This is a genomic window from Pseudomonas sp. R1-6 (assembly GCF_051132115.1).
Lineage (GTDB): Bacteria > Pseudomonadota > Gammaproteobacteria > Pseudomonadales > Pseudomonadaceae > Aquipseudomonas.
This window is the reverse complement of record NZ_CP071662.1, coordinates 2,118,916-2,580,288: the sequence shown is the minus strand read 5'-3', so window position 1 is coordinate 2,580,288 and position 461,373 is coordinate 2,118,916. Positions and strand designations below refer to the sequence as shown.

Annotated in this window: 398 protein-coding genes, 3 tRNA genes, 4 pseudogenes and 2 riboswitches (2 of these 407 cut by a window edge); of the genes and pseudogenes, 216 read left to right on the top strand and 189 right to left on the bottom strand. The window is 61.2% G+C overall.

Going from position 1 to position 461,373, the window contains the following annotated elements:
• Both J3P81_RS11825 and ligD read left to right on the top strand, forming a co-directional pair.
• On the top strand, nt 1-745 hold the 3' portion of the coding sequence (locus tag J3P81_RS11825) for a Ku protein (RefSeq protein WP_434563918.1). It extends 146 nt beyond the left edge of the window; 745 of the gene's 891 nt are visible here — the last part of the coding sequence; its start codon lies beyond the left edge, outside the window; its stop codon occupies nt 743-745.
• A gap of 33 nt (nt 746-778) precedes the next feature.
• Nucleotides 779-2,767 (top strand): DNA ligase D, encoded by a 1,989-nt coding sequence (ligD, locus tag J3P81_RS11820; protein WP_434563916.1) that lies wholly within the window; start codon nt 779-781, stop codon nt 2,765-2,767.
• 4 nt (nt 2,768-2,771) lie between these two features.
• On the opposite strand, the gene lpxO is transcribed toward ligD, so the two are convergent.
• Nucleotides 2,772-3,671 carry a lipid A hydroxylase LpxO gene (gene lpxO, locus J3P81_RS11815; protein WP_420766853.1) on the bottom strand — a complete coding sequence of 300 codons (900 nt, stop codon included), beginning with the start codon at nt 3,669-3,671 and terminating at the stop codon, nt 2,772-2,774.
• A gap of 404 nt (nt 3,672-4,075) precedes the next feature.
• On the opposite strand from lpxO, the gene J3P81_RS11810 reads away from it, so the two are divergent.
• On the top strand, nt 4,076-5,662 hold the full coding sequence (locus tag J3P81_RS11810; RefSeq protein ID WP_420766852.1) for an ABC-F family ATPase: 1,587 nt from the start codon (nt 4,076-4,078) through the stop codon (nt 5,660-5,662).
• Nucleotides 5,663-6,011: 349 nt separating this feature from the next.
• Nucleotides 6,012-7,205 carry an MFS transporter gene (locus J3P81_RS11805; RefSeq protein ID WP_420766851.1) on the top strand — a complete coding sequence of 398 codons (1,194 nt, stop codon included), beginning with the start codon at nt 6,012-6,014 and terminating at the stop codon, nt 7,203-7,205.
• Here J3P81_RS11805 and J3P81_RS11800 read toward each other — a convergent pair.
• Entirely contained in the window at nt 7,199-8,236 is a 1,038-nt protein-coding gene (locus tag J3P81_RS11800; protein WP_434563914.1) for an alpha/beta hydrolase family protein, read from the bottom strand. The genes J3P81_RS11805 and J3P81_RS11800 overlap by 7 nt on opposite strands.
• 183 nt (nt 8,237-8,419) lie before the next feature.
• Nucleotides 8,420-9,028, bottom strand: coding sequence for an FMN-dependent NADH-azoreductase (locus tag J3P81_RS11795; RefSeq protein ID WP_420766849.1), 609 nt, complete (start codon nt 9,026-9,028; stop codon nt 8,420-8,422).
• A 129-nt stretch (nt 9,029-9,157) separates the two neighbouring features.
• Between J3P81_RS11795 and J3P81_RS11790 the strand changes: the two genes are divergently transcribed.
• Together J3P81_RS11790 and J3P81_RS11785 are read left to right on the top strand one after the other, a co-directional pair.
• On the top strand, nt 9,158-10,066 hold the full coding sequence (locus J3P81_RS11790) for a LysR substrate-binding domain-containing protein (protein ID WP_420766848.1): 909 nt from the start codon (nt 9,158-9,160) through the stop codon (nt 10,064-10,066).
• Nucleotides 10,063-10,413 carry an MmcQ/YjbR family DNA-binding protein gene (locus J3P81_RS11785; protein WP_420766847.1) on the top strand — a complete coding sequence of 117 codons (351 nt, stop codon included), beginning with the start codon at nt 10,063-10,065 and terminating at the stop codon, nt 10,411-10,413. The genes J3P81_RS11790 and J3P81_RS11785 overlap by 4 nt, the downstream gene beginning before the upstream one ends.
• A gap of 4 nt (nt 10,414-10,417) precedes the next feature.
• Here J3P81_RS11785 and J3P81_RS11780 read toward each other — a convergent pair whose 3' ends face one another.
• Complete coding sequence (locus J3P81_RS11780; protein ID WP_434563912.1) at nt 10,418-10,840, bottom strand: DUF1294 domain-containing protein; 423 nt, start codon at nt 10,838-10,840, stop codon at nt 10,418-10,420.
• Entirely contained in the window at nt 10,837-11,667 is an 831-nt protein-coding gene (locus tag J3P81_RS11775; RefSeq protein ID WP_434563910.1) for an undecaprenyl-diphosphate phosphatase, read from the bottom strand. Before J3P81_RS11775 ends, J3P81_RS11780 begins: the two co-directional genes overlap by 4 nt.
• 276 nt (nt 11,668-11,943) lie before the next feature.
• On the opposite strand from J3P81_RS11775, the gene J3P81_RS11770 reads away from it, so the two are divergent.
• The 9 genes from J3P81_RS11770 (at nt 11,944) to J3P81_RS11730 (ending at nt 20,157) form a co-directional block, all read left to right on the top strand.
• Nucleotides 11,944-13,578 (top strand): methyl-accepting chemotaxis protein, encoded by a 1,635-nt coding sequence (locus J3P81_RS11770; RefSeq protein ID WP_434563908.1) that lies wholly within the window; start codon nt 11,944-11,946, stop codon nt 13,576-13,578.
• Between the two features lie 235 nt (nt 13,579-13,813).
• Entirely contained in the window at nt 13,814-14,377 is a 564-nt protein-coding gene (gene pnuC, locus J3P81_RS11765) for a nicotinamide riboside transporter PnuC (RefSeq protein WP_434563906.1), read from the top strand.
• Nucleotides 14,374-14,898 (top strand): AAA family ATPase, encoded by a 525-nt coding sequence (locus tag J3P81_RS11760; RefSeq protein WP_420766842.1) that lies wholly within the window; start codon nt 14,374-14,376, stop codon nt 14,896-14,898. Before pnuC ends, J3P81_RS11760 begins: the two co-directional genes overlap by 4 nt.
• Before the next feature lie 306 nt (nt 14,899-15,204).
• Nucleotides 15,205-15,651 carry a hypothetical protein gene (locus J3P81_RS11755; RefSeq protein WP_420766841.1) on the top strand — a complete coding sequence of 149 codons (447 nt, stop codon included), beginning with the start codon at nt 15,205-15,207 and terminating at the stop codon, nt 15,649-15,651.
• A gap of 1 nt (nt 15,652) precedes the next feature.
• Nucleotides 15,653-16,228, top strand: coding sequence for an adhesin (locus J3P81_RS11750; RefSeq protein ID WP_434563904.1), 576 nt, complete (start codon nt 15,653-15,655; stop codon nt 16,226-16,228).
• A 60-nt stretch (nt 16,229-16,288) separates the two neighbouring features.
• On the top strand, nt 16,289-17,266 hold the full coding sequence (locus J3P81_RS11745; RefSeq protein WP_420766839.1) for a heme utilization protein: 978 nt from the start codon (nt 16,289-16,291) through the stop codon (nt 17,264-17,266).
• Between the two features lie 76 nt (nt 17,267-17,342).
• On the top strand, nt 17,343-18,023 hold the full coding sequence (locus tag J3P81_RS11740) for a C39 family peptidase (protein ID WP_420766838.1): 681 nt from the start codon (nt 17,343-17,345) through the stop codon (nt 18,021-18,023).
• Between the two features lie 57 nt (nt 18,024-18,080).
• Entirely contained in the window at nt 18,081-18,827 is a 747-nt protein-coding gene (locus J3P81_RS11735; protein WP_420766837.1) for a hypothetical protein, read from the top strand.
• Nucleotides 18,828-18,873: 46 nt separating this feature from the next.
• A complete protein-coding gene (locus J3P81_RS11730) occupies nt 18,874-20,157 on the top strand; it encodes a hypothetical protein (protein ID WP_434563902.1) in 1,284 nt (427 codons plus the stop codon).
• 284 nt (nt 20,158-20,441) lie between these two features.
• On the opposite strand, the gene J3P81_RS11725 is transcribed toward J3P81_RS11730, so the two are convergent.
• On the bottom strand, nt 20,442-21,767 hold the full coding sequence (locus J3P81_RS11725) for a sigma-54 dependent transcriptional regulator (RefSeq protein WP_420766835.1): 1,326 nt from the start codon (nt 21,765-21,767) through the stop codon (nt 20,442-20,444).
• Nucleotides 21,768-22,110: 343 nt separating this feature from the next.
• Here J3P81_RS11725 and J3P81_RS11720 point away from each other — a divergent pair, with 343 nt between their 5' ends.
• Entirely contained in the window at nt 22,111-22,377 is a 267-nt protein-coding gene (locus J3P81_RS11720; RefSeq protein WP_030142711.1) for a hypothetical protein, read from the top strand.
• Nucleotides 22,378-22,489: 112 nt separating this feature from the next.
• Here the strand turns inward: J3P81_RS11720 and nhaA are convergent, their stop codons facing one another.
• The 4 genes from nhaA to gnd all read right to left on the bottom strand — a co-directional run bounded on the left by nhaA (nt 22,490) and on the right by gnd (nt 27,158).
• Nucleotides 22,490-23,635, bottom strand: a complete 1,146-nt coding sequence (nhaA, locus tag J3P81_RS11715; protein WP_420766834.1) for a Na+/H+ antiporter NhaA — start codon at nt 23,633-23,635, stop codon at nt 22,490-22,492.
• Between the two features lie 207 nt (nt 23,636-23,842).
• Nucleotides 23,843-24,664 carry an HAD family hydrolase gene (locus J3P81_RS11710; protein WP_420766833.1) on the bottom strand — a complete coding sequence of 274 codons (822 nt, stop codon included), beginning with the start codon at nt 24,662-24,664 and terminating at the stop codon, nt 23,843-23,845.
• On the bottom strand, nt 24,661-26,181 hold the full coding sequence (zwf, locus tag J3P81_RS11705) for a glucose-6-phosphate dehydrogenase (RefSeq protein ID WP_434563900.1): 1,521 nt from the start codon (nt 26,179-26,181) through the stop codon (nt 24,661-24,663). Before zwf ends, J3P81_RS11710 begins: the two co-directional genes overlap by 4 nt.
• Nucleotides 26,178-27,158: a phosphogluconate dehydrogenase (NAD(+)-dependent, decarboxylating) gene (gene gnd / locus J3P81_RS11700; protein ID WP_434563898.1), complete on the bottom strand. Its 981-nt coding sequence runs from the start codon at nt 27,156-27,158 to the stop codon at nt 26,178-26,180. Before gnd ends, zwf begins: the two co-directional genes overlap by 4 nt.
• A 273-nt stretch (nt 27,159-27,431) precedes the next feature.
• On the opposite strand from gnd, the gene J3P81_RS11695 reads away from it, so the two are divergent.
• Complete coding sequence (locus J3P81_RS11695) at nt 27,432-27,605, top strand: DUF6026 family protein (RefSeq protein WP_196304772.1); 174 nt, start codon at nt 27,432-27,434, stop codon at nt 27,603-27,605.
• 269 nt (nt 27,606-27,874) lie between these two features.
• Entirely contained in the window at nt 27,875-29,614 is a 1,740-nt protein-coding gene (locus J3P81_RS11690; protein ID WP_434563896.1) for a phosphoethanolamine transferase CptA, read from the top strand.
• Nucleotides 29,615-29,631: 17 nt separating this feature from the next.
• Here the strand turns inward: J3P81_RS11690 and J3P81_RS11685 are convergent, their stop codons facing one another.
• From J3P81_RS11685 to J3P81_RS11670, 4 genes are all read right to left on the bottom strand, one after another.
• Complete coding sequence (locus J3P81_RS11685; protein WP_420766829.1) at nt 29,632-30,126, bottom strand: GNAT family N-acetyltransferase; 495 nt, start codon at nt 30,124-30,126, stop codon at nt 29,632-29,634.
• A 54-nt stretch (nt 30,127-30,180) separates the two neighbouring features.
• Nucleotides 30,181-31,302, bottom strand: a complete 1,122-nt coding sequence (zapE, locus tag J3P81_RS11680; protein WP_434563894.1) for a cell division protein ZapE — start codon at nt 31,300-31,302, stop codon at nt 30,181-30,183.
• Between the two features lie 93 nt (nt 31,303-31,395).
• Nucleotides 31,396-31,737, bottom strand: a complete 342-nt coding sequence (locus J3P81_RS11675; RefSeq protein ID WP_420766827.1) for a nuclear transport factor 2 family protein — start codon at nt 31,735-31,737, stop codon at nt 31,396-31,398.
• A gap of 51 nt (nt 31,738-31,788) precedes the next feature.
• Nucleotides 31,789-32,505: a helix-turn-helix transcriptional regulator gene (locus J3P81_RS11670; RefSeq protein WP_434563892.1), complete on the bottom strand. Its 717-nt coding sequence runs from the start codon at nt 32,503-32,505 to the stop codon at nt 31,789-31,791.
• 147 nt (nt 32,506-32,652) lie between these two features.
• Here J3P81_RS11670 and J3P81_RS11665 point away from each other — a divergent pair, with 147 nt between their 5' ends.
• On the top strand, nt 32,653-33,123 hold the full coding sequence (locus J3P81_RS11665; RefSeq protein ID WP_434563890.1) for an LEA type 2 family protein: 471 nt from the start codon (nt 32,653-32,655) through the stop codon (nt 33,121-33,123).
• Between the two features lies 1 nt (nt 33,124).
• Here J3P81_RS11665 and J3P81_RS11660 read toward each other — a convergent pair whose 3' ends face one another.
• Nucleotides 33,125-34,048, bottom strand: coding sequence for a carbon-nitrogen hydrolase family protein (locus J3P81_RS11660; protein WP_434563888.1), 924 nt, complete (start codon nt 34,046-34,048; stop codon nt 33,125-33,127).
• 84 nt (nt 34,049-34,132) lie between these two features.
• Between J3P81_RS11660 and J3P81_RS11655 the strand changes: the two genes are divergently transcribed.
• On the top strand, nt 34,133-35,041 hold the full coding sequence (locus J3P81_RS11655; RefSeq protein ID WP_434563886.1) for a LysR family transcriptional regulator: 909 nt from the start codon (nt 34,133-34,135) through the stop codon (nt 35,039-35,041).
• Between the two features lie 4 nt (nt 35,042-35,045).
• Here the strand turns inward: J3P81_RS11655 and J3P81_RS11650 are convergent, their stop codons facing one another.
• The gene (locus J3P81_RS11650; protein WP_039591001.1) at nt 35,046-35,300 is read right to left on the bottom strand and encodes a hypothetical protein; all 255 of its coding nucleotides are present in this window, start codon (nt 35,298-35,300) and stop codon (nt 35,046-35,048) included.
• A gap of 164 nt (nt 35,301-35,464) precedes the next feature.
• Between J3P81_RS11650 and J3P81_RS11645 the strand changes: the two genes are divergently transcribed.
• Entirely contained in the window at nt 35,465-35,782 is a 318-nt protein-coding gene (locus J3P81_RS11645; RefSeq protein WP_420766822.1) for a DUF883 family protein, read from the top strand.
• A 60-nt stretch (nt 35,783-35,842) separates the two neighbouring features.
• Here J3P81_RS11645 and J3P81_RS11640 read toward each other — a convergent pair whose 3' ends face one another.
• Nucleotides 35,843-36,874, bottom strand: a complete 1,032-nt coding sequence (locus J3P81_RS11640) for an Ldh family oxidoreductase (protein ID WP_434563884.1) — start codon at nt 36,872-36,874, stop codon at nt 35,843-35,845.
• 777 nt (nt 36,875-37,651) lie between these two features.
• On the opposite strand from J3P81_RS11640, the gene J3P81_RS11635 reads away from it, so the two are divergent.
• Nucleotides 37,652-41,944 carry a dermonecrotic toxin domain-containing protein gene (locus J3P81_RS11635; protein ID WP_434564102.1) on the top strand — a complete coding sequence of 1,431 codons (4,293 nt, stop codon included), beginning with the start codon at nt 37,652-37,654 and terminating at the stop codon, nt 41,942-41,944.
• Between the two features lie 189 nt (nt 41,945-42,133).
• Nucleotides 42,134-43,132 carry a FecR family protein gene (locus J3P81_RS11630; protein ID WP_434563882.1) on the top strand — a complete coding sequence of 333 codons (999 nt, stop codon included), beginning with the start codon at nt 42,134-42,136 and terminating at the stop codon, nt 43,130-43,132.
• 44 nt (nt 43,133-43,176) lie between these two features.
• Here the strand turns inward: J3P81_RS11630 and pvdQ are convergent, their stop codons facing one another.
• Nucleotides 43,177-45,525: a bifunctional acylase PvdQ gene (gene pvdQ / locus J3P81_RS11625; RefSeq protein ID WP_434563880.1), complete on the bottom strand. Its 2,349-nt coding sequence runs from the start codon at nt 45,523-45,525 to the stop codon at nt 43,177-43,179.
• Between the two features lie 294 nt (nt 45,526-45,819).
• On the opposite strand from pvdQ, the gene J3P81_RS11620 reads away from it, so the two are divergent.
• Entirely contained in the window at nt 45,820-46,200 is a 381-nt protein-coding gene (locus tag J3P81_RS11620) for a fe2+ zn2+ uptake regulation protein (RefSeq protein ID WP_434563878.1), read from the top strand.
• A 7-nt stretch (nt 46,201-46,207) separates the two neighbouring features.
• Here J3P81_RS11620 and J3P81_RS11615 read toward each other — a convergent pair whose 3' ends face one another.
• Nucleotides 46,208-46,396 carry a hypothetical protein gene (locus J3P81_RS11615; RefSeq protein WP_186631798.1) on the bottom strand — a complete coding sequence of 63 codons (189 nt, stop codon included), beginning with the start codon at nt 46,394-46,396 and terminating at the stop codon, nt 46,208-46,210.
• 255 nt (nt 46,397-46,651) lie between these two features.
• Here J3P81_RS11615 and J3P81_RS11610 point away from each other — a divergent pair, with 255 nt between their 5' ends.
• The 7 genes and pseudogenes from J3P81_RS11610 to J3P81_RS11580 form a co-directional block, all read left to right on the top strand.
• Complete coding sequence (locus J3P81_RS11610; protein ID WP_434563876.1) at nt 46,652-47,887, top strand: MFS transporter; 1,236 nt, start codon at nt 46,652-46,654, stop codon at nt 47,885-47,887.
• Nucleotides 47,888-47,911: 24 nt separating this feature from the next.
• Complete coding sequence (locus tag J3P81_RS11605) at nt 47,912-49,039, top strand: acyl-protein synthase (protein WP_434563874.1); 1,128 nt, start codon at nt 47,912-47,914, stop codon at nt 49,037-49,039.
• A gap of 1 nt (nt 49,040) precedes the next feature.
• Complete coding sequence (locus J3P81_RS11600) at nt 49,041-51,455, top strand: acyl-CoA reductase (protein WP_434563872.1); 2,415 nt, start codon at nt 49,041-49,043, stop codon at nt 51,453-51,455.
• A 48-nt stretch (nt 51,456-51,503) separates the two neighbouring features.
• Nucleotides 51,504-52,778, top strand: a complete 1,275-nt coding sequence (locus tag J3P81_RS11595; protein ID WP_434563870.1) for a phenylacetate--CoA ligase family protein — start codon at nt 51,504-51,506, stop codon at nt 52,776-52,778.
• Entirely contained in the window at nt 52,775-53,719 is a 945-nt protein-coding gene (locus tag J3P81_RS11590; protein ID WP_434563868.1) for a GNAT family N-acetyltransferase, read from the top strand. The genes J3P81_RS11595 and J3P81_RS11590 overlap by 4 nt, the downstream gene beginning before the upstream one ends.
• 105 nt (nt 53,720-53,824) lie before the next feature.
• A pseudogene (locus J3P81_RS11585) lies at nt 53,825-54,910 on the top strand (cache domain-containing protein); the annotation flags it as partial.
• Nucleotides 54,911-55,288: 378 nt separating this feature from the next.
• Nucleotides 55,289-55,816, top strand: a pseudogene (locus J3P81_RS11580) (methyl-accepting chemotaxis protein); the annotation flags it as partial.
• Nucleotides 55,817-55,988: 172 nt separating this feature from the next.
• On the opposite strand, the gene J3P81_RS11575 reads toward J3P81_RS11580, so the two are convergent.
• The gene (locus J3P81_RS11575) at nt 55,989-58,265 is read right to left on the bottom strand and encodes a hypothetical protein (protein WP_434563866.1); all 2,277 of its coding nucleotides are present in this window, start codon (nt 58,263-58,265) and stop codon (nt 55,989-55,991) included.
• Between the two features lie 352 nt (nt 58,266-58,617).
• Entirely contained in the window at nt 58,618-61,032 is a 2,415-nt protein-coding gene (locus J3P81_RS11570; RefSeq protein ID WP_434563864.1) for a hypothetical protein, read from the bottom strand.
• A gap of 265 nt (nt 61,033-61,297) precedes the next feature.
• Here J3P81_RS11570 and J3P81_RS11565 point away from each other — a divergent pair, with 265 nt between their 5' ends.
• From J3P81_RS11565 to J3P81_RS11495, 15 genes are all read left to right on the top strand, one after another.
• Nucleotides 61,298-61,744 carry a DUF411 domain-containing protein gene (locus tag J3P81_RS11565; protein ID WP_420766811.1) on the top strand — a complete coding sequence of 149 codons (447 nt, stop codon included), beginning with the start codon at nt 61,298-61,300 and terminating at the stop codon, nt 61,742-61,744.
• The gene (locus tag J3P81_RS11560; RefSeq protein ID WP_434563862.1) at nt 61,744-62,178 is read left to right on the top strand and encodes a YqaA family protein; all 435 of its coding nucleotides are present in this window, start codon (nt 61,744-61,746) and stop codon (nt 62,176-62,178) included. The genes J3P81_RS11565 and J3P81_RS11560 overlap by 1 nt, the downstream gene beginning before the upstream one ends.
• A gap of 86 nt (nt 62,179-62,264) precedes the next feature.
• On the top strand, nt 62,265-63,296 hold the full coding sequence (locus J3P81_RS11555) for an alpha/beta fold hydrolase (protein ID WP_434563860.1): 1,032 nt from the start codon (nt 62,265-62,267) through the stop codon (nt 63,294-63,296).
• Nucleotides 63,297-63,307: 11 nt separating this feature from the next.
• Nucleotides 63,308-64,270: a D-2-hydroxyacid dehydrogenase family protein gene (locus J3P81_RS11550; RefSeq protein ID WP_434563858.1), complete on the top strand. Its 963-nt coding sequence runs from the start codon at nt 63,308-63,310 to the stop codon at nt 64,268-64,270.
• 640 nt (nt 64,271-64,910) lie between these two features.
• Nucleotides 64,911-66,482: a glycogen synthase GlgA gene (glgA, locus tag J3P81_RS11545; RefSeq protein WP_434563856.1), complete on the top strand. Its 1,572-nt coding sequence runs from the start codon at nt 64,911-64,913 to the stop codon at nt 66,480-66,482.
• A gap of 8 nt (nt 66,483-66,490) precedes the next feature.
• Nucleotides 66,491-68,293 carry a malto-oligosyltrehalose trehalohydrolase gene (treZ, locus tag J3P81_RS11540; protein ID WP_434563854.1) on the top strand — a complete coding sequence of 601 codons (1,803 nt, stop codon included), beginning with the start codon at nt 66,491-66,493 and terminating at the stop codon, nt 68,291-68,293.
• Nucleotides 68,290-70,368, top strand: a complete 2,079-nt coding sequence (malQ, locus tag J3P81_RS11535; protein WP_434563852.1) for a 4-alpha-glucanotransferase — start codon at nt 68,290-68,292, stop codon at nt 70,366-70,368. Before treZ ends, malQ begins: the two co-directional genes overlap by 4 nt.
• Nucleotides 70,365-73,151, top strand: coding sequence for a malto-oligosyltrehalose synthase (locus J3P81_RS11530; RefSeq protein ID WP_434563850.1), 2,787 nt, complete (start codon nt 70,365-70,367; stop codon nt 73,149-73,151). The genes malQ and J3P81_RS11530 overlap by 4 nt, the downstream gene beginning before the upstream one ends.
• 20 nt (nt 73,152-73,171) lie before the next feature.
• Nucleotides 73,172-73,528: a DUF2934 domain-containing protein gene (locus J3P81_RS11525; protein ID WP_420766803.1), complete on the top strand. Its 357-nt coding sequence runs from the start codon at nt 73,172-73,174 to the stop codon at nt 73,526-73,528.
• Nucleotides 73,529-73,674: 146 nt separating this feature from the next.
• Entirely contained in the window at nt 73,675-75,834 is a 2,160-nt protein-coding gene (gene glgX / locus J3P81_RS11520) for a glycogen debranching protein GlgX (RefSeq protein ID WP_420766802.1), read from the top strand.
• 247 nt (nt 75,835-76,081) lie between these two features.
• Nucleotides 76,082-76,846 carry a PIG-L deacetylase family protein gene (locus tag J3P81_RS11515; RefSeq protein WP_434563848.1) on the top strand — a complete coding sequence of 255 codons (765 nt, stop codon included), beginning with the start codon at nt 76,082-76,084 and terminating at the stop codon, nt 76,844-76,846.
• A 190-nt stretch (nt 76,847-77,036) separates the two neighbouring features.
• Nucleotides 77,037-77,837: an endonuclease/exonuclease/phosphatase family protein gene (locus J3P81_RS11510; protein WP_420766800.1), complete on the top strand. Its 801-nt coding sequence runs from the start codon at nt 77,037-77,039 to the stop codon at nt 77,835-77,837.
• Between the two features lie 168 nt (nt 77,838-78,005).
• A complete protein-coding gene (locus J3P81_RS11505; RefSeq protein ID WP_434563846.1) occupies nt 78,006-80,426 on the top strand; it encodes an autotransporter outer membrane beta-barrel domain-containing protein in 2,421 nt (806 codons plus the stop codon).
• Between the two features lie 292 nt (nt 80,427-80,718).
• The gene (locus J3P81_RS11500; protein ID WP_420766798.1) at nt 80,719-81,621 is read left to right on the top strand and encodes an autotransporter domain-containing protein; all 903 of its coding nucleotides are present in this window, start codon (nt 80,719-80,721) and stop codon (nt 81,619-81,621) included.
• A 155-nt stretch (nt 81,622-81,776) separates the two neighbouring features.
• The gene (locus J3P81_RS11495; protein WP_420766797.1) at nt 81,777-83,402 is read left to right on the top strand and encodes an NADP-dependent glyceraldehyde-3-phosphate dehydrogenase; all 1,626 of its coding nucleotides are present in this window, start codon (nt 81,777-81,779) and stop codon (nt 83,400-83,402) included.
• Between the two features lie 13 nt (nt 83,403-83,415).
• Here the strand turns inward: J3P81_RS11495 and J3P81_RS11490 are convergent, their stop codons facing one another.
• Nucleotides 83,416-84,309, bottom strand: coding sequence for a DMT family transporter (locus J3P81_RS11490; RefSeq protein WP_420766796.1), 894 nt, complete (start codon nt 84,307-84,309; stop codon nt 83,416-83,418).
• A gap of 133 nt (nt 84,310-84,442) precedes the next feature.
• Here J3P81_RS11490 and J3P81_RS11485 point away from each other — a divergent pair, with 133 nt between their 5' ends.
• Complete coding sequence (locus J3P81_RS11485) at nt 84,443-84,880, top strand: Lrp/AsnC family transcriptional regulator (RefSeq protein WP_434563844.1); 438 nt, start codon at nt 84,443-84,445, stop codon at nt 84,878-84,880.
• 114 nt (nt 84,881-84,994) lie between these two features.
• Here J3P81_RS11485 and J3P81_RS11480 read toward each other — a convergent pair whose 3' ends face one another.
• A complete protein-coding gene (locus J3P81_RS11480; RefSeq protein WP_039588756.1) occupies nt 84,995-85,666 on the bottom strand; it encodes a Bax inhibitor-1/YccA family protein in 672 nt (223 codons plus the stop codon).
• Between the two features lie 124 nt (nt 85,667-85,790).
• Between J3P81_RS11480 and J3P81_RS11475 the strand changes: the two genes are divergently transcribed.
• The 3 genes from J3P81_RS11475 (at nt 85,791) to J3P81_RS11465 (ending at nt 88,904) form a co-directional block, all read left to right on the top strand.
• Nucleotides 85,791-85,878: transfer RNA gene (locus tag J3P81_RS11475), tRNA-Ser, on the top strand.
• A 122-nt stretch (nt 85,879-86,000) separates the two neighbouring features.
• The gene (locus tag J3P81_RS11470; RefSeq protein WP_420766794.1) at nt 86,001-86,855 is read left to right on the top strand and encodes a prohibitin family protein; all 855 of its coding nucleotides are present in this window, start codon (nt 86,001-86,003) and stop codon (nt 86,853-86,855) included.
• A gap of 255 nt (nt 86,856-87,110) precedes the next feature.
• Nucleotides 87,111-88,904: a DAHL domain-containing protein gene (locus tag J3P81_RS11465; protein ID WP_434563842.1), complete on the top strand. Its 1,794-nt coding sequence runs from the start codon at nt 87,111-87,113 to the stop codon at nt 88,902-88,904.
• Nucleotides 88,905-88,961: 57 nt separating this feature from the next.
• Here the strand turns inward: J3P81_RS11465 and J3P81_RS11460 are convergent, their stop codons facing one another.
• Both J3P81_RS11460 and J3P81_RS11455 read right to left on the bottom strand, forming a co-directional pair.
• Entirely contained in the window at nt 88,962-89,153 is a 192-nt protein-coding gene (locus J3P81_RS11460) for a DUF2188 domain-containing protein (protein WP_420766792.1), read from the bottom strand.
• A gap of 102 nt (nt 89,154-89,255) precedes the next feature.
• Entirely contained in the window at nt 89,256-90,155 is a 900-nt protein-coding gene (locus J3P81_RS11455) for a polysaccharide deacetylase family protein (RefSeq protein WP_434563840.1), read from the bottom strand.
• 227 nt (nt 90,156-90,382) lie between these two features.
• Between J3P81_RS11455 and J3P81_RS11450 the strand changes: the two genes are divergently transcribed.
• The 3 genes from J3P81_RS11450 (at nt 90,383) to J3P81_RS11440 (ending at nt 91,610) form a co-directional block, all read left to right on the top strand.
• Nucleotides 90,383-90,637, top strand: coding sequence for a DUF6555 family protein (locus tag J3P81_RS11450; protein WP_039588765.1), 255 nt, complete (start codon nt 90,383-90,385; stop codon nt 90,635-90,637).
• A 152-nt stretch (nt 90,638-90,789) separates the two neighbouring features.
• Nucleotides 90,790-91,020, top strand: coding sequence for a hypothetical protein (locus J3P81_RS11445; protein ID WP_434563838.1), 231 nt, complete (start codon nt 90,790-90,792; stop codon nt 91,018-91,020).
• A 164-nt stretch (nt 91,021-91,184) separates the two neighbouring features.
• Entirely contained in the window at nt 91,185-91,610 is a 426-nt protein-coding gene (locus tag J3P81_RS11440; protein WP_434563836.1) for a hypothetical protein, read from the top strand.
• 24 nt (nt 91,611-91,634) lie between these two features.
• Here J3P81_RS11440 and J3P81_RS11435 read toward each other — a convergent pair whose 3' ends face one another.
• The gene (locus J3P81_RS11435; protein ID WP_420766788.1) at nt 91,635-91,862 is read right to left on the bottom strand and encodes a PLD nuclease N-terminal domain-containing protein; all 228 of its coding nucleotides are present in this window, start codon (nt 91,860-91,862) and stop codon (nt 91,635-91,637) included.
• A gap of 94 nt (nt 91,863-91,956) precedes the next feature.
• Nucleotides 91,957-92,145 (bottom strand): hypothetical protein, encoded by a 189-nt coding sequence (locus tag J3P81_RS11430; RefSeq protein ID WP_420766787.1) that lies wholly within the window; start codon nt 92,143-92,145, stop codon nt 91,957-91,959.
• Nucleotides 92,146-92,412: 267 nt separating this feature from the next.
• Here J3P81_RS11430 and J3P81_RS11425 point away from each other — a divergent pair, with 267 nt between their 5' ends.
• A complete protein-coding gene (locus J3P81_RS11425; RefSeq protein ID WP_434563834.1) occupies nt 92,413-92,775 on the top strand; it encodes an NUDIX hydrolase in 363 nt (120 codons plus the stop codon).
• Nucleotides 92,776-92,862: 87 nt separating this feature from the next.
• On the opposite strand, the gene J3P81_RS11420 is transcribed toward J3P81_RS11425, so the two are convergent.
• Nucleotides 92,863-92,949, bottom strand: a tRNA-Leu gene (locus J3P81_RS11420).
• Nucleotides 92,950-93,143: 194 nt separating this feature from the next.
• Nucleotides 93,144-93,217 (bottom strand) — tRNA-Cys (locus tag J3P81_RS11415).
• Between the two features lie 338 nt (nt 93,218-93,555).
• On the opposite strand from J3P81_RS11415, the gene J3P81_RS11410 reads away from it, so the two are divergent.
• From J3P81_RS11410 to J3P81_RS11400, 3 genes are all read left to right on the top strand, one after another.
• A complete protein-coding gene (locus J3P81_RS11410; protein WP_434563832.1) occupies nt 93,556-94,395 on the top strand; it encodes an SRPBCC family protein in 840 nt (279 codons plus the stop codon).
• Entirely contained in the window at nt 94,395-95,567 is a 1,173-nt protein-coding gene (locus J3P81_RS11405) for a zinc-dependent alcohol dehydrogenase (protein ID WP_420766784.1), read from the top strand. The genes J3P81_RS11410 and J3P81_RS11405 overlap by 1 nt, the downstream gene beginning before the upstream one ends.
• A gap of 141 nt (nt 95,568-95,708) precedes the next feature.
• Nucleotides 95,709-96,488 (top strand): TSUP family transporter, encoded by a 780-nt coding sequence (locus tag J3P81_RS11400; protein ID WP_434563830.1) that lies wholly within the window; start codon nt 95,709-95,711, stop codon nt 96,486-96,488.
• Here J3P81_RS11400 and nudC read toward each other — a convergent pair.
• From nudC to J3P81_RS11330, 14 genes are all read right to left on the bottom strand, one after another.
• A complete protein-coding gene (nudC, locus tag J3P81_RS11395) occupies nt 96,456-97,286 on the bottom strand; it encodes an NAD(+) diphosphatase (RefSeq protein WP_434563828.1) in 831 nt (276 codons plus the stop codon). The genes J3P81_RS11400 and nudC overlap by 33 nt on opposite strands.
• 6 nt (nt 97,287-97,292) lie before the next feature.
• On the bottom strand, nt 97,293-98,105 hold the full coding sequence (locus J3P81_RS11390; protein WP_434563826.1) for a crotonase/enoyl-CoA hydratase family protein: 813 nt from the start codon (nt 98,103-98,105) through the stop codon (nt 97,293-97,295).
• Between the two features lie 217 nt (nt 98,106-98,322).
• Complete coding sequence (locus J3P81_RS11385; protein WP_420766780.1) at nt 98,323-99,813, bottom strand: efflux transporter outer membrane subunit; 1,491 nt, start codon at nt 99,811-99,813, stop codon at nt 98,323-98,325.
• Nucleotides 99,810-102,914, bottom strand: coding sequence for an efflux RND transporter permease subunit (locus tag J3P81_RS11380; protein ID WP_434563824.1), 3,105 nt, complete (start codon nt 102,912-102,914; stop codon nt 99,810-99,812). Before J3P81_RS11380 ends, J3P81_RS11385 begins: the two co-directional genes overlap by 4 nt.
• Nucleotides 102,915-103,065: 151 nt before the next feature.
• Nucleotides 103,066-106,161: an MdtB/MuxB family multidrug efflux RND transporter permease subunit gene (locus tag J3P81_RS11375; RefSeq protein WP_434563822.1), complete on the bottom strand. Its 3,096-nt coding sequence runs from the start codon at nt 106,159-106,161 to the stop codon at nt 103,066-103,068.
• On the bottom strand, nt 106,158-107,474 hold the full coding sequence (locus J3P81_RS11370; protein ID WP_434563820.1) for an MdtA/MuxA family multidrug efflux RND transporter periplasmic adaptor subunit: 1,317 nt from the start codon (nt 107,472-107,474) through the stop codon (nt 106,158-106,160). Before J3P81_RS11370 ends, J3P81_RS11375 begins: the two co-directional genes overlap by 4 nt.
• Nucleotides 107,475-107,664: 190 nt before the next feature.
• On the bottom strand, nt 107,665-108,165 hold the full coding sequence (gene tpx, locus J3P81_RS11365) for a thiol peroxidase (protein WP_420766776.1): 501 nt from the start codon (nt 108,163-108,165) through the stop codon (nt 107,665-107,667).
• A 106-nt stretch (nt 108,166-108,271) separates the two neighbouring features.
• Nucleotides 108,272-108,943, bottom strand: a complete 672-nt coding sequence (locus J3P81_RS11360) for a DUF3313 domain-containing protein (protein ID WP_434563818.1) — start codon at nt 108,941-108,943, stop codon at nt 108,272-108,274.
• A 199-nt stretch (nt 108,944-109,142) separates the two neighbouring features.
• Nucleotides 109,143-109,940 carry a transglutaminase family protein gene (locus tag J3P81_RS11355; RefSeq protein ID WP_420766774.1) on the bottom strand — a complete coding sequence of 266 codons (798 nt, stop codon included), beginning with the start codon at nt 109,938-109,940 and terminating at the stop codon, nt 109,143-109,145.
• The gene (locus tag J3P81_RS11350; RefSeq protein ID WP_420766773.1) at nt 109,937-110,887 is read right to left on the bottom strand and encodes an alpha-E domain-containing protein; all 951 of its coding nucleotides are present in this window, start codon (nt 110,885-110,887) and stop codon (nt 109,937-109,939) included. The genes J3P81_RS11355 and J3P81_RS11350 overlap by 4 nt, the downstream gene beginning before the upstream one ends.
• Before the next feature lie 3 nt (nt 110,888-110,890).
• The gene (locus J3P81_RS11345) at nt 110,891-112,300 is read right to left on the bottom strand and encodes a circularly permuted type 2 ATP-grasp protein (protein ID WP_420766772.1); all 1,410 of its coding nucleotides are present in this window, start codon (nt 112,298-112,300) and stop codon (nt 110,891-110,893) included.
• A gap of 583 nt (nt 112,301-112,883) precedes the next feature.
• Nucleotides 112,884-114,929, bottom strand: coding sequence for a TonB-dependent siderophore receptor (locus J3P81_RS11340; protein ID WP_434563816.1), 2,046 nt, complete (start codon nt 114,927-114,929; stop codon nt 112,884-112,886).
• A gap of 243 nt (nt 114,930-115,172) precedes the next feature.
• Complete coding sequence (locus J3P81_RS11335) at nt 115,173-116,942, bottom strand: sodium:solute symporter family protein (protein ID WP_420766770.1); 1,770 nt, start codon at nt 116,940-116,942, stop codon at nt 115,173-115,175.
• 11 nt (nt 116,943-116,953) lie between these two features.
• The gene (locus J3P81_RS11330) at nt 116,954-117,220 is read right to left on the bottom strand and encodes a DUF4212 domain-containing protein (protein WP_420766769.1); all 267 of its coding nucleotides are present in this window, start codon (nt 117,218-117,220) and stop codon (nt 116,954-116,956) included.
• A gap of 244 nt (nt 117,221-117,464) precedes the next feature.
• On the opposite strand from J3P81_RS11330, the gene J3P81_RS11325 reads away from it, so the two are divergent.
• The gene (locus J3P81_RS11325; protein WP_434563814.1) at nt 117,465-119,261 is read left to right on the top strand and encodes a methyl-accepting chemotaxis protein; all 1,797 of its coding nucleotides are present in this window, start codon (nt 117,465-117,467) and stop codon (nt 119,259-119,261) included.
• A 1,653-nt stretch (nt 119,262-120,914) separates the two neighbouring features.
• Here the strand turns inward: J3P81_RS11325 and J3P81_RS11320 are convergent.
• The gene (locus tag J3P81_RS11320) at nt 120,915-121,112 is read right to left on the bottom strand and encodes a YbdD/YjiX family protein (protein WP_072390895.1); all 198 of its coding nucleotides are present in this window, start codon (nt 121,110-121,112) and stop codon (nt 120,915-120,917) included.
• 15 nt (nt 121,113-121,127) lie between these two features.
• The gene (locus J3P81_RS11315; protein WP_434563812.1) at nt 121,128-123,188 is read right to left on the bottom strand and encodes a carbon starvation CstA family protein; all 2,061 of its coding nucleotides are present in this window, start codon (nt 123,186-123,188) and stop codon (nt 121,128-121,130) included.
• Between the two features lie 301 nt (nt 123,189-123,489).
• Between J3P81_RS11315 and J3P81_RS11310 the strand changes: the two genes are divergently transcribed.
• Together J3P81_RS11310 and J3P81_RS11305 are read left to right on the top strand one after the other, a co-directional pair.
• A complete protein-coding gene (locus tag J3P81_RS11310) occupies nt 123,490-124,851 on the top strand; it encodes a cache domain-containing protein (RefSeq protein WP_420766510.1) in 1,362 nt (453 codons plus the stop codon).
• Between the two features lie 31 nt (nt 124,852-124,882).
• Nucleotides 124,883-125,515: a response regulator gene (locus J3P81_RS11305; protein ID WP_434563810.1), complete on the top strand. Its 633-nt coding sequence runs from the start codon at nt 124,883-124,885 to the stop codon at nt 125,513-125,515.
• Here J3P81_RS11305 and J3P81_RS11300 read toward each other — a convergent pair.
• Nucleotides 125,502-126,374: an SDR family oxidoreductase gene (locus tag J3P81_RS11300; protein WP_434563808.1), complete on the bottom strand. Its 873-nt coding sequence runs from the start codon at nt 126,372-126,374 to the stop codon at nt 125,502-125,504. The two genes, J3P81_RS11305 and J3P81_RS11300, sit on opposite strands and share 14 nt — an antisense overlap.
• A gap of 58 nt (nt 126,375-126,432) precedes the next feature.
• Nucleotides 126,433-127,662, bottom strand: coding sequence for an arabinose transporter (locus J3P81_RS11295; protein ID WP_434563806.1), 1,230 nt, complete (start codon nt 127,660-127,662; stop codon nt 126,433-126,435).
• A gap of 143 nt (nt 127,663-127,805) precedes the next feature.
• Here J3P81_RS11295 and J3P81_RS11290 point away from each other — a divergent pair, with 143 nt between their 5' ends.
• From J3P81_RS11290 to J3P81_RS11275, 4 genes are all read left to right on the top strand, one after another.
• Nucleotides 127,806-128,453: a TetR family transcriptional regulator gene (locus J3P81_RS11290; protein WP_434564101.1), complete on the top strand. Its 648-nt coding sequence runs from the start codon at nt 127,806-127,808 to the stop codon at nt 128,451-128,453.
• A 90-nt stretch (nt 128,454-128,543) separates the two neighbouring features.
• Entirely contained in the window at nt 128,544-129,335 is a 792-nt protein-coding gene (locus J3P81_RS11285; protein ID WP_420766514.1) for a transporter substrate-binding domain-containing protein, read from the top strand.
• 89 nt (nt 129,336-129,424) lie between these two features.
• Nucleotides 129,425-131,302, top strand: a complete 1,878-nt coding sequence (locus J3P81_RS11280; protein ID WP_434563804.1) for a DUF294 nucleotidyltransferase-like domain-containing protein — start codon at nt 129,425-129,427, stop codon at nt 131,300-131,302.
• Entirely contained in the window at nt 131,299-132,018 is a 720-nt protein-coding gene (locus J3P81_RS11275; protein ID WP_434563802.1) for a 3'-5' exonuclease, read from the top strand. The genes J3P81_RS11280 and J3P81_RS11275 overlap by 4 nt, the downstream gene beginning before the upstream one ends.
• A gap of 39 nt (nt 132,019-132,057) precedes the next feature.
• Here J3P81_RS11275 and J3P81_RS11270 read toward each other — a convergent pair whose 3' ends face one another.
• From J3P81_RS11270 to J3P81_RS11255, 4 genes are all read right to left on the bottom strand, one after another.
• On the bottom strand, nt 132,058-133,728 hold the full coding sequence (locus tag J3P81_RS11270) for a BCCT family transporter (RefSeq protein ID WP_434563800.1): 1,671 nt from the start codon (nt 133,726-133,728) through the stop codon (nt 132,058-132,060).
• A gap of 284 nt (nt 133,729-134,012) precedes the next feature.
• Nucleotides 134,013-135,032 (bottom strand): TRAP transporter substrate-binding protein, encoded by a 1,020-nt coding sequence (locus tag J3P81_RS11265; RefSeq protein ID WP_434563798.1) that lies wholly within the window; start codon nt 135,030-135,032, stop codon nt 134,013-134,015.
• A gap of 52 nt (nt 135,033-135,084) precedes the next feature.
• Nucleotides 135,085-136,365 carry a TRAP transporter large permease subunit gene (locus J3P81_RS11260; protein WP_420766519.1) on the bottom strand — a complete coding sequence of 427 codons (1,281 nt, stop codon included), beginning with the start codon at nt 136,363-136,365 and terminating at the stop codon, nt 135,085-135,087.
• Nucleotides 136,362-136,907 carry a TRAP transporter small permease gene (locus tag J3P81_RS11255; RefSeq protein WP_434563796.1) on the bottom strand — a complete coding sequence of 182 codons (546 nt, stop codon included), beginning with the start codon at nt 136,905-136,907 and terminating at the stop codon, nt 136,362-136,364. The genes J3P81_RS11260 and J3P81_RS11255 overlap by 4 nt, the downstream gene beginning before the upstream one ends.
• A 505-nt stretch (nt 136,908-137,412) precedes the next feature.
• On the opposite strand from J3P81_RS11255, the gene J3P81_RS11250 reads away from it, so the two are divergent.
• Nucleotides 137,413-137,706 (top strand): phage infection protein, encoded by a 294-nt coding sequence (locus tag J3P81_RS11250; RefSeq protein ID WP_434563794.1) that lies wholly within the window; start codon nt 137,413-137,415, stop codon nt 137,704-137,706.
• A gap of 228 nt (nt 137,707-137,934) precedes the next feature.
• On the opposite strand, the gene J3P81_RS11245 is transcribed toward J3P81_RS11250, so the two are convergent.
• On the bottom strand, nt 137,935-142,803 hold the full coding sequence (locus J3P81_RS11245; RefSeq protein ID WP_434563792.1) for an NAD-glutamate dehydrogenase: 4,869 nt from the start codon (nt 142,801-142,803) through the stop codon (nt 137,935-137,937).
• Nucleotides 142,804-143,278: 475 nt separating this feature from the next.
• Here J3P81_RS11245 and J3P81_RS11240 point away from each other — a divergent pair, with 475 nt between their 5' ends.
• The 7 genes from J3P81_RS11240 (at nt 143,279) to J3P81_RS11210 (ending at nt 151,563) form a co-directional block, all read left to right on the top strand.
• The gene (locus J3P81_RS11240; protein WP_434563790.1) at nt 143,279-143,632 is read left to right on the top strand and encodes a hypothetical protein; all 354 of its coding nucleotides are present in this window, start codon (nt 143,279-143,281) and stop codon (nt 143,630-143,632) included.
• Between the two features lie 222 nt (nt 143,633-143,854).
• On the top strand, nt 143,855-144,880 hold the full coding sequence (locus J3P81_RS11235; RefSeq protein ID WP_434563788.1) for a LacI family DNA-binding transcriptional regulator: 1,026 nt from the start codon (nt 143,855-143,857) through the stop codon (nt 144,878-144,880).
• A 157-nt stretch (nt 144,881-145,037) separates the two neighbouring features.
• The gene (locus J3P81_RS11230; protein WP_434563786.1) at nt 145,038-145,820 is read left to right on the top strand and encodes a sugar phosphate isomerase/epimerase family protein; all 783 of its coding nucleotides are present in this window, start codon (nt 145,038-145,040) and stop codon (nt 145,818-145,820) included.
• Nucleotides 145,813-146,823, top strand: coding sequence for a sugar kinase (locus tag J3P81_RS11225; RefSeq protein ID WP_434563784.1), 1,011 nt, complete (start codon nt 145,813-145,815; stop codon nt 146,821-146,823). The genes J3P81_RS11230 and J3P81_RS11225 overlap by 8 nt, the downstream gene beginning before the upstream one ends.
• Nucleotides 146,824-146,878: 55 nt before the next feature.
• Complete coding sequence (locus J3P81_RS11220; protein ID WP_434563782.1) at nt 146,879-148,174, top strand: MFS transporter; 1,296 nt, start codon at nt 146,879-146,881, stop codon at nt 148,172-148,174.
• Between the two features lie 16 nt (nt 148,175-148,190).
• A complete protein-coding gene (locus J3P81_RS11215; protein ID WP_434563777.1) occupies nt 148,191-149,168 on the top strand; it encodes a 2-hydroxyacid dehydrogenase in 978 nt (325 codons plus the stop codon).
• Between the two features lie 679 nt (nt 149,169-149,847).
• A complete protein-coding gene (locus tag J3P81_RS11210) occupies nt 149,848-151,563 on the top strand; it encodes an ATP-binding cassette domain-containing protein (protein WP_434563775.1) in 1,716 nt (571 codons plus the stop codon).
• A gap of 244 nt (nt 151,564-151,807) precedes the next feature.
• Here the strand turns inward: J3P81_RS11210 and J3P81_RS11205 are convergent, their stop codons facing one another.
• Nucleotides 151,808-152,176: a DUF6124 family protein gene (locus tag J3P81_RS11205; protein WP_434563773.1), complete on the bottom strand. Its 369-nt coding sequence runs from the start codon at nt 152,174-152,176 to the stop codon at nt 151,808-151,810.
• Nucleotides 152,177-152,759: 583 nt separating this feature from the next.
• On the opposite strand from J3P81_RS11205, the gene J3P81_RS11200 reads away from it, so the two are divergent.
• From J3P81_RS11200 to J3P81_RS11160, 9 genes are all read left to right on the top strand, one after another.
• Nucleotides 152,760-153,719, top strand: coding sequence for an AAA family ATPase (locus J3P81_RS11200; RefSeq protein ID WP_420766531.1), 960 nt, complete (start codon nt 152,760-152,762; stop codon nt 153,717-153,719).
• Between the two features lie 9 nt (nt 153,720-153,728).
• The gene (locus J3P81_RS11195) at nt 153,729-154,673 is read left to right on the top strand and encodes a DUF58 domain-containing protein (protein ID WP_420766532.1); all 945 of its coding nucleotides are present in this window, start codon (nt 153,729-153,731) and stop codon (nt 154,671-154,673) included.
• Nucleotides 154,670-155,164 carry a DUF4381 domain-containing protein gene (locus J3P81_RS11190; RefSeq protein WP_420766533.1) on the top strand — a complete coding sequence of 165 codons (495 nt, stop codon included), beginning with the start codon at nt 154,670-154,672 and terminating at the stop codon, nt 155,162-155,164. Before J3P81_RS11195 ends, J3P81_RS11190 begins: the two co-directional genes overlap by 4 nt.
• Nucleotides 155,157-156,236 carry a vWA domain-containing protein gene (locus tag J3P81_RS11185; protein WP_420766534.1) on the top strand — a complete coding sequence of 360 codons (1,080 nt, stop codon included), beginning with the start codon at nt 155,157-155,159 and terminating at the stop codon, nt 156,234-156,236. Before J3P81_RS11190 ends, J3P81_RS11185 begins: the two co-directional genes overlap by 8 nt.
• Nucleotides 156,233-157,966, top strand: a complete 1,734-nt coding sequence (locus J3P81_RS11180) for a tetratricopeptide repeat protein (RefSeq protein WP_434563771.1) — start codon at nt 156,233-156,235, stop codon at nt 157,964-157,966. Before J3P81_RS11185 ends, J3P81_RS11180 begins: the two co-directional genes overlap by 4 nt.
• On the top strand, nt 157,963-159,600 hold the full coding sequence (locus tag J3P81_RS11175; RefSeq protein WP_420766536.1) for a BatD family protein: 1,638 nt from the start codon (nt 157,963-157,965) through the stop codon (nt 159,598-159,600). Before J3P81_RS11180 ends, J3P81_RS11175 begins: the two co-directional genes overlap by 4 nt.
• A gap of 169 nt (nt 159,601-159,769) precedes the next feature.
• Entirely contained in the window at nt 159,770-161,014 is a 1,245-nt protein-coding gene (locus tag J3P81_RS11170; protein ID WP_420766537.1) for an exonuclease SbcCD subunit D C-terminal domain-containing protein, read from the top strand.
• Nucleotides 161,011-164,652 carry an AAA family ATPase gene (locus J3P81_RS11165; protein ID WP_434563769.1) on the top strand — a complete coding sequence of 1,214 codons (3,642 nt, stop codon included), beginning with the start codon at nt 161,011-161,013 and terminating at the stop codon, nt 164,650-164,652. Before J3P81_RS11170 ends, J3P81_RS11165 begins: the two co-directional genes overlap by 4 nt.
• Entirely contained in the window at nt 164,649-165,251 is a 603-nt protein-coding gene (locus J3P81_RS11160) for a glutathione S-transferase (protein WP_434563767.1), read from the top strand. Before J3P81_RS11165 ends, J3P81_RS11160 begins: the two co-directional genes overlap by 4 nt.
• 4 nt (nt 165,252-165,255) lie before the next feature.
• Here the strand turns inward: J3P81_RS11160 and J3P81_RS11155 are convergent, their stop codons facing one another.
• The 9 genes from J3P81_RS11155 to J3P81_RS11115 all read right to left on the bottom strand — a co-directional run bounded on the left by J3P81_RS11155 (nt 165,256) and on the right by J3P81_RS11115 (nt 172,193).
• Complete coding sequence (locus tag J3P81_RS11155; RefSeq protein WP_434563765.1) at nt 165,256-165,510, bottom strand: hypothetical protein; 255 nt, start codon at nt 165,508-165,510, stop codon at nt 165,256-165,258.
• The gene (locus J3P81_RS11150; RefSeq protein ID WP_434563763.1) at nt 165,507-165,686 is read right to left on the bottom strand and encodes a hypothetical protein; all 180 of its coding nucleotides are present in this window, start codon (nt 165,684-165,686) and stop codon (nt 165,507-165,509) included. The genes J3P81_RS11155 and J3P81_RS11150 overlap by 4 nt, the downstream gene beginning before the upstream one ends.
• Before the next feature lie 115 nt (nt 165,687-165,801).
• Entirely contained in the window at nt 165,802-165,927 is a 126-nt protein-coding gene (locus J3P81_RS11145; RefSeq protein WP_434563761.1) for a hypothetical protein, read from the bottom strand.
• A 167-nt stretch (nt 165,928-166,094) separates the two neighbouring features.
• A complete protein-coding gene (locus J3P81_RS11140) occupies nt 166,095-166,274 on the bottom strand; it encodes a hypothetical protein (protein ID WP_420766540.1) in 180 nt (59 codons plus the stop codon).
• A 155-nt stretch (nt 166,275-166,429) separates the two neighbouring features.
• On the bottom strand, nt 166,430-167,605 hold the full coding sequence (locus J3P81_RS11135; protein WP_434563759.1) for a lactonase family protein: 1,176 nt from the start codon (nt 167,603-167,605) through the stop codon (nt 166,430-166,432).
• On the bottom strand, nt 167,592-167,888 hold the full coding sequence (locus J3P81_RS11130) for a DUF5629 family protein (RefSeq protein WP_434563757.1): 297 nt from the start codon (nt 167,886-167,888) through the stop codon (nt 167,592-167,594). Before J3P81_RS11130 ends, J3P81_RS11135 begins: the two co-directional genes overlap by 14 nt.
• Before the next feature lie 238 nt (nt 167,889-168,126).
• Nucleotides 168,127-169,707, bottom strand: coding sequence for an aldehyde dehydrogenase (NADP(+)) (locus J3P81_RS11125; RefSeq protein WP_434563755.1), 1,581 nt, complete (start codon nt 169,705-169,707; stop codon nt 168,127-168,129).
• 13 nt (nt 169,708-169,720) lie between these two features.
• Entirely contained in the window at nt 169,721-170,713 is a 993-nt protein-coding gene (gene araD1, locus J3P81_RS11120; RefSeq protein ID WP_434563753.1) for an AraD1 family protein, read from the bottom strand.
• 157 nt (nt 170,714-170,870) lie between these two features.
• Nucleotides 170,871-172,193 carry an MFS transporter gene (locus J3P81_RS11115; RefSeq protein ID WP_420766545.1) on the bottom strand — a complete coding sequence of 441 codons (1,323 nt, stop codon included), beginning with the start codon at nt 172,191-172,193 and terminating at the stop codon, nt 170,871-170,873.
• A 193-nt stretch (nt 172,194-172,386) separates the two neighbouring features.
• Here J3P81_RS11115 and J3P81_RS11110 point away from each other — a divergent pair, with 193 nt between their 5' ends.
• The 4 genes from J3P81_RS11110 to J3P81_RS11095 all read left to right on the top strand — a co-directional run bounded on the left by J3P81_RS11110 (nt 172,387) and on the right by J3P81_RS11095 (nt 179,959).
• Nucleotides 172,387-174,123, top strand: a complete 1,737-nt coding sequence (locus J3P81_RS11110) for an IlvD/Edd family dehydratase (RefSeq protein WP_420766546.1) — start codon at nt 172,387-172,389, stop codon at nt 174,121-174,123.
• A gap of 313 nt (nt 174,124-174,436) precedes the next feature.
• Nucleotides 174,437-175,162: a FadR/GntR family transcriptional regulator gene (locus J3P81_RS11105; RefSeq protein ID WP_434563751.1), complete on the top strand. Its 726-nt coding sequence runs from the start codon at nt 174,437-174,439 to the stop codon at nt 175,160-175,162.
• A 112-nt stretch (nt 175,163-175,274) separates the two neighbouring features.
• Nucleotides 175,275-178,166, top strand: a complete 2,892-nt coding sequence (locus J3P81_RS11100) for a dermonecrotic toxin domain-containing protein (RefSeq protein WP_434563749.1) — start codon at nt 175,275-175,277, stop codon at nt 178,164-178,166.
• Between the two features lie 155 nt (nt 178,167-178,321).
• A complete protein-coding gene (locus J3P81_RS11095) occupies nt 178,322-179,959 on the top strand; it encodes a hypothetical protein (RefSeq protein WP_434563747.1) in 1,638 nt (545 codons plus the stop codon).
• Between the two features lie 146 nt (nt 179,960-180,105).
• On the opposite strand, the gene J3P81_RS11090 is transcribed toward J3P81_RS11095, so the two are convergent.
• The 8 genes from J3P81_RS11090 to J3P81_RS11055 all read right to left on the bottom strand — a co-directional run bounded on the left by J3P81_RS11090 (nt 180,106) and on the right by J3P81_RS11055 (nt 190,469).
• Complete coding sequence (locus tag J3P81_RS11090; RefSeq protein ID WP_434563745.1) at nt 180,106-182,481, bottom strand: efflux RND transporter permease subunit; 2,376 nt, start codon at nt 182,479-182,481, stop codon at nt 180,106-180,108.
• A 43-nt stretch (nt 182,482-182,524) separates the two neighbouring features.
• Nucleotides 182,525-183,577 carry a WD40/YVTN/BNR-like repeat-containing protein gene (locus J3P81_RS11085; protein ID WP_434563743.1) on the bottom strand — a complete coding sequence of 351 codons (1,053 nt, stop codon included), beginning with the start codon at nt 183,575-183,577 and terminating at the stop codon, nt 182,525-182,527.
• Nucleotides 183,578-183,934: 357 nt separating this feature from the next.
• Nucleotides 183,935-186,592, bottom strand: coding sequence for an aminopeptidase N (gene pepN / locus J3P81_RS11080; RefSeq protein ID WP_434563741.1), 2,658 nt, complete (start codon nt 186,590-186,592; stop codon nt 183,935-183,937).
• Nucleotides 186,593-186,605: 13 nt separating this feature from the next.
• On the bottom strand, nt 186,606-187,436 hold the full coding sequence (locus J3P81_RS11075) for a DUF2797 domain-containing protein (protein ID WP_434563739.1): 831 nt from the start codon (nt 187,434-187,436) through the stop codon (nt 186,606-186,608).
• On the bottom strand, nt 187,433-187,693 hold the full coding sequence (locus J3P81_RS11070; RefSeq protein ID WP_420766553.1) for a YeaC family protein: 261 nt from the start codon (nt 187,691-187,693) through the stop codon (nt 187,433-187,435). Before J3P81_RS11070 ends, J3P81_RS11075 begins: the two co-directional genes overlap by 4 nt.
• A gap of 45 nt (nt 187,694-187,738) precedes the next feature.
• Nucleotides 187,739-188,611 carry a rhomboid family intramembrane serine protease gene (locus J3P81_RS11065; RefSeq protein ID WP_434563737.1) on the bottom strand — a complete coding sequence of 291 codons (873 nt, stop codon included), beginning with the start codon at nt 188,609-188,611 and terminating at the stop codon, nt 187,739-187,741.
• A complete protein-coding gene (locus J3P81_RS11060) occupies nt 188,608-189,582 on the bottom strand; it encodes a metallophosphoesterase (RefSeq protein WP_434564100.1) in 975 nt (324 codons plus the stop codon). Before J3P81_RS11060 ends, J3P81_RS11065 begins: the two co-directional genes overlap by 4 nt.
• On the bottom strand, nt 189,579-190,469 hold the full coding sequence (locus tag J3P81_RS11055) for an NAD(+) kinase (RefSeq protein WP_003180647.1): 891 nt from the start codon (nt 190,467-190,469) through the stop codon (nt 189,579-189,581). The genes J3P81_RS11060 and J3P81_RS11055 overlap by 4 nt, the downstream gene beginning before the upstream one ends.
• Before the next feature lie 104 nt (nt 190,470-190,573).
• Between J3P81_RS11055 and J3P81_RS11050 the strand changes: the two genes are divergently transcribed.
• Nucleotides 190,574-191,524 (top strand): DUF1853 family protein, encoded by a 951-nt coding sequence (locus J3P81_RS11050; protein ID WP_434563735.1) that lies wholly within the window; start codon nt 190,574-190,576, stop codon nt 191,522-191,524.
• Nucleotides 191,525-191,673: 149 nt separating this feature from the next.
• On the opposite strand, the gene J3P81_RS11045 is transcribed toward J3P81_RS11050, so the two are convergent.
• Nucleotides 191,674-192,231: an NADPH-dependent FMN reductase gene (locus tag J3P81_RS11045; protein ID WP_420766556.1), complete on the bottom strand. Its 558-nt coding sequence runs from the start codon at nt 192,229-192,231 to the stop codon at nt 191,674-191,676.
• A gap of 185 nt (nt 192,232-192,416) precedes the next feature.
• Between J3P81_RS11045 and J3P81_RS11040 the strand changes: the two genes are divergently transcribed.
• On the top strand, nt 192,417-192,647 hold the full coding sequence (locus tag J3P81_RS11040) for a hypothetical protein (RefSeq protein ID WP_420766557.1): 231 nt from the start codon (nt 192,417-192,419) through the stop codon (nt 192,645-192,647).
• A gap of 86 nt (nt 192,648-192,733) precedes the next feature.
• The gene (locus J3P81_RS11035) at nt 192,734-193,627 is read left to right on the top strand and encodes a LysR substrate-binding domain-containing protein (RefSeq protein ID WP_434563733.1); all 894 of its coding nucleotides are present in this window, start codon (nt 192,734-192,736) and stop codon (nt 193,625-193,627) included.
• Here the strand turns inward: J3P81_RS11035 and J3P81_RS11030 are convergent.
• From J3P81_RS11030 to J3P81_RS11015, 4 genes are all read right to left on the bottom strand, one after another.
• The gene (locus J3P81_RS11030) at nt 193,593-194,207 is read right to left on the bottom strand and encodes a GNAT family N-acetyltransferase (protein ID WP_420766559.1); all 615 of its coding nucleotides are present in this window, start codon (nt 194,205-194,207) and stop codon (nt 193,593-193,595) included. The genes J3P81_RS11035 and J3P81_RS11030 overlap by 35 nt on opposite strands.
• Before the next feature lie 169 nt (nt 194,208-194,376).
• Nucleotides 194,377-195,138 (bottom strand): DNA polymerase III subunit epsilon, encoded by a 762-nt coding sequence (dnaQ, locus tag J3P81_RS11025; RefSeq protein WP_420766560.1) that lies wholly within the window; start codon nt 195,136-195,138, stop codon nt 194,377-194,379.
• A gap of 225 nt (nt 195,139-195,363) precedes the next feature.
• Nucleotides 195,364-195,816 (bottom strand): ribonuclease HI, encoded by a 453-nt coding sequence (gene rnhA, locus J3P81_RS11020; RefSeq protein WP_420766561.1) that lies wholly within the window; start codon nt 195,814-195,816, stop codon nt 195,364-195,366.
• A gap of 86 nt (nt 195,817-195,902) precedes the next feature.
• Nucleotides 195,903-196,661 carry a class I SAM-dependent methyltransferase gene (locus J3P81_RS11015; RefSeq protein ID WP_420766562.1) on the bottom strand — a complete coding sequence of 253 codons (759 nt, stop codon included), beginning with the start codon at nt 196,659-196,661 and terminating at the stop codon, nt 195,903-195,905.
• A gap of 65 nt (nt 196,662-196,726) precedes the next feature.
• Between J3P81_RS11015 and gloB the strand changes: the two genes are divergently transcribed.
• The 9 genes from gloB to J3P81_RS10970 all read left to right on the top strand — a co-directional run bounded on the left by gloB (nt 196,727) and on the right by J3P81_RS10970 (nt 208,450).
• Complete coding sequence (gene gloB / locus J3P81_RS11010) at nt 196,727-197,494, top strand: hydroxyacylglutathione hydrolase (protein WP_434564099.1); 768 nt, start codon at nt 196,727-196,729, stop codon at nt 197,492-197,494.
• A gap of 99 nt (nt 197,495-197,593) precedes the next feature.
• On the top strand, nt 197,594-199,042 hold the full coding sequence (locus J3P81_RS11005) for a transglycosylase SLT domain-containing protein (RefSeq protein ID WP_420766564.1): 1,449 nt from the start codon (nt 197,594-197,596) through the stop codon (nt 199,040-199,042).
• Nucleotides 199,043-199,236: 194 nt separating this feature from the next.
• Complete coding sequence (locus J3P81_RS11000; protein ID WP_434564098.1) at nt 199,237-201,066, top strand: extracellular solute-binding protein; 1,830 nt, start codon at nt 199,237-199,239, stop codon at nt 201,064-201,066.
• Entirely contained in the window at nt 201,063-202,916 is a 1,854-nt protein-coding gene (locus J3P81_RS10995) for an extracellular solute-binding protein (RefSeq protein WP_434563731.1), read from the top strand. The genes J3P81_RS11000 and J3P81_RS10995 overlap by 4 nt, the downstream gene beginning before the upstream one ends.
• 4 nt (nt 202,917-202,920) lie before the next feature.
• Nucleotides 202,921-203,997 carry a microcin C ABC transporter permease YejB gene (locus J3P81_RS10990; protein ID WP_420766566.1) on the top strand — a complete coding sequence of 359 codons (1,077 nt, stop codon included), beginning with the start codon at nt 202,921-202,923 and terminating at the stop codon, nt 203,995-203,997.
• Nucleotide 203,998: 1 nt separating this feature from the next.
• Nucleotides 203,999-205,018, top strand: a complete 1,020-nt coding sequence (locus J3P81_RS10985; RefSeq protein WP_434563729.1) for an ABC transporter permease — start codon at nt 203,999-204,001, stop codon at nt 205,016-205,018.
• 1 nt (nt 205,019) lies between these two features.
• Entirely contained in the window at nt 205,020-206,630 is a 1,611-nt protein-coding gene (locus tag J3P81_RS10980; RefSeq protein WP_420766568.1) for an ABC transporter ATP-binding protein, read from the top strand.
• A 19-nt stretch (nt 206,631-206,649) separates the two neighbouring features.
• Entirely contained in the window at nt 206,650-207,444 is a 795-nt protein-coding gene (gene fabI, locus J3P81_RS10975; protein WP_003202751.1) for an enoyl-ACP reductase FabI, read from the top strand.
• A 181-nt stretch (nt 207,445-207,625) separates the two neighbouring features.
• A complete protein-coding gene (locus J3P81_RS10970) occupies nt 207,626-208,450 on the top strand; it encodes an AraC family transcriptional regulator (RefSeq protein ID WP_434563727.1) in 825 nt (274 codons plus the stop codon).
• A 137-nt stretch (nt 208,451-208,587) separates the two neighbouring features.
• Here the strand turns inward: J3P81_RS10970 and J3P81_RS10965 are convergent, their stop codons facing one another.
• Nucleotides 208,588-209,175, bottom strand: coding sequence for a LysE family translocator (locus J3P81_RS10965; RefSeq protein WP_420766570.1), 588 nt, complete (start codon nt 209,173-209,175; stop codon nt 208,588-208,590).
• Between the two features lie 174 nt (nt 209,176-209,349).
• Here J3P81_RS10965 and J3P81_RS10960 point away from each other — a divergent pair, with 174 nt between their 5' ends.
• From J3P81_RS10960 to J3P81_RS10945, 4 genes are all read left to right on the top strand, one after another.
• Complete coding sequence (locus J3P81_RS10960) at nt 209,350-210,804, top strand: TrkH family potassium uptake protein (RefSeq protein WP_434563725.1); 1,455 nt, start codon at nt 209,350-209,352, stop codon at nt 210,802-210,804.
• Between the two features lie 64 nt (nt 210,805-210,868).
• On the top strand, nt 210,869-211,951 hold the full coding sequence (locus tag J3P81_RS10955) for a bifunctional transcriptional activator/DNA repair enzyme AdaA (RefSeq protein WP_434563723.1): 1,083 nt from the start codon (nt 210,869-210,871) through the stop codon (nt 211,949-211,951).
• 22 nt (nt 211,952-211,973) lie between these two features.
• Complete coding sequence (locus J3P81_RS10950) at nt 211,974-212,600, top strand: DNA-3-methyladenine glycosylase family protein (protein ID WP_434563721.1); 627 nt, start codon at nt 211,974-211,976, stop codon at nt 212,598-212,600.
• A gap of 113 nt (nt 212,601-212,713) precedes the next feature.
• Nucleotides 212,714-213,202: a GFA family protein gene (locus J3P81_RS10945; RefSeq protein WP_434563719.1), complete on the top strand. Its 489-nt coding sequence runs from the start codon at nt 212,714-212,716 to the stop codon at nt 213,200-213,202.
• Here the strand turns inward: J3P81_RS10945 and J3P81_RS10940 are convergent.
• Nucleotides 213,199-213,801, bottom strand: coding sequence for a tRNA-(ms[2]io[6]A)-hydroxylase (locus J3P81_RS10940; protein WP_420766575.1), 603 nt, complete (start codon nt 213,799-213,801; stop codon nt 213,199-213,201). The genes J3P81_RS10945 and J3P81_RS10940 overlap by 4 nt on opposite strands.
• A gap of 158 nt (nt 213,802-213,959) precedes the next feature.
• Between J3P81_RS10940 and J3P81_RS10935 the strand changes: the two genes are divergently transcribed.
• Nucleotides 213,960-214,823, top strand: a complete 864-nt coding sequence (locus tag J3P81_RS10935; protein WP_420766576.1) for a universal stress protein — start codon at nt 213,960-213,962, stop codon at nt 214,821-214,823.
• An 83-nt stretch (nt 214,824-214,906) separates the two neighbouring features.
• Here the strand turns inward: J3P81_RS10935 and J3P81_RS10930 are convergent, their stop codons facing one another.
• Nucleotides 214,907-215,377 carry a DUF1289 domain-containing protein gene (locus tag J3P81_RS10930; protein ID WP_420766577.1) on the bottom strand — a complete coding sequence of 157 codons (471 nt, stop codon included), beginning with the start codon at nt 215,375-215,377 and terminating at the stop codon, nt 214,907-214,909.
• Nucleotides 215,378-215,784: 407 nt separating this feature from the next.
• On the opposite strand from J3P81_RS10930, the gene acnB reads away from it, so the two are divergent.
• The gene (gene acnB / locus J3P81_RS10925) at nt 215,785-218,394 is read left to right on the top strand and encodes a bifunctional aconitate hydratase 2/2-methylisocitrate dehydratase (RefSeq protein ID WP_249877324.1); all 2,610 of its coding nucleotides are present in this window, start codon (nt 215,785-215,787) and stop codon (nt 218,392-218,394) included.
• 136 nt (nt 218,395-218,530) lie between these two features.
• Here acnB and J3P81_RS10920 read toward each other — a convergent pair whose 3' ends face one another.
• Nucleotides 218,531-219,811 carry a serine/threonine transporter gene (locus tag J3P81_RS10920; protein ID WP_434563717.1) on the bottom strand — a complete coding sequence of 427 codons (1,281 nt, stop codon included), beginning with the start codon at nt 219,809-219,811 and terminating at the stop codon, nt 218,531-218,533.
• A gap of 286 nt (nt 219,812-220,097) precedes the next feature.
• Between J3P81_RS10920 and J3P81_RS10915 the strand changes: the two genes are divergently transcribed.
• From J3P81_RS10915 to J3P81_RS10900, 4 genes are all read left to right on the top strand, one after another.
• The gene (locus J3P81_RS10915) at nt 220,098-221,063 is read left to right on the top strand and encodes a 2-hydroxyacid dehydrogenase (RefSeq protein WP_434563715.1); all 966 of its coding nucleotides are present in this window, start codon (nt 220,098-220,100) and stop codon (nt 221,061-221,063) included.
• Between the two features lie 145 nt (nt 221,064-221,208).
• Nucleotides 221,209-222,276, top strand: coding sequence for a phosphotransferase family protein (locus J3P81_RS10910; RefSeq protein ID WP_434563713.1), 1,068 nt, complete (start codon nt 221,209-221,211; stop codon nt 222,274-222,276).
• A gap of 24 nt (nt 222,277-222,300) precedes the next feature.
• Nucleotides 222,301-223,068 carry an SDR family oxidoreductase gene (locus tag J3P81_RS10905; protein WP_003180553.1) on the top strand — a complete coding sequence of 256 codons (768 nt, stop codon included), beginning with the start codon at nt 222,301-222,303 and terminating at the stop codon, nt 223,066-223,068.
• Between the two features lie 230 nt (nt 223,069-223,298).
• On the top strand, nt 223,299-224,408 hold the full coding sequence (locus tag J3P81_RS10900; protein WP_434563711.1) for a Gfo/Idh/MocA family protein: 1,110 nt from the start codon (nt 223,299-223,301) through the stop codon (nt 224,406-224,408).
• A 153-nt stretch (nt 224,409-224,561) separates the two neighbouring features.
• On the opposite strand, the gene J3P81_RS10895 is transcribed toward J3P81_RS10900, so the two are convergent.
• Together J3P81_RS10895 and J3P81_RS10890 are read right to left on the bottom strand one after the other, a co-directional pair.
• Nucleotides 224,562-226,004 (bottom strand): FAD/NAD(P)-binding protein, encoded by a 1,443-nt coding sequence (locus J3P81_RS10895; RefSeq protein ID WP_434563709.1) that lies wholly within the window; start codon nt 226,002-226,004, stop codon nt 224,562-224,564.
• A 15-nt stretch (nt 226,005-226,019) separates the two neighbouring features.
• Entirely contained in the window at nt 226,020-226,583 is a 564-nt protein-coding gene (locus J3P81_RS10890; protein ID WP_420766583.1) for a helix-turn-helix domain-containing protein, read from the bottom strand.
• Between J3P81_RS10890 and J3P81_RS10885 the strand changes: the two genes are divergently transcribed.
• Nucleotides 226,578-227,600 carry a DMT family transporter gene (locus J3P81_RS10885; protein WP_434563707.1) on the top strand — a complete coding sequence of 341 codons (1,023 nt, stop codon included), beginning with the start codon at nt 226,578-226,580 and terminating at the stop codon, nt 227,598-227,600. The genes J3P81_RS10890 and J3P81_RS10885 overlap by 6 nt on opposite strands.
• Nucleotides 227,601-227,624: 24 nt before the next feature.
• Here the strand turns inward: J3P81_RS10885 and J3P81_RS10880 are convergent, their stop codons facing one another.
• From J3P81_RS10880 to J3P81_RS10870, 3 genes are all read right to left on the bottom strand, one after another.
• The gene (locus J3P81_RS10880; RefSeq protein ID WP_434563705.1) at nt 227,625-229,469 is read right to left on the bottom strand and encodes a bacteriocin immunity protein; all 1,845 of its coding nucleotides are present in this window, start codon (nt 229,467-229,469) and stop codon (nt 227,625-227,627) included.
• 84 nt (nt 229,470-229,553) lie between these two features.
• Nucleotides 229,554-229,829 carry a bacteriocin immunity protein gene (locus tag J3P81_RS10875; protein WP_434563703.1) on the bottom strand — a complete coding sequence of 92 codons (276 nt, stop codon included), beginning with the start codon at nt 229,827-229,829 and terminating at the stop codon, nt 229,554-229,556.
• Nucleotides 229,830-229,834: 5 nt separating this feature from the next.
• Nucleotides 229,835-230,752 carry a hypothetical protein gene (locus J3P81_RS10870; RefSeq protein WP_434563701.1) on the bottom strand — a complete coding sequence of 306 codons (918 nt, stop codon included), beginning with the start codon at nt 230,750-230,752 and terminating at the stop codon, nt 229,835-229,837.
• 251 nt (nt 230,753-231,003) lie between these two features.
• Here J3P81_RS10870 and J3P81_RS10865 point away from each other — a divergent pair, with 251 nt between their 5' ends.
• From J3P81_RS10865 to J3P81_RS10840, 6 genes are read left to right on the top strand one after another with little or no spacing between them, the layout of a single operon-like run.
• Nucleotides 231,004-233,928, top strand: coding sequence for a monovalent cation/H+ antiporter subunit A (locus tag J3P81_RS10865; protein ID WP_434563699.1), 2,925 nt, complete (start codon nt 231,004-231,006; stop codon nt 233,926-233,928).
• The gene (locus tag J3P81_RS10860; RefSeq protein ID WP_005789164.1) at nt 233,928-234,272 is read left to right on the top strand and encodes a Na+/H+ antiporter subunit C; all 345 of its coding nucleotides are present in this window, start codon (nt 233,928-233,930) and stop codon (nt 234,270-234,272) included. The genes J3P81_RS10865 and J3P81_RS10860 overlap by 1 nt, the downstream gene beginning before the upstream one ends.
• Complete coding sequence (locus J3P81_RS10855) at nt 234,269-235,954, top strand: monovalent cation/H+ antiporter subunit D (protein ID WP_434563697.1); 1,686 nt, start codon at nt 234,269-234,271, stop codon at nt 235,952-235,954. Before J3P81_RS10860 ends, J3P81_RS10855 begins: the two co-directional genes overlap by 4 nt.
• On the top strand, nt 235,954-236,442 hold the full coding sequence (locus J3P81_RS10850) for a Na+/H+ antiporter subunit E (RefSeq protein ID WP_420766635.1): 489 nt from the start codon (nt 235,954-235,956) through the stop codon (nt 236,440-236,442). The genes J3P81_RS10855 and J3P81_RS10850 overlap by 1 nt, the downstream gene beginning before the upstream one ends.
• Nucleotides 236,439-236,717, top strand: a complete 279-nt coding sequence (locus J3P81_RS10845) for a K+/H+ antiporter subunit F (RefSeq protein ID WP_420766590.1) — start codon at nt 236,439-236,441, stop codon at nt 236,715-236,717. The genes J3P81_RS10850 and J3P81_RS10845 overlap by 4 nt, the downstream gene beginning before the upstream one ends.
• Complete coding sequence (locus tag J3P81_RS10840) at nt 236,714-237,076, top strand: Na+/H+ antiporter subunit G (protein ID WP_420766591.1); 363 nt, start codon at nt 236,714-236,716, stop codon at nt 237,074-237,076. The genes J3P81_RS10845 and J3P81_RS10840 overlap by 4 nt, the downstream gene beginning before the upstream one ends.
• A gap of 74 nt (nt 237,077-237,150) precedes the next feature.
• Here J3P81_RS10840 and J3P81_RS10835 read toward each other — a convergent pair whose 3' ends face one another.
• The 3 genes from J3P81_RS10835 to J3P81_RS10825 all read right to left on the bottom strand — a co-directional run bounded on the left by J3P81_RS10835 (nt 237,151) and on the right by J3P81_RS10825 (nt 239,368).
• Nucleotides 237,151-237,588, bottom strand: coding sequence for a DUF3995 domain-containing protein (locus J3P81_RS10835; protein ID WP_420766592.1), 438 nt, complete (start codon nt 237,586-237,588; stop codon nt 237,151-237,153).
• Nucleotides 237,589-237,724: 136 nt separating this feature from the next.
• The gene (locus J3P81_RS10830; protein WP_434563695.1) at nt 237,725-238,735 is read right to left on the bottom strand and encodes an ABC transporter substrate-binding protein; all 1,011 of its coding nucleotides are present in this window, start codon (nt 238,733-238,735) and stop codon (nt 237,725-237,727) included.
• A 183-nt stretch (nt 238,736-238,918) separates the two neighbouring features.
• Nucleotides 238,919-239,368 carry a hypothetical protein gene (locus J3P81_RS10825; RefSeq protein ID WP_420766594.1) on the bottom strand — a complete coding sequence of 150 codons (450 nt, stop codon included), beginning with the start codon at nt 239,366-239,368 and terminating at the stop codon, nt 238,919-238,921.
• A 411-nt stretch (nt 239,369-239,779) separates the two neighbouring features.
• On the opposite strand from J3P81_RS10825, the gene J3P81_RS10820 reads away from it, so the two are divergent.
• The 3 genes from J3P81_RS10820 (at nt 239,780) to J3P81_RS10810 (ending at nt 240,694) form a co-directional block, all read left to right on the top strand.
• Nucleotides 239,780-240,037: a hypothetical protein gene (locus J3P81_RS10820; protein WP_420766595.1), complete on the top strand. Its 258-nt coding sequence runs from the start codon at nt 239,780-239,782 to the stop codon at nt 240,035-240,037.
• 99 nt (nt 240,038-240,136) lie between these two features.
• Nucleotides 240,137-240,367, top strand: a complete 231-nt coding sequence (locus J3P81_RS10815; protein WP_420766596.1) for a hypothetical protein — start codon at nt 240,137-240,139, stop codon at nt 240,365-240,367.
• A 90-nt stretch (nt 240,368-240,457) separates the two neighbouring features.
• On the top strand, nt 240,458-240,694 hold the full coding sequence (locus tag J3P81_RS10810; RefSeq protein WP_434563693.1) for a DUF2789 family protein: 237 nt from the start codon (nt 240,458-240,460) through the stop codon (nt 240,692-240,694).
• Nucleotides 240,695-240,759: 65 nt separating this feature from the next.
• Here J3P81_RS10810 and J3P81_RS10805 read toward each other — a convergent pair whose 3' ends face one another.
• The 14 genes from J3P81_RS10805 to J3P81_RS10740 all read right to left on the bottom strand — a co-directional run bounded on the left by J3P81_RS10805 (nt 240,760) and on the right by J3P81_RS10740 (nt 257,855).
• Entirely contained in the window at nt 240,760-242,367 is a 1,608-nt protein-coding gene (locus J3P81_RS10805) for a methyl-accepting chemotaxis protein (RefSeq protein ID WP_434563691.1), read from the bottom strand.
• Between the two features lie 169 nt (nt 242,368-242,536).
• Nucleotides 242,537-242,941 (bottom strand): TraR/DksA family transcriptional regulator, encoded by a 405-nt coding sequence (locus J3P81_RS10800; protein WP_030141286.1) that lies wholly within the window; start codon nt 242,939-242,941, stop codon nt 242,537-242,539.
• A gap of 326 nt (nt 242,942-243,267) precedes the next feature.
• Nucleotides 243,268-244,290, bottom strand: coding sequence for an ABC transporter permease (locus tag J3P81_RS10795; RefSeq protein ID WP_420766599.1), 1,023 nt, complete (start codon nt 244,288-244,290; stop codon nt 243,268-243,270).
• Between the two features lie 88 nt (nt 244,291-244,378).
• Complete coding sequence (locus J3P81_RS10790) at nt 244,379-245,932, bottom strand: sugar ABC transporter ATP-binding protein (RefSeq protein WP_434563689.1); 1,554 nt, start codon at nt 245,930-245,932, stop codon at nt 244,379-244,381.
• A 72-nt stretch (nt 245,933-246,004) separates the two neighbouring features.
• Complete coding sequence (locus J3P81_RS10785) at nt 246,005-246,931, bottom strand: sugar ABC transporter substrate-binding protein (protein ID WP_434563687.1); 927 nt, start codon at nt 246,929-246,931, stop codon at nt 246,005-246,007.
• 53 nt (nt 246,932-246,984) lie between these two features.
• The gene (locus J3P81_RS10780) at nt 246,985-247,137 is read right to left on the bottom strand and encodes a hypothetical protein (protein WP_434563685.1); all 153 of its coding nucleotides are present in this window, start codon (nt 247,135-247,137) and stop codon (nt 246,985-246,987) included.
• Nucleotides 247,138-247,279: 142 nt separating this feature from the next.
• Nucleotides 247,280-248,332 (bottom strand): Gfo/Idh/MocA family protein, encoded by a 1,053-nt coding sequence (locus tag J3P81_RS10775; protein WP_434563683.1) that lies wholly within the window; start codon nt 248,330-248,332, stop codon nt 247,280-247,282.
• 153 nt (nt 248,333-248,485) lie between these two features.
• The gene (locus J3P81_RS10770) at nt 248,486-249,496 is read right to left on the bottom strand and encodes a Gfo/Idh/MocA family protein (RefSeq protein ID WP_420766604.1); all 1,011 of its coding nucleotides are present in this window, start codon (nt 249,494-249,496) and stop codon (nt 248,486-248,488) included.
• 30 nt (nt 249,497-249,526) lie between these two features.
• A complete protein-coding gene (iolD, locus tag J3P81_RS10765; protein ID WP_434563681.1) occupies nt 249,527-251,458 on the bottom strand; it encodes a 3D-(3,5/4)-trihydroxycyclohexane-1,2-dione acylhydrolase (decyclizing) in 1,932 nt (643 codons plus the stop codon).
• A gap of 164 nt (nt 251,459-251,622) precedes the next feature.
• A complete protein-coding gene (locus tag J3P81_RS10760) occupies nt 251,623-252,444 on the bottom strand; it encodes a TIM barrel protein (RefSeq protein ID WP_434563679.1) in 822 nt (273 codons plus the stop codon).
• Nucleotides 252,445-252,476: 32 nt separating this feature from the next.
• Entirely contained in the window at nt 252,477-253,979 is a 1,503-nt protein-coding gene (locus tag J3P81_RS10755; RefSeq protein WP_434563677.1) for a CoA-acylating methylmalonate-semialdehyde dehydrogenase, read from the bottom strand.
• A gap of 30 nt (nt 253,980-254,009) precedes the next feature.
• Nucleotides 254,010-254,819 (bottom strand): 5-deoxy-glucuronate isomerase, encoded by an 810-nt coding sequence (gene iolB, locus J3P81_RS10750; RefSeq protein ID WP_434563675.1) that lies wholly within the window; start codon nt 254,817-254,819, stop codon nt 254,010-254,012.
• On the bottom strand, nt 254,816-255,709 hold the full coding sequence (gene iolE / locus J3P81_RS10745; RefSeq protein WP_434563673.1) for a myo-inosose-2 dehydratase: 894 nt from the start codon (nt 255,707-255,709) through the stop codon (nt 254,816-254,818). Before iolE ends, iolB begins: the two co-directional genes overlap by 4 nt.
• Before the next feature lie 208 nt (nt 255,710-255,917).
• Nucleotides 255,918-257,855, bottom strand: a complete 1,938-nt coding sequence (locus J3P81_RS10740) for a bifunctional 5-dehydro-2-deoxygluconokinase/5-dehydro-2-deoxyphosphogluconate aldolase (protein WP_420766610.1) — start codon at nt 257,853-257,855, stop codon at nt 255,918-255,920.
• Nucleotides 257,856-258,168: 313 nt separating this feature from the next.
• Here J3P81_RS10740 and J3P81_RS10735 point away from each other — a divergent pair, with 313 nt between their 5' ends.
• On the top strand, nt 258,169-259,089 hold the full coding sequence (locus tag J3P81_RS10735) for a MurR/RpiR family transcriptional regulator (protein WP_434563671.1): 921 nt from the start codon (nt 258,169-258,171) through the stop codon (nt 259,087-259,089).
• A 33-nt stretch (nt 259,090-259,122) separates the two neighbouring features.
• A complete protein-coding gene (locus J3P81_RS10730) occupies nt 259,123-259,734 on the top strand; it encodes a glutathione S-transferase N-terminal domain-containing protein (RefSeq protein ID WP_420766612.1) in 612 nt (203 codons plus the stop codon).
• 50 nt (nt 259,735-259,784) lie between these two features.
• Here J3P81_RS10730 and hcnC read toward each other — a convergent pair whose 3' ends face one another.
• Genes hcnC through hcnA form a run of 3 tightly spaced genes read right to left on the bottom strand, consistent with a single transcriptional unit; the run spans nt 259,785 to nt 262,763 of the window.
• On the bottom strand, nt 259,785-261,044 hold the full coding sequence (hcnC, locus tag J3P81_RS10725) for a cyanide-forming glycine dehydrogenase subunit HcnC (protein WP_434563669.1): 1,260 nt from the start codon (nt 261,042-261,044) through the stop codon (nt 259,785-259,787).
• Nucleotides 261,037-262,446 carry a cyanide-forming glycine dehydrogenase subunit HcnB gene (gene hcnB / locus J3P81_RS10720; RefSeq protein ID WP_434563667.1) on the bottom strand — a complete coding sequence of 470 codons (1,410 nt, stop codon included), beginning with the start codon at nt 262,444-262,446 and terminating at the stop codon, nt 261,037-261,039. The genes hcnC and hcnB overlap by 8 nt, the downstream gene beginning before the upstream one ends.
• Nucleotides 262,443-262,763, bottom strand: a complete 321-nt coding sequence (gene hcnA, locus J3P81_RS10715; protein WP_420766636.1) for a cyanide-forming glycine dehydrogenase subunit HcnA — start codon at nt 262,761-262,763, stop codon at nt 262,443-262,445. The genes hcnB and hcnA overlap by 4 nt, the downstream gene beginning before the upstream one ends.
• 1 nt (nt 262,764) lies before the next feature.
• Between hcnA and J3P81_RS10710 the strand changes: the two genes are divergently transcribed.
• The 3 genes from J3P81_RS10710 (at nt 262,765) to J3P81_RS10700 (ending at nt 265,090) form a co-directional block, all read left to right on the top strand.
• Nucleotides 262,765-262,965 carry a hypothetical protein gene (locus J3P81_RS10710; protein ID WP_434563665.1) on the top strand — a complete coding sequence of 67 codons (201 nt, stop codon included), beginning with the start codon at nt 262,765-262,767 and terminating at the stop codon, nt 262,963-262,965.
• A gap of 78 nt (nt 262,966-263,043) precedes the next feature.
• On the top strand, nt 263,044-263,727 hold the full coding sequence (locus tag J3P81_RS10705; protein WP_047230191.1) for a response regulator transcription factor: 684 nt from the start codon (nt 263,044-263,046) through the stop codon (nt 263,725-263,727).
• Nucleotides 263,705-265,090: a sensor histidine kinase gene (locus J3P81_RS10700; RefSeq protein WP_420766616.1), complete on the top strand. Its 1,386-nt coding sequence runs from the start codon at nt 263,705-263,707 to the stop codon at nt 265,088-265,090. Before J3P81_RS10705 ends, J3P81_RS10700 begins: the two co-directional genes overlap by 23 nt.
• A gap of 45 nt (nt 265,091-265,135) precedes the next feature.
• Here J3P81_RS10700 and J3P81_RS10695 read toward each other — a convergent pair whose 3' ends face one another.
• From J3P81_RS10695 to J3P81_RS10595, 21 genes are all read right to left on the bottom strand, one after another.
• Nucleotides 265,136-265,384 carry a DUF1652 domain-containing protein gene (locus J3P81_RS10695; RefSeq protein ID WP_434563663.1) on the bottom strand — a complete coding sequence of 83 codons (249 nt, stop codon included), beginning with the start codon at nt 265,382-265,384 and terminating at the stop codon, nt 265,136-265,138.
• A 240-nt stretch (nt 265,385-265,624) separates the two neighbouring features.
• Entirely contained in the window at nt 265,625-267,109 is a 1,485-nt protein-coding gene (locus tag J3P81_RS10690; RefSeq protein WP_434563661.1) for a PAS domain S-box protein, read from the bottom strand.
• An 82-nt stretch (nt 267,110-267,191) separates the two neighbouring features.
• On the bottom strand, nt 267,192-268,271 hold the full coding sequence (locus J3P81_RS10685) for a tartrate dehydrogenase (protein WP_420766619.1): 1,080 nt from the start codon (nt 268,269-268,271) through the stop codon (nt 267,192-267,194).
• 40 nt (nt 268,272-268,311) lie between these two features.
• Nucleotides 268,312-269,769 (bottom strand): NAD-dependent succinate-semialdehyde dehydrogenase, encoded by a 1,458-nt coding sequence (locus tag J3P81_RS10680; protein ID WP_434563659.1) that lies wholly within the window; start codon nt 269,767-269,769, stop codon nt 268,312-268,314.
• 290 nt (nt 269,770-270,059) lie between these two features.
• Complete coding sequence (gene argE / locus J3P81_RS10675) at nt 270,060-271,217, bottom strand: acetylornithine deacetylase (protein ID WP_434563657.1); 1,158 nt, start codon at nt 271,215-271,217, stop codon at nt 270,060-270,062.
• A complete protein-coding gene (locus tag J3P81_RS10670; protein ID WP_434563655.1) occupies nt 271,214-272,365 on the bottom strand; it encodes an NAD(P)/FAD-dependent oxidoreductase in 1,152 nt (383 codons plus the stop codon). The genes argE and J3P81_RS10670 overlap by 4 nt, the downstream gene beginning before the upstream one ends.
• On the bottom strand, nt 272,362-273,738 hold the full coding sequence (locus J3P81_RS10665) for an FAD-dependent oxidoreductase (RefSeq protein WP_434563653.1): 1,377 nt from the start codon (nt 273,736-273,738) through the stop codon (nt 272,362-272,364). The genes J3P81_RS10670 and J3P81_RS10665 overlap by 4 nt, the downstream gene beginning before the upstream one ends.
• Entirely contained in the window at nt 273,720-274,028 is a 309-nt protein-coding gene (locus tag J3P81_RS10660) for a (2Fe-2S)-binding protein (protein WP_420766624.1), read from the bottom strand. Before J3P81_RS10660 ends, J3P81_RS10665 begins: the two co-directional genes overlap by 19 nt.
• Nucleotides 274,025-275,869: an ABC transporter ATP-binding protein gene (locus J3P81_RS10655; protein ID WP_420766625.1), complete on the bottom strand. Its 1,845-nt coding sequence runs from the start codon at nt 275,867-275,869 to the stop codon at nt 274,025-274,027. Before J3P81_RS10655 ends, J3P81_RS10660 begins: the two co-directional genes overlap by 4 nt.
• Nucleotide 275,870: 1 nt before the next feature.
• Nucleotides 275,871-276,746, bottom strand: a complete 876-nt coding sequence (locus J3P81_RS10650; protein ID WP_420766626.1) for an ABC transporter permease — start codon at nt 276,744-276,746, stop codon at nt 275,871-275,873.
• The gene (locus J3P81_RS10645; RefSeq protein WP_420766627.1) at nt 276,743-277,699 is read right to left on the bottom strand and encodes an ABC transporter permease; all 957 of its coding nucleotides are present in this window, start codon (nt 277,697-277,699) and stop codon (nt 276,743-276,745) included. The genes J3P81_RS10650 and J3P81_RS10645 overlap by 4 nt, the downstream gene beginning before the upstream one ends.
• A gap of 42 nt (nt 277,700-277,741) precedes the next feature.
• On the bottom strand, nt 277,742-279,385 hold the full coding sequence (locus tag J3P81_RS10640) for an ABC transporter substrate-binding protein (protein WP_434563651.1): 1,644 nt from the start codon (nt 279,383-279,385) through the stop codon (nt 277,742-277,744).
• An 84-nt stretch (nt 279,386-279,469) separates the two neighbouring features.
• Nucleotides 279,470-280,744: an NAD(P)/FAD-dependent oxidoreductase gene (locus tag J3P81_RS10635; RefSeq protein WP_434563649.1), complete on the bottom strand. Its 1,275-nt coding sequence runs from the start codon at nt 280,742-280,744 to the stop codon at nt 279,470-279,472.
• Nucleotides 280,745-280,781: 37 nt separating this feature from the next.
• Nucleotides 280,782-281,450 carry a haloacid dehalogenase type II gene (locus tag J3P81_RS10630; protein ID WP_420766630.1) on the bottom strand — a complete coding sequence of 223 codons (669 nt, stop codon included), beginning with the start codon at nt 281,448-281,450 and terminating at the stop codon, nt 280,782-280,784.
• 338 nt (nt 281,451-281,788) lie between these two features.
• On the bottom strand, nt 281,789-283,435 hold the full coding sequence (locus tag J3P81_RS10625; RefSeq protein WP_434563647.1) for a phospholipase D-like domain-containing protein: 1,647 nt from the start codon (nt 283,433-283,435) through the stop codon (nt 281,789-281,791).
• A gap of 199 nt (nt 283,436-283,634) precedes the next feature.
• On the bottom strand, nt 283,635-284,312 hold the full coding sequence (locus J3P81_RS10620) for a vWA domain-containing protein (protein ID WP_434564097.1): 678 nt from the start codon (nt 284,310-284,312) through the stop codon (nt 283,635-283,637).
• Nucleotides 284,294-285,301 carry an ATP-binding protein gene (locus J3P81_RS10615; RefSeq protein ID WP_434563645.1) on the bottom strand — a complete coding sequence of 336 codons (1,008 nt, stop codon included), beginning with the start codon at nt 285,299-285,301 and terminating at the stop codon, nt 284,294-284,296. The genes J3P81_RS10620 and J3P81_RS10615 overlap by 19 nt, the downstream gene beginning before the upstream one ends.
• Before the next feature lie 173 nt (nt 285,302-285,474).
• Nucleotides 285,475-289,248, bottom strand: coding sequence for a cobaltochelatase subunit CobN (gene cobN, locus J3P81_RS10610; protein WP_434563643.1), 3,774 nt, complete (start codon nt 289,246-289,248; stop codon nt 285,475-285,477).
• Nucleotides 289,249-289,251: 3 nt separating this feature from the next.
• The gene (gene cobW / locus J3P81_RS10605) at nt 289,252-290,316 is read right to left on the bottom strand and encodes a cobalamin biosynthesis protein CobW (protein WP_420767731.1); all 1,065 of its coding nucleotides are present in this window, start codon (nt 290,314-290,316) and stop codon (nt 289,252-289,254) included.
• Nucleotides 290,317-290,415: 99 nt separating this feature from the next.
• Nucleotides 290,416-290,652: riboswitch (cobalamin riboswitch) on the bottom strand.
• A gap of 104 nt (nt 290,653-290,756) precedes the next feature.
• The gene (locus J3P81_RS10600; RefSeq protein ID WP_434563641.1) at nt 290,757-291,893 is read right to left on the bottom strand and encodes a glycerate kinase; all 1,137 of its coding nucleotides are present in this window, start codon (nt 291,891-291,893) and stop codon (nt 290,757-290,759) included.
• A gap of 225 nt (nt 291,894-292,118) precedes the next feature.
• Nucleotides 292,119-293,243 (bottom strand): sugar diacid recognition domain-containing protein, encoded by a 1,125-nt coding sequence (locus J3P81_RS10595; RefSeq protein ID WP_434563639.1) that lies wholly within the window; start codon nt 293,241-293,243, stop codon nt 292,119-292,121.
• Between the two features lie 193 nt (nt 293,244-293,436).
• Between J3P81_RS10595 and J3P81_RS10590 the strand changes: the two genes are divergently transcribed.
• From J3P81_RS10590 to J3P81_RS10565, 6 genes are all read left to right on the top strand, one after another.
• Nucleotides 293,437-294,747 carry an MFS transporter gene (locus tag J3P81_RS10590; protein WP_434563637.1) on the top strand — a complete coding sequence of 437 codons (1,311 nt, stop codon included), beginning with the start codon at nt 293,437-293,439 and terminating at the stop codon, nt 294,745-294,747.
• Nucleotides 294,748-294,881: 134 nt separating this feature from the next.
• A complete protein-coding gene (locus J3P81_RS10585) occupies nt 294,882-295,895 on the top strand; it encodes an aldo/keto reductase (RefSeq protein ID WP_434563635.1) in 1,014 nt (337 codons plus the stop codon).
• 157 nt (nt 295,896-296,052) lie between these two features.
• Nucleotides 296,053-296,937, top strand: a complete 885-nt coding sequence (gene rarD, locus J3P81_RS10580) for an EamA family transporter RarD (protein WP_420767726.1) — start codon at nt 296,053-296,055, stop codon at nt 296,935-296,937.
• A 117-nt stretch (nt 296,938-297,054) separates the two neighbouring features.
• Nucleotides 297,055-299,718 carry a calcium-binding protein gene (locus J3P81_RS10575; protein WP_434563633.1) on the top strand — a complete coding sequence of 888 codons (2,664 nt, stop codon included), beginning with the start codon at nt 297,055-297,057 and terminating at the stop codon, nt 299,716-299,718.
• A complete protein-coding gene (locus tag J3P81_RS10570) occupies nt 299,718-300,506 on the top strand; it encodes a hypothetical protein (RefSeq protein WP_434563631.1) in 789 nt (262 codons plus the stop codon). The genes J3P81_RS10575 and J3P81_RS10570 overlap by 1 nt, the downstream gene beginning before the upstream one ends.
• A 126-nt stretch (nt 300,507-300,632) precedes the next feature.
• Nucleotides 300,633-303,542 carry a hypothetical protein gene (locus tag J3P81_RS10565; protein ID WP_434563629.1) on the top strand — a complete coding sequence of 970 codons (2,910 nt, stop codon included), beginning with the start codon at nt 300,633-300,635 and terminating at the stop codon, nt 303,540-303,542.
• Between the two features lie 173 nt (nt 303,543-303,715).
• Here J3P81_RS10565 and hppD read toward each other — a convergent pair whose 3' ends face one another.
• Together hppD and J3P81_RS10555 are read right to left on the bottom strand one after the other, a co-directional pair.
• The gene (gene hppD, locus J3P81_RS10560; RefSeq protein ID WP_434563627.1) at nt 303,716-304,792 is read right to left on the bottom strand and encodes a 4-hydroxyphenylpyruvate dioxygenase; all 1,077 of its coding nucleotides are present in this window, start codon (nt 304,790-304,792) and stop codon (nt 303,716-303,718) included.
• A 250-nt stretch (nt 304,793-305,042) separates the two neighbouring features.
• A complete protein-coding gene (locus J3P81_RS10555) occupies nt 305,043-305,987 on the bottom strand; it encodes a DMT family transporter (RefSeq protein WP_434563625.1) in 945 nt (314 codons plus the stop codon).
• A gap of 128 nt (nt 305,988-306,115) precedes the next feature.
• Here J3P81_RS10555 and J3P81_RS10550 point away from each other — a divergent pair, with 128 nt between their 5' ends.
• Entirely contained in the window at nt 306,116-306,988 is an 873-nt protein-coding gene (locus J3P81_RS10550; protein ID WP_420767721.1) for a LysR family transcriptional regulator, read from the top strand.
• Between the two features lie 318 nt (nt 306,989-307,306).
• Entirely contained in the window at nt 307,307-307,672 is a 366-nt protein-coding gene (locus J3P81_RS10545; protein WP_420767720.1) for a histone-like nucleoid-structuring protein, MvaT/MvaU family, read from the top strand.
• 92 nt (nt 307,673-307,764) lie between these two features.
• Here the strand turns inward: J3P81_RS10545 and J3P81_RS10540 are convergent, their stop codons facing one another.
• Nucleotides 307,765-308,295 (bottom strand): DUF4946 domain-containing protein, encoded by a 531-nt coding sequence (locus tag J3P81_RS10540; protein WP_434563623.1) that lies wholly within the window; start codon nt 308,293-308,295, stop codon nt 307,765-307,767.
• A 147-nt stretch (nt 308,296-308,442) separates the two neighbouring features.
• On the opposite strand from J3P81_RS10540, the gene gloA reads away from it, so the two are divergent.
• Complete coding sequence (gloA, locus tag J3P81_RS10535; protein WP_420767718.1) at nt 308,443-308,964, top strand: lactoylglutathione lyase; 522 nt, start codon at nt 308,443-308,445, stop codon at nt 308,962-308,964.
• A gap of 68 nt (nt 308,965-309,032) precedes the next feature.
• Here the strand turns inward: gloA and ahpF are convergent, their stop codons facing one another.
• The 4 genes from ahpF to galU form a co-directional block, all read right to left on the bottom strand.
• On the bottom strand, nt 309,033-310,595 hold the full coding sequence (gene ahpF / locus J3P81_RS10530; protein ID WP_434563621.1) for an alkyl hydroperoxide reductase subunit F: 1,563 nt from the start codon (nt 310,593-310,595) through the stop codon (nt 309,033-309,035).
• Nucleotides 310,596-310,718: 123 nt separating this feature from the next.
• On the bottom strand, nt 310,719-311,282 hold the full coding sequence (ahpC, locus tag J3P81_RS10525; RefSeq protein ID WP_011061677.1) for an alkyl hydroperoxide reductase subunit C: 564 nt from the start codon (nt 311,280-311,282) through the stop codon (nt 310,719-310,721).
• A gap of 234 nt (nt 311,283-311,516) precedes the next feature.
• Entirely contained in the window at nt 311,517-312,872 is a 1,356-nt protein-coding gene (gene gorA, locus J3P81_RS10520) for a glutathione-disulfide reductase (RefSeq protein WP_434564096.1), read from the bottom strand.
• A 174-nt stretch (nt 312,873-313,046) separates the two neighbouring features.
• Nucleotides 313,047-313,886, bottom strand: coding sequence for a UTP--glucose-1-phosphate uridylyltransferase GalU (gene galU / locus J3P81_RS10515; protein ID WP_039592970.1), 840 nt, complete (start codon nt 313,884-313,886; stop codon nt 313,047-313,049).
• A 234-nt stretch (nt 313,887-314,120) separates the two neighbouring features.
• Between galU and J3P81_RS10510 the strand changes: the two genes are divergently transcribed.
• Both J3P81_RS10510 and J3P81_RS10505 read left to right on the top strand, forming a co-directional pair.
• A complete protein-coding gene (locus J3P81_RS10510) occupies nt 314,121-314,336 on the top strand; it encodes a hypothetical protein (RefSeq protein WP_420767715.1) in 216 nt (71 codons plus the stop codon).
• Nucleotides 314,337-314,451: 115 nt separating this feature from the next.
• Entirely contained in the window at nt 314,452-314,733 is a 282-nt protein-coding gene (locus J3P81_RS10505) for a hypothetical protein (protein ID WP_434563619.1), read from the top strand.
• 14 nt (nt 314,734-314,747) lie between these two features.
• Here the strand turns inward: J3P81_RS10505 and J3P81_RS10500 are convergent, their stop codons facing one another.
• Nucleotides 314,748-315,098: a hypothetical protein gene (locus J3P81_RS10500; RefSeq protein ID WP_420767713.1), complete on the bottom strand. Its 351-nt coding sequence runs from the start codon at nt 315,096-315,098 to the stop codon at nt 314,748-314,750.
• Nucleotides 315,099-315,304: 206 nt separating this feature from the next.
• Between J3P81_RS10500 and J3P81_RS10495 the strand changes: the two genes are divergently transcribed.
• The 5 genes from J3P81_RS10495 to ada all read left to right on the top strand — a co-directional run bounded on the left by J3P81_RS10495 (nt 315,305) and on the right by ada (nt 318,487).
• Nucleotides 315,305-315,607 (top strand): DUF1883 domain-containing protein, encoded by a 303-nt coding sequence (locus J3P81_RS10495; protein WP_003182962.1) that lies wholly within the window; start codon nt 315,305-315,307, stop codon nt 315,605-315,607.
• Nucleotides 315,608-315,633: 26 nt separating this feature from the next.
• Nucleotides 315,634-315,804, top strand: coding sequence for a hypothetical protein (locus tag J3P81_RS10490; RefSeq protein ID WP_420767712.1), 171 nt, complete (start codon nt 315,634-315,636; stop codon nt 315,802-315,804).
• A gap of 135 nt (nt 315,805-315,939) precedes the next feature.
• Nucleotides 315,940-316,659 (top strand): 2OG-Fe(II) oxygenase, encoded by a 720-nt coding sequence (locus J3P81_RS10485; RefSeq protein ID WP_434563617.1) that lies wholly within the window; start codon nt 315,940-315,942, stop codon nt 316,657-316,659.
• Nucleotides 316,646-317,326 (top strand): DNA oxidative demethylase AlkB, encoded by a 681-nt coding sequence (gene alkB / locus J3P81_RS10480; protein ID WP_420767710.1) that lies wholly within the window; start codon nt 316,646-316,648, stop codon nt 317,324-317,326. The genes J3P81_RS10485 and alkB overlap by 14 nt, the downstream gene beginning before the upstream one ends.
• 87 nt (nt 317,327-317,413) lie before the next feature.
• Nucleotides 317,414-318,487 carry a bifunctional DNA-binding transcriptional regulator/O6-methylguanine-DNA methyltransferase Ada gene (ada, locus tag J3P81_RS10475; RefSeq protein ID WP_420767709.1) on the top strand — a complete coding sequence of 358 codons (1,074 nt, stop codon included), beginning with the start codon at nt 317,414-317,416 and terminating at the stop codon, nt 318,485-318,487.
• Here ada and J3P81_RS10470 read toward each other — a convergent pair.
• Nucleotides 318,451-318,939: a GyrI-like domain-containing protein gene (locus J3P81_RS10470; protein ID WP_434563615.1), complete on the bottom strand. Its 489-nt coding sequence runs from the start codon at nt 318,937-318,939 to the stop codon at nt 318,451-318,453. The two genes, ada and J3P81_RS10470, sit on opposite strands and share 37 nt — an antisense overlap.
• A 148-nt stretch (nt 318,940-319,087) precedes the next feature.
• On the opposite strand from J3P81_RS10470, the gene J3P81_RS10465 reads away from it, so the two are divergent.
• The 8 genes from J3P81_RS10465 to J3P81_RS10430 all read left to right on the top strand — a co-directional run bounded on the left by J3P81_RS10465 (nt 319,088) and on the right by J3P81_RS10430 (nt 325,443).
• Complete coding sequence (locus J3P81_RS10465; protein ID WP_434563613.1) at nt 319,088-320,149, top strand: NAD(P)H-dependent flavin oxidoreductase; 1,062 nt, start codon at nt 319,088-319,090, stop codon at nt 320,147-320,149.
• A gap of 238 nt (nt 320,150-320,387) precedes the next feature.
• Nucleotides 320,388-321,137 carry a molybdate ABC transporter substrate-binding protein gene (modA, locus tag J3P81_RS10460; protein WP_420767706.1) on the top strand — a complete coding sequence of 250 codons (750 nt, stop codon included), beginning with the start codon at nt 320,388-320,390 and terminating at the stop codon, nt 321,135-321,137.
• Nucleotides 321,137-321,817, top strand: coding sequence for a molybdate ABC transporter permease subunit (modB, locus tag J3P81_RS10455; RefSeq protein WP_420767705.1), 681 nt, complete (start codon nt 321,137-321,139; stop codon nt 321,815-321,817). Before modA ends, modB begins: the two co-directional genes overlap by 1 nt.
• A gap of 3 nt (nt 321,818-321,820) precedes the next feature.
• Nucleotides 321,821-322,900, top strand: a complete 1,080-nt coding sequence (gene modC / locus J3P81_RS10450; RefSeq protein WP_434563611.1) for a molybdenum ABC transporter ATP-binding protein — start codon at nt 321,821-321,823, stop codon at nt 322,898-322,900.
• 121 nt (nt 322,901-323,021) lie between these two features.
• Nucleotides 323,022-324,059, top strand: coding sequence for a DNA topoisomerase IB (locus J3P81_RS10445; protein WP_434563609.1), 1,038 nt, complete (start codon nt 323,022-323,024; stop codon nt 324,057-324,059).
• A 133-nt stretch (nt 324,060-324,192) separates the two neighbouring features.
• On the top strand, nt 324,193-324,756 hold the full coding sequence (locus J3P81_RS10440) for an ATP-dependent Clp protease proteolytic subunit (RefSeq protein WP_030142235.1): 564 nt from the start codon (nt 324,193-324,195) through the stop codon (nt 324,754-324,756).
• A 221-nt stretch (nt 324,757-324,977) separates the two neighbouring features.
• Nucleotides 324,978-325,157: a general stress protein gene (locus tag J3P81_RS10435; protein ID WP_003182983.1), complete on the top strand. Its 180-nt coding sequence runs from the start codon at nt 324,978-324,980 to the stop codon at nt 325,155-325,157.
• A 61-nt stretch (nt 325,158-325,218) separates the two neighbouring features.
• A complete protein-coding gene (locus J3P81_RS10430; RefSeq protein ID WP_420767702.1) occupies nt 325,219-325,443 on the top strand; it encodes a hypothetical protein in 225 nt (74 codons plus the stop codon).
• Nucleotides 325,444-325,622: 179 nt separating this feature from the next.
• On the opposite strand, the gene J3P81_RS10425 is transcribed toward J3P81_RS10430, so the two are convergent.
• Entirely contained in the window at nt 325,623-326,375 is a 753-nt protein-coding gene (locus J3P81_RS10425; RefSeq protein ID WP_434563607.1) for an OBAP family protein, read from the bottom strand.
• An 87-nt stretch (nt 326,376-326,462) separates the two neighbouring features.
• On the bottom strand, nt 326,463-326,999 hold the full coding sequence (locus tag J3P81_RS10420) for a DUF3087 family protein (protein ID WP_434563605.1): 537 nt from the start codon (nt 326,997-326,999) through the stop codon (nt 326,463-326,465).
• Between the two features lie 217 nt (nt 327,000-327,216).
• Between J3P81_RS10420 and ppnN the strand changes: the two genes are divergently transcribed.
• Entirely contained in the window at nt 327,217-328,590 is a 1,374-nt protein-coding gene (gene ppnN / locus J3P81_RS10415) for a nucleotide 5'-monophosphate nucleosidase PpnN (protein WP_420767699.1), read from the top strand.
• 52 nt (nt 328,591-328,642) lie between these two features.
• Here ppnN and J3P81_RS10410 read toward each other — a convergent pair whose 3' ends face one another.
• Together J3P81_RS10410 and J3P81_RS10405 are read right to left on the bottom strand one after the other, a co-directional pair.
• Nucleotides 328,643-329,305, bottom strand: coding sequence for an HAD family hydrolase (locus J3P81_RS10410; protein WP_434563603.1), 663 nt, complete (start codon nt 329,303-329,305; stop codon nt 328,643-328,645).
• A gap of 78 nt (nt 329,306-329,383) precedes the next feature.
• Entirely contained in the window at nt 329,384-330,730 is a 1,347-nt protein-coding gene (locus tag J3P81_RS10405) for an MATE family efflux transporter (RefSeq protein WP_434563601.1), read from the bottom strand.
• Nucleotides 330,731-331,007: 277 nt separating this feature from the next.
• Here J3P81_RS10405 and J3P81_RS10400 point away from each other — a divergent pair, with 277 nt between their 5' ends.
• From J3P81_RS10400 to J3P81_RS10345, 12 genes are all read left to right on the top strand, one after another.
• Nucleotides 331,008-332,225, top strand: a complete 1,218-nt coding sequence (locus J3P81_RS10400; protein WP_434563599.1) for a methyl-accepting chemotaxis protein — start codon at nt 331,008-331,010, stop codon at nt 332,223-332,225.
• A gap of 9 nt (nt 332,226-332,234) precedes the next feature.
• Nucleotides 332,235-332,603, top strand: coding sequence for a response regulator (locus J3P81_RS10395; RefSeq protein WP_003180343.1), 369 nt, complete (start codon nt 332,235-332,237; stop codon nt 332,601-332,603).
• Between the two features lie 15 nt (nt 332,604-332,618).
• On the top strand, nt 332,619-332,903 hold the full coding sequence (locus tag J3P81_RS10390) for an STAS domain-containing protein (protein WP_434563597.1): 285 nt from the start codon (nt 332,619-332,621) through the stop codon (nt 332,901-332,903).
• 39 nt (nt 332,904-332,942) lie between these two features.
• Nucleotides 332,943-335,039, top strand: coding sequence for a chemotaxis protein CheA (locus J3P81_RS10385; protein WP_420767694.1), 2,097 nt, complete (start codon nt 332,943-332,945; stop codon nt 335,037-335,039).
• Nucleotides 335,040-335,071: 32 nt separating this feature from the next.
• Entirely contained in the window at nt 335,072-336,730 is a 1,659-nt protein-coding gene (locus tag J3P81_RS10380) for a methyl-accepting chemotaxis protein (RefSeq protein WP_434563595.1), read from the top strand.
• Between the two features lie 39 nt (nt 336,731-336,769).
• Nucleotides 336,770-337,306, top strand: a complete 537-nt coding sequence (locus J3P81_RS10375) for a chemotaxis protein CheW (protein WP_420767692.1) — start codon at nt 336,770-336,772, stop codon at nt 337,304-337,306.
• Complete coding sequence (locus J3P81_RS10370; RefSeq protein WP_420767691.1) at nt 337,303-338,139, top strand: CheR family methyltransferase; 837 nt, start codon at nt 337,303-337,305, stop codon at nt 338,137-338,139. Before J3P81_RS10375 ends, J3P81_RS10370 begins: the two co-directional genes overlap by 4 nt.
• Nucleotides 338,136-338,633, top strand: a complete 498-nt coding sequence (gene cheD, locus J3P81_RS10365) for a chemoreceptor glutamine deamidase CheD (RefSeq protein ID WP_434563593.1) — start codon at nt 338,136-338,138, stop codon at nt 338,631-338,633. The genes J3P81_RS10370 and cheD overlap by 4 nt, the downstream gene beginning before the upstream one ends.
• Nucleotides 338,634-338,635: 2 nt before the next feature.
• On the top strand, nt 338,636-339,715 hold the full coding sequence (locus tag J3P81_RS10360; protein ID WP_434563591.1) for a protein-glutamate methylesterase/protein-glutamine glutaminase: 1,080 nt from the start codon (nt 338,636-338,638) through the stop codon (nt 339,713-339,715).
• A 483-nt stretch (nt 339,716-340,198) separates the two neighbouring features.
• Nucleotides 340,199-340,726, top strand: a complete 528-nt coding sequence (locus J3P81_RS10355) for an HvfA family oxazolone/thioamide-modified RiPP metallophore (RefSeq protein WP_434563589.1) — start codon at nt 340,199-340,201, stop codon at nt 340,724-340,726.
• Nucleotides 340,727-340,794: 68 nt separating this feature from the next.
• Nucleotides 340,795-341,646, top strand: coding sequence for an HvfB family MNIO-type RiPP peptide maturase (locus J3P81_RS10350; RefSeq protein ID WP_434563587.1), 852 nt, complete (start codon nt 340,795-340,797; stop codon nt 341,644-341,646).
• Entirely contained in the window at nt 341,639-342,379 is a 741-nt protein-coding gene (locus tag J3P81_RS10345) for an HvfC family RiPP maturation protein (RefSeq protein ID WP_434563585.1), read from the top strand. The genes J3P81_RS10350 and J3P81_RS10345 overlap by 8 nt, the downstream gene beginning before the upstream one ends.
• 27 nt (nt 342,380-342,406) lie before the next feature.
• Here J3P81_RS10345 and J3P81_RS10340 read toward each other — a convergent pair whose 3' ends face one another.
• Nucleotides 342,407-343,378, bottom strand: a complete 972-nt coding sequence (locus J3P81_RS10340; RefSeq protein ID WP_434563583.1) for a GlxA family transcriptional regulator — start codon at nt 343,376-343,378, stop codon at nt 342,407-342,409.
• A gap of 152 nt (nt 343,379-343,530) precedes the next feature.
• On the opposite strand from J3P81_RS10340, the gene J3P81_RS10335 reads away from it, so the two are divergent.
• From J3P81_RS10335 to J3P81_RS10315, 5 genes are all read left to right on the top strand, one after another.
• Nucleotides 343,531-344,421 carry an MBL fold metallo-hydrolase gene (locus J3P81_RS10335; protein ID WP_434563581.1) on the top strand — a complete coding sequence of 297 codons (891 nt, stop codon included), beginning with the start codon at nt 343,531-343,533 and terminating at the stop codon, nt 344,419-344,421.
• Between the two features lie 190 nt (nt 344,422-344,611).
• A complete protein-coding gene (locus tag J3P81_RS10330; RefSeq protein WP_434563579.1) occupies nt 344,612-344,914 on the top strand; it encodes an ArsR/SmtB family transcription factor in 303 nt (100 codons plus the stop codon).
• A 61-nt stretch (nt 344,915-344,975) separates the two neighbouring features.
• The gene (locus J3P81_RS10325) at nt 344,976-345,950 is read left to right on the top strand and encodes a zinc-dependent alcohol dehydrogenase family protein (RefSeq protein ID WP_434563577.1); all 975 of its coding nucleotides are present in this window, start codon (nt 344,976-344,978) and stop codon (nt 345,948-345,950) included.
• Between the two features lie 41 nt (nt 345,951-345,991).
• Entirely contained in the window at nt 345,992-346,285 is a 294-nt protein-coding gene (locus tag J3P81_RS10320) for an antibiotic biosynthesis monooxygenase family protein (protein ID WP_420767681.1), read from the top strand.
• A gap of 272 nt (nt 346,286-346,557) precedes the next feature.
• Complete coding sequence (locus J3P81_RS10315) at nt 346,558-347,490, top strand: hypothetical protein (protein WP_434563575.1); 933 nt, start codon at nt 346,558-346,560, stop codon at nt 347,488-347,490.
• Here the strand turns inward: J3P81_RS10315 and J3P81_RS10310 are convergent.
• Entirely contained in the window at nt 347,435-347,683 is a 249-nt protein-coding gene (locus tag J3P81_RS10310; RefSeq protein ID WP_434563573.1) for a colicin E3/pyocin S6 family cytotoxin, read from the bottom strand. The two genes, J3P81_RS10315 and J3P81_RS10310, sit on opposite strands and share 56 nt — an antisense overlap.
• 223 nt (nt 347,684-347,906) lie before the next feature.
• Nucleotides 347,907-348,647 carry a gamma-glutamyl-gamma-aminobutyrate hydrolase family protein gene (locus J3P81_RS10305; RefSeq protein ID WP_420767678.1) on the bottom strand — a complete coding sequence of 247 codons (741 nt, stop codon included), beginning with the start codon at nt 348,645-348,647 and terminating at the stop codon, nt 347,907-347,909.
• Nucleotides 348,648-348,793: 146 nt separating this feature from the next.
• Between J3P81_RS10305 and J3P81_RS10300 the strand changes: the two genes are divergently transcribed.
• The 4 genes from J3P81_RS10300 to J3P81_RS10285 all read left to right on the top strand — a co-directional run bounded on the left by J3P81_RS10300 (nt 348,794) and on the right by J3P81_RS10285 (nt 352,776).
• Nucleotides 348,794-350,560 (top strand): S8/S53 family peptidase, encoded by a 1,767-nt coding sequence (locus J3P81_RS10300; protein ID WP_434563571.1) that lies wholly within the window; start codon nt 348,794-348,796, stop codon nt 350,558-350,560.
• Between the two features lie 96 nt (nt 350,561-350,656).
• A complete protein-coding gene (locus J3P81_RS10295; RefSeq protein WP_420767676.1) occupies nt 350,657-350,818 on the top strand; it encodes a DUF2986 domain-containing protein in 162 nt (53 codons plus the stop codon).
• A gap of 4 nt (nt 350,819-350,822) precedes the next feature.
• Nucleotides 350,823-351,623: a DUF6630 family protein gene (locus J3P81_RS10290; protein ID WP_434563569.1), complete on the top strand. Its 801-nt coding sequence runs from the start codon at nt 350,823-350,825 to the stop codon at nt 351,621-351,623.
• Nucleotides 351,624-351,822: 199 nt separating this feature from the next.
• A complete protein-coding gene (locus J3P81_RS10285; protein ID WP_434563567.1) occupies nt 351,823-352,776 on the top strand; it encodes an alpha/beta fold hydrolase in 954 nt (317 codons plus the stop codon).
• Between the two features lie 64 nt (nt 352,777-352,840).
• Here the strand turns inward: J3P81_RS10285 and J3P81_RS10280 are convergent, their stop codons facing one another.
• The 4 genes from J3P81_RS10280 to gabT form a co-directional block, all read right to left on the bottom strand.
• Nucleotides 352,841-353,248: an ester cyclase gene (locus J3P81_RS10280; protein ID WP_434564095.1), complete on the bottom strand. Its 408-nt coding sequence runs from the start codon at nt 353,246-353,248 to the stop codon at nt 352,841-352,843.
• 74 nt (nt 353,249-353,322) lie between these two features.
• A complete protein-coding gene (locus J3P81_RS10275) occupies nt 353,323-353,811 on the bottom strand; it encodes an Lrp/AsnC family transcriptional regulator (protein WP_420767674.1) in 489 nt (162 codons plus the stop codon).
• A 45-nt stretch (nt 353,812-353,856) separates the two neighbouring features.
• Nucleotides 353,857-354,513 (bottom strand): HAD family hydrolase, encoded by a 657-nt coding sequence (locus J3P81_RS10270; RefSeq protein ID WP_434563565.1) that lies wholly within the window; start codon nt 354,511-354,513, stop codon nt 353,857-353,859.
• Between the two features lie 38 nt (nt 354,514-354,551).
• Nucleotides 354,552-355,847: a 4-aminobutyrate--2-oxoglutarate transaminase gene (gene gabT / locus J3P81_RS10265; RefSeq protein WP_434563563.1), complete on the bottom strand. Its 1,296-nt coding sequence runs from the start codon at nt 355,845-355,847 to the stop codon at nt 354,552-354,554.
• Between the two features lie 287 nt (nt 355,848-356,134).
• Between gabT and J3P81_RS10260 the strand changes: the two genes are divergently transcribed.
• The 3 genes from J3P81_RS10260 to J3P81_RS10250 all read left to right on the top strand — a co-directional run bounded on the left by J3P81_RS10260 (nt 356,135) and on the right by J3P81_RS10250 (nt 358,870).
• Nucleotides 356,135-357,061 (top strand): 2-hydroxyacid dehydrogenase, encoded by a 927-nt coding sequence (locus tag J3P81_RS10260; protein ID WP_420767671.1) that lies wholly within the window; start codon nt 356,135-356,137, stop codon nt 357,059-357,061.
• A gap of 201 nt (nt 357,062-357,262) precedes the next feature.
• Nucleotides 357,263-358,120: a GNAT family N-acetyltransferase gene (locus J3P81_RS10255; RefSeq protein ID WP_434563561.1), complete on the top strand. Its 858-nt coding sequence runs from the start codon at nt 357,263-357,265 to the stop codon at nt 358,118-358,120.
• Nucleotides 358,121-358,162: 42 nt separating this feature from the next.
• Nucleotides 358,163-358,870 (top strand): cupin domain-containing protein, encoded by a 708-nt coding sequence (locus J3P81_RS10250; protein ID WP_434563559.1) that lies wholly within the window; start codon nt 358,163-358,165, stop codon nt 358,868-358,870.
• A 339-nt stretch (nt 358,871-359,209) separates the two neighbouring features.
• Here the strand turns inward: J3P81_RS10250 and J3P81_RS10245 are convergent, their stop codons facing one another.
• Both J3P81_RS10245 and J3P81_RS10240 read right to left on the bottom strand, forming a co-directional pair.
• Nucleotides 359,210-360,352, bottom strand: coding sequence for an HlyD family secretion protein (locus J3P81_RS10245; protein WP_434563557.1), 1,143 nt, complete (start codon nt 360,350-360,352; stop codon nt 359,210-359,212).
• Complete coding sequence (locus tag J3P81_RS10240) at nt 360,349-362,010, bottom strand: MFS transporter (protein WP_434563555.1); 1,662 nt, start codon at nt 362,008-362,010, stop codon at nt 360,349-360,351. Before J3P81_RS10240 ends, J3P81_RS10245 begins: the two co-directional genes overlap by 4 nt.
• A gap of 496 nt (nt 362,011-362,506) precedes the next feature.
• On the opposite strand from J3P81_RS10240, the gene J3P81_RS10235 reads away from it, so the two are divergent.
• The 7 genes from J3P81_RS10235 (at nt 362,507) to J3P81_RS10205 (ending at nt 369,735) form a co-directional block, all read left to right on the top strand.
• A complete protein-coding gene (locus J3P81_RS10235; RefSeq protein ID WP_434563553.1) occupies nt 362,507-363,808 on the top strand; it encodes an OprD family porin in 1,302 nt (433 codons plus the stop codon).
• Nucleotides 363,809-363,989: 181 nt separating this feature from the next.
• Nucleotides 363,990-364,808: an NAD-dependent epimerase/dehydratase family protein gene (locus J3P81_RS10230; RefSeq protein WP_420764460.1), complete on the top strand. Its 819-nt coding sequence runs from the start codon at nt 363,990-363,992 to the stop codon at nt 364,806-364,808.
• Nucleotides 364,809-364,851: 43 nt separating this feature from the next.
• Nucleotides 364,852-365,757 (top strand): SMP-30/gluconolactonase/LRE family protein, encoded by a 906-nt coding sequence (locus J3P81_RS10225; RefSeq protein ID WP_420764461.1) that lies wholly within the window; start codon nt 364,852-364,854, stop codon nt 365,755-365,757.
• Nucleotides 365,758-365,813: 56 nt separating this feature from the next.
• The gene (locus tag J3P81_RS10220) at nt 365,814-366,782 is read left to right on the top strand and encodes a TRAP transporter substrate-binding protein (RefSeq protein WP_420764462.1); all 969 of its coding nucleotides are present in this window, start codon (nt 365,814-365,816) and stop codon (nt 366,780-366,782) included.
• 76 nt (nt 366,783-366,858) lie between these two features.
• A complete protein-coding gene (locus J3P81_RS10215) occupies nt 366,859-367,386 on the top strand; it encodes a TRAP transporter small permease (RefSeq protein WP_420764463.1) in 528 nt (175 codons plus the stop codon).
• Nucleotides 367,386-368,666, top strand: a complete 1,281-nt coding sequence (locus J3P81_RS10210) for a TRAP transporter large permease (protein ID WP_420764464.1) — start codon at nt 367,386-367,388, stop codon at nt 368,664-368,666. Before J3P81_RS10215 ends, J3P81_RS10210 begins: the two co-directional genes overlap by 1 nt.
• 199 nt (nt 368,667-368,865) lie before the next feature.
• Nucleotides 368,866-369,735 carry an aldose 1-epimerase gene (locus J3P81_RS10205; RefSeq protein ID WP_434563551.1) on the top strand — a complete coding sequence of 290 codons (870 nt, stop codon included), beginning with the start codon at nt 368,866-368,868 and terminating at the stop codon, nt 369,733-369,735.
• Nucleotides 369,736-369,873: 138 nt separating this feature from the next.
• On the opposite strand, the gene J3P81_RS10200 is transcribed toward J3P81_RS10205, so the two are convergent.
• The gene (locus tag J3P81_RS10200; RefSeq protein ID WP_434563549.1) at nt 369,874-370,674 is read right to left on the bottom strand and encodes a sulfite exporter TauE/SafE family protein; all 801 of its coding nucleotides are present in this window, start codon (nt 370,672-370,674) and stop codon (nt 369,874-369,876) included.
• Between the two features lie 138 nt (nt 370,675-370,812).
• On the opposite strand from J3P81_RS10200, the gene J3P81_RS10195 reads away from it, so the two are divergent.
• Both J3P81_RS10195 and J3P81_RS10190 read left to right on the top strand, forming a co-directional pair.
• Nucleotides 370,813-371,676 (top strand): MBL fold metallo-hydrolase, encoded by an 864-nt coding sequence (locus J3P81_RS10195; protein WP_434563547.1) that lies wholly within the window; start codon nt 370,813-370,815, stop codon nt 371,674-371,676.
• A gap of 133 nt (nt 371,677-371,809) precedes the next feature.
• Nucleotides 371,810-372,979 carry a DUF3472 domain-containing protein gene (locus J3P81_RS10190; protein ID WP_434563545.1) on the top strand — a complete coding sequence of 390 codons (1,170 nt, stop codon included), beginning with the start codon at nt 371,810-371,812 and terminating at the stop codon, nt 372,977-372,979.
• A 238-nt stretch (nt 372,980-373,217) separates the two neighbouring features.
• Here the strand turns inward: J3P81_RS10190 and bkdR are convergent, their stop codons facing one another.
• Nucleotides 373,218-373,706, bottom strand: coding sequence for a Bkd operon transcriptional regulator BkdR (gene bkdR / locus J3P81_RS10185; RefSeq protein ID WP_434563543.1), 489 nt, complete (start codon nt 373,704-373,706; stop codon nt 373,218-373,220).
• Between the two features lie 194 nt (nt 373,707-373,900).
• Here bkdR and J3P81_RS10180 point away from each other — a divergent pair, with 194 nt between their 5' ends.
• From J3P81_RS10180 to J3P81_RS10160, 5 genes are all read left to right on the top strand, one after another.
• Nucleotides 373,901-375,136: a 3-methyl-2-oxobutanoate dehydrogenase (2-methylpropanoyl-transferring) subunit alpha gene (locus J3P81_RS10180; RefSeq protein WP_434563541.1), complete on the top strand. Its 1,236-nt coding sequence runs from the start codon at nt 373,901-373,903 to the stop codon at nt 375,134-375,136.
• Nucleotide 375,137: 1 nt separating this feature from the next.
• Entirely contained in the window at nt 375,138-376,196 is a 1,059-nt protein-coding gene (locus J3P81_RS10175; protein WP_305500321.1) for an alpha-ketoacid dehydrogenase subunit beta, read from the top strand.
• Complete coding sequence (locus tag J3P81_RS10170) at nt 376,197-377,468, top strand: dihydrolipoamide acetyltransferase family protein (protein ID WP_434563539.1); 1,272 nt, start codon at nt 376,197-376,199, stop codon at nt 377,466-377,468.
• Between the two features lie 3 nt (nt 377,469-377,471).
• Nucleotides 377,472-378,854 carry a dihydrolipoyl dehydrogenase gene (gene lpdA / locus J3P81_RS10165; RefSeq protein WP_434563537.1) on the top strand — a complete coding sequence of 461 codons (1,383 nt, stop codon included), beginning with the start codon at nt 377,472-377,474 and terminating at the stop codon, nt 378,852-378,854.
• A gap of 280 nt (nt 378,855-379,134) precedes the next feature.
• Nucleotides 379,135-380,154, top strand: coding sequence for a branched-chain amino acid aminotransferase (locus J3P81_RS10160; protein ID WP_420764472.1), 1,020 nt, complete (start codon nt 379,135-379,137; stop codon nt 380,152-380,154).
• Nucleotides 380,155-380,242: 88 nt separating this feature from the next.
• Here J3P81_RS10160 and J3P81_RS10155 read toward each other — a convergent pair whose 3' ends face one another.
• Nucleotides 380,243-381,172, bottom strand: coding sequence for a DMT family transporter (locus tag J3P81_RS10155; protein WP_434563535.1), 930 nt, complete (start codon nt 381,170-381,172; stop codon nt 380,243-380,245).
• Nucleotides 381,173-381,281: 109 nt separating this feature from the next.
• Between J3P81_RS10155 and J3P81_RS10150 the strand changes: the two genes are divergently transcribed.
• Nucleotides 381,282-382,076: an AraC family transcriptional regulator gene (locus tag J3P81_RS10150; protein ID WP_420764474.1), complete on the top strand. Its 795-nt coding sequence runs from the start codon at nt 381,282-381,284 to the stop codon at nt 382,074-382,076.
• 338 nt (nt 382,077-382,414) lie between these two features.
• On the opposite strand, the gene J3P81_RS10145 is transcribed toward J3P81_RS10150, so the two are convergent.
• On the bottom strand, nt 382,415-383,170 hold the full coding sequence (locus J3P81_RS10145; protein ID WP_434563533.1) for an ArsR/SmtB family transcription factor: 756 nt from the start codon (nt 383,168-383,170) through the stop codon (nt 382,415-382,417).
• 80 nt (nt 383,171-383,250) lie between these two features.
• On the opposite strand from J3P81_RS10145, the gene J3P81_RS10140 reads away from it, so the two are divergent.
• A complete protein-coding gene (locus tag J3P81_RS10140) occupies nt 383,251-384,372 on the top strand; it encodes a cytochrome P450 (protein WP_434563531.1) in 1,122 nt (373 codons plus the stop codon).
• Between the two features lie 11 nt (nt 384,373-384,383).
• On the opposite strand, the gene J3P81_RS10135 is transcribed toward J3P81_RS10140, so the two are convergent.
• On the bottom strand, nt 384,384-384,725 hold the full coding sequence (locus tag J3P81_RS10135; RefSeq protein ID WP_434563529.1) for an FKBP-type peptidyl-prolyl cis-trans isomerase: 342 nt from the start codon (nt 384,723-384,725) through the stop codon (nt 384,384-384,386).
• A 139-nt stretch (nt 384,726-384,864) separates the two neighbouring features.
• Between J3P81_RS10135 and J3P81_RS10130 the strand changes: the two genes are divergently transcribed.
• A complete protein-coding gene (locus J3P81_RS10130; RefSeq protein ID WP_420764478.1) occupies nt 384,865-385,929 on the top strand; it encodes a M4 family metallopeptidase in 1,065 nt (354 codons plus the stop codon).
• The gene (locus J3P81_RS10125; RefSeq protein WP_434563527.1) at nt 385,926-386,249 is read left to right on the top strand and encodes a protealysin inhibitor emfourin; all 324 of its coding nucleotides are present in this window, start codon (nt 385,926-385,928) and stop codon (nt 386,247-386,249) included. The genes J3P81_RS10130 and J3P81_RS10125 overlap by 4 nt, the downstream gene beginning before the upstream one ends.
• A gap of 12 nt (nt 386,250-386,261) precedes the next feature.
• Here the strand turns inward: J3P81_RS10125 and J3P81_RS10120 are convergent, their stop codons facing one another.
• Nucleotides 386,262-386,570, bottom strand: coding sequence for an RcnB family protein (locus J3P81_RS10120; RefSeq protein WP_434563525.1), 309 nt, complete (start codon nt 386,568-386,570; stop codon nt 386,262-386,264).
• Between the two features lie 151 nt (nt 386,571-386,721).
• Here J3P81_RS10120 and J3P81_RS10115 point away from each other — a divergent pair, with 151 nt between their 5' ends.
• Nucleotides 386,722-387,822, top strand: coding sequence for a DNA alkylation repair protein (locus tag J3P81_RS10115; protein WP_434563523.1), 1,101 nt, complete (start codon nt 386,722-386,724; stop codon nt 387,820-387,822).
• A 9-nt stretch (nt 387,823-387,831) separates the two neighbouring features.
• On the opposite strand, the gene J3P81_RS10110 is transcribed toward J3P81_RS10115, so the two are convergent.
• Entirely contained in the window at nt 387,832-389,910 is a 2,079-nt protein-coding gene (locus J3P81_RS10110; protein ID WP_434563521.1) for a putative bifunctional diguanylate cyclase/phosphodiesterase, read from the bottom strand.
• Nucleotides 389,911-390,188: 278 nt separating this feature from the next.
• Here J3P81_RS10110 and pncA point away from each other — a divergent pair, with 278 nt between their 5' ends.
• Nucleotides 390,189-390,845 carry a bifunctional nicotinamidase/pyrazinamidase gene (gene pncA / locus J3P81_RS10105; protein WP_434563519.1) on the top strand — a complete coding sequence of 219 codons (657 nt, stop codon included), beginning with the start codon at nt 390,189-390,191 and terminating at the stop codon, nt 390,843-390,845.
• A 38-nt stretch (nt 390,846-390,883) separates the two neighbouring features.
• Nucleotides 390,884-391,525, top strand: coding sequence for a DUF1345 domain-containing protein (locus J3P81_RS10100; protein ID WP_434563517.1), 642 nt, complete (start codon nt 390,884-390,886; stop codon nt 391,523-391,525).
• Between the two features lie 58 nt (nt 391,526-391,583).
• Here the strand turns inward: J3P81_RS10100 and J3P81_RS10095 are convergent, their stop codons facing one another.
• Nucleotides 391,584-392,888: an ATP-binding protein gene (locus J3P81_RS10095; RefSeq protein WP_434563515.1), complete on the bottom strand. Its 1,305-nt coding sequence runs from the start codon at nt 392,886-392,888 to the stop codon at nt 391,584-391,586.
• Between the two features lie 3 nt (nt 392,889-392,891).
• Entirely contained in the window at nt 392,892-393,593 is a 702-nt protein-coding gene (locus J3P81_RS10090) for a response regulator (protein WP_420764487.1), read from the bottom strand.
• Nucleotides 393,594-394,004: 411 nt separating this feature from the next.
• Between J3P81_RS10090 and J3P81_RS10085 the strand changes: the two genes are divergently transcribed.
• Nucleotides 394,005-394,484: a hypothetical protein gene (locus J3P81_RS10085; RefSeq protein ID WP_434563513.1), complete on the top strand. Its 480-nt coding sequence runs from the start codon at nt 394,005-394,007 to the stop codon at nt 394,482-394,484.
• 48 nt (nt 394,485-394,532) lie between these two features.
• Here J3P81_RS10085 and J3P81_RS10080 read toward each other — a convergent pair whose 3' ends face one another.
• The 3 genes from J3P81_RS10080 to J3P81_RS10070 form a co-directional block, all read right to left on the bottom strand.
• Nucleotides 394,533-396,995 carry an autotransporter outer membrane beta-barrel domain-containing protein gene (locus J3P81_RS10080; protein WP_434563511.1) on the bottom strand — a complete coding sequence of 821 codons (2,463 nt, stop codon included), beginning with the start codon at nt 396,993-396,995 and terminating at the stop codon, nt 394,533-394,535.
• Nucleotides 396,996-397,242: 247 nt separating this feature from the next.
• On the bottom strand, nt 397,243-400,260 hold the full coding sequence (locus tag J3P81_RS10075; RefSeq protein WP_434563509.1) for a hypothetical protein: 3,018 nt from the start codon (nt 400,258-400,260) through the stop codon (nt 397,243-397,245).
• Nucleotides 400,261-400,402: 142 nt separating this feature from the next.
• A complete protein-coding gene (locus J3P81_RS10070; RefSeq protein WP_434563507.1) occupies nt 400,403-401,581 on the bottom strand; it encodes a pyridoxal phosphate-dependent aminotransferase in 1,179 nt (392 codons plus the stop codon).
• Between the two features lie 108 nt (nt 401,582-401,689).
• Nucleotides 401,690-401,910: riboswitch (cobalamin riboswitch) on the top strand.
• Nucleotides 401,911-402,006: 96 nt separating this feature from the next.
• On the opposite strand from J3P81_RS10070, the gene J3P81_RS10065 reads away from it, so the two are divergent.
• The 4 genes from J3P81_RS10065 (at nt 402,007) to cobM (ending at nt 404,120) form a co-directional block, all read left to right on the top strand.
• Nucleotides 402,007-402,195, top strand: a complete 189-nt coding sequence (locus J3P81_RS10065; protein WP_420764493.1) for a CbtB domain-containing protein — start codon at nt 402,007-402,009, stop codon at nt 402,193-402,195.
• Nucleotides 402,196-402,206: 11 nt separating this feature from the next.
• Nucleotides 402,207-402,902 (top strand): CbtA family protein, encoded by a 696-nt coding sequence (locus tag J3P81_RS10060; RefSeq protein ID WP_434563505.1) that lies wholly within the window; start codon nt 402,207-402,209, stop codon nt 402,900-402,902.
• Nucleotides 402,899-403,303, top strand: a complete 405-nt coding sequence (locus J3P81_RS10055; RefSeq protein ID WP_434563503.1) for a cobalamin biosynthesis protein — start codon at nt 402,899-402,901, stop codon at nt 403,301-403,303. Before J3P81_RS10060 ends, J3P81_RS10055 begins: the two co-directional genes overlap by 4 nt.
• Nucleotides 403,304-403,373: 70 nt before the next feature.
• Nucleotides 403,374-404,120: a precorrin-4 C(11)-methyltransferase gene (cobM, locus tag J3P81_RS10050; protein ID WP_434563500.1), complete on the top strand. Its 747-nt coding sequence runs from the start codon at nt 403,374-403,376 to the stop codon at nt 404,118-404,120.
• 306 nt (nt 404,121-404,426) lie between these two features.
• Here the strand turns inward: cobM and nfuA are convergent, their stop codons facing one another.
• Both nfuA and J3P81_RS10040 read right to left on the bottom strand, forming a co-directional pair.
• A complete protein-coding gene (nfuA, locus tag J3P81_RS10045; protein ID WP_003182850.1) occupies nt 404,427-405,011 on the bottom strand; it encodes a Fe-S biogenesis protein NfuA in 585 nt (194 codons plus the stop codon).
• Between the two features lie 245 nt (nt 405,012-405,256).
• Nucleotides 405,257-405,439 (bottom strand): annotated as a pseudogene (locus tag J3P81_RS10040) (hypothetical protein); the annotation flags it as partial.
• Between the two features lie 154 nt (nt 405,440-405,593).
• Between J3P81_RS10040 and metH the strand changes: the two are divergent.
• Nucleotides 405,594-409,304: a methionine synthase gene (gene metH, locus J3P81_RS10035; RefSeq protein WP_420764497.1), complete on the top strand. Its 3,711-nt coding sequence runs from the start codon at nt 405,594-405,596 to the stop codon at nt 409,302-409,304.
• A gap of 71 nt (nt 409,305-409,375) precedes the next feature.
• Here the strand turns inward: metH and J3P81_RS10030 are convergent, their stop codons facing one another.
• Nucleotides 409,376-416,317 carry an NEL-type E3 ubiquitin ligase domain-containing protein gene (locus J3P81_RS10030; protein ID WP_434563498.1) on the bottom strand — a complete coding sequence of 2,314 codons (6,942 nt, stop codon included), beginning with the start codon at nt 416,315-416,317 and terminating at the stop codon, nt 409,376-409,378.
• A gap of 156 nt (nt 416,318-416,473) precedes the next feature.
• On the opposite strand from J3P81_RS10030, the gene J3P81_RS10025 reads away from it, so the two are divergent.
• From J3P81_RS10025 to J3P81_RS10015, 3 genes are all read left to right on the top strand, one after another.
• Nucleotides 416,474-416,692, top strand: a complete 219-nt coding sequence (locus J3P81_RS10025; RefSeq protein WP_024781254.1) for a DUF2970 domain-containing protein — start codon at nt 416,474-416,476, stop codon at nt 416,690-416,692.
• A 543-nt stretch (nt 416,693-417,235) separates the two neighbouring features.
• Nucleotides 417,236-418,894, top strand: a complete 1,659-nt coding sequence (locus J3P81_RS10020; RefSeq protein WP_420764499.1) for a nitrite/sulfite reductase — start codon at nt 417,236-417,238, stop codon at nt 418,892-418,894.
• Nucleotides 418,878-419,372, top strand: a complete 495-nt coding sequence (locus J3P81_RS10015) for a DUF934 domain-containing protein (RefSeq protein ID WP_420764500.1) — start codon at nt 418,878-418,880, stop codon at nt 419,370-419,372. The genes J3P81_RS10020 and J3P81_RS10015 overlap by 17 nt, the downstream gene beginning before the upstream one ends.
• A gap of 213 nt (nt 419,373-419,585) precedes the next feature.
• Here J3P81_RS10015 and sohB read toward each other — a convergent pair whose 3' ends face one another.
• On the bottom strand, nt 419,586-420,617 hold the full coding sequence (sohB, locus tag J3P81_RS10010) for a protease SohB (protein WP_420764501.1): 1,032 nt from the start codon (nt 420,615-420,617) through the stop codon (nt 419,586-419,588).
• A 227-nt stretch (nt 420,618-420,844) separates the two neighbouring features.
• Here sohB and J3P81_RS10005 point away from each other — a divergent pair, with 227 nt between their 5' ends.
• From J3P81_RS10005 to J3P81_RS09995, 3 genes are all read left to right on the top strand, one after another.
• Nucleotides 420,845-421,555, top strand: coding sequence for a histidine phosphatase family protein (locus J3P81_RS10005; RefSeq protein ID WP_434563496.1), 711 nt, complete (start codon nt 420,845-420,847; stop codon nt 421,553-421,555).
• 52 nt (nt 421,556-421,607) lie between these two features.
• A complete protein-coding gene (locus tag J3P81_RS10000; protein WP_016774477.1) occupies nt 421,608-421,925 on the top strand; it encodes an SCP2 sterol-binding domain-containing protein in 318 nt (105 codons plus the stop codon).
• A 103-nt stretch (nt 421,926-422,028) separates the two neighbouring features.
• Complete coding sequence (locus J3P81_RS09995) at nt 422,029-422,892, top strand: LysR family transcriptional regulator (RefSeq protein WP_420764503.1); 864 nt, start codon at nt 422,029-422,031, stop codon at nt 422,890-422,892.
• Nucleotides 422,893-422,972: 80 nt separating this feature from the next.
• Here the strand turns inward: J3P81_RS09995 and J3P81_RS09990 are convergent, their stop codons facing one another.
• Nucleotides 422,973-423,206 (bottom strand): YdcH family protein, encoded by a 234-nt coding sequence (locus J3P81_RS09990; protein ID WP_420764504.1) that lies wholly within the window; start codon nt 423,204-423,206, stop codon nt 422,973-422,975.
• 216 nt (nt 423,207-423,422) lie between these two features.
• Here J3P81_RS09990 and J3P81_RS09985 point away from each other — a divergent pair, with 216 nt between their 5' ends.
• Nucleotides 423,423-423,944: a DUF4142 domain-containing protein gene (locus J3P81_RS09985; RefSeq protein WP_420764505.1), complete on the top strand. Its 522-nt coding sequence runs from the start codon at nt 423,423-423,425 to the stop codon at nt 423,942-423,944.
• A 50-nt stretch (nt 423,945-423,994) separates the two neighbouring features.
• Here the strand turns inward: J3P81_RS09985 and J3P81_RS09980 are convergent, their stop codons facing one another.
• The 9 genes and pseudogenes from J3P81_RS09980 to J3P81_RS09940 form a co-directional block, all read right to left on the bottom strand.
• On the bottom strand, nt 423,995-424,261 hold the full coding sequence (locus J3P81_RS09980) for a hypothetical protein (RefSeq protein WP_434563494.1): 267 nt from the start codon (nt 424,259-424,261) through the stop codon (nt 423,995-423,997).
• A gap of 96 nt (nt 424,262-424,357) precedes the next feature.
• Nucleotides 424,358-426,469, bottom strand: coding sequence for an ATP-binding protein (locus tag J3P81_RS09975; RefSeq protein ID WP_434563492.1), 2,112 nt, complete (start codon nt 426,467-426,469; stop codon nt 424,358-424,360).
• 164 nt (nt 426,470-426,633) lie between these two features.
• Entirely contained in the window at nt 426,634-429,732 is a 3,099-nt protein-coding gene (locus tag J3P81_RS09970) for an error-prone DNA polymerase (protein WP_434563490.1), read from the bottom strand.
• Nucleotides 429,708-431,129, bottom strand: a complete 1,422-nt coding sequence (locus tag J3P81_RS09965; RefSeq protein ID WP_434563488.1) for a Y-family DNA polymerase — start codon at nt 431,127-431,129, stop codon at nt 429,708-429,710. Before J3P81_RS09965 ends, J3P81_RS09970 begins: the two co-directional genes overlap by 25 nt.
• A gap of 7 nt (nt 431,130-431,136) precedes the next feature.
• Nucleotides 431,137-431,760: a translesion DNA synthesis-associated protein ImuA gene (gene imuA / locus J3P81_RS09960; RefSeq protein WP_434563486.1), complete on the bottom strand. Its 624-nt coding sequence runs from the start codon at nt 431,758-431,760 to the stop codon at nt 431,137-431,139.
• A complete protein-coding gene (gene lexA, locus J3P81_RS09955) occupies nt 431,760-432,377 on the bottom strand; it encodes a transcriptional repressor LexA (RefSeq protein WP_420764511.1) in 618 nt (205 codons plus the stop codon). The genes imuA and lexA overlap by 1 nt, the downstream gene beginning before the upstream one ends.
• Before the next feature lie 91 nt (nt 432,378-432,468).
• A pseudogene (locus J3P81_RS09950) lies at nt 432,469-432,585 on the bottom strand (FAD-binding protein); the annotation flags it as partial.
• Nucleotides 432,582-433,334, bottom strand: coding sequence for a GntR family transcriptional regulator (locus J3P81_RS09945; RefSeq protein ID WP_434563484.1), 753 nt, complete (start codon nt 433,332-433,334; stop codon nt 432,582-432,584). The gene J3P81_RS09945 and the pseudogene J3P81_RS09950, both read right to left, overlap by 4 nt.
• A 95-nt stretch (nt 433,335-433,429) precedes the next feature.
• On the bottom strand, nt 433,430-434,314 hold the full coding sequence (locus J3P81_RS09940) for a LysR family transcriptional regulator (RefSeq protein WP_434563482.1): 885 nt from the start codon (nt 434,312-434,314) through the stop codon (nt 433,430-433,432).
• A 129-nt stretch (nt 434,315-434,443) separates the two neighbouring features.
• Between J3P81_RS09940 and J3P81_RS09935 the strand changes: the two genes are divergently transcribed.
• Both J3P81_RS09935 and J3P81_RS09930 read left to right on the top strand, forming a co-directional pair.
• Nucleotides 434,444-436,087 carry a GMC family oxidoreductase gene (locus J3P81_RS09935; RefSeq protein ID WP_434563480.1) on the top strand — a complete coding sequence of 548 codons (1,644 nt, stop codon included), beginning with the start codon at nt 434,444-434,446 and terminating at the stop codon, nt 436,085-436,087.
• A gap of 206 nt (nt 436,088-436,293) precedes the next feature.
• Nucleotides 436,294-437,916 (top strand): MFS transporter, encoded by a 1,623-nt coding sequence (locus J3P81_RS09930; RefSeq protein WP_434563478.1) that lies wholly within the window; start codon nt 436,294-436,296, stop codon nt 437,914-437,916.
• Nucleotides 437,917-437,978: 62 nt separating this feature from the next.
• Here J3P81_RS09930 and J3P81_RS09925 read toward each other — a convergent pair whose 3' ends face one another.
• On the bottom strand, nt 437,979-438,386 hold the full coding sequence (locus tag J3P81_RS09925; RefSeq protein ID WP_420764522.1) for a response regulator: 408 nt from the start codon (nt 438,384-438,386) through the stop codon (nt 437,979-437,981).
• 241 nt (nt 438,387-438,627) lie between these two features.
• Here J3P81_RS09925 and J3P81_RS09920 point away from each other — a divergent pair, with 241 nt between their 5' ends.
• Nucleotides 438,628-440,571: a DNA topoisomerase III gene (locus tag J3P81_RS09920; RefSeq protein WP_434563476.1), complete on the top strand. Its 1,944-nt coding sequence runs from the start codon at nt 438,628-438,630 to the stop codon at nt 440,569-440,571.
• Between the two features lie 543 nt (nt 440,572-441,114).
• Nucleotides 441,115-441,444 (top strand): hypothetical protein, encoded by a 330-nt coding sequence (locus J3P81_RS09915; protein ID WP_434563474.1) that lies wholly within the window; start codon nt 441,115-441,117, stop codon nt 441,442-441,444.
• 200 nt (nt 441,445-441,644) lie between these two features.
• Here the strand turns inward: J3P81_RS09915 and glsB are convergent, their stop codons facing one another.
• A complete protein-coding gene (glsB, locus tag J3P81_RS09910; RefSeq protein ID WP_420764525.1) occupies nt 441,645-442,553 on the bottom strand; it encodes a glutaminase B in 909 nt (302 codons plus the stop codon).
• 320 nt (nt 442,554-442,873) lie between these two features.
• Here glsB and J3P81_RS09905 point away from each other — a divergent pair, with 320 nt between their 5' ends.
• Nucleotides 442,874-443,068, top strand: coding sequence for a hypothetical protein (locus J3P81_RS09905; RefSeq protein WP_420764526.1), 195 nt, complete (start codon nt 442,874-442,876; stop codon nt 443,066-443,068).
• 14 nt (nt 443,069-443,082) lie between these two features.
• Here the strand turns inward: J3P81_RS09905 and J3P81_RS09900 are convergent, their stop codons facing one another.
• The 11 genes from J3P81_RS09900 to J3P81_RS09850 form a co-directional block, all read right to left on the bottom strand.
• On the bottom strand, nt 443,083-444,102 hold the full coding sequence (locus J3P81_RS09900; RefSeq protein WP_434564094.1) for a hypothetical protein: 1,020 nt from the start codon (nt 444,100-444,102) through the stop codon (nt 443,083-443,085).
• Between the two features lie 87 nt (nt 444,103-444,189).
• The gene (locus J3P81_RS09895) at nt 444,190-445,596 is read right to left on the bottom strand and encodes a saccharopine dehydrogenase C-terminal domain-containing protein (protein WP_434563472.1); all 1,407 of its coding nucleotides are present in this window, start codon (nt 445,594-445,596) and stop codon (nt 444,190-444,192) included.
• Nucleotides 445,597-445,710: 114 nt separating this feature from the next.
• Nucleotides 445,711-446,520: a DUF3618 domain-containing protein gene (locus J3P81_RS09890; protein WP_420764528.1), complete on the bottom strand. Its 810-nt coding sequence runs from the start codon at nt 446,518-446,520 to the stop codon at nt 445,711-445,713.
• Nucleotides 446,517-446,948, bottom strand: a complete 432-nt coding sequence (locus J3P81_RS09885) for a phage holin family protein (protein ID WP_420764529.1) — start codon at nt 446,946-446,948, stop codon at nt 446,517-446,519. Before J3P81_RS09885 ends, J3P81_RS09890 begins: the two co-directional genes overlap by 4 nt.
• A complete protein-coding gene (locus J3P81_RS09880; protein ID WP_434563470.1) occupies nt 446,948-447,601 on the bottom strand; it encodes a hypothetical protein in 654 nt (217 codons plus the stop codon). The genes J3P81_RS09885 and J3P81_RS09880 overlap by 1 nt, the downstream gene beginning before the upstream one ends.
• A 247-nt stretch (nt 447,602-447,848) precedes the next feature.
• Nucleotides 447,849-448,778, bottom strand: a complete 930-nt coding sequence (locus J3P81_RS09875) for a ZIP family metal transporter (protein WP_434563468.1) — start codon at nt 448,776-448,778, stop codon at nt 447,849-447,851.
• Between the two features lie 107 nt (nt 448,779-448,885).
• Nucleotides 448,886-449,767 carry a manganese catalase family protein gene (locus tag J3P81_RS09870; protein WP_420764532.1) on the bottom strand — a complete coding sequence of 294 codons (882 nt, stop codon included), beginning with the start codon at nt 449,765-449,767 and terminating at the stop codon, nt 448,886-448,888.
• A gap of 266 nt (nt 449,768-450,033) precedes the next feature.
• The gene (locus tag J3P81_RS09865) at nt 450,034-450,411 is read right to left on the bottom strand and encodes a general stress protein (RefSeq protein WP_434564093.1); all 378 of its coding nucleotides are present in this window, start codon (nt 450,409-450,411) and stop codon (nt 450,034-450,036) included.
• Between the two features lie 511 nt (nt 450,412-450,922).
• Entirely contained in the window at nt 450,923-451,171 is a 249-nt protein-coding gene (locus J3P81_RS09860; RefSeq protein WP_420764533.1) for a metallothionein, read from the bottom strand.
• Between the two features lie 24 nt (nt 451,172-451,195).
• Complete coding sequence (locus tag J3P81_RS09855) at nt 451,196-451,465, bottom strand: hypothetical protein (protein ID WP_420764534.1); 270 nt, start codon at nt 451,463-451,465, stop codon at nt 451,196-451,198.
• Nucleotides 451,466-451,543: 78 nt separating this feature from the next.
• Complete coding sequence (locus J3P81_RS09850; RefSeq protein WP_434563466.1) at nt 451,544-452,053, bottom strand: ferritin-like domain-containing protein; 510 nt, start codon at nt 452,051-452,053, stop codon at nt 451,544-451,546.
• Between the two features lie 178 nt (nt 452,054-452,231).
• Between J3P81_RS09850 and J3P81_RS09845 the strand changes: the two genes are divergently transcribed.
• On the top strand, nt 452,232-453,059 hold the full coding sequence (locus J3P81_RS09845; RefSeq protein WP_434563464.1) for an NAD-dependent protein deacetylase: 828 nt from the start codon (nt 452,232-452,234) through the stop codon (nt 453,057-453,059).
• Here the strand turns inward: J3P81_RS09845 and J3P81_RS09840 are convergent.
• Nucleotides 453,039-453,950, bottom strand: coding sequence for a LysR family transcriptional regulator (locus J3P81_RS09840; RefSeq protein WP_420764537.1), 912 nt, complete (start codon nt 453,948-453,950; stop codon nt 453,039-453,041). The two genes, J3P81_RS09845 and J3P81_RS09840, sit on opposite strands and share 21 nt — an antisense overlap.
• 168 nt (nt 453,951-454,118) lie before the next feature.
• Between J3P81_RS09840 and J3P81_RS09835 the strand changes: the two genes are divergently transcribed.
• The 3 genes from J3P81_RS09835 to J3P81_RS09825 are packed head-to-tail and all read left to right on the top strand — an operon-like array spanning nt 454,119 to nt 456,711.
• A complete protein-coding gene (locus J3P81_RS09835; protein ID WP_420764538.1) occupies nt 454,119-454,817 on the top strand; it encodes a CoA transferase subunit A in 699 nt (232 codons plus the stop codon).
• Nucleotides 454,818-454,852: 35 nt separating this feature from the next.
• On the top strand, nt 454,853-455,518 hold the full coding sequence (locus J3P81_RS09830) for a CoA transferase subunit B (RefSeq protein WP_003180355.1): 666 nt from the start codon (nt 454,853-454,855) through the stop codon (nt 455,516-455,518).
• Between the two features lie 11 nt (nt 455,519-455,529).
• The gene (locus J3P81_RS09825) at nt 455,530-456,711 is read left to right on the top strand and encodes an acetyl-CoA C-acetyltransferase (RefSeq protein ID WP_434563462.1); all 1,182 of its coding nucleotides are present in this window, start codon (nt 455,530-455,532) and stop codon (nt 456,709-456,711) included.
• A 248-nt stretch (nt 456,712-456,959) separates the two neighbouring features.
• Here J3P81_RS09825 and J3P81_RS09820 read toward each other — a convergent pair whose 3' ends face one another.
• The gene (locus J3P81_RS09820) at nt 456,960-457,673 is read right to left on the bottom strand and encodes a FadR/GntR family transcriptional regulator (RefSeq protein WP_420764540.1); all 714 of its coding nucleotides are present in this window, start codon (nt 457,671-457,673) and stop codon (nt 456,960-456,962) included.
• A gap of 338 nt (nt 457,674-458,011) precedes the next feature.
• Between J3P81_RS09820 and J3P81_RS09815 the strand changes: the two genes are divergently transcribed.
• Entirely contained in the window at nt 458,012-459,358 is a 1,347-nt protein-coding gene (locus J3P81_RS09815) for an MFS transporter (RefSeq protein WP_434563460.1), read from the top strand.
• Nucleotides 459,359-459,388: 30 nt separating this feature from the next.
• Nucleotides 459,389-460,732 (top strand): glucarate dehydratase, encoded by a 1,344-nt coding sequence (gudD, locus tag J3P81_RS09810; protein ID WP_434563458.1) that lies wholly within the window; start codon nt 459,389-459,391, stop codon nt 460,730-460,732.
• A 77-nt stretch (nt 460,733-460,809) separates the two neighbouring features.
• Here the strand turns inward: gudD and glgB are convergent, their stop codons facing one another.
• Nucleotides 460,810-461,373 carry the end of a 1,4-alpha-glucan branching protein GlgB gene (glgB, locus tag J3P81_RS09805; RefSeq protein WP_434563456.1) on the bottom strand. 1,671 nt of this gene lie beyond the right edge of the window, so only the last 564 of its 2,235 coding nucleotides appear in the window; its start codon lies beyond the right edge, outside the window; the stop codon is at nt 460,810-460,812.

The following is a 461,373-nucleotide window of genomic DNA, read 5'->3' as shown; positions in this document are numbered from 1 at the left end:
CAAGGTCACCGGCAAGGAAGTGACCAAGGATGACATCGTCAAAGGCGTGCAGTACCAGAAGGGTCAATACGTGCTGATCAGCGAGGAGGAAATTCGCGCAGCCCACCCCAAGTCCACCCAGACCATCGACATTTTCTCTTTTGTCGACAGCGAGAAGATCCCGCTACAGAACATCGACAAGCCTTATTTTCTGGCGCCGGACAAGCGCGGCGGCAAGGTCTATGCGCTGCTGCGCGAGACCCTGCTCAAGACCAACAAAGTCGCCCTGGCGAATGTGGTGCTCCATACCCGCCAGCACCTGGCGGCGCTCATGCCGCTGGAATCGGCCCTGGTGCTGGTGATGCTGCGCTGGCCTGCCGAAGTCCGCGAACTCGATGTGCTGGAACTGGGCGACGAAGTGACCAACCCCACGTTGGCGAAAGGCGAACTGGAGATGGCCAAACGCCTGGTGCAAGACATGAGTGGTGACTGGGAGCCCCAGGAGTACCGCGACAGTTTCCAGGAAAAAATCATGGAGCTGGTGGAGAAAAAGGCCACCGAAGGCCGGCTCGAAGCGGTGGAAACCGACCCTGGCGAAGAACAGCGCAAGACCGCCGACGTCATCGACCTTACCGAACTGCTCAAGCGCAGCCTTGGCGGCAAGGGCAAGGCCCCGGAAAAACCAGCCGAAAAGACTGTGGCAAAATCGACCAAGACGCGTAAATCCGCTCCAGCTAAAAAAGCCACCAAGGCCTCCCAGGGCTAAACCCCGGGCGCCTGCAATACAAGGGAATCTGTCATGGCCAAGGCCGAGAGTGAATCTGCCCGTCTGTCCGATGTGGAAGCGGACCCCATAACGACTCGTACCCGTGCCCGACGGGGCGAACAGGTGGACAACGGCCGGCTCCCGGAACGTCTGTCACCACCGTTGGCCACGCCGGTGGAGCACCCACCGGCGGGGGAATGGCGCTATGAAGTCCAGTTCCACGGGTATCGACTCCTGGCGCGAATCGAGAACGGCGAAGTACGCCTGTTGAATCGCAGCCACACGGACTGGACCGAACGGCTCAGGCTGCACGCCGACGCCCTGGCGAAGCTGGACCTGGGTGACTGTTGGCTCGATGGGGAACTGGTGCTGCTCGACGACACCGGCCATTCCGACTTCCCTGCCCTGCGCCAGGCCTTCGAGATCGGTCGTAGCGTCGACATGGTCTACTTTCTTTTCGACGCGCCGTTTCTCAATGGCATCGACCTGCGCCAACAGCCGTTGGAAGAACGCCGCGCCGCACTCAAGAACGCCCTGAAGAACAACACCAGCAAGCGCCTGCGGTTTTCAGAGGCATTCTCCGCCAGCCAACACGACATCTTCGAAAGTGCCACCGCCCTTTCCTTGGACAGTGTGGTCGGCAAGCGCCTGGGCAGCCCCTATATCTCCGGCCGCAACCCCGATTGGGTCAAGCTCAAATGTCGGCTGCGCCAGTGCTTCGTTATCGTGGGGTTCACCCGCCCCCAAGGCAAACGCAGCGGTTTTGGCGCACTGTTGCTGGCGGTCAACGGGCCGTCGGGGCTGGTGTACGCCGGTCGGGTCGGCACGGGCTTCAGCCAGTCCCAACTCAAGCAACTGCATGAACAACTCTGCGCCCAGGAGCGCGAAACCTCACCGCTGGACAAACCGCTCAGCGGCGCACAGGCACGCGGCGTGCATTGGGTCGAGCCGACGCAAGTCTGCGAAGTCGAATTCGCTGAATGGACCGGCGACGGCCTGGTCCGCCAGGCGGTATTCCTTGAGCTACCGGGCGACGGGCAAGCCAGTCGCGTTGTGCGCGAACAACCCATGCCGATAAAAGCGGCGGCCCCCAAGCCCAAGCGTCGGACCAAGGCCAACGCCGCCAAGGTCGACGGCGTGGTGATCACCCACCCCGACCGCGTCGTCGACAGCGTCAGCGGCGTGCAAAAAGCAGAGCTGGCGCAATACTACCTGGACATCGCCCCGTGGATCCTGCCCCACCTCAAGTTGCGCCCGGTCGCGCTTGTGCGGGCACCGGAGGGGATCGGCGAAGAACTGTTCTTCCAGAAACATGCCGACCGCCTGGAGATCCCACATATCAAACAGCTGGACCCGGACCTGGACCCAGGCCATGCGGCGCTGATGGAGATCGACAGCGTCCATGCGCTGGTCGGCGCCGCGCAGATGGGCGCGGTGGAGTTGCACACCTGGACGGCGACCCATGATCGGATCGAGACGCCCGACCTGTTCGTCCTGGACCTGGACCCCGACCCGTCGCTGCCCTGGAGCGCCATGCTGGAAGCGACACGCATGACCTTGTCGGTGCTTGACGAACTGGGCTTGCAAGGATTTCTCAAGACCAGCGGTGGCAAAGGCATGCACGTCATCGTGCCGATGGCGCGTAGCGAGGGGTGGGATGTCACCAAAGCCTTCGCCAAGGCCATCTCACAATTCCTGACCCGGCAGATGCCGCAACGAATCACCGCGACCATGGGGCCGAAGAACCGAGTGGGCAAGGTGTTTGTCGACTATCTGCGCAACGCCCGTGGCGCCAGCACCGTGGCCGCCTACTCGGTGCGCGCAAGACCAGGCCTGCCGGTTTCGGTCCCGATAGCACGGGACGAACTGGACGGCCTGCGCAACGCCCAGCAATGGGACATCCAGACGGCGCTGGAACGGGCCAAGGGCCTGGGCGCCGATCCGTGGGAAGGTTATAGCCATCGCCAGCGGATCACCACCAGGATGTGGACACAGCTGGAGGCTGAAAAGCCCGGTTCCTGACCTTTCAGATCCAGACGAAAATAGCCAGCAGAGCGCCGAAGAACGCCCATTTCTGCAAGTAGTACAACTTGCGGTTGCGTTTCTTCAGCGCTTTGCCTTGCAGACGAATCTTGTACAACCGTGAAAACGCCCGGTTCAGGCCGCCAGTCTTGTCACCGGCATCGTTCGGCGCTCCAGCGGAGGACATCACGGTACGGCTGAACCAACGGTTGAATGCCGTGGCCCAACGGTACTTCATGGGCCGTTCCACGTCGCAGAACAAGATGATGCGGTTATCTGGCGTCGTGTTTTCGGCGTAATGGATGAACGTCTCGTCGAATATGACCGCCTCGCCGTCCCGCCAGTGATACGACTGGCCGTCGACATCGATGTAGCAACCGGCATCATTGGGCGTCTGCAGGCCCAGGTGGTAGCGATAGGAGCCGGCGTACGGATCACGATGTCGGACCAGTTTCGAGCCGGGCGGAAGTTCAGCGAACATGGCCGCCTTGATCGAGCCGATGCCCTGCACCAGCTCGGTGGTGCGTGGGCACAGCTTCATGGCCGACGGATGGCTGTCGCCATACCACTTGAGATAGAAACGCTTCCAACCGGTCTTGAAAAAGGAGTTGAAGCCCACGTCGTCATATTGGTTCGAGCGCTTGATCTCGCCTGCTTGCAACAGGTTTTGACCCTCGGCGCGAATTTCTTCCCAATGGGCCTGCAACGGGCTCAGGTCCGGGAACTCGCCTGGGCTGAGGAACGGCTTGTTGGGGAATTTCGAGCACAGGTAGAGCAGGCAATTGACCGGCGCGAGGAAGGACGAGTGGTCGCTCAGCTGGCGTCCGAGCTTATGCCGCACGCGCCCACGCAGATGCACATAGCCGATGGAGAGGATATAGATCGCAACGATGATGAGCTTCACGGAGTCCGTCACAATGCAAGAGTTGACAGGCGGCGTCTCCTGGCCAGCCAAGCGGCGAGGTAGAGGGCGTCGAGTGAGATGGCATTTTAGCCAGACTTTGTAACTGAAAGTTATCCTCAGTTGTGAAAAACTGTCTCGCCCGGGCAATACCCTATCGTTAACGCGTCCAGATCAGTACAATCGCCGCCCAATATCACGCGCCCCCTTTTGGCCGATGCCGGAAAACCGACCTCGGCGCCTATCCATTCGGGCGAGGCGCTCCGTATGCAGCTGTCCTCTTATGCCGGATGGACCCTTGCGCTTGCGACCGCGAAGCTTCCAGCGCGGTGCGGATCGGCGCAAACAGGTACTGAACAGGTACTGCCGCACCCTTAGCTACTCTGAATGTTCCGCAGGATAAACCTTTGATTTCTACAGCTAACATCACGATGCAGTTCGGCGCCAAGCCGCTGTTCGAAAACGTCTCTGTCAAATTTGGCGCGGGTAACCGCTACGGCCTGATCGGTGCCAACGGTTGCGGCAAGTCGACCTTCATGAAAATCCTCGGCGGCGACCTCGAGCCATCCGGCGGCCAGGTGATGCTGGAGCCGAACGTGCGCCTGGGTAAACTGCGCCAGGACCAGTTCGCCTACGAGCAATTCACCGTGATCGATACCGTGATCATGGGCCACGAAGAGCTGTGGAAGGTCAAGGCCGAGCGCGACCGCATTTATTCGCTGCCGGAGATGACCGAAGAAGACGGCATGGCCGTGGCCGAGCTCGAAACCGAGTTCGCCGAGATGGACGGCTACACCGCCGAATCCCGCGCCGGTGAACTGCTGCTGGGCCTGGGCATTCCCCTGGAACAGCATTTCGGCCCGATGACCGAAGTCGCCCCAGGCTGGAAGCTGCGTGTGTTGCTCGCCCAGGCATTGTTCTCCGATCCGGAAGTGCTGTTGCTCGACGAACCGACCAACCACCTGGACATCAACACCATCCGTTGGCTGGAAAACATCCTCACGGCGCGTAACAGCACCATGATCATCATTTCCCACGACCGGCACTTCCTCAATAGCGTCTGCACCCACATGGCCGACCTGGACTACGGTGAGCTGCGCCTGTTCCCGGGCAACTACGACGAATACATGATCGCGGCCACCCAGTCCCGCGAGCAGTTGCTGTCGGACAACGCCAAGAAGAAAGCCCAGATCGCCGAATTGCAGACGTTCGTCAGCCGGTTCTCGGCCAACGCCTCGAAAGCCAAGCAGGCCACTTCCCGCGCCAAGCAGATCGACAAGATCCAGCTGGCCGAGGTCAAGCCATCGAGTCGCGTCAGCCCGTTCATTCGCTTCGAACAGACCAAGAAGCTGCACCGCCAGGCCGTGACCATCGAGCGCATGTCCAAGGGCTTCGACGGCAAGACGCTGTTCAAGAACTTCAGCTTCACCGTCGAAGCCGGCGAGCGCGTGGCGATCATCGGCCCCAACGGCATCGGCAAGACCACCCTGCTCCGTACCTTGATGGGCGAGCTGACACCGGACGCCGGCTCGGTCAAATGGACCGAAAGCGCGGAACTGGGCTACTACGCCCAGGACCACGCCCACGACTTCGAGGACGACGTCAGTTTGTTCGACTGGATGGGCCAGTGGACTCAGGGCGAACAGATGATCCGTGGCACCCTGGGTCGCATGCTGTTTTCCAACGATGAGATCCTCAAGTCGGTCAAAGTCATCTCCGGTGGTGAACAGGGCCGCATGCTGTTTGGCAAGCTGATCCTGCAAAAGCCGAACGTACTGGTGATGGACGAACCGACCAACCACTTGGACATGGAATCCATCGAAGCGCTGAACCTGGCGCTGGAGAACTACCCGGGCACGTTGATCTTCGTCAGCCACGACCGCGAATTCGTATCGTCCCTGGCGACCCGCATCATCGAGCTGAGCGCCGATGGCGTGGTCGACTTCAGCGGCACCTACGATGACTACCTGCGCAGCCAGGGCGTGATGTTCTAAGAACAGCCACAAGCCGTAAGCCTCAAGCTGCAAGCGAAAGCCCTGTCCATGTGACGGGGCTTTTTCGTTCCAAATCCAAAAACCGGTGGGAGCGAGCCTGCTCGCGAAATGGCCACTCCTGCCAGCATCCCACTGCCTGACCCACCGCCATCGCGAGCAAGCTAGAATCTCCCACGGGGCACTTATGGCCTGCCCCCAAGGCTCAAGTACACCCAAACACTGTGGGAGCGAGCCTGCTCGCGATGGCGTTGGCACAGTCATCCCGCTCAACAACCGTTAGCCAGCTTCCTTTTCTCCCCGCCACGCGCCATGATGAAGCACTCCTGCCGCTGCCCGCGAACGAGCCACCATGCCAACAGCCCAGCCCGCTCCCAGCTCCTTGTCGATCACCTTGCAGATCGTCTCCATCGTTTTCTACACCTTTATCGCCTTTCTTTGCATCGGACTGCCCATCGCCGTGTTGCCAGGCTATGTCCACGATCAATTGGGCTTCAGCGCCGTCATCGCGGGGCTGACCATCGGCTCGCAATACCTGGCGACCCTGCTCAGCCGCCCCATGGCCGGAAGGCTGTCGGACAGCGTCGGGACCAAGCGGGCCATCGTGTATGGTTTGCTAGGGATTCTGCTCAGCGGCGTGCTGACGCTGATCTCGACATTGCTGCAGGATTTCCCGCTACCAAGCCTGGTGATCCTGATCGCGGGACGTTTGCTCTTGGGGGTCGCCCAAGGGCTGATCGGTGTCGGGACGATCAGTTGGTGCATGGGCCAGGTCGGCGTGGAGCACACCGCCCGCTCGATTTCATGGAATGGGATTGCTTCCTACGGCGCCATCGCCATCGGTGCGCCGCTGGGGGTGGTGATGGTCGGCAGCCTCGGCTTCGACAGCCTGGGCATCGCCTTGTCCTTGTTGGCCGGCATGGCGCTGCTGCTGATTCGCAACAAGCCGTCGGTACCGGTCGTGCGTGGCGAGCGCCTACCCTTCTGGGCCGTGTTCGGGCGCATTTCGCCCTTTGGCGCGAGCCTGTGCCTGGCCTCGATCGGCTACGGCACGCTCACCACCTTCATTACGCTGTTCTATGTCAGCCGCGGGTGGACCGGCGCGGCGTGGTGCCTGACGGTCTTCGGCATCTGCTTCATCCTGTCGCGGCTATTGTTCATTTCCAGCATCGCCCGTTTCGGTGGCTTCAGCTCGGCCATTGTCTGCATGAGCATCGAGACCGTGGGGCTGGTGATGCTCTGGCTCGCCCCCTCCACCGCGTTTGCCCTGGTGGGCGCGGGCCTGGCCGGTTTCGGCTTGTCGCTGGTCTATCCGGCGTTGGGCGTGGAAGCCATCAAGCAGGTGCCCAACAGCAGCCGAGGTGCCGGGTTGAGCGCCTATGCGGTGTTCTTCGACCTGGCATTGGCGATTGCCGGCCCACTGATGGGCGCGGTGGCGTTGAACCTCGGCTACTCGTCGATCTTTTTCTTCGCGGCCTTGTTGTCGCTTATCGGCCTGGGCCTGGCGCTACTGCTGCGCCGGCGGGCCGAGCGTAGCGATCACTGATCGGCCGTCCTCATGCCCGCGCGGGTCGGCTTGCCCAGTGCCTGGCTGAAGAAGCGACTGGCCTCGGAAATCATGGTGCGGTGGATGTCCTTGCGATCGACCCCATCGGCATCGGTACACAGCGCCGGCATTGCCGCGATCTGCTCGTCGGTGCATGGGGCCATGAAGACGAAGTGGCCGGCCCCGGCCAATGTCTTGAAGTCCGGCGCGGTGGGCAGCTTGCGCGCCAGGGCCGCGGCGTTCTTGTCGAACGCCACCAGTTTGTCGCCGTCGCCACTGTAGAGCAGCACCGGCACATGGACGTCCGCCAACGTGTGACGGCCGAATTTCAGGCTCAATGGCGCCATCAGCAACAATGCGCGAACCCTGGGATCAGCCACCGGTGACAGGTCATCGCGATCGGCAATCAGCTCACCCTGGGTATTGCAGGCGTCACGGTCATCGGGCCGTTCCTGGCAATAGCGCCGCAGGCGATTGAGGTCCGGCGTGGCGCCGGAAAGAATCAAGGCGGTTTCACCGCCCGCCGAATAACCGATCACGCCCACCTGTCCGGCATTGACGAATGGCGAGAGCATGGGGTCGTTCAACGTTGCGGTGATGGCTTCGGAGATCTGGATCGGCCGCCCGTACAAATTGCTTAAAGTACCGAGTCGGCTGTGATCCTGGGCGTTGTCCCCCGGATGTATCACCGCCACCACCACGAACCCCTTGCGCGCCAGCGAGGTGGCCAGGTCATGCAGGGCCAAGGGCGTGCCGGTGTTGCCATGGGAGAGCATGAGCAATGGAAACCGGCCGATGGCGATCTGGGCATCCGGCGCCGCGTCGATCTGATAGCCGCCCAGGGAGCTGGACTGATCCTTGGCGGTGGACGGATAGAACGCGATGGCATGCATCGGCTGCTGGTCCAGCGGATCGAGAAAATCCAACTCATGGAAACCGGCGCTCCAATGCGGATGCGGCGCCGGCGCGGCCTGCACCGGACTGAGGCTGGCAAACAGACAAAGCAGTAATGCTGCACCAACACGTGTCATCGAATCTTCCACCTTCGCACGCACGGGGAAGGCCCCGTCGTTACCGTTCGGGCCGTGCATAACCTGCGCCACCAAGCCCAGCGCCGACATACGAAAAAACCCCGTATTCCAGCCGCTTCATGACGACGAGAATACAGGGTTTTGCAAAGGTTGCCCGAAGCGCCTGGCGCCTTTACGCAAGCCTTACGCGGCAGCGAATTGCTGGCCGATCTGCAGCTTGGCTTCGCTTATCGCTTTGCTTCGCATGTCATCACCGTAGGCCAAGCCTTCGGCGCGGACGAATTCGATGTCGGTGATGCCCAGGAACCCGAACATTTGCTTCAGGTAGTCCTCATGGCCTACGCCACTTGGTTGCCCGGCATGCAGGCCGCCGGAGGTCGAGACGATCACCAGCTTCTTGCCGCCGCACAGGCCTTCGGGGCCGGCTTCGGTGTAGCGGAACGTCTGACCAGCCACGGCGATGCGGTCGATCCAGGCCTTGAGCTGGGTCGGAATGCTGAAGTTGTACATCGGGGCTGCAATCACGACGGCGTCTGCCGCAAGAAATTCGGCCATGGTCGATGCGCTGAGGTCGGCTTCGTGCTTGAGGGCAGCATCGCGCAGCTCAGCGCTGGTGCCGGCGGCGACCAGCGTCTGGGCGGAAAAGTGGCTGATGGCATCGGTCGCCAGGTCGCGGTAAGTGACGGTGATGCCCGGCTCGGCGGCTGTCCAAGCCTGGACCAGTTCACGGCTCAATTGGCGCGAAGCGGAGTTGTCGCCGAGGATGCTCGAATCGATGTGCAACAGTTTCATGTGAGTGCTCTCCAAGTGAGGATCGCGACCAGGCGATCAATTGAGAACAATCCTATCGATGAAACCAATAGCCGATAAGATACCAACAATGCGATAGTTTGTTCCACTGACAGGACAATCGAGCTGGCCATGCAGGACCTCAATGATCTTTATTACTTCGCCAAGGTGGTTGAGGCCGGCGGCTTCGCGGCGGCCGGACGATTGCTCGGCATACCGAAGTCGCGGCTGTCACGGCGTATAGCCGAGCTGGAAGAGCGTCTCAATGCTCGCCTGTTGCAACGTACGACTCGCCAACTGAAGCTGACCGCCGTGGGTGAACGCTACCTTCGCCACTGCCAGGCGATGTTGTTGGAAGCGGAGATGGCCGACGAGGCCGTGGCGAGCATGTCCAGCGAGCCCCGTGGACGGCTGCGGGTGTCGAGCCCGGTGGGATTGGCGCACCAGTTTTTGCCGTCGATCATCGAAACCTTCCTGGCGAAATATCCGCAGGTCCAACTGGAGATGATTCTGCTCAATCGGCGAGTGGACCTGGTCAGCGAAGGCATCGACGTGGCGCTGCGGGTGAGAGACTTGGGTGACGAGGACCCGCTGTTGATGACCCGCCGCTTGCGCCAGGCCCGGTTGATCATGGTCGCCAGCCCCGCCTTTACCGAGGGGCGCCGAATCGAAACCCCGGAGGATCTACGGCAACTGCCGGTGCTGGGGGCGTTGGAAGCAGATCGACAGGTTCACCTGCGCCTGCTTGACCGCCGTGGCCAAAGCACCGAACTGGCCTTGGAAGCGCGCCTGGGCATCGATGATTTCATCGTGCGCCGCGCCTGCGCCCTCGCCGGCCTGGGCTTTACCCTGCTGCCGAGCATGTATTGCGAAGAGGAATTGCGCGACGGGAGGTTGGTGGAGTTGTTGCCTGGCTGGTCATCCCCCGATGGCTGGCTCTTGGCGGTTTATCCTCACCGGCGCGGTATGCTGCCGGCGGTGCGCGCCTGGATCGATCATTTGGTGGCGGCGTTTGAACAATGTGGAGAGAAAACGCTATGAGCTTGAGCGAAGAGGATGTCGCACGGTTTTGCCTGGGCCTGCCTGGGGTCAGGGAAGACTACAAGTGGGGCGGCGTGCGGGTATTTTCCATCGCTGGAAACAAGATGTTCGCCTTGCAGGGCCTGCGCAGTGATTCGTTGGCGTTCAAGGTCGACAAGGACCTGTTTCTAGGCCACTGCGACCGGCCCGGCATTCACCCCGCGCCTTATCTGGCCCGGGCGCAGTGGATCATCATGAACGTGCCCTACCCGCTGGGCGATGACGAATTGCGGGGGTTGCTGCAACGCTCCCATCAACTGGTGGTCAGCAAATTGCCGAAGCGGACGCAGGTTGGGTTGTTGCTGTAGCGTCCTAGAACAACGCCAGCAGATGCCCACCCAGGAACAACTGATCCACCCAGAACCCCTGGTGCAATAACACGACGAACCAGAACACCACCTGAAACGAAACCTTGCGGGTCTTGTGGCGAAACACCTGTTGAGCCAGCAACGCACCGGGCCAGCCACCGGCCAGCTCGACGGCGTGCAACACATTTTCCGGCGTGCGCCAGGCGTCCGAACGCGCCTTGCGCTTATCGCTCCAGTAGAGCAAAAACGCCACGACACTGACGAGGCCGTAAGCTGTCATCGGCACCCAGGACTCGCCTTGCAGCCCCAGCAGTAGCGAACCCGCGAGCGGCAAGGCGCACAGCAGCGCGAACACGCCCAGCTTGAGCCGCAGGTTCTGCACGGCCCCGCTGGTGTGACGCGCGCCGCGCCGGCCTGAATCGTTCATGGCTTGGCCGCTGTCCAGTCCACCCAGCCAAACTGCCAGGTCGCCAGGATCAACAGGCCGAACGCAATCCGATACCAGGCGAAGACTGCATAGCTGTGGCTGGCGATGAAGCGCAGCAGGCCCTTGACCGCGATCATGGCGAAGATGAACGCGGTGATGAAGCCGATGGCAAACACGGGGAAATCCGCTGGAACGAACAATTCGCGGTATTTATAGCCGGAGTAAACCGCCGCGCCGACCATGGTCGGCATTGCCAGGAAAAAAGAGAATTCCGTGGCGGTCCTGCGCGACAGGCCGAACAGCAGCCCGCCGATGATGGTTGCCCCGGAGCGGGAGGTGCCGGGAATCATCGCGATGCACTGGGCCAGGCCGACTTTCAGGGCGTCCTTCCATGTCATGTCATCGACGGTTTCGGCGTGCACCGTGTGCTGGCGCTTCTCGGCCCACAGCATCACCAACCCACCTACTACCAGCGCCGTCGCAACGGTAATGGCGTTGAACAGGTAATGATGGATCCAGTCGGCAAGCAGCACGCCCAATATCACCGCGGGAAAGAAGGCAATCAGTAGGTTGGCGGTGAATCGACGGGCGCCGGGCTGGGTCGGCAGGCCCAACACCACATCAAAAATCTTGCGCCGAAACTCCCAGACCACCGCCAGGATCGCGCCGAGCTGGATGATGATGTTGAACGCCATCGAACGTTCGCCACCAAACCCGAGCAAATCCGCAACAACTATCTGGTGCCCCGTGCTGGAAATCGGCAGAAACTCCGTCAGGCCCTCTACCACGCCAAGAATCAATGCCGAAAAGGCAGTCCACAAATCCATTCATCCCCCAAAAAAAAGCCTGTCTATCCAGGCCTTATCTATATTCAAACATTACGCGGCGAGCGCAGCGGGCTGCACGATAACCGCGACCTTGCAAAAAAAACCAATGAAAAAAGCAGAACAGGCTCAGGTTTTGCGCTGCGGGGCCGAAATCCTATCAGACAAGCCCTGATAACGCTGCCGCGTCATGACCCAGGTCCATCACGCGTACCTGCCGAGCGTTAAAGTGCCGGCCGTCGTTAAAAATGACAAGAATAAGAACCGGAGTGACAGCGTATGAATAGCTTGCGCAGTGTATCGATCAGCCGACGCTTGTGGCTCATCCTGGTCGTGGCCATCGTGATGTTGTTCACGCTGGGCGCGTTTATGCTCAAACAGATCCACACGGACCTGTATCAGGCCAAGGTGCAGAAGACCCAACACGTGGTCCAGACCGCCAGCGGTGTGTTGAGCTACTACCATGGCCTGGAAACCGCCGGCACGCTGACGCGCGATGCGGCGCAGAAGCAGGCCCTCAGCGCGGTCCGCGGGCTGCGCTATGACCAGAACGACTACTTCTGGATCAACGACCTGACGCCGGTCATGGTCATGCACCCCACCAATCCCAAACTCGAAGGTCAGAACCTCTCGGCGATCCGCGACCCCAACGGGTTTGCGCTGTTCAACGAGATGGTCACCATCGCCAAGGCCAAGGGCGCCGGCATGGTCGACTACCTCTGGCCCAAGCCGGGCGCCGACGCGCCGGTCGGCAAGACGTCCTACGTCAAACTGTTCGAACCGTGGGGCTGGATCATTGGCTCCGGTGTGTATGTGGATGACGTCCAGGCAGAATTTCAGTCCCAGGTGATCAAGGCCGCGTTGATCGGTTTGGCGATTACCTTGGTCATGGGCCTGCTGCTGACGCTGATCGTGCGCAGCATCGTCCGTCCGCTTCAGGACACCGTCAACGCCATGGCCAACATCGCCAGCGGTGAAAGCGACCTGACCCGCACCCTCGACACCCACGGTCAGGACGAAGTCACCCAGTTGGCGCGACACTTCAACGCCTTTACCGCAAAACTGCGGCAAGTCGTGGGCCAGTTGCAGAGCTCTGCCAGCGCGCTTGGGCAATCATCCAGCGAACTGGGCAACGACGCCGCGCAGGCGCAGCAGCGCAGCCAGCAGCAATCCCAACAGATGGAACTGGTGGCGACCGCCATCAACGAAGTGACCTATGGCGTGCAGGACGTCGCCAAGAACGCTGAACATGCCGCCAGTGAAATGCGCGACGCCGAATCCCAGGCCCAGCAAGGCCAGGTCAACATCGACGGCAGCCTGCAACAGATCGACCGGCTTTCGCAGACCATCGACCAGGCCGTGGAAGTGATTCGCACCCTGGCGAGTGAAAGCACCCAGATCGGCAGCGTGCTGGAGGTGATTCGCTCCATCGCCGAACAAACCAACCTGCTGGCGCTCAACGCCGCGATCGAAGCCGCCCGCGCCGGCGAACAGGGCCGCGGCTTTGCCGTGGTGGCCGACGAAGTGCGTCTGCTGGCCCAGCGCACGCAGAAATCCACGGCGGAAATCCAGGCCATGATCGAACGCCTGCAAAACCACTCCGAAGCCGCGGTGAAAGTCATCAGCGACAGCAGCCGGGCCTCGCAGTTGACTATCGAACAAGCGGGCCTGGCCGGTGCCAGCCTCAACGCCATCGGCCAAGCCTTGCGCAACCTCAACAGCCTGAACGCTTCCATCGCCAGCGCCACTCTTCAACAGGCCCATGTGGTGGAAGACATCAACCAGAACGTCACCCAGGCCGCCGGCCTCTCCCACAGCACCGCCGTGGCCGCCGAGCAGTCGAGCCTGGCGAGCGCGCGCCTGAAAGACTTGAGCGAACAGCTGAACGGGTTGCTCAAGCAGTTCCGGGTCTGAGATGCATCCTGCTCGCGATGCGCTAGCACATCCAACATGGATGCCAGCTGACCCGGCGCCATCGCGAGCAAGCTCGCTCCCACAGGGTTGCGAGATGATCTGGAGTGCGGATTTACACCGTAATCCCTTGTGAGCTTGCTCGCGATAGCGCCAAGGCTTTCAGCGCTGAAGTTGGAGCTCTGCGCCCCATAGCGTTTACAATCCCCGCCCTCTCCGACTTCCCCAAGGAATCGCCATGTCCGGGCTTGAACTGTTTGCCGCAGCCCTCGGCGTGATCGCTGTCTGGTTGACCGTCAAGCAGAACCCCTGGTGCTGGCCGATCGGCCTGGTCATGGTGCTGCTGTACAGCTGGATTTTCTTCGAAGTTAAGCTTTATTCCGACATGTTGTTGCAGGTGGTCTACGCGGTTCTGCAGCTGTATGGCTGGTGGCAGTGGACCCGTGCCGGGCGCGATCACGAGGGGCGCCAGGTCACTCGCCTGGGCGCGCCGTCGGTGTGGCTCGGCCTTGCCATCGGTGCGGCGGGTAGCTTGGTGTTGGGCGGTGCGATGGCCCATTGGACCGACGCCGCGCAACCCTGGCTCGACGCGGCGCTCACCGGGTTCAGCTTGGTTGCCCAGTGGTGGATGGCACAGAAACGCGTGCAGTGCTGGCCGTTGTGGATTGTCCTCGACGTGACTTTTGTGGGTTTGTTCATCTACAAGGATCTGTACCTGACCGCCGCCCTTTACGCCCTGTTTACCCTGCTGGCGGTGCAAGGCTGGCGGGAATGGCGTGCCGACCCGGCGCTGCGCACATGAAGGTGGTGGTGCTGACCGGTCCGGAATCCAGCGGCAAGAGCTGGTTGGCGGCCCAGTTGCAGACTTATTTCGGCGGCGTGCGGGTGGATGAATACGTGCGCCACTTCATGGAACAGACCCAACGCGAGACGTCCCTGGACGACATTACCGCTATCGCCACGGGGCAACTGGCCTGGGAAGATGCGGCCCGGGCGCGACAACCGGCCTTGTTGATCCTCGACACGCACCTGTTGAGCAATATCCTCTGGAGCCAGACGCTGTTCGGCGACTGCCCGGCCTGGCTCGAACCGGCACTGCTGGCACGCCATTACGACTTACACCTGCTCCTCAGCCCCGAACAGGTCGAATGGATCGGCGACGGTTTGCGCTGTCAGCCTGCCCTCGCCGAACGGGTGATTTTTTTTGATGCCATTGAAGACTGGCTGGTTCGCCACCGGCAACCCTTCCTGAAAATCGAAGGTGACTGGGCGCAGCGCCGCGAGCAAGTTCTGGCTGCCGTCTCCCGGTTGCTCCAAGCGTGATGTTTCATCCCTGATACATCCCGCTCTCGCCAAACGCGGATCCACCGCCGCCTCAAGGGTTTGGCAGCCTGACTGTCAAGTCACTGATACACCTTCTTCCAACCCCGGTTCTGGGGCCAAACAGTGGCCTGTGGCCGGTAGCCCGTCGGCAGGCATGTTTCATTGATGAAACAGATTGCCTGACGCTCGCCTGGTCATTCCCGCAACTTACTGAAAACCCGCGCTTTTCCAAATCCGGCACAACACCTGCTCCGCTCCTTCGCAACGCTGACTAGGGCCAGCGCCAAGTGCAGAAGGAACGAAGTCATGGGGACTATCAACACAAGCTTGACCTGCCTGTTGCTGTTCGGCTGCGCCACCGCGGCAACGCTCAGCCTGCCGGCACAAGCCGAGGGCAACGGCGTCATCGTACTCGACCGTGACGTGCAGCCTGTCCATATCGGTCGCAACGGCGGCAAAGACCCCTACCCGACCACCGTCAACGCCAACCCTTCCGATCGGATCAACCAGGCAACCGCGAGCACTGAGCTCAGCGACGGCGAATTCGCCGGCATTGCCAGCGGCTCGACGATCCGCAACACGGTCAATCCGAATACCGGCGTGCAAGGCCTCAACGTCGTGACCAATCCCAACGGCATGCCGGGCATGAGCGCTGGACACGGTGGCGGTAGCGGCGGCGCCATTTCCGGCACCATCAACCGCTCGCTGAGTTCCGGCCTGGCCCCATTGGGCCGCTTGGCGGGGGGCCAGTGAGATGAAATCGACTTGGCTCCTGATCGCGCTGCTCGGCTCATCCGCCGTGCTCGCCGATCCTGGCGTGGCGGTGAGCCATGCCGATCTGCAGAACTCCGGCAGTCGCTATACCGGCAACCTCAATGTCAACCAGGCGGCCGGGGACCGGACCCAACAGACCAACACCCGGGCCATTGCCATTGGCACCGACGCCCAGGCGACCACCGTCGTGCGGCAACGCCTCGACACGCCGGCCAGTGCATCGATGAACGCAAGCGCGCGCATTGGTGGCAGCTCATTTACCAACGGCAACGGCGTGCTGGGCGTCAACCAGTCCGCCGGCGCCAACAATCAGATGGCCAATGTCATGCGGGTGAGCATCAGTGCCCGCCCGCAAAGCATGGACGACAGCGCCCTGTCTCAACAGAACGTGGCGCTGGTACCGAACTCCGGAGCAACTGACACCCCAACCGGCAGCCGCCAGGTCGCAACGAGCGACCAGGCCTTCACCGGCAGCCGAGGGGTTATCCAGGTGCATCAGAGTGCCGGGGTGGGGAACCGCATGGCTAACACCCTGAGCATCCGGGTCGCTGACTGACCCGGCGCAGCGCATAAGAAAGTACCGACACTTAACCAACGACACGCAAGGAGAAACACCATGAAACCCACAATGGCGCTCAAACCATTGGTTTTCGCTCTCGCCGCTGTCATGGCAATGGCTGCACAGGCTGACGGAAACGGTCACGGCAATGGTCATGGCAACGGCCATGGCAACCACGGCCCTAAAGGGCCAACGCTGGAACAACTGCTCTCCATCAGCGCCGGCGCTGGGGCCACGGTGCTGGATGTGCAGAACAGTGACGGCAACGAAGTGACCAACCAGGCGACCCGAAACACCGCCGAGGCCACTGATTCCCTCAATGGCAGCAACGGCAACATGGGCGCCAACATCGCCGCCGGCGATGGCAACCAGCAGGACAATGCCGCCGCACTGGCCACCGCCGATGAAAGCTTCATCTTCGGCTCGGCTGTCGCCATGTCCAGCGCCACGCAAGTCAATAACAACAACTACGTCAAGAACAACTCCACGCTGAACAACGCGTCGCTCACCAACGCGGGCAACAACGGCTCCGGCAACATCGGCATCAACGTGACCGCCGGCAACTTCAACCAGCAGAAAAACAACCTGGCCATCGCTGTGTCGGGCGGCCGGGTGGCTCAAGCCGCTGCGTCGGCTGACCAGTCTTCCACCGGCCTGGTGGTCGACAACAAAGGCGTGAAGAAAAACGAGGTTGTCACCCTTACCAACAGCTACGAGGCTTCTGGCACCTTCAAGGCCAAAGGCAACGGTACCGTCGAAGATGACGGCGGCTGGGGCAACAGAGGCGGTTACGGTGGCGGTCACGACGACGACAAGTTCAAGTTCTCCGCCGTCGGCACCTTCGAACTGGCCGGCAGCAACACCCAACAAGTGTTGACCCGCGACGGCTGGAAAAACCCTGTAATCAACAACGCAACCATGACCAACTCCATGAACGGCTTCTCCGGCAACGGCGGCGCCAACGTGTCGGCGGGCGTGGGCAATCAGCAGAGCAACTCGCTGTCGATTGCTGCGGGTTGCAAGGCCTGCATGTAAAAAAAGCTTCCCTGTGGCAGCGGGCCCTGCTCGCTCCCACAGGGGCTTTTCCCGATATCCACTAGGCGTATCGATCATGCGTGCGAGAGCGCTTTGCCTGTGTCTATGCTTTGCCTGCGCGAGCGAAGCCGCGCAGATGCCCGTTGCCGCCCTGCCTGGCGGCATGCTCGTCTACAAACCGGTGCAGAGCGTGCGCGAACGCAAGTTCAGCGACATCGTCGAGCAGAAAACCGACTTCAGCTGCGGTGCCGCCGCACTGGCCACCGTGTTGCGCCAGGCCTATTGGCTCGACGTGGATGAAGAACAGGTTATCAAGGGCATGCTGGTCAATGCCGACCACGACCTGGTTCGTACCCAGGGCTTCTCCATGCTGGACATGAAACGCTACGTCGAAACCATCGGCATGCGCGCCCGGGGCTATCGGATACCGCCGGAGAAACTTTCCGCGGTGACGATTCCAGTCGTGGTCCTGATGGATATACGCGGCTACAAGCACTTCGTGGTACTGCAGCGATCCGACAAGCAATGGGTCTACATCGCTGACCCGGTGCTGGGGCACAAACGCTACGCCCATGACGAATTCGTCAAAGGCTGGAACGGCATCGTCTTCGCCATCGTCGGCCCCGGCTACGACAAGACCAACGCGTTGCGCAGCCCACCGCAACCCCTGACGGCACGCAACAAACTGGACGGCTTCAACCCGGTCAAGGACGCGGAACTAATGGATTTCGGCTTCATTCAGAGCGATTTTTTCTAATCGCCGGACAACTGCCAATAAAAATACAAAAGGAGCAGGAAGCTCCGGGAGCAACACATGAAAACCTCATACTGGCTCACGCTGGCCTGCCTGGCCGCAACGACGTCGGGTCTTGCCCACGCCGGTTTCAAACCCATTGAAGTCAAGGATCAGGAACTCGCCGAGCTTCGGGGTCGTTATGTCATGCCTGGGCGAGTCATCAGCTTTGGCATCGTCATGAGCAGCACCTGGCGGAACGCCAGTGGCGACGTGATCGGCGCGTCAAGCTCCATGCAGATCCAGGCCTCGACGGTCAAACCGCAGTTCTATGTGTCCACCATCAAGCAGACCGGCAACGGCAGCGTCCCGGAACAGGGCAACGGCACGGTCACCGGCGGCGCCGGCCTGGGCTCGGGCCAGGGCGTGACCCAAAGCGTGCGAGCCGCGGGTGACGGCAACACGGCCTATAACAACGTCAGCATCAACGTGAAGGAAAGCAGCCACGCCCCTGCCCTGGCCCCCTCGCAAGGCCAACTGTTGACCAAGGGCCAGACCATCAGCGGCAGCAACGCCGCCGGCAGCGTCGCTGTCACCGCGACCGGCAGCGGCGTGCAGATGGCGATCCAGGCCAACCATAACCAGGGCAATACCCTGCAGCAGGTGGCCCAAGGTGGCTTGTTGCAGAACACCCGCCTGCTGGGTAACAGCAACCTGGTCAACAACATGACCCAGCTCAATGTCGTACTGAACAACAATGGCCCCAGCACCGGAGCCCTGGACTGCAACCTTACGCAGCTGCGCGGCCTTCGAAACCTCGGATATTGATCTACGCTGATCTCCAATCATTGGGCAAATAGGGACGGCATATTTCATGTATCGATCCGTATCGTTGCGCGCTGTGATGTGTTTAAGCACGATGTTCCCGGCAACCCTGGTGCAAGCTGCACCGGACTCGGACATCGAGGCCCTGAAACAAGAACTTCTAGAGCTCAAGCAACGGTACGAGGTCCAGCAAAAAGCCCTGGCGGTCCTCGAACAACGCGTCCGCCAGGTGGAAGACCAACCCACCGCCCCGCCGCCCAAGCGCCTGGCTAAATCCCCGGCCGACATGAAAGGCAACCAGGGCGTGGCGGGCAGCGGCGCGGCCAGTTCAGGAGGCAGCGGTTACGGACAGTCCCTGGCCGACGATTCGCAGCCGGCCCAGAGCGTCTCCAACCTCTACGATGAAGCCAGCGGCTTCTTCGGCGGCGGAAAATTCAGCTTCGAAACCGGCGTGACTTATTCGCGCTACGACACGCGACAGCTGATCCTCAACGGTTTCCTGGCCCTGGATTCGATTTTCCTGGGCAATATCAACCTCGATCGGATCAAGGCCGACACCTGGACGCTGGACCTCACCGGTCGCTACAACTTCGACAACCGCTGGCAGTTCGACCTCAATGTGCCGGTGATCTATCGCGAATCAACCTACCAGTCCGGTGGCGCCAATCAAGGGGCCGCCGGGGTGACCAGCGAAGAAACCGTCACCCGCGACCCGACCATCGGCGACGTGAATTTCGGCATTGCCTACAAATTCATGGATGAATCGGTCAGCAGCCCGGATGCCGTGGTGACTCTTCGCGTCAAGGCACCCACCGGCAAGGATCCGTTTGGCATCAAGCTGCGCCAGTCCCAGGCCAACACCAACCTGTTCGTTCCCGAAGACTTGCCCACGGGCAACGGCGTCTGGTCGATCACCCCGGGCATCTCCCTGGTCAAGACGTTCGATCCGGCCGTGCTGTTCGGCAGCCTTTCCTACACCCACAATTTCGAAGAATCCTTCGACGACATCAGCTCGACCGTCAACCAGGAGGTGCCTGGCAAGGTGCGGATCGGCGACAGCTTCCAGATCGGCGCGGGTATCGCCTTTGCCCTGAACGAGAAGATGAGCATGTCGTTTTCGGTCTCCGACTTGATCCAGAAGAAAAGCAAGCTCAAGCAGGACGGCGGGGATTGGGAATCGGTGGTGTCCAGCGACGCCAACGCGGGCTACTTCAACATCGGCATGACCCTGGCCGCCAGCGACAACCTGACCATCGTGCCCAATCTGTCCATCGGGCTGACCGACGACGCACCGGATTTCACCTTCAGCCTGAAATTCCCGTATTACTTCTGATGCAAAGGCTGATCATGCAATCGACAACTGTGGGAGATCACAGCCTTGCGCATTAGCCAGGTCGGCGAATCCTGGTGATGGAGATTGCTGGCTTCGATGGCGACATTTACTGGCGCGGGCAATCCCAGTACAAATCTCGAATGTCATCGCGAGCAAGCTCGCTCCCACAAGTATCGTGGGGGCGTCCTACCGGTCGGTTGTGGGGCTGGAAGCGACGGACGTATTCGGCCTGATCGAACGACGCGGTCTGGAAACCTGACTCCCCACTGTGGGAGCGAGGCCGTTCAGCGAATCTGGTGCTTGTGCAGCAGCCGATAGAACGTCGGACGCGACACGCCCAGCACACGGGCCGCCACGCTCAGGTTGTCGCTGTGGCGATTGAGCACGTCGCTCAAGGCCTGGCGTTCGGCGCGGGTCTTGTAGTCTTCCAGAGTACCCATCGGGGCGACGACGCCCTGATGGCTGGCCAGGCCCAGGTCCCGGGCTTCGATCTGTCGCCCTTCCGCCAGTACCAGGCCGCGACGGACGCGGTTGGCCAGCTCGCGCACGTTGCCGGGCCAATCGTGCATCCCCATCGCCACTAATGCGTCCTCGCTGAAACTGCGAGGTCGGCGACCGGTTTCGTGACTGTAGAAATGGGAAAAATGGCTCGCCAGCATCGCCAAGTCGCCATGACGCTCCCGCAACGGCGCCATCACGACTTGCAGAACGTTCAAGCGATAGTACAGATCCTCTCGGAAACGCCGGAGCTCGATGGCCGCTTCCAAGTCCACATGTGTCGCCGCCAACACCCTGACATCAACGGCAATCGGCTGGCTGCCACCGACCCGCTCGATGTGTTTTTCCTGGAGGAATCGCAGCAGATTGGCCTGCAATTCCAGCGGCAAGTCACCAATTTCATCCAGGAACAACGTGCCACCGTGGGCGGCTTCGATCCGTCCGATCTTGCGTTGATGGGCGCCGGTGAAGGCGCCCTTCTCGTGGCCAAAGAGCTCGGACTGGATCAGATGCTCCGGGATCGCGCCACAATTGATCGCAATGAACGGTTTGTTACGCCGATGGGACTGGCAATGCAGGGTTCTCGCCACCAACTCCTTGCCGGTGCCGCTCTCGCCGCGAATCAGTACGGGCGATTCAGCCGGCGCCAGTTTGCTCAGTAACTTGCGCAGCTCGCGAATTGGCTTGCTGTCGCCCAGCAGCTCGTGTTCAGGCTGATCGATATGGACAGAGCCCTGCCCCCGCAACCGCGCCATGCCGAACGCCCGCCCCAGCGTCACCTGGACCCGGGACACATCGAACGGCAGGGTGTGGAAGTCAAAGAACCATTCGCAAACAAAATCCCCGACGTTCTGCAGGCGCAGCACTTCCTGGCTGAGTACGGCGATCCATTCAGTCCCGCTGCGGCTGATCAGTTCCTTGACCGCTTCCGGCCGCTCCAGATGGAAGGGCTGCAAGCGCAAGAGGCCGACGTCACAGCTCCGGTCGCTGGCATGCTCAAGGGAACAGCTGTCGACATCCCAGCCGATGGCGCGCAAGCCTGGCATCAGGCGATGGCAATCATCACAAGGGTCAACCACGAGAAGGCGACGCAACGCACTGGCTTCGATCATGACTGATCCTTGGCGCCAAAATTAAGGAAATATGATTAGAAACAGGCGTTTGGCGAACCTGCATGTAACAGTAGCAAGAAGTTGACACTTGCTTGTATCGATTAGTTATCAAGTCGGCCCAAAACCGGTTATAAGAAATGCGCTTCGTTAGTTTCCGCGCGTCGAATCTTTCACGGCGCTTTCAAACAAAAGCCGAAAAGCCTGGTCTGAAAGAAAATCGAAATTTATTCAAAGATTGTGTGACCTGGTCCCGGGTTCGGGACATCAGTACAAGTAACCCGCCGCACGGTATGCCCAACCGACGGCACATCATTTGATTGGGCACCCTTGAGAGATAAACGCCATGAACGCCCCGCTCCGTATCAACGAAGCTCTTTTGATTGCCGACCGCGCATTCCGTCCTTTCCAATGCGTGGCCTGGGCCCCACAAGACGGTAACGGCGAACTGAGCCTGACCGTCATTGACCGCACCAATACCCATATCGGTCGTACCCAGATTCCAAGCAGCGCCTACACCGACCCGGCGCAACTTGCCGACCTGTTGAAACAGGCCCGTGCCGAACTGAGCCAGGAAGGCTACAAACTTCAATCCTGGTCGATGCCGGAATAACTTCCCCAAGAAATACCGGTTCTTTTTCAGAACCAAAAAAACGGCGCTTTCCATTTCTGGATAAGCGCCGTTTTTTATAGGTGAGATCAAGCCGTTCGGCGGTCTTCTTCTTTCAAGCCTTGGAAGTGGCGCAAAACCGCAACACCAGAATGCCCGCAAGTGCAGCCAATGTAGAACCAGCCAATACGCCAACCTTCACTTCATCGATCAACAACTGCGCACCGGGGAACGCCAGGTTGCCGATAAACAAGCTCATCGTGAACCCGATCCCGCACAACAACGCCACGCCATATACTTGCCGCCACGAACTGTGGGTCGGCATTTGCGCCAGCCCGGTCTTGATCGCCACCAACGCGAAGGTGAAGACGCCGAGCTGTTTGCCCAGCAACAGTCCCGCGGCGACCCCCAACGGCACGGGATCCAGCAGGTTGCTCAATGACACACCCGCCAGGGAGACGCCGGCATTGGCAAAACCGAAGATCGGCATGATGAGAAAAGCGACCCACGGCGATAACCGTCGTTCAAGCTTGAGGGATGGGGAATCCTCTGCAGGGGCGTCTTTGTTCAGCGGGATGCAAAAGGCAAGTGCGACCCCCGCCAGCGTTGCGTGTACACCGGATTTTAGAACCAGCACCCACAACACCAAACCCAGCGCCAGATAGGGCAACAGTCTGGTTACTCCGGCCTTGTTCATGACCAGCAACACTGCAATCACTCCAGCGGAAGCCGCAAGCATGGTCACGTCCAGGCCGCTGGTATAGAACATGGCAATGATAGCGACCGCGCCCAGGTCATCCAGAATGGCAAGGGCTGAGAGGAAGACCTTGAGAGACATCGGCACTCGGTTGCCCAGCAACGAGAGCACACCCAGCGCAAATGCAATGTCGGTTGCTGCGGGGATGGCCCAACCCGCCAACGTTTCAGAAGAATGCCTATTGACCCAGGCGTAGATAAGCGCGGGGACAATCATGCCCCCCAGGGCGGCAAAACCCGGCAGTGCCCTCTGGCTCCATTTGGCGAGTTCGCCAATCTGCATCTCACGCTTGATCTCGAGGCCTACCAATAGAAAAAATATCGCCATCAGCGCATCGTTGACCCAGTGTTCAACAGACATACCCAGAAAAGAGGCATGCAGTACGCTGGTATAAGTGGTGAACAGTGGGCTGTTAGCCACGATCAGCGCGGCGAGCGCCGAAAACATGAGCACGATGCCGCCCGACGACTCCGATTGCATGAAGCGTTCCAGTGGCGTGGCCATGCGCGTATCACCGCCCTGAGTTGAGCTATTCCCCATTGTTTCCTCCCATAATCCGATCAGCGTCGGATTCTACCCAATACTCAAGCCAGCGGGGCAGTTGTCTTACAACTTGATGGAAACAAATTTCAGGCTCGGGAAAAAACGGCGGCTGGCAAGCATGACCACCATAAGAAAGAGCCCGCCCAATCATCCGGGATGGAAGGGAAGTCACCGCGGCAGGATGTACCGCTCGATCGCCAACGCCGCACCGTCCTCGGTGTTGGCTGCGGTGACAACGTCAGCCTGGCGCTTGATCGCCTCTTCGGCCTGCCCCATCGCAATCGAAAGCCCCGCGCGATGGAACATCGCCGGGTCGTTGCCACCATCCCCCATTGCGGCGGTCTGCTCCAGCGGCACGCCGAGGAACTCGGCCAGGGTCGACAGCGCCTCCCCCTTGTTCGCCTTCATCGCGGTCACGTCCAGATAGATCGGTTGCGAACGCGATACCTGGGCCTGGCCTTTGAGCAGTGGGTGCAAGCGCGCCTCCAGCTCCACCAGCAAGTCTGTGTTGGCGCTTGTCGCAACGATCTTGTCGATGCGCTCCAGATAGGGTTCGAAACTGTCCACTTCGACAGGCGGATAACCCAGGCCACGGGTTTCCACCGGCACCATGGGCCCATTGGCGTCGCGCACCAGCCAATCGCCGTCGGCAAACACCCAGACCTCGATGCCGGGCTGATCGGCGTACAAGGCCAGGGTGGCCAGCGCCGCCTCGGGCGGCAGGTAATGCACGGCCAGGAAGGTGCCGTCCGGATGCACCAGCGTACCGCCGTTGAACGCTGCTGTCGGCAGGTCGACGCCCAGCGCCTCGATCTGCTGCAACATTGCCCGTGGCGGCCGTCCGGTGGCGAGGCTGAACAACACGCCGGCCTCGCGCAACGAGCGGACGGCGGCGATGGTGCGCTGGCTGAGGCTGTGATCAGGCAGCAGTAAGGTGCCGTCCATATCACTAAGCAGGAAGCGGATGGGGCGTTTCAGCTGATTACTCATCCGAGGCCATGCCAGACGCGACCGTCGCGAGTCAGCAGATCATCAGCGGCCGCCGGGCCATCCTCCCCGGCCTTGTACGGCTGCACCGTTGCGTCTTCTCGCCACGCGTCGAGGAACGGCTGCACCGCGCGCCAGCCGTTTTCGATGTTGTCGGCGCGCTGGAACAACGTCTGGTCGCCTGTCAGGCAATCGTAGATCAGGGTTTCGTAACCCGTGGACGGCTGCATTTCGAAGAAATCCTTGTAGGCAAAACCCAGCTCGATATTCGCCATGTCGAGGGCCGGCCCAGGCCGCTTGGCCAACAGGTCGAACCACATGCCTTCGTTAGGCTGGATCTGGATTCTCAAGTAGGTAGGTTGCAATTCGTCGACTTCAGTGTCACGGAACTGAGCGTAAGGCGCCGGTTTGAAGCAGATAACGATTTCCGTGTCGCGCACGCTCATGCGCTTGCCGGTGCGCAGGTAGAACGGCACGCCGACCCACCGCCAGTTATCGATCATGACTTTCAGGGCGACGTAGGTTTCGGTGCTGCTGTCGGGCGCGACGTTGGTTTCCTCGCGGTAACCCTTCACTGCGTTGCCGCCTACTTCCCCGGCCGTGTATTGGCCACGTACCGAATTGGCGCGCGCCTGTTCCACCGACCAGGGGCGGATCGCCCCCACCACCTTGGCCTTCTCGCCGCGCACCGCGTCGGCACCGAAAGCGGCCGGCGGTTCCATGGCGACCATCGCCAGCAATTGGAACAAGTGGTTGGGCACCATGTCCCGCAGGGCGCCGGTGTGCTCATAAAAACTGCCACGGGTTTCGACGCCAACGGTTTCGGCGGCGGTGATCTGCACGTGGTCGATGTAGTGGTTGTTCCAGAACGCCTCGAACAAGCTGTTGGAGAAACGGCTGACCAGAATGTTCTGCACCGTCTCCTTGCCCAGGTAATGGTCGATCCGATAGATCTGCTTTTCGCCCATGACCTTTAGCAGGCAGGCATTTAGCGCCTCGGCGGTGTGCAGGTCGGAGCCGAACGGCTTCTCGATCACCACGCGCCGGAAGGCGTCATCCTGCTCTTGAAGCAACCCGGCCGCGCCAAGGCGGCGGACCACTTCACTGAAAAAACGTGGCGCGGTCGCCAGATAGAAAACCGCATTGCCAGTGCCGCTGGCGGCGATTTTCGCCGCCAGCGCTTCGTAGGTGCTGTCATCGAGGAAGTCACCCTGGACGTAACTGATGCCTTGGGCCAGCCTGGCCCACAGCGTCGGATCGAGCGCGCGGTCGGGATCGCCGCCCTTGCTCGCCGCTTCGCTACGAATGAAATCCTCGAGTTTTTTTGCAAAATCCACATCGCTGATGGCGTTGTGGTCAACACCCACGATCTGCAGGCCATCCCCCAACAGCCCGTCACGGCTGAGGTGGTAAAGCGCCGGCATGAGCAAGCGCTTGACCAGGTCTCCATGGGCACCGAACAGGAACAGCGTGGTCGGTGGCGCAGGTTGAGCCTTGGATTTCCTGCCGATCGAGGTCATTTTTTCGTAGTCTCCACATGGCCGCCGAAGCCAAAGCGCATGGCCGAGAGCATCTTGTCGCCATAGGTGGCCTGCTGACGGGAGCGGAAACGGGCAAACAGCGAACTGGACAATACCGGCACCGGCACCGCTTGCTCGATGGCGGCCTCGATGGTCCAGCGCCCTTCCCCACTGTCGGCCACTTCGCCGGAAAAGCCATCCAGCTTCGGATCGCTGGCCAATGCATCGGCGGTCAGGTCCAACAGCCAGGACGACACCACGCTGCCACGACGCCAGACTTCGGCAATGTCGGCCAGGTTCAGGTCGAAGCGCTGTTCAGGCGGCAGGCTTTCGCTGGATTTTGTCTTGAGGATGTCGAAGCCCTCGGCGAACGCTTGCATCATTCCGTATTCGATGCCGTTGTGGATCATCTTGACGAAGTGCCCAGAGCCGGCCGGGCCCGCATGGATATAGCCTCGTTCGGCGCGATCGTCGTCGGACTTGCGGTCACGGGTGCGTAGAATATCGCCCATGCCTGGCGCGAGGCTTTCAAACAGCGGGTCCAGGCGACGAACGACGTCGGCGTCGCCACCGATCATCATGCAGTAACCGCGCTCGAGCCCCCAGACACCACCGGAGGTGCCGACATCAATGTAGTTCAAGCCTTTTTCCGACAGCGTCTGGGCGCGGCGGATGTCGTCCTTGTAATACGTGTTACCGCCATCGATGACCACGTCGCCCGGCTCCAGCAGTTCGCTGAGCACGTTGATGGTGTCCTCGGTGGGTGCGCCCGCCGGCAGCATGACCCAGACCGCCCGAGGCTTTTGCAGCCCGGCGACCAGAGCCGGCAGGTCCGCGACCCCCGTCGCGCCTTCCTGGCTCAGGTTTTCGACGAAAGCGGCATTGCGGTCATAAACAACGGTGGTGTGCCCATTGAGCATCAGGCGCCGTGCAATATTGCCGCCCATGCGGCCCAGTCCGATGATCCCGAGTTGCATGTGCTGATGCTCCCTACTACAAATTAAGGTGTGTCAAAGGTTTAGCTCAAGGTGACTTGTGGAGGTTAGTCCAGAGCATTGCCGCATAGTTTCCGGGTAAATCGCCCGATCACAAAGGATAACGTTCAATAACCCGCCGAAGACACGTCGACCATGAAAAATAAAAAAGTTCCATCAACGGGCAAAAGTATTCAGAATTGGTGCCGATAAAGAATTGTCGCCAAGAAACTGACGACATCTCTCTAGTTGATGTAGCCATTTGCGAGGTGAGCAATGGGCCCTGTCGTTACCGCACGTCCTCCTCAGACCCTTTACGTGACCATTCGTCGCGACGAACTACGCCTGCTGAAAGAAGAGCGTGATTTGCTGCTTGATGAAGTGACGCAGTTGCGCTTGCAGTTGCAACACGCACAGCTTCCTTACCAGAGCCAGGCTTTGGCTCGCTGATTCTGGCCCAGGCGGCACGTGGCACCGGGCGAGCCGGTGTCACACTGACAAACACTCCCAATTACCCTTGTGGCGATCGAGCTTGCTCCATCGCCACAAAGCCGTTCCCGCCAAACCAGCGGAACCGGACGCCATGATTCGCCTGCAAAAAACTCACGAAGTTTTCACACCACCCTCGCAATACTCCTGCGCTGACAAATAGTTACGACGCATACTGCCGGCGCCAGATCGGTGCCAGTGGACCCCGTCGGCAAAAGCTGGAGCGCTTGATGAGTGTGTTCAAACGCAGCAAAACGACTGCGAAAAGTTTCGATTGGGCCGGGTTCGGCTGGCTTTTTCTGTTCTTCTGGTATTTTTCCGGCATTACCCAATTGCTTATCCTGGCAAGCGATACCTCAGGTTTCACCGGGTTTCGCCAAGCCTTCGTCATGAGTGCGTTCTGGCTGGCGCCGCTGCTGCTGTTTCCGGCTCGCACGCGCCTGCTCGCCGCGGCGATCGGCGTGGTGCTGTGGGCATGCTCGATGGCCAGCCTGGGCTATTTCTTTATTTACCAGCAGGAATTTTCCCAAAGCGTCATCTTCATCATGTTCGAGTCGAACGTGAACGAAGCCGGCGAATACATGACCCAGTATTTCGCTTGGTGGATGGTGCCGGCGTTCCTTGCACACACCCTGGTTGGCTATTTCCTCTGGACACGCCTGCGCCCGGTCTATTTGCCCCGGGGCCAGGCGATGATCGCCGCCGGCCTGATCGTCGTTGCCGTCGTCGGTTACCCATTGGTCAAGCAGACCCTGCGTACTGGCACGCTTGCCGGCGGTCTGGAGAAATTCGAGGATCGCATCGAGCCGGCCGTGCCCTGGCAGATGCTGGTGGCTTATCGTCGCTACGGTGAACAGCTGGAAAACATGCAAGGCATGCTTCACAGCACCAGCAAGATCGCGCCCCTGCGCAACCTCAAAGACAGCGCGGCCAACCAGCCCGCGACCCTGGTGCTGGTGATCGGCGAATCCACCAATCGCCAGCGCATGAGCCTGTATGGCTATCCGAGGGAAACGACGCCGGAGCTGGACAAGCTCAAGGATCAACTCGCGGTATTTGACAATGTCATCACCCCGCGGCCCTACACCATCGAAGCCTTGCAGCAGGTGCTGACCTTCGCCGACGAGGAAAGTCCCGACCTCTACCTCAGCACACCGTCACTGGTGAGCATGATGAAACAGGCCGGCTACAAGACGTTCTGGATCACCAACCAGCAGACGATGACCAAGCGCAACACCATGCTCACAACCTTCTCCCAACAGGCCGATGAGCAGGTCTACCTGAACAACAACCGCAACCAGAATGCCGCGCAATACGATGGCGACGTGATCGAACCGTTCAACAAAGCCCTGGCGGACACCGCGCCACGCAAGCTGATCGTGGTTCACCTGCTCGGCACACACATGAGTTATCAATACCGCTATCCGCCGACCTTCAATAAATTCACCGATCGCCAGGGCGTGCCCGCCGGCGTACGTGACGACCAGGTGCCGACCTACAACAGCTACGACAACGCGGTGCTGTACAACGACTTCGTCGTCTCCAGCCTGATCAAGGACTACGCCCGCACCGACCCCAACGGTTTCCTGTTGTACCTGTCGGACCATGGCGAGGACGTCTTCGATTCGCCAGGGCATGACACCCTGGGCCGCAACGAAGGCAAGCCGACCGCGCCGATGTACACCATTCCGTTCATGGCCTGGGCCTCGCCCAAATGGCGCGAAACCCATGACTGGAACTTCACCGGCGACCTGTCACGTCCTTACAGCAGCTCACACCTGATCCACACCTGGGCGGACTTGGCGGGCTTGAACTTCGATGAGCTGGACCGGAGCAAAAGCCTGGTCAGCGATTCGTTCACGGCGCGCCCATTGCTGATCGGCAACCCCTATCAAAGCCAGCATAAGGCGCTGATCGATTTCAGCCTCATGAAACCCAAGGGTCCGGCGGGCCAGGTCGTTTTGAAGTAGCCGAAAAGTCCCCGTTGCTACAGGGGTTTGATCCAGAACAACATACGGCCATGGGCCGGGTCGAACATGCCGGCGGCAAAACCGAACTTGGCATAACTGGCCTGGGCCACGGCGTTGCCTTCCAGCACTTCCAGGGTGATCTTGCAGCACCCACGCTGGCGGGCAATATCTTCGACTTTCTGCAACATCTTCTGGCTCAAGCCCAGCCCGCGAAACGCTGGCATCACCGCAACATCGTGGACGTTCACCAACGGTCGGCAGGCAAACGTCGAGAAACCCTCGAAGCAATTGATCAACCCTGCCGGTTCACCATTGACGAACGCCAGCACACTGAAGGCATGTGCGCGCTTGGCCAGTTCCTGGGGCAAATGCGCAAGCACTTCGGCCGGTAGCGAATGGCCGCCACCCATCGGATCCTCGGCATAGCCGTTGAGCACGTGGCAAATCGCTTCGGCATGGATCGGATTGCTGTAGCTGGCTTGCAATACAAGGATTTCCTTGGCTTCTTCCATGATCTTCCATCTCGTTTTCGGTATGGCCGACGGCTTGGCCGCGGCGGGATCCGGTCAGGCGAGCTGACCGAAACGTTGCAATTGCATTTCCTGGAGGCGACTGAGAGTACGGCGAAACGGGAATTGCAGATAGCCCTCCGTGTACAACTGGTCCATCGGAACCTGGGCCGACAGATACAACGGCACCTTTCGGTCATAACACTCATCGACCAGGGCGATGAACCGACGGACGCCATCGTCGTGTATCGACAGCTGCGGCAACTCGCGGTCGCCGGCCTCGACCCGCTCCACCCCGTCCTCGGTGCCACGGGCGATACGCCCTTCACGCTGTTCGGCGCTCAGGCACGGGACATCGCTGAGAAGGATGGCGCTGAAACGGTCGCACAGCGCCATGAAGTCGACGGCCGAGAACGGTTGTTCGCAGAGATCCGGATAGCGGCTCCAGAGCACCTTGTCACAGGCCTTGAGCGCCACGACCTGGCGATGGCCGACTTCGATCGGCTGACTGACAGGTGCCCGCCCCTTGCTCAACCGGTCGAAGACCTCCGCCAAAGGGTCCGCCTGGGCCGGGTCACGCACCCAGTAGCGCTGCTGCAGCGCCCCCGGGTGCTGGCGGTGGTCTTGCCAGCCATTGACCGGAACTACTTGCATGTAGCGTTTGATGGACGCGATGGTCGGCAGGAATCGCTCCCGGTTATGGCCGCTGGCATAAAGCTCATCCGGCGGCAGGTTAGAGGTGCTGACCACAACCATGCCCAATTCGAACATGACCTGGAACAGGCGGCCAAGAATGATCGCATCGCCGATGTCCGTGACGAACAGCTCGTCGAAGCACAGCACGCGCACTTCTCCGCTCAACTCCCGCGCAAGCGCCTGCAACGGGTCCGGTGTGCCGGTGAGCTGGAACGAGCGCTGATGCACCCAGGCCATGAAATGGTGGAAGTGTTGCCGACGGGCCGGAACCTTGAGGCTTTCATAGAAGCGGTCCATGAGCCACGTCTTGCCGCGCCCGACCGGCCCCCACAGATAGACGCCCTTGATCGACTTGCGGCCCTCGTGCAATGCCTTGTGGCATTGCTCAAGGGCCATGATGGCCAACTCCTGGGCTTCATCCTGGACAAAACCATGGTGTTCGATAGCGTGTTGCCAAGCGCTCAAGGGTGAGTCGAAAGTCATACGGCCCGGGTCCGGAAGGCAAAGGTGGGGAGTATGCCATGCGGGGCGACCCCGTGCGTTTCTCCTCAATCAGGCTTACCCAAACCCCACCCCCTAGACAGAAATATCCAACCGGCTGATCTTCCCCTGCTCATCGAGTCGGAAGGTATAGCGCAACTCGAGCGGGCTGCCAGGGAAGGTCCCGGAGATCAGGTTGTGGACCAGCACCTTTCCGGTACGCTGCTGCACGTTGAGCACTTCCACCCGTGGCTGGTAGCGCCGCGCGGTGTCTTCCATCCATTGAGCGATGGCCCGGGCGCCGACCCGATGGTTGCCTTCATCGAACACATTGGCGTCTTCGGCAAAGAAACGCGTTACCGCCGAGCTGTCGCGGGCGTTGGCGGCGGCAATGTAGCCGGCGATGGCCGGCGCCAGGGAAGAGACGGGATTGGACATGTCAGGGCTCCTTGTTTTTTCGTTTCAAGGCCATGCTAAAACAGCGCTGTGTCAGTTTTTGTCAGGAGTGAAACGCCCCGTCTCGTCGAGATTCATCAGCGCAAACCAGGCGCGCAGCCAGTCACTGCGCCTGCCTGGATAACGCTCGCCCTGGACGACGGCCGAGGCAATCCGGTCCGTGCGAAAAGTACGATAAGCGCCACGCAATTCGCACCAGGCCACCACCACCCGAGCCTCATTGAAAAAACCCAGGGCCAGCGGCCAGATCAAGCGCTGGCTCGGGGCCTTGTTCACATCGGCGTAGTCGATATGCAGCTTGGCCTGCGTGCGAATGGCCTGGCGATAGACATTCAGCTCGACAGTGTTTTGCGGATAGCCGTAGCCCGCCGGGCCCGGTAATACGGTGGGGTTGTGCAGCGCATCGCGCAAACCGGGCGCCAGCACCGCCTCGACCTTGGCCAGGGCATCGGCGGCTGCCTTGCCCAGCACCTCGTCGCCGCGCTGGTCGACATAACGCAAACCCAGCACGATGGCCTCGATTTCATCGGCGGTGAACATCAAGGGCGGCAAGAACAGGCCGCTGCGCAGCACATAGCCGATGCCTGCCTCGCCCTGGATCGGTGCGCCGAGGGCCGTGAGTTCGGCGATATCGCGATAAAGCGTGCGCTCGGAGACCTTCAACTCGCCCGCCAATGTCGCAGCCGTGACTGGGCATCGCTTGCCCCGCAAGACTTGCAACAAAGTAAGCAGCCGAGTGGTTCGCGACACGATGATAGGCCCACGAGGAAAGTTGCAGCAGATTAGCAGAGGCTGGTGTCAGAAACTGTCAGTAGGCGACACCGCTTTGACTTGAGCCTCATGGCGAGTGGAATGTTATTGTCCTGTCCCACCCGCCCCAACGCGAGAGCCCCTTTCATGCGCACAATCCGCGGCTTGTCCTTCATTTTGATAGTGCTCAGCCTGAGCGCCTGCGCCCTCTTCCAGCAACGGGATCCGCTGAACATCAACGTGGTCGGTATCGAGCCGTTACCCAGCCAGGGCATGGAACTGCGCTTTGCGGTGAAACTGCGCTTACAGAACCCCAACGAAACCACTATCGAGTACAACGGCGTCGCGCTGGACCTGGAAGTCAACGGCCACACCCTGGCGACGGGGGTCAGTGACCAGAGCGGCTCGATCCCGCGTTTCTCCGAAGGCGTATTGAGCGTGCCGGTGAGCATCTCGGCCTTTTCGGTGCTGCGCCAGACGCTGGGCCTGAGCCAGACCCAGCGCCTGGACAACCTGCCCTATGTACTCAAGGGCAAGCTCGCCGGCGGTGTATTCGGCACGATGCGCTTCGTCGACCGCGGGACCCTTGACTTGCCAGGCGCCTCGGCCACCTGGTGACTCATGCAGTGAAGCGCACGCCCGGCTTGGCCCGCTCGTCCACCACCAGTTCGAACACGTCGGGCCGGGCGTAGTGGCCGACCACATCATAGTCATAGCGCGCACGCACCAATTCGTCGGTGTCGATTTCAGCGGTCAGCAACCCGGCGGTACCCTTCAACGGGCCAGCCAGCACGTCCCCCATGGGGCCAACGATCACGCTGCCGCCGGCGATCAATGGCCGTTGTGCCGGCCAGTTAGCCACTTCGACTCCCAGCGCCTCGGGGGATGCCTGGACCTGGCAGGCACTGACCACGAAGCAACGACCTTCGTGAGCGATATGCCGCATGCTCACTTGCCACATCTCCCGCTCATCCACCGTTGGGGCACACCAGACGTCGACGCCTTTGGCATACATCGCCGTGCGCAGCAGCGGCATCATGTTTTCCCAGCACACCGCCGCGCCCACGCGACCCACCTGGCTGTCGATCACCGGCAGAGTCGACCCGTCGCCCTTGCCCCAGATCAACCGTTCTGTGCCGGTGGGCATCAGCTTACGGTGCTTGGCAACCAAGCCGGCGTCGGGCTCGAAGTACAGGGCCGTGCAATACAAGGTATTGCCGGCCCGCTCGATAACACCCAGCACCAGGCTTGCCCCGGTGCGCGCCGACAGGCCTGCCAATGCCTCCGTCTCGACGCCAGGTACGTCGATGGCGTTGGCGAAGTAGCGAGCGAACGCCTCGCGTCCTTCCGGTAGCCGATAGCCCAATTGCGTTCCAAAAGCCTCGCCCTTGGGATAACCACCCAGCAGCGCCTCCGGCATTACGACCAAACGAGCGCCCGCGTCGCGAATTGCCTCTTCATAGGAGAGGATCTGCGTCAGTGTTTCGGCTTTGCCACCCGGTAGCGAGCCGATTTGCAGGGCAGCGACGATGGATTTGGGCATGGTCTTGAACTCCGTGGTTTCAGGTGTTGCTGATTTTCACGCCACGGCCGATCATCGATAAAGCCCGAAACGCTGCTAAAAGATATGAGCCAAATGAATATCGTCGACGTCGATCTTAACCTGCTGAAAACCTTCGAAGCCTTGCACGACGAATCCAGCGCAAGCCGCGCCGCGTTGCGCCTGGGGGTCACCCAGTCCGCCATCAGTGCGGCGCTGCGCAGGCTTCGCGGCATTTATGACGACCAGCTGTTCGTGCGCACGGGTCGGGGCCTGGCCCCTACCTTGCGCGCCAACCAGTTGAAACCCGTCATCAGTGAAGCCTTGGACAAGTGCCGCCAGAGCCTGGCAATGGTCGATCCTGGCGCCAGCCACTACGAAGGTCGATCCGTCATCCTCGGCTTATCCGATGATTTCGAGATCGCCTATGGACGCCGCCTGATAGAGGAAGTGGCACGACGGGCGCCGGGCCTGCGCTTGATCTTTCGCCAGACCCATAGCCAGATCGTCGGCAGGGCCTTGATGGAGCGCAGCCTGGACCTGGCGATTACGGCGGGGGGATTTACCGAACGGCTGCTGAGTCGCAGGGTCCTCGGCGAAGGTGGCTACGCTTGCCTCATGGATCCGGCCAGTCTGGCAGCGGGCCAGCAGGACCTTACCCTCGAAGCCTTCGTCGCGCGGGAGCATCTGTTGGTGTCGTCCGGCGGCTTCATCGGCATCACCGATGAGGGGCTGGCCGCGCTGGGCCTGCGACGAAGAGTATGTTCCTCGACCACGCATTTTGCGGCGCTGCCGTTCCTGCTCAAGGACAGCCAGGCCGTGGCGACCATCCCAGACCATGCCGCCCGCGCCATCGCCCAGCTCAGCGGCCTGGCATTGGTGCCCTGCCCGCTGGCCTTGCCGCGCTATCCCATCGAGCTGGGGTCGCGGACCCACGGGCAGAAGGACCTGGCGGTGGACAAGGTGCGCGAGGCGATCATCGCGACCTTTGCGTAAGTTTTTATTTATTGGCGGCCATCAGTCGATTGACCTCGCTGCGCACCATGTTGGCGTATTCCGGAGGCGACATGCCGTCCAGTTCTGCGCGTACCCATTCGGCCCACTTGCCCTTGCGCTTGGAACGCTCGCCGAACAACCGGGCGGCGTCGCCCTTGGCCTTGCCCAGGTTGTTCTGCCAAAGCTCGAAGAGCCGGGATTTTTCGTCTTCCAGCGCGGCGCGCTCGGCCAGGGGCCTGTCAGCCAGATTGAAACTCATGGGGAATTTCCTGTTGCGTAAATAGGCGGCATCTTACACCTTGCGGGGAAACGGCTTAACACCGAATTGGCCCTGCGCTGTACGGACGCACCCCTGGCGCTGCAACTTTTACCGAAGCGTGGCACTCCACTGTTCACTGCCATCCATCCTCAAGGAGCACCTCAATGGCCCGTAAAAGCGCCGCGCAACCGAACGGAGAGCAAATCAAGGATCAAGCCTTCAGCGAACTGAAGGCATTGATCGAAGAGTCGGAAAAATTACTCAAGAGCAGTGCGTCGTTGGTCGGCGAGGATGCTGAAAACCTGCGCGGCCAGATCGCCCTGAAACTGCAACAGGCTTTGGATGCGGTTGCCAGCGCCCGGGAGCGCACGCGGCCGATGGTCGATGCAACGCAAGTCTATATTGGCGGGCACCCTTGGCAGACTGTTGCTATTTCCGCGGGGTTTGGCCTCGTGGTGGGGTTATTGCTCGGGCGACGTTGAGCACCGACCCAAGGCAAGGGAGACCGCTCCCTTGCCATGAAAAAACCACTGGCCTTCGGTCTACGCTCCCGCCAGTTCCCGCAACTGAGCGTACGCCTGCCCATCCAGCGTGATGCCCTGTTCTGTGGACTTGCCGCGCTCCCGGTGCCGACGATCACCGGGCAAACGGCGCAGCCCCACTCCGTGCATCTGCCTGACAAGTTCCTGGCTGCGCTCGGCAAATCCTTGCCCAGCGGCCTTGCTGGGGTCGATGACGATCAACAATTGCCCAGTCCAAGGCGTTTTGGCGCCGGGGTGATTGCGCCAGTCGAACTCGAAGGAAAAATTGCCCCCGGTTAACGCCGCCGCCAGCAATTCGACCATCATCGACAACGCCGACCCCTTGTGCCCACCAAATGGCAAGAGCGCCCCGCCTTCGAGAATTGCCTTCGGGTCGCGGGTCGGCTGGCCCAGGCTATCCACCCCCATTCCCGGCGGCAGCAGCTCGCCTTTGCGCGCGGCAATCTGCACATCGCCGTGGGCGATGGCGCTGGTGGCAAGGTCGAAGACGATCGGCTCGCCACCGGCGCGTGGCGCGGCGAAAGCGATGGGGTTGGTGCCGAACAAGGGGCGGTCCGCGCCATGAGGCACTACGCAGGTCATGCTGTTGACAACGCTCAGTGCCACCAACCCTTCATAGGCAAACGGCTCGACGTCCGGCCAAAGCGCCGCGAAATGATGAGAGTTGCGGATCGCCAGCACCGCGATACCGGCGCTGCGGGCCTTTTCCACCAGCAAGGGCCGCGCGGCCGCCAGAGCGGGCTGGGCAAAGCCATTGCCGGCGTCCACCCGTACGAAACCTGAGGCGACATCCTCGACCACCGGCACGGCTCGGCCGTCGACCCAACCGCTTTTGAGCGTGGAGACATAACCCGGCATGCGGAAAACTCCATGGCTATGGGCCCCGTCGCGCTCGGCTGCGGCGCAGTTTTCGGCGAGGGTGCGGGCGACCTCTGCCGATGTGCCGTGGCGCAGGAAGATCTGCTCCAACAGCCCAACCAAGGCGTCAAGGGATAACGTGCAAGGACCGGTGTGATCGGGAAGCGCGGACATCTGAAGCTCCTGAGTGATTGTAGGAGGTAGCAACAGCGTTGAAACGACAAGACTTGGGCTGATTAACACTGCCCCATGAGCGCGCTGTCAACCTTTGCGCAAGCAACCCTTTGGGCCGGGGCGTTCGCCAGCGAGCCTGGCAGACACGCCCATCGTCCATGCGGTAACTATGTACCACCTGTGCCCTTTCAGCGTGGCCTAGTCTGGCCGCTTCATCCACCGGGACGCCGCATTGGCCTGCCCTGACGAGAAGCGACGATGAGCACAGCAGCACTGCCGTTATTATTTCCCCAGCTGTTGGCCGCCAAGGGCTTGGATGAGCTGGAGGCACACCATGGCCTGACGCAGGCCGACCTCGACTGGCTGCAAAACGTTTCGCTGCCCACCCATGCGCAACGCGCCGCACAGACGCCTCCGATGATCGCCGAGACCATCCAGCTTAGCGCCGAAGGCAAGCCGGCCATTGCGTTGGCTGGCTGCTTCTGCCTGCGAACCACGCCCAGACGCGGCGATACCGCCGTCGATCCAGCATTCCTGTACACGCCATGGGACGGGGTTCGCAAGTTCGACAGTCCCGCAGCGCTCCGGGCCTGGATTGACCAGACACTGCTGGACAACCGCGATCGCAACAATCTGTTTCGGCTCCTGTCGATTGCCCAGCGCAGCGAACTGAAGGGCACGACGGATATCGAACAATCCTGGCAGGCCATCGACGGGGACGTTTTCGAGACTCAACTCAACACCATCGAACATGCCCAACACCACAACGTGCTGTCCATGGTGGAGGAATTGGTCAAGTTGCCCCCGCTCGCGACGCTGCTGGACCAGATACTGGGCGACGCGCTACCCGGCCTCGATCCCAGGCAGGTACGCATTGCGCTGTCCAGGATCGACTACACCCAGGCGCCCGAGGCGATTCATGTCACCCAAAGCATTCCCCTGAGCGAGGCGGTGCTGGTCTATTTCCACCATCAAGGCTGGCCAGCCGGGCATCTTGCCGACCTGACCCACCCTGACACGCCTGCGTCGTCCTATTCCGGACAGGAGTGGGAAGCGATCATCAAGGGTGCGGCGATAAGGCTGATCCCGAAGCTGATCGATCGTGTCAACGCGTTCTGGGACACCAGCGGCCCCTTCCACACATCTCGGCGCCAATTCCTGGCCCAATTCATTCAGGACGCCCTGTGGGCGGCCATTCTGATCAAACGAGAAAAAAACCAGCTGACGGAGGCCCAGGGCCGCGAGTTGCTTCGGCTGTTCAGGCCGTCGCGCCGGGACGAGGCAGTGCTGTTCATCGAGACTGTGCGCCTCTGGGAATATGCACCTAACTTCGTGGAGCTCGCTGGATCGCTGATGGTCAGCGGGCAAGGTCATTACCTCTACACGCCCACCGACGGCCTTCAAGTCGTTGGCAATTACCTTGGATTCAAAGAAGCGCTGGTCAGCACGCCCGAGCAGAAGGAGGCGATCTACAGCCTGCTGGACCTGGACGAGCGCAACCGGCTCCTGGGTTTCGAGCATCCGAAAATTTGCGGCGAACCGATAGACATGCCTATCGCTGATTCATTGGCTGGCGCGATCATCGACAAACAGACGCACAACCTGCGGTATGCGCTGCAAATGTCCCGCCAGGGCCGGGTGAATGTCCATGCACTGGTCGACAAGGCCCTCGACATACGAGCCTTCATCAGCAACAAGCTACTCAATCAAAAGACCGCCGGACATTGGGGGACCCAGCCCGCTTTCCATGGAAAATTGCGACTTTCCAACTTCCTGGCCGATCAGATGGAAAGAAAGGCCAAGAGCTGCATCGACGTGGAAGGCGCCTTCGCTAGCGAATTTTCCAGGCTGCCATCGTTTCTCCGGTCTTCGCTTCAAAACGGACTCAGGCAATTGCTTCCACAATTGACCAATGTGTTTTCAGTGGGGATTCGCGCAGAGGCTGATCTACGCTCGATCGACGCCACGCTGCCGACAATCGCCCATGAACTGATCACGACGGTGTTCGCCTTCGACCCCGACTACCCGGATCGCCGGCGGCGCATCGGCGTCAGGGGATTCCGGCCAGACGTTTATTCATTGAAACTGACGTGCGCATCGTCCGGCGTCGCCATCTCGCTGCCACTGGCGAACTGTTTTCTATTGACCGAGCGTGGTGGCCTCGATACGCCGTACTCGGGCATGGCGATCGTCTGGACACCTGCCGACGGGCTACAGGCATTCGCCTCGGTCGACCTGGCCACTCGACAATTGAATCGGCAGCTGCTTGATTCCCGCAGGCGATTTGGCTTGCTGTCCAACCTTCCCCCCGCCCAGCGCCAGCCCCACCGACGCTATCAACTGGACACCTACGAACTGATCGAAGACAACGTGCTGATGAATCGAATGACCTCGTTCATCCACCTTTTCGAGACTGAGTACGCCTACCTGAGTGCCCTGAAAAGCGGGGATTGGCAACTGACCCGCTCGGCACTGGCCAACGGTCTTGAAGCCCTGCTGGAAAAAGGAGCGCCCACCAACCTGAAACGCGCCACGGCCATCGCCCAGGCCAGCAAATACCGGCAGAAACTGCCCGCCTGGCTCGGCGCTGCCCCCCTCGAGGATCAACGTTTGCACGTCGAGATCCTGGAGCAATACAAAAGCAGCGTAGCCGATGGCAAGGATTACCTGGACGGCATCGAACCCCTGCGTACCTACGTGCAAAATCGTCTGCAAGCACTGCTGGACGCACGTTTCCCCGAGGACAGACTCAACCCCGAAACCATCCAGATCACGCCAAACCTGGCGGTGGTCGGCCCTGCCAGTTCATTGACCGACTTTGCCTTGCACCCCATCGATGTCACCAGCAAGGGCTTCAAGGTTTCCTCGACCTCCACGCAATCATTGCCAGACAGCCTGAACGAACTGGCGGTGCGGCAGATGTTGTCGTCGCTCGATATCCAGAGCACCTACAAACATCAGGTGAAACAAGCGCTTTGCGGCGCAATTTCCGATGTCCAGCCCAGGAAGCGACGCTTTCGCCAGCAGCTGCCATGGCAATTGTTGCAATACGCCCACTCACGTCTTCTGCAACAGCACATTTCCCCGAAGGCGTTCGACTTGATCCTCCAGGTCCTGGACATGCCGGACGCCATCGCCCGTCGAGCGGTCAGGGGTGCCGGTGCGATCATACGTCCACTGGAACTGATCAAGACCGGCGGCGCCGCCGCGGTAAGGGCGCTCGGGCTCTATGTGATCAGCTCGAGCGCCGATCCGGCGGACCCTCATGTTTTATATGCTCCCTACCACGAGGGGCATTCGCTGGCCGAGTTCAAGGATGAACCAAGCATCGTCGCCGCCCTCAATGTCCCCGGCGCGCTTCAGGACCTGCTGGTCCGCCGGCTGCCCGAAGACCAGCGAGCCACCTTCCGGAATCTGTTTACCGCCACCCTCGGGCAACTGTCGGAGATTACCCTCGCTTCGAATCCGATCGACACCGATGTATTCGAAACCCTGTACAACGACAACGCGACGTTGCTACTGGATATGCTGGGGACGAAGAACCAGGACCATCGCCCATTCGACTGGGCAACGGTGCTGCACCTGTTCAGTTCTGGGATCGGATTGGTGGGTAGGCAGCTACCGGCCAGGTTGACGTTCCTGGAAACGCTTTGGGAGAGCTATCAGGACTTCAAGGGTTCGGCCGAAGCCCTGCAGCAGCACGACTGGAAAACCGGCCTGCATGACTTCATCGCCGGCGCCGCGGAAATGGTGTCGCTGGGTTTGCTCAATCGCGACGATACATTCGGCCTCCTCGATCCCGCCGAACCGGCCTCGCCAAGCGGCTCCTCGACGCCCGGGTGGCAGGAAATCGCCTGCACCGCGCCACTGCGCACCGACTTACAGGCCTTCGAAGCCATAGGCATCAGCCTCTGGGCGCTCCAGCAGAACCGGGCCGACGGCACCTATGAATCAAAGGACGGCGGCAAGTTCTACGTGCCCCTGGCCGGCAAGGTCTATCAAGTGGCAAGGGCCGGCCGGGGCTGGCGCATTATCCACGGTGATGACGAAGGCCCGTTGCTGAGGTATAGCGCCAACGAAACGACATGGGCAATCGACCCACAGCGACAGACCATTCGTTTCGGCAAGGCGGGGTCGAAAATGGCGGTGACCTATAGCGACTTCAAGGCAAAGGGATCCTTGAACATCGAAGCGCGCGGCATGGCTGAGATACGCAAGAAGTCTCCTTATCGCGCCAACGTCATCGTACAGGCACTGGAAACCGCCAGATTCTATTCGCTGAACGCCTTGCTCAATCTAGAGCAGTTCAAAAAACAGCCTTTGCCAGGTTCTCGGCTGGATAGCTTCCTGATGTCGTTCTTTGGGGTCCGACAGGTCGACAGCGCCCTGATCGGCAAAGTGGAGACCGCCATTTTCCCGATATGCAGGGCGTTGGCCGACCCCACCTGGGAACAGCAGAACGCCAGCCGTATCGTCATTGGCAATTTGAAATACCTGGAAGACCGGGCAACCGCATTTGTGCTCGAACCTGCGGCCCGCGGGCGAATCTACCTGACGCAGTTTTTCTTCGAACCGGGGCTGGACTGGTACAAGACCGTGGTGCCGGCGTTCTTCAACGTCGACGCGCATGCCCAAGGCGCGACGCTTATCCACGAGATATCCCATCAGCTCATCGACACGATCGACATCATCTACCTGGACGCTGCGCTGCCGTTTCCCGACTTGATTTCAACCTCGACCCACCTGGGGCAAACACGTCATGACACGCAGAAGGAACTGCAACTCAATGGGCTTTCCCTGGGCACGGCAAAATCCAAGCTGTTCAGACAGTGGGACAGTACCGACAACAGTTACAAGAGGTTGGAGTTGTTGCCAATGTATAAAGACATTGCCAAGGCCATTTTGAAAGTCACCGACACACGGAGCATGGACGAAGCACGAAACGCGTTCTTGAACCCGGTTTTGCCGGACAAGCGCATCGACGTCATACTCCGTAACGCCGATTCGGTCACGCTGCTGATTTGTGAATTGGGGCGCCAGCTCGATCCGAGTCCATCGCGTTCCACTTGAGTGCGTTGAGCCCTGGGCATGCCAAGGCCGTTGATCTTTTTTTCACGGCATGTGTGCGACAGTACGACCCGGACCTGGACGCTCCTACGTCTGACCAACGGAAAACCGATGCATGCCGTGCAAATGCCATCATCCCTGTTCTCGGCAATGGGCCCCGAGGGTTAGAATGCGGCAAACCAGGAAGAGCCCATGACCGAACGTACACTCCCGGAAGCCGAATACGATGCCATCACCGATGCGGCCGCGCATTGGTGCATGCGTCTGCATGCGGACGACTGCACGGATGCCGAACGGCTGGCGTTCAAGCAATGGCACGACGCCGATCCGCTGCACGCCTTTGAATACGCAGCCATGCTGGAAATCTGGGGCGTTGCCGAGCATCTGCCGCGCGTCGAGCCAATGGCCATCCCTGCGACCCAGCGCCCGCGGTCTCGCTTCGGCTCCATGGCGATCGCGGCGACGGTGCTTGCCCTGGGCCTGCCCCTGGCTGCTTTTACCGGTTGGAACATGGGGTGGTTGCCCAACGCCTACCAGCGATTCGAGGCAGGTTCGAGCGTGCGTCACATCACTCTGGAGGACGGCAGTCAGGTAGAGCTCAACCTCGCAAGCGAGCTGGTGTTTGCCAACTACAAGGACGAACGCCGGGTCACGATGAAAAAAGGCGAAGCGTTTTTCGATGTCCGCCACGATAGCCGCCACCCCTTCGTCGTTCGAGCAGGCCAGGGCCAGGTGCGCGTGACCGGGACCCGTTTCAACGTGTGGATGTACCAGGATCAAGTGCGGGTTACGCTGGTGGAAGGTTCCGTGTGGGTAACCAGCCATCGGGCATCCAAAGCGGGCGGCCAGCAACTATCACCTGGGATGCAGGCGAGCTACAGGGCTGGCGATTTCCAGCCGAAGGTTCGTGACGTCGCCCTCGATGACAGCTCGCTGGCATGGCGAAGTGGCAAGCTGGTGCTGGATAACCTGGCCCTGTCCGACGCGCTGCCGCTGATCAACCGCTACCTCGACCGTCCCGTGATGCTGGCGGACAACGCAACGGGCACTCTGCGCATCGGTGGAAACTACAACCTGAACGAAGTGAAGAACCTGGTGCCTTCGCTGCCCAAGGTCTTGCCGGTGTACCTGACACAGAACAGCGACGGCAACCTGGTATTGAACGCCATCGCTCGTCCTACCCGAAACTGACATAGGCCGCCTCCCTTGGGGACGCGGCCTGATTGCTCCCGCGGCTATTGCGTCGCCACCCTGCCCGCCTGCTCGCCCTCATGGATGGTCTGGGCCTGGTAATGCGGGTCGGCCTTGATCTGCTGTTCAGAGAAAGGCAGCACACTTAATTGCCCCTTCGAGAATGCCTGGGTCTGGTCCGCCGAATAGGGCGATGAAGGATCGCTGGACAGTGAGAACGCCAAGAGTCCCTGTGCGTTGGGTCCGTTGCCGTCAAACGTCACCACTTGCAGGTAACTGGTGCCGCTGACCACTTCCCGCTGGCCGTTCGCGCCCGGCATGCTCTGGATGGCGTTATAGATGCCCAGCTCGCCCGGTCCACCGTGAATGGGTATCCGGCGGTCGCCGCTGCGGGTCACCTGCACGTCCCGCCATTGGCTATCCGCTTGCAGTCCCGCAGCGTCCACCGCTTGGACCGATGCGACCATGGCCTGGCTCAGCGCATCAGCCACTGGCGATGCTTCGATCGCCAGGCCGCGCGGGGTATGTTGCGGATCGTTCGGGTCGAACGCGACCCGCCAGATGCCCGGCGCCGCCTGCAATGCCTGCATGATGTGCTGGAAATGGACGAACCCCACGCCGCTGTCCAGGCTGGCGGTACGGTCCCAGGCCTTGAGCTGGCTGCATGCCTGCGTCAGGGCCGGTGCATCGGGCCCCAGCTTCTCGGCACAGAAAGCCAGCAGGTCCGGCATGACCTGATCGGCCAGGTACACCCGGTCGTCCATGACCATGCCCTGCAAATCGCTCACCGTTACCGGCCCCGCCTTTTCCAGTTGTCCCAGTCGGTCCAGGGCAAAACGCGCCCGCAGGCCCAGTGGCAGGTCCTGCTGGCTGATCACCGGGGAATAACCGGCCAACGGCTGCGACGGATTGACCATCCACGCCGAATCGTTGGAGTTCTGCAAATAATCGCGGCGCAACAGTTGCGGGAGCTTGTCCGCCGCATAGGTACCCTTCTGCACCGCCTTGGGGTCCACATCCCAGGCGCATTCGCCGCGTGAACCGTCCAGCACGATCAGCCGCAGCCCGGCCTTGGGGTCGCTGCATCGGGCAAGCTTGCCGGCATCGACGTTGGGCACCACCGAGACGTTCATATAGAGGCTTTGTCCCTGGTCATCAACGGCCAGGGTATTGACCCAGGGAATCCCCTGAATGCCATGAACGGCCTCTTGCAGATCCTTGAGCGTGTCGGCTCGATTCATCGCGTACCACTGCGCCAGCACCCGGTCGTTTTCCAGGTTGGCGTCCCGAAGGCTATAGGCGAACCGGTTATCCCAATCCAGTTTCCCGGGCCATTGCACGATCGGTCCGAACTGCGAACCGTAGACCACACGGGAGACCGGCTTGACCTGCCCATCGGCCTGCTTGATGTCCACCGTGACCGTTTGCTGGCTCATGGCAACGGACTTGCCATCCACCAGGTAGCGAGTCGGGTCCTTGGGGTCCAGTTGTAGCCGATACAGGGTGAAATGCTTGGACGTATCGACGGTATGGGTCCAGGCCAAGTGCCGGCTGAAGCCGATATTGATCATCGGTAGGCCCGGCAACGCCGCGCCCATCACGTCCAGCTTTCCGGGGATGGTCAAATGCATCTGGTAAAAACGCATGCCTCCCACCCACGGGAAATGCGGATTAGCCAGCAGCATGCCGCGCCCATTGAACGAGCGTTCGCTGCCGATAGCCAGGGCGTTACTGCCGCGCTCCAGGGCGAAGCGCTGTTGCCGTTGCGCCGCGATGGCGAAACCGGACGCCGAGCCCCGCGCGTCTGCCGTAGCCTTGGGCGGCTGCGCCCCGGCCAACGCCTCGGTGAACTGGCCGACGCCACCCTCCACCAACAGGCGCCGGGTGAGCTTGACAATATCCAGCGCGGTGATTGGCCGCACCCACTCGCTTGCGCATTGTTCCGGCAGGCCTTTGGCCTTGCGCTCAGCCAGCGCGCGGTTGTAGCCGGCGGCATAACCTTCCACCAACTGCTGGACCTGGGGCGTCTGCGCCTGCCAGAAACCGGAAACCGCCCAGGGCGTGTTGAGCCACGCAAAAAACACGTCGCTTGCACGATTCTCGCGTTGCTCGACGGTGACCTGTTCCGGACCAAAATAGCGCGAGCGTTGGCCGTTGACGGTCACGATCTCATTGGCCAACAGGCATAGGTTGTCCTGGGCGTACGCATAGCCGATGCCGTATCCCAATCCCCGCTCATCCTGGGCGCGAATATGCGGCACGCCAAAACTGGTGCGACGAATTTCGGCCGTGGCCTGCCCGGCCTCGCCTCGTGCGCTGACAACGGTACTCAAGCCCAGGGACATCCCCAGCAAGAGACCGGCAAGGCAAAACCTCGATAACTGCCCGGACATTCCCACACTCACTCCTGATCGATAGCGTACAAAAACCAGGACGGCCGCCGATACGCCCTTGTACGTCCGCCCCGGCCTGGAAGTTCACATGCGCCGCGCTTCAACGCGGATGTGCCTACCTTGAGAACGAACCGGATGAAAAAAAATTAATCGGCTGGCAAGCCGCTTCTACCGGGGTTTGACGGTATCCAGGCATTTTTTTCACACCCACGTCCTCATGATTGGCCGCCCTCGTTCGTCCTATACAGGAGAGCGTTGATGATCTTTTCTGTCAGGCTGGTAAGGAGTCTTTACATGCATAACGCGCAAATGCCCATGGAGGGCAAGCCAGGATCGGCCCGTGTCACGATGACAGCCACAAACCGTACGTTCCCTGGGCCAGCGGAACGAGGCGGCAACGAGCAGATCAAGCGTCTGCTCAAGAGCTATGGGCTCAGGACGAGCCTGATTCGCTTGAAGGTCATCGACGCCTTGCTCAAGGCCGCCGATGAAAACCGCCGGCTGGGTGTACGCGGCGTCCATAGCCAATTGTTGGGGCTGGACATTCCCTTGTCCTTCCTGAGCGTGCGTGAGGTGCTGAAGCGCCTGTGCGGCGAAGGCGTGGTCACGCTCAATTCGGATAAAAGCTACAGCTTGCACCACCAGGCCGTGGCCCTGCTCAACACCGAAGAATGAGCGGCGCTCAAGGCTTGACCTTGCGTCGCATCACGCCGTTGATCACCACGACGATGACCGCCACGGCAATGGCGATGTATTGAAACAGCTGCTCGCTGATCATGCCCTTGCCTTGCATCCAGGACAGTCCGAGCATGATCGCCAGTACGACGAGAACCACCAGAATCGAGTATTTCAAACGTTGCGAATGAGTCATTTGCCAGTTTCCTGAAGTTTTTCGTTCTGCACCTCTGATGCGTGTTTATTCCACCACAAACAAGGTGGGATGCAGTCAGGATCGTATGGTACAACCGCTGGGCGTTTTCGTGCGACCGAAGGATCTTTCCTACATATACCGGTCCGCTTTCCACTGCCTGTTACGCGAAAAGGCGTCTTTCGACCCTGGATCTCGCCAACGTACTCTCGAAAAAGAAGAAATTTCCTTCTTTCCGAGAACCGACGTTGGGAATCCATGCCAAATCAGCCCACCCTTCTTTCACCCTTTCGCCTGACAGGTTTCTGCCTGGCCATCGCTCTTTTCGAGTTCCTCACTTACATGGCAAGCGACTTGATCATGCCCGCCATGCTCACCGTGACCCAGGACCTCGATGCATCCCCCGATCAGATTCCCCATGCGTTCAATCTGTACCTGCTGGGCGGCGTCCTGCTGCCGTGGCTGATCGGCCCGTTGTCGGATCGTCATGGGCGGCGCCCCTTCATGCTCGTGGGGTGTGCCGGGTTCGTGCTGGCTTGCGTGGCGATCACCGAGGTCACCGGCATGCAGGGTTTCAATGGGCTTCGCCTGGTCCAGGGGATGGGGCTGGGCTTCGTGATTGCAGTCAGCTACCCCGCCATACAGGAAATATTCTGCGAATCCGCCGCCGTGAAGGTCATGGCCATGCTGGGCAATCTCGCCCTTCTTTCACCGCTTTTAGGCCCTTTGGCGGGCGGACTGCTGCTGCAGTGGCTGTCGTGGCGCGAGCTGTTCATGTTGCTGGCCGGTCTCGGGGTGGTCAGCTGGTTGGCTTTGTGGGGGTTCATGCCGCGAACGCCCCCTGGCACACATGCCGGCGCTGAAACACCGGTCGTCGAAGCATTCGACCTGCGTTCGCTCGTAAGGCGATACGCAGCGCTGCTGGGCCACGGTGGCTTCATGTCGGCCAGCGTCGCGCTGGGGTTGATGAGCCTGCCGCTGATTGCCTGGATCGGCCTGTCGCCCCTGCTGTTGATCCAAGGACAAGGCCTGTCCCCATTGGCGTATGGGGTTTGGCAGATTCCGGTTTTCGCGGCGGTCATCCTCGGCAATCTCGTCCTCAACGCCCTGGTGGAACGGGTTGGGGTGCATCGGGTGGTCCGCTACAGCTTGTGGCCGTTGTGTACAGGCCTGACCGCGCTGGTGGCCGGCAGTCAGTTCGCCCTGTCCGTTCCCGTCCTGGTCAGTGGGCTGTCGCTGTATGCCATCGGGCTCGGCATGGGCAATGCCGCGCTGTATCGACTGGCCCTGTTCGCCACCGACGATAGCAAGGGCTTGGTTTCGGCCATGGTCGGGATGATCTCCATCGCCGTGATGAGCGCGACAGGGTCGCTGTTGGCGCTGCTGGGTGCCGGGGCGAACCTTGAGTCCTTCGCGCTGATGGTCGGCATCGCCGGGCTCAGCTGTCCTGTCGTGCTGCGCCTGTTCACCTCGCGCCCCGCTGCTCTCCCTTGATTTGCCTTCCCATAGGATGACCCGATGATTCACTTTCCCCATGCCGATGCGCTGTGCGCATGGCCCCAGCCGTATGACGGCGATTCGCTGCCACCGGGGCTGTTCGACAGAGCCATGGCTGAAATCAGCCTGTTCCATAGCCACCACACGCCAGGCTACGAACATTGGCTCAACGCCAACGGGCTTTGGGCCGACGACCTGGACCGTTTGACTGACTGGTCGCGCCTGCCGCCCATCTACGCCAGCTACTTCAAGCAGCGATTGCTGCTCAGCCCCACCGCCGAAGGTGCATTGGAACTCACGTCCTCGGGCACCAGCGGGCAGAAAAGCCGCATGCGCTACGACGAGCGCAGCATGGCGGCGGCCCAAGGCATGGTGGTAAACATCTTCGAGCATTACGGCTGGTCGACACCCGACTCGCCGTGCAACTACTTGCTCTTCAGCCATGAGCCCGAAGCGGCCAATCGCCTGGGCACGGCCTACACCGACCAGTTCCTGTGCCGCTTCGCACCGGCCAATCGGCTCGCCTACGCCTTGCGATGCACTGGAAAAGGCCATGAATTCGACGTCTTCGGCGCCATCGGCACTCTGCAATCTTTCGCCGAAGAGGGCCTGCCGGTGCGCATCTTCGGCTTTCCGGCGCTGCTCTGGCATGTGCTTGAGCGCATGCGTGAAACCGGCATACAAGACCTGAAGCTCGCCGCCGGCTCGTTGGTCTTCCTGGGGGGTGGCTGGAAGAAACAGGCGGCCGAGGAAATCCCCCGACGTCACGTTTACGAGCGCATCACACAGCAACTCGGCATCGAGGTCCAACGCTGCCGCGACGGCTACGGTGCGGTCGAGCACGCGGTGCCTTACATCGAATGCGCCCATCATCGGTTCCACGTGCCGGTCTATTCCAAAGTCTTCATACGCCACCCCTCGGACTTCAGTGTCCAGCCGTTCGGCGAACCAGGGTTGTTGTCGTTCGTTTCGCCCTACATCTCGTCAAGCCCCGCGCACGCCGTGGTGATGAGTGATCTGGCGACCCTGCACCCGGCCAACTGCAAGTGCGGCCTTCAAACCCAGTGGTTCGAGCTGCATGGCCGGGCCGGCACCAGTGCCAGCCGAAGCTGCGCCATGGCCGCTGCCGAATTGATCAAGGAAAACTGATATGTACCTCATCAACGGCCAACTGAACGCCGGGCTGCCGCTCGATGCAGCGCTTGAACGCCTCCAAGCGCAACTGCCCGTCTTGCTGGAAACGCCACCTCGCAGCGAGGAGGTGATCGACTGTGCCGAGGCGTTCGCGCAATGGCTGCGTGCGGCAGACCGAAGCCCGCTGCTGGACGAGGACCAGCGTCAGGCCCTGATTGCTTTCTGCGCCCGCAAGTCGTTGAGCTTCAAGCTGGAACGGGAGCTGGGCGTCGATGCACGTTCGCTACGGCGAATCGATTATTGCGACGGGCCCTTCGAGAGTTGGCAGCCCTTGGGCCTGGTGGTTCATGTCACGCCGGGCAACTCGCCGTTGCTGGGGTTTTGCGCGGTGCTGGAAGGCCTACTTGCGGGCAACGTCAATTGGCTGCGCCCCAGCACCCGCGAGGGCGACCTGACGGCGCAACTCCTAGCGGCGTTCCTGGCGTGCGATCCAGGCGGCCGGTTACGTGGTTATCTGGCGGTATTGCCGGTGCCCTCTGAACAAACCGGGCGTCTTTTTGCCGTTGCCAATGGCGTCAGTGCCTGGGGCGGCGAAGCTGCCTTGAAGGCATTGCGCGAGCGCATTCCAACGGGTTGTCGCTGGATCGATTGGGGCCACCGGATCAGCTTCGCCTATATCACGCCTCTGGCCGCCAGCGAGCAGGCCTTGGATGCGCTGGTGGACGAAGTCTGCCGCCTCGACCAGCAGGCCTGCTCCAGCCCGCAATGGCTGCTGGTGGACAGCGATGATCCTGGGCAATTGCAAGCAGTGGGAAGCGCCCTGGCCGCCGCGTTCGAACGCCGGACCGGGCGCTGGCCCACCCTGGAGACCACCGCCGCCGAAGCCTGTGAGATCACCACCCGTACGGCACTGGCCCGCCTGGACTTCAGCTTTGCCAACGAAACCGGCCAGGTCTGGACGGGCAATGGCTGGCGCATTCTCTGGGAGCACCACCGCGCACTGCAACCTTCGCCATTGTTTCGCACGCTCCTGCTACGGCCGATGCCGCAAGTGCTGCTCGCCGAAACCTTGCTGCCATGGCGCAATGTGCTGCAGAGCTGCGCCCTCATCTGCGAGCCGGAACGCGCTCCTGGGCTGGTTCGGCGCCTGATGACCGCTGGGGTTGGCCGGGTGACCTCCACGGGAGAAATCCAGCAAGGTTACGACGGCGAGCCCCACGATGGGGTCTACGGGCTGCAACGATTGAGTCGCCGGGTATCGGTCAGCCTTGATGCAGGCATTGCCAGCCATCGCGTCACGCTGGATGCCGCCGCGAGCCCATTGGCGCTGACCCCTTCGACGCCCATCATGGACAAAGCAGCGTTCGTGGCGCTGCCCCCGGCCCCTCAGGCACAGCTGTTCTTCCGTTCCGGCGGCAGCAGCGGCGCGCCGGTTTTGTCCCCCTATAGCCATCGTGATTTCGACCGCCACATGCGGGCCGCCGCCGATGGGCTGCGCGCCGCGGGGCTCGACCCGACGTACGATCGAGTGATGAACCTGTTCTATGGCGGCAGCCTGTACGGCGGGTTCCTCAGTTTCACCAAGATCCTCGAACAGATGGATGTCGTGCATTACCCGATGAGTGCGCCGCCAGATGACAACTTTGCAGAGATTGCGCAGTTGATCGTCGAGCATCGAATCAACACGCTCATGGGCATGCCCAGCACGTTGCATCGTCTGTTCTCAAGCCAGCAATCAGTCCTTCAAGGCTACGGCGGTGTGCGCAAGATCATGCTTGGTGGCGAACACCTGGGGCAGGACTGTCGTCTCCTGTTCGAGCAATGCGGCGTCACCTGCGTTCGCTCGGCAATCTACGGCAGCGTCGATGCGGGCCCCCTCGGGCATGCCTGCATAGCCAGTGGCGACGGTGTGTTTCATCTGATGGAAGATATCCAATCCTTGGAAATCGTTGACCTGGAACGGGATATGCCGGTCGGGCCTGATGGTATCGGGCGCTTGCTGTTCACCTCCCGCGTACGCCAGGCGCGCCCGCTCCAGCGATACGAAGTCGGCGACCTAGGGCGCTGGCTACCCGGCCCATGCGCGTGTGGCCTGGAGTCGCCCAGATTCCAGCTGCGCGAGCGCCACGGCCAACTGGTGCGCATCGCCACCGAGTCCATCAATACCCGGGACCTGTCCGAGCACGCGCAGACGGCCATCCAGATCGTTCTGAGCCATGCGGGCTGTGGCGGTGAGCGTTTGCTGATTCGTACCGATGGCGACGCCGAAACGGTTCGGCGCCAGGTGCTGGGCCTCGCAGCGCTGCGCACGTCGGTCAACGCCGGGTTGCTGGCCCTGGACGTCGAGCACTGCCCGGTTGAGCGGTTCGAACATAACAAGCACAGCGGCAAAGTCCCGCTGGTGATCGATTGCAGGTTAGCCGGCCGTTGATTTCGCCCGGTACCCGATAAGCCGACCCATAGCCTTGAGAATATTCCGATGAGCGCCCCATTAACCTACGACCAATGGCTCAACCATATCCGCACGCATTCGATGTTCTATCGCACGCAGCTGAGCCATCTACCCATCCATGGCTGCGAGTTCCACCAGTTGCCGATCGTCAATCTCAGCGAGTATTGGAAAGACAGCCACGACCTGGACCATTGGCCGGTGTTGACCAGCCGCGTTAAGGACGCACTGGTCTTCAAGACCGGCGGTACGACCAGCGAAGGCAAGTTATCGGTGTATACCCACGCAGAATGGCAACTGATGCTCGATTGCTTCGGTCGCAGCTTGACAGCCCAATTGGCTGCGGGGGATCGCATTGCCAATCTGTTTTTCTCGGGGGATCTCTACGCCAGTTTCCTGTTCATCCACGGCGCCCTGTGCAGCGTCGATGTTGCGATTACCGAGTTTCCCTTCTCCGGCTCGGTGGAACTCGATGTGTTGGCCGACGCCATTGCTGGACACCGCATCAACGTACTCGTCGGCGTGCCTGCGCACTTGCTGGCCTTCGCCAGCCATGTCATTGGCAAAGGGCGCAGGCTGCCACAGATCACCACCGTGCTCTTTGGCGGGGAGAACCTGTTCGAAAGCCAGATGCCGACATTGAAGCGCGCCTTCCCGGGCGCGCGTTTCGCGTCCATCGGATACGCCAGCGTGGATGCCGGACTGGTAGGTGCGAGCACGCCTGATTGCGGCTTGGGCGAGCACCGGGTATTCGATCAGCACACGCGGGTGGAAATCGTCGACGACCTGAGCGGGGAAGCTATCGAGGCCATTGGCCAAGCCGGAAACCTGGTGGTGACGAATTTCAACCGGACCCTCATGCCCATTGTCCGATACCCGGTGGGAGACCGCGCCAGTTGGTGCGAGCCGGCAGGCACGCCGGGGCGCAAATTCGCCCTTCGAGGACGCAGCGCAGAGAGCCGGCGCGTACGCGTTGGCGTGTTGTCGCTGTTTCCCGAAGAAATAAGCGACATCGCGCGGCGCGTGGCCGGCGGTGTGCAGTGGCAACTGATCATCGAGCACAGCCAGGGCAATGACTGCGTGTTGCTCAAGTGGCTGCCGGAAAAAGCCGAGGATGCAGGCCCAACGCGATCCCATGCGCTTAAAGCGGCCTTGATCGAGCAATATCCAGGCCTCGATCGACTTCACGTGGATACCCAGGCCTGTACCGCACAGGACCTGGAGCGCCACCCTCGTTCCGGCAAGCACCTGTCGATCATCGATCGTCGGGTATACGGTTCGCGGGCAGCGGAGGATGCTGGATGAGCCTTCTGGTATTCAGGCCGTTCCAAGCCACCGACAGCGCCGGTACGTGCGAGCTGTTTCGTCGGGTGTACGGCGATCACTACGTCTCCCCTGACGTCTACATGCCGCAAATGATCTGCCAGCACAATCTCAAGGGGCGCTGGCATTCGCAGGTGGCGGTGGTCGACGGGCGCGTGGTCGGTCATGCCGCGTTGTGCCGCCAGGGACACGCCACTCAAGATGCCGAGCTGGCGCTGGTTGCGGTGGACCCCGAGTTGCAGGGCAGGCAGATCGCCTCGCGGCTGGGGCAACAATTACTGGACGGTTGCCGGCAGCTCGGGCTCGCCAGGCTATCGATCAAGCAGGTCACCAGCCATCCCTACAGCCAACGGCTGTCCCAACGACTGGGTTTTCATGACGTCGGCCTGCTACCCGACTTCGTGCCCTCTCCGTTCGCCACGGACCAGGCCGAAACCATCGTGATCGGCTGCCAAGTGATCGGCGACCACCCTCGACCGCTGCCACGTCTTCAATGGCCCGCGCCCCACCAATGGCTGATGGGCGCTTTGGAAACGCGTTTCGGGACCACCCTTGTGGATAGGCCGCAGGGCATTCATCCGTTGCGGCTTAGCCATTTACCCGGCCGGATCGAGATCGTGGCGGATCGGGTGGATACATGCCTCGTCGGGCAGCTTCGGCGCTTGCCGGCCCATTGGCCGCTTTCGGTCCGAATCGGCCTCGGTCGACACTTTTGCGCCGACCACCAGCTGCTGCTGGCTGCGGGTTTTTTCTTCACTGGGATGATGCCCACGGACGCCGGGCAAGGTTGGCAGGCGCTGTTCCACCGAGTTGCACATCCGCGCAGGCTCAGCCTGCACTCGGCCCCCATGCAACGCCTTCACGATGAATTGCAGGCTCACGCTCAAACCTGGAAAAACGCCCAGGCCCATTCCGCCGCCTGACGGCTGGTCAGGCCCCACACTCAAGCTCCTGGCAGAGAAGCCGACATATATTGGAACGTTCATCCCATTTGCTTCCGAAAGTCGCCCCGTGCAAGGAACACCCACATGCCCTCATTGCGCACCATTCAGGCCCGCTACACGTTGTTTTTGGTTCTGTTCATTCTGGTGTTATCCATCCTGACGGTCGTCGGCATCAGTTACCTCGTCGCACCCAAGCTGCGCCACACCGAGGAACAAGTGGCGCTGAACCGCATTGCCGAGGTCGCCGAGCAGATCCAGGGCGAACTGAACAAGGTCCAGGCCCAGCAACGCAGCATTACCCAGACCATCCCCTTGCTCGACAGCGATGCCATCGACAAGGTACTGCCAGGCCTGGTGGACCAGTACGGTGAGCTGAAAGTGTTCGGCGGCGGGATCTGGCCTTTGCCCAACCAGCGCGCCGAAGGTCGCAGCAAATTCAGCACGTTCTGGCACCGCGACGCTTCCGGCAAGCTGATCGTCAACACCTTCTGGAACAGCGATGCTGCGCCGAACTACTACGAGCAACCCTGGCACAAGGGCGGCATGGCCACTCCCCCTGGCAAATGCGCCTGGGCGGCAGCCTACAAGGACGACGCGAGCGCCGAACCCCGGACCAACTGCGCCATGGCCATCCAGAAGAATGGCGCGCCGTATGGCGTCTCCACCATCGACGTGACCCTCGGCTTTTTCAACGAGCTGATCGCACGCAAGGAAGCAGAACTGAACGCCGAGATGCTGATCGTGGAAAGCGACGGCAAGATCATCAGCAACAGCTCGCGGATCAGCGGCCCGATCGTGCTCAAGAACATCAGCGAACTGGCGGCTGGCTCGCCATTCGCCGCCCAGGTCAAGGCTGGCCTGGCGAACCGTGACCAACCGCAGCGCGTCGAATTCGACAACAACGGTGAAGCCAGCACCTTCTTCATGCGGCCTATCGAAGGCTCGCCCTGGTTCCTCGCCACTGCCCTGCCGACCCGCCTGATCAAAGCCCAACGTGATGACGTATTGAACACGCTGAGCCTGTTGCAGATACCCATGGTGATCCTGTTGGTGCTGATGCAGCTGTATGCGATCCGCCAATTGACCAACCGCATGAAAGTGCTCAAGGGCAACATCGATGCGCTGTCCACGGGCGACGCCGACCTGACCCGCCGCATCACCATCCGCGCAGAAGACGAACTGGGCGCCATCGGTCATTCGGTCAACCGCTTTATCGCGTACCTGCAAGACATGATCGGCGAAGTCACCCAGGCCACCGGCGCCATGGCATCTAGCCTGGACAAGCTGCAGCAGACTTCGGCCCACACCAGTGAAATCCTGATGCGCCATGCCTCGGAGACCGACCAGACGGTAACGGCCATCACCGAAATGAGTTCCACGGCCGAAAGCGTGGCACAGAACGCCGCTGAGACGGCCGCCTTCACCCAGCGGGCCAATGAACATGCCGATCGCTCCCGCGTCGTTGTCGGCGAGGCATCGAACAGTGTCGTCGCGTTGATCGAGGAAGTGGCCAGCGCCACCCACAAGGTCGAGAGCATGCAGCAGGATGCGCAGCGCATCACCGAGATCCTCGGTGTGATCGGGGCCATCGCCGGGCAGACCAACCTGCTGGCGCTCAACGCCGCCATCGAAGCCGCCCGGGCTGGCGAGCAAGGCCGTGGCTTCGCGGTGGTCGCCGACGAAGTCCGCGCCCTCGCCGCCCGCACCCAGGCCAGCACTTCGGAGATCAACGAAATGCTGACGCGCCTGACCCAAGGCGTGAGCTCGTCGGTCGCGGCCATGGAAAACACCCAGACCAGTTGCCAATCGGCTGCCGACGCCACCTCCCGAGTGAACTCGGGCCTGGACGAAATGGCCGGCTCCGTCAGCCAGATCAACAGCCTCAGCACCCAGATCGCCACCGCCGCAGAGCAGCAAAGTGCAGTGACCGAAGAGATCAACCGGAGCATGGTGCAGATCCGGCACATGGTCGAAGAGCTGGTGGAAAGCGGCCTGGCCAGCGAGAACAACACCCGTCAGTTGCTGGAAGCCAACAGCCGGGTGAATGCGATCATGGGGCGGTTCAAGGTTCGCTGAAACATCGCCTGAGTAAAAGGGGGCCTCCTGTCAGGGTTGATAGCAGGCCCCCTTTCAGTTCAACGTTAAAGGGCATTGCGCCTGCCGCTGTGGCGATTGAAAGCGGCCTCTCCAAGCCCATCGACGAAGGCGAAGGTGGCGCTTGGACACAGCCCAGCGAGCCCCGACCGGGTTAACTTCCAGATGGCTCAGGTGGCTCGGGGGGCTCACCCAACTCAGTTCGCTCTGAAAGCAACAATGTGCCTTGGTTATAAGGCACCCGACAATAAGCGCCTAAATAACTTTCAATGGTCGATGTAGATTTGGTGCCTTGATAGATGTTTGCAAAACACGGCCATAATGGATTACCGCTATCATAGCGGCCGGTCCAGTTGTTGTAGTTCCAGCCTAGGTCCCGCTCATAATAAGTGCGGATTGCCTGCATAGTGCCGCCATCGGGATATGGATTTTGGTTAAAAGAACTTTGCGCGCCCTGACCGTTTGCCCAGCCCTGCGCCTGGCCGCCTCGAATGGAGCGTGTCGATCTTAGTGTCCAAGCATTTGAGCGGCTCACTGTATATGACGCAGTTTGCCCGTAGGCGTCGGTTATCGTAATGATCGCCTCGCCGTTTCCTCCACCGACCACGACCCCCTGATCATTCACAGTGGCAACACCGGTATTTGACGTGCTGTATGCATACGGAGGATTTCCACGCGAGGGGGTGCGAGTAACGGTTGTGCCCGCCGGCATCGGTGTGCTGTTTCGTGCTCCGTTGTAGTACAGGAAGAAGCCATCAAGATTGGCGATGCGGTTATCTATCACTAAGGGTTCTATCACCCTAAGACGACGAACAGCCGACGTCGGACGATCACCGTAAAGGCCTGTGGCCTTGAAGTTATGTTCACCGACCGCCACCGTAATTGCCGTGCTGGTCCAGTTACCAGCGACAGCCATAAATTCTCCTATGGACGTGTTTCCGTCGAACAGTTCAATCTTTTGCCCTACCGAGGCGGCACCGCTCAATATCACGCTGCTCTCCACCGTGTTGCTGTTGTCCGGAATCTCAGCGTTGCTCGGCTGGCCCCTCACAGAGGTGATCGTCGGCGTCACCATCACAATTGATTTGACGGTGTAAGTACGCTGCGGAAACGTTATTGCATTGGCCTCGTCGATGGTCTTGCTGAAATCCGCCTTGAACTCCACGGTCAGCGTGCTGCCGTCTTTCAGGTCCTTCAGGAAGTTGTAAGAGTTGCCCAAGGGTCCTGGCTGATAGAAAACGTTGTTGACCCAACCTTGATTGACCCTAGGCCCTTTAGTTGGCGGCTTTGGCACCCAGATATCGAGGTTGTAAGGCGTGGTGTTATCGGCCTTCGTGCCCTTGAAACGCAGCCACACGTCCTGGTCAACGGCAATCAGGGGCCAGGTACCGAACCAGCAGGTGACATTCGCACTGATGGAAGCCAGGTTCAGTTCGCTGCCCTCGCCATTATTGGCGGCTTCCAGGATCCTTGGCTTGCCGAGTTCAAGATCACCTGGAGCCAGGGGCTGTATCGCCAAGGCAAAGGGCGGTGACGCCACAGGGGCTTCGCTGCCTCGAATCACCGCATAGGACACCGTCACCGACCTGCCCAGGTTAAACGCGACCACACTGTTGGGAATCGGGATTTCCAACCCCGCACTGACCAACGATTCGCCTGAGGTGTGTGAGCCGCCGGCTGGGGTTCCCGGTGCGCCCGTCCAGGTCACCGTCAGTTTGTCCGTGGGCAGCAACTCGGCGTTGACCGGCACGACGATGGTCAGGGTGTCCTTGGCGTTGACCGGGTTCAAGGACGCGCCGCTGGCCTCTTTCACTGAAGGCGGTGCCAAGGTCAACTGCCGGTCCAGGTGGACATCAATATATTTGTCAGACGACAGGTTGGAGTTACCCAGTTGATCGGTCACCTTGAACTGGACCGCAGTAAAGGCGCCGTCTCCCACGTCTCTGAAGGTGTCGGTGAGCAGCGTATATTCCGCCGGAGCCGGAGCACTCGGCACATCGTAAGGTTTAGCCACCGCGCCTATCCGAAACTCGATGCGATCGAAATCTCGCCGGTTGCCATAAGTAAAACCAAACTTCACCCCTTGCGCCGCCCTGTCAGCACTGACCCCATCGCTGATCACGTCGGGCGGGATCACCAGATCCATGTTCTGGGGGGCGGGTTCACCGGGCGCCCTAAGGTGATAGAGCACGTCCAAAGAGATCGAGTCGTCGGGATTCCCGCTCAGGCGCGTCACTCTGTAGTGCAGGGTGTTGACCCCGTCTCTTAACTCCCCATGGGGAAGGTACAGGACGATGAACTTAGCTTCATCTCCCGGCTGAACGGTATGCCCTGCCCCGGTGCTCCGTATTCCATTGACGTACAAATCGACGTGATCAAACGCCGCCATTATCCAAGGGCCGCTTTTGAGATCGGTCAATGGATTGATCACGCATTGCAGTCCCTGAAGCCGGTCGTCATAGATGCTTTTAGGAATGCCGCCGTGCGCAATATTTGGCGGCTATAAAAATGTCACCCACCCAGGAATATGCACTGGATACAGTTCGAAGGGATGGCTCAAGGCTGAGGCTGGAATATCCATGATTTTTACCTGGCAGATGATTGGCCTTTCGGCATGAGCCATCACACATCAGGCAAGCAACATCGGCTACTGTCAGAACCTACAGGTATGGATGAGATTTGGACGAGTGGCAGGCTTTCTTGCTTACCAGCGCCCCCCGTTTTTCCTGTACATCAACTGAAACCAACGCTAAACCCAAAAACGATGCGCTATTTCTGTATGTTCATGCATAGACAATCCCCCAATACGTGCGGGGCCACGCGCCGTTGGGAGCTGCGCGGATTTCATATGTCCCCGGCTGCCGAGCGAGTGCCGAAAGTGGCCGGCGATGAGTACCAACCGTTAACGATCTCATTCCGGACAGATAATAAAGGTCCCCACCTCCAGTTATCCCGAATGTCGCGTCATTTGGAGTCGATGCGTCTGGGGCCCGATGTACTTGTATGTCTACGTTTACCGGAAAGGTACCGATTCCTATCGGAAGCTTATTATTCGTTGTATTAGGCTGGTACACCCGGGTGGTGCCTCCATACATAATCGTAAATGTACAGAAAGGGCCTGCAGCTCTGACGGTAAAGGTACGCGCATCTGAAACCGGTTCTACGCCATATTTGGCCTTGGCGGTAAAACTGCGACCGCCAAGCGCCACGGCGATGGCCGTGGTTGTCCAAGTACCGCCAGTCGCAACGAAGGTGCCCCTGGAGTCCTGGCCCTCGAAGATCTCGACGTCCATGCCAGCCGTGGCCGTGCCGCTGAGGATCACCGAGGTTTCCACGGTGGTGGTCTCGTTGGGGATTTCGGCATTGCTGGGTTGGCCTTTCACCGAGCTGATTACCGGCTTCTGAGCCGCGACCACGGTAAAGGTACGCGCATCTGACACCGGTTCAGCGCCATATTTGGTCTTGGCGGTAAAACTGCGACTCCCAAGCGCCACGGTGATGGCCGTGGTTGTCCAAGTGCCGCCAGTCGCAACGAAGGTGCCCCTGGAGTCCGGGCCCTCGAAAATCTCGACGTCCATGCCAGCCGTGGCCGTGCCGCTAAGGATCACCGAGGTTTCCACGGTGTTGGTCCCGTCCGGGATTTCGCCATTGCTGGGTTGGCCTTTCACGGATGTGATCGTCGGCGTCACCACCACAATTGATTTGACGGTGTAAGTACGCTGCGGAAACGTTATTGCATTGGCCTCGTCGATGGTCTTGCTGAAATCCGCCTTGAACTCCACGGTCAGCGTGCTGCCGTCTTTCAGGTCCTTCAGGTAGTTGTAAGAGTTGCCCAAGGGTCCTGGCTGATAGAAACCGTTGTTGACCCAACCTTGATTGACCCTAGGCCCTTTAGTCGGCGGCTTTGGCACCCAGATATCGAGGTTGTAAGGCGTGGTGTTATCGGCCTTCGTGCCCTTGAAACGCAGCCACACGTCCTGGTCAACGGCAATCAGGGGCCAGGTACCGAACCAGCAGGTGACATTCGCAATGATGGAAGCCAGGTTCAGTTCGCTGCCCTCGCCATTATTGGCGGCTTCCAGGATCCTTGGCTTGCCGAGTTCAAGATCACCTGGAGCCAGGGGCTGTATCGCCAAGGCAAAGGGCGGTGACGCCACAGGGGCTTCGCTGCCTCGAATCACCGCATAGGACACCGTCACCGACCTGCCCAGGTTAAACGCGACCACACTGTTGGGAATCGGGATTTCCAACCCGGCGCTGACCAACGATTCACCCGAGGTGTGTGAGCCGCCGGCTGGGGTTCCCGGTGCGCCCGTCCAGGTCACCGTCAGTTTGTCCGTGGGAAGCAACTCGGCGTTGACCGGCACGACGATGGTCAGGGTGTCCTTGGCGTTGACCGGGTTCAAGGACGCGCCGCTGGCCTCTTTCACCGAAGGCGGTGCCAAGGTCAACTGCCGGTCCAGGTGGACATCAATATATTTGTCAGACGACAGGTTGGAGTTACCCAGTTGATCGGTCACCTTGAACTGGACCGCAGTAAAGGCGCCGTCTCCCACGTCTCTGAAGGTGTCGGTGAACAGCGTATATTCCGCCGGAGCCGGAGCACTCGGCACATCGTAAGGTTTAGCCACCGCGCCTATCCGAAACTCGATGCGATCGAAATCTCGCCGGTTGCCATAAGTAAAACCAAACTTCACCCCTTGCGCCGCCCTGTCAGCGCTGACCCCATCGCTGATCACGTCGGGCGGGATCACCAGATCCATGTTCTGGGGGGCGGGTTCACCGGGCGCCCTAAGGTGATAGAGCACGTCCAAAGAGATCGAGTCGTCGAAATTCCCGCTCAGGCGCGTCACTCTGTAGTGCAGGGCGTTGACCCCGTCTCTTAACTCCCCATGGGGAAGGTACAGGACGATGAACTTAGCTTCATCTCCCGGCTGAACGGTGTGCCCTGCCCCGGTGCTCCGTATTCCATTGACGTACAAGTCGACGTGATCAAACGCCGCCATTATCCAAGGGCCGCTTTTGAGATCGGTCAATGGATTGATCACGCATTGCAGTCCCTGAAGCCGGTCGTCATAGATGCTTTTAGGAATGCCGCCGTGCGCGATATTTGGCGGCTGTAAAAATGTCACCCACCCAGGAATATGCACTGGATACAGTTCGAAGGGATGGCTCAAGGCTGAAGCTGGGATATCCATGATTTTTACCTGGCAGATGGTTGGCCTTTCGGCATGAGCCATCACACATCAGGCAAGCAACATCGGCTACTGTCAGAACCTACAGGTATGCGCCAAATCTGGACGAGCGGCAGGGCTTACAGAATCGCGAACGAATGTGATCGCTATGTTCACCGGGGCCGCTGCCAACTGATAGTTCCGTCATCCGCCCTTCAGCCTGCTGTCAGGCCACCGCCGCTACTCTGTTATCCTTCCATCCAAAGCCGTTCGCCAAGAGACCTGACCCATGGCCAATCCCCTGCACCTGCTCGCACTGAGCGCCGTTTTCACCTCTGCCCTGGCCCAGGCTGCCGAGCCGGTCACCATCGATGTACACCGCGACGCCAATTGCGGCTGTTGCAAGAAATGGATCTCCCATCTGCAAGCCAACGGTCTTAAGGTCAATGACCATGTCGAAGCCGACATGAGTGCGGTCAAGCAGCGCCTGGGCGTCGCGCCCAACCTGCGTTCCTGTCACACCGCCGAGATCAACGGCAAATTCGTCGAGGGTCACGTTCCCGCCGAGCAGGTGCTGGCGTTAAGCAAACGCGACGATCTGCTCGGCATTGCCGCGCCAGGCATGCCGATGGGCTCGCCGGGCATGGAAATGGACGGCATGAGTGATGCCTATCAGGTGATCGGGCAGAAAAAGGACGGCTCCCAAACCGTCGTGGCGGACTATCCAGCCCACTGATGCCCGAGGCATATGTCGGGCTGTTCCTGGCGGCATTTGGCGCGGCGACCCTGTTGCCGCTGCAATCGGAAGCGCTGCTGATCGGCCTGGTACTCAGCGAGCGCCACGCGGTCTGGCTGTGGCTGGGGGTCGCCACCTTGGGCAATGTGTTGGGCTCACTGGTGAACTGGTGGCTAGGGACCCGCGTTGAGCAGTTCAAGGACCGCCGTTGGTTCCCTGTCAGCCCGTCTCACCTGGACAAGGCCCGCCAGCATTACCAGCGCTATGGCTATTGGTCGCTGCTGCTGAGCTGGGTGCCCATCATTGGCGATCCCCTGACGCTGGTGGCGGGCGTGATGGGTGAACCGTGGCGACGCTTTCTGTTGATGGTCACCCTCGCCAAAGGCCTGCGTTATGGCGTACTCGTGCTCGCAACCCTGGGCTGGATGGGTTGAACGTTCCCACGGTTCGGTTGCCTGTGATTAATGTCGCCATAATCCAGCCGTTCCAGGATCGGTCGGTTGCCTAAAGGAGTTTGACAATGCCGCGTTTGACTACCCGCTGGAAGTCCAGCCTGTTCTTGCTCGCTGCCCTGCCGCTGTTCGCCCAGGCCGAGAACCCGCCCGAAGGTCCGGCCTATGGCCCTCAGCTCGAAGGCTTCAAATACCCCTACACCCTCAAGCACTTTTCCTTGCAGTCTCAGGGCAAAACATTGCAGATGGGCTACATGGACGTGCCCGCCCAAGGCAAGGCCAACGGTCGCAGTGTCGTGCTGATGCACGGCAAGAATTTCTGCGCCGCGACCTGGGGCGACTCGATCAAGACCCTCAGCGAGGCTGGCTACCGGGTCATCGCGCCGGACCAGATCGGCTTCTGCACCTCGAGCAAGCCAGACCACTACCAGTACAGCTTTCACCAACTGGCGAACAACACCAACGCGCTGCTCAAGACCCTGGGTGTGCAGAAAGCCATCGTGCTGGGCCACTCCACCGGTGGCATGCTTGCCACCCGCTATGCGCTGCAATTTCCCGATCAGGTCGAACGCCTGGCGATGGTCAATCCCATCGGGCTCGAAGACTGGAAGGCCCTCGGCGTTCCCTACCGCAGCGTGGACCAATGGTATGAACGCGAGCTGAAACTCAGCGCCGACGGCATCCGTACCTACGAGCGCAATACATACTATGGCGGTCGCTGGAAGCCGGAGTACGAGCGTTGGGTGGACATGCTGGCCGGATTGAACAAAGGCCCGGGACATAAGCAGGTGGCATGGAATTCAGCGCTGATCTACGACATGATCTTCACCCAGCCGGTCTACTACGAGTTCAAGGACCTGAAGGCGCCGACTCTGCTGCTGATCGGCACGTCCGACACCACCGCCATTGGCAGCGACATCGCTGCGCCGGCAGTGAAGGCCAGGTTGGGCAAATATGACGTGCTGGGCAAGCAGGTCGCCCAGCTGATTCCTCGATCGACACTGGTGGAATTCCCCAATCTGGGTCACGCGCCGCAGATGGAGGAACCAGACCGGTTCCACAAAGCCCTGCTGGGCTGGCTGGACAAACCCATTCTCTGACGAGGTATTTCATGGCGGTGCAGATTGCAGTCATCGATGATTGGCAGGACGTGGCAAGGGATGTGGTGGATTGGTCCGCACTGGAGAGCGTCGGCCAGGTGACGTTCCTGCATGACTATCCCGCCGACCACGACACCCTGGCCGCGCGCCTGCAAGGCTTCGATGTCATCTGCGTGATGCGCGAACGGACGCGTTTCGATGAAGCGCTGCTGCGCCGCTTGTCCAAGCTCAAGCTATTGCTGACCGGCGGCATGCGCAATGCCGCCCTAGACCTCAAGGCTGCCGCCGCGCTGGGTATCCAGGTGTGTGGCACCGACAGCTACAAGCACGCCGCGCCCGAACTGACCTGGGCACTGATCATGGCGCTGACGCGCAACCTCGTCCCAGAAGCCAATGCGTTGCGTGCCGGGCTTTGGCAACAGGGCCTGGGCGGCGACTTGCACGGCAAGACCCTGGCAATCCTCGGCCTGGGCAGCATCGGCACGCGCGTGGCGCAGTTCGGCCAAGTGTTCGGCATGCGAGTGATCGCCTGGAGCGAGAACTTGACGGCCGAACGGGCAACCGATGCCGGCGTCACCTATGTAAGCAAGCAAGCGCTGTTCGAGCAGGCCGATATTCTCTCGATCCACCTGGTACTCGGTGACCGCACCCGGGGCCTGGTCGATGCCCAGGCGCTGGGCTGGATGAAGCCTGGGGCGTTGCTGATCAATACTGCCCGCGGGCCGATCGTGGACGAGGCTGCCTTGATCGATGCGCTGCAGCACAAACGCCTGGCTGGGGCGGGCCTGGATGTATTCGCCCAGGAACCGTTGCCGCCCGACCACCCGTTCCGGACGCTGGACAACGTACTGGCAACACCTCACGTGGGTTACGTGAGCCGCCAGAATTACCAGCAATTCTACGGCCAGATGATCGAAGACTTGCAGGCCTGGGCGGCAGGCAAGCCGATTCGGGTGTTGAAGCCGATAGCCTGAGTTTGCCCGTCCCTGTGGGAGCGAGCCGTTTCCGGGCGGCGTGCCGACGAAGACGGTGTGTCAGTTAGAAGAGATGTCGTCTGACCTGGCGCTTTCGCGAGCAGCCTCCCTCCCACCCAGCTCCCACCATGAAGCATCTGCACCCTGCTTGAAAGCCATCAAAACGCCTCCATCCTGCCCGCCCCTTTATGGTGCGATGCGCTGTTGAACCGCGCACGCGATTGAACCAGCGCCTTTCCCTACAACACGAATGTTTCAAAGAGGCTGCATTTCGTCGGCTCGTATTCCCCTTCGTCGTGTAAGACATTGCCGACAATAAATGTGATTGTCCGACAATTCGACGAAGCGAACCGCACCGCTCTAGCTTCTGACCTAGACTGCCGGTCCGGGCGCAAAACCGACCGGTCATCAGGACGAAAAAAAGTCGAAACTTTTCACAACGGCGAAAGGTCAGGTTAGAGGAAGGGCAACAACGGCTGGAGCATTCCTTGCAACGGTCCCCTCACCTGATTCGCTTCGCCGCATTGGGCAGCGCTTTGCTCTCCTTGCGTAGCGCTCGTGCGCCTGGCCGCAGGATTCGGCCAATGTAACAACAGCTCTGGCGCTTGCCGGAAACAGATCGAGAACATAGGAGTTATTTATGATCAGTGCTGCCTTGGAACCACAGCAAGTCCGCTCTCAACTACCGCCGGCGGCAGAATCGCCGACGGCACCGGTGCTGGCCACCGGAGGCAAGGCACTGCTCCCTGTCGTTCGACAGAATCCAAATCGCAAGAAAATTCTGTTCGTGACGTCCGAAATCGCCGACCTGGTGAAGACCGGCGGGCTGGGTGACGTTTCTTCCGCCCTGCCCCGGGCGATGGCCGGTCTGCACGATGTGCGGATCCTGATCCCTGGGTACCCGCAAGTCATGAACAGCGGCAATCCTATCCATATCATCGGCGAACTGGGCGGCCATGCCGCACTTCCGCCCTGCAAGATCGGCCGCATGGACATGGCCGACGGTCTGGTAATCTACGTACTGATCTGTCCCGAACTCTATGCCCGCGAAGGTTCTCCCTACGGCGCCAACAATGGCCGCGACTGGCCCGACAACCACATTCGCTTTGCCCGCCTGGGCCTCGCCGCGGCAGACATCGCCGCCAACCTGGCGCAAATCCACTGGTGCCCCGACCTGGTCCACGCACACGACTGGCCAGCCGGGCTGGCGCCTGCCTATATGCACTGGCGCGGTCAACGCACCCCCACCCTGTTCACCATCCACAACCTGGCGTACCAGGGCGTGGTCAGCCTCGCGTCCTGCCCTGAGTTGGGTATTCCCGAGCATGCGCTGCAACAGGAAGGCATGGAGTTCTACGGCAAGCTGTCGTTCCTGAAGGCCGGCATGGCCTATTCCAGCCACATCACCACCGTGAGCGCCACCTACGCCCAGGAGATCACCACACCGGCGTTCGGCTGTGGACTCGATGGGTTCCTCGCCTCCAAGACTCAACAAGGCTTGCTCAGTGGCATCCCCAACGGCATCGATGAAAGCTGGGACTCGGCCACCGATTCCCACCTGCAGCGCCAGTTTTCCATAGGCGACTGGGATGGCAAGGCAGCCAACGCCGCGCATGTACGCGACCTGTTCGGCCTGGATGATTCCACCGGCCCACTGTTCGCCGTGGTATCGCGCTTGGTGTATCAGAAAGGCCTGGACCTGACCGAAGCCGTTTCCGAATTCATCGTCGAGTCCGGCGGGCAGATCGCGATCATCGGCCGCGGCGAGCCGGAAGAAGAACAAGCCATGCGTGAACTGGCCCTGCGCTTCCCAGGCCGGATCGGCGTGCGCATCGGCTTCAACGAAACCGACGCTCGGCGGATGTTCGCCGGCAGCGACTTCCTGTTGATGCCGTCCCGCTACGAGCCCTGCGGCTTGAGCCAGATGTATGCGCAACGCTTTGGGTCGCTGCCCGTTGCCCGGAATACCGGCGGGCTTGCCGACACGATCGAAGACGGAGTCACCGGGTTCTTGTTCAACGAATCCACCGTCGACAGTTACAAAGAGGCGCTGACCCGTGCGTTCAAGGTGTACGAGTTCCCCGAACTGCTTAATGCGATGCGCTGCCGGGCGATGTCCGCGCCGTTCAATTGGAGCAAGGCTGTGGAACCCTACGCCGAACTTTACGAACAACTGGTCGCTAAATCATTAGGAAAATCTGCCAGACAATGAGGTAACCGATGCCGTCAAGGACGCCTGAAACCTGGACCCACGGCGCGGTCCTGCTTGATCCAGAGCACACCCGTTTCGCCCTGTGGGCCCCTGATGCCCTTTATGTCAGTGTCGAACTCGACACTGGAGAATCCATACCGATGCTGCCCCAGGCCAACGGCTGGCACATGATCCAGGCCCGTTGCCCCGCTGGCACTCGCTACCGCTACAACATCGATGGTGAACTGCAAGTGCCTGACCCGGCTTCCAGGTCCCAGGATGGCGATATTGACCGCCACAGCGTGGTGGTCGACCCGCACGCTTATCAATGGCGGCACACCGGTTGGCGCGGACGCCCCTGGTACGATGCCGTCATCTATGAGCTACACGTCGGCGCCCTGGGCGGTTTCGAAGGTGTCGAGCAACAGCTGGCGCGCCTGGCCGGGCTTGGCGTCACGGCCATTGAACTGATGCCGCTCTCGCAGTTCCCCGGAGACCGCAACTGGGGCTACGACGGCGTGCTGCCGTACGCGCCCCAGGCTTCTTACGGTACGCCGGACCAGCTCAAGCACTTGATCGACAGCGCCCATGGCCATGGAATTGCAGTCATCTTGGACGTGGTCTACAACCACTTCGGCCCCGACGGCAACTACCTGCACCGCTACGCCAAGGGCTTCTTTCGCGAAGACGAGCACACACCATGGGGCGCGGCGATTGATTTCCGGCGCCGCGAGGTCCGTGACTTCTTCATCGACAACGCGCTGATGTGGCTGTCGGAGTACCGTTTCGACGGCCTGCGCCTGGACGCGGTTCACGCCATCGAAGACCCCGACTTCCTTCAGGAACTGGCCGCCAGGGTGCGTCAGCAGGTGGACCCGACACGGTATGTCTGGCTGACCGTCGAGAACGAACACAACCAGGCCAGCCTTCTGGAACAAGGCTACGACGCCCAGTGGAACGATGACGGACACAACGCGCTGCACGTGCTGCTGACGGGCGAGACCGACGCTTACTACGCCGACTATGCCGAGCAACCGACGGAAAAACTCGCCCGCTGCCTGAGCCAGGGCTTCGTGTTCCAGGGCCATACCAACCGCCATGGCGAATCCCGCGGGGAGCCCAGCGGTCACTTGCCGCCCAGCGCGTTCGTACTGTTCCTGCAGAATCACGACCAGATCGGCAACCGCGCCCTCGGTGAACGTCTGCATCAACTGGCGCCGCCGCAAGCCCTGCAAGCCGCGACTGCCCTATTGCTTTTGTCGCCGATGATTCCGCTGATGTTCATGGGCGATGAGGTCGTCGCTGAACAACCGTTCCTGTTTTTCACCAGCCACCACGGCGAACTGGCCGAGCTGGTGCGTGAAGGCCGCCGCAACGAGTTCAAGGCCTTCAGCGCCTTTGCCGATCCGCAGAAGCGTGAACGGATCCCCGATCCGAACGCGGCCAGTACGTTCGACGCCTCAAGGCCCAACCTGGAGGCGCACCAGCCGGAGCAACTGGCCAGTGAAGCTCTTTATCGCCTACTGCTGAAAATCCGTCGGGAGGAAATCGTTCCGCGCCTGCCCGCCGCCCATGCCTTGGGCGCCGACGTATTGGGTCACGGCGCCGTCAGCGCACGCTGGCAAATGGGCGATGGCAGCGTGTTGCGCATCGACCTGAACCTCAGCGACAAGCCTGTCAACCACAGCGCCCCGCAAGATGCGCAGATTCTTTTCGAACATCCACCGCAGGCCATGGGTCTGTTGCAACAGGGGGTACTCACGCCCTACAGCGCGCTGGTCAGTCTGACGCAAGCGGCAACCTTGCCCACCCTTACTGGAGAGCGCCTATGAGTGATGCGCAATTGGAAATCCTCGCTGGCCGGGCAGGCCTGGCGGTGGACTGGATCGACGCCAACGGCCGGGCCCAGAAAGTATCGCCGGCGGTCCTGCGTTCGGTCCTCACCGGCCTGGGCCATCCCGCCGGTAGCGCGCAGGAAATCGACGCCAGCCTGTTGCAATTGCAAGAGGACCAACAGAACCACCGCCTGCCACCGCTGATCACGGCGGACGTCGGCGTCAATGTCGACCTGAGCCGTTATTTCGAGCCCGGCACGCCTTGCGAAATCCAACTCGAGGACGGCGCGACGATGAGCTCAAAGCTCGATGCCGATGCCGCTCTCCCCGGGATCGTCCCGGTGGGGTATCAGCACGTGAGCATCCAGGGCCAACATTTCACCCTGGCGGTGGCGCCGGCCCGTTGCTACAGCGTGGCCGATGCCGTGGATGATCCAACGCCTCGGGCCTGGGGTTTGAGCGCACAGCTTTATTCGCTACGACGCCCGGGTGATGGCGGCTTCGGCGACACCCAGGCCCTCGAAGAGCTGGCGCGGGTCGCGGGCGAACGCGGCGCCGATGCCCTGGCTATCAGCCCGATGCATGCGATGTTCAGCAGCGATACCGGCCGCTACAGCCCTTACTCGCCTTCCAGCCGGTTGTTTCTCAACAGCCTGTATGCCGCGCCGGGCACCATCCTGGGCGAGCGTGCGCTGCGCACGGCGATCGACGCCAGCGGCCTGACCAACCAATTGCGCAGCCTTGAAGAGCAGCCGCTTATCGACTGGCCGGTTGCTGCCCAAGCCAAGCAACGGGTGCTTCGCGCCCTGTATGACGGCTTCAGCCAGGGCGAGCACCCTTTGCACGAAGACTTCAGCAGCTTCCGCCATAGCAGTGGAGAAGCCTTGGAGAATCACTGCCGCTTCGAAGCCCTCCAGGCCGAACGCGCGGCTCGCGGCGAAAGCCTCGACTGGCGACAGTGGCCCGAAGAATGGCGGGACCCGCGCAGCCCGGCAATCGCCCGTTTCGCCGAAGAAAACGCTGACGAAATCGGCTTCTACGCTTTTTGCCAATGGTTGATCGCCCGCTGCCTGGAGCGTGCCCAGAGCGCCGCCAAATCCAGCGGCATGAGCATCGGCCTGATCGCCGACCTCGCGGTGGGTGCCGACGGCGCCGGCAGCCAGGCCTGGAGCCGGCAGGACGAATTGCTCGCGTCCCTTACCGTGGGCGCGCCCCCCGACATCCTCAATCGCTCGGGCCAGGGTTGGGGCATCTCCGCGTTCTCCCCCGAGGGCCTGGTTCGCAATGGTTTTCGCGCCTTCATCGAGATGCTGCGGGCCAATTTCGCCCACGCCGGAGGCTTGCGCATCGACCACATCATGGGATTGCAACGGCTATGGGTGATCCCCAACGATGCCCCGCCCACCGACGGTGCCTATCTCTACTACCCCATCGACGACCTGTTGCGGCTATTGGCCCTGGAGTCCCATCGTCACCAGGCCATCGTCCTGGGCGAGGACCTGGGTACGGTGCCCGACGGCCTGCGTGAAAAACTGGCGGCGCGCTCGATCCTCGGCATGCGCGTGTTGTTGTTCGAACAGGACAACACGCACTTCAAGCCCATTCTCGATTGGCCCGACGACGCCCTGGCGACCACCAGCACCCATGACCTGCCCACTCTCAACGGCTGGTGGCACGGCCACGACATCGACTGGAATGCCCGGCTGGAGCTGATCGATTCCCACACCGAAATGGATTGGCGCAAACATCGCCAGCGTGAACGCAAAGGGTTGCGCAACGCGCTGAACCAGGACCCGCAGAACTTCCGCGAGGAACACCGCGAAACCGACCAGGTGCTGGACGCCAGCGTGCGCTTTCTCGGGCATACCCGAGCGCCGTTGGTACTGCTGCCGTTGGAAGATGCCCTGGGCATCGACGAGCAGGCCAACCTCCCCGGCACCACCGACACCCACCCTAACTGGCGGCGGCGCCTGGCTCTGGAGAGCGGAGCGCTGCTGGACGACCCGGACGCCGCACGGCGTCTGGAAATACTCGCCTGCGCGAGGCTTCAGGCGAACGAGCGTGACCGATGAACGATAAAATGACTCCATCCCTGCGGGCCACCTTACGCCTGCAATTTCACAAGGGCTTCACCCTCGACGACGCCATACCGCAAGTGCCTTACTTCGCGTCGCTGGGTATAAGCCATATCTATGCCTCACCGCTGCTCAAGGCGCGGGCCGGATCCATGCATGGCTACGATGTGGTCGACCCGACCCAGGTCAACCCCGAGCTGGGGGGTGAAGCCGCGCTCAAGCGCCTTGTCGCCACCCTGCGCGAACATCGGATGGGGCTGATCCTCGACATCGTGTCCAACCACATGGCCGTCGGCGGCAATGACAATCCGTGGTGGCTGGACCTGCTGGAATGGGGACGGCTGAGCCCCTATGGCGAATTTTTCGACATCCAATGGCATTCCCCCGACCCGTTGATGGAAGGCCAACTGCTCCTGCCCTTCCTGGGCAGCGACTACGGCGTGGCCCTGCAAGAAGGCACGCTGAAACTGCGCTTCGATGCCACGCAGGGCAGCTTTTATGTCGAGCATTATGAGCATCGCTTCCCTGTCTGCCCCATGCAGTACGGTGAGTTGCTAAAGCCTTCGGACGACCTGGCAGCCGAGCGGATCGAGTCGCTCAAGGGACTGGCCGAGCGCTTTACCACGCTGAACTACCAGACCGATGCCCACTCCCTCGCCCGTCCCTTGCAACAGGAACTGCGAGACCTGGCAGCGGAGCCCGCGATACTCGACGCCATCGAGGTCACCCTGCGCGGCTACGACTCCACGCAGCCGGAAGGTTTCGAACGCCTGCATCGGCTGCTGGAACGTCAGAGCTACCGTCTCGCCAGTTGGCGTACGGCGGCGGACGATATCAATTGGCGGCGTTTTTTCGATGTCAACGAACTGGGCGGCCTACGGGTCGAGCGGCCGGCGGTATTCGAAGCGACCCACGCGAAAATCTTCGAGCTGATTGCCGAAGGATTGGTGGACGGGCTGCGGATCGATCACATTGACGGCCTGGCCGATCCTCGGGGCTACTGCCGCAAGCTGCGCCGGCGCGTCGACTCGCTGTCCCCGTCACGGCATCTGCCGATTTTCGTGGAGAAAATCCTTGGCGATGGCGAAACCCTGCGCCGGGATTGGAACGTTGACGGCAGCACCGGTTACGAATTCATGAACCAGATTTCGTTGCTGCAACACAACCCGGCCGGCGCCGAGCCCCTCGCTGAATTCTGGAGCCGCCACAGTGAACGGCCAGCGCATTTTATCGAAGAGGCGCGCCTGGCCCGCCAGCAGATTCTCAATGGATCCCTGGCCGGGGACTTCGAAAGCGTGGCCCAAGCCCTGTTGCAGGTGGCGCGGGATGACGTGATGACCCGCGACCTTACCCTGGGTGCCATTCGACGGGCATTGCAGGAACTGATCGTGCATTTCCCGGTGTACCGCACCTATATCACCCCGCTGGGTCGCTCCGCCGAAGATGAGGTGTTTTTCCAGAAGGCCCTGGAAGGCGCCCGGCAAACCCTCAGCGAAGCCGACTGGCCGGTGCTTGACTGCCTGGCCGACTGGCTCGGTGGCATGCCTTGGCGCGGGCGACCTCGGGGCAGCGAGCGCAAACGGCTGCGCCACGCTTGCGTGCGCTTCCAGCAACTGACTTCGCCGGCCGCCGCCAAGGCTGTCGAAGACACTGCGCTGTATCGTTCGGCGGTGCTGCTGTCGCGCAATGACGTGGGCTACAACACCGAACGGTTCAGCGCGCCGGCTCAGGAGTTCCACGGGGCCTGCTTCGAGCGGTTGGAGCATTTCCCAGACAACCTGGTGACCACCGCCACCCACGACCACAAACGCGGGGAAGACACTCGAGCACGGCTGGCGGTGATCAGCGAACGCCCGGATTGGTACACCGCGTGCGTGGAGCAATGGCGCATCCTCGCCCCGTCGCTGCACAGTGACCCGGCCGCCCCTTCGGCCGGTGACGAGTTGATTCTTTACCAGGCCCTGCTCGGAAGTTGGCCGCTGGACCTTGACTTGCAGGGCCCCAAGGCCTTGGCCAGCTATGCCGAACGCTTGTGGCAATGGCAGCGCAAGGCGTTGCGCGAAGCCAAGTTGCAAAGCAGTTGGGCCGCCGTCAACGACTCTTATGAGCAGGCAACGCAGATGTTCCTGGAGCGGTTGCTGCTGTGCGATGAGGGCTTGCCTCTGCGCTGCGCCATCGCCGAAGCCGTGCAGGCCATCGCTCCAGCGGGCGCCCTCAACAGCCTGGCGCAAACCTTGCTGCGCATGACCGTCCCCGGCGTACCGGATCTGTATCAGGGCAACGAGTTCTGGGACTTCAGCCTGGTGGATCCGGACAACCGTCGCCCAGTGGATTTCGAGGCCCGCCGTGAGGCGATGCAGGCCGACAGCGCCCCCGTGGCGCTTGTGCGTGATTGGCGCGACGGGCGTGTCAAGCAGGCACTGATCGCGCGGACGCTGGCCTTGCGGTCCGAGTATCCGCAACTGTTCCGCCAGGGCAGCTACGAGCCGTTGCCGGTTCAGGGTGAGCATGCCGAGCACGTATTGGCATACATGCGCCAACACCAGCAACAACGGGCGATCGTCGTGGTGCCGATTCACACGGCGCGCCTGCTGGAAAACAGTGCCCTGCCCCAGGTCGCTGCATCGGACTGGGGCGACACGCGCATCTCGCTACCGTTTGCCACCGAGGGAGCAAAACTGAGGGGACTTTTTGCAAGCGCAGCAGTCACACCCCAAAGGGAGCTGATGGTCAGCGCCGCACTGGGGGATTTCCCGGTCAATATCTTTATTGAATCTTGAGTCAAGTCAGGAGCACTGCGATGAGTACCGACGATAAACGCATTCGTGAATTCGCCTATCAGATCTGGGAGTCGGAAGGTAAGCCTGCCGGGCAAGAAGAGCGCCATTGGGAAATGGCACGCAAGCTGGCGGAGGCCGAAGCCCTGGCGCCAAGCAAACCACCGAAAGCACCGAGCAAATCCGCGGCCAGCAAGACTGACGGCACCAAGCCGGCTGCTGCCGCCAAGGCCACCGTCGCCAAGGCCGCCGCCAAGAGCACCGCGCCCAAGGCCAAGCCCGCGACCAAGCCTTCGGCAGCCACCGCGGCAATGGTCCCGCCCGCCGACAAGGCTAGCGCTAAAAAGCCACGCGCCACGCGCAAGCCCCCGGCGGTCTGAATCCGCGAACTCATCGTTCCCAAGCCAGTGCTTCTTTCAACGAAGAGGCCTGCTTGTGGCGTGCAGACTTGTCTTCTCGCCACAAGCGCAAAGCACGCAGCCCTGCGTGCAGCGCACCACCGTATCTGTCTTTTGCAGGAGCAACTATGACCCGTCCGAAAAATACCACGCCGCCGCCCGTTATCGAGGCTTCGCGGATACGTGAAGGGCTGCCGTTTCCACTCGGCGCGACCTGGGATGGCCTGGGGGTCAATTTCGCGTTGTTCTCGGCCAACGCCACCAAGGTCGAACTGTGCATCTTCGACGACACAGGCGAGGTGGAACTCGAGCGTATCGAACTGCCGGAATACACCGATGAGATCTACCACGGCTATCTACCGGACGCACATCCGGGGCTGATTTATGGCTACCGCGTCTACGGTCCGTACGACCCCGAGAACGGCCACCGCTTCAACCCCAACAAGCTGCTCATCGACCCCTACGCCAAGCAACTGGTGGGCGAGCTGAAATGGTCGGAAGCCCTGTTCGGCTACACCATTGGCCATCCCGATGGCGATCTCAGTTTCGATGAGCGTGACAGCGCCCCATTCGTGCCCAAGTCCAAGGTCATCGACCCGGCCCATACCTGGGGCCGCGATCATCGGGTCAGCGTGCCGTGGGACAAGACCATCTTGTATGAAACTCACGTGCGCGGCATCTCCATGCGCCATCCCTCGGTGCCGGAGAACCTGCGTGGTACGTTCGCTGGCCTGATGGTCGACGATGTCCTGGAACACATTCGCAAGCTGGGCGTGTCGTCTGTGGAATTGCTGCCCATCCACGCGTTCGTCAACGACCAGCACCTGCTGCAAAAGGGCATGACCAACTACTGGGGCTACAACAGCATCGCCTTCTTTGCCCCGGATCCGCGCTACCTGGCCAGCGGCAAGATTGCCGAGTTCAAGGAAATGGTCGCGCACATGCACGAGGCCAATCTGGAGGTCATCCTCGATGTGGTCTACAACCACACCGCCGAGGGCAATGAACAGGGCCCGACGTTGTCCATGCGAGGCATCGACAACGCGTCGTACTACCGGCTGATGCCCGACGACAAGCGCTACTACATCAACGATTCGGGCACCGGCAATACACTGGACCTGAGTCATCCCTGCGTGCTGCAAATGGTCACCGACTCGTTGCGCTACTGGGCCACGGAAATGCACGTGGACGGCTTCCGCTTCGACCTGGCGACCATTCTGGGCCGGTATCACGACGGCTTCGACGAACGCCACAGTTTCCTCGTCGCCTGTCGCCAGGACCCGGTGCTGCGCCAGGTAAAAATGATCGCCGAGCCCTGGGACTGCGGCCCCGGCGGCTATCAGGTCGGACGCTTCCCGCCAGGTTGGGTCGAATGGAATGACAAATTCCGCGACACCGTGCGCGCCTTCTGGAAAGGCGACGATGGCCAACTGGCCGACTTCGCCAGCCGCATGACCGCCTCGGGCGAGATGTTCAACCAGCGTGGCCGACGGCCATACGCCTCGGTCAACTTCGTCACGGCCCACGACGGCTTCACGTTGCACGACCTGGTCTCCTACAACGACAAGCACAACGAAGCCAACGACGAGAACAACCAGGACGGCAGCAACAACAACCTGTCCTGGAACCATGGCGTCGAAGGCCCGACGGATGATCCCGAGATCAATGAGCTGCGTCATCGGCAGATGCGCAACTTCTTCGCCACCCTGCTCCTGGCCCAAGGCACACCAATGATTGTCGCTGGCGACGAGTTCGCCCGAACCCAGCACGGCAACAACAATGCCTACTGCCAGGACAGCGAAATCGGCTGGGTCAACTGGGACCTGAGCGCTGATGGCCAGGCGTTGCTGAAGTTCGTCAAGCGCTTGATCAAACTGCGCATGTCCTACCCGATCCTGCGACGCGGCCGATTCCTGGTCGGCAATTACAACGAGGACATCGGCGTAAAGGATGTGACCTGGCTGGCCCCCGACGCAAGCGAGATGACCGTCGAACAATGGCAGGATGGCCAGGGCCGTTGCCTCGGCATGTTGATGGACGGCCGCGCACAGGAGACCGGCATCCGCCGCAAGGGCGGCGACGCGACATTGTTGCTGGTGGTCAACGCGCACCACGACATCGTCAACTTCCGCCTGCCAGAGGTGCCCGAAGGGAGTTTCTGGACCTGCATGGTGGACACCAACCAACCCGCGGTGCGTGGCCAGGAACGTTTCGATTTTGATTTCGAATATTCCGTGACCGGGCGCTCACTGCTGCTGTTCGAGCTTCAACGCGAGGAAGAGGAATAAGGGACCTTCCCCCGAGTCGGCTGGCGCAAGGACGCGCCCTGCTGCACGCGCAACACAGTTCGAACAAAAAAAACCGGTTCAGATACACATTCTGACGCGACGAATCCGCTGGCATGGTCAATACTTCGCCTGCGGTCGATTCCAGGACTCGGAACATCGCGAATCACAGTCATCGCTCCCAAGGGGCGACATTGGGCGGCTGGCCCGATGCGTGACTGAACGATTGGACACGACAAGGACGTATCTCATGAAACCTGCCTCTCGGTTGCAAGGCCGGCATCACCCGCAAATCTGGAACAGCGCGCCGCAACTGGCCGATATTCCGATCATCAGCACCCAGACACTCATACCCGCGGGCGCCCGCGCGGTCATCCTTGCCCCGCACCCTGGCGACGAAGTCGGCGCCTGCGGTGGGTTGCTCCAGTTGTTGAGCAACCTGGGCCAACCGATGTTGCTGATCTCGGTCACCGACGGCAGCCTGAGCCATCCGGGCTCGCCACTGTGGTCCGATGAGCGGCTGCGCACGTTTCGCCCGCATCCCCAGGAGAGCGTGGACGCCCTGCATCGCCTGGGCGTGCCTTCCAATGGCCTGCAGTGGGTCCGCGGAGGGTTCCCGGAAAAGGGCCTCGCCGAACATGAAGCCCAACTGACCGCGTTCATCGGCCATTACCTCAAACCTGGCGACGTGGTGTTCAGCACTTGGCGCCTGGACGGCGACAGCGACCACGACACGGTCGGCCGCGCTGGAGCCTTGGCCGCTGAGACCGTCGGAGCGGTGTTCAACGAACTGCCCGTATGGGCCTGGCACTGGCCGGTTCGTGAGCAGAACAGGATCCCCTGGCATCGGGCGCGCAAATTACGGCTGGACGTGTGGACCACCGCCCGCAAGCGTCACGCCATGCACGCCTATGCCAGCCAGCTCGGCAGCGAGCCCACCAACGGCATCGCACCGCTGGTGCCGAGGGTCATTCTCGATCGCATGGGCATGCCGTACGAAATTGTATTTATCTGACCTCCAGCCCTGTGGGAGCGAGCTTCCTCGCGATAGCGGCCCAGCCAACATCTCGTCAAGCTGACCTACTGCTATCGCGAGCAGGCTCGCCCCCACATTTTTTGCCTTGGAGTTTTGTCCGGCAAGAATTCCGGAACTGCCGCAGTCGCCATGAGTCGCATGAACAGAGACGTCTGACTCAGGAGTGAACGTGACTCGCGATCCCCACTGGCGGGTCGAAGAATCAGTGCCGCTGGACGCACCCGCGGCGATTCATCGACTGCGTGTTCTCACGGTGAATACCCATAAAGGCTTTACAGCCCTCAATCGTCGTTTCATTTTGCCGGAGCTGCGCGAAGCGGTGCGCGCCACAGGTGCCGACCTGGTTTTCCTTCAGGAGGTGCTTGGTGAACATGATCGACATGCCCTGCGCTACGACAACTGGCCCCAGACCTCGCAATACGAATTTCTCGCCGACAGCATGTGGAGCGACTTCGCCTACGGCCGGAACGCGGTGTACCCCGACGGACATCACGGCAACGCGCTGCTTTCCAAATACCCGATCCGCCAGTTCCGCAACCTCGACGTGTCAATCACCGGTCCCGAACGGCGCGGGTTACTGCATTGTGTGCTGGACGTGCCGGGCCATGCCGAAGTCCACGGGATCTGCGTGCATCTGAGCCTGCTGGAAAGCCATCGCCAATTGCAGCTCAAGCTGCTCTGCAAATTGCTTGACTCTCTCCCCGAGGACGCTCCGGTGATCATCGCCGGGGATTTCAACGATTGGCAATTGCGCGGCAACACCACGCTTGCCCGTCGCCAGTACCTGCACGAGGCCTTTGAACACCATCACGGGCGTCCTGCCCGGACCTACCCCGCCCGCTTCCCCCTGCTACGCCTGGACCGCATTTACCTGCGCAACGCCACCAGCCACGCCCCGCAGATCCTCGGGAACAAGCCCTGGACGCACTTGAGCGATCACCTGCCGTTGGCGGTGGAAGTGCATCTGTAGCCCCTGATCCGGGTAAACCGACCTGTAAGATCTGACAGTAGCGACGCCTTTGATTCGTTGCTAGCGTGCCTTTCCATACAGCGAGCGTTGCCGGGTCCTGTGTGCCATCTGTCGTGCAACCCATGCTGAAACAGGCATGCCATGGATGCCCATGCAGAGGGATAGCACATGATTCGGCGCGATCGGCATCTCAATCGTCTGTTCAACGCCTTGTGGGTAGCGGCTCCGTTCCTGCTTCCTGCCTCATCAGCGATGGCGGCTTGCACATTGTCACCCACGGCAGGCGACGACACTTACGTGTGCGACAGTGGCACGAGTGCAACCGGGCTTACGGATCTGTCGGGCAACAACAACCTGACGGTCTCAGGCAGTGGCCTCGTTCAGGGTGACGTCGTGTTCGATGCCGGAACCGACCGCATCGAAATCAACGCCAACGGTGTGATCGATGGCGACGTCGAGCAAGGCTCGCAAGCCGACGCGTTTGAAATGAATGGCGGCCGGATTCTATCGATCTCCCAAGGCGATGGCCTCGATACGTTCCTGATGACTGGCGGCACCATCGTCGACGCGTTCGAAGATGGCGACATCGCCCAGATGACCGGCGGCACCATCGGCAGGGTCGACATGAAGCTCGATGACAACGTCTTCGACATGTCAGGTGGGGAAATCATCGGCAACCTCGTCACCGGCTTCGGCAGGGACACCATCATCCTGTCCGAAGGACGCATCGGCGGTAATGTCAGCGTCAGCGGTGGCAACGACAGCGTGACCGTCAGTGGCGGGGAAATCGGCGGCGAGGTCCGGACCAGTGCCGGCGACGATCGATTCCAATGGAGCGGCGGCACCATCCGCTCAGCCATTCTGATGGGCGACGGCACCGACACCGCTCTGTTGCAGAATCTCACCGAGGCGGGACTCGCCCCCACGCCCAGCCTGGACGGAGGCTTGGGCCAGGACAACCTGACCTTCGAGGGCAGCACGTCCAGTACCGGAGCCCGTTATGACAACTGGGAAACCGTCAGCCTGACCCAAGGCTCGCGCCTGGACTTGGGCGACACGCTGCTGCTGGGCGACAACGTCACCGGCACGGGTGTGTTCAACATCGACAGCAGCAGCGTATTGACCTCGACCCAAGGCGTCATCGCGCCGTTTACTTCAGGCCAGATGACCACGCTCAACAATGCCGGAGCAATTGATCTTGCCGACGGCAACACCCGCACCAACGACACCCTCACCGTGCAAGGCAATTACGCCGGCAATGGCGGCCAGCTACGCCTGCAAACGGTGCTTGGGGCCGATGATTCGCCCAGTGACAAACTGGTGGTCAACGGTGGCACCCTGACAGGCGGCACCGCCATCACCGTCACGAATCTGGGTGGCGCCGGCGGCCTGACTACCCAGGACGGCATCGAACTGGTCCAGGCCCAGAGCGGAGCCGTCAGTGATAGCAGCGCCTTTTCACTGGCGCAATCCGTCTCGGCCGGTGCATTCGACTATCGCCTGTTCAAGGGCGGCGTGGCCGGCAACGCCAACAACTGGTACCTGCGCTCCACGGTAGTGGCGGGCCCGGTCGCAGCGCCCAGCCCGACGCTGCCGCCGCTGCCGGCCGCCGTGCCGGGCGCTGCGCCGATTCCCTTGTACCGCCCCGAAGTCCCTACCTGGTCAGTACTGCCCCCAGCCGCCGCGCAATTGACGCTGATGGCCCTGGGTACGTTTCACGATCGGCAAGGCGACCAGCGCCTGCTGTCGGAAACCGGCGCGTTCGGCGCGGGTTGGGGCCGGGCCTACGGCAAGGACCTCGATCAAACCTGGGCCGGCACGGTAACGCCCCGGTTCGACGGTTCCATCAAGGGTTTCCAGGTCGGCCACGACTTGTACGCCGCCCCGACGTCCGACGATCGGACCCAGCGTATCGGTTTTTTTGTCGGCCACACCGAACTGAACGGCAACGTTGACGGCTTCAACCTCGGGTTCCAAGGTCGGCGCGCTGGCAAGATCGAGCTCGATGGCGACAGCTATGGCCTTTACTGGACCCTCATCGACCGCTCGGGTGGCTACATCGATGCGGTGGTCATGGGCACCCGCCTGAATGGCGATAACCGCTCCGAACGTGGCGTCAAAATCGACAATCGCGGGCACGCCTTGACCCTATCGGCGGAGGCCGGCTATCCGTTTGCGGTAGCTCGCGACTGGGTCTTCGAACCCCAGGCCCAGATCATTCATCAGAAGATCAGCCTGGACAGCCAGGACGATGGGATTTCAAAGGTCGAATTCGACTCCGACAGCGCCTGGACTGGCCGCCTAGGCGCCCGGCTCAAGGGCAGCTATCAAGTCAGCGGCTTGCCGGTGGAGCCCTATCTACGAGCCAATATCTGGCACACCTTTTCCGGCACCGACACGGTGACATTCGACGACACCCAACGGATCGAGACCGAACAACGCGCCTCCACGGCGGACCTGGGCGTTGGCTTGGTCGTGAGCCTGGCGTCTAGCGTCAGCGCCTATGCCGGCGTGGACTACAGCAATAACCTGGACAGCAACCAGCAACGCGGCGTGGCGGGCAATGTGGGCGTGAGAATCAGTTGGTGAGGCGCAGACGACGATGAATTGACGCCCAAATAGGATCGTTTTTATCCGCGTGAAATCATTGGGTTAGCGCTCCCTGATTTCACTATGCCATTTGTCGGCCAATTTCTTGACGCAACCGCTTTGGTCTTCTTGAATACAACGTACTACCCCCGGAAACACAGTCAGGGGCAGGCCTCTGGAACCCCGCCATCGCGGGTCGCCAGAGGTTTGCCTCATCCATTCGGTCGCCCCTCATTCGGGGTAGGAGAGACGCCCTAAGCGAGAAATGCATGCGATTGCAAGGCAGACCCCCATGAAAACTTCCCCCCGCCCGCAGGAACTCAAAACCACCCTCTGCACCGTCTCGACCTCCCTGTTGCTGTGTTCGTCGATGCAAGTGCTGGCCGAACTGGAAGACCCTCTCACTGCCCCCTGGTACGACCGAACACCCGCCGACCACCCAACGGGCAACGACCCCGCGTCGGGCAAAAGTCCCGCGCTCTTCACGCTTCGCAACAACAATGGCCATACCCAGCGCGTCGGTTTGATCAGCGGCCAGAGCCGGATCACAGCCAATGGCAGCGCAATGCTGGTCGCGCCGGCTCTCGCCAAGCCGGGCCAGGAAACCCTGAGCCTGGAGGGGCAGAATCTTGGAGCCTACTGGAGCCTGACCGGCCCCGCGGGCTGGCACGTGGACCTGAGTGCCAGCGGGGGGCGGGTCAACGGGTTCAGCCTGAACGAACAGGGTCAACGTCAAGCCACCGAGGGCAGCGCCGTCACGCTGTCGGTCGAAGGCGGCTTCCCCATCGGCATCAGCGAAAACTGGGTGGTCGAACCCCAGGCGCAGTTGATCAACCAGCGCATCAGCCTCGATACGCCGAACGGCGAAAATGGCGACAGCAGCGAACTGAGCACTTGGAGCGGTCGCGTCGGCGCCCGGCTCAAAGGTGCCTACCAAGTCAACGGCCTGGGCGTCGAGCCGTACGTGCGCACCAACCTGTGGCACACGGTCCAGAGCGCCGACACCGTTACCCTGGACAAAGTCGACAAGATCAGCAGCAGCCGCAAATCTTCGACCGTTGAAGTCGGCCTGGGCCTGGTTGCCCGGGTCACCCCAGTGGTGAGCCTGTATGTCAGCGCCGACTACAGCAGTGACGTCGACGACAACGACCTCAACGGCGTCATCGCCAGCCTGGGCGTGCGGATGCGTTGGTAAACACCGGCTTCATGCATTCAACGCAATGGTGGCAGGGGCGTAGGCAGGACAGCCGCACGCCCTTGCCACTTCGAAATCACCTTCATTAAGGCGTATAACGCTAGAAGCGCCGCAGACTGTCAGCCCATGGCTCATTTCATTGATGGAGTAACGATATGACCACCGCCACCCTGCTCTCCCATTTATTTCCCAGCGCCGCGGATATCCCAGAGGCCTACCGTCTCGGTGATCCCGTCGAACAACGGGAATACCTGGTCGATGGCGTCTTGAGAACCTGGCAAGGACCACTGGCCACCGTGCGCAGCCCGGTTTACCTGGCCGGCCCGAACGGCGATGAACAAGTGATCCTCGGCAGCACGCCGCTGCTGGACGCCGAGACGGCGCTCACCGCGCTTGACGCCGCCGTCCGGGCCTATGATCGCGGCCAAGGCACATGGCCGACGATGCGCGTCGCCGAACGCATCCGCCATGTCGAGAGCTTCCTGGCGCGCATGCGTGAACGACGTGAAGCAGTGGTCAAGCTGCTGATGTGGGAAATCGGCAAAAATCTCAAGGACTCCCAAAAGGAATTCGACCGGACCTGCGACTATATCGTCGACACTATCAACGCCCTCAAGGAGCTGGACCGTCGTTCCAGCCGCTTCGAGCTGGAACAGGACACGCTGGGGCAGATCCGCCGCGTGCCCCTCGGCGTCGCCCTCTGCATGGGCCCGTACAACTATCCGCTGAACGAAACCTTCACCACGCTGATTCCCGCGCTGATCATGGGCAACACCGTGGTCTTCAAGCCGGCCAAGCTCGGCGTGCTGCTGATACGTCCGCTGCTGGAAGCCTTTCGCGACAGCTTTCCTGCGGGCGTCATCAATGTGATCTACGGCAGCGGCCGAGAGACCGTCAGCGCACTGATGGCCAGCGGCAAGATCGACATATTTGCCTTCATCGGCACCAACAAGGCTGCCAGCGACCTCAAGAAACTCCACCCGCGCCCGCATCGCCTGCGCGCCGCCCTGGGGCTGGATGCAAAAAACCCCGGCCTGGTGTTACGCGATGTCGACCTGGACAATGCCGTCAGCGAAGCGCTCACCGGTTCGCTTTCTTTCAATGGGCAGCGGTGCACGGCCCTGAAGATCCTGTTCGTTCATGAAGACGTCGCCCCGGCGTTCATCGAGAAATTCAATGCCAAACTCGCCGCGCTGAAACCCGGCATGCCTTGGGAAGATGGCGTGGCGCTGACGCCACTGCCCGAAGCCGGCAAGGTCGATTATTTGCACGCCCTGGTGGCCGATGCCATCGCCAAGGGTGCGGGGGTGATGAACCAGCACGGTGGCGAATCCCGGGCTTCGTTCTTCTATCCGGCGGTTCTATACCCGGTGAACACAGCGATGCGTGTGTATCACGAAGAACAGTTCGGCCCCGTCGTGCCCATCGTGCCGTACCGTGACCTGAACACCGTGGTCGATTACGTGCTCGAATCCGACTTCGGCCAGCAACTGAGTATCTTCGGCACCCACCCAGCCGAAGTCGGCAAGCTGGTGGACACCTTCGCCAACCAGGTCGGGCGCATCAACATCAACGCCCAGTGCCAACGCGGCCCAGACACCTTCCCTTTCAACGGCCGGAAAAATTCCGCCGAAGGCACATTGTCGGTCCATGATGCGCTACGCACTTTTTCGATCCGTACGCTGGTGGCAACCAAATTCCAGGAGAGCAACAAGGCGCTTATCAGCGACATCATCCGCGAGCGGGATTCGAATTTCCTGACCACCGACTACATTTTCTGAGACCGCTCGCTGGTTACGACAGGGCCGGGCGCCGCCATTTGACGCCCCAGCCCTGTTGCATGCCGGCAGCAGCCAGCAGGATCGCCGCCACCCCCAGCCACTGAAGCGGTTCGAGGCGATGACCGAAGGCGAACCAGTCGACGAAGATCGCCGCGATCGGATAGATAAAGGACAGCGCGCCGGTCACGGCTGTCGGCAACCGCTGGATCGCGCTGTATAGCAGCACGTACATGATACCGGTGTGAATCATGCCGAGGGTCAGCAGGCTGGCCCAGGCCTCGGGTTGCTGCGGCAACGTCGAGAGATTCGCCCATGGAGCCAACAGCAGTATCCCGGTGCTGACCTGGATCAGCGCGATCAAATGGGGTGGCGTGCCGCTGAGCCGCTTGATGATCAACGCCGCAATGGCGTACAGCAAAGCCGCACCCAACGCCAGGGCGATGCCCGCCAGATAGTCCTCGCCACCCTGCCCTTGTTCGCCATGGGCGCTGACGATCGCCAGCATCCCAAGGAACGAAACCGCGAGCCAGAAGAGCTTTTGCGCGGTGATCTTTTCGCCCAGGAACAACGCCGCCAGCCCAACCAGCATGAACGGTTGGACGTTGTACACCGCCGTACCGATCGCAATCGAAGCGCGGGAATAGGAAGCGAACAGCAGTACCCAATTGCCAACGATTGCCACGCCGCTGAGTACCGCCAGCAGGAATGTTGTGCGCGTCAGCACATCCCGACGCAGGAAACCAAATCCCGCGCAAATCAGCAGCAGCGTGACGGCGCCAAATACGCAACGCCAGAACACCACATCCAGTACGGGCAGGCCGGCCACCAGTACAAACCAACCTATGGTTCCGGAAATCAGCATGGCGGCGGTCATTTCGAGCGAACCGCGGCGTAGGGTCTTGTCCATCTTCAGGCTCCTTCGGTAAGTGGCTACAGTATGCCGAGCCGCCGGGCCGCTTCTCCATGGCCTGAAAAAGGCTAAACTGGTTTTTGACCTTTTTTATAAAGGCCATTTTGACCATTTACCTAACGGAGCCGTTATGACTGACGCCATCGACCAAATCCTCATCAAGGCGCTGATGGAAGATTCCCGACGCTCGCTCAAGGCTTTGGCGAACCTGAGCGGCCTGTCGTCCCCCAGCGTTGCCGAACGCCTGCGTAGACTCGAAGAGCGTGGCGTGCTCAGGGGCTATACCGTTGAAGTCGATCCGAAGTGTTTTGGTTATCAACTCCAGGCCATCGTGCGCATTCGCCCATTGCCAGGGCAGTTGCAAGAGGTGGAGCGGCAGATCCAGGCCATTGGCGAGTTCACTGAATGCGACAAGGTGACTGGCGAGGATTGTTTCATCGCGCGGCTGCATGTGCGGTCGATGGAACAGTTGGATGTTTTGTTGGATAAGTTGAATGTTCTTGCGGAAACCAATACGGCTATTGTCAAGAAGACGCCGGTGAAGCGGCGGTTGCCTCCGATGGGGTGAGAGCCGTTGATGGACGCCGACCTGGTGCAAGCCCCAGACAAAAAAAAGGCGCCTTTCCTTCAGGAAAAGCGCCGTTTCTCAAATCAACAGCTCAAGCCGGACACTCCGGCAATATCAGTCATCACGTCCCATCAACCCAAACAGCTGCAGCAAGCTGACAAACAGGTTGTAGATCGACACATACAGGCTGATGGTCGCCATGATGTAGTTACGCTCGCCGCCATGGATGATGGCGCTGGTCTGGTACAGGATGCAGACCGACGAGAACAGCACGAAGCCGGCGCTGATCGCCAGTTGCAGGCCGCTGATCTGGAAGAAGAAGCTAGCCACCACCGCACCCAGCAACACGAAGAAACCGGCGGTGATGAAACCACTCAGGAAGCTCATGTCCTTGCGGGAGATCAGTACGTACGCCGACAGACCACCGAACACCAGCGCGGTCATTGCGAAGGCCGAGCTGACCACTTCTGCGCCGCCCTGCATGCCCAGGTAACGGTTGAGGATCGGGCCGAGCAGGAACCCCATGAACCCGGTCAGGGCGAAGGCCGAAACCAGGCCCCAGGCCGAATCGCGGAGCTTGTTGGTAAGGAAAAACAGGCCGTAGAAACCGATCAGCACGACAAAGATGTTCGGGTAACCGACGCGCATCTGTTGTGCGACGAAGGCCATCACACCGCTGAAAGCGAGCGTGAGTGCCAGCAGGCCATAAGTGTTGCGCAGGACGCGGCTAACTTCTAGCTGCTCAGCCTGCACGCTGTTGTTCACTGCGTAATCCTGTTCGCGCATGGCGACACTCCTCCGGTTTTGAAACATTCAGTGGCAAGGATCATAACAGACGCTCTGTAACAAGCTACGTGGAGAGTTTGACAGTGTGTTTCATTCGGGTATTATGGCGCCCGCAACGCAATACGGAGGTGTGGCCGAGTGGTTTAAGGCAACGGTCTTGAAAACCGTCGACTGTAACAGGTCCATGAGTTCGAATCCCATCGCCTCCGCCATCTTCTAACGTTAAAGCCCTGACTTGTCAGGGCTTTTTCGTGTCTGGCGTTTGAAAAAACAGTGACGGTCTTCACAAAGGAAACAGTGCATGCCATCCCCTAGCCTACTCAAGGAAAGTAAAGTGCCCCGTAAAACAATCGGTTCGATCGCTGCTGCAATTGTCGGCGTGGTCCTGTTATGCGTGTTCTTCGGAAGTTGGTACACGGTTGATGAAACCGAGCGCGGCGTGCTTCTGCGCAATGGCGCGCTGGTCGGGGTGGTTGAGCCGGGGCTGTCGTTCAAGACGCCATTTATCGAATCGGTACGCCTGATCAGCACGCAGAGCCAGGTAACCTCCTACGACGACTTGCAGGCCTACAGCAAAGACCAGCAATCGGCCGAGCTCAAAGTGTCGGTGTCGTGGCACATCGCGCCTTCCGACGTGGCGAAGGTCTATACCCAGTTCAAGGATCTGGAAGGCATCCGCGACCGGATGATCAGCCGGCAGGTGCCGACGCAGGTGGAGAATGTGTTCGGCAAGTTCAACGCCGTGGCCGCCGTGCAGAACCGCGTCCAACTGGTCAACGATATCTCCGCTGCGATCAAATCGACCATTACCGGGCCGGTGATCATCGACAGCGTCCAGGTTGAAAACATCGATTTCAGCGATGCCTACGAAAAGGCCATCGAAGCGCGCATGGCCGCCGAGGTCCAGGTCAAGACCCGTGAGCAGCAGCTCGCCACCGAACAGGTCCAGGCGCAGATTCGGGTGACCCAGGCCCAGGCGGAAGCCGATTCGCAAGTGGCCCAGGCCAAAGCCGATGCCCTGGCAACGGAACTGCGTGGCAAGGCTGAAGCCGAGGCGATAAAAGCCCGCGCCCAGGCGCTGGCCAGCAACCAGAACCTGGTGGAGCTGACCAAGGCCGAGCGTTGGAACGGTGAGTTGCCCACCACCATGCTGCCGAACAGCGCGCTGCCTTTTATCGATTTGAAGTAACCTCCCTCGGCGCGGTCGATTCCGGCCGCGCCATTTTCCCGTGCAGCGTCTGGACAGATACGTCGACGCCGGTGGTTGACGCTACACTTGCTTCACTGATGACCAGACGTTCACCGTTAGCAGGGAGCTCACCGTGTACCCAGGCAAACAAACAACGCAACTCCCCTCCTGTATCCCATTCTCCGCCCGTCATCCCGATAATTGCTCACACTCGCCAGGTCCGGTTTCGGCATCCGTTCCGCGCAGGAGAAACCTGTGACCATTCTGATCAATAAATACAAGTGGCCCGTCCTGTTGGCCGCGGCGCTTGTTGTCTTTTCCGCATTGATCTTCTTTTTAATAAAATCCTATACATACGACTCAGCGACCTATTTCGAATCACGGGACTTCATTCGCCAACTCAAGCAAGCCGACGCCAACTGGAACGTAAAAATCCTCAGGAAGAAAATCGGCGTCAACAATAACCTGTCACTCACCCCACCGCCCGAAGCGCAGACTCGCTGGGAGCAATTGGAGCGTTTGAACAGTTCCGGCCCGCTGGCGGCGCTCTGGGCGTCAAGGCGCCAGGGATACGTGGATGCGGTCAAGAACAAGAATCTGCTGGTCGAGCAGTTCGAGCAGCACAACGCCACCCTGCGGGCGTCACTGGATGAGTTGCCAACGGTTGAAGACGAAATACAAAACCTGTTGCAGGAGATGAAGGCGAACGGGGAGATCGCGCGCCTGACCGCAGCCTCGAATGTCCTGGACCTGGCGTTGACCACCCTGGAGTTCGCCCTTTACGTCACGGCGGATAAAGAACGGGAAGTGCGGGACCAGTTAAGCGAACTCGAACATCAGATTGACCAACTGCCTGCCCTCTATCGGCCCGCGTTTGTGTCACTGATACACCACGTCAAAACCATCATCCACGAACAGCCCCAGGTCAACGACCTGCTGGACCGCATCAGCGTCATCCCAGTGGCCCAGGAGCTGGACAGCATCAACGAGCTGTTGAACGAAACGCAGCGCAGGACCGCCGCCACGGACCGTAAGTACCATATATACCTGGCGGTGTGCGCCGGCCTGATGGCGCTTTTGATGATCTATCTGGCCGTACGGCTGGTGCGCAGTTATTCAGTCATCAACCAGATCAACCATGAGCTGCAAACTTCCAATGACAAACTGGAAGAACGCGTCCAGGAACGCACTCGCGAGTTGAAGGAGGCCGAACGGGAGTTGGTGGATGCCGCTCGCATGGCAGGCATGGCCGAGATTGCAACGAACGTGTTACACAACGTCGGCAATGTCCTCAACAGCGTGAATATTTCCGCGGACCTGGTCACTCGCAAGTTGAAAAACAGCAAGACGCAAGGGTTGGGCAAAGCCGTGAAAATGATGAACGAACATGCCGACGACCTGGGTCATTTCATCACCGAGGACGAAAAAGGCAAGTTGTTGCCCCGCTACTTCAATGAACTGGTGGACTCTGTTGCAGGCGAACAAGCACTGCTCATCGAAGAACTGGCGCAGTTGACCAAAAGCATCGATCACATCAAGGACATCGTCACTACCCAACAAACCTACGCCGGGGCTGCGAGGCTGATCGAGCCGCTGAACGTCGCCGATCTGTTCGAGGATGCCCTGCGCATGAATTCAGGGGCGCTGAGCCGGCATCATGTCACCGTGATCAAGGATTACCAGGACGCTCCCGTGATTCTCGGCGACAAGCACCGGCTGCTGCTGATCCTGATCAACCTGATCAGCAATGCCAAGTTCGCCATGTCCAGCGTTGAGCACCCACGGGAGATGACCCTGGGAATCCGCATCGTCGACCAGACGACGTTATGCGTCAGCGTCAAGGACCGTGGCGAAGGGATTTCCAAGGAAAACCAGGCGAGGATCTTCAATCATGGCTTCACGACCCGCAAGGACGGCCATGGCTTTGGCCTGCACAGTTGCGCCCTGGCGGCAGTCGAAATGAACGGCCGTCTCTTGGCCCACAGTGACGGACCGGGGCACGGCGCCCTGTTTACGCTGGAACTGCCCCTGGAGCTGGCAGCCTCATGACCCGCTTTGACTGCGCGGCTGGCATCCGTGCCTGCGCGCAGTCAACAGAACGCGGCCCTACTTGACGTTCCCGGACGGGGCGTTACGGCGTCTCCTGGCGGGTAATGCGGCGGCGTAGGCCAGCGCTTCCTCCCGTGAGGCGAAGGAACCCAGCCGATCAGCCTGGGTACAGACTCGCCAAGGGCCGCTGTTGACGCTCAGTACGTCATAGCCATTGATGTGCATTTTCGTCAGCATCGCAGTACTCATGGTGATCACCTCCTGCAAAGTACCGAGTTACGCTGCCTACCATACTCCCGGTTCACCCGTCGGTGCCTACCGGGCGTCGCGACAGTTCATCGTCCATGCAATTCAATGGGAGTCCGAATCCCACAGCCAATCCCATAAACCGGGCAGATGCACGGGCTGGGACGTGTCGCGAACCGTGCGAGCCAGCGCCGCTCGTTCCAGGGCGCGGCTGTCGTCGTAGAACGGCTTCGCATCGGTCCTGAGCCCGGTCTCCCTGGCACTGTCCAAAAGGATCTGTAGGTATTCACGGGCGTGGCGGGCGGTATATCGGTTGAGGTCGTGGAAGGTCACGACGACCGGTATCACACCGTCCACAGTGGGCAATTGACCATCCGCGATGCGCTCGCGGACCTCGGAGAGCTGGCGCGTGAGGTTCATCCGCCGTCGTGGGCTCACGGTAATGCCCCAAACCTTGCCATCATTGGCGCTCAAGTCAGTCAGCAATACGTGCATACCGTGTCGTTGATAAGCGGCAAACGTGCGCTTGTCGAAACTCCAGAATGGCGGCCGTACCAGGTTTGGCGATGCGCCTGTGATCACAGCGATATCGTTGGCGCCATTGAACAGGGACTGCTCCAACTCATCCGGATCCAGGAATCGATGATTGGTATGCCAATAGGTAGCCGTGTGGAATCCCAATAGGTGTCCGTTCGCATGCTCACGACGCATGAGCGAGCGGCCGATTTCGCTGCCACCGGCCCGTGGCGCTCGGGTCTGGACGAAAAAAACCGCCTTGATCCCAGGCTGCACCGGATTACGGTCCAATGCGTCCAGCACGTCGGCGCTCGGATTCCAGAAAGACGATGCGCTAGGCCCATCATCGAATGTCAGCAGGAAACGGATCGGGGCCTGGACGCGCAGGCGTTCCTCGGTTTGCGGGGTCAATTCGATGGGCGGGCCGATGCAGCCCGACAAGTGCAGGGCAAACAGCGCCACGACCAGCGCCCTGGCGAAATTGTTCATGTCTTGCCTTTATTCAGTGCCACGTTACGTCGCCTTTGATCCTTGGCACCGGTGCTTTCAAGCTCACCTTGGAGAAGGTTACCCGGGTTTGGTTCCGCACCGTAAGCACGGTGTTCAGCAACCCTCGACACTCTCCCTGTAGACCCCATTCTTGACCGTCCGGAAATCCAATGGAATTTTCCGAACGCCTCCGTATCCATCCGTATAGGATCAATTAGGGAGGATTTATGGGCGGTCCATCGCTTTACATCATCGACTACATGCTCCATGGCGAGCCCAAGTCTTTCATCATTCGCGCCGAAGTGATGAATAACTCCGAAGCTTGGCATTGGGCCAGTTGCGACGCGGGTGTTGGGCGCATCCCCAAATTCGGCAGGGAGAAGGTCAAGCGGGTTTCAAAACCCATGGCAGAAAAATATGGCATTACCGATGTGCGCTGGCGAGCCTCCGTCGCGCCATCCTGGGTCAAGGAGTCTGGCTGAACAAGACATGAAAGGGTCCGGCGCACCGACTGTCCAGTCGTGCGCCGGATATCCAACGCCGCAGAAATATCTCAACTACCCTTATTGCAGCCTTACCCGTCCATAGCGATGGGTTTCGTGCTGCCTCATCCAACGTTGAATGGAGGTGTGACATGTCCGAAAAAGAGTCCATCACCACCCTGCTCACTTTATTGGAATCGCGCCAGGCGGGGCTGACCGCGGCCTGCAAGGAAATTGCCGACTGGGTCGACCATCAGGGCGGCCATCCCGCTGCAGTGCGCATCCGCGATCGGCTCAACGACATCGAAAAGGATGCCCCGTCGATCCAGAGCGCCCTCTCTTCACTCAAACGTGTGGAACGTCCGTTGCCAAGATTTCGCTAATAGGTTTCGCTATATGTTTCGTTGATGGAAAGCTTCGTCAACGACGCTTGCCACACCGGTTTCCCTGAGCTCCACCGGTTGTAAACCCGATGGAACGACGGCGTACGTTTGCACCTCGATATTGATAGGTATCGATGCAAGAGCCGTCATAAGGGAGAACCAACATGAATGCCAGAGTCCTGCTGCTGATTGCCTGTGCCTGCCCCGCCACCGTCATGGCGCAGGGTTGCGAGGTCCTTACCCGATCCCAAAGCCAGGCGGTACAGGAAATCGAAACCCGCAGTTGCTATGAGTACAAGGGCGTCCCCTCGGAGGCCATCGGCTGGTCCTGCAGCAACGAAAGCAAAGGGACCCTGAGCACTCAAAAGAAACCCGTCGAGCGTTGCGCCGAGGGCTACGTGGCAACGTGTCAGGCAAGACTGACTCAGGAAGCCCTGGCCAATCCCCATTCCACCAGCAAGGATCGCAGCGGCGGCTCGGCGAATATCCCGGACAACGCCCAAGTCACCTGGTACTACTACGACGCGCAACAAGTGCAGCAAGCACAAAAGGATTGCGAAACCACCGGCGGCCAATGGAAGAACCGCTGACCGGGTGGTTCGCATCACATGGCGTCAGCCCTTGCTGTGTTCTGGGGAAGAAGGCGGGTTCTTGACGCCTCGTGGCCCGGCCACGCCCCAGATGATCAAGCCCAAGACAGGCAAGATAATCAGCAACAGCGCCCAGCCCGCCTTGGTACCGGCCGACTTGTCGCTGCGAAAGACGCTGACGATCGCCCACAAGTCCACGAGCAACAGCAACACCGCTACGGCGATCCAGAAATAACTGGCTAGTTCAGACATGGCCTCAATCCTCTTGTCGGTCTATGGATTAGGCATGGCCGCGCCAGCTCCGTTCAAAGAATCTGACTTGCTGTTACGGTTGACGATCGTGCAGCTACAAGCGCTCGTTGAGGTAGGCGACCCATTGCTCATAGGCCTCGTGCTGACGCCGGACCGCCTCGTCCCAGGCGGTTCCCGACATTTGATGGACACAGATAAGCGCCATCATCTCCGACGTTGCTGCGTCGAGCTCAACCAGAAGCTCGTGGGATCTGACTTTGAAGTCTTCAACGGTGGTCATCATTCCTCGCTCCCCCCATCGGGGCCGGCTCGTCCACCCAACATTGATGCGTTTTTTCGGCGCTGATTCATTTTTGGCGATGATCGGTCGTCGACAACGGCCCTGCCTCGACGTTTTCCAACCGTCCGCGAAATAAACGAAGCCTTTTCCATGGGGGCGCGATCCCATGGACAGAAACGAAACATTCCGTTTTTTGAACGCCGAAATGGCGCGAGGCTCAAATATTGCAGTTATATTGCAATTTAATGACAGTCGGGATTGGACCAGGTTATGAAGATTCGAGCGACCGTCATCTGCGAAGAAGACCGCCGCATCCTGCTGGTACGTAAGCCCAAGAGCCGCTGGGCGTTGCCTGGCGGAACTGTCGAGCGCGGCGAAACCCACGCCGACGCCGCCCTAAGGGAACTGGCGGAAGAAACGGGGCTGAGCGCCGAAAGCCTGCTTTACCTGATGCGGATCAATGACGGCGGTACCGAGCATCACGTGTTCGAGGCGGCGGTCAACGATTCGACGGCCGCCAGGCCACAAAATGAGATCAGCGACTGTGTATGGCACCCGTTGGACGCCATTGCGCAGTTGCAGATGAAAAAAGGGATGCGGGAAATATTGGAAGCGTTTCGGCGCAGGCTGTAGAACGCTTAAAACCTGACGAACAACTTTTACGGACCAGAAACAAACAAGGGTTTGCATTAGCTTTCGCTCGCAAACCCTTGATATAGATGGTGCCCGAAGCCGGAATCGAACCGGCACGCCCTTACGAGCGGGGGATTTTAAGTCCCATGCGTCTACCAGTTTCGCCATTCGGGCGGTAGCGCGGTCAAGCCATGTGACACTGTCGGATAGGCATCCCACAGGATCGAGGCTGGTGCAACAGAGGGGGAAATATATACATCCCTCCTGGGTGAAGCAAGGCGGCCATTGCCCTTTTCAAGACAAAACCTTTCACCGCCCCCTAAATAAAAAAGCTCCGTAGATCATGAATCTACAGAGCTTTTTAGAAGTGGAGGCCGAAGTCGGAATCGAACCGGCGTAGGTGGATTTGCAATCCACTGCATAACCATTTTGCTATTCGGCCTCAATACGCCTGATGCAATGAAACCGCATCAAACGGATAAAAACTTATCCGGACAAAGCCGCTAATAGCGAGCTATCTCCTTGAAAACATTGAAGTTTTTTACGCCTCGATGCATTCGATGGGCGCAATTATGTACTCATTTGCCTAAGCTGACAACCCCTTGATTTCAAAAAAAATTTGCCTGGCGGTGAGACCTTCGGATGTATTTCCTGGGCAACACGACGGGCCGAAACCTCTGCCAACCGGCTCATCGGGAAACCACTCACACCAACGGAACAACCGCCGTTGCCCTCGGTTCATTCGTTATGTCGTCCCCTGGATCAGCAAGGAGAACCATCATGACTGAACGCCCAAAACTGGTGGCGAGCCGGGCTCCGGTGCCCACCTCATCACGCCCCAATCTTGGCACGCCGGAGCGCCTGGTGTCGCTGGTGGCCGGCTCGTTATTGCTTGCCAATGGTTTGCGCCAGGGCGGTCTCAAGGGCTGGCCGCAGGTGCTGCTCGGCGCGTGCGCTGCCTGGCGAGCCTATTCAGGCACATGCCGGATCAAGCAAGCCCTGACCCACAGCCCATTCGAACAAACATTCGAACAGGATCGCGATTGGGACGGCAGCAAGGTCATTTCCCGCAGCATCACGGTGGGCAAGCCGAGGGACGAGGTCTACGCGTTCTGCAGCGAACCGGCCAATCTGGGAGCGCTCATGCCATGGGTGGACGCCATCGAACAGACGGGCGAACGAACTTATCGCTGGGTCGCCCATGGCCCGATGGACAAGACGTTGCAGTGTGACCTCGAACACTGCGAACCCAAGGAAGGCCGCAAGCTGCACTGGATTGCCGGTCCGGACCGACGCTTCAAGCATGACATCCAGATGCATTTCAGCGATGCGCCCGCCGGTCGCGGTACGCAGATCAAAGTCATCGTGGCTTGCGAGACGCCTCTCGGCGCGGCCGGCTATGCGCTCGCCGCCGCTATTTCCCGGTTCTCCGACAAGGCCCTGCTCAATGTGCTGCGCAGCATCAAGCAGCAACTGGAAACGGGCGAAGTCAGCACCAACAAGATGCGCGATCCGCATACCAAGGACTTTCTGTTTGTCCACCCGGCTACCCACGCGACGCAAGCTCCAGCCAATGACTCATCCTCTGACAAACCCGAACTCAATGGAGGTACCGTCTGATGCGCGCATTGACTTGGCAAGGCCCCAACAAACTGCAGGTCGAGACGGTGGACGATCCCTCCATCCTGAATCCCCGCGACGCCATCGTGCGGGTGATCCTGTCCTCGGTGTGCGGCTCGGACCTGCATCTGCTGGGCGGCTACGTGCCGACCATGCAGGCCGGCGATATCATCGGGCATGAGTTCATGGGCGAAGTGGTGGAAACCGGCTCGGCTGTCACGCAGATCAAGAAAGGCGACCGGGTCGTCACAGTGTCGATTGTCGGCTGCGGAGAATGCGAGCATTGCCAGCGTTCGGACTTTTCCTGCTGCGACAACTCCAATCCGAACCCCACCGCCACCGACATCGCCTACGGTCAACCCGCCTGCGGCATCATTGGCTACAGCCATGCGTTCGGTGGTTATGCCGGCAGCCACGCCACCTACATCCGCGTGCCGTTTGCCGACGTCAACCTGTTCACGATCCCCGATGGCGTCAGGGACGAGCAGGCCGTGTTCGTCTCCGATGCGGTGCCCACCGGTTATTTCGCCGCCGACAACGCCGATATCCAACCCGGCGATACGGTGGCGGTCTGGGGTTGCGGCGGGGTTGGGCTGATGGCGATGTCCAGCGCCTACTTGCTAGGCGCAGAACGGGTGATTGCCATCGACCGCTTTGCCGATCGTTTGCGCCTGGCCGAGGAAAAGGCCGGCGCCATCGCCCTCAACTACGAGACCACCGACGTGCATGCCGCCCTGCTGGAACTGACGGGCGGCCGTGGACCGGATCGCTGCATCGATTGCGTCGGCATGGAGGCCCATGGCACGGAAGTCGATTATTTCTACGACAAGACCAAACAGATGCTGCGCCTGCACACCGAGCGCGGGACCGTGCTGCGCCAGTCGATTCGCGCGTGTCGTAAAGGCGGGACGGTGTCGGTGGTCGGCGTGTACGGCGGCTTGCTGGACAAATTCCCGATGGGCGCGATCGTGAACAAGTCACTGACTCTGCGTTCCGGCCAGCAACCGGGACAGCGTTATGTGAAGCGTCTGTTCGAACACATCCAGAACGGTGACCTGGACCCCTCCTATCTGCTGACGCATCCCATGGGCCTGGAGCAATCGGTTGAGGGCTACGCAATGTTCAAGGACAAACGTCAGGATTGCCTACGGGCGGTGTTCCGCCCGGAATAGATCAAACTCCATGGCGAGGGAGCAACTCCCTCGCCACCGGGATTGCAGGGCCTCACCGGACAGTCGCGGCGCGCCGTCATAATCGGTAACATACCGGCCTTTCCCGCAGCCCTCCTGCGCCCTGCCGACTAAGTCCATTCCATGCCTTTCGAACTCAGCGTTGAACTTTCCACCCTCGCGATCCTGGCCGTTGTGGCGTTCATCGCCGGCTTCATCGATGCCATTGCCGGCGGTGGCGGGCTGCTCACCACCCCGGCCCTGTTGACCGCCGGCCTGCCGCCACACTTGGTGCTGGGCACCAACAAGCTCAGCTCGACCTTTGGCTCGGCCACGGCCAGCTTTACCTTTTACAAGCGCAAGCTGTTTCACCCACGGCAGTGGACCCACGCCCTCGTCGGCACGCTGATCGGTGCCCTGGCCGGTGCCGTCGTTGCCCATTACCTGCCCGCCGAGTGGCTGAACAAGATGCTGCCGGTCATTGTCTTTGCCTGCGGCCTCTACTTGCTGTTCGGCGGCACGCCCAAGGCACCGCTGGACAGCAATGCGCCGATCAGGAAGACCTGGCAGTCGCCGCAAGGCTTCGCCCTCGGTTTCTATGACGGCGTGGCCGGCCCGGGCACGGGTGCGTTCTGGACCGTCAGCAGCCTGCTGCTCTACCCCATCGACCTGGTCAAGGCCAGCGGCGTGGCCCGCAGCATGAACTTCGTCAGTAACATCGCGGCGCTGACGGTGTTCATCGTCTCGGGCCAGGTGGACTGGATCATCGGCCTGAGCATGGGCCTGTCGGTGATGGTCGGTGCTTTCTTTGGCGCGCGCACCGCCATCAGCGGCGGCGCGAAGTTCATCCGGCCAGTGTTCATCACCGTGGTGCTGGCCCTGACCGTGCGCCTAGCCTGGCAACACTGGTTCAGCATGGCCTAAGCGCCGCGCCACGTAGAGGTCGATCAGATACCGGGCAATCGAGCGCGAGGCGGGAAGCGGTGGCAGATCGTGGATGCTGAACCACTGCGCGTCTTCGATCTCGTCCTCTTGGGGCACGATGTCGCCGCTGGCGTATTCGGCGTGGAAGCCCAGCATCATCGAATGGGGAAACGGCCAGCACTGGCTGCCCACGTACTGGATGTTCTTCACTTCGATACTGACTTCTTCGCGGACTTCCCGGACGAGGCAGTCCTCGGCCGACTCGCCCGGCTCGGCAAATCCTGCCAAGGTGCTGTAGACACCCGAGACAAAACGGGGCGAACGTGCGAGCAGGACTTCATCGCCACGGGTGATCAGCACGATCATGCTCGGTGAGATCCGCGGGTAATGCCGCAGATCGCACGCCTGGCAATGCATCGCCCGCTCGCGCGGTACCTGGCTCATGGGCTGGCCGCAACTGCCGCAAAAGCGGTGTTCCCGGGCCCAGGTCCCGACCTGAGCGGCATAACCCAACACCTTGAACAGCGTGTGATCTTCCTCGAGCATGAACGCGCGCAAGCCTTTCCAGCTGCAACCGGGAATATCCAGGGGGCTGTGCAGTTCCAGCAGGTAGACCGGCTCGCCATCGAAATGGCCGATGCCGTGCTCGGCGAGGATCGACAGGTCTTGGCGCTTGAGCCAGTCGCGAGGAAACAGCGCGCCGTTATCGTCGTACAAAAAACCTTCCGGGCTGCGGGCCACGGCCCAGCCGCCGGGAAGGTCGGTGTCGAGTACTGCGGTGGTCCAGCGTGAAATCATGATTGATCAATCCAGAAATTCGGGTTTCTGTTTGCTCATATGGGCGGCCATGGCCACGCGCAGGTCATTGGATTGCAGCATGGCGGCATTCCACGTGGCGACATATTCCAGGCCGTCGTCGATGCGGTGGTCGCGCATGTAGCTGATCATTTCCTTGGTGCCGGTGATGGCAATCGGCGACTTGGCGGCGATTTCCCGGGCAATGCCCATCACGCCGTCGAGCAGGCTGGCGGTGTCATTGTAGACACGATTGACCAGGCCAATGCTGCGCGCTTCGTCGGCACCGAAGGTGCGCCCCGTATAAGCGAGTTCACGCAGCATGCCGTCCCCGATGATCCGGGGCAAGCGTTGCAATGTCCCAACATCGGCCGCCATGCCGATGTCGATTTCCTTGATGGAGAACTGCGCGTCTTCGGCGGCGTAGCGCATGTCGCAAGCGGAAATCAGGTCGATGGCACCACCAAGACAATAGCCTTGGACCGCCGCGAGTACCGGTTTGCGGCAGTTGTCCACGGCATTGAACGAGGCTTGCAGCTGCAGGATCTTGCGTCGCAGCACGCGGGCGTTACGGCCCACATCCTTGCCCAGTTCGTTCGCCACGCCAGCCAGCATCATCAGGTCGATGCCTGAGGAAAAGTGCTTGCCGGCACCGCTCAGGACCACCACCCGCGCTTCGTCGGTGTCGTCGATCCATTGGAAAATCTCGACGATTTCGCTCCAGAACGCCGCGTTCATGGCGTTGATCTTGTCCGGTCGGTTGATCTGCACATGGGCGATGTTGTCTGCAAGTCCGACGTTGAACGCTTGGTATTGCGACATGGCAGTATCCTTTGACCGGCTGGAAGAGGCCTGAACTATAACAAGCGATCACGACCGGACGTAGGCAGCGCATCGGCCAAAAGCGGGACTGCATCACGCTGCGCAATCTAATGTGGGAGCGAGCCTGCTCGCGAAGGCGGCAGGTCAGTCAACATTTTCATAAGCTGAACCACTGCTTTCGCGAGCAGGCTCGCTCCCACAAGGTCTGGGGCGGGTATCAGTCCGTTGCCGGCTGCTCGGACGCCTCCAACCGCCCATCCCAACCACCGCCCAACGCGGCAATCAACTGCACACTCGCAATCAACCGGCTCTGTTGCAGGCTCAACACGCTGCGCTCGTTGCTCAGAGCTGTAGCCTGGACAGACACCACGTCGAGATAGCCGATCAGCCCTGCCCTGTACTGATTCTGCGTCAGGCGCAGGGACTCGCGGGCGGCGTCGAGGGCTTCCTGGCGCACGCGGGCTTCGTCTTCGAGCACCTTGAGCTGGATCATGTAGTTCTCGACTTCGCGGAAACCGTCGAGCACGGTCTGGCGATAGGTGGCGACCGTCTGATCATACGCCGCCACGCTGCGGTCGACCTCCGCTGAGCGCTGGCCGCCATCGAACAGGGTCATCGCCAGTTGCGGGCCGACCGACCAGAAGCGGTTCGGCACGCTCACCCAGTTATCGTAGGTACTGCTGCTGTAGCCACCGCTCAGGCTCAGGGTCAGGTCCGGGTAATAGGCGGCCTTCGCCACGCCGATGTTGGCGTTCGCCGCCATGACCGAGCGCTCCGCCGATGCGATGTCTGGACGGCGTTCGAGCAATTGCGACGGCACGGCCACCGGGACTTGCGGCAGCGCTGGGACATCCTGGGTTTCGGCCAGGCTGAATTCGGCCGGCGGCAGACCGATCAGCACGGCAATGGCGTTTTCGAACTGCGCACGCTGCCAGATCAGGTCGATCAGGTCGCCCTGGGTGGTCTTGAGCTGGTTCTGCGCCTGGGCCACCGCATCCTTGCCGGACACCCCGGCGCGGTACTGGTTTTCGGTCATTTTCAGGGAGCGCTGGTAGTTGTCGACGGTGGTCTGCAACAAGCGCTTCTGCTGGTCGATCACCCGCAACTGCAGGTAGTTCTGCACCAGCTCCGATTGCTGGCTCAGACGCATCGCCGCCAGGTCGGCAAAGCTGGCCTCGGCGCTGGCTTCATCAGCCTCCAAGGTACGGCGCAACCTGCCCCACACGTCCGCTTCCCAGCTCACGCCGGCCTGGGCGCTGTAAGTGTCGCGGATGCCGCTGGAGGAACTGCTCAGGCTCGAACTGCTGCTGCCCGTGCCTTGGCTGGAGCGGGTCTTGCCGACCGAAAGGTCGACCGTCGGAAAGAACGCCCCGCGAGCACTGCGTGCCAAAGCCTGGGCCTGACGGTACTGGGCTTCGGCCTGGGCCACGGTCTGGTTGGAGGCGTTGAGCTGTTCCACCAGGTCGTTGAGCCGGGTGTCAGCGTACAGTTCCCACCAGGCGCCACGGGCCAGGGCGTCGCTGGGGTTGGCCTGGCGCCAGCCCTGGGCCTCCTTGTACTGCGACGGCGCGGCGGCTGACGGGCGCTGGTAATCGGGACCGATTGCGCAGGCACTCAGCAGTGCCACGCAGAGCGCCAGGCTCAAGACACGCGAACCACGGGCAGTCGCCAGCGCAGCGACAAGGTTGAACAACGAACGATCGGTCATAGCGGAGTTTCCAGGGCAGCATCAGTGCGCACCCCACGCCAGCGGTTGAAACGATGGCGCAGGTTATCAAGATAGAGGTAGACCACCGGGGTGGTGTAGAGCGTCAGGACCTGGCTGAATACCAACCCGCCGATAATGGTCAGGCCCAGCGGTTGGCGCATTTCCGAGCCTTCGGCGCCACCGAGCAACAGCGGCAGGGCTCCGAGGATCGCGGCCAGCGTGGTCATGAGGATCGGCCGCAGTCGCAACAGGCAAGCGCTGCGGATCGACTCCAACGGCGTTTGGCCGGCGCGCTCCAATTGCAATGCGAGGTCGATCATGAGGATGGCGTTTTTCTTCACGACGCCAATCAGCAGGAACAACCCCAGCAGCGAGATCAGGCTGAACTCGCTGCCCAGGACATAGATCGACAACAACGCGCCCACCCCGGCCGAGGGCAAGGTGGATAGGATGGTCAGCGGGTGGATATAGCTTTCGTACAGCACGCCGAGCACCAGGTACACCGCCAGCAACGCGCCGAGGATCATGAACGGCTGGCTTTTCTGGGTCGCGGCGAACGCGTCGGCGGTGCCGGCCATTTTCGCGATAACATCTTCGGGCATCCCGAGCTTGGCTATCGCCCGCTCGATCGCCGCGGTGCCCTGCTCCACCGTGACGCCTTCGGCCATGTCGAACGAAATGCCTTCTGAAGCGAACTGGCCTTCATGGCTGACCCGGTCGTCCTCCAGGCTGTTTTCATAATGGGCAATCGCCGACAGCGGGACCCGCGCGCCATCGGCGGTAATCACCTGGACCTGCTCGAGCGTATTCGGGTCCTGGGCATATTTGGGATTGACCTCCATGACCACCTGATACTGGTTCAGGCTGTCGTAGATGGTCGAGATCTGCCGCTGGCTGTAGGCGTTGTTCAGTACCGAGGTGACCATGTCCATGTCGATGCCCAGGCGCTTGGCCTGGTCGCGGTCCACGATCAGCGTCACCTGCTGCGCCCCGCCACCGTCGCGGGCGTCGATGGCGGTCAGTTCCGGCAAGGCGCGGAAGGCGGCGACGACCTTGGGATACCAGATGCGCAGCGACGCCAGGTCGGCGCTCTGGAGGATGTAGGAATACTGCGACGTGGTCTGCTCGCGACCGCCACCGAATTGCAGGTCCTGGTCGGCCATCAGCATCAATTGGGCACCGGGTACCTTGGGCATTTCCTTGCGCAGGCGCTCGATGACCTTTTGCGCGGAAACCCCGCGTTCCTTGATCGGCTTGAGGCGCACCAGCATGAAAGCATTGTTGGTGCCGTTGTTGCCGCCGATGAAACCCGCCACGCTCTGCACCGCTTCGTCCTTGAGCACCGCGCGACGGAAGATTTCCATTTTCGGCTGCATCACGTTGAACGACAGCCCATCGTCACCGCGCACGAAGCCGATCAATTGGCCGGTGTCCTGCTGGGGCATGAACGTCTTTGGCACCACCACGTACAGTGCGATATTCACGCCGATGGTCACCAGCAGGCTGAGCAAGGTCAGGCGCCGATGGCGCAGCACCCAATCCAGGCTGCGGGCGTACCCTCGGACCATGCGCTCGTTGAGGCCGTGGCTCCAACGCTGCAAGCGGTTTTCCTGCCCCGGCACGTGGGGCTTTAGCCACCGGGCGCAGAGCATCGGGGTAAGCGTCAGGGACACCACCAGCGAGACCACGATGGCGGCCGCCAGGGTGATGGAAAATTCGCGAAACAGACTCTCGACGATCCCGCCCATGAACAGGATCGACAGGAAAACCGCCACGAGCGAGGCGTTCATCGACAGCAAGGTGAAGCCCACTTCCTCGGCGCCCAGGTAGGCCGCTTTCATCGGCGGCACGCCCTCGTCGATGTGCCGGGAAATGTTCTCCAACACCACGATGGCATCGTCCACCACCAGCCCGGTGGCGAGGATCAGCGCCATCAGCGACAGGTTGTTCAAGGAAAAACCGTAGAGGTACATCACCGCGAACGTGCCCACCAACGACACCGGCACCGCCAGGGTCGGGATCAGCGACGCACGGAAATTACCGAGGAACAGGAACACCACCAGCACCACCAGCGCCACGGCGATCAACAGGGTCATTTCCGCTTCGTGCAGGGTGGCCTTGATCACCGGCGAGCGGTCCATGGCCAGGTTGAGCTTGACGCTGGCCGGGAGCACCGCTTGCAGGGCCGGCAGCTGGTTCTTGATCTCGTTGACGGTTTCGATGATGTTGGCGCCGGCCTGGCGGTTGATGACCAGCAGCACGGCGGCATCGTCGTTGAAGAACCCACTGTTGTAGCGGTCCTCCACGCTGTCGCTGACCTTCGCCACGTCCTTGAGCCGCAACACCGAGCCGTCCTGGTAGCGGATGACCAGCGTTTCGTAGTCCTTGGCCTTTTCCAACTGGTCATTGGCCTGGACTTGCCACATGCGCTTGTCGTCTTCGACCGACCCTTTTGGCCGGCGGACATTGCTGTCGGCGATCGCCGTGCGGACGTCGTCGAGCGCCACGCCGTACTGGTTGAGTAATTGTGGCTCCAGCTCGATACGCACCGCCGGCAGCGAACTGCCGCCGATCTGCACTTCCCCTACCCCCGCCACCTGGGACAGGCTCTGGGACAGGATGGTGGAAGCCAGGTCATAGAGCTGGCCTTTCTCCAGCACGTCGGAGGTCAGCGAAAGCACCATGATCGGCGCCTGGGACGGGTTGACCTTCTTGTAGGTCGGCATGCTGCGCATGCCACTGGGCAGCAGATTGCGCGAGGCGTTGATTGCCGCCTGTACTTCCCGCGCCGCGCCATTGATGTCGCGGTCCAGGTCGAATTGCAGGATCACCCGGGTCGAGCCCTGGCTCGAACGGCTGCTCATGGTATTGACCCCGGCGATGGCGCCGAACGAGCGCTCCAGCGGCGTCGCCACGGTGGAAGCCATCACCTCCGGGCTCGCCCCCGGCAGGTTGGCCTGGACCACGATCACCGGGAAATCCATTTGCGGCAACGGCGAAACCGGCAGCAAGCCAAAGCACACGCCGCCGAGCAGCATGATCGCGAAGCTCAGAAGCATGGTCGCCACTGGACGGCGGATGAAGGGGCCGGAGAGGTTCATCGGCCGCAGCCCCATGCTTCAATGGACAGGCTTTCGTGGCGAGGGAGCTTGCTCCCGCTTGAGTGCGCAGCGCTCACAAAAGGGGCCGCTGCGCAGCCCAGCGGGAGCAAGCTCCCTCGCCACGAAAAGCCCTGGCACGGCACGAAAGCCGTCATACCCGCACCTCATCGGCCTCAGGCCTGACGAACCGCCGCCCCAGGCGATCGAAGTACAGGTAGATCACCGGCGTGGTGAACAGCGTGAGCACCTGGCTCACCAGCAAGCCGCCCACCATCACCAGGCCCAGGGGCTGGCGCAACTCGGCGCCGGAGCCGGTGGCGAGCATCAGCGGCACGGCGCCGAACAGCGCAGCGAGGGTGGTCATCAGGATCGGCCGGAAGCGCAGCAACGCAGCCTGGTAGATGGCGGTCTGCGGGTCCATGCCCTGGTTGCGCTCGGCGTCGAGGGCAAAGTCGATCATCATGATCGCGTTCTTCTTGACGATACCGATCAGCAAGATGATACCGATGATCGCGATCATGCCCAGGTCATTGCCGGTCAGCATCAATGCCAGCAATGCGCCGATGGCCGCCGAGGGCAAGGTGGAAAGAATCGTGATCGGGTGGATGTAGCTCTCGTAGAGCACGCCCAGCACGATGTACATGGTCACCACCGCCGCCAGGATCAACAACAAGGTGCTCGACAGCGACGCCTGGAACGCCTGCGCCGCGCCCTGGAATTCGGTCTGCACGCCGACCGGCATGCCGATGTCCTTCTGCACTTTCTCGATGACATCGACAGCGTGCCCAAGGGCCACGCCCGGTGCCAGGTTGAACGACATCATCACCGCCGGGAACTGGCCAATGTGAGCAATCGCCAACTGCGCCTGACGTTCTTCGACCCGGGCCAGGCTCGACAGGCGGACTTGCCCGCCGTCGGTGGTCTTGACATGGATCTGCTCAAGGGCCTGCGGGCCGATCTTTTCCCCCGCCTGAGCCTGCAGCACCACGCGGTATTGGCTGGCCTGGGTATAGATGGTCGAAATCTGCCGCTGGCCGAAGGCGTCGTAAAGCGCATCGGTGATGTTCGACACCGACACGCCCAGTCTCGATGCGGCGTCGCGGTCGATCACCAGGTAGACCTGCAAGCCCTTGTCCTGCAAGTCACTGGCGACGTCGGTGAGTTCTGGCTGTTGCACCAGGGCTTCGACGAGCCGCCCGCTCCAGAGGCTGAGCAATTCGGCATCCGGCGACGACAGGCTGAACTGGTATTGGGTACGGCTGACCCGGTCTTCGATGGTCAGGTCCTGCACCGGTTGCATGAACAGCCGGATGCCCACCAGTCGGTCCAGTTGCGGTTGCAGGCGGGCGATGATCGCGCTGGCGCTGTCGTCCCGTTCGCTGTGGGGCTTGAGGTTGATCAGCAGGCGGCCGCTGTTGAGCGTTGCGTTGTCACCGTCCACGCCTATGTAGGAAGACAGGCTTTGCACGGCGGGATCGGCGAGGATGACCTTGGCCAATTGCTGCTGGCGCTCGCTCATGGCGGCGAAGGAGATCGATTGCGGCGCCTCGGATATGCCCTGGATCACGCCCGTATCCTGCACCGGGAAAAAGCCCTTGGGCACGGCCAGGTACAACACCACGGTCAACACCAGGCTACCCACCGCCACCAACAGCGTCAGCGGTTGGTGCTTGAGTACCCATTGCAACTTGCGCCCGTAGGCGGCGATCAACCAATCGATCCAGGCGCCGCTGGCGCGGTAGAAGCGGCCCTGCTCCTCTTCCTTGGGTTCACGCTTGAGCAGCCGCGCGCACATCATCGGCGTCAGGGTCAGGGACACCACCAGCGAGATAAGGATCGCCACCGCCAGGGTGATGGCGAACTCGCGGAACAGGCGACCGACCACGTCCGCCATGAACAGCAGCGGAATCAGCACCGCGATCAGCGACAGTGTCAGGGAAATCAAGGTGAAGCCGATCTGCCTCGCACCCTTGAGCGCCGCCTGCATCGGGCTGTCGCCCTCCTCGATGTAGCGGGCGATGTTCTCCAGCATGACGATGGCATCGTCCACCACAAAACCGGTGGCGATGGTGAGGGCCATCAGGGTCAGGTTGTTGATGGAGAAACCGGCCAGGTACATGACGCCGAACGTACCGATCAATGACAGCGGCACGGCCACCGACGGGATGATCGTGGCACTGACCCGGCGCAGGAACAGGAACGTCACCATGACCACCAGGGCAATGGCGATGAGCAATTCATGCTGAACGTCGGTGACCGAGGCGCGGATGGTCTGGGTGCGGTCCGTTAGCACGGCAACGTCCAGGCCGGCCGGCAGGTTGTCGGTGATGCTCGGCAACATCGCCTTGATCCGGTCCACCACCTCGATGACGTTGGCCCCTGGCTGGCGCTGGATATTGAGCAGCACGGCCTGGTTTTCGTTGGCCCAGGCGGCGAGGCGTTCGTTCTCAGCGCCATCGACGATCTCTGCGACGTCCTTGAGCCGCAGCGGCGCGCCGTTGGCGTAGGCCAGGATCAGTCCGGCGTAGTCCTCGGGCGAGGTCAACTGGTCGTTGGCATCGAGCATCGAGACTCGGGTCGGACCGTCGAAGTTGCCCTTGGGCTGGTTGACGTTGGAAGCGCCGATCAAGGTGCGCACATCCGCCAGGTTCAAGCCCGCGGACGCCAGGGCTTGCGGATTGACTTTGATCCGCACGGCCTGGCGCTGGCCACCGGCGATGGTCACCATGCCAACGCCGCTGATCTGCGCAATCTTCTGCGCCATGCGCGTGTCCACCAGATCATTGAGCTTGGGCAGCAGCATGGTCTTGGAGGTAATCGCCAGGGTCAGCACCGGGGTGTCGGCCGGGTTGACCTTGTTGTACACCGGCGGCGCCGGCAGGTCGGTGGGCAAAAGGTTGGTAGCGGCGTTGATCGCGGCCTGCACCTGCTGCTCGGCGACATCCATGTTGATGTCCAGATTGAAACGCAGGGTGATCACCGATGCGCCGCCGGAACTGGTGGAGGCCATCTGCGTCAGGCCCGGCATCTGCCCGAACTGACGCTCCAGCGGCGCGGTCACGGCGCTGGTCATCACGTCAGGGCTGGCGCCCGGGTACAGCGTCATCACGCGGATGGTCGGGTAATCGACCTGGGGCAGTGCCGACACCGGCAGCAACCGATACGCAATCAGACCGGCCAGGACAATGGCCAGCATGCTCAGCGTGGTGGCGACCGGGCGAAGGATGAACAGCCGCGAGAGATTCATGCGCCGTCCTTTTTCGCCTTGTCGGCCATGGCCGGCTCAGTCGGGGCCGCGGCGGTCTTGCCCTGCAAATGCTCGGTCGGCGTGGTCGGCACCTCCTGGCTGTCGTTGACCACTTCCACTTCGCTGCCCTCTTTCAGGCGGTCGGTGCCTTCGAGCACCACCCTGTCGCCAGCGGCAAGCCCCTCGGTGACGACCGTCCTGTCGCCATCGCTAGCGCCGATCTTGAGCTTCTTGATGGTGACTTTCTTGTCGCCATCCAAGGCATAGACGAATGTGCCGTTGGTGCCGAACTGGATGGCGGCGGTCGGCGCAAGGACCACGCCTTTGAGCGTGTCGGCCAGCAGGCGCACGTTGACGAACTGGTTGGGAAACAGCGACTGGTCGCGGTTCTCGTAGCGAGCCTTGAATTTCAAGGTGCCGGTGGTGATGTCGATCTGGTTGTCCAGGCTTTGCAAGACGCCGCTGGCCTGCAGCTTCACATCACCACGATCCCAAGCCTCGACCGGCAGTTTCGCCCCGCCGCGGTAGCGGGCGAGCACGGTTTCGAGGTTGTTCTCAGGCAGCGTGAAGACAACGCTGATGGGTTGGGTCTGGGTGATGACGGCCAGGGCCGTGGTGTCATTGGCCGCTACCAGGTTGCCGATGTCCAGTTGACGCAACCCTACGCGCCCGCTGATCGGCGCGCGGATCTTGGTGAATTCCAGGTTGAGCTTGGCGTCGTTGACCGCCGCCTGGTTGGTCTTGACCGTGCCCTGGTACTGGCCCACCAGCGCAGCGGCGGTGTCGAGGGTCTGCTTGGCGATGCTGTCCTCGGCATACAAGCCGCGATAACGCTCGAGGTCGACCTGGGCGTTCTTCAATTGGGCCTGGTTCTGCAGCAACGTGCCTTCGGCCTGGAGCAAGGCGTTCTGGTACGGACGCGGGTCGATCTCGGCCAGCAGGTCCCCGGCCTTGACCATCTGCCCTTCCTCGAAGGCGATCTTTACCAATTCGCCGCCCACGCGGCTGCGAACATTGATGGTATTTAGCGCGGTAACCGTGCCCAGCGCCTTGTAATACAGCGGAAAATCCCCGGTCACCGCCGGCGCCACCCGAACCGGGATCGGGCCCGTCGCACCGCCAAAGCCTGGCCGCATGCCGCCCGAACGCCCCATATGCCCGGCCGCGCCTTTCTGCCCTGCTTCGTTGTTCGAGCCGGTGCCGGCAGGCCAGAATTTCCAAGCCAGCAACGCAACGGCCAATAGGATGAGCAGGCCGAACAGCCAGCGACGAGATTTACGGGAAACAGAGGATTGCATTGAATGGTCAACCATTGGGCGCGTGGGCTTCTTCTACAGGAGGCTGAACGATAAGCACTGGCGGGTATTTAGCAAAGCGCCTTTACCGGCAATTTACCTTGGGCTTACCTTTCTCATACTCGGCTAAGGCCTTGAAACACAAATGAAAACGGCCTGGTCAGGCCAGGCCGTTAACAATTGTAATAAATACTTTGTTTCGGAACAGTTATTTCAGGGCTGCGAGCGCCGCCTCGTAGTTCGGCTCTTCAGCGATTTCCTTGACCAGCTCGCTGTGCAGCACGGTGTCGTTTTCGTCCAGCACCACCACGGCGCGGGCAGTCAGGCCTTTGAGCGGGCCGTCCGCGATGGCGACGCCGTAGTTCTCGATGAACTCGGCACCGCGCAGCGTGGACAGGTTCTGTACGTTTTCCAGGCCTTCGGCGCCACAGAAGCGGGCCTGGGCGAACGGCAGGTCGGCGGAAATGCACAGCACCACGGTGTTATCCAGGTCGTTGGCCTGGGCGTTGAACTTGCGCACGGAAGTGGCGCAGGTCGGGGTGTCGACGCTTGGGAAAATGTTCAGCACTTTGCGCTTGCCCGCGAAGTCTTGCAGGGACACGTCCGACAGATTGCCGGCAACCAGAGAAAAGGCTGGCGCCTTGGAACCGGCTTGTGGCAATTGGCCGTTGACTTGGACTGGGTTGCCTTTGAGGGTGACTTGAGCCATGAACGGATTCCTTCTGACAGGTTTGAAAACAGTGAGGCCGGAGTTAACCATGAAATGGAGCTCCGACCTATGCCTGCACACAAAAAGTCACGAGTGGCGGGGCCCGCTATTTAGCCTTGAGCTGCAAATACGACTGGTGCAGATCTGAGGCCCAGCCGTCGATCACCCCTTTGACATCATCGGGCTTCATGACCTGGGACTCGTTCGACAACGGCTTACCCGTGCCCTTGCGCACCACCTGTGCGACCACCGCATTATTGCCACCGTCCAGAAACACCGCTTCGGTGCCCAGCGTGGTTTCCTGATCGCGAATGCCGCTGGCCGTACTGACCGCGGCGGCCACCAAGGCAATCGGAATCACTTCATAAGGTTTGAGCCCCTCGGTCTTGCTGCTGACCGCGGTGATGGCCGCCCGTACTACCAACACACCCGGCCCCGGACTGGTCGCCAGAGGCAACGACTTGCCCGCCTCCCGCTTGAGCGCCTGGTCGTAGTAGCTGGTAATGCCGGCCAACGTGCCGGCGGGAATCTTCACGGTCGGTTGCGGCTTGGGATAGAGCTGCGTCGGCTCGATATACACGCTGGAGTATTTAGCCAGATCGATCTTCGGATCGACCCAACGCATCACTTCGGCCCCCGAAGGCGATTTTTCTTCCTTGAGGCGGCTGTAGTCTCCCAGGAAGCCGGAGTATTCGTCCGGCTGGGTGACTTTGCTCGAGCAGCCCATCAGCGCGAGCGAAGCGATGCAGACAGTGCCGATCATGGACGCGAGTTTCATGCTGTTACTCCTGTAGGCCACACCTGAGGGGGGCGGAACTACAGGTATAGCCAATGCGCAGGGTTTTTCCTGTTCAGTAGCCGTATCGAGGTTGGATGTGCCTGCCTCATTGCGAGCAAGCTCGCTCCCCCCAGTGTTAACTCGAACCTTTGGGGAAACGAGCCTGCTCGCGAAGAGGCCTTAGGCTTCAATGGTCAAATTACTGATGCTGCACCTGAACCATCGAGCTTACCTGCACCCGCGCGTGCATCTGCTCCGCCCCGCCACCACGGCGCATGCCGCGAACCGGACAGGCGTCAAGGTAATCCAGGCCAATCGCCAACTTCAAATGGCGGTCGGGACGAAGCAAGCGATTGGTCACGTCAAAGCTGTACCAGCCGTCATCCAGCCAAGCCTCGGCCCAGGCGTGGCTTGCCAGATGGCTCTCGTCCTCGGTACACAGATAGCCGGACACATAACGCGCCGGCACGCCGAGGCTGCGGGCGCAGGCCACGAACGCATGGGCATGGTCCTGACAGACCCCGGCGCCACCGGCGAACGCCTCTGCCGCCGTACTGCTGACGGCAGTAGTGCCGGGGCTGTAGGGCATGCGATCGGCAAGGCCATTCATCAAGTCGGCCAACGCAGCACGGTCACGACGTGCGCCGCATTGCGCCACGGCGAAAGCGCTGAGGGTGTCGTCGGCCAGGGTGAGGCGGCTGGTGCGCAGGAACGGCAGCGGTGATTGGGTATCGGGCTCCATTTCCACTGTCTGGTCGATCTGCACTTCACCATAAGCGGTCAGGATCAGGGCGCCGTGAGGCTCGTCCATGGTCATGACGTGCAGGATATTGCCGTACGGGTCGAGCTGGCTGCGCACCAGGCGCGGCAATTCAAGATGCCATTGCAGGATGGTCTGGCGTCGGGTGTCCTTGGGCGTCAGGCGCAGGAACTGGATGCTGGTGCAGACCTCGTCGGCATAGCTATAGGTCGTGTCGTGGCGGATGGACAGTTTCATACGACCTCCAGATAGGCGTCATGAATGGTCTGGCCCAAGTGGCGGATCTGGCCAATCAGCTCGGTCAACCATTGGTGCAGGCCCGACGCGAGGATCTCGTCGATCCCCGAATAACGCAGCCGCGCATTCAGCTCGGCGGCCAGCCGCTGCGCCGGCCGACCGTTATTGCCCGGCAGGCTGGCGAGAATATGGTCCAGTTCTTCAATGCAGGCGTGCAGCGAGCGTGGCACGTCGGCCCGCAGCAGCAACATCTCAGACACCTGCTCGGCATTCGGCGCGTTACGGTAGATCTCGTTGAACGCCTCGAACGAAGACAACGCCCGCAGCAACGCACTCCACTGGTAGTAACCGCGCGCCGAGTTGTCGCTGACCTCTTCCGATTCTTCGCCGAACATCTCGTAGCGGGCGTCCAGCAGCCGCAAGGTGTTGTCGGCGCGTTCGATGAACGTCCCCAGGCGAATGAAACAGTAGGCATCGTTGCGCATGATCGTGCCCGACGTCGCGCCACGGAACAGGTGCGAACGCTCCTTCACCCATTCGCAGAAATGGCTGATGCCATAACGGCCCAGGCCGTTGCTGGCGATGCTGCGCATCTCCAGCCAGGTGGCGTTGATGTTCTCCCACATGTCCGCGGTGATGCGTCCGCGCACGGCATGGGCGTTGGTCCGCGCCGCCCGCAGGCAACTGTAGATGCTGCCGGGGTTGGTTTCGTCCAACGCAAAGAAATGCAGCATGCGCTCGGTGTTGAGGGTGTCATAACGGGCGTTGTAGTCATCCAGCGTACCGGCCGCCAGCAACGACATCGCCAGCTCGGCCTGACCATCGCCGCGTCCGGCCTGGGGCATCAGCGACAGCGAATAACTGACTTCGAGCATGCGTGCCAGGTTCTCGGCGCGCTCCAGGTAGCGGGACATCCAGTAGAGGTCCGATGCGGTTCTTGAAAGCATGTCTTAGTCCTCCACGACCCAAGTGTCTTTGGTACCGCCGCCCTGGGACGAGTTCACCACCAGCGAGCCCTCGCGCAGCGCCACGCGGGTCAAGCCGCCGGGCACCAGACGAGTTTCCTTGCCGGACAGCACGAAGGGACGCAAGTCGATGTGGCGTGGCGCGATGCCGCTTTCGACGAACGTCGGACAGGTGGAAAGGCTCAAGGTCGGCTGGGCGATATAGGCCTCGGGCCGGGCCTTGAGGCGGGCCCGAAAATCTTCGATCTCCGCTGCGGTGGCAGCTGGCCCGACCAACATGCCGTAGCCGCCGGAACCCTGGGTTTCCTTGACGACCAAGTCGGGCAGGTTCGCCAGCACGTGGGACAGGTCCTGGGGCTTGCGACACTGCCAGGTCGGCACGTTCTTCAGGATCGGTTCTTCGGTCAGGTAGAAACGGATCATGTCGTCGACATAGGGATAGATCGACTTGTCATCCGCCACGCCCGTGCCGACGGCGTTTGCCAGCACCACATTGCCTGCACGGTAGACCGCGATCAGCCCCGGCACGCCGAGCATGGAATCAGGGTTGAAGGACAGCGGATCGAGGTAGGCATCGTCCAGGCGACGGTAGATTACATCCACCTGCTGGGGCCCGGCCGTGGTGCGCATATAGACATGGTCGTCACGCACGAACAGGTCCGCGCCTTCCACCAGCTCCACTCCCATTTCCCGGGCCAGGAACGCGTGCTCGAAATAGGCGCTGTTGAAACGCCCCGGCGTCAGGACCACGGTGGTCGGGTTGTCCAACGGGCTTGAGCTTTTGAGCGTGTCGAGCAACAGGTTCGGGTAATGATCGATGGGCGCTACGCGCTGGGCGGCGAAGAGTTCGGGGAACAGGCGCATCATCATCTTGCGGTCTTCGAGCATGTAGCTCACGCCACTTGGCGTGCGCAGGTTGTCCTCCAGCACGTAATAGCTGCCATCGCCATCGCGGACCAGGTCGACGCCTGCGATGTGGGCATAGATGCCTCGGTGCAGGTCCAGGCCCTGCATCGCAATTTGATAACCCTCGTTGGCGAGCACCTGCTCGGCGGGGATGATGCCTTCCTTGAGAATGCGCTGGCCATGGTAGATGTCGGCCAGGAACATGTTCAGGGCCTGGACCCGCTGGATGCAGCCGCGTTCGACGATTTGCCATTCGCTGGCCTTGATGCTGCGCGGAATGATATCGAACGGGATCAAGCGCTCGGTGCCCTGCTCGTCCCCATAAAGCGTGAAGGTGATGCCCGCCCGATGAAACAGCAGGTCGGCTTCACGGCGGCGTTGTTCCAGCAGTTCCAGCGGCGTGTCCGCCAGCCAGCGCGAGAATGCTTGGTAGTGCGGGCGGCAGTCACCCTTCGCGTCGTACATTTCATTGAAAAAAGCGTGGGGCATAGCCAACTCCCAGCCGTGTCGTACACGGCATTTCTTATTACGTCGTCATTCCACCAAGTACGGCCTTGCCTCGTTTATGAGCCCTGGTTCTTTGAATACCTCGTCAGGCATGGGTCTCTGATCAGGCCTTTGCGTCTGGATGACGTGCGCCCCTTTTTTATATTTGCGTATCGAAACTCCTTTCTGCTGGGTCTCGTGGAGCCGTAGCAAGGGCTGTGCCTAAGTGCGGCGGATTGAAGCAATGCTGGAAAAACCGGCGCAAAGCGGTGAAAAAGCGAAATTTATTTTTGATTTCGCGACGAAAAGAGTTTCGAGCCCTGAAACGCTGACTCCAGTTTCAAGCGCCGGCACAGCAAACGGGTCGAATCGGTGCAGACAGACGGGAAGTCGAGGCCGAACGCCCCGAAAAGAGGAAATTATTACTCACCGCTAAAGCGCTGCGCTTGGCTCAACCATAGCTCACGGGCGAAGACTTCGCTGAAAGAGCGCTTCGTTGGAAGCGAGCTTGCGCGAAGACGGCCTGAAGCCAGAAACAAAAATGCCCGGACATGGTTGTCCGGGCATTTTTGTTGGCGCGCTGCGATCAGAACGTCACGCTGGCACTCAACCTGGCGGTACGCGGCTCGCCGACGGCGACCTGAAGTTCGCTGCCGGTGGATGACGGGTAGTATTGCTTGTCGAACAGGTTATCGACGTTCAACTGCAACGACGTCTTGTGCCCGAACACCGGCGACTCCCAGCGCAGGAAAGCGTCGGCGACGGTATAGCTGCTGAGCCAGAAATCGTTGGCGTTGTTGGCGGCGCGCTCGCCGACATAACGCGCACCGGCACCGGCGTGCCAGGCACCGAATTCGGCCGGGACGTTCAGGTGGTGGCTCAGGTACAGGCTGGCGGTGTGCTTGGGGGCGTCGGCCAGACGATGGCCTTCATCGTCCGGATCATCAAGGATCTCCGTGTGGGTATAGGCGTAGGTGCCGATCAAGTCCCAACGTTCGGCGAGGCGACCGGTGATATCGAGTTCGAGGCCTTGGGAGCCAACTTTGCCAGCGGCTTCTGCCAACGTTACGCCGTTGATCGTAGAGGACGTCACGACGTTTTTCTTCACGATATCGAACAGGGCGAGGTTGATATTCAGGCCCGGCAGCGGATCGTATTTCGCGCCGACTTCGTTGCTGCGGCCCTCCTCCGGCTTGAAGGTATGACTACCCTCGTCCACCACGTCGTTAGGCTTGAACGAGCGACTGTAGTTGCCATATAGCGACAGTTCTTCCGTGGCTTTGTAGACCAGGCCGAGGAATGGGACGAAGGCGTCTCCATTATCGTCGCGAACTGGCTTGGCAGGGACGAGTCCCTGCGTCGTGTATTGATCGTAATGCTGATAACGACCGCCAAATACAAGGATCCAGCGGTCGTCCAGGTGCCAGTTGTCCTTCAGATACACCGAACTGGAGGTCAGCTTGTTGCTCAGGTTGCTCTGCGCAGCATTCACACGACTTGGCTCATCCAGGCCACCGTACACCGGAGTCGTAGGGTCGAAACCTGCTTGGTTAGCGCCACGGTAGGTCTTGCCCCGAAACTGGTCTGAAACCTGGTTGTCGACCCCGACCAACAGATCATGACGCTGGCCGAACGACTCTTGATTGCCAATGAAGTCCCAACTGGCGTAGCGGGTTTCATCGTCATAATGGGCACCGTTGGCGGCGCGCTGAAGGACACCATTCGACAGGCGCGGCTGCGCAATCGAAAGGCTGTAACGGTCATTGTTCCAGCCGTAGGTCACCCGCGTCTTCCACGCGTCACTCAATTCATACTCGAACCGCGCAGTGGCCGTCTCACGGATGCCGATGCTCTTGGCCCAAGGTTCATCCAGGCGCTTGTCATAGTCGATGTCGGCCGGATGTCCATTGGTGAACATCGTCCCCCGGTCAAACGGGTTGGAATATTCGTTGTACTCATAGCTCAGATTCAAAGAAGCCCGCTCGCCGGTCCACGCCAACGACGGCGCCACGAGTGTACTTTCGTTGATCCCATAGTTGCGCCAGTAATCCTCATGGCCGCGCTCGGCGATCAGGCGATAGGCCAATCCGGTATCGCCCAGCGGTCCGGTGGTGTCCAGGGCCATGGTGCCGCCGCCTTCGCTGTAGGCGGAACCGCTGAGCGTGGTGCTCTGGGTGTATTGCGGCTTCTTGCTGATGACGTTGATCAGGCCGCCAGGTTCCAGCGCGCCGTACAACATCGAGGCCGGCCCCTTGAGTACTTCGACCCGCTCGGTGGTGGCGCTGAAGTTATGGCCCAGGTTGGAACGCACGCCGTCGCGCAGGATCGAGCCGTCGTCGTTGGTGCCGAAGCCGCGCTTGACCAATGAGTCCCGCGAGCCGCCCAGGGTGTTGCCCTGGCTGACGCCGCTGACGAACTTCATCGCGTCCTCCAGCGAGCGCACCTGATAGTCCGCCAGCGTCTGCTGAGTGACTACGTTGATCGATTGCGCCTCTTCCTTGATCGGTACATCGCTCTTGCTCGCCGTGCTGGCTTGCGTCGCCGTGTAGCCCTCGTCCTGAATGATCCGACTGCCTTGCACATCCGTAGTGGGCAGTTCGAGGGTGTCCTGTGCCCTCAAGGGGCTGGCCATGAAACAACAGGACAGCGCAGGTAAAACACATTTGACGAGGGCGTTGCGGTAGGCGAAAGGGGTGAAACGATTCAAGACGCGCACTCACAGAGGGTTGGAAATGAGAGCGAATATACTTTGAGAATGATTCCCAGTAAATCTTTCCAACATTTCCACGCTTGACTCTGAATGCATTAAAGGGCGCCGGAGGATGACTCCGGCGCCCTTTATCGGTCCCCTCTCCGTTTTGGGGCTCGTTGAAGGTCAGTGATCGATGGCGGCGCCGGCGCCCCTCGGTACGCGGATATCCTCCACCAAGTGCTGGATGTGCTCCGGTGGCGGCGCGGTGAAGCGTGACACCACCAGGGCCGCCAGGAAGTTGAATACCATGCCCAATGTGCCGATGCCTTCAGGGGACACACCAAGCCACCAATGTTCAGCCGTGTTCATCGTCGGGTTGATGAATTTGAAATAGACGATGTAGGTGAACGTGAAGGTCAGCCCGACGATCATCCCGGCGATCGCGCCTTCGCGGTTCATGCGCTTGGAGAAAATCCCCATGACGATGACCGGGAAGAACGAAGACGCCGCCAACCCGAAGGCGAACGCCACCACCTGGGCGACGAATGCGGGTGGGTAGATGCCGAACAATCCGGCGATCAATACCGCCACACCGGCCGCGATACGCGCCGCGAGCAACTCCTGCTTCTCGTTGATCCTGGGCATGATGTTGCTTTTGAGCAGGTCATGGGAGATCGAGGTGGAGATCACCAGCAACAGCCCCGCTGCCGTCGATAGCGCCGCCGCCAGCCCACCGGCAGCGATCAAGGCAATTACCCAACCGGGCAGCCCGGCGATTTCAGGGTTGGCCAACACCATGATGTCGTTGTCGACATACAGCTCGTTGGGCACCGGCGAAAGCTGGTTCTTGAGCAACCGCTGCTCATGCGCCCCACGTTCGCCGGTAAAGCTCGGCGCCCCGACCAGCGCCGCCCCAGGGCTGTACTGGATGATGCCGTCGTTGTTCTTGTCCGCCCAGGCAATCAGTCCGGAATTTTCCCAGGCCTTGAACCAGTCCGGCGCGGTGGCATAACTGACGTTGGGGATGGAGGTCAGCAGGTTGGTACGAGCGAACGCTGCCACCGCCGGTGCGGTGGTGTAGAGAATCGCGATGAACAGCAACGCGTAGCCGGCAGACTTGCGTGCGTCCCGGACGGTGGGGGTGGTGAAGAACCGCACGATCACATGGGGCAGGCCCGCGGTCCCTACCATCAGCGCCATGGTGATGAAAAATACGTCCATGGTCGACTTGGTGCCATTGGTATAGGCAGAGAAGCCCAACTCGGCGCCCAAGCCATTGAGCCGTTCGATCACACTCTGCCCCGAGCCGGCGGCTTCGCTGATGAAGCCCAGCTGCGGGATCGGATTGCCGGTGATCATCATCGAGATGAAGATGGCCGGCACCATGTAGGCGAAGATCATCACGCAGTACTGCGCCACCTGGGTGTAGGTGATGCCTTTCATGCCGCCCAGCACCGAATAGAAGAACACGATGGCCATGCCGATCATGACGCCGGTGTTGATGTCCACTTCCAGGTAGCGGGAAAACACGATGCCTACGCCGCGCATCTGCCCCGCCACGTAGGTAAAGGAAATGAAGATCACGCAGATTACCGCCACCACCCGCGCCGTCTGCGAGTAATAACGCGCCCCAACGAACTCGGGCACGGTGAACTTGCCGAATTTGCGCAGGTACGGCGCCAGGCACATCGCCAGGAGGACGTAGCCGCCGGTCCAGCCCATCAGGTAGACGGAACCGTCGTACCCCGCGAAGGCGATGATCCCCGCCATGGAAATGAACGACGCCGCCGACATCCAGTCCGCACCGGTCGCCATGCCGTTGAGCACGGGGTGCACGCCCTTGCTGGCGACGTAGTACTCACTGGTGGAGCCGGCCCGCGTCCAGATCGCGATCGCGATGTACAACGCAAAGGTGGCGCCTACGACCAGGTAGATCAGGGTTTTTGTGTCCATGTGCGCCGCCCTCAGTCTTCGTGAACGTCATATTTGCGATCAAGCTGATTCATCTTCCAGACATAGAAGAAGATCTCGAGCACAAAGACGTAGATGGACCCCTGCTGGGCAAACCAGAACCCCAGAGGCGTGCCGAAGAAACTGATGGTGTTGAGTGAGTCGACCAGCAAGATGCCGAAACCGAACGACACCACGAACCAGATGACCAGCAGCACCAGCATCCAGCGTAGATTTTCCGTCCAGTAGGCACGCGCAGCCTGTTGTTTTTCAGTGGACATCGAAGCGCCCTCTTGTTTTGTTGTTATTGTTTTGCACTTCAAACCGTAGCAGTCGCCGGGCAAGGCGCTAGTACGACTTTCGTCTAATTCGTAACAACAGTTATTGACATCCCTTTCGCACCGAAATGACAGGGCTAGGCCGCGTCAGAATCCCAGGGTGATATCAAATCGCCCCAACCCCCTAAAGCTTTGCCGTTCTCGGTCGAATGTATGCCATCGAATCTATTTTTTCCCTGGAGCTGTGATGCAGACGTTAAAGGCCTTGTATGAGTCTATCGAAATGCAATTTTTCGATACCCTCACCAAAAAGCTTTCAAGCCTTTTCCTCTTGGTCGCGGTCAGTGCCTTGCTTTATTGGGTGGCCCTCAGCGCCCGCGCCGATATCGTCCTGCAGTTGCGCACTGCCCAGCTTGACGCCACGCTGCTGGGACAGATTCAAGACCGCCTCGACAGCCTCACCCATGCGCTGCTCTTCGGCGCGCTTTTGACGCTGGCCATGGTCAGTTTCATGGTCTGGTACTTCCGCCACCTCATCGTGCGCCCCGTTACCGCCATGACCAAAGCCCTGGAAGAGATCGCCAACGGCGAGGGCGACTTGTCCAAGGACCTGCCGCTGGTGACCCACGACGAGATCCGCACGCTGGCCGCCACCTGCAACCGTTTCCTGGCCAAGCAGCGCGAGATCATTAGCAACGTCCAGGCATTGACCGTCCATATCGCCGTCGAATCGGCCCGCTCGCTGAAGAACATCAGTGATTCCAGCGACAGCGCGACGCACCAGGCGCGCTTCGCCAAGGAAGTGATGGAGCAGAGCAATACCGCCGTGGGCCGTATTGAAGAGGTGTCGCGCCAGACCCAGGGCATATCCGGCACCACCGCGCAGAACCTGAGCATGGCCCGGGACTCCTACGCCGAATTGCTGGAAGTGACCGGCAACATCAGCGAGATTTCCAGCAGCCTCGGCGAGTTCGCCGGGCTGGTGGACGCCCTCAACCAGCGCTCTTCGAGCATCAAGTCGATTGTCGGCCTGATCCAGCAGATTTCCGCCCAGACCAACCTGTTGGCCCTCAACGCCGCCATCGAAGCCGCGCGTGCCGGGGAAAGTGGCCGTGGCTTTGCGGTGGTCGCCGATGAAGTGCGCACCTTGGCGCAGAACGTCAGCCGCGCCACCGACGATATCTCCCGTAACATCGACGCCATGTTGCAGGAAGTCAGCTCGACCCACGAACAGACCACCCAGATCAGCCACAGCGCCCGGGAAACCCAGAAAGTCGTTGAACGCGCGTCCGGTCATTTCGAAAGCATGATCGTCGACTTCGAATCCACCAACGGCAAGTTGGCCGACATCGCTGACCATATCCAGCAATTCGCCGATACCAACACTGGCATCAACGAACGCGTCACCCAGATCCACGCCGACAGCCAGTCGATCGACCAACGCATGCAGCAATCGGCGACCGCCACACGCGACCTGTCTGGCGTGGCGGAGAAGGTCCAGACGCTACTGGGCCGCTTCGTGCTTGGCCACGGCAAGCTGGACGCCGCCATCACCCGTGCCAGCGAATGCCGCGACACGCTGCAGGTTCAGTTGCAGGCGTTGCAGGATGAAGGTGTCAACCTGTTCGACCAGAATTACCAATTGATTCCCGGCACCGATCCCAAGCAATACATGACCAGTTATACCGAACGCTTTGCCCGGGTCTGCCAGGAAGAATGCGACAAGCTCACCCGCAGCACGCCGGGCGGCAAGGTCTCGTTCATTGTCGATACGAAGGGGTATTGCCCGGTCAACAACAGCTGGGTGTCCAAGCAACCCACCGGAGATCGCGCGGTGGACCTACCGGTTTGCCGCAACAAGCGGATCTTCAACGACCCGATCGGCCTGCGCGCTGCGGGCAACGTCCAGCGCTTCCTGCTCCAGACCTACCTGCGCGACACAGGGGAAATCATGACCGAGATCGACGTGCCGTTCTTCTTCGGCGGCCGTCACTGGGGCAATTTGCGGGTGGGGTTTGATGCGGCGGTGTTGTTGGCGGACTAAGCGTTTCGACCAGCCGTGTGGGAGCGGTGATGTACACAAATCTTGAGGCCAGCCCAAAACAACTGTGGGAGCGAGCCTGCTCGCGATGGCGTCAGGTCAGTCAATTCATCATTAACTGACCCACCGCTATCGCGAGCAGGCTCGCTCCCACAAGGCGATCTGTGGTGTACGCAATCCCACGGCCACCCCAAAACAACTGTGGGAGCGAGCCTGCTCGCGATAGCGTCGGGTCAGTCAATTCATCACCAACTGACCCACCGCTATCGCGAGCAAGCTCGCTCCCACAAGGGAACCGGTGCTGTACAAAAATCCTGAGACCAGCCCAAAACAACTGTGGGAGCGAGCCTGCTCGCGATGGCGTCAGGTCAGTCAATTCATCATTAACTGACACTCCGCTATCGCGAGTAAGCTCGCTCCCACAAGGGAACCGGTGGTGTACAAAAATCCCGAGACCAGCCCAAAACAATTGTGGGAGCGAGCTTGCTCGCGATGGCGTCGGGTCAGTCAATTCATCACCAACTGACACTCCGCTATCGCAAGCAGGCTCGCTCCCACAAGCGAACCGGTGGTGTACAAAAACCCTGAGACCACCCCAAAACAACTGTGGGAGCGAGCTTGCTCGCGATGGCGTCAGGTCAGTCAATTCATCACCAACTGACCCACCGCTATCGCGAGCAAGCTCGCTCCCACAAGGCGATCTGTGGTGTACGCAATCCCAAGGCCAGCCCAAAACAACTGTGGGAGCGAGCCTGCTCGCGATGGCGTCGGGTCAGTCAATTCATCACCAACTGACACTCCGCTATCGCGAGCAGGCTCGCTCCCACAAGGGAACCGGTGGTGTACAGAAAGTCCTGAGGCCACCCCAAAACAACTGTGGGAGCGAGCCTGCTCGCGATGGCGTCAGGTCAGTCAATTCATCACCAACCTGACACTCCGCTATCGCGAGCAAGCTCGCTCCCACAAGGGAACCGGTGGTGTACAGAAAGTCCTGAGGCCACCCCAAAACAACTGTGGGAGCGAGCCTGCTCGCGATGGCGTCGGGTCAGTCAATTCATCACCAACTGACACTCCGCTATCGCGAGCAGGCTCGCTCCCACAAGGCGATCTGTGGTGTACGCAATCCCGAGACCAGCCCAAAACAATTGTGGGAGCGAGCTTGCTCGCGATGGCGTCAGGTCAGTCAATTCATCATCAACTGACCCACCGCCATCGCGAGCAAGCTCGCTCCCACAAGGGAACCGGTGGTGTACAAAAATCCTGAGACCAGCCCAAAACAACTGTGGGAGCGAGCCTGCTCGCGATGGCGTCGGGTCAGTCAAATCCTCGTCAACTGACACTCCGCTATCGCGAGCAGGCTCGCTCCCACAAGGCGATCCGTGATGTACGCAATCCCAAGGCCACCCCAAAACAACTGTGGGAGCGAGCCTGCTCGCGATGGCGTCAGGTCAGTCAATTCATCACCAACTGACACTCCGCTATCGCGAGCAGGCTCGCTCCCACAAGGGAACCGGTGGTGTACAGAAAGTCCTGAGGCCACCCCAAAACAACTGTGGGAGCGAGCCTGCTCGCGATGGCGTCAGGTCAGTCAATTCATCATTAACTGACCCACCGCTATCGCGAGCAGGCTCGCTCCCACAAGGGATGGGCCTCAGTTCAACAGCACTTAGGCCCGGCCTTGCCGCCGTAACGGGCCTCTTGGCGCTCTCGGAAGAACGCCTCGTAGTCCATCAGCGGCTTGTCCGGGTGCTTGGTTTGCATGTGCTCGACGTAGTTGTCGTAGTCGGGCATGCCGACCATCAGGCGGGCGGCCTGACCGAGGTATTTACCGAGGCGACTCAAGTCATTGAACATCGTTGCAATCCTCTATCAAGCGTCCGGCAGGGCCTGGAATGGCGCTTCTTTGTCCGTGCGCTCTTTCGTGCCCCAGGCGGCGATGCCGACCTTGAGCGCGTAGAACAGGATGCTGAAGACCACGAACAGGAACAATACCGTCAGCGTTGCGTTGGTGTAGGCGTTGAACACCACGTGCTGCATCTGCTCGATGCTCTTGGCCGGGGCCAGGATCTGGCCGGCGGCCAGGGCATCGTTGTATTTGCGCGCCAGGGCCAGGAAGCCGATCGCCGGGTTGGCGTCGAACAGCTTGATCAGGCCCGCGGTGGTGGTGCAGATCAGCAGCCAGCTCGCCGGCAGCAGCGTGACCCAGACGTAGCGCTGGCGCTTCATCTTGATCAGCACCACGGTGGCGAGCATCAGGGCGATACCGGCCAGCATCTGGTTGGAGATGCCGAACAGCGGCCACAAGGTGTTGATGCCGCCCAGCGGATCGATCACGCCCTGGTACAGCAAGTAACCCCACAGCGCGACGCAGCCGGCGGTGGCGATCAGGTTGGCGGTCCAGGATTCGGTTCGCCTGAGGGCCGGCACGAACGAGCCGAGCAGATCCTGCAGCATGAACCGCCCGGCACGGGTGCCGGCGTCCACCGCGGTGAGGATGAACAGCGCTTCGAAGAGGATCGCGAAGTGATACCAGAAGGCCATGGTGTTCTCACCCGGCAGCACCGAGTGCAGGATCTGCGCGATACCGACCGCCAGGGTCGGCGCACCGCCGGCACGGGCCAGGATGGTGGTCTCACCGATGTCCTTGGCCACCGCTTGCAGCGCGTCGGGGGTGATTGCAAAGCCCCAACTGCTGACGGTCTGGGCCACGGCCACCACGTCAGTGCCGACGATCGCCGCCGGGCTGTTCATGGCGAAGTACACGCCCGGCTCGATCACCGAGGCGGCAACCATCGCCATGATGGCCACGAAGGATTCCATCAGCATGCCGCCGTAACCGATGTAGCGGGCGTTGGTTTCGTTATCCAGCAGCTTGGGCGTGGTGCCCGAGGAGATCAGCGCATGGAAACCCGAGACCGCGCCGCAGGCGATGGTGATGAACAGGAACGGGAACAAGCCGCCCTTCCACACCGGCCCGGTGCCGTCGGTGAACTGAGTCAGCGCGGGCATTTTCAGCTCGGGCATGGTGACCAGGATGCCGATCGCCAGGGCGACGATGGTGCCGATCTTGAGGAAGGTCGACAGGTAGTCCCGTGGCGCCAGGATCAGCCACACCGGCAGGACCGCCGCGACAAAACCGTAGCCGATCAGCATCCAGGTGATCTGGATTCCGGTGAAGGTGAAGGCCTTGGCCCAGACCGGATCGGCGGCGATCTGCCCGCCCAGCCAGATCGAACCCAACAGCAACAGCACGCCGATGATCGAGATCTCGCCGATGCGGCCCGGGCGGATGTAGCGCATGTAGATGCCCATGAACATCGCGATCGGGATGGTCGCCATCACCGTGAAGATGCCCCACGGGCTCTCGGCCAGGGCCTTGACCACGATCAGCGCCAGCACCGCGAGGATGATGATCATGATCAGGAAGCAGCCGAACAGCGCGATGGTGCCGGGAATGCGGCCCATTTCCTCGCGCACCATGTCGCCCAGGGAGCGACCGTTGCGGCGGGTGGACAGGAACAGGACCATGAAGTCCTGCACCGCACCGGCCAGCACCACGCCGGCGATCAGCCAGAGCGTGCCGGGCAGGTAGCCCATCTGCGCGGCCAGCACCGGCCCGACCAGCGGCCCCGCGCCGGCAATGGCCGCGAAGTGGTGGCCGAACAGGATGTGCTTGTTGGTCGGGACGTAGTCCAGGCCATCGTTGTTGAGCACGGCAGGCGTGGCCCGGCGCGCATCGAGTTGCATCACGTTGTTGGCGATGAAGAGGCTGTAGTAGCGATAGGCGACCAGGTAAATGGCCACGGCTGCGACGACGATCCAGAGGGCGTTGATCGGCTCTCCGCGGCGCAAGGCCACGACACTCAGCGCACAAGCTCCCAGAACAGCCACGGCAAACCAGGCGAGGTGTTTAACCAGACGGGTTGTCATTGCGTGTCTCCTGCCGATATCCAATGGATTGCGGCGATTGTTTTTATAGTGTGCCCCGGCTATTCGGAGCCGGCCCAATATCCCTGCATGCCGTCAATAAATAAATCCGTAGTACTACGTAGAACCCCGATTCCCTTGTGGGAGCGAGCCTGCTCGCGAAAGCGGCGTGTCAGTTAATGATGATTTGACTGCCCCATCGCCTTCGCGAGCAGGCTCGCTCCCACAGGTCTTATGCCGCGCGCACAGGTTTGGCATATGATGCCGCCATTCGCCTCCCCGCCGCGCCCGGACTGGAGTAAAGATGCTGCTCAAACACAAAATCGTTGCTCTCGGGATCCTGCCGCTGGTCCTGGCGATTGCTGTCATCGGTGCCTTGGTCATCTCACTCAACCGCCAGTTGGGTGATCAACAGGCGCAACTGATCGAAGACAGCATCCTGGCGAGCAAGCGCGCCGAATTGAAGAACTACGTCGAGATGGCGCAGAGCCTGATCGCGCCGCTGTATGACAACGGCCAGGGCGACGCGCGGGCACAGCAGCAGGTACTGGAAGAGCTGCGCAAGCTCAGCTTCGGTATCAACGGATATTTCTTCGTGTACGACCGCCAGGGTCGCAGCCTGATGCACGCCCGGCAGTCGGAACTGGTCGGGCAATACCTTTGGGACATGAAAGATCCCCAGGGCCTGCCCGTCATCCAGGCGTTGCTCAAGAGCGCCGAATCGGGTGAAGGCTTCCAGCGTTATGCCTGGAACAAGCCGTCCTCCGGCCAGGTGACCGACAAACTGGCCTATGTCGTGATGCTCGATCGCTGGGGCTGGATGCTCGGCACCGGGATTTACCTGGAGGACGTGGAGCGTGCCACCCAACAGGCCCGCGCCGAAGTGGCCCAAGGCATCCACACCACGATGCAGGCAATCGCCGCCATTGCACTGATCGCAGTGCTGCTGGTGTTCGCCGGCGGCATTACCCTCAACGTCAGCGAGCATCGCCTGGCCGACAAGAAACTGCAGCGCTTGAACCAGCGCATTGTCAGCTTGCAAGAGGAAGAGCGCTCCCGGGTATCCCGTGAACTGCATGACGGCATCAGCCAACTGTTAGTGTCGATCAAGTTCCAGTTCGAGCTGGCCAGCCACGTCATCGAGAACGGCCAGGAAAATGGAGTGGGCATCTTGAAAAACGCCACTGACCGACTGGGTGAAGCCATCGGTGAAATCCGTAGCATCTCCCACGACCTGCGCTCGTCTTTGCTCGACACCCTGGGCCTGCCTGCCGCCATAGGCCAGCTTGCGGCCGAATTCGAGCAACGCAGCGGCCTGGAAGTGTCCTACCGAAGCAACGAATTCGACTGTCGCCTGGAAAACGGCGCACCGGTCTCGCTGTTTCGCATCGCCCAGGAAGCGCTGACCAACATCGAGCGTCACGCCGGGGCGAAGCGTGTCGCCATCACCCTGTTCGGCTCCGGCCAGTCCTTGCGACTGACCGTTGTGGATGACGGGATGGGCTTCAACGTTCCACAGGTCGAGCGCGGCCATACGGGCATCGGCTTGCGTAATATCCGCGAACGGGTCGAGCATTTCGGCGGGCGGCTGGACATGACATCGGTGCCAGGACGAAGCGAACTGGATATCCTCTTGCCCATGACCATGTCCACCACGGAAAGCTGATGCGCCTTGAATTCAACAAGAGCCCTTGTCGATGACCCTGTCTCCAGCCATACGCGTCGCCCTGGTCGACGATCATTCCCTGGTCCGGGACGGCATCCGCGCCCTGCTGTCCGTCATGCCCCGGCTGGATGTGGTTGGCGAAGCGGAGAATGGTGTACAGGCCATCGAAATGGTCGAACGCTGCCAGCCGGATCTTCTGTTGATGGACATCGGCCTCAAGGACATGAACGGCCTTGAGCTGACCCGGCTGCTGGGCAGGCAGCACCCAGGCTTGAAGATCCTTATCCTGAGCATGTATGACAATCATGAGTACGTCAGCGAATCGGTGCGCGCCGGCGCCAGCGGCTATGTCCTGAAGAACTCACCGTCGAAGGAAATCATCGCCGCCATCGAGGCCATCATCAGCGGCGGCACCTTCTACAGCGCCGAGATCGCCCAGCGCCTCGCCACCGACCCGCACACCGACAGCGAGCTGACGCCGCGCGAGACCCAGGTGCTGAAGAAAATGGTCCAGGGCTTCAACAACAAGGAAATGGCCCGCGAGCTGGACATCAGCGTCCGCACCGTCGAAACCCACCGCCTGAGCATTCGCCGAAAGCTCAACATCGACAAGCCCGCGGCCCTGGTAAAATACGCGATCGACCACGGGATCATTCCGCGCTGATGTAGTAACCAGGATGTTCAAGATCATCCAACAACCCCGGCCCGCTCGGCACCCAACCCAACAAACCGCGGGTGTACTCACTGGACACCGCCATGTTCGCGCCCGCCATGTGAGCGAACCAGCCAAAATGCTCGCGCTCTCGGGACTCGACCGGCACTCCCAGGCCACGTCCTATCGCCTGGGCAATGTCCTTGAAGGGTACAGCTTCGTCGGTAACGGCGTGGTAGACGGACTGGGTCACGCCCTGCTCAAGCGCCAATCGATAGACCCGTGCCGCATCCAGTCGATGCACGCCCGACCAGCAATGGTTACCGTCGCCGAGATAAGCCGATACGCCCTGCTCACGGGCCAGACGAATCAGGATCGGTACGAATCCATAGTCGCCGACGCCATGGACCGATGGCGCCAACCGAACCGTCGCCACGCGCACACCACGCTCGGTCAGATCCCTTGCCGTGGCTTCGGACTTACGAGGCGAGGCCGGGCTGACCACTTCCAGCTCACTGGCGCCCCGGGTCAATCCGAACAAGCCCGAGGTCACCAATAGCGGTCGCTCGGAGCCTTGCAACGCGCCGCCCAGTGCCATAATCGCGCGACGGTCTTGCTCGGCATTTTCGGCAAATCGTGAAAAATCATGATTAAAAGCGGTGTGAATAACCGCATCCGCCGCCGACGCTGCATGATGCAGGACATCCAGATCATCCAACGTCCCTTGAATTACTCTCGCGCCGGTGGCGGCGAGCGCGGCAACCTTTTCTTCGCAACGGACCAGGCCGGTGACTTGATGCCCGGCGCCGAGCAAATCCTGCACCACGGCCGACCCAACCCAGCCCGTGGCACCGGTAACGAATACGTGCATGAGCAACGCTCCTGTCTGGAAAAGCGAGATAGAAAGTCTTCTATAACCTGAACAAGGCTCAGGATTTGTATTGAACTTGTATTTCCCGACTTCGGAGCAACATCAAGGCCACCCCGAACGACAACGCAACGGCAACCGCACCGCCCAGGTAAACCGCCTCGATGCCCCAACCACTGGCCAGCACACCAGCCAGCGGGCTGGTCATGCCCAGGGAAATATCGAGGAAGGCAACATAGGCGCCCATGGCGAGGCCACGTGACTGCGGCGGAGCACGCCGCACTGCTTCCACGCCAAAACCGGGAAATGCCAGGGAATAACCGAAGCCGGTAAACGCGGCGCCGAGATAGGCGATGAATGCCGTATCGGCGCCCCAGATGAGCAGCAGCCCAACGGCCTCGATCACGACGCAGACCAATGCGACACGCGCGCCACCGATCTTGTCCGGAAGATGCCCGAACAACAGCCGCGCGCCGATGAAGGCCAGACCGAACGCCGTGAACGCGAGCGAAGCGTTGCCCCAATCCCTGGCCGCGAATAACAAGGCAATGAACGCTGTGACGACACCAAAGCCGACGCTGCAAAACGCCAGGCCCATGCCGGGAACCCATACCGCGCCGAACATCTTGTAGAACGGTGTGCGCCGGGTCGCCGTAGGGGCTACGCCGCGGACGCCGGCGACAACCGCCAAGGCCAACAGCGCAATAAACGCCGACGCCACAACGATGCCCATGAACCCCCAACCCGAATCGAGCGCCACGCCAAGCGGGGCGCCCAGGGCGAACGCGCCATACATGGCAATGCCATTCCAGGCCATGACCTTGCCGGCATGCTGCCCCCCTACAAGACCGATGCCCCACCCCAACGCCCCGGTGACGATCAGGCTTTCACCGATCGCCAGCAGCACGCGACCGCCTACTAACAGCCAGACCGACAACACCGGCGTAGCGACGAACGCCAGGGACAGCAGATAGACCAAAGCGGAAACCGCCGCCGTCACCAGCCCGACCATGACCGCGCGCTTGCCGCCGCGCAGGTCGGCGAAATTGCCGGCCCAGGATCGCGACAGCAGCGCCGCGGCGAACTGTGCACCCACTACCAGGCCAATCACCAACGTGCCCATCCCCAGCGTGTCGTGCAAATGAAGCGGCAAAACTGGCAGTTGCATGCCGATGGTGAGAAAGCCAATGAACACGGTCAACGTGAGCGGCAACAACTTGAATACCGGATTGGTTTCGACGGCTGCCGGGGGCGCCACAGAGGCACCCGGATGAATATCTTCTTGAGTCATAACCCTACCCATGGAAAGGGACGCGAAGTGAAGTTGAATGCCGCTTGCGCAGCCGCCTAAAATGCGATCAATTAGTCGCATTCAAGATACGAATAATCCGTCGTATTTCCTATTCGCATTCCTTTTCCGAGGCCGATGCCGCCATGTCCGATCGCCCAAGCCCGCAGATTTCCTCACGCAAGCAGCCAAAACAGGCACGTTCCACCCAGCTTGTGGCGGCAGTCCTGGAAGCGGCTGTTCAGGTTTTGGCGAGTCAGGGCGCCCAACGCTTCACCGTTGCCCGCGTTGCCGAGCGAGCGGGTGTGAGCGTCGGATCGGTGTATCAGTACTTTCCGAACAAGGCAGCGATCCTGTTTCGGCTGCAAAGTGATGAATGGCGGCAGACCAGCGATATGTTGCGAGACATTCTGGAAGATCCCTCCACACCGCCCCTCTCGCGGTTACGAACCCTTGTGCAGGCGTTCATCCAGTCCGAGTGCGACGAAGCGCAGATTCGCGTCGCGCTCAACGACGCTGCGCCACTTTATCGGGATGCGCCTGAGCACCAGGCGGCACGTACTTCAGTGCAGGCATCGGTGGATGCGTTCATGCAGCAAGTGCTGCCGGACGCGAGTATGCAAACCCGCGCCCTGGCCGGTGAGCTGATCATCGCCACCCTCAGCTCCGTGGGGAAACGGTTTTCGGCAACGCCTCGCGTTCGGCAAGAAGTCCAGAGCTATGCCGATGCCATGGCAGATATGTTCTGCGCCTACCTGAAAAACCTCCAGGCGTGCGAGAGCATGGCAGGCTGAGCATTCGCGTCGACGTTCCAGTGACAGCCCGCAGGCAGTTTTACTACACTCCCCCGTCTTGTCCCCTTCCCTTGCGAGACGTCCCATCCCATGAAAACCATAACAAGCACGATGACGCTCTTTGGCCTGTTGGCATTCTGCGGCAGCGCCCTGGCCGAACCAACGGCTTCGCATCTGGACAAAGTGATCCAGCAAGGTGAACTGCGCGTGTGCACCACCGGCGACTACAAGCCCTACACCTACAAGGCCGAATCGGGGGAATACGAAGGCATCGACATCGACATGGCCCGCTCGCTGGCCGCCAGCCTGGGCGTCAAGGCGCAATGGGTCCAGACCACTTGGAAAACGTTGATGCCCGACATGCTGGCGGGCAAGTGCGACATCGGGATGGGCGGGATTTCGGTGACCCTGGAACGACAGAAGAAAGCCTATTTCAGCAACACCCTGGACGTGGATGGCAAGATCCCGCTGGTGCGTTGCGAAGACCAGTCGCGCTACCAGACCATCGAGCAGATGAACCAGCCTTCGGTGCGCCTCGTCGAGCCGGCCGGTGGCACCAACGAAGCCTTCGTGCGGGCATTCCTGCCCAAGGGCCAGCTCGCCTTCCATGACAACGTGACGATCTTCCAGGAGCTGTTGGACAAACGCGCCGACGTCATGATCACCGATGCCTCGGAAGCGCTCTACCAGCAGAAACTCAAGCCGGGCCTGTGCGCCGTCAACCCGACCCGCTACCTGCAATATGGCGAGAAAGCCTATCTGCTGCCCCGTGACGACAACACCTGGAAGATGTACGTCGACCAGTGGTTGCACCTGAGCAAGGCCAACGGCAGCTATCAGAAAGTCATCGGGCAGTGGCTGGCCGTGCCTCAAGCTCAATAACGAACCGGTGGCCGTACACGCTCCCGGGTTTGTGTGCGGCGCCATGGTCTGGCATGTTGGGGCTTCAAACAGAACTGTCACGAGGCCCCATGCAGATCGAATTATTGGAAATCAGTGAGCACCTTCATCGTTTTCCGCCATTCGATGCCCTTCCCCAGGAGACCCTGGAGGAAATTGCCCGGCGCGTCGAAGTCGCGTATTTCAAGGCCTCAAGCCCGATCCTCGAAGCAGGTGCGGCCATTCATGACCTGCACTACGTACGCAGCGGCGCGGTCGAGATCTATCGGCGAAGCGGCGAACTGTACAACCGGCTGGTCGAGGGCGATATCTTTGGCCAGGCGGGCTTGCTGCGCAGCAACCGGGTGCGCTTCCCGGCCAAGGCCCTGGAAGACAGCCTGATCTATTTCATTCCGGCGGATGTATTCGCCCAGTTATGCGAGCGGCACGACAGTTTTGCCGACTTTGTCGAAGCCGAGGGGCATTCCAGGCTCAAGTCAGCCGTCGAGGCCCAAGGCCGTGCGAGCGAGCTGATCCAGCTCAAGTCCCGAGCATTGATTTCCCGGGATCTGGTCTGGGTTACGCCGCAAACCAGCGTCCGGGAAGCCGCACAGTTGATGACCGAACGAAGCGTTTCCTGTGTCGTGGTCCTTGAGCCAGCCGGGAAACACCCCGAGCAGATGCTCGGCATCGTGACCGACCGGGACTTGCGCACCCGCGTTGTGGCCGCCAACCGCAGCGGCGAAACCACCATCGGCGAAGTGATGTCGATCGACCCGGTGGCCATCCAGGCCGATGACTCGTTGTTCGAGGCGATGCTGTGCATGCTCAGGAGCAACATCCATCACCTTCCGGTGATGCACAAGGGCCGCACGCTGGGCTTGATCAATCTGTCGGACATCATCCGACACGAGTCTCAGAGCAGCCTGTACCTGGTAAACAGTATTTCCAACCAGACCAGTGTCGAGGGTCTTCGCTCATTGCTGCGCGACCTACGCGGGACCTACATTCGCATGGTCCGCGACGGCGCGACCGCCCACATGATCGGCAGCGCCATCTCGGGCATTGGTCGTGCCTTCACCCAGCGCCTGCTTGAACTGGCCGAACGCGAACTGGGACCACCACCGGTTCCGTATTGTTTCATGGTGCTGGGCTCGATGGCCCGTGACGAACAATTGCTTGTCACCGACCAGGACAACGCCCTGGTGCTGGACGATCGTTTCGACCCAGCGCTGCATGACGATTACTTTCGCAAGCTGGCTGCGTTCGTCAGCGACGGGCTCGCCCAATGCGGCTACAGCTACTGCAAAGGCGGGATCATGGCGACCAACGTCCAGTGGCGCCAGCCATTGCGAGTGTGGCGTGGCTATTTCAGCCAGTGGATCGAGAAACCGAACGCCGCCACCCTGCTCAACAGCTGCATCTTTTTTGACTTGGACGGGGTCTATGGCGCGCTGGACATGGTCGAATCGCTCAAGACGCTTTGCGCGCAGAAGTCCAGGGATACTCCTGCTTTCCTGGCGGCGATGGCGCGCAACGCATTGAATCGCACGCCGCCCCTGGGTTTCTTTCGCACATTTGTCATGGAAACGGATGGGGAACAAAAACAGATCATCAACCTCAAGGGCCGTGGCACGGCGCCCCTCACCGACCTGATCCGCATCCACGCGCTGGCGTGTGGCACCACGGCGCAAAACTCATTCGATCGGCTCGATGCCATCGGCCAAACGCAATGGGTACCACCCGAGGCCATCGAGCATCTGCGCTACGCATTGGAGTTCCTGTCGATGGTGCGCATACGGCACCAGGTCGATGCCATCGAACAGGGTCGCAAACCGGATAATTACATCGAGCCCGAGCGCTTCTCAACCGCTGAGCGGCACAACCTCAAGGAAGCCTTCCAGGTGTTGAGCAATGCCCAGAAATTCCTGCGTTTCCGCTATCCCGGTCACGCCCGGCCATCCCGATGAACGCCCAACGAGTAGCGACCGAACGGACGATGCCGGACTGGGCGGCGCGCTTCGAACAACTGGCGCGACAAGCACGCCATCCCCTGCTGCAGCGTTTCTACCAGACAGGGGTGATCGACGGCCAGACCGCGTTGGAACAAGTGGAACTGCTGGCCATGGACTTGGAAACCACTGGTTTGAACGCCCGCAGCGACAGCATCGTCAGCATCGGCCTGATGCCTTTCACCCTCAAGCGAATACGTTGCGGCGAAGCTCTGTACTGGGTCATCAAACCTTCCACGCTGACCCATGAGTCGGTGACATTCCATCGCATTACCCATGCCGACATCCGTCATGCCCCTCGATTCCCCGACATCATGGACAACCTGCTGGAAGCATTGGCGGGGCGAATCATGGTGGTGCATTACCGGGCCATCGAGCGCGACTTTCTGGACGAGGCGTTTCGGCGTCACCTTGGAGAGGGCCTGCAGTTTCCGGTCATTGACACGATGCAGCTGGAGGCATGGCGGGTCAGGGGTCGTCGCCGTTGGCTGGACCGGCTGTTGCGGCGGCCACCAGCCTCCATCCGGCTGGCCGATACGCGTCTGCGTTATCGACTGCCCACCTATCACGCCCACCATGCATTGACCGATGCACTGGCCACGGCCGAGCTGTTGCAAGCGCAGGTAGCCACCCATTACAGCCCGTCCGTGGCGGTCGGGCAGCTCTGGGATTGAACGCTGGGGCGCGCCTCGCCCCAACCAATCTTCAGGCGATCAGGATCGCGGTTCTGACATCAATCCCTTCACCAGGGAAATACAGCCCAGCAGCAGAACGATGGCAAAGGGAAGCCCGGTCGAAACCGCCATGGCCTGCAAGGCGACCAGCCCCCCACCCAACAGCAGCGCAATCGCGATCACGCCCTCGATGACAGCCCAGAAAACCCGTTGGGGCACAGGCGCATCGACCTTGCCGCCGGCCGTGATGGTGTCGATTACCAGCGAGCCGGAGTCCGACGAAGTGATGAAGAACACGATCACCAGCACGATGCCCAGCAACGAGGAAATTTCCTTGAGGGGCAGCGCCTCCAGCATCGCGAACAGCTTGAGTTCCAACACTGCATCCTTTACCCCACTCAATCCCTGCAAGGTGGCCTGGTCGATGGCCGTCCCGCCAAAAGTGGTCATCCATAGCACCGACACCAGCGAAGGCACCAGCAAGACAGAAATCAAAAATTCCCGGACGGTCCGGCCCCGGCTGACCCGCGCAATGAACATGCCTACAAAGGGCGACCAGCTGATCCACCAGGCCCAGTAGAACGCTGTCCAGCCCTGGGTGAACTCGGCGTCCGTACGGCCGAAAGGATTGGACAATGCGGGCAGGTATTCAGCGTAGGTCACCACGTTCTTGAAGAAGCCGGTAAGAATGGCCAAGGTGGGACCGACGACGATGATGAAGAGCAGCAACAGGAGCGCCAGGCCCATATTGATTTCCGAGAGCAGCTTGACGCCCTTCTCCAGCCCGGCCAGAACCGACCACAGGGCAATCAGCGTGATACCGATGATCAGTACCACTTTGCTGACGTTGGACGATGGAATGCCGAACAGATGTTCAATCCCCGCCGCGGCCTGCTCGGCACCGATGCCCAGCGAGGTCGCCAGCCCGAACAGCGTCGCGAACACCGCCAGGATGTCGATGATATGCCCTGGCCAGCCCCAGACGCGCTCCCCCAGCAACGGATAGAAAATCGAGCGAATCGACAGCGGCAAGCCTTTGTTGAACGAGAACAGCGCCAAGGACAACGCCACGATGGCGTAGATGGCCCAGGGATGCAGACCCCAGTGAAAAATCGTCGCAGCCATCGCCAGGTCCGCAGCGCCTTTCATATCGCCCGCTGCGCCATCGAGGGGGGCCCAGTCCGTGCGTACCCCGCTGGGATCGAGCGTCACGCCCCCCATCGCGGCGGCATAATGCGACATGGGCTCCGCTACGCCGTAGAACATGAGCCCGATGCCCATCCCGGCGGCGAACAACATGGAGAACCAACCCACATAGGTATGATCGGGCGAGGCATCGCGACCGCCCAATCGCACCTTGCCCAGTGGCGAAACGATCAACGCCAGGCACAACAGAACGAAAATATTGCCTGCGCTCATGAAGAACCAGGCCAGGTGCCGGGTCAGCCATCCGCGCATGGCGCTGAAAAGCGGCTCGACTTCATTTTGCAGCGCCAGCGTCACGATGACGAACAACAAAACGGTGGCGGCAGAGATGAGGAAAACCTTGCCATGGATGTCCAGGGAGAAAGAAAACTCACCGCGGAAATTGTCCTGTCCGATGACGTAGTCTGTTTCGATGAGATTTGCCTCGCCGCTAGGGGCAGGTATCCCCTCCGTACCGGGCGTCTGGGATTTTCCTGATAGATCGTCTACAGGATCTTTACCCACGTGAACCTCCTTTGATTATGCAACACGCACGCGCGCGTGATGGTCTGAAAAGCCCCGCTGTTCCAAGTGAAAACGAGAGTAAGTGCCATAGCCTAACAAGTCTGGAGGCATGCCTGTGACATCGACCGGCCATGACTGTTCCACAAACGACATCAGGTTGGGCCTACGAGACGCCTCGACCGTACTGGTTGCGCATCGAAGTCATCCGCCCCCAGGCAAAACGAAGGGCGCCGGGACAGTGTCCGGGCGCCCTTCGTATGGACCGTCCGTGGGGGTGCTTCAACTCACTGCGCGGCACGCACCTTGTTGATTTCGTCGTACATCATTTTCACCAGATCCCCGTCCAACGACTTGGCGAACTTGTCGACGACTGGCTTCACGCGCTCGCGAAAGCGGTCTTTCTCGGCCGGGGTGATTTCATTGACGGTCATCGCACCGGCCAGCGCCGCCTTGGCCTTTTCCATGCTCGTCTCGGTGACTTCACGCTGGAAGGTCTGCGCCTCGGCTGCGGCTGCGCGAATCATTGCCTTTTCGTCGTCGTTGAGGCGGTTCCAGGTTTTCTGGCTGATGATCAACGACTGCGGGTTGAAGATGTGGCCGGTGACGGAAAGATATTTCTGCACCTCGTAGAACTTGTTGCCCTCGATCACCGTGAACGGGTTTTCCTGGCCGTCGATGGTGTGCTGCTCAAGGCCCGTGTACACCTCGGGGAACGCCATCGGCACCGGGTTGGCGCCCAGGGCTGAGAAGGTTTCCAGGTAGATCGGTGACTGGATGACGCGCAGCTTCAAGCCCTGCAGGTCTTCGAGCTTGGTCACCGGGTGCTTGCTGTTGGTCAGGTTACGGAACCCCAGGTCCCAGTAACCCAGCCCTACCAGCCCCTTGCTGTCCAGCTGTGCCGCCAGTTTCTGCCCGACCGGCCCATCGATGACGGCATGGGCCTCCTTGACGTCGTTGAACAGGAAGGGGAAATCGAGCATGGCGTAATCCGGTGCCTGGGCGGCCAGGATGCCGGAGTTGAGCACGGTGATGTCCAAGGTGCCGCCCTGCAATGCCGACACCGTTTGTACGTCGCCGCCCAGGGTTCCGCCAGGGAACAGGCGGACCTTTATCTTGCCGCCGCTCTTTTCACTGAGCAGGTCGGCGAACTTCTGCGCGCCCTGGCCCTGGGGATGTTCCTTGACGTTCTGGAACGCGAATCGCAAGGTCCGCTCACGGATCTCGTCCGCGTGGCTGGCCACGCCGGTCAGCAGCAAGCCCGTCGCGCACGCCCCGGCCAGCAAGGTTTTCATCAGTTTTCCCATGTCACTCTCCGATCGTTATTGTTTTTAAAGGTCGAGCCAGCGAGCACCGGTGTCAGCCGGTGAAGAATTTCAACGGTCCCAGTACCAGTTGCGGAAACAGCACCAACAGCAACAGCACCACAAATTGCGCAATCATGAACGGCCAGACCCCCCGGACTATTTCCTCGAACTCCAGCTTCGCCACGCTGCAGACCACGTTCAGCACCGTGCCCACGGGCGGCGTGATCAAGCCAATCGCAGTGTTGATCAGAAACAGCACGCCGAAATACACCGGGTCGATCCCCGCCTGGATCACCGCTGGCATCAATACCGGCGTCAGGATGAGGATGGTCGGGGTCATGTCCATCACCGTACCGACCAGGATGATCAACGCCATCATCACCAGCAGCAGGAGCGTCTGGTTGTCCATGAACGGCGCGAGCAGTTCCGCCAGCTGGCCCGGCAGGTCGGCGATGGTCACCAGCCACGATGAAACCATGGCCGCCGCCACCAGCAGCATCACCACCGAGGTGGTCCTGGCCGAAGACAGGATCACTTCGTACAGCTGGCTGATCTTCATCTCCCGGTAGATCACCAGGGACACGAACAGCGAATAGACTGCCGCGACCACTGCTGCCTCCGTTGGCGTGAAGATGCCGAACTTGAGGCCCAGGATGATGATCAGCGGCAAGCCCATCGCCCAACTGCCATCGAGCAACGTGCGTAGCACCTCGGCTCGGGAACGCTTGGGCGCCGTCTCGACGTTCTCGCGCCGGGAGATCAACCACCAGGCGATGGCCAGCCCGACGCCGAGCATCAGCCCCGGCACGATACCGGCCAGGAACAGCTTGGAAATCGACACGCCGGACGCCACGCCAAAAACGATGAAGCCGATGCTGGGCGGAATCACTGGCGCAATGGTGCTGCCGGCGGCGATCAGCCCGGCCGAACGTCCCCGGTTGTGCCCCGCCAACACCATCATCGGCACCAGCAACGCCGCCAACGCCGCCGCATCGGCCACCGCCGAACCGGAAAGCGAGGCCAGCAGGCAGGAGGCAATGATCGCGACGTAACCCAGGCCGCCGCGCTTATGCCCAACCAGCGCCATGGCAATGTTGACGATGCGCTTGGATAACCCGCCGACATTCATGACTTCGCCGGCCAGCATGAAGAACGGCACGGCCATCAGCGGAAAGCTGTCGGCGCCATTGAGCAAATTTTGCGCAATGATCTGCGCATCGAACAAGTCCAGGTAAAACATCAACGCGACGCTGACCACCAGCAAGGCAAAGGCAATCGGGATACCCAACGCCATGCTGCCCAGCAGCGACCCGAGGAAAATAGCCAACGTCATGGGCGGGTACTCTTGAGGGTGTCAGGGTTGAGGCCGGCGGCTTCGCTTTCCTCGACTGACAAAGGATCGTCATCCCGCAGTTTGCCGAACAGTGCCAGGTACAGTTCGTACAGCAGGATCGCCGTGGCGCTGACCCCGAACACCAGCCCGGCGGCGTAGAACAGCGCCATCGAAAGGCCCGAAGCCGGCGCGACCACGTTGAGGTTGATCACCGCCTGCTGCCAACTGCCGCTGACGATCAGTCCGCAAATGTAGAGCATCAGCAGATGCCCGATGACCAGGCAGGCACGCTTGCCTGCTGGCGGCAAGCGCTTGACCAGGCTGTTCATGCCCAGGTGCGCGCGGTCCTTGAGCGCCACGAGGGCACCTAGAAAAATCATCCAGACGAAGAACCAGCGCGACAGTTCCTCCGACACACTGATGCCGGAGTTGAAGGCATAGCGCAGCACTACATTGCCGAACACCAGCACGATCATCGCGACCATGCACAGCACGATCAGCAACTTGAGCAGCTTGAAATACAGATCGACGACTTTTGTCATCTTGAACACCTCCAGGTTGATCCAGACACCGGCCGTGTAGCCGGCGACAGGGCGAGCGCTAGCGGATCGACGCTGGAATATTCCGGAAAGCACCGCAAAGGGAGGTACGCAATGAGGACAAGTTCGGTTGACGGGCACGCATGAGGGGATCCTCTGTTTTTATTATGGCCTCGCCTGGACATGGCAAGGCTGGGTGACCGCTAAAATGTACTACCCAGTTAATCCGGTCAATAACCTTGCTTGACCGGATGACCGATCCAGGCGGAACTACCGTGCGATTATCGGTCACCGTTGCGAGGCGCCCCGCAGCCTCCCGGTTGGGCGAGGGATTTTTCGAAGGCGTTTTGTATCGGTCTGTATAGGAGCAGCCGATTGATACGAATCCGCCGATTTCGCTCCTTTGCGGCACACATTCTCGATACACCCGGGCGCTTAACTGCACACACCGGACAGCAGCACACACCCGCTGCACTGGCCCACTCAATCAAGCGCAAGGAGAACTACCATGATCAACTTCTCGAAACTCTCGTCCCTGGCAATCGCCCTGACCCTGGTTGGCGGCGTCGGCCTGTCAAACATCGCCTCGGCCCAGAGTGCGCCGGCCCCTGACCACGCAGCGCATCAGCTGGCTGAAGGTGGATCGGATCGCCTGATCGAGAATCGCGTAGCCGAAGGCGGCTCCGATCGCTTGATCGAGAATCGCGTAGCCGAAGGCGGCTCCGATCGCTTGATCGAGAATCGCGTAGCCGAAGGCGGGGCTGATCGGTTGCAGGAGCTGCGTGAACGCAGCCCTGTCTGAGAGCGCTTTTCTGTGGCGAGGGGATTTATCCCCGCTGGGCTGCGCAGCAGCCCTAAAGCCTTCGCCTCTGTCTTACAGGCCCACCGAGCTGCCTGATTTGGGTCTGCTGCGCAGCCCAGCGGGGATAAATCCCCTCGCCACAAGAGCTTTCTGGCCTTCATGGGCTGGAACATCACCCAATAAAAAGCCCCGCATCTCTCGATGCGGGGCTTTTTATTCAACGGTGAATCAGTTGGCCGTCACGACCGCCTGACCACTCAGCGCCAGGTCCAGCAGCTCGCGGTTGGCCACCGCATACATGGCGTAATCGGTGCCGCTGGCGGCACGGATGTCCACCAGCATGGCGCGCCAGCGCTCGACCATTTCACGATGCTGCTCGAGCCACAGCGCCAGGCGTGTTTCCACGTCCTGGCTACCGTCACCTTCCTGCAGGACCGAGATGGTGATCGCCCGTTGCTGCCAGTCGATGTCATCGCGGAACGCTTCACGGGCCAGGGCCTGCCAGTTGTTTTCAACCGGCAAGGCACTGATTTGCTGCAGGTACCAGGTGATGTCAAGCGCGCTGCCCACGGCGAAGTAAGCCTTGGCCACGTCGGCGGCGTTCTGGCCGGTGACGTCGGACGCCTCGATGATCGGCAACAAGGTGTACAGGTGCGTAGTACCGGCAACCATGCGCGCCAGCAGTTCCGGCACGCCGGCCGCCACGTAGGCCTGGTAGCGAGTCTGCCAACCTTCGCGGGTCGGGCCTTCCAACAGTTCGTCGAGCTTGAGGCCCAACGCCGCCAGGTGCGGACCGAAGTGAGCGACGTCACGGGCAGCGTTCTGCTCGTTGCGGCGGCTGCGCAGGAACCAACGCGTGGCGCGACGACCCAGGCGCATCAGCTCATCCATCAGCTCCAGCTGCACGTCGGCGGAAACCTGGTGGTCCAGGGCTTCGATCTGGCGGAACCAGTGTGGGAGATGGAAGATATCCCGCACGATCACATAAGCACCCGCCACGTTCGCCGGGCTCATGCCCGTCGACTCTTTCAACCGCTGGACGAAGGTGATGCCCATGTGGTTGACCAGGTCGTTGGCGATCTGGGTGCTGACGATCTCGCGCTTCAGGCGATGGCGACGCATGGCCTCGGAGAACTTGCTCACCAGCGTTGGCGGGAAAGCCGTCTCCATGTCACGGGTCAGGTAATCATCGTCCGGCACCAAGGAGTTGAGCAGCGCTTCCTTGAGGTCGATCTTGCTGTAAGAGATCAGCACCGACAGTTCGGCACGGGTCAGGCCGTGGCCCGCCGCGACGCGTTCGGCCAGTTGCTCTTCCGTCGGCAGGAACTCGATGGCACGGTCCAGCTTGCCCCGGGCTTCCAGATCGTTCATCAGGCGCTTGTATTCGGCGATCCGCACGAAGGCGCGGCGTGCCGCCAGGGACAGGGCCTGGGTCTGCTTGTAGTTGTTGCCCAACACCAGGCCACCGACTTCGTCGGTCATGCTCGCCAGCAACTGGTTGCGTTGCTTGTCGGTCATGTCGCCGGCCTGCACCACTTCGTTGAGCAGGATCTTGATGTTCACTTCGTGGTCGGAGCAGTCCACGCCGCCGGCGTTGTCAATGAAGTCGGTGTTGGAACCGCCGCCATTGAGGCCGAACTCGACGCGACCCAGTTGGGTCATGCCCAGGTTACCGCCCTCGCCCACCACCTTGCAGCGCAGTTCGTTGCCGTTCACGCGCAGCGCATCGTTGGCCTTGTCGCCGACATCGGCGTGGCTTTCGCTGCTGGCCTTGACGTAGGTGCCGATACCACCGTTCCACAACAGGTCCACCGGCGCCTTGAGCAAGGCGTTCAGCAGTTCTGTCGGGGTCAGTTTGTCGGCCTTGATGTCGAAGCGCTCTTTCATCTGCGGCGAGATCGCGATGCTCTTCGCGCTGCGCGAGAAGATGCCGCCGCCCTCGGACATGATGCTGGTGTCGTAGTCGGTCCAGGCCGAACGCGGCAGCTCGAACAGACGCTTGCGTTCGGCAAAGCTGCTGGCAGGCTCTGGGTTCGGGTCGATGAAGATGTGCAGGTGGTTGAAAGCCGCGACCAGTTGCAGCTTGTCGGACATCAACAAGCCGTTGCCGAACACGTCGCCGGCCATGTCGCCGACGCCCACCACGGTGATGCTGTCTTGCTGGACGTTGATGCCGCGCTCGCGGAAGTGGCGCTGCACGCCGACCCACGCGCCCTTGGCGGTGATGCCCATTTTCTTGTGGTCGTAGCCGGCCGAACCGCCGGAGGCGAACGCATCGCCCAACCAGAAGCCGTAGTCGATGGCGATGCCGTTGGCGATGTCGGAGAAGGTCGCGGTGCCCTTGTCCGCCGCGACCACCAGGTACGGGTCATCGTCGTCATGCCGCACAACGTTGGCCGGCGGTACCAGCGCGCCGTCCTTCAGGTTGTCGGTGATGTCCAACAGTCCCGAAATGAAGATGCGGTAGCAGGCGATGCCCTCGGCCGCGATCTCGTCCCGGCTGCCGCCCAATGGCAGGCGACGCGGCAGGAAACCGCCCTTGGCGCCCACCGGCACGATCACCGAATTCTTCACTTGCTGGGCTTTTACCAGGCCCAGCACTTCGGTGCGGTAGTCTTCTTCACGATCCGACCAGCGCAGACCGCCACGGGCAACGTTGCCGAAGCGCAGGTGCACGCCTTCGACCCGTGGCGAGTAGACGAAGATTTCGAACTTCGGCACCGGCTTCGGCAGTTCCGGAATCAGGTGCGGGTTGAACTTGAAGCTGAAGTACGACTTGTTCTGGCCGTTGGCGTCGGTCTGGTAGAAGTTGGTCCGCAAGGTGGCCTTGATCAGGTCCAGATAGCGACGCAGGATGCGGTCTTCGTTGAGTACCTGCACCTCGTCCAGGGCCGAGAGGATCGCTTGCTCCAGACGCAGTTGCTTGTCTTCCAGGTCATCGCCGCTGAGCTTGCGCGCCAGGTAGAAACGGGTCTTGAACAACCGGGTCAATTCGCGAGCGATGTCGGTGTGGTTATTCAGGGTACTGGCGATGTAGCCGAGGTCGAAGCCCAGGCGGATCTGTTTCAGGTAGCGGGCGTAGGCACGCAGCAACGCCACGTCGCGCCATGGCAGGCCGGCGGTCAGCACCAGGCGGTTGAACGCATCGTTCTCGGCATCACCACGCACGATGTGGACGAACGCGTCCTGCAAGGTGTCGTTGAGTTGCTGGATGTCGAGGTCCAGGCCTTCGGCGGCGGTGAAGGCGAAATCATGGATCCAGAACTCGCGGCCATTGGTGTGGCGCAGGCGGTACGGGAACTCGCCCAGCACGCGCAGGCCGAGGTTTTCCAGGATCGGCAGCACGTCGGACAACGCCAACGGCGTGTCGGCGTGATACAGCTTGCAATGCAGCTCACGCTGGCCGGACACCTGGCCCAACGGCTGGTAGAAGCTCATCACCAGCGGGTTGGTTTCACTCAGGCTCAGCAGGTGTTGCATGTCCACCACGGCGGAGTGCGCGGCAAAGCGCTCGCGGTAGCCGGCCGGGAAGCCTTTCGGGAAATCCGACAGCACGTTGGTGCCCTGGGCTTCGCCGAAGCTCTCGATGACCAGGCTGGCGTAGTCGTCCTTCCAGCTGCGGCAGGCCTGCACGACTTCTTTTTCCAGCAGCAGCGGGTCGATGTCGATGCGGTTCTTCGGATCGACGCGCAGGATCAACTGCACACGGGCCAACACGGATTCGGAGAAGAAGGTCCAGAACTCGCAGTCCGAGGCTTTCAGGCGATCCATCAGCACTTGCTGGATCTTCTGGCGAACTTCGGTGGAGTAGATGTCACGCGGCACGTAGGCCAGGCAGTAGCAGAAACGGCCGTACGGGTCCTTGCGCAGGAACACGCGAATCTTGTTGCGTTCCTGGATCTGCACGATCGACATGACGGTGCTGAACAGCTCGTCCACCGGGGTCTGGAACAGGTCGTCGCGGGGCAGCACTTCAACCACCTGGGCCAGTTCCTTGCCCAGGTGCGCCTTGGCCTGGAAGCCCGAGCGACGTTCGATTTCCTCGACCTTGCGGCGGATGTACGGAATGACCCGCACGCTCTCGCCATACACCGACGAGGTGTAAAGGCCCATGAAGCGGCATTCCTTGACGACCTTGCCGTTGGCGTCGATCTCGCGGATCGATACGTAGTCCGGGTAGGCCGGACGGTGTACGCGGCTCGGGTGCGCGGCCTTGGCGAACGACAGCAGGGTCGGTTCGCGCAGGTAGTTGACGGCGTAGTCTTCGATGCGCAGGTCTTCGGCGGTCAGGCCGGCGCGCAGCAATTTGGTCAGGCCGAGGAAGGACTCGGGGTCGTACTCGATGTGACCGCCATCGGCTTCGTCGCGAACCACGAACTCTTCATAGCCCAGGAACGTGAAGTGGTTACCCACCAACCATTCCAGGAAGCTCTTGATCTCGGCCTTTTCGTCGGCGTCGGTGGCGTAGGCGCTGTTGTCCAGGCTCGCGAGGATCTCCTGCACCTTGGCTTTCATCGGCTCGAAATCAGCCACGGCGACGCGCACTTCGCCCAGCACCTGCTCAAGCTCCTTGCTCAGGACGTTGAGTTCGGCGGCGTTGGCGCAGCGGTCGATTTCCAGGTACATCAGCGACTCTTGCAGCACGTCGTCGCCCTGGGTGCCCTTCGGCAGGATCTCCAGCAACTCGCCCTTGCTGCCGCGACGCACGCTCAGGACGGTGGTTTGCAAGGTATGGATGCTGTAGCCGCGACGGTTCAGCTCGGTGCGGACCGAATCCACCAGGAACGGCAGGTCATGGTGCAGCACTTCGACGGCGGTGTGGGTCGATTGCCAGCCGTGGCGTTCGTAATCGGGGTTATAGACGCGCACCTGCGGTTGCGCGTGGTCGAAGCGCTCAAGCAGGCGCCAAGCGGACAGGGTGCAGCCGGCGAGGTCGGACAACCGGCGCTGGGTGAGTTCATCGAGGGAAATGATGCCGAAAAATTGTTCAGCGAACAGCGCCACTTGTGGCAGTGCCTGTTCACTGATGTGCTGCGCCAGTGCCGCTTGCAGTTGATGCTGGAAGTCGGCTTTGCTGGCTGCGGTGAAGAACGCCATCTGTGGTACTCCGCTTGGGCTTGTTATTGATGAAAGCGTCGCGTGCAGCCCCTTTCGGGGCCGTCGGCCATCCCGTTCCTGATTCTCGGGCAGAGGAAACAGGATGACAGGTGGGTGAAGCTGGACGCGACCCGCAGGTCACATCCTTTCCTCACCTAATTGCAACGTAATGACCACCTGCAAAAAACACTCCGCGATGCTCTTTGCAGGTACACATCCGTTGCGCAGCTTAACGAGTGCGACAACGTGCCTGCTTGCAGCGCTGCGACATATTCGGTCATCGGCTAGCTCCCCCGCTCGCCAGGCATCGAACAACCCTAGGCTGTGTACGAAATGTGCGCGAGCACATTTCATACAGACCCTAGCAGTCCCAGGGCCAAACGGCACCCTGCGGTGGTAATCCAGCAGAAATTCGCCCGGACTGGCAGAATCCCGTTTTTCCCCCGCAAGGCTCATCGGAGCCAGGAGCCTTCCCATGCAAATGACCACCGCCCTGCTGATCGCCAACCCATGCGATGACGAAGAAGACAACATGGCCATGCTCTGCTGCCACAGCGCCCAGGGCGAAATGTTCCTGATGACGCGCTATCCGGACGAAGACGAACTGGAGATAACCCTGGACGGCGAGCCCTCGACGCTGGACGGCGTCAAAGTCACCCTTAGCCCGACCCTGCTGAAAATCGAAATCGCCGCGACGGACGCCGATGCGCTCAATGGCGATGATGTGCTGGAAATAACCTTCGATCCCAAGGTGACGGACGTGGCGGAAGTGGAGCTGACCTTGCAGAACATCCTCAGGGGGACGGGGACCTATATAAGCCAGCTCTGACTTCCCAGGCGAGCGCTCCTCTGTGGCGAGGGAGCTTGCTCCCGCTCGACTGCGCAGCAGTCGAAAGGCGGCCTATGTAGCTTGCTCATTACATCGCGGCGAGTGATGCGAAGCACCGTCGGTCGTACCTGTGACGCGCCGCCCTTGACGACCGAATGAGTTCTGGTGTTTCCTGAAACCGGTTTCAGAACCTCAATAAATCTAAAAAGCAGGTTTCAATCCGTGAATTCTTTCTCCGCCGCCCAGCGCAGCCGCGTGACCATGCTCGACGTCGCCGAACGCGCTGGGGTCTCCAAGGCCAGTGTCTCGCGTTTCATTGGCGAGGACCGCGCCCTGCTCTCGGAAACCATCGCCCGGCGCATCGAGCAGGCGATCAGCGAGCTGGGCTACCGGCCGAATCAGATGGCCCGCGGCCTCAAGCGCGGGCGCACGCGCCTGATCGGCATGCTCGTGGCCGATATCCGCAACCCCTATTCGATTGCCGTGATGCATGGCGTGGAAACCGCCTGCCGGCGCCACGGCTACAGCCTGGTGGTGTGCAACACCGACCGCGACGATGAGCAGGAGCGCCAACACCTGGCGCTGCTGCGCGCCTATAACGTCGAAGGGCTGATTGTGAACACGCTGGGTCATCACCGCGATGAGCTGGTCGAACTGCGCAGCGAGATGCCCATGGTGCTGGTGGATCGCAAGGTCGATCGACTCGACGCCGACCTCGTCGGGCTGGACAACCCGGCCGCCGTCGAGCTGGCCCTCGATCACCTCGAACAGCGCGGCTACCGCGACCTGCTGTTGGTCACCGAGCCGTACGATGGCACCAGTTCGCGGATCGAGCGGGTCGACAGTTTCAAGGCCAGCATCGAACGACGCCCAGCCCTGGCCGGCACCGTGGTGGAAACCTGCGATCAACTGCTCCCGCGCATCAAGACCTTTCTCGCCCAGCCGGACCGTGGCCCCAAGGCGTTGTTTTGCGCTAACGGTATCGCCGCGCTGGCTGCGACCCAGGCATTACGCGATTTGGGTTGCCACTTGTTCGACGATATCGGTTTGATCGCCCTCGATGACCTGGACTGGTATCCCTTGGTGGGCAGCGGCATTACCGCCCTCGCCCAACCCACCGCTGAAATCGGCGCCCGCGCGTTCGAATGCCTGCTCAAGCGTCTGCGCGGCGATAACGGGCCGGTGCAGACGCTGGATTTCTCGGCGCGGTTGATTGAGCGTGGGTCGACGCTTGGAGTTTTTCGGTGATCGGGCTGGCCCCATCGCGAGCAGGCTCGCTCCCACACTGGACTTGCGTCGCACTGAAGATCCCTTGTGGGAGGGAGCCTGCTCGCGATGAGGCCCTCAAACACATTCCATAATTTTTTTGACCAAAACTGAAACCGGTTTCAGAGGTACAACAACAATGACCAAACCAGCCGTTTCCATCAGCCTCTCCAGTTACGGCGCCGACCTCGTACGCCAGCATGGTCAAGGCAGCTTCATCGCCCTGCTGGCCGCCGCCGGCGCGTCGCGCATCGAATGGCGCGAAGAGCTGCTCACCACCGAACAACCCGCCGAACTGGCCGCTGGGGCGCGGGCCCAGGGGTTGGAAAGTATCTTTTCATCGCCGATCGAGCTCTGGCTCCCCGGCCAGCCCAGGCCCAATCCCGCCCTGGCGTCCACCCTGCAACGTTGCGAAGCGTTCGGCTCGGCTTGGCTGAAGGTTTCCCTCGGCCACTTCACTGACTCCCACGACGTATCAGCCCTGGCGGATGCCCTATCGGCAAGCCCGGTGCAACTGCTGGTGGAAAACGACCAGACCTTGCAAGGCGGGCGGATCGAGCCCTTGCAACGCTTCTTCGCGGCGGTGGAAGAACGCGGGGTACCCATCGGCATGACCTTCGACATCGGCAACTGGCAATGGCAGGACCAATCAGCCACCGTGGCCGCCCGGCAACTCGGACGGTACGTGGCATATGTGCATTGCAAGGCCGTGGCCCGACGCGCCGATGGCAAGCTGGTCGCGGTGCCGCCAGCCGCGATCGACCTGCACCTGTGGGAGCAATTGCTCAAGCACATGCCGGTCGGCGTGATGCGCGCCGCCGAGTACCCGCTAGAAGGCGATGACCTGCTGCAACTGACCGCTGAACATGTCGCCACCCTGTCCCGCCTGGGGCAATCGCGCCGGGAGGCCGCTCATGTCTGAGATCGATGTGCTGTCGTTCGGTGAAACCATGGCCATGCTGGTGGCCGACGAGACCGGCGACCTGGCGGCCGTCAACCAGTTCCACAAACGCATCGCCGGGGCCGACAGCAATGTGGCCATCGGCTTGGCGCGGCTGGGTTTTCAAGTCGCGTGGCTCAGTCGGGTCGGCGCCGACTCCCTGGGCCGTTTCGTGGTGCAGACGCTGGAAAAGGAAGGCCTGGATTGCCGTCACGTGGCGGTTGATCCGGCGCACCCCACCGGGTTCCAGCTCAAGTCCCGTACCGACGATGGCAGCGACCCGCAAGTCGAATATTTCCGGCGTGGTTCGGCGGCCAGTCACTTGTCCGTGGACTCCATCGCACCGCCATTGCTCGCCGCCCGTCATTTGCATGCCACCGGTATCGTGCCAGCGCTGTCTGTGACTGCACGGGCGATGTCCTTCGAATTGATGACCCGCATGCGCGAGGCCGGCCGCAGCCTGTCGTTCGACCCCAACCTGCGCCCGAGCCTGTGGTCCAGCGAAGCGACGATGATCAGCGAGATCAATCGCCACGCCGCCCTCGCCCACTGGGTCTTGCCCGGCCTCGGTGAAGGTCGGTTGCTGACCGGTTTTGACGACCCGGCCGACATCGCCGCGTTCTACCTGGACCAGGGCGCCGAAGCCGTGGTGATCAAGCTCGGCCCGGACGGCGCTTATTACCGCACCTCGCGTGACCAGGGATTCATCGCCGGCGTGCCGGTGGCCCGGGTGGTGGACACCGTGGGCGCCGGGGATGGCTTCGCCGTCGGCCTGATCAGCGCATTGCTCGAAGGCCGCGACATCACCGAGGCGGTACGGCGGGCGAACTGGATTGGCAGCCGCGCGGTGCAGAACCGTGGAGACATGGAAGGGCTGCCGACGCGCCTGGAATTGTCGGCTGAATTTGAAACCGCCCATCGCGAGCAAGCTCGCTCCCACAAAGATTCGAGTTACCCCTGTGGAAGCGAGCTCGCTCGCGATTGAATCCACCGCTAAACGCACCTGCTGCATAAAAACAACAAGCTCAGGAGTCAACGACATGCAAACGCTCAACCTCGCCACCCGCCGCTGGTGGTACATCATGCCCATCGTCTTCATCACCTACAGTCTGGCCTACCTGGACCGGGCCAACTATGGTTTCGCCGCGGCTTCGGGCATGGCCGAAGACTTGATGATCACGCCAGGGCTGTCCTCGTTGCTCGGCGCGCTGTTTTTCCTCGGCTATTTTTTCTTCCAGGTCCCTGGGGCGATCTACGCGCAGAAGCACAGCGTGAAGAAGTTGATCTTCGTCAGCCTGATCCTCTGGGGCTCGCTGGCGACCCTCACGGGCGTGGTCTCCAATGCGTATTGGCTGATCGTGATCCGCTTCATGCTCGGCGTGGTGGAAGCCGCCGTGATGCCGGCGATGCTGGTCTATCTCTGCCATTGGTTCACCCGGGCCGAACGCTCGCGGGCCAACACCTTCCTGATCCTTGGCAACCCGGTCACCATGCTGTGGATGTCGGTGGTCTCGGGGTACCTCGTCGAGCAATTCGACTGGCGCTGGATGTTCATCATCGAGGGCCTGCCGGCGGTGCTCTGGGCTTTTGTCTGGTGGCGCCTGGCCGATGATCGTCCAGCCCAGGCCAAGTGGCTCAGCGAGCAGGAGAAGAAGGACCTGGAAAGCGTGCTGGCCGCCGAGCAGGTCGGTATCAAGGCCGTGAAGAACTATGCCGAGGCCTTCCGCTCGCCGAAAGTGATCATCCTGGCGCTGCAGTTTTTTTTCTGGAGCATTGGCGTCTACGGGTTCGTGCTGTGGTTGCCGTCGATCCTCAAGGCAGGCCTGAAGATGAACATGGTCGAGGCCGGATGGCTGTCATCGCTGCCTTATCTGGCGGCAGTGATCGCCATGCTGATCGTGTCCTGGGCGTCGGACAAGGTCCAGAAACGCAAGCGTTTCGTCTGGCCGCCGCTGCTGATCGCCTCCATCGCGTTTTACGCCTCCTATCTGCTCGGAGCTGAACACTTCTGGTGGTCCTATGCCTTGCTGGTGATTGCCGGCGCCTGCATGTACGCGCCCTACGGGCCGTTTTTCGCCATCGTTCCGGAGATTCTCCCGGCCAATGTCGCGGGTGGCGCCATGGCGCTGATCAACAGCATGGGCGCGCTGGGTTCGTTCGGCGGCTCCTATCTGGTGGGCTACCTCAACGGTTCCACCGGCTCCAACGGCATGTCCTTTCTGTTGATGAGCGGCGCGTTGCTGCTGTCGGTGTTGCTGACCCTTGCCCTCAAACCCGGCGCCAGCGACCGGGTCGTGACCAAAACCGCGACGCCCCATCCGGCGCCTGTCCGTTAACGAATCGGGAACCCCTATGAAAAAGCACGTGGTGTTGTACAAAAAGCTGTCAGCGCAACTGATGGATCGCTTGCAGGCGCATGCCCAGGTCACCCTCATCGAAAACCTGGACGCCCAGGGCCTGGCGCAACTGCGCACCGCCCTGCCCAGCGCCCATGCCCTGCTGGGCGCGAGCCTCAGGCTCGATCCGTCGCTGCTGGACCTGGCGCCGCATCTCGAGGCGATCGCCAGCGTTTCGGTGGGCGTCGACAATTACGATATCGATTACCTGACCGAACGCCGGATCCTGCTCACCAATACGCCGGACGTGTTGACCGAAACCACCGCCGACACCGGCTTCGCCTTGATTCTGGCAACCGCCCGACGCGTGGTGGAGCTGGCCAACCTCGTCCGCGCAGGCGGTTGGCAACAGAGCATCGGGCCCCGACATTTCGGCAGCGACGTCCACGGCAAGACCCTGGGCATCGTCGGCATGGGCCGCATCGGCGAAGCCCTGGCCCAGCGCGGGCACTTTGGCTTCGGCATGCCGGTGCTCTATCACAGTCACTCGCCCAAGCCTGCGGTGGAGCAGCGTTTCAATGCGCGCTATTGCGATCTGGATACGCTGCTGCAACAGGCCGACTTCATATGCCTGACCTTGCCGTTGACCGCTGAAACCGAAGACCTGATCGATGCACGGGCGTTTGCGCAGATGCGCCCTGACAGCATCTTCATCAACATCTCCCGAGGCAAAGTCGTCGACGAAGCGGCAATGATCGACGCCTTGCGCAACGGGCAGATCCGTGGCGCCGGGCTGGACGTTTTCGAGCGCGAGCCCCTGGACCCGGAATCGCCGCTGTTGCAGATGGACAACGTAGTGGCGACGCCGCACATGGGCTCCGCCACCCACGAGACCCGGGAAGCGATGGCGCGTTGTGCCGTGGAGAACCTGCTGGCGGCGCTGGCGGGTGAAAGGCCAGCGAACCTGGTCAATCCGGGGGCGTGGAAGCGCTGACATTGCCGCCTTCAAAATGTGCCATCGCAAGCAAGATCGCGATGGCACCTGTATTCATTTAGATGTGCACGCAACACAACCTTTCCGGGCACACCCGCCTTAGAGCGCCGCTGCCGAATTATCCTTTTTGATCCTTCCTTAAATAATATAAACATACCAAACGGCGAAAACAGTAGAGAGAAACCACACTTCCAGCAAAGCAGCTACATTCCTACATCTCCCTCCTACTCAACGGCAAGAACAAACCTACGTCAGCCTCGGAAGTCACGCAATAGCCTTCACATCACCCCAATGCTATTAATTAATCACTTGCGAACAAACGCAAGTTGGGCGCTCGCATCGCGACGCCCATTAATTACATTGGAGTAATCGATATGGGTAGGAAACGCTCTGAAATAAATCATACCTTTTTCGGCCTGCCGCAGGCATTAGGCCTTTCTAAAGATCTCCTCGCAACGGAAGCCGATTTTTTCGCGTCACTGACTGCAAAAAAACTATCCATTAAACGAACGAAATACTCGACCGAACGGTAGCCCGCTTCTCAGGCAACAGCATCGTCGCCCATATCTATATCCCAGGACTTGAGCGCTTCAACATCATTAGAAACGGTCGCTTGGTGGTGCCTCAGTACGTGTTACGCGGTTGAATTATCGAACGCAAAGCAACCAGGAGCGAGTACATGCACAGCATCCGAGCAATGATAAAAACCGCCTATAAAAAACACGCCAAACTTCTAGCAATAACCGTAATCACAATTATCGCACTCAAGCTCATCGCACTTGCCCCCCCGCTGTTACTCGGAACCATTATCGATACCCTGCAAGACAATAGCAATCCAGCATCGAGCACTCTACTTGCAATGACGACAGGCCTGATTGTCGCGGGATGTATTCATGCCGTCATCACGCCTCTGCAGCTCCATGCGCTGTCCAAGCTGGTACAGGGCATTATCATGAGCGCTTCCATTGAGTGGATCACCGAACTCATAGGTAAAGAATTTTCGTTATTTAACTCTTGGAGAATCGGCCACTTCATCAAATCGGTCGAGCGCGGAATTACTGCCCACGAACAACTACTCACTTTCACTATAACCATTGCGCTTCCCGTACTCCTGGAATTCATAGTTGTTGGGACTGCTTTTATTTACATTGGGGGCGGTGAAATTTTTTTGAGCATGACGGCATCCGGAGTTATCTATCTGGCTACCACCCACCAAATTATCAAATGGCGAAGAAAGCACATCGATGCAGTCAATGAACAGGAAGATGAGTTAAGTGCACACCTCTACAACACCCTCAACGCGGGGAAAAACATAAAGCTGGAAGGTGCCATACCTACTGCCCTGCACCCGTTGAACGCGGCGTTCAGACGTTATGCCAGCGCTGCTGTGACTACCGCATCCTCTGGCGGCCTGCTGAGCACCGCCAAGATATTGTTCGTAAGCCTCTCCACTGGGGGATTGCTCTACTGGGGCGTCTTGGACCAGCTTTCGGGTCAGCCCAGTATCAGTGTCGGGCAGTTGGTTGCCATTTTTTCAATCGCGGGGAGTTATCTGCTCAGTATTTCAACCTTGACTGACGGGTATCGTGTTCTTGATCAGTTCCTTGCAGACCAGGGTCAATTTCAGGGTCTGCTATCACTCCCGGACTTCGATCGCAGCAATCGGCTGGCCTTGGTTGATTCCCAGCGCTCCTCAGTTCTGGAACTCGGCCCCTGCGAAGTGACGGGAACGGGACCGCTTCGCCTGTCGATCAAGCGCTCCCTGGCATTTGCTCAAGGGCAGTCAGTGGCCGTTACGGGCCCTAGCGGCGCAGGCAAAACCACTTTTCTGGAAGTCCTCGCCGGGCTTGATGCATCAAAGCGAGACCTACTGAGCATAGACTTGGTACCGGTCTCACTTTTGACCGGCCAAGCCCACTTGGACGCCTTGAGATACTGCCCTCAACAACCGCGATTTCTGGAGGGTTCTTTTGAACAATCGGTTCTGTTCGGAGGCAGCGCATCGCCGATGTTGTCTAGAGCCATACGGCAATTGGAACTGGATGAGATTGTGACAACACGGCAGGTCAGCGAAAATGCATCGAATATCTCCGGAGGCGAAGCTAAACGCCTATCACTGCTGCGCCTTATCAACAAACCCGGAAAATTCAATATGTTCGACGAGCCAAGCGCATCCATAGAACCCAGGCTGACCACGCCTCTATGGGACCTGTTATTCGACGTTTTTGCCGGGCAAGGGTTGATATGTGTCACCCATGACATTGACCACCTGCATCGGTTTGACCGGGTCATTGTGATGCATGACGGGGCAATCGTGGAGGACGGTCCGTGGCTGGATCTTATCGACAGGCCAGCAATCAAGCTGCTGGTGGATGAGATTCGGATGCAGAACTAGCGAAATATGGTGCTGGATCTGCTGCCGTCATCGTCGGATCGCCGCCGGAGCAGGCTCGCTCCCAAGGTTTTGCCGTTTGCCCAAATTTAAGGAATGACACAAGTCCCTTGTGGCGAAGGAGTTTGCTCCCGTTCGGCTGCGCAGCAGTCGCAGGCCCGGCGGGCGCGGTGTGTATGGGGAACCGCGCCGGCTCGGTTTGGGGCTGCTGCGCAGCCCAGCGGGAGCAAGCTCCCTCGCCACGAGGTTATGTCGGCTGACGGGTTTCGATGTTGTCCAGTGCACGGTTCGCCAGCAGGCTGCCCAGTTCGATCAGTTGCTGAATGCCCAGGAGGAAATGCCGGCGTGAACCGTCCAGGTCGAAAGCCAAGTCATTGGCCATGGCATTGGCGGAAGCCAGGGTTTCGCTGAGGTAGGCAAGCAAGCTTTCGGTGTCGATGTCTTTGTTGACGGTAAAGAGTTGGCCGGGGGCAGGTTCTGCTCCGGGTTTGTCCGGTTTGCGTTTTAGGTAATGGTCGAGGACTCGGTCGGTGACTTCGTCGTGTTTTTGGGACTTGGTTTTTGGGCGCGGTGAGGACGAATCGGTGTTCGGTGGGTTGGGCGTTACTTTGAACATAGATGAAACTCCAGATTAGAAAATTGGAGCCATCTCTCTCGCTACCAAACGAAGGGAGGTGGCCATACGAAGGTTGGTAGACCGGTTATCTGGCAACCCGGCGCGTCCAAGGACGCCCTGCGCATGACCACCATAAAACAGAGGACGAAAAGCCCCCTATATCAGGCTGCACCTGCGCCAGAAAACCGGGCTACCAAACCCGATCGCTGATTCCTCAACGACCCGGAAACGATAGAACCTGCCTTCCAAGCGCACAAGCCGGCGGATTCTGGCGCAGTCGTAGGCAATGGCGCAAGACAACGTAGCCTGTTCCAGAGCACTCCTACGTCCGGATAAACACCCCTTCATTTTGAGAGTGCGTTGCACTCAAGCGGGAGCAAGCTTCCTCGCCACGGGGTAAGTGCGCCTGTCCGGGTGGGATTCTTCGCAAGCAAGCCCACCCCCCAATGTTTCCAAGCCGATCACAATTCACACGGCCGATCAAAATCCCGTTAGTCGCCACCCCCCGCCATGCATTAAAGTAACGCCCCCAGCCCCGGCGTTATCCGAACGCCTGGGCCACCCTTTCCAGGAACAGTCATCGATGGAACATCGTGAAGCGCTGCTGGCGCTGCGAACCTTTCTTTCTACGCAGATTCTCGGCCAGGAAAAACTCATCGAGCGCCTGCTCATCGCCTTGCTCGCCGATGGGCATATGCTGGTGGAAGGCGCGCCAGGGCTGGCGAAGACCAAGGCGATCAAGGAGCTGGCCGAGGGGATCGAAGCGCAGTTCCATCGCATACAGTTCACCCCCGACCTGTTGCCGGCCGACATCACGGGCACTGAGATCTATCGTCCCGAAACCGGCAGTTTCGTGTTCCAGCAAGGGCCGATCTTTCACAACCTGGTGCTGGCGGATGAAATTAACCGGGCCCCGGCCAAGGTCCAGTCCGCCTTGCTCGAAGCGATGGCCGAGCGGCAAGTCAGCGTCGGGCGCAGCACCTATGAACTGTCGCCGCTGTTCCTGGTGATGGCGACACAGAACCCGATCGAGCAGGAAGGCACCTACCCCCTGCCCGAAGCCCAACTCGACCGATTCCTGATGCACGTCAAGATGGGTTTTCCCGACGCTGCGGTGGAACGCCGCATCCTGCAACAGGCCCGAGGCGAGGCACTGAACGGCGAGACCAAGCCGGAGCGGCGCGTCAGCCAGCAGGCGATCTTTTCGGCGCGCAAGGAAATCCTCGGGCTGTACATGGCCGATGCCGTGGAGGAATACCTGGTGCAACTGATCATGGCCACCCGCAACCCGGCCAAGTTCGATCCGGAAATGGCCGAGTGGATCGCCTACGGCGCCAGCCCACGGGGCTCGATTGCCCTGGATCGCTGCGCCCGCGCCCACGCCTGGCTGGCCGGGCGCGACTTCGTCAGCCCGGAGGACATCCAGGCCGTGCTGTTCGACGTGCTGCGCCATCGCATCATCCTGTCGTTCGAGGCCGAAGCCGCCGGCATCGATCAGGACCGGGTCGTGCAGCGGATTCTCGACGTCGTCGCCGTCGCTTGAGTATCGACAATGAATAACCCACTGGCGCCCGTCCCGGGCATCCGCGTCAGCCTTTCGGAGCTGATCGAGATGCGCCATCGCGTGCGCGAAGTGCAGTTGTTCTCCACGCCTGGCCAGCGCAGCCCACTGATCGGCCTGCACCATTCCAAGCTGCGCGGGCGCGGGGTGGATTTCGATCAGGTGCGGGTCTACCAGGCCGGCGATGACGTGCGCACCATCGACTGGCGGGTCACCGCGCGGACCCAGGAACCCCACACCAAACTGTTCCACGAAGAACGCGAGCGGCCGATCTTCATCATGATCGAGCAGAGCCACCGCCTGTTCTTCGGCTCCGGGCTGATTTTCAAGTCGGTGCTGGCCGCTCGGGCCGCAAGCCTGATCGGCTGGGCCGCGCTGGGGCACAACGACCGGGTTGGCGGACTGGTGTTCGGCAACAACGCCCATTACGAAGTCAAACCACGGCGCAGCAAGCAGAGCCTGTTGCAATTGCTCAACCGTCTGGTCCGGGTCAATCAGTCCCTCCAGCCCGACGGCGAGTCGGACCGCGACTCCTTCGGCGTTGCCTTGCGCCGGGCCCGGGAGGTGCTGCGCCCCGGCAGCCTGGCGATCATTATTTGCGACGAGCGCGCCTTGTCCGACAGCGCCGAGCAGCAACTGACCCTTCTCTCGCGCCATTGCGACCTGCTGCTGTTGCCATTGTCCGACCCGCTGGATCACGCCCTCCCCGCTGCCGGATTGCTGCGTTTTGCCCAGGGCGGCGAGCAACTGGAACTCGACACGCTGAACCTGGAGTTACGCCAGACCTATCGCGCCAAGGCCGAAGCACGGCTGGAGCGCTGGGAGATGTTGGCCCAGAAGCTGCGGATCCTGATGCTCCCCTTGAGCACTCAAGGCGACATGGTCGAACAACTGCGTGAATACCTGAATCCCAAGCGCCCGGGGAAAGCCCGATGAGCAGCCTGGATCAGTTGCAGCCACTGATGGCCCCGCCTCCCATCGGATTCTGGCCGCCCGCGCCGGGCTGGTGGCTGTTGCTGTTGTTACTGCCGATGCTGGGCTTGGGCTTGTGGCAGTTACGCCGATTCATCCCCATCAAACGCAGCAGCGCCCGGGCCGAACAACCGCTGGACCCGGTGCGCCTGGCCGCACTGGCCGAGCTCGCGCTGCTGCCCAAGCCCTACGACGGCGCACCGGCCGGCGCCTGGTTGCAACAACTCAACGGGCTGCTCAAGCGCTTGTGCCGCAATCACTATCCGTACAGCCAGAGCCACACACTCAATGGGCGCAAATGGCTGGCCTTCCTCGATAACCGCTGCCCGGCCGCCGGCCTGACCCGATGGATGATTCTCGTGGAGGGCGCCTACAAACCCGAATGCAAGCTCGATGACAAAGCCATCGCCGGCCTGACCCAAGCCGTCGAAATCTGGATTCGCAAACATGTTTGAATTCGCCTGGCCGTGGATCTTCGTCCTCTTGCCGCTGCCCTGGCTGATGCGCCTGGTGCTGCCGGCTGCAGACAGTGGCGAGCCGGCGCTCAAGGTCAGCTTCCTCGATGAACTCGAAGGGTTGGTGGGCCGCCGGGCCCGGGCCAATCTCCCGACGTGGCGCCAGCAGGCCCCCTTCATCCTGCTTTGGCTCCTGTTGTTGATCGCCGCCGCCCGCCCGCAGTGGCTGGGCGAGCCGTTGCCGATCGCCGCGAGCGGTCGCGACCTGCTGGTGGCGGTGGATGTGTCGGGGTCGATGGACTTTCCCGACATGCAATGGAAGGACGAAGACGTCAGCCGTCTGGCGTTGGTCCAGCGCACGCTCGGCGATTTCCTCGAAAGCCGCGAAGGTGACCGGGTCGGCCTGATTCTGTTTGGCACTCAGGCGTATCTGCAAGCGCCCCTGACGTTCGATCGCCACACCGTGCGGCGCTGGCTCGACGAAGCGCGCGTAGGCATCGCCGGCAAAAACACCGCCATTGGCGACGCCATCGGGCTGGCCCTCAAGCGCCTGCGTCAACGCCCGGCGCAGAGCCGAGTATTGATTCTGGTGACCGATGGCGCCAACAACGGCGGCGAGATCGACCCGCTGACCGCCGCGCGGTTGGCTGCCGATGAAAACGTGAAAATCTATCCGATCGGCGTGGGCGCCGATCCGGAACAAAGTGGCACCGCCGGGTTCCTGGGCGTCAACCCGAGCCTGGACCTCGACGAAGCGACACTCCGAGAAATCGCCCAGGTGACCGGCGGCCAGTATTTCCGGGCCGAGGACGGCGAGCAACTGCAGGCGATCAAGACAACGCTTGACCAGCTCGAACCGGTGTCCCAGCAACCGACCCAGGCCCGCCCGGCCCACGCGCTGTATCAGTGGCCGCTAGCCGTCGCACTGGTGTTGAGTATGTTGCTGGTGGCACGGGAGCGCTGGCCGGACAATCCATTGCAGCGCCTGTTCACCCAGCCGCTGTTTCAACCCGCGCACCCTTCCGAATGGCGCCAGCGGCTCAAGCGCCTGCGACTGCGGAGGCGCCGATGATCGCGCTCTGGCCGCACTGGCTGCGCCCCGGTTTCATCCTGCTGCTGCCCTTGCTGGGCTGGCTGCTCTGGCAACTGTGGCATCGGCAGAAACGGGTGGGCCGTTGGCAGATGATCCTGCCCCCGGCATTCCATGGGGTGCTGCTCAGCGGCGGCAGCGGAAGTGAAAGCAAACTGCCCTGGATTGCCCTGGGCCTGGGCTGGCTGCTGATGGTGCTGGCCTTGCTTGGCCCCAGCTGGACACGGGTCGAACAGACCAGCCAGAAACCCGCCGATCCGCTGGTGGTTATCCTCGAACTGACCCCGGAGATGCTTGCCACTGACGTCCCGCCCACGCGTTTGGAACAAGCCCGTCGCAAAATACTGGACGTGCTGCACAACCGCAGCGACGCCCAGACCGCGATCATCGTCTACGCCGGCAGTGCCCACACCCTGGTGCCGCTGTCCGATGACCTGGCCACCAGCGCCAACCTGCTCGAAGCCCTGGCGCCATCGATCATGCCCCAAGGCGGCCACCGCGCCGACCTTGCCGTCAACAAGGCCATGGCCCTGCTGAACCAGGCCGGGCTCGGCCACGGGCGTATCCTGCTGATCGCTTCGTCGCTGAACGAGCAGGAACGCATGGGCATTCGCCAGGTCCTGGACGGTTCCGCCACCCGCTTGCTGATGCTGGGCATTGGCACCCGCGAAGGCGCGCCGGTGGCCCAGGACGACGGCAGTTACCTCAAGGACGCCCAGGGCGCTATCCTCGTGCCGCGCCTGGACAGTCCGAGCCTCAAGTCGTTCGTCAATGAGCTGGACGGCCGTTACCGCCCCACGCATGTGGACGACAGCGACCTGCGCGGCCTGGGCCTGATGGACGCACCGCGCCAACTGCGCAGCGATGGCCAGACATTGCGCCTGGACACTTGGGCTGACCAGGGTTATTGGCTGCTTCTGCCGCTGTTGCTACTGGCGGCGTGCGCGGGGCGGCGCGGCTGGCTTTTCTGCCTGCCGCTGCTGTTCGTCCTGCCGCAAACGGGCCATGCCTTCGAATTCCAGGATTTGTGGTTGCGTCCCGACCAGCAAGGCCAGCACCTGCTCAAGCAAAAACGCCCGGCCGAGGCCGCCGCCCGTTTCGAGGACAGGCAATGGCAAGGCGTCGCCCTCTATGAAGCCGGCGAGTACAGCGAAGCGGCTCGGCGATTCGCCGAAGGCAACGACGCCCGCTCCCACTACAATCGCGGCAATGCACTGGCCCGCAGCGGTGAGCTGGAGGCGGCGATCGATGCCTATGAGCAGGCTTTGGAGTTGCAACCGGACCTGCGTCCGGCGCAGACCAACAAAGCCCTGGTGGAAAGCCTGCTCAAAGAACAGACTGCGCCACCGGACGAGCCCGAATCTGCCGAAAACCAGGAGCCGCCTCCCTCGGAGCAACCGCAGGAGACCGACAGGCCGAGCCAATCGTCCGAGCAGGGCCACCCCTCCTCCGAAGCGACAGCCACGCCGGACGACTCCGAGGCGTCCGAGGCCCCACCGCCCGGCGCCCAGGATGTGCCGGGCAGCGAGTTGCCCGACGAGCAGACCACCACCCCGCCGCTTCGCCCGGCCGCGGGTCAACGCAACGAAGAAGAACAACGCCAGGCGCTGGAACAATGGCTGCGCCAGATCCCGGACAACCCGGGTGAGCTGCTCAGGCGTAAATTCTGGTATGAACAGCAAAGCCACCAGGCCCAGGAAAAAGATCAATGACCCGCTTCACCGTCTACCTCCTCGCCTTGCTGCTCTGGACTGCCGGGATCCAGGCTGCGCAGTTGACTGCCAGCGTGGATCGCAGCCGCCTGAATTCGGGGGAGACCGTGGAACTGACGCTGGAATCCAACGACGCCACGCTGTTCGGCAAACCCGATCTGAGCCCGCTCCAGGAATTGTTCGACGTACGAGGCACCCGCCAGGTCAACCAACTGACCACCCTCGACGGCGAGAATCGCGCCACGACCCGTTGGATCGTCACACTGCTTCCCCGCCAGAGCGGCACCGTGGTGATCCCGGCCCTGAAATTGGGGGAAGTGACCAGCCAGCCGATCACGTTGCAGGTGATCGAAAGCGAAACCCGCAACGCTTCCGGCACCCTCGCACCGGTGTTCATCGAAGCCAGCCTCGACCAGGCCGAAGTGTACGTGCAGGCCCAGGCGATCCTGACCTTGCGCATCTACCATTCGGTGTCGCTCTACGACGACAGCAGCCTGACACCCTTGCACATCCCCGATGCGCGCACCGAGCAACTGGGCGAATCGCGCACCTACGAGAAAGTCATCAATGACGTGCGCCACGGCGTAATCGAACTGCGTTATGGCATTTATCCGCAGCGCAGCGGCGAGCTGGCGGTCCCGGCCCAGACCTTCAGCGCCACGCTGGTCGAACCCACCGCCCAGGGCGGCGCATCGCCCGTCGCCAAGCCCGGCCAACTGATGCGCGTAAGCTCCACGCAGCTGCTGCTGACCGTCAAGCCAAAACCCGCCAGCTACCCGGCCGACCTTCCCTGGCTGCCGGCCCGCAGTCTGTCCTTGAGCGAAAGCTGGAGCCCGGAACCGACCCACAGCCAGGTCGGCGACTCATTGACCCGCAGCTTGACGCTGGAAGCCGAGGGTCTGACCAGCGCCCAATTGCCGCCACTGCCTGCTACCGAAATCAATGGCCTGCGCCGTTACCCCGACCAGCCGGTGCTGAGCAGCCGCAGCAGCGAACGTGGCCTGGTGGGCAGCCGCGAAGACCGCGAGGCACTGGTACCCAACCGCAGCGGCACTATCGAGCTGCCGCCGGTTGAAGTGGTCTGGTGGAACACGCTGGAAGATCACCTGGACCGCACCAGCCTGCCCGCGCGCACGCTGCAAGTGGCGAACAATCCAAGCTTGATGGTCGACACGCCGGCGGGCACTGCGCAGATCGTCACGACCGTCGACAGCGAGACACTTTGGTATTGGCAGTTGAGCACGCTCATTCTGGCGTGTACGACGCTGCTCGGTTTCGGCCTGTGGTGGCGCGCCCGCTGGCAACCCGCCGTCCTGCGCTCGACCCAGGCCGGGCCAAGCCCGCGCACCCTGCTCGATGACCTCAAGCGTGCCTGCCTGGCCAACGACTCCCACGCTACTCGCCAGGCATTGGACGCCTGGGCCCGGCAGCAACCGGAAACCCTGGCCGACATGGCGGCGCGTTTCGTGCCGCTGTCCGATGCCCTCGACGGCTTGAACGGCGCCCTGTACAGCGAAACCGGCCAATATTGGCAAGGCGAAGACCTGTGGCGCGCCATCCGCGCCATTCCGCCGCTCGAGGGAACGCCGGACGCGGCGGGTGATTCCAGCTTGCCGCCGCTTTATCCCAAATAGCCGGGATAGCACCGCTTTCTGTGGTGAGGGGATTTATCCCCTCGCCACAATTGGCTCAGCTGTAGTGCTCGCCAAGTTGAGCCGCCCCCTCCCCCGCGTTTCCCAGTAAACTCTGCATTTTTGCGCCGCCTCTCTTCCCGCGGCCATCGTCTGTTTTCTGGAGTCTGCCTTGCGTCTGTTTCACACCTCCGACTGGCACCTGGGGCAAAACCTCCACGGCCAGGATCGCGACTTCGAACACGCCTGTTTCCTTGATTGGCTGCTGCGTCAGCTGGCCAGCGAAAAACCCGACGTTCTATTGATCGCCGGCGACATTTTCGACACGGTCAACCCGCCCGTCAAAGCCCAGGAGCGTCTGTACGACTTCATCGTCAGCGCCCATGAACAAAACGCCAACCTGACCATCGTCATGATCGCGGGCAATCACGATTCCGGTTCGCGCATCGAATTGCCGGCGCCGCTGATGCGCCGCCTGCGCACCCATGCCCTGGGCCGCGTCCTGTGGCTGGACGATGGGCAGCTGGACGTCGAGCGCCTGCTGCTGCCGCTGCCCGACGCCAAGGGCAAGGTCCGGGCCTGGTGCCTGGCCCTGCCGTTCCTGCGGCCGGCCGAGGTCACGGGCGCGCAACTGGGGGATGATTATTTACGCGGCATCGGCCAGGTCCACGAATGGCTGATTGCCGCCGCCAACGCCAAGCGCAAGAAGGGCCAGGCGCTGATTGCCGTCAGCCATGCACACATGGCCGGCGGCTCGGTATCGGAGGATTCCGAGCGCAGCCTGATTATCGGCAACGCCGAAGCCCTGCCAGCCAGCCTGTTCGGCCCAAGCATCACTTATGTCGCCCTCGGTCACTTGCACAAGCCACAAAAGGTCAACGGTGAAGAACGCATCCGCTACAGCGGATCGCCGATTCCGTTGTCGTTTTCCGAAATCGGCTACCGGCACCAGATCCTCGACATCGCCCTAAACGGCGAAACCCTGGTCAGCGTCGAACCACGGCTGATTCCCCGCGCCGTCAACTTGCAACGCCTGGGCCCGGCGCCCCTGGCCGACATCCTGGTGCAACTGAAGGACTTGCCGGACATCGACTTGCTGGCCGACATCCATCGCCAGCCCTGGCTGGAAGTCCGGGTGCGCCTCGATGAACCGCAGCCGGACCTGCGACATCAGGTCGAAACCGCCCTGCAAGGCAAAGCCGTGCGACTGGTGCGGATCGCCGCCGAGTATGCCGGCAGCGGTGGCTCCGGCGATGCCGATGGAGGCGCGGCGCTGATTGAACTCGACCAGCTCAGCCCACAGGAACTGTTCAGCCGCGCCTGGCAGGACACCTACGGCAACCCAGTCGATGACCAGACCCTCAAGGACTTTGCCGTGCTGTTGCAGGATGTACAGATGGAGAGCGAACAGCCATGAAAATCCTCGCGATCCGTCTCAAGAACCTCGCCTCCCTGGCGGGGCCGTTCGAAATCGATTTCACCGCCGAACCCTTGGCCAGCGCCGGTCTGTTCGCCATCACCGGCCCCACGGGCGCCGGCAAGAGCACCTTGCTCGATGCCCTGTGCCTGGCGCTGTTCGGCGCGGTGCCACGGCTGAACAACACCGGTCGTGACGCCAAGGTGCCCGACGCCGACGGCGAAATCGGCACGGGCGATCCACGCACACTGCTGCGTCGTGGGACCGGCGAGGGTTATGCCGAAGTGGATTTTCGCGGCATCGACGGTCGCCGCTACCGGGCTCGCTGGGAGGCCAATCGTGCCCGGGAAAAAGCCTCCGGCAAGCTGCAAGCCAGCCGCCAGAGCCTGCGTGACCTGGACAATGACCAACTGCTGGCCAGCCAGAAAGGCGAATACAAAGCGCAACTGGAAGCCGTCCTCGGTTTGAATTTCGAGCAGTTCACCCGTGCCGTGCTACTGGCCCAGAGCGAGTTCAGCGCCTTCCTCAAGGCTGACGACAACGACCGCAGCGAATTGCTGGAAAAGCTTACCGACACCGCGCTGTATACACGCCTCGGTCGTCGTGCCTTCGACAAGGCCAAGCAGGCCAAGGAAACCCACAAGCAATTGCAGGACCAGGCCACGGGCGTCACACCGCTATCGCCCGAAGCCCGCGCCGAGCTGGATCAGTACTTCAACGAAGCCCAGCAGCAGCTCAAAACCCAACAGGCGCAGCTCAAGCAACTGGAGCAGCAACAAGCCTGGCTCAAGGACCTGCGCCATCTGCAGGACGAACAGGTCAGCGCCGCCGAGCAATTGCAACGGGCCCAGGCCGATTGGGAAGCGCTGGCAGACGAACGCCTGAAACTGACCCGCCTGGAACAGCTGGCACCCCAGCGGCATCAGTTCATCCGTCAGGCGGAACTGGCCCGGCAGCTGGACCCGCTGGCGGCCAGGATCCAACAGTTGACGCAGCAACACGTCGAGTTGCATGAACGGCAGGCCGAACTGGAACAAGGCCTCGGCATCGCGCAGCTGGCCGTGGCCGCCGCCCGCCAGCAGAGCACCGACAGCACGCCACTGCTGCGTCAGGCCTTCGACGAACAAAGCAGCCTCGCCCGCCTGGCCAGGGAGGCCGAGCAAGGCGCTGAACAGTTGCAGCAGGCCCAGCAGGCAAGTACCGACGGCCAGCGCACGATCGACACCTTGCTGGAACAACAGCAGCAGGTTGGCGAACGGCTTGAACGGATTGCCGGCGAACTGGAACAAAGCACAGACCTCGCAACACTGAGTGATGCATGGGGCGCCTACCGCGATCGCCTCCAGCAACTGATGCTGATCGCCAATCGACTGAACCAGGGCCAGGAAGAACTTGCGCTGCTGGAACAAACCGCCGCTCGTGCCGCCGAAGACCTCGCAACCCGCCGACAAAGTCTTGAGGTGCTCTACAAGGAGGCCGGTGCCGAACCGCAAGCCGTGGCCGAACAGATCCAACTGCTTGGCAACCTGCTGCAAGACAACCGCAAGCAGTTACGTGCATTCGAAGACCTGGCTCGGTTGTGGGCCAGCCAGCAGGATTTGGACAAGCGTGTCGCCGAACTGGAACAGCGCCAGCAGCAAGCCTTGCAGCAACGCGACCGACTGGTGCGTGAAGGCAGCGAAGCCAAGGCCGAGCTGGCGGTCGCCGAACAGACGCTGACCGTGACCCGCGAGCTGCTGGAACGCCAGCGCCTGGCCCGTAGCGAAAGCGTCGAGCAACTGCGCGAACAATTGCAGGACAACCAGCCCTGCCCGGTGTGTGGCAGTGTCGAACATCCCTACCACCAACCCGAAGCGCTGCTGCAAAGCCTCGGGCGCTTCGATGAAAGCGAACAGGCCAACGCTCGCAAGGCCGTCGACCTGCTCAATGAAAAAGTCATCGAACTGCGGGCCCAGTACAGCGGGGTCATTGCTCAGCTCAAAGAGTTCAAGCAGCAGCAAGAACAACTCGCCGACCAACAACGGAGCGTGGCGCCAAGCCTTGAAGCTCACCCGCTGTCAGCGCAGCTGCTGGCCCAGGATTCATCCAAGCGCGACGCCTGGCTGGCCCAGCAAACCGCACAGCTGAATCAACTCATCAGCCAGGACGAACATCGCCAGGCCGCCCTGCTTACGCTGCAACAGGACGCCGCCAAGCTGGCGCAGCAACTGCGCGATGCAGAGACAGCCAGCCAACAAGCCTCGCAGCATCTGAACAACCAGCTACAGGCACTGGCCCGGGATCGCCAGCGCCTGGACGAGGAGCTTGAGCACTTCAGCGCACTGTTGCCGGCCGACACGTTGCAGGCCCTGCGCAGCGAACCTGCCGCCACGTTCATGCAACTCGACCAGCGGATCAGCCAGCGCCTCGCGCAACTGGAACAGCAACGCGAAGAGCTCGCCGACCAAGTCCAGCGCCAGCAAGCCCTGGAGAAAGAACAGGATCGCCAGCAGATACGCACACAGCAACTGGAATCGGCGCAGCGCCAGTTCAGCGCGTTGAACGCGCAACGACAGGCGTGCGAGGAAAAACTTCACCAACTGCTCGGTGAACACGCCAGCGCCGAGCAATGGCAACACCAAATCGACCTGGCCCTGGAACAGGCTCGCCATGCCGAGACGACGGCCAATCAACAATTGCAGGATCTGCGCAACAGCCTCGTGCAACTGGCTGCCGAACTCCAGGCACGCCATGAGCAGGCCCAATCCCTAGAGGCCGAACAGCAGGCGTTGGCCGCGGGTATCGCCCAGTGGCGCGCAGCTCATCCGGAACTGGACGACGCCGCGCTGGGCGCGTTGCTTGGTCTCGACGACCAACAGGTCGCTCACCTGCGGCAACGCTTGCTCAACAGCGAAAAAGCCATCGAGCAGGCCCGCGTATTGCTCACCGAACGGGAGCAGCGGCTGCAAAACCACCAGTCGCAACACAACGGCAACCTGCCGGCGGAACAATTGGCCGAAGCCCTCGCCACGCTTCACGGGCAGTTCGCGGCCAGCGAACAACGCTGCGCAGAGCTGCGTGCCGAACAGGCCGAGGACCAGCGCAGGCAGACTGCCAACCAGGCCCTGGCCCAACAAATCGAACGAGCCTACGCCGAGTACCAGCGCTGGGCACGCCTGGACGCATTGATCGGGTCGGCCACTGGCGATCGCTTCCGCAAACTGGCCCAGGCGTACAACCTCGACTTGCTGGTCCACCACGCCAACGCCCAGTTGCGACAATTGGTTCGCCGCTACCGCCTCAAGCGCGGCGGCAGCATGCTCGGCCTACTGGTATTGGATACCGAGATGGGTGATGAATTGCGCTCGGTGCATTCGTTGTCCGGCGGCGAAACCTTCCTTGTTTCCCTCGCCCTGGCACTGGGCCTGGCCTCGATGGCGTCCAACACGCTGAGAATCGAGTCGCTGTTCATCGACGAAGGCTTCGGCAGCCTCGACCCCGAGTCGCTGCAACTGGCGATGGACGCCTTGGATGGGTTGCAGGCCCAGGGGCGCAAGGTCGCGGTCATTTCCCACGTGCAGGAAATGCACGAGCGCATCCCGGTGCAAATCCAGGTCCGGCGTCAAGGCAACGGATTGAGCACGGTGGAGGTGAAATGAGCCGCGCCACGCTGTATTCGTTCCGCCGTTGCCCCTACGCCATGCGCGCCCGCATGGCGTTGCGCTACAGCGGTATCGCGCTGGACATCGTCGAAGTGAGCCTCAAGGCCAAACCACCGGAAATGCTCGCGCTGTCGAGCAAAGGCACGGTGCCGGTCTTGCATGCCGATGGACGGGTCATCGATGAAAGCCTCGAGATCATGCACTGGGCCTTGGGCCTGCATGATCCGCAGGATTGGACATTGCTGAATGATCCCGACGGTCGTGCCCTGACGGCGACCTTGATCGAAGAAAACGACCAGGTTTTCAAGCTTCACCTCAACCGTTACAAATATCCGGAGCGCCATCCGGACCACTCGGCGCTGCATTACCGGAGCGAGGGTGAAGCGTTCCTGCGCAAGCTGGACGGATTGCTTGAAAACCGCCAGTTCCTGGCCGCGGATCACCTGAGCCTGGCGGACGTGGCGCTGATGCCGTTCGTGCGCCAGTTCGCCCATGTAGATCGCGAGTGGTTTGCCCAGTCGCCCTACCCTCGGCTTCGGGACTGGTTGCGGGGTTTACTGGATTCAGAGCTGTTTGTGGCAATCATGGCCAAATAGGTATTTATCCAGCGCTGCACATGGGCGCTTGGGCGCAATCAATTTGAAATGGCCCGAACACCGCCGCCCTCGGCTTGACCGGCGGGTTCCCCACCAACACACCCAGCGCCCTGGCCGTGAGGATGTTGTGGGCGATGCTGTGGTTGCATTCGATGGTCCGCGCCAACGACCCCGCCGACGCCTGACCCAATCCAAGCAATGAAAAGCCATTGGTGATGAATGCCAGGAAGGCGATCACCCAGAATTTGCACCTGCTCATGCTCCGGCCGCTCCTTTCGCGACGGCATGCGTGACGCTCACGGCTGAAGCCTGGAGGGAGGGTTCCGCAACGTTTTGGTATTGGGTGCCGAGACTGACTACCAGCACCAGCGTTACGTAGAGGCCGATGGCCAGGTAGGCGCCGCGCTTGGCGCAGATGAGGATTGCACTGGCCATGGGAGGCTCCGTGGGCATGTTTGAATGCCCACAGAATCAAGCAAATAAACCGTTATGAGTAGCGACAAATATGCATAGTCACCATCAGTTTAATTGATCGATAAAAGGTATCCGCTCAGTCGCTCAACAAGCTCAACAATCGCTCGCGAGCCACTTCCAATTCACCGGGAATCGGCTGGGCCGCCGAAACAATCGGGGTGGAATAAAGGAACAGCAACATCACTGCCAGACGCATCGCCATGGTGTCGATCCTTATTAGCAAGGAGTCAATTAACTAGCGTCAAATTTAAACACATGGCCATGTGATATCACAACAAAACTTTCCTCCTGAACGCACGAAGCCTGCGATCTTGTCTCTCCGTATTCGATGAGGAGATGAAAAGATCGCAGGCTTCAGTGTCAGCGTGCTCAGTGTTGAGTCTTGTGATCCAGCGCCGCGTAGAAGTTGGCGCTCTGTTGCAGGTATTTTTCGGTGTAGCTCTGGGTGCGGTTTTTCTTGTCGCTGATCTCGATGCTGGCACTGGCGGGCAATGCCACGGTGGCGGAGATGGCGGAAGCGGCGATCACGGAAAAAAGATTCATGTTCATGGCGGTAATCCTCGGATTCAGTTGGCTGACTTGCCCGGTGGGGCCGTGAAGCAAACTTACGCGCCGAGGCGTCTCGTCTTGAAATGCTTTGTAATACTAGCGACTATCAGTCTCGTTGATACAACTCCGAAAGCCCCGAAAATCGGGGCCTCGGGTTATTGACGAACGAGGAATTTCACATCGCTCGGTGCGTCCATGGGCAGCTTCTGGACGGTCTTGCCCAGCAGGCCGGTCTTCGGATCGCGCTCGATGACCACGATCTGATTGCTTTTCTGATTGGCGACCAGAACGAATTTTTCGCTCGGGTCCAGGCTGAACTCTCGAGGATGATCACCCTCGACGGAGCGTCGCTGCAGCTCTTTCAAGGTGCCGGAAGCCGGGTCGACGGCGAACACCAGCATCTCGTTTGTGGTGCCACGATTGCTGACGTACAGGAACTTGCCGTCTTTGGAAGCATGGAGCGCTGCCGCGGCTTTACCTGGCTGCGGCTTTCCATCGGCCAGCGCGACAAGCTGGCGCTGGGTCAGGCGACCGTCCTGGTAATCGAACACGGCCACCTGGGCCGTCATTTCCATCGTCAGCCAGGCGTGCTTGCCATCCCCACTGAACAATAGATGGCGCGGTCCGCTGCCCGGTGGCAACTGCACGAACGGCGGATCGGCAGGCGTCAGCGGCATTTCGGGGTTGGCCTTGGGGTCGTAACGGTAGACAAACACCTTGTCTGCCCCCAGGTCGTTGGCGAACACATATTTGCCATCGGGTGACGACACCGAGGAATGCACATGACCCGACTTCTGCCGCTCGGAATTGACCCGACTCGGCTGATGGCTGCCCATCTGCACCACCGGCGCCAACCTGCCATCCGCGCCCACCGGCAACACCACCAAGGTGCCGCCCGGGTTTTCCAGGACGGAATAATTACTCACCAGCAAATGCTGGCCATCATGGCTCAGGCTGGAGTGGGTCGGCTCGTTGCCCAGGGATTGCACCTGGTTGATCAGGCTCAGTTCAAAGGTCTTCGGGTCGATGGCGTAGCTGCTGACCTTGCCCACCGGGTCTTTCTGGCCCGGCCCGTTTTCGTTGACCACGAACAACCGGGTCATGTCCTTGGAAAGGGTCAGCCAGGAAGGGTTGTGCGTCTTGATCACTTGCAATGGGTTGGCATCGATCTGGCCGGTGCGGCTGTCGAATCGCAGCCGGTAGATGCCCTGGCTCTGGTCCGCCGTGTAGGAACCCACCAATAACTGATGGCGCTCGCCAGTGTCCGCCTGGACGCCCATGGCGCCGACGCTGCCGGCCATCAACAAGGGCCAGAAACTACGCATCTTCATGATCGGAGTCCTCATCGTCGTGGCCGCTGGTCGCTTCCACGCATTCCAAGTGGTGATCGCCCGAATCGCTGGTGATGATCCAATGCTTCTGGGCTTCGTCGAAGGTCGCGGCCTGCATCTGCGCCTCAGTGAAACGCCAATGCTCGCGGGTGCGACCGTTCATGCACTCGACGTGCAATTGGTCTTGCTCATCGAGGGAGAAATCGAACGCGTGCAGCCCGTCGATGATCAGCATGTCGCAGTGTTCGAGGGCATGCAGCAGGGTGTCGGTTACGGCAGTCATGGTGATCAGTCGGTCATTGGGAAAGCCAGCATGATAACCCAATGTAGGAGTGAGCCTTGGGCCATAAGGTTCGAAAGCAGTGTTGCCTGACATATCGCTTTCGCGAGCAGGCTCGCTCCCACAGGGGATCTCCAGTGAATGCAAATTTTGTGTTCGCTGAAAATCCAACTGTGGGAGCGAGCCTGCTCGCGAAGAGGCCGGCACATTCAACTCGAATGTAACGACCTCACCGCAACCCTCAAAGCGCCTCGCGCCCCGGCACCCCATCCACCAACCGCAGGATGCCCAGCGGATTGGCGTTTTTCAGCGGTTCCGGCAGCAGGCTGTCCGGGTAGTTCTGGAAGCATACCGGACGCAGGAACCGGTCGATCGCCAGCGTACCCACCGACGTGCCACGGGCGTCGGACGTTGCCGGGTAAGGCCCGCCGTGCACCATCGAATCACACACCTCCACGCCGGTTGGATAGCCATTGAGCAAGATGCGCCCGACTTTCTGCTCCAGCAACGGCGTCAGCTCGCCAAACTGTTCGAAGTCCTCCGGCTCGCCAATCATCGTGGCGGTGAGCTGGCCATGAAGGCCGTTCAGGGCTGCGGTCAGTTGCGCCTGGTCCGCGACCTCGACGAACACCGTGGTCGGGCCGAAGACTTCTTCCTGCAACGCTTCGTCGCTGTTGATCAGCAGGCTGGCATCGGCCTTGAACAATTGCGGCTGGGCCTGGTTGCCCTGTTGATCGCGACCGGCCAGGTGTTCGATGCCCGGGTGAGCCAGGAGCTTCTGCAAGCCCTTGCCGTAGCTTTGCAGCGTGCCGGCGTTGAGCATGGTCTGCGGCGCCTGGTCGCCGATCAGCGAAGCTACCTGCTGGGTGAACGCGGTGAATTCCGGCGAGCGGATGCCGATCACCAGGCCAGGGTTGGTGCAGAACTGACCGCAGCCCTGCACCACCGAGGCGGTCAAGTCGCGGGCAACGCTGTCGGCGCGGTTTTTCAAGGCCTGCGGAAATACGATCACCGGGTTGATGCTCGACATCTCGGCAAACACCGGAATCGGCTGGGGCCGAGCGGCCGCCATGTCGCACAGGGCGCGCCCGCCCTTGAGGGAGCCGGTGAAACCGACGGCCTGGATCGCCGGATGCTTGACCAGCCATTCGCCAACACCACCGCCGTAGATCATGTTGAACACGCCGGCCGGCATCGCGGTTTTTTCCGCTGCGCGAATGATCGCATCGGCCACGTGCTCGGCGGTCGCCATGTGGCCGCTGTGGGCCTTGAACACGACAGGGCAACCGGCGGCCAGGGCGGCGGCGGTGTCACCACCGGCGGTGGAAAATGCCAGCGGGAAGTTGCTGGCGCCGAACACGGCCACCGGACCCAGGCCGATGCGGTACTGACGCAGGTCCGGACGCGGCAGCGGCGTGCGCTCCGGCAAGGCGCGATCGATACGCGCACCGTAGAAATCGCCACGGCGCAGGACCTTGGCGAACAGGCGCATCTGGCCGCTGGTGCGACCGCGCTCGCCCTGGATGCGGGCCGCTGGCAAGGCGGTTTCGCGGCAGACCACGGCGACGAAATCATCGCCCAGGGCGTCCAGCTCATCGGCGATGGCGTCGAGGAACTCGGCCCGGCGCGCCGCGCTCAAGCTGCGGTAGATCGGATGCGCCGCCGCAGCGGCCTTGGCGGCCGCGTCGACTTCTTGCTCCGTGGCCTGGACGAATTCATGGGGCAAGGCTTCGCCGGTGCTGGCGTCGACGCTCTGCAGGCGAGTCTGGCCGGCCGCGCTGCGCGCACCGCCGATGTAGTTGTGACCAAGGATCTGGTTCATCGCAAGTCTCCTCTTAAAGTGTGCCGATAGTACCCGGATTGAATACCGCGTCTACCGGGGCAATGCCGTTGACCAACGGCGCGCCGAACTCGGCCTGGCTGATTTCGAACACGTCCCCCGGCTGGGTGCGGATGCCGTCGGCGAACGACAGCGTCGCGGTGCCGAAGAAGTGAACGTGAACGTCCCCCGGGCGCAGGAACTGACTGTACTTGAAGTGGTGGAATTCCAGGTTTTCGAGGCTATGGCACATGTTCGCCTCGCCGCTGAGGAATTCGTTCTGCCACAACACTTCGCCGTTGCGCAGGATACGACTGGTCCCGGACAGATGTTGAGGCAATTCACCCACGCGAAGTTCCGGCCCAAAGCTGCAACTGCGCAGTTTCGAATGGGCCAGGTAGAGATAATTCTTGCGCTCCATGACGTGATCGGAAAATTCGTTGCCCACCGCGAAGCCCAGTCGATACGGCTTGCCATCGTGCCCAATGACGTACAGGCCGCTGATCTCCGGCTCTTCGCCGGCGTCTTCGGCAAACGGTGGCAACGGGAACGGATGGCCCGGGCGGACCACGATGCTGCCGTCGCCCTTGTAGAACCATTCCGGCTGGACGCCGGCCTGCCCGGCCTGTGGTTTGCCGCCCTCGACGCCCCATTTGAAGATGCGCATGGTGTCGGTCATCGCTGCTTCGTCGCCGGCCTGTTGGTGCATCTTGTCCCGGGCCGAAGCGCTGCCCAGGTGGGTCAGGCCGGTGCCGCTGACCAGCAAGTGCGCCGGGTCCGGGTGGTCCAGCGGCGGCAGGATACGCAGTTCGCCGAGCAGTTGCGCGTAGTCATGGCTCGCCCCCAGGCCCAAGCCGTTGACCTGCTGCTCAAGCTTCACGCCCGCCTCGATCGCGGCCAGCGCCAGCTCCCGCACAGTGGCGGCGCCCTGCACTTCACGTACCTGATCGCCCTCGACCACACCGACGCGGCGCTCGCCGTTACTCAATTCGAACTGAACTAAACGCATGGGTTTTCTCCCGTAAACAAATTTTGACCTCTGTGCAGTCCCCTGTGGGAGCGAGCCTGCTCGCGAAAACAGTCTGACAGTCGACATTATTGGTGGATGGAAAACCGCTTTCGCGAGCAGGCTCGCTCCCACAGTTTTTCAGCGTCAGCCCTCAGATTCAGCTACGCGTCGCCCCCCGGGCGCTCGCCGCGAACTGATCCGCCGGCAGCACATGCTTGCGCTCCAGCAGGCGATAGACCACGCCGGTCAGCACCAGGCCGAACACCATCACGCACGACAGGAAATAAAGCCCCGAAGCCAGGTTGCCGGTGTACTCCTTCAGCGCACCGATCACGAACGGCCCGATGTAGCCACCCAGGTTGCCCACCGAGTTGATCAACGCAATGCCCGCCGCCGCGCTGGCGCCAGCGAAGAAACGTCCTGGCAAGGTCCAGAACACCGCTGTGCAAGAGAACAGCGCGAATGCCACCAGGCACAGCGCGGCCAGTTGCAACACCGGTACCGACAGCCAGGCACTGAGGAACAGGCCGATGGCGCCCAGTACATACAGCACGGCCAGGTGACCGTAGCGATCATTCAAGCGATCGGAACTGCGGGGAATGATCAACAGGCCGATGATGCCGAAGATATACGGTACGGAGGACACAAAACCGGTCACCAGGTCACTGCCGCCAAACTGCTTGATCAGTGTCGGCAACCACAAGCCCAGGCCGTAGATGCTCAAGGTCACTGGCAGGTAGAACAGCGCCAGCAGCAAGACTCGCTTGTCTTTCAGCGCATGCAGTGGATTGCCGTGGCGCGTCTGGCCGTATTGCTCGAGGTCTTTTTGCAGCTCGCCGGTCAGCCAGTCCTTCTCGGCCTGGTCCATCCACTTCACTTGTTGCGGGCCATCTGGCAGATAGCGCAGCACGGGCCAGGTCAACAGCACCGCCGGCAGGCCGATGACGATGAACAGCCACTGCCAGCCATGCAGGCCAAGGATGCCATCCATGCCCAGCAAGCCACCGGACACAGGGCCGGTGATCATCATCGCGATGGGTTGGGAAAGAATGAACAGCCCGAGGATCTTGCCACGATGGCGCACCGGGAACCATTGGGTGATGTAGTACAGCACGCCCGGGAAGAACCCGGCTTCGGCCGCACCCAGTAAAAAGCGCATCACGTAGAAACTGTGAGGCCCTTGTACAAACGCCATGCCAATGGTGATGGCGCCCCAGGTGATCATGATCCGGGCGAACCAGCGCCGGGCACCGAAGCGTTCGAGCATCAGGTTGCTGGGGATTTCCAGCAGGAAATAACCGATGAAGAAAAGTCCTGCGCCCAGGCCATAGGCGGCGTCGCCGATGCCGATGTCGGCACCCATGTGCAACTTGGCGAAGCCCACCGCAGAGCGGTCCACGTAGGCGATCAAGTACAGCAGGATCAGGAAGGGAATCAGTTTGAGAGTGATGCGACGAATAAGCCGCAATTCCTGGCTCATGGGGCCGGTCTCCGATTGTTGTTGTTATAGAACCTTGGGGGATTTCTCTCGCGAACGAACGCCAGGACAACCCCTCCGTTGAATCGGACTATATAGTAATACTATTTACTCAACAACACTTCCAAACCGCGCAAATTGCGCTTATGTTACGCTTCAGCTCGAACAATATAGTCATACAATAAGAGAATCGATCATGTCTGATAAGAAACCCTCCCTGCGCTCGGCCCAATGGTTTGGCACTGCCGACAAGAACGGCTTCATGTACCGCAGCTGGATGAAAAATCAGGGCATCGCCGACCATCAGTTCCACGGCAAGCCGATCATCGGGATCTGCAACACCTGGTCGGAGCTGACGCCGTGCAATGCGCACTTCCGCCAGATCGCCGAGCACGTCAAACGCGGCGTGATCGAGGCTGGGGGTTTCCCGGTGGAATTCCCGGTGTTCTCCAACGGCGAATCGAACCTGCGCCCGACCGCCATGCTGACCCGCAACCTGGCGAGCATGGACGTGGAAGAGGCGATTCGCGGCAACCCGATCGATGGCGTGGTGCTGCTCACCGGTTGCGACAAGACCACCCCGGCCTTGCTGATGGGCGCCGCCAGTTGCGACGTGCCGGCCATCGTCGTCACCGGTGGCCCGATGCTCAACGGCAAGCACAAGGGCCAGGACATCGGATCAGGCACGGTGGTTTGGCAGTTGAGCGAGCAGGTCAAGGCCGGCACCATCACCATTGACGACTTCCTCGCCGCCGAGGGCGGCATGTCCCGCTCGGCCGGCACCTGCAACACCATGGGCACGGCCTCGACCATGGCGTGCATGGCTGAAGCCCTCGGCACTTCCCTGCCCCACAACGCGGCGATTCCGGCCGTGGACGCCCGTCGTTATGTGCTGGCCCACATGTCCGGCATGCGCGCGGTGGAAATGGTCCGTGAAGATCTGAGATTGTCGAAGATCCTGACCAAGGAAGCCTTCGAAAACGCCATCCGCGTCAACGCCGCCATCGGCGGTTCGACCAACGCGGTGATTCACCTCAAGGCCATCGCCGGACGCATCGGCGTGCAACTGGACCTGGACGACTGGACCCGCATCGGTCGTGGCATGCCGACGATCGTCGACCTGCAGCCATCCGGGCGCTTCCTGATGGAAGAGTTCTACTATGCCGGCGGCCTGCCCGCCGTGCTGCGTCGCCTGGGTGAAGCCAACCTGATCCCTCACCCGAACGCGCTGACAGTCAACGGCAAGAGCCTCGGTGAAAACACCAAGGACGCGCCGATCTACGGCCAGGACGAAGTCATCCGCACCCTCGACAACCCGATCCGCGCCGACGGCGGTATCTGCGTGCTGCGCGGCAACCTGGCGCCATTGGGCGCAGTGCTCAAGCCATCCGCCGCCACGGCGCAACTGATGCAACATCGTGGTCGCGCGGTGGTGTTCGAGAACTTCGACGAGTACAAGGCCAGGATCAACGACCCGGAACTGGACGTCGATGCCGACTCGATCCTGGTCATGAAAAACTGCGGGCCGAAAGGTTATCCAGGCATGGCTGAAGTGGGCAACATGGGCTTGCCGGCCAAGCTGCTGGCCCAGGGCGTGACAGACATGGTGCGCATTTCCGATGCGCGCATGAGCGGCACCGCCTACGGCACCGTGGTGTTGCACGTGGCGCCGGAGGCCGCGGCTGGCGGACCTTTGGCAGCCGTGAAAGAAGGCGACTGGATCGAACTCGATTGCGCCAGTGGCCGCTTGCACCTGGACATCCCGGACGCCGAACTCGCCGCGCGCCTGGCCGACCTCGCACCACCGCAACAATTGCTGGTGGGCGGCTATCGCCAGTTGTACATCGACCATGTGCTGCAAGCGGACCAGGGCTGCGACTTCGACTTCCTGGTGGGCTGCCGCGGCGCCGAGGTGCCGCGTCACTCCCATTGACCCCGCCCCCCCTTATGGGAGCAAGCTTTGTGAGAGCAAACTTTGTGGGAGCGGAGCTTTTGTGGGAGCTGAGCTTGCTCGCGATAGCGGTTGAACATCCAACACCCCAGTTGGCTGTCATAGCTGACTGTGGCGAGGGAGCTTGCTCCCGCTGGACTGCGCAGCAGGCCCCTTTTACGGCTGCTGCGCAACCGAGCGGGAGCAAGCTCCCTCGCCACAGGGCCATTCAGCCCCAAGGGTTTGGCCTGATGAATATCTGCCGCGCCTGCTATCATGCGCAGCACCCCACGCACACAGGATCGCGCCGCGTCCCATGGATTACCGTAAACCCTCCGACCGCAAAAGCATGCATGCGCGCATCGTCCAGGAACTGGGCAGACAGATCGTTTCCGGCCGCTTCAAGCCCGACGACAAACTACCCGCCGAAGCGTTGCTGTGCGAAGAGTACGCCGTCAGCCGCCCCGTGCTGCGCGAAGCCACGCGGGTGTTGGTCGCCAAGGGGTTGGTGTATTCACGGCCGCGAGTGGGCACGGTGGTCAAGGCCCGTCGGGAATGGCACATGCTCGACCCGGACGTACTGCACTGGCTGATGCAAAGCAGCCCGCAGAATGAATTCTTCGGCCTGCTTACCAGCGTGCGCAGCATCATCGAACCGGCCGCCGCCGCGCTCGCCGCGCAGTTCGCCACCGACGAAGACATTGCCGCCATCAGCGAAGCCTACCAACGCATGGAAGCGGCACCGACTCCCGAAGCGCTGCTGCAACCGGACCTGGATTTCCACAGCCGCATCGCCGACGCCACCCACAACGACCTGCTCGCCAACCTCTGCAACATGTTGTCCGTGGCCATTGCCGAAGCGCTCAAGCACTCCAACCAGCGGCCCAACCTGCATGAACTGGCGATGCCGCGACACAAGGCGATCCTCACCGCCATCGAGAACCGCGACGCCCTCGGCGCACGCCACGCCACCCTGGTGCAATTGGATGATGCCCGCAGCGCCTTGAACGTGGTGTTGGGCAGCGATCCCGCCCCGGCCTGACACAAGCCATCCCCAGCGGGTGGTACCTATATACCGCACGCAGGGAAAGAGAATCCCGACACTTGACTCTCGCCGTCATCCCGACGGCCATGCGTCCAGAAAAGGAATTCTCATGAACACGCTCTCCTCGGCCGGCAGCCCGCCGGCCGCCGCGCACACCATCAACCCGATGTCCGCCCGCCCGACCTTCAAGCAGGTTGTCCAGCAGGTGCTCGGGCAAGCCCTCAGGGAAAAATACCCCGCGCTGGCCATCGACCTCGACAAGACCCGACTGGCGACACCGAACGAGGCCGCCCAAGGCTGGAACTACCAACCCTTCATGCCCTTGGTGCTCGATTACCTGGCCCTCGGCACGCCAGTGGATTTCAGTTCACGGGGTAATTTGGACTGTTATCTGTCCGACTCGGTCCCCAGCCGTCTCTGGTCGGGCAACGACAGGCTCGACATGAAGGTTGTCGAGAAACTGCTGCATGAGCTGCCCTGGACCGTGCCGATCGGGCTCGAAGAAGCATTGACCCGCTATTGGAACGGCGATGCCGAAACCATCTCCCATACCCAGGTGGCTGCCCGCACCAGCCGCTGGCATTGGCTGGGCGATACGCTGAGGATCTCGTTGCATATTCGCAGGCTTCAGCAACCGGGCCTGACGGTGCCCGCCTGCGAGGCGCTGGACCAGATCGTCCGGTGGCCGGACCGCGAGCAACGTTTCCAGCGCAATGCCTCCGCAGTATACGTGTATGGCCTGAACAGCGTGCTGACCAAAGGCGCCGTGTCCTCGGTGCTGCCGAGCAGCGATCTTCTGCTCATGCATTACACCGAGTACGGGCTTACGCTCTTGCTATGCAGCCCGGGCGCCGCCATCCGACCTTTCGAATCGCTGGACGCCTTCAATCGCCATTGGCGCGAACAGATCGCCAATCGCTATGTGGTCGACACGATCACTTGCCAACGCTACGAGCTCGACGGCGACGTTTTCGACACCCAGGCCGCGCTGATCCTGGAGCAACAACTCACCGAGCTGAAGGCCGTGCAACTGCCGTCAAAAATCGGCCTGGCGAACCTCAGTGCGCTGTACAGCGACTTGAGCGACCCGACGCGATGCCTGCGCGATGCACCAAGGCTGACGCCTGAGACATCGGCTCGACTCGCGCCGCTACTCCCCGATTGGTTGAAAAATGCATCCCTGGCCGATTGCGGCCGATTCCAGCGGTACAGCCTGGCGCTGGCCAGTCTCAGGAGTCGGATTCAAGGCCCAAGCCACCCCAGCGACATCAAGGCCTTTGCCGCCGAGGCGCTGCTCACGCAAATGAACAAAACCAATGACATCAGCCCGGACAAGGCCGACCCCAGCCAGTACCAACCCGATGATATCGAGCTGATCTTCACAGTGTCCGCGGGATATCCCGGCACCGCCGGTATCAGCGAACGCAGGACGATGAGCCTTACCCGCCTGGCCATCGACAATCTTGTCGCCCGTCCCAGCGGCCATCTGCAACTCTCCCACCGGCAGGGCCTGTCATTGCCGGCCTGGCTGACAACAGATTTCATCACCCGCAAGAACGGGCTGATCGAGCAAGTCGACATCGGCACGACCTATCCTCGCTACCTGCAACAAGAGCTGTTGGGCGACTCGTCCCAAGCCCGTGAGCAGCAAAAGATATTTGCCGAACAGGTCCCGGCGCAGTTACCGCTCGAAGCGCTGCGGCAAGTGCTCACCGAAAAAAACGGCATGACCCGCCAAGGGCTGCGCCTCATCGAAGCGGTTTTCCAACCCGACACCGAGGGTCGACAAGTCGACGGGCAACCCGTTGTCATGCGTCACCTGGCCTTTCTGCGCAAACCCCAGGCCCAGCCCGACATCGCGAGCAACATGTTTATCGTCGAAGCACAGGACGCCAGCACCGGCCCGCATCTGTTGTACCGTCCGCTGTACGTGCCCTCGCTGATGGAGTTTCCCACCCGCCTGGCGCTGCAACAGGCCATCGCCACTACGGGCGACCTGCAAACCAGCGTCCTGACCTGGATGTCCGACGCGGCGCGCTCGGTGTATGCCAACGGTGGCTTTACGGAGCCGCACATCGTGCGTTTTTTCCAGGGCGACGAATTCAGCGCCCCCGAAAAACCCGTCCCGGCCACGCTTGCCACCGATGGCATGAATGACGAGTTGCTGCAGTACCTGCACCGAGGCGAACTGCTCCAGTACCTGTATGGCTGCAACGCACAGGCCTTGATCACACAGGCCGACCGAAACTCCGTCTCGAACAGCGAAAGCCGCTGGGCGGCATTGCTGGAAGGCGGCAGCCTGTTGTTCAACACGTTGCTGTTCCCGTTGTTGCGAGGCCCGGCCATGTCCGCGGTCTGGTTATGGAGCTTGATGGCCAGCGCCAGTCGCGACATTCCCGCCCTGATCAGCGAAGACCCTGTGACACGGGAGCTGGCTGCCGTCGATTTTCTGGTCAACCTCGCCATGCTGACCAGCCAGTTGCACGCCAGCCCGGCGCCACCACGCGTGCCCATCGCCGAAACGGTCAAGGAGCAGGCCATGCAGGCCCCTGCTCCACGTGCCACGGCCGAACAATGGCCGGCGCCGCCGGTGCCGGCCATCCTGGAAGGATCCGTTTCCCTGCCCGACGCGCATTCCGGCGCCCTCGACCGCATTCTCGATTTCAGTTTCACCGGCGCCCGTCATCGCCTGACGTCGCAGCAACGCACCCAACTGGCACGCATGCAAGTACCCCGCCCCGAATCTCTCCCCGAACCGATCCACTACGGTCCCTTCAAGGGCCTCTATGTGATCGGTAACAAATGGCACGCGCTGGTGAACGAAAACTTGTATCGAATCAGCCCGGAAGCGGACGGCAGCACCAGGATCGTCGACCCGCTCGACCGGCTCAGGATGGGCCCGGCGCTGCAAACGGATGGCCAAGGCAACTGGTCCATTGACCTGAGCCTGCGCCTCAGGGGGGCATGCCGCCTAAACGCATTGCCGAGCAACGGCAACTGAACTTTAAAAGAACCATCACCTTGATCGAAGAGACAAATGCGATGAGGAAGCGCATTGATAGGTTGCAAACGGAGCTGGACGTCGCTCAACAGATACTCAACAGAGTAGAAAATGACAGCACCAAAACCGAAAACCAGCGGGGCCCCAGGCGCAAAGTGTTCTATGACCTGAACAAAGAACAGGTCGACATTTACCTGACGATGCTCGACAGGGCGCCGGAACATGCCAGGTTGGGTATCGATATTCCCGCCAAGGAAATCCGTGCGCTGATGGAAAATGTGGTCATCAACGCCCGCAGGGCGGTATTGGTCACTGATATGGAGCAACGCGCCCTCAATGCAGCCAACCCGAACTATGGGGAAGAATTGGTGTTGACGGCCGTCACTTCCAACATGAGGGACTATCTGAAATTCCTCGATCAGACCGTCGAGATCAATGAGCGGGCCATCTACTGGCTGGAACTCAAGGATGAGTACCTGGACAGACTGTTGAACCTGGACAGCGCAGGCGCCCAGGTCTACGAGCGTCTGGTCAAAGACCGTCCACTGGACGAGCGAAATGCCTTGGGTTCCAAGGCCCTGCAACTGGCGACATTGCCGTTGCTGTCGATCAAGCACCCGGAGAGCGACCTGCCCGACAGCTTGTTTCGTATCCTCCAGCCTTTGGGAGAGCAGGTGCGCTCGCACTCGGAACTGGGCATGTACGACCTGCCTGAGCTTGAGCATCTGGAAGTGTTGGAAAGCCTGACCGAGCGATACGCCAAGACGCTGGATGCCTTGCTCGGCATGAAGACGCTCTATATCGACGACATCAACGAAGCGTACTTCGACAAGCTGATCTCACTGGTCGACAGCCTGTACCAAGACGCCTCCAGCAAGCTTGCCGCCGAAGTCAAACCCGAGCCAAAACCTCGCAAGCGCCCGTCAAAACGGCCTAAGTCGCCCTCCGGCCGTCCTCAGAAGAAGGTGATCAAGACGCGAAAGAACGGCGTGCTGATTGGCGACCTGAAGCCTGCGGGTACCAGCTTGCCGATCGAAGTCGTGGAGCTGCGCTCGCAAGCCAATGACGAGGTGCTTTCCACGTATTCGCAACACGACGATGTCTGGGATGTCGTCGAAGTGCGTCGACCACGGCCCGCTCCCCGAACGCGCTCCATCAAAGCAATCAAGGCCGATGCACAGGCCCTGCTGGGACAGTTGGCGGAACGCCTGCGCCGCGCCGATGACTACAAAAAGCGCTGCCGACATCCCCAGGAGATCGAAGAAATCATGAGCAACGAAGCCAGTCGCTTCCGTGTGCTCGCCGATGAACTGGACCGCGCCTTCACAGCCTCGAAAACATCTCGCACAGCGGCGGACCAGGCGCTGGGCAAGCAATTGTCGGATGCGATTTCAAGTCTGGGCAGCAAAGGCAGTGCCTTGCGCACCGAACTGAGCCTGCACCTGCCGCCCACCGACGGCAACCTTCGCTACTTGTTCGATAAAAACCTGATTCAAGTCGCGCTGCTCGGCAAACGCCAGCCCTTGAAGGGCACTCGCAAGGACTTCCTCCAGGAATACGCGGTCAATGACCGCAAGGGTTTCCCGCTCTGGTATGGGCATTTTCACTATGAAACGGTGGATTCGCCGAAAGCTGACTACACCGTCGCCCACCTCAAGACCAAGGAACAACGCCACGAACATTATCATTCGCTGCTTGCCAAGGCCGACAGCCCTTATGCGGTTGTAAACGTGCATCGTGGCCAGATAGGCCGGTCACTGGCGCAAAGCAGGTTTCTACCGTTGGCGCCGTGATCGAGGTACATGAAAGCCTGGGAGCGGGCTTGCTCGCGCTGGCGGATGGACATTCGACACCTTCATTGACTGTCACACCGCTATCGCTTGCAAGCTCGCTCCTACATCAGTTCGCCACCTGGGCTGTGCTGAAGGTACTGCATCGGTCAATGGGCAAACAGCGAATTGCCCTTCTGCCCCGCCAGTTTTTCCGGCTTGATCAGAAAGCGCGCCAAGGCCGGCAGCAGCCACAACGCGCCGAACATGTTCCACAGCAGCATGAACGTCAGCATCAAGCCCATGTCAGCCTGGAACTTGATGGCCGAAAAGATCCACGTGCACACCCCGATCGCCAGGCACAGCCCGGTGAATAGCACCGCTTTGCCGGTGGACTTCAGCGTCTGGTAATACGCTTCCTGCAACGGCAGGCCGGCCCGCAGGAAACTCTCCAGGCGGCTGTAGATGTAAATGCCGTAGTCCACGCCGATCCCTACACCCAAGGCCACCACCGGCAGGGTCGCGACCTTCACGCCAATCCCCATGAAGGCCATCAACGCGTTGCCCAACACCGACGTCAGCACCAGCGGCAGGACGATGCACAGCGTCGCCGCCCAGGAGCGGAAGGTGATCATGCACATCGTCGCGACGCAGATATAAACCAGGATGAGGATGATCAGCTCCGATTCCTTGATCACTTCGTTGGTGGCGGCCTCGATGCCGGCGTTACCGGCGGCCAGGATGAATTCCAGGCCATCGCGGTTGTTCTCCTTGGCGAAGTCCTGCACCGCCTTCACCGCGCGGTCCAGGGTCTCGGCCTTGTGGTCGTTGAGGAACACCAGCACCGGCGCCAGGGAACAGCTGTTGTTGTACAGGCCATCGGCCCGGGCAATGGAGCTGTTGAGCACATCGGGGTTACGGGACAGGGTTTCCCATTTCAGGTTGCCCTCGTTCATGCCCTTGATCATTTGCTTGGACACGGTCACCAGGGAAATTGCCGATTGCACGCCCTCGGTGTTCTGCATCTTCCACATCAGCTCGTCGATCGGCGCCATGGCTTCATAGCGCGAGCAGCCTTCGGCCTTGGTCTTGACCATCACCACCAGCACATCGGAACTGGTGGAATAGTTACTGATGATGAAATTGTTGTCTTGGTTGTAGCGCGAATCCGGTCGCAGCTCGGGTGCGCCCTGGTCCAGATCGCCGATCTTCAGGTTCTGGCTGTACCAGAGGCCGCCGCCGAAAGCGAGTACCGCCAAGGCAATCGACACCGGCGCGACCTTGGCACTGGCGAACTTCGACAGCAGGCGCCAGAACGGATGCTCGCGGGTCGCGTCTTTCTTGCTGCGCTCGACGGCCCGCTTGCTGATGCCTACATAGGAAATCGCCACCGGCAACAGGATCAGGTTGGTGAACACGATCACCGCCACACCGATGGAGGCGCCGATGGCCAGTTCGCGAATCACGCCGATGTCGATGATCAACAAGGTAATGAAGCCGACGGCATCGGCCAGGATCGCGATCATCCCCGGCAGGAACAACTGGCGGAAGGTACGCCGGGCAGCCGTCAGCGCGTTGTCCGCTTCGCTGGACTGCAAGGCGATGCCGTTGATTTTCTGTACGCCATGGGAAATGCCGATGGCAAAGATCAGGAACGGCACCAGCATCGAATAGGGGTCAAGGCCAAAGCCCGCCGCGTGCATCAGCCCCAACTGCCAGACCACCGCCACCAATGTGGTGCTCAACACCGCCACGGTGCTGCGCATGCAGTTCGTGAACCAGTACAGGAGGATCAACGTAATCACGAAGGCCACGCCAAAGAACATCACCACCATGACCAGGCCGTCGATCAGGTCGCCGACCTTCTTGGCGAAACCGACGATATGGATCTGCACATTGGGGTTCTGGGCTTCGAACTTGTTGCGGATCTTGTCTTCAAGCTCATGGGAAAACTTGCGGTAATCCAGGGCGAGCAACTTGCCTTGGTCTTGCGGGTCCGGGTAGGACTCCAGCAGCGGGATATCGATGATGCTCGATTTGAAGTCGTTCGCCACCAGGCGCCCGACCTGGCCGGACTTGAGCACGTTGTTGCGCAACAAGTCGAGGCTGTCCGCCGAGCCATCGTAGCTCTGGGGAATCACCTCACCGCCGGCGAAGCCCTCCTCCGTCACCTCGGTCCAGCGCACGCTCGGGCTCCACAGCGACTTGAGCCCGGAGCGGTCAACGCCGGAGATATAGAACACTTCATCGTGGATCTGGCGCAGGGTCTCCATGTATTCCTTGGAGAAAATGTCGCCGTCAGTGGCTTCAACGGAGATCCGCACCGTGTTGCCGAGGTTCGCCAGATCGTTGCGGTGTTCGAGCATCTTTTCGATGAAAGGATGCTCGAGGGGGATCATTTTTTCGAAACTGGTGGAGGGCCGGATCAGCGTCGCCTGCCAGAAAAGGAAGATGCTGACCAGCAGGCAAATGACGATCACTGCCGGGCGGTTGTTGAAAATCAGGCGTTCGAGAAACGTCGCCTTGTCTTGGTGATGACTGCTCATGGGGTCCGCCTTGTTGTTATTGTGCCCGTCTGACAGGTCCGGCTCATTTGCTCAATTCGGCGCCAGTGGACGTGGTGGCGCGAACACCGCCCTGTCCCGCCAGGATCAGGTTACCGTTGCCCGCCGACGTGACGGCCGCCACGGAAATTCGATCCGGACGGTTGAACACGCTGAACGTCACGCCATCGTCGGTGCTGCGGATCACGCTGCCACCGTTGCCGACGATGACGATCGAGCCGTCCGGCAACAGCGTTGCACCCGACAAGCCGAACTCCAGCGCGCCACGGGCGGCCTTGAGCTCGACCTGCTCCCAGGTCGTGCCAAAATCGGTGGAACGATAAAGATTGCCGCGAAGGCCGTAGGCCAACAGGGTCGAAGGCTGGGCTGTGCCAACGACGCCAAACAGCGAGCCTTCATAAGGGCCTTGGATTTTTTCCCAGGTCTGCCCCCAATCGGAGGAACGGAACATGCTGCCGGCCTCGCCGACGATGAACAGCCCTGTATCTTTCACGGCGGTAACAGCATTGAGGTGGTATTGATCTTCATTGTCGAGGCGGTCGCTGGCGTCTTCCCAGTGCTTGCCGCCATCGTTGGTCTCGTACAGCGCACCGTAGGCACCCACGGCGAACCCATGGCTGGCGTCCTGGAACCAGACGTCCAGCAAGGGCGCCTCGCGAGGCAGGTCTTCGAATTGCTTGGTCCAGGTGGTGCCGCCGTCGACGCTGGCGAGGATCTGCGCGTCGTGTCCTACGGCCCAGCCATGCTTGTCATCCACGAAGAACACCGCAGTGAGCAGCTGGCGGGTCGGAACCTTGGCCTGGGTCCAGGATTTACCCTGGTCATCGGAATAGACGATGTGGCCACGGTCACCGACCGCCACCAGTCGCTGGCCGGCCTGGACCACATCAAGCATCAGGGTCTTGCTGGCCTTGGCCGACTCGACGGAATAGATGACATCGGATGTCGATGCGGCCACCGCCAGCACGGGTGCCGACAAGACGGCGGAGCCCAGCAGTGAGAGCGCCGAGGCCAGCAACGCCACACGGCGCAGCATCGGCGGCCGGCAGCGGCCCACAGCCATGACAGGCTCATTCATAGACCTTTCCCCCATTATTATTGTTATGGCTTGGTACGTTGCCAGGCTTGGAGCATAGCCCTGAAACCTGCAATCTAGAGCCACTCGCAAGCGGAACCTATCCTATCGGGCTTTCGAAAGGTCTGACAATCGACGCCACGTTATCTTTTGTTAACCATGGGGATAACGGGAAGGGGTGAATCAGAAGATATTCGTGAGAATGATGACTGTGGCGAGGCAGCTTGCTCCCGCTGGAGGCCGGAGGACTCCCTTTTCCTGGTTCACGCGCCTTCAGTGGCGAAACGAATCAAGAGCAGGCCTGCTTCGCAGGCCAGCGGGAGCAAGCTCCCTCGCCACAAAAGGCAGCGCGAAGCCTGGTCAAGCCAGGCTCTTGCTCACCACTTCAAACACATCGGCCGACAACCCGCCAGACGCCAGGATGCGCTCCAGCTCGGCCTTCATCAGTGCCTGGCGGGCACTGTCGTATTTGCGCCACCGGGTCAGCGGCGCCAGTTGCCGCGAGGCGATCTGCGGGTTGAAACCGTTGAGCTGGATGACCAGATCCGCCAGGAAGCGGTAGCCCGAACCGTCGGCGGCGTGGAAGTTGATCAGGTTCTGCCCGGCGAACGCGCCGATCAACGCCCGCACCTTGTTCGGATTCTTGATGTTGAACGCAGGGTGCTCCATCAGCGCCTTGACCCGCGCCAGGCCACCCGGCAACGGGCTGCCCGCCTGTACGCTGAACCATTGGTCCATGACCAGTGGGTTGCCCTTGAAGTTTTCCGCGAACACTTCCAGGGCGCGAGTCTTCTCGGTTTCGAACGGAGAGTTGACCAGCACCGCCAGCGCCGTGAGGCGCTCGGTCATGTTGTCGGCAGTGTCGAACTGATCGAGCGTCGCGCTCAACACTTGCGGTTTGTCGGTCAGCATCAGGTACGACAGCGCAATGTTCTGCAACGCGCGACGGGCGAAGTGTTCAGCCTCGGCCACGTAAGGCGTGCGCCGGGACAGGTCGCGATTGGCCTCATAGCGCAGCCATAAGGCTTCGAACAGGTCCTGCGCCAATTGCCGGCGGGCAAACTCGCGGGCGACGTGGATCGCCTCGACGTCGGCGATTTCGCTGACTTCGGTCAGGTAGGCTTCGCTTGGCAGCGAGAGCATTTCCGCGACCATCGCCTGATCCAGCGATTCATCCGACAGCACGGTGCGCAATGCGCTGACCAGCCGTGGATCCAGCACCAGGCTCTCGCCCCGCTGGTGCTGGCCGATCAGTTCCTGCAACACCTGCACCGACAACTGCTGGCCGGCATCCCAGCGGTTGAAGCCATCGCTGTCGTGCTGCATCAGGAACATCAGTTGGTCGCGGTCGTATGGGAAGCTCAGTTTCACCGGTGCGGAGAAACCGCGCAGCAACGAAGGCAGAGGCTTCTCGGCGATATCGACGAAGGTGAAGGTCTGCTCGGCTTCGGTCACCGAGATCACCCGGGTCGTGCCGCTGGCCGCCGCTTCGCCGTTCAGGCGTAGGGGCATTTCACCGCCCTGGCTGTCCAACAGGCCCAACTCGACGGGAATCACGAACGGCAGTTTTTCCGCTTTGTCCGGGGTTGGCGGGCAGCTCTGGCGGAAGGTCAGGCTGTAGGTCTTGGCCGCTGCGTCGTAGGACTCGCTCACCACCAGCCGTGGGGTACCGGCCTGGCTATACCAGCGCTTGAACTGGCTCAGGTCGACACCGTTGGCATCTTCCATGGCCTTGATGAAATCGTCGCAGGTTACGGCCTGGCCGTCGTGACGCTCGAAATACAGGTCGCTGCCCTTGCGGAAGCCTTCGGCCCCCAGCAGGGTGTGGATCATGCCGACCACTTCCGAGCCCTTTTCGTACACGGTCAGGGTATAGAAGTTGGAGATCTCGATGAAGCTGTCCGGGCGCACCGGGTGGGCCATTGGCCCCGCGTCCTCGGCAAACTGGTGGGTACGCAGGTACGCCACGTCCTGGATACGCTTGACGGTGGCCGAGTTCATGTCCGCCGAGAAGCCGGCGTCGCGGAACACCGTGAAGCCTTCCTTGAGCGACAACTGGAACCAGTCGCGGCAGGTCACGCGGTTGCCCGACCAGTTATGGAAATATTCGTGGGCAACGATCGCCTCGACCCGCTGGTGCGCGGCATCGGTGGCGGTTTCGGCACGGGCCAGCACGGCGCTGGAGTTGAAGATATTGAGGCCCTTGTTTTCCATGGCGCCCATGTTGAAGTCGTTGACCGCGACAATCATGAAAATGTCGAGGTCGTATTCGCGACCGTACACCTCTTCGTCCCAGCGCATCGACTTCTTCAAGCTGGTCATGGCGTGCTGGCATTTGTCGATGTTTTCTGGCTCGACGTAGATGCGCAGCGCCACGGTGCGGTCGGTCATGGTGGTGAACGTGTCTTCGACGCACCACAGGTCACCGGCCACCAGTGCAAACAGGTAGGCGGGTTTTTTGAACGGATCTTCCCAGGTCGCCCAGTGCCGACCGTCTTCGCCGGGGCCGCTGGCAATCGGGTTGCCGTTGGACAGCAGCACCGGATAGCTGTGCTGCTCGGCCACTACCGTGGTGGTGAACTTGCTCATCACATCAGGGCGGTCGAGGTAGTAAGTGATCTTGCGGAACCCCTCGGCCTCGCACTGGGTGCAAAACATACTGCCGGATTTATAGAGGCCTTCCAGCGCTGTATTGGTTTCCGGATGGATCCGCACAGTGGTATCGACCGTGAACGCCTGGGCTTTGGGCTGCAAGGTCAGGTGGCTGTCATCGAGCTGGTAGTCGCCCTGCCCCAGGTCGGCGTCGTCGAGCTTGATCGACAGCAATTCCAACTGCTGGCCATCGAGCACCAGCGGCGGCAGTCCGGCACCGCGCTCGGGGTTGCGGCGCATCACCAGTTGCGCATGGACCAGGCTGTGGTCCTCGAACAACTCGAAGGTCAGGTGTGTTTCGTCGATCAGGTACTCGGGGGCCTGATAGTCCTTGAGGTAGATCATCTTCGGTTGTTCGGTGCGCATGGGTCGAATCCTTCTACTGATGCACGGCGAGCTGGTAAGCCGTGTATTTACGAATATTGATCACGCCGGTGTCGAAAATCAGGTATTGGCCCTTGATTCCCAACAGCGTGCCCTCGGCGATCGGGTCCTTGTCCAGGTTGAAGCTGACGATCTTGGCCGGGTATTGCTCCACCGGGTAACGGATCTCGATGGGTTCGACGTCCGCTATGGTCTGGATCGCCTGCAAGCCGAATCGTTCCTGAAGGCCCTGCAAGCCCGGGGCGCAGCTTTCGAAGAGGGAATCGCGGATGGCGGGCAAGTCCACCGCCGCCGCGTCGCCCTTGAGCAAGGCGCGCCAGTTGGTCTTGTCCGCCACCTGGCTGCGGAACAGGTCCTCGACGAACCCCGACTGCTGGCGGGTGGCGACCCGCAGGATCGGCAGCGCCTGGCTCGCACCCTGGTCGAGCCAGCGGGTCGGCAACTGCGTGGCGCGGGTGATGCCGACTTTCACGCCCGACGAATTGGCGAGGTAGACCACGTGATCGGTCATGCAGAACTGCTCGCCCCACGCTGGGTCGCGGCAGGTGCCCGCGTCGAAATGGCAGCGCTCGGGGCTCATGATGCACAGGTCGCACTGGGCCAGCTTGGTCATGCAAGGGTAGCAATAACCCTGGCTGAAACTGGTCTTGGTCCGGCGTCCGCAATGGGTGCAGTGGATCGCACCAAGGTATTGCAGGCGAATCGTGCTGCCGATCAACGGATTGACCGGCACCTCGACGTCACCCAGGCGAAAGGCATATTGAACAGTCGGCCCGTCAAGGCGCGCCGACATCTTGCTGATTGCACCGCGGCCAATCTCGATCAATGGATGGCATCCGACTTGAACAGGATATTGGGCACTTCGATGGCTTTGGACTGGCATTCCTGCGGGCCCATATAGCCGGTGCGCTCTTCCTCGGGCAGGTTCTGGATTTCCCAGGCGATCATCGCCTGCAGCGACAGCTCGCGCTGCTCGGCGGTGAGCTTGTTGCCATCGGCCCATTTACCGATCTCCACGGCCAACTTCAGGCTGCGGTAGATGTCGGGGGTGATGTTCTGGATCATTTCGTTGAAGGAAGACATGGATTCTCCGCGCAATCGCGCATTTTCAAAAGACACAGGCGCCTGTCAAAGAGACATTTTACGGCGAGCGAACAGCCCGCCCAACAGCCCGGTGAAGCAGCCGACGAGCAGCCCACCGACATGGGCCGCGTTGGCGATCTCGCCGAAACCGATCAGCGAAACCAGCCCGGACAGGCACAGCAGCAACCACACCAGCATCATCACCAGCACCCCTCGGGGCAAATGATAGGCCGGGTTCGGTGCGAGCAGTTGGTAGATCCAGCAATGCCCCAGCAGGCCGTACAACACTCCCGACAACCCGCCGAACAGCGTCGGGCCGCTGAAAAAGTACTGGGCGAAATTGGAGACAAGGCTGAACAGCAGCGTCAGCCCCAACAGGTTGATGCCGCCCTGGCGCGCTTCGATCCGCCGCCCCAGCTCCCAATACCACATGCCATTCATGGCGATGTGCAGGAAGCCGAAGTGAATCAGCATCGGCGTCACCAGGCGCCACCACTGCCCCGCCGCCAGGCTATCGGCCAGCGGTGTGAACTGGATGTACTCGCCGACGATGCGAAACTGGAGGAAGGTCAGCCAGCGCAAGGTTTCAAGATTGTCCCCCAGCAGGGTCACGGCGCTGACGATCAGGCTCAGCAGCAATACCAGGGCCGTCACCGGACTGCGGGTCAGCTGTTGCACGAACCCGGTTCGCCGGGAAGTGCTGCCCTTGTCCGGCAGTTCCAGCTGTTGCTCGGGATCGCCAGCAGGGAATCGCGCATACAACGAGCGCACGTCTTCGCTGATCTCGTTCGGCACCCAGAGCACCTGCTCACCCGCCTCTTCACTGACGCGATGGGGGACCTGCATGCGTTGCAGCAGTTTGACGAAACCGCTGAGGTCTACCGCCAGGGGCAGGCGCAGGACCGCGACGACGCTCATTGCACCACCTCCGGTCGCTCGACATCGACCCAGACGAACTTGTGCGGATCCAGGCGGGTTTCATGGTCGAGGCGATACGCAACGAGCTTGCCATAGAGCACCGCGCTGTAGTCCAGGCACGCCAGGTTCGAGCGGATCGGCGCAGGCTTGCCGCTGCGCCAATAATGGCCGACGAACAACATCGGCTGATCGACGCCATAACGCAGCAGGTTGTTTTTTTCATCCGGGGACAATGGCGTGCGGGCCACAGGTTCTGGCAATGCATCAGGCTGGAACACGATGTCGCCGTAGGTCTGCGGGTTGTCTTCCCAGAACTTGGTGCGGAAGAATGCCCGCGTCAGGCCATCGCCCCCCGTCAGGGTCATGCCATGGGGCAGGCGCATGTCGGTGCCCCGCAGCAGGCGGTCGAAGACCGTACAGGCGAAACTGCCGGATTCGGCCGACGCCTGGAGAAAATGCTCGTCGACGCAGCCATTCGGAAACAGGCCACGCAAGGGTTCGATGAGGCCGGCATCCCAGCAAGCGTGCACGACCCGGAAACGGCCGGCATCGACAAACAACGGCAGCTCATAGAACCATTTGAGGAAATCGCGCCACTCGCCAGGGTGCTGCTCGAACTGGCTCAGCGTCTCGTTGAGCAGGCGGGCATGGCGCGGCGTGTGCTCACGCACGTAGCGCTGGCCGCTGCCCGGCAGTGCCGGGGTGCTCCAACCCAGCGCATTGAATTCGTGGTTGCCCATGATGCACAGCGCCTGGCCGGCCTGCACCATGTCGTGGACGATGTGCAGCGCCTCGCGAATACGCGGGCCACGGTCGATGATATCTCCGAGGAACACAGCCATGCGCGACGGATGCCGCCAGACCCCGCCCTGCTTGTGGTAACCGAGCCGGTCAAGCAGGTGTTCCAGGGTCAAGGCGCATCCGTGCACGTCGCCGATCAGGTCGTAACTGCGCGCGGGATCGAGCATCAGTCGCCTCCACCCCCCAGACGACTGCCCCAGCCGAGCTTGGTCCGGCAGACTTCGTAGTAGTTGTGATCCAACGGGTGGATGAGGCGCAGCTTCTGGGCCTTTTTGCTGACGGTGATGGTGTCACCTGGCGCGCAGGTGAAATGGTTCTGGCCGTCGCATGATACTTGCGGGTAGATCTGCATATCCTTGGACACGACGATTTTCAGTTCACTGTTGCCATCGACCACGATGGGTCGCCCAGATAAGGTATGGGGGTACATGGGCACAATCACAATAGCGTCGAGCTTGGGATGCATGATCGGCCCGCCCGCCGACAGCGCATAGGCGGTGGAACCGGTGGGCGTCGCGACGATCAGGCCGTCGGCCTTCTGGCTGCAGACGAACTGGCCATCAATGTACAGCTCGAATTCGATCATGCGGGTGGACTTGCCGGGGTGCAGCACCACGTCGTTGAGGGCATCGCCTTGGCCGATGGCCTCGGCGTGACGACGGACCTCGGCTTGCAGCAGGAAGCGGTTCTCCACCAGATAATGGCCGTCCAGTACCTCGGCAACCTTGATTTCCAGCTCGTCCGGGCGGATATCGGTGAGGAAGCCAAGGCTGCCACGGTTGATGCCCAGTACCGGAATGTTGTGCCGCGCCAAGGCCCGGGCGGCGCCCAGCAGGCTGCCGTCGCCGCCGACGACGATGACCATGTCGCAGACTTCGCCGAGCATCTTGCGCGACGATGTCTGCAGACCGTGGCCCGGCAGCACTTCGGCGATGGTGTCTTCGAGGATCACATGCAGGTGCCGCTCCAGGAGGAAGCGTTTGAGACGGCGAACGGTGTCCAGCACCTGTGAACTGCCCAGGCGACCGATGATGCCGATATTGCGAAATTGCTCCATGAGGCTCCTGCGGGGTCTGCGACGGGCGAAAAATACGATTATGGGCGAAAGCGCTCCGTAGACAAAATTCTTTAAGCCTCCAGCGCAACGGCTATGCTCGCAAGATGATCCTGTTCCCTGAGTTGCTGGACCTGCCCCGCCGCCTGCGCCATCCCGAAGTGCGGGATCTGGCGTGGGTGATCGTCGCCCCACCGATGCTCATCGACACCCCTTGGCCCCAGCGTCACCCGCTGGCGGGCAGCGACTGGGTGCAGCAACCCCATCGATTGGAGCATTGGCTTCGCCAGCTGGACCGCGACAGCTACCCGCTGCTCCAATGCCTGTCCCAAGGTCGGACGCGGCGCCTGGGCCTGTATTACGAAAGGCTGTGGCAGTTTGCCGTGCAACACGCGCCGGGCATCGAACTGATCGCGGCGAACCTGCCGATCCGTCGCGAAGGCCATACGCTGGGGGAACTGGACCTGTTGCTGCGCGATGGCGAAGGTGTGCACCACCTGGAACTGGCGATCAAGCTGTACCTGGGCCCGCAACAGGGCAACGGCCACGACACTGCGCAATGGCTCGGCCCCGGCTGCCATGACCGTCTCGACCGCAAGCTGGCGCACCTGCGCGAGCACCAACTGCCGATTTCAGCCCGCCCGGAAAGTCGCCAGGCCCTGGCTGCGCTGGGCATCGAATCGTTTCGCCCACACCTATGGCTCGGCGGTTATCTGCTTTACCCCTGGCCCGGCGAGGCCGAACCACCGAGCGGCGCGCACCCCAGGCATTTGCGCGGCCGTTGGCTGCATCAACGTGATTGGCCCGAGTTCATCGGCCAACGGCCTCCGGGCCGCTGGCAGCCCCTGCCCCGCGCCGCCTGGCTGGCCCCGGCCCATTATCCGCCGGACCAGGTCTGGACTGTCGCGCAACTGGACGCCTGGCGAACCGCACTCGACCCCATGGCGCCGGCACAACTGATGGTGCGCCTGACGGAAAATGCCGAGGGCGAATGGGAAGAAGCCGAGCGGGCGTTCCTTGTGGCGAATCTTTGGCCGGATGTGCCGGGCAACGGCTAAGCTTTGAAATGCCCTTCTGGGCACCATCGCGAGCAGGCTCGCTCCCACATCTGGAATGCAGTTTCCTGTGGGAGCGAGCTTGCTCGCGATTGAGGCCGACGCCATCTAAGGGACAACCGCACAACCAACGCCGGCACCGTCAACACAGATCAAAGCTTCTTGTGCTGCTCGACCCACTTGCTATAGCTATCGATGAACTTCTGCAAAAACGGCCTGACCGAATCCGAGAGGTTGCCCGCTTCGTCGAACGCGGTCCCCGCGCCACTCAGGTAGGCTTCCGGTTGTTGCATGCAGGGCACATCGAGAAACACCAGGGATTGGCGCAGATGATGGTTGGCGCCGAAACCACCCATCGCACCGGGTGAAGCGCTGATCACCGCGCCTGGCTTGCCACTCAGGCAACTCTGGCCGTAAGGGCGCGAGCCAACGTCGATGGCGTTTTTCAGAGGGGCCGGCACCGAGCGGTTGTATTCCGGGGTTACGAACAGCAGCGCGTCGGCGGCGCCTACTTGCTCGCGAAACCTGGCGTAGGCTTGGGGCGGTGTCACGTCAATGTCTTCGTTGTACAGCGGCAGTTCGCCTATCTCGACGATATTCAGCTTGAGGTTGGTTGGCGCCAGCTCCGCCAACGCCAGCGCAATCTTGCGGTTGATCGACGCCTTGCGCAGGCTGCCCACCAAAACGGCAACGTTGTAGACATTACTCATCAGAGGTTCTCGATTGTCGGCTCATAGGAAGCCTGTAGTTATAGATGATCGGCACGACAATTGGACCAATGGAGCGTCGAAAACCTGCCGCACGGACTATTTTTTTCTTGTAGGAAAACTTACCGCGCTCGGCAAAGGTCTACAGAACCGCAAATCGAGTGATCTATTTCCAGAGGTTCTAAGCAATGGCAACAGTACTTGTCGGACAGTTTCATGCGCGGGACGCTGAAGGACGCGTCTATTCTGTGCATGAATTCCAAGAATCAGACCCGTCCCAGGACGGCATTGGCAAGGATGTCATCACCTATAAGCTGGCCATTGGCGATCGAGTCAGCAAGTTGGATGAGGAGAAATTTCTCCTGGTGCAGTCCGGCATCGAACTGATCCGCGAACCCGAACCGCAAATAGCGCTGTAACCCGGTTTCTTGAGCAGAAGTCGCACCCGTAATTGGGTTAGGATTCAGCCTCCCAATGGCTTACCTGCCTAAAACGGACTTCTTGCATGCGTTTACGCCACATCGAAGTGATCCAGGCGCTGCTGCAGACCGGCCACCTCGCAACCGCGGCCGAATGGCTGCAATTGCCGGTGGCCGAAGTCGAGTCGATCCTGCGCGATGCAGAAGCCCAGCTCGGTTTCATGCTGTTTGCCAGCGTTCGCGGACGATTGCAGGCCACCCGCGAAACCCTGGAGTTGCGCGAAGGCATTACGCAGCTTTACGACACCCTCGAGCCAATACAGCGGCTGGCCAGCAGCTTGAAACATCATCAGGCCCCGCCCCTGCGCATCATCTGCACCCCGCCGCTGGCGCAACAGTTGCTGCCCCTGGGCATCGCCGCCCTGCGTCGGCGCCATCCGGATGCGCCTTGCACCCTGCTCAGCGAACCAACCCGCGAAATCGTCAAGAGCCTGTTGCTGCGTGAAAGCGACTTGGGCCTGAGCCTGCACGATCCGGAACACCCGGACATCCACTGCCAGACAATCGCCCAAGGCAAACTGCAATTGCTGGCGCCCCACGGCTGGCTGCAACCTCGGCAGAAATACATTTCAATACAGGACTTGGCGGGCCAGTCGCTGGTGGGGCTTGATGGTCATGACCCGCTGAGCCTGGCATTCGACCACAAGCTCGCGGCGCTGCGCCCCGCACCGGTGATCCAGATTCGTGTGCAGACGCACCAGATGATGCGCGCGATGGTCGAAGCCGGCGAAGGCCTCGCCATCGTCGATCCATTCACCGCCTCGGGCGCCAAGGGCAGCGGGCTGGATATCTGCCCGGTGTCACCAGCCGTTCCGATCTGCCTTTACGCACTGAGCCTGAACGGTGTGCAGCCCTCGCCGACGGTCCAAGCGCTGCTGGAACGAATTACGGAACAAGCCGAGGCGTTGCTGAACCACTGATCGTCATGCCCAGCGGATCGTCGAACAACCGGTACCAGAACAGCGCCACCTCGGCGGTATGCCGATCGATGCCGCGATAGCGCAAATGATCGATCCCGCCGAGCACGTAGCCGCAACGTTCGTAGAGACGGCAGGCACCCAGGTTATTGTTCTGGGTTTCCAACATGATGCCCGGCAGTTTTTTCTTGCGGCTCCAGAACTGGGCCACGTCCAACAGTGCCTTGGCCACCCCATGCCGGCGAGCCGGGGCATGCACCGCCAACTCATCGATATGGGCATAGCCATTCCAGTTGGTGCTGATCACCAGGTGACCCACTGGCTGGTCGTCCAGGTAGGCCATGAAGATTTCGCTGTCGGGGGCATCCCGGAAACTGGCGAATTCTTCAGGATCGATACCGTAGCACTTGCGGTAGGGAACGATCGGCGTCACCGGCCATTGGCTCACCGGCCGGCCGATCTGCGGCGTACCGTAGGCGCTGACGTCAAAACTGAAATCACTGCCCCAGACATACACGGCAAAGCCGTCGTCGACGACGCGTACCGAGAGGCCGGGATGCTTGGGATTCTTGACCGGTTGCATACAGGGAAAGGTCCTCATTCCTTGAGGCAATCAACGGCACAGTGCCATCCATTGCCCTTGCCTCTCGAATCTTCACACATCAAGCGGGTATCCATGGCCTGCCTTGCTTCAGGTTAGAAGGTACTGGCGATTGTCGCGAGAAATGATCGGTATGAACCGTGGATCCGGATCAATTCGCGGCGGCCTGCGCCTCAGCCAGTTGCGTCCACAATGCCGGGGCGCCCGCGGACTTGGCGATCGCTTCCAGACGCGCGGCATGTTCGGCCAGGTCGCTTTCGCTGGCGCGGATGATCCGGGCCGGCTTGCGGTCCGCAGGCAAGCGACGGATTTCGGTCGCCTGGTTGCCCGAACCTTCGCCGGTGCCGTTGCCGTCCGAGGCGTTACCGGCGAGGGACAGGCTGGTCTGCCCGCCGGTCATGGTCAGGTAGACGTCGGCAAGGATTTCGGAGTCGAGCAAGGCGCCGTGCAGCTCACGGCCGGAGTTGTCGACGCCGTAGCGCTTGCACAAGGCGTCGAGACTGTTGCGCTGCCCCGGATGCCGTTCCCGGGCCATCATCAACGTGTCGAGAATGGTGCAGTGCTGGGTGATATCGGCGCGGTCGTGCTGGCCCAACAGGGCGAATTCATTGTTGATGAACCCGACGTCGAACGCCGCGTTATGAATGATCAGCTGGGCGCCCTGGATGAACTCGAAGAATTCATCGGCCACCTCGGCGAAACGCGGCTTGCCCACCAAAAATTCATTGGTGATGCCGTGCACGCCAATGGCACCCTCGTCGCTTTCGCGGTCCGGTTGCAGGTAAACGTGGAAATGACGGCCGGTCAGGCGCCGACCCATCAGCTCGACACAGCCGATTTCAATAATCCGGTGACCGTCGGTCACCGGCATGCCGGTGGTTTCGGTATCCAGTACTACAGATCTGTTGGCCATCAGTGTTCAATTCTCAACGGGCAGTCTTGCAAAAGCGCGGATCTTACCATGCTATGAGGTGGGATTAGCCTGGGACCGCTTTTGTGGCGAGGGAGCTTGCTCCCGCTAGGTTGCGCAGCGACCGCCGAAAGGGGCCTGCTTCGCCCGAGGCGCCGGACCGGTCCAGCGGGAGCAAGCTCCCTCGCCACGATTATTTCCATTTGCCAAAAATCAGATCCGGCCGGATCAGGACTGCTTGTAGCCGCGCACCTCATCCACTCCTCGATTGGCCAACTGGTCGGCCCGTTCGTTTCCGTGGTGACCAATGTGGCCACGTACCCATTTCCAGGTGACGTTGTGGCGGTTGACCTGCTCGTCCAGCAATTTCCAGAGGTCGGCGTTCTTGACCGGTTCTTTCGCCGCCGTCTTCCAGCCGCGCTTCTTCCAGTTCGCCATCCACTCGTTGATGCCTTTCATTACATACTGCGAGTCGGTCACCAGCAGCACGTCGCAAGGACGCTTGAGCTCTTCCAACCCCCGAATGGCGCCCATCAGCTCCATGCGGTTGTTGGTGGTATTGGCTTCGCCGCCCCAGAGCTCTTTTTCCACGCCCTTGCACACCAGCAATGCACCCCAGCCACCCGGGCCAGGGTTGCCCTTGCAGGCGCCATCAGTGAAGAGTTCCACGCTATCGCTCATGCCAATCAATCCAAAAAACAAAAGGCCGCCGCCCAGGGCCGATCAGCGCCCGGAGCCGGATACGGCCAGAACCATCGATAAAGGGATTACGGCTCGATGTGGCGACGGTTGACCTTGGCCATCGGCAAGGGAATCAGCTTGCCCATCGGCTCGCGTCGCGCCTGACGCACCGGGCGCAGCCCGACCGCGATCTTGCGCGCCACCAATAAATAGAAGCCGCCACCGGACAATTGCCAGTCACCCGCCTTGCGCTCCCAGCCAGCCAATCGGGCCTGCCACTTGGGCGACGCAAGCGGCGGACGATAGCACCCGAAGCGGCGTTTCTCCAGCGCGAAACCCAGCAGGTTGAGCCAGTCGCCGACCCGCGAGGCCGAAATGCAACGGGCCTGGCGCAGCGCATCGCTGGCGAATACATGGCGCAATCCCCAACTGCTCCAGGGGTTGATGCCGATGATCAACAGATGCCCACCGGGCCGCACGCTGCTGGCGGCTTCGCGCAACAGCCCATGGGGCGACAGGCAGAAATCCAGGCCGTGCTGCATCACCACCACATCGGCGGCATGCTCGCTCAAGGGCCAGGCCTGCTCCTCGCAAACGATCTCGACGCCCGGCAACGGCGCCCCCAAGCGCACGTTGCGCTGGACCTGAGGCGCCGACGGTGGCGTTTGCGCCGAAGGACCGTAATGCACCAGATAGCCGCCAAAGAACCGGCCCAACTCGTCTTCGAGCATGCGCCGTTCTTCTTCCAGCAGAAATTGCCCGACAGGGCCGGACAGCCACTCACGGGCAGAGCTGATCAATGCCAGCCAGTCAGGATCGGCCTGAGCGAACGCTTCATCGGTCATTGCATTCTCCAACGCGTCAGGAAGTTCTAAGATGCGCCTTTGTTTTGAGCTTGGCGAATTCGACGATGATACAGATCACTGCCCTGCCCGCATTTAACGATAACTACATTTGGTTGTTACAAGATCACTCGACGCAGACTTGCGCCGTGGTCGATCCAGGCGACGCCGCGCCAGTGCAGGGGTGGCTCGAGGCTCATCCCGACTGGGTCTTGAGCGACATCCTGGTCACCCACCATCACCACGATCATGTCGGCGGTGTCGCCGCGCTGAAAAGCGCGACCGGCGCCACCGTCTACGGCCCGGCCAGCGAAAACATCCCGGCGCGAGACATCGCCCTTAACGACCACGCGAAAGTCAATGTGCTGGGCCTGGACTTCGATGTTTATGCGGTTCCCGGGCACACATTGGGACATATCGCCTACTACCACAGTGGCCTGCTGTTCTGTGGCGACACGCTGTTCGCCGCCGGTTGCGGACGGCTTTTCGAGGGCACGCCCGAACAGATGCACCACTCCCTGGGCCGCCTCGCCGCGCTCCCTGAAGATACGCTTGTCTACTGCACCCATGAATACACCTTGAGCAATCTGAAATTCGCCGCCGCGGTCGAGCCGTCCAACCCAGACGTTGCCGCCCGCCTGGAGAAAGTCACCCAGCAGCGCAACCAGGGCATCATCACCCTGCCCTCGACCCTGGCTTTGGAAAAACTCACCAATCCGTTTTTGCGCACCGCTGAAACATCCGTTAAACAAAAAGCAGACGAACGGAACGGTCAACCCAACCAGACGGCGAGTGAGGTTTTTGCGGCCTTGAGGGCCTGGAAAGATAAGTTCTAAGGCAGCTACCGATTGATACAAAAATTCTGAATGGTTGACCTGCTGGGGTGCGCTTCCTAGAATCGGCCGACATTTTTGCCCGGAACTTACTTCCAGCCAATGTCGTCATCTATTCGCAGGTCCGTCCAGTCAGACACACTGACCCGCTTGGCCCAGGCCATCGCGGTGGCAGTGTCCGCCACGCTGGCGGGCTGTCAGAGCACCGGCCAGGTGCCACAGAGCGATGCTGCGCATAAGCCGAATGTCGCCGCGCGGGCCAAGCAAAAACCTGTGTGGCTCACGGAAAAGCCTACCCCCCAGGTGCCCCAGGATGTGTGGGAACGCATGCGCCAGGGCTTCCAGCTCCAGGAAACCGCCGGCGTCAACCCGCGCATCGAGCAGCAGCGTTTGTGGTTCGCCAGCAACCCTTCATTCCTGGAAAATGCCGGCGAGCGCGGCAGCTTATATATCCACTACATCGTCGAGCGTCTTGAAGAACGCAACATGCCGCTGGAGCTGGCGCTGTTGCCGGTGATCGAAAGCGCCTACAACCCCATGGCCTATTCCCGGGCCAATGCAGTGGGACTGTGGCAATTCATCCCTTCCACCGGGCGTTATTTCAACCTGCGCCAGACCCGCTTCTACGACGGCCGTCGTGACATTACCGCGTCCACCACCGCCGCGATGGACTACCTGACGCGCCTGCACGACATGTTCAACGGTGACTGGTTGCTGGCACTGGCGGCCTATAACGCTGGTGAAGGCACGGTCAGCCGCGCCATCGAGCGCAACGAGAAGCTTGGCCTGCCCACCGACTACTGGAACCTGCCGCTGCCCAGCGAAACACAGGCCTACGTGCCCAAGCTGCTCGCGCTGTCCCAGGTCGTGTTGGCTCCGGACGCCTATGGCGTGAACCTCAACCCGATCGCCAACGAGCCGTACTTCCAGGTCGTCGAGATCAACCAGCGCATGGACCTGTCGAAGGTCGCGGCGGTGGCGAACATCGACGAGGACGAGCTGTTCCAGCTCAACCCGGCCTTCAAGCAGCGCACCACCATCGACGGCCCGCAGCACCTGCTGGTGCCGACCTCCAAGGCGCAACTGCTGACCGCCAGCCTGTCGACCATGCGCCCGGAAGAACTGATCAGCCCTCGCTCGCTCAAGCCAGTCTTCGAGACCGCCGATGACAGCGAAGTGGAAGGCGCAAGGCGCACCTACCGCGTCAAGCGCGGCGACAACCTGGCCCAGATCGCCAAGGCCAACAAGGTCCAGACCAAGGACTTGCAGCGCTGGAACAAGCTCAGCGGCAACAAGCTCAAGGTCGGTCAAACGTTGGTGATGCAGGACGTCAAGGCCACCAAGGCCCGCGGCAAGCGCATCAACACCGTCGTGGCCGCCAAGGGCAAGGAACAAAAGAAGCAGACCCAATACAAGGTCAAGCAGGGTGACTCGCTGTACGTCGTCGCCAAGCGCTTCAATGTCGAAATGCAGCACCTCAAGCGCTGGAACCCGCGCATGGGCAAGGCGCTCAAGCCTGGGCAGATGTTGACGGTCTATTCCCCGCACTAAGCTTATCGATGGCTGAAGGGCTGTGCCCGAGCAGCATTCGTGGCGAGGAAGCTTGCTCCCTCGCCACGAATGCATGCTCGCCCCGGCTTCGCCTAATCTGAGAGGCTTTGGCCCACCGCCTTTTTCCCGCCCATACAAGCTGTTACTGTACAGGCCATAAATGCCCAAGCCGCCTGGATCGGATCCCAGACTTGATACGCCCCCTCCTCCTGCTCCTGATCAGCCTGGCATCGAGCCCTGCCGCCGACGCTACCATCAGCGAAAGCCATGGCTATGCGCAGTTCGGCACGCTGAAATACCCGGCCCGGTTCACCCACTTCGACTGGGTCAACCCGCAAGCGCCCAAGGGCGGCACCTTGCGGATCATGGCGTTTGGCACCTTCGATACCCTCAATCCCTATACATTCAAGGGCAGCAGCCCGGTTTCGACGCCGAACTTCCTGCAATACGGCATCAATGAGCTGAACGAACCGCTCATGGTAGGCACTGGCCAATATGCGCCCTCAGGGGATGAGCCAACGTCGAGTTACGGCTTGATCGCCCAGTCGGTGGAGTACAGCGAGGACCGCAGCTGGGTGGTGTTCAACCTGCGGCCCGAAGCGCGCTTTCATGATGGCGTGCCGATCACTGCCTATGACGTAGCGTTTTCCTACCGAACGCTGCTCAAAGATGGCCATCCGCAATACCGGACCAATTTGCAGGAAGTGCTGCGGGTGGATGTCCTCAATCCGCTGAGAATCCGCTTCGTGTTCAAGCGCTCGGGCAATCCGCTGCTGATCCTGCGCCTGGGTGAGCTGCCGGTGTTGCCGCAGCATTATTGGAAAGACCGCGATTTCAAGGCGACCACCTTCGAGCCGCCGTTGGGCAGCGGGCCTTATCGCATCACCAAAGTGCAGCCAGGTCGCCAATTGGTGTTCGAGCGAGTCAAGGACTACTGGGGCAAGGATCTGCCGGTCAATCGTGGCAAGTACAACGTCGATCGAATGGAAGTGGATTTCTACCGAGACAGCGGCGTCGCCTTCGAAGCCTTCAAGGCCGGTGAGTTTGACATCTACATCGAGCACCAGGCCAAGAACTGGGCCAACGGGTACAACTTTCCGGCGGTGAACCGTGGCGATGTGATCAAGGCGCAGATTCCCCACCAGATTCCGACCCAGACCCAGGGCCTGTTCATGAACACCCGGCGCGCCACCTTCGGCGAGGTCAAGGTCCGAGAAGCCCTGGGGTTGATGTTCGATTTCGAATGGACCAACCGCACCCTGTTCAGCGGCGCGTACAAACGAACCCTCAGCTATTACCCCAACAGCGAATTCTCCGCCACTGGCCTGCCCGTCGGCCACGAGTGGCTGTTGCTCAAACCTTACCGTGAACAACTGCCCCCTCGATTACTGACCGAGCCCTTCAGCCTGCCCCAAACCGACGGGCGCGGCATTCCCCGGGAAACCCTGCGCAGGGCCCTTGGCCTGCTGAAGGAAGCCGGCTGGACCCTCAACGGCCAGCACCTGCTCAACGCCGCCGGCCAACCCCTGCGCTTCGAGATCCTGCTGGTCAACCCGAACCTGGAGCGCATCCTGCAGCCCTACGTCGAAAACCTGGCCAGCATTGGCATCCAGGGCCGAGTGCGCACAGTGGATCGTGCCCAGTACAAGCAGCGATTGGACCAGTTCGACTTCGACATGATTTTGCTGACCCTGGGCCAGACCCTCAGCCCGGGCCTTGAACAATGGCAGTATTTCCACTCCAGCCAGGTCGGGATCAAGGGCAGCAAGAACTACGCAGGGATCGCCAATCCGGTGGTTGACCATCTGCTGGAAAAACTGCTCTCCGCCCAGACCCGCGACGAACAAGTCGCCGCCGGCAAGGCCCTGGACCGGGTCCTGCTGTGGCAGCATTACTGCATTCCCAACTGGTATATCAATTACCATCGCCTGGCGTATCGCAACCGGTTCGCCTTTGTCACCACACCGCCCTACACCCTGGGCCTGAGCGCGTGGTGGCTGAAATCTTCGGAGAAAGATCAATGAAGCCTCTACGCGCCCTGCTTCTGCAGGCCGGCAGTTTGTTATTCGCCGGGCTGGCCTGCGCCGCGCCGCAGCACGCCGTGACCTTGTACAACGAGCCACCAAAGTACCCGGCCAATTTCAAGCATTTCGACTACGTGAACCCCGATGCCCCCAAGGGCGGAATATTCCGTCAGGGTGGCTTTGGCAGCTTCGACAGCCTCAACCCATTCATCAGCAAAGGCGTACCTGCCGATGATATCGGCCTGATCTACGACACCTTGGCCAAGCAAGGCCTGGATGAGCCCTTCACCGAATACGGTCTGGTCGCGGAAAAAATCGAGAAAGCGCCGGACAACGGCTGGGTGCGCTTTTACCTGCGCCCCGAAGCGCGCTTCAACGACGGCCACCCCATGCGCGCCGAAGATGTCGTGTTCAGCTTCGAGACCCTGACCAAGGATGGCGCGCCGATGTTCCGCGGCTATTACAACGATGTGGCCGAGGTCATCGCCGAAGACCCACTCAAGGTTCTGTTCAAGTTCAAGCACACCCATAACCGTGAACTGCCGCTGATCCTCGGCCAACTGCCGGTATTGCCCAAGCATTGGTGGGCCAGCCGCGATTTCAGCAAGGGCAACCTGGAAATTCCCCTGGGCAGCGGGCCCTACAAGGTCACCGAAGTAAAGGCCGGACGTTCGATCCGCTATGAGCGGGTGAAGGATTATTGGGGCAAGGACCTGCCGGTGAACCGCGGTTTCTATAACTTCGACTTATTGACCACCGACTATTACCGCGACAACACCGTGGCGGTGGAAGCCCTCAAGGCCGGACAGTTCGATTACTGGCTGGAAATGACCGCGAAGAACTGGGCCAACGCCTACAACATCCCCGCCGTGACCGAAGGCCGCCTGATCAAGGAACAGATTCCCAACGGCAACCCTACGGGCATGCAAGGCTTCATCTTCAACCTGCGCCGCCCGGTGTTCCAGGATGTACGGGTGCGCCAGGCCCTGAGCCTGCTGTTGGACTTCGAATGGACCAACAAGCAGTTGTTCAACGGCGCCTACGCCCGCACCCGCAGCTATTTTGAGAACTCGGAAATGGCCGCCACCGGGTTGCCAGGCGAAGACGAGCTGAAGATTCTCGAACCCTTGCGCGGCAAGATTCCCGAGCAAGTCTTCACCGAAGCCTTCCAACCTTCGGTCTGCGACGGCAGCGGCATGATCCGCGACCAGCAACGCAAGGCCTATCAGCTGTTGCAGGAAGCCGGCTGGCGCATCGTCGATGACAAGATGGTCGATGCCCAAGGTAAGCCGGTGGTGCTGGAGTTCCTGCTGGCCCAGACCGAATTCGAACGGATCCTGCTGCCGTTCAAACGCAACCTGAGTGACCTGGGCATTGAACTTGTGATCCGCCGCGTCGACGTGTCGCAATACATCACCCGCGTGCGCTCGCGGGACTTCGATATGGTGGTGGGCAGCTTTCCGCAATCCAGCTCGCCAGGAAACGAGCAGCGCGAATTCTGGATGTCGGCCGCTGCGGACAAACCCGGCAGCCGCAACACCATGGGCCTCAAGGACCCTGCCGTGGACCAACTGGTGGAACAGTTGATCAACGCTGACTCGCGCAAGAGCCTGGTGGCCCATGCCCGGGCGTTGGACCGGGTCCTGCAATGGGGCTATTACGTAATTCCCAACTGGCACATCAAGACCTGGCGCGTGGCCTACTGGAACCACATCGGCCACCCGAAAGTCACGCCGACCTATGACATCGGCACCACTACATGGTGGGTCAAGCCGGAGGTCAAGCCAGCCGATGAGGTAGAAAAGCAGGTCATCGAGCAGCAAATCGCCGCTCCCGAGAGTGTGGAGTAACCCGATGCTGGCTTATATTTTTCGGCGGCTGTTGCTCATCATCCCGACGCTGTTCGGCATCCTGCTGATCAACTTCGTCATCATCCAGGCCGCGCCCGGCGGCCCGGTGGAGCAAATGATCGCCAAGCTCGAAGGGTTCGAAGGCGCCACCAGCCGCATCGCTGGCGGCGGTGCCGAGGTATCGGTGGCAGGTTCGTCCTCCTACCGCGGCGCCCAGGGCCTGGACCCGGCGCTGGTCAAGGAAATCGAGCGCATGTACGGCTTCGACAAGTCCGCCCCGGAGCGCCTGTGGATCATGATCAAGAACTACGCCCGCCTGGACTTCGGTGACAGTTTCTTCCGCGACGCCAAGGTCATTGACCTGATCAAGGAAAAGATGCCCGTGTCCATCTCCCTCGGGCTATGGAGCACACTGATCATGTACCTGGTGTCCATCCCCCTGGGGATCGCCAAGGCGACGCGGCACGGCAGTCATTTCGATGTGTGGACCAGTTCGGCGATCATCGTCGGCTATGCGATCCCGTCGTTCCTGTTTGCCATCTTGTTGATCGTGGTGTTTGCCGGCGGCAGCTATTTCGACTGGTTCCCGCTGCGTGGGCTGACATCCAACAACTTTGATGAACTGACCCTGGGCGGCAAGATCCTCGACTATTTCTGGCACCTGGCCTTGCCAGTGACCGCGCTGGTGATCGGCAACTTCGCCACCATGACGCTGCTGACGAAGAACAGCTTCCTCGATGAAATCAACAAGCAGTATGTGGTCACCGCCAAGGCCAAGGGCCTGACCCGCAACCGCGTGCTGTATGGCCATGTGTTTCGCAACGCAATGTTGTTGGTGATCGCCGGCTTTCCTTCGGCCTTCATTGGCATTTTCTTCACCGGCTCGCTGCTGGTGGAAGTGATCTTTTCCCTCGACGGCCTGGGCCTGATGAGTTTCGAAGCCGCGATCAACCGCGACTACCCCGTGGTATTCGGCACACTGTTCATCTTCACCTTGCTGGGGCTGGTGGTGAAATTGATTGGCGACCTGACCTACACCTTCGTCGATCCGCGCATCGATTTCGAAAGCCGGGAGCATTGAGATGAACCTGTCCCCTCTCAATCGCCGCCGTTTCGAACTGTTCAAAGCCAACAAGCGCGGCTGGTGGTCGCTGTGGCTGTTCCTGGTGCTGTTCGTGCTGAGCCTGGGCGCCGAGCTGATCGCCAACGACAAACCGCTGGTGGTGCATTACGACGGCGGCTGGTATTTCCCGGCCCTAAAGCGCTACCCCGAGACCACCTTTGGCGGCGAATTCCCGCTGGAGGCCAACTACAAGAGCCCGTACATCCGTGAGCTGCTGGCCGCCAAGGACGCCTGGGTGGTGTGGGCACCGATTCCGTTCAGCTACCAGAGCATCAACTACGACCTGAAAGTCCCGGCACCGGCGCCGCCCTCCTCGGTGAACTGGCTCGGTACCGATGACCAGGGGCGCGATGTGCTGGCGCGGGTGATCTACGGTTTTCGTATCTCGGTGCTGTTTGCCCTGACGCTGACGGTGCTCAGCTCGATCATCGGGGTGATCGCCGGTGCCCTGCAGGGTTTCTACGGTGGCTGGGTGGACCTGGCCGGCCAGCGCTTCCTGGAGATCTGGTCCGGGTTACCGGTGCTGTACCTGCTGATCATCCTCGCCAGTTTCGTCCAGCCCAACTTCTGGTGGCTACTGGGCATCATGCTGCTGTTTTCCTGGATGAGCCTGGTGGACGTCGTGCGCGCCGAGTTCCTGCGCGGCCGCAACCTGGAATACGTGCGCGCCGCTCGCGCATTGGGCATGCAGAACGGCGCGATCATGTTCCGCCACATCCTGCCCAACGCCATGGTCTCGACCATGACGTTCATGCCGTTCATCCTCACCGGCGCCATCGGCACCCTCACCGCCCTGGATTTCCTCGGCTTCGGCCTGCCGGCGGGCGCGCCTTCCCTGGGCGAGCTGGTAGCCCAGGGCAAGTCCAACCTCCAGGCGCCGTGGCTGGGCATCAGCGCGTTCGCCGTACTGGCGATCATGCTGAGCCTGCTGGTGTTCATCGGCGAGTCCGCTCGCGATGCCTTCGATCCGAGGAAGTGAAATGAACCAGGACAATCTGATCGAAGTACGCGACCTGGCGGTGGAGTTCGTCGTCGGCGAACGCCGCCAGCGGGTGGTCGAAGGCGTCAGCTTCGACATCAAGCGAGGCGAAACCCTGGCCCTGGTGGGCGAAAGCGGTTCGGGCAAGTCGGTGACGGCCCACTCCATCCTGCGCTTGCTGCCCTATCCGCTGGCCCATCATCCCACCGGAACCATCCAGTACGCGGGCCAGGACCTGCTGGGCCTGAAGGAAAAAACCATCCGCCATATTCGCGGCAACCGGATCGCGATGATTTTCCAAGAGCCGATGACGTCGCTGAATCCCTTGCACTGCATCGAAAAACAGCTCAACGAAGTGCTCGGCATCCACAAGGGCCTGACTGGCAAGGTCGCTACCCGCCGCTCCCTTGAACTGTTGGAGCTGGTCGGCATTCCTGATCCGCACAAGCGCCTCAAGGCCCTGCCCCATGAACTGTCCGGTGGCCAGCGGCAACGGGTGATGATCGCCATGGCCTTGGCCAATGAGCCGGAACTGCTGATCGCCGACGAACCGACCACCGCGCTGGACGTCACCGTGCAGCTGAAAATCCTCGAACTGCTCAAGGATTTGCAGGCACGCCTGGGCATGTCGCTGCTGCTTATCAGCCACGATTTGAACCTGGTGCGAAGAATTGCGCACCGCGTATGTGTCATGCAGCGCGGTTGCATCGTCGAACAGGCATCGTGCGCAGAGTTGTTCCGCGCGCCGCAACATCCGTACACTCGGGAATTACTGGCCGCCGAGCCCAGCGGCAACCCGGCAAACAACGTCGTCGGCCCGCCGCTGTTGCAGGTCGAGGACCTGAAAGTCTGGTTCCCGATCAAGAAAGGCGTGTTCAAGCGTACGGTGGATTACATCAAGGCGGTGGACGGAATCCGCTTCAGCCTGCCCCAGGGCCAGACCTTGGGCATCGTCGGCGAAAGTGGTTCCGGAAAGTCGACCCTGGGGCTGGCGATCTTGCGGTTGATCGGCAGCCAGGGCGCGATCCGCTTCGAGGGCCAGCAGCTTGACTGCCTGTCACAGCAGCAGGTCCGGCCGCTGCGCCGGGAGATGCAAGTGGTGTTTCAGGACCCGTTCGGCAGCCTGAGCCCACGGATGTGTGTGAGCCAGATCGTCGGCGAAGGGTTGCGGATCCACAAGATCGGCACCCCGGCAGAACAGGAACAAGCGATAATCGCGGCATTGAAGGAGGTAGGCCTGGACCCGGAAACCCGGAACCGCTACCCCCATGAATTTTCCGGAGGGCAACGGCAGCGCATCGCCATTGCCCGGGCCCTGGTGCTCAAGCCGGCGTTGATTCTGCTGGATGAGCCGACGTCGGCCCTGGACCGTACCGTGCAACGCCAGGTGGTGGAGCTGTTGCGGTCGCTGCAAACCAAGTACAACCTGACGTACCTGTTTATCAGCCATGACCTGGCTGTCGTCAAAGCGCTGAGCCACCAATTGATGGTGGTCAAGCATGGCCAAGTGGTCGAACAAGGTGATGCCCGCAGCATATTCGCCGCGCCGCAACACCCCTATACACAGCAGTTGCTGGAGGCCGCCTTCCTGGCCCCAACAACTGCCGAATAACCTGAAAGAGGAGCAACACATGGGTTTTCTCGCCGGTAAGCGCGTACTGATCGTCGGTGTCGCCAGCAAGCTGTCCATCGCATCCGGCATCGCTGCCGCCATGCATCGCGAGGGCGCTGAGCTTGCCTTCACTTATCAGAACGACAAACTCAAGGGTCGTGTCGAAGAGTTCGCGCAAGGCTGGGGTTCGAGCCCGGAGCTGTGCTTCCCATGCGACGTGGCCAGCGATGAAGAAATCGCCAAGGTCTTCGAAGAACTGAGCAAGAAGTGGGATGGCCTGGACTGCATCGTGCACTCCGTGGGCTTCGCCCCGGGCGACCAGTTGGACGGCGACTTCACCGAAGCCACCACCCGCGAAGGCTTCCGCATCGCCCACGACATCAGCGCCTACAGCTTCGTGGCCCTGGCCAAAGCCGGCCGTGAAATGATGAAAGGCCGCAACGGCAGCCTGCTGACCCTGTCGTACCTGGGCGCCGAGCGCACCATGCCGAACTACAACGTCATGGGGATGGCCAAGGCCTCCCTGGAAGCGGGCGTTCGCTACCTGGCCGGCTCCCTGGGCCCGGACGGCACCCGCGTGAACTGCGTATCGGCCGGCCCGATCCGCACCCTCGCCGCTTCCGGCATCAAGAATTTCCGCAAGATGCTGGCCGCCAACGAAGCGCAAACCCCGCTGCGTCGCAACGTCACCATCGAAGAAGTCGGCAACGCCGGCGCCTTCCTGTGCTCTGACCTGGCGTCGGGCATCAGCGGTGAAATCATGTACGTGGACGGCGGCTTCAACACCACCGCCATGGGCAACATCGAAGAATAATCTTCGCATTGCAACAAAAACGCCGCTTGGCCTGGAAAGGTCAAGCGGCGTTTTTTTGCTCTGCACGTTATCTGTGGAAGCGAACTTGCAACCCCGTCCAGACCCGCACCGATCTCGAACGGGCATTTTTGGGCGCAGGCGAATACACTCAGGCACAGCCAACAAAACAGGACATCGACCGATGAAGCCCGCCAACCATGACGCTGCCCCACGTTTCTGGCACGACGCGGCGCTGCCTTTCATCGAAGCCCGGGCCATCGCCGATGGGCGCAAGGTCTGTTATTCGCGTCACTCCCACGACCATTTCTCGATCGGTGCGATCACTGCCGGGCGCAGCACGTATCTGCATGAGCAGTCGAGCTTCCAAGTCGAGGGCGGCACGGTGGTGCTGATGAATCCTGGCGACGTCCACGCCTGCAATCCCATCGACAATCAACCCTGGTCCTACGTGATGCTGTATGTCGATACCCAATGGCTAAGGGACCTGCAACGGCGGATCGGCTTTGATCCGTCCATGGAGTTCCAGGCGTTCGACACCACCCACAGCCGCGATGCCGCGCTTTTCTCCGGCCTGTGTGCGCTCTACGAAATACTGGTGGATGAACAGGTCGATACCCGCGCCAAAAAAGATGCCGTCGAGGCGTTTTTCACCGACCTCCAGCATCGGCTCAATCCGGCCGGGCGCCCGGACCGGGGCAGTCACCCTGCTTTGATGCGGGCCGCGCAGTTCATCCATGACCATTGCACCGAAGCCCTCAAGCTCGAGGATATCTGCGCGTTTGCACAGCTCTCGCCGTCCTACTTGAGCCGGGCCTTCAAGCGTCACTACGGTATGACGCCCCACGCTTTCCTGATCAATCGCCGGATCCAATTCGCCCGTCGCCAATTGCGCGAGGGCAAGTTGATTGCCGATGTCGCGCTGCAAAGCGGTTTTGCCGACCAGGCGCATTTCCAACGGGCATTCAAGCAACACCTGGCCGCCACGCCCGGGCAATACCGAGGCTGACACTGCCCCGTCCCGTGGCGAGGGAGCTTGCTCCCGCTGGGCTACGGAGTAGCCCTCGATTCCAGGCGACCGCTGCGCAGTCGAGCGGGAGCGAGCTCCCTCGCCCCGACAGCGTTCCAACCCCAAGGACGGGTTGCTCACGGCAACAACAGATACACCGCGCTCGCCACCAGCAACGCCGCCATGGCCCGATTGAACAGGCGCATGGTCACCGGATTCCCCAGCCAGGTACGCAGGAAGCTGCCGGCGTATGCCCAGCAGCCCACGGACAGGTAGCAGATCACCAAATAGATCGCCGCGAACTGCCACACCAGCGATGCCTCGCCATCGGCGACGAAAGCGCCCATCCCCGCCACGCAGGCCAGCCAGGCCTTGGGGTTGAGCCACTGCATCAGTGCGCCGTAGATCATCGACGGCGCGCGCCCTTCGTCCCGCTCACCCAGCTCGCCGTTGTCCATCGCCAGCTTCCAGGCCATGAACAACAGGAACGCCACCCCCGCCAGTTGCACCACGCGGGTGAGCCCCGGCCAGCGCTGCAAGACTTCGTGCAACCCCAACCCCATCAAGACCAGCAGCAGGACAAACCCCAGGGTGGCGCCGGCGACGTGGCGCAAGGTGGCGCGTAAACCGTACCGAGCGCCGGAACTGAGGGCCACGATATTGACCGGGCCCGGCGTAATGGACGCGACCAGCGCAAAGGTCGCCATGGATAATATCAAGCTCATCACATATCTTCTTCGTTTGAGGAAAGAGGCCCCAAGTTAAACGGGTTGCCCGCACGGGTATTGAAGAAAACTGCCTTCGTCATCAAGCACGCCCGCTTCTTTTTTTACGCAAACTTTACGCGCTGACCGACTCGCCAAATCGATACTGTGCAGCTTTTGAATCAGGCGTTATCCATGTCCATAGCGGTTCTGCGTCTCATCGGTTTCATCCTTGGGATTTTCCTGATCACCCTCGCGGTCAGCATGGCGATTCCGCTGTTCACGCTGATGTTCTACGAGCGCAACGATGACTTGTCGGCGTTTCTCTGGTCGAGCCTGATCACTTTTGTCTGCGGTGTGGCACTGGTCGCCCGTGGAAGACCGGAACAGGCCCAGATGCGGCCCCGGGAAATGTACCTGCTGACCACCGCCAGTTGGGTATTCGTCTGTGCGTTCGCCGCCCTGCCAATGGTGCTCATTCAGCACATCAGCTACACCGATGCGTTTTTCGAGACCATGTCCGGCATCACCACCACCGGCTCGACCATCCTGACCGGTTTGGACACGGCATCGCCCGGCCTGTTGATATGGCGCTCGATGCTGCACTGGCTTGGTGGAATCGGCTTTATCGGCATGGCCGTGGCGGTCCTGCCGTTATTGCGGGTCGGTGGCATGCGGCTGTTCCAGACCGAATCTTCGGATTGGTCGGAGAAAGTCACGCCGCGCTCGCATGTCGCGGCCAACTACATCCTGTGGATCTACGTAGGCTTGACCGCGCTCTCGACGTTGGCGCTGTGGCTTGCCGGCATGACGCCTTTCGAGGCGATCAACCATGCGATGTCGCTGATTTCCACCGGAGGATTCTCCACCTCCGATGCGTCCCTCGCCCATTGGCCGCAACCGGCGGTCCATTGGGTGTCGGTGGTGGTCATGATGGCGGGGGCGCTGCCCTTCACGCTGTATGTGGCGACATTGCGAGGCCACCGGCGCGCCTTGCTCAAGGACCAGCAAGTCAGGGGGTTCATAGGCTTTCTGGTGGTCACCTGGCTCGGGGTCGGCACCTGGCTGAGCCTGAACAGCGACCATGCATGGTGGGACGCGGTCCGTATCGTCGCGGTCAACGTCACCTCCGTGGTCACAACCACTGGCGTGGCCCTGGGGGACTACACGTTGTGGGGCAGCTTCGCCCTGCTGCTGTTCTTTTACCTGACGTTCGTCGGCGGCTGTTCGGGGTCCACGGCCGGGGGCCTGAAGATCTTTCGGTTTCAGGTCGCCAAGGTCCTGTTGATGGGCAGCTTGAAGCAACTGATCCACCCCCGGGCGGTGATCCAGAAGAAGTACAACAACCACCCCATCGACGAGGAAATCGTTCGCTCGCTGCTGACGTTTTCGTTCTTCTTCGCGATCACCATCGGCGCCATCGCCCTGGGCCTCGCGCTGATCGGCCTGGATTGGACGACCGCCTTGACCGGCGCCGCCACCGCCGTGTGCAACGTCGGCCCGGGCCTGGGCAATATCATCGGCCCGGCCGGCAACTTCTCGACCCTGCCGGACGCGGCGAAATGGCTGCTGACCCTCGGCATGCTGCTGGGACGCCTGGAGATCCTGACGGTGCTGGTGTTGTTCACGCCAGTGTTCTGGAAATATTGATATCGGCAAATTCACTGTCGATTTTTCGGTGGAGGGCTTTGGGCCACGGTTCTATGCTCCTCCCATGAACCTACAAGACTCGCTGCTCCCGCCCCACGCCGAAATGGTCCGCGCCATGCTCGAACGAGACACCGCCTACGAGGGGGTATTTTTCACCGCGGTCAAGACCACCGGCATTTTCTGTCGTCCCAGCTGCACGGCACGCAAGCCGAAGCCAGAGAACGTGGAGTTCTTCGCCCACGCCGACGAGGCCATGTCGGCCGGCTATCGAGCCTGCCTGCGCTGCAAGCCATTGGATGCCGCGGCCATCGCACCGGCCTGGATCCAGGCGCTGCTCAAAGCCGTGGATGCCGGGCCCGACGTGCGCTGGACCGATGCGCTGCTGCACGAACAGGGCATCGAACCGCTGAAGCTGCGCCGCTGGTTCAAACAGCATTTCGGCATGACTTTTCACGCCTACCTGCGGACCCGGCGCCTGGGCATCGCCTTGGGCGGAATCAAGGAAGGCGCCTCGATCGACAACGCCGCTTTCGATTCCGGCTATGAATCCCTGAGCGGTTTTCGTGATGCGTTCGTGAAGTCTTTTCATATCACCCCCGGCCGCGCCGGCCTCAGCGAACCGTTGCTGTTCACCCGACTGACAACCCCTCTGGGGCCGATGCTGGCCATGGCCGAACGTCGCGGACTGGTGCTGCTGGAATTTCTCGACCGCCCGGCCTTGACCAAAGAATTGGAAGAACTGCAGCAACGCTACGGCTACACGGTCGCCCCGGGGCATAACGCTCATCTGCAACAGATCGAAGCCGAACTGGCGGATTATTTCGCCGGCAAACAAACGACTTTCCACGTGCCGCTGCACATGCCTGGCAGCGCCTTTGCAGTCCGGGTCTGGGCCGAACTGCAAAAGATCCCCTATGGCGAAACCCGCAGCTACGGCGCCGTCGCCTGCGCCCTGGGCAGCCCTGGCGCGAGCCGCGCCGTGGGCTTGGCCAACGGGCAGAATCGCCTGGCGATCGTCATTCCCTGCCATCGGGTGATCGGCGCGGACGGCGCGCTGACCGGTTACGGTGGCGGCCAGCCGCGCAAGGCGTTTCTGTTGCGGCTGGAAAAAGCCGCGGTGCAGGTTTCGTTGCCCTTGGCGTTTTGATCAGCCCCGAACAGAGATCCGGATGAGCACGCCTTACGACGAAGCGAGTACTTTCCTGGCCAATCTTGACGAAGACTGGCGGCGTCACATCGCGTCCGTCGGCCCGTGCCTGCTGCAACCCAAGCCGGCCCGCGATCCCTATGAGGCACTGGTGCGGGCGATTGCCTACCAACAACTGCACGCCAAGGCCGGGGACGCCATTCTCGGGCGGCTTGTCGCGCTGTTTGCCCCCGCCGCGTTTCCCGCCCCCGAACAACTGTTGGCAACAGACAGCACGCTACTGCGCAGTTGCGGATTCTCCGCGAGCAAGCTCGCGACCCTCCAGGGCATCGCCCAGGCGACACTGGATGGGATCGTGCCGGATTACGCCACGGCCCGGGCCATGGACGATGAAGCACTGATCGAGCGCCTGGTCAGCCTGCGCGGCGTCGGGCGCTGGACCGTGGAGATGCTGTTGATCTACAGCCTGGAACGAGTGGATGTCTTGCCGGCGGATGACTTTGGGGTTCGCGAAGGATATCGACGGCTAAAAGGTCTGGAGACTCAGCCGAATCGCCGGCAGATCATCGCTATCGGCCAGGCCTGGAGTCCTTATCGGACGGTGGCGGCTTGGTATTTGTGGCGGGTGCCCAAAATCAAGTCCGCATGATCGTTCATCGCCGGCAAGCTCTTCCACTGACGTCGGCGCATCAACTCAAAAGTTGAGAACATCACCCCATCGAGGTTGTCCAGATTATTCAGTCCCTAACCGGAGGTTCCCCCATGCACCTCGAAGGATCCTGCCACTGCGGCGCCGTTTCGTTCAGCCTGGACAGCACCCATCCCTACCCTTACCAGCGCTGCTATTGTTCGATCTGTCGCAAGACCCAGGGCGGCGGCGGTTTTGCGGTCAACCTGGGGGGCGATGCGAAGAGTCTCAAGGTGCAAGGCCGCAAGCACATCACGGTCTACCATGCGCGACTCAAGGATGAAGGCGATAAACGCGCCCATCGCAGCAGCGCCGAACGGCATTTCTGTTCGCTTTGTGGTTCGGGGTTGTGGTTGTTCAGCCCCGAGTGGCCGGAGCTGATCCATCCGTTTGCCTCAGTCATCGACACGCCGTTGCCGGTACCGCCGGAGCACACCCACCTGATGCTGGGTTCCAAGGCGCCGTGGGTGGAAGTCGAGGCGCATCCGGGCGACCAGCAGTTCGAGGTATATCCCGAGGAATCGATTGCCCAGTGGCATGAACGGTTGGGTTTGACCCGTTAGGCCGGCACGCCGCTGTGGAACCGGAACTCCCCATCCGGCGACTCGATCAGCTCGCGCTCGGCCTCGCGAACCTTGTCGATCACCTGGGCGATGTCCTTGGCGTCTCCATACTGATAAGCCAGCTTCAGATAACCCTGGAAGTGCCGGGCCTCACTTTTCAGCAAGCCGAAATAGAATTTGCCGAGTTCCTCGTCCAGATGCGGCACCAGCGCCTCGAATCGCTCGCAGCTGCGGGCTTCGATGAAGGCGCCGACCACCAGGGTGTCCACCAGTTTCACCGGCTCGTGGCTGCGCACCACTTTGCGCAAGCCCGAGGCATAGCGCCCGGCAGAGAGCTGGCGAAGACCTACCTTGCGTTTTTTCATCAGGCGCATGACCTGCTCATGATGCACCAGCTCTTCCCGGGCCAGGCGCGACATCATGTTGATCAAATCTACATGGGAATGGTACTTGGCGATCAGGCTCAGGGCGGTGCTGGCGGCCTTGAACTCGCAGTTCTTGTGGTCGATCAGCAGCGTTTCCTGATCGGCCAGCGCAGCCTGGACCCAGGCATCGGGGGTGCGGCAGCCGAGGAACTCGTGAATTTCGGGAAGGATCATGGGGCTCACGGAAAAGGTAGTCGAGCAAAGGGCGCCGATTATACCGGCCTGCCTCCAGACCACCAGTCACACCGATTGATATGCATCAAGTCGACGCGCCATCCATAGCAACTATAGTTGAGCAACGCCATGCCTCTTTATTGCTGGAGACGCCGATCATGCAAGCCATTCGCAGCATCCTGGTGGTCATCGAACCCGAACATTCGGAAAGCCTTGCGCTCAAGCGCGCCAAATTGATCGCCGGGGTAACCCAGGCTCATCTGCATCTGCTGGCATGCGACAAACACCACGATCATGCCGGCCTGCTCAGCGTGCTGAAAAGCGCATTGCTGGCCGACGGCTATAGCGTCACCACCGAACAGGCCTGGAACGAAAGCCTCTACGAAACCATCATCGACGTGCAGCAGGCCGAAGGCTGTGGCCTGGTCATCAAGCAACACTTCCCGGACAGCCCATTGAAAAAAGCCCTGCTGACCCCGGCGGACTGGAAGTTGCTGCGCCATTGCCCGACTCCGGTGCTGCTGGTCAAGACGTGCGGTTCCTGGAAAGACCGGGTCATCCTGGCGGCAGTCGATGTCGGCAATGCCGATGGCGAGCATCGTCACCTGCACTCGACCATCATCGATCACGGCTATGACATTGCCCTCCTGGCCAAGGCGCACCTGCATGTAATCAGCGCCCACCCGTCACCGATGCTCTCGTCGGCCGACCCGACCTTCCAGCTCAAGGAAACCATCGAAGCGCGTTATCGCGAACAATGCCGGGCGTTCCAGGCCGAGTTCGACATCGATGACCAGCATCTGCACATCCAGGAAGGCCCGGCGGACGTATTGATTCCCTACATGGCCCACAAGCTTCAGGCCGCGGTCACCGTGATTGGCACCGTGGCGCGCTCCGGCTTGTCAGGCGTGTTGATCGGCAATACCGCCGAAGCCGTGCTCGATGCGCTGGAAAGCGATGTGCTGGTGCTCAAGCCACAGGAAGTCGAAGACCACCTGGTGGAGTTGGCGTACAAGGGTTGAGGCTTTGTGGATTCAGCCGAGTTTCCGTGGCGAGGGAGCTTGCTCCCTCGCCACAAAAGCTATCTGGTCCGAATGACAGGCTGTCAGCCGTCCATCGCATCCTTGAGGAACCCCGGCGCGATATAACGTTGGTAATGCGCTTCGGACAGGAGGAAGAATTCCCGATCAATGGCATCTCGCAGGTCCGGCAGGTCCCAATCGCGAAACTCCGGCAACAGGACCATGCCGTACGCTTCCAGGTTATTGATCACCCGCGCGCCCCGGGCGATCAGTTGATAGGCCCAGCAATATTCCGATTGGTGCGGCACGAAGCGGATCTTGCGCGCCTCCAGTTGCTGACGCAGCAACGCCGGGTCGAAAACCTCCAGCTTCGCCACCATTACCTGCACCAGCAGTTGCTCGAGCCGCATCCACACCGCGCGTTTTTCTTCCTCGTTGTAGCCGTTCCAGTGGATCACTTCATGGTGGAACCGCTTGCAGCCACGGCAGACCAGGTCACCGTAGACAGTGGAACAGAGGCCGACGCAGGGGGTCTTGATGAGCTGGTTGGGCATAAGGCAACGCACACGCAAAAACAGGACAGACGGGCATGTTAGCCCTTTGTCTAAGATTGATCACCCCTCAAACCTGGAAGCCCAACTTACCTTTAATTTTTTTTTCCCGTAGAATCAGCCAGCCTTTTAAGGCGCCAATGTCCGTTAGAAGCTGTTTTCAAAGCGTCACGAGCACAGTCGTTCCTTCAGAGCGGTGTTGGCGAAGGGTCTTTCCAGCGGGGAAAGCCCAACGCCAACCCTCATCAGCTCCCCGTTCTGCAGGCGTAAAACTTTGAAAGCAGCTTCTGTGAGGAACTCCGTCAACTCTGGCGTGGAGGCCCAAAAAGCCCCTGTCGCGCATGAGTGCCGTGAGTTTCTGGATGAGCGTCCCGGACACCCATTTGGGACCACTGATGAGGGTAATAACTGTGCTTGAAGCCTACCGCAAACATATCGAAGAGCGTGCAGCCCTGGGTATCGTTCCCCAGCCGCTTAACGCCGAACAAACCGCAGGCCTGATCGAGCTGCTGAAGAATCCTCCGGCTGGCGAAGAAGCCTTCCTCGTTGACCTGATCACCAATCGTGTTCCGCCAGGCGTCGACGAAGCCGCCTACGTCAAGGCCGGCTTCCTGTCCGCCCTGGCCAAGGGCCAGGCCCAATCCCCTCTGTTGGACAAGAAGCGCGCTGTAGAACTGCTCGGCACCATGCAGGGTGGCTATAACATCGTGACCCTGGTCGAGCTGCTGGACGACGCCGAGCTGGCGCCAGTCGCCGCCGAAGAACTCAAGCACACCCTGCTGATGTTCGACGCCTTCCACGACGTGGCTGAAAAAGCCAAGAACGGCAACGTTCACGCCAAGGCCGTGCTGCAATCCTGGGCTGACGGCGAGTGGTTCAAGAAGCGCCCGGTGCTGGCCGACAAGATCAGCCTGCGCGTGTTCAAGGTCACCGGCGAAACCAACACCGACGACCTGTCCCCTGCCCCGGACGCCTGGTCGCGTCCTGACATCCCGCTGCACGCCCTCGCCATGCTGAAAATGGCCCGTGACGGCATCGTTCCGGACGAGCAAGGCAAGACCGGCCCGATGAAGCAGATCGAAGAAATGCGCGGCCAGGGCTTCCCGATCGCCTACGTCGGCGACGTGGTGGGTACCGGCTCCTCGCGTAAATCGGCCACCAACTCGGTGCTGTGGTTCTTTGGCGACGACATCCCCTACGTGCCGAACAAGCGCGCAGGCGGTTTCTGCTTCGGCAGCAAGATCGCACCGATCTTCTACAACACCATGGAAGACGCCGGCGCACTGCCGATCGAGTTCGACGTGTCGAACATGAACATGGGTGACGTGATCGACCTGTACCCGCACGCCGGCAAAGTCTGCAAGCACGGCACCGACGAAGTCATCACCACCTTCGAAATGAAGACCCCGGTGCTGTTGGACGAAGTCCGCGCTGGTGGCCGCATTCCGCTGATCATCGGCCGGGGCCTGACCGAGAAGGCTCGCGCCGAACTGGGCCTGCCACCGTTCGACCTGTTCAAGAAGCCTGAAGCGCCTGCTGAAAGCACCAAGGGTTTCACCCTGGCGCAGAAGATGGTCGGCAAGGCTTGCGGACTGGCAGAAGGCCAAGGCGTTCGTCCTGGCACCTACTGCGAACCGAAAATGACCACCGTGGGTTCCCAGGACACCACAGGTCCCATGACCCGTGACGAACTGAAAGACCTGGCGTGCCTGGGCTTCTCGGCTGACCTGGTGATGCAGTCCTTCTGCCACACCGCGGCCTATCCAAAGCCGATCGACGTCACCACCCACCACACCCTGCCTGACTTCATCATGACCCGCGGCGGCGTTTCCCTGCGTCCGGGCGACGGCATCATCCACTCGTGGCTCAACCGCATGCTGCTGCCAGACACCGTGGGCACCGGTGGCGACTCGCACACCCGTTTCCCGATGGGCATCTCGTTCCCGGCCGGTTCCGGCCTGGTCGCGTTCGCCGCTGCCACCGGCGTCATGCCGCTGGACATGCCGGAATCGATCCTGGTGCGCTTCAAAGGCAAGATGAAACCTGGCATCACCCTGCGTGACCTGGTTCATGCCATTCCTTACTTCGCTATCCAGAACGGTCTGCTGACCGTCGAGAAGAAAGGCAAGAAAAACGCCTTCTCCGGCCGCATCCTGGAAATCGAAGGCCTGGAAGGCTTGACCCTGGAGCAGGCGTTCGAGTTGTCCGACGCCTCGGCCGAACGTTCGGCTGCCGGTTGCACCATCAAGCTGTCGAAAGAGTCGATCACCGAGTACCTGCAGTCCAACATTACCCTGCTGCGCTGGATGATCGGCGAAGGCTACGGCGATGCGCGTACCCTGGAACGTCGCGCCCAAGCGATGGAAGCCTGGATCGCCAACCCGCAACTGATGGAAGCCGATGCCGACGCCGAATACGCCGAAGTCATCGAAATCGATCTGGCCGACATCAGCGAGCCTGTGCTCTGCGCGCCGAACGACCCGGACGACGCCCGTCTGTTGTCCAGCGTTGCTGGCGAGAAGATCGACGAAGTGTTCATCGGTTCGTGCATGACCAACATCGGTCACTTCCGCGCTGCCGGTAAACTGCTGGATCAGGTCAAGGGTCAGCTGCCAACCCGTCTGTGGCTGTCGCCACCGACCAAGATGGACGCTCACCAACTGACCGAAGAAGGCTACTACGGCATCTACGGCAAGGCCGGTGCTCGGATGGAAATGCCAGGCTGCTCGCTGTGCATGGGTAACCAGGCACGCGTCGAGCCGAACTCCACCGTGGTGTCGACTTCGACCCGTAACTTCCCGAACCGTCTGGGTGACGGCGCGAATGTCTATCTGGCCTCGGCCGAACTGGCATCCGTAGCGTCCATCCTGGGTCGCCTGCCGACCGTCGAGGAGTACATGGAATACGCCGGCAAGATCGACAGCATGGCAGCGGACGTGTACCGCTACCTGAGCTTCGACCAGATCGCCGAGTTCCGTGAAGCGGCTGCAAACGCCAACATCCCGGTCGTCCAAGCGTAACGCTTAAGACGCCCGCCTAAAAACGCCGCCCCTCTCACGAGGGGCGGCGTTTTTTTATGCTTGGGATTTGATGAAAGCTGACTCGCCGCTTTCGCGGGAACGCCGCCCGGAGCAAGCTTGCTCCCACAAAAAAAGGTCAGGCCAAGAGGGAATAGACCAACGCAGTAATCGCCACCAAACCCACCGCTACCACAAAAACATTCGACGCTTGTCCGCGATAGCGAGCCATGGCCGGGACCTTGCGGATGGCGTACATCGGCATCAGGAACAGAATTGCCGCGATCACCGGGCCGCCCAGGGTTTCGATCATGCCCAGGATGCTTGGGTTGAGAGTGGCGACAACCCAACACACCACCAGCATGAACGCTGCCGTGAGGCGGTCCAGGGTCTTGGGGGCTGGGCGGCGGCCGCTCTTGACGATCAAGCCCTTGAGGCCTTCGCTGGCGCCGATGTAATGCCCGAGGAAGGATTTGGCGATCGCCACGAAAGCAATCAACGGCGCCGCGAAGGCGATGGTCGGGTTGCTGAAGTGGTTGGCCAGGTACGACAGGATCGACAGGTTCTGCGCCTTGGCCTCGGCCAGTTGTGCCGGGGACAGGGTCAGCACGCAGCTGAACACGAAGAACAGCACCATTACGACCATCAGCACATGGGCGCGCGACAGGATTTGCGCACTGCGCTTTTCAGCGTCATTGCCGTAGCGGCGTTTCTGGTCCACTGCGAATGCCGAGATGATCGGCGAATGGTTGAATGAGAACACCATCACCGGAATCGCCAGCCACAAGGTATGCAGCAACGCCGAAGGCTGCGGCACCGTCGACGCCGTGCTCAGGATCCCGCCGTTCCAATGGGGCACCAGGAACACCGCCAGAAACAACAGCGCCACGATAAAGGGATAGACCATCAGGCTCATGGCCTTGACGATGACCTGCTCGCCGCAGCGGACCACGGCCAGCAGGCCGAGGATGAGCATCAGCGACAACAAGGCCCGGGGCGGCGGCTGCACGTGCAGCTGGTGTTCCAGAAAACTGCCGACCGTGTTGGTCAGCGCCACGCTGTAGATCAGCAAGATCGGGAAGATGGCGAAGAAGTACAACAGCGTGATCAGCGCACCGGCCTTGATACCGAAATGCTCTCCCACCACCTCGGTGATGTCCGCGCCGTCGCGGCCGGACAATACAAAACGGGTCAAGCCCCGATGCGCATAGAACGTCATGGGGAACGCCAGCACCGCCAGCACCAGCAGCGGCCAGAAACCGCCAAGGCCGGCATTGATCGGTAAGAACAGCGTGCCGGCACCAATGGCGGTGCCAAACAGGCCCAGCATCCAGGTCGTGTCTTGGCGACTCCATTGGCTGAGGGTGGCTGGGGCTGTCGTTTCAAAGCGCTCTTCGACGCTGTTGGCCTGATCATTCATCCGGTCGGGTCTCCGCTTTCCGGTCACATGCACCCGGCCGGGACGAGTCGGAAAAACCCGACAGGCAGCGCCCCTGGCCGAAACAGGGGCGCGATTGTCCGGGATTAACGTGCAGAAGCAAAGACTTAGCTGAGGAGCGGTTCTGCGGAGCAGCGTTTTCCAGTTCGCCCCCACAAGAACAGCGCAGCAGGACAAATGATCATAAAAAAGCCCAGGCCATCCCTCCCGCCGGCTCCTACAATCAGGTTGAATATCGATGATCGAAAAGCGCCTACAGGAGCCCAGCATGACCGCAACCGTTCTGGTACTGGTTGAAACCGTCAACGAATACCTGCCAATCCTGGAGCGCCAGGGTTATCACTTGGAATTGGCGCCCACGCCCGCCGAACGCAAGACAGCGATTTTCGAACACGGCGACCGATTCAGCGCGGTGTTGACCCGTGGCCCCCTCGGTTTGACGGCTGAAGAAATGACGGCTTTGCCAAACCTCAGGATCATCTGTGTAATCGGCGCCGGTTATGAGCAAGTGGACCTGCAAGCCGCCAGCGAGCGAGGCATCGTCGTCACCAACGGTGCCGGGGTCAGTGCCTCCTCGGTGGCCGACCATGCCATGGCGTTGTTGCTGGCGTTGGTGCGCGATGTGCCTCGATCCGACGCGGCCCTGCGCCGTGGCGAGTGGCCGCGAACCATGCGCCCTTCCCTCGCGGGCAAGCACCTGGGCATCCTGGGGCTCGGCGCCGTGGGCATGGCCATTGCCAAGCGGGCCGCCCTAGGTTTCGACATGAAGGTCAGCTACCACAACCGTCGCGTGCGCAGCGATGTTCCCTACGCCTTCTGCGCCACCCCCACCGAGCTCGCCAGGGTGTCGGATTTCCTGATTGTCGCCACGCCCGGAGGCCTGGACACCCGCCAATTGATCAACAAGCAAGCCCTCGATGCCCTGGGGCCCCACGGTTTCTTGGTGAATATCGCCCGGGCCAGCGTGGTCGCCACGACCGAACTCATCAGCGCCCTTGAACACCGGCGAATTGCCGGGGCTGCGCTGGATGTGTTCGATCACGAGCCCGAAGTGCCTGACGCCCTGAAACACTTGCCCAATGTCGTGCTCACGCCTCACGTGGCCGGCCTGTCGCCGGAAGCGACACACGCCACGGTGGAGTTGGTGGGTGAGAACCTGAACGCGTTCTTTTCCGGCAAGCCGGTGCTGACGCCAGTGCAGCTACCCGATGCGCAGGCTTGCGTTGACCGGTAGGCCAGACGCAACCACGGCTCATCAAATCCGCTGATCACCCAGCAACACGCTAACCTATAAGACCCCGGCGTGCTTGTGACGGCTGTCGCACGCCATTAGATTAGCCAATGATCGATGGCCTCCAAAATAAGCAGAAGGGATAAGCATGGCAGTTACTGATCAGTCCACCCGCGTGCGCGACGGTGAAGAACTCGATGCCAACCTGATCGACCCGTACCTCAAGGCCCACATTCCTGGCTTGACCGGCACGCCGGTGATCAGCCAGTTTCCCGGTGGCGCGTCAAACCTGACGTACCTGCTCGAATACCCCGAACAGGAGTTCGTCCTGCGCCGGCCCCCGTTCGGTCACAAGGCCAAATCGGCCCACGACATGGGCCGTGAGTTCCGCATCCTCAATCAATTGCGTGAAGGTTTTCCGTACTGCCCGAAAGCCTACGTCCATTGCACCGACGAGTCGGTGATGGGCGCCGAGTTTTACGTGATGGAGCGGGTCAAGGGCATCATTTTGCGCTCCGAGCTGCCACCGGAACTGGGCTTCGACGCCGCCCGCACCGAAGCATTGTGCAAGAGCTTCATCGACCGGCTTGTCGAGCTGCACCGCGTCGACTACACCGCTTGCGGCCTGGCCGACCTGGGCAAGCCCGAGGGCTACGTGGCCCGGCAGATCCGTGGTTGGAGCGACCGCTACGACAAGGCCTTGACGCCCGATGCTCCGAAATGGGAGACGGTCAAGGCCTGGCTCAACGACAAGATGCCCGCCGATCATCCAACATCGAGCATCGTCCACAACGACTACCGCTTCGACAATGTCATCCTGGACCCGGACAACCCGATGCAGATCATCGGCGTGCTGGATTGGGAACTGACCACCCTCGGCGATCCGTTGATGGACCTGGGCAACAGCCTCGCGTACTGGATCGAAGCCGGTGATCCGGCGCCCGTGCAACTGATGCGGCGCCAGCCAAGCCACGCGCCGGGCATGCTGACCCGCCGTGAGTTCGTCGATTACTACGCCGAACGCGCCGGGATTCGCATCGAAAACTTCGACTTCTACTACACCTATGGACTGTTCCGCCTGGCCGGTATCGTCCAGCAGATCTACTACCGCTTTTTCCATGGCCAGACCCAGGACAAACGCTTCGCGCAGTTCGTTCAGATGAACAAGCTGCTGGAGCAGATGAGCCTGCAAGTCATCAGCAAATCCACGCTCTGAGCGCACCTATAACAAGGAAACAGCATGTCCAAGACCCAGTTGTTCGACCTCGACGGTAAGATCGCTTTCGTTTCCGGCGCCAGCCGCGGCATCGGCGAAGCCATCGCCAAACTGCTGGCCCAGCAAGGCGCCCACGTGATCGTCTCCAGCCGCAAGCTCGATGGTTGCCAGCATGTCGCTGACGCCATCATCGCTGCCGGCGGCAAGGCCACCGCCATTGCCTGTCACATTGGTGAAATGGAGCAGATCAGCCAGGTGTTCGCCGGCATCCGCGAACAGTTCGGGCGTCTGGATATCCTGGTGAATAACGCCGCCACCAACCCGCAATTCTGCAACGTGCTGGACACCGACCTGGGCGCGTTCCAGAAAACCGTGGACGTGAACATTCGCGGCTATTTCTTCATGTCGGTGGAGGCCGGCAAGCTGATGCGCGAAAACGGTGGCGGCAGCATCATCAACGTGGCGTCGATCAACGGCATTTCCCCGGGAATCTTTCAGGGCATCTACTCGGTCACCAAGGCCGCGGTGATCAACATGACCAAGGTCTTCGCCAAGGAATGCGCGCAGTTCGGCATCCGCTGCAACGCCCTCCTGCCGGGCCTGACCGATACCAAATTTGCCTCGGCGCTGGTCAAGAACGACGCCATCCTCAAAACCGCCCTGGCGCAGATTCCCCTCAAGCGCGTGGCCGACCCGAGCGAAATGGCCGGCGCGGTGTTGTACCTGGCGAGCGATGCGTCGAGCTATACCACGGGCGTGGCGTTGAATGTGGATGGCGGGTTCCTTTCCTGACAACGAGCCGCGAGGCAGACCTTTGGAATTCCTGTGGGAGCGAGCTTGCTCGCGATAGCGTTGCATCAGGCACAACAGTACCGGCTGATCCACCGCAATCGCGAGCAAGCTCGCTCCCACAAGGGATGCTGAGCGGCAGCAGAATGAATATTTATTCCAGCATTTGCAATTAGCGAATATTTATTCCATAAAGAGCTCTCCTGAAAATAAAAATTCAAAGGGCTCTTCTCATGCGTGAACTCGGCATCGGTCTGATTGGCACCGGCTTCATGGGCCGTGCCCATGCCTTGGCGTTCCACAATGCCAAGGCGGTGTTCGACCTCCCCTTGAACCTGAAACTGGCGGCCCTGGCCGACGCCGATCCGCAGCGTGCCCGGCAATGCGCCCAGAGCTGGGGGTTCGAGACGGCTCACAGTGACTGGCAACGGCTGATCGACGACCCGAAGGTTCATTTGGTCGCCATCACCACGCCCAATCATTTGCACTTTCCGATGGCCATGGCCGCGTTGGCGGCGGGCAAGCCGGTCTATTGTGAAAAGCCGTTGGCGGTATCCCTGGAACAGGCCGAGCAGATGCGCCAGGCAGCCAAGGCGGCTGGCGTGGTGACGCGGGTCGGCTACAACTACCAGCACAACCCGATCATCCAACTGGCGCGGGGGATGATCCAGCGCGGAGAGCTTGGACAGATCATCAGTTTCCAGGGCGAATTCAGCGAAGATTTCATGGCCGACCCGGCCTCGCCCTGGTCGTGGCGCTGCGAGGCCGCGCATGCCGGTGGCGCGCTGGCGGACCTGGGCAGCCATCTCCTGGCGATGGCGCGGCATTTGTTGGGCGAGGTAGAGGCTGTGTGTGCCGACAGCCAAACCGTGCACAAACAGCGTCCTGCCAAGGTTGGCAGCACCGAACAACGCGCGATCGCGGTGGATGACCAGGTCAATGCACTGCTGCGCTTTGCCAGCGGCGCCCGGGGCACGGTGAGCAGCAGTTGGCTCAAGCACGGCTGCAAGAATCACCTGAGCTTCGAAATCAGCGGCACACTCGGCACGCTGGCGTTCGACCAGGAAAGGCTGAACGAGCTGCGGGTGTGCCGCGCCGGCCAGGCGGGTTTCCAGCGACTGCTGGCCGGCCCGGATCTACCCGGCTATGCCGCGTTCAGCCCTGCCGCCGGGCACCAGCTGGGCTACAACGAACTGAAGACGTTGGAGGTGCAGGAGTTGATCATGGCGCTGGCAGGTGAAGGTGGCAGCGGGACGGATTTCGAAGAGGCCTGGGAAGTGGAGCGGCTGGCGGCGGCGATTCGCGTGGCGGCGAGTGAGGAGCGTTGGGTGCAAGTGCGGTAGCAATGAAACACGCTTCTGTGGCGAGGGAGCTTGCTCCCGCTGGGTTGCGCAGCAACCCCAAAGAAGTCGGAGGTAGTTGACCTGACACACCGAGGTGAATGGTTTTAAGGCTACTTCGTAGCCCAGCGGGAGCAAGCTCCCTCGCCACAGGATTCAACGCTGGGCTTGGAGTTCAGCTAACCGCCCCGCCAGTGCCTTGGCCTGGCTCGCCACGTCGGTGACCGCCGTGCTTTCCCACCACATCCCTCGCAATGGCGGGCCCATCGCGAACAGGCGGCTGGCCGGTTCGCTTCGGGCGTCCAGCACCGCACCATCGGCACGGGCGGCAATCCCCAGCGCCAACGGACCGGGCTGGATCAGCCCCCGGGCCAGCAGCTGTTGGGGCAATGGCCGCGCGACCCGACGCCAGTCGTATTCGATGCCGCTGGAGTTGATCAAGGCGGCGCCCTGCACCACTTCCAGCGCCGCCTCGCCCCGTCGACGAATATTGATTGCTACCGATCCGTCGCAAGAAGATACAAGCCCCTTGTACGACGCCGCCTGGATCCGCAACCGTCCCTCCCCGTGCAGACGCGCCACCAGTTCCGCGCTCAACGGAGGCGAGCGATGGTGATGGCTTTCCCACCAAGGTCGCACATGCCGCACAAACTGTCGGCGCTGCACATCGCTGGCCTGACTCCACAAACGCCCGATATGGGCACGCACCGTGTCCAGCGGGGCCTGCCAATCGATGCCCTGGGCTTGGGCCAAGCGGCATTGCCCACGCAGCGCGCGCATCAACTGGCGTGGCGAACGCAGGCTGTGATCATCGGCGAGAAAGTCCACCCAGGCCGGTGGCTGCCGACGTACATGGGGCAACAAACCGTGACGGGAAAATACTTCGATAGGCCCGCGATGCCCGGCCTGTTCCAGCGATACCACGGCATCGACCATGGTCAATCCCGAACCGATGATCATGACCGTCGCTAGCGGATCAAGCTGGCGCATCGCAGCCACGTCCCACGGATCAAGCGCCGCGGCGTTCAAGCCGCTCGACTCGGTCTGCGGGGTTCGTGCCGCGGGGAACATGCCGGTGGCGAGCACGGCAAAGCGTCCTTGCAATACTTGGCCATCGCCGAGCGTCACTTGCACGGCATCATCGATGACCCGCAAATCGACGGCCTCCCCGCGCACATGCTCCGCCACCGATCCATGGCGCGCGCCCAACGCACGAGCCTCGGCCAGACGCTGTTGCACATACAGGCCGAACATCCCCCGCGGAGGAAACAACTCGCTGACCGGCACATGTTGCTGATCGGACTCAGGCCAACCACCGGCCACGATGAACGCAGCGAGCCATTGCGTGAGATCATCGGCATTGTCCGGGGCGACGCTCATGCGTGCCGCATTGCCATTGAGGGTGTGGCCCAGTTCCACGGCGCTGTAGGCCTCGCCCCGGCCCAACTCGCTGCGCGGCTCGACAATCAATACCTCGCGCCGGCCCGGCAGCCGCAGCAGTTGCGCCGCCAACAGGGTTCCGCTCAGGCCGCCGCCGATAATCAGGATATCGGCCTGGCGGGCGGTGCCGATAACAGATTGCTCCAGCGCTGTGTCCATACCGCTCTCCAGGAGTCAAATCACCACGTTGCGGACGAATCTCACCGCCACCGGACCATCGTTGCGATAAGCATGGGGCTGGTTGCTGGCAAACATGAAAAACTCGCCGGCCCCGACTCGACGTTCTTCGCTGCCCAACAACAATGTCAGGCAGCCCTCGAATACGTAGAGCTGTTCGCTCCAACCGTCCGCGTCGGGTTCTGAATGGTAATGCTCGCCGGGTTCCAGGCGCCATTCCCAAAGCTCCACCTCTCGGTTGGCGGTGGCCTTGGCCAATAAGATGGCTTTGCTGCCGGGAATCACACCGGCCCAGGCCAGCTCATTGATCCGGCTCGGATCGCGGGCGTCAGGCGCCTGGATGAGGTCGCTGAAAGCCACGTCCAAGGCTTCGGCAACGCGGTCCAGGGTGGTCAGGCTGACATTCTTTTCGCCCGCTTCGATGGCAACCAGCATCCGCCGGCTAACACCGGACAATTCGGCCAGCGCCGTCTGGCTGAGCTGCGCGGCATGCCGCAGGCGGCGGACGTTCTGGCTGACGTGTTGCAGGACGGACGCCCGCTGGCCATTTTCTTTGTGCACTATATTGCTCATCTGCCGGGGTTGCGCATTATACTGCCCAACTTCGGGCGCATTGTGCGTCCGCCTCAAGTAGTGCGCAAGGTCATGGCATCGGTGAACTCCCCGCAAACTTCCTCCCATCTGCCCAGGTTCAGCAAGGCCGAATGCGTGCTCGTACTGATCACCATGATCTGGGGCGGCACGTTCCTGCTGGTGCAACACGCCATGACGGTCAGCGGACCGATGTTCTTCGTGGGCCTGCGCTTTGCCGCCGCGGCGGCGTTTGTCGCGCTGTTCTCGTGGCGCCACTTGCGTGACCTGACCCTGTTCGAGCTCAAGGCCGGGGCCTTCATCGGAGTGGCGATCATGCTCGGCTACGGCCTGCAGACCGTAGGCCTGCAAACCATTCCCAGCAGCCAATCGGCCTTTATCACCGCCCTGTATGTGCCTTTCGTGCCGCTGTTGCAATGGCTCGTGCTGGGCCGGCGGCCGGGGTTGATGCCAAGCATAGGCATCATGTTGGCGTTCACTGGGCTCATGCTGGTGTCCGGGCCGGCTGGGGCCTCGCTGAACTTCAGCCCCGGTGAAATCGCCACGCTGATCAGCGCCATCGCGATTGCGGCGGAGATCATTCTGATCAGTGCCTATGCGGGCCAGGTCGACGTACGGCGGGTAACCGTGGTGCAACTGGCAAGCACGGCGGTGCTGGCATTCCTCATGGTGGTGCCGACGCAAGAGGTCATCCCAGGCTTTTCCTGGCTGTTGCTGATCAGCGCGGTGGGCCTGGGCGCCGCCAGCGCAGCGATCCAGGTGGCGATGAACTGGGCGCAGAAAAGCGTCTCGCCGACCCGCGCCACGCTTATCTATGCCGGCGAACCGGTATGGGCCGGCATCGCCGGGCGCCTGGCGGGTGAGCGGCTGCCGGCGATTGCGTTACTTGGGGCGGGCTTGATCGTGGCGGCGGTGATCGTCAGCGAGTTGAAAACGCGGAACAAAGGTGTCGTAGAGGCGGATGAAGCGCTTGAGCGCGAGGGCTGACCATCATGCGTCAGCCCTCGGGTTTCAGTAGCGAATAATCAGATTATCGAGATCGTAGACCCCACCGCCCTGCGTGATGTCGACGCGGTGCAGAATGCGCAGCGAACGATGATCGTCGGGCTGCTCGCTGCGGGGCGCTGAACCGTTGAGCAGTAACACCCTATTTTCGATATTGAATTGTGCATTCAAGGTTGGTACGGCCGCAACGGCCCTCCAGAATGCACGTTTGAACAGATCGAAACGCTCGAAAACTTGCCCGCGCAATGAATCGGCGACTGACGCAGGGACCGACGCTCCCTGGCTGCTCAAGGCTTGCGTTCGCCAATCGTCAGCCTCCGCGTGCCCTTCTCCACTGACGACACCTGGACAATCCCGACGGTCATTGAATAGCACATAGACCGGCTCAAGCCCTGACTCCCGCGGAAACACCACCACATAATCATCGAATCGCACCTCTTCGATAGATTCGAACGTGGCCAATTCGGGCACTGGCGATGACCGGACGAAACCAACGGAATCGAGCCGATCCGGTTTTGGCGCCACCGGCGCTTCCAGGCCATGGGGTACTGCCCACTCCATAACGGAGGGCTGCGGGCCATCGCTCGTGAACCGATAGGCCCTCTCGCCTTCCTGCCAGACGGCGAGCCTGACACGAACCTTCGCAGGCAAAACCCCGGCGCAGGGAGTGATAAAGACTTCGAAGAGTTCGCGTATTTCCTTTAATCCATACGACAGGCTGCCGGCCTTCACGGGAACTGTCGAGGTGCTCATTCGCAGCGGCAGTTCTACTTCGCCTTGCTGGGCGGCCAATAGTTGCCAATCAGGATCGATCAGAGAAAGCTCATTCAGCGCAACGCAGAGGCCAAAACGCACGGCCTTGGCGCGGCTGGCGAACCTGAAGTGCAGCACGCCGGCGTACTGTCCAAGATGTTCCTGCGCACCGTCGGTCAATGACCAATTGAATTCGGCGACTGCGGAACGCAGGGTCTTATGCAAGCCCACTCGTTGTACCGACATCAACGGCTGTGCGTCGCTGATCAAAAGATCCGGTCGTTCCAGGTTAGCGACGACAGACAGGCGAAACTCGCTTGGGTATCGGTCGGGAGTCCGTAGGCGCACCAGTTGCTGCCAGGCATGATCAACTAAGGCTTCGGCGTTGGTGTGGAGTTCGGCATGGCGCTGGGTATTGGCGGGCAGACGCGCCAGATAACCAGCCTGATTGGCAGTGGCCTGCTGCAAAACGGCTTGCCAGAGGGGCCTCTCCGCCTGGCTGTAGGTAAGATTTCGCTGTGCCGCGGCTTTGTCGAACTCGACACGCATTTTTTTACCTTCGAATGCACGAACCGCCATCAGCACCTCGTGCTGTGCATGTTCAACCCGACGGATACCTTTTTCCAGTGCCTCCAGCGTCGCGTTCGAATGCTGTTGGATTGGCAGATGCTGGATAGCGCTTTCAAGCAGAGAGAATGCTGAATCGACCGTTTGCTCCGCAGAGGCGATGTCCCCAGCCACTCGCTGAGCGTTCGCAAGTTCGTGCCTGGCTCTCGCCGTGTTGTGTCCAATAAGGCTCGACCCGTCGACCGGCGTGAACGGTGCTGGAAGCACACCGTCCTTGAAAGGAATGAGTCTCCTCTGGTGATACCAATGCTTGAGCTGGAAGGTGACTGCGCCTGGGGAATGAAAATCGGAGGTATCCTCCGGGTAAAACAACAGATCCGCACCATCAGGATGACCAACTATCAGATCGAAGTGTTTGATCAGTCTGTCATGCTCTTTCTTGTCCCTGCAGCCCTCCACATTCCAGATCTTGTCGACAAGAGTTTGAAACTCGGACTCGGTGTAATCTTGGAGTTTGGGTTTAAGTTCCATCTTTGGTTTTTCCTTGCTCAAGCGTGCGACGTGGATGACGCACCTGCTCGCGACGGGTCGAGCTGATGCGTACGAAACGATGATTTATTCGGGTTTGAAACCAGGTTTGTTATTGCGGGCTCGCCATTCCTTGACTTCTTTCAGGATGCCGGCGGGGCTGTCTTCCTGGCCTTCCTTTGGGTAGAAGAGAACATCTGAGCCGTCGGGGTGTTCCGTAATAAGTTCGAAATGATCAACTAGCTTGTCCAGATATCTCCCCAGTTCCTCCCCTTTAAGATCACTCGTATGATGGAATAGCTCTCCGAGGAAGGATAAAAATTCCCTCTCGGTATAATCTTCCAGCGCTTTTTTAAAGATCATTATCCTTAACCCTCCCTATGGTGCTGGATGTGGCGCCTGGGCGTAAGTACACGGATGTTGTCCACATCATATACATCCCCACCTTTTGAAATTTCAATCTCATGATGGAGCTCAAATACCTTTCGCCCTCCTACTTGCTCCTTTTTTATAGAGTATGGTGACTGGCCATTTCGCATCCTATCCAAATTGATGCCGGTAAATTGCTCACCCAACTCAACATCCACTGCCACCGCCCTCCAAAACGCCTCCCTAAACCGATGAAAGTTCGCAAACTCCCTCCCCCTCAACTGATCCGCAATCCGATCAGGAATCGCCGCCCCAGTCATTCTCGCCGCCTCCCCCAACCAAATGCCTGAAACTGGCTGCCCAAAGCCGAGGGCCATCCCGGGATCATCTCGCCGGTCATAAAACAGCGCATCCGGCGAGGGCAGATCCATATCCCCCGGATACCCAGGAATACTCGCACCGGTCTGCACTGGATCAACAGCCGGAAGCGTCTCGTTTTCCGGTAGGACGGGGATGACAGGCTTGCCGGGATAAATCTGCGAAAACGGTGGCGTGACGGGCAGCGTGGTCGGGCCAAGTTGTTCGATGCCCGGCGGAACCAAAGGCGTTCGGGTACCGTGGCCGATGGGAGGCGCCGGCCAGGGGATGACCGCTGGGACGATGCCCGGCCTGCCGAGCAGGCTGTTTGGTGTGGTGATGCTGATCCGGTCGAGGTTGAATGGATTCTCACCCAGCTCCGCACGCTCCCGATAACGCAGCTCGAATTCTCGACGCTCTCCCACCCATGTGCTTTTTGGCGCATAGGGCGCAAAGCCGCGTTCGATGCGTTTGCGGTTGAGTTCGTCTGTGTTTGCCCACAGAGCCGGATGTTCAGCGAGGGTCCGCCATAGCGCCTGGTCGAAGGCGCCGAACGACATCTCCTTTTCTGTATGGCGCAGGATGGCGATGAAGCCCTGCTCGGGTGCGGTACATACTTACCGCACCCGAGCAAGGTTCGTGTGGTACGAGTGCCTTGATACCCATGGTCGATCCCGACGACCCGGCGCTCGCAAAACGACTCCAAACAGGAAAACTTCCCCCTCCTTGTAGGATTCTGCGACACCCTTGCGGTTGGTGATCGGGAATACGCCACGTATGATCCCGAACAACCTTTGCCGAATAGAAGCCTATGTCGCTGATAGTTCTATTGCTTTTGCCCTTCGTCGGCAGCTGTGTCGCGGCGTTGCTGCCGCATAACGCGCGCAATGCCGAATCATTGCTGGCAGGTCTTGTGGCCTTGGTGGGCACCGTTCAGGTGGCTTTGTGGTACCCGCAGATCGCCGACGGCGGGGTTATCCAGGAGCAATATGCCTGGCTGCCCAGCCTGGGCCTGAATTTCGTCCTGCGCCTGGACGGCTTCGCCTGGCTGTTTTCGTTGCTGGTGCTGGGCATCGGCACGCTGGTGTCGTTGTATGCCCGCTACTACATGTCGCCGGACGATCCGGTGCCGCGGTTCTTTGCGTTTTTCCTGGCTTTCATGGGCGCGATGCTCGGGCTGGTGATTTCCGGCAACCTGATCCAGATGGTGTTCTTCTGGGAATTGACCAGCCTGTTCTCATTCCTGCTGATCGGTTACTGGCATCACCGCGCCGACGCGCGGCGCGGCGCCTATATGGCGTTGATGGTGACCGGCGCCGGCGGGCTGTGCCTGTTGGCCGGGGTGATGCTGCTTGGCCATGTGGTGGGCAGTTATGACTTGGACAAGGTCCTGGCCGCCGGCGACATGATTCGCCAGCACGCCCTCTATCCAGTCCTGTTGCCGCTGATCCTGATCGGCGCCTTGAGCAAGAGCGCCCAGTTTCCTTTCCATTTCTGGCTGCCCCACGCCATGGCCGCGCCCACGCCGGTGTCGGCGTACCTGCACTCGGCGACCATGGTCAAGGCCGGTGTTTTCCTGCTGGCACGGTTGTGGCCCTCGCTGTCGGGCAGTGAACAGTGGTTCTATATCGTCGGCGGCGCCGGGGCGTTCACATTGATGCTGGGCGCTTATTGCGCGATGTTCCAGAACGACCTCAAGGGCCTCCTTGCCTATTCGACCATCAGCCATCTGGGGCTGATTACGCTTCTGCTTGGCCTCAACAGCCCGCTGGCGGCGGTCGCGGCCGTGTTTCATATCCTCAACCACGCCACGTTCAAGGCCTCGCTGTTCATGGCCGCCGGCATCATCGACCACGAAAGTGGCACCCGGGACATCCGCAAGCTCAGCGGCCTGGTGCGGCTGATTCCGTACACCGCCACCCTGGCGATGGTTGCCAGCGCGGCGATGGCCGGGGTGCCGTTGCTCAACGGCTTCCTGTCCAAGGAAATGTTCTTCGCCGAGACCGTGTTCATTTCCGCCACGGCCTGGGTCGAGCTGGCGCTGCCGATCGTCGCCACCATCGCCGGCACGTTCAGCGTCGCCTATTCCCTGCGTTTTACCGTCGACGTGTTCTTCGGCCCCACTGCCACCGACCTGCCCCACACGCCCCATGAACCGCCGCGCTGGATGCGCGCGCCGGTTGAGCTTCTGGTGTTTACCTGCCTGTTGGTGGGCATCTTTCCGGCACAGGTGGTTGGTTCGTTGCTGGCGGCGGCGGCGCTGCCGGTGGTGGGCGGTCCGCTGCCCCAGTACAGCCTGGCGATCTGGCATGGCCTGAACGCGCCCATGATCATGAGCCTGGTGGCGATGTCGGGTGGGATCGTCCTGTACCTGCTGCTGCGCAAGCAATTCAAGCAAGGCCATATCAAGCAGCCACCGCTGATGGGGCGTCTCAGCGGCAAGCGTTTGTTCGAGCGCAGCCTGGTCCTGATGATGCGCCAGGGCCGGCGGTTGGAGCGCAAGATCAGTACCCGGCGCTTGCAGGCTCAGTTGTTCCTGCTGGTACTGGCGGCCGTAATGGCCGGGCTGATTCCGATGCTCAGCAGCACGCTGGCCTGGGGCGACCGCCCCAGGATTCCCGGCTCCGTGGTGTTCGTCACGCTGTGGGTGCTGGCCATCGCTTGCGCGTTGGGCGCTGCCTGGCAGGCCAAATATCACCGCCTCGCGGCGCTGACGATGGTCAGTGTCTGCGGCCTGATGACGTGCGTGACTTTTGTCTGGTTCTCGGCCCCGGACCTGGCCTTGACTCAACTGGTCGTGGAGGTGGTCACCACGGTGCTGATCCTGCTGGGCCTGCGCTGGTTGCCACGGCGGATCGAAGATGTATCGCCGCTGCCCAACAGCGAACGCCGCGCGCGCATCCGTCGTCTGCGGGACTTGCTGCTATCCATCGCAGTGGGCGGCGGCATGGCGTTGCTGTCCTATGCGATGCTCACGCGCCAGACACCCAACGACATTTCGTCGTTTTACCTGAGCCGGGCCTTGCCCGAAGGTGGCGGCAGCAATGTGGTAAACGTGATGCTGGTGGACTTCCGCGGCTTCGACACCCTGGGCGAAATCACCGTGCTGGTGGCGGTTGCGCTGGCGGTATTCGCCCTGCTGCGGCGCTTCCGGCCACCCAAGGAAAGCATGCAGCTCCCGGCGCAACAGCGCCTGCTGGCGCCGGACGTGGTGACCGACCTGGTCAACCCGCGTCACGCCAGCGACACCGCGCTGGGCTTCATGATGGTGCCGTCGGTGCTGGTGCGCCTGCTGTTGCCGATTGCCCTGGTGGTGTCGTTCTACCTGTTCATGCGCGGCCACAACCAACCGGGTGGCGGTTTCGTCGCCGGCCTGGTGATGTCGGTGGCGTTCATCCTCCAGTACATGGTCGCCGGCACCCAGTGGGTCGAAGCACAAATGAGCCTGCGACCGCTGCGCTGGATGGGCACGGGGCTGTTGTTCGCCACCGCGACGGGGTTGGGGGCGATGGCGGTGGGTTATCCGTTCCTGACCACTCACACCTGGCATTTCGAGTTGCCGCTGCTGGGTGACCTCCATCTGGCGAGTGCGCTGTTCTTCGACATCGGCGTCTACGCCGTGGTGGTCGGCTCCACGCTATTGATCCTTACCGCCCTGGCTCACCAGTCGGTGCGGGCCCATAAACCGGGGCTGCACGCCAAACCCGTCGCCCCCCTCAAAGGAGCCAACGCCTGATGGAAGAAGTCATCGCAATCGCAATCGGCGTATTGGCCGCCTCCGGCGTCTGGCTGGTGCTGCGGCCCCGGACCTTTCAGGTGGTCATGGGGCTTTGCCTGCTGTCCTATGGCGTCAACCTGTTCATCTTCAGCATGGGTAGCCTGTTCATCGGCAAGGAACCGATCATCAAGGACGGCGTGCCCCAGGACCTGCTGAACTACACCGATCCGCTGCCCCAGGCCCTGGTGTTGACCGCCATTGTGATCAGCTTCGCCATGACCGCGCTGTTTCTCGTCGTCTTGCTCGCGTCCCGCGGGCTGACCGGCACCGACCATGTGGACGGCCGGGAGCCCAAGGAATGATGCTGACGCCTCACTTGATCGCCGCGCCCATCCTGCTACCGCTGCTGACCGCCGCGTTGATGCTGATGCTGGGCGAGAAACATCGCCCGCTCAAAGCGCGGATCAATCTGTTTTCCAGCCTGCTGGGCCTGGGCATCGCCGTGCTGCTGTTGGACTGGACCCAGGACCAGGCATTGCCCGCGTCCTTTGGCGTGTACCTGCCGGGCAACTGGCAGGCGCCGTTCGGCATCGTGTTGGTGGTCGATCGCCTGTCGGCGCTGATGCTCGTGCTGACGGGCATCATCGGCGTCTGCGCCCTGCTGTTCGCGATGGCGCGGTGGGATCGGGCCGGCGCCAGTTTCCATGCGCTGTTCCAGATTCAGCTGATGGGCCTTTACGGCGCTTTCCTGACGGCGGACCTGTTCAATCTGTTTGTGTTTTTCGAAGTGTTACTGGCCGCGTCCTACGGCCTGATGCTCCACGGATCGGGGCGGGCCCGCGTCTCGTCGGGGCTGCATTACATCGCCATCAACTTGCTGGCGTCGTCGTTGTTCCTGATTGGCGCGGCGTTGATCTATGGCGTCACCGGCACCTTGAACATGGCCGACCTGGCCTTGAAAGTGCCCTTGGTGCCCGAAGCGGACCGCGGCCTGCTGCACGCCGGTGCCGCGATCCTGGCAGTGGCGTTCCTGGCGAAGGCTGGCATGTGGCCGCTGAATTTCTGGCTGGTGCCGGCCTACAGCGCGGCCAGCGCCCCGGTGGCGGCCTTGTTCGCGATCATGACCAAGGTGGGCGTCTACACCGTGTTGCGGTTGTGGACTCTGCTGTTCTCGGGGCAAGCCGGCGCGTCGGCGTATTTTGGCGGCAACTGGCTGGTCTACGGCGGCATGGCGACCATCGCCTGCGCGGCCATCGCCATCCTCGCGGCCCAGCGCCTGGAACGCATGGCCAGCCTGAGTATCCTGGTCTCGGCCGGCATCCTGTTGTCAGCCATCGGCTTCGCACAGCCCAACCTGATAGGCGCCGCGTTGTTTTACCTGGTGAGCTCGACCCTGGCGCTGTGCGCGCTGTTCTTGCTGGCCGAACTGATCGAGCGCTCACGCTCCGCCAATGACCTGCCGCTGGAAGATGACCTCGACACCCTGCCGCGCCCCCTGGAATCGCTGCAGCCGCCCAAGGGCATCAACCTCGATGACGAACAGAAAGCCGTGGTCGGGCAAGTGATCCCTTGGACCATGGCCTTTCTCGGTCTGAGTTTCATCGCCTGTGCACTGTTGATTGTCGGCATGCCTCCGTTGTCGGGGTTTATTGGCAAGCTGGCGCTGCTCAGCGCGCTGCTCAACCCCCAGGGCCTGGGGATGAGTGCCGACGTGCCCGTATCGGCCGCCGCCTGGGGCCTGCTGGCGCTGTTGATCCTGTCCGGGCTCGCCTCGTTGATCGCCTTTTCGCGCTTAGGTATCCAGCGCTTCTGGACACCGCAGGAACGGCCCTCCCCGCTGTTGCGGCCGTTCGAATGCCTGCCGATCCTCGCGTTACTGGGGCTGGGGATCGTCTTGACGTTCAAGGCCGAGCCATTGCTGCGCTACACCCAATCCGCCGCCGATGGGTTGAATACGCCTGAACATTATGTGATGGCGGTTTTTTCCACCCGCGCCGTCCCCAACCCTGAAGGCAACACTCGATTGCAGGCGGTGCAGCCATGATCAAGCATTTGTTTCCCGCACCGTGGCTGTCCCTGGCATTGGGGTTGCTCTGGCTGTTGTTGAACCTGTCCCTGAGTGCCGGCCACCTGCTGCTGGGCGCCGCGCTGGGTTTCCTCGCGCCACTGATGATGCGTCCGCTGCGGCCACGACCCATCCGCATCCGGCGTCCCGGGGTCATGCTGCGACTGCTCTTGCTGGTGGGATGGGACGTGCTGGTGTCCAACCTGGCCGTCGCCTGGCGCGTACTCAACGCCGGGCGCCGCCCGCCTCGCTCGCGGTTTATCAAGGTGCCGCTGGACCTGCACGACGCCAATGGGCTGGCGGTGCTTTCGATGATCACCACGGTGATTCCAGGGACGGTCTGGTCGGAGTTGGCGCTGGATCGCAGCATCCTGTTGATACACATTTTCGATCTGGAGGACGAAGGGGCGTTTATCGACCATTTCAAGGCCACCTACGAGCGTCCGCTGATGGAGATTTTCGAATGAGCGCGCTGCTGTCCAATGCGATCCTGCTGAGCCTGTTCCTGTTCTCGCTGACCATGGTGCTGACCCTGGTGCGCCTGTTCAAGGGCCCCTCGGCACAGGACCGGGTCCTGGCCCTCGACTACTTGTACATCGTCGCGATGCTGATGATGCTGGTGCTGGGCATTCGGTATGCCAGCGACACGTATTTCGAGGCGGCGCTGTTGATCGCCCTGTTCGGCTTTGTCGGCTCGTTTGCCCTGGCCAAGTTCCTGTTGCGTGGCGAGGTGATCGAATGACGGGAGAACTGTCGATGTGGGTCGAGATCCCAGTGGCGATCCTGCTGGTGCTCGGCAGTCTTTTCGCCCTGACCGGGGCGATCGGCCTGGTGCGGCTCAAGGATTATTTTCAGCGCATGCACCCGCCTGCCCTGGCTTCGACGCTGGGGGCCTGGTGCGTTGCGCTGGCCTCGATCATTTATTTCTCGGCGCTCAAGTCGGGCCCGGTGCTGCATGCCTGGCTGATACCGATCCTGCTGTCCATCACGGTGCCGGTAACGACCCTGCTGCTGGCCCGGGCGGCTTTGTTCCGCAAGCGCATGGCAGGGGACGATGTACCGGCGGAAATAAGCAGCCCCAGGACCGGGAGCGATGGCTAAGGAAGCTTGAGCCAGGCATTGTTGTGGCGAGGGGATCTATCCCCTCGCCACAACGGCGTTCGCCTCTGGATTGCTCAAGCCCACGCCACCGTCAGCAACCCTGCCCCCAGCACGACACACAACGGCGAGTAGACCCAGGTATCGAGCCGGGCGAACGTCGACCCCTTGACCTCCTTGAAGAAGCCCACCAGGTTCGACTCGCCAATGGCCCGGGCAAACATCAACAGGGCAATCGCACTGATCAGCCATTGCAAGGCACGATGGGTCACGGGAGGCGCGATCAGGCCGACCCGCAGACACACCAGCACCGCAATCATCAGCAGCGCCAGCGCCACCAACAGCGTCAGCCATCCCGACGGGTTGAACGCCGGTTGCAGTGTCCCGCCCTGCTTCACCGGCACCTGCGGCACTACCGCCAGCGCCGCCCACTGCCCGCCCAGGGCCCAATACAAATGAATCAAGCTGATGGTCGCAAACACCGCGACCAGCGACCGAGCCAATACAAGCGTCATTCGCCAGCCTCCTGAAAAAGGTTGAACAATCATCCTAGCTGGAATCTGGCATTTCGCTGGACGGGCGCAGGCTGCCGGATTCCAGTGAATGACGACTTGCCCAGGATCAACTGTTCAATTGACTGGCCTTAACGCGCTACAGCCCCGCGGTCACCTTGTCGGCGACCTCCTTGGGTAACCAGGCTTGCCAAACCTCGGGGTGAGACTTGAGGAAGGCTTCGGCGGCCTCGCGGGAGGGCGTGCGTTTCTCGCTCATATCGGCCAGGGCCTTGTTCAGCGGGTCGATCGGCAGGTCGACCTTGCTGAAGAACTCGGCAATGTCCGGGTGTTGTTTCTGGAACGGTACGGACACGCCAATGGACAACTTCGAAGCCAGGGACCGCGTCGGCCTGGGGTTGGGGTTGTCGGCATCGGTCAGGGTTTTCCAGGCCTCGGCATCGAATGGCGGCTCTTGCAACTGCACCAGCTTGAAACGCCCGAGCAGCGGCGTGGGCGACCAGTAGTAGAACAGGATCGGCTTGCCACGGCGAATCGACGAAGTGATCTCGGCATCGAGCGCGGCCCCTGAGCCGCTGCGAAAGTTCACATAGCTGTCGGAAAGACCGTAGGCCTTGAGCTTTTGCTTGTTGACCACCTCGGAAGTCCAACCGATGGGACTGTTGAGGAAGCGTCCCTTGCTGGGGCTTTCCGGGTCCTTGAACACGTGCTTGTAGCGCGCAAGGTCCTCGACGCTGCGCAAGTCCGGCGCCAGGGGCTTGATGCCCTTGGCAGGGTCGCCCTTGATGACGTATTCCGGCACCCACCAGCCTTCGGTCGCGCCCTTGACCGTATCGCCCAGGGCGACCACCTTGCCCTCGGCCTCGGCCTTGACCCACACCGGGCTGCGACCTGCCCACTCCTCGCCGATCACTTGGATATCGTTATTGGCCAGGGCGGTTTCCAGGGTAATGGTGGTGCCCGGCAACGTGTCCGTCGGCAACCCGTAGCCCTTTTCGACAATGACCCTCAGGATGTCGGTGATCAGGCTGCCGCTTTCCCAGTTCAGGTCGGCAAAGTGGATCGGCGTCGATGCAGCGGATGCCGGAAGGGGTGAAACCAACACAGCGAGGGTGGCCCAGGCAGCCAGCCACTGTCGAACTCGTTTCATGTTTGATACCTCATGCCGGATGCAGCAATAGCCGAACGGCGTGCGAAGCGAACGCAAGCCTGTGACTAGTTCAGTCAATTGACTGTAGCCAAGGTTCCAGCAGGAGCGTTTTAAAACTGTTACGAGTATAAAAAGAACAAAGGACATCAACCCGATTCGTCATCCAAGGATGAAAGCCGCTTCCTACTCGCTGGCCTTGAATGTCACAAGTTCACCCTTGCGCCATTTGGCAGCCTTGGCGGTGACTGCTTTCAACGTCTTGGTCAAACCTTCCTGCAACTGTTCGTTGGCGGCCAATACGGTCACTACGCTGTGCCCTTCCTTGAACAGGATGGCGTGGCCCTCGGCGGTCGTGACGAACGCGTAGTCACCCAGGCCATAGACCGTCAACTTGATTTCACGAAACCGGATTTCAAACTTGCCTCCCTCGCGACTGGGAAGTACCGCCGCGCGAAAATGGTCGCCGACCTTGAGTTCCAGCCGGGGTTTGTCATCGACGACCAATGCCGACTCGGTGTCGATTTCGGCAATATAGATACCTTCGGCGGTCTGCTCGGTGATATAGACAAACCGTGACTGGAATTGCTTGACCAGTTTTGCCCGCAGGTCGCCCAGTACAAATAACGCATGCATGTCGAGATTACTTACTGCCAAGGAAACATCCCCATCTTTAAACGGCCCACTCTTTGAGAATGGACCACGAGAACCCGCACGGCCCCATGGACCTGTCATTGAATTCGAAAGTGAACGGTGCGCCCTGACCCAGGGCGGGAGAAGACTAAAGGATCGCTACTCTCGCCGTCTTTCCCGGCGGTCGTCAGAGGCTGAAGGAAAACACCACTCTGAGCATCGGAAAAGGTGGGACTACTAACTTTAGGGAAATTTCTCACTTAGAAAAGCATTTTTCTGACATCGAGGCCAAAAAAAATTGCTTTAGATAGGCGCAACCGTACACACGGTGCTGCCGATTCTAGAGCAGCCGCTGACGCGCAGACTACTTAAAACAGCCGGCAATTCGTCGGTAACCATAGAAAAGGAATTCACATGGCTACGTTTCCAACCCTGATCCGCCCCGCCATCTCATGTGTCGCCCTGGCGCAAGACGCCACTCATGACGACGGTTACGCACCGATTGCATTGATCCAGCCCAGATACCGGGTCGTTCTTGCCGGCAAGTGTTTTTTTCATATCGAAGAAACCTCTACCGGGCGCGTAAGAGGTTTCCGCGCCGACCATAACGAAGCCTGCTATCTCGCCCGCACCCTCGAACAGAACCCTTCAACGGCAGGCGCCATGACTTAACTCAGCCGCCGACCGGCAACTGCTGCCATACTGCCTGCCCAGCGAGCGTCTCCATCGGCGACGCTCGTACAACAATATGACTTGAAGGGAAGGCGCGACGTGACGGAACTAGACATCGGCGATTTTTTCATTCGCGGCGAAGCCAGAGAGGTAGAAGGCGAATTCCAAGCGGTCATCGTCATGCGCGCCAAAACCGCCGCCACTGCGGTCACCTATCACCAGGTAGAAAGGGATCGCTGGTTCAAGACGCCGGAACTTGCGGCCGAGGCCGCCAAGGAGTCAGCCCGGGCCCTGAAGCTCGCGGTGGACGAAGGTGCGCTGAAAGCCTGAAGCCAATCGAACTCCTGACGACTGCTCGCCTCAGATAGAGGGAAGCAACCGAGGCGCCATGACGGCGGTAGTCCAGAGGAGTCCTACAAAATGGAACAACCATCCCACGAACTCAGCACCCTGTTTGACCAACTTGGCCTGCCTTCGGACGGCAAAGCCATCGATGATTTCATCATGGCGCACCCGCTGGATCCGAACACCAAGTTGGTCGATGCGCCTTTCTGGTCGAATCAGCAACAAGATCTGCTTCGCGAATGGCTGCTTGCCGACGGCGAAGAGGCGGTATTGGTGGATCAACTGAACGTACGCCTGCACGACGGTAAATAACCCCAGAACGGCAAGCAAGCTCTCGTGGCGAGGGAGCTTGCTCCTCATACAGGCTGCGTCGAGACTCAGCGCGGCTTCTCGGGCTTATAGCCCAGCCGCAACCCACCCCAATGACGTCCCTTGAGCATGATTGGCACCGACAGGTCATGCATCAGCTCGCCCGTGTCCCGCGTATAGGTTTGCAGCAACACCGGCTGTTGATGACTGCCGCAGCGGATCCCGGTGCGATCGGAGAACTTGCGCTTGGTGCGATTGTTCAGCGTGTCCACTTGCGGATCGCCGGTCAACGGCTGACAGAACGCATTGTTGTGAGTCGGCACGTAGCCCTGCTGAGTGCAGGCAATCGCGAAGACCAGCCCCTCATGCCGCGCCAGCAACGGTTCCTGGATCGCTGGCAGCACCTGGTCGGTGTAGCGGTCGAAACGGGTCTGGAACTTCGCCGGATGGGTATTGGGGATCGGTTGGTAGCTGCGATCGAACAGATCCTCCAGGCTGACGCGCCCCTGGTCGATATCCGCCTCGAACTGTGCGGCAATCCGGCTTGCCCCTTCCCGCGCCAAGTCATAGACCCGCTGGTGATAATCGTCCAGGCCCACCTCGGCCAGGCGCTCGCTGATGGTCTCGGCCTGGCCTTCCATCTGCACAGCGGCCTCGGCCAGGCGCTGGGTCTGCTGGTCGCTGATCGCCAGGTCACCGCGCATTTGCTCGATCGCATGAAACAGGCTATCGAGTTGTCCACGGTTAGTGTCGGTACCCTGGGCGATAGCGCTGACCTGGGTTTCGACACCGGCCGCAAGCCGCGCGATGTTTTCCAGGTGCTGGCCGGTGTGCTCGACTTGCTGCACACCGCTGTCCAGGTCACCGGCCAATTGGCGGATCTGCTCGACGACCTGCGCGGTGCGCTGCTGGATATCCGCGACCATCACGCCGACCTCGCCGGTCGCCGCGGCAGTGCGCCCGGCCAACCCACGCACCTCGTCGGCCACCACCGCAAACCCGCGACCATGTTCCCCGGCACGGGCCGCCTCGATCGCAGCGTTAAGGGCCAACAGGTTGGTCTGGCTGGCGATCGATTGAATCACCAGGGTCACCCGCTGGATTTCGTCGCTGCGCACGCTCAGCGCCTCGATGAGTTCGCGGCTTTCATTGGCGCGCTGACTGAGCTGATGCATGCGGCTGATGGATTCGACCAACTCGCTGCGTCCGGCGACACTGCTGCGATGGGCCTCGCTGGCCGCGCCCAGCGCCTGTTGACTGAGCTGCGAGGTGGCCTGCTCGGTCGCGATCATCGCTTCGGCGTTGCCAACGATCTGCGCCGCGGCCCCGAGCTGTGACTGGACCTTGCCCGCCAGCTGCTTGACCGAATAGGCAACGCCAGCGGCGGACAGTGCATTATGGCTGGTGGTGTAGGAAAGATCGCGGGTGAGCTCGGCCAGGCTGTCGCTTGCCGTCGGCACCGGTGTGCTGTTCAGCCGCGAGCGCAGGCGTGGCAACCAGACGATGAGCAGCGCCAGCGGCAACGCCAGGTACAACGACCAACCGCCCAAGGTCATGCCACACAGCAGCGAAACCAGCGCCAGGCTTTGCAGAGTCGGCGCAAGCCAGCGCGCTGTAACGCGCGCTGCTGGCACCGAGGCCGACGCTGTCGCCGCCAGAGATCCTTCTGTCGCCATTTTCGTCACCCACTTTTCTCATTGTTATGGCCGCATTAAACGCCACTATCGAGCCATTATCCATGGTCCATTAGTCGTGTTTTCGGCAAAAAAACGAGAAGCGTGATGACCAAAAAGCAAAAAGACCGCAGCTTCGGATGAAGGGCTGCGATCTTTTTCGAAAACGGTATCAGGCCTGGCGCTGGTGCTTGTCGATCTGCTCGTGACGTTCCTGGGCTTCGATGCAGTATTTGGTGGTCGGACTGATCAACAGGCGCTTGAGGCCGATCGGCTCGCCGCTGTCGTCGCACCAGCCGAAGCTTTCGTCGTTGATACGGTCCAGGGCCTGCTCCAGTTGCGGCAGCATGCGCTGGTCGCGATCGATGGCGTTGACCAGCCAGGTGCGCTCTTCTTCTACGGAAGCTGCGTCCGCCGGGTCGGCCGGGCTGTCCAGGCTCTCAATGGCGATTCGGTTCTGTTCGATGCGCTCGTGGGTTTCGACTTTCATGTTCTGCAACAGCTTGGTGAAGTAAGCCAGTTGCTCGGCATTCATGTAGTCATCCGCCGGCATGGCCAGCAACTTTTCCTTTGTCATTGATTTCTCTATAAAAAAACGTGCATTAAGGCGAATTATGGAGCGTCCCGCATCAAGCAGCCACGCTCATCGGGAAGGCGCCGTTTATTCCAAGCGCCACCCGGCACTCAATTTACGAGGGGCGGCAGTCTAAGGCCGAGTCGGGGCGTCAGCAACCGAAAACATGGGGAAAATGTCCGACAACCGCTTCAAATGCTGTCTGACAGGCTTCTGCCGGCCGTCGGAGTGCGTTTATAACAAGAAATTCGCTGCGATGGCTGTATCAAGAAGACAAATGGCAACGCCACGCGGGTCAGGCGTGGCGCTTTGTCGCAACCTCAGGCATGTCAGCGTTTGAGTTTGCGCTTGTTGCGGTACTGATCGATCACCACCGCGACGACAATGATCAGACCCTTGATGATGTCCTGGATATAGGCATCGACACCGACAAAGGTAAAACCACTGGCCATTACCCCGAGGATCAGCGCACCGATCACCGTCCCGGTGATGCGCCCCACTCCACCGGCCAGGCTGGTGCCGCCAATGACCGCCGCGGCGATCGCGTCGAGCTCGTAAGACATGCCCATGCCGGCCTGCCCGGTCGCCGCCCGCGCCGAGGCCACGACGCCGGCCAAGCCCGCCAGCAGCCCGGCGATGCTGTAGACGATCACCAGGTGGCGCTTGACGTTGATGCCCGAGGTCCGCGCCGCCTGCATGTTGCCGCCGATGGCGTAGGTGTATTTACCGTACTTGGTGTAGCGCAAGGCGACGTGGAAGATCACCGCCACCACCAGGAAGATGATCACCGGCATCGCGCCATGACCAATGGCGGTGTACGAATCGGACAACATGCTCACCGGCTGGCCTTCGGTGTAATAACGCGCCAAGCCACGGGCCGAGACCATCATGCCGAGGGTGGCGATAAAAGGCGGGATGCCGGTAACGGCGATGATGCTGCCGTTGATCGCCCCCGCCAGCAGCCCCACGCCGAGGCCCGCCACCACCGGTATCCACACGGGCAGGTCCGTCAGGGAAGGAAACACCGCCCGGGAAAAATCCGAAGTCTGGGCCAGGCTCGCGGCAATCATCGCCGACAACGCCAGCACCGAACCTGACGACAAGTCGATGCCGGTGGTGATGATCACCTGGGTCACGCCGATGGCCAGCAGGCCGATGATCGACACTTGCAGGATCATCAGCACCAGGCGCTGGGAGTTCATCAGGAAACTCTGGTCGCGCATGATCCAGCCGAACAGCTCGAACACCAGGCCGATGCCGATCAGCACCAGGAAAATGCTCAGTTCCGTGGGCAGCCGCCGACGCGTCCTGGCCGGTGCGGCGGCGGGTTTGTTTTCCAATATCGCGTTCATAGCCAATCACCTTTTTTATCTGTGGCGAGGAAGCTTGCTCCCTCGCCACGGGATTATTGCTCGACGTTATTGATTCGCCCGGAAGCCATCAGGACAGGCCCGACGCCAGTTGCATGACTCGTTCCTGGGTGGCTTCGCTGCGGTCGAGGGTGCCCATCAGGTCGCCTTCGTGCATCACCATGACGCGGTCGCTCATGCCCAGCACCTCAGGCAGCTCCGAAGAAATCATGATGACCGCCATGCCTTCGCTGGCGAGGTAGGCAATGAGTCGGTAGATCTCGGCCTTGGCGCCGACATCGATGCCGCGGGTCGGTTCGTCGAGGATCAGGATGCGCGGGTTGGTCATCAGCCAGCGGGCCAGCAAGGCCTTCTGCTGGTTACCGCCGGATAGAGTGTCGATGCACTGCTCCAGGGACGGTGTCTTGACCCGCAGCTTCTTGCACATGTCCTCGCACAAGGCGCGCAGGGCTTTTTGCTGGATGAAACCGTTGCCGACGTAATGAGGCAGCACGGCCATTTCCATGTTTTCCAGCACCGACAGGCAGGGAAACAAGCCGCTGAGCTTGCGATCCTCGGTCAACAGCGCGAAGCCCTTCTCGATCGCCATGTGCGGATCACTGATGTGGACCGGCTGGCCGTCCAACAGGATCTCGCCGCCAGTGGCAGGGGTGACGCCGAAAATCGCCTCGGCGACGTTGGTCCGGCCCGAGCCCATCAACCCGGCGATGCCGAGGATTTCCCCGGCGTGCAGGTCGAACGACACCCCTTTGAAAATACCCGCCAGGCTCAAGTCCCGTACCGACAGGACCCGATCGCCGATTGGCTTGTCCCGCTCGGGGAACAATTGGCTCAACTCACGCCCGACCATCATCGAAATCAGGCTGTCGCCATCCATGCTGTCGGCCCGTTGCAAGCCGATGTAGGCGCCGTCGCGAAACACCGCCACTTCATCGGCGATGGCGAAGACTTCGTTCATTTTATGGGTGATGTAAATGATGCCCTTACCCTGGGCCTTGAGGTCGGCGATGATCGAGAACAAATGGGCGACTTCGGTCTCGGTGATGGCCGAAGTCGGTTCGTCCATGATCAGGATGTCGGAGTCATACGAGACGGCCTTGGCGATCTCCACCATCTGCCGTTCGGCAATGCTCAGGTTGCCCACCTGCTCCTCCGGGTCAAGCTTGATGCGCAAGCGCTCCAGCAACCGGGCGGTGCAGCGGTGCATTTCACCATGATCGATCATGTGCAGGCCGTTGAGCTGTTCGCGGCCGATCCAGATGTTTTCGGCGATGCTCATGTGGGGCATCAGGTTCAGCTCCTGGTGGATCATGGCGATCCCGGCCTGCAAGGCCGCCAGGGGGGTGTCGAAGGTCACCGGCTTGCCCCGCAGGCGCAGCTCGCCGGCGTCGGGCTGGTAGATGCCGGCGATGATCTTCATCAGCGTGGATTTGCCCGCACCGTTTTCCCCCATCAAGGCCAGCACCGAGCCGGGGCGTACCCGCAATTGCACGTCTGACAGGGCCACGACGCCAGGGAAGCCTTTGCTGACGTTGACGACCTCCAACAGGTACGGTTCGTCAGGTAATGCGTCCGGCCGGAACGTTGCCGCCGGGGCGCTCGAAGCAGTCGCTGATGCGAACATGGTGGGTACTCCCTGGGCAAGGCCGGCGCGGCGACCTTGCCTGTTTATTGTTGTGATGAAACAGGTGAAGCGTTACTTGAACTGATCGACGTTCTCCGGCGTGATCAAGCGATATGGCACCCAGACGGATTGCTCGACCGGCTGCTTCTTGACCATTTTCACCGCGGTATCGATCGAGCCGTCGGCTTGACCCTCGGCGTCCTGGAACACCGAGACCGCCATGTCGCCTTTCTTGATGGCGTTCAAGCCGTCCGGCGTGCCGTCGACCCCTGCGATCAACACGCTGCCCTTCTTGGCGCCCGTTTGCCTGAGGGCCATGGCGGCGCCAATGGCCATTTCATCGTTGTTGGACACGACGGCGTTGAACTCGCGGCCTTGGGTCAGCCAGTCATTGACCAGGGTCATGCCCTTGTCCCGGGACCACGTGCCCGTCTGCTCCTGCTCGATCTTGATGTCCGGGTACTTGGCGAGGACTTCCTTGACGCCTTTGGTGCGGTTGGTGGTGGAGTTGTTCGCCAAATCGCCCAGCAGGATCACGATCTCACCCTTGCCGCCCATCTTGTCGGCCAGGTACTGCATCTGCATGCGCCCGGCCTCAAGGTCATCCGAGGCCACGGTGACCACGCCTTCCGGCAGTTTCGGGTCGTCCGGACGGCGGTTGACGTACACCAGCGGAATGCCGGCGGCCACGGCGGCCTTGGTGATGCGTTGGGTCGCGGCGGTGTCCACCGGGTTGACGATGAGCGCGTCGACCTTCTGGCTGATGAAGCTTTCTACCTGACTCAATTGCTTGACCACATCGCTGCGCGCATCTTCGAACTGCAACGTGACGCCGTCCGGCAGGGCCTTGGCTTTCTTGTCCATGGACTCGCGCAGGTAGGTCAACCAGGTGTCATCGAACTGGGACATGCTGACGCCGATCTTCAGGTCCGCCAGGGCAGCGCCGCTGGCAAACATCAATGACAGGGCCAGCGAGGCAATACGGGTCTTGGTGTTCATGAACGTTCTTTCTCCACTTTTTTGTTGGTCTTATGGATAAGGCGTAACGGACTTCAGGAACGTGGTAAACGCACGATCGGTGCCCCGGGCATGCAGCACACCACGGCGCCCCTGCGCTGGATGCACAGGGCTTCGAACAAGGGAAGGATTGCGGACAGGCGCAAGGACAATGGCAGGTGAAACGCAGAGCGGTTGAAGGTTTTCATCGACGGTACCTGGCTGTGTTTCTTGTTTTTGTTTCGTCCTTCGTCCATTCAGGGTGAGCCTGGATAAACGCGGACAGGGTTGTCGGTAACCTGGAATCGACTTTATTGGAAAATATTTTCCATATCAACTCATTTTAGAATTTTATTCGTTTTTTGTTCCATGTCCTACAGGCTCAGATAAACACACCACCTGACCCTGCTCCGCGCTCTGTCTTGCCGCGTCCAGGAGGCGTGTCGTGGCCAAGGCGTCGCGGGCCGCAACGGGCAGCGGGCCGTCGCCCTGCAACGCTGTCTGTAGACGCTGATAGAACGCGAGCCAGCAGCCCCGTTCCGAGGCTACCCGCTCGCGCTCGGCACCGTGTTCGAACCAGCCCCAGCGCCGATGTTCTTCCGTGCCCCAACGTTCGCCCTCGGTGGCGGGGCTCAGTCCCGCCAACGCCAGGGCCTCCTGACCATCGAGGCCTTCGACGGTATAGCAGCCTTCGCTGCCACTGACCCGAAACCTTGGGCGCGCAGCGCTTTGCAGGCAATTGCCGCTCAAGTGCGAGACCACACCGCTTGCGTGGACCAACGACATGAAAAAACCGTTGTCGTAGGCCTGGCCTGGCTGTCGATAATCCAGCTCGGCATACACCCGGGTCACCGGCCCGAACAATTGCAGCGCCTGGTCCACCAGATGGCTGCCCAAATCCCGCAGGAAGCCCCCGCCACTGGCTTTGCCCACCGAGGTCGGCGAGTAACGTTCGACGCTGGACTCAAAACGAATGACCTGCCCCAGGGCACCGGATGAAAGCAATTTGCGCACCGTCAGGAAATCCGAATCCCAGCGGCGGTTCTGGTACACGCTCAACGGTACGTTGCGTCGTTCGGCAGCCAACACCATCGCTTCGGCCTGCCCGGCATCAAGGGCGAATGGCTTGTCGCTGACCACCGCCACGCCGTGCTCGATGGCCTCCATCACGATGGCGGGGCGCGCTTGCAGCGGCGTGGACACCACCACCGCATCGACGCCGACCGCCACCAGTTGCTCAAGGCTATCGAAGGCCTGGACCCGCGGATGCTCGGTTGCCAATTGCTGGCGTCGCTCGGCGGAACGGGTCACCACCCCGACAAACGTAGCGCCCGGCAGGCTGCTGATGAGCGGCGCATGAAAAAACCGCCCGCCCTTGCCATAGCCCACTAGTCCGATTCGCATGAACACTCCTTATCTGGAAATAACGCCGGGCCCCTGTGGGAGCGAGCCTGCTCGCGAAAGCGGTGTGTCAACCAACATGAATATTGACTGGCCTGACGCCTTCGCGAGCAGGCTCGCTCCCACAATTGACTGCATTCCACAGAGGGAATGTGGTCAGCCGTAAAAGCGTGGCCGCTCCGGCAGCTCGACCTTGATGATCTGCCCACTCTGCTGCGCTTGGACACAGGCATCCGCCGCCACCGCCGCGGCGAAACCATCCCAGGCCGACGGCCCGCCTACTTGCCCGGCACGCACACCGTCGATGAACGCCTGCAACTCGACGTCATAAGCGGCGATGAAGCGATCCTTCCAATCCATCAGGATGGCATTGGACAGCTTGGCGCCGCTGCGCAGTTGCACCTGGGACGGTTCCGGCAGCTTGGCGATGCCGGTCTCCCCCACCACTTCGCATTGGATGTCGTAACCGTACTGGCAGTTGACGAACACCTCGACGTCGATCCGCGTGCCCTTGGCGGTTTCCAGCAGAACGATCTGCGGATCCCGCAGGTGGGCCAAAGCCTTGCTGCTCTTGCGCGGGAACACCACCTGTACCGACACATAGTCGTCGGCCAGCAGCCAACGCAGCACGTCCAGCTCGTGGATCAGGGTATCGGTGATCGCCATGTCGGTCTTGTAGTTCTCCCCCACGCTCGGGTTGCGGTGGGCGCAATGCAGCATCAACGGCTCGCCGATCTGGCCGCTGTCGATCACCGATTTGAGCGCGCGATATCCTTCATCGTAAGGGCGCATGAAGCCCACCTGCACCAGGCGCTTGCCGTGGGCCACTTCGGCGTCGACGATTTTGCGGCAGCCTTCGGCCGTGACCGCCAGGGGCTTTTCGCAGAACACCGGTTTGCCTGCCGCGATGGCCGCCAGCACGAACTCTTCATGGCTCGGCCCCCAGGAGGTGACGAGGATCGCCTCGACGTCCGGCGCCGCGATCAACGCGTGGCCGTCCGGATAGACCTCGGCGGTCAGTTTGAGGTCGGCCACCACTTTCGCCGCCTGGGCAAGGTTGATGTCAGTCACTGCCACCACCTGGCTGTTGAGCAAGGTCTGGCTGCAACGACGGATGTGGTCCTGGCCGATGGCCCCGGTGCCGATGACGCCCAGCTTCAAAGACATGTTGAACTCCTTATGTAGGTGTTGGCGCAATCAGTATTGACGGGCCTTGGCCAGTCGTTCGTTGAGGGTCTTGGCGACGGCATCGGTGCGGGCGCTGGTGGAGACCTGCGCCACGCCGACCCGCCACCAGGATAGGTATTTGTGGATCATGGTCTTGGGCAGGACCTTGATGTCGATCAGGGTCGAGACCGTCTGGCGCCGGGCGTCGGCCAATGCCGCGTACAACTCGTCCAACGTCTTGACCGTGTAGGTCTTGCAGCCATAGGCCGCCGCGCTCATGGCGAAATCCACCGGCACAAAGCCGCCATCGAGCTTGCCCGTCTCGGGGTTGCGGAAGCGGAACTCGGTGCCGAAGCTGTCCATGCCGTGTTCCATTTGCAGGTTGTTGATGCAACCGAAGGTCATGTTGTCCAGCAGCACGATGTTGATCTTGCGCCGCTCCTGGATGGAGGTTGCGAGTTCCGAGTGCAGCATCATGTAGGAGCCGTCGCCCACCAGCGCGTAGACCTCTTTATCGGGCTCGGCGAGTTTCACCCCCAGGGCGGCATTCACCTCATAGCCCATGCATGAATAAGCGTATTCGACGTGGTAAGTATTCACGCCCTTGCTGCGCCAACTGCGCTGCAGGTCGCCGGGCAGGCTGCCGGCGGCGGCGACGATGATGGCGTCGTCCGCCAGGGTTTCGTTGAGGGTGCCAAGCACGCGACTTTGGGTCAGGCAGGACCCCGTGAGCTCGATGAATTCACGAAACACTGCGGGGTCCATGTGATCGTTGATTTCCGGGACGAAGTCCTGGGTCTGGAAATCTGCCCGGTAGATCCGGTCCACTTCGGCGTCGAGCTGGGCCTTGGCGTCGGCGATCTGCGCGCCCCATTCGGCACGGTAGTCCCCCAGCTTGTCGGCCAGCGCCTCCAGGCCCGAACGGGCGTCGGCCAGCAGTTGCACGCCATCGAGTTTCAGCGCATCGCACGGGCTGATGTTGAGGTTGAGAAATTGCACGTCGCAATGCTGAAACAGCCATTTCGACGCTGTGGTGAAATCGCTGTAGCGGGTGCCGATGCCGATGATCAGGTCCGCTTCCTTGGCCAGCAGGTTCGCCGCCAGGCAGCCGGTCTCGCCAACGCCACCGACATTCAGCGGGTGGCTGGAGACGATGGCGCTTTTTCCCGCCTGAGTCTCGGCAAAGGGAATCTCGAAGCGCTCGGCAAAGGCTTGCAATGCAGCATTGGCCCCGGAGTACTTCACCCCGCCACCGCAGATGATCAATGGCTTGCGCTTGCCCTTGAACAACGCCAGGGCATCGCCGAGCATCGCTTCGGTGGCCGGCCGGCGGTCGATGCGGTGCACGCGTTTCTGCAAAAAATAATCCGGGTAATCGTAGGCTTCGGCCTGCACATCCTGGGGCAGCGCCAGGGTCACCGCGCCGGTCTCGGCCGGGTCGGTGAGCACGCGCATGGCCTGGATCGCGGCAGTCATCAATTGCTCGGGGCGGTTGATGCGATCCCAGTATTTGCTCACGGCCTTGAAGGCATCGTTGGTGCTGATGCTCAGGGCATGGAATTGCTCGATCTGTTGCAGCACCGGGTCCGGCTGACGACTGGCATAGACATCGCCAGGCAACAGCAGCAGCGGGATGCGATTGGCCGTCGCGGTGGCGGCGGCGGTCAGCATGTTCGCCGCGCCGGGACCAACCGACGAGGTACAGGCGTAGATTCTGCGCCGCAGATGCTGCTTGGCAAACCCGATGGCGGCATGAGCCATGCCTTGTTCGTTGCGGCCCTGATGAACCACCAGGTCGCCGCTGTCCTGCTCCAGCGCCTGGCCCAGGCCCAGCACGTTGCCATGGCCGAAAATGGTAAACACCCCGGCGACGAACTTGCTCTGGACGCCATCGACCTCGACGTACTGGTTATCGAGAAATTTCACCAGGGCCTGGGCCATGGTCAGTCTTGTTGTGGTCATGCTTGCACCTTATTGGAATGCAAATCCGGCAAATTTACTCACCCCCTGTGGGAGCGAGCCTGCTCGCGAAAGCGGCCTGTCAGGCGACATCAGTGTTGGATGTACTGCCGCCTTCGCGAGCAGGCTCGCTCCCACAAGGGGATCTTCATCAAGTCAAAATCAGCTCAGGCCTGGGACTTTTGCAAGTGATTCATACTCGCCCCCAACGCTTGGCGAATATCGGCCAACCCATGAACACTTTCGGCAAACGGCTCGAAGGACAGGTAACCGTCATAGCCGCCGCGGAGCAGCGCCTCGATCTGCCCGGCATTGCCGAGAATATCGCCCTCGCCCACCAGCACTCGGTGGCCGTCGCGAATGGTCGCCAGTGGCGCTTGGGCATCCTCGACCCCTGAGATGTGAACCAGCCCGGTCAATTCAGGGAAGAACTCCTGCTCGCCGGCCAGATGGTGATGGAAGGTGTCATGCACCAGGCGAAACACATCCAGCCCGTCGGTGGCCTTGATCGCTTCCACCGCCGTGCGCTTGCGGCGTAGCGAGCACTCTGCAAAACCCAAGGGTTCGATGAAACCGTAGATGCCGAAGGCGCGCAGGATCGGCGCAAGTTCACTTAAGGCAGTACGCAAACCCGCCGCTCGCTCGACCTCGCTGCGCGGATCGGCGCGATCGTTGAGCGGGCACATCACCAATCCCTCGGCGCCACACTCGCGGGCGTAATCGGCCAGGCGCACTGCCTGGGCACGGCGCTCTTCGTTCCACACATCGAACGGGTACAGGGCGTTGATCGAAAGCACTTTGATGCCGCGCGCCTCGCACAACTCGCGGACATGGGCCGGCGGCATGCCGTCTTCGATCTCGACACCTTTGAGGTCATTGCGAATCTCGATGGCATCGGTCTTCAACGCCAGCGCCAGGTCGATGAAAGCAGGCAGCGACAGGCGCGGGGCAACCATTCGATTCAAGGCAAAACGCAGGGGCTTGTTCATTGTTGTTCTCCCTCCGGCATTCATGAAATGAGTTATTGGGCAGTGGGCATGCTGAACTCGGGGCCCTTGGCGATGCTGTCGGGCCAGCGCTGCATCACGCTCTTGTAGCGACTGTAGAAACGCAGGCCTTCCTCGCCATAGGCATGGTGATCCCCGAACAGCGAACGCTTCCAGCCGCCAAAGGAGTGCCAGGCCATGGGCACCGGGATCGGCACGTTGATGCCCACCATGCCGACCTTGATGCTGCGGGCGAACGCCCGGGCGATGCCGCCATCACGGGTGAAGCACGACACACCGTTGCCAAACTCATGGGCATTGATCAGCGCCACCGCCGTGGCGAAATCCGGCACACGAACGATGCCCAGCACCGGGCCGAAAATCTCCTGTTGGTAGATGCTCATCTCGGCGGTGACCTGGTCGAACAGCGTCGCGCCGACAAAGAATCCCTGCTCGGCCCCCGGCACCTTGAAGCCCCGGCCGTCGACGATCAGTCGCGCACCCTCGGCCACGCCAGCATCGATGAAGCCTTCTACCTTGGCCTTGTGGTCGGCGGTGACCAACGGCCCCATGTCGGTGCCGGGCTGCTGGCCATTGCCGACTTTCAGTTGGTCGATACGTGGCAACAGTCGGGCGATCAGCTCATCGCCCACGTCGCCCACCGCCACCGCGATGGAAATCGCCATGCAGCGCTCGCCGGCAGAACCGTAGGCCGCGCCGATCAGCGCGTCCGCCGCCTGGTCGAGGTCGGCATCGGGCATGACGATCATGTGGTTCTTCGCCCCACCCAGGGCCTGCACGCGCTTACCGTGCGCCGTACCCTGCTGGTGGATGTATTCGGCGATGGGCGTGGAGCCGACAAAGGAGATCGCCTCGATGTCCGGGTGCTGCAATAGCGCATCCACGGCCGCCTTGTCGCCCTGGACGACATTGAATACGCCGTCCGGCAGGCCGGCTTCGGTCAGCAAGCGGGCCATCAGCAAACTGGCGGACGGGTCGCGTTCCGAAGGCTTGAGGATGAAGCAGTTGCCGGCAACCAGCGCCAGGGGAATCATCCACAACGGCACCATGACCGGGAAATTGAACGGCGTGACGCCAGCGCAAACGCCCAGCGGTTGGCGCAAATTCCAGTTATCGATACCGCCGCCGATGTTGTCGCTGAAATCGGTCTTGAGCAGGCTCGGCGCACCGCAGGCGTACTCGACGATTTCGATACCGCGGGTGACTTCGCCGTGGGCGTCGGACAGCACCTTGCCGTGTTCACGGCTGATGATCTGCGCCAACTCATCATGGTGGCGGTCGAGCAATTCCTTGAACTTGAACATCACCCGCGACCGTCGCAACGACGATTGCTCGGACCAGGCCGGGAACGCCGCCAGCGCCGAGGCCACCGCTGCCTCGACGGTACTCGGCTCGGCCAGGGCCACCCGGGCCTGCACCGCGCCGGTGGCCGGGTTGAAGACATTGCTGGAGCGAGCGGTGTCGCCATCCTGCACTTGGCCGTTGATGTAATGGCCTATTACCGGGGTGTCGCTCATTGTCCTGGTTCTCCGTTGGAATGTTCGAATTCAGAGGTCGAGCAGCCAGCTGTGCTGCGGGTCGTTATGGAACTGCCAGACCCGCTTCGGACCGGCCATGACATTCAGGTAATACGACTCGTACCCGTAGGGCACGCTGACCGGGTGGTAACCCTTGGGCACCACCACCAGGTCACTGTTTTCCACGGCCATGGCCTGGTCGATGCTGCGGTCGTCGGTGTAGACCCGCTGGAACACGAAGCCCTGGGACGGGTTGACCTGGTGGTAGTAGGTCTCTTCGAGAAAGCTCTGGTGCGGCAGGTCGTCGGTGTCGTGCTTGTGGGGCGGATAGCTGGACGAATGACCGGACGGCGTGCGCACTTCCACTACCAGCAGCGAGTGGGCCGGTTCGCTGTCGGGCAGGATGTCGCAGACATAACGGGTATTGGCGCCCTTGCCGCGAACGCTGCGTTTCATGCTTTGCGGGCGGATCAGCCGTGGCCCGTATTCATTGCTGGCCGCACCCGGCGCGGCGCACACCGCTACTTGCACGTCGCTCAAGGCCGTCACCTGGGCCTGGCTGCCGGGTGGCAGGTATGCGGCGTAGGGGGATTTATCCTCGAACACCGAGTGGCGGTCACCGAGGTTGTCCCAGCTGAACGTTCCCTGCCCCGGCGCTTCGCCCTTGAGGTCGATACGCCCGCTGAGCAAGACCACACACAACTCCTTGTCACCCGCCATCACCGGAAGGGTTTCTCCGAGGCTCAGGCGGTAGGCCGCGAAGCCCACGTAATCCAACGCACCATGGGGCAGTTCGACCAGTTTCTGGCCGCCGGGATTGCTCTTGATCAACAGGCTCATGCCGGCATCCTCTCTTGCAGCAGGGCACGCAAGGTGTCGTAGCCCTTCTTGGCGTAGACATAACTCGGCGCCACGGCGGGGTCCTGCTCGGCTTCCACCACCAGCCACCCTTGGTAGTCGGCAGCCAGCAGGACGTCGAGCAACGCAGCGAAATCGATGTCGCCATCCCCCGGCACGGTGAAGGTGCCATTGATGATGCAGTCGGGGAAACTCCAGAGGTTGTTGCGCGCCAGCTGCACCACGGGTTTGCGCACGTCCTTGAAATGCACGTGACAGATGCGCTCGATGTGCTTGCGCAAGACTTGCAGCGGTTCGCCACCGCCCATGTAGCAATGGCCAGAGTCGAACAGCAGTCCCACTTCGCTGCCGGTCAAGGCCATCAGCTTGTCGATGTCCGAAGGCGATTCGACGTAGGCGCCCATGTGGTGGTGATAGGCCAGTCGCACGCCCTGGGACAGGGTGAAGCGCGCCAGTTCGGTGAGCTTGTCGGCGTAGGCTTGCCAGGCTTCGTCGGTGTGAAAGCGCGGGCGTTCGATCAATGGGATGCGCTGGCCCTGGATGGAGTCAGCCACTTCGCCATAGACCAATACCGTCGCGCCGTTCTGCGCCAGCAGCTCGACATGGCTGGCGATGGCGTCGATTTCCTCGGCCGCCGAACGCCGCGCCAATCGACTGGAATACCAGCCGGAAACCAGCGCCAGGTCGTACGGGCGCAACACATCGCCGACGCCCTTGGCGTCCTTGGGGAACTTGCCGTTGAGCTCAAACCCTTCGTAACCGATTTCCTTGCCTTCGCTCAGCGCCGTGCTCAAGGGCGTCTCGCCGCCAAGGGACGGCAGGTCGTCGTTGCTCCAGGAAATCGGGTTGATGCCAATTCGAATAGCGGGCATGGCTGCACCTTTTATTGTTTTTCAAACTGAATAACGAAAACCGTTTGGAATACTTATCGTGGCGAGGGGATTTATCCCCGCTGGGCTGCGAAGCGGCCCCTTAAAGACTAAATGCAAGTTGCCTGACACACCGAGTTGCCGGGTTTGGGGCCGCTTCGCGACCCAGCGGGGATAAATCCCCTCGCCACAAAAGCCGCCACAACACCCATCAAGCCCGGGCACTGCGCCACGCCTCGATCAATTCCACAAACCGCCCCTGCACGTCCCGGATCAACGTTTCGTCATCGATCTCCCCGGCCATCCAGGCCCGGCTCGGCTCCTGGAAAATCGTCCGGCCCACGGCAAAGCCCCGGCAGGTGGTGCTCTGGCTGGCCTGGCGGAAGCCCTCGGCCAATGCGGCGGCCGGGGCGTTGAGGCCCAGCAGCACCACGCCACGGCAGTACGGGTCGCGCTGCTGGATCAACTCGTCGAGTTGCTTCCACTCTTGGGCCGTCTGCGCTTCGATCTTCCACCACGCCGGGAAAATACCCAGGTTGTAGAGGCGCTTGAGGGCGCGATAGAGCACGTCCGGATGGGCTGATGGATGATCCTTCGGCGGGATGACTTCCAGCAGCAACTCATGACCGCTGACCTGGGACGCCTTGTACAAGCCCATCAACTGAGCCTCTTGTTCCAGGCGCAGCAGCGGTTCGTCGTCGGGGTGAAATTGAACCAGGCATTTGATGATCTGTTCCTGCGGCCAGGCAATCAGGTTGCTGCCGATGGAGCGCCCGTGCTCGAACGCCAGCGGCCGCGAGCCCTGCACTTCCACCGGCCGCGCCACCCACCAGCCACGCCCGGTGGCCGCGTTGAGGGAGTCCTGGCCAAAGCGCTGGTCGGCCAGCAAACCGACATCGGCGGCGATACCCTGGCGTTGCAGGTCGACCTCGACCCGCTGCACAGCCTGGATGAACAGTTGCTTGAGCTCGCTGATACTGTCGAGGCCACGCCCGCCGCGCTGAGCCAGTTCCACCAGTTGCCAGCGATGGTCGAAGGCGAAGATGAACAACTGCTTCCAGGCCCTGCGCGGCACGCTCACCTGATGCAGCCGTTGCAGCGCGGCATCCTGGTCCGGTCGGGTGATGGGCACCGGGCTGTTGAACAAATAGTCGAGTTCGGCCCGGGTCGGCATCGCCGGAGCGCAGGCATGGCGCGAAACCACCAGGCCACCGCAGGCATTGGCCAACTGGCAGCAGCGCTCATCGTCGGCGTCCTCCAGCCAACCGGCGAGGAACCCGGACATGAACGCATCACCGGCACCCAGCACATTCAAGACTTCGACCCTAACGCCCGGGTAAATGGCGCCGTCTTCCAATCGGTTCGGGATGTCACCGTGGATCACCGTGCATCCTTGTGGGCCGAGCTTGACCACCAGGGTTGCCGCCGTCAGCGCGCGCACCGTACGCAGCGCGGCCAGCAGGTCCTCGCTGCCGCCAGCGATGAGGAATTCTTCCTCGGTGCCGACGATCAGGTCGAAACGCGCCAGGATGCCTTGCACGTGCTGGCTGACCTTGCGGTCGGCAACGAAACGGGTTTCACCGTCGGCCTTGCTCGCCAGGCCCCAGAGGACCGGGCGGTAATCGATGTCGAGAACGCATTTGACGTTGTGTTTTCGGGCATGATCCAGCGCCTGGATGCTCGCGTTGTAGACGCCTTCGGTAGAGAAATGAGTGCCGGTGATCAGCAGCGCCTTGCTGGAAGCGATAAAGGTTTCGTCGATGTCTTCGGCCCGCAGCGCCATGTCCGCGCAGTTTTCCCGGTAGAACACCAGGGGAAAGGTCTCGCGATCCTTGATACCCAGCAAGACCATGGCGGTCAGGCGCTCGGCATCGACCTTGATGCCGCTGACGTCACAGCCTTCCCGGGCGAGGGACTGCACCAGGAAACGCCCCATGTGATCGTCGCCTACACGGCTCAACATCGCCGATTTCAGCCCCAGGCGTGCCGTACCGAAGGCGATGTTGGCCGACGATCCACCCAGGTACTTGGCAAAACTGCTGACATCTTCCAGCCGCGCGCCGACCTGCTGCGCATAGAGATCGACGCCCAGGCGTCCCAGGCAGATGACATCCAATTGACGCCCACTGGCAAAACGAGTCTGGCCCATGCTGGCTCCTGTTATTTTTATCAGCCTGCGCTTGCCGTCGGAACCGACGCCAACGCTTTGGTGGATGCAGACTAAAACGAGCAAGCGCCAATAATCAATATTTTTTCCATATATTTTTATCGTGGAATATTTTTTCCAATATGCTATTGCTCAACCGGGCCAGACGCGGTGCATCGTTTCAGCAGGCGCTACAACTTCGTTCACCCATGATTTTCCTCCCGCCTACGCTGTAGACTGCGACCAGCCAACCTATTGTCGAGGATCGGCCCGTTTTTCAGGGGCGTCCTATAAGAACAAGCCAGAAGGATTTCCTATGACCCGCCCCGATCTGCAGGCGCCGTCCGAGAGCGCGTCCGAAGCCGCCCTCCCCAGCCCACCGATCAACGCCGAGCGGCTGTTGCAGCTGATCACCGAGGAATACGAAGGCCTGCCGCGCCAGCTCAAGCGCATCGCCAGCTATATGAGCCAGCAAAGCGACCGGATCATGGTTGATCGCATCAGCGACATCGCCCGGGAATGTGAAGTGCATCCCTCGGCCATCGTGCGCTTCTCCCAGCGTTTCGGCTTCAGCGGGTTCAGCGAAATGCAGGCTTTGTTCCGCGAGGCGTACACCCACAAAACCACGCCGGTACAGAACTACCAGCAACGCATTCGCAGCATGATCGCCAACAAATCCCAGAAGGCCAGTGCCGGCGACCTGGCCCGGGAATGCATCAACGCGACCCTGTCGGGTATCGAACGCCTGGGGCTGGAACTCGAAGACGAGGCGTTCGAAAAAGCTGTGGACCTGGTGGTGAATGCCGACAACATCTATGTGGTCGGTGTGCGGCGTTCATTCGCGGTGGCCGATTACCTGGTCTACAACCTGCAGCACACCAACAAGCGCATTCACCTGGTCTCCGGCCTGGGCGGCAGTTATCGCGAGCAGATGCGCAGCGTGCGGGCCAACGACCTGGTGATTGCCATCAGCTTTACGCCTTACGGCAAGGAAACCCAGCACTGCCTACGCATTGCCCAGCATCACCAGGCGAAGACACTGATCATCACCGACAGCAACTTATCGCCGCTGGCCAAGCGGGCCAACGCGGTGTTGCTGGTCAACGAAGGCAGCTCGTTCGCGTTCCGCTCGTTGAGCGCCACGTTGTGCCTGTGCCAAGCGCTGTTCATCGCCGTGGCCTACCGACTCGAACTCAAAGTCGATGAAATCCATGAACAGGTCGGCTTCGAGGATTGATACCCGACCTGCCAAACCGCTGAAGGAGAAGCCATGAAACTGATCGGCATGTTGGACTCGCCCTACGTGCGACGCGTCGCCATTTCCGCCAAATGCCTAGGGATTGCCCTAGAACACGAATCGGTGTCGGTGTTCCGGCAATTCGAGCATTTCCAGAGCATCAACCCGGTGGTCAAGGCCCCCACGCTGGTGATGGATGATGCCTCGGTGTTGATGGATTCCACCTTGATCATCGATTACCTGGAGGCACTGGCCGGCCCGGCGAACAGCCTGATGCCGTCCGATCCAGCCCAACGATTGCGCTCCTTGCAATTGGTCGGGCTGGCGCTGGCGGCGTGCGAAAAGTCGGTGCAGATCTATTACGAACGCACCCTGCGACCGGCGGATATCCAACATGCTCCGTGGCTGTCACGAATTTCGGGCCAGTTGCTGGCCGCCTACGGTGAGCTGGAGCAAGCCCTGGCAAAACAACCGCTGCCCACCGATGGTTCCATCGATCAGGCCGGCATCACCGTCGCCGTGGCGTGGACCTTCACCAACCTGTTGGTGGCGGATCAAGTACAGGGCAAGTCCTTCCCGCAGATCAGCGCATTCACCGCCTATGCCGAAGGGTTGGAAGCGTTTGTCAGCACGCCGGTGGAGTGACGGCTGGATACATGCCTTTGTGGGAGCGAGCAAGCTCGCTCCCACAGGGTTCAGGCCGGTTCCATTTTTCTAGGCTCTGGAATCGGCGCTACCTCGAAGCGGTCGGCCAGGAATGGCGTGATGTCCAGTGGCAGCGGCTCCTGGTTCACCAGTTTGTCCAGCAGCACGCCGGTGATGGCCGAGGTCAGGATACCGGTGCGAAAGTGCCCGCAGGCGTTGAGGTAGCCCTCGACACCGCGCATCGGCCCCAGGATCGGTAGCTCATCGGGTGAGCCTGGACGCAGGCCGGCCCAGGTGCGCTTCAGGTTGATGTCGACCAGTTGCGGGATACAGCGCACGGCACCCTGTACCAGCCCTTCGATCTCCGGGTAGGTGGTGGTCACGTCGAACCCTTTGTCCTCCGTGGTGCTGCCGATGAGGATTTCGCCGTTGTCTTTCTGCGCCACGTAGCAGTCGCTGGTGGTCAGGCAGCCATTGAGGATTTTGGGCATGCGCTCGGTCAAGAGGATCTGGCCCTTGACTGGCTTGACCGGGATCCGCACGCCCGTTGCCTGCTCGCTCAGGTCCGCCGCCCAGGCGCCGGCGGCGTTGATCAAGGTCTGGCAAGTAAATGTCCCGGCCTCGGCGGTCTTCACGCCGGTGACCCGCGTCCCGCTTCGCAACACGTCAGTCACGTTGGTGTTGAAGAACAGGTCGACACCGTTCTGCCGCGCGCCCTCGGTGTAGGCGTCTGCCAGGCGGAATGGGCTGACCTGATGGTCGCACAGGAATTCCAGGGCACCCCGGGCCTCGTCGCTGACGTTCGGCTCGGTCTCGCGCAATGCCGCCTGGTCGAGCCAGCGCACCTGATCGGCCAGATGGGGAATGCAGGCGACAATATGCTCGGCATACAACCGATCTTCATCGTCGTAGATCACGAACTTGAGCCCGGTCCGTTCGAACTTGAAATCCATGCCATGACGATCGAACAGTTCCCGGTGCAATTGCGGGTACATCGCGTTGGACTGCAAGGCGAATTCGAAAAACGAGTCGGGCAGGATATGCGGCGTGCTGGCATCCACCGCCACGGCGGCGCCCTGGGTCTGGCGCTTGCGATTGGCTGACATCATCCTGAAGAAAATCACCCCGCAACCCAGGCCCACCGATTCGCCAATGGCCCAGAGGCCACCCGCCGAGGCGCGGGTGGCGTTGCCTGGACGCTTGGCGTCGATCAGGGCGATCTTCAGATGGTTGCGCTTGGACAGCTGGTAAGCGCAGGAGGCGCCGATCACGCCGCCACCGGCAATCACAACATCGTAATGCCTAATCATGGGAAACGGCCTCCGTGCCGAGGTACTGGAACGCTGAAAAAGGAACAGGATCTATGGGGAAACGTGGCCGCAGCCACCCTACATCAGCGCGCCCGGTGGCCTCGCGCAACCGGTCGCTGCAATAACCGACGCACATGCGCCCCTGGCAGTCGCCCATGCTCACGCGGGTGCGCATCTTCAGGCTGGCCATGTCTTGCACGCCCTGCGCCAGGGCCCGGTCGATGTCGGCGCGGGTGGCATGTTCGCAGCGGCAGATCACCGTGTCGGCGGCAGGCAGCGCCGTTTGGCCCGCCCCACGCTGGGTGTAGCGATCGACCGCGGCGCGAAAACGAATGATGCGGTCCAGTTGTGCCTGGTACCGCTCGCGACGCCCGAGGGCTGCCGCCCCATCCAGGACGTTGCGTTGCACCAGCACCGACAGCGCCGCGATGCGCCCGCTCAGCATGGCTGCCTCTCCCCCGCGAATCCCGCCCATGTCGCCCGCCAGATGGACATGCGCCTCGCTGCCCCGTTGCCAGGCATCGGATACGGCACGCAGATAGCCGTCGTCGCTGAAACCATGTTCCAGGCCCATCTGCTGGCTCAGCTGGGTGCGCGGGATAAACCCGTAGCCGACGGCCAACGTCTGGGCCGGCACCTGTTCGGCGCGCGCAAGGTCCGGTTCCCAATTTACGGAGTACGGCGCTACGGTCACGGCGCTCAACTCGCCCTCGCCTTCGGCACGCACCACGCCCCAGCCATAGCGCACGGGAATGCGATGGCGCTTGAGGTACGCGAGCATGCCCAGGCCGTCGAGGAACAGTTGCGGCTTGTTCAGCAGCGCTAGGCTTTCCTTGGCGATCCTGCCGAACGCACACGCCTCATAGACACCCGCCACGGTGACGCCCGAGGCGTGAAGCTGACAGGCCACCAATGGCAATAACGGGCCCGTCCCGGCGATCACCACCGGGCTAGGCGGCTTGACCACGCCGCTCTTGATCTGCAGCTGCAAGCCGCCAAGCATCATCACGCCCGGGAGGGTCCAGCCAGGGAACGGTACGCTGCGTTCATGGCACCCCGCTGCCAGGATCAACTGCGAATAGGCAACCGACCGCAAGCGCTCGTGCGCATCGAGCAGCGTCAGCGCCCGGAATCCCTCCGCCCCAATGACACGGCTGCCCAATTGCACGTCGATCAGGTCGGCGTGGCGCTTGAAGTCCCCGTGGAGCTTCTCCAACGCTTCGCTGTAGCGGGCCCCCAGGTAATCCAGGCATACGCCATCGCGCAAGGGGCCGCGATACACCACGCCACCGAGGCGCGGCGCCTCTTCGAGCAAGGTGCAGCGCACCCCGTGGGAGGCCAGCTCGGTAGCCGCCGCCATGCCCGCCGGCCCGCCGCCGACGATGACCGGATCGAGGTTCATGGCGCCTCCGTTTCAGCAATGCGGTTGGCCCGGGTCTCGATCTGCATGCCGGGGCGCACGAGAGTCTGGCAGGCGCGGCGCTTATGGCGACCATCGATCTTGACCAGGCAGCAGTGGCAAACCCCCATCCCGCAATAGGCGCCACTGATCTGGTCGTGGTCGTTGCGGGCCACCTGTCGGCGACCCAGGGCCTGGATCACGGTAAGCACGGTTTCGCCCTGGGCGGCATTGACAGCCTGTCCGTCCAGGAGCACGGTCATGTCAGCCTCGAGCGGCTGGATATCGTATTGTCGGTGTATGAGGTCTTGAGGTTGCATCATGCAGCTCTTCCTTGAAGGTTCAGTCGGTTTTGGCTCCTTGCGGCACGCCACCACCCGCCTTGCGGCGATGCCCATCGGCGACTGCGCGCCAAAACAGGGCAACAGGCGCAGCATGCTGGTGCGCGGCGCAATGATGTTAGGGATTATTTGTGACGAAGTGTTGATCCAGGCCAATCAATGCGCACGTCCGCGCCCATGAACTTTTTTTCAGAAAGCCGACAGGTATTCTTTGGCAGAATGCTGCGCAGTCGCTCCAATTACTCACCCGGTACTGACCATGAACCGCATCCTGACCATCGAAGACGACGCCGTGACCGCTCGGGAAATTGTCGCCGAACTGACCCGCAACGGCCTGGACGTCGACTGGGTCGACAATGGCCGCGAAGGCTTGGAGCGCGCGGTCAGCGGTGACTACGACCTGATCACCCTCGACCGCATGCTCCCCGAACTGGACGGCCTGGTGATTGTCACCACGCTACGGACCATGGGCGTGGCCACGCCGATTCTGATGATCAGCGCCCTGTCCGATGTCGACGAACGCGTCCGCGGCCTGCGCGCCGGTGGCGACGATTACCTGACCAAGCCGTTCGCCACCGATGAAATGGCCGCCCGGGTCGAGGTGTTGCTGCGCCGCAACAACGGTGCCCGTGAACCCGAGACCGCGCTGCGGGTGGCGGACCTGGAGCTGAACCTGATCAGCCGCGAAGCCAGCCGCAACGGGCAACTGCTCAGCCTCTTGCCCACCGAATACAAACTGCTGGAATTCCTGATGCGCAACAGCGGCCAGATCCTGTCGCGCATGATGATTTTCGAAGAGGTCTGGGGGTATCACTTCGACCCCGGCACCAACCTGATCGACGTCCACATCGGTCGCCTGCGCAAGAAAATCGACCCGCCGGGCCTGGAACCGCTGATTCGCACGGTACGAGGGTCCGGCTATGTCATTGCTGAACCCCGCTAAGGGCTGGCGATCCTCCAGCAGCCGCCTGCTGGCGCTCTACAGCGCGCTGTTCGTGATCTGGAGCGCCATCCTGATGGGGGTGATGTATTACGAAGTGTTTGGCTACCTCGACAGCCTCGCCAAACATTCCCTGATGCAACGCCAGCACCTGTTCGCGCGCATCCACGGCGACCAGCTGGAGGACGCGCTGATGGCCAGCCTGACGTTGGACGAACGCGGCGTCGACGCCTACGGCCTGTTCGATCCGCAGTTGCGCCATCTGAGCGGACCGATCCAACGCATCCCTGCCGATCTGCCGCTCGATGGCAAGATCCATATGCTCGGCGGTTGCGTCGATTCCGACGACCCGGGCGTGCCGTCCGACAGTTGCGACGCGATAGCGACCCGGACCCAGGATGGTCGCTGGCTGGTGCTGGCACGGGACAACGGCTCGTTGTTCGCCGTGACACGCATCATTTCACACGCGCTGTTCTGGGGCGTATCGCTGACGATCCTGCCCGGCATCTTCGGCTGGCACCTGCTGCGGCGCCGGCCGTTGCGGCGGATTCGCAAGCTGCAAGCCAGCGCCGAGGCCATCGTCGCCGGTGACCTGACCCATCGCCTGCCGCTGTCGAGCCGCCGCGATGAACTGGACATGCTGGCGGCCATCGTCAATGCCATGCTCGACCGCATCGAACGGCTGATGAACGAGGTCAAGGGCGTCTGCGACAACATCGCCCATGACTTGCGCACGCCACTGACCCGCCTGCGGGCCCAGCTCTATCGCATCCAGCAGGAAGCGGCGGACGGCTCGCCCGAAGCCTTGCAGATGGATCAGGTGATCGCTGAGACGGATACGCTGATGGCGCGGTTTCGCGGGCTGTTGCGGATATCGGAGTTGGAGGACCAGCAGCGTCGCTCCGGCTTCATGCGCCTCGATCCCTTGCAGTTATTGCAAGAACTGCACGATTTCTACCTGCCCCTCGCCGAAGAGCGCGAGCTGGTTTTCAAGCTGGAGGTGCCCGCCAGCCTGCCCCTGCTCAACGGCGACCGGGCGTTGCTGTTCGAGGCCGTGTCGAACCTGCTGAGCAATTCCATCAAATTCACCCCACCGGGCGGTGAGGTGATCCTGCGCGGCGTCGACCAGGGCGACAGCACCCGCATCGAAGTGCTCGACTCCGGCCCTGGCATCCCGGAGGCAGAGCGCAAGGCGGTGTTTCGCCGTTTCTACCGCGCCGAGGGCAGCAGCCAGCACGGCGGATTCGGCCTTGGCCTGTCCATTGTCGCGGCGATTGTCAATTTGCACGGATTTACCCTGGAAGTGGATCGCAGCGAGTCGGGCGGCGCCCGGCTGGTGCTCGATTGCCGGGCGACATTGCTCTGATTCGTTGGCCCGTGGCGAGGGAGCGCGTCTTACCGGACCAGGAAATCAGGCAGGATCACTGCGGTGCAACGGCGTGTTGTGCAGTTCGTAGCGCAGCTCGTCAATCAGCTTCTCCAGGCCCTCTTCAGAGCGGATGCTCTCGACGCTCATGCCGCTCACCACCAGATCGACCTCGCCGCTTTCCTGGTGATACAGACGAATAGTCAGCGTGCCATCGCCATTGAGGTTGCATGCGCAGGACAGCGGAGCAAAACTTTTTTCGAGGCGGGCGCGAAGCGGAGCAAGATGGGTCATCGTTTGCACCTCAGCTTCGAAGTCGCAAATGACCGGTGGACACACCCGGCCTCCTGGCTCCCGCAGACTTCCTGTCGATCTCGCACTTGAAGGGCTTGTTGCGCATTGTGGCGTATTCCTTGACTGTTTCGTGGGGGACGCGACATCAACAGCTATGCCGCACCCTCTCAGCCTAAGGAAGGAGGCGCCCGCGAAGAACCCGAATTTGCACTAGCACGGCAGGTGCATATGCACTGGCTACTATGGTGCCTTCATCCGCCATTCATTTGCGTACAACCCCCGCTCCCGCGCCCAGACAATCGCTTCGCTGCGGCTATGCACGTCCAGTTTGGAATATAGCGTAGCCACGTGATTGCGCACGGTGTTTGGCGCGAGCTTGAGCCGCGCGGCAATTTCCTTGTCAGCCAGGCCCTCGCAGATCAGGCCAAGCACGTCGCGTTCCCGGGCCGTCAGCTCGGTGAACGATGTCGTGGGGCTTTGCGCGTTGATACTTTTCACATTGGCGAGTTTTTCGATCAAGGTGCGGCTGAACCACGAGGCGTCCTTCATCACTTCCTCGATGGCCGCCACCAGTTCCAGCTCCGAACGCTTGCGTTCGGTGATGTTCATCAGCACCAGCAAATAGCAGGCTTTGTCCTGGATGACCACAGTGTCGGCCGCCACTTCGCAGTCGATCTGTTCGCCCCCCTTCCTGTGAACCTTGATGTCGACGCCGGACACAGTGGCGGTCTTTTCCAACCGCGCAAAAAGCGTCGCGCCTGCGTCCTTGTCGAGAAAACCGATTTCCTCGACGGTCTTGCCCAACAACTCTTCGCTGGCATAACCGGTCGCCTGGAGGAAGGCTTCGTTGATTTCCAGCAATTGCTGCTCAGCGCTACAGATCAGCGTTGGCACCGGCGACAGGCGGAATGACTTGGCAAAGCGCTCCTCGCTTTGGCGCAGCGCCGTCTCGGCCTTGCGCCGGGGCTCCATGTCCATGAAGGAGAACAGCATGCAGTCTTCATCGTGCAGGTCCAGGGGCTGGCCGGCGACGATCACTTGCTTGCTGCTACCGTCCGGCAAACGCATTTCGGCCTGCATCTGCGGAATGGTCGCACCCTGGCCCAGGCGCTCGATGGCCAGGTCACGCTTCTCGGCCGCTTCGAGCACATCCAACTCATACACCGAACGGCCGATCACCTGCTCGCGGCTGTAGCCGGTCATTTCCAGGAAGCCCGCGTTGACCTTGATATAGCGCAGGTCGCTGAGGCGGCAGATCACCGCAGGCGCCGGATTGGCGCCAAAGGTTCTCTCGAACCGTTGCTCAGCGCTGGCCCATTCAGTGGCATCGCTGAGAATCAGCACCAGATATTCCGGCTCGCCGGCACGGTCACTCAGGACCATGCTGCGGATGCGGTGAACCCAGGTCCGATCCGGGTCGGCGTCTGGCGTGACTTCCACCAGCACATCGCTGAATTCATCGCCGCGAGCGACGCGGGCGATGGGGTAATTGTCTTCGGGCAACGAATGGTTATTGCGATAGCGCAGGTGGAAACGCTTGGCGTATTGCTTGGCATTGGCGCCCAACTCGCCGAGCTCCGTGACGCCGTGCATGGTCAGGGCGGCTTCATTGGCCCAGGCAATGGTCTGGTCGACCTCGACCAGTATCACGCCGTCAGACAATCCGGCGATGATTTGCAGCAATTGGCGGCGATTGGTATCGGTGTTCGGGACGTCCTGATTCATTGGGTCTCCATGGGTCGTGACGTTCAGGCATGGATGCGTTGAAGGTTACGACCACATGGGCTTGCGATAGTGCGCCAGGCCCTCAAAGCCCCGCGGCGATAGCCTTGCCGACGTCCTGGGTCGAGGCTTGTCCGCCCAGGTCAGGGGTTATCGGCCCGTGTGCGATCACCTGCTCGATGGCCCGCAGGATCCCGTCATGGGCCGCGCGATAACGCTCATCGCCGTTGCCAAGGAAATCCAGCATCAACGCTGCCGACCAGATCATCGCGATCGGGTTGGCAATGTTTTGCCCATAGATATCCGGCGCCGAGCCGTGCACCGGTTCGAACAGCGAGGGAAAGCGCCGCTGCGGATCCAGGTTCGCCGACGGCGCGATGCCGATAGTGCCGGCGCAGGCGGGGCCGAGGTCGGAAAGTATGTCGCCGAACAGGTTCGAGGCGACCACGACATCGAAGCGGTCTGGTTGCAGGACGAAACGGGCGCACAGGATGTCGATGTGCTGTTTGTCCCATGTCACCTCGGGGTATTGCTCGGCCATCAAGGCCGTGCGTTCGTCCCAGTACGGCATGCTGATGGAAATCCCGTTGGACTTGGTCGCGGCCGTCAGGCGCTTGCGCGGTCGGGATTGGGCCAGGTCGAAGGCGAACTTGAGAATCCGGTCGACGCCTCGGCGAGTGAACACCGATTCCTGCAGGACGAATTCATGCTCGGTGCCTTCGAACATCTTGCCGCCGACCGAGGAATATTCACCCTCGGTGTTTTCGCGGATTACCACGAAATCGATATCCCCCGCCTCCCGTCCGGCCAGCGGACAGGGCACGCCCGGGAACAGCCGCACCGGGCGGATGTTCACATACTGGTCGAAATCGCGGCGGAACTTGAGCAACGAGCCCCACAGGGAAATGTGGTCCGGGACCTTGTCCGGCCATCCCACGGCGCCGAAGTAGATCGCGTCGAAGCCCTTGAGTTGTTCGAACCAGTCGACGGGCATCATCTGCCCGTGCTCCAGGTAATAATCGCAGTGAGCCCAATCGAACACTTGGATGTCCAGGTCCAACTGCCATTGCCTGGCGGCCTGCTCCAATACTCGCAGGCCTTCGGGCAATACTTCCTTGCCAATGCCATCGCCGGCAATCGCGGCGATTCTAAAGGGTTTGCTCATCAGTCCTGACTCCCGGTTGTCTGTTCAAACGAAGGCCGCATCACAGCCCACCGATATGGAAAGCTTTCACTTCAAGGTATTCATCCAGGCCGTACTTGCTGCCTTCGCGCCCCAGGCCGGACTGCTTGATGCCACCGAAAGGCGCCACCTCCATGGAGATGATCCCGGTGTTGAGCCCGATCATCCCGAACTCCAACGCCTCGCCAAAATGCCACGAGCGCCGCAGGTCCTGGGTAAAGAAATAGGCACCCAGGCCATAAGGCGTGGCATTGGCCAAAGCCAGTGCCTCGTCCTCCGTCGAAAAGCGCATCAGCGGTGCAACCGGGCCGAAGGTTTCTTCATTGGCAAGCAACATCCCGGCGTGGGCGTCGCCCAGCACCGTCGGCTCGACGAACTGGCTGTCGCCTTGAGGAATGCCGCCACACAGGAGGCGCGCGCCCTGGCTCAGCGCATCGTCGATATGCCGGGCGACCTTGCTCACCGCAGCAGGATTGATCAATGGGCCGATCATCACGTCGGCTTCGAGCCCATCGCCGATCTTCAGCTTGCGCACTTCCTGCACCAGCCGCTCGGCAAAACGTTCGTAGATGCCTTCCTGCACCAGGATGCGGTTGGCGCAGACGCAGGTCTGGCCGGCGTTGCGAAACTTGCTTTGCATGATGCCGGCCACGGCCTGTTCCAAATCAGCATCGTCGAACACGATGAACGGCGCATTGCCACCGAGTTCCAGGCTCAGGCGCTTGATGTGCTCGGCGCTCTGGCGCATCAACAGGCGGCCGACCGCCGTCGAGCCGGTGAAGGAAATCTTGCGCACCGTCGGGTTGCCGGTCAGCTCTTCGCCGATGCCAGCGGGCATACCCGTGACCACATTGAAGACCCCGGCCGGAATCCCGACCCGCTCGGCCAGCACGGCGAGCGCCAGGGCGGACAACGGTGTCAGGTCCGACGGCTTGACGATCACCGGGCACCCCGCCGCCAGCGCCGGAGCGCACTTGCGGGTAATCATCGCGTTGGGGAAGTTCCACGGTGTGATGGCGGCGCAGACGCCGACCGGTTGCTTCAGGGTGAGCAGGCGACGGTCGCCGCTGGGAGCCGGAATGGTCTCGCCATAGACCCGACGGGCCTCTTCGGCGAACCATTTGACGAAGCCGGCGCCGTAGCGAATCTCGCCCCTGGCTTCATTCAGTGGCTTGCCCTGTTCATGGGTCATGATCAGCGCGAGGTCTTCGAGGTTGTCCATCATGGCCTGATACCAGCGCTCCAACATCGCCGCCCGCTCCGCCGCCGGACGCGCGCGCCATGCCGCCCAGGCCCCGTCCGCTGCCTCGATGGCGCGTCGGGTTTCGCTGCCTTGCATCGCGGGGACGCGGGCGAGCGTTTGGCCGGTGGCCGGGTTGATGACGTCGAGGGTGGCGCCATCGTCGGCCCCCACCCACTGCCCGTCGATATAAGCCAGTTCCGCCAGCAGGCTGGGGTCTTTCAGAAGTTGAGTGAGCATGATCGCGTCCTGTTCCGAGGTAGTTCCAGTCTAAGGAGGTCCGGCGGCGCAGGATGCTGAAAGCGGAGGTTGGGCGGTGTTGGATGCTGAAGTTTTGGGGTGAAGCGGCAGGCTATACCGATAGGACCGCGACTGCTTTGTTCTTGCTTGGTGCGTGGGAACGGGCTTGCTCGCGAAGGCGGCGTATAAGCCCATGAGTGAGTCGGATGTGCTGGGCCCATCGCGAGCAAGCTCGCTCCCACAGGTTTCTTTGGCGCGGCTAAATCTGGGGGCCTTGCGGTGGACGCGGTTTAAACCTTCAAAGCCCCAAGCAACCCAGCCAGGAACCGCTCCCCCGCCTCCATCTGAGCCACCTCGATAAACTCATCCGGCTTATGCGCCTGTTCGATGGAGCCCGGCCCACACACCACCACCGGCACGTCCAGCCGCTGCTTGAACAACCCACCCTCGGTGCCGAAAGAGACCTTCGCAGTCCCCGTATCCGGCTCAGCGAAATGCTTGAGAAACCGCACCGCTTCGACGCTCGGATGCGTATCAAGACCCGGATAGACATTCAGCGTCTCGATCTGGATGTCCGCTACGTTCGAGAGCTTTTTCGCCTCGCGGACGATCACTTCGGCGTGCTCGTGCAGTTGCTCCAGAAACCGATCCAGATCGTCGGCCGGCAGGTTGCGCACTTCGAAGTCCAGCGTACACAGGTTCGGCACGATATTGAGTGCCTTGCCGCCGACGATCTGCCCGACATGCACCGTGCTGAAGGGCACGTCATAGTCGCTGTCCTGGGCGCCCTGCTCCTGCAACTGCCGTTGACTCTGGCGCAACGCCGCGATGAAGTCGCACGCCACGTGGATGGCGTTGACCGAGCGTGGGGCCAGGGATGAGTGCGCTTCCAGGCCTCGGCAGTAGGTGCGGTAGGAGCCCTTGCCCTTGTGGCCCAACACGAATTGCATGTTAGTCGGCTCACCGATCACGCACAGGAACGGCCGCACCGGGGCCAGGTGCAGCACGTCGAGCAGGCGGCGAACGCCCACGCAGCCGATTTCTTCATCATGGGAAAGCGCCAATTGCAGCGGCCGGCTCAACGGCTGGTCGGCCGCGTCAAGCATGGCGTCGATCGCCAGGGCGATGAAGCCTTTCATGTCACAGCTACCGCGCCCGTAGACCCGGCCATCGCGCACCGTCGCCTGGAATGCCGGAACGGTCCAGGCCTGCCCCGCCGCCGGCACCACGTCGGTATGGCCGGATAGCAGGACCCCTGGCACCTCACGGGGGCCGGTGCTGGCGAACAGGTTGGCTTTCTTGCCGCTCTCGTCCTTGACGATCAGCGATTCGATGCCTTTGCCCGCCAACACATCGCGGACGTATTCGATCAGCGCCATGTTCGATTCCGAGGAAACCGTTTCGAACGCCAACAGGCGCTCGAAAATAGCCAGGACGCGAGGTTTCATGAGGCTTTGCTCCGTTGTTCGGACGGGGTGAACCGGCGGATGGAGAACGGTTCGATCGACGTGCTGGTGGTGCCGGTGCTGATCAGTTCGGCCATGACATCGCCGACGCCCGGACCGAGCTGGAAACCATGGCCGCTGAAGCCGAAGGCGTAGTACAGGCCGTCGACGTTGCCGCTGGCGCCCATCACCGGCAGGTTATCGGGCAGGTAGCCTTCGATACCGCTCCACACGCGGATGATGTTGAGGTTGCCGATGCCCGGCACCAGGCGCCGCATCTGGTCCAGTTGGTTGAGCAGGCTGCGCGGTTCGACATGGGCGCGGCGGTTGAGCATGTCCGGCTCGCAACGGTAGCCACCGCCGATGATGATGTTGCCCCGTGGAATCTGCCGGAAGTAGATCACTTCTTCGGGAATCTTCGTGTACACCCCGATCACCGTCGGCAAGGCATAGGGCACCGGCTCGGTGACGGCCATTTGCGGACCGTTGGGTGCCAGCGGCACCGGCTCACCGAACTGCCCGGAAAGTTTTTGCCCCCAGGCACCGGCTGTGATCAGCAATTGGGAGGCGCGGAACTGGCGGCCATCGGTCGTGGTGACGCTGAATTCGCCATTGGCCTTGTACACCTCGGCGACTTCCGTGCGTTCTTCGATGCGGGCACCGAGGCGCCGCGCCGCCCGGGCAAATGCCGGTGCCGCGAGACGCGGGTTGGCGTGACCGTCATGGGGGGCGTACGAGCCGCCCTTGACGTCCTTGCCCAGGAACGGAAAGCGCCCGTGCAGTTCACTGCCCCGATAGATCTGCAGTTCCAGTTGCCGGGCTTCGGGGGCATCGGCGTAGGCTTGCAGCTCCTCGATTTCCTCTTCCCGGTAACACACGCGCATGTGTCCGCTGGGAATGAATTCCAGGTCCTCGCCGATCAGTTCCGGCAGGCGTTTCCACAGGGCCCAGGAACGGTTCGCCAATTCCAGCTGCCCGAGAAAACGGCCCTGGCGTCGCACGTTGCCAAAGTTGACGCCGCTGGCATATTGGCCGATCTGGTCGCGCTCCAGCAGGATCACCGACCGGCCCCGCTGGCGCAGGAAAAACGCCGACGCCGCGCCCATGAAACCACCACCGACGATCAGTACATCGGCCTTTTCAACGGTCATGGCGTGACCTCCTGAGTCAGCATGGAAAGCGGTTTGACCGGTGCCTGTCCGCGCTGGCGTCCGACTTCTTGCACCGGCACGCCGGCCGCCGCGGCAATCACCTCGGCCCCGGCCTGGGAGCAATAGCGACCCTGGCAGCGACCCATGCCGACCCGGCTGAAAGCCTTGGCCCGATTGACTTCACAGGCCCCCTTCTCGCTGACGGTACGCCGCAGCTCACCGGCGCTGATCATTTCGCAGCGGCAGACGATGGCTTCGTCCGGCAAGGCCTTGGCTTGCGCGGCCGGCCAGGGAAACGCCTGGGCGAGGCCGAGGCGGAACTCGTCCATCACCTTCAACGCCCCGCGCTGTTCGGCCAATCGGGCCGCATCCACCGGTTGCTGCAAGTCATTCAGTAGCGCCATGGCCACCAGCCGCCCGGCATGCTCGGCGCCGTCGGCACCCCGGATTCGCGAGCCGTCCCCCGCCGCATAGATGCCACTGACCGACGTCCGGCCTTCTTCGTCGGTGTCCAGCAGCCATTGCCCGGAAGCCTCGTCGAAGCGCAGGCGGCAGCCCGCCAGGTCGGCCAGCTGGGTTTCGGGACGCAGGTGATACCCCAACGCCACCGCGTCGCAATCCACCGTCAGTTCCTGGCCGTCTGCGCGACGTACCCGAACGCCGCTCACTCCGGCGGTCGCTTCGCCGAGCACTTGCAGCGGCGAAATACCCAGGTGTACCGCAACCTTCGCCCGGTACAGCTGCGCCAGCAGTTTCATGCCCGTGAACAGCAGGCCAGGACGCGCCATGAGCTTGGGCAAAGCCAGGATGCGCTTGACCAATGGCGAGGTGTCCAGCACCGCCGCGACCTGGGCGCCAGCCTTCACGTATTGGCTGGCCACCAGGTACAGCAACGGCCCGCTGCCCATGAACACCACCCGGTGCCCAATGGACACCGCCTGAGCCTTCAAGGCAATCTGCGCCCCACCGAGGCTATAGGTGCCGCCCAACTGCCAGCCCTCGACCGGCATCAAGCGGTCGGTGGCACCGGTACAGAGGATCAGTGCGTCAAAATCCACTGTCGTATGGCGACCCTGGCTGACGCAGCTCAATTGACCCGGCGTCAGGTTCCACGCCAGCGTATCCGGACGATAGTCGAGGTTGGGGCGCAGGCGATCGAAGCTTTCGTGCAAATCACGGGCCTTGGCCGCTTCGGTGCCGTACAGCGTCCCGTAGTCCCGGATGAACCCTTCGGGCTGGCGCCGGTAGATCTGCCCGCCGTCGCGACGGTTTTCGTCGATCAGGATCGGCCTGAACCCTGCCGCGACCAACGTCTGGGCACAGCGTACGCCGGCTGGTCCGGCGCCGACGATGACTATCCGCGCAGTGGCCATATCGCCTCCGGTTGCGTGGTGATGATATCCAGCCCTTCGCGGACTTCGTTGGAGCAGGCGCGCAAGCGTTCGCCGCTGCGGGTCCAGACCCAGCAATCCTGGCAGGCGCCCATCAGGCAAAAGCCGGCGCGGCTGCCGGGATCGAATTCCGACTGGCGCAACGCTGGGCCGTGGGTCAGCAAGGCGACCATCAACGTATCGCCCTGCAACGCCGTGATGGGCACGCCATCGACCTTCAGGTTGACGACGGGTCGACCCTGTTCGGCCAACCTCACGAAACGCGCGTTCATGCGTAGGCTCCCACGATCATGCTGTTTGAATCCCGCTGGCTTTTCAGCAGTTCGCCGCTGTCGTGGTGACAGAGCACCTCGCTGCCGCCATCGATGATGCGCCGGGGTGGCGCGATATGGTTGCACACCCCATCGACCCGTACCGGGCAGCGACCGAGAAATGTGCACAGATCCGGTTCATTGGCCGTTGGCCCCAACGCCGGCAACGTACCGCAAGTCGTCGCGCCGCAGGTTTCCAGCCAGCCCTGGCGCAGCTCTGGCACCGAATGGATCAGCAGGTCCGTGTAGGGATGAAACGGTGCCTGGGCGAACGATTGCCGAGACCCCGACTGGACCTTGTGGCCGCTGTACATCACCACGATGTCGTCGCACAGCGCTCGCACAGTGGAGATGTCGTGGCTGATGAACAGGTACGACACGCCCAGTTGTTGGCGCAGGTCGCGCAGCAGTTCAAGAATCGCCGCGCCGACCACGGTATCGAGGGCCGACGTCACTTCATCGCAGAGGATCAGGTCCGGCTTGGCCGCCAGCGCCCGGGCCAGGTTGACCCGCTGTTTCTGGCCGCCGGACAGCTCGCTCGGACGGCGCTCGGCCAAGTCCCGGGGCAAACGGACCAGGTCGAGCAACTCGCCGATGCGCTCGCGCAGGGCCGCGCCCTTGAGGCCGAAATACATCTTCAACGGCCGGCTCAGGATGGCGCTGATGCTATGCATGGGGTTAAGGGCGGTGTCGGCGTTCTGGAAAACCATCTGGATGCGGCGGAACTGGTCAGCAGTGCGTTCCTGCAAGCTGCCGCCCAATGGCTGGCCGTCGAAGGTCAACCCGCCAAGGGCCGGAGGCAGCAACCCCGCCACCACCCGGGCCAAGGTCGATTTACCTGAACCGGACTCACCGATCACCCCGATGGCCTGGCCCCGGCGCACGGTGAGGTCGATGTCCTCCAGCACGCGAATCGCCGGCATGCCTTGCGGGTTCTTGTTGCCGTAGCCGGCGGTCAGCCCCCGGATGGTCAACAGCGGAGCGTCCTCCGCGAGGCCGCAGGGCGGACGGATCGTCGTGTCCGGACGCGCCGCCGCCAGCAGGCTTCGGGTATAGGCATGGGCGGGCCCCTTGAGCAACGGCGCGGTCGCGCTCTGCTCGAATATCTCGCCGCCGTTGAGTACTACGATCTGGTCGGCCATCTGCGCGACGACAGCCAAGTCATGGGACACGTACACCGCCGTCGCGCCCCGCTCGCGCACCACGCGTTTGAAAGCGCGCAGCACATCGATCTGGGTCGTCACATCCAGGGCGGTGGTGGGCTCATCGAGCACCACCAGCAGCGGATCGCTGATCAGCGCCATTGCCGCCATGACCCGCTGCAATTGCCCGCCGGAGACTTGATGGGGATACCGCTGACCGATGCGCTCGGGGTTCGGCAACGCCAGGTCACGGAACAGTTCGATGGCCTTGGCTTCGAGCACCGCCCGGCTGCCCAGGCCATGGATCAGCGCGCCCTCGACCACCTGGTCGATGAGCTTTTTCGCTGGGTTGAATGCCGCCGCGGCGCTTTGGGCAATGTACGAGACGCGATTGCCGCGCAAGCCTTGCAGCTCGCCTTCGCTCAAGGCCAGCATGTCGTGCTCGCCGATGCGCACCACGCCACCGGCCAGGCGACAGCCGCGTCGGGCATAACCCAGCAGCGCCAGGGCAATGGTGGTCTTGCCGGAACCGGACTCGCCGATCAATGCGAGCACTTCGCCTTTTGCCAGAGAAAAACTGACGCCCTTGACGATCTCCACCTCGCCGCGTTCGCCACAGGCGACTACCCGCAGGTTTTCGACTCGAATCAATTCGCTCATTTCAATGACCTCCCGTGCGTCGATTGCGCCGCGAAGACAGGCGATCGATAAACAGATTCACGCCGATCGTCAGGGTGCCAATGGCCAGGGCCGGAATCACGATGGCTGGCGCGCCCTGGTTGAGACCGCCGATGTTCTCGCGCACCAGGGAACCCAGGTCCGCGTCCGGCGGCTGCACGCCCAGGCCGAGAAAGCTCATGCCACTGAGCAGCAGCACGATAAAGCCAAAGCGCAGCCCCAAGTCGGCCAGCACCGGGTTGAGCATGTTCGGCAGGATCTCCACACAAGCGATGTACAACCTGCGCTCGCCACGGGTACGGGCCACCTGCACGTACTCCAAAGCCTCGATATTCACGGCCATGCTGCGGGCGATCCGGAATGCGCCCGGCGTGAAGCTCAGCACCGCCGTGCAGATCAACAAGGTCACCGAGGAGCCGAAGGCCGAAACCATGATCAACGCAAGCATCTTGCTCGGGATCGAAATGAAGGCGTCCATCAGGCGGCTGATCAGCTCGTCCAGCCACTTCGGCGAGACCACTGACAACAGCGCGCAAGTGGTTCCCAAGCCGCTCGCCAGGACCGCCGCGACCAAGGCCAGGCCGACGGTGAACCTTGCGCCCACCATGATCCGGCTGAGCATGTCGCGGCCCAGGTAGTCGGTGCCCAGCGGGTACGCCGCGCTGAAGCTGTCGAAAACGTTGTCGGACACCACTTCGCCCACCGGGTGCGGCGCCAGCCAGGGTCCGAAAATGGCCACCAGCAACCAGATGACGCACATGGCGGCGCCGAGCAGGCCGAGCCAGGAGGCGCCGTTGGAAACCTTGCCATAGGCCAGTTCGGGCGCAGCAGGCGGGGACTTCGCAATGAGATTGTTCATTGGTTTCTCAGCCTCGGGTTGGACAGGATTGCGCACAGGTCGGCAATCAACACCAGCATCAGGTACGCCGTGCAAAACAGCATCGTGCAGGCCTGGACCAATGCCATGTCGCGGTTCGTCACGGCATCGACCATGAGGCTGGCGATGCCGGGATAGTTGAAGATCGTCTCGACGATCACCACGCCACCCAGCAGGTAGGACAAGCTCAAGGCGATGGCATTGGCGATCGGCCCGATGGCATTGGGCAAGGCGTGGCGCAAGACCACCCGCACCGGACTCACGCCTTTGAGGCGAGCCATCTCAACGTAGGGGCTGTCGAGCTGATCGATCACCGCTGCCCGGGTCATGCGCGCCATCTGCGCAACGATCACGCAGCACAGCGTCATGACCGGCAAGGCATAGGTGCGCATGAATTGCAGCGGCGAGGTGATTTCGCTGGAGTAGGACAGCGCCGACAGCCAGCCCAGGTTGACCGCGAAGATCAACACCGCCAGCGTCGCCACCAGGAACTCCGGCACCGCCACCATCGTCAGCGTGAAGAAACTCAGGACGCTGTCGATGCGCCCCCCTCGGCCCATCGCCGAGCCGATTCCGAGGATCAGTGCCACCGGCACCGACACCAGCGCCGTGGCGGCCGCGAGCATCAAGGTGTTGGGCACTCGTCCGGCCATCAGCTCGCTGACCGGCACGGCATTGGAAATCGATACGCCGAGGTCGCCGCTGAGCAGGCTGGTCAGCCAGTGCAGGTAGCGCAATGCACCTGGCTGGTCGAGGCCCATCTTCACCCGCAGGGCCGCCACTTGTTCAGGCGTCGCGAACTGTCCAAGGGACTGTTGCGCCGCGTCTCCCGGCAATACCGCCGTGATGGCGAACACCACCATCGAGACGATCAGCAGGGTCACGATCGCGGCGCCGAGGCGCCGGCCGATCAACCACAATGTGTTGCTATTCATCACCCGATCCTCTTGCCATGTCACGGAGCCAGACCACGCTCATCAAGCGTCCAGCCAGACTTGCTCGGAGAACATGTAGCCCATGAAGCCACCCAGCGGATTGGTGCCGTAGCCCTTGACGCGTTGGTCGACGCCATCGATGTTGCTGATGAACACCGGGATGCCGATGCCACTGTGCTCATGCACCAGCGTCTGCATGTCGGCGTACATCTTGCCGCGCTTGGCCTCGTCGGTTTCGCCACGGGCCTGCACCAGCAGTTGGTCGAATTGCGGGTTTTTCCATCCGGACTCGTTCCACGGCGCCGAGGACTGGAAGAACTGCGAGAACAGCATGTCGGCGTTCGGCCGTGGGTTGATGTTGCCGAAGCTCAGCGGGTGCTTGGCCCAGTGGTTGGACCAGTAGCCGTCGCTCGGCAGCCGATTGACGTTGAGCTTGAGCCCGGCCTCCTTCGCCGACTGCTGCAAGAGCACGGCGACGTCCACCGAACCGGTGGCGGCCGGCGAGCACATCACCGGCATGCTGATGTTTTCCATGCCGGCTTTCTTCAGCAGGAAACGCGCCTTTTCCGGGTCATAGGTGCGTTGCGGCAGGTCGGCGTTGAAGAAGCGCGCGCCCGGCGCAATCGGATGATCGTTGCCGACCCTGGCAAAGCCACGGAAAATCGCCGATTTGACCTGCTCGCGGTCCAGCAACAGTTTCATCGCCTGGGTGAATTCCGGGCTCTGGCCTGGCATCTGGTCCTGACGAATGATCAGGTCCGTGTAGTTGCCCGACGGCGAATCGACGACACGGTGGCCTGCGCTGTCCTTGATGCGGGTCGTCGAGCGCGGGTTGACCTCGTTGATGATCTGCACATCGCCCGACAGCAGCGCGTTGACCCGCGACGGCTCGTCGCCGATGCCAATGAACTCGATCTCGTCCAGGTAGGGCAAGCCGGGCTTCCAATAATTGGTGTTGCGGGCGCCGATCGAGCGTACTCCCGGCTTGAACTCCTTGACCTTGAACGGACCGGTGCCGACCCCCTGGCTGAAATCCGTGGTGCCCTCGGGCACGATCAGCATATGGGACACGGCCAGAATCGACGGCAGTTCGGCATTCGGGCCGCTCAAGCGGATCTGCACCTCGTGGGTCCCGTTGGCCTTGACCTCCTCGAATTGCGAGGCCAGCGGCAGGACCTTCGAACCGGTGACCGGATCCTTGTGCCGCAGCAGGGAAAACACCACGTCCGCCGCTGTCAGCCCTTTACCGTTGTGGAAGGTGACTTCCTTGCGCAGGGTGATCACCCACATCGTCGCATCGGTGGTATCGATGCGTTCGGCCAGCTCCAGTTGCGGCACCATGTGGCTGTCGAAACGGGTCAGGCCGTTGTAGAACATGTAATGGCGCACGTAGTCGGTGGACGATGAGCCCTTGGCCGGATCCAGGGTATCGGCGGTGGAACTGGTGATGCCCGCCACTCGGATACGTCCGCCGGGCTTGCCCTTGCCTGGGCTCGTGGCGTCATCGGCCCACAACTTGCCGGCGGCGCCGAACAGGCTGCCGGCCCCGGCCGCGGCGACCCCGGCCAGCCCGAGCATTTGCAAGGCGTGGCGGCGCGACATGCCGCGATTGAGCCCTTCGAAAACCCGCAGACTTTCTTCGCCCGTAATCAACTGGCCGTCGATGCTGTTCTTATTGTCAGTCATGTCAGTTCTACCTTCCGCAAGTGATAGGGGCTCGGTTGCGCACGGTCGTCGCAACGGTTGAAACGCCAAACAACGCCTTATGAATCAGTGTAGGTAGTCCTGCAGGCGGTAATACGCGCCTACAAACGGCAGGAACCAGGGCTTGCCGAAGTGCCCGGGAATCGCCGGCCAGTCGAGCTCGCGCCAAGGGTTGGCCTCGACCTTGCCGGCCATGACGTCGGCCATGACCTGGCCCATGTGCACCGACATCTGCACGCCGTGGCCGCTGTAGCCCATGGAGTGGTAGATGCCGCCATGCTGGCCGGCGCGGGGCAAGCGGTCAGAGGTCATGTCCACCAGTCCGCCCCAGCAATAGTCGATTTTCACGTCGGCCAACTGCGGGAACATCTGCACCATCGCCGCTTGCAGCACCTTGCCGCTCTTGGCATCGGACACACTGTCAGACATGGCAAACCGCGCACGGCCGCCAAACAGCAAGCGGTTGTCCGGGGTCAGGCGAAAGTAATTGCCGATCATGCGACTGGTGACGTAGGAGCGACGGGCCGGCAGCAAACTGTCGATCAGCGCCTGTGGCAGTACCTCGGTGGCGACCACGAAACTGCCCACCGGGACGATGCGTCGCCGATACCAACCCAGCCCGCCTTGCTGGCACGCACCGGTGGCTAGCAGAATTTGCGAGGCATGCAGCACGCCTTTGTTCGTGTTGACTTGATAGCCGCTGCCGCGGGTCTTCCAGTCCTTCACCTCGACGCCCTGGAAAATCAACGCGCCATGACGGGCGGCCGCCTCGGCCAGGCCGACACCAAAGCGCCCGACATGCATCTGTACGCCATTGCGCTGCAGCAGGCCGCCGTGGAACTGGTCCGAATTGACCTCGGCGCGAACTTCCTTCGCCGACAACAATTGAACCTCGGCATCGACCTCCTTGCGGATCAGTTCACAGGTGCGCGCCAACCCTTCGTAGTGCATCGGCTTGGCGGCCAGCTTGAGCTTGCCGTGACGCGTCAGGTCGCAGGCAATCCCTTCCTGCTCGACCAACGAAACGACGCTCTGCACGGCGCTTTCGTAGGCCAGGTAATAAGCGCGGGCCTTATCGGCACCCAGGCTTGCTGACAATGCCGCATAGTCCTGGGCGACGCCGGTGTTGCACTGCCCGCCATTGCGCCCGGACGCCTGCCCGTTCACCCTTCCCGCCTCCAGCACCGCCACCCGGGCGCCCTTCAAGGCCAGGGCCCGGGCCGCCGCCAGACCGGTGAAACCGCCACCGACGATGGCGACGTCGACCTGGTCGGGCAACCCGCCGACCTGGGCACCGGTGAAGGCCGGTGCGGTATCGAGCCAATAAGACTCACTGCCCATGTCTAAACCCCTTTCGCCTTGAAGCGTTCGCTCGGTTTCAGAGCCCGACCAGTCCAGGCAGCCCGCCGATATCGGGGATCTGGTGGTAGTTGTAGATCGAGTTGCCCGGTTGCTCATGACCACGAGCAACGAAGGCCTTGTGCTTGATCTTCATGTCATTGGCCGGCATCAGGTCGTAACGGAAGCTCGACGACACATGCAGCACATCCTCCGGCCCGCAGCCGAGGTTATCGAGCATGTATTCGAACGCGGCCAGCCGCGGCTTGTAGGCCTGGGCCTGCTGGGCAGTGAACACTTTATGGAAAGGCGCGCCGAGCTTGTCGACGTTGGACATGATCTGCTCGTCCATCGCGTTGGAAAAAATCACCAGGGGGATCTTGTCGGCGATCTTCGACAGGCCCGCCGGCACATCGGCGTGGGGGCCCCAGGTTGGCACGGCGTCGTAATAGAGCTGGCCTTCGCCGCGGTATTCGACGTTCCAACGCTTGCAGACCCGCATCAGGGAGGTCTTGATGATCTCATCATAAGGCCGCCAGTCACCCATCACCTGGTCCAGGCGATAAGCGGCGAAGTCCTTGACGAATTGGTCCATCTGCCCGGCATCGACACGGTCGGCGAACAGCTCGCGCGTCATGTTGCCCATCTGGAAGTTGGTCAACGTGCCGTAGCAGTCGAAGGTGATGTACTTGGGTCGAAGAAAGCTCATGAGTGCGGTCCTGGATTTGTTGTTGAAGGCATGACGAAGCAAACATTGACGCCATTCGTGAGGCTCGCGGCAACGCTGCATCACGTTTTCATTACAACACCATGAGACCGTGGAAAAACCGTTAAAAATAGTCGACGCTTGGTACAAACCACCGTTTTGCGGGGCCCGCTCAGCAGACTTTGCGGGATGCTCCAGACACGGGCGCTGCGCCCGTGTTTCTGAGGGTTTGGGGGCAGTTATGGTGCGCCAGGCGACGTTTTGCCGAGCGGTTTACGGCAGGATCTGCGCCGTGGCGCAGCGATTGGCAGCACAACGTGGAAACGTTTTCGACGGCCGCTTCAACGGCCGCAAAACCTGATCCTGGACAACATCCGCAGATCGCCCTCGCGGTAATAGTCATCGCTCCAGCTGTCGTCCGGCGCCAGGGGCTGGACCTGCTTGAGGGCGAGCTTTTTTGCGAAATAGCGAAACCGGTAGTGCTCATAGAAGCGCAGCAGTTCCAGCCCGTAGCGGTCGGCCAGGTCGGTGTCGCCCTGGATGATCAGATAATTCTCGTCGTTGCTGGCGCTGGCGGCGGCGCTCAGGTTGTGGCTGCCGCTGATGATGGTCGGCGAGTCACTGGTGAAGTCGGTGACCACGGCCTTGGTGTGGACCAGCAGGTTGCCCTTCTGGCCTTTCATGTTTTCCCGCAGCCAACCCTCCAGGCCCGTATTGAGCAGCGCGGTGGCGGCGAATTCGGCGGTGCGGTCGGCATGGAAACCGGTGATGCGGCTGGTGGTGTTTTGCAGGCCGTAGCGCAACACGTCGTCGTTCGGCTGGCCGAGCAAGGCATCGAGAATCCGCTCGGGCAAGACGAATGCGGTGACGAACAGCAGGTCCTTGCGCGCGGCCGCGATGATCTCGACAAAGCGATCGAGATCGCCCTTGCCGTTGCGGGGCGAAAAACCGGCGAAGAGTTTTTCGTCGCCGTCCATGGGATTGCTGAGCGTCAGCCAATCGCGGGTGGCGTCGACGTCCCCGGGGTTGGCCCAGATCTGCTCGAACACCTGGCGATAACTGTCACTGATGCGTGGTTCGTCCAGCACATGGATGACGTTGGCCTGGCGATAGACGCCGTTGGCGGTGAAGTTGGTGCTGCCACACAATACGGCCTCGGGTGTCGGCACTCCATGCCGGTCGATTTTGCTCAGGACGATGAACTTGTCGTGGAAAATGCTATGGGTGACTCGACCACGCTTGTTCGCCGCCGGCAGTTTTTGCAGGCTGGCTTCGTTGCTGATCGTCGCCTCGTCCTCCGGCTGGGCATGGTAAAGCACCCTCACCCGAGCGCCGCGCGCATGGGCCGCGTTGACCGCCTCGACGATCACTGGCAGTTCGTATTCATAAATGGCCACGTCCAACGCCCAGCTTGCATCCAGGGCCCGGTCGATGAAGCCGACCAGGCGCCCCAGCAAACCGTTTTCCAGCCAGCGACGCGGCGCATCCGGCCAGTCTTCAATGGACAGGCTCCGATTGGCGCTGATCAGGCTGTCCAATTCCGGAAACTTGCGCTGGAACGCCTGGCTGGCGGCCACCGCGCGATTGAAGATGACGCTCTGGTTGGCAGGCTGGCCGTCATCGCTGGTGACGGTCAACGCAAGGGCCTCGCCCAACTGCGGCGCATCGGGACTGCCGTAGGCCAGGTGCACGCGGTAATGGATCGTCGTGCCAGGGTTGACCGCGTAATCGGCCCAGCGAAATTTCTGCAACGGCGCCTTGTCGCTGGGCGTGGCATGGAACTGCGGGAAGGTGTGGGCCTTGTCGGGGAAGGTCAGACTGTTGAACAGGAACAGCCACGGCTTGTCACCGTGCTGCTTCTCGATGGCGAAGCCCAACAGCCCCTTGCGCCGTGGCTCGGCGAGGTCCATGGCGAGCAGCACACCGTTGGTGCCTGCGTAGGCCTTGACCCTGAAATCGTCCTGGGGGTTGGTGACGAGTACGCGCATGGGTTCATTCCTTTGAGAGTTGCTTGAGCATAGAGCAGTGATGCGGGTTGGGTGGGCAGAGCATTGGAACCGGGGTGATGCCATCGCGAGCAAGCTCGCTCCCACAGGGAGCTGGGGTGTTCAGCAGTTATGTGTTCACAGCGAAACCCATGTGGGAGCGAGCTTGCTCGCGATAGGGCCCAGACAGCCACAGCTCATTTCAAGTGCCTTCATCAATATGCCGATACTCAGCCCCCAACTGCCCCGCCAATTGCCGCGCCCGACCCAGGCGGATCGGCCCGCGCTCGATGTCGATGAGCAGGCTGGGGCAATCGAGGGGCGGCATGGGTTGCCCGTCTCTCACCCGGCCGTCGGTCATCAGCAACACCCGCTGTCGCTCCGCCGGGAAGCGCTTGCGACGGGAGGCCAGCCAGCGCTGCGCCTCGCCGATCGCCGCCAGCAACGGCGTACCACCACCGGCCCCCAGCGCGTCGAGCCACTTCACCAGGCCGTGGGAGGCCTTGAGCCCTTGCACTTGCCAGGTCGGCGTGGCGCCGCTGGCCGTCAACAGCGCCAACCGTGCGCGTTGTCGGTAGGCCTCGTCGAACAGTTGCGCCAGCAGGCCCTTGCCGTCGCTCAAGGCCCGATGGCGACGGGTCGAGGCCGATGCGTCGACAATCACCAACCACAGTTCATGGGCTGAACGCTGCCGCGATTTGAAACGCAGGTCCGCAGCCAGGCGCGGGCGCCCCTTGAGCAGCGTGCCCGGCCAGTCCACCACACCGTTGGACGCTGCTCTGCCGTGGCCTTGGCGCCCATGGTCCAGACGTCCCGGACGGGGTCTGGCATTCGCCCCCGACGGCGAACGGGGGCGAATGCCTAGGGCTTTTTTGGCCAGCTCGGCACGTCTCGTCGGGCGCCGGTCGGCAACGCCCGGGGCGGCAGGTCGCCCCTTTGGCCTTGGCCTTCGCTGGGTTGGCTGGTTTCATTCGGGTTCGAAGGTGGGGCCTGGTTTGGCGCGGGGGCCGGAGCGGCATGCTCGCGGCGGCGATGACGCAGGGCAAATTCGGCAACGGCATCGATGTCTTCAGCAGCGATGGCGTGCGCGCCACGCCAGGCGGCATGCGCGCGGGCAGCCCGCAGCCAGACCAGGTCGGCGCGCAACCCATCGACTCCGCAGGCAAAGCAACGCTCGGTGATCTGCCCCAGCGCCGCGTCATCCAGGGGGATTTGGGCCAAGCCTGCGCGGGCCTGTTCGCAGCGTTCACGCAACCGCTGCTGGGCCGGCTCCCACTCGGCGCAAAACGCCGCCGGGTCGTTGTCGAAATCCAGGCGGCGACGGATGATCTGCCCGCGCTCGGCCGGTGCGGTGTGGCCATTGAGGGCCACGTTGAGGCCGAAGCGGTCGAGCAGTTGCGGACGCAGTTCGCCTTCTTCCGGGTTCATCGTACCGATCAACACGAAACGCGCCGGATGCCGGTGGGAAATACCGTCGCGCTCGATCAGGTTGGTGCCGCTGGCGGCGACATCCAATAGCAGGTCCACCAGGTGATCAGGCAACAGGTTCACCTCATCGACGTACAACACGCCGCCGTCGGCCTTGGCCAGCACCCCCGGGGAAAACTGCGCGCGCCCTTGCCCCAATGCCGCGTCCAGGTCGAGGGTGCCCACCAGCCGCTCCTCGGTGGCGCCAAGGGGCAAGGTCACGAACTGACCGCTGGCCAACATATCCGCAAGGCCCCGGGCCAGGGTGGACTTGGCCATCCCGCGCGGGCCTTCGATCAGCACGCCGCCGATCTTCGGATCGATGGCCGCCAGGCACAGGGCCAGTTTCAGCGCATCGGCGCCGACCACGGCGGCGAGGGGGAAATGTGGGGTGTCGGTCATATGAGATATCTCATCAATGTAAGGAGGTCCCCTGTGGCGAGGGAGCTTGCTCCCGCTGTAGCGCGCAGCGGCCCCAAGAACCTTTGGTCACGCTGCTGTTCTGGATGACGACTGCTTCGCAGCCGAGCGGGAGCAAGCTCCCTCGCCACAAGCGGCCGTCATCCGTCGGTAAGTCAGCCATCTTCTTCGATGTCCAGCAGCAGGTTTTCCAGCGCCTCGCGATAATCCCCCGGCGCCTGCCACATCCCCCGCTGCTGCGCTTCGAGCATGCGCTCGGTCATGTCCCGCAGGGCGTCGGGGTTGTGCTGCCGGACGAAGTCACGGGTATGCGGATCGAGCAGATAGGCATCGGCCAGCAAGGCGTACTGGTGGTCTTCGATCAACTGGGTGGTGGCGTCGAAGGCGAACAGGTTGTCCACCGTCGCCGCCAGTTCGAACGCGCCTTTGTAGCCATGACGCTTGACCCCGTCGATCCACTTCGGATTGGCCGCGCGGGAACGGATGACTCGGTTGAGTTCTTCTTTCAAGGTACGGATCTTCGGCAGATCCGGTTGGCTGTGATCGCCGTGATAACTGGCGGCGGTTTCGCCGCTGAGGGTTTCCACGGCTGCGAGCATGCCGCCCTGGAATTGGTAGTAATCGTTGGAATCGAGCAGGTCGTGCTCACGGTTGTCCTGGTTCTGCAACACCGCTTGCACCTGGCTCAGGCGCCGGGAAAATTGCGCCCGCGCGGCGGTGCCTTCGTCGCCCGCGCCATACGCATAACCGCCCCAGTTGAGGTACACCTCGGCGAGGTCTTCGCGACTCTGCCAGAGCCGACCGTCAATGGCCCCCTGCACGCCCGCCCCATAGGCGCCGGGCTTGGCGCCGAAAATCCGCCAGCCGGCCTGGCGCGCCGCGTCTTCCATGGGCAAGCCCGATTGCAGCAAGGCTTCGCGCTCGGCACTCACTTTGGCCGCCAGCGGGTTCATGTCATCGGGTTCATCCAGGGCCGCTACGGCTTGCACCGCCGCATCGAACAAGCGGATCAGATTGGCGAAGGCGTCCCGGAAAAACCCGGACACCCGCAACGTCACATCCACCCGAGGCCGGTCCAGCAGGCTCAACGGCAGGATCTCGAAATCGTCGACCCGCTGGCTGCCCGTGGCCCACACCGGACGCACGCCCATCAGCGCCATGGCCTGGGCAATGTCGTCGCCGCCGGTGCGCATGGTGGCGGTGCCCCACACCGACAGGCCGAGCTGGCGCAGGTGATCGCCGTGGTCTTGCAGGTGCCGCTCCAGAATCAGGCTCGCCGACTGAAAACCGATGCGCCACGCCGTGGTGGTGGGCAAGTTGCGCACGTCGACGGAGAAGAAGTTGCGCCCGGTGGGCAGCACATCCAAGCGTCCGCGACTCGGCGCGCCACTGGGGCCGGCCGGTACGAAACGCCCGCCCAATGCGTCGAGCAAGCCGCCCATTTCCGCCGAGCCACAGGCATCCAGGCGCGGCGCGACGACGGCACGCAGGTGGTCGATGATGCCGTGCACCGTCTCCCAACCCGGCGCGTCGAGCTGCGCGATATCGCCGGCCAAGGCTTGCTCGATCAGTCGCGCCGCGAACAGCTCCAGACGCTCACGGCTGTCGCCGACGGTGCGCCAGGGCTCATCGCTGACGTCGCGCAAAGCCTCGGGGCGCTCGCCGGCCCAAGGCTCGGCCAAGGTGCAATCGAGCGGATCGAAGCCCAACCCGAACGCCTTGGCCAGGGCCCGTAGCAGGCTCGACTGGGCGCCCTTGCCGTCGCCACGGGGAATGCGCAGCAATGCCAGCAAGGTGTCGATGCGCAGCCGTCCGCTCGGCGACTCGCCAAAGATATGCAGGCCATCGCGAATCTGCGATTCCTTCAGGTCGCACAGGTAGGTGTCCAGGCGCGGCAGCCAGATCGCCGCGTCGGCGTCGCTGTCGAGGCCGGCGTCGAGTTGCAGCTCGCGGTCGATATGCGTCTCGCGCACCAGGGCCAGGATGTCCCGTTGCAATTCCCTGGCGCGGCGCGGATCGAGCAATTGCGCCTCGTAGTATTCGTCAGCCAGCAGCTCCAGGTTGCGCAGCGGCCCGTAGGTTTCGGCGCGGGTCAGCGGTGGCATCAGGTGGTCGATGATCACCGCCTGGGTACGCCGCTTGGCCTGAGCGCCCTCGCCCGGGTCGTTGACGATGAACGGATAGATGTTTGGCAGCGGCCCCAGCAGCGCGTCCGGCCAGCAGTTTTCCGACAGCCCGACGCCCTTGCCCGGCAGCCATTCGAGGTTACCGTGCTTGCCGACGTGAATCACGGCGTGAGCGCCGTAGGTGTGGCGCAACCAGAAATAGAACGCCAGGTAGCCATGGGGCGGCACCAGGTCCGGGTCGTGGTACACCGCGCTCGGATCGACCTGATACCCCCGCGCCGGCTGAATGCCGACGAACGTCAGGCCCAGGCGCAGGCCGGCGATCATCAAGCGTCCGTCACGGAACATCGGGTCCTGCTCGGGTGCGCCCCAACGTTCCAGCACCGCTTGGCGATTGGCCTCGGGCAGCGCGTCGAACAGGGCCCGGTACGCGTCGACGGCCAGGCTCTGATGACAAGGCCGCAGGTCGAGGCTGTCCAGGTCGTTGGTGACGCCGCCGAGCAACTGCCGGATCAGCGCGGTGCCGCTGGCCGGCAGCTTGGTGGTCAGCGGATAACCCTCGGCCTGCATCGCCCGCAGAATATTCAGCGCCGCCGCTGGCGTGTCCAGGCCGACGCCGTTGCCGATGCGTCCGTCCCGGGTCGGGTAGTTGGCGAGGATCAGCGCCACGCGCTTTTCGGCGTTGGGCAGGCGCGGCAGGGTGGTCCAGCGGCGGGCCAGTCCAGCGACAAAATCCATGCGTTCGGGTATCGCCCGGTAGCAGACTACATCGCTCTGGCTGCGCTCGCTGCGCCAGGCCAGGTCCTTGAAACTGATGGGCCGGCTGATGATTCGCCCGTCCAGCTCCGGCAAGGCGATGTGCATCGCCAGGTCCCGTGGGCCCAGGCCTTGTTCGCTGGCGCGCCAGCCGGGTTCGTTGTCCTGGGCGCAGATCGCCTGGATCACCGGGATATCGCGGCGAAACGGCCGCAAGTGCGGCGCTTCCGGACTCGATTGTGCAAAGCCGGTGGTGTTGAGAATAACCCCCGTTGCCACTTCGTCCAGCCAGTCTTCCACCTGTGCCAGACAACCGGGTTCCTTGAGGCTCGCCACGGCGATCGGCAAAGGGTTGAGCCCCGCCGCTTGCAGCCGCTGGCAGAACACGTCGATGAACGCGGTGTTCGCGGCTTGCAGGTGGGAGCGATAAAACAACAGCGCCGCTACGGGATCGCCTGCCCGCCAGTCCGCTTGCCAATCATTCAGGGTCGCGTTGGTTTTTTCCGGGTGATAGATCGCCGTGCGCGCCAGGGGCTGGGGCTCGCCCCACGGATAATCGCGGCCAAACCATTGGCTGCCCAGGTGACGGAACAGGTTAAGGGCGTTTTCCAATCCGCCTTGACGAAGAAACTGCCAGAGCCGATCGCGGTGCTCGGCGGACACGTTGCTCAGGTCGCTGAGCTCCGGGTCCGGACGGTCGTCCCCCGGCACCAGGATCAGTTTCACCCCGCGCCCGGCCAGTTCCACCAGGCGCTCGACGCCGTAGCGCCAATAGCCGATGCCTCCGTGCAACGACAGCAGGATGACCTTGGCGTGGCGCAATACATCTTCAACGTACAGATCCACCGAGGCGTGGTTCTGCACTTGCATCGGGTTGGCGAGGCGAAACTGCGGAAAATCGTCCGGCAACTGCCGCGCCGCTTCTGCCAGCAGCGCCAGACTGGAATCGCCGCTGCACAGGATCACCAGCTCGGCGGGGGTTTGCCCGAGGTCGGCGATGTTGTCATCCGACACGAAACCACCGGGCTGGGTCCTGAGCAGGTGCATGGTTTAGACGCTGAGGGCGGCGCGCAACTGCGCTTCGAGCAGCCCGGCGTCCAGGGCCTGGCCGATCAGTACCAGACGTGTGACGCGCGCTTCATCGGCGCCCCACTGGCGGTCGAAGTGCTTGTCGAAGCGCGTGCCCACACCTTGGATCAACAGGCGCATCGGCTTGTTCGGGATGGCCGCGAAGCCCTTGACCCGCAATACGTCATGCTGAATTACCAGTTGCGTCAGCGCGTCCAGCAGCAGGCTTTCGTCAGCTTGGGGCAGTTCGATGGAAATCGAATCGAAGGCATCGTGATCGTGGTCGTCGTCATCGCCGTCATGGTGGTGGTCGTGATGGCTGTGGCGGCTGTCGATGTGTTCCTCGGAGCCCGCGCCCAGGCCGATCAACACGTCCAGCGGCAGGCGACCGTTGCTTGCTTCGATGACCTTGACCGCTGGCGGCAGCTCTTCGGCGACTTCCAGGCGGACTTTGGCCAGGTCCTCGGGGTTGATCAGGTCGGCTTTGTTGAGGATCACCAGGTCGGCGCTCGCCAGTTGATCGGCGAACAGCTCGTGCAGCGGTGATTCATGGTCCAGGTTCGGGTCCAGCTTGCGCTGGGCATCGACCTTGTCCGGGAACGCGGCGAAGGTGCCCGCGGCCACGGCCGGGCTATCGACCACGGTGATGACCGCATCGACGGTGCAGGCGCTGCGGATTTCCGGCCACTGGAAGGCCTGGACCAGCGGCTTGGGCAAGGCCAGGCCGGAGGTTTCGATGAGGATGTGGTCGAGGTCGCCGCGACGCGCCACCAACTCACGCATCACCGGGAAGAACTCTTCCTGCACGGTGCAGCACAGGCAGCCGTTGGCCAGTTCATAGACGCGGCCGTTGGCTTCTTCTTCGGTGCAACCGATGGAGCACTGCTTGAGGATCTCCCCGTCAATGCCCAGTTCGCCGAACTCGTTGACGATGACCGCGATACGTCGGCCTTGGGCGTTGTCGAGCATGTGCCGCAGCAAGGTGGTCTTACCCGACCCGAGGAAACCGGTGACGATGGTGACGGGGAGTTTGGCCAGTGTTTTCATCGGATGCCCTTTGGCAAGGTGGCGGGCAAACGGGACGACAACCACTGGCACAGGCGCGCGCGGAAGATTTCGCCACCGGATCACCCCGCCCGGTTGTAGTGAGAATCTGTTGTCGAGGCAGGTCTCCTGGCTGACGGCGGGCCAGATCGGCTTTTTTCAAAGCCGGGACTGACATTTTGCTGCGCCTTCCCGTGCGCCCGTTGTATAGGGCAAGCACAGTGGCCTTGCAGAAACAGCACCGTTCACAGTTGCGGGGGCAGCCGCGGCTTGGACCGCGTTCCCTTCTCAGGCTCTGTACGCGAACATTTCATACAGACCCTAGCTTCGGCGCGTGCCGAAGAACCTCGAAGGCGCAAGGCTACGCAGGGTGTGCGGGCGGGTCAATGTCCCAAGGCAATCTCCGACGACTGATGCGTCCTGGCGACTGCCCCAAGGGCAAGTCAGCGCGCCGCCACTCGCCAGAGCCGGGCGATGTCCCGGGCCCGCTCGGCCAGCAGGCGTGGCGCATCGGCGCAAGCTTCTTGTAGCGTCATCGGCCCATTCGCCAGGGCAAACGCGGCATCGATGCCGTGCTCATAAAGCGCTTCGTAGCCCTCCCCCAGCGTGCCGGCGATGACCACCACCGGTACGCCGCGCCGCTGGGCGATGCGGGCCACGCCAAACGGCGTCTTGCCACGCAGGGTCTGGGCGTCGAAACGGCCTTCGCCGGTGATCACCAGGTCGGCGCCGTCGATCGCATCGGCCAGGCCGGTCAATTGTGCGACGACTTCCACGCCGGTACGAAACTGCGCCTGGAGGAACGCCTTGGCGGCAAACCCCAGGCCGCCAGCGGCACCGCTGCCGGGTTCGTCGCGAACGTCGCGGTTCAACACTTGGGCACAATGTTCAGCAAAGTGTCCCAGCGCCCGGTCCAGTTGTTGCACCTGCTCGGCGGAGGCGCCTTTCTGCGGGCCGAACACGGCTGAAGCGCCATGGGGACCGCAAAGGGGGTTGTCGACATCGGCGGCAATCTCGAAGCACACGCCGGCCAGGCGCGGGTCCAGGTCGCCCAGGTCGATACGCGCCAGTTTGCCCAAGGCCAGGCCGCCGGGCGGCAGGGCTTGGCCCTGGTCGTCCAGCAATGCCGCGCCCAGTGCCTGCATCGCCCCGGCGCCGCCGTCGTTGGTGGCGCTGCCACCGATCGCCAGGATGACTCGGCTCGCCCCTTCATCCAAAGCGGCGCGGATCAGTTCGCCAGTGCCATAGGTGCTGCTGGAACAAGCGTCGCGCTGTCCCGGCGGCACCAGTTGCAGGCCGCTGGCCTCGGCCATCTCGATGATCGCCGTGCGGCTGTCGGGCAACCAGCCCCAGCGGGCTTGGACAGCGGCGCCCAGCGGGCCACGGACCCGCGCCTCGCGCCATTGGCCATCGCAGGCCGCGAGCACCGCCTCCACCGTTCCCTCGCCGCCATCGGCCATTGGGCACTTGATCAGCTGCGCGTCCGACCAGACCTCGGCCAGCCCTCCTGCGATGGCGTCCGCCACGGCCTGGGCGCTGAGGCTGTCCTTGAACGAGTCGGGGGCGATGACTATTTTCATTTTTGTTCTCCGGTTCCGATGTACAGCATGCTGCCAGCTGACCGCGACTCTGACGCCGGTCCGCCGCACAAAAGACCTTGGGCATTATTGGTCAAATTCACAAAGGATGGGTTGGCATTGCTGGCCTCTTCACGAGCAGGCTCGCTCCCACATGGGAACTGCTGTGGTCGCATATTCTGTAATCACTGGAGATCAATGGTGGGAGCGAGCCTGCTCGCGAAGGGGTCACTCCGGAAAGTTCTGATCATGGGGCAACAATTGAACCCCCAGGTACAACGCCAGCATCCCATCCAGCCTGAGCGGGTCGACGCCGCTGAGTTCGGCGATTCGTTCCATGCGATAGCGCAGGCTGTTGCGGTGGATGCCCAGGGCGTCGGCGCAGGCCTGGCTCTGGCCGTCGTGTTCGCACCAGCTTCGCAAGGTAGCGAGCAATTGGCCGTTGCTGTCCTTGGCGATCACTTTGCGCAACGGGCTGAGCAGTTCGTCGAGGGCATCATCGCTGCGATGCCGCCAGAGCATCACCGGCAGTCGATAGCGATTGAGGAGCAGCAAGCGCGACTGCGGCAGGACATCGCGCCCATACGCCAGCAGATCCGCCACCCGCCGGTAGCAACGGCGCAGCCCCGCCAGCCCCTCGGCCTGGCCGCCCACAGCAACTCGCAGGATGCTCCAGCCCAGGCCATCGAGCTTGCCCAGCAGCCGCTCGTTCTCCACCGAGGCCGTGACCGGCCGGCACCAGAGCAAGGAGGATTTGGACGACGTCAGGCACCAGCTGTCCGGGTAGCGCGACATCAGCCAGGCGCTCAGCGATTCGACGGTTTGACCAGGGCCATGCTCCAAGCCCAATTCGAACAGATACGGTACGCGCGACAGCTGCGGCTTGAGGCCCATCTGCTGCGCTTCATCGAGCAACCTTGGCGAATCACCGGCATCGCCCAGCAGCAATGCCAGCAAGTCATCGCAACGCTGGCGGCGCCATTGCTGCTCGGCCTGCTGGTTGCGCTGGCCGAGCAGCATTTCGGCGGTCATGCGCACCAGTTCGGCGTAAGTGCGCAATTGCGCGGGTTCGCCGGTAATGCCCAGCACGCCGATCAAGCGCTGGTCGAGCATCAATGGCAGGTTGATTCCCGGCTGTACGCCCTTGAGGTGGACGGCGGTGTGCTCGTCGATTTCCACCACCCGTCCGTTGGCGAGGACCAGTTGCGCGCCCTCGTGTCGGGTATTGATGCGCTCGCGCTCGCCGCTGCCGAGGATCAAGCCCTGGTTGTCCATGACGTTGACGTTATAGGGCAGAATCGCCATCGCCCGGTCGACGATGTCCTGCGCCAGGTCGTGATCGAGTTCGAACATGGGCGGTGTTCCTTGCAAGCGGCGTGATTGTTGTTTTGAGGTGCGCCGCCCACGGGATTGGTCAGGCGCACAGGGTCGGATTGCAAACGTTGTGCTGCGGCACAAAGACACGGGACCTTGGGCTGGCCGAGACTCAAGGGGCGGTCAACGTTACCCCTTGGCACGCCAAAATCATAATAAAGAGAGCCCCGTCATGTCCCAGAGCGCAGCAGCCCTCCTGGCTACCCCCGACGAAAAGAATACCGTCTACAAGCGCATCACCCTGCGTTTGATCCCGTTCATCTTCATCTGCTACCTGTTCAACTACCTCGACCGGGTGAACGTTGGCTTCGCCAAGTTGCAGATGCTCGACGCGTTGAAGTTCAGCGAAACCGTGTACGGCCTCGGCGCCGGGATCTTCTTCATCGGCTACGTGCTGTGCGGCGTGCCGAGCAACCTGGCCTTGACCAAATTCGGCCCTCGGCGCTGGATCGCCCTGATGATGATCACCTGGGGCACGCTGTCGACCTGCCTGCTGTTCGTCACCACCCCAACCCAGTTCTACACCTTGCGGCTGTTCACCGGGGCGGCTGAAGCCGGGTTCTTCCCTGGCGTCGTGCTGTACCTTTCGCAATGGTTCCCGACGTTCCGCCGTGGCCGGATCATGGCGCTGTTCATGTCGGCCATCCCAGTGTCGGGGCTGCTGGGCAGCCCGTTTTCCGGCTGGATTCTCAACCACTTCGCCGCCGGCCAGGGCGGCCTGGCGGGTTGGCAGTGGATGTTCCTGCTGCAAGGCATCCCGACAGTGATTCTCGGCGCCCTGGCGTTCTTCCTGCTCAGCGACACCTTCGCCAAGGCCACCTGGCTGACCGACCATGAACGCGCCGTGCTCACCGCCGACCACGCCGAAGACCTGGCCAACAAACCGAAAACCACCACAGACTCCCTGGCCGCCGTGTTCAAGAACCCGGCGATCTGGGCCTTCGGCCTGGTGTACTTCTGCATCCAGAGCGGCGTGTATGCGATCAATTTCTGGCTGCCGTCGATCATCAAGAACCTCGGTTTCAGCGATAACCTGGTGATCGGCTGGCTGAGTGCGATTCCCTATCTGCTGGCGGCGGTGTTCATGTTGCTGGTGGGGCGCTCGGCGGATCTGCACAAGGAGCGTCGCTGGCACTTGGTCGTGCCGATGCTGATGGGCGCGGTGGGGCTGCTGATCGCGGTGAACTTCGACACCACGCCGGCCATCGCCATCCTCGGCCTGTCCATCGCCACCATGGGCGCCCTCACCGGCCTGCCGATGTTCTGGCCGGTGCCCACCGCCCTGCTCAGCGCGGGCGCGGCGGCCGGCGGGCTGGCGTTGATCAACTCCATGGGCCAGATGGCCGGTTTCCTCAGCCCATACCTGGTGGGCTGGGTCAAGGACACCACTGGCTCGACCGATGCGGCGCTGTACCTGCTGGCCGGCGTGATCGTCTGCGGCAGCCTGTTGGCGCTGCGCATGACCCGCACCTTGCGGGCCTGACACCTCTTTTACCCTGTGGGAGCGAGCTTGCTCGCTCCCACAATTGATTTGTGGTGGTTTGAGAATTCTGTTTGATCCTTGCGGCGGTTCTGGTATTTGATTGAACCTTTCCCCATGAATAAAAGGATCTTGTCATGAGCTACCGCACGCTAGGCCATTCAGGGTTGCAAGTCTCGACGTTGACCCTGGGAACCATGATGTTCGGCGAACAGACCAGCACCGAAGATTCGCTGCGGATCATCGACAAGGCCTGGGACCAGGGCATCAACTTCATCGACACCGCGGACGTCTACACCGGCGGTCGCTCCGAAGAAATCGTCGGCGAGGCGATTGCCCATCGTCGCCATGAATGGGTGCTCGCCACCAAGGTCGGCTTCGGCCCGCCGGACGGTATGCCTAACCGCAGCGGCCTGAGCCGCAAGCATCTGTTCAATGGGATCGAGGCCAGCCTGACGCGCCTGGGCACCGATTACCTGGATATCTATTACCTGCACCGCGAAGACCACAACACCCCGCTGCACGTCACCGTGTCGGCCATCGGCGACCTGATTCGCCAGGGCAAGATCCGCTACTGGGGCCTGTCGAACTACCGCGGCTGGCGCATCGCCGAGGTGATCCGCATTGCCGACAGCCTGGGCATCGACCGCCCGGTCATCAGCCAACCGCTGTACAACATCGTCAACCGCCAGGCGGAAACCGAGCAGATCACAGCGGCGCAGAATTATGGCCTTGGCGTGGTGCCGTTCAGCCCCCTGGCTCGCGGCGTGCTCAGCGGCAAGTACGCGCCAGACGTCGCACCGGACGCCAACAGCCGTGCCGGACGCCAGGACAAGCGCATCCTGGAAACCGAATGGCGGGTCGAGTCCCTGCGCATCGCCCAGCAGATCCTGGAATACACCCAGGGCCGCGGCGTGGGCATCGTCGAGTTCGCCATCGCCTGGGTGCTGAACAACAATGCCGTCACCTCGGCCATCGTCGGGCCGCGCACGGAGGAGCAGTGGGATTCGTACACCAAGGCGCAGGCGGTGAAAATCACGGCGGAGGATGAAGCGTTCATCGATTCGCTGGTGACACCGGGCCATGCCTCGACGCCGGGGTTCAATGATGTCGGCCATTTCGTGCCGGGGCGCGTGCCGCGTACGTCGTAACTTACACTGAGATCACCGTGGCGAGGGAGCGTGCTCCCGCTCGGCTGCGCAGCAGTCGCTCTTTGGGGCCGCTACGCGGCCCAGCGGGAGCAAGCTCCCTCGCCACGGGTAAACGGCTTTCCGTATCGTGCTGCAATTCCAATAACAAGAGGCATCCGTGTCCAAAGGCATCGCTCTATCGGTCTCGGCATCCGCCCTGTTCGCCGTCATGTACTACTACACCTCGCTGCTCGCGCCGCTGACGGGCCTGGAGATTTTCGGTTGGCGCATGTTGCTGACGATGCCGTGCATGACTGCGTTCATGCTGATCTCCCGTGAATGGAAACTCGTCTCGGATCTTGTCGCACGCCTGATCGCCACGCCGCGCTTGCTGCTGGGTGCAATGGCGTCATCGGCACTGATGGGGGCGCAGTTGTGGCTGTTCATGTGGGCGCCGCTCAACGGCTACAGCCTGGACGTGTCGCTGGGCTATTTCCTGCTGCCGCTATCGATGGTCCTGACGGGGCGCATCGCCTATGGCGAGCGCCTTTCGCGCCTGCAGAAAGCCGCGGTGTTTTTCGCTTCTCTCGGCGTGCTCAACGAGCTGTACCGGGTGGGTGGGTTTTCCTGGGCGACGTTACTGGTGGTGCTGGGCTATCCGATCTATTTCATCCTGCGCAAACGCCTGCGCACCGACAACCTGGGTGGGCTCTGGCTGGACATGACGTTGATGCTGCCGTTGGCGCTCTGGTTCGTGCAGAGCGGCGAACAAGGTTTCAAGGTTTTCAATCAACACCCATGGCTGTCGCTGCTGATCCCGCTGCTCGGCGTCATCAGTGCCTCGGCCCTGGTGGCCTATATCGTTGCCAGCCGGTTGCTGCCCTTCAGCCTGTTCGGGCTGTTGAGCTACGTCGAGCCGGTGTTGTTGCTGGGGGTCGCGCTGCTGCTGGGTGAAAGCATCCAGGCTGAAGAATGGCTGACCTATATCCCCATCTGGATGGCCGTGGCGGTTCTGGTATTCGAAGGGTCCAAGCATATGGTGCGGCAACGGCGCCGGGCCTGACTGCCCCAGCTTGCATCACGAAACACTCTGCGCCCACGCGCCAGGTCCAGCTCCTTTATCATGCCCGCACGAACGCCAGGAGGGCGCTCGGCAGACCTTACGATAAAGGAATTATCGATGTCAGAACCTTCCCAAGGGCGATCCGCCCAACCAGGGGTGGAACGGATTCCACCTGTGGTGATCACCGATATCACGTCCCATCCGCTGCAACGTCTGCCCGAACATAACGACACGCAACCGGATAAAAAACCAACGCCCCGGGAACGGCTCACGCGTTTGGATGAACGCCTGGGGCCGGTGAAGATTGGCGAGTTGAGCATAAGCCGCGTCGACCTTTATCGCATGGGCGCACGCCTGGGCGACGCCGGGACCGCAACAGACTCGGCACTTCTTTCGCAACCGGACGGAGCGCTGATCGATGCCGTCCGGTTCGATCCACTGATGATCGAGACTTACATCAAGGCGCACCCTTTGGGCAACGCCCCCGATGCGACCTCTCTGTTATTCGAGCTCGCGTCCGTCCGATCCTCCAGCTCCCCCGCGATTCTTGAGCCAACACCAGGCCACGTCCCCAGCGGGTCGATGGACACGTTCGGCAAATTGCTCGATGCGTTGCAGGCGATGCAAGCGTTGCAGGGCCAACCCTTCGCACCGGGCATGCCAACCTGGGTCAACAACCTGAAGAGCCACGGTATGCTCACCGCTGCGCTGGGCATGCAGATCTACGGAATCTACGGTGGTCTGGTGGGGATCCGTGATGGCCTGAGAAACAGCGATCTGGCCGAGATAGCGGTCAGCTCCGGGGAAATCGGCGGTGAGCTCACTTCGGTCATGGTGGAGCACGGGCTGTTGAAGACCGGAAAACAAATGCTGCGCCAGGCTGACCGGGTGCTCATGGGCTTCAAGGCCACCGCCGTGGGCAAATGGCTGATCCGCAGCGCGGGCCTGATGGCCGGTATCCTCACGCTCCCTTTCGATATCTACCACGCGATCAATGCCTTCGACGCCGCCGCCAGATCCACGGGCAAGGAAGCCATGGACCATTACGTCTCGGCCGGCATGAGCGTGGCGAGCGCAGGCCTCTCGGTCGCGCTCGGGGCGGCGGCAATGGCGGGGTTCGGTCTGACCGGCGCGGTTGGGTTGGTGGCGTGCGCCGTTCTGATGGTGGGCGCAAGGATCTACGGCGCAGCACGCCAGGTCGATGACATTGACGATTACATCGAGCTGAGCATCAACGAACGCTGGCGCTCGGGTTGGTTCGCGTTCACTGGGCAAGCGCTCGATACGCAAGTGATGGGACGCTACGAGGTTGCGCGCACCCGTGTCGGGTACACCCAGGCGCTGGTGGACCAGGCGCGCAAGCTGCTGGACGGCGAGCTGAAACCCAGCGTGGAAGCCCTCGTCAGCGGCCGCTTCGAAGTCAACATGCAACCGCTCAAGCACTGGAAACTGCACTGGGATGACGGCGAGCAGCCTTACCGGGAAGTGAGCACACCAGAGGTAGTGGAAAGCGACGATGTAATCGATGCATCTCGGGGGCTGGACAAGGCTCCCAGGGTGACCGTCGGTGAACCGGGCAAGGGCAAGGGCATCTACTGGCAGTTGGGTGGCGGCAACGACCAGGTCTTCGGCGTATACGACAAACCCAACTACTTCAGCTTCTCAACGGGTAAAAAGAGCCTGACGGGAGGTTCGGAGGATGATGCGTTCATGTTCCATGTGAACGGGACCCTCAAGACGCCGGTCGTGGATGCCAGGAACGCGCTGCATGGCGGCGCGGGCAACGACACGCTGTCGTTGCAGGGTCGGCTCCCGGACGTCAACGGCTCTTACACCTATCTCGGCCTTGAAATCGATCTGCCCGGCGGACTCTCCCTGTTGAAGTCCCACGACGACACCCACCCTGCCCACTACGCAACGATCACCTCGATTGAAAACGTCGAGACACTGCCGCGTGGCTACAGCCGAGTCATCGGTGACCGGCACCCCAACCACATCACGCTCAATGGTATGGATGACCGAGCCACCGGTGGACGCGGCGATGATGTTTTCCGGCTGATGGGCAACTCCAGTCGGGTCGACGGTGGCCCCGGCACGGACCGTTACTACGTCGCCATCAACACTGGCGACATCCATATCACCGAGGATGGGACGGAGCCGAGCATCATTGAACTCGGCTACCCAGCGGAAGGGATCCAGGGTTGGAAAATCCAGGGCACGTCATTGAAGGTGAGGTTATCCCATGATGCGCAGACAACGGATTTATTTCGCGAGCTGTGCATTGTCGATACGTATTGCCAGGTTGGGACTCAACGGGTCCTGCGTAATGACGCTCTGCTGTTCGTGACGCAAGATGGCTTCACTTTCAAGCCGGATCTGCCAGACGGTTTGCTCGCCCCGGAAGATCACCCCATCAGCGCGATCATGGTGCACCAAGGCAAATCGCCGCCCGCGCCGGTCATTTTCAATGGTGAAAAAGTCGCCTCACGGGATCTCGTCACCGAAAACTATTTCGTTGCCAGGGAATGCCCCGAGCCGATCTTCGATATCCCGCAGCAACCGGCCAACGCAACCACCACGCTGTTCCTGGACCATGACGACAGCGAATTGGAAGCCGTCCACGCTCATTACCGCGTGGAGGTTTGCACCATCGGTTATTGGAACTGGCTGACCTACAGCGACATGAAGCTGGTGCTGCAATTCACCAACGGCACGCGGCTGACGCTCGATCATTGGATGAAGCATAACCAGGTGTTGCGTCGAATGTCACGGGCACGTTGATGTCCACTGGCGTATCGCTCACGCGCGCCATCACTCTGGTCTTTCGTGACGGCACCTCCTACCGGGTGGGTACGGTACGGCCGTCATTCCACGATGATTATCAGAACCCGGGAACACGCGTGGTCGAGGGGCGCCATGTACTGCGCCGACGCCCTGGTCGTGCTGTCTTCCGGTCCCCGTCCCATGAAGTCATACGCCTGCCATCCAGACCGCAAAAAATCAGGTTACCTGAACGCCAGCACACCAGCATTTACGAGCTGGAGGGCAACGCCTCCACTTACGAAGTCCACCCCAGCCCTGGCGCCACCCTGCGCCTGTATACGACCAGCGCAACCGATTCGTCGGTGTGGAATATTCACGCCGACAGCTTTGACATGGATCTGGCCCGCAGCGATATCCGTGTCGGTAGGACCTGGGTCCTGCTCGGTGACGTGCGGTTGTTGCTCACGCCAGCGCCCGATGACCGGAAACCACCGGAAATTGCGCATGTGGAACTCGTGTCCGGCACCCGTTACCAGATCGACACCGATCTGGCAAAAGCGCGACTGTTGAGCATCAATGCCAGGTTCCATGCCGACATTGCCACGCTCCTGCGAGAAATCCAGGCCCATGAAGCTGATGGCAGCCTGGCGACGACATTTCTCAGCGTCGCTGGCGTTCGCCTCGCTGACGGCACGCCAGGCGCGATCTTCTATGACGTACTGGACCAGCGCTGGATTCTCGCTAGCGACGACACGCAAGAAGTGAACAGCTCGGACCTGATGATCGGGACCGTTGCCCAGCACTGAACGGCACTCCCTCAACACGTCCAAGCAGCCAAGACCAACCTGTTTTCAGACCCGGTCGACGCATCGCACCCGCACGCGTCGGCACCGGCTGGCCGCTGCAACACGACACCTATCAAGGAAGAGAACATGTCTCCAAAAAAACCTGTGCGCCCGAAGGGCACAGACACGCCAGGCACCGATCCGGGCACGATCACCCTACCCGACGTCAGGCTGCCGCCTCATCTTGCATTGCCTGGGACCGGCATCCCGCCACGCCCCCACACGTCGACGTCCGAGCCCAGTGGCTCTGCCGGGGCTTCATCCCAGAAGAGCCCGCCGCCACCCGTCGAGCTGACGGACCCGACCAGTGGCGCCCCAACGGCTGCGCAGCCTTCGCCAAGGTCCTTGGATCGCTACGCGCTCAATCCACCCGAAGGGTTGCCACCGGCCCGCGCCGATGGTCTTCGGGTCAACGGCAACGGCAGCTACGTCGATCTGGACGACGGGAAAGTCGCCCGGGTCGTCCATGACCCTGCCTTGAACGCTTATTACGCGTGGGGCCTGAATGAACTGTCACCTTCGGGCCCGGCACTCTATCGGCCAACAGGCGCGGTGTCCTGGCGCGAAAACGCCTTCGCCACGAAGCTGCGGGCCTACCAACTGGGCAAGGACCAGCGAGCAGTATTCGATCGCAGGAACGAGGGGCTATCGAGCCAGTCCATCAAAGAGCGCGACGCTGCTTTAGGCCCTATTTACCGGACCCAACAGAACCAACTGAAAGAGGACGCCCGGTTATTCCTTCAAAACGCCCAACGGATCCCTCGTTCCGCCGCTCCTTCGTTGCTTGGCGTGGAGACATTTTCCAAGCTCATCGAGAAAATCTTCGAACACTCCCAAGGCCTGGTCATGACGGAGCGGTTTTCGGGCACCGGCAGCAAGATGCAACTGATCGACGCGATGCCGGCACTGGTCGCAAGCGGTGTAACGACGCTGTACCTGGATCGCTTGCGAATCGACATCGACCAGGTCGTCCTGGACGGGTTCGCCAGGACCGGTGTCCTCGACGCCAGACTGAAGCGTCGCCTGCACGCTCTCGACGTGAATGATGACGCGGTCCCGCCAACGCCCTACACCTATCAGAACCTGATCATCGCGGCGCGGGAAAATGGCATAAGGGTCCAGGCCCTGGACTGCGCCGCCAGGGCCCAGGCGGAACTGTCCGGAGACGACGGTTTCCGAGGCCTGTTCACGTATCACGCCAGCCAAGTGATCAACGCCGACCGCCTTAATCGTCCGCAAGGCAAGTGGGTCGCCCTGGTGGGAGCGTCCCAGTATCGTAAAAGGAACATCGCTCTTGAACAGGAGCAGCACGCCACGGTGACTTTCAGCTACCCCAACACGCCTGGCCTGGCCCAAGTGCAAGGTGTGATGAGCTTGCATGTCGAGGACCTTGCCCATGGCCCGAACCTGCAGGTCATCCAGGACCCGTCGCTCGGGGCCGCTGATTTGAATCTGAACGTAGGGGGCCAGGGCATGAAGCCATTCGAGCTGCCCGTTCGTTACCGACGCGTTCTGGAACAAGACATTCGAAGTGCCAACCTTACGCAGGACCCCCATAGCCTTTTTGCGACAATACCGGTGCAGCGTGGTCTCGATGTCGAAACCGCGCAGCGGGAACGTTTCCAGCGCGCCAGGGATACCATCAGCGCCAGCCAGTACTTCTTCGAAGGCCAACCGGTCACCCGCCCCAGGCCGCCCACGCCGGCACTGCAACCTTACAGCCCACCCCCCGCTGTGCTTGAAAGCATTTACCGTGTATCCAACGGCCTGGTCTTGGGAGCGGCCTACAACGCCATCGGCGCCAGGAAGCTCTTGATCGACAACATGCCCGCCCTGAAGGAGCAGCAGGTCAAGACGCTCTACATGGAAAACCTGATCAGTGAATACGATCAACCCCGGCTGGATGCATTTGCCTCCAGCGGTGCGATGTACGATCCTCTGAGGGCGAATCTCCGGCGCCAGGACGAACTCCAGCAGATGAATCCCTCCAGCGCCCATTCGTTGGTCAACCTCATCACTGTTGCTCACCAGCACGGCATCAAGGTGCAGGCGCTCGACACGTCGATCACCTTCAGGGACGAAATGAGGCGGCACGCCCCCGAGCGCTCCAGGAACTTCAAGTACGTGGCCCATACCCTCATCGAGACCGACCAGGCCCACCGGGGCCCGCACAAATGGGTGGCGCTGGTAGAGAGCGGCCACGCCAATACCGCTCGAAACACCCCCGGATTGGCTGAACTGCAAGGTGCCGTCGGGGTACGCGTGGTCGATGCCGGCAGTCAACCCACGCGAGTGCTGCCCGATGAAGGAGAGATCGTTTCCAGTCTCTTGCCCATCGCACGACCAGCCGCTCACCGTACTCCCTCCGGCGCCGGGTACCTTTTTGTGAAGTCAGATCTGCTGCTGGAGATAAGTACCGGCACCCAGCTGATACGGCGGGCGCCCGTCAGCCCTGGCAAGTTGTTGAACAAGCCGAACGAATTCCTGATCGAACGCTCGGAAGATGGGTTTCAGCTGTACCTGGCGAAACATCAGCTGGGGGACTTCAGCGTATACCCTCTGCTTATGGCTGCTGACCAGCTATCGGTCGACATTCCCGATCTGTCCCAGCATTACCACCGGGTGTGGCAAGTCAACAGAGTGAAGTTCAAGGACATCGATGGGCTGGTGTGGGCGCTCAAGACTGCCGGTCTGAAACAGGTCAGCGGCACGACGGTGATTCCCGTCTCGCCGCTGCGCCTGATGGATAGGCACCCACGGCTGACCGATCCTGGCATGTACCTTGTCGAAACCAGACCGGAAGGCACCATGATCTTCCACCGTTCCAAGGACAGCTCGATCAAAAGAACGCTGGTCAGCAAGGATCAGTTGTCGGGCAAGCTTTATATCAATCGACCGGAATGGGGGCTTACCGAGCTTCGTCTGTTTGACAACCTGGACGCCCTCACGGCCCACCTGGATGAAGCGATTGGGTTGAAACGCGTGCAAAGCGCCTGACAAACAGCACCGGTCAAGCATTGATGCCGGGACCTGCTCTGGCCAATATCCAGGGCGCGGGCGAGCTTGCTGGCGATAGCGCCACCACGGGCGGATGGATCGCCAGCGTAGCTTGCGCCGGGCAAAAAAAACCGCCCGGCATCAGGCCGGGCGGTGTTTGTGACACTCAGGCATTAGTCAGTAGTCAGCACACCACGGCGCACCTGGTCACGCTCGATCGACTCGAACAGCGCCTTGAAATTGCCCTCGCCGAAGCCATCGTCGCCCTTGCGCTGGATGAATTCGAAGAACACCGGGCCCATCAGGGTTTCCGAGAAAATCTGCAGCAGCAAGCGCTTATCGCCCTGCTCGGAAGCACCATCGAGCAGGATGCCACGCGATTGCAGCTCCGCCACTGGCTCGCCATGATTCGGCAGACGGCCCTCGAGCATTTCGTAGTAGGTGTCCGGCGGCGCGGTCATGAAGCGCATGCCGATTTTCTTCAGCCCATCCCAGGTCTTGATCAGGTCGTCAGTGAGGAACGCCACATGCTGGATGCCCTCGCCGTTGAACTGCATCAGGAACTCTTCGATCTGGCCAGCGCCCTTCGAGGATTCTTCGTTCAGCGGAATGCGGATCATGCCGTCCGGCGCGGTCATGGCCTTGGAGGTCAACCCGGTGTATTCGCCCTTGATGTCGAAGTAGCGGATCTCGCGGAAGTTGAACAACTTCTCATAGAAGTTCGCCCAGTACGCCATGCGCCCGCGATACACGTTGTGGGTCAGGTGATCGATGATCTTGAGCCCCGCACCCACCGGATTGCGGTCGACACCGTCGAGAAACACGAAATCGATGTCATAGATCGAGCTGCCTTCGCCAAAACGGTCGATCAGGTACAGCGGCGCGCCGCCGATGCCTTTGATCGCAGGCAGGTTCAGCTCCATCGGGCCGGTCTCGATATGGATCGGCTGGGCACCGAGTTCCAGGGCGCGCTTGTAGGCTTTTTGCGAGTCCTTGACGCGGAACGCCATGCCGCAAACCGACGGACCGTGTTCGGCGGCGAAGTAGGACGCCACGCTATTGGGCTCGTTGTTGAGGATCAGGTTGATCGCGCCCTGGCGATACAGGTGTACGTCCTTGGAGCGGTGGGTCGCTACCTTGGTGAAACCCATGATCTCGAAGATCGGCTCCAGGGTGTTGGGCGTAGGGGATGCAAATTCGATGAATTCAAAGCCCATCAGGCCCATCGGGTTTTCGTATAGATCTGCCATGTCGGCGCCTCATCATGCTTATCAATTAACAAGAAACGTTAGTTGCCAGTGATGCTGAGGGCGCGCGGCGGCGCGCAGGAAATACCGCGGACGCTGCGGGCGAGGAAATCGCCATAGATCAGTTGAAACCCAAGTATCTTCATTGTCGACCCAAGGCTCTTGCGGGCGAGGCTTCTGCTGCCAGAAGACGTTATTCTTATATGCGTAAATCGATTCTACACAGCGTAACCACATTTGTCCGCCTTGGGTATCAAATCGCCTTTTTGGCCGAGCGTGCAAGGGGTTTGTTGCACAGGAAAATACCCATCAGGATCAGCCCCCCGCCCCCGCACATCAAGGCCGTAAGCCGTTCGTCCAATAGCAAGGCGCCCAGCAGGACCGCCGTCAGTGGATTGAGCGCGATGAACACGCCGGACCGGGTCGCGCCAATCCGGCGGATGCCGTCATACCAGGCGATATAGGCCAGCGCCGAGCCCAGTACGCCAAGGTACAACAGGCTCAGCCATTGCCCGGCATCCAGTGCGGTCAGCGCCGCGAAGCGAATCTCTCCCCCGACCGCGCACGCTCCCCAAAGCATCAGCGTGCCCAGCAGGATCGACCAGGTCACCGTTTGCAACGGGCCAAGGCTTTCATTCAGGCTTTTGGAAAATAGCGAGTAAATACCCCAGCCGAGCACGCAGCCGAAAATCAGCACGTCGCCTATCCACCCTTGCTCCGTTGTTTGTAGCAAGGCCGGGTCACGACCCACGATCACCAGACCCGCCCCGCCGAGACACAAGACGATGCCGGCGACTTTCAAGCGGCTCAGCCGCTCCTTGAATAACCACCAGGAGGCCAGCCCGATCACCGCGGGGTTCAACGCCACGATCAACGAGGCCCGCGACGCGCTGATGTATTGCAAACCATAAAAGAAACACAGGTTGTAGAAGAAAATACCGAAGAACCCCAGCATCGCCAGTTGCAAGCCCTGCTTCAGGCTGGGCCTGGCCAGAGGAATGCCGGCCACCCCGAGAAACACCAGCAGCGCGAGACTCGCCAGCAGAAAGCGCAGGCTGGCGGCCAGCATGGGCGCCAATGCATTGGAGAGGATCCGCCCGGCCACGAACGTCCCTCCCCAGATCATTGTGACCATGGCGAGCTTCAGGTAGACCGGCAGGTCGGAAGCGATCGGCATGGAATGTTCCATGGGTTTCATTGCTTTCATCTCATTCAAGGTCGTTCGGATGCCAGTGACGAGGGAGCTCTCTCGCCACGGTTTTCTCTGTCGCTCAAGTGCCGTATTGTTCGCCTCATATCTTGTCATCGTAAAATGAGCTTTTACTCATGACCCTGACCCAACTCGAAATCTTTTCGCTGGTCGCCGAGCTGCGCGGCTTCACGGCAGCCGCGACACGGTTGGGCATCGGACAATCAGCGGTGTCGCACGCAATCAGGTCCTTGGAAAACGAACTGGGCGTCGAGCTGTTCAGGCGTCATCAGACCCTGGTGGAGCCCAGCGACATCGGCCAGCAATTGCTGCTGCGGGCCCGAGCCATGCTCGGCTTGGCCAACACGCTGCGCCAGGAAGCCGCGGATGCCCGAGGCATGCGCCGCGGAACCTTGCGCATCGGCTCGTTCGGCCCGACAGCCTCGATGAAGCTGTTGCCCGCTATCCTGGAACGCTTCAGGACCTTGCACCCGGGGATCGAAGTGCATGTCGACGAGGGGCCGGACCGGCAGGTTCTGCAATGGTTGGACGAACGCCGGATCGACGTCGGTTTCGTAGTCTTGCCGGAGGAACGCTTCGATACGTTCGCGTTGGTGACCGACCAGATGGTCGCCTTGCTCCCTGCTGCTCACGCCCTCGGGGATCGAACCCACGTGCAACTCAAGGATTTGTGCGACGACCCTTTCATTCTCACCGAGGCCGGCTCGTCGGAACTGGTCTGGCGACTGTTCAATGCCGCGCGCTTGACACCCAATGTCCGTTATCGCTGCTCGCAACTGCTCAGTACGCTCGACCTCGTCACTCGTGGCGACGCGGTGAGCGTAGTGTCCGAAGGCTCGTTGCCCCTGTTCGATAATCCTGGCTTCGTTGTTCGTCCTCTGTCGCCTCCCGTCCCACGACAGATCGGCCTGGCCGTACTCGATAGCCGCCAGGCCTCGCCGGCAACCCTGGCATTTATCGAGCTGGCACAGGCCGTTCAGCCGACTTGATTGCGCTTAACTTTCGATAGGGTTATCTATTAGCCCAACGGACTAGAGCACGCGATTGCATTACACCGCCTAGTACTGCTAACAGCCAATCTCCGTCGCCAGTCGCTTGACGTCATCGGCTCGACTGATGGTAAAACGCCAACAGCTGTTACATAACGAAAAAGTTACGATTTACACTTTTCGGTTTAACTACTACAATTTTTTCTGCCTCTACCAGATAGCAGGAGAGTCATTAGTCACCGAGTCGCTACAAGGCGCCTGGCTTATAGCTTTGTTTGCGGTTGGTATCAGCCTTATATTTTGATTGGAGTAATTATATTGTCCAGACTCGCTGAATTTCGCAAAGCCGAAAAGGCCCTTCAAGAGCAGCTCGCGCAGCTGGAAGCTTTGAAGAATGACGCCGGGCTCAAGAAAGAAATCGAATTCGAAGAAAAGCTCCAAGGGCTGATGAAAACCTACGGCAAGGGCCTGCGCGACATCGTTGCGATCCTCGACCCGAGCCCGTCCAAATCAGGCCTGTCGTCGGGCAAGACGCCAAAGACCCGCCGTGCCCGCGTCGTCAAGGTCTATCAGAACCCGCACACGGGCGAACTGATCGAAACCAAGGGCGGCAACCATCGCGGTTTGAAAGCCTGGAAGGAAAAATACGGTGCGAGCACCGTCGATTCCTGGCTGCGCGGTTGAAAGCACTACAACGAAAAAAGCCCTGGCCTGCACCCAGGGCTTTTTTATGGGCCGAACTTTCGTGTTGGCCCAAGAGTATTACGCTGAAAGCCTTATAATTTCAGGCTATTTCGTACCGACTGTATTTCATCCTGGCTTTCTACAAATACCTGCGCCTGCCCCGCATAGGACAACACGTAGGCATTACCGTCATTAAGTGCCGCGACGAGGGTCTGCGACAATACATGACGCCCGTTTTGCGTGATCGTGCAAGTGGTTTCCAAAGCGCTTACGCCGCCCAATACGGACGCGTGAATCTTATTGCAGACACTTTGATAGCCGCCTTGGAAAAAATCCTTCTGAATGGACTTTCTCATTTCCAACAGCACGCCTTGCAAGTTTACTTGATGGTCGGGCTCGACAGCCGACGCGGTCAATTCCATCACCATCACGGCATTGCCCGAAGGGTCGCTTTTGGTGGCGCGCTGCCGACTGGTACCTTTGGCCGGGGCCAGTGCGTCGGCGGGCAGCGATTCGATGATCCATCCCGAGGGCCAGGTTACCTGTGGTTCGGCCGCCCCCACATCGACGCTCGACGCGACGGCAAACAACAGGACGAACAGCGAAGAAAGCGGTCGAAACATTGCGTTGCACTCAAGGACTGATCGTGAAGTCTGAAGCGCGACGCACCACCAGGCAATAGGCACGTTTGGCGATGCCACGCCCCTTGCGTATCATGGACGCACCTGCAAGGAAGCTAGCACAAGCCCCACTTATTTTTCGGAGGGCCCATGAGCCTGCAAGAACTCAATACTTTCCCTGGCGTCACCGCTCAACCCGATGCCGCAACGGCCAAGTTCGTCTTCAACCACACCATGCTGCGGGTCAAGGACATTACCAAGTCCCTTGATTTCTACACCCGTGTGCTGGGTTTTTCCCTGGTGGAAAAGCGCGACTTTCCAGAGGCCGAATTCAGCCTGTATTTCCTTGCCCTGGTCGACAAGAACCAGATCCCGGCGGACGCGGCGGCGCGTACCGAGTGGATGAAATCGATCCCCGGCATCCTCGAACTGACGCATAACCACGGCACCGAAAACGATCCGGCGTTCACCTACCACAACGGCAACACCGACCCGCGCGGTTTCGGCCACATCTGCATCTCCGTGCCAGACGTGGTCGCCGCCTGCGAGCGCTTCGAAGCGTTGGGCTGTGACTTCCAGAAACGCTTGAGTGATGGCCGCATGAAAAGCCTGGCCTTCATCAAAGACCCGGACGGTTATTGGGTCGAGATCATCCAGCCTGCACCGTTGTAAGTTCTGCGGTCACAAAAAAAACCCATGAGCCAAGGCCCATGGGGTTTTATTTTTCCAGCGACCGGCTATCAGGCCGGTGCGGAGGTGCGGATCAGGTGATCGAAGGCGCTCAGCGAAGCCTTGGCGCCCTCGCCCACGGCGATCACGATCTGCTTGTACGGCACGGTGGTCACGTCACCGGCAGCGAACACACCCGGGATCGACGTTTCGCCACGAGCATCGACAATGATCTCGCCACGCGGCGACAGCTCGACGGTGCCCTTGAGCCAATCGGTGTTGGGCAACAGGCCGATCTGCACGAAGATCCCCTCCAGCGCCACGTCGCGCACTTCACCGCTCGGACGGTCCTTGTAGCGCAGGCCGTTGACCTTCTGCCCGTCACCCGTCACTTCGGTGGTCTGGGCGTTGGTGATCACCGTCACGTTCGGCAGGCTGTGCAGTTTGCGCTGCAACACCGCGTCGGCACGCAATTGCACATCGAACTCCAGCAACGTGACGTGGGACACGATACCCGCCAGGTCGATGGCCGCTTCGACGCCGGAGTTACCGCCGCCGATTACCGCGACCCGCTTGCCCTTGAACAGCGGACCGTCACAATGCGGGCAGTACGCCACGCCTTTGTTGCGGTATTGCTGCTCGCCCGGCACGTTCATTTCGCGCCAGCGGGCACCGGTCGCCAGGATCACGGTCTTGGCCTTGAGGCTCGCGCCGCTGGCGAACTTGACTTCATGCAGCCCACCGGCCGTGCCTGGCACCAGTGCGTCGGCGCGTTGCAGGTTCATGATGTCGACGTCGTATTGCTTGACGTGTTCTTCCAGGGCGACAGCCAATTTCGGCCCTTCGGTTTCCTGGACCGAGATGAAGTTCTCGATGGCCATGGTGTCGAGCACCTGGCCACCGAAACGCTCGGCCGCCACACCGGTACGGATGCCTTTTCGTGCCGCATAGATGGCCGCCGAGGCACCGGCCGGGCCACCGCCCACCACCAACACGTCAAAGGCATCCTTGGCGCTGATCTTCTCAGCCTGGCGCTCGATGCCACTGGTGTCGATCTTGGCGAGGATTTCTTCCAGGCCCATGCGACCCTGGCCGAAGTTCACACCGTTCAAGTACACGCTTGGCACGGCCATGATCTGGCGTTCATCGACTTCAGCCTGGAACAGCGCGCCGTCGATGGCGACGTGCTTGATGTTCGGGTTCAGCACCGCCATCAGGTTCAGCGCCTGGACCACGTCCGGGCAGTTCTGGCATGACAGCGAAAAATACGTCTCGAAGTTGAACTCGCCCTTGAGCGAGCGGATCTGTTCGATCACTTCGACACTGGCCTTCGAAGGGTGGCCACCGACTTGCAGCAGGGCCAGCACCAGCGAAGTGAATTCATGTCCCATGGGAATGCCGGCGAAACGCAGGCTGATATCGGCTCCCGGGCGGTTCAACGAAAACGATGGCTTACGCGCATCGGTGCCGTTGTCGAGCAAGGTAATCTGGTTGGAAAGACTGGCAACGTCTTTGAGTAACGCAAGCATTTCCTGGGATTTCGCACCGTCGTCGAGGGATGCAACGATCTCGATCGGCTGGGTGACCCGTTCCAGGTATGACTTCAACTGAGCTTTAAGATTGGCGTCCAACATACGGGCGATTTCCATTTTTGAATTTCAGAAAAAACAACGCCCAGGCGAATCTCGCCCGGGCGTTTTTTGGGGCGAAGCGGCTTACTTGGCTAAGAGCGGATCGCCCTCGGGTAATGCATCGGTTTAGATCTTGCCGACCAGGTCCAGGGACGGAGCCAGGGTGGCCTCGCCTTCTTTCCACTTGGCTGGGCAGACTTCACCTGGGTGAGCGGCAACGTACTGGGCTGCCTTGATCTTGCGCAGCAGCTCGGAAGCGTCACGGCCTACACCGCCGTCGTTGATTTCAACGATCTTGATCTGACCTTCAGGGTTGATCACGAAAGTACCGCGGTCAGCCAGGCCAGCTTCTTCGATCAGCACGTCGAAGTTGCGGGAGATGGCCAGGGTCGGGTCGCCGATCATGGTGTACTGGATCTTGCCGATGGCTGGCGAAGTGTTGTGCCAGGCAGCGTGGGCAAAGTGAGTGTCGGTGGACACGCTGTAGATTTCGACGCCCAGCTTCTGGAACTCGGCGTAGTTGTCGGCCAGGTCTTCCAGCTCGGTTGGGCAAACGAAGGTGAAGTCAGCTGGGTAGAAGAACACAACAGACCACTTGCCTTTCAGGTCGGCGTCCGATACTTCGACGAAAGCGCCGTTTTTGAAAGCGGTGGCTTTGAACGGTTTAACTTGGCTGTTGATGATAGGCATCGTTGACTCTCCGTCAGTGGTTGAAAAGTTGATGGGGTGAATCTTAGCCATTCATTGCGCTGTTGGCTCATTGCCAAAGCTCATGCAAATGATTGGTTTTGGCTATCAGGAATCTATATAGATAGAAGAAATCTGTGGAAGCTGCCGAAGGCGGCGATCAATTGATCGTGGCAGCTGCCTGACAGTTCACGGGGCTGGATCAACGGATCACAGCCCCATGGACGAAAAGCCTGATCAGGCGGTAGGCGTACGCATGGTGACGAATTCTTCGGCTGCGGTTGGATGCACGCCGATGGTTTCATCGAAATCGCGCTTGGTAGCACCGGCCTTGAGGGCAATCGCCAGCCCTTGGATAATTTCACCGGCGTCCGGCCCGACCATGTGGCAGCCCAGGACCTTATCGGTCTTGGCATCGACCACCAATTTCATCAGGGTGCGTTCCTGGCAGTCAGTGAGGGTCAGCTTCATCGGCCGGAAACGGCTTTCGAAAATCTGCACCTCATGGCCGGCTTCCCGAGCCTGTTCTTCCGTCAAACCTACCGTGCCGATGTTCGGCAGGCTGAACACCGCCGTGGGGATCATTCGATAATCAACCAGGCGGTATTGCTCAGGCTTGAACAGGCGCCGCGCCACCGCCATGCCTTCGGCCAGGGCGACAGGCGTGAGCTGCACACGGCCGATCACATCGCCAATGGCCAGGATCGACGGTTCAGCCGTCTCGTATTTTTCGTTGACCTGCACGAAGCCTTTCTCGTCCAGCTTGACGCCCGTGTTCTCCAGCCCAAGATTGTCCAGCATCGGCCGGCGGCCGGTGGCGTAGAACACACAATCGGTCGACAACGTGCGACCGTCCTTGAGCGTCACTTTCAAGCTGTCGTCGGCTTCTTTGTCGATGCGTTGGATGTCTGCGTTGAATTGCAGGTCCAAGCCACGACGCTGCAGCTCTTCGGCCAGATGCTTGCGCACCGCGCCATCAAAACCGCGCAAGAACAGGTCGCCGCGATAAAGCAAGGATGTCTGCGCGCCCATGCCGTGGAAGATCCCGGCGAATTCCACGGCGATGTAGCCGCCTCCCACCACCAGCATGCGCTTGGGCAGCGTCTTGAGAAAAAACGCTTCGTTGGAACCGATGGCGTGCTCGCTCCCGGGAATATCCGGAATCACCGGCCAGCCGCCGGTGGCGATCATGATGTGCCTGGCGGTGTAGCGCTCGCCGTTGATCTCGACTTCATGAGGGCTGGTAATCCTGGCGTGGCCTTCATGCAAGGTCACACCGCTGTTGACCAGCAGGTTGCGGTAGATGCCGTTGAGGCGATTGATCTCACGATCCTTGTTGGCGATCAGCGTGGCCCAGTCGAAACTCGCCTCGCCCGCCGTCCAGCCGTAGGCCGACGCTTGTTCGAAATCCTCGGCGTAATGCGCGCCGTAGACCAGCAGTTTTTTCGGCACACAGCCGACGTTGACGCAGGTCCCCCCCAGGTAGCGGCTTTCCGCCACGCCCACTTTCGCGCCGAAACCCGCGGCAAACCTCGCCGCCCGCACACCGCCGGAACCGGCGCCAATCACATACAGATCAAAATCGTAGGCCATCATCTATCTCCTTCGGCAGGTTGTCAGCATACCTGCTGTTTTCACCTGAGGCAGCGTTGCAGCGCAAACAGCGACTTTGTTTGTGTGATTGATGATTGGCGGAAGGTTTTTTTGCAGAAAAAAAAACGCCCCGAACCAGTCGGGGCGTTTTTTCAAGGCGCGACGCAGGCTGAATCAGTAAGCCTTGCCGGTCTTGTAGAAGTTCTCGAAGCAGAAGTTGGTTGCGTCGATGTAACCTTCGGCGCCACCGCAGTCGAAGCGCTTGCCCTTGAACTTGTAGGCCATGACGCAGCCGTTCTGGGCCTGTTTCATCAGGGCGTCGGTGATCTGGATCTCACCGCCCTTGCCTGGCTCGGTCTGTTCGATCAGGTCGAAGATGTCCGGAGTCAGGATGTAGCGGCCGATGATCGCCAGGTTCGACGGCGCATCTTCAGGTTTTGGTTTTTCAACCATGCTGTGAACGCGGTAGATGTCTTCGCGGATCATTTCACCGGCGATGACACCGTACTTGTTGGTTTCCTGCGGATCCACTTCCTGGATCGCCACGATGGAGCAACGGAATTGCTTGTACAGCTTGACCATCTGGGTCAAAACGCCGTCGCCTTCCAGGTTCACGCACAAGTCGTCCGCCAGGACCACGGCGAACGGTTCGTCACCGATCAGCGGGCGGCCGGTCAGGATCGCATGGCCCAAACCTTTCATTTCGGTCTGGCGGGTGTAGGAGAACGAGCACTCGTCCAGCAACTTGCGAATGCCGACCAGGTATTTTTCCTTGTCGGTGCCCTTGATCTGGTTTTCCAACTCGTAACTGATGTCGAAATGGTCTTCCAGGGCGCGCTTGCCACGGCCGGTGACGATGGAGATTTCCGTCAGGCCCGCATCCAGGGCTTCTTCGACGCCGTACTGGATCAGTGGCTTGTTCACCACCGGCAGCATTTCTTTGGGCATGGCTTTAGTCGCTGGCAGGAAGCGAGTACCGTAACCGGCTGCTGGGAACAAGCATTTCTTGATCATATAAGTCCTTGAAAAGGCGGTGTGTACAAGTTTTCGGCGCAGTCTAATCAGCCGGCAGGCACCTTACAATGCCTGCGCTGGCCAACCGATGCCATCATAGAGAAATAAACCGGCGGATAGTTCAATCGCCTTTCGCTTCGATGGTTCCAGCGGTCCTCACTGTACGCCCATCAGCACGGTTTGCGAGCATTTGGCGTATCATGGCCGCCTTGATTCCGCCAACGAGGCAGCTAGATGTCGGCAACACAGAACGCAAACGGTTATTCGGTCAGCCAGGACAAGGACGGCCAGTGGTGGATTATCAACTACCACGGCGAGCAGGTCGCCGGTCCCTTGCCCACCAAGACAATGGCGGTGGAAGTCGCCGCGGTCTTTCAGGACGAACGTTCCGCCCCGGCGCCCCGGGAGCGTGAACAGGCGCCAGCGCGCAATACTCGCCGCAAGAAATAAACAGACGGCCCCGCCGAAGCCCTGGTGCTCGGAAGGGGCCGCGGGTTTAGCTGTACCGGAATGGCCATTCGCTATAATCTCGCGCCATTCCTCCCCATCCTGATGACAACCCCCCATGAAGACAATCCTGGCGCTGTTTGCAGTTCTGGCCCTGGCAGGCTGTGCCTCAGCCGAAAAAACCTATCTGGATACCGGTGAACAAGGCTTGGCCATCGACTGTTCAGGCGAAGCCAATTCCTGGGCGACGTGTTACGAGAAAGCGGAAGCTTCCTGCGCCGGTACGGGCTACCGCATCGTCGGCACGGATGGCACGCCACAGGCCAACGACAGCGAAAAGACCCTCGGTGTGCACGTGGGCAACTTCACCAGCCGCAGCGTGGTGGTCGTCTGTAAATAAAGGACGGGCCCTGCTTAACCGGAAATACAAGCGTTGGCCGCGTCCTGAACGTCGCCCGGGCGCACCGGTACGTTGGAGAGGCTTTCGTGCAGCTTGATGCTGGAGCCGCTGGAGCGTTCGTCGATGTCGAACACCGCGGCCGGTAGCGCCGACAGCTTGCCGGGGACGATCACCCGCACGCCATTCTTATGCGGCTCCATTTGCAGCGGGCCACGGCTCTCCAGAAGCTTGTCGGCAACGCACTTGGCGTATTCATGAGGTTTCTTGCCGGAGATGACGCTCATGGTGGGCGGCGTCTGGTTGATGTCCGATACCGATGCACATCCACCCAAGGCCAAGGCCAATACCCACACGCTGCGCTTCATATGAATCCTCCAATAAAGACCCTCCGACAATGCAAACGTCGATTTTCTCCAACGTCCTCTCATTTTTTATTCGCCACCGCCTGATAAATGAATGACACCCAGGACAGGGGCCGGATATTAACCCGCGGTGCTGATAAACTGCGCTCCATTATCATTGCTTCATCTTACTGTCCTGATTTGCAAGAAATGCCCTTCTGGAGGCGCCCATGAAATTCATCCACCAGCGCGAGCACCTCAACGAAGACGATATCGTCGTGATCGAATGCTCCCAAATGTGCAACATCCGTTTGATGAACGACGCCAATTTCCGTAGCTTCAAGAATGGTGGCCGCCACACCTACCACGGCGGCGCGTTCGACACGTTCCCGGCCAGGATCACGGCCCCCAGCACCGGCTTCTGGAATATCACCATCGACACCGTCAACCGTCGCGCCATCAGCGTTACCCGCAAGCCGACCCTGACCCACAAGATCAAGATCATCCGGCGCTCCAGTTCGAAGCTGAGTTGAGCCCCCCGTCCAAGATAGGTAAAACCGTGGCCCAGACAACCAAATACGTTATCAAGTACAAACTCAACGGCGAGCGCCGCTTCGAGTTCGCGCAACTGCAGACCGGCACCGAGGAAGAAGCGCTGGTCGCGCTGCAAAAGTTGCATGGCGAGACCGATGATCAGATCACCGATCTCAAGGTCAGCAAGGCACTCTAAAGCCTGCCAGCTGGCTTTTTGTGGTGAGGGAGCTTGCTCCCTTTCTACAAAAAGCGCTTCACATCGCAAGAATCGGAGTGCCCGGCAGCGCTGCACTCTTCAGGCTGAACAGTCCTTTTATCCAGGATTGCAATCATGTCCTCAACGCCTCTATTGACCCAACACCTCCCCCACCTCGATTGGCCCACCATGGTGGATAGCCTCGATGAGGACGGCTGCGCGATCATTCGCAACCTGCTGCCGACCGTACAATGCCGGCAGTTGAGCGGTTTGTATGAGGACGCCGGGGTTTTTCGTTCGCGGGTAATAATGGGGCGCCACGGATTCGGGCGCGGTGAGTACCAGTATTTCGCTTATCCGCTGCCTGAGATCGTCCAGCAATTGCGCCAGTCGCTCTATCCGATGCTGGTCCCAGTGGCTAATCGCTGGAACGATTGCATGGGCCTGGAAACGCGATACCCCGATAAGCACACGGATTTCATCCGCCGTTGCCATGCCGCCGGGCAGCAGCGTCCCACACCGTTGCTCCTCCAATACGGCCCGCAGGATTACAACTGCCTGCACCAGGACCTTTATGGCGAACAGGTGTTCCCGTTACAGGTAGCCATCCTGCTGTCGGAACCGGGAGACGACTTTACCGGGGGCGAGTTCGTCCTCACCGAGCAACGCCCGCGCATGCAGTCACGCCCCCAAGTCATCGACTTGAAACAAGGCGACGCCGTGGTGTTCGCCGTACACCAGCGGCCGGTCAAAGGCGTTCGCGGGTATTATCGGGTTAACTTGCGCCATGGCGTCAGCCGTGTACACAGCGGTCGCCGGCATACACTCGGGATCATTTTTCATGATGCGCAATGACGACACCCCCGTCACTCTCGACCTGTTCGCCGACCAGGCGCCCACCACGCCTGGCCAGGTCGAACAGATCGGCCAGCAATCCTTCGTGCTACGCGGGTTTGCCCTGCCCTGGCTCGACCGTTTGTTGCCAGCGCTGGAAACAGTCTTGCAGGCCGCACCGTTCCGGCAGATGGTCACGCCCGGTGGCTTTACCATGTCGGTGGCCCTGACCAGTTGCGGCGCACTCGGCTGGACCACCGACCGCAGCGGCTATCGCTACACCGCCCATGATCCACAGACAGGCGATCCCTGGCCCGCCATGCCGCCAGTGTTTCGCGAGCTGGCCCAGGCCGCTGCCCGGCAAGCGGGCTTCGAGCACTTCGAGCCCGATGCCTGCCTGATCAACCGCTACGTGCCCGGCGCGCGGATGTCGCTGCACCAGGACAAGAACGAGCGCTCCCTGACGGCCCCCGTCGTCTCGCTTTCCCTTGGCCTGCCGGCGACATTCCAGTTTGGTGGATTCGAGCGCAGCGACAAAAGCCAGCGCATTCCGTTGTTTCATGGCGACATCGCAATCTGGGGCGGCGTGGACCGGTTGCGCTACCACGGCGTGCTGCCGCTCAAGCCGGGACAACATACACGTCTGGGCGCCCAACGCATCAACATGACGTTCCGCATGGCCGGATGACAATGCAGAATTCAACCGCAAGACCCGGAGTGTCGTCACCTGGATGGCTCAGTAATCTAGCCAAAACGGGCCAAAGGAATCACGACCATGAACAGCACTTCAAGTACGCTCGCCCCTGATCAGGACCCTCGCTGGGCCGCCGTACTCGCCCGGGATCCGCGCGCCGATGGCACCTTTGTCTACGGCGTGAAGACCACCGGCATCTATTGCCACCCCAGCAGCCTGTCGCGCCTGCCCAATCCGCGCAATGTCGAATTCTTCGACACGCCGGAACAGGCCCAGGCAGCCGGTTATCGTCCCAGCAAACGGATGGCCAGGGACCAGACCCAGATCGCCGCGCAACAAGCGGCGCGGGTGGCGGCGGCCTGCCGGCAGATCGAGGCGGCCGAGCAACTGCCAGGCTTGAATGAACTGGCACAAAGCGCCGGCCTGAGTCCCTTCCATTTTCATCGCGTCTTCAAGTCGATCACCGGCCTGACCCCCAAGGCCTACGGCGCCGCCCATCGCTCGCGCAAAGTGCGCGAACGCCTGGCCGACGCCGGAACGGTGACCGAAGCGCTTTACGACGCAGGCTTCGGTTCCAACAGCCGCTTCTATGAAGCCGCCGACAAAGTCTTGGGTATGAAACCTGGCGAGTATCGCGCCGCCGGGCTGAACACCGATATTCGCTTCGCCCTCGGCCAGTGTTCCCTGGGAGCGATCCTGGTGGCGCAAAGCGAGCGTGGCGTGTGCGCGATCCTGCTGGGGGACGACCCGGATGCGCTGCTGCGTGACCTGCAAGACAAGTTCCGCCGCGCCAACCTCATCGGCGCCGACCGGGAATTCGAGCAGCTGATTGCCCAAGTGGTGGGCTTCATCGAGGCACCGGCCCTGGGCCTGGACCTGCCACTGGACTTGCGTGGCACGGCGTTCCAGGAACGGGTCTGGCAAGCCCTGCGAGAGATCGCGCCCGGCAGCACCGCCAGCTATGCCGAAATCGCCCAGCGCATCGGCATGCCCAAAGCGGTGCGCGCGGTGGCCCAGGCCTGCGGCGCCAATAGCCTCGCCGTGGCGATCCCCTGCCATCGAGTGGTGCGCAGCGACGGCAACCTGTCGGGCTACCGCTGGGGCGTTGAGCGCAAGCGTCAGCTGTTGGCGCTGGAACGCTCGCCCGAGGATTGAACACCGATATAGATCGCCACCGAGTCGGGGGCGTTATAGACCTCGAAATCGGTGGTGAACCGGCGCACGGCCTGCGGATTGTCGGCGAAGTACGCCCAGATCAGCCCCCAGGTCTGGATCACGCAATCGGGCATTTCGCCCTTGGCCGAGAACATCAGGTAATCCCCGCCCTCGACTTCCACGGCGGGGTAGCCTGCGCTCGTGGCGTCGACCTGTACGCCCGCCGTCACATTGAAGTAGCCGGTAGCATCGGACTCGTAGCCGGAGTACACCCCGTAGACGAACGACTCCGACTGCCGCGCCGGAACTCGCTCGAACAACCCTTCGGTGAAGAATTGCTGCCACATCGGGCCGATTTTCGCCGTATCGCCCTGTTGCTCCTCGGCGTTGCGGGTGCGTACCTGCAAACCGGCGACCGTGAAAGGTTCGACGGTCTTGAGTTTCACGTCCATGGGTTCGGCTCCTTGATAAGTGGTGTCCCATGGTACCCATCCCGCCGTTGGCATCAAACCCGGGCAGCGATTGAAAAACTCGACTGGCCCTGGCCGGGTCACACCTGCTAAAAACACCGTTTCCTTCTGCCGTCGGAGACACCCGAACATGAGTCAGTGGCCAGACACCCGCATTCTTGACCTGCTCGGCATCGAGCATCCCATCATCCAGGGGCCGCTGGCCGGGGTGACCGGTCCGGCGATGGTGGTCGCCACTTGCAATGCCGGCGGACTGGGCTCGATGCCCGCGGCGATGCTCGACGTGGAGCAACTGCGCCAGGCACTGACGACCATCGCCGAGCAGACCGACAAGCCGTTCAACGTCAATTTTTTCAGCCATCAGCCGCCCGCCTTCGACGAACAACGGGCCGAGGCCTGGAAACAGCGCCTCAAGCCTTATTACCAAGAGCTGGGGGTGGATTTCGACGCGCCGACGCCCGTATCCAATCGCACGCCGTTCGACGATACGGCCTGCCGGGTGCTGGAAGACATGCGACCCAAGGTGGTCAGCTTCCACTTCGGCCTGCCGGAAAAATCGTTGCTCGATCGGGTCAAGGCCACCGGGGCGAAAGTCCTCTCTTCGGCCACCACCGTGGAAGAAGCGATCTGGCTCGAGCGACACGGCTGCGACGCGATCATTGCCATGGGTTATGAAGCCGGCGGTCATCGAGGGATGTTCCTCAGCGACGACCTCGATACTCAGGTGGGCCTGTTCGCCTTGCTGCCGCAAGTCGTGGACGCGGTGACCGTGCCGGTGATCGCCGCCGGCGGTATCGGCGATGCGCGGGGCATCGTCGCCGCATTTGCCCTGGGTGCGTCGGCGGTGCAGCTGGGCAGCGCCTACCTGTTTACCCCGGAAGCGAAGATCACGCCTTCCCATCACCGGGCGTTGCGCACGGCCAAGGAAAGCCAGACTGCAATCACCAACCTGTTCACCGGTCGGCCGGCCCGAGGGATCGTCAACCGGGTGATGCGCGAGGTCGGCCCGATGAGCCCACTGGCGCCAGCATTTCCGCTGGCGGGCGGCGCGTTGATGCCCCTTCGCGCGAAGGATGAAGCTGACTTCGCCAACCTTTGGGCCGGCCAGGCATTTCCCCTGGGGCGGGAGCTGCCCAGTGGCGAGCTGACGCGGCGCCTGGCTGAGGAGGCTCTGGCTCGGTTCAAGGGCTGAGCGCTAGCCTGACAGTCTCCGGCGCTTGACCGGACGCTATCGCGAGCAAGCTCGCTCCCACAGGGGTTCAGTGTGAATATCAATCATGCATTCATCCCGAAATCCTGTGGGAGCGAGCTTGCTCGCGATGACGGCAGCCCTGCCACCGCTGACTTCTGACAAAATGCCACGTTCCGTTTGTCAGCCTTTCGCTATATATTCCGCTATATAGCGAACCCATTTCGACGGAACCCTGCCCATGCGCCTGACCCCACTCGCCCTGCTGCTTGCTACTTGCTTTTGTATCAACGCCGCCCAAGCCGATGAAGTGCAAGTCGCCGTCGCGTCCAACTTCACCGCCCCGATCCAGGCCATCGCCGCCAGCTTCGAGAAGGACACCGGGCATAAACTGATTGCCGCCTACGGCGCGACCGGGCAGTTCTATACCCAGATCAAGAACGGCGCGCCATTCGAGGTGTTCCTGGCTGCCGACGACACCACGCCGGCGAGGCTGGACAGCGAAGGCGACACCGTCCAGGGCTCGCGCTTTACCTACGCCATCGGCACGTTGGCGTTGTGGTCGGCCAAGACCGATTACGTCGACGCCAAGGGGCAAGTCCTGCGGGACAATGCCTTCCAACACCTGTCCATTGCCAATCCGAAAACCGCGCCGTATGGCCTGGCCGCCACACAGGTGCTGGAAAAGCTGGGGCTCACCCATCAGGTCAAGGGCAAGATCGTCGAGGGCCAGAACATCACCCAGGCCTATCAGTTCGTTTCCACTGGCAATGCCGAACTGGGTTTCGTGGCCCTGTCCCAGGTGTTCAAGGACGGCAAGCTGACAAGCGGTTCCGCGTGGGTTGTCCCGGGCGAACTGCATGATCCGATCAAGCAGGACGCGGTGATCCTGGCAAAGGGACGGGGCAACCCCGCCGCCCAGGCATTGATGAGCTATCTGAAGGGCCCGAAAGCCGCCGCCATCATCCAGGCCTACGGTTACCAACGCTGATGCCACTGACCGACGCCGATTACGCCGCCATCTGGCTGACCCTGAAACTGGCTTCGCTGACCACGGTGATCCTGCTTTTCATCGGCACGCCCATCGCCCTGTGGCTGTCGCGCACCCAATCGCGGCTTCGCGGTCCGGTGGGTGCGGTGGTCGCCCTGCCGCTGGTACTGCCGCCGACCGTGATTGGCTTCTATCTGCTGCTGGCGCTGGGACCCAACGGCTGGATCGGCCAATTCACCCAAGCCCTCGGGCTGGGCACCCTCACCTTCAGCTTTACCGGACTGGTGATTGGCTCGGTGATCTACTCAATGCCCTTCGTGGTGCAGCCGCTGCAAAATGCCTTTTCCGCTATCGGCAGTCGTCCTTTGGAAGTCGCCGCCACCCTGCGGGCCGGGCCGTGGGATACCTTTTTCAGCGTCATCCTGCCTTTGGCCCGACCGGGTTTCATCACCGCCGCAATCCTCGGCTTCGCCCACACGGTGGGTGAGTTTGGCGTGGTGTTGATGATCGGCGGCAACATCCCCGAGAAGACCCGGGTGGTGTCGGTGCAAATCTACGACCACGTCGAAGCCCTTGAGTACAGCCAGGCCCATTGGCTGGCGGCGGCGATGCTGGTGTTTTCTTTCCTGGTGCTGCTGGCGCTGTACTCTAGCCGCCGAACTCGCGCCGGTTGGAGCTGATCGATGATCGAGGCGAGGTTTCAACTCGACCGTGGCGATTTTTCCCTGGACCTGGACCTGCAATTGCCCGGCCGTGGGGTGACGGCGCTGTACGGCGAGTCCGGATCCGGCAAGACCACCTGCCTGCGCTGCATGGCCGGGCTGGACCGACCGACGCGGGGTTTCGTCGAGGTCAATGGCGAGGTCTGGCAAGACAGTGAGCGTGAGGTGTTCGTCCCGCCTCACAAGCGAGCGCTGGGGTACGTTTTCCAGGAGGCGAGCCTGTTCGATCACCTGTCGGTGCGCGACAATCTTCTGTTCGGCCTCAAGCGCGTTACCGCGGCGCAACGGCGCGTGGACATCAACCACGCGACGGAACTGCTCGGCATCGGCCATCTCCTCGACAGGCAACCTCACAACCTTTCCGGTGGCGAACGCCAGCGCGTCGGCATCGCCCGCGCCTTGCTGACCAGCCCGCGCCTGCTGCTGATGGACGAGCCTCTGGCCGCCCTCGATACACGCCGCAAAAACGAGATCCTGCCTTACCTGCAACGGCTCCACGATGAGCTGGATATCCCGGTGCTGTACGTCAGTCATTCCCAGGATGAAGTGGCGCGGCTGGCCGATCATATCGTGGTGCTGGACGCTGGGCGGGCCTTGGCCAGCGGGCCAATCGGCGAGACCCTCGCCCGGCTCGACCTGCCATTGGCGTTGGGGGATGACGCAGGCGTGGTGATCAACGGAAAAGTCGCCGGCTACGACCCGGACTATCAGTTGCTCACCCTGACCCTGCCCGACAGCCAGTTGAACGTGCGGGTTGCCCACACGGCGCTGGCGGTCGGGCAGCCGCTGCGCTTCAAGGTCCAGGCCCGGGACGTCAGCCTGAGCCTGGCGAGCGACGGGCAGACCAGCATCCTCAATCGCCTGCCAGTGGCGGTCGTCAGCGAACTGGCCGGCGACAATGCCGCCCATGTGCTGATCCGCGTGGAGGCCGCCGGCACACCGCTGATGGCGCGGATCACTCGGTATTCGCGCGATCAGTTGAAGCTGCATCCCGGACAGATCGTGTGGGCGCAGATCAAGGCGGTGGCGGTGTTGGCGTAGCCTTCGCGCCTGTAGGGCCAGCACACAAGCGTCCCAAGTGACATGAGAATCTCGGCACGACCGCAACGGGCAGAGGTCAATGAGTTCACAGGCCATTTGAATTCATCGCCAAGGATCAACCATGCCCGACACCCCGCTGCCCGATGCACTCCCGGCCGACTTGCACTATGTCGATGATACTGCGCCGGGCATCACCCGCAGGAAACTGCGAGGCAAATTCTGCTATTTCGACCCTTCGGGCCAGCGCATCACAGACGCGGCCGAAATCCAACGCATCAACTCCCTGGCCGTTCCGCCGGCCTACACCGACGTCTGGATCTGCTGCGACCCGCGCGGCCACCTCCAAGCCACCGGGCGCGATGCCCGTGGGCGCAAGCAGTACCGTTATCACACGCGCTGGCGCGAAGTGCGCGATGCCGACAAGTATTCACGCATGTTGGAATTCGGCCGCACCCTGCCCCGGCTGCGCAAACGCCTGGAAGAGATCCTCGCCACCCCCGGCTTCAGCCGCGACAAAGTCATGGCGACGGTCATCACCTTGCTCGACGTCACCCTTATTCGCGTCGGCAATACGCAATACGCCCGGGACAACCGCTCCTACGGCCTGACCACCCTGCGCAACAAGCATGTCGCGGTCAATGGCAGCGCCATCGCTTTCCAGTTCCGGGGCAAGAGCGGCATCGAACACCAGATCACCGTGAAGGACCGGCGCCTGGCGCGGATCGTCAAGCGCTGCCAGGAAATGCCCGGGCAGAACCTGTTCCAGTACCTGGATGAAAACGGCGAGCGCCACGCCATCACTTCTTCGGATATCAACGCCTACCTCAAGACCCTCACCGGCGCCGATTTCACCGCCAAGGACTACCGCACCTGGGCAGGCAGCGCGGCGGCGCTGGACGGCCTGCGCACACTGCAGTGGGAAACCGAAACCGAGGCCAAGCGGCACGTGGCCGAGATGGTCAGGCAGGTCGCCCGACAGTTGGGCAACACGCCCGCCGTCTGTCGTAAATGCTATATCCACCCCGCCGTTGTGGAGGGTTTCATGCGCGGCGTCCTGCACGAACTGCCCAAGCCCCGGGTTCGCAAAGGCCTGAGTGCCCAAGAAGCTGCGCTGACGATGTTCCTGCAGCGCATGGCCCAAGCCGTCGAAGCCTGTTGACCGAAGCAATCGAGCGCTGCGGGCCTCGATAAGCGAGTGACGGAAGTGGAACATCCGACAGCCGGCGGACTCCCAACTGTACAGAGCCGCTGATCCGCAGACTCGTCAACGCGTAAGTCGAGAGGAGTTTCAGATGTCCGAACACATCGTCCATTTCCATTGCCAGATCGATCAAGGAACCACCGAGCGCTTTCGGGACAATTGCCTGGAAGCCATTGAAAAAGGCGCCGACTCGCTGATGCTCAACCTCTCTACGGTCGGCGGTAGCACGAACTTCGGTTTCACCCTCTACACCTTCATCAAGTCTCTTCCCGTGCCGGTGCGCGCCGTGAACGCCGGCAACATCGAATCGATGGGCATCGTCATGTACCTGGCCGCCAGCGACCGCACCACCACGCCCCACTCGCGCTTCCTGATCCACCCGATGAATTGGTATTTCGGCCAGAAGTCGGTGGATCACTCGCGCTTGCGCGAATACCTGTCCAGCCTGGACAACGACGTGGCGCGGTATGTGGAAATCTACGTCAAGGAAACAGCCGGTGCCGCCACGCAACTGGATATCTTCAAGTGCCTGTGCGCCGAGGAGCGTGTGATCCCGGCGGAAAACTCACTGGCCTTTGGCATTGCCCACAGGGTTGAACAAGTGGTGTTTCCACCCGAAGCCAAGCATTGGAAAGTGAGCGGCGGTGAGGACTGAGTATTCGATGAATAAATATCATTTGCCGCCGCTTTGTTAATTAATCTTTTCGATGTTGTATAAGCTCAAGCGAAACGGCTGTATAAGTTTTTTCAGCAACACTTTTCAACTCACTACCGTTCGTCGCCAGCGAAACGTTTTTTCTAAACTTCCATCCGCCGTTTTCTTTCACAATACTGCGAGGCACGTTTACTCGCTTAACCAAAATGAGGATTCTCGAAATGGCTAATAGCGGAAACAAAAATCCAGGTAACTTCGCAAACGACCGTGAGAAAGCATCCGAAGCCGGCAAGAAAGGCGGACACGCTTCCGGCGGCAATTTTGCAAATGATCGGGAAAAAGCCTCTGAAGCAGGCCGCAAAGGTGGCGAACGCAGCCACGGCGGCGGCAGGAAGTCGTAACCCGAGAACCGTTGGGGCGCAGCTCTGCTGCGTCCTGGCGCTTGACTTGTCGAGGTAACGAATGAGCCAGGATCGATTCATCGTCAGTTTCATCGCCGACGGCCAACCCGATAGCCGGGTATTGGCAGGCGACACCGAGACGCTTACCACCGAAGAAGCCGAGGCACTCTTGCGAGTGTCCTTTACTGAATTAAAGAGCGTCAAGATCAGCGATGTTCAAGTTCAGAAAAGAACCAAGCCAAACGAAACGGAACATGATGTTCCGGGGCATTTCAAACAGCCGTAGTGTATATAACCTTTCTTTTCAACTCCCTGCCCCAGTGGCGAGGGATTTTGCTCCCGATGGGCTGCACAGCAGCCCAACTCGTATTAACAAAACATATATATCCAGGTGGATTGCCCTGGGCCGCTTCGCAACCCAGCGGGAGCTAGCTTCCTCGCCACAAAGCATTTGTTCAAATGACTTTAATGGGTATGCCCCGTCGGATCCTTTATCTGCCACACCTGCCCTTTGCGCCACGCATCTGCGCCAGGATCGATGTCCGGTGCGCTGATCGATTCGCGGGCGTGTTTCTTCGCTTCGCTGTCGATGCCCATCCGGCGGTCGCGTTCGCGCACCAATTGCGGATCGATCTGCCCATCGGCGGTGAACCCCATCATCAACTGCGGAACGCCGTAAGGCAGAGCGTTGCCCTGCTCGGTGTGCCAGGTGTGCCAGGTCTTGCCGTAAGTGCTGACCAGGTTCTTCATCAAGCGGGTTTCCGCCACCTCCGGTATGCCCGGCGCGACCAGTTGTCCAGACTTCACCTCATGCACATGGCTGTGCCACAGCTGCTTTTCGGCGGCGGGCAAGCTTTCGAACAGGCGCTTACTGATGATATATTCCACGCCCATCAATTTGGCCTTGGCGCTGTTGGCATCGAAGATGGCGCACTGGAACACTTCTTCGTTCAGTGCCGTGCAGTAATGGTGCGCTTCCATTTGCCCGGACATCCGGCCGTTATAAAAATGAAAGCCGTCCAGGTAGGTATCCAACGCTTGCAAAGGGGGTTTGTTCTGCATGATCCCGGCCCCCGCTTCCAGCGTCGCGGTGGTTGGGCTTTTCGCGGCGCCTGGCGCGTCTACCGGTGAGTGGCTGTTACCGCCCGCGCAGCCCGCCAATCCCACTGTAGCCACACACAACAGGGCCCAGGTTCCATGAACCATCTTTCCAGTCATCTCGACTCTCCTTTCCATGACTGCTCATGAGAAAGGCATTGGAAGACCGGGGTTTATTTTTTTCCCGAGGCAACCGATGAGCGGCCGTTAGCGGCGCTCGCCGTAGGCCTGTTTGACCGAGTCTATCCAGGTCGGGTCCAGGCGTGATTGCTCTGAATCCAGGCCCAGCGCCTGCATGTTTTCCAGATGCTCGTCGGCCTCACGGACCAACGAGGCGTGGTCGCTGGAATTGGCATCCAGCCGGTGCATCTGGGCCAGGCCCAGGTGATAGAAACGCAGTAGCTTCATCGCTGCCGGATCCCGGGCCTGCACACCGGCCTTTACCTGGTGCATCACGTTGGTGACGCTCATCAGGCTGCGCTTGAGCTGCCAGCCATACACCGCAGCGGCCATCCACGGCTGCGACCAGAAATAGCCGCGCATCAGCCCGACCATCACCAGCACGGCAGCGAAAACGCCGCCGACATTGAAGCGAAAATTATCGCCCCCGGGTGTACCGAACAGCATCACCGCCAGGCTGGACAACAGCATTGCCAGCGCCAGGAACACCACGGCCACGATGAGGGTGCTGCGACGGGTCTGTTGCCGGTAGTCGGCGGCGTCCCACGGTTTGATCTCGAACATCGCGTCGCAATTTCCTTGTATGGCGTGAAAAGACTCGCGCATTATCGCCTGCCCGGTCGATTTAGCTATGCTGGGGCTCATTTTGTGTTGCAACCGACCCGATGGATCCGGATCAAAGTCCATGGCGATACCGCAAGGATCGTGCGATCTTCCTGCGTGGACGTTTTTTTCAAGATGCCGCCGTCGTGCGAGCGGCATCGTTTTCAAGGAAAGCTGAATGACTCAAAGACATGTAATCAACGCTTCGGTAAGCCCCAAGGGCAGCCTGGAGACTTTGTCCCAGCGCGAAGTGCAGCAACTGAGCGAAGCCGGTTCCGGCAGCATCTACGATCTTTTCCGCCAGTGCGCCCTGGCGATTCTCAACACCGGCGCCCATGTCGATAACGCCAAGACCATCCTGGAAGCCTACAAGGACTTCGAGATCCGCATCCACCAACAGGACCGTGGTGTACGCCTGGAGCTGCTGAACGCGCCGGCCGATGCGTTCGTCGACGGCGAGATGATCGCCAGCACCCGGGAAATGCTCTTCAGCGCCCTGCGCGACATCGTCTACACCGAGAACGAGCTGGACAGCCAGCGCATCGACCTGAGCTCGTCACAGGGTATCAGCGACTACGTGTTCCACCTGCTGCGCAACGCCCGCACCTTGCGCCCTGGCGTGGAACCGAAAATCGTCGTGTGCTGGGGTGGCCACTCGATCAACACCGAAGAATACAAGTACACCAAGAAAGTCGGCCACGAACTGGGCCTGCGCAGCCTGGACATCTGCACCGGCTGCGGTCCCGGCGTGATGAAAGGCCCGATGAAAGGCGCCACCATCGCCCACGCCAAGCAACGCATCCAGGGTGGCCGCTACCTGGGCCTGACGGAGCCGGGCATCATTGCCGCGGAGGCACCGAACCCGATCGTCAATGAACTGGTGATCCTGCCGGACATAGAAAAGCGTCTGGAAGCCTTCGTGCGCGTCGGCCACGGCATCATCATCTTCCCGGGCGGCGCCGGTACGGCGGAAGAATTTCTCTACCTGCTGGGCATTCTCATGCACCCGGCCAACCAGGACCTGCCGTTCCCGGTGATCCTCACCGGGCCTAAAAGCGCTACGCCGTATTTCGAGCAGTTGCACGCGTTCGTCGGCGCGACCTTGGGCGAAGCCGCGCAGAAGCACTACCAGATCATCATCGACGACCCGGCCGAAGTGGCGCGGCAGATGACCCAGGGGCTGAAAGAAGTGAAGCAGTTCCGCCGCGAGCGCAACGACGCCTTTCATTTCAACTGGCTGCTGAAAATCGACGAAGGTTTCCAACGCCCGTTCGACCCTACCCACGCCAACATGGCCAGCCTGGGCTTGAGCCGCGACCTGCCCTCCCACGAACTGGCCGCCAACCTGCGCCGGGCATTTTCGGGGATCGTGGCCGGGAACGTGAAGGACAAGGGCATCCGCCTGATCGAAGAACACGGCCCGTACGAGATCCATGGTGATCCCGCGATCATGGAGCCGCTGGATCGCCTGCTCCAGGCCTTTGTCGCGCAACACCGGATGAAACTGCCGGGCGGCGCGGCGTATGTGCCGTGCTATCGGGTAGTGACCTGATCCCGAAATCGCTGAGGTTAAAAATGTGGGAGCGAGCTCGCTCCCACAGGGGCTAGCGTTGGTTTGAGACGCGTATCAATCCATCGTCCACCACAATGCTCAGCCCACGGTAATCCGCGATCTGCGAATGCACCGTCACCACCGGGTGCGTATGCGTGGCCGTCACTACCATTACGTCCATGTCCGCCGCCTCGCCAGCCTTGATTCCGGCTTCTGCGTCCTCGAACACCAGGCATTCCTGCGGAGCAACTTGCAAGCGTTGTGCGGCCAATAGGTAGCACGCTGGATTCGGCTTGCCGGCGCTCACGTCCTCGGCGGTCACCATCACGTCGGGGAGCGGAATCCCGGCCGCTTCCATGCGACGCAAAGCCAAGGCCATCGGCGCCGAGGTGACAATCGCCCATTGCGTCGGCGGCAGGCTCTTGAGAAAGCCCAGCGCACCGGGCACCTCGACCACCCCTTCCACGTCCTCGATTTCTTCGATGGTGAGCTGCGCGGCCTCGGCCTGGGCATCCACTCCTGGCAGGTTCTGGCGGGCAACGGTGTCGACGGCGCGCACGCCATGGATAGTCGGCAGGAATTTAGCCACGTCCAGGCCATGGCGCATGGCCCAGCGGGTCCAGATCCGCTCGGTGGCGGCGACGGAATTGAGCAGCGTGCCGTCCATGTCGAAGAGGAAGGCGCGGTAGGCGACGGTGGGGAGTTCTGCGGACATCGGGATCCTCGTAAATCGGAAAAGGTGACTAACCCTGTGGGAGCGAGCTTGCCCCCCAAGGGTTCCATGTCGGGCCGGTTACACCAACCGCTCGATCCGCTGGTGCTGCCAGACCCGTTTGTAATACAGCGTCTGCAGCAACAGCATGCTCAGGTAAGCCACCGGAAACGCCATCCACACCCCTTGCAGGCCGAAGTGTGCGTCCAGCAGGTAGGCGACCGGAACTTGCACGCCGATGATGCAGAAAATCGAGATCGCCACCGGCATCAGCACCGTGCCGCTGGCGCGCATGATGCCACCGATGATGGCCTGGAAGCCGAACACCAAAAGGCTCCATAGCATGATGTGCAACAGGTGCTCGGCCTGGACCCGCGCCGCCGGGTCGGTGATGAACAGGCCCAGCAACCAGTGGGACAACAGGTACCCCAGCAGCACCAGCCCACCGGTCAACCAGACGTTGATCAGCATCCCGGTGCGCAGGATCGGCCCCAGGCGTTCCAGGCGTCCGGCGCCGATGGCCTGGGCGCCGAGGATCGACGCGGTGATGGCAATCGACAGCGCCGGGAACTGCACGTAATTGACAATCTGCGTCACCGCGCCATAGGCGGCCGTGGCCTGGGACCCGTGGCGATTGACCAGGGCCAGGATGACCAACTCCGACAGCGAGATCACCACCATCTGCAATCCGGTGGGTAGGCCGATGCGCAGCACTTTGCCGAGGATGTCCCTGTCCAGGCGCATCGCCGCGAACAGCGCCCGATCCGGCGCCAAGGCATGGGCCCGTCGATTCAGGCGCCACGCCAGCATCGCCATCGCCGACGCGGTGCCCACCAGCCCCGCCAGCGCCGCGCTCTGGATGCCCATCTGCGGCAACCCCAGCCAGCCACGGATCAACGCCGGCGTCAGCGCCATCCCGACGCTGGTGGACACCAGCAACGCCAGCAACGGCGAAACGGTATCGCTGACACCGCGCAATAGCTGGGTGAAAAGCACAAACACCAGCAGCATCGGGAGGATCCACATCATCACCCGCGCATACGACACCGCATCCTCCAGCACGTCGGCGGGCGTTCCGAGGCCTTGCAGCCCCTCGCGGGCAAAAACACTGCCGAGGATCGCCGCCGTCAGTCCGATGATTGCCCCCAGCAGCAGCGTCGAGCCGGCAATCGCCTTCACGGTTCCCGTCTCGCCGGCGCCGTAGGCCTGCCCGATCAAGACCCCTGCCCCCGCGCCCAGGCCAATCACCAACGCGATGAAGAAAAACACGATGGGAAACATCCCCGACACCGCCGCCAGGGCCTGGGTGCCGAGCATTTGGCCGATGTAGATGCTATTGAGCGTACCGGACATCGATTGCAGGAAATTGGACAAGACCATGGGGGCCAAGAACAGCAGGTAGGTCTTCCAGAGAGGCTGGGTGGGCATGAGGGCTCGATGGCAGGTTCGAAAACTGGTGCGGGTAATTTAGCTCAATCCTTTCATTGTGTTTCACAGAATGATCTGACGAACACTGTTGAGGTTCACCGTGATTTCTTCCACAGGTCAGGGCACCTCGACATTTCCAGGATCTCGTCTATTCTGCGATAGCAATGTGCCACTTTTTTTCCAAAACCGGACGACTGGTCCTCAAGACCGGGTCGACTTTGCAGATAACCAGTTATTCGCAAATATCCTGTCAGCAATACTGTTCAAGGACCGAACCATGATGTCGTATTCCCACGACCATTCCCTTGCCACATCCCAGACGCACACCTCTTGGCACGCCTTGATCGTTGCCATCATCGCCGGCGCAGGGCTGCTGGTACTCAATGGCACGAGCGCTCAAAACATCGGTTTCAGTGCTGTGCTTCTGGTCCTTGGCGTGGGTGCCGGTATCTGGGGCGCGCGCTCGCAGCGCCTGCAATTGGACAAGGTGGCCGCAGCGGCCATCGCCCATCATGAACTGCAAGCCGCCGACCATGGCGCTCACAAAAGCAGCGCGCAACTCAACGAAGTGATCCTCGGCGCGATGCCGATCTGGGCCAAGCAAGTCGAAAGCTCACGGCAGCAGACAGAAACCGCGATCGTCTCGTTGACCAGCCGCTTCACCGGCATTTCCTCGCGTCTCGAAGAAACCGTACAAGCCTCGCAACTGGCCGCTGGCGAGTTGGCGGGCAGTGGTGGCGGCGGTGCCGTCCAGGTGCTGGCGCAGAGCGAAGGCGAACTGGTGAAGGTGATCGATTCGCTGAAGTGCACCCAGGCCAGCCGTGATGAAACCTTGGCCCAAGTGCGCAACCTGACGGCCTACACTGGCGAGTTGCGGACCATGGCCGCGGATGTCGCTGCGATTGCCGCCCAGACCAACCTGCTGGCCCTCAACGCCGCCATCGAAGCCGCCCGCGCAGGCGAAGCCGGACGCGGTTTTGCGGTAGTGGCAGATGCCGTGCGGGCCCTGTCGAGCAAGTCCAGCGAGACCGGCCAACAGATGTCGGCCAAGGTCGATGTCATCAACACCGCCATCACCCAATTGGTGCAGGCGGCTTCCAGCGGCGCCGACCAGGACAGCCAGTCCGTGGCCGTGTCCGAAGGCAGCATCCAACGCGTGCTCGAACGCTTCCAGAGCGTCACCGGCCGCCTCGCCGATTCGGCCGACATGTTGCAACGGGAGAGTTTCGGTATTCGAGACGAACTCACCCAAGTGCTGGTCAGCCTGCAATTCCAGGATCGGGTCAGCCAGATCCTCAGCCACGTGCGCGACAACATCGAGGACCTGCATGTGCACATGCAGCAAGCCAGCCACTCGCCCGAACAGGCCATCTCCATCGACGCCCGCCAATGGCTGGCGCGCATGGAAACCACCTACGCCACCGACGAGCAACGCCGCAACCATCACGGCGACTCGGCCGCGCAACAGACTTCACAGGAAATAACCTTCTTTTAGGAGCCCCTCATGGCGAAAAATGTATTGGTTGTCGACGACTCCGCGAGCGTTCGGCAGGTCGTCGGCATCGCGTTGAAAAGTGCCGGCTACGACGTGATCGAGGCCAGCGATGGCAAGGATGCACTGGGCAAGCTCAACGGCCAGAAAGTGCACCTGATCATCAGCGACGTGAACATGCCGAACATGGACGGCATCACCTTCGTCAAGGAGGTCAAGAAACTGGCCAGCTACAAGTTCACGCCGATCATCATGCTCACCACCGAATCCCAGGAATCGAAGAAGCAAGAGGGCCAGGCCGCAGGCGCCAAGGCCTGGGTGGTCAAGCCGTTCCAGCCAGCGCAGATGCTGGCGGCGGTGTCCAAGCTGATTCTTCCCTGATGGCTGGAGGCTTCAATGCCGCTGCTGTACGAAGTAGAAAATGACACCGCGCAGGTGCAGATCGACGGCGAGCTGACGATCTACACCGCCGCCGACCTGGCCGCGCAATTGCTGCCACGGTTGGGGGCCACGCCCGCCATGGTGCTGGACCTGTCGCAGATCACCGAGATGGATGGCGCCGGCCTGCAATTGCTGCTGATGGTTCAGCGCGAGGCGCCCAGGGCCGGGACCCAACTGACGGTGGCCGACCCAAGCAAAGCCGTCACCGAAACACTGGCGCTGTGCAACCTGGTTGCGTAGTCCCTTTGCAACACGTCGGACACGACAAAGGATATGAGCGTGAGCATCAATCTCGATCAGGCACAACAAACCTTCATCGTCGAGGCCCGTGAACAACTGCAGGCGATGGAAGAATCGTTGCTGCAATTGGAAAACGACCCCGGCGACGATGACGCCATCGGCGCGATTTTCCGAGCGGCCCATACGATCAAAGGGTCGGCTGGACTGTTCGGCCTGGAGCCGATCGTCAGCTTTACCCACATCGTCGAGGACGTGCTCGATCGCCTGCGCGAGGGCAGCGTCGCGGTGGACCCTGGCTTGATCGCGGTGCTGCTCAAGTCCGGCGACCACATGCTCGAATTGATCGACGTGGTCGCCAACCAGGGCTCGACGTTGCAGCCCCCTGCCCTGGCGCGGGAAATGGAACTGTGCCAGCTCCTGCAGGAGTACCAGGCGCCCCCGACCGCGACCGAACCGGATCGGGAAACCCAAGCCGAGCCAACCGGCTCAGCCGAAGCGTGCCTCTGGCACATCTCCCTGCGCTTCGGCCAGGACGTGTTCCGCAACGGCATGGACCCCTTGTCGTTCCTGCGCTACTTGCAGACCCTGGGTGAAATCGTCGACATCACCACGCTCACCGAGGCGATGCCGGCCATCGACACCTGGGATGCCGAATCCTGCTACCTGGGCTTCGACATCGCGTTCCGCTCCGCCGCCGGTTATACCGCGATCAATGAAGTGTTCGATTTCGTCCGGGAAGACTGTGCGATCGAAATCGTCGCCCAAGACGTCGAGGCCCAGGCAAGCATCGGCGAGGTCGCGACATCCCAGGCACAGAGCGACGAAAGCACCGCCATGGTCACCACGGGCGAGCTGATGCCGGACCAACGCAAGACCCCGCGCATGCCTGCCCAGGTCGCGCCTGACAAGCAGGCCGTGGTCAGTGACAGTAAAACCAAGGACGGCGCGTACGTCCGGGTCAATGCCGACAAACTCGACGAACTTATCAACCTGGTCGGTGAATTGGTGATCGCCAGCGCCGGCGCCAGCCTGTTGGCCCGTAACTGCCAGAACGACCCATTGCAGGAAGCCACCTCGTCGGTATCCGGGCTGGTGGAGGAGATTCTCGACGGCGCCTTGCGCCTGCGCATGATCCCCATCGGCGAGACCTTCAACCGCTTTCGTCGGGTGGTGCGCGATGTCAGCCAGGAGCTCGACAAGGACATCGACCTGATCATCAGCGGCGCGGAAACCGAGCTGGACAAGACCGTGGTGGAAAAGATCGGCGACCCGCTGATGCACCTGTTGCGCAACGCCATGGACCATGGCATCGAAACCGCTGAGGCGCGGCTGGCGGCAGGCAAACCGGCCAAGGGGCATTTGCACCTCAACGCTTACCACGACTCGGGCAGCATCGTGCTGGAAATCGCCGACGACGGCGCCGGCCTGAACCGCGACCGCATCCTGGAAAAAGCCCACGAACGTGGGCTGATCGCAGCGGGCGCGAACCTGACCGACCAGGAAATCTACAACCTTATTTTCGAACCGGGCTTTTCCACCGCCCAGGCCGTCACCAATCTGTCCGGGCGCGGCGTGGGCATGGACGTGGTCAAGCGCAACATCACGCTGCTGCGCGGCACGGTCGACCTGGACAGCCAGCCGGGCAAGGGCACCGTGGTGCGCATCCGACTGCCGCTGACCCTGGCGATCATCAACGGATTCCTGGTCGGCATCGGCCAGTCCACCTATGTCATTCCGCTGGACATGGTCCAGGAATGCATCGAGCTGAGCGAAGACGATGGCATCGCCAGCCGCGAACAAGGCTACCTCGACCTGCGGGGCGAGGTGCTGCCATTGGTGTACTTGCGCGATCACTTTCATCACGAAGGTCCGGCCTCGCGCCGGCAGAACGTGGTGGTGGTGCGCTACGCCGAACTCAAGGCCGGGCTGGTGGTGGATGACCTGCTGGGTGAATTCCAGACCGTGATCAAGCCTCTGGGCAAGCTGTTCGGCGCACTGCGCGGCATCAGCGGCTCGACCATTCTGGGCAGCGGCGCCGTGGCGTTGATCCTCGACGTACCGGCCCTGCTCACCCAGATCGCACAAATAGAAAACCGCTACAACTCGACCCCATTACAACAAGCCAACGCTCGCTGACGCTTCAACACTCCATGGAGAGGTATTCCCCAATGAAATGGTTCTACGACCTTAGAATCGCCACCAAACTGATCGCTTCATTTCTCGTGGTGTTGGCGCTGACCGCCGTCATGGGCGTGTTCTCGATCATCCAACTGGGCCAGGTGAACGGCACCGCTCTAGATATCCGTGAGAACTGGATGCCGTCCATGCGCGCCGCTTCAGGCATGCGCTTTTTTGCGGCGAGCTATCGCCTCAAGGAGAATCGCCATATTGCCGCCGACTCCGAACAGGAGCGCGTCACCCTCGAGCAAGAAGCCGAGGAAGCCAAAAAGGCCTTCGAAACGCGCCTGGGCACTTACGAAAAACTGCTCTCCAGCGCTGAGGATCGTCAGGCATTCGAAACCACCCGCGATGACTGGGCTTCTTACCTTGCAATCAGCAAAGACCTGCTCGCATTGTCCCGGCAGAACCTGACCGAGCAAGCCCAGGCGATGCTCAAGGGCGAATCCAAGAATCGCTTCGACCTGGTGACCAACGACTTGCAAAAACTTGTCGAGCTCAACGCGGCCGGCGCTGACGTCGCCAGTGCGCACGGCACCCGCTTGTATGAAAACGCACGTCTGTCGATCATCGCCGTGCTGGTCGCGGCCCTGCTGGTGGGCCTGGGATTGGCGCTGTTCGTCTCACGCATCATTTCCCGTCCGTTGAAACAGGCGGCGGTGGTGGCCGAGCAACTGGCCGAGGGCAACCTGAACGCGAAAATCGATGGCGGTTCCAAGGACGAAACCGGCATGGTGCTCAACGCCATGCAGAACATGGTCGGCAAGCTGTCGCACATCATCGGTGAAGTGCGCAACGCGGCGGACAACCTCGCCAGCGCTTCCGAGGAAGTCAGCGCCACCGCCCAATCGATGAGCCAGGCGACCAGCGAGCAGGCGGCCAGCGTCGAGGAAACCAGCGCATCCATCGAGCAGATGAGCGCCAGCATCAACCAGAACACCGAAAACGCCAAGGTGACCGATGGCATGGCCAGCAAGGCTGCCAAGGAAGCCACCGACGGTGGCGAATCGGTGCAGCAGACCGTGGTGGCGATGAAGAAAATCGCCCAGCGAATCAGCATCATCGACGACATCGCCTACCAGACCAACCTGCTGGCGCTCAACGCCGCCATCGAAGCGGCCCGCGCTGGGGAACATGGCAAAGGCTTCGCAGTGGTCGCTGCCGAAGTTCGCAAACTGGCCGAACGTAGCCAGGTCGCGGCACAGGAGATCGGCGAGCTGTCGTCCAGCAGCGTCGAGATGGCCGAGAAGGCCGGCAACCTGCTGAACGAGATGGTCCCGTCCATCAACAAGACCTCGGATCTGGTGCAGGAAATCAGCGCCGCGTCCGAAGAACAGGCCGCCGGTGTGGCGCAGATCAACACCGCCATGACCCAACTCAACCAGGTGACCCAGCAGAACGCCTCCAGCAGCGAAGAGCTGGCCGCCACCGCCGAAGAGATGAGCAGCCAGGCCGAACAACTGCAACAGGCCATGAGCTTCTTCACCTTGGACACGCCGCCCAAGGCCGCCCTCCAGGTCGCCCGGGTCGATAACACGCCCGGCCCGTCCAGCCGTAAACCGGCCCGGGCACCGGCACCGGTGATGCCCAAGGCGTTCGCCTACAACATGGCCAGCGCGCCGGACGAATCGGAATTCACCCGGTTCTGATGGCCCGGTTCCATAGGCTTGCTTAAAGGAGAAAAGGCAATGGGCGCCATCGCGACCACACGTCAGACCGCCAGCGCGGTCGAGGAAGAAGCGCAGTACCTGACGTTCATGCTCGGCACAGAGATGTTCGCCATCGGCATCTTGTGCATCAAGGAAATCATCGAGTACGGCAACCTGACCGTCGTACCGATGATGCCGGCCTTCGTTCGTGGAGTGATCAACCTGCGCGGCGCGGTCGTGCCGGTGGTGGATCTGTCGGCCCGTTTTGGCCGGCCGAACTCCACCATCAGCCGCCGCAGTTGCGTAGTGATCATCGAGGCCGCCAGCGCTGACGGCCTGGCCCAGGACATCGGGCTGCTGGTGGACACTGTATCGGCGGTGCTGGAAATCCCGGCCTCGCAGATCGAACCGCCACCGAGTTTCGGCGCGAAAATTCGCGCCGACTTCATCAGCGGCATGGCGAAGGTCGAGGGCAAGTTCGTCATCGTCCTGGAGGTGGATCGGGTGCTGTCCATCGACGAAATGTCCGAACTCGCCCAGGCCAGCCCCGCCGCACTGGAAGCGCCAGACTCATGAGCACGGACACTTGCAAGGAACGCACAGTGAATTCAATGGCGCTCACTGACCGGGAGTTCGGCCAGTTTCAATCCTGGTTGTACCAGGCCGCCGGCATCAACCTGTCGCCGGCCAAGAAAGCCCTGGTGGCCGGGCGCCTGTTCAAGCGCCTCAAGCACTATGAGCTGGACAGCTACGGCGAGTATTTCAAGCTGATCATGAGCGGCCAGCGCAGCGACGAATTACAAGTGGCGCTGGACCTGCTCACGACCAACGAAACCTACTTTTTCCGTGAGCCCAAGCACTTCGATTTTCTACGCGATCACGTGCTGCCCCATGCGACACCCGGCAAGACCTTTCGCCTGTGGAGCGCGGCCAGCTCGTCCGGCGAGGAGCCCTACAGCCTCGCCATGACCCTGGCCGAAAGCCTGGGCACCACGCCCTGGGAAGTCATCGGCTCGGACATCAGCATGCAAGTGTTGGCGAAGGCCCGTTCCGGGCACTATCCGATGGAGCGCGCCCGCAACCTGCCCCATTCGTTACTCGTGAAATATTGCCTCAAGGGCACCGGCAATCAGCAAGGCACCTTTCTCATCGATCGGGCGTTGCGCAACCGGGTCAACTTCATCCAGGTCAATCTCAACGACACGCTTCCGGAGTTGGGGGAGTTCGATGTGATTTTCCTGCGCAACGTGATGATCTATTTCGACCAGCCCACCAAAAGCAAAGTGGTTGCCCGACTGATCCCCCGGCTCAAGCCCGGTGGGTATTTCATCGTCAGCCATTCGGAGAGCCTCAACGGCGTTTGCGATGCGTTAAAGCTGGTCGCGCCTTCGATTTATCGCAAGCCATGAACGCCGCGATAAAGCCAGTCGCCGAAGTCTATCTGGGGCCTGGGGAGTTTCGCTTTGCGACCTGCCCGACCCGGCTGCGCACGATCCTTGGCTCATGCGTTGCCATCACCCTCTGGCATCCACGGCGCAAGATCGGCGGCATGTGCCACTTCATGTTGCCCAACCGGGTACGCTGCTCCACGGCGCTGAATGGGATGTACGCCGATGAAGCCTTTGAGTTGTTCGTCCGCCAGGCGCGGGCCCATCGCACCGAACCCGAGGAATACCAGCTCAAGCTGTTCGGCGGCGGCGAAATGTTTCCCGAGCTGCAACGCCACGTGGCGTTCGGCGACGTGGCGCGGTTGAACGTCAACGCCGCGCTGGAAATGGCCGCCCTCTATCGCCTGGACCTGATTGCCCAGGACATGGGTAGCACTGGCTACCGAAGTATTGTTTTCGACCTGTGCAATGGCGATGTCTGGGTCAGGCACCAACCGATAAGGACCTTGAATTAATCATGCCAGGCAGAAAAATCAATGTATTGCTGGTGGACGATTCCGCCGTGGTCCGTCAGGTATTACTGGCGATCCTGAGTGACACGCCGGACATCAACGTTATCGGCGCGGCGTCCGATCCGATCTTCGCCATGGATAAACTGGCGAAGGAATGGCCCGACGTGATCGTGCTGGACGTGGAAATGCCGCGCATGGACGGCATTACCTTTTTGAAAAAGATCATGAGCGAACGGCCCACGCCCGTGGTGATCTGTTCTTCCCTGACGCCCAAGGGCGCGGAAACCACGCTGCAAGCCATGGCCGCCGGCGCGGTGGAAATCATCACCAAGCCCACTAGCGGCCTGAAGAACTTCTTGCTGGACTCGGCGTCGGAATTGGTCTCGGCCATCCGCGCCGCCGCCCAGGTCAACGTCCGCAACCTGGGTAAACGCCCGGCCCCGGCCGCCCCGCTGACCCCGGCGGCCAAACTCAGCGCTGACGCGATGCTGCCCGCCGCCAACGGCCACGCCATGGCCCAGACCACCGAACGCATCGTCGCCATGGGCACCTCCACCGGCGGCACCCAGGCCCTGGAGGCGGTGCTGACGGCCCTGCCGCGCGTGTGCCCGGGCATCGTCATCGTCCAGCACATGCCGGAAAAATTCACCGCCTCATTCGCCGCCCGGCTCAACAGCCTGTGCCAGATCGAAGTGCGCGAAGCGAAGAACAACGACCGCATCCACCCGGGCCTGGCGCTCATCGCCCCCGGCGGCAAGCACATGATGGTGACCCGCAGCGGCGCGTTCTATCACGTGCAAGTGGTGGACGGCCCGTTGGTCAATCGCCATCGCCCTTCGGTGGATGTGCTGTTTCGCTCGGTGGCCAAGTTCGCCGGCCGTAACGCCACGGGCATCATCATGACCGGCATGGGCGACGACGGCGCCCGCGGCCTCAAGGAAATGCTCGATGCCGGCAGCGCCACCGTTGCCCAGGACGAGGCCAGTTGCGTGGTTTTTGGCATGCCCAAGGAAGCGATCAAACTCAACGCCGCCCAACGGGTGATGCCGTTGCTGGACATTGCGCAGGTGATCTTGCACCGCTGATCCGCGCATCTTTTCTCAAGCGAAAGCTGTGTGGCGAGGGAGCTTGCTCCCTCGCCACACAAAAGCTGTCTTAAACAGGCGAGATCGTCGCCAGCACACCAATCAGCAGCGTCAGCGCCAGGAAACCACCCAGAAAAATCGCCATCTTCGCCATGAGCTTTCTCCCAATAGAGCCATTGCGGCACGATCGAATTGTGGGACGAGAACTGAGACCGTTACAGACGCACCTGTAAGCGAAAAATACGGATCAGCGGAAAAAGGTTCGCAGCGCTCTGTATCCACGACACACAGCAATACAAACACACCGCCGCATGACACATCCCAGATACACGACAAGCGCCAAATGGCCCCGTCCGAACAGGCCAGTCCCGCCTTGCTTCGACCCGACGTGCCGAGCACCGGGCAAGCAACGTGACACCGCCACGGCACACGCCCCGCGCAACGCTTGCCAGGGGCCACACAGCTCTTATCTGGAGAAATCTCATGACGCGTACAAAAAATTCGAACTCCGCTCGCCTCGCCCTCGCCGCCCTGGCTTTGTCCGGCGGTTTGAGCCTGGCCCAGTCCGCTTTCGCCGTTGACACCCTGGCCCAGGGTTATCAATTGGCTTCGGCAGAAAAGACCTCTGAAGGCAAATGCGGTGAAGGCAAATGTGGCGCTGCCGAATCGGCCAAAAAGGCCACACAGGCTGAAGGCAAGTGTGGTGAAGGCAAATGCGGTGCCGCCGAATCGGGCAAAAAAGTCACCGCGGCAGAAGGCAAGTGCGGTGAAGGCAAATGTGGCGACGCGTCCTTCGCTCGTAGCGACACTGACGACGATGCTCGTGTGTCGCTGAAGGAATTCCTCACCGTCGCGCCGACCCAGCAAGCCGAGTTCGAAAAGATTGACAGTAACCACGACGGCTACCTGTCCGAGGCGGAAACCTACAAATACCGCACCGGCCAATACACAGCCAATGGCAAGAAAGTACCGACTGAGCTGTTCATCCATATGAGCCAGGCCAAGGAGTAAATCCCCCTTCGCTCCTCCCTCCTGGCCGCTCAGGCCGGGAGGGTTTGGCCATCCCCTGGAGAAGCGCGATGAGCACGTTCACTTCACCCTCCGGCGCCGGGCTCGGCCTGCGCCGTGCCCTGCTAAGCGACCTACTGGAAATGGCCCCCAGCGCCGTGGATTTCCTTGAGTGCGCCCCGGACAACTGGATCGGTGTCGGCGGCGTCTACGCCGAACAACTCGACCAACTCGCCGCACGGCACCCCATCACCTGCCACGGCCTGTCCCTGTCCCTCGGCGGTCCGCAGCCCCTCGACATTGAACTGCTGCGTGGTACTCGCCGCTTCCTCGATCGCTACGCCGTGGCGCTCTACAGCGAACACCTGAGTTACTGCTCCGACAGCGGTCACCTCTACGACCTCTTGCCGATCCCCTTTACCGAAGAAGCCGTCCATCACGTCGCCGCCCGCATTCGTCAGGCTCAGGACGTATTGGGCCAGCGCATCGCGGTGGAAAACATCTCCTACTACGCCGCGCCCTTCCAGGCCATGAGCGAGATCGACTTCATCACCGCCGTGCTACAGGAAGCCGACTGCGACCTGCTGCTGGACGTCAACAACCTCTACGTTAATGCGATCAATCACCGTTACGACGCCGAGAAGTTCCTCGCCGCCATCCCGGCCCAACGCGTCACCTACCTGCACGTCGCAGGCCATTTTGACGAAGCCGAGGATTTGAAAATCGACACCCACGGCGCGGCCGTCAAGCAAGACGTCTGGACGCTGCTACACCAGGCGTATCAACGATTCGGCTCGGTACCAACCCTGCTGGAACGCGACTTCAACTTCCCACCCTTGTCGGAACTGCTCGCTGAAGTCGGGCAGATCAAACACCTTCAAAAACTCGCTTGCCCGGCAACACCGGAGGCCCGCCATGCCTGAACAACTGCTCGACCAACTCAACTGCATGGCCAATTACGTCCGCAATCCTCAAAACCCACCACCGCCGGGAATTGAAACCCGACGCCTGGCCGTCTACCGGCAACTGTTCATCGGCAGCATCGAATCGCTGCTGGCCGCCAGCTTCCCGGTCATCCACCAAACCCTGCCAGACGCTGACTGGCGATGGCTGGTCCACGACTTCTACGCGAACTACCGTTGCCAGACGCCACTGTTCACGCAGCTGGGCGGGGAGTTTGTCAGCTATCTGGAACAATGTGCCAGCTCGCAGAACCACCCCGCCTGGCTGCCCGAGCTGGCGCAACACGAATGGAGCGAAAGCGCCCTGTTGCTGAATGATGCGGTGGAGCCCGCACACAATCCCCACGGCAATCTGGTTGAAGGCACGCCCGTGATGTCGGAACTCGCGTGGGCACACGCCTATGAATGGCCGGTGTGCGACATCGGGCCGGATCATCGGCCCATCGACAAACCAACGGCCCCGACGTTGGTCCTGCTTCAGCGCCGTGGTGGGCACGTGACGTTTTCACGCCTTGCGCCAATGGCTTATGCGCTGCTGGTTTCGCTGACGGAGCATAGGCGCAGCGGGCGGGAGCATCTGGTTGCGTTGGCCGAGGCGGCAGGAGTGACGGTGCGTGAGTTGATGCCGGTGGGGGTCGCGGCCCTTGAGGGGTTCAAGGCGCAGGGGATTGTGTTGGGAACGCGTTGGGGGTGAGCAAGACCATCGAAAGATACATCTCCATCAACGCTTGCGCCCCACCCCAAGACAAAACATCTTCCGATAATCAGAAGGCGACGTCCCCAGATGCGCTCCAAAGTGCTGCCTCAACGACAATGACGTCCCAAACCCCACCTCCCCTGCGATGCATTCGATGGGCAACTCAGTCGTTTCCAGCAATGCCTGCGCTCTGGCCACTCGTTCAGCAGTTAACCATTTGGACACGGTTGTGCCCGTCGCCTCCTTGAACCGACGGGTAAACGTCCGCCTGCTCATTTTCGCCATGTCTGCCAGAGCGTCGAGAGACAGGTCACTGGACAGATTCATTCGGGCCCATGTCAGGACGTCGGATAAGTGAGTCTCGCCAGCGAATGCTGGCACTGGGTGTTCAACATACTGCGCCTGGCCTCCCGGCCTGTGAGGTGGCGTCACCAGCATTTTCGCGGTGCGATTCGCCACGTCCGCACCGAGGCGCTCGCGCACCAGGTGCAAGCAACAATCGATTGCCGCTACGGTGCCCGCGGACGTCACGATGTTATCGGCACGGACGTAAAGCACCTCGGGTTTGAATCGAACCTTGGGAAAACGTTGCGCAAACTGGTCACGGGCAGCCCAGTGGGTAGTGGCTTCCTTTCCATCGAGCAGCCCGGCATCGCCGAGGACGAATGCCCCCAAACACAATCCCACAATGAGCTTGCCTTGCGTGTTGGCCAGCTGCAGCGCTTCCACGAGCTGGGGCGATGCAATCAGGGATTGATCGCCCCACGCCGGGATGATGATGACGTCGCAGGTTTCCATCAGCTCCAAGCCGAGGCTTACCGACAACCCAATGTCTTGGTCGGTACCGACCATTCCGGGCACTTCTGCGCAGTAATTGATTTCATACCGAGGCCCATCGGGCGCAGGCTGGGCGGTTCCCAATACCATTCCCGGCACCGAAAGGTGGAAAAGGCTGACGCCTTCGAAAGCTAAAACAGCAACGCGTACGGAGAGCATGGGGGCAGCCTCGGTTCGCCCCGTAGGGCTCAAGGTGAACAACGTTGATCAGTTGGCCCGATTATATCGAAATGTGTCGTTCGGGCCACTGTTGACCCCCGAGACATTCGGCAAGAATGGCCCCCTCGTGGTAAACAACAGGAATGATTTTTATGAAACTCAGAACGTTACAGCTTGCCCTCAGCATTGCTTGCGCCGTGGCCGCTACCCCTTCGTTTGCCGGTTCAACTACTCCCAAGGCGCCTGGCGCCCCTCATAAACTGGATTTGCAGCAGGTTCGCAACGCGACGGTAAAAATCACCTTCGGTGACACCACCTTCCTGATCGATCCGATGCTGGCAAAAAAAGGCGCCTATCCGGGTTTTGAAAACACCTATCGAAGCAACCTTCGCAACCCCTTGGTTGATCTCACGCAATCGCCGGAGAAGGTTATCGCCGGGGTCGACGCCGTCATCGTCACCCATACACACCTGGACCACTGGGACGATGCCGCACAAAAAGCGCTGCCTAAAGACATTCCGTTGTTCGCTCAACATGAAGAAGATGCGCAACTGATTCGTTCCCAAGGTTTCAAGAACGTACGCGTACTAACTGACGAAGCGGAATTCGGCGGCGTCAAAATCACCAAGACCGGCGGCCAGCATGGCACTGACGAAATGTATGCCGTGCCAGCGCTCGCAAAACCTCTGGGCGAAGCCATGGGCGTGGTTTTCCAGGCGCCAGGCTATAAGACTCTCTACCTTGCCGGTGACACGATTTGGCGTAACGAGGTAGACCAGGCCATCAACCAGTACCGTCCGGAAGTAATCGTGCTCAACGCCGGCAAAGCAAAAATGGCGGGATTCGAAGGTTCGATCATCATGGGTGAAGATGATGTGCTTCGCGCCTCAAAAGCCGCGAAAAACGCACACATTGTCGCGGTGCACATGGACGCGATCAACCATATGTCCCTCACTCGTGAAGAACTGCGCGCCTACGTTAAGAAGCAAGGGATTGAGGGGCGTGTAGACATTCCGGAGGACGGTGCTTCGCTGGAGTTCTAAACGAAAAGGGGCAGGTTTATTTAATCAATAAATCTGCCCTTTTCTCGATGCCGGCGCGGTGGCGGCGCTTTAAACGTTCAAGGCGCAGGGATTGTGTTGGGGGTGACCCAAAGCGCGGAGTTCTCTACCGCCCAAAGGATTCATTGAAAATCGTATTGACATATCGGTAAATCTCGATATTATCCACTCCATGGAATTGATCGAAGTATTTAAAGCCCTATCGAACCCTACACGCCTTCAAATCTTGAAAGGCCTGAAGGACCCGACAAAGAACTTCCCTCCGCAGGATGAAGGTGACGTTCTCACGGTGGGCGTTTGCGTCAGCAGTATCCAGGAAGGCATTGGATTGTCCCAATCCACGGTGTCTGGTTATCTTGCGACGCTGCAACGAGTGGGCCTGGTGGAAGTCAGGCGCATCGGTCAGTGGACTTACTACAAGCGTAATGAAGCGGCCATCAGCACCCTTGCTGAAATCATAGGGAAAGAGCTCTAATTTTTTGCCGTAAGATATCGAGATATCTCGATATCCCTTTTTATAGATATGAGGTGTCATTATGAAAGCGATGGTATTGAAATCATTTGGCGGTACGGAATCGTTTGAACTTCGCGATGTGCCCAAACCCGTGCCGCATGCAGGGCAAGTCCTGGTCCGGGTGCATGCCACCTCCATCAATCCCTTGGATTACCAGGTCCGACGCGGCGACTATCCGGATCTGGTGCCACTGCCGGCCATCACCGGACACGACATTTCGGGCGTTGTCGAAGCAGTTGGGCCGGGCGTGACAGCCTTCGCTCCCGGAGACGAAGTCTGGTACACCCCGCAAATATTCGATGGCCCAGGAAGTTACGCCGAGTACCACGTAGCTGCTGAGAGCATCATCGGCAAAAAGCCTCCGTTGCTAAGCCACCTTGAGGCGGCGAGCCTGACATTGGTTGGCGGGACGGCGTGGGAAGCACTGGTCGTGCGTGCGTCGCTCAGAGTGGGAGAAAGCATTCTGATACACGGCGGCGCGGGAGGAGTCGGTCACGTGGCGATCCAGTTGGCGAAAGCCATCGGAGCACGGGTATACACGACCGTGCGCGAGGCGAACTTCGAGTTCGCGCGCAGTATGGGGGCCGATATCGTCATTGATTACGAGAAGGAGGACTACGTCGAGGCCATCATGCGAGAAACAGAAGGCCGTGGGGTTGACGTCGTGTTTGACACCATCGGCGGCAATGCACTGTCACGCAGCCCGGAAACACTTGCACAGCTTGGTCGCGTAGTCAGCATCGTGGACATTGCACAACCGCAAAACCTGGTTCAGGCCTGGGGCAAGAACGCGAGTTATCACTTCGTTTTCACAAGGCAGAACCGAGGCAAACTCGATGAGTTGAGTGCATTGATAGCACGAGGTCAGTTGCGGCCACACGTTGGCGCGGTCTATTCCCTTGCCGACATCCCGCTCGCCCATGCACGGCTGGAAAGTCCCAACAACGGCGTTATAGGAAAAATCGCGATCGCCGTTGAGCCATCGCTCATCTCATAAGCCCGTACTTTTTAACCGTTCATGTCATTTCGAGGTACGCCATGATTTACGAGATCGCCCTGCTCCCCGTTCACAAGGACCGCATTGAAATGTTCCGACGTGCGTTTGCCGAGGTCGCTCCTCTGCTCACCCGTGCAAAGGGATACGGCGGTCACTTGCTGGCGCCCGGGATTGAAACCCCTGAACAATTCAACCTGATCGTGAGATGGCAGTCACTTGAAGATCACACGCCGGGTTTCGAAGAGAGTGAAGACCATCGGATATTCATGATGGGATTGGAGGAATATTTTTCGGATGAACCGAAGGTCTACCACATCGAGGGAGGCAGTTTTTAGGACAGATGGACATCTCCACCCCAACGCCCGATACACCGTATCGGGCGTTTTGGCGTTTGACTTAGGCCCCAATTCATTCCGAATGCCTGCCTGGCGGTGTTCCGGATCGACCGAAAACTGGCAGGTCGGCGGTGGTTATGCCTACGCGCACACGCCATCAAGCATGCCGAGAACCCGCCGAAAGAGGTATTCTGCGCGGCTAGAAAACAGCCATGGCCAACGGCTGTTCGCAACTTGAAGCGGTCTTGAAAGTGGTGCGCCAGGAGGTCTGCATGTTGATTGGATATCGATTCGAGCGTACCGCGCGGGATGACCTGCATATCCACTCGATCAATTGGGTGCAGGGCGGATTCGTGCTGCTGACAAGCGCGATGACTTTCATTTTTCCAGTGGCGGCCGTGCTCGCAATCACAGATGCCGACTTGTCGCCGACAGGCATGGATCCATTGGCCTCACTCCTGCTCGTGCTCGGGCTGCTGCTGATTCCTGCCCTAGGCTTGGCGCTGATGCTTTACACCGGCACCCGCGAAACCTTGCTGTTGTCGCGTATCGACGGTGAAGGCAAGCGCCGTACCCAGAACTTCTTTGCACGCCGCGAACGGGTGCATTCGGTGTTTAGGTTCGACGCCGTCAAGCACCTCGAGCTCCGCCGCCATCAACAGGCCAAACCAGCCAACACCCAACTGTGGCTGGTGATGCGCGATGGCGCCACCCACCGCCTGACAAGTGACAACGTTGCGGTGGTGCCGGGCAGTGAACGCACCGAGCGGTGGCTGCGTGAGCTGAGCGACTACCTGCAAGTACCGATGCCCACGGAGGTTGCTGTCGGTTCGACGGCCGTTTCGAAAGTGCCCTACAGGCCTACTCCAACGCCGGCGAAGATCGCCAGGCAACACAAAGCGAAGGCACTCACGCCTTCGGCTGAGTCGACCGAACAACTAGGCATCCCCGCACGCGCCCTGATCGCCTTGATTGGCGCTTTCTTGATTGTGCTGGAGCTGACCCGTCTGATCGCATGGACGCCGTCGCTGTTTACCGGACGGATACGCATCGGCAGCACTCGCCCGACGATTTTCTACTGGACCGAACAGCCCGTGGCCTTTTCATTCCACTTGATTATCGGCCTGGCAGAGTTGCTGATCATCGGCGTCATCGCCTGGGGCTGCGTGCGCGTGGCGATCGAGGGGCGGTTGAAGTCAAAATAGATCTGTCCCGTTTTCTCCGTTTTCTCCCTTTGGCGTCGAGCCAGCGATCTCTTAAGCCTCCGCCTCCTTGCACCGGAGTTTTCTTCTTGCCTTTCTTCAGATCAGAGAAGCCCGTAATTTCATGTGTCTTCGGAGCAGGATGATAGTCGTGGCCCGCCTCGGCCAGACCCTTTCGGCGGATGCTCAAAACCACATAAACCGGCCGAACCCCCTTCGCCGGAACGTGGATTTTTGACTTTTGGCAGATTGTTTGGGCGCGTCACGAATCGCGATTCTCATCCTGAAAATTCAGGACGGACGCTATCGCAAGGGACTCATGCGGCGCTGTCAGACGCTTCTCGAATTGCCCGTTCCGTTTTCCTCAGACGGTGTGGGCCGGCAAGGCAACAAGATCTGCGTCTGTGTCACGAACCGGATTAGCTCGCCCGCTGCCTGCACGCCTCTCCGAACGCGCGAAAGATCGCCCGATAATCCGGATGCTCCGTCACTTCCCATTCCGGGTGCCATTGCACCCCCAACGCAAACGCCCGGCTGCCCTCCACCGAAAGCCCCTCCACCAGGCCATCCTCCGCCACGGCTTCGATGCGCAAACCCTGCCCCACCCGTGCGATGCCCTGGCCGTGGACGGAGTTGACTTCGATCTGTTCCTTGAGCCCCAACCGCGCCAACACCCCGCCCGGTCGCACGGTCAGTGCATGGTTGCGGGCGTATTGGTCCTGGACCGGCTCGTTGCTCGGCGGCTCGTGCTCGGCGCCGGGGCCGTTGAGTTGTTGATGGAGCGTGCCGCCAAAAGCGACATTCATTTCCTGGAAGCCGCGACAGATGCCAAGCACCGGAAGACCGGCCTCGACAGCGGCGCGCCAGAGCGGCAGCGCCAGGTTATCCCGGGCCGGGTCGTGCTCGGTGCCAGGCGGGCTGGGTGGGCCGCCGTAGTGATGGGGTTCGATATTGGAAGGCGAGCCGGTGAAAAGCAGCCCGTCCAGGCCAGCGATGACGTCAGCCGGATCGATCAGTGACGCAACCACCGGAAGGATCACCGGCAGTGCCTCGGCGGCGGTCGCGACGGCTTGTGCGTATTTGTCGTTGCTGAGCTGGACGGTGTGTGGGCCAACCTTGCCTGAACAGGCGATGATTCCGATCATGGGTGGACGAGACATAGGGTTCCCCAGTTTTTCAATTGCCTATGGATCGGATTTCGGCGCGGGTTCGGTTGTTCAATTTTGATGACGGCTGGCGCCATTGCCTGAACGAAGCCATCGACACAGCGGTCGGAACAGCAAACCCCGGCAAAGAAACCTCACCTATGCCCTTACGATCCGCTGTCCTCGTCACCTTGATCGCGTTGTCTGCCGGCACGTCTGCAATGGCGCAAGAGCCGTTGCGCCTGGAAAGCCTGAAGCGCTGCGGCGACTTGCTCGAAATCGAGCGCCAGGAGTGGTGCTTGACCGCGCGAGGGCTGGGTGAAGCAACGCCGCAACTGAAGCTCGGTGAAAAAGCGATTCCCGCTGACAGGGTCCAGCGTGACGGCCAACGCCTGCGTCTGCATTTGGACAAGGCCGACTACCAAAGCGGGCCGCTCTGGCTGGAAGACGGTCCGCGCGCCAGCAATGCCGTCTGGTTGACCCTGCGCAGCAGTCATGTCGTCGCGGCCGGGCCGGATGAGGTGACCAAGAACATGGACGGCCTGATCACCTATGTGGATCTGGTCAGCGTGTTGATCGAGGAAAGCCACGATGGCCGCCAGGAGGCGGAACGTCTCGCCAACAAGTACGGGGCCAGGGTGGTCGGCAGCATCGCGCCGCTCAACGTGTATCAATTGCGCCTGCCGGCCAGGGACCTGATGCAGCGCGACGCGTTGGTGCTGCGCCTGGGCGGCGAAACCAGCGTCGATGCCGTAGTGATCGAAGAGTCCGGGGCCGAAGAAACCGAGCAAGCGCCCACCCAGCCCGAAGAGCCCAAGAAACCGGCCCAGGGCTCCGATGAATGGGCCGCGAATCGCTTTCTCGACGCGGTGCATTACTACCAGCGGCGCATCCCCGGGCAGCAGGCGCCGATCCAACCGCAGCCGGTGCGCATCGGCTTGATCGAGCGTGACGTGGATTTCGACACGGCGGATTTTGCCGACTATCTTGGCCCCTGCTCCATGCCGCGCACCTGCGTGTACGCCCGTGATGCGAACAAACCCGACAACCATGGCACGACCGTCGCCGGCATTCTCGCCGCGCGCTGGAACGATGGTGGCAACACCGGTTTGCTGCGGGGCCTGGACAAGGCGAGCGGCGGCTTCGAAGTGATCGTCGAGCGAAATTCGGACGCGGGGATCACAGCCAACATCGCCGCCTCGGTGAACCTCGTCGAGGATGGCGTGCGTGTGCTGAACTGGAGCTGGGGCGTCCACCGCGTGGGAGCGAAAGACGTCAAGGGCGATGACGTCGATTCGCTGCTGCGTTCGGGTATTGCCATGAGCGGCTACGAAGAACTGCTGGAAGAGTTTTTCCTGTGGCTGCGCAAGGAACATCCCGACGTGGTGGTGGTGAACTCCGCTGGCAATGGGTCGTCATTTTCCGGCACCGATGAATACCGCCTGCCCTCCTCGTTCATTACCGAACAGTTATTGGTGGTCGGCGGACACCAGCGCAGCGAACGGGCCGGCGTCGCCGTCGATGACCCAGGCTACGCGGTCAAGCGCAACTCCTCGAATATCGACATGCGCGTCGACATCACCGCCGCCGCGTGCACCCACGCCTCGACGCCCAATGCCGGCGAGGATGGCCCGGTGCATTGCGGCACATCGTACGCCACACCCATGGTCACCGGCCTGCTGGCAGCGATGCTGTCGATCAACCCGCAACTTCACCCCGAACAGCTGCGCATGCTCCTGCGACGCAGCGCCATGACCATTGGCGACAATCACGACTTCGAACAAATGGACGGCGAAGACCTCACCGCACCCATCCTGCCGTCGGAGCGCAATTACCAGCTCAACGACAAGGACGTAGGGCGTTCGGCACGGCTGGACATGCAAAAGGCGCTGGATCTTTCGGTGCAGAGTCGCAGCCGGGTGCGTTGATGCAGGGTTCAAAATCAGCGCTACACTTTCGGCGATAACTTATTCGACTGGCGGTATGATCGACCCCCAGCCTCTTACGCGCCCAAGTGAAACAACATGAATCGTCGCAAGAAAATAAACCAGTTGCTCAAGGCCAACGCCAAAAAAGCCAGTGCCAAGCTGGCACCGAAAAGCAAAGACCGATACATCAGCAAAGCCGACCGACTGAAAATGGCGGCTGAAGCCGGACCGGACTCGACCGTTTCCCCTGAGAGCTGATTCTTTGAACCCCATTGACCCCCTGTCGCTTCAACGCGTCATCACCGCCCACGGCACACTCGAAGGCGCGGCCTATTTCGACGCAGAGGAAAGCCTCGTCCACGACATATTCGTGGACCGCATCGTTTTCCAGACCAACTACCTGGACCACAGCAGCTATAAGGCCGACCTGGCCGAGGGCGCGGTACGTGTGCGCAAGACGCGGCTGGATAACTACCACCGAGGCCACAAGGCCCAGGTGATCGACGATGCCATGGACGAGGACGATTGGCTGGAATTGGGCAGTCTGTGGCAGCGTCTGAGTCATGACCTGGACACTCAGGGGCAAACGCCACCACTGGATCCGGCCGATACGCTGGCGGACCTGTTCGACTGCCTGTTCGACGAGACGCACGCGCAAGCGCTGATCGAAAACATGCCGGCGGCTACCGGCCAATGGGACTGGGCGTGGACTCAGCTGCAATCGGCCCTTGTCAGCACGCATCGGATGGCTGAGTTCGAGTGGAAGGAATGGTCGTTGTCTGGCGTCTACGCCATCAACGCCCTCGCCCCCCTGCGCGAACGGGGCATTGAAATCCCCACGCCCGACGGCACAGTCGTCGATGCAGTCAATCACGCCGACGATTGGGAGCGGGCGCTGCTCCAGTATTACAATGCACGACTGGAAATCCACGATCTGAAGCTGTTGGCCATCGGCACGCATTTCGACGAGTACCAAGCGTTTGCATGCCTGCCGATGAACGGTCTGGGCCTGGCCAATGCGTTGGAAATCATGGGCAGGCTGGGCATCGTCTACAAATACTGATCCTGCTGTTTTGTGGCAGGGAGCTACCTTGCCACAAAACCCTGCACACCCAGGAAGCAGAACACGGGTATCTGAAATCCCCATAGTTGCTATCGACGCCAGCGCCGTTCTCGTTCCGCTGCGCCCTCTCTAATCTGCCCACCAACGGGATCGACGACGATCTCGGCAGATCAAACCGTCCCTTATGGAGAGAGAAACGATGAACACAATCAACCGCACCCTGGCTGTCGCAACCCTGGCCCTGGCCACCCTCGGCGCCGAAGCGGCGACACCTGTCCAGGCCGGCGCCAGCGCCTCGGCAATCGGCAGCGTGGTGCAGTCCGCCAGCTACATCACCACCAAAGATGGCGTCCAGCTGTATTACAAGGATTGGGGCCCGCGCAATGGCCAGGTCGTCACCTTCAGCCACGGCTGGCCGCTGGATTCCGACAGCTGGGAAGGACAGATGATGTTCCTCGCGTCCAAGGGCTACCGCGTGATCGCCCATGACCGCCGCGGTCATGGGCGGTCCAGCCAACCTTGGGAAGGCAACGACATGGATCACTACGCCGACGACCTCGCGGCGGTCATCGAAGCGCTGGACCTGAAGAATGTCACCCTGGTCGGTTTCTCGACGGGGGGCGGTGAAGTGGCTCGGTACATCGGTCGCCATGGCACAGCCCGGGTGAAAAAAGCCGTGCTGGTGTCCTCGGTTCCACCGCTGATGCTCAAGACGGATACCAACCCCGGCGGCTTGCCGCTCGAAGTCTTCGACGGCCTGCGCAAGGCCTCCCTGGAGAACCGCTCGCAACTGTACCTGGACATCGCGTCCGGTCCGTTCTACGGCTACAACCGCAAAGGCGCCAAGCCATCCCAAGGCCTGATCCAATCGTTCTGGGTTCAAGGCATGCAGGGCGGCAGCAAGAACACCTATGACTCGATCGCGGCATTCTCGGCGACCGACTTCCGTGGCGACTTGAAGAAATTCGACGTGCCGACGCTGGTGATCCACGGCGACGATGACCAGATCGTGCCCATCGACGCTGCAGGCCGCGCCTCGGCAGCGCTGATCAAGGGTGCCCGGTTGATCGTCTATCCCGGTGCGCCGCACGGGCTGACCGAGACACACAAGGACCGTCTCAATCAGGACCTGCTGACTTTCCTCAAGGAATGAGGCTCGGATCGCCCTGGACGGTAACCCCTGTGGAGCGAGCCTGCTCGCTCCCACATGATTTTGCTCAAGGCCCTTCTTCGAAAGGGCTTTGGCGTTGCAGCGCCGCCTCCACCGCCGCCTTATCGATCACCGACCACACCCGAACGATCTTGCCCTGCTCGAAGGTATAAAACACGTTCTCGGAAAATCGAATCCGCCGACCGTGGGTGTCCAATCCGAGGAAACGTCCGCGCGGCGAGCAATCAAAAAGCAAACGACTCGCGACATTCGGCGGTTCGACCACCAGCAGGTCGATATTGAAACGCAAGTCCGCGATCGTGCCCACATCGTTTTCCAGCATCGCCCGATAACCCGCCAGGCCCACCGGGGCTCCGTTGTAGTGCACGCTGTCGTCGACGAAGCTGCCCAGGTCTTGCCACCGACGGGCATTGAGGCAGGCGATATAGTTGCGGTATTGCTCGGCCAGGTCCATGTCCAGGTCCTCCATCAGCGAGGGTTACCTGGCAGTGACCGCAGACAAAGGCCAGTGGTTCTGGACGAGCGCCTTCAATGCCGCAACAGTTTGCGCAACGGAATCTCATCCTTGCGAACCGGCGACTTGATGACGATGTAGCTGAAGTACTTGGAGATGCCGATGTTCTTGTCCAGCAGGCTTTCCATCACGTCCTGGTAATCCTGGATGCTGCGGGTCATGAAACGGACCAGGTAATCGTAGCCGCCACTGATCAAGTGGCATTCGAGCACTTCGTCGACGAGGCGAATATTGGACTCGAACTTGGCGAAGTCCTCACGCTTGTGGTCGCTCAGGGTGACTTCGGTGAACACCGTCACCGAATCGGTGATCTTGGCAAGATTGAGATGGGCCTTGTAGCTGGAGATATACCCCGCCGACTCCAGGCGCTTGACCCGTTGCAGACATGGGCTGGCTGACAGCCCCACAGCGTCGGCCAGGCTGACGTTGGTCATGCGACCGTCTTTTTGAAGCTCGACCAAAATGCTGATGTCGATCCGGTCCAGTTTCGCTAAACCTTCCATCGCATACCCCTCGCCTGCCGTTTGTAAGACAATCTTCTAACAAAATCAGCGCCGTAAAGACAGCTGGTGCTGAGCCACCAGGTCCGCCATGCTGTTGATACAGTAGTCCGCCGCGCAGGGTGCCGGGGAGGTGTCGAGGTCGCGACAGATCAGGCACACCGCCCCAACCGCCCGCGACCCTGTGCCAGGGCGGGTCACGTGAAGGATCGCCGCCGCGTCCAGCCCATTGGCGTCCAGCCAGTCACGATCCTGCAGCGGCGCGCTCGCCAGCGAAATGAAATCCTCCGGCTCGATGCCCAGGCGCTCGCACAACACGCCACGGTCTTCGGCGTCGCGGTCGCCCAATACCAACAACCGATAGAACTTGCGCAGGTAAAGCATCGCTCCCGGTGCGTCCTCGAACAGCGTCCAGCCCGCGGCCGAGCGGGCGAAGCTCATGCCCTCCTCCCAACTGGCCTTGAGCTTCCAGCGCTCGGCCAGTTGACGGTGGGCGAAACACAGCAGGCCACTGAAGCCCAACTCGCCGAAGCGCGGATACAGGGATTGCAGCACCTCGTTGAAATCGGCGAGCAGCGCGGCTTTGTCCAATGGTCCGGCATGGTTTTCCAACAACGGCTGCAAGGCCGCCCAGACACCTGAATCACGATCCACCAGGACCCCATCGCAGTCGATCAGCAACGCCTGGTATTCAGTCAGCTTCATCTGTAAGCCTCCGATGATGTCCCATCGATCAACGCTCCCTAAACGGCACAGACCCGTGCCAAGGCGCCTTCGAGAATCTGCAACGCTTCGTCGATCTGCGCTTCGGTGGTCACCAGCGGCGCGAGGAAACGCAGGACGTTGCGGTACACCCCGCACTTGATCACCAGCAGCCCACCGGCACGGGCTTCGTCGATCAGCCGCTGGTTGAGCTCCGCATCCGGCGAACGCGCATCGTCCTCCTTGATCAGCTCGATCGCCAGCATGAAACCCTTGCCCCGCACATCGCCAATGCACGGATAGCGCGTTTGCAACGCCAACAGGCCCTGGCGCAACCGTTCGCCCAACGCCTCGCCGCGGGCCAAAAGCTGTTCTTGCTCGTAGGCGTCGATAACCGCCAGCGCCGCCGCGCACGACAACGCGTTGCCGCCATAGGTGCCGCCCAGGCCACCGGGCAGCGGCGCATCCATGATCGCGGCCTTGCCGACCACGCCCGACAGTGGCAAGCCACCGGCCAGGCTCTTGGCGACGGTGACCAGGTCTGGCTGGATGCCGGCATGCTGGAAACCGAACCATTTGCCGGTACGTCCGAAGCCGGTCTGGATTTCATCGAGGATCAGTACAATCCCGTGTTTGTCCGTCAGCGCGCGCAGGCCCTGGAGAAACTCGGTGGGCGCCGAGAGGAAACCGCCGTCACCTTGCACCGGTTCGATGATGATCGCTGCCACTCGCTCGGGCGCCACTTGGGTTGCCAGCAGCTCGTCCAGCGCTTGGAGCGCCATTTCGCCGGTGACGCCTCGATACGCGTTTGGATAAGGCGTGTGGAAGACTTCCGGCGCGAACGGCCCGAAGTTCTGTTTATAGGGCTGGCTCATGCCGGTCAGGGTGGTGCCAAGCAACGTCCGGCCATGGAAGCCGCCACGAAAGGCAATAACTGCCGAGCGGTTAGTGTGGGCACGGGCGATTTTCACGGCGTTTTCCACGGCTTCGGCGCCGGAGGTAAAAAACGCTGCCTTATAGTCGTGCTGGCCGCCGATCATTTCACACAGGCGCTGAGCCAGATCCAGATACGGCTTATAGGCCACGACCTGGAAACAGGCATGGGAGACTTTCTGCAATTGAGCCTGCACCGCCGCGACGACTTTCGGGTGGTTGTGGCCGATGTTGAGCACACCGATGCCACCGACGAAGTCCAGGTAGCGCTTACCGTCCACGTCCCATAACTCCGAACCCTGGGCCCGATCGATCACCAACGGGTGCGCGGTCACCAGCCCACGGGGCACGAATTGATCACGCTTACGGAGCAGACTCGGGGTTTCTTCGACTTTACTGTTCATTGGCATTTCCCATCGTGAGCCGCGCAGCCAGGAAGCGGCTGCGGTGTGTTCACAGGTTAAGCGTTCGACGCAACGGTCTACGCCGAACTTGCTCGTCGAGGAATCCGGATCGACTGTTTACACCCCGGCAAACAGCAGAATCCGCCAACGGCCCAACGCCCCGACGATTCTGCCGCCATGGGCGCGCTACAGCACCGCCTCGTGCCCCCCTGCGCATGCCTTTCGACAGATCCTGCTTCGCCATTCAGGCATGCTGAACACTCTGGAATCTGACGCGAGAACTGTCCATGGCCCTGCTCTATAAAGCTGACCCGATACGCGGCGAACAGTGGCGACGCCTGTTCGCCGAACAGGCACCCGACATCCAATGGCGGGCCTGGCCAGACATCGGCGATCCTCGGGATATCCGCTACCTCGCCGCCTGGCAGGCGCCGGATGACCTCGAGACGCTGCTGCCCAACCTTGAGGTGCTGTTCGCCCTCTCGGCTGGCGTCGACCAACTCGACCTCGCACGTTTGCCACCCACGCTGCCCGTGGTGCGGCTGCTGGATCCGGGCATCAGCCAGGGCATGTGCGAATACGCCAGTTTCGCCGTGCTCAGCCTTCATCGAGACATGATGCGCTACCGCCAGCAACAGGCCGAACGTCGCTGGCAGGCGCATCGCCTGGTGCCGGCCCGGCAACGTCGGGTGGGTGTCATGGGTCTTGGTCTGCAGGCGCGACAGATACTCGCCACCTTGAAGCCATTCGGCTTTGCCTTGTCGGGGTGGGCCCGTAGCGAACATCACATCGATGGCGTGACCTGTCACGCCGGCGCCGAGCAATTGCCCGCTTTCCTCAGCCAGTGCGACATCCTCCTGTGCGTGCTGCCGCTCACCGAACAGACCCAAGGCATCCTCAACCGCCAGCTATTGGAGCATCTGCCCAAGGGGGCAGCCTTGATCAACATGGGCCGGGGGGGTCACCTCGTCGAGGCGGACTTGCTCGACGCACTCGCCAGCGGGCAACTGAGCGCGGCAGTGCTCGACGTGCTGACGCAGGAACCGGCCGATCCCGGGCATCCTTTCTGGAACCACCCGCAGATCCTGCTGACGCCTCATATCGCGGCGATGACCCAGCCGGAGACAGCCTTTGACGGACTGCTGGAGAACATTCGACGGCACCAGCGGGGCGAATCGATGCTGGGCTTGGTGGATCGCGAGCGCAATTATTGACATGGCTATCGCGCAAATCGGCTCGGTATTTCCTGCTGGGCTGACGCCCCGTTGGGGCAAGAAATTCGGCCGGCACCGCTGCGGCTTATCGAAGCTGCCGAATTCACTGGCGGCTATTGTCAGCCCAGGCGACAGGTGAGATACAACCATTCTGCACGGACAATTGCGTCCGGCTCCACGTCAATTTCCAGGGGACCCGCCATGTCCATTTCGCAACGCCCTGCTTACGTTTATCGCGCCATGACCGACGCTGATGTTCCCTCGGCGCATGCCTTGTCCGTGCAGCTGAAATGGCCCCATCGCCTGGAGGATTGGGCCATGTTGCAGCGGCTCGCCCAAGGTTTCGTCGCACTGGATGGGGATCGCTTGATCGGCACTGCGTTCTCCTGCGCCCAGGGCAACTACGCCACCATCGGCCTGGTTATTGTCGACGATGAATACCAGGGCCGGGGCATCGGTCGCAAGTTGATGGAGTTGGCGATCGAGGCTTGCGGTTCGCGGACCGCCGTTCTCAATGCGACGTTGGCCGGCACGCCTCTATACGCCAGCCAGGGCTTCGTTGAGTTCGGGCAGATCCAGCAACATCAAGGGCACACATCGTCACCTGTCCCGCCGGCCCTGGGCAACGGCCAACGCTGCCGTGCGCTGGCACCGGCCGATCGGGCCGAGTTGATCAGGCTGGCCAACCTTGGCAGCGGCCTGGATCGCGAGGCCGTGCTGAACGATCTGTTCGATGTCGTTGAACAGGGCGTGGGCATCGAGCAGGACGGCCAGTTGCGCGCCTTCGCCCTGCTTCGCCCTTACGGACGCGGACGCTGCATTGGCCCGGTCATCGCCCAGGACGCCACGCAGGCCCGGCACCTGGTCGCGGCATTGCTGGCCCACGTGCCGGAGGCGTTCGTGCGCATCGATATTCCCGCCGACTGCGGCTTGGGGCCCTGGCTCGAAGAGATTGGCCTCAAGCACGTCGACACCGTCGCCCAGATGGCACAAGGCACTGCGCCCCAGGCCAGTGGCGGCGTGCGCCAATTCGCACCGGTGACCCAGGCCATCGGCTGACAGACTCTTCATTCCATGCCGTTAATTCCGGAGCAATGTTTCATGCTTGAACCCACTGCAATGCTGTTGGCGCGCGCCGATGGCAGCCCCGCCTCCACCTCATTCAAGCCAGGTTCATTGGGTGCCAACGACCCCTTCGACCGGCTCATTGCCTACGCTGGGGTTGATGGCATGGCCGCCGGCGTGGTCCGGGCCGGCGGACGAATCAGCGTCGAGGAGTATCCGTTCAGCGAAACGATCGTCGTCCATGCCGGGGCGGTCACGCTGCGCAGCCAGGCGCAAACGCTGCGGCTCAATCCGGGCGAAAGCGCTGTGATAGCCCGTGGCACCGCCCTCGAAATTGATGCGCAACCGGCTTCGCTGTGGGCCTTTTGTGCCGATACCCAATCCGTCGAGGCCAATCAACCGGGACTCACCGCCCTGCCCGCGCCGACCTTGCTTGCACCCTCCGCGGCGCCCGACGAAGAGATCCTGCTCAGCCCGGCGCCGCAATGCCGCTCGCACAACCTGTTCGTCGAGCAAGCGACGAACCTGCGCATCGGCATCTGGGATTCAACCCCCTACACACGCAAGTCACGGCCGCACAAGCTGCATGAACTGATGCACCTGCTCGAAGGCAGCGTCACCTTGCAACTGGCCGACGGCACCGAGCTGATCGTCGGCACCGGCGATACAGTGTTCGTTCCCTTGGACGCCCCTTGCGCCTGGAAAAGCAGCGTCTACGTGCGCAAGGTCTACGTCGTGAGATGAGCGCCAGGCACTGAATTCAAGATTGCACCGGGTTCTTGTGGGAGCGAGCCTGCTCGCGAAGAGGCCGGCACATCCAGCATCTTCATCGCCTGGGGTGCCGCCATCGCGAGCAGGCTCGCTCCCACATTGGATTTGTTTGATAGCCACAGAGCTCACATAATCCACATTGGATTTGTTGGTAGCCACAACTCACATAATCCACATTGGATTTTTGGTAGCCATAGAACTCACATAATCCACATACCCTTGTGGGAGCGAGCCTGCTCGCGAAGAAGCCGGCACATCCAGCATCTTCATCGCCTGGGGTACCGCCATCGGCGAGCAGGCTCGCTCCCACAATTATTCTGTTTTTTCTGCATTACCCGCCGTATCGATACTCACCACCACCGACATTCCCGGCCGCAGGCGTTCGCTTTCCGGCTGGCCTGGATCGACTGTGATGCGAACCGGCACGCGCTGGGCGATCTTGACGAAGTTGCCCGTGGCGTTGTCGGCCTGCAACAGGCTGAACTCAGAACCGGTGGCCGGGGAGATCCGTTCGACATGCCCATGGAATCGGCGATGGCCGAGGGCATCCACGGTGAAACTTGCCGGCTGGCCAACACGCACCTTATCCATCTGGGTTTCCTTGAGGTTGGCGATCACCCATTTCTGGTTCGGGACCAGGGCCATCAGCTGTGCACCGGAGTTGACGTAGGCCCCGAGGCGTACGCCGATCTGCCCCAACTGACCGTCCCGGGGCGCCACGACTCGGGTGTTGGACAGATCGATGCGCGCCAGTTGCACCGTCGCCTCGGCACTGGCGACGGCGGCTTCGAGGGAGCCACGGTTGACGACCACCGTTTGCAAATCCTGGCGGGCGATTTCCAGGCTGGCCTGGGCTTGCGCCACGGCGGCTTGGGTTTGTGCGCTGGCCGCGCGGCTCAGGTCCAGCTCACGCTGGGACACCGAACCGTCTTTGATCAGTTCCTCGTTGCGGCGCAGGTCGGCGGCGTTTTTTCGTGCCTGGGCCTGGCTGTCCGCCAGCGCGGCCTGGCGCAGCTTGATGGTGGCTTCGGCGCTGTTGCGTTGCTGCACGACGTTGGCGAGGGCCGCTTGCTGCACGGCCAGTTCCGCCAGTGCCTGGTCGAGACGTTGTCGATAGATGCGGTCGTCGAGGCGCACCAACAGATCGCCAGCCTTCACGAACTGAAAATCCTGCACCGGCACCTCATGCACGTAGCCGCTCAACTGCGGCCCGATGATCGTCACTTGCCCGCGCACCAAGGCATTTTCTGTGGTTTCCACGGCGCTACCGAACGGCGGCAATTGCCAGGCATAAAGCACCACCAGCACACCGACGATCGCCACTGCCGCGAACCCCAGGGATGAAAGAACTCTTATCCGCAGGGAACGCGGTTTTGTCGCTGGAACGGCGGGTGGCGCCTGGTCCTCAGGCGTATCGGCGATGGCGTTGGTGGTCGTGGAGGTCGGCTCGGTCATGAAGAAGTGGCACCGCTTGGTTGTGTCGAGGGGGCAGGCGCTGTGGCGACGTGCTGGGTGGTAGTCATCAGCCACAGGGCGCGGAGGGAGATCCAGATCATGGTCAGCACGGCGATCACCGCGATCAGCATGAACACATCGTTGTAGGCCAGCACGTTGGCTTCGCGGGTGGCGGCCGCGGCAAGGCTGCGAATGCCTTGCAGGTGCCGCAGGCCCGGATCGGCGATCAGCGAACCCACCGCCGAGCCACCGCTGTCCACCCGCGCGGCCACGCGAGGGTCGAACAGGTTGATGTTTTCCACGAGGTGGCTGGAATGAAATTTCTCGCGCACCACTTGGAAGGTGCCGAGCACCGCGGCCCCCACCAGGCCACCGAGGTTCTGGCAAATCCCGAACAACACGGAAAAACTCACCAGATTGCGCGGGTTGGTCAGTACATTGCGCACGCCGAGAATCATCGTCGGCCCCAGGAAAAACGTACTGCCAAACGCCAGCAGAAACTGACTGAAATACATGTTCTGCGGGCGGCTCAGGTTGTTCGAGTAGCTGTCCATGACCGAGCCTGTCGCCATCAACGCGAGGGAAATGATCAGGGGCATGAACAGGTGCGCCGGGTTGATCGTCAAGGCACTGGTCACCAGCCCGGCAATGCTGCCGACCAGCATCACCACATAAAGGCTGTGCATCTGTTGGCTGCTCATGTTCAGCGCTTGCAAAAAACCCACCGCTCCAGTGGATTGTTCCGAAGTCACCATGCGAATCAGGATCACCGCCAGGGCCAGGCGGATCATCACCCCACTGCCCAGCCAGCGCGTCATCAGCATCGGGTTGCTGCGGTTATGCTCGATCGCCAGGCCCGCCAGGATCAACACGATGGACAGCGCCGAGGCCACGCCGATCCATGGTGCCTCCAGCCACCAATCGATGCGCCCCAACGACAGCACCGCGCACAACAAGGCGACGCCGCTGGCAAGCACCGTGAAGGTCAGGAAATCAAGTTTTTCAAACGTCTTGAAGCGGTCGCCCGGTGGCAACTTGAGCAGCAGCACGCAACCCAACGAGAGCAGCGCCATCCCCAGTTCGAACAGGTAGAGGCCCCGCCACTCGGCAATTTGCAACAGGTCTTCGGAGAACAGCCGGGCCATCGGCAAGGCCAGCTGCGAAGTCCCCAGGCCCAGCACTAGCGCCTTGAGCCGCCACTTCGCCGGGAAAGCCTGGACCATGTAATACAGGCCCAAGGAGCTGAGGGCAGCGCCGACCATGCCATGGGCCGCCCGCACGGCAATCGCCGAGTTCAGGTCGTTGACGAACAGATGACCGAACGTCACCAGGGCGTACAGCGCCAGGAACACCTCAGTGAACGCGCGCAAGCCGAACTGCTGGCGAAACTTCACCAGCAGCAGGTTCATGGAGACGTTGGTCATGACGTAGGCGGCGGGCAACCAGGCCATCTCGGCGGTGGTCGCGCCGAGGGCCCCTTGCAAGTAAGGCAAGTTGGCGATCACCAGCGAATTGCCCAACCCCCCGGTCAACGCCACCAGCACGCCCACCAGCGCAAAGGCGAGCCGTTTGGGCGTGGGATGCAGTGGCGTCGACGGGGAGCCTGGCAGCGTCGGCCTTTCGTGGGGCTCCCAGGCGCGTGGGGTGTATTGATCCATTCAGAGACCTTGCAGGGACATGTCGGCTCGTTTGCCACGGGTCAATTCCCGTTCGACGATGGGAAGGTGCAAGAAGTGCCCGGGGCTTTTGCGTGGCGAGGGAGCTTGCTCCCGCTGGCTGCGCAGCAGCCTCCCCTGTAAACGGAATACGCCGTAGAGAGTCGCCTGGGATGGGGCTGTTGTGCAGCCCGGCGGGAGCAATCTCACTCGCCACCCACTGCCTTTTTCGAGGCCATTCGACTAATGTCTTACGCCGGTCATCGCATGACCTGCGCCGCTCGTCGCTATCCTGGGGGCACCGTTTTTCCTTGCCGCAACGGCCCGCTTGCCTGCGTTTTGTTAGGCGAAAGCGTTGAAATAGCCCACGGCCGGATCATTCTCGATGAAAATTTGCGGTAATGGCCAGTTGACAACGAGGAACGCTCCACAAATAATCCGCTCCATGTTGTACGACGACGTATGACAAATAAAAACAACAAAAAGTAGGAGCGTCAGAGTGAGCACTCGTGCCCGTTTTTCGTCCAGTAACCGCCCCAGCCGCCGTACCCTTCTCAAATCCACGCCCGCGCTGTCACTGCTCGGCTGCACCGGTCTGGCGCTGTTCATGCCCATGACCGCTGGTGCCGAAGGCTTTGTCGATGATGCCAAAGCCACGCTGAACCTGCGTAACGCCTATTTCAACCGCAACTTCGTCAACGACAACGCCACCCAGGGCAAAGCCGAGGAATGGACCCAGAGTTTCATCCTCGACGCCAAGTCCGGCTTCACCCAGGGCACCGTCGGTTTCGGCGTTGACGTGCTGGGCCTGTACTCGGTCAAGCTCGACGGCGGTCGTGGCACGGCCGGCACCCAGCTGCTGCCGGTGCACGACGACGGCCGCCCGGCCGATGACTTCGGTCGCCTGGGCGTGGCCCTGAAGGCCAAGGTCTCGAAGACCGAATTGAAAGTCGGCGAGTGGATGCCAGTGTTGCCGATCCTGCGTTCCGACGATGGCCGTTCCCTGCCGCAAACCTTCCGTGGCGGCCAGGTGACCTCCACCGAGATCAACGGCCTGAGTCTCTACGGCGGCCAGTTCCGCGCCAACAGCCCGCGTAACGACGCGAGCATGGAAGACATGTCGATGAACGGCCGCGGTGCATTCACCTCCGACCGTTTCAACTTCGGTGGCGGCGAATACGCCTTCAACGAAAAACGCACCCAGGTCGGCGTCTGGTACGCGGAACTGTCCGACATCTACCAACAGCAATATTTCAACCTGACCCACAGCCAGCCGATCGGCGACTGGACCCTGGGCGCCAACCTCGGTTACTTCACCGGCAAGGAAGACGGCAGCGCACTGGCCGGCGACCTTGACAACAAAACCGCCTTCGCCATGCTTTCCGCCAAATACGGCGGCAACACCTTCTACGTCGGCCTGCAGAAAGTCGGCGGCGACGATGCCTGGATGCGCGTCAACGGCACCAGCGGCGGCACCCTGGCGAACGACAGCTACAACTCCAGCTACGACAACGCCAAGGAAAAATCCTGGCAACTGCGCCACGACTTCAACTTCGCCGCCGTCGGCGTGCCGGGCCTGACCCTGATGAACCGCTACATCAGCGGTGACAACGTTCACACCGCCACGGTCGATGACGGCAAGGAATGGGGCCGTGAAACCGAACTGGCCTACACCGTGCAGAGCGGCGCACTCAAGAGTCTCAACGTGAAATGGCGTAACGCATCGATTCGTCGCGACTTCAGCACCAACGAATTCGACGAGAACCGTATCTTCATCAGCTATCCGATTTCGCTCCTGTAAGACCCATGGAACACTTGCCATGAACGCCTGCCAGCGCCATGGCGAGCCCCGGCAAGGATGCCGACCCAGAGCGGTTCGTCGATCAAACGTTGACAAGGTAGCGGAAGGATAAGGATATTCCCTCTCGGTCGTACGACAACTTATAACAACTGTACCTCTCACTGTTTGCTCAGGTAATGCCATGACCACCACACAGATTCGCCATCCCTTCAATCGCCTGCTGTTGACCGGCGCCGCCGGCGGCCTTGGTAAAGTCTTGCGCGAACGCCTCAAGCCTTATGCCCGCCACATTCGCCTGTCTGACATTGCCAACATGGCCCCGGCCATCGATGAAAGCGAGGAAGTGGTGCCGTGCGACCTGTCGGATAAGCAGGCCGTGCATCAACTGGTTGAAGGTGTCGATGCCATCCTGCATTTCGGTGGTGTATCGGTTGAGCGTCCATTCGAGGAGATCCTCGGCGCCAACATCAGCGGCGTGTTCCACATCTACGAAGCCGCGCGTAAGCACGGTGTCAAACGCGTGATTTTCGCCAGTTCCAACCACGTCATCGGTTTCTACAAACAAGACGAAACCCTCGACGCCCACTGCGCTCGCCGTCCGGATGGCTACTACGGCCTGTCCAAGTCCTACGGCGAAGACGTCGCCAATTTCTACTTCGATCGCTACGGCATCGAAACCGTCAGCATCCGCATCGGCTCGTCGTTCCCGGAACCGCAGAACCGCCGGATGATGAGCACCTGGCTGAGCTTCGACGACCTCACCCAACTGATCGAATGCTCGCTCTACACACCCAAAGTCGACCACACCATCGTCTATGGCGTCTCCGCCAACCGTGACGTCTGGTGGGACAACAGCCACGCCGCGCACCTGGGCTACAAGCCCAAGGACACCTCGGAAATCTTCCGCGCCAAGGTCGAAGCGCAACCGATGCCGGCCGCCGATGATCCGGCCATGGTCTACCAAGGTGGCGCCTTTGTGGCCGCCGGCCCGTTCGACTGATCCGCCTGTTGTCCGTGGGATACAAACGAACCAAGGAATCACCATGCAAGCCGAATTGATTGTCGACGCACGCAACGCCGTCGGGGAAAGCCCTGTGTGGGTGCCCGAGGAAAACGCCTTGTATTGGGTGAACATCCCCAGCGGCGGCCTGCAGCGCTGGAGCGCCAGCAGCGCAAAGATCCAGAGCTGGGAAGCCCCCGAAATGCTCGCCTGCATTGCCCGTCACCAGGACGGTGGCTGGATCGCGGGGATGGAAAGCGGTTTCTTCCGCCTGCATCCACATGACGACGGCAGCCTGGACAGCGAGCTCTGTGCAAACGTCGAGCACAGCCGCACCGACATGCGCCTCAACGATGGCCGTTGCGACCGCCAGGGCCGTTTCTGGGCCGGCAGCATGGTGCTGAACATGGGCGCCAATGCGGATGAAGGCAAGATGTACCGTTATGAAGCCGGACAACGCAGCCCGGTCGAGGCGCAACTGAGTGGTTTCATCGTGCCCAATGGTCTGGGCTTCAGCCCCGACGGCCGGACGATGTACCTGTCCGATTCACACCCGCTGATCCAGCAGATCTGGGCCTTCGACTACGACATCGACAGCGGCACCCCATCCAACCGCCGCCTGTTCGTCGACATGATGCCCCTGGCCGGTCGCCCGGACGGCGCGGCAGTCGACGCCGATGGTTGCTATTGGATCTGCGCCAACGACGCCGGCTTGATCCATCGCTTTACGCCGGATGGACGTCTCGACCGCTCCCTGGAAGTGCCGGTGAAAAAACCGACCATGTGCGCCTTTGGTGGCAGCCAGCTGGACACCCTTTTCGTGACCTCGATCCGTCCTGGAGACGACAACGATCCGCAATCCCTGGCCGGTGGCGTGTTCGCGCTGAACCCCGGCGTCAAGGGTCTCGCTGAACCTGCTTTCGGAGGATGGAAACACTCCGCGAACTGATCTGCTTTGCCGCTTCTCATCGATAGACATAAAAACAACAACACTGGAGATTGACCATGAATTTCAAACGTACACTTCTGATCGCGGCCTTGCCCCTGGCCTTCCTGGCACAGGCGGCGCAGGCTCTGGACATCAAGATCGCCGACATCCACCCCAAGGGCTACCCAACCGTGGTCGCCGAGGAATCCATGGGTAAAACCCTGGAAAAGGAGAGCAAAGGCGAACTGAAGTTCAAGTACTTCCCGGGGGGCGTACTGGGCTCTGAAAAAGAAGTGATCGAGCAGATGCAAGCCGGCGCAATCCAGATGTCCCGCGTCAGCCTGGGCATCGTCGGCCCCGTGGTGCCGGACGTGAACGTCTTCAACATGCCATTCATCTTCCGCGACCAGGCGCACATGCGCGCCGTGATCGACGGTGAGGTCGGCGATGCGATCCTGGACCGGATCACCAACTCCGAATTCGGCCTGGTGGCCCTGGCCTGGATGGACGGCGGCACGCGCAACCTCTACACCAAGAAGCCCGTGCGCACGCCGGAAGACCTCAAGGGCATGAAAATCCGCGTCCAAGGCAACCCTATGTTCATCGAAATGATGAACGCCATGGGCGGCAACGGTATCGCGATGGACACTGGCGAGATCTTCAGCGCGTTGCAGACTGGCGTGATCGACGGCGCGGAAAACAACCCGCCGACCATGCTCGAGCACAACCACTACCAGAACGCCAAGTTCTACAGCTTGACCGGGCACCTGATCCTGCCTGAGCCGATCGTGATGTCGAAAATCACCTGGAACAAGCTCACCCCAGAGCAGCAGGACATGGTGAAGAAAGCGGCCAAGGCTGCCCAGGCTGAAGAGCGCAAGTTGTGGGACGAGAAATCGGCCGCCAGTGAAGAAAAACTCAAGAAAGCCGGCGTCGAGTTCATCACCGTCGACAAGAAACCCTTCTACGACGCCACCGCGCCGGTCCGAGCCAAATACGGTGCACCGTACGCCGACCTGATCAAGCGCATCGAAGCTGTCCAGTAAGACCTCTTAATCTGTACTCATGAAACGGCTGGGCGCGCCTGCGGTTAGAAGGCGCGCCCGGTAACGGTGGAACCCGATGAAGAATTTGCTGCTGCGTATCAACGACAAGATTTACATGACTTGCATCTGGGTGGCCGGCCTCTCTGTCCTTGCCGTTGCGCTGATGATCCCTTGGGGCGTGTTCGCCCGCTACGTCCTTGGCACCGGCTCAAGCTGGCCGGAGCCCACCGCGATCTTGCTGATGATCGTCTTCACCTTCATCGGCGCCGCCGCCAGCTACCGCTCCGGGTCGCACATGGCTGTGGACATGGTCACCAGCCGCCTGCCCCAGCACTGGCAAAACGTGGCTTCGGTGTTCACCCAGTTGATGATGGCAGCGGTGTGCATTTTCATGACCATCTGGGGTGCCAAGCTGTGCATGACCACTTGGAACCAGTTCATGAGCGCCATCCCTACCCTGCGAGTCGGCATCACTTACATGCCGATCCCGATCGGTGGGTTCCTGACCCTGATTTTTGTCTTGGAAAAACTCTTGCTGGGTGATCAAAGCCAGCGTCGGGTCGTGCAGTTCGACCTGGTAGAAGAAAACGAAGGTGCCGCTTAATGGACGCTCTGATTCTGCTGGGCAGTTTTTTGGTATTGATCCTGATCGGCATGCCGGTCGCCTACGCGCTGGGCGCCGCCGCCCTGATCGGGGCATGGTGGATCGACATTCCGTTCCAGGCCATGATGATTCAGATAACGGGCGGCGTGAACAAATTCTCGCTGCTGGCCATTCCGTTCTTCGTCCTGGCCGGCGCGATCATGGCCGAGGGCGGCATGTCTCGCCGGCTAGTGGCCTTCGCCAGCGTGCTCGTAGGTTTCGTCCGGGGTGGCCTGTCCCTGGTCAACCTCGTGGCCTCGAGTTTCTTTGGCGCGATCTCCGGTTCCTCGGTGGCTGACACCGCCTCGGTCGGTTCGGTACTGATCCCGGAAATGACACGCAGGGGCTATCCGCGTGATTACGCCACCGCCGTCACCGTCAGTGGTTCGGTACAAGCGCTGCTGACACCGCCAAGCCACAACGCAGTGCTGTACTCTCTCGCCGCTGGCGGCACCGTCTCCATTGGTTCGCTGTTCATGGCCGGCATCGTCCCCGGCATCATGATGAACCTCTGCCTGATGGCGCTGTGCCTGGTCTTCGCGAAAAAGCGCAATTACCCCAAGGGCGAGGTTATTCCGCTCAAAGAAGCGCTGAAGATTTGCAAGGAAGCCATGTGGGGCATGATGACGTTGTTCATCATCCTGGGCGGCATTCTCTCGGGTGTGTTCACTGCCACTGAATCGGCCGCCATCGCCGTGGTGTGGGCGTTCTTCGTGACCATGTGCATCTATCGCGACTACAAGTGGAGCGAGTTGCCGAAACTGATGCACCGTACGGTGCGCACCATTTCCATTGTGATGATCCTGATCGGCTTCGCCGCCAGCTTCGGCTACATCATGACGCTGATGGAAATCCCGGCGAAGATCACCACCGCGTTCCTGACGCTGTCGGATAACCGCTACGTGATCCTGATGTGCATCAACGTGATGTTGCTGCTGTTGGGCACCGTGATGGACATGGCACCGCTGATCCTGATCCTCACGCCAATCCTGATGCCAGTCATCGTCGGCATCGGCGTGGACCCGGTGCAGTTCGGCATGATCATGCTGGTGAACCTGGGCATCGGCCTGATCACGCCGCCGGTGGGCGCGGTGCTGTTCGTCGGCTCCGCCATCGGCAAGGTCAGCATCGAAAGCACCGTCAAGGCCCTGCTGCCGTTCTACGGCATGCTGTTCCTGGTTCTGCTGCTGGTGACGTACGTGCCCGCCATTTCGCTGTGGTTGCCACATTTGGTGTTGTAACAGAAAACAATAGGTCCCCTTGTGGCGAGGGGATTTATCCCCGCTGGGCTGCGCAGCGGCCCCAAAACCAGCCATCTCGATTTGTCTGATACACCGAGATTGAAGCCTTTAGGGCTGCTTCGCAGCCCAGCGGGGATAAATCCCCTCGCCACACTTGGGCGTATTCCCCTCCAGCTTTGCCAACCCATCAGACGCCGCCATGACACCACCACTCCTCCACCTCGAAGACGAACTGACCCGCCTCACCCTGGCCCCACACCTGGGCGCCAGCCTCGTTGAATGGACCTTGCGCAGCACCGGCGCTCCCCTCCTACGCCCACCCGCGCCACAAGCGCTGGAAAATGGCCTGCCAGGCAAGCTCGGCTGCTTCCCGTTGATCCCGTGGTCGAACCGAATCGCCCATGGCGGTTTCGATTGCCCCGGCGGCTGGCTCGCCCTGGAAGCCAACAGCCCCAACGATCCATTTCCGATCCATGGCAGTGCCTGGCAGCAGCCTTGGCAAGTCGCCGAACAGAGTGCCGGGGAAGTTTTGTTGCAACTCGACTGCCAAACCCCGTTTGCCTATTGCGCCAGCTTGCGGATCCGCCTCAGTGGCGGCCAATTGCAGATGGCGCTGCACGTCACCCACATGGCCGAACAGGCCGCCTGGCACGGGTTGGGTTTGCATCCGTATTTCACGCGCACAGCCGATACCCGCCTGCAAACCCGCGCCAGCGAAGTCTGGATGTGCGACACCACGAAACTGCCAACGGAACTGAAGGATGTTCCCTCGGAGTGGGATTTCCAACACGCACGGTTACTGCCGGATACCCTCGTCGACAACGGCTTCGGTGGTTGGGATGGCCAGTGCCTGATCCAGCAACCAGACCTGGGTTATGAACTGGAATGCCGCGCCAGCGGCAGCGATTACTTCCTGCTGTACTGCCCCGTGGGGCTGAATTTTTTCTGCATCGAACCGGTAAGTCACCCGGTCAATGCCCATCACCTGCCAGGACGGCCGGGGCTGCGTTTGCTGGAGCAAGGGCAATCGGTGGCGTTGGGGTTTTCGATGCAGTGCCGAGAGTTGTAAGGCGCGCCGATCCCCGTGGCGAGGGAGCTTGCTCCCGCTCGGCTGCGAAGCAGACGCCCTGGCTCAAGACCGTATGGGCCTGCTGCGCAGGCCAGCGGGAGCAAGCTCCCTCGCCACAAAAGCCCCCTGACCAGATCGCTACGCCCGCACCAGCATGAACACCGCCACCCCCAGGCAAACCCCGGCAAACCCCACCTGCAACGCCCGCGCCGGCACCTTCGCGCAGAACCGTCGCCCCAGGATCATCCCGACGATACTCGCCGCAATGAACGCCGCCCCAACCCGGTCGATGCTCACCCCGGCATGAAACGCGCCGACCACGCCAATCAACGAAACCAGGCTGATAACCATCAAGGATGTGGCGACGATGCCGCGCATCTGCACGTCGGTAAGTTGCTTGAATGCCGGCACGATCAAGAAACCGCCGCCCACGCCCAGCAAACCTGAGACCATTCCCGTGACCGCGCCCAATGCCGACAGCGTGGCGGTGCAGCGCGGTGTCCAGGCCAGCCGCCCGGTCTGGCGATCGAGCATGCAATTCTTTTGGCCCCAGCTGGCCGCGCCGTGATCGCTGGGGCCCGGCTGCGAGGTTTCCCGGCGCAGCATGCGCGCCGCCACCAGCACCATCAGCAGGCTGAACAGGACCATCAGGATTTTTTCCGAAAGCTGGTGGGCGAAGTAAATGCCCACTGGCGAGAACACAGCGCCCAGCAAGGCGATTAACAGCGCCGCGCGGTAACGCACCAGGCCATGGCGCAAGCCATCGATGGCGCCCACCGCCGCCGCGCTGCCCACCGCGAACAGTGCCACCGGCGCGGCCTGGGTCATGCTCCAGCCCAGGCCCAACACCAGGGCCGGGACGGCCAGGATACCTCCGCCCGCCCCCGTCAGGCCAAGAACCAGGCCCATCACCACACCGAAAAAACTTGCCAGTAACATAGGGGTCTCTCAAGCCGCGCACGTCTGTTGTCAGGCGTGAGCGCATTTGCAGGACGCGGTGGCCCTCACTTAAGCTGCGGACCATATGTCGTAAATCTTGCGCATTGCAACCGCTTCTTCTTGCACAGGTCCGCTGCCATGCCCGCGCAGATCCAAAGCTTCCTCGATCCCGCTTCAAAGACCTACACCTACGTGGTTTACGAACACGACGGCGGGCAATGCGCGGTGGTCGACCCGGTGCTCGACTACGATCCGGCATCGGGCCGCAGCGGTACCGCACAGGCTGATCGAGTGATCGCTTATGTGCGCGAACATCAATTGACGGTGCAATGGCTGTTGGAAACCCATGCCCATGCTGATCACCTGTCCGCCGCGCCTTATCTGCGCCGGGAACTGGGCGGCAAGATTGCCATCGGCGAATCCATCGGCCAGGTGCAGGACGTGTTCAAGGCCCTGTTCAACCTGGAACCACACTTCGCCGTCGACGGTTCGCAGTTCGACCACCTGTTCGCGGCCGACGAGTCCTTCCTGATCGGCAATCTCAAGGCCACTGCGCTGCACGTGCCCGGTCACACCCCGGCGGACATGGCCTACCTGATCGATGGCGACGTGATCCTGGTGGGCGACACGTTGTTCATGCCGGACGTGGGCACCGCCCGTTGCGACTTCCCGGGCGGCAATGCCCGTCAGCTTTACGCCTCGATCCGCAAGTTGCTGGCCTTTCCCGCCAGTGTGCGGCTGTACGTGTGCCACGACTATCCGCCGGAAGGACGCGAGCCCCAATGCATGAGCACCGTGGGTGAGCAGCGCCAGTACAACATCCACGTACGCGATGGCATCGATGAGGCGTCGTTCGTGACCATGCGTACCCAGCGCGACAAGACACTGGGCATGCCGACGCTGCTGTTGCCGGCGATCCAAGTGAACGTGCGGGCGGGCCACCTGCCGCCGGCGGAGGGCAATGGTGTGACGTACCTGAAGATTCCCCTTAATCAGCTATGAAATGCTGTCCATCAGGCAGCAGAGGGACCGCACAACGGATGCCTTAGACCACTGGTCGGCACTGTTATTTCTGTCAGGTGTCAGCCTCATGATTTGTATCTATTTTCCTGTATGACAAAACAGGAGGCATTTTATGAAACCCTCATCGACACAAATATCTAACAACTTCCTTTGCTCTGGCTCCGAGTGGCGGATGGCAATCATCCTCCGGGTTGCATTCGGTCTTCTATTTTCAATGTCATTGTTCTTTCAAAGCAACGTTCAGGCAGCGGTAGTTGCCGGAGGCATGGCTAAGATAGACCGTAACTTTATGTCGACGACCAATGGTTACAACGACATCGAGTTTTCCATTACCATCACAAAAGAACCCGGATTCAATGGACACACTTATTGGGGCCATCGATTCTTCTTCAAGAACGGTGAGGGCGGTCATATGGGTCTACAGGCCCGCACAGCCAATGAGAGGCTGCTGATTTTCTCGGTCTCGAAAGCCACCGGCTGGAAACATACCACAGCCTCCAATTGCGTTTTTATTTCTCACGAAGGCAATGGCGTTCAATGCTGGATAACCTATCCCTGGAAGGCGGGCGTGAACTATAAATTGCGTGTATCGGCTACCGCGCCTGACCAATGGAGCGCAACCATCACAGATACCTCGAGTGGCGTTTCAACTGCGGTAGCAACTATCGAAGTCCCCGTCCAGTGGAACGGCTTATCCGAACAAGTGACTGATTTCCTGGAGGACTATGCCCAAGGAGCACAGGCCAGGCCATCCTGCCAATCGGTGCCTTCCACCTCTGCTCTTTTCTACCCTCCACGAGCGAATTCAGGCACCGTCGCGCCACTCGGCTCCACACCCACCACCTATGGTCTCTGCCAAGGAATCGCTTATTCATCTTGTAGCAACGATGGGGTCTGCACCGCCTCGGCAAATCATGCCTCGTCGCCGGAACCGGTCGTATCGAAAAAAGTAATGGAAGTCATCGGATCACGCTGCATGTCCTCCGTCTGGACGCTCAATTTCGTTCCGAAAAATGGTGATGGGAATATACCGCGTGCGGAGGGCAACATTAAATATGATGTGTCCGACACCGATTATGCGCCGTTGGTCACGCTACCCACGGAAGCATGCAAAGGCGTCAAGATTGTGCTGAGTAGTCGTACCCAAAAAACAGTAAAACTTTTATTGGGCAATACTAATGCAGGTAAAGATTCGATCATGTTATTGAACGGAGACCAATTCGAGTTTGTCTTCGATCCGGCCATTCAGAAATGGAAAGCATCCAAGCTACCAGTCCGATAGTTACCCTGTGACTCGTCTGATCTCAGAAATGACCTGAAGTAGATTGTAAAGCAATTCACTAAGTGTCTGAGTCAAAGCTGGGCTTATCCGAAAATCCGATGCCAGACCTCTGGTATCGGATTTGTTATGTCTGTTCAACAGGACCTGCTCGACCTCAGCGACCTATCACCTCTGAGCACCTTCACCCATTATGAAAGCAGATTGAGACTTTCAGGCCGCTCGCCGCCGCGAACGCTGCCTAAGTCGCTAACGTCATGCCATTGGCCGGCAACGGCAACGCAGTCTTGTAGCGCACCTGCTTGAGCGCAAAGCTGGAGCGGATGTTCGCCACGCCCGGGACCTTGGTCAAAAAGTCCATCATGAACCGCTCCAGCGACTGAATGGTCGGCACCAACACACGGATCAGGTAATCAGGATCGCCGGCCATCAGGTAGCACTCCATGACCTCCGGCCGGTCGGAGATCGCTTCCTCGAAGTGCTGCAACGCCTCTTCCACTTGCTTTTCCAGGCTCACATGGATGAACACGTTGACATGCAACCCCAGCAAGTCGGCGTCCAGCAGCGTGACCTGCTCGCGGATCACCCCCAGCTCTTCCATGGCTCGGACGCGGTTGAAGCATGGCGTCGGTGACAGATTGACCGAGCGAGCGAGATCGGCGTTGGTGATCCGGGCGTTGTCCTGAAGGCTGTTCAGAATGCCGATATCGGTGCGATCCAATTTGCGCATGAGGCAAAATTTCCTGTTTTTTATCGTTGTGCAGATTTTTTATCTGCAAATGATCTGAACAGCAAGGCAACAGAGAAAAATATTCTTCTTCGTCGAGCCTATGATTGTTGTAGGACAATTTCCCACCTACCCAGGGAAATTCGTCAGCTAGCGCGCCCACTACAAGAAATTCACAAGATCGAGCGTAGAAAGCCATGAACCCAGCGTACGAACCGCTACGCCTGCACGTCCCAGAACCCTCGGGCCGTCCCGGCTGCAAGACCGACTTTTCCTATCTGCATCTGTCCGATGCCGGCACGGTGCGCAAACCTCCCATCGACGTCGAACCCGCCGACACCGCTGACCTGGCCCGCAGCCTGATCCGCGTGCTCGATGACCAGGGCAATGCCTTGGGCGAGTGGGCTGCGGACATCCCCGTCGAGATCCTGCGCAGGGGCATGCGGGCCATGCTCAAGACGCGCATCTACGACAACCGCATGGTCGTCGCCCAGCGCCAGAAAAAAATGTCGTTCTACATGCAAAGCCTTGGCGAAGAAGCCATCGGCAGCGCCCAGGCCTTGGCATTGAACATTGACGACATGTGCTTCCCCACCTACCGCCAGCAAAGCATCCTGATGGCCCGGGAAGTGCCGCTGGTGGACCTGATCTGCCAACTGCTGTCCAACGAGCGCGACCCGCTCAAAGGCCGGCAATTGCCGATCATGTATTCGGTCAAGGACGCCGGCTTCTTCACCATTTCCGGTAACCTCGCCACGCAATTCATCCAGGGCGTGGGCTGGGGCATGGCTTCGGCGATCAAGGGCGATACCAAGATCGCCTCGGCCTGGATCGGTGACGGCGCCACCGCCGAATCGGACTTCCACACCGCCCTGACCTTCGCCCACGTCTACCGCGCCCCGGTGATTCTCAACGTGGTCAACAACCAGTGGGCGATTTCCACCTTCCAGGCCATTGCCGGCGGTGAAGCCACCACCTTCGCCGGGCGCGGCGTCGGCTGCGGCATCGCCTCCCTTCGCGTCGATGGCAACGATTTCATGGCGGTCTACGCCGCTTCGCGCTGGGCCGCTGAACGCGCCCGCCGCAACCTCGGCCCGGCGCTGATCGAATGGGTCACCTACCGCGCCGGCCCGCACTCCACTTCCGACGATCCTTCCAAATACCGCCCCGCCGATGACTGGAGCCATTTCCCCCTGGGCGATCCAATCGCCCGCCTCAAGCAGCACATGGTGAAGATCGGCCAGTGGTCCGAAGAAGAGCACGCGGCCGTCACCGCCGAACTCGAAGCCGAGGTGATCGCCGCGCAGAAAGAAGCCGAGCAGTACGGCACCCTCGCCGGCGGGCAGATTCCAAGCGCCGCGACCATGTTCGAAGACGTCTACAAAGAGATGCCGGAGCACTTGAAGCGCCAGCGTCAGCAGTTGGGGATCTGACATGAACGATCACAACAACAATATTGCGTTGGACACCGCCATGACCACTACCACCATGACCATGATCCAGGCTCTGCGCTCGGCCATGGACGTGATGCTTGAGCGCGACGATAACGTCGTGGTGTTCGGCCAGGACGTGGGCTATTTCGGTGGCGTGTTCCGCTGCACCGAAGGCCTGCAGAACAAGTACGGCACTTCACGGGTGTTTGACGCACCGATTTCCGAAAGCGGCATCGTCGGCGTGGCGGTGGGCATGGGCGCCTACGGGCTGCGGCCGGTGGCCGAGATCCAGTTCGCCGACTACGTCTACCCGGCGTCGGACCAGATCATTTCCGAAGCGGCGCGCCTGCGCTATCGCTCGGCCGGCGAGTTCACCGCGCCGATGACCCTGCGCATGCCCTGCGGCGGCGGAATCTATGGCGGCCAGACCCACAGCCAGAGCATCGAGGCGATGTTCACCCAGGTCTGTGGCCTGCGCACCGTCATGCCGTCCAACCCCTACGACGCCAAGGGTCTGCTGATCGCCTCCATCGAGAACGATGACCCGGTGATCTTCCTCGAACCCAAGCGCCTGTATAACGGCCCGTTCGACGGCCACCATGACCGCCCTGTAACGCCATGGTCCAAGCATCCGCAGGCGCAAGTGCCGGACGGTTACTACACCGTGCCACTGGACGTCGCCGCCATCACCCGTCCGGGCAAGGACGTGACGGTGCTCACCTACGGCACCACGGTCTATGTCTCCCAAGTGGCGGCCGAAGAGACCGGCATCGACGCGGAAGTCATCGACCTGCGTAGCCTCTGGCCGTTGGACTTGGACACCATTGTCAAATCGGTGAAGAAAACCGGCCGTTGCGTGGTCGTCCACGAAGCCACCCGCACCTGCGGTTTCGGCGCAGAGCTGGTCTCGCTGGTGCAGGAACACTGCTTCCACCACCTGGAAGCGCCCATCGAGCGTGTCACCGGTTGGGACACCCCCTACCCGCATGCGCAGGAGTGGGCGTATTTCCCTGGGCCGTCCCGTGTGGGCGCGGCGTTGAAACGGGTCATGGAGGTCTGAATGGGCACGCACGTTATCAAGATGCCGGACATCGGCGAAGGCATCGCGGAAGTTGAGTTGTCGGTGTGGCACGTCAAGGTGGGCGACATGGTCGTCGAGGACCAGGTACTGGCCGACGTCATGACCGACAAAGCGATGGTGGATATCCCCTCGCCAGTGCATGGCCGGGTCATCGCCCTGGGTGGCGAGCCGGGTGAAGTCATGGCGGTGGGCAGCGAGCTGATCCGCATTGAAGTGGAAGGTGCGGGCAACCTGAAGGACTCCGCGCAACCGGCTCCGGTTGCGGCTGCTGCTGCGCAAGCACCGAAGCCAGCGCCAGTGGCAACGCCTGAACCGGTGATGGCAAAAACCGCCGCACCCCGCTGCACCCCGCAAGCCCCAGTGGCACGTGACCCCGACGAGCGTCCACTGGCTTCGCCGGCCGTGCGCAAGCACGCATTGGACCTCGGTATCCAACTGCGTCTGGTCCAGGGCAGCGGCCCTGCCGGGCGTATTTTGCATGAAGACCTGGAAGCCTATCTGGCCCAGGGGCCGTCGACCCAGGCCAAGGGCGGTTCGGGTTACGCCGAACGCCATGACGAGCAGCAGATCCCGGTGATCGGCATGCGCCGCAAGATTGCCCAGCGCATGCAGGAAGCAACTCAACGCGCTGCCCATTTCAGCTACGTCGAGGAAATCGACGTCACCGCGCTGGAAGAGCTGCGGGTTCACCTGAACGAAAAACACGGCGCCAGTCGCGGCAAGCTGACCTTGCTCCCCTTCCTCGTCCGCGCGTTGGTCGTGGCCCTGCGCGACTTCCCGCAGATGAACGCCCGTTATGACGACGAAGCCCAGGTCATCCATCGCTGCGGCGCAGTGCATGTCGGCGTTGCGACCCAGAGCGATGTCGGCCTGATGGTGCCCGTGGTGCGTCACGCCGAAGCCCGCAGCCTGTGGGACAGCGCGGCGGAGATTTCGCGCCTGGCCACGGCCGCCCGCAATGGCAAGGCCAGTCGCGATGAGCTCTCCGGCTCGACCATCACCCTGACCAGCCTCGGCGCACTCGGCGGCATTGTCAGCACACCGGTGCTGAACCTGCCGGAAGTGGCGATCGTCGGCGTGAACAAGATCGTCGAGCGGCCTGTGGTGATCAAGGGCCAGATCGTGGTCCGCAAGATGATGAACCTCTCCAGTTCCTTCGATCACCGGGTGGTCGACGGCATGGACGCGGCGCAATTCATCCAGGCCCTGCGCGGCTTGCTCGAACAACCTGCCACCCTGTTTGTGGAGTAGGCGATGCAGACTTTGAACACTAAGTTGCTGATCATCGGCGGCGGTCCCGGCGGCTACGTGGCGGCGATTCGCGCCGGCCAGCTGGGCATTGAAACGATCCTGGTGGAAGGCCAGGCGTTGGGCGGTACCTGCCTGAACATCGGCTGTATCCCGTCCAAGGCATTGATCCATGTGGCCGAGCAGTTTCACCAGACTCACCACCACAGCCAGGGCTCGGCCTTGGGTATCACCGTGTCGGCGCCAACCCTTGACATCGGCAAGAGCGTGGAATGGAAGGACGGCATTGTCGACCGCCTGACCACTGGTGTCGCCGCGTTGCTGAAGAAGAACAAGGTCCAGGTCATCCACGGCTGGGCCAGGGTCATCGACGGCAAGACCGTCGAGGTCGGCGACACGCGCATCCAGTGCGAGCACCTGCTGCTGGCTACCGGCTCGAAAAGCGTAGAACTGCCCATGCTGCCGATTGGAGGGCCGATCATCTCGTCCACTGAAGCCCTCGCCCCCACCTCGGTGCCCAAGCACCTGGTAGTGGTCGGCGGTGGTTATATCGGCCTGGAGCTGGGCATCGCCTATCGCAAGCTCGGCGCGCAAGTCAGCGTGGTCGAGGCCCAGGAGCGGATCCTGCCGGCCTACGACGGCGAACTGACCCAACCGGTACACGAGGCGCTCAAGCAGTTGGGCGTGAGGCTGTACCTCAAGCACAGCGTCGAAGGTTTCGATGCCCAGGGCAGCACTTTGCAGGTGCGTGATCCCAACGGCGACACGTTAAACCTGGACACTGACCGGGTGCTGGTGGCGGTTGGACGCAAACCCAACACCCAAGGCTGGAACCTTGAAGCCCTGGACCTGGCGATGAACGGCTCGGCGGTGAAGATCGACAACCATTGCCAGACCAGCATGCGCAACGTCTGGGCCATCGGCGACCTGAGCGGCGAACCGATGCTCGCCCACCGGGCCATGGCCCAGGGCGAGATGGTCGCCGAGCTGATCGCCGGCCAGCATCGCGAATTCAACCCGACGGCCATCGCGGCGGTGTGCTTCACCGATCCGGAAGTCGTCGTTGTAGGCAAGACGCCGGACGAGGCCAAGGCTGCCGGGCTCGATTGCATCGTGTCGAGCTTCCCGTTCGCCGCCAACGGCCGGGCGATGACCTTGGAATCGAAAAGCGGTTTCGTGCGCGTCGTGGCGCGCCGGGACAATCACTTGATCGTCGGCTGGCAAGCGGTTGGCGTGGGGGTGTCGGAGCTGTCCACCGCGTTCGGCCAGTCCCTGGAAATGGGCGCGCGCCTGGAAGATATCGCCGGCACTATCCACGCCCATCCGACGCTGGGCGAAGCGGTGCAGGAAGCAGCGTTGCGGGCGTTGGGGCATGCGTTGCATTGTTAACGGCAGTTATACCGTGGCGAGGGAGCTTGCTCCCGCTGGGCCGCGAAGCGGCCCTGAATCTGGCGACGGGTTTATTCAGTCACACCGCGTCTAACGGGTTACGACTGCTTCGCAGCCGAGCGGGAGCAAGCTCCCTCGCCACGGGGGAGTCGGCTGGAAATATCTCCTGCTCCTCATCGAGCAAGCTGCGAAACACCCCCGGAATGAAGTATTGTTGTCCCCATTCAAAAACGTCAGAAGCTTGAACCGTTTCGACGGTTGTCAGGAAATAGAGGGTGTCATGGGTAACGAGAGCATCAATTGGGACAAACTGGGCTTTGACTACATCAAGACCGACAAGCGCTACCTGTCGCATTGGCGCGATGGCGCCTGGGACGCGGGCACCCTGACCGACGACAACGTGCTGCACATCAGCGAGGGCTCCACCGCCCTGCACTACGGTCAGCAATGCTTCGAAGGCTTGAAGGCCTATCGCTGCAAGGACGGTTCGATCAACCTGTTCCGTCCGGACCAGAACGCCGCCCGCATGCAGCGCAGCTGCGCCCGCCTGCTGATGCCGCATGTCGACACCGAGCAGTTCGTAGAAGCCTGCAAGCAAGTGGTCCGCGCCAACGAGCGCTTCATCCCGCCGTACGGCACTGGCGGCGCGCTGTACCTGCGCCCGTTCGTAATCGGCGTGGGTGACAACATCGGCGTGCGCACCGCGCCCGAGTTCATCTTCTCGATCTTCTGCATCCCGGTCGGCGCCTACTTCAAGGGCGGCCTGACCCCGCACAACTTCCTGATCTCCAGCTTCGACCGCGCCGCCCCACAGGGCACCGGCGCGGCCAAGGTCGGCGGCAACTACGCCGCGAGCCTGATGCCCGGTTCCCAGGCCAAGAAGGCCAGCTTCGCCGACTGCATCTATCTGGATCCGCTGACCCATTCGAAAATCGAAGAAGTCGGCTCGGCCAACTTTTTTGGCATTACCCACGACAACAAATTCATCACCCCCAACTCCCCTTCGGTCCTGCCGGGCATCACCCGCCTGTCGCTGATCGAACTGGCGAAATCGCGCCTGGGCCTGGAAGTGATCGAAGGCGACGTGTTCATCGACAAGCTGTCGGATTTCAAGGAAGCCGGCGCCTGTGGTACCGCTGCGGTGATCACGCCGATTGGCGGCATCAGCTACAAGGACAAGCTGCACGTGTTCCACAGCGAAACCGAAGTCGGCCCGATCACTCAAAAGCTCTACAAAGAGCTGACCGGCGTGCAGACCGGCGACGTGGAAGCGCCCGCGGGTTGGATCGTCAAGGTTTGATCCAAGCCCCTCTGGGCAGCTGAATTTTTTCATTAAAAAAGCCCACCCTTGTCCTAGCAAGGGTGGGCTTTTATGCATCTGCGTTCAGCTACTCTTGCCGCAATACCGGCGATCGCCCCCAACGCTGGCGAAACCAACCGTAACCGCTTACCAGCAAGATTCCACTCAATACCAAAGCCGCGCCAACAATAAAGTTCGGCTCCAGCGGCTCATCCAGCAACCAGACGCCAAACCCGATGCCGAACAGGGGCGTCATGAACGACAGCACCCCCAATTGCGACGCCAGATACCGGCGTAGCAGCGAAAACCAGATCAGGAAGCTGGCGAAGGACACCAGCAACACCTGGAACGCCATGCTCGCAATGAGAGATGGCGTGGGGTTGATTGTCGTTTGCCCCAGCGCTGCCGACATGCCGATCAGCAGCACCCCGGCGCCCACCAATTGATAAAGCAGCGTCTGGCTGGCCGGCAAGTCCGTCAGCCGCGAACAGCGTACCGTCACGGTGGTGGCGCCCCACAGCGCGCCGGCCAACAAGCCCATGCCATCGCCGAGCAACGAACTGCCGTTCGCCGCGCCCGAACCGCCACTGAAGGCCACCACAATGCCGCCGAAGGCAACGGCGATGCCCAGCCATTGCGCCGGTTTGAGACGCTCGCTTGGCAACTTCCAGTGCAAACCGAGGGCGGCGAACATCGGTGCGGTGTAGAGGAAAATCACCATGTGCGAAGCCGTCGTATGGCGCAGGCCCTCACCCACCATCACGAACTCCAGCGCGAACAACAACCCCACCAACAGGCCCGGGCGCCAACTGCCGTCGGTCAGGGACAGGCGTTCACCGCGCGCCAGCACCAACAGCCAGACCAGTACCGCGGCGATGGCCGAGCGCACCCCCAGTTGCAACATCGGCGCCATGTCGGCGGCGCCGGCCTTGATCGCGACTTGCTGGAAACCCCAGATGGCACAGAGGCCGGTCATCAGGGCGATGACCTGGCCATCCAGGGCACGGCGGGTGGTCATGGAAAGGTCCTCGGGCAGAAAAGAGATGAAAGGATTGTCGGCCTGACAGCTTTGCTGGATATAGTGATTACCCGACAAGCCATCCCGGTAATCCGCCATTGCGGTCGATATGCAGCCACCAGCCCAACACCTGAAGATTCCTCCGTTCGACGCGGCGCTACCCTCGGCGATTTTCTTCCGCAGCGCCTGCATGCCGGCCCACGCCACGTATCCCCGGCACCGGCATGCCTGGGGAGAGTTCGTCTATTCCTACAGTGGCGTGATGGAAATCGAAATCGCCCAGCACCATTACCTGGCGCCCCCGCAATACGGCATCTGGCTGCCGCCGGACATGGAACACGTGGGCTTCAATCGGCATGAAGCCTGCCATTGCTCGTTGTACCTGGCGGCCGAGCTGTGCGGTGCGCTGCCAGCCGTCCCCTGCGCGCTGACCCTGAGCCCGCTGATCCGCGCGTTGCTGGAAGAACTGCGCAGCGACCCGCCGAGCCAGCCACAGACGCCCGAACAGCAGCGCTTGTTGCAAGTGCTGGTGGACAAGCTGACGCAGGCGCCCCACGTCGGCAGTTACCTCCCCTCTTCGGATGATCCGCTGCTGGGTCCGGTGTTGCGGGCCTTGGAGGCCAATCCCAGCGACCCGCGCTCCTTGCCGCAACTGGCTCGCGCCGCCAACACCACCGAGCGCACACTGATGCGCCGGGCCCAGCGGGACCTGGGCATGTCCTTGGTGGAATGGCGCCAGCGCCTGAAAGTCATCGAGGCCCTGGCCCTGCTCGAACGTGGCCAGAGCGTGGAAACCATTGGCCTGGACCTGGGCTACAGCAGCGCCTCGGCGTTCATCAGCATGTTCCGCAAAATGATGGGCACCACGCCGGATGAATATCGGCGCCGCCATATGACTGCATGAATGAGCGGCCGCCATCGCGAGCAGGCTCGCTCCCACAGGAAGTGTCGGGTGGTCTTGAGTGTTGTGTTCAGCGCAAATCCACTGTGGGAGCGAGCCTGCTCGCGATGGCGGTGGGTCAGCTTGCACAAGGATTGAATGCGCCGCCGTCATCGCGGGCGAGCCCGCTCCCACAGGAAATCTCGGGTGGTCTTGAGTGTTGTGCTCAGCGCAAATCCACTGTGGGAGCGAGCCTGCTCGCGATGGCGGTGGGTCAGCTTGCAAAAGGATTGAATGAGACGCCGCCATCGCGAGCAGGCTCGCTCCCACAGGAAATCTCGGGGTGGTCTTGAGTGTTGAGTTCAGCGCAAGTCCATTGTGGGAGCGAGCTTGCTCGCGATGGCGCCAGTCGATATGGCATCGAATTCCGCATCGATCCCAAACCGCCCTGCCATTTCCTTGCGGCCGCTGGCCGTCAACCCCAGCGCCCGGCTGTCCAGGTCCTGGACCAGCCATTTGCGCTTGATCGCCAGTTGCAGCAACGCCGCCCCCAAGGCACCGCCCAGGTGCGGCCGGCGCATGCTCCAGTCCAGGCATGGGCAGGCGAAACGGCGTCGTTGGGCCGTCAATGCCTGCACATCGATACCCAAGCCTTCGAACAGCGCCTCACCCGTTTCACCCAGCCGATACCCTTGGCCGTCCACCTCGACCAGCCACCCGGCTTCGAGCAAGCGGTCGTGCAGCCGCACCGCTAGGGTGCCCGCCATATGGTCGTAACAGGTGCGAGCAAACTGCAGGCGATCCGGCGTACGTGGGGTGAAGGTCGGCGCGGCGTCCTGGCCAATCACCATCAACGCCTCGAGGGCAGCGGCCACGCGTTTGTCGGCGAGGCTGTAATAACGATGACGGCCCTGCACATGCAAGCGCACCAGCGCCGACTCCTTGAGCTTCGCCAGGTGGGCGCTGGCGGTGGAGGCACTGACATCGGCGATGCTTGCCAGCTCCGTGCTGGTGCGGGCGTGGCCGTCCATCAGCGCGCAGAGCATTCGAGTGCGGGCCGGTTCGGCAATGGCCGCGGCTACCTGGGACACGCCCACATCGTGTTGCTCTGCGTTCATATTTCGCTCCCGGACGAATCAAGCCATGCGTCGACTGGAGATAGTAGCAGCACTCTCCCCGCACGAACGAGGCAACCATCATGGACCCGATCACCGCCGCGACACACGCCGATCCCTACCCATATTATTCGACCCTTCGCGCCAACGGCGGGCTGGACTTCGACCCACACTTGAATATCTGGGTCGCTAGCAGCGCCGAAGCGGTGTGCGCGGTCTTGCATCATCCCGACTGCCACGTGCGCCCCGCCCACGAGCCGGTGCCGAAGGCGATTGCCGAGGGGCCTGCCGGCCGAGTGTTCGGGCGCCTGATGCGGATGAACGAAGGTGAACGACAACGCTGCCCGAGGGCGGCCATCGCGCCGAGGTTGCAGGACATCGATCCCCGCCAGGTCGAGGCGCTGGTGAAGGCGCGCTTGCTCAGGCATGGCGCCGAAGGCGTGCGCCAGGCGCAGTTCAGCGGCCCGGTCAGCGTGGTGGCGCAACTGCTGGGTTTCAATCCGACGGACAGTCACCTGATCAGCGAGCTGACGGGTGATTTCGTCGCCTGCCTGTCGCCCCTGAGCCAAGCTCCACAACGGGAGGCCGCCCACCGGGCCAGCGAGCAACTGGCAAGGCTTTTCCAGGAGCGGATCGTCGCGCGAGACAGTCAGTTATTGAACGGCATCTGCCAGGGCTTCGAAGACGCCGACCCAGACAGCCGGACCGCCAACCTGATCGGCTTGCTTTCGCAAACCCATGAGGCCACCGCAGGCCTGATCGGTAACGCATTGTTGGCGTTGATCCGTGATCCCGCGCTACATCAAGTGCTCCGGGACGACCCCACGCAGATCAACTCATTATTGGCCGAAGTCCAACGTTTCGACCCAGCCGTGCAGAACACCCGACGCTTCATCGCCGCGCCTTGCGAGATCCTTGGCGCTGCGCTGTCCCAGGGAGACGCAGTCCTGGTGCTGCTAGCCGCGGCCAACCGCGACCCGCAGCTCAACCCAGCGCCCGATACCCTGCTGTTGGATCGCCCGAATCGGCGCAGTTTCAGCTTCGGCAGCGGCCGCCACGAATGTCCAGGCCAGGCCCTGGCGATGGACATCGCCCGCGCATCCCTGGAGGCAATCCTGGAACGCACGCCGTGCCTGGATCAACTGGCCTGGCACTACCGCCCCTCGACCAACGGACGGATCCCGCTGTTCAGCGACCGGTCATGAACGAAGACGCCTCAATCGTCCCGCGTCAGGACTTCCAGCAACTCGATTTCAAAGCTGAGATTGGCGTTGGGCTTGATGTGGGCGCCCACGGACCGTTCACCGTAGGCCAGGTGCGCCGGCACCCAGAGTCTGCGCTTGCCGCCGACCTTCATGCCCATCAATCCGATATCCCAGCCCTTGATGACCCGGCCAGTGCCGATCACGCATTGGAAGGGTTTGCCGCGACTGTGGGATGAATCGAACTCTGTACCGTCTTCGAGGGTGCCGCGATATTGGGTGGTAATCAGCGCGCCTTTGACTACGCTTTTGCCGTCGCCCTCTTTTAAGTCGATGATTTGCAACTCGTCATTCATGGCGTTATTCCCGTGTGATCCAGGCGCGGGGTTTTCGCAGATATCTGCGCGACAGGCAACCTTTTGCGGCAAAGGGAACCGCAACAACCACTGTGGTTCACATGGGTATCGACCCTGCATTTCAGATAAGGATTTTCTGATGATCGACTCACGCCCGCTCCACGGCTTCATTCCGCCTTACATCCTCAACCGCATTATCGCCCATGGCTCCGAGCAGCAGCGTTCCAGCGCCCTCGGCACCCTGACTCATGTCAAGAACCTGCGCCACAACCCAGGCCCTCCCAGCAACCCACCCGCGTCCGCCAAGCTGCCCAAGCCCGGCAAGGCCGGCCAACCACAGCGCAGCATCCACGACGCCCAGAACGGCATGGAACTGCCAGGCCAACCGGTGCGCCTGGAGGGTCAATCGCCCAGTGGCGACCCGGCGGTGGACGAAGCGTACGACGCCCTCGGCGCGACCTATGACTTTTTCTGGAGGGTGCTGGAGCGTGACTCCATCGATAACAAGGGGTTTGCCCTGGTCGGCAGCGTGCATTACGGCCAGGACTACGAAAACGCCTTTTGGAACGGCGCGCAGATGGTGTTCGGCGACGGCGATGGCGAGATCTTCCAGCGCTTCACCCGCTCCCTCGACGTCGTGGCCCACGAGTTGGCCCACGGCGTCACCGAAAGCGAAGCGGGCTTGATCTATGCCAACCAGTCCGGCGCATTGAACGAATCGATTTCCGATGTGTTCGGGGTACTGGTCAAGCAATTCGTATTGGGCCAGACCGCCGAGCAGGCCGACTGGTTGATCGGCGCGGACCTGCTCACCGACAAGATCAACGGTGATGGTTTGCGCAGCATGTCCAACCCCGGCACCGCTTACGATGACCCGCTGCTGGGCAAGGATCCCCAACCGGCGCACATGCGCGAGTTCGTCATCACCCGCGAGGACAACGGCGGCGTGCACATCAACTCCGGCATTCCCAACCGGGCCTTTTATCTGGTGGCGACCGCGCTGGGCGGATTCGCCTGGGAAAAGGCCGGGAAAATCTGGTATGACACCTTGTGCGACAGGCAACTGGCCAACGACGCGTCCTTCAGCGCGTTTGCTCGCCTGACCATTGAGCACGCCCGCCAGCGTTTCGGCGAACGGGAAGTCAAAGCCGTCCAGGACGGCTGGGCACAGGTGGGTGTCGACCTGAACGAGGAGAACGGATGAAAACCCTGCCAGACCTTGATGACAAAGCGGTCGTAAAGCTGTCGCGCCAGGGCGGCGTGGCAGCCATCCATGCCCTGACCCGGCCCCGGGAAATCGAGTTCGCCCAATGCGACATCGACCAACGCACGCGCATCTGCTCGGTGCTGGAGGGGTGCCTGCCGCTCACCTCTTCCAGCCCTGGCCGCGGCGACCAGCGTTATTTCCAGATCGAGGTGCGTTACCGGGCCAACGACCAGGACGACGAAATGGTGTTGCAAGTGCCCGAGGACCGGGCACCTGGCGAGTTGGTTCATCTGTGGGATAAAGGCGAAGTGCTTTAGTGCTTTAGTGCTTTAGCGTGTCGCCGGGACGATCTTGACGATTGCGCCGGACACGGTTTCGATCAGCAGGTACTTGTCGTCGATATGCACCCATTGCTGCTCTTCTGTTGGCTGCTCGAGCTTTTTCTGCTTCCAGTCTTTCATGGCCCTGTCCGAGCGCTGGTAGTCCGCCGGGACCCGGTCGTTTTCCACCAGCCGGCGGCCATTGCTTGGCGAATGCTCCAGGGCGTCTCCGGTTTTCTCGACGGCTTGCGCGACAGGCCCAAAGGCTCCGAGGCCGGCGATCAAGACGAGGCTGGCGATGAGGGTGGGTTTGCGCATAGAAGAACTCCAATTAATTCAAGGTACTGAATCTGGGACTTCGGCGACGGCGAATCATTCCTTTTACTGTTGCTTCTGAAGGCCCCATTCCCATGTGGCGGCTATGGCATAGTGGCGAGCCTTGGCCCAACACCCGCCGGACGGACCCAACATGAGCACCACCACCTCTTCCCCAGCCCTCAAGGAAATCTTCAACAACGCCCGCCTGGAACACATCGCCACCGAAATGCGCGCGGTGTACCCGGCGTTCGATGCCAAGGCGTTCCTGGACATGACCAACGATGGGCTGGCGCAGTTGTCGGTGATGCAGCGCATGGCGCGGGTCAGCGAGTGTCTGCATACGGTCTTGCCGCTGGATTACGAATCATCGCTGGAAGTACTGCGTGCCCTGGCGCCGCGGTTGAACAGCATGTTCGTGAGCATGTTCCTGCCGCACTACGTGGCGTCGTACGGTCGGCATGCCTTCGAGGCGTCCATGGACGCGCTCAAGTATTTCACCCGGTTCGGCTCCGCGGAATTCGCCGTGCGGCATTTCCTGCGCGATGACCTGGCGGGTACTTTAGAAGTGATGCATGAATGGGCACTGGACGCCAACGAGCACGTGCGCCGCCTCGCCAGCGAAGGCAGCCGCCCGCGCCTGCCCTGGTCATTCCATCTGGAGCCGATCCAGGCCAACCCGGAACTCGCTGCCGCCATCCTCGATGCGCTCAAGGCCGACGACAGCCTGTACGTGCGCAAATCCGTCGCCAACCACCTGAACGATGTGACCAAGCAGCACCCCGACTGGGTCCTTGACCGCATCGAAGGCTGGCCGCTCCAGGAGCGCCACACCGCCTGGATCGCCCGGCATGCCCTGCGCAGCTTGATCAAGCAAGGTAACCCCCGGGCGCTGGCGGTCATCGGAGCGGGAGGTAAGGCGCAGGTCGAGGTCTCGGATCTGCAAGTGCTGCCGGCGGTGATTCGCCTGGGCGAGCAGGTCACGTTGTCGTTCAAGGTGCAATCGACTTGTCCCGAGAACCAACGCTTGGTGATCGATTATGCGATCGATTACGTAAAAGCCTCGGGCGGTACGTCGGCCAAGGTGTTCAAACTCAGGACCTTCGACCTGCCCGCCCTGGCGTGCGCCAACCTCAGCCGCTCCCAGCACATCCGCGAGCTGACCACGCGCCGACACTATGAGGGCCGGCATGCGGTACATGTGCTGATCAATGGCGAGCGGCTGGGCAGCACCGCGTTCGACATCGTCCCCTGAGCAATCGCCTCAGGCGATCGCCACGCGCGGGAATTGGCGGATGTTCTTGAGGAAATGCTCGGCCGGTTGCGGATGCCCCAGCAGATATCCTTGCAGTGAATCGCAGCCCAACTGCGTCAGGAAGTCCTGTTGTACATCGGTCTCCACCCCTTCGGCGACGATCCGCAGCCCCAGGGCCTGGCCGAGGGCGACGATGGCCGAGACGATGGCCGCGTCATCGCTGTCGTGCTCCAGGTCGCGCACGAAACCGCGATCGATCTTCAACTCGTTGGCCGGCAGGCGCTTGAGGTACATCAGGCTCGAATAGCCGGTGCCGAAGTCGTCGATGGACAGGTCCACGCCCATGTCCGACAGCTGTTGCAGCACCGTCATGCTCGCGTCCGCGTCGCTCATGGCAGTGGTCTCGGTGATTTCCAGCGTCAGGCTGTTGGCCGGCAAATGATGAGTTTCCAGCGCCTTGGCCACGCTCTGCACCAGGCCCGCATGGCAGAACTGCAAGGCCGAGAGATTCACCGCGATGCGCCAGTCGGTGTAGCCCAGCACGTACCATTCGCGCATCTGCCGGCAGGCTTCGTTGAGCACCCATTCGCCGATCGGAATGATCAACCCGGTCTTCTCCGCCAGGTCGATGAAGGTGTCGGGCATCAGCAGGCCCTGGGTTGGATGAGTCCAGCGCAGCAGCGCTTCGGCACCTACCGGACGGCCCTTCGCGGCGTCGAACTTGGGCTGGTAATGCAGGCTGAACTGCCGCTGCTCGACGGCGATGCGCAAGTCTTGCAGCAGTTGCAATTGCTTGCGGGCGTTGCTGTTCATCGAGGCGTCGAAGAAGCTGTAGCCGTTCTTGCCGGCGCCCTTGGCGTGATACATCGCCGCGTCCGCGTTCATCAACAGTTCATCGGCGCTCTGGCCGTTGCCCGGATAAAGCGAGATGCCGACACTGGCGGAGATCTGCAGGTCATGGTCGGCGACCCGGAACGTGCCGCCGATCAATGCAACCTGCCGAGCGGCCAGGCGCAGGGCGTCGTCCGGCTCGGCCAGTTGCACCAGCAGGACGAACTCGTCGCCACCGATCCGTGCGAGGGTGTCCTGGTTGCGCAGATCCTCGCGCAGGCGCAGGGCCACGTCCCGCAGCAACAGGTCGCCCATGTGATGGCCAAACGCGTCGTTCACCGGTTTGAAGCCATCCAGGTCAATGAACATCAAGGCGAAACACCCGCCCTGTTCCTGCACGCGGTGCATGGCTTGGCCAATGCGATCGGCCAGCAAAACACGGTTGGGCAGTCCGGTCAGGGGGTCGTGCAAGGCCAGTTGAGTCAGCTCCCGGTTGGCCTGGGTCAGCGACCTGGCCAACTCCGCCGTACGCGCTTCAAGGCGTGCGTCGAGGATGGAAGTCAGCAAGGTAATCGCCAGGATTGCCAGGGTGGTAATCAGCACCACATTGTCCAGCCCCTTGCCGCTCAAGCCATCCAGGGCCCCGCAGAAACTGCCTTCGCGGAACTGCGCCGCGGCCATGCCGGTGTAGTGCATGCCGACGATGGCGACGCCCATCACCACGGCGGCGCCGGCACGAGCCAGGCGTACGTGAGGCGTATTCTGGCGAAGATGAAAGGCGATCCATAACGCCGCCGCGCACGCTACGACGGCAATCAACAACGAAGCCCCGAACAGCGTCGGGTCGTAATCGATGCCCGGTTGCATCCGCAACGCGGCCATGCCGGTGTAATGCATGGCACTGATGCCAGTACCCATCACCAACGCGCCGAACGCCAAATGCCAGGCGCGCAGTTGTGGCTGGCTGACCAACCACAGCGCAAAGCCGCTGGAAAGGACGGCAATCAGCAAAGACAGCGCAGTGATCGCCAAATCGTAGCCAAGCTCTACCGGCAAGGTGAAAGCGAGCATGCCGATGAAATGCATGGACCAGATGCCCACCCCCATCGCCAACGCACCACCGGCCATCCAGAAGTGAACGGCGCGCCCCTGAGCGGTGGCGATACGCCCGGCCAGATCCAGCGCGGTGTAGGACGCCAGGATTGCAACAAACAGGGAAAACGAAACGAGAGCGGGTGAATAGCTGCCGATGAGCATGGGTTTTTTCTCGTGACCTTAAGGCCGTACTGCTTCCATGCCCGGTTGAAAGTTGGCGATTCTACACAGTCGCTACAGAAGTGCATCAAAAAGCCATCATACAAAAAATATTTGCGACGAAAGACACTGGGCTCCCCTGTAGCGGCCCTTATCCGCAGGGCGTCGTCCACCGGCCATGTGGAATCAAGCTTGCTCGCGATGCGGTGCCCGGCACAAACAACCACCTGAGCCGGAACCGATTCGGCTAAGCTCTTCAGTTCCCCCCAGGAGCAGCCGGCATGACCCTAGCGGATACCAAAGCCACAACCACCGCTTTACTCGTGATTGACATCCAGAACGACTTCATCCCTGGCGGCCAACTGGCCGTGCCGGGTGGCGACGAAATCGTGCCGCTGGTCAACCGACTCGGCCGTTCGTTCCTGAACGTCGTCTGCGCCCAGGACTGGCACCCCGCCGGGCACGCCTCGTTCGCCTCCAGCCATGAAGACAAGCAACCCTTCGACCTCATCCAGCTCCCCTACGGCGAACAAAAGCTCTGGCCCGATCACTGTGTCCAGGATACCCCGGGCGCCGCGCTGCACCCTGACCTCGACTTGCCTCATGCCCAATTGGTCATTCGCAAGGGGTGCAACCCGGCCATCGACAGTTACTCGGCCTTCATGGAAGCCGACCGCCAGACCCCGACCGGCCTGACCGGCTACTTCAAGGAACGCGGCATCGACACGGTGTACATGGTCGGATTGGCCCTGGACTTCTGCGTGATGTACTCGGCGCTGGACGCACGAATGGCTGGCTTCAACGCGATCGTCGTTCTGGACGCTTGTCGGGGCATCGATATCGACGGTTCGATGGACGCGGCCATGCGGCGCATGCAGGAGGCCGGCGTGCGGCTGATTCAATCCAGCGACATCGCCAGCCCGGCGTTTGCCGGATGACTGTTACTACCCGTATTCCCTTGTCACAGTGAGTTCCCATGCCCCGCCTCACCCGCACTCACCCGCGCCTTTCCTGGGCCACGATCATTGGCCTGGCCGCGGGTTTGTCGATGCCCGCTGACTCGGTCATCGGCAAGATCCTGATCGGCTGGAACGTCGGGGTCTGGACTTATCTGCTGTTGATGTTCTGGCTCACGGTGCGGGCCAAGGCGCCGGACGTGAAGCGCATCGCCGAAATGGAAGACGAAAACGCCCGGCTCGTGTTGTTGATGGTTTGCATCGCAGCCTTGGCCAGCCTGGCGACCATCACCTTTGAACTGGCCGGAAGCCGCGACCTGCAAACGGCCGGCAAGTGGCTGCACTATGGCGCGACCGCGTTGACCGTGATCGGCTCATGGTTGCTGATCGGAGTGATCTTCAGCGTTCACTACGCCCGGCTGTATTACACCTGGAACGGCAAGGAACCGGCGCTGCGTTTTGCCGAAGGCCTGGCCACACCCAATTACTGGGATTTCCTGTACTTCTCGTTCACCATCGGGGTGGCGGTGCAGACCTCGGACGTGGGGGTTGCCACGCGGCAGTTGCGCAAGATCGTGTTGGCGCAGTCGTTGATCGGTTTTGTGTTCAATACGGCGATATTGGGGTTTTCGATCAATATTGCGGCGGGGTTGTTTGGATGACTGTATGGGGCCACTTCGTGGCCCAGCGGGAGCAAGCTCCCTCGCCACAGGGATGGTGTCAGGCTTCAGGTGTTGGCAGCCACAGCCGGAAGCGTGCCCCCCCTAGCGGCGAATTCTCGACCGTCAGCGTGCCGCCCTGGGCTTGCAGGGCGCGGCGGCTGATTGCCAGGCCGAGGCCGAAGCCGCCCGTGGCCCGGTCGCGACTGCGGTCCAGGCGGTAGAACGGCTCGAAGACGCGCTCGCGCTCGCTGTCGGGAATGCCGATGCCGTCGTCGTCGACCCAGATTTCACAGCCTTGCTCGCTGACCAGCACGCCGACCTGGATGCGTTTCTCGCAATAGCGCATGGCATTGCGGAGCAGGTTCTGCAAAGCGCGGGCGGTGAGGCGCGGGTCCAGCACAAAACGCTCCAGCGCCCCGTGCAGCAGCACGTCGATCACCACCTCTGGCGCGGCCAGGTCTTCGTCGAGGCTGCCCAGGATACTGTCGATGAACTCGTCCAGCGGCACTTCGACCCGCTCCGGCAACCGCTCCGGATTTTGCAAGCGGCTGTAGGACAGCAGTTCCAGCACCAACTCGTCCAGTTCGCGAATGTGCGCCACCAACCCTTGCAGACGCTCGCGACTGGCCGTCGGCATCTCCTCCGACAACGCCAGAGCGAGGCCAAAATCGAGCCGAGTCAGGGGCGTGCGCAGTTCATGGGACACGGCGTTTAGCAGGTCCCTCTGCTGGTTGAGCAGATTCTCGATGTCCCCGGCCATGGTGTCGAATACGTGGGCCAGGCTGCCGATGTTCGAGCGCGGCGCAATGTGCGTGCGCTCGCTCAAATGCCCCTTGCCGAAACGCTCGGCGGTGCGCTTCAGACGCTCCAGATCGCGCCAGTGCGGCCGCAACCAGAGCAGCAGGCAGCCCAGCATCGTCGCGCCGATCAACACGTTGATGCTCCAATACAACCAACTGACATCCGCCGGGTCGGGCGGCACGATCATCTTCACCGCCGTGTGCTCGTCCAGCGGCGCGGCCGCCAGGGTTCGCCAGCCCCAGTCACCGATGCGCACCACGTTTTCACCGCGCTTGAGACGCGCCTGTTCGGTTGCGGTGAAACCGGCGTCCCCGGTGGTCGCCAACTCGATGCGCAATGGCTCGAACTCCTTGTCCATCTGCGCCGCCAGCGCCGGCCATTGCTCGCTGGGCGCGGCGCGGAACTGCTTGACCATCAGGGTTTGCAGGCCACGGGAATAGTCGAGGTTGTAGGTTTGGAAACGCTCGTGGAACAGGCGGATCACCAGTTCCGGCATCAAATAGATCGCCGCGCTGTAGGAAACGATGGTGACCAGATAAAGGCGAATCAGCAGCTTCCACATCGATCAGCATTCCCACTCGGAGCGGCTGAACAGGTAACCCTTGCCCCACACGGTCTTGATCTTGCGCGCCTCGCCGGCGTTGTCGTCGAACTTGCGCCGCAGCTTGGAAATGGCCACGTCCACCGAACGGTCGGTGCCGTTGAACTCGATACCGCGCAGCCGTTGCAGGATCTGGTCGCGGCTCAGCACTTCGCCTGAATGACGGGCCAGCACCACCAGCAGGTTGTACTCGCCGCTGGACAACTCCACCGGCTGCCCGCGCCAGGTCACCGTGCGCTCGGACAGGTCGATGCACAGATTACCCATGACGATGCGGTCGTTGACCGTCTGCGGCTCGGTCAGGCTGCTGCGCCGCAACAACGTGCGCACCCGCGCCAACAGCACCCGTGGCTCGCAGGGCTTGGTGACGTAGTCGTCGGCGCCCATCTCCAGGCCCAACACCTGGTCATGGCTGTCGTCCCGCGCCGTGAGCATCAGGATTGGCAACGTCGCCGAATCGGCCCGCAGCAAACGGCACACCTGCAAGCCGTCCAGGCCCGGCAGCATCAGGTCGAGAATCACCAGGTCCGGCGGATTGGCCCGCGCACGTTCACGCACATGGTCGCCACGGTTGAGCACGCTGACTTGATAGCCGTTGCGTTCCAGGTAGCTGGCGATGAGTTCGCAGAGGGCGGCGTCGTCTTCGACGAGGAGGATGTTGGGCATGGGTGGGTCCGCTAAGTGCTGTGGCGCCTGGCAGGGCCTCATCGCGAGCAGGCTCGCTTCCACAGAGGTCTTCGGGTACGGCGCAAAACCACTGTGGGAGCGAGCATGCTCGCGATGGCGACATATCCGGCGCAGGAAATCTCAAGCCGCCAAGGATATACGCCCTCGTCCACCCGCGAGCAAAACCCTTACACAATTTCACACACAGTCGTGGCCATCCCTCGCCTCGAAGACGGAAGGGCCAAAGTGCTTAGTTTAAATTATCGCAGCGGTAGGATTCATGTCTGACAGCGCTTGTAAACTGTCAGCTCTGACAGTTTACAAGCCGTTAAAAAACGGGCCTCCTATAGTTCATCCTGAGTTAAGGCCATACGGCCTTTGGATATCTAATTCCCAAACGGAGATCGGACCATGAATGCCGCTAGCAACTCACTGAGTTTTGCACCAAACAATTACGTGCTCGCATCTGCTTACTCGACCCAGGGCAAGGAATTTCCAGAATTTGCAGCTACCTCACGATTGATTGAAAAGAAGCTTGTCGGGATAGATAAGGTAGAAACCATAGTCATTACTGCAGTGGATCGTGAGGAAAAAAAGACAACGGCAACCGCAACCACTACGCGTGAACTCATTATTTGTATCCCAGCAGACTATGAATTGGGGGTACATCAGGTAGGTAATGATCTACGAGGCACGGTCCGTTCCGATGTAGGCTTCAGCTATAAGGATGCCGATAAGTTCATCTATGAAGGGGTTTCAGGTAACATCGAATTGCTCCCTGCGTCAGAAGGGCACACAAAAGGCGTATTCAATATAGCCGTCGAAATTCCAGGGTCCGAAGGGCAGACTTTTATTCTCAAGGGAGAGTTTCAGGTGCTCAAGGCTGCATAAGCCAGAAACCAGAAAAAAGGGGAAGCCGAGGCTTCCCCTTTTTCTTTTTCAGAATTTGTAGTGAGCGCCAAAATTGAAGCCGTAATCCTTGGTCAGGTTATCGCCTTTACTGGTATCGAGTTCACCATGGACCTGCCAACGATCACTCAGTGTCCAAGAAGCACCCGCCGCCACTTCGAACCGCGTACCGGAAAGATCGTTGTTGAACTTGTTATCGTTGACCCGCACCTCGTTGTGCTTGGCAAACTCTTGGACAAGGGCTGTACGAACATGCGGTTGGAGCACGCTGCCATCGTCCAGCTTCATGCCCCGTCCCACGGACAGACCCACTTTACCCAGCATGGAACGCGTCGTGTCAGCATCCGCCTTCAAACCATTATCAAGGCTGAAGTCCTTACCCTGCACCGTCGCTACCTGCCATTGAGTGAACGGCTCGATGTAATAGCCATCTTTGAAGTCGATATGCTTGCCAAACTCAACGGATGCACTGGCGCCCAGGTTGTTGTAACCGCCCTTGGTCCTGGTGCCGTCGCTCATCGTCACCTTGGCATCATTGCGGAAATGATTGAGCTTGGCCACGGTATCCAGGTAATAACCACTGTCCCCCAGCCAAGTGCCATACATACCGAGAGAGGTGCTGTCGATTTCACCGGAGCTGCCACGGCTCAAGTCGAGGTTCGACTTGCTGTAGCCGGCGAACACGCCCAGCAACACCCGCTCACCGGCGATTTCCACCGGGGTGTCCACCCCCAGGGAAATCCCCTGTTGGTTCTGGCTATAACCATTGCCATAAGCTTTGTTGGTGACGCTGTATCGGCTGCCGAACGAACGCATCCAACCGCCCGTCTGACCTCCATTGACGCGTAGGTCGCCCATGCGGGTGTTCAATAGCGCCATTTCTCCATAAATGACCGTCGGCGCGGTGCCGAAGATCGCCATGACTGAACGGGTCGGATTGCTGATCACGTCCTTGTCGGGTTGCAGATACCAATCATCACCTTGCTTGACCAAACGGTAAGTGTATGCCCCGACATCCACCCGATCGTTGACCAGATCGTATTGAGCACCTGAAGCGACACTCTGTACCACCTTGATCGATGCGTCGCTGACAGGATCTAGCCCGGTACTGGCTACCAGCAATTGATGATTGCCAGATGCACTGCCGGTGATGTTCAAAAGATCGCTGATGCCTTGCCTGAAATCCGTACCCAGCTCGAATCGACCATTGCCCGCCAGGTTGGCTACGTCCAGCTGGAAGTATTGCTGGTTGCTGCCCAAGCGAACCGTTCCCCCGCTGTTGAGCGTGAGGTTACTCACCGCCTGGCTCTCGACCATTTGCCACAGTGCCTGGTTGCTGATAGCGAAGGTGTTAACGTTGTTGACCTTGCCGGTCAGGCTGGCACCGTTATCCAGCGCAAGGCTCGAAGCGCTGCCGGCCGCACCAGAGACATCACCGACCATCACACTTCGGTTGTTGATGGATACATTGGCAACATCCTGCAAATTACCCGTCAGCGTGGATGCGTTATTGATCACCACGCTTGAAGCGCCCAGCACATTGCCGGTCATGCTCGCTTGATTATTAAGAGTCGCGCTGGTGACGTTTTGCATGTCACCGGTCAATGACGCTGCGTTCTGCAGGGTCACGTTGCCCGTCCCGCCTGCATCCACCACGATATTGCCGGTCAGCGCGCTGTTATCGACAAGCAATCCTGCTGAGGCGCCGTTGCGCACTTCCAGCACTGTACCGTTACCGCCTATCAAGGTCGAACCGTTGCGCACCTCGATGTTGGCCACGGTTGGAACAGTCGAGGTATTGAACCCTACGACAATGGCCGAACCGGTCTTGCCCTCTATCCGGGTACCGTCCAGCACAATGGACGAAGGCGTGACTCCGGTTGGCATCGTATCGGTGCCTACCGTCAATCCGTTCAGGCCGCCGGTGATCGTACTGCCGCTGGCGGATAACGAGCCCTCCAGAAGCCGTATGCCGAAACTGTTGGCGCCGGTACCTTCCACCGTGGAGTTCTGTACGGTCAGGTTACTGAAACGGTTGCCGGCTATCCCCCCCGTCAGACCTCGTACCGTACTGTTGTTACGCAACGTTACCGTAGAGCCGCCCACGGTGTTGACGTCCCGGGCGGCCAGGATGCCAACGCCATCGGTACTGGTGACTGTGGAGTTGTCCAGCGTAGCGTTGGCGTTAGTTAGCGCGATGCCACGGGAGAACTGGCCTGTTCCGGTGGCGTTGACCGCGGAGTTAGTCAAGTTGACAGCACCACCGGCGCTGCTGATGATGCCCAACGTGGAAGCTCGCGTGCCGGTCAGGGTAGCCCCTTGCCCAACGGACCAAGTATCTACTGGGGTAGTCGCATCAATGGTCTGGTTCTGTCCGGGGAGGACGACACCTGCCGCCTGCGCCATGGACGGATTGATCAGCAAGGGCATGAACACCATGACCGCAAGGCTGAGCGTTGTCTTACGATAGGAAAAAACAGGCCTAGACGACATAAATGAGTCCTACTCGATTACGTTCCTTAGGGGAACGAATGTCCGACTCGTTATATGCGCGAGCCGAGTAAAAAAACGGTCGCCAGAGTACTGTCTACCCACCCGAGCTTATGTAGGATAAATCTGTAACTGCGTAAGGCTTTTTCCGTTTATTGTGGGAGCTCTATTTCTTAGCAATTGAAACTTCACTTCAACAGCTAAAGACGACATCGGTTGTCGCCTTTAGCTGCTCCAGCTGAAATTACAATCAAGGTGTTGGCTCTGGGCGCTCCACTTCGCAATACACCAGGCTTGAGTTCAACAGTGCCACGGGAACGGTCACCGCCGCTTCGATACCATTTGCGGTATAAGCAATATGCGCGTAGCGGGTAGGAGGGCGTTGTCCGGCGGCAGGGCTGGGCAGTTGAATGGTCTTGATTTTTTCGTAGTCCGTCAGTCTGAACTCCAAATCCCCCGTGGCCGGCATCGCTGACGAAAGCTCGATGCGCGTATTGGGAATCGCCGGGGCCCCAGGTACATTGTTTTCTCGTCCTTCGAATACCAGATCCACTGGCGTACCGGTGGGAATGTTGGTATCTCGCCGAATCCGGATTCGCAATTGACGGGGCTGATAGGGCGGCTTCGGACCGTCCGCAGCAACCGGGTGGTCGAGGCTCGGGCAGTTGATGCTGGTCACGATTCGTTCCGGCACCAGGCTTCCTGTACCAGGGTTAGTAAAGGCAGACACAACGATTTGCGGCGCAGGAAGATTTATGACGATTGCGGTCACGTCGACCTTTGTTGTCGGCGTCTGCGTCATCCCATTTTCGCCACCAGGGTACCCGATAGTGATGTACGCCTCCCGGGCATTGCCGCCCGCCGCAGTACCGTTACCCTCAGCCAGAATCGTTGCCCAGGGTAACGATGTTGTAACGGTTGTATCGCCCACCCGCACCGGCACCGGGCCACCTACTGGTTTGCCCTGATAGAAAAACGTGACAATCTCACGCCCCGTGACAGGTCGATCGACGTCCGTCCAGACTGGCCAGTTCATGGCCGCCGCCAAGCCCGCCTGGTCAGGCCCAAGCGTATTAGGATCGGGTTGAGGAGTGCCTGCGCCCTGCACTACTACATGAGCAATGTTGACATTCTCCGGATCCGGGAGGTTAGGCTGTTCCGGTCCCGCATAACTAAAATCGATGACCGCAAACTGCTGAGGCGCCGATACCGGGTTGGGAGTGATCGAGGAGCGTTCCAATTCATAATAATATTCCAGCTCAGTCTCGCTATCCTTGTTCGCGTCTCCAAAAAGGGGAGCCAAAGTGTCATAGTCCAGCAAGAATTCTAGTGGCCTGGTATTACCTGGAGGTATTTCTTGTTCCTGCAGTTGGGTCGGCCCGCTTTCCGATGAATAGAGGTAGGGGATGATCCGGTCCCCGGGGATTGAATGAAGAGGGTGGTCAATTTCCATAACCGCTAAGCTGGGGCTCGGACGTACCGTCGCGAATGTAATGGGTATTGCACCACCGTTGGTAACAGGAATCCTGGGTACAGCCAGCACCGGCCTTTCTGCCTTGACCCGGCTGAACATTGGAGTAATGGGTGCGTGATTGCTGATGTTGCCCGGCAGATCAGTAAGATTGTAGGAGTAGTAATGCATCCCGTCATTCAGTGCTGCAAGAAAGGCATGGGGGATATTGATGGTCCCATTGGGCGGAACAGGCCCGTCGTAGGCGGGTGTTTCCCCCTGCATCAAGCCAAAGGTGGTTTGCGTCGAAATATAGAATTTGACCCGATCATTATTCGCCTCAAATTTTTGATACGCATGAGGAATGGTGAGATTCAATCCACCTGCGTTGGCGGGATCGGCCAACCAGGCATCATCGATAACGACTGGAAACGCGGCGTCCAAAGTTAACAACGCTGGGCGGGTACCGGTCCCATTGCCAGCACCGGGCTGGCGTTGGTAAGGCGCAGTCAAATCGATCAGTGCTTCGGTATAAGGGTCCGAAGTATCAATGTTGTCGTTGTCGTCGTAAACTATGAATGCGAGCTCATAGGCATTGTATTCTCCAGTAGGGTTGAAGACGTCCTCAAACCCATCCGTGGGCACCTGAAATTTAATCGGAAATGACCAGACTCCTCCGGGCTGATCTGCTTTTAACTGTGTCGCAATTACATAAGTCGGATCATGCTCAACAGGAATCCTGCCTTTGGGAAACAAATGAAGCTCTACCATTGAGCCCCCTTGGGGACTTTCATCCTCAATACTCGCAAGCTGCACTTCAATGGAACCGTCGACTTTTAATTGTTGGTACGTCAGCCTGTTATCCGGCAACTGCCCCACAATGACAGGAGGCTCAGCCAGTACCCCACGCGATTTAACTTGAATATTCATTTTTTCGAACTCCATCGACATTACGCTTAATGGATCTTTAACATCAGAAAAGGCGTGGATTGCCTCCAGCCCTGTAGCACCAGGACCGCAGGGAAGCGCTTGCCCTGGAATGACTCGATCAATCTTCACCAATGCGGGCGGTGACTTTCCCAATGCGCTGCCGTTTCGATACAAGGTATAACTTGCCAAAGCCGAAGCATTTCTTTCCATTGGCTTTATGTGCTGTTCGTACTTGTCACTTTCCAGGACCAGATCGAATCCCTGGTCAGATGACGCCTCTTCTCGAGTCAGAATCTTTGTCACTCGCACCGCTGTTCCGGCAATCGGACCGAGACCATTGAGGCTGCTATAGCCCTCCCAGTTCAATGCACATTCGTCATCCTTGGCGAACCGCCCAGATTGGGCTGGCACGTGTACAAGCACCCGCTCCCACAACTTGGGTTGCGAAGAACAATTGAGATAACCCCATAGTGTGGCGCTGGGAAAACCTGGCCCAGCCAGGTTCACCGGTGTAGGTCTCGTCACATGAAATATCTGCGGAGACGATGTATCTTCGTTTTCGGAGTCCCCCTGCGTCACACGATACTTCAGAAGAACATCTCCCTCCTGTTGCAGATATTGAGCGGGCAATAAGACAAATGCCGGAAATACCACAGGAACGGGGAAATAATTACTATAGAACGACACTTCATCTGACGATCCAGGTGCAACTACCCAGACCTCCAGCAGATCACTCTTGCCGAGTTGCTGAGAGGGATTCTCCCACTCAGGAATTAATAACTTTGCGCCTTGGGTGGAGGCTTCAGGAGGAAAGATATTGTCGGCACCAACCCCTTCAATGCTGAGAGGCCTCGCCAAGATACCAATATTCCTAACTAAAGAGGACATACATGACACTCCAGACCGGCACTCAATAGCCTGGAGAAATTAAGCGCGGATTTGCCCGCCGCGCCTACTGTCAGATCTGACAGGTTAACCCACCGTTCGTCGGGTGAACCACTCAATTACAAACGTCAGGTAGCCGACCCGCCTACCTCTTCAATAAATCCACGGCACATCGGGCCATCCCTTGGCAGGCGTCTTTGAGCTGGGATTGGCCCACCACCAACCCAACTCGAATATGCCCCGCCGCGCTCGGCCCAAACGCCTCCCCCGCCAGCACCGACACCTCATAGCCCTCCAATAACCGCTCGGCAAACGCCTGCGCACCCACCCCCGTCTGCCGCACGTCAACCATCACAAACATGCCGCCATCAGGCTGTACCGGCTTGAGACCAGGGCAATTTTCCAGTGCCGCGCACACCAGGTCGCGACGCTGTCGATACTCCTCGCGCATCTGCGCCACTTCGGGCAAATCCAGATCCAGCGCAACCTGGGCCGCGCGCTGAACGAAGTCCGGCAGGCCGAACAGCATGCACAGCGACAGATTGGAAAGGTGTTCAGCGAGAGGTTCGGGGCCAATGGCCCAGCCGATGCGCCAGCCGGTCATGGCGTGGGATTTGGACAGGCTGTTGATGGTGACGGTGCGCTCAGCCATGCCCGGCAGGCCGGCCGGGCTGATGTGTTCGCCTTCGTAGAGCAAGTCGCTGTAGACCTCGTCGCTGATCAGCCACAGGTCGTGTTCGATGCACAGTTGCGCCAGGGCTTGCCAGGTGGACAGCGGCAGGCTGGCGCCGGAGGGGTTGTTGGGGCTGTTGATCAGCATTGCGCGGGTGCGCGGGGTGATCAGCCGGGCGACGTCGGCCGGCTGGACTCGGAAGCCGTTCTCCGGCGTCACCGCCACCGGCACCACTTTCGCTGCGCAGGCACCGAATACCGCTTCATAGGTGACGTACATCGGTTCGGCGACGATCACTTCATCGCCGGGGTCGAGCAGGCATTGCGCGACGGCATAGACCGCGCATTGGGCACCGGGAAGCACCGTGACGTGCTCGGCGCCCACCGGTTGGCCGCAGCGCTGTTGATGCCGCCGGGCGATGCTGGCGCGCAACGAGTGCAAGCCTCGCGTATCCGAGTAGTGGGTATCGCCGGCCCGCAAGCTGGCGACGGCGGCCTCGACGATCGCGTGGGGTGTGTCGAAATCCGGGTCGCCCACCGAGAGCAACAGCACGTCCCTGCCCTGCTCGCGCATGGCCAGCGCCCGGTCATGAATTTCCCAGGCGGCGGCACCGTCGCCGATGATGCGTTGGGTCAGGGCTGAAAAGCGCATGTCATTTCCTTGAGAGTTGCAGTGTTTCAGCTCAACCCTATCTCAAATCCTGAAGCACGCCACCGTTTGGGCTGCCTTGCACATTGACGCCCCGCACCCGCCCATGGTCTCCTGTGCGCCTGTTTGGGTGCCCTTCACAGGGTGAAACGGGAAACCGGTGAATCGTGTGCTTTACTTCAAGGCCACGTCAGTCCGGTGCTGCCCCCGCAACGGTAAGCGAGTGAAGCGTCGAAACCACTGTGCATGCGCATGGGAAGGTGACGCTTTCAGGCAAGGCTCAGGCCCTGCCCCTCGTGAGCCCGGAGACCGGCCCATGACTTCTTTTCAACAAACCCGCGGTGGGCGGGCGCTGTTCGAATCCCGGCGAGTCTTCGCCTGGGTTTTCATTGCGCTCGGTCCGCCCGCTGACACCAGAGGGAAGCGCCATGTCGACCATCAGCAGCACCGCCCGCACGACCAGTAGCACCGTCACCCTGAGCCAGCGCTTGAGCGCCGCGGTCCTTGCCTCGATTCTCGGCGCGGGCCTGGTGTATTTCGCCGGTTTCTCCCACATCGAAGCGGTGCACAACGCAGCCCACGACACACGGCACAGCGCCGCGTTCCCGTGCCATTGAGCGCCGACGCCATGATCAAGCGTATCGCGCAAACCGCCGGTTTCAGTGGATTGTTGGCCGCCCTGCTGCTGACTCTTCTACAAAGTTTTTGGGTATCGCCGCTGATCCAGCAAGCCGAGACCTACGAAAAGGCCCCGGCCGCCGAGGTCCATGAACACGCCGCTGGGGTTGCACACAGCCATGACGCGCAAGCCTGGGAGCCGGAGGACGGCTGGCAACGCGTGCTCTCCACCACCGGCGGCAACCTGGTGGTCGCGGTGGGTTTTGCGCTGATGCTGGCGGGCCTGTACACCTTGCGTGAACCGACGCGCACATCCCAGGGTTTGCTCTGGGGCCTGGCCGGCTATGCCACCTTCGTCCTGGCGCCGACGCTGGGCTTGCCGCCGGAACTGCCGGGCACTGCTGCGGCGGATCTGGCCCAACGGCAGATGTGGTGGATCGGCACCGCTGCATGTACGGCGGTGGGCATCGCCCTGATTGCGTTCGGTCGGCATTGGCTGTTGAAAGTGTTGGGCCTTGCGACCCTGCTGATTCCTCACGTCATTGGCGCCCCGCAGCCGGACGAGCATTCGATGCTCGCGCCCGAGGCGCTGGAAAGTGAGTTCAAGCTCGCTTCGCAATTGACCAATGTTGCGTTTTGGCTGGCCTTGGGCCTGATCAGCGCCTGGCTGTTCCGCCGTGGTGCACAGGCTCACGACCAAGCATGAGTGGCGGGCCGATCCTGGTGGTCGGCCTCGGCTGCCAGCGCGGTTGCTCGGCCAGCACGTTGCGGGCATTGCTTGAGCGGACGCTGCTGGCCCACGGTATCGCGCTCGACGAAATAAGGGCATTGGCGAGCATTGACCGCAAGCGTGACGAGCCGGGGCTGCTGGAGTTGGCAGCGCAATTATCGCTGCCGCTGACGTGTTTCAGCGCTGAACAACTGGCGGGTTATCAAGCACAGCTCAGCCATCGCTCAGCCATCGCTTTCGAGCGTACGGGTTGCCATGGCGTCGCCGAAAGCGCCGCCCTCGCCCTGGCCGATCAACTGGGTGTTTCGCCCGCGAGATTGCGAGTCACCCGCCAGAAAGGCCCACAGGCGACGTTGGCATTGGCGGCGGCTTCGTAACACTCGATAATCGACTGCCGAATCATGAGCATTGCTCATGCACGCCCTCATCTTTGCATAGGAACCGGTCATGACCGTTTACTTCATCGGCGCCGGCCCTGGCGATCCGGAGCTGATCACCGTCAAGGGCCAGCGGCTGATTCGCAACTGCGCCGTGATCATCTACGCCGGCTCCCTGGTGCCAACGGCCGTGCTGGAAGGCCACCGCGCCGAACAGGTGGTAAACAGCGCCGAGCTGCACCTGGAACAGATCATCGATCTGATAAAGACGGCACACCTCAACGGTCAGGATGTAGCGCGAGTGCACTCCGGCGACCCGAGCCTTTACGGCGCGATCGGCGAGCAGATCCGCTGCCTACGGGAGCTGGACATTCCTTTCGAAATCATCCCGGGCGTGACCGCCACTTCAGCTTGCGCCGCTCTGCTCGGTGCCGAGTTGACACTGCCGGACATATCCCAAAGCGTGATCCTGACCCGCTATGCCGACAAAACCGCCATGCCCACTGGAGAGGAGTTGGTCAGCCTGGCGCAACACGGCGCCACCATGGCGATTCACTTGGGCGTCAACCATCTGGAAAAAATCGTCGATGAGCTGCTGCCCCACTACGGCGCGGATTGTCCGATTGCGGTAGTTCACCGGGCGACGTGGCCCGATCAGGATTGGGTGGTGGGGACGCTGGAGGATATTGCCGAAAAGGTACGGGCCAAGGGCTATCGGCGTACGGCGTTGATTTTGGTGGGACGGGTGTTGGGCAATGATGTATTCAGCGAATCATCGCTGTACCGCGCTGGACATGCGCATCTCTACCGACCCTGACTCATCACTGTCCCTTGTGGGAGCGAGCTTGCTCGCGATGACAAAGGCACATTCAACATCATCGCAAGCTGACCCACCGCTATCGCGAGCAAGCTCGCTCCCACAGGGTTCGGCAGGTGCCCACAGGTTACGCGCCGATCACCGAAGCTGTTGTGGCGAGGGAGCTTGCTCCCGCTGGACCGCGAAGCGGTCCCTGGGTAACCCACGCACCCATCACGGAGAACGCGCCGGTTGCCTTGCGATTGCTTCGCAATCGAGCGGGAGCAAGCTCCCTCGCCACAGTGTGCTGCGCGCAGCGAACACCTATCAGTAGTAGGCGTTTTCTTTCTGCGTGTGGTCGGTCACGTCGCGTACGCCCTTGAGTTCCGGGATGCGCTCGAGCAAGGTGCGCTCGATGCCTTCCTTCAAGGTGACGTCGGCCTGGCCGCAGCCCTGGCAGCCGCCGCCGAACTGGAGCACGGCGATGCCGTCTTCCACCACGTCGATCAACGATACCTGGCCGCCGTGGCTGGCCAGCCCCGGGTTGATTTCGGTTTGCAGGTAGTAATTGATGCGCTCGTTGACCGGGCTGTCGGCGTTGACCATCGGCACTTTCGCGTTCGGTGCCTTGATGGTCAGCTGGCCGCCCATTCGGTCAGTGGCGTAGTCGACAACCGCATCGTCCAGGAAAGCTTCGCTGAACGAATCGATGTACGCGGTGAAGCTTTTGAGCCCCAGCGCGGTGTCTTCAGGTTTTTCTTCTCCCGGCTTGCAGTAGGCAATGCACGTCTCTGCGTACTGGGTGCCGGGCTGGGTGATGAAGATGCGGATCCCGATACCCGGGGTGTTCTGCTTGGACAGCAGGTCGGCCAGGTAATCGTGGGCGGCATCGGTAATGGTAATGGCGGTCATGGAAACTCCTCGCAGGCTTGCCGGCAGTTTACGCCAATCATCGCGCCGGACAAAGTCCTAGTATTTTTGTCAGGAAAGAACCCGACGATGTGAAGGCGCATCGCCAGGCGCCTCGATCAGAGTTTCTGGTAGCGATTCATGTCCAGCCCCCCTGCTTCCATGGGGTCGGTTTCCATGGCGTCGACAAATGCCGGCACCTGCCCGGCGGGGATGTTGAAGATGAAATTCGGATAGCTGCTGAGCACGCCCGGATCACTGCCCAGGTTCAACTGGCAGGCAGACTCATGGCAGGCGTGGCAGGCCACGCATTTTTCGGTGAAGATCGGCTGGATGTCGCGGGTATAGGAAATCGCGGGAGCGGGACCTCCGGCGGCTGCGGTAAAGGACAACAGCAGCAACAGACTGCCGGATAAGAAGCGGTACGGCATGTCTCGATGCCTAAGAATTCTCCGGCGATTCTACCGGGCCGGTATCACCTTGCAAACATGAGCGATATTCATGCAAAAGCCCAGCATGATCAAATACCGCACAGGTTTGCTATGATTTCGGCTTTCGTAATGGTCTTTTTTTCCAGGTAGTCCTATGTCCGATCGCAGCGCTCGCCTCCATCTTCTCCAGCAGGCCCTCAAGGAACGCATCCTGATCCTCGATGGCGGCATGGGCACGATGATCCAGAGCTACAAACTGGAAGAACAGGACTACCGGGGCAAGCGTTTCGCCGACTGGCCAAGCGACGTCAAGGGCAACAACGACTTGCTCGTACTGACCCGCCCCGACGTGATCGGCTCGATTGAAAAAGCCTACCTGGATGCCGGCGCCGACATCCTCGAAACCAACACCTTCAACGCCACCCAGGTGTCCCAGGCGGACTATGGCATGCAGGGCCTGGCCTATGAATTGAACCTGGAAGGCGCGCGCCTGGCCCGCCAGGTTGCCGACGCCAAGACCCTGGAAACCCCGGACAAGCCGCGCTTCGTCGCCGGCGTGCTCGGCCCGACCAGCCGTACCTGCTCGCTGTCGCCGGACGTGAACAACCCTGGCTACCGCAACGTGACCTTCGACGAACTGGTGGAGAACTACACCGAAGCCACCAAGGGCCTGATCGAAGGCGGCGCCGACCTGATCCTGATCGAAACCATTTTTGACACGCTGAACGCCAAGGCCGCGATCTTTGCCGTGCAAGGCGTCTACGAAGAACTGGGCGTCGAACTGCCGATCATGATCTCCGGCACCATCACCGACGCCTCCGGCCGCACCCTCTCCGGCCAGACCACCGAAGCCTTCTGGAACTCCGTGGCCCACGCCAAGCCGATCTCGGTCGGTCTGAACTGCGCCCTCGGCGCCAGCGAATTGCGTCCCTACCTGGAAGAGCTGTCGAACAAGGCCAGCACCCACGTATCGGCCCACCCGAACGCCGGCCTGCCCAACGAATTCGGCGAATACGATGAACTGCCGGTGGACACCGCCAAAGTCATCGAAGAGTTTGCCCAGAGTGGCTTCCTTAACATCGTCGGCGGCTGCTGCGGCACTACTCCGGCGCACATCGAAGCGATCGCCAAGGCCGTGGCCGGTTATGCGCCGCGGCAGATTCCGGAGATTCCCCGGGCGTGCCGCCTGTCGGGGCTGGAACCGTTCACCATCGATCGCAGCTCCTTGTTCGTCAACGTCGGCGAGCGGACCAACATCACCGGTTCCGCCAAGTTCGCCCGGCTGATCCGCGAGGACAACTACACCGAAGCGTTGGAAGTAGCCTTGCAACAAGTCGAGGCCGGCGCCCAGGTGATCGACATCAACATGGACGAGGGCATGCTCGATTCGAAGAAGGCCATGGTGACCTTCCTCAATCTGATCGCTGGCGAACCGGACATTTCCCGGGTGCCGATCATGATCGACTCCTCCAAGTGGGAAGTGATCGAGGCCGGCCTCAAGTGCATCCAGGGCAAGGGCATCGTCAACTCCATCAGCATGAAGGAAGGCGTCGAGCAGTTCATCCACCACGCCAAGCTGTGCAAGCGCTACGGCGCCGCCGTGGTGGTGATGGCCTTCGACGAAGCCGGCCAGGCCGACACCGAGGCGCGCAAGAAGGAAATCTGCAAGCGCTCCTACGACATCCTGGTCAATGAAGTCGGCTTTCCCCCAGAAGACATCATCTTCGACCCGAACATCTTCGCCGTCGCCACCGGCATCGAAGAGCACAACAACTATGCCGTGGACTTCATCAACGCCTGTGCCTACATCCGCGACGAACTGCCTTACGCGCTGACCTCCGGCGGCGTGTCCAACGTGTCGTTCTCGTTCCGCGGCAACAACCCGGTGCGCGAGGCGATCCACTCGGTGTTCCTGTTGCATGCGATCCGTGCGGGCCTGACCATGGGCATCGTCAACGCCGGCCAATTGGAGATCTACGACCAGATCCCGGTGGAGCTGCGCGACGCCGTGGAAGACGTGATCCTCAACCGCACCCCCGAGGGCACGGATGCCCTGCTCGCCATCGCCGACAAGTACAAGGGCGACGGCAGCGTCAAGGAAGCGGAAACCGAGGAATGGCGCGGCTGGGAAGTGAACAAGCGCCTGGAGCACGCGCTGGTCAAAGGCATCACCACCCATATCGTTGAAGACACCGAGGAGTCGCGGCTGTCGTTCGCCCGGCCGATCGAAGTGATCGAAGGCCCGCTGATGGCCGGCATGAACATCGTTGGCGACCTGTTTGGCGCCGGCAAGATGTTCCTGCCCCAGGTGGTCAAATCCGCCCGCGTGATGAAGCAGGCGGTGGCGCACCTGATCCCGTTCATCGAGGCGGAAAAAGGCGACAAGCCGGAAGCCAAGGGCAAGATCCTCATGGCGACGGTCAAGGGCGACGTGCATGACATCGGCAAGAACATCGTCGGCGTCGTGCTCGGGTGCAACGGCTATGACATCGTCGACCTCGGCGTGATGGTGCCGGCGGAGAAAATCCTCCAGGTCGCCAAGGACGAGAAGTGCGACATCATCGGCCTGTCCGGCCTGATCACCCCGTCCCTGGACGAAATGGTGCACGTGGCTCGCGAGATGCAGCGCCAGGACTTCCACCTGCCGCTGATGATTGGCGGCGCCACCACCTCCAAGGCCCACACGGCGGTGAAGATCGAGCCCAAGTACAGCAACGATGCGGTGATCTACGTCACCGACGCCTCCCGCGCCGTGGGCGTGGCGACCCAGTTACTGTCCAAGGAGCTGAAGCCGGCGTTCGTCGAGAAAACCCGCCAGGACTACATCGACGTGCGCGAGCGTACCTCCAATCGCAGCGCCCGTACTGAGCGCCTGAGCTACCCGGCGGCCGTGGCGAAGAAGCCGCAGTTCGACTGGAGCAGTTACCAGCCGGTCAAGCCCACCTTCACTGGCGCACGGGTGCTGGACGACATCGACTTGAACGTCCTGGCCGAATATATCGACTGGACGCCGTTCTTCATTTCCTGGGACCTGGCCGGCAAATACCCACGCATCCTCACCGACGAAGTGGTCGGCGAAGCGGCCACGGCGTTGTACGCCGATGCCCGGGCGATGCTGCGCAAGCTGATCGACGAAAAACTCATCAGCGCCCGCGCCGTGTTCGGCTTCTGGCCGGCCAACCAGGTGCATGACGATGACCTGGAAGTCTATGGCGACGACGGCAAGCCACTGGCGCGCCTGCATCACCTGCGCCAGCAGATCATCAAGACCGACGGCAAGCCGAACTTTTCCCTGGCCGACTTCGTCGCGCCGAAGGACAGCGGCGTCACCGATTACGTCGGCGGTTTCATCACCACCGCCGGCATCGGCGCCGAAGAAGTCGCCAAGGCGTATCAGGAAGCCGGCGACGACTACAATTCGATCATGGTCAAGGCCCTGGCCGACCGTTTGGCCGAAGCCTGCGCCGAATGGCTGCACCAGCAGGTCCGCAAGGAACACTGGGGCTACGCCAAGGACGAAAGCCTGGACAACGAGGCGCTGATCAAGGAGCAATACACCGGCATCCGCCCTGCCCCGGGCTACCCGGCCTGCCCTGATCACACCGAGAAGGCCACTCTGTTCCGCCTGCTCGACCCAGAAGCCAGCGAACTGAAAGCCGGACGCAGCGGCGTGTTCCTCACCGAACACTACGCCATGTTCCCGGCGGCGGCGGTCAGCGGCTGGTACTTCGCCCACCCTCAGGCGCAATACTTCGCCGTGGGCAAGATCGACAAGGATCAGGTCCAGAGCTACACCGCGCGCAAGGGGCAGGACTTGAGCGTGACTGAACGCTGGCTGGCGCCTAACTTGGGTTACGACAACTAAGCGAAAGAATGCCGACCGTTCGACGGCGCAAGCCTCGTCCGGTCGGCATTTTTATTGCCAAATGCCGCGAATCAGTCGCGGCGAGAGGGTCCGGGTTGAGGTGACTGGCGGTCGGATAGCTGCGTTTCAGCGGCGGTGCCCTGCAAGTCGTTCACGGTTGTTCGCGTCAGCTCGACCAGTTTCTGCTTTCGCATGGCATCGAATTTTCTGCCCAGGGCGATGACTTCCTGATCGTACTGCTGCCCGTCGACGTCGCCATTGTTTCTGCGATCTTCCAGCTCGTTGAAAAGCTCATCGCGCCCATTGGCAACAGCCTCGTCGATATCGCTCATCTGTTCCGGATACCGCGCCTGAAGGTATGTCGTCCAGTATTCCCGCGACACCATGTCTATGAGCAGCTCATCGGTCCGTTCTGCCTCAAGGATCGAGGCGCGCGCCTGCTCCAGCTGAGCATCAGTGATCGCGACGCCATAAGCCATATGTGCAGGCTGCCCCGGCAAATCGATTCCATCCCCCCATCCTCTCGTCAGGCCAATGCGATAGCGCAGGCGCACCTCTGCCCGATCCATGCCTTGCCCGTTCGCTTCGGCCAACGTATCGAGCCGGTCCAGCCGAAACAACTGCCGCGACAAGCGCAACAGGGCCTGGCCCCTGGGCGTCAGACGGTCCGGTGAAAGGTTGCGCAAGGCTTGATGGACAAACACGCGGACTTCCAGCTCGCTGAACGTCAAGATTCGCCCGTCGATGCAGGTACCGTGGGTTTCGGCGTTCTGAAAGAGCAACTGACGCAACTCCCTATTTTCACTGGCGGCTTCCAGGACGTTCCATACCCGCTGCGTCAGTCCTGTTCGGCCGCGCCTGAAATCGATGGTAGTGCGCAGCCGATCAAGCAACTGGAAAAACCGCTCGTGATCGTTCTCTTGGGCCAACTGCGCCCAGATCGTTCGACGGGCCATCGCCTGTTCATCGCTTGAATCGGCCAGCCAGGGTTCCAGCGCATCGGTCGACGTATCGTGCGACGGGTCAAGGAGAGGTTCGACCGGGGCCACACCGGCGTGGGGATCGTGATGGGCACCCGCTCCTGCGCCTGCGCCGCCATCGGGGTCGTCATCAAAATTCGCCATGTCATCCTGCGGCGCCTCCAACGCCGCAATCCAGCTATCGATTTCGTCTTCGGAAAACCCCAGGACCTCGTCGTCGCCGGCCCGCTCAAAATAATCCCTGATTGCATAGAACGCGGGGAGCGACAGGTATTCGTTTTCGCTCAGGTCCATCCCGCCCACCAGCGTGTCGTGACTGCCATCGAGCAACCCCGCCGGTAGATCCGAGAACTCGTTACCGCTCACGTTCAATATGTGCAAAGCCTGCGCATCCAATAGACGGCCAGGCCAGACTCGCATCTCGTTGTAGCTGAGTTCCAGCGATTCGATCTGGCCGAAATCCGGAGGATCGAATGTGGTCAGCCCGTTGGTGGAAAGGTTAAGCGAACGCAGGCGGCCATTGGTCAACAGCGGATAAGCCGACGCGGACGGCAGGTTGTTATAACCCAACCCCAAGTGCTCCAACCGATCCATCTGCAGGACCGCATCAGGTACCGCGCGCAAATCATTGCTGCCCAGGTCCAAGCGGTTCAAACGGGGGAAGGCGCCGAGAAAGGCGTTCGAACCTTGCTCGGTCAACAAGACCCCGGAAAGATCCAGCGTCCTTACGCCAGGGAACTGCTCCACCAGCTCAGGCAAGTCGCCCACTTGCAGGTCCCGCAAACTGAGCCCCAGCCCTCGCCCCTCGACGCGCATCAGCCCCTCTTGCCACACGCCACGGATGCGCGCTGCCGCGAGCGCACGGCTTCGCGCAGGCACGATACCCCTGGCTGTGTTGACTTCCCTCACAAAGAGCCAGCCATTGAGGCGACGAATCAGCGAGATCGTCGCCTGATGCCATTGGGTGATTCGGGCGTCCATCTGCAGGCCGGTCATGCCCTCGTTACGCCATCGCTCAAGCCTGGAGGCGGCCTGTTCCTGGGTCAGGAGCGGATCAAGACGCTGCAGGCGAAGCTGACGCCCGGCGTCTCCCTCGGGCACTGCCGATTGCTCGGGAAGCGATAACAGGCGTTGGGCTGTGGACCAGCCCGTTTCCGGCGGCGGGAATTGAGACGGTACGGTTTCGCCGGCAAATCGAGCCAATGCCCCATGGGGAAGCCCTCTCGCATTCTCGACCCGCTGCTGTGCCGCCACCAGGGCGGCCTCGCCCTCGGGGCTCAAGGGGTTACCGGTCAGATTGACGCTGAGCAGCACCTCATCGTTGGCAAGAGCTGATGGAGGGAGCGAGCGCAGCAGGCTGTCCCGCAAGTCGAGCCATGTCAGGTGCGGCAGGCTCTCGGCACCGGTTGGCCAAGCCTGTAACCGGGTCGCCCTGAGGTTCAATGTCCTGAGCTGGCCCATGGCGCTGACATCGAGGTTGTCGAGCGGGTTGTTCTCCAGGTTCAGTTGCTCCAATGTTTGCAGACCATTGAACTGTGCCTGGACATCGGGCGTGACGATCAGGCCGTTGTCGCGCATATCGAGTTGCGTCAAGGCCGGCAGGTCTTCGGCAATGAAGGGCAATGCAGTGAAGCCGTTGCCGCTGATGTCCAGGGCCCGTGTGCCGCTGAATGCCTGGAAAAAGCCGCGTGCCTGGGCGGCAGGGACATTCAACGATCCCAGGCGCAAGGTGCGTACATGAGCAAAACTGCCGGCCGGCAATACTGGGAGACTTTCCATGACGCCGTTGGCAAGGCTCGATCCCGACGGGGACACCTCAAAAGTGGAGACCTCAGCCGTCGGCAAGCCAAGACGCTGGCGAACAGCGCCACGCCAGCTGTCTCGCAAGGCTCGAAACACAGGTCCCGCGCCGTCCCACCAACGTCGCGAAAGCGTGGCGTATGGCAACTGACCCGGTTCCCCGGGCTCGTAAAATTGGGCGAAGATTGCGTCGTGCTGCGCCCTGATCGCTTCCATCGCATCAAAGCGCTCCTGGTGGTTATGGAAAGCACTGTCGAGCGGCTCGGGCAGACGCCCCGAGAGCTCGGCCTCCCCGACCAGTCGCCGCAACTGCCCGCGACAGTATCCGTCCACCATTTGGTCCAGATCCACCAGATGCCCCCATTCACCTGTGTATCGGCTGACATATCCATAGGCACGCCCGAACGCTTCGGGGGTCAGGTCTGACCAGTTGAGCGACAACCCTGACCACAGCATTTCGTGCCCTTGGAACATCGCCTCCGGCACTGTGTGTATCGATGTGCGCCCCAGGTCCAGGCGCCGGAGGAATGGTAGATCCTGAACGTACGCGGGCCATCGTGACAAAGCCTGAGGCGCGTCGATGCTCAATGTCCGCAACAGGTGCAACGGTGTCAGGTCAAGCTCATGCAGGCTGGCAGAATCGAAACCCGAGTAGTGGATATGCAGCTCCTCCAGAGAAGTCAGCGCGCTGAGCCTTGTCGGGAAATCCGCGGCCAGCGATTGGGCGGCGGAGGAAAACCGCAGATAGGTGAGCCCTCGCATTTGGCCCACTGCTTGCGGCAAGGTAGTCAAGTGCTGCGCGGGCTCAACGATAGAACCGAGAAATTCGCGCCCTCGGCTGCCGATCGACAATCTCGTGACCCCTGGGAAACGTGCCAGGAACCCATCCGCATTGGCATCTGTAAGGCCGTTGCCAACGATTGTCAGATCCCGCACGTGTGGAAAATCAGCGGTAATCTCGGGCAGCGGCGCCTCAGAGAAAAGCGACAGCGGCATGGCCTCGCCCGATTCTTGCGCCACCGGAAGGTCACGCCAGGCATCCCTGAGCGCCTGCGCAAATTGATTTCTGTGGAAACCGTCCGTGCTGTGCGCCGCAGCGCCGTGCCATTGATCGAGGGTGTCACTGAGCGCCTGCCATTCCCGCTGGCGCGTTTGCAGTACCGAATATATCTGCTGGTCCGTGTTGCCCCGTTGCTGCCTCAAAAACGCCGCCGCTTGCTGCGCGTCCGGATAAAGCGCCTGTACCCGCGCTTCAATGGAGGGATTGAGCCCCGCGCCGCGCCCGCTCGCGTAATAGCCCTTGAGTGTCGCGCTCACTCGCACCGGCGGTTTGAAGCGTCTGGCGTGGGGTTCAAGCTGCGATGTCATTTCCTTGGGATGCCGATCAGCGTATTCGATGAGCTTGCGTTGCAGCAGGGTGCCTTGATCGGCACCCGACAGCCCCATGGCGCAAAGCAGCTCCTCTGGCAACGCACGCATAATCGAGCTGTAGAAGTTGCCGTCAGGATCAGGAACCCGCCCCTGCTGCTCATCGAAAGCCTGATAACGGGGTCCGTTTTTGATCAGGTATTTTTTCTGCGGCGCAGTCTCGGCGCCGATGCTGTCGAGCAATGCCCCGCCGACGCCTCCCTCGCGCACTTCCAGGCGCAGCACACCCGGCCATCCCGGTAGTTTTTCCAGGGCCCGCAATGCCAGACGCTGGCTGTCGGCCGAAGCGATATTCTCGCTGCGCAACCCCGCATACGCCCGAACCTGACGCCCCTGCCGTGCATACCAGCGCGCCTCTTCAAGCATGCTCAACGGCGTACGTCGCGTTGCATCGATACGGGCAAGATCAGCACTGCTGCCATGGGCGATCACCTCCTGAGCGGCGGCCTCGCTAAGGCCGGGACACTCACGCTGCAGAATCCTGACTCGACCGTCCATGGGGTCCGGGCCCTTGTAGCGGTGCTCGAAAATCTGCGGTCGACTCATTTGGGCATAATCCCCCAGCGCCCCGGTGGACGGCCCCGATGTTGCAGCCTCTTGTAACAGTCCCATCCGGCCGGCATCGGCATCCGCCTTGTACAGGCGCATTGCGTCCTTCAGTTCAGGAGGCGGCGGCGTCAGGTCCATGTGCATCTTGCGTAGCCTGTTGTCGCTGACGCCGCTGACGTCCGCGAGCCTGAGCAGCTCCTCATCGGTAAACGCAGCGGTTTGATGGCCCATGCGCCTGAGCAGCGTCAGGCGGTCCCACGTCATCGGTCGCTCCAGCGAATGGCGCCAGGCGCCGGTGCCGTTATGCATGAGGATAGGTTGATACGCTGCATCGTCCGTTGGATGCTTGATCCGCCATTTGCGAATCGACGCATCGAAAAATTGCTCATAGACCTTGTCGCCGTTACGAATGTAGGTTTTCGCGTCGATTTCGTATTGGCCCAACGTGTTCGGAACGTGCGAATCGTCCAGCGTCACGTCGCTTTCGTAGCTGCCCAAATCCGGCTTCCACAGGCGCGTTTCGCCATTGGGCAACGTCACCGGTTCAAGGCGCTCGATCACCGGTTCAGCCTTGATAGCGGCCAGCTTGCGCATTCCCGCGCCCGCGCCGGCCATCACACCAAGCATCGCCAGGTTTTGCGCGACATCGATCAAGTGGGCCTTCGCGGCACGTTTATCGCCCTCGCCCCATTCCACGGCGCCTTCAAGGGTTTCGTACAACAGCTGTTCGGCCATGACGACCATCATCACCTCGCCCAGCACCGGAACGAACATGGACACGATGTTCACGGCAAACAGTCCCAGCTCCAGCAGATGGGCCAACTTTGCTTCCCTGGCCTTGGCGTCTACATCGTTTGTGGGAACCGCGTGACTGCGGGCATCGGCCAGAACCTTTTCGCGATGCTGGTTGAACAGATATTCCCAGAGATCCAGGTTCTCGGCCCACAACGCGCGACCTTTCTGGCCCACCGTGGAAGGCGCCAGATAGGGATCAGGTTCGCGCTCCGTTCCTGAACGCCTGGGGGGGAATTCGTCGATGCGCGTCAGGCTCAGGAAAACCTTGCCGGAGCCCAGGAGGATCGCCCACGGCGACTCGTGGACGGCTTGGTCGAGGGTCCGTAATGAATCGATCGGAGAGTCGGCCGCCTCTCTGACGAACTGGCTGAAGAAATAGGGTCGCTTTTCGTACGGTACGAACTGACTGAAAAAGCGCTGATAAGGCGTGGGACCGGTGCCTGGCGGTTGCCCGGTTTCGGGGGTGGTGAGCAACTGCTTGAAACGTGTCTTCAACTCGTCGCCGCGGTAACGCTTTAACGGATGGTGGGGGTCGTTGGGAACATAGAGAATGACTTCGTCGCTATAGCGATGCATTTCGCAGATCGAGAACGCGACACAGCCCACCAGCCTCTGCCTCATCAGCGTCATGTCCTCGAACCAGACCGGTTTTTTGCCCAACCACGGGTTGTTTTCACCCTCGATGACCGAGAGGATCATCGCGTGATCCCCGGGCTCGATGTCCCTGTTCAACAGCGCTTGCTCGGCTGCGGCCCGCATCGCGGTTTTCTGACTGGCAATGAAATGCTGGCGAAGCGTGTCTTCGGTCTCCCCGTCAGCCGGATAGAAAAAGGACTTGAGGTAGACCTGATATTTGGCGCCAATATCCAGGGTACGGCACAGGCTTAGGAACTGGCTGACCGACAGTTTCAACGCCACGGGCGCGTGAGTACCGGGTGTTGCTGTTTCCACGAAGAACCCTGAGCTTTCGTGATAGGCGCCGGTGTCACACTCCCAGCTTTCGAAGTTGTGCAGCGCAAGCTGAAGCAGGGGCAACACCAGCAGATCGAACGTGGAAAGTTCTACCTTGGAGACGCCCATGTGCATCGCTCGCCTGATGCATAACCAGGTTTTGTCGACATCCACCTCTATCTCGAACTGATCCTTTAATGCCTGCACCAGCAGCGGCCTGGCAAACGTGTCGATGTCCTGGTACGAGGACATGGTTTTATCCAGTTGGATCTGTGCTGCAACGCTTGCCTTGAAACAGGCATGCAAAGCCTTGCGCTGCTCTGGCGAAGCGTTTGCGTACCAGGCCGGCGTTTGCGTTGCGGCTTTCTTGAGGGCCTGCCGGCGTTGTGGCGAAGCCTCGATCAGCCATGCAGGCATGGCGGTTTCCAGGAAATCCGCGTGCAGGCTCTCCGTAGCCCGTGGTTTTGGCTGGATGGTTTTTTGGGGGTGGTGCGTGGAATTCACTGGCATGCGTCGCTCCTTTGAATGAGGCGACAGCAGACCAGCTCGGCCAACCGCATCTGCGGTACATAGATATAGGCCGACGGAAAACGGCGGATTGAATGGCAATCCAAGAGCGCACAGTTTGACTATGCTGGGTGGGAACCGATTTTCAGCGAGGGATTTATGGACGATCCAGTCGACAACAAGCCGCCCACCCTGTTGCAGATGATGCACAGCGTGCTCGCCGCGGCTTTTGGTGTGCAGAGCGGCAAGAATCGCGCCCGGGATTTCACCCACGGCAAACCAAGCCACTTCGTGATACTGGGGATCGCTTTCACGGTGATCTTCGCCTTGACGTTGTTTGGCATCGTCAAGCTGGTGGTGCATCTGGCGGGGTTGTAGCTCCCTTCAACACCATACATGACCCTGTGGGAGCGGGCCTGTTCGCGATAGCGATTGTTCAGTCAAGCATGAAGCGACTGACACACCGCTATCGCGAGCAGGCTCGCTCCCACATTGCGTTGCGCGTTGAGTTGAAAATTATTGATGACTGACCCAGAACACCGCCGTGCCTACCACCAGGATAATCAGGAACAGAATGGCCCAGGCATCAACGGTACTGTCGCTTTTCCTTGCTTTGGTCGAATTGCTCATTGCATCGCCTCTTGTCGGTTTTGTAGGTGATTGCATAGGGACTCGACCACAGTTAAGACGATTATTGCCCGCACGACAAATGTGGATTAGCCGATAACTTATCTCATTAGTCGATTTCGTTCTTTACATATACTCAAACATCACTTTTGCGCATAACTCAAAACAGGTATCTTGCACCGGCTCCTCTAGGAGTGCGCGGCCGTGCGCGCAGAATTGCCGAGGCAGAACCCGATTCCAGCGAGCCAAGACGCAGCTGTTTCTGATCGGCCCAAGCCTGAGACCGAGACTTATATGTACGTATATGACGAGTACGATCAGCGGATCATCGAGGACCGCGTCAAGCAGTTCCGTGATCAGACCCGACGCTATCTGGCAGGCGAGCTGAGCGAAGAAGAATTCCGCCCTCTGCGCTTGCAGAATGGCCTGTATATCCAGCGCTTCGCCCCGATGCTGCGCGTGGCCGTGCCTTATGGCCAACTGACCTCGCGCCAGGTGCGCAAGCTGGCGCAGATTGCCCGCGACTACGACAAGGGCTACGCCCACATCAGTACCCGGCAGAACGTCCAGTACAACTGGCCGGCGCTGGAAGACGTGCCTGAGATCCTCGCCGAACTGGCCACCGTGCAGATGCACGCGATCCAGACGAGCGGCAACTGCCTACGCAACGTCACCACCGACCAGTTTGCTGGCGTCGCGGCCGATGAGCTGATCGACCCACGTCCATGGTGCGAAATCGTCCGTCAATGGACCACGTTCCACCCGGAATTCGCCTACCTGCCGCGTAAGTTCAAGATCGCCATCAACGGCTCGAGCTCGGACCGCGCGGCCATCGAAGTCCATGACATCGGCCTGGAAACGGTCTACAACGCCGCCGGCGAGCTGGGCTTCCGTGTACTGGTGGGTGGTGGCCTGGGCCGTACGCCGGTGGTCGGTGCGTTCATCAACGAGTTCCTGCCATGGCAGGACCTGCTGAGCTACCTCGACGCCATCCTGCGGGTATACAACCGCTACGGCCGTCGCGACAACAAGTACAAGGCGCGGATCAAGATCCTGGTCAAGGCCCTGACGCCTGAAGTGTTCGCCGAAAAGGTCGAGGCCGAAATGGTCCACCTGCGCGGCGGCCAGACCACCCTGACCGAAGCCGAAGTCCACCGTGTGGCCAAGCACTTCGTCGACCCGGACTACAAGGCCCTGGGCAACCAGGATGCGGAACTCGCCGCCCTCGACAAGGAGCATCCAGGTTTCGCCCGCTGGCGTACCCGTAACACGCTGGCTCACAAGAAGCCCGGCTATGTCGCGGTGACCCTGTCGCTGAAACCGACCGGCGTGGCGCCAGGCGATATCACCGACAAGCAACTGGACGCCGTCGCCGACCTGGCCGATCGCTACAGTTTCGGCCAACTGCGCACCTCCCACGAGCAGAACATCATCCTGGCCGATGTTGAACAGAGCCAGTTGTTCACCCTGTGGGGCGAGCTGCGCGAACAAGGTTTCGCCACCCCGAACATCGGCCTGCTGACCGACATGATCTGCTGCCCGGGCGGTGATTTCTGCTCCCTGGCAAACGCCAAGTCGATCCCGATCGCCGAATCGATCCAGCGCCGCTTCGACGACCTGGACTACCTGTTCGATATCGGTGAGCTGGACCTGAACATTTCCGGTTGCATGAACGCCTGTGGTCACCACCACGTTGGCCACATCGGCATCCTGGGCGTGGACAAGAAAGGCGAAGAGTTCTACCAGGTCTCCCTCGGTGGCAGCGGCAGCCGCGACGCCAGCCTGGGCAAGATCCTCGGGCCATCGTTTGCCCAGGATGACATGCCGGATGTGATCGAGAAACTGATCGACGTGTACATTGAACAACGTACCGAAGACGAGCGTTTCATCGACACTTATCAACGTATCGGCATCGACCTCTTCAAGGAACGCGTCTATGCAGCGAATCATTAAGAACAACGAAGTCATCGACGAGACCTGGCACCTGCTGCCCAAGGACGCGACCCTCGATGGCATTTCCAATTGCGACGACCTGATCGTGCCCCTGGCCCTGTGGCGCGATCACGCCCACGCCCTCAAGGCCCGCGATGGCGGCCTGGGTGTGTGGCTGGACGCCGACGAGGAAGCCGAGGAAATCGGAGATGACGCCAATCAGCTCCAGGTCATCGCCCTGAACTTCCCGGCCTTCACCGACGGGCGCAGCTACTCCAATGCCCGTCTGTTGCGTGAACGCTACGGCTTCAAGGGTGAACTGCGGGCCATTGGCGACGTGCTGCGCGACCAGTTGTTCTACATGCGCCGCTGCGGTTTCGACGCCTTTGCCCTTCGCGCCGATAAAGACCCGTACGAAGCCCTCGAAAGCCTCAAGGACTTCTCGGTGACTTATCAGGCGGCCAGTGACGAACCGCTGCCGCTGTTTCGTCGTCGCTGATACCTGATACACAAAAAAGCCCTGGACCGGGTGACCGGTTCAGGGCTTTTTTGTTGATGGATATTGAGAGCAGAACCTAATCTTCAGCCCGCCTTGGCCCCATGTGGGAGCGAGCTTGCTAGCGGTTTGCCTGGGCAGGTGATGTTGAATGTACCGCCGCCATCGCGAGCAAGCTCGCTCCCACAGGGTTTAGTGGTGGCCACCCGCCTCGAATTACCAAAACCGCTGCTGGGTCAGGCGGCTCCACCAACTGAGCAGCACACGATCCACCGAACCGCTTGCCGCCATGCCGATGCGTTCCTGCAGGCTTTTGCGTTCGGCATAGTGCAGGTGGTACAGCTCGGCACCCTTGGCCCTTTCGGCCAGGTACTCGTCGCTGGTTTTCAGCTCGTCCACCAAGCGCTTTTCCAGCGCCGCGACACCCAACCACACTTCACCTGTGGCAACGTCATCGATCGCCAGCTGCGGGCGGTACGTGGCGACAAAGTTCTTGAACAGCGCATGGGTAATGTCCAGGTCTTCCTGGAATTTTTCCCGGCCCTTTTCCGTGTTCTCGCCAAACACCGTCAACGTTCGCTTGTATTCGCCGGCGGTCAGCACCTCGAAATCGATGTCGTGTTTCTTCAGCAGGCGATTGACGTTGGGCAACTGCGCCACGACGCCGATGGAACCGAGAATCGCAAACGGGGCGCTGATGATCTTCTCGCCGATGCACGCCATCATGTAACCGCCGCTGGCCGCCACCTTGTCGATGCACACCGTCAACGGTACGCCCGCCTGGCGGATCCGCGCCAGCTGCGACGAGGCCAGGCCGTAGCTGTGGACCATGCCGCCGCCGCTTTCCAGGCGCAGCACGACCTCGTCCTTGGGCGTCGCCAGGGTCAGGAGGGCGGTGATTTCATGGCGCAGGCTTTCGGTGGCGGAGGCCTTGATGTCACCGTCGAAATCCAGCACGAAGACCCGAGGCTTGGCAGCCGGTTTGTCCTTCTGCTTTTTTTCGGCCTTTTCAGCCTTGCCTTCGCTCTTGCGCAGGGCCTTGAGCTGCTCCTTGTCCAGCAGCGTCTGCTCCAGGCGCTCGCGCAACCCTTTGTAGAAATCGTTGAGCTTGCTGACCTGCAGCTGCCCCACCGACTTGCGCCGCCCCTTGCTGCGCAGCGCAGCGAAACTGGCCATGACCACCAGGATGGCGATGACCAGTGTGACCGTCTTGGCCAGGAAACCGGCGTATTCGACGAAAAACTCCACAGCGACTCCTTAAATGCAATGCGCCATTTGAACGCAGGCGCGTAACGCTGCCAGCATACCCATGCGCTTGCCCTGCTACCAGCCATGAAATCTGTGGTTACGTTAGCTCGGACGAGCCTGGATAACGCTGTAACGGCCATTTCAAACAAGCGTATGTTTTTTCATTGACACGCCATCGCCATCCCCATAACCTCGCCAAACCTTCAACGTACCGGGATGACGCGGACGTGGGCAGCATTTATCTGATTCGACATGGCCAGGCCTCCTTTGGTGCGGACGACTACGATGTCCTCTCGCCCAACGGCATACGCCAGGCGCAAGTGCTGGGCAGCCACCTGGCGCAGCTCGGTGTCGTGTTCGATCGCTGCCTCTCGGGCGACCTGCGTCGCCAACAGGACACCGCCACTGGCGCGCTGGGCCAGATGAGCGCAGCCGGCCTGCCGGTTCCGAAACTGGAAATCGACGCCGCCTTCAACGAATTCGATGCCGACGCGGTCATTCGCGCCCTGCTCCCGGACATGCTCTCCCAGGAGCCCGAGGCCCTCGACATTTTGCGCAACGCCGCGCAGAACCGCGCCGAGTTCCAGCGCATCTTCGCCTTGATCGTCGAGCGCTGGCTCAGCGGCCGCTACGACCCTCCGGGGCTGGAGAGCTGGCTGGGTTTCGTCGAACGGGTCCAGGCTGGCCTGCACCGCATCCTCGACAACGCCGACAAGACGCACAAGATCGCCGTGTTCACCTCCGGCGGGACCATCACCGCCCTGCTCCACCTGATTACCCAGATGCCCGCCAGGCAGGCCTTCGAGTTGAACTGGCAGATCGTCAACACCTCGCTCAACCAACTGAAATTCAGGGGCCGCGAGGTGGCCCTGGCTTCCTTCAACAGTCATGCGCACCTGCAACTGCTGAAGATCCCGGACCTCATCACCTTCCGCTGAGTCCGGTTTGCTGTAGACCCCTGCTGTATTACCCCGAATAAGGATCGAAACCATGACCTCCGTAGCCGACGCCGTAAAAGCCATGCAAGCCAAGTTCAACCCAGCCGCCGCTGCCGGCCTGGACCTGGTATTCGGTTTCAACATCACCGACGAAGACAAGCAGTACGCCCTGATCGTGAAGGACGGCACCTGCGACATCCAGGAAGGCGAGAATCCAGACGCCAACTGCACGCTGGTCCTGGACAGTCAGACCCTCAAGGACATCGTCAGCGGCGAAACCGACGGCATGCAAGCATTCATGGGCGGCAAGCTGCGCGTTGAAGGCGACATGATGCTGTCGATGAAACTGTCCGAGCTGTTCCCGTCCTGAGATCAGGTCGCCCTGGCTGTATCCAAATCCCGCCCTTGTGGCGGGATTTTTTGTTTCTCGCCGCAAACCTTACAATGCTCGTTCACCCCGCCTCGGCCTGAACATGGACATCGACCTCGCTCGCACTTTCCTGGAAATCGTCCGCCACGGCAGCCTCGCCGCCGCGGCAGAGAAACTGCACGTCACCCAGACGGCGATCACCGCCCGGGTCCAGAAGCTTGAAAGCCAACTTGGCTGCGGGTTGTTCGTGCGCAATCGGGCCGGCGCGCGACTGACCAGTGATGGCGAAGCCTTCGTGGTCTATGCCAACCAGCTTGTGCAAACGTGGGAGGCCGCCCGCCGTGACCTGCCGCTGCCAGAGGGCTATCGCAACGTCTTGCACCTGGGCGGCGAAGTCAGCCTGTGCAACCCCTTGATGCTCGCCTGGGCCGGCGAGCTGCGCCAGAAAATTCCCGGCCATGCCCTGCGCATGGACATCCGCGACGGCGAAAACCTGCTGCAGCAACTGGAGCTGGGCCTGCTGGACGCGGCGGTGGTGTATCAGCCCGAGTACTGGCCGCGGCTCCAGGTTGAGCAGTTGCTGGAAGAAAAACTGATCCTGGTGCGCCTGGCCGCTCGTCCCGAACCTTACGTGTACATCGACTGGAGTGCCGATTTCCGTCGCCAGCACGACACGGCGCTGCCGGACAAGGCCAAGGCCGCGGTGACCTTCAATCTTGGGCCCCTGGCGTTGCAGTACATCCTGGAAAACGGCGGCAGCGGTTATTTCCGCACTCGGGTCGTGCAGAGCTACCTGGACAGCGGCATTCTGGAGCGAGTGCCCAAGGCGCCGGAATTCAATTACCCGACCTACCTGGTGTATTCAAGGGACCGGGATTCGGCCGCGTTGCAGCAGGCGTTCGACGTGCTGCGGGACATCGTCAAGACTGGCAGCGACTGGTCTCAGCGCTGGGATCCGCTGGGATAATGGATTGGGTGGGCCGCTTCGCGGCCCAGCGGGAGCAAGCTCCCTCGCCACAAAAAGCGCTCAGGGGATAACCGTCATCGCTACTTTTGCATCAGCGCGGCGATGTCGTCCTTGATCCGCAACCGTTCTTTCTTGAGCTTATCCAGGTCGTCGTCGGTCACTACGGCGGTGGGTTTTTCAGCCTTCACGACTTTTGTATCGATTTTCGAATATCGAGTGATCAGCGCGTCGAGATCCTTGTCCTTTTCGCGTTTTTTCTGAATGTCGTCTTCTGTGCACTTCAGATCCTGGCAGAGATCATGGGACACCGGCATGGAGCACCTCCTTCGTGAGTTCGGTGACAAGTGCTTTTCTGGGCACTGCCTGTCAGCAGCATGGCCTTGCCGATCGGGTTCTGTCGACCGCCAATCCGACCAGCGGTGACCGTTCGTCGTGCCACGACGCGTTCCGATAAAACCTTCCCCCGAGCTTTTCCCTCCATTGATCAGTACCCAGAGAATCACCTGTACAACCTGTGTGGAGACTGACCTATGGACAGATTTACCCTGCGTCAACTCGGCCTGGCTGTTGCCCTGAGTAGCAGCATGGGCATGGCATGGGCCGCGACTTCCAGCGACTTTGTCGACAACGCGGCGGCCGGCGGCATTGCGGAGATCGAAACCGGCAAACTGGCGCTGCAGAAAAGCCAATCGGCGGACATCAAGGAGTTCGCCAACAAAATGATTGCCGACCACACCAAAGCCAACGAAGAGCTGAAGGCGCTGGCGAAAAAACATGACATCGAAGTACCAGACGACACCACGTTGATGAAAAAGGCCAAGGCCAAGATTCTTGACGTGCGCGATGAGTCCTTCGATCCGGCCTATGCAAATAACCAAGTGATGGCTCACGAAGAGACCGTCGCCCTGTTCAAGAAAGAGGCTGAGACCGTCACTGACGATAAGAAGCCTGGCAGTACCGAACTGAAGGCATTTGCCCAGAAAATGCTGCCGGACCTGCAGCATCACCTGGAAATGGCGAAGAAGCTTCAAGCGGCCCACCCTAGTAAATAACGCCATCGTCAATAAAAAAGCCCGACTCTCGAGTCGGGCTTTTTTATTGATCAGCTGTCGGCTGTGTCGATATCAGCATCAGTCTTGTCACCGGGTCCAGGCCGATCCGGTTCCGGCTTGAAACCGGGGCTGTAAGTGTTGTCGTTGTCCTGATGATTTTTCTTCTGATCGACCTCACGGGCAGCACTGTGAGCCTCGTGTGTTTCAGCCGGATTGGCAGGCTGGTTATCCGTCACTTGAGGATCGATTGCCGGATCGTTACGCGAGGACGGGGTTTGCGTCTGGCCTTGTTGCTGAGTATTTGCAGAGTCGCTCATTAGACACCTCGTTCATGACCAGGCCGAATAGTGATCGGCCCTGCTTATTCGAAGGCAAAACGGCGGCTTGGGTTCCATTCTTTTACCGCGTCGGGCTCACTCGTCCAGTGCCGAACTGACCATCCGCGCCAATGCATCCGGGTTGTAGGGTTTGCTCAGCAGGTGGGTATCGGGGCTCAGTTGGTGATTGCGAGAGATGATGTCCCGGGTGTGTCCCGACGTGAACAGGACCGGCACCGGCGGGGTCTGTACCTTCGCCCAGGCCGCCAGGTCGGAGCTCTTGATCAGGCCGGGCATGACCACATCGGTGAAGATCAGGTCCACCGAGACGCCATCGAGCAACAACTTCATGGCCTCGTCGCCGTTGGCGGCGGTCAGGGTCCGATAGCCGAGCTGCTCCAACAACTCCACCGAGGCTCCGCGTACGTCGTCGTTGTCCTCGACCACCAGGATGGTTTCCTCCAGGCCGGATCGAAGCTCGCGGGGAGGTGCCTGTTCCGGGGACTCGGGCTTGTGGCTGCGGGGAAAATACATATGCACCTGAGTGCCTTCGCCCGGGTGGCTGGCAATTTCGATGTGCCCGCCGCTCTGCTTGACGAACCCGAACACCATGCTCAATCCAAGCCCCGTGCCTTGGCCGTCGGTCTTGGTGGTGAAAAACGGCTCGAAGACCTGGTTCAGGACTTCGGGCGCCATGCCCGCGCCATGATCGATCACCGACAGTCGCACGTAATCCCCTGCCGCAACTCCTTTGCCGGCACAGGACGATTCGTCCAGGACGATATTTTCCCCGAGCATTCTGATGACACCTTCGCCCCCCATGGCGTCGCGGGCATTGATCGCCAGGTTCAACAGGGCGTTTTCCAGCTGATTGCAATCGACGTGGATACACCAAGGCTCAGGAGGCAACGCCACCTCGATGCGGATGGTTTCGCCCAGGGCTCGCTGCAACAATTCACCCAGGCCCTCATAGATGCGCCGAGGGTTGTAGACCGCCGGTGACAACGGCTGGCGACGGGCGAAAGCCAGCAACTGCGACGACAGCTTGGCGCCCCGCTCCACGGCTTCGATGGATGCACCGACCCGCCGCTGGACGTTGGGATTGTCAGGCTCGTGGCGAGCCAGCAAGTGCAGGTTGCCGGCGATCACCTGGAGCAGGTTGTTGAAGTCATGGGCCACGCCTCCCGTGAGCCCGCCGATGGCCTCGAGTTTCTGCGATTGACGCAACTGCTCCTCGGCCGCCAACCGCGCCTGCACTTCACTGGCGACGCGTTGTTCCAGGTCGCGGGTGAACTTGAGCAGCGACGCTTCGGCGGTCTTGCGCTCGTTGATATCGATCAGTACGCCGGGAAACCGCAGGGGCTTGCCCAACGCATCGAACTCGCATCGCCCGCTGGCCAGCACCCAAAGGTAATCGCCCTCGCCACGGCGCAAGCGATATTCGGCGGTGTAGGGAGCGCCCGTGCGCACGGTCAGGTCGACCCGTTGTTCGACGTCGTCGATGTCGTCGGGATGGATGCGCTGGCGAGCGATCTGGATGGGCAGTGCATCCAGCGGGCACTCGGGCGGATAACCGAAAGTACGGGCGAAACGTTCATCGCCAGACAGCGTGTCGGTGGCGATATCCCAGACGAACGACCCCAGCAACGGCCCGGCCGAAAGCGCCAATTGGATACGCTCATTGACCGCACGGTAGCTGCGCTCGGCCTCTTGCCGGGCCCGCTCGCTCAGCACCAGCTCGGTGGTTTCCACGACAATCGCCAACACGCCGGCAGGCGAATGGTCATCGTCGGGGACCGGGCTGTAGTAGAGATCCAACCAGACGTCTTCGGGCTTGCCGTCGCGCAGCAGCACCAGCTCCTTGTTGCGGTAGGACAAGGTGCCGCCGCCCAGGCACACGTCCAATACGTGGCGGTTGAATTCGGCCACCTCCGGCCATCCCAGCTCCACCGCGCTCCCCAGCAGGTAGGGATGGCGGCCGCCGGCGAATTCGGCATAGGCGTCGTTATAGATCATGTAGCCCTGGCGGCCCCACAGCATGACCATCGGCAATGGGGAAGCGAGCATCAGTTGGACCGCGCTGCGCAGGCTGGCGGACCAATGCTCGATCGCACCCAGCTCCGTGCGACGCCAATCGTAGGCCCGGATGCGCCGGGCCATTTCTCCGTCCCAACCGGGACACCCGTTACTTTGGGATAAGAACTTCATGGAACGTCTCTCACCTCAAGCTACCAGCAGGGAAGCGGCATACCACAAGTCCCTTGTGCTAGTGCTTCGAGCGCGAGGTCGGCAAATGGTTTCATGCAGACTGACGACGCCAACCCTCTGTGGCGAGGGGATTTATCCCCTCGCCACAGATTTCAACCAAACATTCAGCGAAAATCCCGACTGCGCACATTGATGCCCGCCAGCAAGCCGCTCAAATCGCTCAGGCGCCCGGCAATCAGATGACGGACCTCGCCGACACTTTCCCAGCGCCCGTCCACCCTGAGCAATTGCGACCCTACCAGAACCTTGCGCTGGCGTTCGGCCAAGTCGCGCCAGACCACTACGTTGAGATTGCCGAACTCATCTTCCAGAGTGACAAAGGTCACCCCGCTGGCCGTGCCTGGACGTTGGCGACCAGTGACCAGCCCCGCGACGCTGACGTGGCGGCCATGCTCGACAGCCTGCAATTCCCGGGAGCTGCGGCAGCGTCGGGCGCGCAATTCGGAACGCAGCAAGGCCAGCGGATGAGGCCCCAGCGTCGTGCCCAGGGTGGCGTAGTCGGCGAACAGGTTTTCTCCCACCGTGGGTGTCGGCAAGGCCACGGTGGGTTCTTCCGGGCTGGGCAGGCCCGCGAACAAGCCCAGTTGTTTTTCCACTCCGGCAATTTCCCAACGGGCACGATGGCGGTCGCCGGCCAGGCCGCGCAAAGCGTTGGCGTCCGCCAGTTGCTCCAGGGCCCGGGCGTCGAGTCGAGCCCGTTCGCCCAGGTCGGCCACATCGCTGAAAGCCCGCTGCCCGCGTGCCACCTCGATACGCCGGGCATCGTCCTCTCTAAACCCCTTGATCAGACGCAAGCCCATGCGAATCGCCGGCTGGCGGCCTTCCAAGGGTTCCAGGCTGCATTCCCAGTCGCTGGCCCGCACGTCCACCGGACGGATCTGCAACTGATGCCGGCGAGCATCCTGGAGGATCTGGTCCGGGCTGTAGAAACCCATGGGCCAGCTGTTGATCAGGGCACAGGCGAACGCCGCCGGCTCGTGGCATTTGAGCCAACTGCTGGCGTAGGTCAGCAAGGCGAAACTGGCGGCATGGGATTCAGGAAAGCCGTAATTGCCGAAGCCCTTGATCTGTTCGAAGAGCTGCGCGGCGTATTCAGGTTTGTACCCTTTGGCCGCCATCCCGTCGGCCAATCTTTTCTTGTGCGGTTCGAGCCCGCCGTGGCGCTTCCAGGCGGCCATGGAACGACGTAACTGGTCCGCTTCGCCCGGGCTGTAGCCAGCGGCGACAATGGCGATCTGCATGACCTGTTCCTGGAACAGCGGAATGCCCAAGGTGCGGCCCAGCACTTCTTTCAATTCCGACGATGGATAAGTGATCTTCTCTTCTCCATTGCGCCGCCGCAGGTAGGGATGCACCATCCCGCCCTGGATGGGTCCCGGTCGCACGATCGCCACCTCGATCACCAGATCGTAGTATTCCTTGGGCTTGAGCCTGGGCAACATCGCCATCTGCGCCCGGGATTCGATCTGGAACACGCCTATGGTGTCGGCGCGGCTGATCATCTCGAACGTGGCCCGATCATCCTTGGGCAACGACGCGAGGGTATGACGCACGCCCCGGTAATGCGCGATCAAGTCGAAACAGCGACGAATCGCGCTGAGCATGCCCAGGGCCAGGATGTCCACCTTGAGCAGCCCGACCGCATCGAGGTCGTCCTTGTCCCACTGGATGATGGTGCGCTCGGCCATCGCGGCGTTCTCGACCGGCACCAGGGTGTCCAAGGGTTGCTGGGAAATCACGAAGCCGCCGGGGTGTTGGGACAGGTGCCGGGGGAAGCCGATCAGTTGCTGGGTCAGGCTCAACACCCGACGCAGCACCGGGCTCTCCGGGTCGAAACCACCCTCGCGCAAACGCTCCAGCGGCGGTGCCTCATCGCTCCAGCGCCCGCAGCAGTCGGCCAGTGCATTGACCTGGTCCGGCGGCAGGCCCAGGGCCTTGGCCACGTCGCGTACCGCCCCGGCGCCGTGATAGCTGCTGACCACGGCCGTCAACGCCGCGCGATGCCGGCCGTAGCGCTGGAACACGTACTGCAGGACTTCCTCGCGACGTTCGTGTTCGAAATCGACGTCGATGTCCGGTGGCTCATTGCGCTCGCGGGACAGGAAGCGTTCGAACAACATGTCCGTCTGTGCCGGGTCGATTTCGGTGATGCCCAGGGCGTAGCACACCGCCGAGTTGGCCGCCGAGCCCCGGCCCTGGCAGAGAATGTGACGGCTACGGGCGAAACTGACGATGTCCTGCACGGTGAGGAAGTAGCTGTCGTAGCCCAGTTCGGCAATCAACTCCAATTCCTTGTCGATCTGCACGCGCACCTTTTCTGTGACGCCGTTCTTCCAGCGCTCGCGCATGCCGCGCGCGGTCAGTTCCCGCAGCCAGGACGCCGGATCATGGCCCTCGGGCACGAGCTCGCGGGGGTATTCATAGCGCAACTGACCGAGGTCGAACGTGCAGCGCCGGGCGATGTCCAGGGTTTCATCGAGCAAGGCGCGGGGGTAGAGATCGGCCAGGGCCTGGAGGCTGCGCAAGTGGCGTTCGCCGTTGGGGTGCAGACGCTGACCGGCCTCGGCAACGGTGACGTGGTGGCGAATGGCGGTCATGGTGTCTTGCAAGGCGCGGCGACCCCGCACATGCATATGCACGTCGCCCGTGGCGACGGCAGGAAGACCCAGGCGTTCGGCCAATGCGAGCAAGTCCGAGAGCCGTCGCTGGTCGTCTTGACCGCAATGCAACTGCACGGACAGCCAGAGTCTTTCGTTGAACACCTGTCGGAGCCAGCGCCCTTGCGCCTCGGGCGTCTTGCCATCGGGGACCCACAGGGCGAGCAGCCCTGGCAGCGGCTCGTCGAAGTCTTCTCGGACGATGCGATAACGGCCCTTTTCGCTGCGCCGCCGTGCGCGGGTGATCAGCCGGCACAAGGTTTGGTAGCCCTCGAGGTTTTCCACCAACAACACCAGCTTCGGACCGTTCTCGACCTGGATTTCGCTGCCGACGATCAATTGCAAGTCCAGTTCCTTGGCTGCCTGCCAGGCCCGGACGATGCCGGCCAAGGTACATTCATCCGTCACCGCCAGGGCCCGATAGCCCTGCTGTTTGGCGCGACGGCACAATTCCAGGGCGCTGGAGGCGCCGCGCTGGAAGCTGAAGTTCGACAGGCAATGCAGCTCGGCATATTCGACGCTCATGCGAACCAACCTTGCAGCCACAACGGTCCGCCCTCGCCCACCGGTCGATAGGCCCAGCCGCGTTGGCCGGCGCGGGTTTCGATCAGGTAGTAATCACGGCGCACATCGGCGCCGTCCCACCAGCCGGACTCAATGCGCTCCGGGCCCATGAGGATTCGCGCCTGGCCTTCAGGCAAGACCTGGGGCTCGCCAAGCAGCCAGCCGGGACGCTGGACATCATCGCGCAGCGGACACATCTGTTGTTGCGGCTGGGGTTTCATCTGCCAGGCGCACTCGGGGCGGTGGTCGTCGCCAAATCCCAACCCTTGCACGGCTTCGTCACCGAGGCGCGCCCGCAGCCGTTCGCGCAGTTGTTCCCACGGCAAGGACTGCTGGGGACGCTCGTCGAACAATTCCAGGCGCTGGGGCACGAAGCTCGGCAGGTCTTCGGCACACAAGCGAAAACCGCGCACGGGCGCCTCGACCTGCACCTGCTCGAGACGGCCACGGGCCAGCTCGAACAGCATCGAAGCATCCCGCTCGGCGCTGAGCAGGCCGACCTTGATCACCGTGTCCGGCAAACCGGCGTGTTCCAGGTGCAAATCAAAACGCTGCACGCCGCTGTCGCGGCCGCACAGGTAGGCCGACAGGTCACCGGTCAAACGTCGCAGAGGAAACAGCAATGCCTGGTGGGACTGCACGTCGTAGTTGAGTTCGATGCGCACATCGAAACGGTCCGGGGGCAGGTAGAACGACAGCGCCAGGGTGCGGCTGCCCACCAGCGCATCGAGGTGCTTGAGCATGTCGGCTTCGAAGCGCCGCGCCAGGGTGTGCCGGGGCAAGGCCTGGACTTGGCTGAGCCGGCGCAGGCCCATGCGCGACAAGGCCGTGGCAGCTTCGGGCGCCAGGCCGACTCGGTCCACTGGCATCTGTCCCAGGTACGCTTGCAAGGTCTCGTTATCGGGCACGACCAGGGCGTCGTAAGCATTGGCCAGCATCCGCGCCGCCACGGGATTGGGGGCGGCGACGATGCGATGACGAAAACCCAGCTCAGTCAATTCGGCCCGCAACCGCGCCTCGAACAACGGCCATGGCCCGAACAGCCCCAGGCTCGACTCGATTTCGAACAGCACCGTGCGTGGATAATGCACGCTCACCTGGGAGCTGAAACGATAGGCCCAGGCCGCCAGGAATCGTTGCCAGTTTTCGATCTGCGCCGCGTCGTACTCGGCGGTGGCGAACCCTTTGCTCAAGGCCTGGGCCGCGGTCATGGTCTGGCCGGGGCGCAGGCCCAGGGCGCGCGCCGGCTCATTGACCGCTTGCAGCACCCGGCGCTGGGCCGGGCCGGTCAGCAGCGCCAGGGGCTCGCTGGGGTCGGGGCGCTGGCGCAGCGCGGCATCCAGCGCCAATTGCGGGAAGAGAATACAGACCCAGCGCATCGCAACCTCAATGCCCTGTCTGTGGGGGGAACGCAATCGGCGCCGAACGCGCCAGCCCGCCCCGGGACTTGAGCACCCGCAATTGTGCGGGCCGGGAATCGATGGCGATGCGCAGGGCCGCCGGGGACGGGTTGATGGCTTCCTGGATCGAGCGCCAGGCGAACGCCAGCGTCTGGCCGGTTTCCGCCGCGACCTGCAAACGGCGCAAGGCCCGGTCATCCGCCTGGCGCGGCCAGCACAACACCGCGCCGCAACTGCCCGAGCGCAGGCATTGCTCGGTGGCCCATAAGGCCTCCCGTGGATCGGCCTGGATGATCGACAACTGGCGCAAGTCCACCCCGGCGTTTCGCCAGGCCTGGGGATAGGGCACGAACGGCGGCGCCACCAACACGATCCGCTCCCCCGCCGCCGATAGCCGCGCCAGGGTCGGCCACACCAGTTGCAATTCGCCCACGCCCGGCGCGCCGATGAGAATTTCCGTCAATGCCGCTTCCGGCCAGCCACCACTGGGCAGTGCAGCATCCAGTACGGCGTGGCCGGTGGGCTGTGGACTGGCGGCCGGCGGCGCAGGCCGGCCCTTCCAGACCTGGCCGCCATTGAACAGCGTGTCCAGCGCAACGACGGCGCCCATCAGCCTTGTCTCACCAGGCCACAGAACACGCCTTCTATCGCCAGGTCCTGGTCGGCTTCGACGATGATCGGCTGATAGGCTGGGTTGCGTGGCAACAGGCGTACGCGCTCGCCGACTCGCTCAAAACGCTTGATGGTCACTTCACCGTCCAGGCGCGCCACGACAATCTGCCCGTTGGAAGCCTGGGGCGTGCGTTGCACACCCACCAGATCGCCGTCGAGGATACCGTCCTCGATCATCGAATCGCCCTGGACCCGCAGCAGGTAGTCCGGCGCTTTGGTGAAGATCGCCGGGTCCAGCAACAGACGGCTGTGGACCTCGGCATCGGCACCGATCGGCAGGCCGGCGGCCACCCGTCCCAACACCGGCACATCCAACAGTTCGGGACGCGGCGGCTGATTCAACAGCCGGATGCCCCGGGCCTGGTGCGGATTGACTTCGATGAAACCGGCTTCGGTGAGCGCCAGCACATGCTTGCGCGCCACGCTACGAGAGGCGAAACCAAACGCCTCGCTGATTTCAGCGAGGCTGGGAGGCTGGCCCTGTTCGGCGATGCGTTCGCGGATAAAGGTCAGGATGGCGGTACGGCGGGGAGTGAGAGTCGTCATGGAGTACATTTGTACTCCTGTCGGTTTTTTCTGACAAGCGCCGCCAGTCAGTTCACAGCGACTTATGGTTTCGGTGACCAGCGTATCCTTGCTCGCGATGGCGTGGGTCCCGGTTGCGTTCCTTGGCCTTGATCGCCGCCATGGGGCCGGCGGTACCACCACCGATGACGACGATGTCGTATTCCTGTTCGAGGGTATTCGTTGAGCGTTGGGTCATGCCTGCGTCCCTTTTTGCCGGTCGATCCGCAAGCGATACTGGAAAGCATCGCCGCGGTAGTAGAGGTATTCGAAATCCAGCGGTCGCCCATCGGCGCCATGGGTCAGGCGTTCGATGCGCATCACGGGCGACCCTGGCTCGACCTCCAGGGCTTGGCACAGCTCGCTGTCGGCCAGCACCGCATCGATGGCAAGGTCCGCGTGGCCGAGGGCCAGGCCGCAATCGTTTTCCAGAATCAGGAAAATGTCCCGTGTAACCAGATCGGCTTTTTCCAGGCGCTCGCCGAGGTCCTTGGGCAGGTAGGTCATCTCCAACGACACCGGTTCGCGGTTGATCAGCCGCACCCGTTTGATCTGCGCCACCACATCCCCCTCCGCAACCTTCAACCGCTCGGCCACCGGCTTGTCGGCGGGAATGAATTTGAAACTGCGAAGACGATTGATCACCTCGAAGCCGCGGCCGGTCATGGACTCGGCCAAGCCCTGGAGGGTGCTGACGTTCTGGAAGGTCTTGGGTTTTGCGACAAAGGTGCCTTTGCCATGGATCTTGAAAATCAGACCTTCCTTTTGCAGGTCCCCCAAGGCTTGGCGCACGGTGATTCGGCTGACGCGAAACAACGCACCCAGCTCGCTTTCCGAAGGCATCTGGCTGCCTTGGGGGTATTCACCGTCGAGAATGCGCGTGCGCAACAGGTCGCGCAGTTGCAGGTGCAGCGGCACGCTGCTGAGGGAAAGAACGTTGTCAGGCATGGCTTCAGTCACTTGTCATAACGAGTTATGACGTGATCTTAAGGAAACCTCCCGAGTCTTGAGAAATACCGTTTGGACATATCCTTAGAGTCGGCTCAGGGCAACAGCAGCCCCTGCTCCCGCTCGCACAGCTGCACCACGTAATCCCACAGCACCCGCAGCCGCACGGATTTATGCAGTTCGCGGCGGGTGCTGATCCAGTAGCTGCGGCAGAGGGTTTCGTCCGGGAGCAAGGGCACCAGCGTCGGGTCGCTGCCGGCCATGTAACACGGCAACACGGCGATGCCCAGGCCCGATCGCGCGGCTTGCTGCTGGGCGATGACGCTGGTGCTGTGGAATACCACCCGGGGCTTGCGGCAAAAACTGTTGAGGAACATGAGCTCCTGGCTGAACAACAGATCGTCGACGTAGCCGATCCAGGCGTGACGGCCCAGATCTTCGCGGCTGCGCAAGGGCGGCGAGCGATCCAGGTAGGCCTGGCTCGCATACAGCGCCAGGCTGTAGTCGGTGAGCTTGCGTGTCACCAGCAGGTCGGCCGCCGGTCGTTCGAGGTGGATGCTGATTTCCGCCTCGCGGTTGAGAATGCTGACGAAGCGCGGCACCGCCACCAATTCCACCTCAAGTCCCGGATAGCGCTGGAACAACCCCTCCATGCGACTGGCCAGGAACATGATGCCCAGCCCTTCCGTCACGCCCAACCGGATCTTGCCCAAGGGTGCGCTGGATTGGGTGATGTCCTCTTGGGCCAGCAACGCGACGTTTTCCATGGCCTCGGCATGCTTGAGCAGCGCCTCGCCCGCCGGGGTCAGTTCATAACCCTGGGCGTGCTGGACAAACAAAGCCGTGCCCAGGCTTTTTTCGATGGCCTCGATGTGCCGGGCCACGGTGGCATGGGTGGTGTTGAGCCGTCGCGCGGCCGTCAGCAAGCGGCCGCTGCGTTGCAGTTCCAGGAAGTAGCGCAAGTCATTCCAGTCGAACATGAGCCATCCTTGAAAACGCCTGAACCCGGGATTGTTTATAAACGCTCAGCAGGTGCGCAAAAACTAACATTCTTTTGACGAAAACTAACAACTACGATGAGCCAACAAGAACAATAAATGAGGTCGCGAATGCAACCTGTCGTCGATGAATACGATTACGTGATCGTGGGCGCCGGCCCTGCCGGGTGCTTGCTGGCCAATCGGCTGTCGGCCAACCCGCAACACCGGGTGCTGCTGCTCGAAGCCGGCGGGCGAGACAACTATCCGTGGATTCACATCCCGGTCGGCTACCTGTTCTGCATCGGTAATCCGCGCACCGACTGGTGCTTCAAGACCGAAGCGCAACCGGGCCTGCAGGGCCGCGCCCTGAGCTATCCGCGCGGCAAGGTGTTGGGCGGCTGCTCGTCCATCAACGGCATGATCTACATGCGTGGCCAGGCCGCGGACTACGATGGCTGGGCCGCCGAAGGCAACGCTGGCTGGTCCTGGAAGGACGTCCTGCCGTTGTTCAGGCAAAGCGAAAACCACTTCGCCGGAGACTCCGAACTTCACGGCGCGGCCGGCGAATGGCGCGTCGAGCGCCAGCGCCTGTCATGGCCGATCCTCAACGCTTTTCGCACCGCCGCCGAGCAGAGCGGCATCCCCAACGTCGAGGATTTCAATGGCGGCGACAACGAAGGCTGTGGCTATTTCCAGGTCAACCAGAAAGCCGGGATACGCTGGAACGCGGCCAAGGCTTTCCTCAAGCCGATACGCAATCGCCCCAACCTGACGGTCTTTACCGAAGTCGAAGTCGACCGCGTTTTGTTGCGCGATGACCGCGCAAACGCTGTCAGCGCTCGCTGGCAAGGCAAGGCCATGAGCTTCAAGGCTCGCAAGGAAATCGTCCTGTGCGCCGGGGCCGTCGGTTCGCCGGGCATCCTGCAGCGCTCCGGGATCGGCCCGCGCAGCTTGCTGCAACGCTTGGGCATTGGCGTGGCGCACGAGTTGCCGGGCGTGGGCGGCAACTTGCAGGACCATCTGCAACTGCGGCTGATCTATCAACTGGAAAACGCCCGCACCCTGAACCAGATCGCCGGTACGTTGTGGGGCAAGATGGGCATGGGCCTGCGCTACCTGTATGACCGCAGCGGCCCACTGTCCATGGCGCCCAGCCAACTCGGCGCCTTCGCCCGCTCGGGGCCGGAACAGACTTCAGCCAACCTCGAATACCATGTGCAGCCATTGTCTCTGGAACGCTTCGGCGAACCCTTGCACAGCTTCCCGGCATTCACCGCATCGGTGTGTGACTTGCGCCCGATGAGCCGCGGTCGCGTGGACATCCGCTCAGCCGATCCGAGTGAAGCGCCGTTGATCCAACCCAACTACCTGAGCCACCCCGAAGACCTGCGGGTCGCGGCCGACGCGATCCGCTTGACCCGAAGAATCGTCGCCTCCCCGGCCCTCGGCGCCTTCAAACCTGTGGAATACCTGCCGGGACCCAGCCTGCAGACCGAAGAGGAACTGCACCAGGCCGCCGCCCGCATCGGCACGACGATCTTCCACCCGGTGGGCACCTGTCGCATGGGCCAGGACGGCGACGCCGTGGTGGATGCGCAACTGCGCGTGCACGGCATCAAGGGCCTGCGCATCGCCGACGCCTCGATCATGCCGCGCATCATTTCGGGAAACACCTGCTCGCCGACGTTGATGATCGCCGAGAAGGCAGCGCGGATGATCCTCGAACCCATCACCGTCAGCATCACAAGCCAAAAGGAGTCGGCCACAGTCTGAAAGACACTGGAGATCCCTGTGGGAGCGAGCCTGCTCGCGATGACGGTGTGTCAGCTAACGTTCATGTCGACCACCACACCGCTATCGCGAGCAGGCTCGCTCCCACAAGGAAAACATTTGGATCAAGAAAGTGTGTCACATCAGGAGACGCCCCCACCCGGCGTCGCAGTGGAACAACAAAAACAATCACTGTGAGGGATACCGCTATGTCTGAACATGTTCAGCCCCTGGAAGCCACGCGCAGCGCCGGCACCAGCCAGGAAACCCAGAAAGTCATTTTTGCCTCGTCCCTCGGGACGGTGTTCGAGTGGTACGACTTTTTCCTCTACGGCGCCCTTGCGGCGGTCATCAGCAAACAGTTCTTCGCCGGAGTGAATGACACCACGGCGTTCATTTTCGCGCTGATGGCCTTCGCCGCCGGCTTCATCGTGCGGCCGTTCGGTGCGCTGGTGTTCGGGCGGCTGGGGGACATGATCGGGCGCAAATACACCTTCCTCGCGACCATCGTCCTCATGGGCCTGGCCACGTTCTGCGTCGGCCTGCTCCCCAACTACGCCAGCATCGGCATCGCCGCGCCGGTCATCCTGGTGGTGCTGCGCATGCTCCAGGGCCTGGCTCTGGGTGGTGAATACGGCGGCGCGGCGACCTATGTCGCCGAGCATGCGCCGATGGGCAAGCGTGGGTTCCACACCAGCTGGATTCAGTCCACCGCAACATTGGGGCTGTTGCTGTCGCTGCTGGTGGTACTGGGTTGCCGCTACTTCACCGGCGATCAGTTCGAAGTCTGGGGCTGGCGCATTCCGTTCCTGCTGTCGATCCTGCTGCTGGGCATTTCCACCTGGATCCGCCTGAGCCTGCACGAGTCGCCGGCCTTCCTGAAAATGAAAGAAGAAGGCAAGTGCTGCAAGGCGCCGATTCGCGAATCGTTCGGCAAATGGGAAAACCTGAAAGTGGTGCTGATCGCCCTGTTCAGTATCAACGCCGGGCAAGCGGTCACCTTCTATGCAGCGCAATTCTACGTGCTGTTTTTCCTTACCCAGTTCCTCAAGATGGACCCGGCCCTCGCCAACAGCCTGCTGATCGTCAGCGTGGTGATCGGCGCGCCGTTCTTCATCTTCTTTGGCTGGCTGTCGGACAAGGTCGGGCGCAAACCGGTGCTGATGATCGGCCTGCTGTTGGCGACGGCGCTGTACTTCCCGATCTTCAAAACGCTCGCCCATTACGCCAACCCCGCCATCGACCTGGCGAGCCGTCAGGCGCCGATCACGGTAGTCGCCGACCCGGCCACGTGTACCTTCCAGTTCGACCCGGTGGGCAAGGCCCGTTTCGACAGCCCTTGCGACAAGGTCAAAACCTTCCTGGTCAAGCAAGGCCTGCCCTACAGCAGCGTCGCGGCACCGGCCGGCAGCACCGTGCAGGTCAGCGTCGGAGACGTGAAGCTCGAAGGTTACGACGAAGCCGCCCTGCGTGGCGCGGTGACCCTGGCCGGCTACCCGCAACAAGCCGACGCCCAGCAGATCAATCGGCCGATAATCGTGGCCCTGATCGTCGCGCTGATCATCATTTCGGCGATGTGCTACGGCCCGTTGGCGGCCCTGATGGTCGAGCTGTTCCCAACCCGGATCCGCTACACGTCCATGTCCTTGCCCTACCACATCGGCAATGGCTGGTTCGGCGGTTTCCTGCCCACGGTGTCGTTCGCCCTGGTGGTCTATACCGGGGACATTTTCTACGGGCTGTGGTACCCGGTCGTGATTACGGGGGTGAGCCTGGTGGTGGGGATGATCTGCCTGCGGGAAACGCGCAACGTGGACCTGGACACCAACTGAGCACTCATCGGACCCTTTGTGCCGAGGGGTTCCATCCCCTCGCCACGGGTGCTGTCGTCAGCTCAGTGTACCGAGTGGCTCTTGACCGTGCTCTCCACCAGATCCAGCATCTGCCCCAGCGCCCATGGCTTGGCGATGAACGAGGCCTGGTGCTTGATCCCGGCGCTTTCCGGGGTTTCGAAGCCCGACATGATCAGCAGCGGTATCTGCGGCCAACGATCCCCGGTCAGGTTGGCCAGGTCGGCCCCGTCCATTTCGCCAGGCATGGTGATGTCGGTGAGTAACAGGTCCACGTAATCGGCGCTTTCCTCCAGAAATGTCAGCGCCGAATCGGCGCTTTCCCTGGGCTCGACGACAAATCCTTCGTCCTCCAGGATCTCGCAGAGGAATTCCAGGATGGTCGGATCATCCTCGACGACGAGAATCAAACGTGTGCTCGCCTGTCCGTTGCCCTTCGGCATCGAATTCATGAAGTGACTCTCCTTGATTCCATTAACATGCTTTGCGGTTTGAGCCGCTCTGAAAGTTATGAGCGATGCCCTTGCGATAAATTCATTCTGCTTGCCCATCCAGTCGCCGGGCTGTCTTGCCAAGGGGGTCGTTGCAACGCAGCGCAATGTTTTATCTGTATATCCATACAGATAAAGCTTGCCCCGTCGCCAATCCCTGACCATGCTAGCGCCCCATGAAACCTGCTTAGGAAGAGGCGCGATGCGGCTGTACCTGTGTGAAAAACCGTCCCAGGCCAAGGACATCGCCGCGGTACTGGGCGCCACCCGGCGCGGCGATGGCTGCTGGCTGGGCGCGAACGTCACGGTGACCTGGTGCATCGGCCATCTATTGGAGACCGCGCCGCCCGACGCCTACGATGCCCGCTACAAGCGCTGGGTGCTGGCCGACCTGCCCATCGTGCCGGCGCGATGGAAGATGACCGTCAAGCCGAAAACCGCCAGCCAGTACAAAGCGGTCAAGCGCCTGTTGGGTGAAGCAAAGGAACTGGTCATCGCCACCGATGCCGACCGCGAGGGCGAAATGATCGCTCGGGAGCTGGTGGAGCATTGCCGCTATCGCGGACCTATCCAGCGCCTCTGGCTATCGGCCCTGGACGAAGCCTCGATCCGCAAGGCCCTCGCCGCCCTCAGGCCGGGAGCGGAAACCTTCAACCTGTATCACTCGGCACTGGGTCGCTCCCGGGCCGACTGGCTGATCGGCATGAATATGAGCCGCCTGTTCACGCTGCTGGGGCGCCAGTCCGGTTATCAAGGCGTCCTGCCGGTGGGCCGCGTGCAGACACCGACCCTGCGACTGGTGGTGGATCGCGACCGCAGCATCGCCAACTTCGTACCGGTCGCCTACTGGGCCATCGACGTGCAACTGAGCCATGCCGGCACGGCGTTTGCCGCCCAGTGGCGCGCCGACCCGGATGCCTGCGACGACCAGGAGCGCTGCCTGAACCAGGCCCTGGCGCGAAATGCTGCCCAGGCCATGGGCAACGCTGCGACCGCGCGGGTGACCAAGGTTCGCACCGAACGCCTGCGCGAGGCCCCGCCGCTGCCGTTCGACCTCGGCACCTTGCAGGAAGTCTGCTCGAAGAAACTTGGACTCGGCGCCCAGGAAACCCTGGACATCGCCCAATCGCTCTACGAGACCTACAAGCTCATCACCTATCCCCGCAGCGATTGCGGTTTCCTGCCCTTGAGCCAGCACAGCGAAGCACCCGCGATCCTGGCCGCCCTCGCCCAGGCCGACCCGGCCCTTGCCCCGCTGCGCGATCACCTGCAGCCGCAGCGCAAGTCCCGGGCCTGGAACGACGCCAAGGTCAGCGCACACCACGGAATCATTCCCACGGCGGCGGCGAAGAACCTCGACAAGCTCGCCGCAAAGCAACGGGCCGTCTATACGCTCATTCGCGCACGTTACCTGGCGCAATTCCTGCCCAATCATGAATACGACCGGACCCAGGCCGACTTCGATTGCGCTGGGCAAGACCTGCGCGCGGTGGGCAAGCAGATCGTCGAACTCGGCTGGAAACGCGCCCTGCCCGAAGCATTGGCGCCCGCACGAGGTCGCGAAGCCCCCACGCCGCAAACCTTGCCGCCACTGGCCGAGGGCCGCGATTGCAAGGTCGACGCGGTGACACCAAAGGATTTGTGGACCCAGCCGCCCAAGCCCTTCACCGAAGGCGACCTGATCAAGGCGATGAAAAACGTCGCCAAGCTGGTGGAGGATCCGCTGCTCAAACAGAAGCTCAAGGACACCACCGGCATCGGCACCGAGGCGACCCGTGCATCGATCATCCAGGGCCTGCTCGACCGTGGTTACCTGGTGAAAAACGGCAAGGCCCTGTCGGCTACCCCAGCCGCCTTCAGCCTGATCGACGCCGTGCCTCGGGCGATCGCCGACCCCGGCACCACCGCCATCTGGGAACAGGCGCTGGACATGGTGCAAAGCGGCGAGATGAGCCTAGAGGAATTCGTCACCCGGCAGGCCGCCTGGATGAGCAAGCACGTCGCCCGCTGCCAGGGGATGAGCTTGACCATCAGCGGCCCGGCCAGCCCCGCCGGGCGAGGCGCCACGCCGTGGAAGAACAAGCGCAAGCCGGCCAAGCGCAAGGCTGGGGGCGCTCCGCGCAAAACCAAGGCCAAGGCCACCTGACTGTCAGATGAGATCCCTTGCCACAGGTGATGACTCGCGGCCTTTTTTCATACCCAAACCATTTTGTCCGACAATATGTAGTGACCAAAAATAATCACTACAAAACCGTTGACGCCTCCGATTTGCCCTTGCATGATGCAGACGTCTCCCCGATCGGGAGTACAGGCAAATGTTTGAGCAAGCTCGTCTGACCGCCGAGCTGTTTTTTTGGATAAGGGACTGCCCACAAGGCAGATTGAAGGTGCTGACCTGGCATGACCGTCCGGTGACAAGGACGAGAAACGCTGGCGAATCAATCCTCATGACGCATGGGCTCGACCCTCGAAAGTCGACACTGGCCTGAAGATTCTTCGCTGTTTCTCTTCGTTGTAGCGCATTTGCGTAGCAGCCCTTCGATTAACACTACACAACCGATGCACGACCCCGCAGAAGTCCGGCGGACGAATGCTGACGGCCTGATTTCGGTATCAGGCAGGCACTTACCGAACAGCGAAGTTTTGCGAACCACCAGACAGATCAACCAAATGGTCAAGGGGCTTACACATGAATCTGAATAATCAACCATCTATTGATGAACTGGCTCGCATGTTCGCAGCACACAAGGACAGCCTGGACAGCCATATCCTGTGGATCAGCAAGACCGGCCAGGTCCATATGGACTGCCTCTCGCCTTTCACCCAGGAAGACGAATTCGAGAAGAGCCAGGCAGACTTGTGTGCGCGGCTGAAGATGTACCGCCGTGGCCAAGGCTACGTGGGCAAGAAGGCCGCAGCCGACAAGGACTTCATGGGCCGCGTGCTGCAAACGCTGACCCAAACCTGGCAATCGGTGCAGGACACTGCCGAGGTCCGGGTCGTCGACCGCCTCTGCTGATATCACACATAAAAAAGGGCCCGCTCCTGACTCAGGAGCGGGCCCTTTTTTTGGCCCCGAGGGTCTGTATGAAATGTGTTCGCGCGAAGGCCAGACAAGGCGAAACGGGGCGAGGAAGCGCAGTGTACTGGAGTACATGAGCATTCCGAGCCCCGTTTCAACGCAGTATTGGTGAGTGCGGATACATTTCGTACAGAGCCTTAGAACACCGACCAGCCAATCCTTTGGCTGAGCAATTCCAGCGCCGCCATGCCGGCCAGCGAGTTGCCGGCCGCGTTGAGCTCCGGCGACCAGACGCACACGGTGAACTGCCCTGGCACCACCGCGACGATCCCGCCGCCGACGCCGCTCTTGCCCGGCAGGCCGACACGGTAGGCGAAATTGCCCGCCTCGTCGTACAGGCCGCTGGTGGCCATGATGGAATTGACTTGCTGGGTCTGGCGAGCGCTGAGAATCTGCTCGCCGCTGTGCTTGCAGAAACCGTCGTTGGCCAGGAAGCAGAACGCCCGGGCCAGGTCGATGCAGTTCATTCGCAGCGCGCAGTGGCTGAAATAACTGCGCAGCACCGCTTCCACGTCGTTATGGAAGTTGCCGAACGATTGCATCAGGTAGGCCATCGCCGCGTTGCGGGCACGGTGCTGGTACTCCGACTCGGCGACCTTGCCGTCGACCAATATCTGGGGGTTACCCGACAGCCGCCGTACAAAATCACGCATCGACAGCGCCGGAGCGGCGAAGCGTGACTGGTTGATGTCACAGATTACCAACGCGCCGGCGTTGATGAACGGGTTGCGCGGACGGCCGCGTTCGAACTCCAGTTGCACCAAGGAGTTGAAGGGCTGGCCGGAGGGCTCATGGCCCAAGCGTTCCCAGATGGCCTCCCCGGAATGCTCGATGGCCTGAACCAGGCTGAATACCTTGGAGATACTCTGCACCGAGAACGCTGTCTCGGCGTCGCCCGCGCAATATATCTCGCCATCATTGCTGTACACGGCAATGCCCAACTGATTGGCCGCCACGGTGCCGAGGGCGGGGATGTAGTCGGCCACCTTGCCCTGGCCGATCAGGGGACGAACCGTATCGAGGATCTCGTTCAACAGTGCTTGCATGTGCGCAGGGGTCCGATCATTCCCCATTCGAGTGCGGGGATACAGACGCTAGACGCCGACGGGGAGGTTCAGAGCACACTGGCTCGGTCCAAAAAACGTGGCGAGGGAGCTTACTCCCGCTGGTCTGTGCTACAGCCCCATTGCTGGTCGCCGCAACCGGACAGACCGAGTGATGGAATGAGGGGCCGCTGCGCGGCCCAGCGGGGGCAAGCTTCCTCGCCACAAAACAGCGTCCGGCCATGACTTTCTAAAAGTTGCGGGGGCGCTAGTCGCAAGATCCAACGGTCTATAGTCAAGGATCAACCGGCAGGAGGTAAACGATGCGCCAGATCATGCAAAAAGAACCCTGGTGGGCCGCGCCGCCCCAGCCTGGGCAGGATGAAAACGAACTGGAATGGGGCTGGCTGGTGATCTACAGCGAAGGCGAGCCGCGCTTCGAATTTATCAAGGAGCGTCCCACGGACGAACAGATCCGCCATCGCAAGGGCTGTCGCGTCACGCTGGGGTCTGACTAGGGAACAGACACCGGTCATGGAGCAATGGCGCGCAGTTCCACCGGCCGATCGGCAAGGTCCGCTTCCACCAGGTTGCCATCGATTTCCCCGGCCAGGTAATACACCGCAGCCATCACCCCGCTGAGGGGATGCTTGAGAGATTTGAACCAGGCTTCGTCGAACGCGGCGCTCAGGCTCTTGCGGATTTGCCCTTCCATTTCTTCCCGTTCGCCCTCGTGGATCATCGCCCGGATGCCCGCCACGCCCACTGAAATCAGCGCCCCGGCCGCCTTTCCGGCCACAGCCGCCGCCGCACCGGCCGCCCCTCGGGTGGCGAATTGGGCCTCGATCTTTTCGCTGGTGCGTTGCGCCACCGTGGCGATCACCGCGTCCGACGGACCTGAACCGGTGTCTGCCGCCTTGTCGACATGATCGATCAACGCCGCGTAGGCCGGCAGTGTATTGAGCGGTTCGGTGTGGACCATTTCGTACAACGACGCATTGCGTGCCGCTGGCGGGCCCAGGTTGATGGCCGTGATGCTGTGCAGACGCCGGTTCATCACTTCGGGTGGGATGCGATGTCGCTGGGCGATCGCCTGGATCTGCTGATTGAGCAGGCGCAAGTAATAACCCGTCGCGTTGGCCCTGATTGCCTCGGGATCGATTTCCACCGCCACGGGTTCCAACACCTGCTCGCGATATTGTGCCTGCAAGTACACCGACAGCCGCTTGGCCGCCGAATCCGCCTCGCCCTCGGCGCTGGCCGAATACCAGCTGACTTTCAGGGCCAGCCATTCCTGGGTCCAGTAACTGCTGAACCAGGGGATGAACTCGGCCTCCGTGCGCTCGTAGACCAGCACCCGCCAATGCTCCATTGAGCCACGCGCATACAGCTGAGCCTGTTCAAGGGCTCTTTTCGACGCGACGATGATTTGTCGGTCAACCTGTCGCCACGTGTCCTGGGCAATCGCGACCGTGGCCACCGGCTGGCCGCGCTGAGACGTGGCGCACCCCGCCAGAACGAGCATCACGACCAGCATCAGCGAACGCAGCACCATTGCGCCACCCGGGCACCAAGGGTTCCAGGGATTTGAGTATAGGCGTTGGAATCGGGTCGGTTTCTGTGGAGAGGGTCGCAGCAGTTAGAACCGAGTGAAATGCGCGAACTGCCAGTCCTGCGCCGGGTCGTCCGTTGATGGATTGGGGCTGGCGCCACTCGGTGTCCAGTCAGTGCGCTGCCCGGCCAGTGTGCCTAGGTAAGGCCTGGCGATTTCCAGCACGCGCTCGTGATCCATCTGTTCGGGCTCGACGATGCCTCGGTCCGGATGCTCGACCGCCCAGACAACCCCCGACAGCACACCCGCCGCTACTTGCAGGCTGGTGGCGTTGTTGAACGGCACCAGCGCGCGGGCTTCGTCGATACTCAACAGCGAGCCGAACCAGTAGGCGTTAAGCTCATGTCCCATGAACAAAACGCCCAAGGCGTCTATGCCGCCGCTGTCGATTTCACCGTTGAGGATGCGCTGCCGGGTTTGTGCCTGCCAGCCTCGGCCGATCAGTTCGTGGACCGACAGCAAGGCATCGTTGCAAGGATGGTAGGCGTAATGAAGGGTGGGTCGATAAAGCAACTTGCGCTGATCCTTCAAGGTCAGCAGGTCGGCTGTCGAAGCGGTCTCATGGTGGGTGATCAGCATCCCCAGGCATGGGCCGCCCAGGGGCGTCCAGGTCTTTACCAGCACGCTGGCGCTCGGTCGCTCCAGATAGATCGCGTTCCGACTGCCGAAACGGTGCCGCCGCGCGGATGGCGGCCAGACACGCTCATGGCTGCCCCAACCCAGCTCCGCTGGCTGGGTGCCCTCACTGATAAAGCCGTGGACCGACCAGGTGTTGACGAACTCATCGTCTTCCTTGAGACGCTGGGACCGTTGCGTATCGCGTTCGGCGAAATGAATGACCTTGATGCCCATTTCCATGCATAACCGGGCCCAGTCGACGCCCTGGCGATCCTCGGGCAGCGGATGGTTCAGCTGCATGGCCAATTCCATCAGGCCGGCCTTGAGCAGGTGGGTAATCAAGCCAGGGTTGGCCCCGTGGGCAATGATCGCCGTCGGGCCCCTGCCCAGTTTTTTGCGCAAATTCAGGGCTTGATAGCGCAACGCGTAATTGGTGCGCAACGCGTGGTCCAACTGCGGATCGGTGTAGCCCCCCGCCCATGGCTCGACGCAGGTGTCCAGGTAAAAAGCGCCTTTGTCGAAGGCATACGCAATGACTGCCAGGGAGCTGACTTCCACCGACAGGTTGACGATGAAGTCACCCGGCTCGACGAAGCGATCCAGGATTTGCGCGAAATCCGGCTCGGTCAGTGCTTCGCGGACGAAATGGATGCCCCGCTCCTTGAACCAGATGTTCTGCTCGATGACCGGTGCGATAACAGTGATCTGCCGGACCTCGATGTGCTCCTGCCCCAGCAGCAAGGGCAAGGTGGCCCGGGCGATGGAGCCGAAGCCGATGAAGACCAGATGGCCGGTGAACGGGACCTGATGTTTCATGTGCTGCTTCCTTGAAGACGGTGTATTTCCCATGAAATAACCGAACGACGACCGAAGCTACTGTCAATGTTGACAGGTGCGGCGCGGCTCAACCCGCGCCGCACCTGTGTTCGCCTATGAAGTCCCCAGTCCACCGGACAGGTCCGCGCCTGAATGCACACGTCCGTTGGCCGGCTCGACGCCGGGTTCATCACGATGCTCGGTGGTCTTGCTTACCGTGTCACGCACCGTTTCATACCCCTCGCGCGCCTTTTGCTTGGCTTTGTCGGCCAGGTCGGCACTGGTCTTGCCCATCACTCGCTGCTCGGTGGTGGTACTGGGCAAGGCCGCTCCCAACATCGCGCCCAAGGCTATACCCGCCGCCGCCATCATCAACGGCTGCTCCTTGAGCAAGCGGCTGAACTGATCGCCCAGGTCGTGGGAGCCCTGGGTCATGCGCTCACCCGTTTCATGGGCGCTGCGCCGGGCTTGACGGGCACCGGAGCCCAAACCTTCGGCCAGATGCGAGGCCTTGTCCTTGAGATGGTGGAAACCCTCACGCAAGGAGTCGGTGGTGTCGTGCAGATGGTTCCGGGCACTGCCCACGCCACTGGCGAGCCCCTCGGTCCAGCCGCCGGTGTCCTGGTCGGGTCCGACGCGATAGCCAACCCGAGGCGGGTGGTTCTGGCCGAGCATCAGCCAGCACAATCCGACCGTGGTCAGTACCGTCGGCACGGGGTTGTTGCGTACTGTGGTGCCCAGGTTGCCGAAGAACTCCGCGCCGTTGCCCTTCACCAGGCCCAAGGCCTGGTCGAGCATCTGGCCCGGGGTGAATTTGCTGCCCAGGGCATCGACGATATGGCTGATATGGGCACGCTGCTCGTCGATCTCGCGCTCGATGGCCTCCGGGCTCTTTTCCGATTCTGTTTTGAATTCATCCTTCATGAGGCTTTCCTCCGCAGGGCTTCCTGGTCTTTGTTCAAGGCGTCGAGCGTTCGGTCAGGCTTGAAATGGGACGGTTCGAATTGCTTCTTGCCGGACTGCACCATGACGAAACCGATGATCATCACCACGACGCCAACGATCAGCGCGGCCAACCAGGGCGCCATCATCGTGCTCAGGCCATACACCACGGCCATCAGCAAGATGATGAAGCCGGCCATCAGCACCATTGCGCCGCCCGCCACACCGGCGATACCGGCTTTCAAGGTGTTGAGGCTGGCCTGGAATTCCGCCTTGGCCAGGGCCAGTTCCTTGGTGAACAGTGAGGGCACCTCGTGGGTCAACTGCCGGAGCAGGCCCATGACCGAGGCATCGCTTTCGGGCGCCGGGGCCCCTGCGGGACGCTGGATATCCGGGTCTGGTCGATTCATCACAATTCTCCTCTGGTATTGGCCGAGCCCGGCAGCGAGCCGGTGGCTGAATCACTGGGATGGTCCTGCACGCTGGGTGAAGTCGGGGTAACGCCGGTGGCAAGGCCGCTGCTGCTTGTCGCGGCACCCGGACCGATAGGATCAGGTATCGGGTCGAAAGGCTGAGTGCCGCACCCTCCGGTCGGTGGCTCCGTCTGTTCGGCGGCAGGGTTGTCGACTTCGGTGGCGACCGGCGACGTGCCGGCCTTGAGGAACCGCGACAGTCCGAAACCCACGGCAATACTGCCGGCGAGGAACAGGCCGGGGTTCTCTCGCGCCAGCCGCGAGCCATCGTGCAGCAACTGCTCGGCGCTCTTGTTGCGCAGTTTGCTGGCCAGGCCGCTCATGTTATCGGCCATGTCCGCCAGGTAATGCGACAAGCCCAGCGTGTCGTTGGCTTCGAGTTCCGACATGGCCGACTTGGCGCTACGCGCCAATGCATCGATCTGGTCCGCCGCGGTATCGCGGTACTGGCCAAAATGCGCATCGGCCTGCTCTCGGGCGCTGCCGATGGCTTCGTTCACGTCATCCTTAATGTGGTTCAGGGGCTCTTCAGCTCGCCCATGGCTTGCGGTGCCGCTTTGTCGCTCGGGGTTGTTGTCCGGGATAGTCATGTCTGTCCATCGCCTCCGTGATGAAAAACTCAACATCAGGCACTGCCTGGGCAGATGCCTGGATCAGTGCCTCTCAGAACAAGTGACGGGACGCATGGGAGCCGAGTTCCAACGAGTTTGAGGGTTGCACGCCGTGTGGTCGCCGACGCCGTTGGGTTGGGTTTCGTTAAAAAAAAAGGCATTGGTGCGTACACCAATGCCCGATCCAACCCTGGTCCAACAGACCAACCGACGCTCCTATCCAGCCTCAACCCAGCGCGGTATCCAGAAACATCATGACCGCGAACCCCATCATCAGCCCGAGGGTCGCTGGCGTTTCGTGGCCGTTGCGGTGGGTTTCGGGAATCACTTCATGGGACACCACAAAGATCATCGCACCCGCCGCTAGCCCCAGGCTTATGGGGTAAGCCACGGCCACGCCAGAAGACATGCCCAGGCCGACCACCGCGCCCAGCGGCTCCATCAACCCTGAGCCGACCGCAATCAGTGCGGCGCGCAACGTGCTGATCCCGGTCACCCGCAGCGCCATGGCGATGGCGAGGCCTTCGGGAATGTCCTGGATCGCAATGGCGGTGGTCAAGGGCAAGCCGACCTTGAGGTCGCCGTTGGCGAAGCTCACCCCTATGGCCATGCCCTCAGGCAAGTTGTGCAAGGTGATCGCCAGGACAAACAACCAGACCCGGTTGATGCGCTTGGCCTCGGGGCCACGCCGGCCACTCAGCTCATGCTCATGGGGGACGAAACGGTCAAGGCCGACCATCAGCAAAACCCCCAGCCCAAGGCCGATCACGACCACAAGGGCGGCAAGCAGTTGGTTGCCACATATGATTTGCGCCGCTTCAATGCCGGGCAGGATCAACGAAAAGGAGCTCGCCGCGAGCATCATGCCGGCCGCGAAACCCAACATGATGTCCTGGGTGCGCGATGAAATATCGCGCAGCACCACCGCCATCAGCGCCCCCAGGGCGGTGGCGGCGAAGCCGGAGGTTCCGCCCAGCGCTGCATAGCCCAGGTTCTGGCGGTCGGCGCCCACCAGCGCGTTATAGCCGCTATACAGCAACAGCACCGCGACCAGCGCCAATCCAAGCCAGAAGGTCACCCCCAGCAGCAGATTGTTTTGCACAGGATCAAGCCAGGTACGCCAGGGCGATCGAATCCGGGAGGTGGGCTGGTCCATCTAATGTCCTTGTCGATTAGCCGCGCGAAGCCCGCCCGTCCCCCATGATGGCGGGACGGGCGGGCGATATGTTCAGGCGAGAGGGCCCAAGCCCCCTCGCCGGTTTATTACAGTTTGTCACCTTGCATCCCCGAACCCAAGTCGGCGCCTGTCGTAGGATCGCTTTCAGGGTTGGACATCGTCCGCGCCTTCATGTCCATCAGCAGAGCTTCGTCTTTCTCACTCAACTGCACAGTGGCCATGCCATCTCCGCCATCGACCGCTGGCGTTGGGTTCTCGACGAATTCCCAATCGTCGCCCTGATTCCAAGGACCGCGCACCGAGGGTTCGCCCTGGGACATATTGAAGTACACATTGGTGAACTCCGGCATGCCAGGCAATTTCCCTTGTGGGAAGTTGGGCTGGATGGAATGGAGGGCTTTTTCGAAGGACAGCTGGTGGGCGATTTCACGGGTCATCAGGAAGCCCAGGGCTTCTTTTACACCCGGGTCATCAGTGACATTCATCAGCCGCTCATAAACGATTTTCGCCCGGGCTTCGGCGGCGATGTTCGAACGCATGTCCGCCGTGGGCTCACCGATGGTGTCGATGTAGGCCGCGGTCCAAGGCACACCGGCCGAGTTGGTCAGCGGCGAGCCTGCGCCATACAGCACGCTGGTGATGTGGGAATCGTTGCCGGCGCCGTTGATCTCGCGATACAGCTGGCCCTCTTGTTCGACACCTTCGGCCATCTTGCCCTTGGCGCCCTTGTTCAACATCACGATGATCGAGCCGATCACCTCCAGGTGGCTGAGCTCCTCGGTGGCGATGTCCATCAGCAGGTCCTTGCGGCCTGGATCATCTTCGGACAGGGCCTGGGTGAAATAACGGGACGCTGCTGCCAGTTCGCCTTGGGCGCCACCAAACTGTTCGAGCAACAGGTTTGCGAGTCCTGGATTGGGCTCGGCGACGCGCACGGTATATTGCAATCGTTTGTTATGAATGAACATGATTGAACTCCTCGGTCAGGACACAGTTCATGGGAAACCCTGCCGACGACAGGCCCATGAAAGTCAGAAGAAGTTAAACAGATAAAATTTATTTTTTATTCACGACATAAGACGAACGGTCACTGTGGTTATACAAAAACCAACCCGCCTTGAATAATGAATAATTAAGCGAAGCCGGGCATGACATGCCCGACTGTAAACACACTTTAATAAGCGGCTGGTACAGGCCTCATGCCAGCGACATGAGGCCCGTAGACCCCGGGGCATTACGATTTACGACCGCCACCGTGGCTGTTTTCACCGCCTTTCTTGCCAGCTTCGGAGGCTTTTTCCCGATCATTTGCAAAGTTGCCTCCAGACGCCTGGCCACCTTTCTTGCCGGCTTCCGATGCCCGTTCAGGGTCATTGGCAAAATTGCCACCCGAGGCTTGTCCACCTTTGCGGCCCGCCTCTGCGGCACGTTCCGGATCGTTGGCAAAATTGCCACCCGACATGTGGCCACCCTTACGACCGGCCTCGGCTGCGCGTTCCGGATCGTTGGCGAAGTTGCCACCCGATGCTTGGCCGCCTTTTTTGCCGGCTTCCGATGCCTTTTCACGATCGTTAGCGAAATTGCCAGGGTTGTTATTACCTGTATTTGCCATTTCATTCACCTCGTTAGTTGCTATTTGCGAACCCCGTTGGCTCGTACTTATTCGGAAAACATGCCGCATCCAAGGTTTGAAGAAAGTGCTTCAAACGGCGACGAACGGTCAATGCTTAATTTATATACCGCTGCGCTTGGAATGAATTGAAATTCGCTATCACCCAAGCGGCGATCAATTAACGTCATCAAGATGCTCAACTTTATGGGAGCCACCTGCTCGCAAATGCGATGTCTCAGTCGATATGAATATCGAACTTTGAACTGCTTCGCGAACAGGTTCGCTCTCACAATGGCTTTACTCTGAACATCTAAATACAGTGCGTGTCTTTCCACGCTGTCCGCCAAGGGCCGAGTGGCGCCGGCACCCCATTGCACCGGTCTCGTCACCCTGGCCTCGCGCCGTTCCAGGAAGCCAAAACTCGCGGGCTGCCGGTGTTGTCTTGCACCACCGCACTGACCGGCTTGCGGTGTCCGGGTACCCTGTCGCCGATACCCGGATAAAGCGTTATTCAGGGCGAGATCGGGTCGCTGGCCGGGAACGTCTCTTCCAGCGCTTCATCCAGTTGATCGTTGGTAATGTCCCGTTCGCCAACTTTGCCACTGCGTTCGCAATGGCAATCCTGCGCCGGGCACGGCTCGCCGTTGGGGTGTTGTTCCGCGCAGGCCTGGCTGCAATAAGCCTCGCCGTCGTGATTGAACACCCGCTCGGGATCGACGTCGCAGTGACAGCCGGGGCAGCCACATTTCAATTCACTCATGCTCCTACTCCTGCATTCGCGCTATCAGGATCCCACCAGCAACTGCACCTCAAGGTTCGCTGCCGCAACGCCATGCTTGGCGACATACACTTCATCAACCCAACCTTTGGTCAGGTTGCGATAAGTCTGGGTGCCCACGGCCGTGCCGCTGTCCCATTCAATGATGTCGCCGATGTCAACGTCGTTGGCGGGGCCCAGTTCGAGCACCGTGTGGCCATCCTCTTGCGCCACGTAGACGCCGACCCTGGCGCTTTGTCGATTGATGGCTCTTACCTCTCCGGTGGTCTGCTTCATACCTGTCCTCTATCGTTTTGACGGCAGGTTGGGACGTGGCCGGAGCAACCGGCCGCGCCTTTCATGCAAGCTCCAACCTCAGCGCTTGGCTTCGGTATGCGGGTTGGCCGAACGCTCCAGGAATGCCTGGGTGATTTCCGGCAAATGGTCGCGCAGCCAATCGGCCATCGCGATTTCCTGGGGCAGGATCTGCTCGCAAGCCCTTTGGGTTTCCACGTCGCCGGCCACTTTCGCCGCTTCGATCAGCACCGTGTAGGAAGCAATCTCGAGGTTTTCGAAAACGTAGCCACTCATGGCACCCTTGACCACTTCGTCACTCATCGCCATGCCGCCCATGGCCTGACCGAACGCCATCAGCTTGCCGGCCATGTCCTTGAGCATCGAGGGGCTGCCGCCCAGGCGCTGGATGCACCCTTCGACCAACTTCTGCTGCCCGAGCGTCTCTTCGATGTGCTGTTCGATTCGGGCCTTGAGCACCGGATAATGTTCCAGGCGCTCGGCCTGGGCCTTGAGCATTTTCTCCGCTTGCTGTTCCATGGCGTGAGCATCGTTGAGCCAATCCAGCAGGTTCTCTTTAGGGGTTGCCATTGCGTTCTCCTTATTCAGTGTCATTGGCGCACTGCAGTGCGAAAGCTCTGAAATACCGCACATAGGGTGGATGTCCGCCGCGCCGGGAAAGTTTGAAGAAACAGCATCGGAGGGCGACGAAAGGCGTACCGCGGACCCGATGCTAACCTCTACGATTCAAGGCCAGCGGAGCACAGCAATGCCCGACGATCTTCACCGTGAACCCATCGAACAACTGCAGGAATACCTGTCCGGGCGCCGTTTCCTGGTGCTGACGGGCGCGGGAATCAGCACCCCTTCCGGCATCCCCGACTACCGTGACAGCGACGGCGTTCGTCGGGGCCGGCAACCGATGATGTACCAGGAGTTTCTCGCCAAACCCGAGGCGCGAAGACGCTACTGGGCGCGGGCCATGCTGGGCTGGCCACGCCTGCGCCAAGCGCGCCCGAACCTGGCCCACGAGGCCCTTGCAGCGTTGCAGGCGGCGGAGCGCATCAGCGCGCTGATCACACAGAATGTCGACGCCCTGCACGACCGGGCCGGAAGCCGCCAGGTCATCGAGCTGCACGGCAGCTTGCATCGAGTGCTGTGCCTCGATTGCGGCCAGCGCAGCGAGCGGCAGCACATCCAGGCTTTGATGGAAACCGAGAACCCCTACCTGATCGGTGTCGACGCAGTGCAGGCGCCCGATGGCGACACGCTGCTGGACCCGGCGTTCGAGGCACGCTTCCAGGTTCCGCGTTGCCCCCATTGCGCGGGTGAACGCCTGAAACCGGATGTGGTTTTTTTCGGTGAAAACGTCGCCGCGCCCACCGCCGCTCGCGCCATGGAAGCCGTTGAACAAGCGGATGGATTGTTGGTGGTGGGGTCGTCATTGATGGCCTATTCGGCGTTTCGCCTGTGCCGGGCAATCAAGGACCAGGGTAAGCCGCTGCTGGCGATCAACCGGGGCAAGACCCGGGCCGATGAGTTGCTGGATTTGAAGGTTGAAATGCCGTGTGAGCAGCTATTGCCGCTGCTGACCTGAAGCTCGCTCCCACAGGTCCTGATCCTTGAACGTATCGAACAATGCCTGGGCCGCCGCCGACAGCTCGTAGCCCGGCTTGGTCAGGACGCCGATGGCTCGTTCTATGACCGGCTCGCCAAGGGTGATGCAGCGGGCGCCCAGCTCGTGCATCTGGCCGACGCACAGGGCCGGCACGGCGCTCACGCCCAGGCCGCTGGCAACCATCCGCCCGACCGTCGCCAGTTGGTGGCTCTCGAATTCCACGGGCAGTTTCATGCCTCGGGATTGCAGATGCTCCTCCAGCATCACCCGCACGGTAGAGGGCCGTTGCAAGGTGATGAACGGCTGCTCCAATAAAGTCTCCCACTGGAGTTCGTCGCGCTGGGCCAATGGCGAATCCAGCGGCACCACCGCGACGAAACGGTCCAGGTACAACGGCGTGAACACCAGCGACGAACCCTGCATCGGCTCGAACGCCACCCCCAGCTCCACGTGGCGATCGCGGACCATTTCCAGCACCTGTTCATTGATCACGTCGTTGACCGTGACGTTGACATTTGGGAACCGCGCGCGGAAGGTCTTGAGGATCGGCGGCAGCAGGTTGCCGGCGAAGGATGGCATCGCGGCCAAGGTCACACGGCCACGCTGCAAGGTGAAACGCTGGCGCATTTCGTCTTCGGCGTTATCCCAATCGGCCACCAGCCGGCGGGCCAGTGGCAGCAGTGATTCGCCTTCGGGGGTCAACGCGACGTTACGCGTATTGCGACTGAACAGACGGCCACCGAGGCCCTCTTCCAGCGCCTTGATCGTCAGGCTCAGGGCCGATTGAGAGAGGTGCAACCGCTCGCAAGCCACGGCGAAGCTCAGGCTTTGGGCGACGGCAAGGAAAGCGCGGATTTGCTTGAGGGTCATAGTCGCTAACGCTCCCAGCGGCGAGTGGTCAGTTTCGAGCTGCAAGCTTATGCCAGCTATTATTGAGTTTTATCAATCAATGCAACGTAAAAATCAACTTAACAAATATATGACTTGGCGCAACACTGCATTCCATTGCGACCCCATTCAAGAATAAAAGAGGTGTCTATGGCAGGTTTCGACAAACGCGTGAGCTCTTACGAAGAGGCGCTGGACGGCTTGAAGGACGGCATGACCGTCATCGCCGGCGGCTTCGGTCTATGCGGCATTCCAGAGAACCTGATCGCCGAGATCAAGCGCAAGGGCACCCGCGACCTTACCGTGGTTTCCAACAACTGCGGCGTTGACGGTTTCGGCCTCGGCGTCCTGCTGGTGGACCGGCAGATTCGCAAGGTGGTGGCTTCCTACGTGGGCGAAAACGCCCTGTTCGAACAGCAATTGCTGAGCGGCGAAATCGAAGTCGTGCTCACCCCCCAAGGCACCCTCGCCGAAAAAATGCGCGCGGGCGGCGCAGGCATCCCGGCGTTCTTCACCGCTACCGGCGTCGGCACCCCCGTGGCCGAAGGTAAGGAAGTACGCGAGTTCCACGGTCGCCAGTACCTGATGGAAGAATCCATCACCGGCGACTTCGCCATCGTCAAAGGTTGGAAAGCCGACCATTTCGGCAATGTGATCTATCGCCACACCGCTCAGAACTTCAATCCCCTGGCCGCCACGGCGGGCAAGATCACCGTGGTGGAAGTCGAAGAAATCGTCGAGCCCGGCGAGCTGGACCCGGCACAGATCCATACCCCCGGCATCTACGTCGACCGGGTCATCTGCGGCACGTTTGAAAAGCGCATCGAACAGCGCACCGTGCGTAAGTGATCCCCTGCCCCCGGCCCGAATGGAGGAATGACACCATGGCACTTTCCCGCGAACAAATGGCTCAGCGCGTCGCCCGCGAAATGCAAGACGGCTATTACGTAAACCTCGGTATCGGCATCCCGACCCTGGTCGCCAACTACATCCCCGAAGGCATGGAAGTCATGTTGCAATCGGAAAATGGCCTGCTCGGCATGGGCGCGTTTCCCACCGAAGCAGAAGTCGACGCTGACATGATCAACGCCGGCAAACAAACCGTCACCGCGCGCATCGGCGCGTCGATCTTTTCGTCCGCCGAATCGTTCGCGATGATTCGCGGCGGCCACATCGACCTGACCGTGCTCGGCGCGTTCGAGGTGGACGTCGAAGGCAATATCGCCTCATGGATGATCCCCGGCAAGCTGGTCAAGGGCATGGGCGGCGCAATGGACCTGGTGGCCGGCGCCGAGAACATCATCGTCACCATGACCCACGCGTCCAAGGACGGTGAGTCGAAATTGCTGCCTCGCTGCAGCCTGCCGCTGACCGGCGCCGGTTGCATCAAGCGCGTGCTCACCGACCTGGCCTACCTGGAAATCCAGGACGGCGCCTTTATTCTCAAGGAACGCGCCCCGGGCGTCAGCGTCGAGGAAATCGTCGCCAAGACCGCCGGCAAACTGATCGTGCCGGACCACGTCCCTGAAATGCAGTTCGCTGCCCAGTGAGGAGAGATTCGATGCAAGAAGTCGTGATTGTCGCCGCTACCCGTACCGCCATCGGCAGTTTCCAGGGTTCGCTCGCGTCCATTCCCGCGCCGGAGCTCGGTGCCGCAGTGATTCGTCGGCTGCTGGAACAGACCGGTCTGGCTGGCGAACAGATCGATGAAGTGATCCTCGGCCAAGTGCTGACCGCAGGCTCCGGGCAGAACCCGGCGCGCCAGGCGTCGATCCTCGCCGGCCTGCCCCACGCGGTGCCGGCACTGACCTTGAACAAGGTTTGCGGCTCAGGCCTCAAAGCGCTGCACCTAGGCGCCCAGGCGATTCGTTGTGGCGATGCCGACGTGATCATCGCTGGCGGCATGGAAAACATGAGCCTGGCCCCCTATGTGCTGCCAGCCGCCCGCACCGGCTTGCGCATGGGCCACGCGAAAATGATCGACAGCATGATCACCGACGGTTTGTGGGACGCGTTCAACGATTACCACATGGGCATCACCGCCGAGAACCTGGTGGACAAGTACAGCATCAGCCGCGAGGCGCAAGATGCGTTCGCCGCCGCGTCCCAGCAGAAAGCCGTCGCCGCCATCGAAGGCGGCCGCTTCGCCGATGAGATCACGCCGATTCTGATTCCCCAGCGCAAGGGCGATCCGGTGGCCTTTGCCGTCGACGAACAACCGCGCGCCGGCACCACCGCCGAATCCCTGGGCAAGCTCAAGCCGGCGTTCAAGAAAGACGGCAGCGTCACGGCGGGCAATGCCTCATCGCTGAACGATGGCGCCGCCGCCGTGATCCTGATGAGCGCAGAAAAAGCCAAGGCGCTAGGTTTGCCGGTGCTGGCAAAGATCAGTGCCTACGCCAACGCCGGCGTCGACCCGGCGATCATGGGCATTGGCCCGGTCTCGGCCACTCGCCGTTGCCTGGACAAGGCCGGCTGGTCGCTTGACCAACTGGACCTGATCGAGGCCAACGAAGCCTTCGCCGCCCAGTCCTTGGCCGTCGCAAAGGAACTGGAATGGGACATGGACAAGGTCAACGTCAACGGCGGCGCCATCGCATTGGGCCATCCAATCGGGGCTTCGGGCTGCCGAGTGCTGGTGACGCTGCTGCATGAAATGATCAAGCGCGACGCCAAGAAAGGCCTCGCGACACTCTGCATCGGCGGCGGCCAAGGCGTTGCCCTCGCGCTGGAACGGGCGTAACCGACAACAGGCACAACGGTGGCCGCGCGGACCCACGACATTCGCGCAGTCACCGGCACCACCACCGGCGCGACCTTGGTTGCGCCGGTTTTTTTATGCCTTGAGTTTGGGTTGTCCAATCTGGCCCCATCGCGAGCAAGCTCGTTCCCACAAGGGTGCTTTGGTATCCGCAGACGCACTGTTCACCCCAAATCCTCTGTGGGAGCGAGCTTGCTCGCGATGGCGGTGGGTCAGGTGACGATGATCCGTCAGCCCCCCGCACCCAACCGGTCACGACTGTTGGTCAGGTGCAGCCACATGGCCGCGCGGGCGGCGTCGGGGTCCTGGCGCTTGATGGCGTTGTAAATCGCTTCGTGCTCCAGATTGGCAAATTGCGCAAGCCTGCCCAGGTCCGCCTGGCCACGTTCGGCCATGTTCACCCGCGTACGGGGAATCATCGCACTACCCAAGTGCTGCATGATTTCGACAAAACAGGTGTTGTCCGTGGCTTCGGCGATCAACAGGTGGAAACGCCGGTCAGCCTCGACGCAGCTGTCATTGCTGCTGAGCAACCGCTGATAGTCATCCAAGGCCTCGCGCATCTGCTGCAACTGCCGTTCGCTGCGACGCTGGGCAGCCAAAGCCGCGGCCTGGGTCTCAAGCCCCAAGCGCAATTCCAGGATTCCCCGAACGCCCGCCGCGGTATCGACGTTGAGCCTCAGCCCTTGCTCTCCCGTTTGTTCCAGCACGAAAGTGCCTATGCCGTGGCGTGTCTCCACCAGCCCCGAGGCCTGCAACTTGGAAATCGCCTCGCGCACCACCGTGCGGCTGACGCCATGCTCTTGCACGATGGCGCCCTCGGACGGCAACTTCTGCCCCGGCTTCAACTGCCCAAGCAAAATGCTCTGGCTCAACTTCGCCACCAAGTCATGGGCCAGGTTGTGGGCGCGCTTGCGCAGGGGCGCTTCAATGTCTTGTTGCATGTGCCAGGGTTCCTTGAAGACAGGCGTGTCGATCCTATCACTGGCAGGGTTGGATTTGTGCATCGGCGAGGCTTTTACTTGTATGACAACAGGCAGGATGCCCCTTTAAAACCGCATAAAGGGGCATGTATTCGACACCCGTTTCAAAACCGTTCAGATAGGGTAGAAGCGTCTTTAGCGGCTTACAACCCCACAAATACAGCATAAAAACCCTTCCCACCCAATCCAATCGTGCTCAAAAAAAGCTTGTCAGACAAAAAAACCCACTTGTATGATGTCTATCAACATCGGCACCCGCACGATGCCCCGCATAAAAATAAAGAGTGGGAGAAAAATCAGTGAATACCTCCAGCCTCAGGGCGAATGCCGGCGCGGATCCGGTGCTGCAATCGGCTATATCCAAGGTCAAGCGCCACATCTTGCCGCTGTTCGTCATCATGTTCATCGTCAACTACATCGACCGGGTGAACATCGGCTTCGTCCGCTCCCATATGGAGCACGACCTGGGCATCGGTGCAGCCGCCTACGGTTTTGGCGCCGGCCTGTTTTTCATCGGCTACGCGCTGTTCGAAGTCCCTTCCAACATCTTGTTGCAACGCATCGGCGCCCGAATCTGGCTGACGCGCATCATGCTTACCTGGGGCCTGGTGGCGGCAGGCATGGCCTTCATTCAGAACGAAACCCACTTCTACATCCTGCGTTTCCTGCTGGGCGTGGCCGAGGCTGGCTTCTTCCCTGGCGTGATTTACTACTTCACCCGTTGGTTGCCCGGGGTCGAACGCGGCAAAGCCATCGCCATCTTCCTCAGCGGCTCGGCGATCGCTTCGCTGATTTCCGGCCCATTGTCAGGATTGCTCCTGCAGATCAACGGCCTGGGCATGCACGGTTGGCAGTGGATGTACTTTATCGAAGGGATGTTTTCCGTCGGCCTGTGCTTCTTCGTCTGGTTCTGGCTCGACTCCAAGCCCCACGACGCCAAGTGGCTGGACCGTGCTGAACAGGACGCGCTGGTCAAGGCCATCGATGATGAACAGGCAGCCCGTGAAGCCGCGACGCCGATCAAGCTGTCCATCGGGCAACTGCTCAAGGATCGCCAGATCATTCTGTTCTGCGTGATTTATTTCTTCATTCAATTGACGATCTATGCCGCCACCTTCTGGCTGCCGAGCATCATCAAGAAGATGGGCGAGCTCAGCGACGTTCAGGTCGGGCTGTTCAATTCGATTCCCTGGTTGCTGTCGATTGTCGGCATGTACGCCTTCGCCTCGCTGTCGGCCAAATGGAAGTTCCAACAGGCCTGGGTCGCTGCGGCCCTGCTGATCGCCGCGGCGGGGATGTTCATGTCCACCACCGGCGGGCCCATCTTCGCCTTCGTCGCGATCTGCTTCGCGGCCCTGGGTTTCAAATCGGCGTCTTCGCTGTTCTGGCCGATTCCCCAGGCCTACCTAGACGCACGCATTGCCGCCGGCGTGATCGCGTTGATCAACTCGGTGGGCAACCTCGGCGGCTTCGTCGCGCCGACCACCTTCGGCCTGCTGGAACAGCACACCGGCTCGATCCAGGGCGGTCTGTATGGCCTCGCCGCCACGTCGATCATTGCCGCGATCATCGTATTCGCCGCACGCAACACACCCAAGCAGAAATCCGCCACGACCTCTACCGACCCGGTTACCAGCCACGCCTGACCACAACAATAATTCAAGGATACGTACACGATGACTACGCCAGACACCAGCAAAGCCCCGATCATCACCAGCATGCAGGTCGTGCCCGTGGCCGGCCACGACGGCATGCTACTGAACCTCAGCGGCGCCCATGGCCCGTTCTTCACCCGCAACATCGTCATCCTCAAGGACAATGCCGGGCACACCGGCGTGGGCGAGGTGCCCGGTGGCGAACGCATTCGCCAGACGTTGGAAGATGCGCGCTCGCTGGTAGTCGGCAGCCCCATCGGCACCTACCAGAAAATCCTCAACAGCGTGCGCCAGGCCTTTGCCGACCGCGACGCCGGTGGCCGTGGCCTGCAAACGTTCGACTTGCGCATCACCATCCACGCCGTCACCGGCCTGGAAGCCGCATTGCTGGATCTGCTCGGCCAGCATCTGGATGTCCCGGTCGCGGCCCTCCTCGGCGAAGGCCAGCAGCGCGACGAAGTGAAGATGCTTGGCTATCTGTTCTATGTCGGTGATCGGCAACAGACCGACCTGCCCTACCGCAGCGAACCGGACGCCGAAAACGACTGGTTCCGCGTGCGTCACGAGAAAGCCCTCGATGCCGAAGCGGTGGTGCGCCTGGCCGAAGCGGCCCATGCGCACTACGGTTTCCAGGACTTCAAACTCAAGGGCGGCGTGCTCAAGGGCGACGAGGAAATCGAAGCCGTCACCGCATTGGCCGAGCGTTTTCCCCAGGCGCGCATCACCTTGGACCCGAACGGCGCCTGGTCACTCAAGGAAGCGATCCGCTTGTGCCGTGATCAGCACAAGGTGCTGGCGTACGCCGAGGACCCTTGCGGAGCGGAGAATGGCTATTCGGGCCGCGAGGTGATGGCCGAGTTCCGTCGGGCCACCGGCCTCAAGACCGCCACCAACATGATTGCCACCGACTGGCGCGAGATGGGCCACGCCATTACCTTGCAATCGGTGGACATCCCCCTCGCCGACCCGCACTTCTGGACCATGCAGGGTTCTGTACGGGTCGCGCAGATGTGCAATGAGTGGGGCCTGACCTGGGGCTCACATTCCAATAACCACTTCGATATTTCCCTGGCGATGTTCACCCACGTGGCAGCCGCCGCACCGGGCGACATCACTGCCATCGACACCCACTGGATCTGGCAGGACGGCCAACGCCTGACCAAGGCGCCTTTGCAGATCAAGGGGGGTTGCGTGCAGGTGCCGAAAAAACCTGGGCTGGGGATCGAACTGGACATGGACCAGCTGGCCAAGGCTCACGAGCTGTACAAAGGCATGGGGCTTGGGGCGCGGGACGATTCGGTGGCGATGCAGTACCTGATCCCGGGCTGGACGTTCAACAACAAGCAGCCGTGCCTGGTTCGCTGAGACGCTAAGAACTTTTAGCTCGGCACCGTAATGTGGGAGCGAGCTTGCTCGCTCCCACATTGGATCTGAATCCGGAACTAACCCTCCGGCCGCAGGATCAGCACCGCCAGCGGCGGCAGGTTCAGTTCCAGCGAAAGCGCCTGGCCATGGCTGGGGATTGCCTCGGTCGAGGCACCGCCGCCGTTGCCATAGTTGGAACCGGCGTAGGTGTCGGCATCGCTATTGAGCAACTCCACCCAACGACCACCAAACGGCACGCCCACCCGATACGCCTCGCGCGGCACCGGTGTGAAGTTGGCGACCACCAGCACCGGCCGACCGTCCTTGCTCCAGCGCAACCACGCATAGACGCTGTTGAGCGCATCGTCGCCGATCAGCCACTGGAAGCCCTGGGGTGCGTCGTCCTGATCGTGCAGCGCCGGCTCTTCGCGATAGAGTCGATTCAGATCGCTGACCAGCCTTTGTACGCCGCGGTGCTCCGGGTACTGCAACAGGTACCAATCCAGTTGCTGGTCATGATTCCATTCGCGCCATTGGCCGAACTCGCAACCCATGAACAGCAGCTTCTTGCCGGGATGGCCCCACATGAAACTCAGATAAGCCCGCAGGTTGGCGAATTTCTGCCAGCGGTCACCGGGCAT

Bases quoted from the DNA above. Each gene is read 5' to 3' on its own strand.
- J3P81_RS10320 (WP_420767681.1), top strand. From the start codon at position 345,992: ATGATTTACGAGATCGCCCTGCTCCCCGTTCACAAGGACCGCATTGAA.
- J3P81_RS11160 (WP_434563767.1), top strand. From the start codon at position 164,649: ATGAGCCGCGCCACGCTGTATTCGTTCCGCCGTTGCCCCTACGCCATG.
- gorA (WP_434564096.1), bottom strand. From the start codon at position 312,872: ATGGCCTACGATTTTGATCTGTATGTGATTGGCGCCGGTTCCGGCGGT.
- J3P81_RS11435 (WP_420766788.1), bottom strand. From the start codon at position 91,862: ATGTCTGAACTAGCCAGTTATTTCTGGATCGCCGTAGCGGTGTTGCTG.
- modB (WP_420767705.1), top strand. From the start codon at position 321,137: ATGCCACTGACCGACGCCGATTACGCCGCCATCTGGCTGACCCTGAAA.
- pncA (WP_434563519.1), top strand. From the start codon at position 390,189: ATGACCCTAGCGGATACCAAAGCCACAACCACCGCTTTACTCGTGATT.
- J3P81_RS11805 (WP_420766851.1), top strand. From the start codon at position 6,012: ATGCCAACAGCCCAGCCCGCTCCCAGCTCCTTGTCGATCACCTTGCAG.
- J3P81_RS10285 (WP_434563567.1), top strand. From the start codon at position 351,823: ATGAACACAATCAACCGCACCCTGGCTGTCGCAACCCTGGCCCTGGCC.
- J3P81_RS11595 (WP_434563870.1), top strand. From the start codon at position 51,504: ATGAGCGCCCCATTAACCTACGACCAATGGCTCAACCATATCCGCACG.
- J3P81_RS10155 (WP_434563535.1), bottom strand. From the start codon at position 381,172: ATGACCACCCGCCGTGCCCTGGATGGCCAGGTCATCGCCCTGATGACC.
- J3P81_RS11675 (WP_420766827.1), bottom strand. From the start codon at position 31,737: ATGTCCAATCCCGTCTCTTCCCTGGCGCCGGCCATCGCCGGCTACATT.
- J3P81_RS10080 (WP_434563511.1), bottom strand. From the start codon at position 396,995: ATGTCGTCTAGGCCTGTTTTTTCCTATCGTAAGACAACGCTCAGCCTT.
- J3P81_RS10400 (WP_434563599.1), top strand. From the start codon at position 331,008: ATGATGTCGTATTCCCACGACCATTCCCTTGCCACATCCCAGACGCAC.
- J3P81_RS11280 (WP_434563804.1), top strand. From the start codon at position 129,425: ATGCAGATCGAATTATTGGAAATCAGTGAGCACCTTCATCGTTTTCCG.
- J3P81_RS11570 (WP_434563864.1), bottom strand. From the start codon at position 61,032: ATGGATATCCCAGCTTCAGCCTTGAGCCATCCCTTCGAACTGTATCCA.
- J3P81_RS11065 (WP_434563737.1), bottom strand. From the start codon at position 188,611: ATGAGCGTCGTCGCGGTCCTGCGCCTGCCCCTGGCGGTAGACCTCAGC.
- J3P81_RS10685 (WP_420766619.1), bottom strand. From the start codon at position 268,271: ATGAGCAAACCCTTTAGAATCGCCGCGATTGCCGGCGATGGCATTGGC.
- J3P81_RS10395 (WP_003180343.1), top strand. From the start codon at position 332,235: ATGGCGAAAAATGTATTGGTTGTCGACGACTCCGCGAGCGTTCGGCAG.
- J3P81_RS11650 (WP_039591001.1), bottom strand. From the start codon at position 35,300: ATGAGTTTCAATCTGGCTGACAGGCCCCTGGCCGAGCGCGCCGCGCTG.
- J3P81_RS10665 (WP_434563653.1), bottom strand. From the start codon at position 273,738: ATGGCCACTGCGCGGATAGTCATCGTCGGCGCCGGACCAGCCGGCGTA.
- J3P81_RS10990 (WP_420766566.1), top strand. From the start codon at position 202,921: ATGCTGGCTTATATTTTTCGGCGGCTGTTGCTCATCATCCCGACGCTG.
- cobN (WP_434563643.1), bottom strand. From the start codon at position 289,248: ATGCACCTGCTCAGGACCCAGCCCGGTGGTTTCGTGTCGGATGACAAC.
- J3P81_RS10405 (WP_434563601.1), bottom strand. From the start codon at position 330,730: ATGCCCACCCAGCCTCTCTGGAAGACCTACCTGCTGTTCTTGGCCCCC.
- glgA (WP_434563856.1), top strand. From the start codon at position 64,911: ATGATCAGTGCTGCCTTGGAACCACAGCAAGTCCGCTCTCAACTACCG.
- J3P81_RS10575 (WP_434563633.1), top strand. From the start codon at position 297,055: ATGTCAGAACCTTCCCAAGGGCGATCCGCCCAACCAGGGGTGGAACGG.
- argE (WP_434563657.1), bottom strand. From the start codon at position 271,217: ATGAAACCTCGCGTCCTGGCTATTTTCGAGCGCCTGTTGGCGTTCGAA.
- J3P81_RS10965 (WP_420766570.1), bottom strand. From the start codon at position 209,175: ATGAGCTTGATATTATCCATGGCGACCTTTGCGCTGGTCGCGTCCATT.
- J3P81_RS11785 (WP_420766847.1), top strand. From the start codon at position 10,063: ATGAGCTTGAGCGAAGAGGATGTCGCACGGTTTTGCCTGGGCCTGCCT.
- J3P81_RS09880 (WP_434563470.1), bottom strand. From the start codon at position 447,601: ATGACTATCCCGGACAACAACCCCGAGCGACAAAGCGGCACCGCAAGC.
- J3P81_RS11150 (WP_434563763.1), bottom strand. From the start codon at position 165,686: ATGGCCAGTGCAATCCTCATCTGCGCCAAGCGCGGCGCCTACCTGGCC.
- J3P81_RS10565 (WP_434563629.1), top strand. From the start codon at position 300,633: ATGTCTCCAAAAAAACCTGTGCGCCCGAAGGGCACAGACACGCCAGGC.
- J3P81_RS10230 (WP_420764460.1), top strand. From the start codon at position 363,990: ATGACCACCACACAGATTCGCCATCCCTTCAATCGCCTGCTGTTGACC.
- J3P81_RS10930 (WP_420766577.1), bottom strand. From the start codon at position 215,377: ATGCCCAACCAGCTCATCAAGACCCCCTGCGTCGGCCTCTGTTCCACT.
- J3P81_RS11035 (WP_434563733.1), top strand. From the start codon at position 192,734: ATGCGTTTACGCCACATCGAAGTGATCCAGGCGCTGCTGCAGACCGGC.
- J3P81_RS10300 (WP_434563571.1), top strand. From the start codon at position 348,794: ATGCCCTTACGATCCGCTGTCCTCGTCACCTTGATCGCGTTGTCTGCC.
- J3P81_RS11450 (WP_039588765.1), top strand. From the start codon at position 90,383: ATGGGCGGTCCATCGCTTTACATCATCGACTACATGCTCCATGGCGAG.
- J3P81_RS10695 (WP_434563663.1), bottom strand. From the start codon at position 265,384: ATGACCCATCTTGCTCCGCTTCGCGCCCGCCTCGAAAAAAGTTTTGCT.
- J3P81_RS11255 (WP_434563796.1), bottom strand. From the start codon at position 136,907: ATGACAAAAGTCGTCGATCTGTATTTCAAGCTGCTCAAGTTGCTGATC.
- J3P81_RS11205 (WP_434563773.1), bottom strand. From the start codon at position 152,176: ATGTTCAAAGTAACGCCCAACCCACCGAACACCGATTCGTCCTCACCG.
- gloA (WP_420767718.1), top strand. From the start codon at position 308,443: ATGAGCCTGCAAGAACTCAATACTTTCCCTGGCGTCACCGCTCAACCC.
- J3P81_RS11330 (WP_420766769.1), bottom strand. From the start codon at position 117,220: ATGTCCACTGAAAAACAACAGGCTGCGCGTGCCTACTGGACGGAAAAT.
- nhaA (WP_420766834.1), bottom strand. From the start codon at position 23,635: ATGGCCACGCCACTGGAACGCTTCATGCAATCGGAGTCGTCGGGCGGC.
- J3P81_RS11445 (WP_434563838.1), top strand. From the start codon at position 90,790: ATGTCCGAAAAAGAGTCCATCACCACCCTGCTCACTTTATTGGAATCG.
- imuA (WP_434563486.1), bottom strand. From the start codon at position 431,760: ATGGGCGCCGTCGTTGCGCTGGACACGCTGTTCAATGGCGGCCAGGTC.
- J3P81_RS09835 (WP_420764538.1), top strand. From the start codon at position 454,119: ATGGCAGGTTTCGACAAACGCGTGAGCTCTTACGAAGAGGCGCTGGAC.
- J3P81_RS10865 (WP_434563699.1), top strand. From the start codon at position 231,004: ATGTCGCTGATAGTTCTATTGCTTTTGCCCTTCGTCGGCAGCTGTGTC.
- alkB (WP_420767710.1), top strand. From the start codon at position 316,646: ATGATGCGCAATGACGACACCCCCGTCACTCTCGACCTGTTCGCCGAC.
- J3P81_RS10570 (WP_434563631.1), top strand. From the start codon at position 299,718: ATGTCCACTGGCGTATCGCTCACGCGCGCCATCACTCTGGTCTTTCGT.
- J3P81_RS11200 (WP_420766531.1), top strand. From the start codon at position 152,760: ATGGAACATCGTGAAGCGCTGCTGGCGCTGCGAACCTTTCTTTCTACG.
- J3P81_RS11410 (WP_434563832.1), top strand. From the start codon at position 93,556: ATGACTGAACGCCCAAAACTGGTGGCGAGCCGGGCTCCGGTGCCCACC.
- J3P81_RS11380 (WP_434563824.1), bottom strand. From the start codon at position 102,914: ATGAACCTCTCCGGCCCCTTCATCCGCCGTCCAGTGGCGACCATGCTT.
- J3P81_RS10820 (WP_420766595.1), top strand. From the start codon at position 239,780: ATGGCTACGTTTCCAACCCTGATCCGCCCCGCCATCTCATGTGTCGCC.
- J3P81_RS10195 (WP_434563547.1), top strand. From the start codon at position 370,813: ATGCCCGCGCAGATCCAAAGCTTCCTCGATCCCGCTTCAAAGACCTAC.
- hppD (WP_434563627.1), bottom strand. From the start codon at position 304,792: ATGGCAGATCTATACGAAAACCCGATGGGCCTGATGGGCTTTGAATTC.
- zapE (WP_434563894.1), bottom strand. From the start codon at position 31,302: ATGACTTTCGACTCACCCTTGAGCGCTTGGCAACACGCTATCGAACAC.
- J3P81_RS11005 (WP_420766564.1), top strand. From the start codon at position 197,594: ATGTCGTCATCTATTCGCAGGTCCGTCCAGTCAGACACACTGACCCGC.
- J3P81_RS11635 (WP_434564102.1), top strand. From the start codon at position 37,652: ATGGTGGAGGAATTGGTCAAGTTGCCCCCGCTCGCGACGCTGCTGGAC.
- J3P81_RS10960 (WP_434563725.1), top strand. From the start codon at position 209,350: ATGTCCATAGCGGTTCTGCGTCTCATCGGTTTCATCCTTGGGATTTTC.
- J3P81_RS11125 (WP_434563755.1), bottom strand. From the start codon at position 169,707: ATGAACCAGATCCTTGGTCACAACTACATCGGCGGTGCGCGCAGCGCG.
- J3P81_RS10160 (WP_420764472.1), top strand. From the start codon at position 379,135: ATGGGTAACGAGAGCATCAATTGGGACAAACTGGGCTTTGACTACATC.
- araD1 (WP_434563753.1), bottom strand. From the start codon at position 170,713: ATGCGTTTAGTTCAGTTCGAATTGAGTAACGGCGAGCGCCGCGTCGGT.
- iolD (WP_434563681.1), bottom strand. From the start codon at position 251,458: ATGACCACAACAAGACTGACCATGGCCCAGGCCCTGGTGAAATTTCTC.
- J3P81_RS10970 (WP_434563727.1), top strand. From the start codon at position 207,626: ATGAAGCCCGCCAACCATGACGCTGCCCCACGTTTCTGGCACGACGCG.
- J3P81_RS10660 (WP_420766624.1), bottom strand. From the start codon at position 274,028: ATGAACGCGCGTTTCGTGAGGTTGGCCGAACAGGGTCGACCCGTCGTC.
- J3P81_RS09825 (WP_434563462.1), top strand. From the start codon at position 455,530: ATGCAAGAAGTCGTGATTGTCGCCGCTACCCGTACCGCCATCGGCAGT.
- J3P81_RS09875 (WP_434563468.1), bottom strand. From the start codon at position 448,778: ATGGACCAGCCCACCTCCCGGATTCGATCGCCCTGGCGTACCTGGCTT.
- J3P81_RS09865 (WP_434564093.1), bottom strand. From the start codon at position 450,411: ATGGCAAATACAGGTAATAACAACCCTGGCAATTTCGCTAACGATCGT.
- J3P81_RS10260 (WP_420767671.1), top strand. From the start codon at position 356,135: ATGGCCCTGCTCTATAAAGCTGACCCGATACGCGGCGAACAGTGGCGA.
- J3P81_RS09940 (WP_434563482.1), bottom strand. From the start codon at position 434,314: ATGTTCGACTGGAATGACTTGCGCTACTTCCTGGAACTGCAACGCAGC.
- J3P81_RS10205 (WP_434563551.1), top strand. From the start codon at position 368,866: ATGACACCACCACTCCTCCACCTCGAAGACGAACTGACCCGCCTCACC.
- nudC (WP_434563828.1), bottom strand. From the start codon at position 97,286: ATGATTTCACGCTGGACCACCGCAGTACTCGACACCGACCTTCCCGGC.
- J3P81_RS11455 (WP_434563840.1), bottom strand. From the start codon at position 90,155: ATGAACAATTTCGCCAGGGCGCTGGTCGTGGCGCTGTTTGCCCTGCAC.
- J3P81_RS11640 (WP_434563884.1), bottom strand. From the start codon at position 36,874: ATGTCCGCGCTTCCCGATCACACCGGTCCTTGCACGTTATCCCTTGAC.
- J3P81_RS09905 (WP_420764526.1), top strand. From the start codon at position 442,874: ATGCGCCAGATCATGCAAAAAGAACCCTGGTGGGCCGCGCCGCCCCAG.
- J3P81_RS11525 (WP_420766803.1), top strand. From the start codon at position 73,172: ATGAGTACCGACGATAAACGCATTCGTGAATTCGCCTATCAGATCTGG.
- J3P81_RS09850 (WP_434563466.1), bottom strand. From the start codon at position 452,053: ATGGCAACCCCTAAAGAGAACCTGCTGGATTGGCTCAACGATGCTCAC.
- J3P81_RS11305 (WP_434563810.1), top strand. From the start codon at position 124,883: ATGACCCTGTCTCCAGCCATACGCGTCGCCCTGGTCGACGATCATTCC.
- J3P81_RS10790 (WP_434563689.1), bottom strand. From the start codon at position 245,932: ATGTTCGCATCAGCGACTGCTTCGAGCGCCCCGGCGGCAACGTTCCGG.
- J3P81_RS10900 (WP_434563711.1), top strand. From the start codon at position 223,299: ATGCGTGAACTCGGCATCGGTCTGATTGGCACCGGCTTCATGGGCCGT.
- J3P81_RS10030 (WP_434563498.1), bottom strand. From the start codon at position 416,317: ATGCCAGTGAATTCCACGCACCACCCCCAAAAAACCATCCAGCCAAAA.
- J3P81_RS10025 (WP_024781254.1), top strand. From the start codon at position 416,474: ATGGACGATCCAGTCGACAACAAGCCGCCCACCCTGTTGCAGATGATG.
- J3P81_RS11340 (WP_434563816.1), bottom strand. From the start codon at position 114,929: ATGGCCAGCCCCTTGAGGGCACAGGACACCCTCGAACTGCCCACTACG.
- J3P81_RS11370 (WP_434563820.1), bottom strand. From the start codon at position 107,474: ATGGTTGACCATTCAATGCAATCCTCTGTTTCCCGTAAATCTCGTCGC.
- J3P81_RS10215 (WP_420764463.1), top strand. From the start codon at position 366,859: ATGAAGAATTTGCTGCTGCGTATCAACGACAAGATTTACATGACTTGC.
- J3P81_RS10710 (WP_434563665.1), top strand. From the start codon at position 262,765: ATGCAGCTCTTCCTTGAAGGTTCAGTCGGTTTTGGCTCCTTGCGGCAC.
- J3P81_RS10635 (WP_434563649.1), bottom strand. From the start codon at position 280,744: ATGGGCAGTGAGTCTTATTGGCTCGATACCGCACCGGCCTTCACCGGT.
- iolE (WP_434563673.1), bottom strand. From the start codon at position 255,709: ATGCCCGCTATTCGAATTGGCATCAACCCGATTTCCTGGAGCAACGAC.
- J3P81_RS10200 (WP_434563549.1), bottom strand. From the start codon at position 370,674: ATGTTACTGGCAAGTTTTTTCGGTGTGGTGATGGGCCTGGTTCTTGGC.
- J3P81_RS10945 (WP_434563719.1), top strand. From the start codon at position 212,714: ATGCACCTCGAAGGATCCTGCCACTGCGGCGCCGTTTCGTTCAGCCTG.
- J3P81_RS10410 (WP_434563603.1), bottom strand. From the start codon at position 329,305: ATGTCCGCAGAACTCCCCACCGTCGCCTACCGCGCCTTCCTCTTCGAC.
- J3P81_RS11775 (WP_434563910.1), bottom strand. From the start codon at position 11,667: ATGGATTTGTGGACTGCCTTTTCGGCATTGATTCTTGGCGTGGTAGAG.
- J3P81_RS10390 (WP_434563597.1), top strand. From the start codon at position 332,619: ATGCCGCTGCTGTACGAAGTAGAAAATGACACCGCGCAGGTGCAGATC.
- J3P81_RS10090 (WP_420764487.1), bottom strand. From the start codon at position 393,593: ATGCCCAACATCCTCCTCGTCGAAGACGACGCCGCCCTCTGCGAACTC.
- ahpF (WP_434563621.1), bottom strand. From the start codon at position 310,595: ATGTTGGACGCCAATCTTAAAGCTCAGTTGAAGTCATACCTGGAACGG.
- J3P81_RS10000 (WP_016774477.1), top strand. From the start codon at position 421,608: ATGACCTCCGTAGCCGACGCCGTAAAAGCCATGCAAGCCAAGTTCAAC.
- J3P81_RS10505 (WP_434563619.1), top strand. From the start codon at position 314,452: ATGAAGACAATCCTGGCGCTGTTTGCAGTTCTGGCCCTGGCAGGCTGT.
- ligD (WP_434563916.1), top strand. From the start codon at position 779: ATGGCCAAGGCCGAGAGTGAATCTGCCCGTCTGTCCGATGTGGAAGCG.
- J3P81_RS10170 (WP_434563539.1), top strand. From the start codon at position 376,197: ATGGGCACGCACGTTATCAAGATGCCGGACATCGGCGAAGGCATCGCG.
- J3P81_RS10540 (WP_434563623.1), bottom strand. From the start codon at position 308,295: ATGTTTCGACCGCTTTCTTCGCTGTTCGTCCTGTTGTTTGCCGTCGCG.
- J3P81_RS11360 (WP_434563818.1), bottom strand. From the start codon at position 108,943: ATGAAACTCGCGTCCATGATCGGCACTGTCTGCATCGCTTCGCTCGCG.
- J3P81_RS11325 (WP_434563814.1), top strand. From the start codon at position 117,465: ATGCAGACGTTAAAGGCCTTGTATGAGTCTATCGAAATGCAATTTTTC.
- gudD (WP_434563458.1), top strand. From the start codon at position 459,389: ATGACTACGCCAGACACCAGCAAAGCCCCGATCATCACCAGCATGCAG.
- J3P81_RS10350 (WP_434563587.1), top strand. From the start codon at position 340,795: ATGAGCACGTTCACTTCACCCTCCGGCGCCGGGCTCGGCCTGCGCCGT.
- J3P81_RS10735 (WP_434563671.1), top strand. From the start codon at position 258,169: ATGACCCGCCCCGATCTGCAGGCGCCGTCCGAGAGCGCGTCCGAAGCC.
- fabI (WP_003202751.1), top strand. From the start codon at position 206,650: ATGGGTTTTCTCGCCGGTAAGCGCGTACTGATCGTCGGTGTCGCCAGC.
- ppnN (WP_420767699.1), top strand. From the start codon at position 327,217: ATGACTCAAAGACATGTAATCAACGCTTCGGTAAGCCCCAAGGGCAGC.
- J3P81_RS11180 (WP_434563771.1), top strand. From the start codon at position 156,233: ATGATCGCGCTCTGGCCGCACTGGCTGCGCCCCGGTTTCATCCTGCTG.
- J3P81_RS10825 (WP_420766594.1), bottom strand. From the start codon at position 239,368: ATGCATGCGTTATTTGTACTGGGCGACCTGCGGGCAAAACTGGTCAAG.
- J3P81_RS10140 (WP_434563531.1), top strand. From the start codon at position 383,251: ATGGACCCGATCACCGCCGCGACACACGCCGATCCCTACCCATATTAT.
- J3P81_RS10910 (WP_434563713.1), top strand. From the start codon at position 221,209: ATGGCAGTTACTGATCAGTCCACCCGCGTGCGCGACGGTGAAGAACTC.
- J3P81_RS11740 (WP_420766838.1), top strand. From the start codon at position 17,343: ATGCGTGCGAGAGCGCTTTGCCTGTGTCTATGCTTTGCCTGCGCGAGC.
- J3P81_RS10055 (WP_434563503.1), top strand. From the start codon at position 402,899: ATGAGTGGCGGGCCGATCCTGGTGGTCGGCCTCGGCTGCCAGCGCGGT.
- J3P81_RS11110 (WP_420766546.1), top strand. From the start codon at position 172,387: ATGTCTGATAAGAAACCCTCCCTGCGCTCGGCCCAATGGTTTGGCACT.
- J3P81_RS11730 (WP_434563902.1), top strand. From the start codon at position 18,874: ATGTATCGATCCGTATCGTTGCGCGCTGTGATGTGTTTAAGCACGATG.
- J3P81_RS10755 (WP_434563677.1), bottom strand. From the start codon at position 253,979: ATGAGCGACACCCCGGTAATAGGCCATTACATCAACGGCCAAGTGCAG.
- J3P81_RS10225 (WP_420764461.1), top strand. From the start codon at position 364,852: ATGCAAGCCGAATTGATTGTCGACGCACGCAACGCCGTCGGGGAAAGC.
- hcnA (WP_420766636.1), bottom strand. From the start codon at position 262,763: ATGCAACCTCAAGACCTCATACACCGACAATACGATATCCAGCCGCTC.
- J3P81_RS10445 (WP_434563609.1), top strand. From the start codon at position 323,022: ATGCCCGACACCCCGCTGCCCGATGCACTCCCGGCCGACTTGCACTAT.
- treZ (WP_434563854.1), top strand. From the start codon at position 66,491: ATGCCGTCAAGGACGCCTGAAACCTGGACCCACGGCGCGGTCCTGCTT.
- J3P81_RS11630 (WP_434563882.1), top strand. From the start codon at position 42,134: ATGACCGAACGTACACTCCCGGAAGCCGAATACGATGCCATCACCGAT.
- J3P81_RS10775 (WP_434563683.1), bottom strand. From the start codon at position 248,332: ATGCGAATCGGACTAGTGGGCTATGGCAAGGGCGGGCGGTTTTTTCAT.
- J3P81_RS10325 (WP_434563577.1), top strand. From the start codon at position 344,976: ATGAAAGCGATGGTATTGAAATCATTTGGCGGTACGGAATCGTTTGAA.
- J3P81_RS10800 (WP_030141286.1), bottom strand. From the start codon at position 242,941: ATGACAAAGGAAAAGTTGCTGGCCATGCCGGCGGATGACTACATGAAT.
- J3P81_RS10780 (WP_434563685.1), bottom strand. From the start codon at position 247,137: ATGAAAACCTTCAACCGCTCTGCGTTTCACCTGCCATTGTCCTTGCGC.
- J3P81_RS09975 (WP_434563492.1), bottom strand. From the start codon at position 426,469: ATGAAGTTCTTATCCCAAAGTAACGGGTGTCCCGGTTGGGACGGAGAA.
- J3P81_RS11615 (WP_186631798.1), bottom strand. From the start codon at position 46,396: ATGACTCATTCGCAACGTTTGAAATACTCGATTCTGGTGGTTCTCGTC.
- J3P81_RS11790 (WP_420766848.1), top strand. From the start codon at position 9,158: ATGCAGGACCTCAATGATCTTTATTACTTCGCCAAGGTGGTTGAGGCC.
- J3P81_RS10595 (WP_434563639.1), bottom strand. From the start codon at position 293,243: ATGTTCGAACTCGATCACGACCTGGCGCAGGACATCGTCGACCGGGCG.
- J3P81_RS10550 (WP_420767721.1), top strand. From the start codon at position 306,116: ATGACCCTGACCCAACTCGAAATCTTTTCGCTGGTCGCCGAGCTGCGC.
- J3P81_RS11315 (WP_434563812.1), bottom strand. From the start codon at position 123,188: ATGACAACCCGTCTGGTTAAACACCTCGCCTGGTTTGCCGTGGCTGTT.
- J3P81_RS11400 (WP_434563830.1), top strand. From the start codon at position 95,709: ATGCCTTTCGAACTCAGCGTTGAACTTTCCACCCTCGCGATCCTGGCC.
- J3P81_RS11480 (WP_039588756.1), bottom strand. From the start codon at position 85,666: ATGCGCGAACAGGATTACGCAGTGAACAACAGCGTGCAGGCTGAGCAG.
- J3P81_RS10590 (WP_434563637.1), top strand. From the start codon at position 293,437: ATGTCCCAGAGCGCAGCAGCCCTCCTGGCTACCCCCGACGAAAAGAAT.
- J3P81_RS10915 (WP_434563715.1), top strand. From the start codon at position 220,098: ATGACCGCAACCGTTCTGGTACTGGTTGAAACCGTCAACGAATACCTG.
- J3P81_RS10125 (WP_434563527.1), top strand. From the start codon at position 385,926: ATGAAAACCCTGCCAGACCTTGATGACAAAGCGGTCGTAAAGCTGTCG.
- J3P81_RS09870 (WP_420764532.1), bottom strand. From the start codon at position 449,767: ATGTTCATTCATAACAAACGATTGCAATATACCGTGCGCGTCGCCGAG.
- J3P81_RS10955 (WP_434563723.1), top strand. From the start codon at position 210,869: ATGAACCTACAAGACTCGCTGCTCCCGCCCCACGCCGAAATGGTCCGC.
- J3P81_RS10130 (WP_420764478.1), top strand. From the start codon at position 384,865: ATGATCGACTCACGCCCGCTCCACGGCTTCATTCCGCCTTACATCCTC.
- J3P81_RS10770 (WP_420766604.1), bottom strand. From the start codon at position 249,496: ATGTCTTTGAAGCTGGGCGTCATCGGCACCGGGGCCATCGGCCAGGAC.
- J3P81_RS09980 (WP_434563494.1), bottom strand. From the start codon at position 424,261: ATGAGCGACTCTGCAAATACTCAGCAACAAGGCCAGACGCAAACCCCG.
- J3P81_RS11260 (WP_420766519.1), bottom strand. From the start codon at position 136,365: ATGACGTTGGCTATTTTCCTCGGGTCGCTGCTGGGCAGCATGGCGTTG.
- rnhA (WP_420766561.1), bottom strand. From the start codon at position 195,816: ATGAGCGATAGCGTGGAACTCTTCACTGATGGCGCCTGCAAGGGCAAC.
- J3P81_RS11745 (WP_420766839.1), top strand. From the start codon at position 16,289: ATGAAACCCACAATGGCGCTCAAACCATTGGTTTTCGCTCTCGCCGCT.
- J3P81_RS11720 (WP_030142711.1), top strand. From the start codon at position 22,111: ATGAACGCCCCGCTCCGTATCAACGAAGCTCTTTTGATTGCCGACCGC.
- J3P81_RS10845 (WP_420766590.1), top strand. From the start codon at position 236,439: ATGAGCGCGCTGCTGTCCAATGCGATCCTGCTGAGCCTGTTCCTGTTC.
- metH (WP_420764497.1), top strand. From the start codon at position 405,594: ATGTCCGATCGCAGCGCTCGCCTCCATCTTCTCCAGCAGGCCCTCAAG.
- J3P81_RS11265 (WP_434563798.1), bottom strand. From the start codon at position 135,032: ATGGGAAAACTGATGAAAACCTTGCTGGCCGGGGCGTGCGCGACGGGC.
- J3P81_RS10705 (WP_047230191.1), top strand. From the start codon at position 263,044: ATGAACCGCATCCTGACCATCGAAGACGACGCCGTGACCGCTCGGGAA.
- J3P81_RS09895 (WP_434563472.1), bottom strand. From the start codon at position 445,596: ATGAAACATCAGGTCCCGTTCACCGGCCATCTGGTCTTCATCGGCTTC.
- J3P81_RS10060 (WP_434563505.1), top strand. From the start codon at position 402,207: ATGATCAAGCGTATCGCGCAAACCGCCGGTTTCAGTGGATTGTTGGCC.
- J3P81_RS10175 (WP_305500321.1), top strand. From the start codon at position 375,138: ATGAACGATCACAACAACAATATTGCGTTGGACACCGCCATGACCACT.
- J3P81_RS10420 (WP_434563605.1), bottom strand. From the start codon at position 326,999: ATGTTCGAGATCAAACCGTGGGACGCCGCCGACTACCGGCAACAGACC.
- J3P81_RS11515 (WP_434563848.1), top strand. From the start codon at position 76,082: ATGAAACCTGCCTCTCGGTTGCAAGGCCGGCATCACCCGCAAATCTGG.
- J3P81_RS10730 (WP_420766612.1), top strand. From the start codon at position 259,123: ATGAAACTGATCGGCATGTTGGACTCGCCCTACGTGCGACGCGTCGCC.
- dnaQ (WP_420766560.1), bottom strand. From the start codon at position 195,138: ATGGCCAACAGATCTGTAGTACTGGATACCGAAACCACCGGCATGCCG.
- zwf (WP_434563900.1), bottom strand. From the start codon at position 26,181: ATGACCTCGATCGGCAGGAAATCCAAGGCTCAACCTGCGCCACCGACC.
- ahpC (WP_011061677.1), bottom strand. From the start codon at position 311,282: ATGCCTATCATCAACAGCCAAGTTAAACCGTTCAAAGCCACCGCTTTC.
- J3P81_RS11085 (WP_434563743.1), bottom strand. From the start codon at position 183,577: ATGAATGAGCCTGTCATGGCTGTGGGCCGCTGCCGGCCGCCGATGCTG.
- galU (WP_039592970.1), bottom strand. From the start codon at position 313,886: ATGATCAAGAAATGCTTGTTCCCAGCAGCCGGTTACGGTACTCGCTTC.
- J3P81_RS11565 (WP_420766811.1), top strand. From the start codon at position 61,298: ATGGCCAATCCCCTGCACCTGCTCGCACTGAGCGCCGTTTTCACCTCT.
- J3P81_RS11240 (WP_434563790.1), top strand. From the start codon at position 143,279: ATGCAAATGACCACCGCCCTGCTGATCGCCAACCCATGCGATGACGAA.
- J3P81_RS10240 (WP_434563555.1), bottom strand. From the start codon at position 362,010: ATGGATCAATACACCCCACGCGCCTGGGAGCCCCACGAAAGGCCGACG.
- J3P81_RS10380 (WP_434563595.1), top strand. From the start codon at position 335,072: ATGAAATGGTTCTACGACCTTAGAATCGCCACCAAACTGATCGCTTCA.
- J3P81_RS10370 (WP_420767691.1), top strand. From the start codon at position 337,303: ATGAGCACGGACACTTGCAAGGAACGCACAGTGAATTCAATGGCGCTC.
- J3P81_RS10840 (WP_420766591.1), top strand. From the start codon at position 236,714: ATGACGGGAGAACTGTCGATGTGGGTCGAGATCCCAGTGGCGATCCTG.
- J3P81_RS11460 (WP_420766792.1), bottom strand. From the start codon at position 89,153: ATGAGTACTGCGATGCTGACGAAAATGCACATCAATGGCTATGACGTA.
- tpx (WP_420766776.1), bottom strand. From the start codon at position 108,165: ATGGCTCAAGTCACCCTCAAAGGCAACCCAGTCCAAGTCAACGGCCAA.
- J3P81_RS10870 (WP_434563701.1), bottom strand. From the start codon at position 230,752: ATGTCGTTCGGCGCCTTCGACCAGGCGCTATGGCGGACCCTCGCTGAA.
- J3P81_RS10980 (WP_420766568.1), top strand. From the start codon at position 205,020: ATGAACCAGGACAATCTGATCGAAGTACGCGACCTGGCGGTGGAGTTC.
- J3P81_RS11530 (WP_434563850.1), top strand. From the start codon at position 70,365: ATGAACGATAAAATGACTCCATCCCTGCGGGCCACCTTACGCCTGCAA.
- J3P81_RS11500 (WP_420766798.1), top strand. From the start codon at position 80,719: ATGAAAACTTCCCCCCGCCCGCAGGAACTCAAAACCACCCTCTGCACC.
- J3P81_RS11350 (WP_420766773.1), bottom strand. From the start codon at position 110,887: ATGCTTTCAAGAACCGCATCGGACCTCTACTGGATGTCCCGCTACCTG.
- J3P81_RS10630 (WP_420766630.1), bottom strand. From the start codon at position 281,450: ATGAGCTTTCTTCGACCCAAGTACATCACCTTCGACTGCTACGGCACG.
- J3P81_RS11385 (WP_420766780.1), bottom strand. From the start codon at position 99,813: ATGACCGATCGTTCGTTGTTCAACCTTGTCGCTGCGCTGGCGACTGCC.
- cobW (WP_420767731.1), bottom strand. From the start codon at position 290,316: ATGAAAACACTGGCCAAACTCCCCGTCACCATCGTCACCGGTTTCCTC.
- J3P81_RS11430 (WP_420766787.1), bottom strand. From the start codon at position 92,145: ATGATGACCACCGTTGAAGACTTCAAAGTCAGATCCCACGAGCTTCTG.
- J3P81_RS10335 (WP_434563581.1), top strand. From the start codon at position 343,531: ATGAAACTCAGAACGTTACAGCTTGCCCTCAGCATTGCTTGCGCCGTG.
- J3P81_RS10760 (WP_434563679.1), bottom strand. From the start codon at position 252,444: ATGAACAAGCCCCTGCGTTTTGCCTTGAATCGAATGGTTGCCCCGCGC.
- J3P81_RS09935 (WP_434563480.1), top strand. From the start codon at position 434,444: ATGCAACCTGTCGTCGATGAATACGATTACGTGATCGTGGGCGCCGGC.
- J3P81_RS11100 (WP_434563749.1), top strand. From the start codon at position 175,275: ATGAACACGCTCTCCTCGGCCGGCAGCCCGCCGGCCGCCGCGCACACC.
- J3P81_RS11390 (WP_434563826.1), bottom strand. From the start codon at position 98,105: ATGTCGCAATACCAAGCGTTCAACGTCGGACTTGCAGACAACATCGCC.
- J3P81_RS09920 (WP_434563476.1), top strand. From the start codon at position 438,628: ATGCGGCTGTACCTGTGTGAAAAACCGTCCCAGGCCAAGGACATCGCC.
- J3P81_RS11555 (WP_434563860.1), top strand. From the start codon at position 62,265: ATGCCGCGTTTGACTACCCGCTGGAAGTCCAGCCTGTTCTTGCTCGCT.
- glgX (WP_420766802.1), top strand. From the start codon at position 73,675: ATGACCCGTCCGAAAAATACCACGCCGCCGCCCGTTATCGAGGCTTCG.
- J3P81_RS11590 (WP_434563868.1), top strand. From the start codon at position 52,775: ATGAGCCTTCTGGTATTCAGGCCGTTCCAAGCCACCGACAGCGCCGGT.
- J3P81_RS10920 (WP_434563717.1), bottom strand. From the start codon at position 219,811: ATGAATGATCAGGCCAACAGCGTCGAAGAGCGCTTTGAAACGACAGCC.
- J3P81_RS09925 (WP_420764522.1), bottom strand. From the start codon at position 438,386: ATGAATTCGATGCCGAAGGGCAACGGACAGGCGAGCACACGTTTGATT.
- J3P81_RS11605 (WP_434563874.1), top strand. From the start codon at position 47,912: ATGATTCACTTTCCCCATGCCGATGCGCTGTGCGCATGGCCCCAGCCG.
- J3P81_RS10500 (WP_420767713.1), bottom strand. From the start codon at position 315,098: ATGAAGCGCAGCGTGTGGGTATTGGCCTTGGCCTTGGGTGGATGTGCA.
- J3P81_RS10435 (WP_003182983.1), top strand. From the start codon at position 324,978: ATGGCTAATAGCGGAAACAAAAATCCAGGTAACTTCGCAAACGACCGT.
- J3P81_RS10585 (WP_434563635.1), top strand. From the start codon at position 294,882: ATGAGCTACCGCACGCTAGGCCATTCAGGGTTGCAAGTCTCGACGTTG.
- J3P81_RS11695 (WP_196304772.1), top strand. From the start codon at position 27,432: ATGGGCCCTGTCGTTACCGCACGTCCTCCTCAGACCCTTTACGTGACC.
- J3P81_RS10275 (WP_420767674.1), bottom strand. From the start codon at position 353,811: ATGGAAGGTTTAGCGAAACTGGACCGGATCGACATCAGCATTTTGGTC.
- J3P81_RS10135 (WP_434563529.1), bottom strand. From the start codon at position 384,725: ATGAATGACGAGTTGCAAATCATCGACTTAAAAGAGGGCGACGGCAAA.
- J3P81_RS11485 (WP_434563844.1), top strand. From the start codon at position 84,443: ATGACTGACGCCATCGACCAAATCCTCATCAAGGCGCTGATGGAAGAT.
- J3P81_RS10795 (WP_420766599.1), bottom strand. From the start codon at position 244,290: ATGAACGCGATATTGGAAAACAAACCCGCCGCCGCACCGGCCAGGACG.
- J3P81_RS11070 (WP_420766553.1), bottom strand. From the start codon at position 187,693: ATGTCTTCCTTCAACGAAATGATCCAGAACATCACCCCCGACATCTAC.
- J3P81_RS10995 (WP_434563731.1), top strand. From the start codon at position 201,063: ATGAAGCCTCTACGCGCCCTGCTTCTGCAGGCCGGCAGTTTGTTATTC.
- J3P81_RS11215 (WP_434563777.1), top strand. From the start codon at position 148,191: ATGAAAAAGCACGTGGTGTTGTACAAAAAGCTGTCAGCGCAACTGATG.
- J3P81_RS11090 (WP_434563745.1), bottom strand. From the start codon at position 182,481: ATGAGCAGTCATCACCAAGACAAGGCGACGTTTCTCGAACGCCTGATT.
- J3P81_RS10645 (WP_420766627.1), bottom strand. From the start codon at position 277,699: ATGAATAGCAACACATTGTGGTTGATCGGCCGGCGCCTCGGCGCCGCG.
- J3P81_RS10015 (WP_420764500.1), top strand. From the start codon at position 418,878: ATGCAGCGAATCATTAAGAACAACGAAGTCATCGACGAGACCTGGCAC.
- J3P81_RS10115 (WP_434563523.1), top strand. From the start codon at position 386,722: ATGAGCACCACCACCTCTTCCCCAGCCCTCAAGGAAATCTTCAACAAC.
- J3P81_RS10485 (WP_434563617.1), top strand. From the start codon at position 315,940: ATGTCCTCAACGCCTCTATTGACCCAACACCTCCCCCACCTCGATTGG.
- J3P81_RS10805 (WP_434563691.1), bottom strand. From the start codon at position 242,367: ATGGCGACAGAAGGATCTCTGGCGGCGACAGCGTCGGCCTCGGTGCCA.
- J3P81_RS10270 (WP_434563565.1), bottom strand. From the start codon at position 354,513: ATGAAGCTGACTGAATACCAGGCGTTGCTGATCGACTGCGATGGGGTC.
- J3P81_RS11755 (WP_420766841.1), top strand. From the start codon at position 15,205: ATGGGGACTATCAACACAAGCTTGACCTGCCTGTTGCTGTTCGGCTGC.
- gabT (WP_434563563.1), bottom strand. From the start codon at position 355,847: ATGAACAGTAAAGTCGAAGAAACCCCGAGTCTGCTCCGTAAGCGTGAT.
- J3P81_RS11230 (WP_434563786.1), top strand. From the start codon at position 145,038: ATGACCAAACCAGCCGTTTCCATCAGCCTCTCCAGTTACGGCGCCGAC.
- pnuC (WP_434563906.1), top strand. From the start codon at position 13,814: ATGTCCGGGCTTGAACTGTTTGCCGCAGCCCTCGGCGTGATCGCTGTC.
- gloB (WP_434564099.1), top strand. From the start codon at position 196,727: ATGATACAGATCACTGCCCTGCCCGCATTTAACGATAACTACATTTGG.
- J3P81_RS10495 (WP_003182962.1), top strand. From the start codon at position 315,305: ATGAAATTCATCCACCAGCGCGAGCACCTCAACGAAGACGATATCGTC.
- J3P81_RS11250 (WP_434563794.1), top strand. From the start codon at position 137,413: ATGATCAACTTCTCGAAACTCTCGTCCCTGGCAATCGCCCTGACCCTG.
- J3P81_RS11620 (WP_434563878.1), top strand. From the start codon at position 45,820: ATGCATAACGCGCAAATGCCCATGGAGGGCAAGCCAGGATCGGCCCGT.
- nfuA (WP_003182850.1), bottom strand. From the start codon at position 405,011: ATGACCGCCATTACCATTACCGATGCCGCCCACGATTACCTGGCCGAC.
- J3P81_RS09840 (WP_420764537.1), bottom strand. From the start codon at position 453,950: ATGACCCTCAAGCAAATCCGCGCTTTCCTTGCCGTCGCCCAAAGCCTG.
- J3P81_RS09930 (WP_434563478.1), top strand. From the start codon at position 436,294: ATGTCTGAACATGTTCAGCCCCTGGAAGCCACGCGCAGCGCCGGCACC.
- J3P81_RS09885 (WP_420764529.1), bottom strand. From the start codon at position 446,948: ATGAATCGACCAGACCCGGATATCCAGCGTCCCGCAGGGGCCCCGGCG.
- J3P81_RS09985 (WP_420764505.1), top strand. From the start codon at position 423,423: ATGGACAGATTTACCCTGCGTCAACTCGGCCTGGCTGTTGCCCTGAGT.
- J3P81_RS10875 (WP_434563703.1), bottom strand. From the start codon at position 229,829: ATGATCTTTAAAAAAGCGCTGGAAGATTATACCGAGAGGGAATTTTTA.
- J3P81_RS11190 (WP_420766533.1), top strand. From the start codon at position 154,670: ATGAGCAGCCTGGATCAGTTGCAGCCACTGATGGCCCCGCCTCCCATC.
- J3P81_RS09945 (WP_434563484.1), bottom strand. From the start codon at position 433,334: ATGCCTGACAACGTTCTTTCCCTCAGCAGCGTGCCGCTGCACCTGCAA.
- J3P81_RS09990 (WP_420764504.1), bottom strand. From the start codon at position 423,206: ATGCCGGTGTCCCATGATCTCTGCCAGGATCTGAAGTGCACAGAAGAC.
- J3P81_RS11155 (WP_434563765.1), bottom strand. From the start codon at position 165,510: ATGAGCAGGTGCAAATTCTGGGTGATCGCCTTCCTGGCATTCATCACC.
- J3P81_RS09830 (WP_003180355.1), top strand. From the start codon at position 454,853: ATGGCACTTTCCCGCGAACAAATGGCTCAGCGCGTCGCCCGCGAAATG.
- J3P81_RS10295 (WP_420767676.1), top strand. From the start codon at position 350,657: ATGAATCGTCGCAAGAAAATAAACCAGTTGCTCAAGGCCAACGCCAAA.
- J3P81_RS11645 (WP_420766822.1), top strand. From the start codon at position 35,465: ATGGCCCGTAAAAGCGCCGCGCAACCGAACGGAGAGCAAATCAAGGAT.
- J3P81_RS10330 (WP_434563579.1), top strand. From the start codon at position 344,612: ATGGAATTGATCGAAGTATTTAAAGCCCTATCGAACCCTACACGCCTT.
- J3P81_RS11135 (WP_434563759.1), bottom strand. From the start codon at position 167,605: ATGAAGATGCGTAGTTTCTGGCCCTTGTTGATGGCCGGCAGCGTCGGC.
- gnd (WP_434563898.1), bottom strand. From the start codon at position 27,158: ATGCAACTCGGGATCATCGGACTGGGCCGCATGGGCGGCAATATTGCA.
- J3P81_RS10340 (WP_434563583.1), bottom strand. From the start codon at position 343,378: ATGCTCTCCGTACGCGTTGCTGTTTTAGCTTTCGAAGGCGTCAGCCTT.
- J3P81_RS11195 (WP_420766532.1), top strand. From the start codon at position 153,729: ATGAATAACCCACTGGCGCCCGTCCCGGGCATCCGCGTCAGCCTTTCG.
- J3P81_RS10355 (WP_434563589.1), top strand. From the start codon at position 340,199: ATGACGCGTACAAAAAATTCGAACTCCGCTCGCCTCGCCCTCGCCGCC.
- J3P81_RS10120 (WP_434563525.1), bottom strand. From the start codon at position 386,570: ATGCGCAAACCCACCCTCATCGCCAGCCTCGTCTTGATCGCCGGCCTC.
- J3P81_RS10075 (WP_434563509.1), bottom strand. From the start codon at position 400,260: ATGTCCTCTTTAGTTAGGAATATTGGTATCTTGGCGAGGCCTCTCAGC.
- J3P81_RS09860 (WP_420764533.1), bottom strand. From the start codon at position 451,171: ATGAGTGAATTGAAATGTGGCTGCCCCGGCTGTCACTGCGACGTCGAT.
- J3P81_RS11030 (WP_420766559.1), bottom strand. From the start codon at position 194,207: ATGCAACCGGTCAAGAATCCCAAGCATCCCGGCCTCTCGGTACGCGTC.
- J3P81_RS11600 (WP_434563872.1), top strand. From the start codon at position 49,041: ATGTACCTCATCAACGGCCAACTGAACGCCGGGCTGCCGCTCGATGCA.
- J3P81_RS11710 (WP_420766833.1), bottom strand. From the start codon at position 24,664: ATGAGTAATCAGCTGAAACGCCCCATCCGCTTCCTGCTTAGTGATATG.
- J3P81_RS11725 (WP_420766835.1), bottom strand. From the start codon at position 21,767: ATGATCGAAGCCAGTGCGTTGCGTCGCCTTCTCGTGGTTGACCCTTGT.
- hcnC (WP_434563669.1), bottom strand. From the start codon at position 261,044: ATGATTAGGCATTACGATGTTGTGATTGCCGGTGGCGGCGTGATCGGC.
- J3P81_RS10220 (WP_420764462.1), top strand. From the start codon at position 365,814: ATGAATTTCAAACGTACACTTCTGATCGCGGCCTTGCCCCTGGCCTTC.
- J3P81_RS11140 (WP_420766540.1), bottom strand. From the start codon at position 166,274: ATGAACATGAATCTTTTTTCCGTGATCGCCGCTTCCGCCATCTCCGCC.
- J3P81_RS11275 (WP_434563802.1), top strand. From the start codon at position 131,299: ATGAACGCCCAACGAGTAGCGACCGAACGGACGATGCCGGACTGGGCG.
- J3P81_RS11300 (WP_434563808.1), bottom strand. From the start codon at position 126,374: ATGCACGTATTCGTTACCGGTGCCACGGGCTGGGTTGGGTCGGCCGTG.
- J3P81_RS11750 (WP_434563904.1), top strand. From the start codon at position 15,653: ATGAAATCGACTTGGCTCCTGATCGCGCTGCTCGGCTCATCCGCCGTG.
- J3P81_RS10655 (WP_420766625.1), bottom strand. From the start codon at position 275,869: ATGAGCGAATTGATTCGAGTCGAAAACCTGCGGGTAGTCGCCTGTGGC.
- iolB (WP_434563675.1), bottom strand. From the start codon at position 254,819: ATGAGCCTGTTGATCAAGAGCAATCCCGGCGGCCAGAAACTGGTCGAA.
- J3P81_RS11335 (WP_420766770.1), bottom strand. From the start codon at position 116,942: ATGGACACAAAAACCCTGATCTACCTGGTCGTAGGCGCCACCTTTGCG.
- J3P81_RS11185 (WP_420766534.1), top strand. From the start codon at position 155,157: ATGTTTGAATTCGCCTGGCCGTGGATCTTCGTCCTCTTGCCGCTGCCC.
- J3P81_RS11045 (WP_420766556.1), bottom strand. From the start codon at position 192,231: ATGAGTAATGTCTACAACGTTGCCGTTTTGGTGGGCAGCCTGCGCAAG.
- J3P81_RS11175 (WP_420766536.1), top strand. From the start codon at position 157,963: ATGACCCGCTTCACCGTCTACCTCCTCGCCTTGCTGCTCTGGACTGCC.
- J3P81_RS11210 (WP_434563775.1), top strand. From the start codon at position 149,848: ATGCACAGCATCCGAGCAATGATAAAAACCGCCTATAAAAAACACGCC.
- J3P81_RS10835 (WP_420766592.1), bottom strand. From the start codon at position 237,588: ATGACGCTTGTATTGGCTCGGTCGCTGGTCGCGGTGTTTGCGACCATC.
- malQ (WP_434563852.1), top strand. From the start codon at position 68,290: ATGAGTGATGCGCAATTGGAAATCCTCGCTGGCCGGGCAGGCCTGGCG.
- J3P81_RS10985 (WP_434563729.1), top strand. From the start codon at position 203,999: ATGAACCTGTCCCCTCTCAATCGCCGCCGTTTCGAACTGTTCAAAGCC.
- J3P81_RS10555 (WP_434563625.1), bottom strand. From the start codon at position 305,987: ATGAAACCCATGGAACATTCCATGCCGATCGCTTCCGACCTGCCGGTC.
- J3P81_RS10600 (WP_434563641.1), bottom strand. From the start codon at position 291,893: ATGAAAATAGTCATCGCCCCCGACTCGTTCAAGGACAGCCTCAGCGCC.
- J3P81_RS10440 (WP_030142235.1), top strand. From the start codon at position 324,193: ATGTCCGAACACATCGTCCATTTCCATTGCCAGATCGATCAAGGAACC.
- J3P81_RS10880 (WP_434563705.1), bottom strand. From the start codon at position 229,469: ATGGAACTTAAACCCAAACTCCAAGATTACACCGAGTCCGAGTTTCAA.
- J3P81_RS11290 (WP_434564101.1), top strand. From the start codon at position 127,806: ATGTCCGATCGCCCAAGCCCGCAGATTTCCTCACGCAAGCAGCCAAAA.
- J3P81_RS10830 (WP_434563695.1), bottom strand. From the start codon at position 238,735: ATGAAACGAGTTCGACAGTGGCTGGCTGCCTGGGCCACCCTCGCTGTG.
- J3P81_RS11015 (WP_420766562.1), bottom strand. From the start codon at position 196,661: ATGACCGATGAAGCGTTCGCTCAGGCCGATCCTGACTGGCTGGCATTG.
- J3P81_RS10280 (WP_434564095.1), bottom strand. From the start codon at position 353,248: ATGGACCTGGCCGAGCAATACCGCAACTATATCGCCTGCCTCAATGCC.
- J3P81_RS11770 (WP_434563908.1), top strand. From the start codon at position 11,944: ATGAATAGCTTGCGCAGTGTATCGATCAGCCGACGCTTGTGGCTCATC.
- J3P81_RS10935 (WP_420766576.1), top strand. From the start codon at position 213,960: ATGCAAGCCATTCGCAGCATCCTGGTGGTCATCGAACCCGAACATTCG.
- J3P81_RS10085 (WP_434563513.1), top strand. From the start codon at position 394,005: ATGAATGCCGCTAGCAACTCACTGAGTTTTGCACCAAACAATTACGTG.
- J3P81_RS10425 (WP_434563607.1), bottom strand. From the start codon at position 326,375: ATGACTGGAAAGATGGTTCATGGAACCTGGGCCCTGTTGTGTGTGGCT.
- J3P81_RS10510 (WP_420767715.1), top strand. From the start codon at position 314,121: ATGTCGGCAACACAGAACGCAAACGGTTATTCGGTCAGCCAGGACAAG.
- J3P81_RS10810 (WP_434563693.1), top strand. From the start codon at position 240,458: ATGGAACAACCATCCCACGAACTCAGCACCCTGTTTGACCAACTTGGC.
- J3P81_RS10375 (WP_420767692.1), top strand. From the start codon at position 336,770: ATGGGCGCCATCGCGACCACACGTCAGACCGCCAGCGCGGTCGAGGAA.
- lpdA (WP_434563537.1), top strand. From the start codon at position 377,472: ATGCAGACTTTGAACACTAAGTTGCTGATCATCGGCGGCGGTCCCGGC.
- lexA (WP_420764511.1), bottom strand. From the start codon at position 432,377: ATGTACTCCATGACGACTCTCACTCCCCGCCGTACCGCCATCCTGACC.
- J3P81_RS11115 (WP_420766545.1), bottom strand. From the start codon at position 172,193: ATGAGCCAGGAATTGCGGCTTATTCGTCGCATCACTCTCAAACTGATT.
- J3P81_RS11220 (WP_434563782.1), top strand. From the start codon at position 146,879: ATGCAAACGCTCAACCTCGCCACCCGCCGCTGGTGGTACATCATGCCC.
- bkdR (WP_434563543.1), bottom strand. From the start codon at position 373,706: ATGCGCAAATTGGATCGCACCGATATCGGCATTCTGAACAGCCTTCAG.
- J3P81_RS10700 (WP_420766616.1), top strand. From the start codon at position 263,705: ATGTCATTGCTGAACCCCGCTAAGGGCTGGCGATCCTCCAGCAGCCGC.
- J3P81_RS11425 (WP_434563834.1), top strand. From the start codon at position 92,413: ATGAAGATTCGAGCGACCGTCATCTGCGAAGAAGACCGCCGCATCCTG.
- J3P81_RS11495 (WP_420766797.1), top strand. From the start codon at position 81,777: ATGACCACCGCCACCCTGCTCTCCCATTTATTTCCCAGCGCCGCGGAT.
- J3P81_RS10465 (WP_434563613.1), top strand. From the start codon at position 319,088: ATGAGTCAGTGGCCAGACACCCGCATTCTTGACCTGCTCGGCATCGAG.
- J3P81_RS11345 (WP_420766772.1), bottom strand. From the start codon at position 112,300: ATGCCCCACGCTTTTTTCAATGAAATGTACGACGCGAAGGGTGACTGC.
- J3P81_RS10150 (WP_420764474.1), top strand. From the start codon at position 381,282: ATGCAGCCACCAGCCCAACACCTGAAGATTCCTCCGTTCGACGCGGCG.
- J3P81_RS09965 (WP_434563488.1), bottom strand. From the start codon at position 431,129: ATGCGCTGGGTCTGTATTCTCTTCCCGCAATTGGCGCTGGATGCCGCG.
- J3P81_RS09915 (WP_434563474.1), top strand. From the start codon at position 441,115: ATGAATCTGAATAATCAACCATCTATTGATGAACTGGCTCGCATGTTC.
- J3P81_RS10210 (WP_420764464.1), top strand. From the start codon at position 367,386: ATGGACGCTCTGATTCTGCTGGGCAGTTTTTTGGTATTGATCCTGATC.
- J3P81_RS10615 (WP_434563645.1), bottom strand. From the start codon at position 285,301: ATGACCGACACCCCACATTTCCCCCTCGCCGCCGTGGTCGGCGCCGAT.
- J3P81_RS11310 (WP_420766510.1), top strand. From the start codon at position 123,490: ATGCTGCTCAAACACAAAATCGTTGCTCTCGGGATCCTGCCGCTGGTC.
- J3P81_RS10690 (WP_434563661.1), bottom strand. From the start codon at position 267,109: ATGAATCAGGACGTCCCGAACACCGATACCAATCGCCGCCAATTGCTG.
- J3P81_RS10305 (WP_420767678.1), bottom strand. From the start codon at position 348,647: ATGTCTCGTCCACCCATGATCGGAATCATCGCCTGTTCAGGCAAGGTT.
- J3P81_RS10070 (WP_434563507.1), bottom strand. From the start codon at position 401,581: ATGCGCTTTTCAGCCCTGACCCAACGCATCATCGGCGACGGTGCCGCC.
- J3P81_RS11145 (WP_434563761.1), bottom strand. From the start codon at position 165,927: ATGGCGATGCGTCTGGCAGTGATGTTGCTGTTCCTTTATTCCACCCCG.
- J3P81_RS10680 (WP_434563659.1), bottom strand. From the start codon at position 269,769: ATGCTCACTCAACTTCTGAAAGACCCCAGCCTGCTGGCGGAACTGGCT.
- J3P81_RS10095 (WP_434563515.1), bottom strand. From the start codon at position 392,888: ATGTGGAAGCTGCTGATTCGCCTTTATCTGGTCACCATCGTTTCCTAC.
- pvdQ (WP_434563880.1), bottom strand. From the start codon at position 45,525: ATGTCCGGGCAGTTATCGAGGTTTTGCCTTGCCGGTCTCTTGCTGGGG.
- J3P81_RS11760 (WP_420766842.1), top strand. From the start codon at position 14,374: ATGAAGGTGGTGGTGCTGACCGGTCCGGAATCCAGCGGCAAGAGCTGG.
- hcnB (WP_434563667.1), bottom strand. From the start codon at position 262,446: ATGAACCTCGATCCGGTCATCGTCGGCGGCGGGCCGGCGGGCATGGCG.
- J3P81_RS10855 (WP_434563697.1), top strand. From the start codon at position 234,269: ATGATGCTGACGCCTCACTTGATCGCCGCGCCCATCCTGCTACCGCTG.
- cheD (WP_434563593.1), top strand. From the start codon at position 338,136: ATGAACGCCGCGATAAAGCCAGTCGCCGAAGTCTATCTGGGGCCTGGG.
- J3P81_RS11285 (WP_420766514.1), top strand. From the start codon at position 128,544: ATGAAAACCATAACAAGCACGATGACGCTCTTTGGCCTGTTGGCATTC.
- J3P81_RS11295 (WP_434563806.1), bottom strand. From the start codon at position 127,662: ATGACTCAAGAAGATATTCATCCGGGTGCCTCTGTGGCGCCCCCGGCA.
- J3P81_RS09820 (WP_420764540.1), bottom strand. From the start codon at position 457,673: ATGCAACAAGACATTGAAGCGCCCCTGCGCAAGCGCGCCCACAACCTG.
- J3P81_RS10470 (WP_434563615.1), bottom strand. From the start codon at position 318,939: ATGGACGTGAAACTCAAGACCGTCGAACCTTTCACGGTCGCCGGTTTG.
- modC (WP_434563611.1), top strand. From the start codon at position 321,821: ATGATCGAGGCGAGGTTTCAACTCGACCGTGGCGATTTTTCCCTGGAC.
- J3P81_RS10905 (WP_003180553.1), top strand. From the start codon at position 222,301: ATGTCCAAGACCCAGTTGTTCGACCTCGACGGTAAGATCGCTTTCGTT.
- J3P81_RS11225 (WP_434563784.1), top strand. From the start codon at position 145,813: ATGTCTGAGATCGATGTGCTGTCGTTCGGTGAAACCATGGCCATGCTG.
- J3P81_RS11560 (WP_434563862.1), top strand. From the start codon at position 61,744: ATGCCCGAGGCATATGTCGGGCTGTTCCTGGCGGCATTTGGCGCGGCG.
- J3P81_RS11165 (WP_434563769.1), top strand. From the start codon at position 161,011: ATGAAAATCCTCGCGATCCGTCTCAAGAACCTCGCCTCCCTGGCGGGG.
- J3P81_RS09995 (WP_420764503.1), top strand. From the start codon at position 422,029: ATGGACATCGACCTCGCTCGCACTTTCCTGGAAATCGTCCGCCACGGC.
- J3P81_RS10020 (WP_420764499.1), top strand. From the start codon at position 417,236: ATGTACGTATATGACGAGTACGATCAGCGGATCATCGAGGACCGCGTC.
- J3P81_RS10345 (WP_434563585.1), top strand. From the start codon at position 341,639: ATGCCTGAACAACTGCTCGACCAACTCAACTGCATGGCCAATTACGTC.
- J3P81_RS11050 (WP_434563735.1), top strand. From the start codon at position 190,574: ATGATCCTGTTCCCTGAGTTGCTGGACCTGCCCCGCCGCCTGCGCCAT.
- J3P81_RS11505 (WP_434563846.1), top strand. From the start codon at position 78,006: ATGATTCGGCGCGATCGGCATCTCAATCGTCTGTTCAACGCCTTGTGG.
- J3P81_RS10100 (WP_434563517.1), top strand. From the start codon at position 390,884: ATGCCCCGCCTCACCCGCACTCACCCGCGCCTTTCCTGGGCCACGATC.
- J3P81_RS11130 (WP_434563757.1), bottom strand. From the start codon at position 167,888: ATGACTGCCGTAACCGACACCCTGCTGCATGCCCTCGAACACTGCGAC.
- J3P81_RS10360 (WP_434563591.1), top strand. From the start codon at position 338,636: ATGCCAGGCAGAAAAATCAATGTATTGCTGGTGGACGATTCCGCCGTG.
- J3P81_RS10650 (WP_420766626.1), bottom strand. From the start codon at position 276,746: ATGAACAATCTCATTGCGAAGTCCCCGCCTGCTGCGCCCGAACTGGCC.
- J3P81_RS10940 (WP_420766575.1), bottom strand. From the start codon at position 213,801: ATGATCCTTCCCGAAATTCACGAGTTCCTCGGCTGCCGCACCCCCGAT.
- modA (WP_420767706.1), top strand. From the start codon at position 320,388: ATGCGCCTGACCCCACTCGCCCTGCTGCTTGCTACTTGCTTTTGTATC.
- J3P81_RS11375 (WP_434563822.1), bottom strand. From the start codon at position 106,161: ATGAATCTCTCGCGGCTGTTCATCCTTCGCCCGGTCGCCACCACGCTG.
- J3P81_RS11405 (WP_420766784.1), top strand. From the start codon at position 94,395: ATGCGCGCATTGACTTGGCAAGGCCCCAACAAACTGCAGGTCGAGACG.
- J3P81_RS10740 (WP_420766610.1), bottom strand. From the start codon at position 257,855: ATGGGCCAGACTCGTTTTGCCAGTGGGCGTCAATTGGATGTCATCTGC.
- J3P81_RS10065 (WP_420764493.1), top strand. From the start codon at position 402,007: ATGTCGACCATCAGCAGCACCGCCCGCACGACCAGTAGCACCGTCACC.
- J3P81_RS09845 (WP_434563464.1), top strand. From the start codon at position 452,232: ATGCCCGACGATCTTCACCGTGAACCCATCGAACAACTGCAGGAATAC.
- J3P81_RS10250 (WP_434563559.1), top strand. From the start codon at position 358,163: ATGCTTGAACCCACTGCAATGCTGTTGGCGCGCGCCGATGGCAGCCCC.
- J3P81_RS11685 (WP_420766829.1), bottom strand. From the start codon at position 30,126: ATGGAAGAAGCCAAGGAAATCCTTGTATTGCAAGCCAGCTACAGCAAT.
- J3P81_RS11105 (WP_434563751.1), top strand. From the start codon at position 174,437: ATGGATTACCGTAAACCCTCCGACCGCAAAAGCATGCATGCGCGCATC.
- J3P81_RS10860 (WP_005789164.1), top strand. From the start codon at position 233,928: ATGGAAGAAGTCATCGCAATCGCAATCGGCGTATTGGCCGCCTCCGGC.
- J3P81_RS10145 (WP_434563533.1), bottom strand. From the start codon at position 383,170: ATGAACGCAGAGCAACACGATGTGGGCGTGTCCCAGGTAGCCGCGGCC.
- J3P81_RS10670 (WP_434563655.1), bottom strand. From the start codon at position 272,365: ATGACCGTTGAAAAGGCCGATGTACTGATCGTCGGTGGTGGTTTCATG.
- J3P81_RS11655 (WP_434563886.1), top strand. From the start codon at position 34,133: ATGAGCCAAATGAATATCGTCGACGTCGATCTTAACCTGCTGAAAACC.
- pepN (WP_434563741.1), bottom strand. From the start codon at position 186,592: ATGCGCACCGAACAACCGAAGATGATCTACCTCAAGGACTATCAGGCC.
- J3P81_RS11800 (WP_434563914.1), bottom strand. From the start codon at position 8,236: ATGACACGTGTTGGTGCAGCATTACTGCTTTGTCTGTTTGCCAGCCTC.
- J3P81_RS11735 (WP_420766837.1), top strand. From the start codon at position 18,081: ATGAAAACCTCATACTGGCTCACGCTGGCCTGCCTGGCCGCAACGACG.
- J3P81_RS10190 (WP_434563545.1), top strand. From the start codon at position 371,810: ATGAAACCCTCATCGACACAAATATCTAACAACTTCCTTTGCTCTGGC.
- J3P81_RS11610 (WP_434563876.1), top strand. From the start codon at position 46,652: ATGCCAAATCAGCCCACCCTTCTTTCACCCTTTCGCCTGACAGGTTTC.
- J3P81_RS11795 (WP_420766849.1), bottom strand. From the start codon at position 9,028: ATGAAACTGTTGCACATCGATTCGAGCATCCTCGGCGACAACTCCGCT.
- J3P81_RS10245 (WP_434563557.1), bottom strand. From the start codon at position 360,352: ATGACCGAGCCGACCTCCACGACCACCAACGCCATCGCCGATACGCCT.
- J3P81_RS10255 (WP_434563561.1), top strand. From the start codon at position 357,263: ATGTCCATTTCGCAACGCCCTGCTTACGTTTATCGCGCCATGACCGAC.
- J3P81_RS11055 (WP_003180647.1), bottom strand. From the start codon at position 190,469: ATGGAGCAATTTCGCAATATCGGCATCATCGGTCGCCTGGGCAGTTCA.
- J3P81_RS10785 (WP_434563687.1), bottom strand. From the start codon at position 246,931: ATGAACACCAAGACCCGTATTGCCTCGCTGGCCCTGTCATTGATGTTT.
- cobM (WP_434563500.1), top strand. From the start codon at position 403,374: ATGACCGTTTACTTCATCGGCGCCGGCCCTGGCGATCCGGAGCTGATC.
- J3P81_RS11780 (WP_434563912.1), bottom strand. From the start codon at position 10,840: ATGAACGATTCAGGCCGGCGCGGCGCGCGTCACACCAGCGGGGCCGTG.
- J3P81_RS11440 (WP_434563836.1), top strand. From the start codon at position 91,185: ATGAATGCCAGAGTCCTGCTGCTGATTGCCTGTGCCTGCCCCGCCACC.
- J3P81_RS10895 (WP_434563709.1), bottom strand. From the start codon at position 226,004: ATGGACACAGCGCTGGAGCAATCTGTTATCGGCACCGCCCGCCAGGCC.
- J3P81_RS11490 (WP_420766796.1), bottom strand. From the start codon at position 84,309: ATGGACAAGACCCTACGCCGCGGTTCGCTCGAAATGACCGCCGCCATG.
- J3P81_RS10430 (WP_420767702.1), top strand. From the start codon at position 325,219: ATGAGCCAGGATCGATTCATCGTCAGTTTCATCGCCGACGGCCAACCC.
- ada (WP_420767709.1), top strand. From the start codon at position 317,414: ATGAACAGCACTTCAAGTACGCTCGCCCCTGATCAGGACCCTCGCTGG.
- J3P81_RS11550 (WP_434563858.1), top strand. From the start codon at position 63,308: ATGGCGGTGCAGATTGCAGTCATCGATGATTGGCAGGACGTGGCAAGG.
- J3P81_RS11660 (WP_434563888.1), bottom strand. From the start codon at position 34,048: ATGCCCAAATCCATCGTCGCTGCCCTGCAAATCGGCTCGCTACCGGGT.
- J3P81_RS11320 (WP_072390895.1), bottom strand. From the start codon at position 121,112: ATGTTCAATGACTTGAGTCGCCTCGGTAAATACCTCGGTCAGGCCGCC.
- J3P81_RS10950 (WP_434563721.1), top strand. From the start codon at position 211,974: ATGAGCACGCCTTACGACGAAGCGAGTACTTTCCTGGCCAATCTTGAC.
- J3P81_RS09855 (WP_420764534.1), bottom strand. From the start codon at position 451,465: ATGAAGCAGACCACCGGAGAGGTAAGAGCCATCAATCGACAAAGCGCC.
- J3P81_RS10110 (WP_434563521.1), bottom strand. From the start codon at position 389,910: ATGCTCATCGGCAGCTATTCACCCGCTCTCGTTTCGTTTTCCCTGTTT.
- J3P81_RS10180 (WP_434563541.1), top strand. From the start codon at position 373,901: ATGAACCCAGCGTACGAACCGCTACGCCTGCACGTCCCAGAACCCTCG.
- J3P81_RS11665 (WP_434563890.1), top strand. From the start codon at position 32,653: ATGCGCACAATCCGCGGCTTGTCCTTCATTTTGATAGTGCTCAGCCTG.
- J3P81_RS11355 (WP_420766774.1), bottom strand. From the start codon at position 109,940: ATGAAACTGTCCATCCGCCACGACACGACCTATAGCTATGCCGACGAG.
- J3P81_RS09890 (WP_420764528.1), bottom strand. From the start codon at position 446,520: ATGAAGGATGAATTCAAAACAGAATCGGAAAAGAGCCCGGAGGCCATC.
- J3P81_RS10315 (WP_434563575.1), top strand. From the start codon at position 346,558: ATGTTGATTGGATATCGATTCGAGCGTACCGCGCGGGATGACCTGCAT.
- J3P81_RS11690 (WP_434563896.1), top strand. From the start codon at position 27,875: ATGAGTGTGTTCAAACGCAGCAAAACGACTGCGAAAAGTTTCGATTGG.
- J3P81_RS11245 (WP_434563792.1), bottom strand. From the start codon at position 142,803: ATGGCGTTCTTCACCGCAGCCAGCAAAGCCGACTTCCAGCATCAACTG.
- J3P81_RS10640 (WP_434563651.1), bottom strand. From the start codon at position 279,385: ATGACTGACAATAAGAACAGCATCGACGGCCAGTTGATTACGGGCGAA.
- glsB (WP_420764525.1), bottom strand. From the start codon at position 442,553: ATGCAAGCACTGTTGAACGAGATCCTCGATACGGTTCGTCCCCTGATC.
- J3P81_RS10625 (WP_434563647.1), bottom strand. From the start codon at position 283,435: ATGCGCGTACTCGTCACCAACCCCCAGGACGATTTCAGGGTCAAGGCC.
- J3P81_RS11040 (WP_420766557.1), top strand. From the start codon at position 192,417: ATGGCAACAGTACTTGTCGGACAGTTTCATGCGCGGGACGCTGAAGGA.